Origin of the sequence: Marinimicrobium sp. C2-29, assembly GCF_038419845.1 — a bacterium.
Taxonomy (GTDB): domain Bacteria; phylum Pseudomonadota; class Gammaproteobacteria; order Pseudomonadales; family Cellvibrionaceae; genus Marinimicrobium.
This window is the reverse complement of the sequence record NZ_JBCAQT010000001.1, coordinates 1-429324: the sequence shown is the minus strand read 5'-3', so window position 1 is coordinate 429324 and position 429324 is coordinate 1. Positions and strand designations below refer to the sequence as shown.

The window sequence follows — 429324 nt, the reverse complement described above, 5'->3', positions numbered from 1 at the left end:
GCGGGCTCTGAAATAGAGTTTAACTCAATGAGCCGATGTATGGATTCAGGTTGACACATAGGGGTATCTGAATCGCCTGTAATATACCGGTTCCACTAGAATCAATTGGCAGTGACACACCATTGTTAATGACTTTTACGTCGATATGTTCATCAACATTGGGGTCAAACCTGACCGCAATATCATAGTCAGGAAATACGCCTTGAAACTTTGTAATGAATTCTGACCAAGAGTTTTCGTCTTTAGTTAGAAGCAAAAGAATATTCCTAAAGACGCTATTGGAATCTCCTTTTGCAGCAGCCTTTCTCACTATAGAAGGCGGACTATATTCCTCTACAGATGGTATGCCAGCCAATCCAGGAACAATAATAGAGTATGGGTTCTCGATATCCTGCAACTTTTCCCCAAGGGCTTTTCCCTCGATAGCCGTTGCTACATTCCTGTTCTTTCCTTTCCTGATTGTGATGCTGCAGCTCGAAGCTTCATTGAAAGTAACTTTTATCGCATGTTCGAGTTTTGTTTGTAAATGACCACCGGGTGCGAGTGCCTCGATATCTCGAAGCGGGGAGTAAATAAGAAGATCACTTGATAGTGAAGAAGGGCATCTATCTCCAGTCCAGCGAGAGCTTTGCTGGCCTGTTGATTGTGCTATTGATATAGAAAACTGTATTGCCTGCTGAATACTACTTTTCCCAGCATTGTTGGATCCTATTAGTAAGTTGATACCTTCTAATGGCAATTCGAGATCTTCTATATTTTTAAATCTCTCGATTTTTATGCTGCTCAGCAATTGTCCATCTCCATAATTTTCCAGAATAACGCTCAAAACAGACGATCGCTATAAGTGGCGACCTGCCTTTCAAGGCAGGCGCTTATAGCGATCGGCTGGTTTGGCTTGTTAATTTCATCCTTTATGCCTTTCTTCAATAACTTTAACTCGTGCCCGAATGTCGTTAATAACTAAAAATGCACCGAAAAAAACTGCACCAAAAATTGCAGCGCCTACAAGCCCTACAATTGCACCTATAACACCTCCTGACTGCCAGCCACCTACGAGGCCGACAATCAGAACAAGCCATAGCCCTATTTCCAATAGAACGGTATAAAGGTTTACAACTATTTTTGACAACATAAATTGACTCCTTAGTAGTTATTGATTCTTAGAACTTTCATACAAACCCCGGGGCTTAATCTTAGCTTCATCGCTAAGCGATTGAAAACTACAAAATTACCGTCTTTTGTAATGCAAATAACGCGCACTGCTACGCTGTAAATTGCGTACTAATCCAGCGACGCTGAAAGCACACCGTACAAACCGACTAAAATTTGATCAATGCCGCGAAGGCACTGTATTTCGGTCTGAAATACATGGGGTAAGCCTAGCATGTGTTCTTCAATGACGCACTCGCGTACATCAAACTCAAACCAGTGGGAGCTTCCGGGAGTCTTAAAGCAGCCCCAACGGTTATAATTAGACGTACTGCCCCGCACAATACCCACTCGCCCAGGCCCATTGAAAATTGTAGCCGCCGAGCCAACCGGTCACATCCAGCACTTCGCCGATGAAGTAGAGGCCGGGTACGGTTTTGGTTTCAAATGTTTTGGAAGAAACGGCATTCGTGTCGATGCCGCCCCGGGTGACTTCGGCAGTGCGGTAGCCTTCGGTGCCGGGCGGGATCAGTTGCCACTGGTGGAAGCCCTCGCATAGGGCGTTGATCTCCTTGCGGCTGAGTTCTGCCAGGGGTTTGTGGTGGATGGCTTCCGGGAACAGCGGTAGGCTGAGCCAGGTTTCCACAAAGCGCTTGGGTAGCAGCCGGGCCAGCCGGTTTTTGAGGCTGGTTTTCTGGCCGTCGGTGCGCCATTGCTCGATCAGTTGCTCCAGCGATTCGCCGGGCAGTAAATCGATGGTGACGGTATCGCCCGGCTTCCAGTAATTGGAGATCTGCAGGATGGCGGGCCCGCTCAGGCCCCGGTGGGTAAACAGCAGCGCTTCGGCAAAGCGCTGCCCGCCGCATTCGGCCGTGACCGGCAGTGACAGGCCCGAGAGGGATTGGGCGATTTCGAGCCACCGGCTGCCCAGGGTGAAAGGCACCAGGGCGGCGTCGGTTCTTGTGACCGGCAGGCCGAACTGCTTGGCCACCTCGTAGCCGAAGCCGGTGGCGCCCATGGTCGGAATGGACAGGCCGCCGGTCGCGATCACCAGGGACTGGCACTGTATCAGCCCCTCGCTGGTGGTCAGTCTGAATCCGGGCCCTGGCTCCAGGGGTTCGATGGCGTCCACGGAGCAGCCAGTGCGGATCTCTGCCCCGGCCTTGTCGCATTCGGCCAGGAGTATATTCAGGATGTCCTTGGATTTATGATCGCAGAACAGCTGGCCCAGGGTTTTCTCGTGGTATGGCAGGTCGTATTGGTGCACCAGCTCAAGAAAGTCGTAGGGCGTGTAGCGGCGCAGCGCCGAGATGCAGAAATGCGGATTGCGGGAAATGAAGTTGTCGGGGGAGACATCGTAGTTGGTGAAGTTGCAGCGACCGCCGCCGGACATCAGGATTTTTTTGCCGACTTTGTTGGCGTGATCCAGCACCGCCACGCTCCGCCCGCGCTGACCGGCGGTGGCGGCGCACATCAGACCGGCCGCGCCCCCGCCGATGATCACACAATCGAATACTTTCATGATGCCTGCGAGGTCTGCTTGCGCGCTTTGGCCTCGGCCCGGCGCTGCCTGAAAAAATCACTGAGCTGTTGCTGGCACTGCTCGGCCAGCACACCGCCCTGCCACTCCAGGGTGTGGTTGTAGTAGTCGGTCTGCGCCAGTTGGTTGCGGCTCTCCACCACTCCGGCCTTGGGCTCGGTGGTGCCGTACACCAGGCGCGCCACGCGGGCGTGAATCAGGGCGCCGATGCACATGGTGCAGGGCTCCAGGGTGACGTAGAGGGTGGTCTCGGGCAGGCGGTAGTTGCGCTCGCTCTGGGCGGCCTGGCGCAGGGCCACGATTTCGGCGTGGGCGCTGGGGTCGCAGGCGCTGATGGGCTGGTTGAAGCCTTCACCGATCACCTCAGTCCCGCGCACCAATACGGCGCCTACCGGCACTTCCCCCAGGGCAGCGCCCTGCTCCGCCAGACTCAGGGCGCGGGTCATCCAGTGTTCGTCCTGTTCGATCGAACTCACTGGCCGGCCCACTGGTCGGTGTCCGACGGCCCCGCCGGCTCCATGGGCCCCAGGTAGGCGAAGCGGGGCAGGCTTTCGCCCGCCACCTCGACCGACTCGGTGAACATGGTCAGGGGGCGCACCCACCAGCTGTAGTCGCCGTACAGGCAGCTGTAGACCACCAACTGCTCGCCGGTTTCGCTGTGGGTGGCCACCTCCATGACCTGATAGTCCTTGCCCTTGTAGTGGCGATAACGGCCGGGTTTGACTTCAGTCCCGGGCGCTTTGTCCTCGTGTCGTTTCATGTGCATTCTCTCGGTTTCAGACGACGCCCTGCTCGCGCAGGCGCGTCAGGTCTTCCGCTTTCAGGCCCAGGACTTCTCCCAGGACGCTGTCGGTATGGCTGCCCACTTCGGCGCCGGGCCAGTCGGTGCGACCGGGCGTGCCCGCCAGGCGCGGCAGTATGGCCGGTATTTTGAGCGGCTTGCCGTTGATTTCCACCTGCTCGAACAGACCCCGGGCCTGAAAGTGCGGGTCGGCCATCATATCCGCCACGCTGTAAATAGGGCCCGAGGGCACCCGCGCCTGCTCGAGCTGCGCCAGTACCGTCGGGGAGTCCAGGCTCTGGCACCAGTCCGCCAGTGCCCGGTCGATTTCCTCAACGCATTCCACGCGCCCGGCGTTGGTCGCCATGCGCGGATCCAGCGCCATCTCGGGACGACCGGTGGCGTCCATCAGCCGCCTGAAGATGGAGTCGCCATTGCCGCCAATGACCACGTACTTGCCGTCCCGGCAGCGATAGGTGTTGGTGGGCACGATACCGGTGACCGTGGTGCCCGAGGGCTCGCGCACGATGCCCGCGCCGTCGTACTCGGGCACCACCGCTTCCATCAGGTTGAACATGGCCTCGTAGAGGGCCACGTCCACTACCTGCCCCTCGCCTTCGTCGCTGCGCTCGCGCTCAAACAGCGCCAACGTAATGCCCAAGGCGGCGTGAATACCGGCGATGGTATCACCGATGCTCAGGTTGGGGCGCACCGGCGCCTCGCCCGGAAAGCCGTTGACGTAGCGAAAGCCGCTCATGCCCTCACACACCGAGGCAAAGCCCGGCTTTTTTGCGTAGGGCCCGGTCTGGCCGAAGCCGGAGATGCGCGTATACACCAGCCCGGGGTTGCTCTGTTTGACGCTCTGCGGCCCCAGGTCCCAGTCTTCCATCACGCCCGGCCGAAAGTTCTCAATCAGGACATCGGCGCCATCGATCAGTTGCCGGGCAAGGGCGCGCCCCTCGGGCTGTTTCAGATCCAGGGTGACGCTTTTTTTGTTGCGCCCCAGGCTGCGCCACCAGAGCGAGGTGCCGTCTTCCACCGTGCGCCAGCCACGCAGGGCATCGCCCTTGCCCGGCGGCTCGATTTTAATCACTTCGGCGCCGAAGTAAGCCAGCATGCAGCCGGCAAAGGGGCCGGCAATGAGCTGGCCCAGTTCGATCACGCGTATGCCTTCAAGTGGGCGGCGGGTGGTGGTCATAACGTCAGCACTATTTTGCCAATCAGTTGGTTGGATTCCATCAGTTGATGGGCGTCCGCGACCTGGGCCAGGGGGAAGCGATGATTAACCAGTGGTTTGATTCGCCCGAGGGCGATCAGCGGCCAGATGCGCTGCTCCAGTTCCCGGGCGATGCTCGCCTTGACCTCGTCGCTCTGGGCTCTGAGGGTGGAGCCGGTCAGGGTCAGGCGTTTGAGCATGACCGGCAGAAAGTCGACCTTGGCCAGACTACCTTTAAGGAAGGCGATGTTGACGATGCGCCCTTCCTTTGCCGCACAGGAGATGTTGCGTTGGATATAGTCGTCACCCACCATATCCAGAATGACATGGGCGCCCTCGCCCTCCGTGAGGCGTTTGACTTCGGCCACGTAATCCTGCGCCTGATAGTCGATGGCCGCGTCCGCTCCCAGCGCCTCGCAGGCCCGGCATTTTTCCGGCCCGCCGGCGGTCACGATCACCCGGACATCCAGTGCTTTCGCCATCTGGATGGCGGTGGTGCCGATGCCGCTGGCCCCGCCATGGACCAGTAAAGTCTCGCCCGGCTGCAGGCGCGCCCGCTGCCACAGATTGTGCCAGACAGTGAAGGTCGCCTCCGGTAGCGCGGCGGCGTCTTCTTCAGTGAGTGAGTCGGGAATGGGCAGGCACTGACTGGCCGGTGCCACGGCGTACTGGGCATAGCCGCCGCCATTGACCAGAGCGCACACCCGGTCGCCCGGCTGCCAGCGCTGGACCTGTGCGCCAACGGCCACCACTTCTCCGGCCACCTCCAGGCCCAGCCGGGGCGAGGCGCCCTCCGGTGGTGGGTAGAGCCCCTTGCGCTGCAGCACGTCGGGGCGATTGACGCCTGCGGCGGCCACCCGTATCAGAACTTCGTCCGCGCCCGGCTCGGGCCGGGGGCAGGTCACCATAAACAGCGGCGTCGGGCCGCCGGCCTGGTGGTAATCCACAGCCTCCATGGTGTCGGGCAAACTCATATCACGGCTCCAGCCGGTCGATGGTCCAGTTACCGTCGGGTTGGCGGTTGTATTCAAAGCGATCGTGCAGCCGGTGGGCGCCGCCCTGCCAGAATTCCACCTGGTGCGGCCTTACGCGGTAGCCACCCCAGAAGTCCGGCAGGGGCACTTCACCGCCCTCGAAGCGCGCTTCCACCGAGCGATACTGCTCGAGCAGTGCCTCGCGCGAGACAATCGTGCGGCTCTGATGCGACGCCCAGGCGGACAGCTGGCTTTCGCGCGGGCGGCGGGAAAAGTAGTGCGCGGCTTCGTCCTCGCTCAGCCGTTCGGCGACGCCGCACACATCGACCTGCCGCTCCAGCACATGCCAGGGGAAATGCAGGCTCACTTTGGGGTTGGCCTGCAGCTCGCGCCCCTTGCGGCTGTTGAAGTTGGTGTAAAACACAAAGCCCTGTTCATCCAGGTTTTTCAGCAGCACAATCCGCTGGGACGGCTGACCATCGGGAGCGGCACTGGCCAGCACCATGGCGGTGGGGTCGGGAATGTCCGCCGTGACCGCCTGTTCCATCCAGACACTGAACTGATCGATGGGGCTGGCACTCAGGTCTTCGAGGTTGAGGCCGCCGCGCAGGTATTCGCGTCTGAGGCTCTGTAAATCCAGGGTCATAACCGTATTTGCTCCCAAGCCGTTGTCTGTGTCGCGGAAAACGGTCGCCATCTCCGCACCCGTAAGGGTATAGTACTGTTTATTTGGCACGCCGTTAACCACGATATGACGCAAAACAAACCTATTCTGGGCATAATTCTCGCTGGAGGCCAGGCCCGCCGTATGGGAGGTGGCGACAAGTGCCTGTTGCCGCTGGGTGGCCGGACGCTGCTGCAGCGCAGCATCGACAAAGCCACCCCCCAGGTGGATCACCTGCTGCTCAGCGCCAATGGCAACCAGCTTCGCTTTGCGCGCAGTGGACTGACCGTGCTGCCTGATGAGTACCCGGATTTCCCCGGGCCGCTGGCCGGTATCCACGCCGGGCTGAGCTGGCTCAAAAGCCATCGCCCCGAGAGCGAATGGCTGGTGAGCTTTGCCGCCGACACTCCCTTTTTTCCACCCGACCTGGTCGAGAGGCTGTATGACGCGGCCCAATCCGCCCAGGCAACTGTGGCTGTCGCCAGCTCGGAGGGGCGCATGCATCCGATTTTTGCGCTCTGGCACCACTCGTTGCTGGAGCCGGTGAGCGAAGCGTTGAGGGGCGAGCACAGCCCACGGCTCCAGGACTGGGTGCGGGCACAGAATGCGGTGGAGGTGTCGTTTCATAACGCGGGCTTCGACCCGTTTTTCAATATCAACCATCCCCAGGATCTGTACAATGCCGAGGCACTTCTGCCCCTGACGGATTGACCAATCGCTATGACCTTTGATTTTTACACGCTTTGGCGCCCCCTGTGCCGTCTGCAGTTCGTCCTACTGATAGTGGCCTACACTTACCTCAGCCTGACCAGCTCTCCGGGAGACCATGTTCCGGTCTATAACGACAAGTTGATGCACTTTCTGGGTTATCTGGTGGCGGGGTTCTCGATCACCTTCGCCCTGCCCCGCAGTCCCTGGTGGCAACGCTGGTTGCTGCTGATTCTCTACTCGACCGGCATTGAAATCGCCCAGCACTTTATGCCGCCGCGCACCTTCAGCTGGCTGGATATTCTGGCCAATGTCGCCGGTGCCGGCACGGGACTGCTACTGTTCGGCCTCATCCGCCGTCAGGCCCCCCGCTTGAGTCGGATAGTGCTTGGAGAGCAGCCCTGAGCGGTTTCAAAAAAGCCCTGAGCGCAATGGAGAAAGCCCTGAGCGCTATAGAGAAAGCATTAAGAGTTCCGCGCTTTACTGACCGGGCACGCTCTGGCGGGCCACACTGCGATGGAGCAGCGCCGAATAGGTCACCAGCCCCAGCACCAGGGCCAACACCCACCCCAGAATGCGCAGAATGAAAATCGGCAACCAGTGCGAATCGACGTTGGCCCGTTTTACCGCATACTCCCAGCCGCGATCTGAATAAATGATGACGGACTCGGGATCGTCAAACAGCGCATCGGGCCCCCAGAGCAACAGTGAGGATTGCTCATTGGTGCTACGCACCGCAAATTCAAACGGGGTATCCGAGCGATTGCCCTGCGCAAACATGGCTTCCAGCAGGGGCTGAGCGTCGATGACCGTGGACAAGAGCCCCCAGAATTTGCCATCAATATAAATGGGCTTGCGGTAGATGAAGCCCTCTCCACCCTGTACCAGGGGCACTTTTTCAGACAGGACGGGACGCTGTTCTTCAATGGCCCGCTGCACCGCCGGCCACTGAGCCTCCAGTTCGCGGTAGTCCAGCCCAATGGCCTCTTCGTTGCCCTCGGGCGGGTAGACGTAAGTCAATTCGTACCCCAGGGCTACACCGAAATTGCGGACCATCGGACTGGTTTCATAGGCCACGGCGAGAATATCGAGCACTTCGTCGCGCTCCAGCGAATCCCGGCGTACCGCTACAGGAAAATAGCTGGCCAGGCCACTGGTCAGATTCAGCACGCTGGTCAGCTCACGTTCGGCACGTGAACGCACGTCAGTGCCGAACGCGACCGCCTGCAGCCGTTGTTCTGCTTCGAGACTTCCCTTGTACGCCAGTATCACCCCTTCGATCATTCCGATGACCAGAAGGAAGACAATAGCGGGCAGCAATAGCGGCGAACGACTTTCCATACGTTGCGTCAATCCAGGCTCCTATAAACGTCTGGGCATCTCGATACTTGCGGGTTTGGCTCCTATCATACGCCAGCCCCCTACTCACTGCCAGAAGGCCTCAAGCGTCTCTGCCACATAATCCGCGGTCGGCTCCAGCCAGGGATCGAACAGCCAGAAGGTGTGTGGAGTATTTTCGATTTTTTCCACCCGGTAAGGAATGCCCAGAGGCTCCATTTTTTCAATCATTTCATCCCGACCCACGCCGAAGCGTTCGATCGCACTGTTGAGAAAGAAAATGGGCGGCATCTGCTCGTGCACATAGTAGATGGGCGAGCCACGGTGCCAGCGCTCGGTCTGCTCGGCGTAGCGACCACCAAACCAGGAGCCCGCTGAAGACGGATCCTTGCTCGGGTCATCTTCGTATTTGCGCGCCTCCTCCGAGGTGAAGTCGGACAGGCCATCGATATTGACGATCGCCTGAACGTCGCTGGACACGGAGCTGTGCTCGGCCTGCGGATCGAAGTAGGGATCGCCGGCGGTAATGCCGGTCAGGCTGGCGATCTGACCGCCGGCCGAGGTGCCGCCCACCGCAATCCGCTCGGGATCAACGCCGTAGCGGTCGGCGTTTTTACGCAACCAGCGAATGGCCGCTTTGACATCGTGAATGGCCGCCGGAAATGGCGCTTCCGGCGCCAGACGGTAACTGATATTGGCACTGACAATACCGCGCTTGGCCAGCGCCTGTGCCAGTGGCGTCAGATTTTCCCGGTATCCGGAGCGCCAGCCCCCACCGTGCACCAACACAATGGCCGGACGCGGCCCATGCGCTTCGGCCTCGGGGCGATAGAGGTCAAGTTGCAAGGCCCGGCGGCCATATTGAACATAGGTAATGTTGGTTTTCTCAGACACCCCGTCGGGCAACTCGCGGCTGGCGATCTCGATATGGGGAAACGATTTTACCGTTTGACGGTAGGTGTTTTCCGCGTTGTAAGTGTTTTCAAATGCGACGGGAGGCTCGGTGATCAGCGGCTCCGACGCATCGTCGTTGTCGGGTGCAAGCTGACAGGCCGTCATCAGCAGACAGCTCAGGATCAGGGTCGATTTCATCTTTCATTCTCTCTCGTATTTGTTTTTCATTGTGTTTTTTTTGGGGATATAAAAACAAAAAAAGGCCAGCGATTGCTGACCTTTTTTTGATACGACTACCTGTTCACCAACTTCAGAGCAAGAGGCGGCGGATATCGGCGAGTACCGAAGCCAGGTAGGTAAAGAACCGACCGGCATCGGCACCGTTGACCGCACGGTGGTCGTAGGACAGGGAAATGGGCAGCATATTGCGCGGCACAAATTCACTGCCATTCCACACCGGCTTCATCTGTGCGCGCGAGACGCCCAGAATGCCGACTTCCGGCGTGTTCACAATCGGCGTAAAGCCACTGCCACCCATGGCGCCCAGGCTGGAAATGGTGAAGCACCCGCCTTTCATGTCGGCACCGGTGAGCTTGCCATCACGCGCCTTCTTGGCCATGGCGTTGATTTCTTCGGTCAACTCCCACAGGCCTTTCTGGTCGACATCGCGAATCACGGGCACCATCAGCCCGTTGGGCGTATCAACGGCAATACCAATGTGAATGTACTTCTTCTGCACCATGTGCTCGCCATCGTGATGCAGCGAGACGTTGAAGCTGGGCTCGGCTTCCAGCGCCGCGGCGCAGGCTTTGAGCAGGAACGGCAGCGGTGTGAGCTTGGTTCCGCGCTTCTCGGCTTCGGCCTTGAGCCCCTGACGGAATTTCTCCATCTCGGTGATATCAATGTCGTCCCACTGAGTCACGTGCGGGACATTGAGCCAGCTGCGGGTCATGTTGTCAGCGGTGAGCTTTTTGATCTTGCTCATCTTCACCACTTCCACGTCGCCGAACTGGGAAAAATCAATCTCCGGTACGCGTGGAATAGCGCCGCCACCCGCAGCCGGTGCCGCACCGGACTGGGAGGAGGTGACAATGTTTTTCACGTAGCCACGGACATCGTCTTTGGTGATGCGACCGCGGGGACCGGAGCCCTTGACCTTGGCCAGATCGACGCCCAACTGACGGCCCAGTTTGCGCACGGCTGGGCCGGCGTAGACTTCGCTGCTGTTGATCACTTCGGAGCTGGCCGCCGTGGCGGTCGCCGGAGAACCGGAGCCCGCTTTGGCCGGGGCCGGCTCGGAAGCCTGCGGCTTGGACTCGGCCGCCTGAGAAGATTTGGACTCAGCCGGTTTCTTTTCGCTCGGCGCGGGCTTGCTGCCCTTGGTTTCCATCACCCCGATCAGGTCGCCCTGAGACACCTTGTCGCCCTCTTTGAGCGCGATGCTCTTGATGGTGCCGGATGCCGGTGCGGGAATTTCCATGGAGGCCTTGTCGGTCTCCAGCACGATCAATGAGTCGCCCTCGGAGACTTCATCGCCTTCGGAAACACAGACTTCGATGACTTCCACACCTTCGGAGCCGCCGATGTCGGGGACCGGCACGTCCTGTTCGCCGCCCGCGTCGCCGCCGCTCTGGGCACTTTCTTCACCACTGGACGCTTCACTTTCGGCGGGTGCTGACTCGCTCGATTCACTGGATTCGCCACCGGCGGTTTTCATCTTGCCGATGGTGTCGCCCTCAGAAACCTTGTCACCCTCTTTCAGCGCAATGCTGCTGATGGTGCCACTGGCCGGCGCGGGAATTTCCATGGAAGCCTTGTCGGTTTCCAGCACGATCAGCGAGTCACCTTCGGAGACTTCATCGCCTTCCGACACGCAGATTTCAATCACTTCAACCCCTTCGGAGCCGCCGATATCGGGCACGGGGATATCCATCTCGCTGCCACCGCTGGCCTTGGCCCCGGATTTTTTGGGGGCCTCTTCCTGCTTGGGGGCATCGTCGGGCTTTTCTTTCTTGTCCGAGCCGCCGGCGCTTTCGTCCGAGCTTCCGGCGCCTTCCACTTCCAGCTCCAGGATATCGGAGCCTTCAGACACCTTGTCACCCTCTTTCACTTTGATCGAGGTGATTTTGCCCGCTTTGGGGCTGGGGATGTCCATGGAAGCCTTGTCGGTTTCCAGCACAATCAGGGGATCTTCAACGCTGATGGTATCGCCCACCGAGACGTTAATTTCAATCACTTCAACATCGTCGGAGCCGCCGATATCGGGGACTTTGATGGTTTCTGTGGCCACAGTAACTCCTCACTCGTATTCTTGGTGTTCGACCCAGCGCCCGGGCGAACCCGGGCGTGCACGTATTACACGGTCAGGGGGTCGGCCTTGTCCGGATCAATACCAAATTGTTTGATGGCCTTGCTCACCACGTCGGGCTTGATCTTGCCCTGATCCGCCAGAGACTTGAGCGCCGCGATGACCACGAAGTTGCGATCCACTTCAAAGAAGTGACGCAGCTTCTCGCGGCTGTCACTGCGGCCAAACCCATCGGTACCGAGCACATAGTAATCAGACGGCACATACGCGCGCAGCTGTTCGGCGTAATTTTTCATGTAATCGGTCGCGCAGATTACCGGTCCATCCTGACCTTCCAGCTGTTCGGTAATGTAGGCCTTGCGCGGCGTTTCTGTGGGGTTGAGCATGTTCCAACGCGCGGCACGCTGGCCATCGCGAGTCAGCTCGTTGACGCTGGTCACACTCCACACATCCGCTTCGACACTGAAGTCTTTACGCAGCATTTCGGCCGCCGCCCGCACTTCCTGCAGGATGGTGCCGGAGCCCATCAGCTGCACGCGGTTTTTCTTTTTGCTGGTGCCTTTTTCCAGCTGATAAATCCCCTTGATGATGCCCTCTTCCACGCCCTTGGGCATGTCCGGGTGCTCGTAGTTCTCGTTCATCAGGGTGATGTAGTAGTAGCAGTTTTCCTTGTCGCCATACATCCGCTGCAGGCCATCCTGCACGATGACCGCCACTTCATAGGAATAGGTCGGATCGTAACTGCGGCAGTTCGGGATGGTGTTGGCCAGGATATGGCTGTGGCCGTCCTGGTGCTGCAGACCCTCACCGTTGAGCGTGGTGCGACCCGCGGTGCCGCCGAGCAGGAAGCCGCGCGCCTGGGCGTCGCCGGCCAACCAGGCCAGGTCACCAATGCGCTGGAAACCGAACATGGAGTAGTAGATGTAGAACGGCAGCAGCGGTTTGTGGTGATTGCTGTAAGAGGTCGCTGCGGCAATCCAGGCAGACATGGAACCGGCTTCGTTGATGCCTTCTTCCAGAATCTGGCCCTTCTTGTCCTCTTTGTAGTACATGATCTGGCCCGCATCCTGGGGCGTGTACTGCTGACCACCGGCCGAGTAGATACCGACCTGGCGGAACATGCCTTCCATACCGAAGGTCCGGGCTTCGTCCGGGACAATCGGTACCACACGATCACCCACTTTCTTGTCTTTGATCAGGGTATTGAGCACCCGAACAAAGGCCATGGTGGTGGAGATCTTGCGATCGCCGGAGCCTTCCAACTGCTTTTTGAAGGCATCCAGCGTGGGGATTTCCAGTGCTTCGAAATCGGCCTTGCGCGCGGGCAGGTAGCCGTTCAACTCTTTGCGGCGCTCGTGCAGATACTGCATTTCCGCACTGTCGTCCGCCGGGCGGTAGTACGGAATTTTTTCCAGCTCTTTATCTTCAATGGGGATATTGAAGCGATCGCGGAAGGTTTTGAGCGCGTCGACATCGAGCTTTTTCACCTGGTGAGCGTTGTTGACCGCTTCACCGGTGGGGCCCATGCCATAACCCTTGACCGTCTGCGCCAGAATCACCGTGGGCTGGCCCTTGGTGTTGACGGCGTTATGGTAGGCGTTATAAACCTTGTGCGCATCGTGGCCACCACGTGCCAGATGCAGAATTTCGTCGTCGGTCATGTCTTTGACCAACTCCAGCAGCTCCGGGTATTTGCCGAAGAAATTCTCGCGGGTATAGGCGCCGCCATTGGCCTTGTAGTTCTGCATTTCGCCGTCGAGCACTTCGTCCATGCGCTTTTGCAGCAGGCCGGTTTTGTCTTTCTCGAGCAGCTTGTCCCAGGCGCCGCCCCAGAGAACTTTTACCACGTTCCAGCCGGCACCGCGGAAGACACCCTCGAGCTCCTGTACGATTTTGGCGTTACCGCGCACGGGGCCATCGAGACGCTGCAGGTTGCAGTTGATGACAAAGATCAGGTTATCGAGCTTCTCACGGCCGGCCAGGGAGATGGCGCCCAGGCTTTCCGGCTCGTCGCACTCGCCGTCGCCCAGGAAGGCCCAGATCTTACGGTCGCCCTTGTCGATCAGCTCGCGCTGATGCATGTAGCGCATTACGTGCGCCTGATAAATCGCGGCAATCGGCCCCAGGCCCATGGAGACGGTGGGGAACTGCCAGTAGTCCGGCATCAACCAGGGGTGGGGATAGGAGGACAGACCCTTGCCGTCCACTTCGCGACGGAAGTTATCAAGCTGATCTTCGGTCAGACGGCCTTCCAGGAAGGAGCGCGCGTACATGCCCGGAGAGCTGTGACCCTGGAAGTACACCAGGTCGCCCGGCTTGCCATTTTCACTGCCACGCCAGAAATGGTTGAACCCCACTTCGTAAAGAGTGGCGGCTGAGGAGAAGGAGGCAATGTGGCCGCCCAGCTCGTCGGCGCTTTTGTTCGCCCGCACCACCATCGCAATCGCGTTCCAGCGGACAATGGAGCGGATCTTCCGCTCAATGTAGGCATCGCCCGGGCTCTGCACTTCTTTCGATACCGGAATGGTATTGCGATAGGGTGTGGTAATCGCCGAAGGCTGATCAATACCATGATCTACGGCATCTTCTGACAACTGCTTCAGAAGGAAAGTGGCCCGTTCTTTGCCTGCGTGGCGAACAACTGACTCAAGGGCATCCAGCCATTCTCTCGTTTCGAGGGCATCGATATCTTCTTGCATTAAAATCTCCTCAGCCGTGCACGCATTGGCACATCTAATCGTTGTATTCAATCAATTGGAATTGAAAACAGGTGTCTCTGCACCGCCATAGTGCCCCTGTGGTGGATTTTATATGGGGTCATGGCCAGTTTTGGTAGAGCCGAAAAATCAGCGAATTCTTACATATTCAAGGCATTTTTACCAGTCCGGGCGCCACCCCCGGAATCAGGGGTAAATCAGCGTCTCCAGCGACCTCTGGTAGTCAATGATATCACTTATCTCGCGGGCGGACCGCTCCGGGTCGGCCTCGTCGGTCACCAGCCAGAGTCGGCGGCCGTTTTCGACAAACACCTGGCGATAATAACGCTTCAGCGATTCGGGGGTAATGGCCTCTACCTCCTGCGCTATACGCTCTCGCCGATCAAAGCGTTCATCGCCCAGCATCAGACTGTCCCAATAGCGCTCGGACTGCTCCTGCAGGGTCTTGGCCGGTTTGCGCAGTTCGCGCACCAGGGCGGACCGCTGGTCTTCCAGGTTCTCGTCCAGGTATTGCTCACCGTCGGCCAGAAACGCCTCCATCTCCTGCCACACCCGCTCGACACTCGCTGAGGGCGTCTGCACCACCAGGGCCGTTCCCTCCTGGTCGCGCAGAGGCAGGGCAAACAGCGTGGCCACATAGCCCAGTTGGCGCTCGGTTCTGAGCTCGTGAAAAAACGCCGGGCGCAGGATCTGGCGCACCAGCCGCATGTGGGCGGCATCCTCCGGGCGGGTCGAGAGCCCCTGAAGGTAGAGCATGACCACCTGGTCGTCGTGATCCAGCGGGTAGCGATAGACCCAGGGGGTTTCCTCCCCACCCTTCTGGCGGTAGACCCGGGCGGGCTTGAGCTCGCGGCGGGTGACATCGCCCAGTAATTGATGCTCGATATAGGCCGCCAGGCGCACGGCCTCCTGCCGGTAGAGGTTGCCATAGAGCAGCGCCTCGACACTGGCATCCTTGACCAGGGCGTCGGTGAACTCGTGCAGTTGCTTCAGGCTGGTGGCCTCCAGGGGCTCGATCAGATCCCGGCCCCGCCAATAGGGGGCGTAGTGCAGGCGCGGAATCTCGCGGGCGATCACAGCGTAGGGAGTCTCTTTGTCCTCATTGCGCCACTGGCGGATGACACGGCTTTTGAGGTCGTCGAACCGGTCCTCATCAAAGCGTCCCTTGCGCAAGGCCTCGACGATCTTGGTGAACAGCAGGTTCTGGCGACCGCTATAGCCGAAAATGTCGATATCCAACCCCCGGGCATGAGGGCGCAGGGAAAAATCCAGGCCGGCAATCTGGGCGGGATAGGCAAATTCGTTCAGCTGGTCTTCGAGCAGACGTGCTACCAGCTCCATCCGCGCGGCGCCCTCGGCACTCGCGGCCACGCGGGGCAGTTTCAAACGCAGGCGCATGCGGCTCTTGGGCACGTCGTAGCGTTCTTCCCACTGAAACCAGACTTGCAGACGCTCGCGATCCAGCACTTTCTCGGGGTGCTCCGGGCTCTGCTCGCCGCGGCTGCCCGGCCCGGGCAGCATCGGCGCCTCTTTCACATCGAGGCGCGTGGGGATAAAGGCGTTGGGCTCGGGAAAGGTCAGGCGCTTCTGGATGCGCTCCTTGATTTTCGGGTGATCCGATTCTACGGGGCGGGTCTGAAAAGGCGCCTGGTAATAGCTCGACTTCGCCTCGCCCTCCACCTCGGGCGCCACCAGGCTGATCAGGACATTGTCACTGCGCATGGCGCCCAGATACTGGGCGATCAATTCGGCATCGTACTGACGGTAGTGATAGGCCCCGCGCAACACATCCTCGGGGGCGTACAGATGCAGGCGATAGGCGAGCCTGCGGACGGTTTCCATCGGCGGCTGCGGCTCGCTGAAGCGAAAGTTGATCTCGCCCATCTGTTTCAGCTCTCGATAGCGCCACTCCGACACGCCATCGCGGCGCAGCTGTTCAATGGTATGAAACGCCAGTGCGACAATCTGATCGGTCGCACGCACCCCCAGCTCGGTGAGTTCGATGGACACCTGAAACAACGCATCGTGCCGATCCCGGTGGCGGGCGCCGGCACTGAGATTTTCCGCCCAGCCCAGATCCTTGAGCAGGGACAGCAGACTGCCCTGCCCTTCGTGCCCGAGCATGTGGCCAATGTAGTTGAGCGGCTTCTCCCCGAGGTGGGAACGATCACTGGGCACCGGAAAAAGCAACGATAACTGGCGCCGCTCTTTTTCCGGCTCGATTTCCACTTTCAGTGGCAACTGATTTTTGGCAAACAGTGGCGGGTAGCTTGAGGGAAGAGTGACCTCGCGTTTGGGAACCTCGTTAAACCGCTCCTTCACCATAGACTGAAGGTCATCCAGCGACTCGTTGCCCAGAACCGCCAGCGCCATCCGGTCGGCGGAGTAATACTGTTCGTAAAAGCGGACCAGATCGGCCCGCAGCGGGCGCTCTTCGGTATCCGCCAGCGTGGTCAGATTACCCACCGCGAAGCGCGCCGCCGGGTGGGCCGGATTCATGAGCTCCCGATGCACGTCCTGCTCGCGCCGCGCATCGTTTTTCAGTCGCGCCTTGTATTCGGAATCCACAGCGTGGCGTTCGCGTTCGACATAGTCGGCATTGAACAGAGGAGCGATAAAAAACTGGGCGAACCGGTCCAGCGCCGGCTCCAGTGCATCGGGGTCGATATCGAAGTAATAGTTGGTATGCTCAGGCGCGGTGTAGGCGTTGTGACGGCCGCCGTGGCGGCTGATGAAATTCTGGTAAGCATCGGGCTCGGGGTACTTTTCAGTACCGAGAAACAGCATATGCTCGAGAAAGTGCGCCAGCCCTTCCCGTCCGAGGGGATTCTGATTGTGCCCGATGTGAACGTCCAGGGCAGCGGCCGATTTGTCCGCATTGGGGTCGGAGATCAAGAGCACCTGCAACCCGTTGTCCAGCGTCAGATGGCGATAGTCGCGCTCATCAATTTCGGGCTTGACCGGCTCCAGCGCCTGCGCCAGCCCGGCCAACAGCATAGTGCCCAGAAGCAGGCCCCAACGACCGGCCTGTGTACGACTCCAAACGCTCATCATGCCTCGCTTTGCCCAACATTCTCAGGGTCATGACTGTGGGCCTCTTTGATCCCGATCGGCCAGGCGTAGAGAATCGCCTTGACGAGGGTCGCCAGAGGAATGGCGAAAAATACGCCCCAGAATCCCCAGAGGCCACCAAACACCAGTACGGCCAGAATGATGGCGACCGGGTGCAGATTGACCGCTTCTGAAAATAGCAGGGGAACCAGCACGTTGCCATCCAGCGCCTGGATCAGACCATAGAAGACCAGCAAATAGACAAACTCCGAGCCCCAGCCCCACTGGAAAAAGCCCACCATGGCCACCGGAATGGTGGCCACGGCCGCCCCGATGTAGGGAATCAAGACCGACAGTCCGACGCCGATGGCCAGCAGGGCACTGTAGTTGAGCCCCATGAACATGAACACGGCATAGGACACCACGCCGACGATCACGATTTCAATGGCCTTACCGCGGACGTAGTTGGCAATCTGCTGGTTCATTTCCTGCCAGATCTTGCTCATCAGGGGGCGGCGCTCGGGTAAAAAGCCGGAGAACCAGGCGACAATTCTCTGACTGTCTTTCAGAAAGAAGAACACCAGGATCGGCACTAGGACGAAGTACACCAGCACCGTGGCCAGCACCGGAAGATTGGACACCGAGAAGCTGACGATATGCTGGCCCAGATACCCCAGCTCGGTGGAAGTGACCGACATCATCTGCTCGACCTGGGCCTCGCTGATCAGGTTGGGATACCGCTCGGGCAGGAGCAGCATCAGGTCCTGCCATTCGCGCACCATCCGCGGCACCTCGGCAAAGAACCGGGTGGACTGCTGCCAGATGATGGGCAGCAGCACCAGCATGATCGCGGCAACACCGGCGATCAATACCAAAAAAGTGATGATCACCGAGAGCCAGTGGGGTACACGCCACTGATCCAGCCGCAGGACCATTCCCTGCATCAGAAACGCGATAATGACGCTGGCAATCATGGGGGCAAGCACCGAGCCCAGGGTCAGAACGATGGCCAGGCCCGCGGTGAGCAATACCAGCAGCAGCACCGCTTCCTCGTCAGAAAAATACCGATCAATCCAACGGCGCAGAATTTTGAACATAAGGTTTGGGTGTCCTTGGTAGCCGATCCGTGCGATCGGTCAGGATTTTACCAGAATATGGGTGTAAACCCCCGCCTCTTCGCTTTGGTGCAGCAACCGGTGGCCGGAGAGCTCGGCAAAGCTCTGGAAGTCGCGCACCGAGCCGACGTCGGTGGCGCGAACCCGCAGCGCCTCCCCCGAGGCCAGATCGCGCAGCGCCTGTTTGGCCCGCAGCAGCGGCAGGGGGCAACGCAAGTCCCGGGCATCCACGTCCCGTGCGATCGGCCATTCCCCGGAGCCGGAATCACCGGGCCCGGAATCCAGAGAATCAATACTCAAGCGGCGCCCCCTCTGGACGTTGGCCGACACCGGGGGTTGAACCGCCGAAACCTTCAGCGGTCTGAAAGAAGTAACCCTGGAGGCTGGCGCGAGCCGCCGCCGCAAGGCTACACTGTCGCCCTCTCGGGCCGCTACAGGAGTCTGTACCGACGTGAAACATGTCACCACCCTTTTGCTGGCGCTGCTACTCGTTGTCTCGAGCACGATCAACGCCAGCCGCGAAATTGAATTGCCCGTATTGGGAGACACCAGCTCCGGCACCGTCTCGCCCCGCCAGGAGCAGGAGCTGGGTCGTGAGCTGCTCAGATTGTACCGCAGTCAGGTGCCGACGTCCTCCGATTACCAGATCATCCAGTACCTGGAGGAGCTGCTGGCCCGGCTGGTTCCCCACAGTGATCTGAGCAACCGCGAGCTGGAACTGGTGCTGGTCAGAAGCTCCACCATGAACGCCTTCGCCGCTCCGGGCGGCATTATCGGGGTCAATACCGGCCTGCTCAACTATGCCGAGAACGAACACCAGCTGGCGTCGGTGCTCAGTCACGAACTGGCCCACCTGAGTCAGCGCCACTATGCCCGGCGCGTGCAACAGCAGCAGAACATGTCCATCCCCATGTACGCGGCGCTGCTGGGCAGCCTGATCCTGGCCGCGACCAGCGGCTCGGACGCGGGTATTGCCGGCATCATGAGCACCCAGGCCGCCGCTCTCGATGCACAGCTGCGGTTCAGCCGTCAGTTTGAGCAGGAGGCCGACCGTCTGGGCATGCAGATCATGGCCAGGGCCGGCATGGATCCGCGCGCCGCCAGCGAGATGTTCGAGCAGATGATGCGTGCCGGCCGTTACAGCCAGCGTCCGCCGGAATTTCTGCTCACCCACCCGATTACCGAGCGCCGGATCGCCGATACCCGCAGCCGCACGCTGAACATGCCCCGAAAAGAATACGATAACAATCTCGAATACCATCTGATGCGCGCCCGCACCCGGATCGCCCACCAGACTCCCGAGAAGGCGGTCCAGCGCTTTGAAAGCGAGCTGGAAGCGGAGGTCGCCCCCCTCGCCGCCAGCCGCTACGGCCTGGCCCTGGCGCAGATGGAAGCGGGCCAGTTTGGTCGGGCCGAGCAGACGCTGGCGCCGCTGCTCGAGGAGGACCCGGAGCGCATGACCTATCAGTTACTGGCCGCCGAGATCGACACCGAGCGGGAGCGTCACGATGAGGCCCTTTCGCGCCTGCGCACGCTGATGGACAACAACCCCGATCAGTACGCTCTGACCATGCGCTACGCCCTGGCCCTCATGAAGGCCGGTCAGTTTGAACAGAGCGCCTCGATTCTGCGCAGCTACTCCCGCCAGCGCCCGACCGACCCCCAGGTCTGGTACTGGCTGGCGGAAGTCAGCGGTCTGGCCGGCGATATTCAGGGCGTCCATGAGGCGCGGGCGGAGTACTTCATTCAGGTGGGGGCCTACAGTCAGGCACTGCAACAACTGAAAAATGCCCTCAAGCGCGCCGATGACAGCACCCACACCCGGATACTGCTGCGCCAGCGGATCAAAGAGGTGGAGGAAATGCAGCGCACGGCGGCCAGCCTGTAGCGTCGCGCGGCGCCGGGGCGGACACTCTGTGGCCGCTCGCCTATGGCCGCGCCTGCTCCAACCAGCCCGACTCGTCCAGCCACCGGGAGAAGGCGTCCAGGGGCATGGGCCGGGCGATATGGTAGCCCTGCGCCAGATCACAGCCCATGTCGCTCAGCCGCTCGAGTACCTCGGCGGTTTCAACTCCCTCGGCGACCACACTCAACCCCAGGTTGTGCGCCAGATGGATGGTCGAGTTGACGATGATTTCATCCTGCTCATCCTCCAGCATCTGGCGCACAAAGGAGTTGTCAATTTTGAGAGTCTGGACCGGCAGGCGCTTGAGATAGGCGAGCGATGAGTAGCCGGTGCCGAAATCGTCAATCGACAGACCGACCCCCAACTCATGCAACCGCTCCAGCGTCGTCATGGCCCGACGCGGGTCGGTCATGATCGAGCTCTCGGTAATTTCCAGCTCCAGCGCCCAGTGCGGCAGACCATATTCTCTGAGCATGATTTCCACATGCCGCACCAGGGTATCGTCGATCAGATTGCGCGCCGACAGGTTGACCGCCACACTGATCGGGTAGCCCGCCTCATGCCAGTCGCAGCAGGTGCGAATACTCTCCTCCAGGACCCAGCGGGTGAGCGGGTGGATCAGGTTGGTCGCCTCGGCGATGGGAATGAAATCCACGGGCGAGACAAACCCCAGCTCCGGATGCTGCCAGCGCAACAGGGCTTCGCACCCGACACAGCGTGCCCCGGAGAGGTCGATTTTGGGCTGAAAATAGAGGCATAGCTGATCGTCGCGAATGCCGCGACCCAGCTCATTCATCATCGACAGGCGCTGGGGTGAGTGCGGATCTTTCTCGGCATCATAGAGTGCCACGCCGGTCATCTCGGTTTTGGCACAGTACATGGCGACATCGGAATAGCGCATCAGGGTGCTTACATCATTCGCCTGCTCGGGGCTGATGGAAATACCGATACTGGCGCTGATTTCGGTGGCGTAGCCCTCAATGTCAAACCCATCGCGCAGGGCATCCAGCACCCGGTGGCCGAACACCAGCGCCTGGCGGCTGTGGCGGATTTCGGGCAGGAAAATGGCAAATTCATCGCCCCCGAGGCGCGCCACCGTCCCGCTCAACTCCATCATCTCCGATTCCAGTCGCGGCCCGATCTGGCAGAGCAACCGGTCGCCCACCTGGTGGCCGAGGGTGTCGTTGATCTCTTTGAAGCGGTCCAGATCGATCAACAAAAGCGCCGACTTCGGTGACTCCGGCCGACTCAACCAATGCTCCATCTCCCGGTAGAGTTTGGTCCGATTGGGCAGATGCGTCAGCGAATCGTGGGTATTCTGATATTCCAGCCGCTCTTCATAGCGCTTGCGCGCGGTGATGTCTTTGCTGGTGCCCCACACCCGGCGCAGATAACCGTCTTCGACCTCACCCACACAGGAGATCTGAAAGTGGATATCCCGACCGTGCAGATCCTTGCGCTCGATTTCGTAATCCACCAGCTGATAGCCCTCGGCAATGAACCGACTGACATCGAAGCGGTAATGATTGGAGCCAGTCACAATCAGGCTGGACCCGAGCAATGATTCGACAGACGGTGCCCCAAACATCTGAGCCAGCACGCGATTGCATTCCGCGAGCCGGGCACTGTCAACAATCGCGGCTTCCTGCTGCTCTGGGGGTCCATCAACCGGCACCGGCGGCTCCATGTCATAGCGCCAGATGCCCTCCGAGCTGTTGGCAATAAACGCCCGGTAGCGCGCCTCACTCTGGGTCAGCGCCTGCTCGCGGGAACGGCTCTCGGTGATATCGTTCATCACCATCAGGATGCCGCTGACATAGCCCTGGCTGTTTTTGGTGGGAATCTTGTCCACCGAAAACCACAACCGCTCTCCCCGGATCACGGCACTCTCGACCGAGCCCAGTTGCGGATCACCCGTGCGGATGACCTGCATCAACTCCCGCTGGCGTTCGGAGGGGTCGTCCCATTGGGGCGCCACTTCAAGAAAGCTTTTGCCGACCGCGAGCGTTCCGCTCAATAGCTCCTGGGTGAGCTGGTTGTAGTCCTTCACCAACCCCCAGCGATCAAAATACCAGACCGCCGCGCGCATGGAATCGAGCAGCAGGCGAAGCTCCTGGCGCTGACTCTGCAGACTCTGCTCGATCGATTTCTGTCGGGTGACATCGGTCATTATCTGGCCGATGCCGCGCCGTTGACCGTTCGGCCCATCGATCAGAAAGCGGACGGTGACGAAGGTATGGTTCTGTCCATCGGGACCCGGCAACACCTCCTCGACCGGTGGCAGCGACTCCCCGTCCAGCAGTTTCTTCTCCCGCTCCAGCATGCGCCGGGCAACCTCGGGCGGAAACAGCTGGGTGTCGGTCTGGCCGCAGATATCGTCGGCCTCACGGCCAAACCAGCGGGCAAAGCTGTCGTTCACCAACAGGTAATGCCCGCTGACCGACTTGACCGTGACGAAGTTGCGGGAGTTGTTGATCACGCTGTAAAGCAACTGGTCGCGCTGCTCCAGCTCCCGGTGCGCGCTGTACTCCCCACTGCGGTCCTGACACTGGATCAGCACCCGACTGACCTGGCCGTGGCGATCCCGCATCGGGACAAAGCTGACTTTGATGGGCACCCACTGCTCCCGGAACAGCTGATTCCGGTGCAGATTGGCCAGGGAGTAATCCAGCTCAAAGCTCTGGACTTCACCGCGCTGGTAGACCCGGCGCAACCGCGTCAGGTGCTCTGGATGATCCCGAAGCGAGCGGTCGCGCAGTATTTGGTAGTGGCCCACCCCGGACAGGGCCTGTCGGGGAGTCAACTGGAACAATTGCTCGACGGCCCGGTTGTACTCGAGCAGAACGCCACTGGGGTCAGTGGTCAGGCTCGGAATGGGGCTTTCGGCAAACAGCCGGGAGAGGAGGCTCTGAACGTATTCGGAGCCGGGATTGGAGAGCCAGTGCTGGCTGTCGACCACCGCGCCGACATATTCCCAGGCCCCAGCGGCGCCGGCCTGCAACCGGCCGATAAAGCGCAGGCGGGGCTGGCTGGCCAACCCCGCCAGACAGACTTCACAGGCGAAGGAACCACCCCCGGCACGGCCGGGCCCAGCGGCGCCCGCCGTGGCCCTGGTAGGAAAGCTGCGCTGAAAAATATACTGATCGGCGGGGGTCATCAGCCCCAGCAGCTGCTCTTCGTGCTCAATCAGCCCCAACTCCGGGACGAGTTGGTAGATGGGGCCGGACAGTGTCACCGAGCGCGCCTGGGCATCAAGCTGCCAGACGGCAATTTCCGAGGCCTCCAGGGCCGAGTCGAGCAGAGACAGCATGGAGTGATTCGCACTCAGACTTCTGGGTGATCCCTGCTGCATAGACGCCGTGTTCTCTGGTTATCGATGGATTTGCCCCACAATTGTAGACCAAGATCGACGCGCAGGTGGTATTTTGGCGTCAATAGTGTGGCGGCCGCTCGTCCGCCGGGCTACCGGCATCGCCCGCGCCCTCCTCTACGGCATGACGCAAGTCGCGGTATTTGACGGCGAGCATCTGCAATTGCTGCTCCAGCCGATCAATCTGCTTGGCCTGGCCCGCTACCACCTGATTCAGCTGCTGCAGCGCGTCTTCCTGAAAGGTCACCCTTGCCTGCAGGTCCTCGATCAGATACCCCTCACTGTGTTCATTCATGGCGTTTCTCCCACACATTGATAAAGGGCGTCGATCAGCTGTTGCGGACGTGGGTCGATCAACAGACTCTGCCCCATCCGGCCGGTCACATAGCCAAACCCGATCCCGAAATCCGGGTCAGCAAAGCCCAGACAGCCACCGGCGCCGGGGTGTCCGAAGGCGCCCCGCCCTCGCCCGAGGCGGCAGTCGGCCCGCTTCTGGGAGAGCATGAAGCCGTGCCCGAACCGCAGGGGCAGTCCGAGTACCCGGTCCTCCTCAAAGGTCAGCTCCTGTGAGCAGAGTGCCACGGAGGTCCGGGATAAGACCGTCGTATTGTCCAGCTGCCCATCATTGGCCAGAGCACCGTAAACGGCCGCCAGATCGCGCGCACTGCTATGGCCATTGGCGGCGGGGATTTCGGCCCGCTGCCAGGCCTCGCTGTTACTGGCGGTCATCAGACTCATGGGGTTACTGAACGCCCGATTGGTGACACCGCGCGGGTCGGCTTTCATGATTTTACCCAGCGATTGACTGTCGGCCCCTCCAGAGTTGGCTCCCCCAAGAGGGCGTTTGAGCGGGCGCATCTGCGCCGGGCTGGCATCACCCTCTTTCAGGCCAATGCGCAATCCCAGCCCCAGGGGCTGGGCGAGTGCCTTCTCCACATACTGGCCAAAGCTGTCGTAGCCACTGACGCGGCGCACCAGCTCGCCCAGCGCCCAGCCAAACAGGAAGGGGGAATAGCCCTGCCCCTCTCCGGGCGTCCACCAGGGCTCGGCCTGCTCGACCCGGGCGGTCATGGCCGACCAGTCAAAAATGGCATCATCCGGCACCCGCTCCTGCAATGCCGACACGCCGGAGCGATGGCAGAGCAGCTGCCGGGGCGTGATGTCGGCTTTGCCCGCCTGGCCGAAGTCGGGCCAGTAGTCCGCCACGGGACGATCCAGCTCCAGTTCACCGGCGTCGGCCAGTTGCAGGACCGAGAGCGCCACCAGCGCCTTGCTGGCCGAAAAGAGGTTGGTCCGGGTGTTTTCTTCCCAGGCAACGCCGGGCGCCGCCTCGCCCGCCCAGAGGCTGAGTACGGGCTCCCCCGCCAGATACACCGCCAGCGCGGCGCCCTCCTCCCCGGACGCTTCAAAATTGTCCGAAAAAGCCTCGACGACCGGTGCCCAGCGCTCGCTCCAGTGGCCCTGAACCTCGATCATTGCCCTCTCAATCATTGCCCTTTCTCCGGGCCCGGCAGGCTGGCGTAGTAATGGCTCAGGGCCGCAATTGCCTCATCGCTGAGATTGCGCGCAACAGAGCCCATCATCGGATTGTCCCGCTCACCACTGCGAAATGCCTTAAGCTGCTCTTCCAGATACGCCTGGGAGCGCCCGGCGAGCGACGGGTAGGAATCCACCCGGGAGATGCCCTCGGGCCCGTGGCAGCCCATACAGGAGCGGGACTGGCGCTTGCCGGTCTGCAGGCGCTGTTGCTCCTCGGTCAGATCATCGGGCGATTGGGTATAGTCGCTGCTCGGCCCTTCGCCACAGGCGGCCAATATCAACATTGACAGTAGTGCCACGGCGAGGGCCGCCAGCAGGGGATAACGCAAGCTAGTAGGGTTCACAGATTCACTCCTCTCGATCAGTTGCGGGCGATTCTACCATCGCCACTTGTTATCATGGGAACCCATCACGTTTTCGTATCAGACAGTGAGGCCTGAATCCATGAGTAAAAACAGCCGTCTGGTGTACTCCACCGAAACCGGCCGCATCAAACCCCAGCAAGCCGAACCCGAAGCGCCTCCCGCCGGTGACGGCATTGTGCGCCTGCACCGGGAGACCAAGGGACGGGGCGGCAAGGCCGTGACGCTGGTGACGGGCATCCCTGAGGCGGGGGACAAACTCAAGGCCATCGGCAAGCAGCTCAAACAACTGTGCGGCACCGGCGGCTCGGTCAAAGACGGCGTCATCACCATTCAGGGCGATCAGCGGGAGAAGCTGAAACCGGCGCTGGAAGCCAAAGGCTATACGGTAAAAATCGCGGGCGGCTGATAACGGCCGCGGCTGCAAGGAAACGGCATTATTATTGCGAACGGCACTATTATTGCAAACGGCACTATTATTGCAATAGTCGGAAGACAAACCATCACAACGTCAAGTTTTTGTCTTCGAGGATGCACACCGTGGATAACGCGATTTTTGTCGAATTGCTGGATACCTCTCTGAAAGTGGCTCTGGGCGCCCTGATTGCGGGCGTTGCGGGCTGGTGGGTGATGCGCCGCAACGCGGCGGCGGGCTCAAGCTCGGTCCGGGAAGAGCGCTGTCTGAACATGCTCGAACAGATTTCCGGCCAGGTCGGCCAGGTCAGCCATATTTTCGCCAAATACTCGTCACTGGCGGCGGAATCGGTGCAGTTTGGCGAACGCTGGCCGCGCGAGCGCCGAAAAGAGCTGGAGACGATCAGTGCCGAGCTGGTGAACGAGTTTCGCCGCCTGGCCGACGCCGAGGCCAAGTTGCTGATGCTGGGGGAGAAAAATCTGGAGCGCAGCCTGAGTCTGTACGGCCGCCAGATTGCCCTGTTCCGCAAGCAGGTCTATGTGGGCCGACCGGATATCAGTCTGGAACAGGTCGCGGCCCTCAAGCAGGAGACCGCCCGCGCCCGGGAGAAGTTCTACGAGCTGCTCAGCCGCAAGTACGACCGCCTGCTTGCCAGCGCTTAAGTCTCGGCTTTAGCGTCAAATACAAAAAAACCCGCCGGTGTTACCGAGCGGGTTTTTTTATCGATGGCGTCCGGGCATCCGATCAGGGATTGCCGTAGCTCATGAGGCGCTCGTAGCGGCGTTCCAGCAGGGCATCAATGGGCTCACTGCTGAGCCGGTCGACCTGGTCGGTCAGGCGCGCTTTGAGGTTTTCGGACATGGCTTCGATGTCCCGGTGGGCACCGCCCAGGGGCTCGGGGATGGTCTCATCCACAATACCCAGCTCTTCCAGCACGGTGGAGGTCACGCCCATGGCCTCCGCGGCCTGCGGGGCCTTGGCCACGGTTTTCCAGATGATATTGGCGCAACCTTCCGGGGAGATGACGAAGTAGGTGGAGTACTGCAGCATGTTGAGCTGGTCACCCACGCCGATGGCCAGTGCCCCGCCGGAGGAGCCCTCACCGATCACGGTGCAGATGATGGGCGTACGCAGCCGGGACATGACCGCCAGGTTCTGGGCGATGGATTCGCTGATACCGCGCTGTTCCGAGTCGATGCCGGGGTAGGCCCCCGGGGTGTCGATCAGGGTCAGCACGGGCAGCTTGAAACGCTCGGCCATTTCCATCAGGCGCAGCGCCTTGCGGTAGCCTTCGGGCCGGGGCATACCGAAGTTGCGGTGAACCTTTTCGTGCACACTGCGGCCTTTTTCTTCGCCGATGACCATCACCGGCTTGCCGTCGAGGCGTGCCACACCGCCGATGATGGCGTGATCGTCACCGAAGTGGCGGTCGCCGTGCAGTTCGTCCCAGTCGGTGAACAGCCGCTTGATGTAGTCGGAGGTATAGGGCCGATGGGGATGCCGGGCGACCTGCACGACCTGCCAGGGGGTCAGGTGCGAGTAGATGCTTTCGGTGAGTTTGGTGCTTTTCTCACGCAGCTTGGCAATTTCCTCGGTAATATTGAGGTCGTTGTCGCTGCCCACCAGTTGCAGTTCCTCGATTTTACCTTCGAGTTCGGCGATGGGCTGTTCAAATTCCAGATAATTCAGATTCATAATCAGCTTATAGAGACCCTGGTCATTATGTATTGATGAAACACAAGACGAATGGGGACAAAGATACGCGAAATCCGCGAATTAGTCGACCTCATCGGTGCTACCGGCCGAACAAATAGAATTGATAGTGCTGATAATCGGACAAGGCTGACAGACCAACCCAAGCTTAAGGCCAATAAGAAATGTCGGTCGAATTAACCTACTTGAGGGATGAACTGGCGCCTAAATCTTGGTAGACTGCCGCTAAAATCTGTAAAAAAACGAACAACACTCAACATACGGAGCCACTCGCCATGCACCCCCCTCCCCTGACCCTGCTCTTTATCACTCTATTCAGTCTCGCAGCCGCGCTGACCGGCTGTGGCGGAAGTTCCGGTGACGACGGTGGTTCTCCAACGCCAACGTCAAACAATGACGATCCGGCGGATACCGACGACGAGAACAATGACGACCCAGCGGATGCCGACGATCAGGACACCCTGATGGATTTGGCCCGCCAGCTCCACAGCATGGATGTAAGCGGCGCCCAGGGCTTTGTCATCACCGATCGGGCAGATGATGACGCTGACAGCACCAGCGTAAGCGACGCCCTGGGTTTTCGCACCACCGACCAGGCGAATGGTGACGCTAACAGCACGGATGGGCAGCGTCAAATTCAGCGGCTTCCCATCGCCGCTGACATGGAGTCACTAAGCAGTCACGAGGAGAACCTCGAAGCCGCAACGCTTTATAAAGTAACCAGCGACGGCCGCTTGGAGCCCGTGTCCTATAACGACTCAGACGGCACCGAGCTGCCCCGAGGCAACTTCGAGCCCGCCGCCATATTGGAGATAGGGCCCGACTTTCTCTACATCGCCATCGAATTGACCCAGTTTCACCCGGATGACCCGAATAACCCCGAGGGCTCGGGCTGGACCGAACGGGAGATGGTTGGCTTGCTGGTTAACAAGTCCACCGGTCTGGCGTATCTCGCCGGAGAGGTCTTCGGTCCGGCCTGGGATATGGCCATCAATACCAGCGAGAGAGGCCAGGGGCGCTTTAGCAATCAGGTTCGAACTGACCCGGACGGCAACCTCTATTTTATTAAACCGTACGAAGACGGGCTAATGCGAGTTGACATCAGCAACCTGGGCAACGGCGACCTGACCGCGCAAAACGTCATCAACCTGCCCCATAATCTGATCGGCTTTGAAATGACGGGCGACGGCAGTTTTCTGGTCTACCGCGGCAACAACTCCAACGAAGACACCGTTTACATGGCTCACGACTTGCTGAACGATGAATCGATGACCATCCGCAGCATCCAGGGCATCTATGACGACAGTGAGCCCAAGGCCGCCATTCGCGGCCTTGATGGCGAGCTCTATCTGGTTTACGAGCGCACGATTGAAGGCTCAGGGACTTTCGAGAGCGAGTATGAACTGATTCAACTGACCCGAGATGATACAGGCGCACTGACCGGTGAAAGCCAGGCCACACTCACGGGCAGGTTCGCCAGCGGCAATGAAGACCAGTACGATGATATCCTGCGGAACTTCACCGGAAACTCATTTGGTCTTCGGGTGTGGTCCCACGGCCGTCAGGTAGTCAGTGGCCGATTGATGTACTTTGAAGCGTTCCCAAGTGCCATGTATGAGGTGGATATTGCCAACCGCACAGTCATCAGCCATGACTCGGCATACGAACCGTTTGGCGATTCGCAGCTCACCGGAGACATCCCCGTGATCCCGACAGAGCGCTACGTATGGCTCTCGGGTCAGGCTGACGACGGCTCGCCCATTATCGTACGCTACAACCCCGCCAATATGGAAAGCATTACCTTTGAGTTCGACCAGAACTTCGAGGTCACCAACTACGACCCCATGGGAGATCGCATCGTATTTGAAGGCCTGCGCTATAGCGACGGCGCCACTGTGGTCGGTGAGATGACCATCGAAGGCGAAACCCTGAACACCCAAGTCTACGAGGCCAGCCCGGTCGCAATCCTCACGCTGCGGGCCATTACCCCCGCCGACTTGGTGCGCATAGACGGCAACCCGCGCGACTGGGACACTGCTAACCGCTTACTCTTCGGCAGCGAAGGCTCCGGCCCCGCGGGCTCCGACCTGCTCTACTACAGTGAGCTGGAAGGCCAGAGCGAGTACCTGGGATTGGTGGAGTTTGCTGGCAACATCAATCAAGAACACCACACCCGCATTGTATTCGATACACACGCCCTGACTATCGACAGCGAAGGCGTATGGGTGTCCAGCGGCAGTAATCAACCCCGTCTGGTCGACGAGTCCCGGGTCGGTGTCGGCATTGCACTGGAGTTCGCCGTTTCAGACGCAGACTTCGACGGTGCCGCCTCCGACCTGCAAGCCATCGAACGCTTCGAGCGGGTTCGCTATGGAGCCGTTCAGGTCAATGAGAAAAGCGGAAACGAGAACGCGCTGGAGCTGGATGTCGTCTTTGAATCCGCGCTGGGCGACCAGACAGTAACGATCCCGCTATCAGATACCGAGCAACTGGAGGTCACCCGGGATGCAGTGACTCTGATCAGCGGCGATCAGCCGCCGCAAACCATTACCGTCGATTTCCCGGCAGAGGATCAAGCCGGTGAAAGCCTCTCCATAAGCGTTGATGCCACTGACCTGCAGGACCCGAACAGCGTCTACGACGTAATTGAAGCTGACAACCCCGAGGGCGTTGTGGTCGAAGAAACCCTCGACAGTCTGTAACCATCTCAGGGCGAAGGAACGCCCTTTCTCTGTGGAACGAGTGACCAACGAGGTTGGTGACTGTGCCTGCCTGGTTCTAATCTTTTAAATCACTTAAGCGTAAACCAGGTGCACACTGCCCGGACCATAGGTATCGCGTAGACGCTGCAGCAGGTCGTCTTCGGGACGCACCTGCCAGGAGGCGCCCAGGCGTACCTGGCCGCGCGCTCCATTACGGGTGTAGTCGATCACAATCGGGCAGCGCCCTTCCCGGTACGGATCAAGCAGGTCACTCAACTGACGGGGAAAATTGGCCGACAGCGCTCCGGCCTCCAGGGCCAGACACAGCTCCCGGGCGCGTTCCTGACGGACATCGGATAACAGGCGCAGATTGTCTGCGCGCATTTTCAATGAACCGCTGTAGTCGTCGTGGCTCACCTGTCCGGTCACTACCAGCAGGCTGTCTTTCAACAGGAGTTCGCGCGCCTCGTTGAACACATCGCTGAATACCGCCACTTCGATTCGCCCGGTGCGGTCATCCAGGGTCACAAACCCCATGCTGTCGCCGCGTTTGGTTTTCATCACCCGCATGGCCACCACCAGGCCGACCACGGTCTGGGCGCTTTTCTCGGGCTTGAGCTGGGCGATCCGCGAACTCACCAGATGGTTCAGCTCGCTTTCGTATTCGTCGATCGGGTGGCCGGTCAGGTAGAGGCCCAGGGTTTCCTTTTCGTGGTGCAGGCGTTCTTTCATGCTCCAGCTTCGGACCTTGTGGAACTCACCGTAGGCGTCACCCTCTGGGTCGCCGCCGGGGATCACTTCACCGAACAGGTCGACCATGCCCGCGCTCTGGTTGGCGGCCTGCTGCTCGGCGGTTTTCACCGCTTCGTTGATGGCGGCGAACATCACCGCCCGGTCGTAGTCGATGTCCACACCCGGCCCGAGCTTGTCCGCGGCGCCGGAGCGGATCAGCGCCTCGAGCGCGCGTTTGTTCACCTTGCGCGGGTCCACCCGTGAGCAGAAATCAAACAGGTCCTTGAAGGGACCCTCTTTGCGCGCGGCGATGATGCTCTCCACCGGACCCTCGCCCAGGCCCTTGATGGCGCCGAGGCCGTAGATGATGTTGTCGTCTTCATCGGCGCTGAACTGGAACTCGCCGGTGTTCACATCCGGCGGCAGCAGCTGCAGTTTCATCTGCCGGCACTCTTCGATGAAGGTCACCACCTTGTCGGTCTTGTCCATGTCCGAGGACATGGTGGCGGCCATGAAGTGCGCCGGGTAATGGGCCTTGAGCCAGGCGGTCTGGTAGGAGACCAGGGCGTAAGCGGCCGAGTGGGATTTGTTGAAACCGTAACCGGCGAACTTTTCCACCAGATCGAAGATCTTCATCGCCAGATCCGGGTCGATCCCCTGCTCTTTCGCGCCCTGGGCGAACACCTCCCGCTGCTTTTCCATCTCTTCGAGCTTTTTCTTGCCCATGGCCCGGCGCAGCATGTCGGCGCCGCCCAGACTGTAGCCCGCCAGGACCTGGGCGATCTGCATCACCTGCTCCTGGTAGACGATCACCCCGTAGGTGGGTTTCAGGATCGGCTCAAGGCGCGGGTGCTGATACTTGGCATCCGGGTAGGCCACCTGGGCGCGGCCGTGCTTGCGGTTGATGAAGTCATCCACCATGCCGGAGTCCAGCGGGCCGGGACGGAAGAGCGCGACCAGGGCGATCATTTCCTCGAAGCTCTCGGGAATCATGCGTTTGATCAGGTCTTTCATGCCCCGGGATTCGAGCTGGAACACGGCCGTGGTCTCGGCCCGCTTGAGCATGGCGAAGGTTTCGGGGTCATCCAGCGGGATGGCGGCAATATCCAGCGGCGGCTCGCCGGATTTGGCCCGATGCTGGTCGATCATCGCCTTGGCCCAGTCGATGATGGTGAGCGTTCGCAAACCCAGAAAGTCGAACTTGACCAGACCCGCGTCTTCCACGTCGTTCTTGTCGTACTGGGTCACCAGCCCGCCGCCGGCGTCGTCACAGTACAGGGGGGCAAAGTCGGTGAGCTTGGTGGGGGCAATGACCACGCCACCGGCGTGTTTGCCCACGTTGCGCGCCAGGCCTTCGAGCTGGGTGGCCATGTCCCAGATTTCCTGGGCCTCTTCGTCCTGACGCAGGAAGTCGCGCAGCACCTCTTCCTGCTCAAGCGCCACCTCCAGGGTCATGCCGGGGGTGGCCGGAATCATTTTGGAGAGTTTGTCGGCCAGGCCGTAGGATTTGCCCAGCACCCGTGCCACATCGCGCACCACCGCCTTGGCCGCCATGGTGCCGAAGGTGATGATCTGACTCACCGCCTCGCGCCCGTAGCGCTCGGCCACGTAGGAAATCACCCGGTCGCGGTTGTCCATGCAGAAGTCGACGTCAAAGTCGGGCATGGAAACCCGCTCGGGGTTGAGGAACCGTTCGAACAGCAGATCGTACTGCAGCGGGTCCAGGTCGGTAATATCGAGCGAATAGGCCACCAGAGAGCCGGCGCCCGAACCCCGGCCGGGGCCTACGGGAATATCGTGATCCTTGGCCCACTGGATGAAGTCCATCACGATCAGGAAGTAACCGGGGAACCCCATCTGGATGATGATGTCCAGCTCAAAGCGCAGCCGCTGCTCGTAGGTCTTGACCCGCTCCTGATAGTCGGCGGCGGCCGGGTCCAGAATCCGCTCGAGCCGCTTGTAGAGGCCGTCGAAGGAGATTTTCTCGAAAAACTGGTTTTCAGTCATGCCTTCTGGAATGGGGTACTCGGGCAGGTAGTACTTGCCCAGTTCAATATCCAGATTGCAGCGCTTGGCGATCTCCACGGAGTTCTGCAGCGCCTCGGGAACATCGCTGAAAAGCGCCTCCATCTCCTCGGGGGAGCGCAGGTACTGCTGGTCGCTGTAGCGACGCTCGCGCCGCGGGTCGTCCAGGGCCCGCCCTTCGCTGATGCAGACCCGGGCCTCGTGAGCCTCGAACTCATCCTGAGCGAGAAAGCGCACGTCATTGGTGGCCACCACCGGGCACTGGCATTCGGTCGCCAGTTCCACGGCCTGGTGCAGATAGTCCTCATCGTTCTCCCGGCCGGTGCGCTGCAGCTCGAGATAGAAGCGCTGGGGAAAATCGGCCATCCAGCCCTGCAGCAGCTCGCGCGACTGGGGTTTGCGCCCGGCGGTCAGGGCGACGCCAATATCCCCGTACTTGCCACCCGAGAGCGCGATCACCCCCTCGCTGTAGTGGCTGATCCAGTCGCGCTGGATATAGGCCACGCCCTGCTGCTGTCCCTCGCGCCAGGCACGGGAGATCAGCTCGATGATGTTCTTGTAGCCACGATTATCCATGGCCAGGAGGGTGATCAGATTGGGCTTGCCCTCCGGGTCGCTGTTGGTGACCAGAAAGTCGCTGCCGGCAATGGGCTTGAGACCCGCCGACTGGGCGGCCTTGTAGTATTTGATCAGGCCGTAGAAATTGCACTGATCCGTGACCGCACAGGCGGGCATACCCAGCTCGGCCACCCGTTTGACCAGCGGCTTGATCCGCACCAGGCTGTCGGCCAGGGAGAATTCGGTGTGGACTCTTAAGTGAACAAAATTTGTGGTCATAATGTACCGGTTTGTCTAAATAGGATGTCTCAAGACCTCAAAACAGTTCGATTTGAGCGAGTAGTTCACGCACGGGGCCAAATGAAGTGCGGTGCACCGGGGTGACCCCAAGTGAGGCCAGCGCCGCCAGGTGCGTTTTTGTGGGGTAGCCCTTGTGCCCGGCAAAGCCGTAGCCGGGGTACTGCGCCTCGAGCGCCACCATTTCGCGGTCTCGCGCCACCTTGGCCAGGATGGAGGCGGCGCTGATGGCCGGGTGGCGGCTGTCGCCCTTGACCACCGCTTCGGCCGCATAGGCCCATTTGGGAAGGCGGTTGCCGTCCACCAGCACATGCTCGGGTTGGGGCTTGAGCCCCTCTACCGCCCGGGTCATGGCCAGCAGACTGGCCTGCAGGATATTCATCCGATCGATTTCGGCCACGCTCGCCCGGGCAATACACCAAGCCTGCGCCCGCAACTGGATCTGGTCAAACAGAATTTCCCGGCGCTTTTCGGTCAGCTTTTTGGAATCGTTCAGCCCCTCGATGGGGTCGGCCGGGTTGAGAATCACCGCGGCGGCGACTACATCCCCCGCCAATGGGCCCCGCCCCACTTCATCCACGCCCGCCAGCCATTGGCCCTGATAGCGGGATTCAAACGGGCCCAGCGCCACCCGGCTCACGCTCGAGCCTCCAGCAATCCGGCGATGGCATCGGCGGCGCGGTTGCTGGCATCGCGCGCCAGCTCCCGGTGGATGTCGGTAAAGGTCTCGAGCAACTCTCCGGTCTGCTCCGGATGGTCGATGTATTCCAGCACCGCAGCGCTGAGCGCTTCGGGCGTCGCCGCCTTCTGCAGCAGCTCGGGTACCAGTGCGCGACCGGCCAGGAGGTTGGGCAGCGACACATGCTCGGTTTTGACCAGCCGGGAGAGAATGGCGTAGGACAGGCTGGCCATTTTATAGGCCACCACCATCGGTGTTTTGAGCAACATCGCCTCCAGCGCCGTGGTGCCTGAGGAGATCAGGGCCACATCGGCGGCCGCCATCACCTTCTGTGACTGGCCCTGTACCAGGTGAACGGACAGATCCACAAACTGGGCCAATTGATGGTGGATCTGCCGGTAACGATCCGGGCTGGCCGCCGGGATCACAAACTGGATGTTGGGGCGCTGCTCGCGGCACAATCGGGCCGCCTGTAGAAACAACGGGCCCAGCTTTTCCACTTCCCCGCCCCGGCTGCCGGGCAACAACGCCACCAGGGGCCCCTCGGCGGAAATCCCCAGTTCGTGGCGCGGGTCGCTACTGTCTACCTCGATCGGGATTTCGTCGGCGAGGTGATGGCCGACAAACTCCACCGGCACCTGGTGCTGGCGATAAAAGTCGGCTTCAAACGGCAGGAGCGTCAACATCAGATCCACGCTGCGGGCGATGCCGTGAATCCGCCCCTGGCGCCAGGCCCAGACCGAGGGACTCACATAGTGCACGGTCGGCACACCCGAGGCTTTGAGGTGGCGCTCGATGTTCAGAGTAAAGTCCGGTGAGTCGATGCCGATGAACACCGCCGGTGGCCGTTCGGTGAAATGCTCCTTGATAAAGCGGCGGATTTTCAACAGTTCTGGCAGGCGCTTGAGGGGCTCGACAAATCCCATGACCGAGAGCCGATCCATGGGAAAGTAGGAGTGGAACCCCTGCGCCGACATGCGGGGACCGCCGATACCGGAGAATTCACAATTGGGGTAGTGGCGGCGCAGCGCCCGCATCAGCGCGGCGCCCAGGATATCGCCCGAGGCTTCGCCCGCGACGATACCAATCTGCATTCGTCCGGTCTGAACGCTGCCCGTCTGAGTCGATGCGTTCATACGCGCTCCTAGCGAACGATACCGCGCGATGAGGTTCTTATGGATTCAATCAAAGGTTGCATCGCCGCGCAGTCGGCCTGAAGCGGCTCCATCTGGGCCAGCGCTTCGTCGAGAGTCAGCCCGCGACGGTAGAGGATCTTGTAGGCTTTCTGAATCACCGCGATATCGCTTTTCTCAAAACCGCGGCGTTTGAGCCCCTCGGCATTGATGCTCTTGGCCGCCGCCGGATTGCCGTTGGCCATCACATACGCGGGTAGATCCTTGCCAATGGCCGTCCCCATACCGGTAAAGCTGTGGGCGCCCAGGTGGCAATACTGATGCACCAGGGTGAAGCCACTGAGAATGGCCCAGTCGCCAATGTGAACATGACCCGCCAGCGCGGTATTGTTCACCAGGATACAGTGATCGCCCAACACGCTGTCGTGCCCGATATGAACGTAGGCCATCAGAAGGTTGTGGTTGCCGATGGTGGTCTCACTGCGGTCCTGGACGGTACCGCGATGGATGGTCACACCCTCGCGGATGACATTGTGATCGCCAATCACCAGCCGGGTGGGTTCACCTTTGTATTTCAGGTCGGGCGTATCTTCCCCCACCGATGAAAACTGGTAGATGTGGTTGTGTCGGCCGATCCGCGTCGGCCCCTTGATCACTACATGAGAGGCCACCACGGTACCCTCACCGATCTCGACATCGGCACCGATGATGGTCCAGGGCCCCACTTCCACGTCAGCGGCCAGACGGGCATCCGGGTGAATAATCGCAGTGGAATGAATCAAAGTTTCTCTCGCTACATTCTGAGTGTCACGTCGGCTGAGTGTTACTTAGGATAGCTCGAGCCGTTCGCTCAACGACGCGTGCTTATACCTTGCGGTCCGCACACAGAATATTGGCGGCCGCGGCCAGGGCGCCGTCAACCGTCGCCTTGCACTCGAATTTCCAGATACCACGCTTGACCGACACCACCCGGGATTCCAGGGTCAGGCGGTCGCCCGGTATGACCTGGCGCTTGAAACGAACCTGATCGACACCGGCGAACAAGTAGATTGAGCCGTCTTCCGGCTTCTTGTTCATGGTTTTGAAGCCCAGAATACCCGAAGCCTGAGCCATGGCCTCCAGGATCATGACCCCCGGGAATATGGGGCTTTGCGGAAAGTGTCCGTTGAATACCTCCTCATTGCCGGTAATGTTCTTGTAGGCAATGATTGACTCACCTTCGACCAACTCGGTGACTCGGTCCACCAGCAGAAAGGGATAGCGGTGAGGCAGGTATTCACGTATTTCTCTTACATCCATCATAGTCAACGACCCTGGGTATTCGGTAGTAGCCACGTCTGCGGTAGCTATTCAGTCAACGGCACCACACGGGTAATGCCTGAAATTCTCTGGTGATCGGATGTGTCTACCCGATCTATTTCTCGGGCTTTTCGGCCCGTTTCAGCCGGTTGAACAGCCCGTCGAGCTGTCGAAAGCGCACGGCGTTGCGCCGCCATTCCCGCGAAGGAGACAGGGGCGTGCCCGATGAGTAAGAGCCCGCCTTGTCAATGGAGCGCGTCACCAGGCTCATGGCCGTCACATGCACGTTATCGGCAATCGTCAGATGCCCGATGATGCCAACGCCTCCGGCAATCGTGCAATTCTGCCCCAGCGTCGTGCTCCCGGCAATCCCTGCCTGCCCCGCAATCGCCGAGTTTTTGCCAATACGCACATTATGGGCGATCTGGACCTGATTATCGATCTTTACGCCATCGCCGATGACCGTATCGTCCAGAGCACCCCGGTCAATGGTGGTGCCCGCACCGACTTCCACATCGTTGCCCAGGACAACGCCGCCGAGCTGATGGATTTTTAACCAGCCACCGTCTTTCTGGGGCGCAAACCCGAACCCGTCGGCCCCCAGTACCGCGCCACTGTGGACGATACAGCGCTCTCCCAGACGCACGTCGTGATAGAGAACCACACCGGCCGCCAATCGGCAATCAGCTCCGATGACGCAACCGTCGCCGATACTGACGCCCGGGCCGATCTCCGCCCCCGCGCCAATCACCACATCGTTACCGAGAACCGCATTTGGCCCCACAATCGCATCCGGCGCCAGGGTGCATCCGGCTCCGATGACGGCGCTTTCGTGCCGGCCACCCGATGGGGTGGAACGGCGGGCGAAGAGCGCGGTAAGACGAGCGTAGGCCTGATAGGGGGTCGCTGTCAGCAAGCAGTTCCCGGGAAACTCCGATGCCAGTTCGGGGCTGATGATCACCGCCGAGGCCCGAGTAGTCGCCAGGAACTTCTTGTAAGCGGGGTTGGCTATAAAGCTGACATCCCCCGACTGTGCGTTCTGCAGTGTCGCCAACGCACTCAGGGGACAGTCGGGATCTCCGGCGAAATCGGCCTCCAGGTACTCGGCCAATTCCGCCAGGGTGTAACGTCGGGACACGCTCAAGGCCTCCGACTAGTTGGCCTTGTTCAGCAATTCGGTCACTTTTTCGGTGATGTCATAATCCGGTGCGGCATGAATCGCGCCCTGACTGTTGAGTACCAGATCGATCTCTTCCGCCTCAATCAACTGCGCGACGACCCGCTGGGTTTTGTCACCCATCTGCTGCATGACCGCCTGCATCACCCGCTGCCGCTCGCCCTGGAGCGTCTGGACGGTCCGTTCGTACTGCTGGCGCAGCTGTTGAGCTTCTTGCTGCTTCTCCTGCTTTTTCTCATCGGACCAGGTCATGCTGTTCTTCTGGGCATCTTCCTGGAAAGCTTCCAGCTCGGCGGTGAGATTTTCATAGCGCGAGCGCAGCTCAACGTAATCTTCGTTCTGATCGAGGGTCTGGAGCTGCTGCTGCGCCGCGTCGGTACTGAGGACCGCCGCCTGCAAGTCGAGCACGACAATCTTGTCCTGCGCTGTGGCCAGGGGGGCACCCAGTGCTGTTCCGAGCAACAACATCAAGCCAAGCGAGATACTTTTAGTTTTCAAACTCATCTTTATTTTCCTCTCAATTTCAATGAATAACGAACCTGCCAGCCGACAGCCATGACCATGGCAGCCGGCGATCGGGCCCTACAAAGGCTGTGCATAAGGTGCAATCATACCGTGTTAGAAGGACCCACCCAACGAAAACTGGAAAAATTCCGCCTTATCTCCCTCGTTTTCGTTCAGGGGCCGAGCCACCGCGAACGTCAGAGGGCCGAAACCGGTAATCCAGGTCAACCCGAACCCGGCCGAGGCACTGATCCGGTCGACGTCGGGAGAATAACAATTACGCTGTCCCTCCCGGCAGTTGGTGCTGAACACGTTGCCCGCCTCGACGAAGAAGCTGCTCTGCATCATGCGCTGGTCCTCAATGAACGGCAGCGGGAACAGTATTTCAGCGCCGCCCTGAACCAGAATGTTGCCACCGAAGGCGTCCCGGCGGCTGTCGCGCCGGCGCAGCTGATCCTGCGGGATACGGTATTCGGCCACCAGCTCACCCGGCTTACATTTGATCCGGTTGGTATCAAAGTCAGAGGGGTCTTCACACAGAACATAGCCCTCGGTCAACTCGTTGCCGCTGGCCTGCCCGTCACCGTTGGCGTCATTCCAGGCATAGGGGTACTGGAATCCGGTTTGCGGCGGTGTGGTGCGCGGCCCGAGACTGTTGCGCTCAAACCCGCGTACGGAACCGAAACCACCCGCGTAAAAGTTCTCAAAGAAGGGCAACTCACCGCTGTCGCCATAGCCATCGGCATAGCCCAGGTGTGAGCGCAACTTCAGAGTCAGATGCCGGGTCAGTGGCTTGTAGGCTTCCGCTTCGTGCTGGAGCTTGTAATACTCCAGATCACCGCCGGGCAAAGCCACTTCCAGGGACAGCCGCTGGGATGAACCGCGAGTGGCAAGCATACCCCGGTTCAGTGTCGACTTGCCGTAGTTGAACCCGACCAATACGTCCTGGTATTCGGTACCGTTGATATCCAGATAACCCGGTTCTCCCAGAACCTCTTCGGTCACCGTCTGGTTGTTCAGACCCTCGGGAAAGTCCCTCCCCTCATTGATCAAATCCACTATCTCATCGAAGTCGGACTGACGGATATACTGAGCATTGGGGGGCAACCGGGGGCTGCGGATGATTTCCTGGGGCGAGGCCGAGCTGGGCTTGACTGTCAGATCCCGCGCTTCAACGCTGAAGCCGATGCGCTCGATCTCCGAAATCGGATAACCGAAATTCAGCTTGGCACCATAAGTATCCGTGCTGTAACCCGCCACGTTGATATTGGCGAAATTGCTTTTGGTGTAATACAGGTTCACACCCCGACTGACACCGTCGCGGGTAAAGTAGGGGTCGTTGTAACTGAAGTTGTAGGAGGTGCGGAAACGGCTGTTGCTCAATGAGAAACCGACCTGCTTGCCCGTGCCAAACCAGTTGTTCTGCTGGATGTTGGCCGACAGCAACAGGCCCGAGTATTCGGCGTAGCCGATCTGCAGCCCCATGCTACCCGAGGGTGACTCCTCGACCGTGTACTCCACATCCACCTGGTCACTGGTGCCGGGCACTTCTTCGGTTTCGACTTCGACCGTTTTAAAGAATCCGAGCCGGTCCAGACGGACCTTCGAGTGCTCAATCTGGGACGTTGAGGCCGCCCCACCTTCCATCTGGCGCATCTCCCGGCGCAAGACTTCATCAATGGTTTTGGTGTTGCCGTTGAAATTGATACGGCGGACATAAGCGCGCTGACCGGGATCGACAAAGAAGGTCACCTTGACGGTGTTGTCCTCGTCGTTCTTCTCGGGTATCCCCTCCACCTCGGCAAAAGTATAGCCGTCGTTGCCCAGACGCTGGGTAATGTAATCCGATGAGGTGGTCATGAGAACCTGCGAGAAGTCCTCCCCCTCTTTCACCATGATCATGCGCCGGATCAGACTTTCCGGCAATTTGAGGTCACCGGCGAGCTCGACGTCGCTCACGGTATAGATGTCACCCTCGGTCACGTTGAGCGTAATGTAGATTTTGGATTTATCGGGGCTTAACGCAACCTGGGTGGAGTCGATGTTGAAATCGAGATAACCGCGGTCCAGGTAATAGGATTCCAGGGTTTCGATATCCCCGGACAGCTTCTCCCGGGAGTATTTGTCGTTACCGCTGATAAAGGAGAACAGACCGGAAGACTGGAGCTCGAACAGATCCACCAGGGTCTCATCGTCATAGATTTCATTGCCGACGATGTTGATGCCCTTGATGCGAGCCGGCTTGCCTTCATTGACGTTGATCAGCACTTTGACCTGGTTGCGCGGCAGATCTTCAATTTCAATATCGACCGAGGCGCCGTAGCGGCCCTGACCGATGTACTCCCGCTCGAGCGACTGACTGATCCCTTCAAGTGTGGCGCGCTGAAAAATCTGGCCCTCGAAAAGATCATTGTCCCTCAGGCTGGTCATCAGGTCTTCGGTCTTGATGACTTTGTTGCCTTCAATTTCAATTTCATTGATGGCGGGTCGCTCTTCCACTCTGACCACCAGGACATCGCCGTCGCGGCCCATGGCCACATCGGAAAAGTAGCCCACTTTGAACAGTGCCCGGGTGGCCGTCTGAATATCTTCAGCGCTGACCTGATCCCCCACCCTCAGCGGCAGAGCGCTGAATACCGAGCCGGCCGATACCCGCTGCAGGCCTTCAACCCGAATGTCACTGATTTGAAAACTTTGCGCCTGGAGCGTTGCCGACAACAACAACAGGGCAAACAGGCTAACAACTCGCATCCAAACTCGTCTCATAGAATCAGTTCTGTTTTGATCATTGGTATTCAGAGGCGGCAACGTTCGCCACCAGATTTTCAGGCCTGTGTCTTCGACTGAAGGAGGCATCGCGATGACGCCTCGCACTAAAGCCGCATGACATCATTATACAGCGCCAACGCCATCAGACCCACGACAACAAAAAGTCCAATCTGGAACCCCACCTGCTGGACTCTATCCGAGACCGGGCTGCCCTTGACCACTTCGATGAAGTAATAGAGCAGGTGCCCTCCGTCCAGCACGGGAATCGGCAGCAAATTGAAGACACCGAGAAAAATGCTCAGCAGAGCCACAAACCCGACGAAGCTCTTCCAGCCACTCTCGGCCGAGGAGCCCGCCACCTTAGCAATGGTGATAGGGCCACTCAAGTTTTTCGTCGAGATTTCTCCCACCAGCAGTTTCTTGACGGAGAGCAGAACAAAGCCGGCCGTCTCCCAGGTCCGGTCCACACCGGCCACAAAGGATCCAACCGGGCCGTACTCATACACTCGTACGCGGTCTTCGGGCCAGGGTTGTGGCTGGGGAGCAACCCCCACCCGACCGAAGGTCTCTCCTTGCTCCTCCACCCGTTCCGGTGTCAGCTGTAGACTCTCTTCAGCGCCATCGCGTTCCACGGTGAGCGAAATTTCCTCACCGGGCCGGGCTCTGACATATTCAACCCAGGCATTCCAGTCCTCAATGGGCTCGCCGTCGGCCGAGACCACCCGGTCTCCGGTGCGCAGCCCGGCGCGCTCAGCGGGCGTGTCCGGCAAGACCTGGCCCACCAGCGCCTCGTTGGTGGGGATATCCAGTGTCAGCCCCAGCCCCGCCACCGGGTCGGGCTCTTCCACACCACGCAACCAGCCATCCAGCTGCGCCTCGGACAGATACTGCAGGCTCGAATCCGGATACTTGACCCGAAAACTGATGGTTCCACTCTCGCCCAGGCGCTTGAGCAGCTGCTGATGCAGTGCCTGCCAGGTGGGAGTCTCGGCGCCATCCACGGACAGGATTTCCTGCCCCGCTTCCAGCCCGGCACTGGCGGCCACCGAATCCGGTTCAACAGAGCCGATGATCGGAATCGCCCCCCGGACGCCCGGCAGCATCAGCGCCCAGAACAGCAGCACCGCCAGAATAAAGTTCGCGATCGGTCCGGCGGCCACCACCGCAATGCGCTGCCAGACATTTTTGCGGTTGAAGGCCCGATGTTTTTCGTCTTCGGGCACCTCACCCTCGCGCTCGTCCAGCATTTTGACGTAGCCGCCCAGGGGCACCGCTGCAATGGCGTACTCGGTGCCCTGCCGGTCATGCCAGCGAAACAGGATCTTGCCAAACCCGATGGAAAAACGCAGCACTTTGACGCCGCAACGCCGCGCCACGTAAAAATGACCAAACTCGTGCACGGAAACCAGTATCGCCAGGGCGACCAGGAACCAGATGATTGTCTGAACTAATGCCACTAGTTACCTCTCAGAGGGATTCGACGAGGGACTGAGCCAGAGCACGGGCCTGTGAGTCCGCGCTTTGGACAACATCGAGGCTGACCGGTTCAGCCACTTCCAGCTGAGTCATTACGGCCTCGATCACTCTCGGGATGTCAGTAAAAGCCAGGCGGCGCTCAAGAAACGCAGCCACCGCCACTTCGTTGGCCGCGTTCAGCATCGCCGGTGCGGTCCCACCCCGGCGGGCCGCTTCGGCCGCCAGACGCAGACAGGGAAAGCGGTCGCTGTCGGGTTGGCAGAAATCCAGTCGGGCCGTGGCAATGATGTCCAGACTGGCGACCCCCGAGGCGATGCGCTCCGGCCACGCCAGGGCGTGAGCAATGGGCGTGCGCATGTCCGGGTTACCCAGTTGGGCCAGGACCGAACCGTCGGCGTATTCCACCATGGAGTGAATGACGCTCTGGGGATGAACCACCACCTCAATCTGTTCCGGCCGGGCGTTGAACAGCCAGCAGGCTTCAATCAGCTCCAGCCCCTTGTTCATCATCGTGGCGGAATCGACCGAGATTTTCTGACCCATGCTCCAGTTCGGATGAGCGCAGGCCTGCTCCGGCGTCACGCGGGCCAGCTCTTCCGGGGAGCTGTTGCGAAAAGGCCCGCCCGAGGCGGTCAACAGAATCCGCCTGACGCCACTGCCCGCCAGGCCATTGACCAGGCTGTCGCGCGGGTGGCCTGGCAGGCACTGGAAAATGGCGTTGTGCTCGCTATCAATCGGAAGCACGGTGGCCTTGTGTTCGGTGACCGCCCGGGTGAACAGGGCGCCGGCCATGACCAGCGCCTCTTTATTGGCCAGCAGTACTTTCTTGCCCGCCCTGACCGCCGCCAGCGTCGGGAGCAGCCCCGCCGCTCCGACAATGGCGGCCATCACGGTGTCCACCTCGGGCGCCGAGGCGACCTGGGCCAGAGCCTCGGGCCCACACAGCACCTGAGTATCACAGCCGTTCCGGGCCAACCAGTCAGTCAGCGCCTCCGCCGCTCCGGCTTCTCCCACCACGGCATAGCGTGGGCGATGTGTCAGGCAGGCCTGCGCCAGCGGTTGCCACCGACTGTGGGCGGTGAGCGCATAGACCCGATAGCGATCGGGGTGGCGGCCGAGCACATCGAGCGTGCTTTCGCCGATCGAGCCCGAAGCCCCGAGGATGGTGACCGACTGCATACGCACCTCAACCAAGGGGCCAACCACCGGCCAACAGCGCCAGAGCAAACACCGGCGCCGCCGACGTCAGACTGTCCACCCGGTCCAGCACACCGCCATGCCCCGGCAGGAGCGCGCTGCTGTCCTTGACCCCGCGCTGGCGCTTGACCATGCTCTCGAGCAGATCGCCGAGCACCGAGACCAGGCTGGTCGGGATGATAATGAGTAACCAGAAGCCGATGCTGGCCGGGCCCACCAGGCCGATCACAATGGCCAACAAAATATTGGCCGCCACGCCGCCAGCGAAGCCCTCCCAGGTTTTACCCGGACTCACACTGGCTGCGAGCTTGCGCTTGCCCCAACGCCGACCGGTAAAAAAGCCGCCGATGTCGGCGCAGGCCACCACGGCGACCAGCAGCACCAGCAGCCATTGACCGTCCTGTAGCACCCGCAGGTAGGTCAAGCCCACCCAGGCGGGAACCAGAACCAGAAGTCCCATCAGGGCGCGCATCCAGACGCTCTGCCAGAGCAGCGCACTCTGCGGGTAACCCTGAACCCACAACAGGGCCAGCGCCCACCACAGACAACCGGCCACCAGCAGGTTGCGGAACCCCAGCACTTGCTCGGGGTTCAACCCGGGCGCCAGAGCATCGCCGTGAGCAAGAGCACCAAGATCGAGGTAGACGGCGGCCAGCCCGATAACCGCAGCGCTCAGCAGGACGCAGAGCGCCCGCTGCCAACGGCGGCTCAGGCCGGCGAGGTTGGACCACTCCCAGGCGCCAATCAGCGTGATGGTGGCCGCGAAGGCGGAAAACAGCGGTACCGGCAAAAATATCAGCGCCGCGAGAAAGACCGAGGCGAGCACGATGGCGGTGACCACCCGTTGTTTAAGCATGGCCAACCCCCTCGGAGCGCCTGGACCGACTCACCTGCTCACCGGTCAGACCGAAGCGACGCTGACGCTGCCAGAAGTCTTCGGCCGCAAGCACCAGGTCGTCTTTGCCAAAGTCCGGCCAGAGAGTCTGAGTGAAATACAGCTCGGTGTACGCAAACTGCCAGAGCAGGAAGTTACTGATGCGAAGCTCCCCGCCGGTGCGAATCAGAAGGTCCGGCGCGGGCAATTCGGCCAGGCTGGTATGCTCGTGCAGACGGGTCTCATCAATATCGGAGGGGCTCAGCGTTCCGGCGGCCACCTGCTCGGCCAACACGCGCGCGGCATTGGCGATATCCCAGCGGCCGCCGTAGTCGGCGGCGATCACCAGAGTGGTGTCGCCATCGCGGGTCAGCTCCTCGGCCTGAGTAATGGCCTTCTGCAATGACGCGCTGAAGCGTGAGCGATTGCCGACCACGCGCAACCGGACATTTTTCTTGCGCAGCTCTTTGGCCTCCTGCTTCAGGTACCACTGGAACAGGGACAGGAGCGCTTCCACCTCTTTGGTGGGACGCTTCCAGTTCTCGCTGCTGAAGGCGAACAATGTCAGCACCTCAACCTTGAGTTCCTGACAGGCGGTCATCATGTCGCGGATACGTTCAGCGCCAGCTTTGTGACCCGCCACTCCGGACATGCCCCGCTGCTTCGCCCAGCGGTTGTTGCCGTCCATGATGATGGCGATATGGCGCAGGGAATTACTGCTCACAAAAAACTCCTGGTTTGTGACCGCGCGGGCCGACGGTGGCCGCGCCAGTGCGCGGCCCCGGGGTTTATATTTCCATCAAATCGGCTTCCTTGGCCGTCAGGGCTTTATCAATCTGAGCGATGTACTTGTCCGTGATTTTCTGGATTTCATCCTGAGCGCGGTGCTCTTCGTCTTCACTGATTTCCTTTTCTTTGAGCAGCGCCTTGATATCCGACATGACATCGCGCCGCACGTTGCGAATCGCCACACGACCATGCTCGGCTTCGGCGCGCGCCTGCTTGATGTAGTTTTTGCGGGTTTCTTCGGTCAGGGCCGGCATGGGGATGCGGATCAGGCCACCATTGGTGGACGGATTGAGCCCCAGGTCGGATTTCATGATCGCCTTTTCAATTTCCGGCACCAGCTGCTTTTCCCAGGGGCTGATGGTCAGAGTGCGCGAATCTTCCACGCCGATGTTCGCCAGCTGGCTGAGCGGCGTATCCGCGCCGTAGTAGGACACCTGGATACCATCCAGAATGCTCGGATGAGCCCGTCCGGTACGGATCTTGTTGAAGTTGTTGCTCATGGCGTCCACCGCTTTGCTCATGCGGCTATCGGCATCTTTTTTCAAGTCATTCAGCATGGTTGTTACCCTCTTCGATCAGGGTGCCCTCGTTGCTACCGACAACGATATTGAGCAGAGCGCCCGTTTTGTTCATACGAAAAACACGCACTGGCATATCATGTTCGCGACAAAGACAGATCGCGGTCAAATCCATTACGCCCAACTGATCCTGCAACACCTGATCATAAGTCAAGCGATCGTACTTGGTCGCGGTCGGATCTTTCATCGGATCCGCCGTGTAAACACCGTCGACCTTGGTCGCTTTGAGTACGATATCAGCGCCGACTTCGATCGCCCGTAAACAGGCGGCCGAATCCGTCGTGAAAAAGGGATTGCCGGTGCCGGCCGAGAAAATGACCACCTCTCCACCCATCAGGGCCCGGTTGGCCTGACGGTTGTCGTAGTGCTCGACAATACCGCTCATGGGAATGGCCGACATGACACGGGAGGAAATATTGGAGCGCTCCAGAGCGTCGCGCAGCGCAAGCGCATTCATGACCGTGGCCAACATGCCCATGTGGTCGCCGGTGACCCGATTCAGACCCGCCGTGCTGAGCGCTGCGCCCCGAAACAGGTTGCCACCACCCACGACCAGGCCTACCTGAACGCCGATACCGACCAGCTGGCCGATTTCCAGCGCCATTTTATCGAGTACCTTGGGGTCAATCCCAAAGCCCTCAGTGCCCATCAGCTCTTCGCCGCTGAGCTTTAACAGAATTCGCTTGTACTTCTTGTCGCGTGCGCTAGGCATAATGGGTCTCCGCATGAGTGCTCACAATTGGGTTGAGAGTGGCGCAGCGGATTGTCTCCGCTGCGCCTGCCATTGAGTGCGGAGCTTAGCCTTTGGAAGAAGCCTTGACCTGAGCCGCTACTTCGTCGGCAAAGTCCACTGACTCCTTCTCGATACCGTCACCCACTTCAAAGCGCACAAAGCTCTGGATGCTGGCACCGGCGTTGGAAAGCAGTTTGCCGACCTTCATTTCGGGGTCTTTCACAAACGGCTGCTCTATCAGGCTGCCCTCTTTGAGGAACTTGTTAATCCGCCCCATCATCATCTTCTCGACGATTTCAGCCGGCTTGCCTTCCATATCCGGCTGCGCCTTGATGATTTCCTTCTCTTTGTCCACGATTTCAGTGGGCATGTCTTCAGGCTTGATCACCTGGGGGTTCACCGCTGCCACGTGCATGGCGATATCCCGAGCCAGCTCGGCGTCGCCGCCTTCAAGCTGGGTCAAGACCGCAATACGGTTGTTGGAGTGAACGTAGCCATCAATCACGCCACCTTCGAGAATCGCCACACGACGGGCGGTGATGTTCTCGCCAATCTTCTGAACCAGCGCTTCGCGGTCCGCTTCCAGCTCACCACTCATCAGAGCGGTCACATCCGCCTGCTTGTCGGCAAACGCCTTGTCCAGGATTTTGTTGACAAAGGCGGTGAAACCCTCGTCCCGCGCGGCGAAGTCGGTCTCGCTATTCACTTCAACCACAGCGGCGTAGCTGTTGTCGTCGGCAACCTTGATCGCTACCACGCCATCGGCGGCGGTACGGCCGGCCTTTTTGGCCGCTTTCAGGCCACTGGCCTTACGCAGATTTTCAATTGCGATTTCCACGTCGCCATCGGCTTCGCCCAGTGCTTTTTTGCACTCCATCATGCCCAGTCCGGTGCGCTCGCGCAGCTCTTTTACCATTGATGCAGAAATACCTGCCATGTTGCTATCCTCTTGAATACGGGTCTGTTCTGAATTCGAAAAAAGGGGGCCGCCGTCTGGCCTGCCCCCTTTCTGTCTTGCCAACCGAGAAACGGGGTTACTCGGCAGAGGCCTCGCCTTCGGCGGGCACGTACTCGTCTTTATTGGGCGCAGCCTGCGCTTCTTTGGCGCCTTCGATGCAGGCGTCGGCCATGGCGGTCACGTACAGCTTGATGGCGCGGATGGCGTCATCGTTGCCCGGGATCACATAATCGATGTCGTCCGGGTTGCTGTTACTGTCGACCACGCCGACAATCGGAATGCCCAGCTTCTTGGCTTCCTGAACGGCGATGCCCTCGTGGTCCACGTCGATGATGAACAGCGCATCCGGCAGGCCGCTCATGTCCTTGATACCACCGATGGAGCGCTCCAGCTTGTCCATGTCGCGGGTGCGTGACAGCGCTTCGCGCTTGGTCAACTTATCGAAGGTGCCGTCCTGGCTCTGGGCTTCCAGATCGCGATAGCGACGGATGGAGGCACGGATGGTCTTGTAGTTGGTGAGCATGCCACCGAGCCAGCGGTTGCAGACATAGGGCATGCCGGCACGTTCGGCCTGTTCTTTGATGGTTTTCTGTGCGGCGCGCTTGGTGCCGACAAACAGGATTTTCTTCTTCTGGGACGCCATCTTCTTGACCAGGTCCATCGCTTCGTGGAAAGCGGGAACGGTCTGCTCAAGGTTGATGATGTGAATCTTGTTGCGGGCGCCAAAGATGAAGCGGTTCATCTTGGGGTTCCAATAGCGGGTCTGGTGGCCAAAGTGGGCACCAGCTTGCAACATATCGCGCATGCTTACTGTAGGCATTGTGTCATTCCTATCGGGTTAGGCCTCCATACACCCCGCCGACCAACCCAATTCTAAGATGGGCACCCAGGCCAGACGTGACGGTATATGTGTGACGTTCATGGTTTCGGTTTTTTGCCGCCCCCGGAGGGGCTGCACCCCGCGTCGGGGACCAGAAATTGGGCCAAGACCCGCCGCGGAGGCGCGCTTTATACCATAATTTGCGATACAGTGAAAGCTGAAACGCTATTGCGGGATACTGGAAACTGAGGCCTAATAGTCATATTGACTCCCACTCTCAACAACTATTTGGACCCCTAAGCTTATGAAAGAAACCTGGCGCTGGTTCGGCCCTCAGGACACTGTCACCCTCGATCACATTGCCCAGGCAGGCGCCACCGGCGTGGTGACCGCCCTGCACCAGATACCCACCGGTGAAACCTGGCCTCTGGCCGATATTCTGGAGCGCAAGGCGACCATTGAGGCCCGGGGGCTGGAGTGGTCCGTGGTGGAGAGCGTGCCCCTGCACAACGACATCAAGACCCGCAGCGGCGACTACCGCCGGCACATCGACAACTACCGTGCCACGCTGCGCCACCTGGCCGAGGCCGGCATTCACGACGTCTGTTACAACTTCATGCCGGTCGTGGACTGGACCCGCACCAACCTGAGCTACACCCTGCCCAACGGCAGCCAGGCCCTGCGCTTCGAGATGACCGACTTTGCCTCCTACGACATCCATATCCTGGCCCGGACCGGCGCCGAGCGGGATTACCCGGCCGATATCCGCGAGCGCGCCGCCCGGCGTTTCGCCCAGATGTCCGGCGAGGAACAGCTCCAACTGGAGAAGAACGTCATTGCCGGCCTGCCCGGCGGCGAGGGCTCCTATGACCGGGAGGGCATCCGCGCCGCCATCGATCAGTTCATCCGTCTCGGGGAGGAGGCAATGCGCGCCAACCTCTTCAGCTTCCTGCGCGATGTGGTTCCCACCGCCGAAGAGGTGGGGGTCCGCCTGTGCATCCACCCCGACGACCCGCCCTTCTCCCTCTTTGGCCTGCCGCGGGTACTGTCCACGGCGGCGGATGCCCGCGCGCTGCTTGAGGCGGTGCCGAGCAAGGCCAATGGCCTGACCCTCTGCGTCGGCTCCTACGGCGTCCGGGCGGACAACGACCTGGTGGCCATGGCCCGGGAGTTTGGCCCCCGCATCTACTTTGTGCATTTGCGCAACATCACCCGCGAGGCGGACGGCTCTTTCTTCGAGGCCGACCACCTGGGTGGGGACAACGACATGGTAGGCGTCATTCAGGCGCTGCTGGAAGAGGAACGCCGTCGCCAGGCAGCAAATTCCCCGTTGCCGGCCATGCCCATGCGCCCGGACCATGGCCACCTGATGGCCGACGAGATCGGCCGGCCGGGCATCAACCCGGGCTACTCCTACGGCGGTCGCCTGAAAGGTCTGGCCGAGCTGCGCGGCGTGATCCATACCCTGGAGCAGTTGCAGCCCCACTAGCCGGCCGGGGAGTGGACTGTCAGAGTGACCACAGATCGTTTAGAATGGGCTTTTAGCCTCAATTTTAGCGAGAAGTCATGTCTGTCAGTATCAAAACTCCCGAAGAAATCGAAAAGATGCGCGTGGCCGGGCGCATGGCGGCCGAAGTGCTCGAGCTGATTGAGCCCCACGTGCAGCCGGGCGTCACCACCGCCGAGCTCGACCGTATCTGCCACGACCACATCGTCAATGTGCAGAAAGGCATCCCGGCCTGTCTCAATTATCGCGGCTTTCCCAAGTCCATCTGCACCTCCATCAATCAGGTGGTGTGCCACGGCATCCCCTCGGACAAGAAAAAGCTCAAGGCCGGCGATATTCTCAATATCGACGTGACCGTGATCTACGATGGCTTCCACGGCGATACCAGCAAGATGTATTTTGTCGGCACGCCCGCGCCCCATGCGGAGCGACTGGTCGCCGTCACCCAGGAGTGCCTGTACAAGGGCATCGAGGCGGTCAAGCCCGGCGCCAAACTGGGGGACATCGGCCATGTGATCCAGCAGCACGCCGAAAGCAACCACTACTCAGTCGTGCGCGAGTACTGCGGCCACGGCATTGGCACCGTCTTCCACGAAGATCCGCAGGTATTGCATTACGGGCGCCCCGACACCGGAATGGAGCTGCAGGAGGGCATGACCTTCACCATCGAGCCGATGATCAACGCCGGCAAGCGCCACACCAAAACCAAGCCCGACGGCTGGACAGTGGAAACCAAAGACGGACGCCTGTCCGCCCAGTGGGAACACACCCTGGCGGTCACCAAAGACGGCGTGGAAGTGCTGACCGCCCGTCACGAGGAAAGCTTTTAATGCCGGACGCTGTGTCGCTCCCCTATTTCGAGCGTCCCCTGTTCTTTTTCGATCAGGCGCGCTTTCGCCGGGCGCTGGCCGAGCAACCGCTGATCACCGTTTTCAAGGACGCCATTGCCGCGGCCAACTACCAGTTCGATGCCCGCTTTCGTGAAGGGGAGGATATCCGCACCCTGATCCACGAGCGGGCCCTGTTCATAGACTGCATCCTGCACTACGCCTGGCACCAGCATGAGTGGCCCCGCGGCATCAGCCTGGAGGCGGTGGGCGGCTACGGTCGCTGCGAGCTGCATCCCCATTCGGATACCGACCTGCTGGTGCTCGCCGCCAGCCAGAGCACACTGAGGCAATGCCAGAGCCAGATTGAGCAGCTACTGACCTTTCTCTGGGATATCGGTCTTGAGATCGGCCACAGCGTGCGTACGCTGGAAGACTGTGTCGCCTATGCCCGGGACGACATCACCGTGGCCACCAACCTGATGGAATCGCGCACGCTGGTGGGCGATGAATCACTGCGCATGCACCTGCTGCAGGAAACCGCGCCCGATCGACTCTGGCCGGCCGACGAATTCTTCCGGGCCAAATGGCACGAGCAGATCGAGCGTCACCAGAAATACAACGACACCGAATACAACCTCGAGCCCAACATCAAAAATGCGCCGGGCGGGCTGCGCGACATCCAGATGATCGGCTGGGTCGCCAAGCGCTACTTCCAGGTCCGGACTCTCAGGCAACTCGAAGGCAAGGGATTTTTTACCGAAGAGGAGTTTTCTCTGCTGCAGAGCGGTGAGGAGTTTCTCTGGCGGGTGCGCTACGGCCTGCACCTGATCGCTGGCCGCGCCGAAGAGCGCCTGCTGTTCGACCATCAACGCGAACTCGCTGCCATGTTCGGCTACAAAGACAACAGCGAAAACCTCGCGGTCGAGCAGTTCATGCACACCTATTACCGCCTGGTCATGTCCCTGCGCGAGCTCAACGATGTGCTGCTGCAGTTTCTGCACGAAGTGATTCTGCAGCGGGGCGTCAACAAGAACGTTACCGCACTGAACGAACGTTTCCAGCTGCGCGACCGCTACATTGAAGCAGCGCACATTTACGTGTTCGAGGAAAAGCCCTCGGCCCTGCTGGAAATCTTTGTGCTGATGGCGCAGCACCCGGAAATTGAAGGTGTTCGCGCCTCGACCATTCGCCTGATGCGCGAGAACCGCCATCTGATTGATGATGAGTTCCGGCGCAACCCGGAAAACACCCAGCTGTTCATGAAGCTGTTCCAGTACCCTGACGGCCTGGTTGAACAACTCAAACGCATGTCCCGCTATGGCATTCTGGGCCTCTACCTGCCGGAATTCGGACTGGTGACCGGGCAGATGCAGCACGACCTCTTCCACATCTACACCGTGGATGCGCACACCCTGAAAGTGATGCAGAACATGTGCGACTTCCTGCAGCCGGAGGCCAAGGAGGACTTTCCGATTGCGGCGCACATCATGAAACGTCTGCCCAAGCCGGAGTTGCTCTACGTTGCCGGCCTCTACCACGATATCGCCAAAGGGCGCGGCGGCGACCATTCCATACTGGGCGCCGTTGACGCCGAAGACTTCTGCCTGCGCCACGGCCTCTCCCCCCGGGAAACCCGGCTGGTGGCCTGGCTGGTAGAGCAGCACCTGTTCATGTCCACCGTCGCGCAGAAACAGGACATCTCCGACCCGGATGTGATCCACAACTTCGCGCTGATTGTGGGCGACCAGCAGCGTCTGGACTACCTCTATGCGCTGACCGTGGCGGACATCAACGGCACCAACCGCGAGCTGTGGAACACCTGGCGTGCCAGTCTGATGCGTCAGTTGTACCTGGAAACCAAGCGTGCCCTGCGTCGCGGCCTGGAAAACAACATCGACAAACACGAGCTGATTGAAGAGACCCAGGAGTCGGCGCTGCGCAAACTGGCCCGCAAGCACATTGATGCCGATACCGCCTGGGCACTGTGGAGTGACATGGGCGAGGAGTACTTCCTGCGCGAATCGCCTCTGGATATTGCCTGGCACAGCGAGGCCATGATCCAGCACCAGGACGACTCGCCCCTGATCCTGATCAAGAAAACCACCAGCCGGGAGCTGGAGGGCGCCACCCAGATTTTTGTGCGCAGCAAGGGCCGGAAGAATGCCTTTGCCGCTGTCGCCACCGCCCTGGACCAACTGAACCTGAGCATTCAGGACGCACGCATCTACAACTCCAATACCGGCTATACGGTGGATACCTTCTTCGTGCTCAACCAGGACGGCGAACCGCTGGGCGATGACCCGGCCGTACTGGAACGCATCAAGCGTGAACTGATGGAAGAGCTGCGCCTGGCCGACGACTACTCTGAGGTAATCCGTCGGCGCACCCCGCGCCGTCTCAAACACTTCACCATGCCCACGCGCACGCACCTGAGCAACGACATGATCAGCGGCTATACCGCGCTGGAAGTGATCAGCCCCGACCGGCCGGGCCTGCTGGCGTGCATTGGCCGGATCTTTCTGCAATTCAATGTTCAGTTGCAGAATGCCAAGATTGCGACCCTGGGCGAGCGGGTGGAGGACGTGTTTTTTATTACCGACGCCGAGGGGGAACCGTTGAGCGACCCGGCTTTGTGCGAAGCCCTGCAGCGGGAGATCTGCGAACAGCTGGACAAACGGGCGACCAACAGCGATTCAGTCGTCAATTTTTAAGACCGCGAACGGAACAGTAGCTATTCATGAACCCGGACCTGCAAGCGCTCTACCCCTACCCTTTTGAAAAACTGGCGTCCCTGAAAGCCGGTGTTGAGCCACCGGGCTCGCTGAGTCACATTGCGCTGTCGATCGGCGAGCCCAAGCACGAACCGCCCGCCTTCGTACTGGACACACTGAGTCAGAATCTGGACCGCCTGGCCAACTATCCGGCCACCAGGGGACTGCCGGAATTGCGCGCCGCCATTGCCCGCTGGGCCGAGCGGCGTTTCCGGCTCGGCGCTCAGGGGCTGGACCCCGAGCGCCAGGTACTGCCCGTCAACGGTACCCGCGAAGCCCTGTTCGCTTTTGCGCAGGCGGTGGTCGACCGGACTCAAACCCGGCCCTTGGTCGTCAGTCCCAACCCCTTCTACCAGATTTACGAGGGCGCCGCCCTGTTGGCAGGGGCCGGCACCGCCTTTCTGAACTGCACCACCGACAATGGCTATATCCCCGATTTTGCCGCCGTTGATCCACAAATCTGGGACGACTGCCAGCTGCTCTATATCTGCTCCCCGGGCAATCCGACCGGCGCGGTACTGACCCTCGAGCACTGGCGCACGCTGCTGACGCTGGCCGACCGCCATGACTTTGTCATTGCTTCGGACGAGTGCTATTCGGAACTGTACTTTGACGAACAACAACCGCCCACCGGTCTGCTGCAGGCCTGCACCGAGCTGGACCGCCCGGGCTTCGAGCGCTGCGTGGTCTTTCACAGCCTGTCCAAACGCTCCAACCTTCCGGGACTGCGCTCGGGCTTTGTCGCGGGTGATGCCCGATTGCTGGCGGAGTTTTTGCGCTACCGCACCTATCATGGCTGCGCCATGCCGGTGCCGGTGCAGCTGGCGAGCATTGCCGCCTGGGAAGACGAAACTCACGTGATCGCCAACCGGGATCAGTACCGGGAGAAGTTTGACGCGGTACTGGATATTCTCGGAGACTGCCTGGACGTCCAGCGCCCCGAAGCCGGCTTCTATCTCTGGCCACGCACGCCCGTCGACAGTGAGGCCTTTGCGCGCGAGCTGTTCCGCCAACAGAATGTCACCGTGTTGCCCGGCAGTTACCTGGCCCGCCCGACCGCCTCCGGCAACCCGGGGGATCAATACGTGCGGATGGCCCTGGTCGCCTCACTGGGGGAATGCATCGAAGCGGCGAGACGCATCAAGGTATTTGTAGAGTCACTATGACCGAAGCCAGCAACCTGAAAAAGGCCGAGCGGGTCGAACACATACTGCAGCGGTTGCAGGAGCTCTACCCCGACCCGCCCATTCCGCTCAATCACCGCGACCCCTATACCCTGCTGGTCGCGGTGCTGCTGTCGGCCCAGTGCACCGACGAGCGCGTCAACCAGGTCACGCCCAGGCTCTGGCAACTGGCTGACAACCCCCGGGACATGGCCGAACAGCCGGTGGAAAAAATTCAGGAAATCATCCGCCCCTGCGGCCTGTCGCCACAGAAAGCCAAGGCCATTTCCAGGCTCTCGCGCCTGCTTGTCGACGAGCACGGAGGCGAGCTGCCCGCCGATATGGAGGCACTGGAGCGACTGCCCGGCGTCGGCCACAAAACCGCCAGCGTGGTCATGGCCCAGGCGTTCGGCGAGCCCGCCTTTCCTGTGGACACCCATATTCACCGGTTGGCGCAACGTTGGGGCCTGACCAACGGCAAGAATGTGGTACAGACCGAAAAGGATCTCAAACGGCTCTTCCCACGCGACCGATGGAACGCCCTGCACTTACAGATCATTTACTACGGGCGCGAACACTGTTCGGCCCGTGGCTGCGATGGTACTGTGTGCGATATCTGTCGCACCTGCTACCCTGTGCGCAAAAAACCCAAACTGGTCCGCAAACCCTGAACAGGTCCACACCATGCTTCCCATACTCAAACACCTGCACATGACCTTCGCCCTGCTCTCCTTTCTGGGCTTTACCCTCCGCGGAATCTGGATGCTGATGGAGTCAGACCTGCTGCGCCGGCGCTGGGTCAAAATCCTGCCGCATATCAACGACACCCTGTTGCTGCTGAGCGCGCTGGTGTTGGCAGGCATGATGGGACTTTCCCCGGGGGCACATCCCTGGCTGCTGACCAAGATCATCGCCCTGTTCGTGTACATCGGCCTCGGTGTGTTGGCCTTTCGCCACCCGAATAAGGCGGTCCGCACGGGCGCCTGGGTGGCGGCACTGATTGTCTTTCTCTATATCGTCAGCGTCGCTTTCAGCAAGCACCCGATGGGCTTTCTGCTGTCCTTGAGCTAAGTCAGCGCAGTGGCCAGCTTTGACTCCATCCCCACCTCGACGCGCCGACTGGCGCTTTCGGGGGTGCTGTTTGTCGCCCTGACGGCCGTTGGGCTCTACATTGTGTATGAGCAGATGGCCCAGCAGGAGCTGGCCTTTGACACACGACTGCTTCACCCCTGGGTGATCCTGGCAGTGCTCGCGATGCTCGGCCTTTATTACGGCTCGGATGCGCTGCGACTGCACTACACCCTCAAGGCCCTGGGGCACCATTTGCCATTCGCGTCGGTGCTGAGGCTGGTATTCATCAACCTTTTTTTCTCCAACATCACACCCATGGCCACCGGCGGCGGCTTTGCGCAGATATGGTACCTCAAGCGCCAGGGCGTCCATGTTGGGCACGCCACCGCCGCCACCACCATTCGCACCCTGCTTGCCGTCGCCTTCATTTTTACCCTGACACCCGTTTGTCTGCTGACGCTGCCCGCGCTGGACGGTGAAGTGATCGGCCGTGATATCGGCCTGGCACTCTCACTGTTCATCTTCCTGTATCTGGGATTTTTTGCCATTGTGTTTTTCCGCACCCGCTGGTTGATCGGCCCTCTCAGCGGGCTGCTGTCCCGCCTGCACCGACTGCACCTGATCAGTGAACAGCGACACCGGCGTTGGCAGTACAAGGCCCGCCGGGAAATGCTGAGGTTCTCGACCAGCTTTGGCCTCTATTGGCGCGGCGGCGCCCGGTACGTGTTGCTGTCCATCATCTTTACCGGCCTGTTTCTACTGACCATGTTCAGCTTTCCCGCCCTGTTGATCGTCGCCCTGGGGTACTCGGTGGACTACCTCACCACCCTGGGTTTGCTGCTGGTGACCACCTTTGTCATGTACTTCTCGCCCACACCCGGAGCCTCGGGTATTTCCGAGGGCCTGTTCGGGCGGTTTTTTCGCGATATACTGGGAGGACAGCACCTGCTTCTGGTGACTGTCGCCTGGCGACTGCTGACCATTTACCTGGGAATGATCATTGGCCTGCTGCTGTTTCGTCGGACACTGCACGAGGAACTCCTCAGCGCTCGGGAGCATGACAAAGCCTCATGATGGGAAAACGGTCACTCAAATGGTTGTTCTATCTGAATCTGGGCATCGTTCTGTTTCTGATCGGCTACAAGGTCTACCTGAACCTGTCCCAGCCCACGTTTGACGATATTCATACCGAACAGCTGTCACAACTGCAGGACAAACTGTCTGACCCGAATCGCTTCAGTTTTGCCGTCGTGGGCAATATCAACAACTCCGTGGGGATTTTCGAACAACGGATCGTTCCGGAGCTGAACCAGTCCGGAGTGGACTTCATGATCTCGGCCGGGAATGCGGTCAGCAGTGGCGGTGAAGACAATTACCGGGCCCTGTACGGCACCCTGAGCCACCTCGAGATCCCCTTTTTGCTGACCTTTGGCGAGAAAGAGTACGGCGATTTCGGAACCTTCCGGTTCTATGAGCACTTTGGCCCCTACTTCTACAACTTTACCCTGGGCGACAGTCAGTTCATATTTCTCGACACCACCGGGAAAACCGCCTGGCGCTGGCAGATCGAATGGCTGAAAGGCGTGCTGCAACAGGACTCCAATGGCCCGACCTTTCTGTTCATGGGCCATCCCATTCACGAGGTTCAGAAACCACTGCTGTTCGAACGGCAGGACCACTACCTCAGACCCGCCGCTTTTCGCGAAGCGCTACTCGAGCTCATACACCGGCACCCGGTCGACGCGGTATTTTCCGCCAACCTCCCCGTGTTTTCACGCCAGCTGGACCGGGAGACGCTGTTTATTACCACGGGCGGTGCGGGCGGTCTGGTTCTGAACAATGAAACCAGCTTCTATCATTACGTCAAAGTCACCGTGGAGGACGGCCAGATACACACCGAGCTGGAGCCTCTGGATATTGGTCAGAATCCGATACTGAAGCAGCTGGAGAGCCTGTGGTTTTTTGTCTACTCGCTTTTTTACGTCAGCTATGTCAATTTTATTCTGCTGGTCTGTGCGCTGGCTCTGGCCGCCATCAAGCTCTACCAACTGGTGTTTGTGGAGCGCGACTACTACCCCAATTTTGACCTCGATCCGACGCCCTGGCTGAACCGGCCGCTGCGCGTGGCCATGTTCACCAACAACTACCTGCCCTTCATCGGCGGAGTGCCCCTGTCCATCGAGCGCCTGCGCCGGGGTCTGCGCCAACTGGGCCACAAGGTCATTATCGTGGCCCCCCGCTACCGGGAGACCTCCGCCGATGAGGACCAGATCATCCGGGTTCCGTCCCTGTTTACCCTGGGTGCCCGGCGTGAATTTCGCCTGGCCAATATTTTCCTGGCCCGTATCCGCCGTGAGGTGCGCCGTTTCAAGCCGGAGATCATCCATTTGCACCACCCCATCTGGCTCGGTTCTCTGGGTCTGTGGATCGCCCACCGGCTGCATATCCCCGCTGTCTACACCTACCACACGCGCCTGGAACACTACGCCCACTTTGTGCCCCTGCCGGGCGCACTGTTCCGCAACCTGATATCCCACGCACTGATCAAGCGCTTTGCCAACCGCTGCGATGGCGTCATCGTACCGACCAATTCGGCCGAAGAGTACTTGCGCATGATCGGGGTGAAGAGCTCGGTGTTCGTTCAGCCCACCGGCATCGACTTCGATCGTTTCCAGGCCGTGAAGCCCGAACAGGTCAAAGAACTGAGAGATCAACTGGCGCTGGGAGATCGCAAAATCCTGGTCAGCGTGTCGCGCCTGTCCAATGAGAAAAACATCGACTTTCTCATCGATGCCGTCGCCCGACTGCGGGATCAGCAGGCTCCGGCGTTTCATTTATTGATGATCGGCGACGGACACCAGCGCAAACGCCTGCAGAAGCGCCTCGACGAACTGCAGCTCAATGACTGGATGAGTTTTACCGGCTCGGTGCCCCCGGACGATATGGCGCTGTATTACCACCTGGGTGACCTGTTTGTCTTTGCTTCCAAATCCGAAACCCAGGGCATGGTCATACTGGAGGCCATGGCGGCGCGAGTGCCGGTCGTCGCCATTCGCTCCAGCGGCATCGATGACGTCATTCGCGAGGGAGAAAACGGCTATAAGACCCCGGACAACCTGGATCACTGGTGCCAGCGTGTCCGCCAATGCCTCGAGGATGACGGCTTGCGCGACACCCTGGCGCACAATGCCCAGGAGTTCGCCCGACAGAACTCCACCGAGGCGTTCGCCCGGCAAGTGCAGGGCATTTATGCCTGGTTGCTGGCGGCTCACCACCAGGAGCAGAAAGACGCCAGGAGCGGAGAAACCGAGTAACCCGTCATAGCCTGACAACCCACTCGTCGGCGGCGTTTTAACAGCGATTTTTTATAAGATCCGAGGATCTAGACTATTTTCTAATAACAGAGGTGACTTTCATCACACTCTATTGACCGTGGCACCCAAATAATTTATATCTGGTGACAGTGGTACGAAATCTTATAACAAACCAGTGGCACGACTATGAAAAAACTGACTCCTCTCTTACTGTTATTCTTTTGCCTGCCGGTATTGGCGTGCGATGAAGAATGCAAGCGCAATGCCGCCATGGAAGAACACAATGTCGACTTTCCCGGCTACCTCAATGCCAGCTATTGCCAGGACACCAGCGTCGACTTCCTGTTGCGCGCGCGCGAAAGTCTGCAGAAATATCGGGATGGCAAGCTTGAAACCGGTCATAAGGGCGGTATCCGCAATATCCGCAACTACCTGCAGCAACGCAAGCAATGGCTGCTCGAGTGCGACAACTACTTGTTACTGACCGGGCAGGGGCGTGTATTCAAGGATAAGGAAACCACCGAGAGAATTGTCTCGTCCATTGACTCCGTGTCCAATGAGCTCGAGCGGTTGATGTCGGTCGGCGGTGGTATTTACGTGCCTACCAACCAGCTGGGCGGGGCGACCGCCCGTTTCGATCAGCTGTTCATGGTGGTGGACACACACCGCACCGACCTGCAGCTTCGCGGTCAGCTCGTCATCCGCTAACGTGAACCACTCGCCGGGCGCCTCGATACGAGGCGTCCGGCGAGTTGAACCATTCAGCTTCGAGGCTTTTTAAGCGATAGTTTGGGCCGCTCCGGGCGGTCTTTCCGCTCGGCAAACAGCCTGGCTTTCTCTTCCGCCTGCCGGGCACGGCTTGTCTGCTGGGGCACCCGTTGACTGCGACCCTGCCCTTCGGGCGCCGAGGCCAGAGCCTCCATGCCATAGCGCAGCAGACGCGCCTGCTCGGCATAGCTTAACCCGGCGGGGTAATCGGCGGGGGCGACGGCCGACGGATCGCGCACATCCCCTTCCACCGTCACAGTGAAACCACTGGCGTGCCGTGCTCTCCCACTGGGGAGATCCACCTCCCAGGCCTCGTAATCAATCGGTTCCATGGCTGTTACTCTCCAGCTCCAATTTTCAGGGGGATGGGGCCCGGCGCCTCATCCGTGTCAGTCACTGTGTGGTTGAGTGCCGTTGCCGCGCGGGCGGCGGAGCGCCCAGGTGCACCTCGTTGCGCTGCCGGGCCAGCTCGATCTGCTTCTGCCGCTCGGCAAAACGCGCCTTCTGATCCTCGGTCAGCTGATGGTAGCAGCGCGGACAGCACACCCCTTTCATGTAATGCTCGGAGGCTTTGTCCTCTTCGGTGATCGGATGACGACAGCCGTGGCACTGGTCGTAGGATCCCGGCTCCAGCTTGTGGTTGACCGCGACCCGATTGTCAAAGACAAAACACTCCCCGCGCCACAGGCTCTGCTCTTCGGGTACCTCTTCGAGGTACTTCAGGATACCGCCCTCCAGGTGGTACACCTCGTCAAATCCCTGTTCCCGCATGTAGGCGGTGGCTTTCTCACAGCGGATACCGCCGGTGCAGAACATGGCCACTTTCTTGTGCTGCCCCGGATTGAGCTCTTTCTGGACATAGTCGGGAAATTCGCGAAAGGTTTCGGTTTCCGGATCCAGCGCCCGCTCAAAGGTCCCGATGGCATACTCGTAGTGGTTGCGGGTGTCGATGACCAGCACGTCGGGGTCGCTGATCAACGCATTCCAGTCGCCGGGCGCCACGTAGGTGCCGGCGCTGCTGAGCGGGTCAATTCCTTCCACCCCCATGGTAACGATCTCTTTTTTCAGTTTGACCTTCATCCGATAGAACGGCTGACCATCACTGGGCGACTCCTTGTGCTGCACATCGGCCAGCCGCTCATCGGCGCGCAGATAGGCCAACAGTGCGTCAATACCCTCGCGGTTGCCCGCCACCGTGCCGTTGATACCCTCGTGGGCCAACAGCAGCGTGCCTTTCAGCCCCAGCTCTTCGCATTTGGCCTTGAGCGGCGCGCAGATCTGGCGAAAGTCAGGCAGGGCGACAAATTTATACAGAGCGGCAACGACGATCTCACTCATAAGGGGGGCTGGTAACCTCGATTCTCAAAAAATAGCGGCCATTATAAACGCTTAAATTTTGTGCAGCCAGCCTATTTGGCCGATCGCTCAACACGGCGCCGTTCAGGCCCCGCCGCCCAGGCAGGGAGGTGAGCCGGGCACCGATTGCGGGCCGGACCACTCCTCGGGGCTGTAGGTGTGAAGCGCCAGGGCGTGAACCGGGCCGCGCAGCTGTTCGGCCAGCACCCCGTAAATGGCCTGATGCCGCTGGACCTGCCGCCGGCCGCTGAACTCGGGGCTGACCAGGACGACCTTGAAGTGGCTCTCCGAGCCGGGCGGCACATTGTGCTGGTGGCTCTCGTTCAGGACCTCCAGGTGCACGGGATCGAAGGCCTCCTTCAGCTGACTGACAATCGACGCTTCTACAGGCTTCATGGTTCACACTCCTACCAAAAACAATTCGGCATTTTACCGGATGCCGTCTACACTGTGTTGACGCACCGCAAAAACAACCAATAAACCACCCTATGCGCAATCAGCACCGGATTTTCATCGATCGGCGGTGCGGCCGGGACCGGCGACTCGACCGGGATCCGTGCAAGCACATGCCGCTCGATCTATACCACCGCAAACGACGCAAGGCGCCGGAGCGGCGTGCGCCCGGCCGGTCTCTGGAGCAGGACTACTACGCCTTCATGGGCGAGGAAGAAAAGCTCTCATCCCACTGAATCCAGCGCCCGCAAGACCTTGGAGGTGACCGGGTAGAGCGGGTATTGCGCGTAAAAATCGGCAATATCGAAGCGCTCCATCACCCGGTCACTGTACTCCCGATGGCGGGTGCGGGCCGCATCGTATCCCTGAAACTGCAGCTGCTGCAGACACTTCGGGCACACCTGCCAGGGCCAGGGGTCCGGGGGCGGCAGTTCGGTCGAGATCTGCAGCGGCTGCGTCGGCCGCTCCCGGCGCAGCTGTTGCAGTACCCGGCAGTAAGCCAGGTGGTAGTTGGGCGCGGCCCAGGACTGTCCCGGCTCCTCCAGCCACAACAGCACCCGACTGTTCTTGTAGGCCAGGGTGTAGTCGTGCAGACATCGCAGGTGGGACCAGTTCAGGGTGAGTCCGCCCGCCAACCGTTCCCGCTCCGTGGCGCTCAGGTGCAGGCGCGGGTCAAAGAACTCAAACGCCCCCAGCCGCTCGGCGCCCATGGCGGAGCGCAGGGTATTGAAGGGCTGAAACTGCAGAAAGTCGGGCAGCTTCACTGGCGCTCCTCCTCCAGCATGCCCTCGATGCGGGACTCGGCATCGGTCCGCACCCGGAATTCCACCCGGCGCGAACGCACCGGATCTTCCTCGCCGTTCTCCTCAATCAGTTTTGAGGACGAGAGCCCGTTGGCCGTCAGGTGGGACTTGATCCAGGCCCGCTCCCGGGCGACCTCCGGCAGATCGAGCAGGTAGGCCAGCGTGGTCCGGGTGCGCGCCTGGGACAGGGCCATATTGCGAATATAGGCTTCATCTTCCGGCAGATCGCCCCAGTCGCTGGACGTATGGCCCTCGATACGGACTTCCAGAACGTCCTCCCGGTATTTGGGCAGGGTAATGATGTCCAGATAGCGTGGGAAAAAGTCGGCCAGGATCACCTCAAAAGCCGGACGAAGCTCATCTTCCCCCTGGGGAAACAGCACCTCGGTATTGTAAAAGCGCAGACTCAGGTCGCGATTGAGCTCCGCCCCCCAGCGCGGGAGATCCTCGCTGAATTCCTCGTGCAGGTCTTCATACAACTGCGTACGCAGGCGGTCGTACAGCACGGCGACATCGCGTACCTTACGACTCTCGATTTCCAGTTGCACCATATAGACCACGGCAATCAGCAGAAACACCATCATCAGGCCACCCATCAGATCACTGACGGAAACCCAATGCTCTTCGTGCTCTACATCATGATTGGGTCGGGGTGCGAACGGGTTTGGCTCGTTGGGGCGCTGGGTCATGGGCTTTATCTTGGACACGGGAAGATTGCTCTGCCACCTGGATCAGGGCGCGCAGCTTGTCGGTCAACGGCGCGTAATCGTTGACAAATTTCTCGGACAGCGAGGTCATCTGGTAACCGAAGGTCGTCAGCGCCTTGGTCAGCTCGGACTCCAGGGCCTGGTCGAGCTGTTCCAGCTGTTCACTGGTTCGGGTGACCAGCGTTTCCACCTGACGATGCATGCCATTCTGACTTTGCTCCAGACTTTGCACCATATTGCGGTTCACCTCGGCGGAGGTATCGCGCAGCGCGCGTGAGGCCTCCTCAAGCACTTCACTCAACTGCTGCTGGTTGCGGGTGACGCTCTGGGCGAGCTGGTCGGTCAACGCATCCACCCGGCCCTCAAGCGAGGGCAGGCCCGCGGCGGCTTTCTCGGCAACGGTGGACAGCTGCGCGAGATAGCGCTCCATGCCTTCGGACTGGGTCTGCAGCGATTCCAGCAGCCCTCCCAGGGATTCGGAGACGGTATTGAACACCTCTGAATGGGTGACCACCTTTTCGTAGGCACGACTGGCTTTATCCAGCAGTTCTCCATTGGATTTCTGGGTCACCAGCAGCTCCTGCAACTCCTGCTTGTAGTTCTGTTGCCAGAGCAGCATGTTGCCCACAGCTTCGTTGAGCTGCTTGAAGTTCTCGCCGTACTGGACGTCGATCTGGGAGTTGAAATCGCGCATGACCGTTTCCAGTGCACCAATCAACGCGCGGGTATTGGCTTCGGTCATGTCGGTCTGATAGCGCTCGAGCGATTGGGACAGACCGGCAAACTCGTTTTTCTGCTCGCGCCGCAGGTCGTTGACAGCGGTATTCAGGCCACCGGCCTGCGGGTCGGAGAGCGACCGGTTGATCTCGGCCAGAAGATTGGCCAGATCGTCGATGGTGGCGGCTTCATAGGTGGCCTGAACCCGGGTCTGGCGCAGGGTGGAGGCGAGGTGGCGGAATTTGACCAGCAGCGCCCCCAGCAGGCCCGCGATCGAGGTCCAGAAGGCGGTCTGCAGGCCGTCGATCAGCCCCGGCACGCTCGCCTGGATGTTGTCGGGGTCGAACTCCAGCAGCCCCAGGGCCACCCCGATGAAGGTCCCGAAGATACCGGTGCTGGTCAGAATGGTCGGAGAGTGCGCCGCACTTTGAGCCGAATAGCCGGGGCCGATGAAATAGATCGTCATGATCGCGATCAGTGCCATCAGCACCAGCGACAGGACGGAGAAGTCGCTCAGAAAATCCATAGATGCTTCTTTTGGGGCCTTATGGTGACAGGCCCCGAGTGTAGCCTATTCACCCCCCTAAACACCACTGACGACACCCCTGACGGGCACCGGGTCAGGAAAACCGGTGGAATCCGATCAGCCCCCAGACAATGGCCAGCAGCACCAGACTGACCAGAACCAGGGCCGAGCCGATGTCTTTGGCCCGGGCCGAAAGCACATGGTGCTCATTCCCCGTGCGATCGATCGCGGCCTCCACGGCGGAGTTCGCCAGCTCCGCCATCAGCACCCAGCCGACGCTCATCAGCAACAGAATCAGCTCTATATGGGTCTCGGCCAGCCAGAAGGCCGCCGGGACCAAGACGACTCCCAGGGTGACCTCCTGACGGAACGCCGCTTCAAAGCGCCAGGCGGCGGCAAAGCCTTTCATGGAGTAGCCAAAGGCATCAATGATCCGGCGGATCCCGGTTTTTCCCGGTTTGGGCATAGCGGTTTTCTCTTTGGGTGGTTGTTCGTAGAAGTTAACGGAGCGCTACGTTAGCCGATTGTCTCAAGAAAATAAAAGCGCCCGGCCTCACTGTCACAGAAGATTCATCATTGGCTGTTATCAATAGGCTGTCTTCGGAGCCGAGGCTCCGCGTCATTAGCCTGACAACAAGGCGGTGCAACCATGAACAGTCTCTTCCAACGCGTCCACCAGCTCGACACCCTGGCGTTTCTCTGGGTGCATGCCAGCAAACGCTTTGCCTACCGCAAATCCATCCGCTGGATTTCCCGAACCGGTGACGGCTACCTCTATATTCTCGCCGCTCTGGCGCTGTCACTGCTCGAGCCAGATCAGGGCACAGCCTTTCTGGTCGCCGGGCTGGTGGCCTACAGCCTGGATATCAGCCTTTACCTGGTTTTGAAAAATGTGATCAAGCGGGACCGGCCCGCCATGCGCATCGACTTTTACGAGGCCTGGATCACCCCCTCGGATCAGTTCAGCTTTCCCTCGGGCCACACAGCCGCCGCCTTTCTTTTTGCCACACTGGTGGCCTACTTCTACCCGGCGTTCGCCCTGCCCTGCTACCTCTGGGCCAGCCTCATTGGTAGCAGCCGGGTGCTGCTGGGCGTGCACTACCCCAGCGATATCGCCGCCGGCGCTCTGCTGGGTACCGGTGCAGCCCTGGTCGGCCTGTTTGTCTATCCCACACTGATTGCCACCACGGGAGCCCCATGAAAATACTGTACGGCGTTCAGGGCACGGGCAACGGCCATATTACCCGTGCACGCATCATGGCAGAGGCCCTGGCCAGGACCGGCGCCGACATTGACTGGGTGTTTTCCGGGCGGCCGCCAGAGGACTACTTCGACATGGAGGTATTCGGAGACTACCGCTGTTTTCGCGGGCTGACTTTTGTCACCCGGCACGGTCAGGTCCGCTACCCCCAGACCATCCTGCGCAGCAATCTGCCCCAGCTGTACCGGGACATCAGGGCGCTGGATGTCTCGGGCTACGATCTGATCATCAACGACTTCGAGCCCGTCTCCGCCTGGGCGGGACGGCGGGCCGGCAAACCGGTGATCGGCATTTCGCACCAGTGTGCCTTTCTGCACGACATTCCCAAGCGGGGGGAAAACCTGTTTGTGCGCGGGTTCATGCGCTACTTTGCGCCGACCACAACCGCCATCGGGCTGCACTGGCACCACTTTGACCAGCCGATACTACCACCGCTGATCGAGCCCTCGCACTACCCCAACGAGTGCCTGTCCAATCATTACATGGTGTATTTGCCGTTTGCCGAGCTGGAGGACATTGTTCCCCAGCTGCGAGCTTTCACCCACTGCCAGTTCTACGTTTACCAGAAGGTCTCGGAACCTTACGATGAGGGCCATATTCACATCCGGCCCTTTTCCCGCGAGGGATTTCAGGCCGACCTGCATCGCTGTGAAGGAGTGATTGCCAGTGCCGGCTTTGAGTTGCCAAGCGAAGCCATTCAACTGGGCAAGAAGCTGCTGGTCCAGCCCGTGGCCGGGCAGATGGAACAGCAATCCAACGCTCTGGCGCTCAGTCAGCTGGGCTATGGCGCGGTGACCCAGACATTGACCGAAAGCGCCATCAGCGACTGGCTGAGCATGCCCAAGCCCCGCCCGGTATTCTACCCGGACGTTGCCAGCGCACTGGCCCAGTGGTTGGTTTCTGGTGAGGAAGATTTCAGCGAATTACAGGCGACGCTCTGGCGCAGCGTGCCCGAGCCGGAAGTGCAGCAGATGCCGTTCGAGTCGGCCTAGGGGCCTGGGGGTATAAAGGTCTAGAGGTCGACTTTACCGCGATTGCGCTTGATGGCACCTCGCCGGGTTTTGTGATCGACCCGACGGCGTTTGGCTGCCTTGGTCGGGCGCGTGGGCCGACGGCTTTTGGGCCGGTGGCTGGCGCGGGCCACCAGCTCACCCAGCCGCTCCAGGGCATCGGCCCGGTTCTTCTCCCAGGTGCGAAAGCGCTGCCCCTTGATCACGACCACGCCTTCACGCGAGATGCGCTGATCGGCGATCTGGCTCATGCGGGTTTTGACCTCCTCGGGCAGTGAGGAGGCGAAGATGTCAAAGCGCAGGTGCACCGCGCTATTCACTTTGTTGACATTCTGGCCACCGGCGCCCTGGGCGCGAATGGCGGTCATCTCGATCTCGTGCTCCGGGACCGACAGGGAGGGGGTCAGAGCAACCATCAGGGCGTGACCAGGGTGACCGCGTCGGTGTCATCCAGCAACACCGGTTGCAGGCGTCGATCGTGACGGGTCTGGTGGGCCCGCCAGCGCACGATCAGGCCCCCGAGCACCAGCCCCGCCACGGCGCCCAGGGCGCTCCAGCCATCGGATTGCAGCGCGGACTGGCCCAGTCCGGCGCCGGCCAGCATGCCCAGCAGCGGGACCATGTAGACAAACAGTGAGCCTTTGACGACCACGGTTTCCGGGACGCCGATCTGGATTTCATCACCCAGTTGGTATTTGTCCGGGTCGCGCCCTTCGAGCAGTACCCAGAGGTAGCTGGTGTGCCCCATCAGACGCGCCATCAGGCTCTGGCCGCAGCCTTTCTGGGCGGCACAGCTGCCGCAGGTGGAGCGCTGGATGGTTTCCACCCAGAGGCCCTGGGGTTCAATAGCGACGATGCGACCGGTTTCGGTAATCATGGCGTGCCTCGGACACTGTCAACAGAATAAAACCATTGTACCAGTCGCCGCGATGCTTGAACAAAGCGCCGCCGACTAGTCCTGGAGGGCGGGGATCAAGCGGGGGCTGATGCCGCGTGCCAGCTGCTCGGCCACGTGGACGGGAATCTCACCCACCACCGTGACCCGGAAGTCCCGGGCGCCGGCGGCCAATTGGCCCATGAACGCCGAGGTGGCGCCGCTTTTGGCGCGGCCTTCGACGCTGATCTGACCGGAGAAAGGCTGCAGAAACACCGAGAAACTCGCCAGACCGTCCGTGTACATCAGCATGTCGATATCCTCGGCCAGCTGGCGCTCGCCGGAGAAAACAAAGCCGGGCGGCACCCAGGAGAGCATCCAGTCAGAGGGCGTCTTCGGGCTGCGGGTATCGCACTCGGGGCTGGAGGCGGTTTCGCCGGGGAGAGATTTCGCCTCGCGGCGCACGGTGTCGGCTTCATCTTCGAGCTCCAGCTCCACAAACTGGAAGCGCTCAAGCACGCCGTGATTTTCATCAATCAGGAGGGAGCGCAACAACAGCCCTGTTTCCTGATCAATGTTGAGGATATAGCCGTAGCGCAGCAGATCCCGGGGTCGCACTTCCAGCGTGTAAGTGGGCCGGCCGGCAATTCGCTCCTCGCCCCGAAGACTGAGTTGGTAGTAGTTGTCGAGTCGGTCGAGTTCGGGCGCTGAGTCATCGCCTGATGCTTCTTCCCCCGTTTCTGTCGGGCCGGTCTGTAGCAGTCGATAGCCCAGGGGCTGGCAGGTATCTCCGGGGCCCAGGCGCTGCAGTGAGCTTTCGGGGCCGTTCAGCGCTTCCACCCGGTCGTGGGCTCGCCCGTCATCGACCCAGTGGAAAACCCGGAAACTCTCCATGGAGTTGCTGTGTTCGTAAGTGAAGGAGCCGCGGTAGTGTATCGATTGGCCCGCGCCCGCCATGGCCTCAAGCAGCGCCAGGGGGCGTGGATCTTCAGCGCGCGCCGCTGTGGCCAACAGCACCAGGGTGACGAGAGTCAGGCAACGCGCGCGCCGCATGAAAGAAGCCTCAGTTGCCTTGTTCGTCGGCGTCGGAGGGAACCCGTGCATAGGGCAATACGCCCTGGTTGCTGTTGCGCGCCGCATTGTCACTGTGCTCCTGCATCAACTGATTCAGGTAAGCCCGGACTTCCTCGGCGGGAACCTGGACAGTGCCGGACTGAACCGGAATGAAGACCACGTCTTTCGACCGACGCGGTGCCGGTTCATACCCGCTCTGAGCGCTTACGGTCCGCGCCGTGGGTTGAATCGGGGAGTTGTGACCCGCCGGCAGAGACACGGGCTCACTGCTGGTTTCACTACCGCCCTGACTGGAGGCGACTTCGCCACCTGCCGGGCCCGCCGGGTACTGTTGCACACCCAGCAACACCGCTCCGGCCACAGACGCCGCCACTGCCGCACGACCCAGGTGTTGCCACCAACCGGAACCACTCGCTCTTGCGCTGGGCTCATTGGCAATCGCTTCGCTGAGCCCCGCGGCAAATCCCTCGGGTGCCATCACGGACACATCACGGCGCATGGCCGCTCCGGCCAGGTTATAGCGCGCCCAACGAGCACCCAACTGCGGGTCGGTCTCACTCGCTTTGAGCAAGCGCCGGACTTCCAGGGGGGTGGCTTCACCGTCGGCGAGGGCCGAGAGAGATTCCGTCAGTGAGTGATTGCTTTGCTCTGTCATCGCGAGAAGTACCTTAAAAGTGCGACATCAAATAGAGCCTGTCTACCCTGCGGGAGGGGTCGAACAGGCGCTGTTAATGGCTCTGACTGGCTCAATTCCCAAAGGTTCAGCCCAATTCACAAAAATCTTAACAAAGATTTACGCCCGCTATACATCCGACATCAGAGGCTGGATGCAGCGATCAATCGCCTCACGCGCCCGGAAAATACGCGACCGCACGGTGCCCACCGGGCAGTCCATGATGGTCGCGATATCCTCGTAGCTGAGCCCTTCCATCTCCCTGAGGGTCACAGCGGTGCGCAAGTCCTCGGGCAGGTCGGTGATGGCCTGGTCGACCGCCGCCTGCAGCTGGTCGCGCGCCAGATTGTTCTCCGGTGTTTCCAGATCTTTCAGCGCTTCACTGCCACTGTAGAACTCGGCGTCCTCGATCTCGACGTCGCCCGAGGGCGGACGGCGGTTGCGCGCCACCAGATGATTCTTGGCGGTGTTGATGGCAATGCGGTACAGCCAGGTATAAAAGGCGCTGTCGCCGCGAAACTTGGCGAGCGCCCGATAGGCCTTGATAAAGGCCTCCTGAGCCACGTCCTGCACCTCCGCCTGATCGCGGATGTAGCGGCTGATAATGGCAAAAATTTTGTGCTGATACTTGAGCACCAGCAAGTCAAAGGCGCGCTTGTCGCCTTTCTGAACCCGCTCTACCAGCTGTTGATCTGTGTCCTGCGCAGCGTGCGCTGTCATTCCCAAAACCCCCAAGCGATTCGGCCTTCAGGCCCACGCCGACATTGATAGTCTATTGTTGTATTCCCGGGTCGCCGTCCTGACCCCCGCGTTTCCCTGAAGTGCGCTTTGACTGACTCTTCAGGGTATAAAAAGTTCATAACGATCTAAAAGGCCCGGCTGATATTACCAATATTGGTGGTATTATACGGCCTTATGCATTCTACCTCTAATGGTAAAACACGTCAGCGACCGGTGTCCGAGTTTACCCGCCAATGGATGCGTCTGTAACTAACTGATCCTTCGGCGCTATACTGCACGTAAATGCTGGAAGGGCGGCGGCGATGCCGTCACCCTGCCCTTCATGTCCACCCCGCAATTGCGTAACAAGTGAGCAGATAATGAGCAAGTATTTCAGCAGCGATGTCCTGGTCATCGGCTCTGGTGCGGCCGGCCTGACGTTGGCCCTGCAGCTGGCGCGCCACGCCCGCGTGCACGTGCTGAGCAAAAACGCCGTCAACGAGGGCTCGACCTGGTTCGCACAGGGAGGCATCGCGGCGGTGCTGGACGACGACGATTCCGTTGAGGCTCATGTGGCCGACACCCTGGATGCCGGGGCCGGGCTCTGTCACGAAGACGCGGTGCGCTTCACCGTCGAGCGGAGCAAAAGTGCCATCCGCTGGCTGATCGACCAGGGCGTCAATTTTACCCGTGAGGGCAACGGGGGAGACTACCATCTCACCCAGGAGGGCGGCCACAGCCACCGGCGGATCATTCACAGTGCCGACGCCACCGGCCAGGCCGTGCACAGCACCCTGATCGACCGGATCCGGCAGGAACCCAATATTGAACTGTTCGAAAACCACGTGGCGCTGAACCTGATCACCCAGGCGGACAAGGACTCGCGCAAAGTGCGCTGCACGGGCGCTTACGCCCTCAATCGCAGCGATGACCACGTGCACGTTTTTCAGTCCCGGGTTGTGGTCCTCGCCACCGGCGGCGCCAGCAAGGTCTACCTGTATACCAGCAATCCGGACAGCGCCAGTGGCGACGGTATTGCCATGGCGTGGCGCGCCGGTTGCCGGGTGGCCAATATGGAATTCAACCAGTTTCACCCCACCTGCCTGTATCATCCGCGCGCCAAGACCTTTCTGATTACCGAGGCCCTGCGCGGCGAGGGGGCCTACCTGCGCCTGCCCAACGGCGAGCGCTTCATGCCCAAATTCGACGAACGGGCGGAGCTGGCTCCGCGCGATGTGGTGGCCCGGGCCATTGACCACGAGATGAAGCGCCTGGGCTGCGATTGCCTGTATCTGGATATCAGCCACAAACCCGCCGATTTTATTGCCGAGCACTTTCCCACGGTCAAGGCCCGCTGTCTCGAGTTCGGCATCGACATCACCAAAGAACCGATCCCCGTGGTACCGGCCGCGCACTACACCTGCGGCGGCATCATGGTCGATCACAACGGCCAGAGTGACCTGCGCAACCTCTACGCCATTGGCGAAGCCTCCTTTACCGGCCTGCACGGTGCCAACCGCATGGCCAGCAACTCGCTCCTGGAGTGCATCGTGTACGCCCAGTCGGCAGCGGAGGACATCGAACGCAAACTGGCTGAGATTCCGGCGCCCGACACCTCGGCTCAGTGGGACGAATCCCGGGTGACCAACTCCGACGAGGATGTGATCATTTCCCACAACTGGGACGAGCTGCGGCGCTTCATGTGGGACTATGTGGGGATTGTGCGCACGCACAAGCGCCTCGAGCGGGCGACCCATCGCATCAAGCTGCTGCAACGGGAGATCGCCGAGTACTACAGCAACTACAAAGTGAGCAGTGACCTGATCGAGTTGCGCAACCTGGCCGTGGTGGCCGAATTGATCATCCGCTCGGCCATTGCCCGCAAGGAGAGCCGGGGATTGCATTTCTCGCTGGACTTCCCCCAGCGTTCACCAGTCGCACGCGACACCATCATGATTCCCGCCAACTTTGCCGGGCAGGACATTATTGTCAGCAAGGAGTGAGCCGCTGATCAATGGCGCTCCCGCAGCCACTGACGGGTACGCAGCCAGACCCTGAGCCGCCGCCGATCTTCGGCACTGGCAGTGTCGCTCAGGCATACCAGTACGTACCGCCGTCCGCTGTGATGCAATCGAAACGGCAGGATCAGCAACCCCGGCCACACCACATAATCGCCGATCAGCTCGGCGGTGCGTTGCTCCGCCTCCTGCGGGTCCGCCCCTTGTCGGCCCCGAGCGGGAAACTGCAGCCACCACTGGCCAGCTTCAAACCCCAGTCGATCCGGATGCCGCTTTCGGGCGCGATGTTGGGCACGCCAGCTGAGCCAGAGCAGGCTCCAGAACAGCAGTAGCGGTAAAAGCCAGAGAGGTTGGGTCAGGACGGGATAAAAAAGACCGACGCCGGCCAGAATGGCCAGAACAGGCAGGAGGGTGCCATGCGCGAGGGCCAGCCGGCGGGAGGGACGCAGGCTGATGGGCCGGAGGCCACCTGTCAGCGCTCTAGGAGGCCTTGATGCCGGTGTTAGCTCGGACAATCTCTACAATCCTTTGCAGTTCGGGGTCTTCGGGGTTCTGGCGACTCAGAAACCAGGCGTACATATCCTGATCTTCCATTTCGAGCAGTTTCCAGTAACTCTCCTTGTCAGCCTGTTCCAGGGTGGGATAGACGTTGTCCAGAAATGGCAGCAGGATCAGATCCAGCTCCAACATGCCGCGCCGACTGCCCCAGAATAGACGATTGCGTTCCACTGAACTCTCCCACTCGAATGTGAGGAGTCAGTATAACACCGGAGCGGCCGCGCAACGAAAGCGCTTTAACCGATGGTCGCGGCCGCCGTCTGATTGCGTCCCCGCTCCTTGGCCCGATACAGCGCCATGTCCACACGCTGGAACAGCTGATGGTAGGGCTCATCCGGCAGGCGCTGCCCCACCCCCAGGCTCACAGTGATCGGCACCTCCGGCAGGGCCTCGAACCGGCGTTCGGCAATGAGCCGGCGCAGCTTCTCGGCGATCATCCGCGCTCCCGCCTCGTCCGTGTCCGGCAGCAACACGATGAACTCTTCCCCGCCCCAGCGAGCGACGTAGTCACTCCGGCGGATATTGTCCTGCAGCAGGCGTCCCAGTTCGGCCAGGATTCTGTCGCCCACATCGTGGCCGTGGCTGTCATTGACCGGCTTGAAATGGTCAATGTCGATTACCAGAAGCGACACCAGGGTCTCCGGCGCGGAAAACAGGTCCTCGATGGCTTCGATCGCCCCGTGGCGGTTGAGCAGCCCGGTCAGCTGATCCTTGCGCGACAGATCGCGAAACCGGGCGCTCTGGGAGCGGAGCTCCCGGTTACGCGAAGCCAGCTCCGCCAGACGCCGACGCTCGCGCAGTACGCTTTGGCGCAACTGGATCATCCGGATCACGCCGGCCGTCACCAACGCCACCAACCAGACCACCATGATGCTGGCGTACCATTGCTCACGGGAGACCCAATCCCCAACCAGTTCCGCCGAGTGCAACTGCAACCGATGCTCCCCAACCTGCAGCGGGTGAGGCAGATCAATACCCAGAGCGGTAACGTTCGAGAAATTCGGTCGACTGAACTCCCGGGGAACCTCAAATTGCGACAGCCACCATTCCGCCACGTAGAACTCGTCCAGCGCAATGGCAAGCCCACCCTCCAGAAACTCCAGGGCGATCTGCGTCTGCATAAACTTGTGCGTTTCCGGATTATCCCGCTGGGAGAACCCCGGTTCGCGATTGCGAAAGTAGTAACGCAGTAAGGAGGCGGGACCGCTATAACTCAGATCCAGCCGGATCTCGGAATATTGGGTGAAATCCATCCCGGAACCGTCTTCGCCCGCCAAAACGATAGTAAAACCGCAGAACGCGTCGCTGTAGGTATCCTCAATCTGGCAGAGCCAACTGAGCTCCTCCATATTCTGCCACTCGACATGGTTGCTCGAGTCGGCGTAGATATAGGCTTCGGTATCCGCCTGGACCAACTGAAGTCGCTTATCCGGCAAGTAGGCGTGAACCCACATGGCAAAAACCGTCAACAGGCAACCGACGAACAGCCAGAAGTAAATGGAGCGCCAGGCACCAGAGAGAAATGTCAGGCTGGAGCCCCTATCTTCGACCATCAGTCCCCCTGTTCGTGACCATGATTTTTGTCCGTTATTCTTTTCACGTATCGAAAGGCCTATCCGCACAGAAAGTGTGCACGATCAGCGCGGCGGCTACAAGTATTTGTAAAAAAAACCGACACTTATTTGTCGTATGTCAAACCCTTGCCCTCCGCCACCCCTTGGCTCGAAGCGACACTGCGTCTATCATGCCCAGTTCGGCACCTGGCATCAGAGCCTGACAATCTCCCCAACAAGTGACCCCAGATGAGTGATACCCCAGTAAACCCGACCCGGTGGCTGCCCCTGAGCCGGTGGACCCTGATGACCGTGATTGGCCCTCAGGCCCAGAAGTTTCTCCAGGGCCAGGTCACCTGCGACGTGAACGCCCTTGAACCCGGTGTCAGCCGGCTCGGAGCCCACTGCACCCCCAAGGGCCGGATGGTCTTCAGCTTTCGCGCCCTGGCGCGCGATCCGGAGCACTTCATGCTGCGCCTGCCCACAAGCATGGTGAAGCCGGCCCAGGCAACGCTGGGCAAATACATTGTCTTCTCCAAAGCCGAGCTGGCTGCGGCGGGCGAGCAATGGACTCTGCGCGGAATCGTCGGGCCCGACGCACGCACGCTTTTGACACGACACCTGATGGAGCCCGCCACAGAGCCCGGCGATTGGGTCGAGCAGGACGGACAGCTTCTGATCACTCTGGGAGAGAACCGGTTCGAGTGCTGGCTGACGCCGGAGCGGGCCGAGACTCTGGACGGACGTCTCGCGGACTATCACGAAGAGAAGGGCGACCATCGCTGGGTGCTGGAAGACATCCGCGCGGGACTCGGGGAAGTCGGGCCCGAAACCAGCGAAGTCTTCACCCCTCAGGCCCTGAATTTTCCGTCCGTGGGTGCGGTGAGCTTCAAGAAGGGCTGCTACACTGGCCAAGAGGTGGTGGCCCGCCTGCATTACAAGGGCAAGCTCAAGCGTCGGATGCGACGGCTGGGCACCGACTGGAGCCCGGAGCAGCCCCTGCCCGCCGCCGGACAGCCCCTCACAGATGCCGAGGAGCGCAAGGTGGGCGAGCTGGTGATGGCGGCCCGGAACGGAGACGACCAGATCGAATGCCTGGCGGTACTGGATGACAAGGCGATGGAATCAGCCCGGATACCGGGGTCGGATTCGCCTGCCCGGTTGCTGTCATTGCCCTATAATGTCGAATAACCGCCAAACGAAATAAGCCTGCGCCACTCGCGCAGATGCAAAACCGGTTTTATCAAAATCAAACACGACAGGAACCCCCATGAGTCAAGTTGTCGACAAAGTCCGAGCCGAAATCATCGATGCGATCAAGAATGACAAGCTCGTTCTGCCCACCCTGCCGGAAGTGGCTCTACAGGTCCGTGAAGTGGCGGACGACCCCGAAGCGGATCTGGACCAACTGGCTCGGGTGATCGGCAATGACGCCGGCCTGAGCGCCCGTATCATCCGCGTCGCCAACAGTCCCCTGCTGCGGGCCAACCGCGCCATTGAGGACCTGAAAACGGCACTGATGCGCCTGGGCATGGAGTACACCTGCAACCTCGCCACAGGGCTGGCCATGGAGCAGATGTTTCAGGCTACCTCAGACCTGGTGGACAGCCGCCTGCGGGATGTCTGGATGCGCTCGAGCGAGGTGGCGGGGATCTGTCATGTCCTGTGTAAGCACTACACCAACCTGCGCCCGGATCAGGCCACCCTGGCCGGTCTGGTGCACAAAATCGGGGTTCTGCCGGTGCTCACCTATGCCGAGGAGCACCCTTCCCTGCTGATTGACAGCCTCACGCTGGACCGGGTGATCGACGAGCTTCAGGGCCCCCTGGGGGACATGATCCTGAAAACCTGGGACTTCCCCAAGGACATCATCCAGGTGCCCAGCCAGCACCTGGCGTTCGACCGCCAGGCCCCCAGGGCGGACTATGCCGACCTGGTCACCGTCGCGCTCCTGCAGAGCCATATGGGCGATGACTCGGAGTTGGGCGACATTGATTACAGCGAAGTGACCGCCTTTGAACGGCTGGGCATGGACCCGGACATGCAATCGGCCGAAGCCGAAGACCTGAGCGATGAAATGGCTGCGGCCATGGACGTGTTCCAGTAGGCCTCTTAAGCCTCTCGTTGTTTTCCCTCCAGCCCGGGGGTTGCCTTACCCCTGGGCGTACACCCGCCGCACCTCTTCCCCGAGGATAGCGGCGCCCTGAGCCACCCGCACGGGATCCTGACAGTAGGTGATCCGCAGGCACTCGTGCTGGTGCGCCCAGGGCTCCTCCAGGCCGGGAAAGAAATGCTCCCCCGGCACCACCAGCACGCCCCGTGTTTTCAGGCGTTGATAGAGCGCCGTACTGCTGATGGGCAGCCCCTCAAACCAGAGCCACAAAAAGAAGGCCCCCTCGGGCCGGTGGATCCGGCAGGGCAAGCCCTCAAGTTCGCGCTGGAACACCTCAAGGGCGGCATCGCGTCGGGTGCGATAAAAAGGCTGGATCACGTCCGGCCCCAGGCTCAGCAGCTCGCCGCTGCTCAACAGCTGTTGTGCCAGAGCGGGGCCCAGGTTGCCACAGGCCAGACTCAACACGGTATTGGCCCGGGTGAAGGCGCGGATGATGTCCGGTGCGGCGAGCACAATGCCGGTGCGGGCGCCGGGCAAGCCCAACTTGGACAGGCTCAGGACCAGGATGGTGTTGTCGTTCCAGAAGGGTTGTGCCGACCCAAAGGTGATGTCGGGAAAAGGCGCGCCATAGGCACCATCCACAATCATCGGAACGTTGTGTGTTCTGGCCAGCCCGTCGAGCTGAGCCAACTCCTCATCCGTCACCAGATTCCCGGTGGGGTTGGTCGGGCGAGACAGACAAAGGGCGCCGGTATCGTCCCCCAGCTGCAATCGCTCGAAATCCACATGGTATTTGAACAAGCCCTCGGGCAGGGTTTCGATGGCCGGTCGGGCGGCCCTGAACAACCCCGGAGCAATACCCAGATCGGCATAGCCCAGGTACTCGGGAACCAGAGGCAACTGAATGCGACGGTAAATCCCATCAGTCCCCTCGCCCGCGAGCAGGTTGAACAATACAAAAAAGGCGGACTGACTGCCGTTGGACAATGCCAGATTGGCCGGGGTGACCGGCCAGCCGTATTCGCGGCTCAGAACACCGGCCAGGCTGGTGAGGAACTCCGGATCGCCCTGGGGCGGCTGATAGACCCCGAGCATCGGGCGACGCAGCGCCAGATCATCCAGGGTTTTCTGCAGCGCCCGATCCAGGGCCGCCTCGACCTCGGGCACGGAGGCGGGATTGCCGCCACCCATGAATATCATCTCCGGGTTAACCCGCAGAGCGTCACCGAGATCGTCCATGAGCGTCACAATCCCGGCCTCGGCGGCAAGCTTTTGACCAAATTTCGACAGTGGCATAGGCGTTACCCGGTCGCTCGTTTTGCAGTAGACGAAGCGGCTTCGCCGGTTTCCTCGGAGGTGGAGTCAAACACTTCCGCCAGAGTGATATCCAGTTGTTCCTCGGCGTACTGATCAATCGCCTCCAGACGCTGGGCAAAGCTCGGGTACCAGGGCAGCTTCTGCAGTCCGTCGCTCCCGGTCGGCACCAGGGTGGGCAGATCCAGCAGCGATACCAGCTGCCCCACTTTTTCCTTGTGCAGGTCCCGGCAAAGAACAAAATCCCCCTGATTGGTCACCACAATCCAGTGAGCCCGCTGCAGGGCTTCGCGCACGCGCCGCCACTGATCCGACGACAGCCCCAACTGCAACACTTCGCTGTCATCCATGCCGCGCCCCTCTGAGCTTCGGCGGTAGAAGTGCCAGAGCACGACCAGTGCCGCCACCAGATCGGGGTAGCCCCGATCGCGCAGGGTGATCTGGTACATCCCGATGGTATGCACCAGCACCGCTCCGGCCAGAATCACCACCCAGGTCAGATTCACCCAGAGCAGGAACAGGGGCACAATGGCAAAAGCACCGTAGATTGAAGAGAGCGAGGAGTTGGCCACAATCACACCAAAGACCGCTTTCAACAGTTCAAACACCAGGGCGGTGACCACACCGCCAATCAGCGCATGCCGCAGCGGAACCCGACAGTTCGGGACGGCGGCGAACAGCAGGGTAAAGGTGGCGGTGGTCAGCAGCCAGGGAGTGAATCCGAAAATCCAGGTGATCAGCCCCAGAGCCTCGTAGCCATCCATGAACAACCGCAGAGAGGCAAGGTAGGTGCTCATGGCGAGGCCCGCGCCCAACAGCAGAGGCCCCAGGCTCAACACGGCCCAATAGAGCAGAAACTTGGAGATCCCCCGACGGCCCTGGACAATGCCCCAGACCGCGTTGAAGTTCTTTTCGATGTTGGCGAGCATGAAGTAGGCCGAGGCCACCAGAAATGCCACGCCGACAATCGTCAAGCGCCGCGCCTGCTGTGAAAACTCCTGCAGATGCCCCAGCAACTCCTGCCCGGTTTCCGGCACCATGTTGGCAAAAATCATCGACTGCACATCTTCCCCCAACCCCTGGAAGGCGGGAATGGCGGAGAACATGGAGTAGGTGACGGTCATCAGCGGGACCAGTGCAAACAGTGTCACATAGGTCAGTTGCGCGGCGCTCTTCAGGCAGTCGGTCATTTTGAGCTGATGGAGCATCAACTCAAAGAATTGCTGGATGCGGCGCCGGTAGTGCTGCAAATTGTCAGCGTTAAACAAATCCTGCATAGGGGACGATATCCTGTATTGTAACCGCCGATTGAGAGTCACACTTTAGCACAGCCGGTACCGGCGGCTGCGAGCATCGATAGCGGAAAAGCCCCCGGGTTTGCTGTAGAATCCGGCCTTTACGCTCACGGCAGAGCCCGCCGCGAATAACACAGGAGCCCCGACCGTCCATGCCCTACATCCTGATACTCTACTACAGCCGCTATGGTGCGACCCGGGAAATGGCGCAGCAGATCGCCCGTGGGGTGCGCAAAACCGGGACAATGGAAGCGCGCCTGCGCACCGTTCCCCCGGTCTCCCCCAACACCGAGGCGAGCGAACCGGCGGTGCCCGACAGCGGCGCGCCCTATGCCACCCTGGATGATCTGCGCGGCTGTGCCGGCCTGATTCTGGGCAGCCCCACCCGTTTTGGCAATATGGCGGCGCCGCTGAAGTACTTTCTCGACACCACCGGCGGGATCTGGGTGAATGGCGATCTGATCGACAAACCGGCGGCGGTGTTCACCTCCACCTCCAGCCTGCACGGCGGCCAGGAGAGCACCCTGCTGTCGATGATGCTGCCGCTGCTGCACCAGGGGATGCTCATTGTCGGGCAGCCCTACAGCGAGCCGGCACTGACCCATACCCGTACCGGCGGTACCCCCTACGGTCCGTCGCACCTGGCGGCCGGCGACCAGCCCGCCGAACTGAGCGAACACGAAATCACCCTGTGCCAGAGCATCGGCCACCGCGTGGCCCGGCTGGCCCGACAAGGAGCCCCTGATCATGGCGATGAAGCCTGAAGCCCCCACCTCGGCCGAGCAGGCCGAACAGATACGCCGCAAGCTGGTCATCGCCCGGACACTTGTGCTCGGGAGCTATGCGGGGCTGTTATTGCTGTTCACCCTGCTGGCGTTGATCACCCCCGAGCAGAGCTGGAAGCTCTGGCTGGTGCAGGTTCTGCCACTGGTGATCTTTGTTCCTGGTCTGTGGCGGGGTTATCATCGTACATACAGTTGGATATGCTTTGTGGTGTTGATCTATTTCACCTGGTCGGTTACCAACCTGATCTCACCGCTGGCCTACTGGCGAGACGGCGTCGTGGTCGTGCTTAGCGTGACGCTGTTTATCAGCGCCATGATGGCCAGCCGCTGGCGCCAGGAATGGTTTTTGTGGGAACACCGGTCCACCGAGTGAATCGATCGGGCTGACCGAAATGACAGGCATTGGGCATCGCATTGATAGCACCCTACTTTGACAGGATTATAGACAGGACCTCCCATGTTTAACGAACACGACTCCACCCCCCGCCGACCCGGCGTCATCCGCCGACTTTTCGGTTTTCTGGGCCGCGCCATCAGCTGGTTTCGCGTGACCCTCACCAATCTGATTTTCCTGGTTCTGCTCGTGGTCGTCATTGTGGCTCTGATGCCTCAACAACCGGTCTCGCTGCCTGATGAATTCGCGTTGCGCCTGGCCCCGAACGGCTATCTGGTGGATGAGGAGAGCTATGTCGACCCGATCAGCTTCATTCTGGGCGGCGGTGAAGCCAATGATCTGGAAATCCCCACCCGCGATCTGATCAAGGCCATCGATGAAGGCCGCGAAGACCCCCGGGTGACGGCCCTGGTGCTGGAGCTGAGCGACTTCATGGGCGGCGGCATCAGCAAGCTCGAAGAAGTGGGCGCGGCTCTGACCCGCTTCAAGGACAGCGGCAAGCCTGTAGTGGCCCTCAGTGACCTCTACACCCAGGACCAGTATTACCTGGCCAGCTACGCCAACGATGTGTATCTGGACCCGATGGGATCGGTCTTGTTGACCGGCTACTCCAGCTACCGCACCTACTTCAAGGACGCCCTGGACAAGCTGGCCATCAACTTTCACGTCTTCCGTGTCGGCCAATACAAGGACTTTGTCGAGCCCTACACCCGCAACGACATGTCCCCCGCCTCGCGCGAACACAACAGTGAGTGGCTCAACCAGCTGTGGGGCGTCTATACCAGCCGCGTGGAAGCCTCACGCCAGCTGCCCACCGGCGCCATCAACAGCTATATCGACAACCTCGATCAACGCCTGATCGAGGCCGGCGGTAGCGGCGCCCAGCTGGCCCGGGAAGCGGGGCTGGTCGATGAGGTTCTCAGCTACCGGGAGCGACACAACACCCTCACCGAGCGTTTCGGCTACAGCTCCGAGGGCGACTACTACAACGGCGTGGATTACGACGTCTATCTGGCCGATACCCGCCGCCTGGACCCATCGGAAGCCGATGGCAAAGTCGGCCTGGTGCTCGCCACCGGCACCATCAGCGACGGCGAACAACCGGAGGGCAGTATCGGCAGCGACACTTTCCTGCAGCGCATACAACAGGTACGGGACGATCCTTCCATCAAGGCGCTGGTGGTGCGCATCGACAGCGGCGGTGGCAGCGCCTACGCCTCGGAAGTGATCCGCTCCGAGCTGGCCGCGCTGCGCGCCGAGGGCATGCCCGTGCTGATTTCAATGGGCAGCATGGCCGCCTCGGGTGGCTACTGGATGGCCGCCGGCGCCGATGAAATCTGGGCCACCCCCACCACCCTGACCGGCTCCATCGGCGTGTTTGGCGCCATCCCCACATTTGAGGACAGTCTCGACAAGCTGGGTATCAATGTGGACGGGGTGGGCACCACTCCCCTGGCCGGGTCCATGCGTCTGGACCGGGAGCTGAGCTCCCAGGCGAGCCGTATCATCCAGCAGACGGTCAACAACATTTACAGTCAGTTTCTCAATCTGGTGGCCGAGGCCCGGGGCATGACGCCGGAGGCGGTTGACCAGATCGCCCAGGGCCGGGTCTGGACCGGTGCCACCGCTCAGGAGCTGGGACTGGTCGACCGGCTGGGCAGCCTGCGGGAAACCCTGGCGGCGGCTGCCGGCCATGCCGAGCTGGACGAATATGAGGTCAAGGTCATCACCCGCCCTCTGTCGCCCGTTGAGGTGCTGATGAAGCAGATCAGCGAGGGACAGGCCAGCGCACTGATTCCGAAGAACACCACGCAACACTGGCTCTCCGCCGACATCAAACGGCAGCTGTCGCCCCTGCTGGCGCCGTTCCGGGCCCTGGCCGAGATGGACGACAACCGCGCTGTCTATGCCCGTTGCCTGGAGTGCATTGCGCCTTAAGCGGCTGATGCCGGGCTCACCAATGAACGCGTGAAAGCGGGGCGATCAATCGCCCCGCACATAGCGCTGGCTCAACCGCGTCAGGCCGGTCGCCAGCAGTCCGATCAGCAACCAGACCGGATGCACCAGAACCGCCAGAAAGAGCCCGTCGACAATGCCCATGCCGGCGATCATCCAGGGAATGAGCGGAAAGTTGAGATCCCCGGGCTGGCTGTTCTCCCAGCGCGCCACCACCGTCACCAGCAGGGTGTACACCATCTGTATACCGCCGGCTAACCACACCAGCAGTGGCACTTCGCCCACCAGCGCCGCCGCCGCGACTGCGTAAACCCCCAGCCGCGTCAGTGCCATCAGAAAAACAGTGGCCCAATGCTTTTTGTGTAGCCAGTCGTACAAACCGATGATCGCGACGAGCACCAGAGCCGCTAGCGGGCCCATGGGGCTGGGCGCGAACAACAGGAAGACAAAACCGGCGGCGAACAGGCCGAGGCTAATGGTCAGTACCCGGCGGGCACTGATCCGCCCAGAGGGTATGGGCCGGTAGGGCTGGCGCTCGGCATCCCAATGACGATCGCAGTAGTCATTGAGGCTCATGCCTCCGGCGTAGAAGCAGGAGATCGCCAGCAGCACAAATCCGATGGTATGGCTCTCTCCGGTTACGGCGCTGACAATCACGGCCGTGGTGAGGATGTTCATCCAGACGGTGGGGAGGTTGCTGACACGACAGAGGGTAAGCAGAGTTTTTACAGAAGGCATAACGTGTATGAGTCCGAAATCAAGGGAGCATGTAAGCTTGGACGCCGAGCTTGGGTGAATGCTTGTGGGACACGCTACGAGTACCTCCCTGTAGGCTCGTCTGCGGCCGTCCCTGGCCGCAGACGGTCCCACAAGCATTCACCCAATCTCGGCTCGGTGCCATATTAAACTTCATCAGTTTTTATCACTCGTCAAACAAGTGCTTCAACATCAGGTCGCAAATATCCGTGGCAGGCACTTTGTTCTTGGGTAACAATGCCGGTTCGGTACTCATCAGAATCGGAGTGGATTCCGGGGAGCCGTCGCTGACGCCGTGGGAGCCTTTGACCAGATCCGGTTCCACCGCTATCACATCCAGAATGTAGCGGAAGCCGAGTTTCTTCTGCGCCAGGCGGCGAATTACTTTGAGTTTGGGGAATTTCAGTCTCGGGTCCAGAAACAGCTCACAGGGATCGTAGCCCGGTTTTTTGTGAATTTCTACAGTATGGGCATAGTCCGGCTTGCGGTCATCGTCCTGCCAGTAATAGTAGGTAAACCAGGTGTCCGGTTCGGCCAGCAGAACCAGCTCGCCGCTGCGTTCGTGATCCAGCCCGATGTCCGCCTGTTCGGTTTTATCGAGGACACGGTGAATGCCCGGCACTCCCTCGAAGATCTTGCGGACCGCCGGGATATCCTCGGGGTTGTGAATGTAGATATGCGCGATCTGATGATCGGCCACGGCAAAAGCGCGGCAGCTGAAGAAGTCCAGATACTCCTTGCCCAGATCCACTTTCAGCGACAGGAGGCCGGCGTCGCGCAGCATCCGGTTGGGATGCAGCGCCCGGCGCACATTCTGAATGCCATACTCGGACAGCACCATCACCCGGCAGTCGCGCGCCTGAAAGTACTCCAGCAGATCCCCCACCAGCGCGTCTATCTGCTCAAGGTCCCCACCAATATCGCCGTCGGGGCCCTCGCGCTGCAACACGTAATCCATATGCGGCAGATACACCAACTGCAGACTCGGCTTGTGGGTGTCTTCAATATACTTCGCCGCATCGGCAATCCACTGACTGGACTTGATCGTCGTCGCCGGCCCCCAGAAATGAAACAGCGGAAAAGTCCCCAGCTTCTCCGACAGCGTCTCCCGCAACTCCAGCGGGCAGGTATAACAGTCCGGCATCTTGCGACCATCGGCCAGATAAAGCGGTCGCGGCGTCAACGTATAATCCGCATCCGTGGCCATCGCATACCACCAGAAAGTATTACTGCAGGTAAACGCCGGATCCCGCTCCCGGGCCATATGCCAGACCTTGGGCGACTGAATCAGCTGATTGCTCTGACGCCAGAGCCAGACCTCATTCATCTCCCGGAAATACCAACCATTGCCTACAATCCCATGTTCACGTGGCGGCTTACCGGTCAAATACGTCGCCTGCGCCGAACAGGTCACCGCCGGCGTCACCGGCTCAATATCCGTACTCTGCTCGAGCAACTTATTCAAATTCGGCGTGTGCTCCCCCAACAACGAACGGGTCAGCCCCACCACATTGATAACAACGGTTCTATGCATAAGTGACTCTTGGCTTAAGTGACTCTTGTAATTTTGATGGCGGCGACGAAGTGAAAGGCGGGACTCAGGCACAGAGGCTGACGGGGGAGACCGTTCTGAAACCGTCTCTTCAGGGACGAAGAGACGGAGCTACAGGGACGTATTCATCGCGTTTTCAGAACGGTCTACCCCGTCGGCCTCCCGACCTACGAAGTGCCTGCCTTGCTCAACAGGTCATCCACCCAACGCAATTCCCGGGAAATACTCTCCCCCACCGAATCCGTGCGCAAATGCTCCGGCAACACCCCGAAACTGTACGTCTCCACCTCAAGCGGAACCGCCGGATCCAACAACGGCAAAAACTCACGCAAAAACCCCTGCGTCGTCCCGCAATCACCCAGATGCTCCTGAAAAATCGGCACATGAAAATGCGTGCGACACTCAGAGACCTCCAGCCCCCCATCCAACGCCGCCGAAAACTCCGGCAAATCCGGAAAATGCTCCAACGCACCCCCCGACGCCTCCCGGGCCACCGACTGATGCAGATAGACAGGCTCGGCAAACTTCAACAACCGTTCGATTTCACCCGGCGATTCAGCGCGCAATGCACTGGACACCTGCACCTTCGCAATCGGAATCTCCGCCTCCGCCAGGCGCTGCAGGCAGGCCGCCGGATCCTCAAACTCCACCGCCTGATGACAACAGTCAAAGCATAACCCCAGATGTGCGTTCTCCTGCAGACTCAATTGCGGACGCAGGCGGCCAAAAAACGCCACCACCTCATCCATGGTCTCCAGCACACAGCCCGGTTCCGGCTCCAGCGCCAGCACCACCTTCACCCCCGTACTCTGGTACAGATTGGCAAAGTGACCCAGCACCTGGCGAAGATGGTCTAATACCGCCGGCCAGTCGCGCTCGGCAAAGCCCTGCTTGAACGCCACCGGCACCGTGGAAATGGAAATCTCCTGCGCGTCGGGCTGCAACTGCGTGGCAATCTCGCCCAACCGCTGGGTATAGGCTACCCGCTCGGCTTCGCGCCAGTCGGGCAGATAGACCTTCTCCTTGACCCTCTGGTCGTGAAAAGCGCCGTAGGGAAAGCCATTGATGGTCAGCAGATAACAGTCGTGCGCGCGGCACCAGTCGCGAAACTCGCGGATGGCCCCCTCATCCACCTCGGCGGCCGCCTGGCCGGCGATACGCAAGCCCAGAGGGAACGGGCGTTGAATGGCGCCCGACTGAGCCAGGCGATCTTTCACCTCCAACAGATGACCGTTGAGGTTTTCCATCACATGGGCCCAGGACTCCCCCGGGTGAATATTGCTGCAGTAAGTGAGCGGTGCCTTTACTGCGGCCATGTGCCCTCCAGCAGTTGCTGGCGACAGCGGTGCATCGACTCGAGGTCAATCTCGTGGACCTCCTCCGCCTCGCCGGCGTCGTTCAGCAGCGTGATACAGAGTTCGCCGCCCAGGTGTTCCCGGAAGCCCTGCAGCGCCGCTTCAATATCCAGCGCCTTCAAGGCCGAATGGGTCAGCGTGAAGCCGACCCCTTCGAGGGTCTCGCGAATCTGCTTGAGTACGCCCAGCCCGAGCATGCCCTGAGCGTGGGAATAGAGCGAATCCAGCGCTATGCCGATGGCCACCGCCTCGCCGTGGCGCAGGTCGGAATCAGACAGCTCTTCCAGGCGGTGGGCACACCAGTGGCCAAAATCCAGAGGACGGGCACTGCCGCGCTCAAAGGGGTCACCGCTGGTGCGGATGTGATTCAGGTGCAGTTCGGCGCAGCGGGCAATCATGTGCTCCATGGCCCCAGGCTCGAACTGTGCCAGCCGCTCGCGGCTGTCATACAGCCAGTGGAAAAACTCCCCGTCACGGATCAAAGCGACCTTCACGGCCTCGGCCATGCCGCAGATCCGATCCCGCTCCGGCAGGCTGCTGAGAAAGTCGTAATCGTTGATTACTGCAAAGGGCGTGGCAAAGGTGCCCAGGTAATTTTTCCGGCCCTTGTAATTGATGGCGTTTTTGACCCCGATGCCGGCATCGTTCTGGGCCAGCACCGTGGTGGGCATACGGATCAACCTAATCCCACGGTGAGCCGTGGCGGCCGCATAGCCGATGGCGTCAATCACCGCCCCGCCACCGATCACCAGCGCAAAGCTGTGGCGGTCGATCTTGTCGCTCTGGGTGCGCTGGTAGAATTCGTCCACTTCCGCGGGGTCGGACTTGCAGATTTCCCCGCCGCGTACAATCAGTGGCGGGTCAATCAGCGTCATCCGTTTGGCATGGGTCTCGGCGTAGGCGTGCAGTCGCTCCACCAGATCCGGGTGCCCCTGCAATACCTGGTCGTCAATGACCGGCAGAACCCGGTGCGGCCCGCGACCGGCCAACGCCAGAATATCCGCCAACACAGAGTGCTCAGGATCGAGAGTGTTCCGGTCAAAACAGACCGGAAATTCGTGCGTCATGGTAAACGCCTGATGAATCTGCCACATTATTGGCTACCACTTGTGCAAATCAATTGGGAACCGGGTCATCGACCCGGGGCGCCTGGCCGCGCAGGACCGTATTGTCATTATAGGACCGACGCTGATCAATCACCGGCTCGCGGGCCAGTTCTTCCTCGTCAATCTGCCCGGACTGGGCATAGGCTTCGAGCGCATTGCCCCAGCAGGTGAGCTCAATGGCTTTTTCATCAATGCCGCGTTCGCGCATCAGGTTGGCGGTTTTGGGGACCGAGAGCGGGTCACTCACGCCCCAGTCCGCCGAACTGTCGACAATGATACGCTCGGGCCCATAGCGACGGACCACTTCGACCATCCGCTCCGAACCCATCTTGGTGTTCGGGTAGATGGTGAAGGCCGCCCAGGCGCCGGAGTCGAGCACATCGTCCACGGTCTCTTCGTTGTTGTGGTCGATCACCAGCTTGTGCATGGGCACACCAACTTCCCGTGCCACGTCGATGGAGCGGATAATGCCGTTCTTCTTGTCCCGGTGCGGCGAGTGCACCATCACCACCATGTCGTGATCCACCGCAAACTGCAGCTGTGCCTGGTAGATGTACTCCTCCGCCGGCGTGATCTCGTCATAGCCGATTTCACCAATGGCCACGACGCCTTCCTTCAGGGCGAAGTTGGGCAGAATTTCCAGGGCTTCTCGCGCCAGGCCTTCGTTGTTGGCCTCTTTGGAGTTGATGCCGATGGTGCAGTAATGCGCAATACCGAACTGGGAGGCGCGAAACCGCTCCCAGCCCACCAGGCTGGCAAAATAATCGATAAAACTGCCGACGTTGGTGCGCGGCTGGCCCATCCAGAAGGCGGGCTCAATCACCGCCCGAATACCGGCCGCGGCCATGTTCTGGTAGTCGTCGGTGGTGCGGCTGCTCATGTGGATATGCGGATCAAAGTACTTCATAGACGGGTCTCTCGGTGTTATTGATCTGTTTCGAGCTGGGCGAACAGGGGAGCAAACGTCTTTCGACCACAGTGGCCTTCAGTTGCCTGCCGCCAGGCAGCGCCAAGGGTAGCATCCAGCGAGTCTGGCTCAAACCGTGCCAGCCAGTCACTCTGCCCGGCCCGTCCGGCGGCCAGCAGCATGGCCTGGCGCTCCAGCGCGTCGGCCTGGGGCCAATGGCCCGACAACAGCGTCTCGACTCTTTCAGGGTGGTGCGGCCCCAGGCAGAGCCAGAGCCCCAGATGATAGGTCCGGCCCGCGCTGTGGCGCTCCTCGGCCCAGTCCAACGCCATACGAGTCAGTTCGGGCGTCAACCGATCATCCAGACCGGAAATCCGGTAAAGAGGCACATCCAGAAACAGTGACTTGATCACCAGCTGGTGCCAGGCGGTATCGTCAAAGTGATTGACCGGATAGGGCGAGTCCAGTGCCACGGCCTCGAACACCGTCAGCATATTGGTACGGCAGGCCTCGGCCGCGCGCCAGACAAAACGCTCTCCCCGGGGCAACAGCGGCAGGCTGCGATAGAGCGCACAGGTCTCGCCCTCGTCGGCAAAGCGGAACAGCGCCTCGAAGGCCTCGGCGAAGGCGTCGGTCTCCAGGTCCGGCCGTGCCAGCAGCAGGTTGATACGCAGCAACTCCAGCCGATTCCAGGCGACCGGGCTCCAGCCCGGCACCAGCGCTTCGGCCCGCGCCAGCTCCTCCTCACTCAGATCCAGTGACTGACGTTTGGCATGACGGCTGGCCATGGCCAGCAACGCCGCAAAGCGCGTCTCGCTGATGCCCTCGGCGATCTCGCTCCGGGATTTTTCCCAGAAAGCGCGAGCCGGATCGCTCAAACGCGAGGTCAACAAATCATTCAGAAAGTCGTTTACCACAATCACTCTACCCAAAAATCATATAATTCGACGCAGGATTATACGCAATGACTATCAGGTTATCGAGTTGCTTCCTCCGTTGGAAGAGCCGGGGCTTCCGCCGGGGGTGACGGCGCCCGGGCCGAAGTGGACGATGCCCTCCAGGTGGGCTCCTGCCGGCCTTCCAGGCACTCCTGAACCTCGTTGTCCAGCCGGTTCCCCGGCTTGATACACTCTTCCAGCGTGCGCCGATGGGGCGAGAGCCGCTGTGGCGGGTTTTCCAATCGCTCACGCGCGTCGGAAAAGGCCCGGCAGGCGCTGTCACGGTAGGAGCGCCGGTCATCGCTGGGCCGACGGTTATAGGCCTTAACCCAGTAGTTGCAGGTTTTCAGCAGTTTCCGAACCCGGGCATCGCCAACCGAGGTTGTCCGCACCTTCTGGTAATCGGGCTTCTCGGGAGCCCGGGTGCGGCCGCTGGCCGTGAGTATGGAGCCGCCGGAACGGTCGGCCAGGCGGCAGTCCTGATAGCGCTGCTGGTACTTTTTGCGCTGCTCTTGCCAGCGTGCCATCTGGCTCGCACTGCCCCCGGCGCGGCGAAGCTTGTGGTAGTGGTCGGCGCGTTCCAGGTGGCGCTCGCAGGCGAGGATCGGGGCGGTCGCCGCAAGCGTGGTAAAGAAAAGTAAAATAGCGCAAATAACGGGGCGTGACTTGGGCATTTCCCTGGCTCCTGTGTTCGATCCATCTAGTGGGCTGCGCGGCTAATTCGGTAACGCTCAGAGCGCCTGTGCCGGTGCGAATCAAGGCGCGTTTCGCAGGCCAGGGTGGTTCCCTTGTCAAGAAGCGCAACGCTGAGTCGTGCCGGCACAGGCGCTCCCGGAGGGCCGCCGCACAAGCGCCTTGGGCTGTGTTGCGCTCGCTTGAATTGACGACGGCCAGTCCTGCACTCGCGCGCCTTGCCCACGACGCTTGTGCGACGGCTGAGCATTACCGAATTAGCCGCGCAGCCCACTACCGCATGTTATCGCCAAAACGAAACAGGGTAAACTGGGCGGCGCTTACACTCCCAAGTTCCATTTTTCACACAGATTGAATACGACGACATTATGCCCAGCAAAAAACTGAACAAAGGCTCATCCGGCCAGAACCGCAAAGCCAGTGACAACTACCTGGAAAAATACCGGCAAAAACCCGATGTGGTCGAAACCGACACCGGCCTGCTCTATCGGGTGCTCGAAGAAGGTAACGGGAGAAGCCCCGCTGCCAGTGATACCGTGGTGGTGAACCAGCGCATACAACTGGTCAACGGCAAGGTGATTGGTGACACCTACCAGGACGGCGTGCCCGATACTTTCAGTATGAGAGAGGCGATCGCGGGCATTCAGGAGGGGCTGCCGCTCATCAAGGAAGGGGGTCGCTGTGAGTTTGTGGTGCCCCCCGAGCTGGCCTGGGGGAGAAAAGGCGTGGGCAACAAGATCGGGCCCAATGCGGTGCTGATCTTTGATGTGCGCCTGCTGGAAGTGATCCTGGGGTAAGGCTGAATGGCTGGACCACGCGGTCACGATGACCGCGCGGCCAATCTCTCTTTAGCGACCACACCTTCCTTAAATGGCGATGGGCTCACCGTTCAGCGTGACGGATTCAGTCTCGATGGACGTGACGTTTTCCAGTACGCCCAGCTCGTCCGCGTGCTTGATGGTCACGTTGTGCAGTGTCAGGCCACTGATGGGCGCGCGCTCAAACCCGCGCAGGTAGAACACCCGCTCCGCCTGATCGACCACCATATTGCTGACGTGGAGGTTTTTGACTTCGGGCAGGTGATTGCCGCTGTCGCCCTCTTCATAGTAGAAGTTGATCACAAAGACATCCTTGACCTGCCCGATGACAATGTCCCGCAGGGAGACATTTTCAATCAGGCCCCCGCGCACCGAGTTGGTTTTGATGCGCACGGCCCGATCCAGTACCGGGCTGTCCATATGGCAGCGACGGGCAAAGACATTGCGGGCACCCCCGGAGATTTCACTGCCGATCACCACACCGCCGTGTCCGGCCCGCATCTCGCAGTCCTGGATGACAATGTTCTGAATGGGCGTCGCCAGCCGCCGGCCATCGGCATTGCGTCCGGACTTCAGAGCAATGCAGTCATCGCCAGTATCGAACAGGCACTTCTCAATCAGCACCCGGTTGCAGGACTCCGGATCACAGCCGTCGGAATTGGGGCCGTGGCTCACGCACCGCACACCGCGCACGATCACATCTTCCGACAGCACCGGGTTGATCAGCCAGAACGGCGAATTGCGAATCGTGACCCCTTCAATCAGCACCCGGTTGCAGCGGTAGGGCTGAATGAACGGCGGGCGCAGGTAATTCTCGTCAAAGGTGCGCTCCTCCACCGGCACGCCCTTCTCGGCCATTTCAAACAGGGGGGTACGGGTGTGCTTCTGGTCTTCCACCTCGTCCACCGGCCACTGGGCCCGGCTCCACCGACCCTTCCAGGGCCACCACCTGGTGTTACTGCCGTTGCCTTCCAGCACGCCGCGGCCCGTGACCGCGATATTCTCCTGCTCGAACGCATAAATCAAGGGGGAGTAGCCCATCAGCTCCACCCCTTCCCAGCGGGTCATCACCGAGGGCAGATAGTGCTTGGCGTCGGTGTAAAACGAAAGCACCGCGCCCTGCTCAAGGTGCAGGTTGACGTTGGACTTCAGGTGAATCGCGCCGGTATTGAACTGCCCCTCCGGCACCACCACTCGACCACCGCCGGCCGCGGCGCAGGCGGCAATCGCCTGGGCAATGGCCTCGGTGTTGTCGGTTTCGCCGTCGCCCCTGCCACCGAAGTCGGTGACCGGGAAGTCCCGATCCGGAAACTCGGTGTGGGCAATGTTGTTGATAATGTCGTCAGCCTGTTGCCACAGGTCCTCATCCTGGCTGGCATAGGCGGGAGCCGCCGAGGGGGAAAGCTGGCAGCCCGCCGCTGGCAGCAGACCCAGGGCACAGGAAGACAGGCCCAGGGTTCTCAGGCTGTCGCGCTTTTTTGAATCGATCATGATGTTATCTCGTTGGTTGATTAACTCTCACATTAATTTTTATAGATCCTCCATGATCAATAGCTTTCTATTTAATAATGAAGCTATTGGGGGATAATGAGTCAAATTGAGAGCGTTTTCAACAACGGAGAAAGTCAGAGGCTGGCAAAATCGGGGTTTGGTTAACTCCGAGCTTCACGAAGAAGCTCGGAGTTACACTGGGGCTCGGCAGGTACTGGGCCCCAGAAGCGTTTTAGCGTTGCAGCGCCTCGTCCAGGAAGCGGACAACCCGGCCGCCCCTGCCCACAGCCAGTTCCCAACCGTTAGAGAGAACAACCTGGTCGTTCAGGTAGAAACCATTAATTAACGGTTCGGTGGTAAAGCTAGTGCCACCATCGGTGCTGACCAGGATATCGTCACCAGTGCTGTCGCTGGTGATCTTTATGGTCCCATCAGCACGCACCGCAATGCTACTGAAGTTCAGGGTAGCGTAATCCCCTGGGCTAAGGTCTTGCCAGCTGTCGCCGCCGTCCTCGGTTTTCAGGAGCGTGCCGAGATTACCCACGAGGTAACCGTTTAGGCTGTCGGTGAAATAAACACTGTGCAAATCCTCGGCCACAGGCAGATTCGTCAGCTGAGTCCAGGAGGTGCCTCCATCAATCGTCTTGTAAGCAGTGCCGCCAAGACCTGCCAAATAGCCCACATTGGCATCGACAAAGTAGACGTCGCGCAGATTCGCCGTCTCGCCCAGATCAACAATGGCCCAATCAACACCCTGGTTTTCAGTTTTGGTGACTGTCCCGTTGTCGCCCACTGCCACGGCTCGTTGGGTGTTAGCGAAGGTTACTGCGCGCAAGTGTGCGCTGGTTTGGCTAAGCACCGGTGACCACTCTTGGCCGGCGTCTGAAGAGATGAGTGCTTCACCATTGGTTCCTACTGCAATGCCGTGGGTGGTGTTGGCCATGGCAATGCCATATAAGTGCTCAGTGGTGGACACGCTCTGTGGCTGCCAGCTCGTGCCGCCATCCTGGGTTTTGAGTACTACGCCTCCAGCGCCGGCTGCCACTGCGCTCTGATTGTCGATACGCGCAACACTAAGCAGCTCGTTAGCAGTGCCGCGCTCCATGTCCGCCCAGCCATTAAGCAGCCGGGCCGGGCCCGCAATGGTATGGCCTTCGCGGGTCCGGTGGATGTCGGAGCCACCTGCGGAAATATAGGCATCCCCTCCCCGGCTTAGAACCACATTTAGAACCTGGTCAGCGCCGCTGGTTTCTTCAACCCAGGTGTCGCCGCCGTCACTAGTGGTGAAGACTACACCTGCATTACCCAAACTTGTGCGTCCAACACCGATCACTTTAGCATTAAGGGCGTCGCCAAAAGCTAGGTCGTAGAATCTGAATGTGCCCGTTAGATTGGTGCGGTTCCAGCTCGCTCCACCATCCTCGCTTTGCACGATGGTGCCGATAGCACGACCAAATTGGGTTTTGGTTTCCCCCACGGCAACAATACGATCACCCTCAGCGTAAAGGCCATCAATTCGCTCTGCGCTGTCAGTGAAGGGAAATTCAAGGGTTTTCCAGGTCACACCATCGTCTGTGGTTTCTATGGCCGTGTGCCAACCCATGGCCAGGGCTTTGCCTGCTGCACTATACGTGACGGCAACCAAGTGGTCAGTCTCGGGGTCGGGGTTGCCCCGGGCACTCCAGTTTTGACCCCGATCGGTGCTGCGCCAAATAAGACCGTTTTCCCCCACGGCAATAAGCGTACCCTCGGTACTAACGGCCAGATCATAAACGCCATTCGTAGTCGCTGGTGTAGAGGCGACTTGCCAGCTTTGTCCGCCATCGATGGAGAACAGCGCTGTAGCATTACTTCCGACCGCCACAGCGTTGTCGGCATCCACAAAAACCACTGCACTCAAAGATACACTGGTATTTGTATCGACGGCAATCCAGTCGGCACCACCATTGGTAGTGCGCAGCATATGGCCCTGAGCGCCCACTGCCAGCCCCAGGGTGTCGTTGGCAAAGGCCATATCCTGAAGATTTTCGTGGCTGAAACTTGCGCCAACCCAGGGGCCAATGGGGGTTGCGCCGACTTCTGCCGAGTTAGTGCCGCCCACAGTATTTGTGGCCGCCAGGGTATAGTAGTAGGTGGTGTCGTTGGCCAGGCCAGTGTCTTCATAAGGCGAAGTCACATCGTTAAGGGCCGCACCATTGGTGCTATCACCCTCGGTGGTGCTCCGGTAGAGGGTATAGGTTTCTCCTTCCCGTTCGGTCCAGCTCAACTCGACGGCGGTGTCGCCGGCGGCGGTGGCGAGCACGGGCTCAGGCGGCAGGCCGGTCTCTTCCGTGGCCAGGCTTTCGCTGGTACCGTCACTCGCGGTGAGCCGGTAATAATAGCTGGCATCCGGGTCGGGTAGATCGTGGCTGTGGCTGGTCACGTCCGAACCCAGGGATATGGCATTGTCATCGGTGGTGACATCGCCGGCGGTGTTCCAGTAGAGGGTGTAAGCGGTGGCGCCTTCAACCGCGTCCCAGCTCAGCTGGTTTTGCGTATCACCCGGGTTTAAGGTAAAGCCCGTGGGTGCAGGCAATCGGGGCTGGGCCGTTACTTCCTCAGACAGGCGGCTCTCTACGCCGTCAATCAGTGACGCCATGGCATAGTAGTAGTCTGTGCCGTTAGTGAGGTCTTCCACCACAAAGGGGCTGGCTTGGGTAATTTGAATGACACTATTGCCTTTGTCGACCCCGGGCGATGTGCTCCAGTAGAGGTTGTACTGTGTGGCATCCTGCACTGGATCCCAGAAAATTTCGATTGCTCCATTACCCGACTCGGCGGAAAAGTTCTGCGGAATACGCGAGGGACGCACATCAATAGCGCGGCTGGTTTCCATATCGGTCCAGTTTTCGTCCACAACGGTAAAGGAGATATTGCCGGTACCGGCACCTGTGGCGGCTATGTCGGCGCTGACGCCATTGTCGCTCAGCGCGACATCCAGAATACTACCACTGTCGGTCCAGTCCCAGGAGTAATTGGCGGCATCGTTGCTCCAGCGGGTGCTTACCTCCCAGGTTACTGGCTCATCAAAGTAGACCCGCTCCGGGCCGGTAATGACCACTTCACGCTCGGAGTCGATATCGGAAAAATTACCCGCGCTAAAGGTGCCGGTCACTTCAAAGTTTTCTGTGGTGTTGGCATTGCTGTCGGCGGTAATCAGCAAGTCGTGGATACCGCTGCGCTTGGGGGACGCGTAGTACAGCAGGTACTTGCCATCAGATTGGCGGGCAAGCTGTTCGCCAATATCATCGAAAATGGCATCCACCTGTTCGAGGTTCTCGGCCGGGAAGGTATTGTTGGCTCCGGCAATTTCCTCAATCACATCAGTGTTGACGTCGCTGCCCTCGGGAACGGCGAAAAACACCTTATCGGCTACCGCCGCTATCGCGTTTTCCTTGGTGGATATGGCTGCGGTGTCATCCCCATCGGTCACCAGAATCATGGCACCAAAGGTGCTCTGGTCAATAGTAAAGCTGTCGCTCCACAGGCCGGCGCCGTGCTCAATGGCACCGTATAGATTGGTTGAGGAGCCACCTCGTTCAATGGCATCTATGGCTTCCTTCAGTTGCTCGACATTGTCTGAAGAGTCCCCTGGGCAGCCATTAAAGGAGCAGTTGTCAATGGAGCGGTAGCTGGCAAAATTTGCATCATAGTAACGAATATCGCCGTCGAAAATACGCAGTGTCACACGCTGATTCTCCAACAATTTGCTGGCGCCGGTGACCGGGTCGAACACAAAGTTTCGAGCTATCTCCTTTAGATCGTCTATCTCTGTCGCAGAGAAGCTGGAGCTGACGTCCAACATCAGTACGGTTTCAAATACAAAAGGGATGTTGGTAATGGGGTCAACGCGCAAGAAAGACTCAGACGTGAGAGCATCACCCGACTCCAGGGCCGTGAAGTCCTCGGTGGTCAGGCCGTCCAGCGGGCTAAAGGGCGCGTCGAACTTCCTGACCGAAATGGGAATGCGCACAATGGAGGGCTGCTGAGCTTGCAACGCCTGCAGAGCGACCAGTGTCACATCGCGCTGTTCACAATCGACTTCGACATCATTGACATTGTCTGCTGCCACAGTGCCGCGATCGTTGCTGACGTAACAGGCCTGACCCTCGGGCTGGCGGCTGGGTACCACGCGATATTCGGCGGCATTGCCGGACGGAGTGGGAAAGGCGTGAGGCCCATTGTCGGTCAGGGTAAGAGTGTCGGTCCCGTTACTCAGCTCCAGAGACCCTCCACTCAAGCCGGCCACATCCACTACAACACTGAAGGCCTGGCCATCTTCGGAGCAGGTCAGATTAACCGTCTCGTTAGCGCCCCCGATGCTGCCGCTGTTGTTGGACAAAACGCAGGTTTGGTCCACCGGTTGTTGCTCCACGCTGACCTCGTAGCTGTCACCGTCACTGAGCGATGAACGCAGAGTGGTGGTCGAGTTGTCGCTGATCGCAACAGGCGATCCATCGACCAGGAGTTGCACTTCACCACTGAGGCCACTGACAGTGCTCAGCAAGGAGTAACTCTGACCATCGCTGCCCGTGTCAGTAGTGTCACCACCATCGCTTCCGTCATCAACACCCGTGTCACCATCGGTATCGGTACCGTCGTCATTTTGAGTCCCATCGTCGGTATCGGTGCCGTCATCATCGGTAGCATCGTCAGTCCCGGTACCGCCATCTGTGTCGGTGCCATTATCGGTTCCGGCACCCCCTCCTCCGCCACCACCGCCACCGCCACAACCAACGGTGGCGACCGAAAGGATGATGAGGGTGACTAGGGCCAGGATGAGGCGGCTGAGCTTTGAAAAGACCATGGCTTGACTCCAAACATTAACTGAATGTCCCGCAATTTCACCGGACAACACATAGACTCGTTGAAATTACACGGCATAGGGAGAAGCCGCATCCCCCATATGGGGGATGCGACGAATGTGAAATTCGTCTAGGACCAGAGCGAGAGGCAAGGTGAGTCAGGGGTAAGCCGTGAGAGTCAAACCCGATTCGTTATTGAGGCAAGGCCTTCAGGCACAGGTTTCGGGCGCGAGCGCCGCAAATGCCCGCGTAGTGGCCCTCCCCTTCGCCCAGCTCCAGCTGGCTGTGGGGAATGGCCGCGGCCAGGGCTTGCGCGTGTTGGGTGGATAACAGACTGTCGTCCGTGCCGTGGAAGATATGCACGGGCTGCGAAAGTGCCCCTAGGTCGCAGGGCCAGGGTTGCATCACCAGGGTGCAGTCGCGGGCGACGGCCTCTGCCGTCGCAACCGCTCCCTGCTCGACAACGGCGCTCATGTCGGCCTGAAAGTGGGCCAGTTGCTCCGGATCGGCAAACAACGCCCGATCCGATCGGGACAGTGCCTGCAACAGGGTATCGGCCAACACCTGAGCGTCGCTGGCCAGCGGCTGCAGCTGCTCGGGCAGAGCCTCGGGATTATCCCGTGCTTGCTGCCAGGTGGCCGCCGTCAGCTCTCCCGCCTCGCTCAGGGGGTCGGCCAACAGGGGAATGGCCGGCGCCCCCGCCAGCACCAGGCAGCTGACCCGCTCACCCAGCTGATGTGCCGTGTTAAGGGCAAAGAAACCACCTCCGGAAAACCCGAAAAGCGCAAACTCACCGATATTCAGGTGATCGGCCAGGGCGCACAGATCCGCTGTGTGAGTACTCAGGTCATAGTGCTCGCAGGGCGATGAGCCCCCGTAGCCGGGGCGATCCAGAGCAATCAAGCGAATATCACTCAGCGTGTCTACTTCAGCCCCCAGAAAGGGCTCCTGCTTTGAGCCGGGAATGCCGTGCAGGTAGAACACTGGGTAGGCGTCCCGGGGCCCCTGGATACAAAAAGACAGGATGCGCCCGTCGGGCAGCAACAGGGTTTGCGCAAGGGGTTGGGACAGGGATTTAGAAGGGGTCATAGCGTTTCCGGAGTGACACTGGCGGTGGTGAGGAGCAGTTTGCGTAGCAAGTCCGTCTGGCGACTGGCGCCCACTTTATGCATGGCGGCCTTCATTTGACAGCGGGCGGTGTGAATGGAGATGGCCAGCATCGCGCTCGCTTCCTGCAAATCCCGTCCACTCAGCAACGGCACCATCAAGCGGATCTCCGCCGGGGTGAGCCCGTAGAGGCTTCTCATGCGTTCGGTGTCTGCCGCGATGGGCCGCTCGGGGTCAAGAAGAAAAATCAGCAGGGACTGACTGTTGAGGCCACTCAAACGGTGGGCGCCGGGAAAGTCCCCCTGCGCCAGCATCATCAGCGAGGCGCCTGACATCCCCAGGCGCACGGTTTCCACCCGGCTGATGCCGCTGGTAATGGCGGCCACCGCCGAGCTCAATTGCTGAGCCTCCAGAGGGTCGGTTAACAGGAGATGATCAAAGTGCAACTTCAAACCAAAGGCGCCAGTACGCACCGCCTCCTCGGCGGGGCGGTTGAGCCAGTCACAATGCAACCGCTGATCCACCAGCCAGACGCCAAAAGGCAGATGATCCAGCGCGGCGCGGGTCTGTTGCAGGGCCGACTCCATCTGGTTGAGACTGCCCATCAGGCGCACGGCCCGGCGCAAGTGGGGGGAAAAGAACTCCAGGCTCCGCCGCTCCCGCTCTGAGAAAGGCCCGGCCGTCTGGGGCCGGTGAACCCCGATATACACCGCCTTGCAGGAGCTGCGCTCGAAATGCCCGCCCATCGCGTAAAAGTTGCCGTTGGGGCGGAATACCTGCTGGTAGTGTTCGCTGCGCTCAAACGCCCGGTCGGCAATAATATGGTGGCTGGCCTGGATTTTACCGAGCGGTGAAACCTCCAATGCCTCACGGAAGGGGTCCTCCTCGACCCCTTCACGCAGGTAGCGCTGGTTGGCCTCCTGATCAAACCCCACGGTATAGGATTGCAGCACCGAAGGAGAGGACATGTCAGCCACGCGCAGCGTGGCCGTACCTGTATGAAACAGGGCGGCGACCTGCGCCAGGAAGTCCGGCCAACGGGCCGGATTCGTGGCGCCCTCGTAGAGAGGGTCAAGCAGTGCTGGTGCGGTCAGCGGGTGGGGACGCACAGGCTATCCTCGGGGTGTTTAAGATGTGTAAGGGAAAGTAAAGCACATTCTGGCGGGACTTTCATCCTAGGGCATCGCTTGAATAGGCGTCCGATCGCCTCTCCCTCCACATACAGCCTTGAGAAAAGTCGAAGCCACCTTCAAAACCCCGCCGAAACAGGGACATACTCACTCCGACTGAGGCAAAATCCTCAGTGTCGGCAGGGTCAAAGGCCCATAAACGGAGCGGGCGGTAAGCTGCGTCACTTGCTCTCGGATGGCGCCTATTATCATTGAGCCGCCGTTTACTCTGACAAGGTTTTCACCCCTCTTTTCGTCCTCCACGGCAGCCATCTCAATTAATGCCTGAGCTTCAACATCAACCGTATAAGGGGCCACCACTTCTTCGTCTTCCGCATTGGGTATCCTGAAGACAACAACAACCACATACCGCATAAGCTTGTCGTTGTCGGACTTCTGGGGAAAAACGTCGATACTGGCCTGGATCAACACATCACTCAGATCAAATGTCGGTGCCCACGGGTCCTCGGGCAAGCGGGAGGAATTCACCGCTTCGACGTGGACTCGTCCAAACACCAGCTGCTTCAGTTGCAAGGGCGACATATCGAGGAAATTATCCGACATCGAGGGTGTCCTCCATGGCAGAAGCCGATTTAATCAACTTGAACTGCTGAGCATGGTGTTTGCAGCTGGCGTTAGAATCGCCTGCCTGCTTTAGCTCATTCGAGACATATCGTCTGGTTTCTAAAGCCCGTATTCGTGATTCGTTAATACGGAGCAGAAGCTGATCCTCACCCGCTTGCTTTGCCAAGCTCGGCATCACTGCCGGAATTTGATCAGCCATTCGAAGCAACTTATCCATTGACTCCGACTGTGTCACATCATCCTTTTCATATTTTGAGAACGCGACAGGGCCCCCACCAAAGAGCTTGGCAGCCTGTGCCTGGGTCAATCCCAGACGCTTGCGCAACGCCACAATTTCCTGACCAGTGAGCAATCCGTCCACCTCTTTTTTGAACGCGATCATCGCGCGCTTGTTGTGGCGCGTCTGCTCTGGCGTGGCGGTCTCACTGCCACACACATCACACTCACTGTAATGAAGGGGCAGGCGTCGCCTTACACCGCCATACTCCGCGTCGTCCATGTCTTCGATCGCGATCAGGCGCCCCTGCTCACAAATAGGGCATACTGACTGTTTCATCTCAAATCACCTCGTGAGTGGCGCTTAACGGTCTTCTGGGTTATGACTGGAAACGAGCAACAAAAACTTGCCAGACTTGTTGATGGCAAACTTAAGGTAATACTCGATTTCCATAAATTTGTGTGCGTAGACCATGTATTCCCCTCGACATAGCACATAGGCATCACAGGCGGCCCAAATATGGTCTTTATTGCCCCTACACCACTGCGAATTGAGGTACCGGCCGCGCGTTACGGCCTCTCGCACCAGCTCTGCCACCCCCTCATGGTCAAGGCAAAGCTTATCCCGCATGTCTTTGACGCACTTCCTGGTCCAGGGCTGTATTGAGCGGCCATCATCCTGAAGCAGCTCCAGCACCCTCGCGGGGTCGTAAAGCGGGCCTCCGGCAATGCCTCGATCCGCCCCATATTCCTGCAAGTGGTCGGGAGCAGGCTCTGAATAAGCACTTATGTTTATTGGATTATTTACCATTATGGTAAGTTCCGCAAATGTCGACGTATTGTAAGGCGGGGAGCTGACAAGTCAATATGGCAAACCAGCTTCTGAAAAAGCCGCCAACTTCCTGTTTTCTTTCGATAAATTTATCATCACCGTGAAAATTAACACTTCTTTACACGAAAACGGCATCTCGAAGGCCAGGACCACAGGGTATAAACAAACTAAGCGTTGCAAAACACCCTATAGCCCCTCCACATCCATCCCGTGCTCCGCCAACCACTGTTTGCGCTCTTCATAATCTGGCATGGCCCGCTCCAGGCGCAGCCAGAACTCCGCCGAGTGGTTGGGCTCGTGAAGGTGCACCAGCTCGTGCACCACCACGTATTCGGCGATGCGCGCCGGCAGCAGGATGGTTTTCCAGTGAAAATAGAGCATCTGGCCCTTGCCGCAGGAGCCCCAGCGGTAGCCCAGGTCCTGCACTTTCAGGCCTGTGGGCTTCACCTCCAGCCGAGCGGCGAAGTCCTGTACGCGCTGCCAGAGCCAGGCTTTGCCGCGCTGGCTGTACCAGCGGATGAAGTACTGGCGCGCCTGGGGCAAGGCGTCCCGGCGCAGGTGGAAGCGGCCGTTGACCAGTTTAAGCGGTTCGGCCTGCTCATTCACCAGATTCAGGCGGTGATGGCGGCCCAGGTACAGAAAGCCCTCCCCCTGCACAAACTGCTTGTGGCGAATGGTTTTCTGCATCAGCGCCTTTTCGGCGAGTTTTTTGTACACCCAGGGCTGTTTACTGCGCACAAAGGCTTCAAGCGTCTCTAGATCGACACCCGGCGGGACGGTCAGTCGCAGGGAGCAGTCCCGCTCCACCGTCAGTTGCAGGGTCTTACGGCGCGGGCTTTCGCGCACGGGAATGGTCAAATCATCGACGGTGACGATCATTCCTGCTCCAGCTTGTAGCTGTTGGCCTTGGCCAGTTCGCGCAGTTTATCCACCAGCGGCGGCACGTCGTTAAAGTCCAGCAGTTCACTGTCCACAATGCGCTCGAACAGGGCCTGCTCCAGCGCCTCCTGCATGGGGCGGCGGTGGGGTTGCCAGAAGCTGGGAGTTTTGACCTCCTGGGTAATGTATTCCACCAGGCTTTCGGTGAGGGTGATCAGGTCCGCCTCCAGCGCCATATCCGGCTGGGCCTCGCCACATTTTGCAGCGCGCAGCATCCGGTAAAACGGCAGGTAGTGCTCCGGCACATCGGGCAGGCCCGGCTCGTGCTGGGTGCTGCCGCTGTTGACCTCGTCGATGATGGATTGCAGCGCGGTAATCAGCTCGTCCCACTGGCCTTCCAAGTTATCCAGAATCTCCTTCAACCGCTCGCTGAGTTTGCCGTAGTACACCGGGTCTTCATCCAGCTTTTGCTGCACGTGACTGCGAATGGCGTGCTCCATTTCCGAGGCCACGGCTTTTTGGGCTTTCTCGGGGTCGGCGTTGTAGCCGGCGGCATGCTCGCGCACTTGGTTTAGCTGCTGGCTGAAGCTGGCGTCGGTCAAGTTGACTGGGGCGATTTTCGGGTCGATGCCCAGGGAAATCACGTGGTCGTCGATCAGCTTACGCACCTTGGCACCCACGTCCTTGCCCAGCACCGGCCCGTCGCGGTAGCGGCGCCGGGCGGCGGCGTAGATCATGGCCAGCTGCTTGGCATCCTGGGTAAAGGGCAAGGCCTCCGGGCGCGGCAGCACCAGATCCAGGCTCTGCATAAAGGCCTTGACCTTGACCCCAAACTCCTGGCGCAGGCGCTCGCTGTCCAGCGCCTGTACGCAGGTTTCGATATCGTTCAGGTCCTCAATGCCGCGAGCGCGCAGCACGTCCACGGCCCGCAGGTGGCGGTCGCGCAGGGCCGGGATTTCGTCCTTCAGGCTGCGCAGAGCGCCGTCCACGTCTTCATCGCTGTAGGCGGCCAGTGCGGCTTTCAGGTGGTTGGCCACGCCGTAATAGTCCACCACAATCCCGGCGGTTTTGCCAAAGCCGGTGCGGTTGACCCGGGCGATGGTCTGCAGCAGCTCCGCCTCGCGAATGGAGCGGTCCAGGTACATCACCCCTTCGATGGGGGCATCAAAACCGGTAAGTAGCATGGATTTAACGATCAAAAACGCCAGTGGGTCGCTATTGTCTTTGCCGGCCCCATCTCTGAGCAGTAGCGGTCTTTTAAAGCGCTCGATGGCCAGGTCCTGGGCGGCGCGGTCGGTGTGCTCGGCCCACTCACTGCCGTCGTTATTATCGCCGGAGATAATGGTGGCAAACTGCAACCGGCCAATCAGCTCGCGGTAGCGCCATGCCTGCACCAGCGCCTGCATTTTGGGGGATTTGCGGCACAGTTCTTCGTCGTCCATGCCTTTAATGTCCGGGCTCAGGTAGGCCGCCTCGCCCAGCAGCTCGTCCCGGGCTTTTTCAAAGGCGCCTTTGTAGCGCACCGCCGCCAGGCGGCTGTAGGCCACCACCTGGGCTTTAAAGCCATTGGGCAGTATGTAAGTGACGTAGTGGCGCAGCATGTCCCGCGCTTTTTCGTCGATCAGCTTGGGCGCTTCCAGCACATTGCCTTTGGTGGCGTATTTCTTTTTGATCGCCTCCAGTTCGTCCTCGCTTTTGCCGGCAAAAAAGTCTTCGAACAGCTCGTCCAGGCTGCTGCCGTCCTTCACCGCGCCCTGCACCGTGCGACCTTCGTACAGCACGGGCACCGTCGCCCCGTCGGCTTCCGCCTCGCGGATGGTGTATTTGTCGATAAACTCGCCGAAGATCTCGTGGGTGCGCTTTTTCTCCCCCATGATAATGGGCGTGCCGGTAAAGCCGATGCGGGCGCAGTTGGGCAGGCTGGCCAGCAGGTTGGCGTGCAGGTCGCCGGCCTGGGTGCGGTGGGCCTCGTCCACCATCACCAGAATATCTTCGCTGTTGTTCAGTTGCTCAAAGTCGCCGAGCTTGCTGGCCTCGTCCCGGTATTTTTGGATCATGGCAAACACCAACCCAGGCCCGTCTTGGCGCAGAAGGTTTTTCAGGGCCTGACTGTTTTTGGCGATTTGCACCGCCTCGCCACTCAAGGTGGCGGTGCCGGAGAGCTGCTTTTGCAGGTCGTTGCGGTCGGTGACCACCACCACTTTAAAGCGGCGCAGAGCCGGGTCCGTGCGGATACGGCGCAGGGCGAATACCATGGTCAGGCTTTTGCCCGAGCCCTGGGTGTGCCAGACAATGCCGCCACGGCGGTCGTATTCACCGTCCTGTTTGCGGGTTTTGCCGGTTTGCAAACGGTGAATGGCTTTCACCACACCGCGATACTGCTGGTAGCGGCACACCAGTTTGATGGTCTGGCCGCCGGTGGTCATAAACAGCGTAAAGTGGCGCACTATGTCCAACATGTTGGCTTTATCCAACATGCCCGCCACCGTGCGCTGCTGAGGCGAGAGGCTTTTAACCCCCAGGGCTTCGGCCACCTCGGCCTCGGTGCGCTGGGGGTTGTCGATGCCCGCCACGGTTTTCCAGGGCAGGTAGTGGCCACTGCCAGCGGCCAGAGTGCCCACCAGGCACTCATCAAAGCAGGTGGCCAGCAGAAACTGGTTGGCATTAAACAGCGCCGGCGCCCCTTCGTTATCGCTTACCTCGCCCTGGGCAAAACGCTGATTGGAATAGCGGCGCAACTGATCGATGGCCTCGCTCACCGGCGCGGAGCTGGCGGTGGGACTTTTGCACTCAATCACCACCAGCGGAATGCCGTTGACCAGCAGCACCAGATCCGGAATCACATGCTGTTTGACGCTGTCGTGCCCAGGCGGGCACTGCACTTTGAATTGGTTGATCACCGTGAACTGGTTGTTGGCCGGATCTTCCCAGTCGATATAGTGAATGGTGCGCGAGCGTCCGCCGTCCCAATCCGCCAGACCGTCCACCACAAAACCTTCGGTCAGCAGTTCCGTGGCAATCTGGTTGGCCTCCATCAGCCCCGGCGCGGCGATGCGCGTCAGGGCGGACACAGCACTGCTGATGCGCTCCTCGTCCAGCCATTCCGCTTGCTGGCCATTGTCCAGGTTACGGGTATTGATCCGCTTAAGCTGGGCGCGCAGTACGTCGGCTTGCAACACCTCGGCAAAACTCTTGCGCCCGGTGGCCGCCGGGTTCTCCAGGCTGCCGGAGGTAAAGGTCCAGCCCATAGCCACCAACTGGTCGATTAAGGGCTGTTCGCTGTACTGTAATTCCGGGCCCATAAACAAACTCCTGTTAGCTGGCTTTGGCGGTGTCGAGTAGCGAGGTGACGCGGACGCGGCCGGTTAGGAGGTCATCCATTAGGCCGGATTTTTGTTTTTTGAGTTTTTCGTACTTTTCATTCTCTTTCTGAAGTCTGGTGTTTAGGCCAGAAGAAGATCGACAGATTCTTGCGGCTTCCTCAGCGCTTGGAATCGGAAGCAGCATCTTTTCAAGTACCGTAATGTAAATATGCTTGATAGTTGATCCACCTGCATCTGCCAAAATTCGCTCCTGGCCTACCGGAGACCTTAGATAGGTTTGGATATAATCCGCGTCGGTATCCGGCAATGGTTGCATAACTGCGACAGACTGATTAACGCAGACATTATCGCTATCAACAACAGCGACACGACCCAGCGTTCCATCCTTAGTAATCAAAACATCTCCGATTTTTGGTTTGCTTTTCTCTGAGAGCAAATCGAACGCGCGCGTAGAGGTTTTTCGAGCCGTTGTATAGTTTATTGACCCATCGCTTACATCAGCGGCAGTAACCATCCATGGCCCTTCTTCTGTTGTTGGCATAGGGCTGGTAAACCCATAAGTAGTGCGCACCAAGAAATTCATTAGCGGCTTGAATTCCCACTCCCTCGGAATCCACCCCTGCGGAGATTCTTTATAGAGTTCGGGGGCTTGGTTGCGGGTTGGGCGGAGTTGGCCGTTGGCGTCGATGCCACGCGTCAGCAGGTCGTGCAGCAGGCCCTGTTTGACCTGCTGCAGCTTGGCGATAATGGCCTCAGTTTGGCGAATTTGGGTGTCCAGGGTGTCGAGGATATTGGCGATGGTTTTTTGCTCCTTCACATCAACCGGAATATCAACTTGGTATCCCAAGTATTGTTCTAGTTTTAAGTTAATAATCCCTGTGGTTTGTTGCTGCATAGCTTTTATCGGTGGCTGAGCATAGAACCAATGAAGCAACAAACAGAGAAATCTAGGGTAAACCACAGCTCTGTTCGGTCGAAGTGTCCTAAAGAAGTTAGAGACAACGAATTTCTGGGTTAACTCAGCCTCGAAAAAGGCAACACGCCCAACTGGTTTTTCTGTACTTCCTCCAGATGCCTCAAGAATGATATCTCCGCTCAAAAGCTGCTTTTCATCAAGCTTTTTCGCAGCAATCTTTCGGTGAGCGCCACCCTCGACATCTACTGTCATTTTATCTGAAACGTTGGTCGCTCGAAGAACTTGCACATTCGCCGGGGTCGGGTCGTCACCCCACTCACCTGCAAAGTGAGAAACTAAACATTCGCGGATAGGCAGACTTCTCCACTCAGACATATCCCAGCCCCTCCAAATACCCGGCCAGTTTCTTCGCCGCCCGATCCCTTTCCTGTTCAATCTCGGTCAGCGTCACTTGGTATTTATCCCACCAGTTTTCCACGGCGGAGATCACCTGTTGGCGCTGGGCGCTGATATAGCGCTCTACGATGCTGTGCATATCGTTGTGCAGAATATTCAGCAGCAGCTCGGCGGCCTCGGCATCGTCCAGGGCGTCCACGCTAGTGTTGAGTTCCTCTGGCAGGGCGGCCTGTTTTTCCTTGAGTTTTTTGGCGTTGGCGGTGCGCTGTTTTTTCCAGGCTTTGATCTGTTTTTCCAGCTCGGCGATGTCCGCTTCGCTCAGTGGCTCGTTATCGCTCTCGTCTTCGTCGTCGCCGTTTTTGGGCAGTTGTTCCTCGGCGGCTTTGATCTGGCTATCCAGCTCGGCTTTGCGGTTGTCCAGTTGTTGCAGCTCTTTCAGAAAGTCGCTTAACAAGAACTTCACCAGCTTGTGCTCCAGCGGGTCGTCTTTGTTGTTTTTGTCCTCCATGGCGGTGAGGATACTGGTGCGCCAGGCGTCGATGACGCCTCGGCTGTCGCGGGCCATGAGGGTGAGAAAGTCGTACTTTTGCTGGTGCCAGAAGCCGGCGATCATGCCGCTGATTTGAAAGTCGTCCAGCAGGCCGATGGGTTTCAGGGCCTCGCTAAAGCTGTTCAGCAGCTCTTGGCGCAGAGCGGCGTATTCCCGGTGCTGGGCCAAGGCGGTAATGCTCTGACTATGGTGTTGCCACCAGTGGTTAAAGGCGTCGCGCAGGGCCTGCTCCTGGGCCTGCACACCGGCGTTTTGCTCGATGGCGGGTTTGATATCCACTTTTTGAGTAAACGAATCGCGAAAAAGCTGGTAGCCGGGGTCGTTGCGCTTGGGCCGGAACAGGTCTTCGGGGTTCAGGCCCTGGGCCTGAAATAGGGGCAACTTGGCTTCGATTTCCGCCTCGGGAATGCCGCCCACCAAATGGGCGTGTACGTCGTGGGGCTCCGGTGGCGGGGCATTGTCCGCGTAGCGGCGGATGTTGAGGTTGTAGCCGTTCTCGCGCAATGTGTCGGTGCTGACAATGCTGGCAAAGCCGGGAATGTCCCGGCCCTCGCCTGCGGCAAAGGCCTCGTAGACGGCGGCGATTTTTTCAATGTGCTCGGGCATCAGGTAATTTTGCGCCCGGCCCTCGAAGTATTCCCGATCGGCATTGATAAACAGGGTTTTGCCCTGGTTGTTCGGGTGTTTGCTGCTCACCTGCTGGGCGCCTTCGCTCACGCGCTGGCGCAGCACCAGTATGCAGGCGGGAATGCCGGTGCCGTAAAACAGGTTGGGCGGCAGGCCGATCACCGCCTCCAGCAGGTCGTGCTCAATAATGCCGGCGCGGATGCGCTGCTCGTCACCGCCGCGAAACAACACGCCGTGGGGCAATACGGTGGCCACCATGCCGCCGGGGGCGCAGACGGCCAGCATATGCTGCAAGAACATCAGGTCCGCCTTTTTGCTGCCCAGGGGCACCTCGCCGTACTGGAAGCGCTCGCGGTGCAGGGGCTGGAACACCGGCTGGCCGGTTTCGTCTTCGTCCTTGCTGCCGAAGTTGATGGAAAACGGCGGGTTGGTGAGGATGCGGTCAAAGCGCTGCAGCTCGCCGTCCTTGATGTGGCGGGGCTTTTCCAGGGTGTCGTCGTTCTGCAGGTTGGCGGTGGTGATGCCGTGCAGCAGCATGTTCATTTTGGCAATGGACCAGACGGTGCCGGCGGCCTCCTGGCCGTAGCAATCCAGCCGGTAGCCCTCGCCGCCGTGCTCATCGATCCATTCCTTGGCGGCAATCAGCATACCGCCGGAGCCACAGCAGGGGTCGTAAACGCGGTGGTTCTGCTCCGGTTTAAGCAGCCGCACCATCATGCGCACCACCGGGCGGGGCGTATAGAACTCGCCGCCCTTTTTACCGGCGGAGTCGGCAAAGTCGCCAATCAGGTATTCGTAGGCGGCGCCCAGCAGGTCCGGAAATTCAAAGTCCCGGTCGCGCAGGCGGTATTTATTGAAGTGGTTAATCAGCCCGCGCAGCTTGATATCCGGCAGCTTGCTCTGGCCCACCTTGCGGTTGAAGTCGATATGCTCCAGTACATCCTGCAGGCTGGTATTGCCCTGCTCCAGGCCTCCCAGAGCAGTATTGAGGGCATCGCCGACGTTTTTGTGCACTTCCTTGACCAGGTAGCTCCAGCGGGAGTTTTCCGGCACATAGAAGGAGTTTTTGTACCAGAGCCGGTTTTCAGCGATTTCGGTGGCCTCGGTTTCGGGCTTGCCCTTGGCTTTCTGGTCGGCAATCACCCGCTCGCGGCGCTCTTCGAATACATCTGAGCAGCGCTTCAGAAACAGCATACCGAAGATGTATTCCTTGAACTCCGAGGCGTCCATCTTGCCGCGCAGGATATCGGCGGCGCTGAACAGGTGGCGTTCGAGTTGGCTGAGGGTTAGGGGCATAGAACGTCCTGATTCGGGGATAGTTTCGCTATTTTTGTGGGTTCGGCCGGGTTGAAGGGGCTCCCAGCCCAAATGACGCTAAATATACCATCTTAGCGAAGACGAGCGGAGGTCTGGGATAATGATAGCGAAGGGATGGTGCAGATATAAAAAAACCCCGCTTCTTGCGAAGCGGGGTTTCTGTATATGGCGCACTCGGGAGGATTCGAACCTCCGACCGCTCGGTTCGTAGCCGAGTACTCTATCCAGCTGAGCTACGAGTGCGTGTTCAACGAGTGCGAATACTAGAGATCTGGATCGCCTTCGTCAAGTGGTTGATTGGAAAAAGTTTTTTTGTTCGAAGGAATGGTGAAATTCTGATCTATCTCGGCGGCAGAAAGGCCGGAGGGATATACCGGGGCACATTCTTGTGCCCCGCCCTTCGGGCAGCATGCGGCTGTAGCAAACGATGGCGATATGGGTCACAAGAGGGATAGACCGAGGCGCATCCATGCGCCTCGCCCTGCGGGCGCCTTCGGCGGTCCCAATCGCTCCAGGCGATTGGTCGAACCGGAGGGTTCGAACCAAGACATCCCTCACCGCCATATACAAAAAAACCCGGCGATGATTGCCGGGTTTTTTGTATATGGCGGTGAGGGAGGGATTCGAACCCTCGAACGGTTGCCCGTTACACACTTTCCAGGCGTGCGCCTTCAGCCACTCGGCCACCTCACCGTATCTGATTGTCGCTCCGCCCCGTGGGGTGTCGCTCAGAGGTGGCGTAATTTACACAAGTGGGCCGGTAAACGCAACGCTATTGGGGCGGCCAGGGGGTAAAAATTTGGTTCAGATCCAGGGGCTTGGGCTTGTGGAAGGGTTTGACCGGGGTGCCCAGGTAGAGAAAACCGATGATCTGCTCGCCCTCGGTCAGGCCCAGGCCCTCGTCCACCACCGGGTGGTAGGCCATTTTGCCGGTGCGCCAGAAGGCGCCGATGCCCTGGGCGAAGGCGGCGTTGAGCATGTTCTGGACAGCGGCACCGGCGGACAGTTGCTGCTCGAGCACGGGAACCTTCGGATTCTCGCGGCAGCGGGCGATGGCCACCAGAATCAGAGGGGCGCGATGGGGTTTGCGGCGCAGGGAGTCCTGGTCCTTCTCCGACAGGTCCGGATCGTCATGCCGCGCGGCCTGACAGAACAGCTCGCCCAGCTGGTCCAGGCCAGCGCCCTCCACCACCAGAAAGCGCCAGGGTCGCATCAGGGCATGGTCGGCGGCGCGGGTGGCGGCACGGAAGATGGCCTCGCGTTGGCTCGGTGTGGGTGCCGGGTCGGCCAGCTTGGCGGTGGAAACCCGCTGGTGGAGCGCGTCTAGTGCATCCATAAAAAACCTGTAAACAGTAGATCTGAGAAAGAGGACTCTAAGGCATTTGAGTGGGGCGCATCATACCACGAGGCAACAGGATCCTTTCCCGTCAACGGACCCGCTTTGCACGTCATAATGTTGCTTAATGCGCCAATAAGCGCCGATTCATGGACTTTTGGTCTGAAAAAACGTCTAATACGTGCTCCAAGGATGAGCGGACGATTCCAGGACCGACCTTGATTTTCGGGAGCACACCGCCTGACCCGTCTGGCGATATCAAAAGGGGCAATAAAGACCCCGGGACGGAATACTCAGCGGTGTGCCTGGCAGGCTAGCGCGCAACCAAGGTTTCCGATAACAATGACTAAAAATCCCAACAATCCGACACCCGTCCCCGAAGGGGTTCCCGGGGAGTCACCCCTGCATCAGTATTATTTTCGGTCGCTGATCTGTTTTGCCGCCGCCGGCACCCTCGCCTCCTACATCGAGTGGTCCAGTGTTCAGCCCGTATACATCGCCACCATCGTGGTGTTGCTGCTCTATACCTATCTGACGTTTCATTTCACCATCAAGCTGGACCGCGCCAAGCTCGAGCGCGTGACCCGCTACCTGTCCTGGTCGGATGCCGCCCTGATCGGGCTGGTGCTGAGCCTGACCAACTTCAGTGTGCTGCCGTTGGCGCTTTTTCTGACCATGATCCAGTTCAACGCCCTGCTGACCGGGGGTATCCGACGCTGGGTTGAGGATAACGTGGCGTTCGCCGGCGGTATCCTGCTGAGCTTTCTGGTGCACAAGCCGCAGTGGGTGTTCAGCAGCAGCATTGAAATCAGTGCGGCCAGCCTGATCGGTATTATCACCTACTTTCTGGCTTACGCCCTCTACATGCACCAGCGCATGCACCGCCTGACGCTGAACCAGAAAAAGCTGGAAAACGAGCAGAAGTGGCACAAAATACGCGCCTACAAACTCTCGCGTTACCTGCCCCCTCCGGTATGGCGGGCGATCAACCAGGGCAAGGACCACATGCTGCTGGCCGAGCGCAAACGGATCACGGTGTTTTTCTCGGACATCAAGAACTTCAGCCAATTGTCGGAAGAGATGGAGGCCGAGTCGCTCACCGAGCTGCTCAACCACTACCTGACGGAGATGTCAAAAATCATCACCCACTACGGCGGCACCATCGACAAGTTCATGGGTGACGGCATCATGGTGATGTTTGGTGACAGCAACAGCAAAGGGGTCAAACAGGATTGCGTCAATTGCCTGTCCATGGCCATTGCGATGAAAAAGCGGATGAAGTCGCTACAGCAGGAGTGGTACAACCAGGGCATCAAAAAGCCGTTGCAGATTCGCATGGGCATCAACACCGGCTACTGCACGGTGGGCACCTTCGGTACTTCCAGCCATCTGGACTACACAGTCCTGGGCACACACGTGAACCTGGCCAGCCGGCTGGAGTCGGCTGCCGCGCCGGATGAAATCCTGATTTCGCACGAGACCTGGTCGCTGGTGAAAGATTCAGTAATGTGTCGGGACAAGGGCGAGATCAACGTCAAGGGCTTCAGCCAGCCGGTCAAGGTGTACCAGGTGGCCGATTTCCGCAAGGAGCTGGGCCGCAACCAGAGCTTCTTTGAGGATCGTGCGGAGGGCTTTTCCATGTACCTCGACATGGACAAGGTGCGCAACTACGAGAAAGCGAAAGTCATCAAAGCGCTGCAGACGGCCGCGGAAAAACTCAAGGACAAGGTCATCGTCTAGTCAATCAGACTTCCTTCCCGGCGGGAGGCTTACTGTCGGATCAGCCGCTGAAACTCCGGGGCCTCAAGCGCCTCCGAACTGCGTAGCGGGTTGATGTCCAGCCCACCCCGCCGGGTATAGCGGGCGTAGACCTGCAGGAATTCAGGCAGGCAGCGCTCACTGATATCCAGGAACATCCGCTCCACACAGTGTTCGTGAAAGTCCTGATGTTCGCGAAACGAAACGATATAGCGCAACAGCCCTTCCCGATCGATCCCCGGCCCCCGGTAGCGGATTTCCACCGTGGCCCAATCCGGCTGCCCGGTGACCGGGCAATTGCTTTTCAACAGATTGCTGTAGAGGGTCTCGCTCACGACCGGGTTCGGGGCTGAGAGATTCTCCGGCGCCGGGTGGTAGTGCTCAATGGTGACCGGCAGGTCGTCCAGACAGTCCCCTGCCGGCTCCTGCACCGGCAGGCGGGCACTGGCGAGGGGTGTCAGCTCAACGCTCACTGTGGCGCCCGTGGCCCGGCTCAGGTCCTGCACCAGATAATCGCGTACTGCTTCGGACCGGGCAAACACACTCTGATTGAACGAGTTCAGGTACAGCTTGAATGACTTGGATTCCACCAGGCACTCGCTGTCGCAGGGGATCTGGAACCGGGCGAGCGCTACCTGGGGCTTGCCCCGCTCGTCGAGCCAGGACACCTCGTAACCGGTCCAGAAATCGACACCGTAAAAAGGCACGTCTCCCGGCCTGATTCCCAGGCTCGCGCGGGTCTCGGCCCGGCGAATGGGAAACAGCTGCTCCGGGTCGTAGCGGGATACATAGTGCGTGTGCTCGCCCAGCGGGCCGTGTCCAGTCATGAAAGGTCCAGTCATGAAGTGTTCAGTCAGAAACTGCCTCCCGATCAGGCGCGCAAGCGCTTGCCACTTTTGAGCAGGTGCAGGCCCACCATGAACAATACAATCACACACACTACCAGACCGCCGAACGCCATGGGAATGTTCACATCGGAAATGCCGAGCATGCCGTAGCGAAACGCGTTGACCATGTACAGGATCGGGTTCAGCCGGGCCACGCCCTGCCAGAACTCAGCCAGGAGGTCGATGGAGAAAAACACCCCACCAAGATAAGTGAGCGGCGTGAGCACAAAGGTGGGAACAATGGCGATATCGTCAAAGGTATTGGCATACACCGCGTTAATGAACCCCGCCAACGCAAACAGCATGGCCGTGAGTATGACGATCGCGACCGTGATGAACCAACTGTGGATCTCAAAATCGGTAAAGAACAGTGCCAGGCAGGTCACAAAGAAGCCGACGGCCAGACCGCGGGCCACACCGCCCAGACAGTAGCCAAGCAGAATGATGTAGTTGGGTGTGGGCGAAACCAGCACCTCTTCGATACTGCGCTGGAATTTGGCGCTGAAAAAAGACGAAGTGACGTTCGAGTAGGAGTTGGTCAGCACCGCCATCATGATCAGGCCCGGCACCACAAACTGGATGTAATCAAAACCGCCCATCTCGCCGATGCGGCTGCCAATAAGCTTGCCGAAGATCACAAAATACAGGGCCATGGTGATGGCCGGCGGCAGCAGCGTCTGCACCCAGATGCGGGTGAAGCGCTTGATTTCCTTGCGCAGCAGGGTCGTAAACGCAATCCACTGTTCTCTATACTCCACGACTGTTACCTCCCGCCGGTGTTTGCGTTTCGTCAGTTTTGGCTGGCTCTTCCGAATCACTCTCCGGCGAATCGCCGTCCTGGCCATTGCCCGTCATGGAGACAAACAGCTCTTCCAGCCGGTTGGCTTTGTTGCGCATGCTCACAATATCCAGCCCCTGCGCCGTCAGCGCCTCGAACACCCGATTGAGCGATTGCCCTTTTTCGATATCCACTTCAAAACAGTGTTCATCCACCAGCCGCGTGGCGAAACCATCGACCTTGGGCGCTTCCCACACCGATCCGGCGCAGTCAAAAATGAACACTTCGCGGTTGAGCTCGGTAAGCAGGCTGCGAATGGTGGTGTTTTTGATGATCCGGCCATCGTCGATGATCGCCACATGCCGGCAGAGGCTCTCGGCCTCCTCAAGGTAGTGGGTGGTGAGAATGATCGTGGTGCCCGCCTCGTTGATCTCGCGCAGAAACTCCCACATGGAGCGGCGCAGCTCGATGTCCACACCGGCGGTGGGCTCATCCAGAATCAGCAGTTTGGGCTCATGCACCAGCGCCCGCGCGATCATCAGCCGGCGCTTCATGCCGCCGGAGAGCATCCTCGCCGGGGTATCGCGCTTGTCCCACAGCCCCAGTTTTTTCAGATACTTTTCGGTCTGGATTCTGGCCGTTTTGCGCGGCAAGCCATAGAAACCACCCTGCTGCAGAATGATATCCTGCACCTTCTCAAACATGCTGAAGTTGAATTCCTGGGGAACGACACCCAGAAACTTCTTGGCCTGGGAGAAGTGGGTATCAATGCTGGTGCCGAAAATATCCACCTCGCCGGCGGTTTTACGCACCAGAGAGCAGATCACCCCGATGGTGGTCGATTTGCCGGCGCCATTCGGGCCCAGCAGGGCAAAGAAATCGCCCGGCTGAACCTCCAGCGATATGCCTTTGAGCGCATGAAAGTCATCATCGTAGACTTTGGTGAGATTTCTTATCGAAAGTGCAGCTGTCATAATGTCTGTGTTCACTCATTCATCGGAGGGCGGGCATCGATATCGTGTGCCGCCCGGGGAGTTACGCGTGTCAATCACACCCAACCATTACGCAGAACGCCAGCATCGGGACTACCACCTGCGCCTGCTGCGCGATTTTATTCGCCAGGTCCAGCAGCAGCCTCCGTTCGTTCTGGAAGAATGCCCACCAGAGGATCTGGAGTTTCTCCAGCGGCTGGAGGCTCTGCCTCAAGCGCATGAGCAGGATGACTTCCTGCACCAGGGGCAACAGCTGTTAAGCCGCGTGATCGCCGCCTACGCCCATCTGGTGCCACTGTTGCACCGGGACCTGCTCTGGTTCTTCGGCGGCGACTGCCTGCATTACATGCCGGACGAGGAGATCGCAAAATACCAGGAGCTCGATGAGCGCCTGCACGAGGCGATTGCCCGGGACCTGGAGTTCTCTTACGAAAATGAACGCGCCAAGGTATTCGGGTTGCATTGAGTACCGCAGAGGACGGGTAGTTTAGCAGATTTGAAAGTCCGGCGGGACGGTGGCGGAACGGCCAGTGGTATCCCGGCGGATGCGCTTCGCTTATCGCGCCCTACGGAGAGTCTGGAGCGGGACAAATCGGCAGGAACGCCGATTTCATAAGCCCCATCCCTGGGGCTTACCTGACGGCAGCTTCGCTGTGCCAATTTGCTCCCGGCAAATTGGTGCACAGCCGAAGGCTGCGACGTGCAGGAAGCACTAATGCCGCGGAGCACAGGGAGGTGCGAGAGCGGCCCGAAGGGCGAGCCACAGGGATGTGGCGAGTGCAACGAGACTCGTTTTCCGGGCGGACACCTGTGCCCAACCGTCAGGCACAAAAAAAGCCGACCGAAGTCAGCTTTCTTTGTTGAATTGGAGCGGGAAACGAGATTCGAACTCGCGACCCCAACCTTGGCAAGGTTGTGCTCTACCACTGAGCTATTCCCGCAATGGCGTCCCCTAGGGGAGTCGAACCCCTGTTACTGCCGTGAAAGGGCAGTGTCCTAGGCCACTAGACGAAGGGGACCCTGGACCTCCGTGAGCGTTTCGCCGTGTGGCGTTACCCTCAAGAAGTGGTGCGCATTCTAGGGAGCAGACCCCTTGCTGTCAACACTTTTTTGTAACTTTTTATCACAGGGAAACAACGACTTAGGTTTGGAGCAACGTCGGCCCCGGCCCGAGGCGTCTTCGGCCAACAAGCGGCTTTCTGGCCGCGCCCCTAATGATGCTATACTCAGTCCGTTCGAGCCCACTCCCCGGGACGGTTTGGCGGACATCCTCTAAACTCAAATTTCTATAACAACGGCAGCCTATGTCTTCAATCGTCATCGTCAGCATTATCTTTGCCCTGCTGATTGTCCTGGTGGGCTACGCCTTCGTTTACCAGACCCTGGAAAAACGTCGCAAGCGCCGCCAGCGCCTGCTGACCGCCCTCAAGCACCGGGAGCGCTCATTCAAGTACATGGTCTCGGGCTTTCCCCCGGGATTTCTCACCCGGGATCTGACGCTGATCGTCTACCGGGCGCTGCTCGATGCCTGCGAACAGCTGAGCCGGCTCGAGCCACGGGACCGCAGCCACCTGGAGGACTATACCTACTACTCCAATGAGCTCGAGGCCCTCAAGCAGCAGGACCATCCCAAGCGGGGTCGACTGGAGCACCCCGAGCAGGTGGGCGAGCTCAAGCTGTTACTACAGGATCTGTATCGGTTCATTGCACTGCAGGCCGAGCGCGGCAACCTGGGAGCCTCCCAGGGTGAGGCCTACAAAGAGCAGATCAAGCGGTTGGCGGTGCAGATGTCGGTGGATGCCCACGCGATCAACGCGCGTCAGGCCCAGGCGGCGGGCAAGCCCAAGCTGGCCCTGCATTTCTACAACCTGGCCCGCAAGCAGTTACTGCGCGAGAACGGCGGTCAGGGGTACCAGAAGCAGCTGGGCCAGATCAGCGGCATCATCGCCAAGCTTGAAGAGCAGCTGGCCCAGGCCCCCGAAGCGAGCCAGACGGCCGCCGGCCCCGCTCCGGAAGAAGAAAAGGAGTGGGAACACTTCAACGAAGAGGCCGCCGGCTGGAAGAAGAAACAGCTCTACGATTGATCGTCGGCTTCAAGCTCCACAGACGCTGAGTTGATGCAATAGCGCAGCCCGGTGGGTTCGGGGCCATCGGGAAACACATGCCCGAGGTGGCAACCGCAGTTCTGGCAGGTCACCTCGGTGCGTCGCATACCGTGGCTGCCATCAAACACCTCCTCGATTTTGCCCTCTTCAATCGGCTGATAGAAGCTGGGCCAACCGCAACCGGCATCGTATTTGGTGTCCGCGTCGAACAGCGGCTCACCGCAACAACGACAACGATAGATGCCATCGTCAAATACATTCCAGTATTGTCCGGTAAACGGTGGCTCCGTGCCCTTTTCGCGACAGACCCGATATTCCTCCGGCGAGAGCTTCTCGCGCCAGTAGTCTTCGCTGTGGTTTTTGGCTTCACTCATAAGAGCTGCTCCTTGACAGGGCTATGGCAGAGACGGGATGATTCGTGAAACCATTGACGGAACGTCAACACTTCACTCACCTGCCCTAATTGGACATGATACTGTAGATGCGCACCATTCATAAATCCACCAAACTCGAAGGGGTCTGTTACGACATTCGCGGCCCGGTGCTCGAGCACGCCTACCGTCTGGAAGAGGAAGGCCAACGCATTCTGAAACTGAACATCGGCAATCCGGCGCCGTTTGGTTTTGCCGCGCCCGATGAGATCATCCAGGACGTTATCTACAATCTCCCCAATGCCGAGGGCTACACCACCTCGCGCGGTCTCTTTGCCGCGCGCAAGGCAATCATGCAGGAGTCCCAACGCCTGCGGGTTCCCGGCGTCGACATTGACGATATATTCCTGGGCAACGGCGTCAGCGAGCTGATCGTCATGGCCATGCAGGCATTGCTCAACAATGGCGATGAGATCCTGGTGCCCTCTCCCGATTATCCCCTCTGGACGGCGGCGGTCAACCTCGCCGGCGGCAAGGCCGTGCATTACCGGTGCGACGAACAGTCCGACTGGTTTCCGGATATGGAGGACATCGCGAGCAAGGTCACCGACCGCACCCGCGGTATTGTGGTGATCAACCCCAACAACCCCACCGGCGCGGTCTACAGCCAGGATCTGCTGGAGCAGGTCATTCAGCTGGCGCGCGAGAAGAACCTGATTCTGTTTGCCGACGAGATCTACAGCAAAATCCTGTACGACGACGCCGAGTTTGTGCCCATGGCGCGACTGGCGCAGGACATCCTGTGTGTCAGTTTCAACGGCCTGTCAAAATGCTACCGCCTGGCGGGCTTCCGCTCCGGGTGGATGACCATCAGCGGTGCCAAGCACAAGGCCAAGGGCTATGTGGAGGGTCTGGAAATGCTTGCCTCCATGCGCCTGTGCGCCAACGTGCCGGCCATGTATGCCGTGCAGACGGCGCTCGGGGGCTACCAGAGCATCAACGAGCTGATCATTCCTGGCGGACGGCTGCGCGACCAGCGGGATGCGGCCATGGCGGCCATCAATGATATCCCGGGCATGTCCTGCGTCCAGCCCAAGGGGGCGATCTACCTCTTCCCCAAACTGGATCTGAGCCGCTACAAGATCAAGGATGACCAGCAGCTGGTGCTGGACTTCCTGATCCAGGAGAAAGTGTTGCTGGTCCAGGGCACGGCCTTCAACTGGCCGGAGAAAGACCATCTGCGCATCGTGTTCCTGCCTCGCGAGGATGAGTTGACCAAGGCCATTCAGCGCCTGGGCAACTTCCTGGAACACTACTCCCAGTAGCGGGGGCAGCGCTTATGGCCGACCTTCATATCGCCGACTTCTACAAAGACGCCGCGCGTATTCTGGTACAGCTGTACAACAGCTTTCCGCGCAAGGTGATTGTCTTTGTCGAAGACATTGCCGGGCCGGATACCCCGGACGAGTTTGGGCTGCACAGCACCCGCCACCAGGCGTGCCTGGCTACCATGCTGTGGCTGGCCCAGGCCGGGTATGTGAGTTACGACAGCCTGATACGACAGGAAGCGATTGATCAGGCCACCCTGACCCAGCGCGGCTTTACTCTCCTGGCCTCGCCTCTGCCGGTGCATGAAGTGGTGGGGCTGTCCGGCCCCGATGACGAGGAGCCGGAAGAGGACGCTGCCAATGAGGCGGGCCCGGTGGATGCGGTGACGGCCGCCGCGCAGGCGGGCAACGGCATTCAGCTGCTGCGCGATGTGCTCAAGTACGGCTCGTCCGATGCCATTGAGCAGGTGATGCTGGAGCTGTTACGGCAGGCGCGGCATCATGTTTGAGGGTAATTGACGGCGGGTGGCGCGGCAGGTGGCGCTTTCGCTCCGATACGTCGGACCGACCTGCCCTACGACAACAATGTTATTCAACGACGAATCCCAGGGCTTCCAGCCGCACACGCTGTACTTCCGGTAGTTCTCCGCCTTCACCCTGAACTCGATAGTTACTGAACTCGCGCCGTTTGGGGTAGTGTTTGCGCAGCTGGTCGAAGCCTTTGGCAAAATCCGCTTCACCCGCCTCGGCCTGGCTGGCCAGCTCCCGCAGACGTCGATCGTCACCGGCGATGTCATACACCTGGGGAATCAGGGCCCGAAGCCCGGTCCAGAAGTCGTCCGTCGCCAGACGCCGCTCCGGGTCTTCCACCGCCGGGCGCAGCTGCTCCAGGCTGAGCTCGGGTTCCCTGGCGAGATGCCGGCACAGCGCCTGATAGATCATGTGGGTACCCTGAATCTTGCCGTCGTAGCTGTAGCCGGCAATGTGGGGGCTGCCCAACGCCACCTGCGCCAATAGCGGGCGGGAAATGTCCGGCTCCGGCTCCCAGACATCCAGCACCACCTTCAGATCCGCCCCGCCCTGCAAATGGGCCAGTAGCGCCTCATTGTCCACTACCGGACCGCGGCCGGCGTTGAGCAGCACTGCGCCGGGCTTGAGCTTCGCCAATTCGGCGGCGCCCAGCAGGTGGAAACTGGGGTGCGGACCGCTGTGGGTCAGCGGGGTGTGCAGGCAGACCACATCACAGGCGAGCACCGAAGCCAGGTCGGTGAGATCGGGGTTCTCTTCCAGGGTCAGAAAAGGGTCATAACAGCGGCATTCCACCCCCTGGGCCCGCAACCGCCGGTGCAGCCGACCGCCGACATTGCCACAACCGATAATGCCCACCCGCTGGTGCTGCCAGTCCACATCCATGTGCGCCAGGGCGGCATAGACATACTCCACCACCGAGTTGGCGTTGCTCCCTGGAGCGCTGGCCCAGGTGATCCCCGCTCGCTCAAAATAGTCCAGATCCAGGTGGTCCACGCCAATGGTGCAGGTCCCCACAAAGCGCACACCTGTGCCGGCCAAGAGCGCCTCGTTGACCTGAGTGACCGAGCGCACCAGCAATACCTCGGCCTCAAGCAGATCCTCCCGGCGCATCTCCCGGCCGGGCAAGCGCACGATCTCCCCCAGTTGGCCAAAGCACTCCTGCACAAAGGGGATGTTCTCGTCGGCGACTATCTTCATGGTTCTGGTTCCAGTATTCGGTTAAAAAAACGTGTTGAGCGGTCTGTAGGGCACGGTAAGCGAAGCGCACCTGCCGGGGTTTTGCCAAACCTGTTTAAGGCAGATGCGCTGTCGATTATCGTGCCCTACATCACTCCTCGAGGGCTCGGCGGGTGCGGGTGACGAAGCCCTCGCCAAATCCCATTTCGTCGGCAAATTCTTCCAGCGCCCACCAATCCACCGGGCGCACTTGCAGGTCGGACAGGGTCACGCCCAGAGGCAGATCGTCCACGATGGTCGCCAGTTGCCGGGACAGGGCTACCTGCTCGCGGTGGGCCTCAAGCTTGGCCGCCAGGGTCTTCGCCCCGCGAATGGGCAGCGCCGCCACGGCGGCCAGATCGGCCCAGAGTGCGTCCAGGCTGCCAAAGTGGCGCAGCAACCCTACCGCCGTCTTGGGCCCGACGCCGGGCACTCCGGGAATATCGTCAATGCTGTCGCCCACCAGCGCCAGATAATCCACCAGCTGTTCCGGCCGGACACCCATTTTGACCTCCAGATCCGGCGCGTAGGCGCGCCTGTCGGCGCCATGATCCCACAGATAGTCCTGGGGCCGGCAGATCAGTTGGCCCAGATCCTTGTCCCGGGTGAGAATCGCCACCGGATGCGGGCTGCCGCGCAGCATCCTCGCCAGGGTACCAATCAGGTCGTCCGCCTCGTGACTCTGACTGGCGAAACTGGCGATGCCCAGAATTTCGCCAAACCGGCGGCAGGCGCGCAACTGAAACGCCAGGGCCTCATCCGGATGAGGTCGGCTGATTTTGTAATCGGGATAGAGCTCATTGCGAAAGCACTGGCCCAGGCTCTCGTCGTAGCAGGCGGCCATATGCCGGGGCTGCTCCTTCTCCAGCAGACGCAGCAGAAAGGTGCTGTAGCCGTAAACCGCGCCGGTGCCAAAACCCTCGTCGCGGCTGACCCAGTTATCCGGCAGGGAGAAGTAGTAGCGAAAAATGTAGATGGAGGCGTCAATCAGACAGACGGGGGACGAGCTCATGCCAACTCGCTCCAGCCAAAGCGCTGCGGCCGGAGAAACCCGGACAGGCTGGTTGCGGTGCCATAGTGACTGATCAGCGATGTCAGAAAGGCGCTGACCCGCTCGTTCACCCCCCGCTCGCAGAACCTCAGAGTCTGCTCATGGATCGCCCGGCGAAAGGCCTCACTCGGGCCCAGGCCGGCGGCCAGATTGTCGGCGCTGGGGCGAAAGTCAAAGTCAGCGGCCCGGGCAAACAACCGCTCCAGGGCCTGGGGCCGGACCTCCACCCGCTCAAATTCCGCTTGCTGGTCGGCGGTGCGCCCGTCTGGGGCGTACCAGTAGCCGTAATCCTCCCGCTCGCGCCGGGCCGGACCGGCGACACACCAGTGCGCCACCTCGTGCAGGGCACTGGCAAAATAGTCCCGGGTGAAGAAAATCCGGTGCAGCTCCCCCGGTCGCCCGGCGGGCGTATAGAGGGGCTCTTCGGCGCCGCCACACAGGCGGGTGAAGTGGCTACCAACAAAGGTTTGATCAAAAAGCATCACCAAATCCCGGCTATCATGCCGACTAGTGCTGCCAACATCGTACAACATGCAACTCCTCAATCTGGTGGCAGGCCACTGCCAATTGCGCACAAAAAGATTTTTGGCACCAGCTGTTGTGCTTTGGGGCTATAACCTATACTTTAGATAGTGACGGCTGGCCGTCAGCCCCGCTGACTTGCTAACCGCATTTACGCCGTCAATGTCTCCTGGGCTAGCCTCGTTAGCCCCAGCCTCAGCCAGGAGGTGTATTATGAAGACCTCAGACACAAGCCACAACACGGAAAATGTGGTCGACCTCTTCACGGGAAAAACACTCTCCGAGCTGCACGATCAGCGCTTCATACGCCTCGCTCCCGAGCTGGATGGCCTGGAGATGCTGTACTCCAATGATACCAGCGACGACAAGCTGTTCAGCCTCAAGGTGCTCTGCTGGGGCCTGCGGGCAAATGGCGATGTGGTGGGACTGGTGCCCTGGCTTAACGATATCATCGCCTGCCCCGAGATCTGTGACCCACTCAACGGTCAGTGGGAAGGTTATTACGACCCGGGCATCGACGAAGTGTTCTTCGACGCCCCGATGCACAAGGTCGTGGAGCTGGAAACGGCGGCCGATTACTACGAGTTGCAGTGTGAACACGACGACGATGTGGTCCAGGAGTTGCCGGACACCATCGGCACCCATGCGGTGCTGGCTACTGAAGAGAGCAACCGCCTGAATCTGGTGGAAGTGATCAGCTGGCGCCTGCAGCACGACGGCAGTCTCTATGGCATGCTGACGGACATGGATAAAATCGTGAGCACCCCGGTATTGCCCGGCGACGACTGTCTCTACCCGGCACAGAAGAGCAATCAGTTCCGCTACTTCTTTCAGCACCAGATCGCCAACAAGATCAAGGCAGAAGACCCGGAAGCGCTGGCCGCGATTTCGTTGCTGGTCGACGGTTACTGATACCGTCCGGGCAGGCTTCCTACTTGCTACCTGATACCTGGCTCCGGGCAAACCGGAGCCACAGTTCGCACTATTCCCCGCTATTCCCTACTTGAACCAAGGCCCCTCTCGCCGGTCAGTTCTTGCGGATGTAGTACACGTATCGACTTCCCTCTTCTTCCTGCTCCAGCAGTTCATGGCCCAGAAAATGGCAGAACTTGGGCACATCCCGCGTGGTCGACGGATCGGTAGCGATCATCTCGATCACATCCCCCTCCGCCGCCTCGCGCACCGCCCGATGCAGCAGCATTACCGGCTCCGGGCAGAGTAACCCGGTAGCATCCAGCCGCTTTTGTACTTCTTTTTGCATAACACTTCTTTCTTTCAATTTTATCGATACCCCAGAAGGTAAAACCCGCAAACCGTTGCTAGACTGACAGTAGAAACCCGATCTAATGCGAGAACCGCTTGATGAGAGCGGCTGAATGAGGGTGCCGAGATGTCGTTTTACAGAAGTTCCGCACCGGTCACGACGCTGACACCCACCGCGCTGGTTATTACCTCACACCTGCTGCGTCATGACAACCCGACGCTGGCCTCGGCCATACAGAGAGCGCTGGACGAGCTGAAACCCGTGGCAACCGAAGGGGAGATTGGCCGGCTGGCCGAGCCACAACTCAATGCCGCGCTGCTGCACAACCTGCAGGCTCAGACCGTAGGCGAAATTCTGGCCGCTTTGACCGCGATCGGCCAGCGCGCGCTGGCCGATCGGCAACATCAGCCGGAGCGTATTGCCCTGCTGCATCAACTATTGGATGACTGGGTGGCTCTGGCGGAGTGGATTCTGCAACGCAACAACACGGCGCCGGATCAGTGGCATTAATTGGCGGCAGGAATCACTGGCCCTTTGCTTTCAGGCCCGCGGGCGCTAAAATACCCCTCTGACTGCAAGCATCGCACTCATTCACCCATACTTCTGATTAACTAAAGGTCACCTTTGGGACTCTCATGATCTATGTGCTCGTAGAACGCCACATTGCCGACGGCATGGAAAGCACTTACGAAATCGTGGCGCGCAAAGCGCTCAAATCAGCCTATCGAGCGGAAGGTTTTATCAGCGGTGAGACGCTGAGAGACCTCCAGCGCCCCAACCATCACTATCTACTGTCCAAGTGGCGTTCGCTGCACGACTGGAAACGCTGGTATTACAGCGATGAGCGCTACGATGTCATGAATCAGCTGACACCGACGCTCTCCGACTTCGAAAAAATCACACTGCTGGAGCAGAATGCCTTTTAGCTGCGACTAGATCAGAGTATCTGTCAATCAGAGCCTCTGGACGTGGCCGGTGACCTCTTCCCGGTCATGGTAGAGCTGCTTGAATGCCAGGTGTGCGTCAATACCGGCCGCCTCAAAATCAGCCAGCATCCGCTCACGCAGCTTGCACACCTCCGCATAGCGCTGTTTCATCGGCAGTTTCAGGTTGAACACCGCCTCCCGGCACCAGCCCCGACATACCCACTCGGAGATGAGGTTGGCGACCCGGGCGGGTTTGTCGGCAATATCACACACAAGCCAGTCAGCCCGCTTTTTGGGCTCATAACCGAAACCGTCTTCACGGTAATGGGTCACCTGCCCCGATTCCATCAACGACTCGGCCATGGGGCCATTGTCGACCGCATCGACAAACATTCCCAGACGCACCAGCTGCCAGGTCCAGCCACCGGGCGCCGCCCCCAGATCCACCGCCCGCTGTCCGCCCGCCAGGCGTGAGTCCCACTCGTAGGCGGGCACAAAGTGATGCCAGGCTTCTTCCAGCTTGAGCGTTGCCCGGCTGGGTGCGTCCCTGGGCTGGCGCAGGCGCGGAATGCCCATGGGCCAGGCGGCGCGGTTATTGACCGGGCTGATCCCCAGGTAGGCACACTGCCCGGAAATCAGTACCAGGTGCAATTGCCAGGGGCTGTCCTCGACCACACAGCCGGCCTTCTTCAGAGCGCTACTGAACGGTGCGGTAAGCTTTTTGGCCAGAGTGGACAGCTCCTTACCCTCGTTGGTATCGGGCGTTTCCGCCACCAGCGAGCGGGCCGTGGGCAGCGCCTGAGCCAGGGCCAACAGGGGCTCCACCCGGTTGGTGGCGGGCAGATCGGCCAGCGGCGCCTGAGTGACAAACCACTGGCGGGCAAAGATCATCTCGCGAAAGCTGATCAATCCCACCAGCTCCAGCGCCCCCTCAGGCTCATGGGTCACGTAGATCACGTAGCCCCGACCTTCACGGGTTTTGGGGTAGCCGTAGACCCCCACAGCGGTGGCCAGATCCTGGATTTCGGCCGCGCACTCTTTTTCAAAACCCGCGCGGCAGTGCAAAAACAGATGATTCACTCAATTCTCCCGGCCATTGTGGCCGCCATAAAGTTTGCCGCCGCCACCTGGGCACTGTGCCAGTGGTCGGCCTGACGATAGCCGGATTTTACCCGGGGTCTGAAGTCGTGATCGCCATCCTCCAGCCAGCACCATTGAAAGCGCTCAGGCAGAGCGTAGGCTTCAACCTCGCTCTGCGAGCCCAGAGGATCGCGGATGCCCTGCACGATCAGACAGGGCCGGGTCAGTTCGAACAGATGCTCGATCCGGGTTTTCTCGGGCTTGCCCGGGGGATGGAAGGGGTAGCCCAGACAGACGACGCCTTCGGTTTCCACCTCATCGGCGAGCATCGTCGCCATGCGACCGCCCATGGACTTCCCCCCGATAAACCAGGGCCGATCCGGCAGCTCGCTGCGCGCTTCGCCGATCGCCTCCCGGAAGCTGTCCAGCAGCTGGGGCGCTGGGCTGGGAGGCCGCTTCTTGCCGGTCTGGCGCCGCTCGGCCATGTAGGGAAACTCAAAGCGCCAGACATCGACTCCGAGCGCGCACAGCCCTTCGGCCATGACCTGCATGAACTCGCTGTCCATGGGGGCGCCCGCGCCGTGGGCCAACAGCAGGCGCGCCCGAGGCTGCTCAGGGCCATTTTTTAGTCGCTCAGGGCTGTCTTTTAGTCGCTCAGGGCTGTCTTTGAGCCGCTCAGGGCTGTTTTTGAGCCACTCAATCATCCGGCTGTTCCCCGGCCTTCTCGATGTTCTGTTCCGCCTCGCGCGCCTGCTGACGGGTGAGCAGGCTGACGCTCTCGGTGGCCGGGTCAAACACGATGACCACATCACCGCGCTGGATCTGCGCTTTGACCTGCTCCACTTTGCGCTCCAGCGAGGTTTCCCAGCCGTAATCGGTGCCCTCGCGGGTAATGAACTCTTCCATCAACCCGCGCAGGGCGTCGTCGGACAGTTGTTCGTGGGGAATAATCATGGTGTACCCAATGGCCTTTGTGTGCGTTGCAATGACTTTTATCGATGGTTGAGCCACAATGGCAGCATAACAACACCCAGCAGTGGATCGAGGCTATGACCAACTATTTGATTCTGACCATTATCAGCGACGACAAGCCGGGCATTGTGGAACGCCTGGCTCACACCATCCAGCAGAATGGCGGCAACTGGCTGGAGAGCCGCTTGTCGCATCTGGCCGGCAAGTTTGCCGGTATTGTCCAGGTCGGCGTCGCGCCGGAAAAGCGCGAGTCACTCACCGAGGCGCTGCAGGCGCTCGCAGGCCAGGGATTCAAGCTGGTGATTGACTCGGCGGCCGAGGTGGAGCGCCCACCGTCTCAGGCGTTTCGCTTTTCCGTCGCCGGGCCGGACCGTCCGGGTATTGTCTATGAGATTGCCCAGGCGTTTTCCGGGCGCCATATTAACATGGGTGAGCTGGAAACCGATTATTCCAGTATGCCCTGGTCGGGGGAGCCGCTGTTTCAGGCGAACGGGGTGATCGAGGTTCCCGAGTCGGTGAATATGGATGAGCTGTACGATCAGCTGGATGTGATTGCCGATGAGCTGGCGGTGGATATTCGATTGGAATCGCCGGAAGAGGAAATCTGACAGCGGCATTTTTTCAAACACCGGCCTTGGAACGGGGTGAGCTTTTAAGCTGGGTGGCCCTTATCACTCCAGCACTTCCCGCCAATAGATGATCCTGTCGTGCCCTCGGTAGGAACCGAAGCCGATGGTGGCCGGGGGCATCTGGATATCGTCCGAGTAGTCACCGTTCTGGTTCCAGTCGAAGCGCAGCCAGCGCCGGTCAATCAGGTCGATCTGTACTTCAAAGCTACCAGTGTTGCCCCGCCCCGGCGCGGTAAAGGAGTGGTCGGCGTCGCTGGCGAGAAAATTGACCCCGTCAGTGTCGAGGTTTGCGTACTCGCCCGTTGTGGTTCCACCGCCCACGGCGACGGTGCGATTGCCATCGTCAGCCAGAGTGCCGCCCGGGTAGATAATGGCTTCCCTCGGAATCAGGGTGCAGCTGTCTTCCACGTTGCGAACAAATTCGGTGCCATCCCAGTATTCGGTGAAAAACGGTACCGGCAGGTCCACCACTTCGGGGCCGTAGGCGTCATTGAGGCGAAGGCGGCCAAAGCGTAATTCAGTGGTTCCCAGGCGTCGGTGGTCATCGCTACCGTCGAGCGTCGTATCAAGGTCGAGGGGCAGGACGGGAACTCCGTCCTCGTCCTGCGCCAGAAGCCCTAGTACCAGGCTGGCGTAAGGACCGTCGGGCGAGGTGTCGCGATCGAAAACGACCGGGGTATCCAGGTCGCCGATCCCTTCACTCCAACTGAAGTCACTGGCTTCGACATGGCTGCCCAGAGCGGGAGGCGGTGCCAGTCGGTCTGACAGCCCAGTGACAGTATTATCCACAGCGCCAAGGCCAAGACTCCCCAACGATTCTCTGTCACCATCCCCATTTGTATCCCGGTAATCCAGCTTTACGAAGGTACCCCGGTAGTTGGTTGTAATGCTCCCACTCACGTTACGTGCCGTAAGGCGGTAACGCACACCAAAAGGCTGCTGCATATAGGTGAAGGCGTCCCCTGTATCGCAAAAGGGAGTGATGACCGCCTCGCTCAGCTCAAATTCCCGGGGCACAAAGCGACCCACGTAGCCAGAGCGGCTGATCATTCTGGCGGTGCGGGCCGCACCTGCCCCCAGGTAGTCGCCGCCTGTCAGTTGAGCCGCCACTTCGATGATGCCGACCTCATCAAAGCGCACAAGATCAGTACTATCGGCACCATTGACGAAGTTGTCCAATATTCTTCCATCGCCGCCGGAGTCGTCACCGTCACCGAGCCCTGGATCGGCTCCGCCCAGCGGCTGATCCAGTTGAGCATTCAATACAAGACTGGCCGGCGGGCCTTCCTGCCCGAAGGACTGAAGCAGGCTATTGTCACTTAGATCAGCACTGTTCGATGGATCTGTATCGTCGTGACCATCGGGAACGCCATCGTCATTGGCATCGTCTTCCGGCGCCCAGGCCACAGCACTCACGTCCACCGTGAATTTTTCCCCGGCGACCACAAAGACGGAGTCATCAGCATCAATGGCGGCGGGATTATCGATCACGTTGATATGAAACCCGAAGGGTCGAGCCACCAGCAGGCTGCTGCTCCCGGATATGACCCGGTCGGAAAAATCACCACTATCATCCCTGAATTCCAGACTGTAACTGCCCACATCCGGGGCATCCAGTTGGAACTCACCAACACCGTCGACAAAGGGAAAGCTGACATTGGCTGACGACGGCTCGGATGATGGCAGCAACTGGCTGTCTGAGTCCGTCACTATATCGGGGGCAGCGCCACCGGGATCGGAACCACTACGATCAATCCATACTTTGATAGCATTTGCACTGTACCCCTGCGCCACGGCGCAATCCCCCAGATCGGGGTCCCGTCGGAGCATAGCCACCCGAAAATTGTGCTCGCGCCCGGCAACCACATCACTGCCCAGGGTGTCGGTGACCGACACCACAAAGGCATTTTCACGAAAAGTGAGATCGGAAGAGGTACTGCTGACACCGGATTCCGCGTCAACAACACTGATACTCAAAGTCTCAGCGTGGGCGTTGCCCAGAAACAGAGCCACTGTGCCATCATCGGCTGTGCTGAAGTCATAGCCAGCGCTGCCGCTATCGTTTCCGCCCGGATCCAACACACCCTGGGGCGGATCACTGGTGGGGTTCCCCTCATGGGTATCACTCCAGTTGCCACTACCACTGGAAGTGGACAGGAGCACGGTCCGGTCGAAGTCGGTCATTACCTCGCCCTCGTCATTCACCGCCGTAATGCCAATCTCCTGGGGAACACAGGTGCTCGCGTCCGCGCCGCCCGTGATGATTTCAAAACCGGCCAGTCCAGACGCCTCTATGGTACCCTCACCCAGCTGATCCCTGATGACCGGATCATCTGAGCCGGTGCCACTGAGCTGCAACTGGAATATTCCCCCAGCGGAACCACCCAAAGTGGTGACACTGACAGAAGCAGTAGTCTCCCCGGCGGGAATCGTCAGGGTGCCGGAGGTCGACGTATAGTCTGTCCCGGCCGTCGCCGTTCCATCCCGAGTACTGAATGACACCGTCAGATCCGCTCTATAGCTTTTGCTCAGGGTCAAAGTAAATACCATATTTTCACCGGCCGAAGCCGTGGCATCACTGACCGTCAAACTCGGCGCATCGGGCGGTTCATCATTATTGGTACCGCCTTCGCTGTCTTCCTCGCTCTGTGCGGTGACGGAGTCCCAATTTCCAGTCCCGTCAGGCCTGCGGCGAATGCGCTTTACGCCCTGACCGGACGCGCTCTGAGCAGAGATAGTATCAAAACTGAAGTCACAGCTGGCATCGGCCAGAGGTTGGAAGTCATCTCCCTCATCAGGGTTGAAATCGAGAAAATCGATCGACTTTCCATCGGCATCGCGCAGCAGAATGTTGAACCCCGGTGCGAAATCGTAATAGACGTAGGTCCCCCCCCCCTTCAACACCAACCAGGGAAAATCAGCGTCATCAAAGCTGCCTAACGAAAAGGTCGCGCACCCCTGAGACGAATTTTCACAAATCTCGACCTCCCAGTCTGAATAAGTACTGGCCGGAATTGAGCTGTCCAGCAATTTGACTTCAACAAAATCCTCGGGGTTATCCCGGCCGTTTGCCCGTTCCTTGTTCACCTCGTTAATGCTGGCGAAGCCCTCGTAAGGAGAGCAGTCAGCCGCAGCTCCTGCCGCCATAAAGACAACACAACAGCAGAAAGCACCGCGAAGAGCCGATAGTCTGTTCACGGCTTCCGGGACTCCCGACGGTTGTCGTGGACTACAACATTTGATGTAATAGGCATGGCAATTTCCTCAAAGTTCGGCAACCAGATCAAAATCGGGCGCGCACTTCCAGCGTGCGCTGGGCGCTAAAGTTACCTGAGCCGCAACGGCCCTCGCTGACCAGGGCATAGCTACCCGGTTCCTGCAGGGTGCATTGGACGAGCACCTCGCAGAGATTAAGCCCATCGACGCCGGAAAAGTCCAGGCTCTGGTCGAGGGCGGCGCAGCGGTTATCCGCCTGCTGTCGGTTATTGGCATCGGGATAAAACAGTTCGCTCAACCCTGACTGTATCCCGCTTTCCGCCGCATAAAATGCCTGGGTCGATAACAGCTCCTGAACGCTGGCCGTGCTGGTCTGGGCGGTGGTGCGCCAGAGGGCCAGGGAGGCGAACCCCATGACCACGATGATAAACAGCGCCACGGGCAACAGAAAACCGCGCTGCTTTCGCATCGCTCCACCAGGTAAACCTGTTTGATGGCGACTAGGGAACATTTCGGATCAACACCTCCTGCTGAAAGGTGATGCTTTCCCCACCCTCGGTAAAGCCGATATTGATCTCCAGGAGCACATTGCGGTCTTCGCTCGCTTCAGAAAGCGCAAACAGCGTGCCGGCCGGTTCGGCGTTGCGGGCCAGAAGATCGAAACCGTTTCCGGTTGCAACACTACCGGCGGTCACATCCTGATCGGGGTAGAATCTCAGTTGCCCCCCGAAAATGCAAAACGCTTCAGGGGCATTGAGCAAATAGAAGCGTCGGCTGAGCGAGTTGCGTTGCCAGTCGCGACTGGCAAAGTTCACTTGCGTACTGTCGCGACTGGCCACTTCCGCCAGGGACGCGGGGCTGGCGCCGTAGAGTTCGTTGCTGTCCATGGCACCAATGCTCAGATACTCCGCCGGCCCGAAGTCCACGCTGTGAGGCGTCGTGTTGATCTGAGTATGATCGGGGGCGTTATTGGCCTGATCCGGCACCGGCTCACGATAAAAGCCACCACCGGCGACCGGCATGAACTGGACGCAGTCGCCACCATTGGTGATTCGCACACTGTAGGGCAAGGCACCGCGCAGCTGGCGGGTCATCCGCTCCAGCGCCTGGCGCCCGGTATTGACCAGCGCGGCGCGTGTTTGAGTCGTGCGGTAGCTCTCGGTAGCACTGACAATAAAGCCGGTGCCAATAACCGCCACCAGGGCCAACACCACCACCACGGTGATCAGCTCGATCAGGGTAAACCCGGTTTGATGCTCGCGTAACCGGCGCATCAGAAGTTGGTCCGATAGGCGGAGAGCGTGAGTGATTCCCCACTGGGCGCGGTTGCCGTCACGGTAATGCGTTTCGCCCAGCGGCTGTTGGCCAGCCCCAGCTCATCGCCGGCAAACTCGACACTGATCTCCCGGCTGTACCCATCGTAGGGACTGTCACTCTCGCCACCAAAGCGACTGACGCCACCTGCATCGGCACAAGCCGGCGGATTCGGGTTGCCCGGGGGCGCATTACTGCCGCACGCCGGGACGCCTCCCGGGGGCGTGTTGCCATCGTAGCGCTCCGCCAGCACTTCATCCAGCCGGGACTGCGCCGCCTCCAGCAATCGCACACGCACAATGGGGTCCACACTGTTGACCACCGAATAGCGGTAGACACCCAATAGCGCCCCCAGCGCCAGAGAGATCACCGTGATAAAGACGATCAGCTCTATCAGGGTCACACCCCGCTGTGTGCGACTACTGGCTGTAGGCATAACCGCTGGCCTCCAGATTGACGGTGGCCGAGGTTGAGCCCCGGGCAAGGACAATTTGAGCGCTCGAGGTACGTCCCAGCTTGTCGTAAGCATAAGTACCGGTGCCGGCGGTAATGGTCACGCCATTGGGAAGCGGCAGGGGAAAGTTGGCGCCGGCCTGATTCACCGAAGTGCCATTCTCCGTCACATTGAGACTGTCTGCGTCAATGACAACTCGGAAAGTGTTGTCGTCGGAGGCGCGGGTCATGGCCAGCTGCTGAGCGGTGAAGAGAGCGCCGAGCACCTGGTCGCGGGCCGACTGCACAGCTGCAATATCGGTACTGGTAAAACGGGGGAGAACGACAAAGCTGATAACACCCAACAAGATCATGACGGCGATCAGCTCAATCAAACTGAAACCACGCTGTCGCTTTTCAAGCTGATTGGATAGAGCGGCCATAACCACCACCCTCAAGGCGACGTTGGATTTATTCCATGAAGAATAAAGCTGGCTCTTGCGCTGTTATCCGAGAGGTCAAATACATCACAGGAAACCTGCTCCAGGTGCGCAACACTTCCCGAACCTCCTCCTGTGGGCTCAACATCATAGCCAGAGGGGAGCCCCCCTTCCAACAACAGGTGGGCGTTGTCACAGCTCAAAACGGGAACCGGTGACGACATGGCCGTCGATGGATAGGCGGCTCTCACAAGGTGGGTGGACATATTCAGAGCGCTGCCGCTGCCCAGAGCCCCTGCCACCGCGTCGGCGCTCGACTGGCGAGCTGCGCTGGACAAATCCACGAAGCGAGGAACCGCCACCGCAGCTACCAGCCCAAGAATTACGATAACCGCAATCAGCTCGATTAGCGTAAAACCCCGCAATTTACGGCGAAATCTCACGTCCATAATTTGCTACTGTTCAAAAGCAGCCATTTCGACATTTAGTTTACTCGATAAGCGGTGAACGTTTCGGATGCACCGCCTTTCGTAACAGTACAGTCGCCAGTTTCCCCAGTTTCACCGGTTCCGCCATCATCAATATTACCACCGGCGATACTGTAGGTAGCATCGGGCAGCGCTCCGGCCTCAAGCAATGTGGGGACGTCAGCACAGGTAGCAACGGTAGTGGTAGGCGGCGCGTTATCGAGCCCAGAATCAGCTGCAAGCGCCGCCGCATAGTTCAAGGAGCTGGCACTTGCCAGACTACCTACAACACCCTTTACGGCAGCCTGCTCTGCCGCGGCAGACAAGTTCACAAACCGAGGTACAGCGACGGCTGCAATAATCCCCAAAATCACGATTACCGCGATCAGCTCAATCAGTGTAAAACCGGATTGTTGTTTCATAGAAATGACCCCATTGGTTTAGTCAGTTATTGTCGAAATCCAAAATGTGGCATTTGGCGCCAGATTACCTCTAATATAGTGCAATACAACATCTGTGCCAACATAAAACTGCACTTTTTCGCCACTATTGTGGCGTGTAGCTTGACACACGACCCGTCGCGGGCCAATAGTCAAAGTATTGACGCCCTTCGGCGTCGTATAAATGGCGGTATCGGCACTGGCCGTCCTCCCCCAGTCGCACCTGATAGACCGCTTCCGGCTCGGGTTCTTCGCTGAGGGTCGCCCGGGGCGGCTCCTGCAGGAGTGCCTGCCAGAGCTGAAGACACTCTTCCAGTGTCTGGCGGCCGTCTTGGGCCAACTGTCGGTTCTCGGTGTTGGCCGGCCAGCCCTCTTCATTCAGGTAGACCACGGTATCGCCTTTCGCCTCCCGCCCGGCGAGGCCCGGTAGCTCGCTGTAAAGCACCGATTCGGTCATCGCCTCTCCCCGGCTGCGCCGGATATACCACTCAGCCCGCACGCCGGATACAGCCGTCTGGAAGTTCTGGGCGGCCAGCTCGAAGCTCAGACGCTGCACGTCACCGGCCATGCGGCCATAGAGCGCCACCGCGCCCATCAGGACGATTCCGATCACCATGGCCAACAAGAGCCATTCAAACAGTCGCGTGCTTCGGCGGGGCATAGTGGCTCACTGTTGTATGTTGTACATTTCCCACATGGGCAGGAAGATACCCAGAGCCAGAATCAGCACGAAACTGGCCATGATCACGATCATGATCGGCTCGATGCGGTCACTGAGGCGCTTGACGTCGTAGTCCACCTCGCGCTCGTAGAATTCGGCCACCTCCGACAGCAGCTGGTCGACCTGACCGCTTTCTTCCCCCACGGAAATCATCTGCAGCACCAGGGGCGTGAACATGCCGCTGTTCAAATGGGTCTGAAACAGCCCTTCCCCCCGCTCAACGCCGGCGCGGATGTCCCGGATCTTGTTGCCCAGATAGGGGTTGTCGATGGCCCGCGCGCACAGGTCCAGGGCCACGTTGATCGGGAGGCCCGCGCGCAGCATCACGCTGAACGAGCGGGCGTAGCGGGCCATGGAAGCGCGCTCGATGATATCGCCAATCACCGGCAGGCGGAGCTTCTTGCGCCCCCATTTCAGTGCCCCGGCTTCGGTTTTGAGGTAGTGCCGCACCCAGAAAAACGTTCCCACCGCGGCAACCAGCAGGTAGGGCCAGAAAAACACGAAGAAGTCCGAAACGCCGATCAGTATCCGGGTGGGCAGTGGCAACTGGGCCCCGAACTGGGAGAACATGTTGGCAAAGGCCGGAATCACCTTGACGTTGATCACCAGGATGGCAATGGCAAGCGCGATCAGCACGAAGCTGGGATAGCGCAGGGCGGCCTTGATGCTCTTGACCGTTTCCTGGTCCCGCTCCAGATAGGCCGCCAGCTGCTGAAAGGCCTGCTCCAGCGAACCGCTGCCCTCCCCCACGCTGACAATACTGACGAACAGATTATTGAATACGTTGGGGTGGTGACGCATGGCCACGGACAGCTCCAGCCCCGACTCCAGGCGATCGGCAATATCCTCCAGTGTCTCGCGGAAGGTGACATGGCGCAGATTGGCCGCCAGACCGCGGATGCCCCGAACCAGCGGCACGCCGGCGCGGGTGATGGTGTACATCTGTCGGCAGAACATGATCAGGTCGACGGTTTCGATCTTGCCACTGTTCTGCCACTGCTCCCAGCGCTGAGACCAGCTCTGGCGGTGCTGGTGCTCATCAATCGCCAGAGGTGTCACGCCCCGCCCGGACAGCTGTCCGGCCGCGGCATCGGCCGTGGGCGCCTCCAGCTGGCCCGTGACCAGCTGGCCCTCGGCATTGCGTCCTCTAAACTGGTATATGGCCATAGTCGTTCGGTTCGCCCGGGTCGGTTACAGCATCTCGCTTTCGTCTTCAATCTGGGCCGACACTTTCATGACCTCTTCCAGTGTCGACACCCCCTCAATCGCATAATCCAGCGCCGCGTGGCTCAAGGGCCGATAGTTGTTGCTGGACTGGGCCGCCTCGGTAAAGCGATTCAGGCTGTTGTCGCGCAGCGCTTCGGCCATGGCCGAGTTCACTTCCAGCAGCTCGAACACACCGATCCGGCCACGATAGCCGGTATTGTGGCAGTGCGGGCAGCCCGCGCCCTGTTTGAACTGCACATCAGCGAGATCCCGCCCCTGGCCGATGGACGCCAGCAGCTGCCGCTCACTGGCATCGGGCTCGTGGTTCTGGATACAGCTGGTACAGATTTTACGTAGCAAGCGCTGCGCCACAATCGCCTTGAGCGCCGTCGCCACCAGGTAGGAATCCACGCCCATATCGATCAGGCGCAGAGCCGAGGTCAGGGCGTCGTTGGTGTGCAGGGTGGACAGGACCAAGTGGCCGGTCATGGCGGCGCGCAGGGCAATTTCCGCGGACTCGGCGTCGCGCACCTCACCCACCAGCAGGATATCCGGGTCCTGACGCAGGGCGGCGCGCAGCACGCTGCCAAAGGTCAAACCGATCCGTTCATGCAGCTGCACCTGGTTGATGCGCGGCAGGCGGTATTCCACCGGATCCTCGACCGTGATGATTTTCTTTTCCGGCTTGTTCAGTTCCGAGAGCGCCCCGTAGAGTGTCGTGGTCTTACCGCTGCCGGTCGGGCCGGTGACCAGCACCAGGCCGTGGGGACGGGCAATGATGCGGCGAAACCGTTCGACCAGGGCAAGGGGCATCCCCACCTTGCCCAGCGGCAGAACCCCGTCGGTATGATCGAGCAGTCGCATGACCACCGATTCGCCAAACTGCACCGGCATGGTGGAGACCCGCACGTCGATGTTGCGGCCCTTCACCTTGAGGTTGAAGCGCCCGTCCTGAGGCTTGCGCTTCTCCGAGATGTCCAGGCCCGACATCAGCTTCAGGCGCACCACCACGGCGGGCGCAATGCGCTTTTCATTCATCACCTGTTCCAGCAACACGCCGTCGATCCGGTTGCGGATGCGCAGTACAGTTTCATCCGGCTCGATGTGAATGTCCGACGCCTTGGCGGTAATGGCCTCTTCAAAAATCTTCTGGAGCAACTTGACCACCGGTGCGTCGCTGTCGGTGGCTTCGGCGGCAAAGTCGGTCAGATCAATGGCGGTGCTTTCCAGCTCCTCATCCAGTTCCTCGGCCAGTGAGGCAATCTGGCTGGCCTGGCTATAGGCGATATCGAGCACATCCAGCAGCTCGGCTTCGCGCACCACCGCCGGCTTGATGTTCTTTTTGAGCTGCCGCTCCAGTTCATCCAGGCAGAAAATGTCGGTGGGGTCGGCCATGCCCAGCAGCAGACCGTCTTCATCCTCGCGCAGCGGAATCACCCGGTAGCGACGGGCGCTGGTTTCCGGTAGCTGTCGAATCAGTTCCTGATCAAACCGGTATTGTTTGAGCTCGACAAAGGGAATGTTGAGCTGATCCGAGAGCAGGTTGAGCAGCGCATTCTCATCCACATACCCCAGGTCCACCAGGGTGTTGCCGAGCTTGCGGCCGCTGAGTTTCTGCTCTTCCAGGGCATGACTCAGCTGCTGGTCGGTGATCATCTGCTGGCTGACCAGCAGATCCCCGATACGGATACGTTTGCTTGCCGTTTGACTGTTCATTTCAGGGTTCCTGCGCATTGATCTGTCGCGAAAGTGCGGCGATGCGGCGTTCGAGATACTGGCCGACGGACGAGTCACGCCCGTAGGCGCCGCTCTGTTGCGCGCGCCGAAGGGCCGTCAGGGCCAGCCCGGATTCATCGCGCGCATCCCGGGCCAGCCCGAGCCCGAGCCAGTAGGCGGGCCGCTGACCGAAGTCGGACAGCAGTGCCTGATAGCTTTCAACGGCGCGGCCGTGCTGCCCTTGAGCATAGTAGAGTCGGGCCAACTGGGCCCGGTAGTGTTGATCGTCTGCGGCACTGTCGAGCTCGGACTCCAGATACCCGATCGCCCGCTCCGGCTCGCCCTGGTGCACCGCAATACTCGCCAGTTGCCGGGCTCTTTCAACGGCGGGCCAGTAATCCGGCCCGGTCACCAGCGCGCGGGCCCGATCAGCCTCGCCGGCTTCCAGGTATAGCTCGACCAGCAGGCTCGCCGTTTCCACCGGACCGGTCGCCTCCGGATCGGCCTGTGCCTGAGCCTCGTCGGTCAGTGCCGCCAGGGATTGTTCCAGCTCCGCCCGCGCACCGGCCTGATCGCCGCTCTGCCACAACTGCCTGGCCCGCCGGGCGGCGCGCCGATCGCGCGAGCGCAGATCGAGACGGACGTCGATACTCGATTCGTCATCGGCGGTTGACGCTCCCGCCGTTTCGGTCCGGGGTGAGGAATCGGACACTTCCGGCTCCGCTGGCGCTTCCTCCCGGGTCGCACTCAGGTTCTGCAATCGTTCAATACTCACGTCCAGACCCGACACTTCGGGATGCACCGAACGGGCCCGTTGCACGAACCGGCGCGCACGACTCAGGTCATCGTCATCCATGGCCGCTTCGGCCAGCTCGCGGTAGCGTCGGGCAATGGCCACCAGTCCGGCGGTGGCCTGGGCTTGTCCCGGCTCCAGCGCCAGAACCTGCTGGTAATAATCGTAGGCATTGTCATCCGCCGGCCGGGTCAGGCGATCCCGCTGGCGCGCTCGTTCGGCCGATGCCAACAGAGCCGCGATGTCCGCCTCAGTCTGCGCCCGTTGCTCGAATTCGGCCGGGGGCTCGCTGGCGGGCTCTTGTCCGCTGGAAGGCTCTTTTGCGCTGGAGGGCTCTCTTGCGCTGGAGGGCTCTCTTGCGCTGGAAGGCTCTCTTGCGCTGGAAGGCTCCCTTCCGCTTAAAGACAAACCGGGTTCTCCATTGGCAGCGGGCGCAGGCATCAATTCCTGCTCAAGCTTTGCCTGCTCATGGAGCTGCGCCCCCGAAACCTCGGCTTCACCCGTCTCGGTATTGTCCGCGATGGGCTCGTTCGGGCCCGGATCACTATCACCGGCCAGCAGCCAGCTCCAGCCAAACCAGGCCAGCAGAATCGCCACGACAAATGCCAGCGCCGCCGGCCACCAGACCCGTCGCTCGGGCTGTGCCAGAGAGGAGTGCATATAACCGGTGTCGCTCTCGTGTTTACCGAGCGAATCCGACTCGGGCTTACGCTGACCGCGTCGATCCAGATCCCGCAGCATGTCGTTGATCAGGCTCACAGGCTGACTCCCAGCCAGTGCGGCACACCCGCCAGTGCCAGTGCCGAAACGCCGGCCAGCAATGGCCAGAGCCAGTACTGTCGGTGCGCCAGCCAACGGCCGGTAACCCGACTCTCCGGCGTATCCAGAACGGCTTTGGCCATCGACCCGTGACCCACCCGTTTCTGACCCTGTCCATAGGCGGCCAGAAGCGACTTGTGCGCCATGATGTTGATCAGTCGCGGCACGCCGCCCGAGGCCCGGTACAGGAGGCCGCAGGCACCGGCCGAAAACGGTGAGGCGCCGCGATGACCGGCCGACTGCATGCGAAAAGCGAGATAATCCGGCAGGGTTTTTCGATCGATGCTGCGCAGTGTTTCGGAGAACACGATGCGTTGCTTCAGTTGCCGCAGATCGGCCCGGTTGAGAATATCATCCAGCTCCGGCTGACCCAGCAGCACCACCTGCAGCAGTTTGCTTTTCTCCGTTTCCAGATTGGTCAGCAGACGCAGCGCCTCGATGGTTTCCCGCGGCATGGCCTGGGCCTCATCCACCACCAGCACTACCCGACGCTTCTGCTCGGCGAGTTCCAACAGCCGGCGGTAGATATCATTGAGTAACTGATAAGCGGGTGTGCCCGGCTCGGGTACGACGCCGATTTCCTGGGCAAGAAAGCCTTTCAATTCTTCCGGCGTGAGATAGGGATTGGGAATATAGGCGCTGATGAACTCCGGCCCCAGGCTGGCGAGCAGCTTGCGGCACAACAGGGTTTTGCCGGTTCCCACTTCACCCACAATTTTGATGAAGCCTTCGCTGTGACGCAGGGCAAGCACCAGGGTATTGAATACCTCCCGGTGCCCCGCACTGTCAAAAAAGAACTGGGTGTCCGGAGTGAGAGAGAACGGCATCTCGCGCAAACCAAAATGGTGCTGGTACATGACCGCGCCCCGCGCTATTGATCCCAAAGGTCACGATAGCCGTCGCCCATGTTCCCCATTCGCTCCCGGCTGCCTTCGAGTTCGCTCTGCCAGGTGTCTTCGTCCACCACCAGCGGGCGTAACAGAATCACCAGCTCGGTTTTCTGTCGACTGCGGCCTTCGGTTTTGAACAGGCCCTTGATCAGAGGGATATCGCCCAGAAAGGGACGTTTGCCGTCGCTGTCGCGGGTGTCTTCCTGCATCAGGCCACCCAGCACCACCACCTGACCACTGCGCGCGCGGACGATGCTGTCGGACTCGCGAATGCCGCGCTGTGCCAGGGGCAGGGAAAACTGTTCATCGCCAATGGTGAACACTTTCAACTGATCGTTGACTTCGCTCACTACCGGATGGATGTGCAGAATGACATCGCCCTCTTCGGCGATCTGCGGCGTGACGTCCAGGGCGATGCCACTGAAGAAGGATGACAGTTCAATGTTGGGCGTGCTGGTTACCGAGGTGACATTGGAGGTGGTGTTACTCGAGATACCGGTAATGAAATACTCGTCCGAGCCCACCCGAATCAGCGCTTTCTGATTGTTGACTGTTGAGACTCGCGGGCTTGAGAGCACCTGCACGCTGCCCTGGGTTTCCAGCAGCGAGAGCAGATCGGAAATATCGCCCACACGCAGAATCGAAGAGAAAATATTGCTGGTACCTTCCTCCAACAGATCGACCGTGGAGCGCTGAGCCGAAGTGATGCCACTCCGGTCGCGATTGATGGTGGTGGTATCGGTAAAGTCGGTGACACGACCGTCCTGGTAGTCGTGCTGGAGTTGGCCACTGATCGCGCCCCAGTTGATGCCCGACTCAAAGCCTTCGCTCAGGCGCACTTCGAGAATTTTGGCTTCCAGAATCACCTGGCGCTTGATGCTCAGCTCGGAGCGCTCGAGAAAGTCGCGCACCGAGTTCAGCTCGTGGGGCATGGCCTTGACCACGACCATGCCCGCCTGGGGGCTGACCATTACCATGCGCTCGCCTTCCTCGCCCCCGACGATGGCCGAGACCGACTGCTTGAGTGATCGCCAAAAATCAGTGCGATTGAGTGTCTGTACCCGCGCGCCCGGTGTCAGCTCCGAACTGTTGCCGGAACCCTCGTCCTCACCGCCCAACATATTGAGCAGGTTGGCGGTATCGGCCCCACCGCCGCCACTGTTGCGATTCTGACTGCCGCCTCGGCGGTTATTACTCCCCGATGACTCCGACTGGCCCAGCGACAGATTGGTATCGGAGACGCCCACCCGCTGAACATCGAGGTAGTCAATGTGAAAGACCTGGGTGCGCAGTTCATTGGCGTAGACCGTATAAATATTGCCGTTGCGCTGATACTCGTAACCGTAAATATCGCGCGTCACTTCCAGCACGTCTTTGACCGTCACCCGCTTCAGGTCCAGGGAGATGGAGCCACTCACATCCGGGTGAACGACCACATTGGTATCGGTATCTTCCACCAGACCCAGGAAAAAGGTTTTCGCCGGAACATTGCGCACGGAGATATCAAAGCGCTCTTCGGCCGGCGGTTCATCCGCACGGGCTCGCCGCTCTGGCATCAGGGCATCATTCACCTCCTCGGGCACCGCTTCAGAGCGTTGCTGCTGCTCCCGGGCGACCGACTCCATCTCCTGCTCGGCTCTAAGGTTCTGGTCGCGGGGTCCCACACAGCCGGCAATCAGTAGTGCCGCCAACGTCAGCGCGCCGAGGCGTCCAACGCCCAGGCTTCGCCCGTTCAACTTTGAATGCTTGCGCATAGTGATTCTGACCTCAATTTTCCGTAGACCGGGACTGTCGGATGGATTGGCCCGCCAGTGACAGACGCCAGGTTTTACCATCCTGCGCCATCACCACCGAACGGGCGTCGATGCGCTGCAGACGAATACCGCCGGAGTTCGCCACCGTTTCATTTTCTCGCAACTGCTGTCCGTTGATGACCGCCAGCCGTCGCCCCTCCCCCACCAGAATGGCATTCAGCTCCAACTCGACGCTGGCGCCCCCCGGGTTGTAATTCAGAGGGCGGGTGGGGTCGCGCAGATCCTGGGCCAGGACAACGCCCGACAAAAGCAGATTAATGAGTAGTACCACTGCGACTCTAGACACCGAGCAATCCCTCCTCTGCACTCAGGGTATAAACCCGCAGGCGGATTTCACCCAGAGGATAACCGGAGACCTCGTACTCCAGCCGGTCCCAGTAAAACCGCCAGGGCAGCGATTCGAGCCGCTGCAGAAAGCTCAACACCTCAAAGTAATCACCTGCCACCTCCAGTTCGACGCTGTGGCGATAAACGCCAGTGGCCTGTGGATTTGTTTCGCTCTCGTCAGCGCCGGCCGTGTCATTGGCTTCGGTCTCATTCGCCGGAGCCGACAGACGAAGCTCTTCCACCGGCAGCGTGCGCAGCCGACGTAACTTCAGCTCGGTGGTGGAAACCAGCACCTCCTGCAGAATTTCCGGCAGCTGTTCGGCGCTGACCAGGCCCTGGGACAGGCTCGCCAGACTCTCGTCCAGCTCGGCCACCCTTTCTTCCAGCGCCTTGAGCTCGCCACTGGGGGATCCACCGTCTTCCACGCTGGACAGCGCTTCGAGCTGGGCCCGCTGGTTTTCAATGTCGTTGGCCACCGTCTCGCGTTGCTGCTCAATCTGCTCGCGCCGTTGCTCGCGGGGCATTTCAAACAGCAGCTGCCAGGCACCAATCAGGATCGCCAGCACGCACAACAACAGCAGCACCCGCTCGCGCAAAGAGTAGGCCTCCAGGCGTTCGATACCCTGCTCCCACCGGGTTCTCAGCGTGATCTGATCGTTCATGGCGAGTCTCCCGACCGTTGCCCCGAAGACTCCCGATCGGCGCGCTGGACGCTGAAGGTCAGGCCCGGTCCGCGATCATCCGGCTCCCTGGCCACATTCAGCACCCCGAATCCTACCCGGGCAAAACTCTGCTCGCTACGCAGTCGCTGCAGGTAAACCGGCACCAGCTCCGGCTGCCGCACCCGCCCCGACAGTTCGGCGTAGTTACCTCCGGAGAGCAGTGAAATGCGCTCCAATGCCAGATCCTCCATCGACTGGCGGGCCAGGGTCTGGAGCTGGCGGGAGAACCCCTCGGCATTGCCCAGATTCTGCCGCGTGATCAGACGCAGTATCTGCTCGCGGCGGCGCACTTCGTCGCGCAGTCTGGCCACCTGCTCTTCCACACTGTCACCCCGACGCGCTGGCAATCGCGCGGTCAGCTCCTGAACCTGGGCCTGCACGGTCTGCAGCTCCGCCCGCTCGGTCTCCAGCTGGCTCTCAAGCTGCCCGGTGCGCGACGCACTCCACAGAGACCAGAGCACCATAATGATCAACGCCGCCAGCACGGCCGCGCCCATATGGCGGGCGCTGAGCGGCTCTCGGCGTGGATGAAATTCGGGGAGGTAGAGGTTGACCTGCTGCATTCATCGCGCTCCCGTTTCGGATGAGCGCAGGGCGGCACCCAGTGCATCCAGACACAAAGGCAGGGTGTGATCCTGCACTTTTTCAGACAGAGCCAGACCGGAGCTCAGCTCCAGCAGAGACACCCCCATGGGCAATCCCTGGGTGAGAGTGTCGGTCAACTTGTCCTCAGTCACATTTTCACCGACCAGATAGATGTGGCCCGGCGGCGGCTGGCGCATCTGGCGCTCAAAATAATCCAATGAGCGCTGTATCTCCAGAACCAGAACATCGCTTGGCAGATCGTCCAGCAGGCCGGCGCCATAGGGCAACTGAAAGCGACGCGCCAGGTGCAGATCGTCACCCCGTACAATATGCAGAGTGCCGGCACCGGCGCTGAGTTTGACCAGTGCCGCTCCGCGCGACGTGTCGCACAGATGCATCATCAGGTTACGGCGCGCCATTTCGGGTATATCAATGGCGCGCAGCTCCATCCGCATCTCCTCAATCTGCTCCACCCGCGAACGAATCAAAGCACGACGGGTCACGGCCACATAGGCCATGCGCTTGCCACCGCGGGCCCGATCCTCGGGCAGCAGAAACGCATCGAGCACCGCCTCATCCACCGGAAAATCAATCAGGTCCCGGATACGCCAGCGCAGCGCGTCCCGCAGCTCACTGGCGGGCACAGAGGGGGCCTCCACCAGCAGAAGATTGTATTCCTCGGGGCTGAGCACCAGATTGCAGGGTTTGCGCTTCAGCCCCAGGGCGTCAACCCGGTCCTCCAGCAGTGCCGGCTGGCGGGCTGCATCGCTCTCGGGCAGCCACTCGCAGTGCCGGACTTCGGGAACTGGAGCCTGGGATTCATCAGCTGAATGGTCTGAAAGCTCGGGGGCGGGCGGTAAAACCTGGGCGAGAGCGATCCCGTCGACGTTGAATTGGACGCCAACAATGCCTTCTCTGGATGGATTCTTGCGGAAAAAAGTCAAAGGTACGCCACCTGGGCTTCCTGTATTATTGTCCGAAACTTTAATTGTGCCCAATAATACACCAATCTGGTCAAAAACCAATGTTCCATATTGTTCTCTTCGAACCCGAAATACCACCGAACACCGGGAATATCATCCGTTTGGCGGCCAATACAGGCTGCCAGCTGCACCTGATTGAACCCCTGGGCTTTGCCCTTGACGACAAACGCCTGCGCCGCGCCGGCCTGGATTACGGCGAGTGGCGCGACCTGAAGACCTACCGTGACTGGTCAGACTTTCTCGAACAGTGCCAACCCGAACGACTGTTCGGTCTGAGCACCAAAGGCCGTCGGTATCACAGTGACGTGAGCTTTCGCCCCGGGGATTACCTGTTGTTCGGCCCGGAAACCCGGGGGCTACCCCAGGATTTGCGCGACGCCTTGCCGCCCGACCAGCTCCTGCGTATTCCCATGGGCCCCGACAGCCGCAGCATGAACCTCTCCAACGCGGTTTCAGTGGTTGTCTATGAGGCCTGGCGCCAGCAGGACTACGCTGGCAGCGTATGGTAAGACGTCTGGTGATCGCACCGCCGGGGCTGGTATCATCCGCGTTTTCGCAATTGTGGGCCGCAATAAAGGGTTTGTCATGAGTCAGATTCAGATTCTGGTCGGTAGCGTCACCGGTACGGCCGAAGGCGTGGCCAAGGTGGTGGCCGACGCGCTGGAAGCCGACGGCCACACCACCTCCATCAATACCGCCGCTCAGGTGGAAGACCTGGTGCGGGCACCGGAGGAAATTCTGCTGATCTGTACCGCCAACACCGGCTCGGGTGACCTGCCCGACAACCTCCAGCCGTTATACCACCAGATCAACCGGGAATTCCCCGCCATCGCCGGGCGCCTCTATGGCATCATCAATCTGGGCGACAGCAGCTACGCCACCTTTGGTGAGGCCGGCCAGGCCCTGGACGAAGCCCTGGAAGACCTGGGGGCAAAGCGCCTGGGCGAACCCCTGGTTCTGGACGCCAGCACCGGCGAAGACCCGGAGGTGCTGGCCCAGCATTGGCTATCCGAGCATTGGCTACCCCGTCTACCGGAGACTCCCCCGTTATGAGCCGCGCGCCCATTGGCCTGTTTTACGGCAGTTCCACCTGCTACACCGAGATGACCGGCGAGAAAATCCGCGAGGTGCTGGGAGAGGCGCGTGTCGACTTCTTCAATATTGCCGACACCCCGCTGATTGAAGCGCAATTCTACGATTACCTGATTTTCGGCATTCCCACCTGGGACTACGGCGAACTGCAGGAAGACTGGGAAGAGATCTGGGAAGACCTGGAAGATCTGGACCTGACCGGCAAAGCGTTCGCCCTCTACGGCCTGGGCGATCAGGTCGGCTACCCCGAGTGGTTTCTCGACGCCATGGGCTATCTGCACAGCCAGCTGCTCGCCCGGGGCGGGCGCCCCTGCGGCTACTGGCCCAACCGGGGCTACGAGTTCGAAGCGTCCAAAGCGCTGACCGAGGATGGCGAGCAGTTTGTGGGCCTGGCGCTGGATGAAGAGAACGAGTTCGACCTGACCGATGAGCGCATCGCCCAGTGGTGCCAGCAGCTGGAGCGGGAGTTCGGTCTGTGACCGACCGGGGCGAGCCCACCGAGCACGTCATCCAACCCGCCGAACTTGACTGGATTGAAGGCGGGCAGCCCTACTCCGCCCTGTTTGATGATTTTTACTTCTCCAGCGTCGATGGTCCGGCCGAGACCCGGCATGTCTTCCTGCAACCCAACCGGTTGGCGGAGCGCTTTGCCGCACTGACCCCCACGCCGGGCCGAGCCGCCCGTTTCACTCTGGGCGAAACCGGGTTCGGCAGCGGCCGTAATTTTCTCACCACCTGGCAGCTCTGGCAGCAGACGGCACCGGCCGGGGCCGAGTTGCACTACATCAGCGTCGAGAAGCACCCCTTTACCCGGGCCGACCTGGAACGCACCCTGGCTCTCTGGCCCGAGCTGGCCCCGCTGGCTCAGGCGCTACTGGCCGTTTATCCGCCTCTGGCCGGTCCGGGTTTCCACCGGCTGAACCTCGACTCGGGCCGGGTGCGCCTGACATTGATTTTTGATGACGCCAGTACCGGTCTGGACCAGTTACTCCCCAGCGCCCACCCCGATTTCAAAGACCGGGGCCCCAAAATCGATGCCTGGTTTCTGGACGGGTTTACGCCCGCCCGCAATCCCGGAATCTGGACTCAGGCGCTGTTTGAAACCCTGGCCAATCTCAGCCATACCGGCACCACGCTCGCGACCTTCACCTCGGCCGGCACCGTTCGCCGCGGTCTGGAACAGGCCGGGTTTACCACCACCAAGCATTCCGGCTTTGGGCTCAAGCGGGAAATGCTGAGCGCCCGCTACCAGCCGCCCACCACGAAACCGGACGAGTCTGCCTCGCCCTACCGCTGGCACGGCCGCCCGCCCCTGCCCTGGCCGCTGGTGGACCGACCGGTGACGCCCGCCACTCGCCGGGCCCTGGTGATTGGCGGCGGACTGGCCGGCTGCCATTCCGCCCGGGCGCTGGCCGAGCGCGGCTGGCTGGTGGCGCTGCTGGAGCGCCACCCCCGGGTGGCCAGTGAAGCCTCGGGCAACCCGCAAGGGCTGCTCTACGCCAAACTCTCACCCAAGCCATCGCCCGCGGCGAGTTTTAACACACTCAGCCTGATCTATGCCCAGAACCACTATCGGCCGTTTTGGCAAAAAGGGGCGGAATTCGGGGCCGCCTGCGGCGTGCTGCAGCTGGCACAGAGCCAGGCGGCAGAAACCACGCAACACCAGATTGCCCGGACTCTGACAAGCGATGAACTGGCCAGGGCCGTCACGCCCGAGGAGGCCAGCCAGTTGGCGGGCCTGCCCCTGCCCCACTCCGGGCTCTATTTTCCACGCGCCGGCTGGCTCGATCCGGCGGCTGTATGCCGGGCACTGGTCGATCACCCCAATATCGACGTCGGGTCGGGGACGGAAGTCGCTCAGCTCACTTATGAGAAGGAAACCTGGCACGCACTGGACGGCGCCGGGCAGAGGCTGGCTGAAGCGCCGATCGCGGTTCTGGCCAACGCTCGCTCGGTGACGCAATTCGAGCCGACCGGGGCATTGCCGCTCAAGGCCATTCGCGGCCAGGTCACGGAGCTGCCCGCCAGCATCGAGAGTGAGCGCTTACAGGTGGCGCTCTGTGCCGAGGGCTATCTGGCGCCCGCTCACAGCGGAACACACTGCGTGGGCGCCACCTTCAACCTCAACGATCCCGAGCCCGAACCCCGGGTGAGCGACCATCAGACCAACCTGGAGACGCTGGCGCAGTTCGGACCCGAGATTGCCGGACTGTTCAGGGACCAGAGAGCCGAGGCGGTCTCCGGGCGCGTGGCCTTTCGCTGTGCCACCCCGGATTATCTGCCGCTGGTGGGTCCGGTGCCCGACCGGGAGGCGTTTCTGGAGGATTTCGCTTCGCTGCGCAAGGATGCCCGGCTGGACATACCCCGCGCCGGGCGCTACTGGCCCGGACTGTTCGTCAATGTCGGGCACGGCTCCCGGGGGCTGGCGTACACCCCGCTGAGCGCGGAGTTACTGGCTGCCCATATTACCGGCGAACCCTCGCCCCTGGGCCGAACCTTGACCGAAGCACTGCACCCGGGGCGCTTTCTGATCCGGGATCTGATGCGCAAACGGGTCTGAGCGCCAGCCGATCACCCGCCGCTCTGGCGCGGGGCCTGCGCTTCCACCGGTTCTTTCTTCGGCTCCTCCACCGGCTTTTCCTCGGGCCGCTCGCTGATGATCTGCGAGCCGCTGCCACAGGAGATCACTGTGCGCATCGCCGCTTCCACGCTGATATGCGGCAACAGTTCCACGCAGTCTTCCCCCAGATGATAGACAAACCCCGAGGAGGGAATGGGCGCGGTGGGCACGTAGACGGTGCAATCACCATTACTGTGTCGCGCTGTCACGATCGCGGTCACCGACACCGGGCTCTGTCGCCCCATGATGTAGGCCCGGCACACCTGACCGCGCAGCAGTGAGGTGTTGTTGTCGCCGCCCATGAACTGCATGACCACTTCGCGGATGGTGCTGTAACCCGGCGCAAAGCGTGTGAGCCATTGATCAATATAGGTGTGCAACCAGCGGCCCACGCTGGTCTTGACCGCCAGCCCCACCAGAAAAAAAGCGCCCAGCACCAGGATCATTCCCAACAGGTCGGACACGATGCCGGCCAGCGGCATCCAGCTTGCCAGCCAGTTGCTCAGCGGTGAAATGATCCCTGTGATCAGGCCCAGAAGCCATTGCAGCAGCAGGATGAAGATCGCAATCGGGAGCGCGACGATCAAGCCGCCCAGCAGTGTCAGGCCAATATATGACTGCCAACGTTTCATTAATGCCTACCTATTGATTACCATGGGACACCCGATGACCGAGTGTTGAGTTCATGAGCCGTTCTCTATCCGTACCCTTTTTCCCAGGCCTTTTTACCCGCCGGCTTGTCGCCCCCCTGGCGCTGAGCAGCTTCCTCCTCGCCGCCTGTGCCGGTGCGGAGGCCCCCACCGACTACGACTACCGCCTTGTGGAAGACCGGCCGCACGATACCACCCTGTTTACCCAGGGGCTGCTCCTGCACGGCGGGCAATTCTACGAGAGCGGCGGGCGCTACGGCCAGTCGCGTCTGGTCCGGTACCGCCAGGATGGCCGGGTGCCAGACCAGGAAGAAGCACTGGCGGATGAGTACTTCGCCGAGGGCCTGACCGACGTGGACAATAAGCTGTATCTGCTGACCTGGCGGGAAAACACCCTGTTCGTGTTTGACCGGAACACTTTCGCGCTGCTGGAGCGCCGTCAGTATACAGGAGAAGGCTGGGGCCTGACCGACGACGGCGAACAGCTGATCCGCACGGACGGCTCGAGCCAGTTGCATTTTCATCGGCTGGATGATTTCAGCCTGATCCGCAGCCTGCCGGTGACCGAGGAGGGCCGGCCGGTCAGTCGGCTGAATGAGCTGGAATACATCAACGGCTATGTCTGGGCCAATATCTGGCAATCGGATCGTCTGGTGCAGATTGATCCGGAGTCCGGCGAGGTGGTGGGCCGGCTGGATCTGAGCGCCCTGGTACGGCGCGAGGCTCCGCGCGGTTCCCAGCAGGTGCTCAATGGCATTGCCTATGACCCCGAGCGCAATGGCCTGTGGGTCACCGGCAAGAACTGGCCCAAGCTGTTTTTTCTCGAGCTTGAGCCGGGGTTGTAGTCACCCTTCGGTGCTGACGTAACGTCCGGCCCGCTTCGCGGTGGACTGTTCCAAGACACGTGGCACTAATCGGCAGGATAGCCGATTAGCACAGCCGAAGGCTGCCCGAAGGGCGAGCCACATGGATGTGGCGAGTGAACTACATCCCTGTAACTCGTCAACACTAGTCCCGCGGTTGACGGTCTTGGAACAGTCCACCGCAAATCGGTCCTACGAGCCTTGTAGAACCGGGCTCTCCAGAAATATTGTTGGAAATGTATGCTCTTTGTGGCGGATGCGCTTGACGCTTATCCGCCCTACGAGATCGGATGGTGGGCTCTACGGAGCGCGGAGGACCTTACCCCTGAGCGGGCCGGACCCGGACACAACAAGGAAGCGGATCGCCAAAAAACAAAAAACCGCGCCGGGGCGCGGTTTTTTGAGGAACGCTTGCGTTCAGGGGTTACATCGCAACCACGTTATCCGCCTGCGGGCCCTTCTGGCCATCTTTGACGTCGAACTCTACTTGCTGGCCCTCGGCCAGGGTCTTGAACCCCGAGCCGGAGATAGCGCTGTAATGGACAAAAACATCCTTACCGCCTTCCATCTCAATAAACCCGAAGCCCTTGGACTCATTGAACCACTTAACAGTACCCGTACTTCTGGACATAGCAAAACCTCCAGCATTTCAAATGCAGATAATAATTTCCCACCGGGCGGACAGGGCAAATCCCCGCGCCGCCCCAATGGCGACTCGCTGGCTGTCTTCACTTACTTATGACAAACAAAACGAGGTTCTAAAGACAGGCTGAAAGGCTTGCCAGGACAACGATGTAACCATAAATAATGCTGCGTTTGGCCAGCACAACAACTATAAACCCGCTTTTTGCCGGATGTAAACCCCCAGCCACAACACCCTTGAGACCTCGCTTTACCCGCTACCCCAAAGCTGCAACAATAGCCTGATCAGCCAGCTGGGAAGACGAGATGATCAGGATCAGCACCCAAGAAAACCAATGCGACCACAACCAGCAGGCCTCCTGTGGTACCTGCCGGCTGAATACCCTGTGCCTGCCGCTGAGCCTCCATCTGGAAGACGTTGATCAGCTCAACCAGATCGTTCAGCGCGGTCGACCGCTGCAGAAAGGCGAGCACCTGTACCGGGCCAATGAGCCCTTCCTGTCGCTCTACGCGATCCGTTCGGGCACGGTCAAGGCCTCCACCCTGGACGAGCGCGGGCAGGAACAGATTACCGGCTTCTATTTGCCCGGCGAGCTGGTGGGTCTCGACGGCATTGCCGAGAGCCGCTACACCAACACGGTGGTCGCACTGGAAACCGCCTCGGTGTGCGAGATTCCCTTCCAGCGTATGGAGGAACTGAGCCTCAAGATACCTTCGCTGCAGCGCAACGTCTTCCAACTCCTGAGCCGCGAAATCACCCAGGACCAGCAGCTGATCACCCTGCTGAGCAAGAGCAATTCCGAAGAGCGGGTCGCGGCGCTGCTGCTGAGTTTCTCCAAGCGCAACAGCCGGCGCAAACTCTCGGCGAGCGAGTTCCGCCTGCCCATGTCCCGCACTGATATCGGCAACTTCCTGGGCCTGACCATCGAAACCATCAGCCGGGTTTTTGGCCGCCTGCAACAGCAGGAAGTGCTGGCCGTCAACAAGAAGGAAATCCGGATACTGGACATGTCCCAGCTGCGCCGATTGGCCAACTACAGCGATTGACTGCACGTTTCGGCCACCCGTCAACCCATCCAGACTCCAGAGTTTTTCCATGCCGCAACCGGACAACACACGCCTGACCCAGACCCTGGCCGACTTCGATGCCGCTAACCGGGAGGACCCCAACACTGAGTGGGCCGATGGCGAGAATCACCCCAAGGAATGGCTCTACGGCCAGCGTATGAGCGAGGAGCTGGCCCGGTTCGCGCCCGACGCCTCGGAGATCCTGCAGTTGGCCGCCCGGTGTCAGCACATTCGCCGCTGGGAAAGTCCCCGCAGCGACTACCCGGAGGGTCGCGCCGGCTACAAAAAGTGGCGCAGCGAGCTGGCGCTTTTTCACGGCCGGGTGGCGGGCGAAATCATGGCCCAAAACGGCTACGACCCGGAGAGCATCGAGCGAGTCCAGAACCTGTTGATCAAGCGCAATCTCAAGCGCGACCCGGAAGTGCAGACGCTGGAAGATGTCATCTGTCTGGTATTTCTCCGGCACTACCTGGATGGCTTCGCGCAGAAACACGACGAAGCCAAACTGATCGACATCATCCAGAAGACCTGGCGCAAGATGTCGCCGCAAGGTCACGAGGCAGCGCTCAAGCTCCCGATGTCGGCACCCATGCAGGCACTTGTGGGCAAAGCCCTGTCCTGACGGTGCAGTCCAGGCAGCGGCCCACTGGCCGCCCCTGCTGCGCTCGCCCCCCTTTTTTGGTACCATATCGGGTTTTGTCAACGAGCATTCAGAACCCATGGGCAACATCACTCTCTACGGCATCAAAAACTGCGACACCGTGAAAAAAGCCCGTCGCTGGCTGGACGATAACGCTATAGCGTACCGCTTTCACGACGTCCGCACGGACGGCATCAGTCGCGCGCAAGTGGAGCAGTGGCTGGATGAGCTGGGCCTGGCGCTGGTCAACAAGCGCAGCACCAGCTGGAAGGCCCTGGACGAGACGACCCGCGCCGGGCTGACGTCCGACAAGGCCGCCGATCTGGTGCTGGAGCAACCCACCCTGATCAAACGCCCTCTGCTCGATATCGGTGAGTCCCGCCATCTGGGGTTCAAACCGGCCGACTATCAACACCTTTTCAACCTTTAATCGATACTGACGACTCATTGATACTGAATACAAACGGAAGGATATTATGACCAAGCTGTACAGTCTCGGCCTCGGCGTCGGCACCCGGAACCTGAACAACGATTGGCTGGAAGTGTTTTACCCCCAGCCTCTGCTCAACCCGAACGAAGCCACAACCGACGCCATGGTCAAAGCGCTGGATTACACGGGCGGCAACCAGATCATTGAACTGGACGTCGACAAAATGCAGGCACTGGCCAGCGCGCTGGATGCGGCCGGCGACAGCGAGCAGGCGGCCATTGCCCGCGCGTTCATTCACAGCAAGCGGCCCCTGGTCGCCACCCTGCTGGCCGAAGACAACGCGCCCGAGTCTGTGCCCGAGGGCTACCTGAAGCTACATCTGATTTCGCACCGTCTGGTTAAACCCCACGGCACCAACCTGACCGGCCTGTTCGGCTGCCTGCGCAATGTAGCCTGGACCAACCAGGGCGCGGTCGATCTGGACGAGCTGCCCGAGCGGCAACTGCAGGCCCGTCTGGCAGGCGATCTGCTCGAAGTATCCTGCGTGGACAAGTTCCCCAAAATGACCAACTACGTGGTGCCCAAGGGCGTACGTATTGCTCACACCGCCCGCGTGCGCCTCGGCGCCTACCTGGGCGAAGGCACCACCATCATGCACGAAGGCTTTGTCAACTTTAACGCGGGCACCGACGGCCCCGGCATGATTGAGGGCCGCATTTCCGCAGGCGTGTTTGTCGGCTCCGGTTCCGATCTGGGCGGCGGCAGCTCGACCATGGGTACCCTCTCCGGCGGCGGCAATATCGTGATTGCCCTGGGCAAAGAATGCCTGCTGGGCGCCAACGCCGGTACCGGTATCCCGTTGGGCGACCGCTGCACCATCGAGTCGGGCCTGTACATCACCGCCGGCACCAAGGTGGCCGTGCTAGATGAGCAGGGTAACGAGGTCAACACCGTCAAAGCGCGCGAGCTGGCCAACCAGTCCGGCCTGCTGTTCCGTCGCAATTCACTCAGCGGCCGGGTCGAATGTGTGACCAACAAGAGCGCGGTGCAGTTGAACGAAGACCTGCATGTAAACAATTGAGCCCCGACCCGAGAACGACCATGAGCCCAAGCCCGACACTCGAACTCGCTCAGGACCTGATCCGCCGGCGCTCCGTGACCCCGGAAGACGCCGGCTGCCAGGAGCTGATGATCGAACGCCTGGAGAAAATCGGCTTTACCGTCGAGCTTCTGCCATTTGGCGAGGTGGACAATTTCTGGGCCACCCGGGGCAGCGGCGGGCCATTACTGGCCTTTGCCGGCCACACGGATGTCGTCCCCACTGGCCCGGAAAACCAGTGGCTGCACCCGCCGTTTGAGCCGGTGATTCAGGACGGTGTGCTTTACGGGCGCGGCGCCGCGGATATGAAAGGCTCCCTGGCGGCCATGGTGGTGGCCTGTGAGAACTTTGTGGCGCGCTGCCCCGATCACAAGGGCCGCATCGGCTTTCTGATCACCAGTGATGAGGAAGGCCCCTCGGTCAACGGCACGGTGAAAGTCGTGGACTGGTTGCAGCAGCACGGTACCGGGATCGACTGGTGCATTGTGGGCGAGCCCTCCAGCACCGACCGGGTGGGCGATGTGATCAAAAACGGCCGGCGCGGCTCACTCGGCGGCGTGCTCCGTGTCAGGGGCACTCAGGGCCATGTAGCCTATCCGCATCTGGCCGAGAACCCCATCCACAAACTGGCCCCGGCGCTGGCCGAACTGGCCGCCGCCGAGTGGGATGCGGGCAATGAGTTTTTCCCGGCGACCAGCTTTCAGGTGTCCAACATCAACGGTGGCACCGGCGCGACCAATGTCATTCCGGGCGAGGTGGAAGTGGTGTTCAACTTCCGCTTTTCCACCGAAGTGACCGAGGCCGAACTGCGCGAGCGCACCGAGGCAATTTTCAACAGGCACGGGCTCAACTACGAGCTCGACTGGAAGCTCAGCGGGCACCCCTTCCTCACCGCCGAAGGCTCTCTGGTGGAGGCCGTGGTTGCCGCCGTCGAGAGCGAGACCGGAAGCAAGCCCCTGCTGTCGACCGCCGGCGGCACCTCCGACGGGCGCTTCATTGCCCCCACCGGCGCTCAGGTGGTGGAGCTCGGCCCGGTCAATGCCACCATTCACAAAGTGAATGAGTACGTCAGAGCCGATGACCTCGACACTCTGACCCGGACCTATGAGGGCGTATTGCAACGTCTGCTGGACGCCTGACCCAAAGGCAGATTCAGCCCGGCATCACTGTCGGGCTTTTTCAATACACTTGTTCTGAACATCCGATTACAGGTTTTCCCTTGCAGCAGTATTTTCGTTTTATCATCCAATCCTGGCCCCTGCTGGCCTTCGGTTTTGTCAGTATCTTCTGGGGCAACTTCGGCCAGTCGTTTTTCATCAGCTGGTACGGCGCTCCCATTCAGGACTCCCTGGGCTTATCGGCGGGTCGCTATGGCTCGCTCTACTCTCTGGCCACGCTCGCCAGTGGTCTGCTGATCATGACGTTTGGCGGCCTGATAGACCGTTTGCCACTGCGTTACTTTGCCACGGCGGCCGCTCTGGGGCTGACCGCCGCCTGCCTGGTTCTGGCGTTCGCATTTCACCCCCTGATGCTGTTGCTGGGCCTTTTTCTCCTGCGCTTCTGCGGCCAGGGACTGCTGCCGCACACCGCTCAGACCACCATGGCCCGACATTTTGACGATGACCGGGGCAAGGCCCTGAGCGTCTCCGCCAGCGGCGTACCCGTGGGCGAAGTGGTGCTGCCAATTGCCGCTGTGGCTCTGATCGCCTCTCTGGGATGGCGCGGCAGCTGGGGGGTGATCGCTCTGGTGACCCTGGCCATCTACATTCCCCTGATCACCTGGCTGCTGCGCCGCTCGCCCATCGACGCCAACCAGGTGCCCGCCACGGCCTCAGCCAAGGTGTTGGCCCGCAGCGCGGGTCGGCGTGAAATGCTGCGCGACTACCGCTTCTGGCTGGCGCTGCCCACGGTGCTGGGCGGCCCCTTCATGATCACCGGCATTTTCATTCATCAGGGTTTCATACTGGCCGAGAAGGACTGGACCGCCGCCTGGCTCGCCACCTGCTTTATTGCCTACGGGGTGACGCACTGGGTCGCACAGCTGGTGACCGGTATTCTGATCGACCGCTTCAGCGCCCAGGGCGTGTTGCGGGTGGTTCTGATTCCGCTGATGACCGCCGTGTTTTTGCTCGCCTATGTCGACGGCCACTGGGTCGCGCCCCCGTTCATGATGCTTCTGGCGATGACCATCGGCGCCGGCAGTCCGGTGGGCGGTGCGCTCTGGGCCGAGGTGTACGGCACGGCAAAACTGGGGTCGATCCGCTCGCTGATGAGCTCATTGATGATCATCTCCACCGCGATCTCACCCATTGTGCTCGGCGTGCTGATCGATCAGGATCTGTCGTTGACCACAATTTTCAGCCGGGTGGGCTGGGCACTGCTGGTGGCGATTGTGCTGGTGCAGTTTTCCTACAAACCACAACAGCCAAAACCGGACCAGCCGTCGCCACCATGACATCGGGCGCCGCTCTTGGCATGATAGGGGCCAAACTCCAAGGAACATTGATCCCTGATGCGACGCCCGATCTCATTTTTTAATCGTTTCGCCCTCTGGCCCCTGCTGTTCATCAGTCACCTGCTGGTGGTCAGCCTGCTGGCCTGGCACCTTCTGGCCCAGATGGATTTTGGTTATTCGCTGGGCTACCGGTTGCTGGATATCGATAAGCACATTGAGACCTTCGGTCCACAGAATCGATACCGGGAGAGCTTCGAGACTACGGATGCGGCCGAGCACAAAAGGTTGTTCGGCGAGATCACGCGGAGTATTCAGAACGGAGGCGAGGGGCTGGCGGAGATCCGATACCCGCTACCCCAGGGCGGTAGCGCCACCCTGATGCGGGCGCCGGAGGTGACCCACCTGGATGACGTGGCGCGGTTGATCAATCATTTTTATGCGGCGGGGTTGGTCGCGGCCGCCCTGCTGGCGGCGCTGTTATTCTATATCCATCGAACGCGTCCGACGCCGCCCGGGCCCCGGAGAATACTGGTTGTTTTCGGAGCCGGCCTGGCCGTCGGCGCCGTGCTTCTGTTTCTGATCGGTCCGGTCAAAGTGTTCTACTGGCTGCACGACTACGCCTTTCCCGCTGATAACCCCTGGTTCTTCTACTACCAGGACTCACTGATGACCACCCTGATGAAAGCCCCGGATCTGTTCGGGTTTATCGGCCTGCTGCTGCTGTTTCTGATCCTGGTGCTCTGGAGCCTGTCCGGCGCCCTCCTCTGGCGTTGGCTGGGCCGCTGACTCAGCGGCCGGAGCGGGAGCGGGTAATCAGGTCGTAGGCGGTGCGGATCTCCTGGGAACGCTCGGTCGCCTCCTTGACCATATCATCCGGCATGCCCTGACCGATCAGTTTGTCCGGGTGATGCTGGCTCATCAGCTTGCGATAGGCCCGCTTGACCTGCGCATCGCTGGCGTCCGGGTCCACCCCCAAGGCCTCGTAGGCCCGCTGCAATTCATCCTCTCGCGAGGGGCCCTGCTGCCCTGCCCTCTGACCGCCAAAACTGTTCTGGGCGCGAATCATGCGCAACAGCTGCTCGAACATGGCCGACGAGATACCCAGCCCTGCCGCAATGCGTCTGAGCGCTTCAACTTCGGCCTGATCCAGCTCGCCATCGGCCAGGGCGATATTGACCAGATACACCAGGAGCATGCGCACCAGGTTGGCGCGGCGGCCACAGACTGCCCGGAAACGCGCCAACTGGGCCTCGGGATCAAAGTCGGCATCGCTGCCCTGCTTGAACAGGGCAATGGCCTCGCGCCGGTGCTCGGGCGTCAGGCCCAGCTCGCTCATGTAGGCTTCGGTCTGACGGACCTCCTCTTCCGAAACCCGACCATCGGCCTTGGCCAGATGACCCAGGAGGGTAAACAGGGTGTCGAAAAAGCATTTTTCGATTTCCTGCCGGCGTTCGGGCGAGCCTTCCGCCTGGAATTGGGCGTAGCCACGATCAAACAGGTGACCGACCGCCAGGCCGATCAGCGCCGGGATAATACCGCCCATGGCAAAACCGAGAACGGCGCCAATAATTTTACCGAGGATCATCATGCGGGAACTTGGTCTCCAGATAGCTAGATAGGTAAATAGATTAATAGATTAATAGATTAATAGGTTAATTCGATTGTCGCGTCAGGAACTGCAGGAGAGCATTGAACAGCCGGCCCGGTCGCGCGCCCAGTCGGGACGCTGGGCGAAGTAGTGTTCAAATTCCGGTTGTTCGTCGTAGGGGCGGCGCAGCAGCACCTGAAGCCGGTGAATCTCGCTGAAATCGCCCCGCTCGGCCAGATCAATGGCCTGCTGAGCCATGTAGTTGCGCAGCACGTACTTGGGATTGACCCGATTCATGCGCTCGCGCCGGGTGTGAACGTCGGTGCCATGCAGCACCGAATCGCGCACCAGACGCTCGCGGTAGCGCCGCAGCCAGTCGGCGGCCTGGCGCCGACTCTCCTCATCCAGCGGCTGATAATACGCCGGCTCCAGAGGCGCCAACAGTGCCTGATCGTCACGATCGTCGGTTTCCTCATCCAAGCGGGGATCGAAGTCGGCCAGCAACCGGTAGAAAATGGTCATGTCGGTTTCGGTCAACTGCAGCACCCGTTGCAGCTCGGCGACCAGCTCATCATCGGCCCCGGCCTCAAATTCCGCCAGACCCAGCTTGGCCGCCATGTCGCGCTGCCAGCAGCGCTGATACTCTTCGCGGTAGACTTCCAGCACCGCCTGCAGCGGCTCTACCGCCTCGATCAGCGGGTGTATGGCATTGGCCAGTTGCGCCAGGTTCCACAGCGCCACCTGGGGTTGGGCCCCGAAGCGATAGCGCCGGCCCTGGGCATCCGTGGTGTTGGGCGTCCAGTCGGGGTCATAGCCCTCGAGCCAGCCGTAGGGTCCGTAGTCGATGGTTTCCCCCAGAATGGACATGTTGTCAGTGTTCATCACTCCGTGCACAAACCCGACGCGCATCCAGTGCGCCACCATTTGCGCGGTGGTTCTCGCCACCTCTTCCAGCCAGGTGAGGTAGGTATCGCGGTCCGGCTCTCCCCCATCCGGAAGCAGGTGCGGAAAATCGGCGTGCAGGGTGAAATCCACCAGTTGTCTGAGCTGGTCGTGTTCCTGACGGGCGGTGTGAATCTGAAAGTGCCCAAAGCGGGTAAATGACCGGGCCACGCGGCAGACCACCGCGCCCGGCTCCATCTGCGGGTTGCCATCGTAGAACATGTCCCGCTCGACCTTGTCCCCGGTCAGGATCAGGCTCAGGGCCCGGGTGGTGGGTACCCCCAGGTGATGCATGGCCTCGCTGCAGAGAAATTCGCGCACCGAGGAGCGCAGTACGGCCAGACCGTCGGCGCCGCGTGAATAGGGGGTGCGTCCGGCGCCCTTGAGCTGCAGGGTCCAGTGTTCACCCCGGGCATTGACCAGCTCTCCCAGGTTGATTGCCCGACCGTCACCCAATTGTCCGGCCCAGTGACCGAACTGATGGCCGCCGTAACAACTGGCGTAGGGCTCCATGCCGGGCAACAACTGGTTGCCGGCAAACACCTGCAGAAAGGTCTCGCTCTGACAGTCAGCCTCGCTGAAATCCAGCCGCTCGGCCACTTCAGGGGCAAAGGCCACCAACCGCGGTGCCGGCGCCGGCTTGGGGCGGACCCAGCTGTAGCTGGCTCCGGCAACCGGACGCGGCACATTCTCCGTCTCCGGATCGGCAGGCAGGGAGCTCACAAAGCGATTGTCAAAATGGGGCGCAGTGAACGAGGGGGAGTCTGTGTCAGTCATGGGGCCAGTGTACCACCCTGGCCCTGTTTAGCGTGAATGCGGATCCTGGGGCTGGCGTGAATGCCGCACTCAGCCTTGAGTGCGTCGGCGGGCCGCCCAGAGGCCGAACAGGCCGATGCTCAAGAGGATCAGACCGCCGGCTTCGTTGACCTTCACTTCGATGTCACGGTAAGTGAAGTCATCCAGGGTAAAAATACCGCCATGAGAGGTCATCACCAGCTTTGTAACACTCTGAAACAAAGTGTCCATACGAAACGAGTTTTCAAAAAACAGATGATAGCCGGTTTGCCCCACTTCCCCATCAGCATCAAATGCGGCGACATTGACCCAGTAGGCACGAGAACTGTTAGCGGGTGCTCCAAAAGTCGCCCCCAGAAAATCGAAAGGCGTATCCCGCCCCACTGTCAACTCGGATACCAGACCTTCATTGTAAAGAAACTGGGTACCTGAACCTGCGACATCCTGGTAAGCCGTCGACATATCCGTGCTCCCCAACGCCCAGCGGTCATCCCACTGAAACCCCGCATACCCCTGATCAGAAACAGTCCCTTCAACCGGGTCAATGCCATCAAAATCAAGTGTGATGGGAGAAGCCAGGGCCTGGCTGGCGGCCAACCCCAGTAAACTGGAAACAAGCAGTTTGAAAACGATTTTGAAACGACGACCTTCCATTGCGCTGATCCACTAATAATTGGTTGCTATCAAAAGGGCCATAAACCCACTTACCCGGTAAATAGCAATTTAAGCGCCATCTTTTCAAACCCCTTTGTAATCAGCACGTTACGTGACACAGATCACAAAATATCGCCCCTTAAGTGGTTTTTGGCGCCATTTCTGTAAAGTCGCCCGACAACCATCGGGTTTGGAACATCGCCCGGGAGTCTTGTGGGCCGGTAACGCCGGCCGGGTCGGCGCCAGAGGCCTGATTTCAGCGATGTTTATTCATGCGCCATGAAGCCCGCCCTGACCCCGCGTGCTTGTCGGGCTATTTGACAACCGCCTGCAGGTCCCTGTGGCTGCGCTGTAACGTCACTAAGCCTTGACGCCCCCGGTGTGTGCTCTTAACCTAGGCGCCCTTTGATTCGCTGAGCGACGACCACTATGACCTATTGTCTAGCCATCAACACCGAAAACGGGTTGGTGTTTTGCTCGGATTCCCGCACCAATGCCGGGGTCGACCAGGTAAGTACCTACAGCAAGATGTATCGCTTTGGCGTAGAGGGAGAGCGGCAGTTCATGGTGCTCTCGGCAGGCAATCTGGCAACGACGCAGGCGGTGGTGTCGCGCCTGAAGAAGGACGTGAAGGAAGAGGCCGAGGTCAGCCTGCTGACCGTCGAATCCATGAGCGACGCGGCCGAGTACCTGGGGGAGGTCAATCGGGCCCAGCAGGAGAAGCATTCCGACAACAACGGCTCGAAGGGCTTCGAGGCCAGCTTTATCATCGGCGGCCAGGTGCGCGGCGACAAACCCCGGGTCATGATGGTATACCCCGCCGGCAACCACATCACCACCTCCAAGGATACCCGCTACCTGCAGATTGGCGAAAGCAAGTACGGCAAGCCCATCCTGGACCGCATTCTGACCGCCAAGACCGACCTGCACACGGCCGCGCTCTGCGCCCTGGTGTCAATGGATTCGACAATGCGCAGTAACCTGACCGTCGGCCCGCCCATCGAGCTGATCATCTACGAGAAAGATTCCTTTTCAATCCAGCACAATCGCTTCGACGAAGACGACGAGTACCTGCGCGAGCTGAAGAAAGCCTGGGACGCCCGACTGGTCGAGGCCTTTGTGAAGCTGCCGCCTATTGTCTGGCAGCCGCAATCACTTGATGAATCAAACGAAGTTTAGCCACCACCCGGTCATTCAGTACAAAGGGATAGGCATCGGGTAGTCCCATGCTGCGATTGAGCGCATTGAGGGTGACCGTCAGTTCCATCCAGTCGGCCACCAGCTCATCGAGGTCCTGTCCATTCAGGTCTTGTCCATTCAGGTCCTCTCCACTCGCTTGATCCGGCCCACCCGGCTTGCGCGCAATGGCGCCGAACTCCCTGGCGGTTTCCAGCGTATCCTGCATGTGCAGGTAGTGCGCCCAGGTTTCGGCCCAATCCTCCAGCGGATGCGCCATGGCATAGGCACTGATATAGCCCGATGGCCAATCGACCGATGTCGGCCGTCCGTAGTGCTCGTACAGCGCCTTCTGATAGTCCCGATCCGGGTTGCCAAACAGCTCTCTGAACGGCGCCTCCCAGTGTTTGCCCCGCACCAGCAGGTCGTAATAGTAGTGACCGCTCTCGTGACGGAAATGGCCCACAATGGTCCGGTAGTACTCACCCAACTGCCGGCGGGTCTTTTCCCGGTGTTCGTCGTCGGCCTCGGCCAGGTTGAGGGTAATGAGCCCGCTGGCATGGCCGGTCGCGATATAGGCTTCGCGCACATTGGCATTGAACCGGCTGTCCTCGAGAAACGCGAAGGAGATGCCCAGTTCGGCCGCCTCCTGTTTACCCTCCACCGGCAACCCCAATTGCATCAGGGTGTAAATGAGATGGCGCTTGGCCGCTTCGAGCTTGGCCCACTGGATCACGGTCCCGGTTTCGCTCAGATCCGGAACGACCTTGTTCAGGCGGCATGACTGGCAGTAGGTCCGCTGATCGTCCACGGGGAGCAACCAGTTACAGGCACCAAAGTCATGGTGATTGCGGCAGTTTCGAAAGCGCTGGCCGTCGTCGCTCAACAGTTCTCCACCGGCTTGAGGTTGCAAAGCCAGCATGGTCTGGCTCCGGGGATCAAACCCCAGAGCCCGTCCGCATTTCAGGCACTGGCTGTTTTCAAAAAACACCCGCTGGCCGCAGACACAGTAAAAGTCTTTCATAGGGTCTCGATGTCAGGTTATGACGGTCTCACTCGGCGTTGCTTCCAGGGGTGCGACCGGCAAAAACCAGGTGCTGGCAATCTGCCGATGGATATCGGCAATTTCCAGCTGAAGGTTGTCGATATACTCTTTCAGGCCGGTCTGCAGCAGCGCCGGGATATCCGCCGTCCGCACACGCCGCCTGACGCCGGTCACCGCCCGCAGCGCGTCATCGCTGTTGGGCAGTTTTTTCAGGCAAGCCTCCAGCTCTCCCAGACTGTGGGACACCGCCCGGGGGAAAAGCCCATCCTGCAGCAGAAAAGTCACCACATCCTCGGCGTTGACCCGATCCTGCACATGCTGGCGGTACATCTGGTAGGCACTCAGGGAGCGCAGGACGCTCATCCAAAGGATGTTGTCGTAGGGCTCCAGGACATCGTCCCCCCCGGTCAGGTGGGGCAAAAGGTTGGCCGACCCGGCATCCACAATCCGGGTGGTCATATCGGCCCGTTCAAGATTGCGGCCGGTACGGATAAAGTCGTAGGCGCTGTTGTGGCTCATGCAGCCGGCCAACAGGCCGGTGAACTGCTGAATCCGGGTGATCACCTGTTGCAGCACCCGGTTGCGCTCGCGCCGGGCCACCGACTTGGAGAGGTTGTCCTTCACATCCAGGTAGAGATCATTGATCAGCTCCCAGGCCTCCATGGGGATGATCTCCCGGGTGATGCGCGCGTTCTCCCGCGCCCAACTCAGATTGTTCAATAAAGAGGAGGGGTTGTCCCGATCCGACAGCATGAAGCGCACCACCGTGCGCTCGTCTGCCAGCTCCGTATCGCCCCGGCGAAAGTAATCGCCCGTCCCGCTGATATTGATCAGCGAACCCCAGCCGACCCGGATGCCCTTGGGCAGGTCCATCAGCAGGTGGGAGTTCACATTCACCAGGCGCGCCATGTTTTCACTGCGCTCCATGTAGCGACCCATCCAGTATATGCGTTCTGCGACTCGTGACAGCATCTTATTTATCCCCCTCTACCACGACCCAGGTGTCTTTACTGCCGCCGCCCTGGGAGGAGTTCACCACATAGGAGCCTTTGGTCATGGCCACCCGGGTCAGACCGCCCGGGGTCACGTGGCTCTCGCGACCCTGCAGAATAAAGGGGCGCAGATCAATGTGCCTCGGTTCGGCATTGCGCGGTGTGACCACCGGCGCCGTGGACAGCTCGATCAGCGGCTGCGCCATATAGTTGCGCGGGTTGGCCTTGATCTTCTGGGCAAAGGCTTCCCGCTCTTTTTTGCTCGCCTGGGGGCCCATCAGCATGCCGTAGCCGCCGGATTCATTCGCGGGCTTGACCACCAGCTTGTCCAGATTGGCGAGCACGTAATCCCGCTGCTTTTTGTCGTTGCACAGGTAACTGGGCACGTTGGGAAGAATCGGGTCTTCATCCAGGTAGTATTTGATCATGTCCGGGACAAAGGTATACACCAGCTTGTCATCGGCCACGCCTGCACCGGGGGCGTTGGCCAGGGCGACGTTGCCCTTGAGCCAGGCCCGCATCAACCCGGGCACACCCAGCACCGAATCGGGGTTGAACATTTCCGGGTCGAGAAACAGGTCGTCGATCCGCCGATAAATCACATCCACGCGCGCCAGGCCATTGATCGTGCGCATGTAGACCGTGTCGTCCTCGACCACCAGGTCGGTGCCTTCCACCAGTTCCACCCCCATCTGCTGGGCGAGGTAGGAGTGCTCGAAATAGGCCGAGTTGTAGATGCCGGGGGTAAGCACCACCACTTCCGGGAAATCCAGCGGGCGCGGGGAAATGGCCGCGAGGGTATCGAACAACTGGTTGGGGTATTCGGTGACCGGCAGAATCGCGTGGTTCTCGAACAGCTCCGGAAACACCCGCTTGGTCACCTTGCGGTTCTCCAACATGTAGGACACACCGGAGGGCACCCGCAGATTATCTTCAAGAACGCGAAATTGACCTTTGTGGTCGCGAATCAGATCACTACCACACACATGCGCCCAGACGCCCAGCGCCGGTTTCATGCCCACGCATTCGGGCCGGAAATTGCTCGAGTCGGCCAGCAGCTCTTCGGGAAAGACCTTGTCCTTGATGATCTTGCGATCGTTGTAAACGTCGTCAATAAAGCAATTCAGGGCGGCGAGACGCTGGACCAGGCCGCGCTCGGTTTTCTGCCACTCGCGCTGGGAGATGATCCGGGGAATGATGTCGAAGGGCCAGTCCCGGTCAATATTGCCGGCGTCACTGTAGACCGTGAAGGAAATCCCCATGGTCTTGATCGCCAGTTCCGCCGAGAGTTTTCGGTCCTGGAGCTCTTCGCCACTCAGGGAGGCCAGGTAACTTGCCAGATGTCGGGCCGCTTTGCGCGGGTTGCCGGGGGAGCTGATCAGCTCATCGTAAGCTTCGCCACAGGCGTAGTCTCGCCAGTCGATCTGCATAGCCAATTTCCCTGTTGCTTGATAAGGAAAAGGAAAGGAACAGAGCCACCCGCAGTGTCAGGGCGACACGGTGAAGATTGACGATAGCAGCTCAATCAACAAACGTCGAGAGGGCGGAGGCTTCGGTACCGACTATCGCGGCGGGTCCGGGAGAAGCGCGGAACTGTTGTTCACTCGAAACCAGCCGGCAATACTGCAGCGCTCGCGCCCGGCGGGCAGTACTTCGTGGGGGAAGGATTCGCTCAGGAAGATCACCAGTGTGCCGTATTCGGGCAGGACCTTTTCCAGCACCTGCTCGCCGGACTCATCGTAGATCACCAGCTCGCCGCCATCGCCCGGGGACCACTGGGGGTTGAGGTAAAAGACCGTGGAAAGCACCCGATTGGACTGGCCTTTGAAGGCATCCAGATGCTTTTTATAGAAGGCGCCTTCGGGGTAGGTGGCGTAGTGGCACTCATAGTCAAACAGACCGAGAAACAGCCGACGATTGAGCCCCTGACGCAGTTTTTCCGCCCAGTCCAGAAAAGCGCCACTGGCGGCGGTATCCCCCCGCAACCAACAGATTTTGTCCGAGCGGACAAAACGGTTAAGCTGAAAGTCGTCTTTGCGCCCGACCCCGGCCCGCTTGAACTCGGCCCCGCTCATGGACTTCACTTCCAGAAACAGGGCATCGATCAACTCCGGCGCCAGAGCCGCCGGCACAATGGCATAGCCCTGGCTTTCCAGACTCCGGGCGATATAATCCAGAGCCTCTTCATCGAAGCGACTCTCGTTGGACGGTCCTTGAGGTGAAACGGGCAGTATGCTCAATGGGGCGATCTCTGTGACGTTCAGACAATCGCTATATACACCAATTTTTCCAAAACACCAGAACTTTATGCGGCGACAGTGGATTCAGGCACTAAAACAGCACTACACCGGCTCTCTGGCCCAGGGGTTTCAGCAATTCCGCCAGGGCGTGTCGCTGTTTTTTCTGGGGATGGTGGGTCTGTACAGCGCCAGCCAGTTGCTGGAGCCGTCGCTGGCCCAGGAGATCGCCGTGCTTTGCAGTCTGCTGGTGGGCGGCGCCGGTTTTGCCTGGGCGATGATGGCGCACCTGCGCATGTTGATCGGGCGACTGATCCGGTTTTTCAGTCGATCTGACCGCTGAGCCGGAAATACTTGTCCATCACCAGTAGCGCGATCAGGCGCTCGCGCCGGGCATCCTGAAACTGGGCCACATGGCGATTGGCTTCGGCCACAATGGCCCTGGCCTGGTCGGGATGGCGGTTGAAGTAATCCACCTTCTCCTCCATGTCGGAGAAGTCGTCCTTCAGCGCCACGTAGTGCCGACCCGGCTCCAGACGCCCTTCCATAAACCAGGTTTCAAAGCGCGGCGGGCGCATGAAGCACAGGGAGTTGGAGGCCATGATCCACTTGAGATTGGTGGCCACATCGATGCCCTCCACACTCAAGATGTATTTGAACCGCAGCTGGTCCGGCACCGAGACAAAGGGCTTGGCGTAGTATTCGCCCCGGGACTGGCGATGGGTATCACCGATGTCCATCTTCGGGTGGTTGTAATAGGTCTTGACCAGATCCATCCGGTCATCGTTGACGGTTTTCCCCCGCCAGATGAGCCGATCTTCCTTTTCCTCGAACGCCAGTTCATCCCGCACCATGTAATAGTGCCGGATCTGGTTGAGCTTGAGCAGGATCGAATTCTGGTTGTCCGAGCCGCTGGAGATCGGCCGGCTCTTGAGAAAACAGGGCACATCGGGCACGTGGGTGATGTCGCCAAACAGGTAGTTGAAGCGCACCTCGGCCGGGAAGTAACGCACCAGCTGCTTGAAGTCCATGAAGTAGGAGAAGCTCTTGTCCCCACGCCGGTAATCCCGGTTGGCCTCGGCTTCGGGCGGCAACTCGAACGGCGCCTGCAGCTTGTTGTAATAATCCACCCGCGCCAGCAGCTCCTGGCGCTCTTCATCGGGCAGCTGCTCCAGCTCCTCCAGAATCGCGGGTAACCGATGTGACAGGTACCCGGCGGGCAGGAGCGACTGCAGGCCCCCGCTCAAGTAAACACGGCTCTTGCGCAGGTTCTTTTTCAGCTGATCCAGGGCCTTCATGACCGACGTTCTCCCGGGGCGTCTACTGTATGAGCAAAATGGGTGTGTGACCGGGCTCAGTTATCAGAGCCGGGCCGGGGCATGAAGTTACCATAGGGGAACTGAGCCACCTTGTCCCCGCCCTTGGCATCGCTGATCTTGCCCGTGCCCTCTTTTTCAACCTCGTCGATGCGGATGATCGAGTGCATGGGGATATAGGAGCGCTTGACGCCGGCAAATTCGTTTTTCAGCTTCTCTTCCGAGGGGTCGACCACCACCTGGCTGCGCTCGCCGAAGACGAATTCTTCCACTTCAATAAAGCCGTACATCTCGCTCTGATAGATGGCACAGGCGAAAATTTCGTACACCTGTCCCTGATTGAGGAAAATGACTTTGTAGACGGGTTTTGCGGCCATAGAACAACTCGGGTTATCCAGTCAATTGAGAGGGCGCGAAGAATAGCACAAAATCGCCCGCCGTCCGCCCCTACTGGCCGACAGACGGGCCTTTGACTCGGCCGGCAAGACCGCTATAATGCGCCTCCTCATTATTGCACATTTTTTAACCAGGTTGCTGACCATGACCACCGATACCGCGACTCCGACGCCGAAAAAGCTCTACATCAAAACCCATGGCTGTCAGATGAATGAGTACGACTCGGCGCGCATGCGGGACCTGCTGGGCGAATCGCACCAGATGGTGTCCACCGAGAACCCGGAGGAGGCGGATGTGATCCTGATCAACACCTGCTCTATCCGGGAAAAAGCCCAGGAGAAGCTGTTTCACGAGCTGGGCCGCTGGAAGTCATTGAAAGAGGCCAAACCCGGCCTGAAAATCGGCGTGGGCGGCTGCGTGGCCAGCCAGGAGGGCGAGGCCATCTCCAAGCGCGCGCCCTTTGTGGACATGATCTTCGGCCCCCAGACCCTGCACCGCCTGCCCGAGATGATCGAAACGCCCCGGGGCGACAGCGCCGTGGTGGACATCAGCTTCCCGGAAATCGAGAAGTTCGACCACCTGCCCCAACCCGAGTCCGACGGCGTCAGCGCCTTTGTCTCGATCATGGAGGGCTGCTCCAAGTACTGCACCTTCTGTGTGGTGCCCTACACCCGGGGCGAGGAAGTGAGCCGCCCGGTGACCGATGTGTTGGCCGAGGTGGTGCACCTGGCGCGCCAGGGCGTGCGCGAGGTCAACCTGCTGGGCCAGAACGTCAATTCCTACCGGGCCGAGAACACCGACGGCTCCATGGTGGATCTGGCGGAGCTGATCACCTATGTGGCCGCCATCGAGGGCATCGACCGCATTCGCTTCACTACCTCGCATCCGGTGGAATTCTCTGACGCCCTGATTGATGTCTACAACGAGGTGCCGGAGCTGGTCAGCCACATTCACCTGCCGGTACAGAGCGGCTCGGACCGGATTCTGATGGCCATGAAACGCGGCCACACGGCGCTGGAGTACAAGTCCAAGCTGCGTCGCCTGAGGCAGAACCGCCCGAATATCAGCTTCTCTTCGGATTTCATCATCGGCTTTCCGGGCGAGACCGAGGCGGATTTCGAGGCCACCATGAAGCTGATTCACGATATCGGCTTCGACACTTCCTTCAGCTTCATTTACAGCCCCCGCCCGGGCACCCCGGCGGCGGAGCTGCACGACGATACGCCCATGGAGGTGAAGAAGGAGCGTCTGAAAATCCTGCAGACGCGTATTACCCAGCAGGCGCAGGACATCAGCCGCAAGATGGTGGGCAACACGGAGCGGGTGTTGGTGAGCGGTTATTCCAAGAAGGACCCGGGGCAGTTGTCGGGCCGCACGGAGAATAACCGGGTGGTGAATTTCCGCTGCGATGATCCGGCGCTGATCGGCAAGTTTGCGGATATTCTGATTGAAGAAGCATTGCCCAACTCTCTGAGAGGCACCCTTCTCAGCTCCGAAATTGATACTGATTGGGCGGCTTGATGGTGGATCTAGCGTGGTCCGGCCTCGCCACTGGGTAACCTTTTCTCAAAACGCGGTGTACACGTCCATGTGGCTCCTGCTCTTCATCCCTGAAGAGAAGGTTTGAGAAAAGGTTCCCCAGCACCGAGGCCTCCGAGGTAGCCGAAAGTGAGGGCGCTACGTAGCGCAGAGTTAAGCCCTCCGAGGTAATCGGAAGTATCGGCGCTACGTAGCACGGAGCATGACTCTATTTCATAGGGCTCGATGTCAGGTGGTCTTTTTCGGAACCTTCTCTTCAGGGATGAAGAGCAGGAGCTACATGGATGTATTCACCGCGTTTCCGAAAAAGACCACCTGATAGCGAGCCCGGACCATCTAACGGAGTCTCCAACGAAGCTCAAACCACCAATGAAGCACGAGAATACACCCGATATAACCCAAGATTCATAAAACTGACCGGTTAAGAAACAAACAACCGGACAATTGCCTTTTCCCCGTCAAGTTAATGGTTTAGGCTTAAGTTAAAGTAGCCAATAGGAGAACGAACCCTCATTGAATAGTCACGCCGTAACCGACCAGGACACCGTCACCCAGCAACTTACGCTGGAACCCGACGACAACCGCCGCCTCGCCAGCCTCTGCGGTCAATTCGACCAGCACCTGCGCCAGATCGAACAGCGACTCAACATCGAAATCCGCAACCGGGGCAACCACTTCGCGCTCACCGGCGAAGCCCAGACCACCAAAACCGCCGCCGAACTGCTGCGCAGCCTCTACCGGGACACCGACGAGAGCGACATCACCCCCGACGAAATCCACCTCGCCCTACAGACGTCTGGCATAGAGGACCTTATGGACCAACTCAACGACCGCGCCCCCGGCGACGGCGCTGCCGAATCCGGCACCCCGGCGGACAATGCCAGCCAAGTCGGCGGCATGACCCTGATTCGCACCAAAAAGTGCACCATCAAGCCGCGCGGCGGCAATCAGCAGCAGTACGTGCGCGCGGTCCAGACCAACGACATCAACTTCGGCACCGGCCCCGCCGGTACCGGCAAGACCTACCTGGCGGTGGCCTGCGCGGTGGAAGCACTGCTCAACGACGATGTGGAGCGGATTCTGCTGGTGCGCCCGGCCGTGGAAGCGGGCGAGAAGCTGGGCTTTCTGCCCGGTGACCTGGCGCAGAAGGTCGACCCCTACCTGCGGCCGCTGTACGACGCCCTGTTTGAAATGCTCGGGTTCGAGACCGTGGGCAAGCTGATCGAGCGCAACGTCATTGAAGTGGCGCCCCTGGCCTACATGCGCGGCCGGACCCTGAGCAATGCCTTTGTGATTCTGGACGAAAGCCAGAACACCACGCGCGAGCAGATGAAGATGTTCCTGACCCGCATCGGTTTTGGCTCCACGGCGGTGATTACCGGCGACCCCAGCCAGATCGACCTGCCCAAGGGGCAGAAGTCAGGTCTGAAACACGCCATTGATGTGCTCTCAAAGGTCGACGGCATCAGTTTTACCCACTTCAGTTCCAAGGATGTCGTGCGCCACCCGCTGGTGCAGCGCATTGTGGAAGCCTACGACGCCTTCGACGACGAACAGCCGGCCGACTAGACATGGACGTACAGATCGATATTGCCATTGCCAGCCAGAGCGCGGGCCTGCCGGAGCGCGCTCAGCTGGAAAGCTGGATCGGCGCCGCCCTACACGCTGGCACGCGCCAGCCTCTGAGCGAGGCGGAAGTCAGCGTCTACCTGGTGGACGAAGCGGAGAGCCGGGAGCTCAATCTTCGCTACCGCGACAAAGACAAGCCCACCAATGTGCTCTCCTTCCCCGCCGACCTGCCACCGGAGCTCAATCTGCCACTGTTGGGTGACCTGGTGGTCTGCGCCCCGGTGGTGGAACGCGAGGCGCGGGAGCAGGGCAAAACCGCCCAGGCGCACTGGGCTCACATGCTTGTGCACGGCACCCTGCATTTGCTAGGTTACGATCATATTGACCCGGCCGAAGCCGAGGCGATGGAAAGTCTGGAAACCCGTATTCTGACTCGGTTAAACTACCCGGCGCCCTACGTCGAAACCCGGCCGGCGGAACCCCACCCCGACGGGCCGAACCTTACCCGACAGGCAAAACCCTAAAAGGACAGATCTGCCCCATGAGTGACGACCCTTCGAGTAGCAGCCTCCAGGCGCGCAACTCTGACAAGAGCGACAAATCGGAGAAAACCGACCGATCCTGGATGCAGAAGCTGATGCAGGCGTTCAACGGCGAGCCCCAGTCCCGCGAGGAGTTGCTGGATATCATCAAGGAGGCGGCCAACAACAAGCTCCTGGATCAGGAGGCACTGAGTATCATCGAGGGCGCTCTGGACGTCTCCTCGCTTCAGGCCCGGGAGCTGATGATCCCCCGCTCCCAGATCGTCGCCATCCGCATCGACGAGACCCCCAAGGAATTCCTGCCCAAGATCATCGAGTCGGGCCACTCGCGCTTCCCGGTGATCGGCGAGAGCTTTGATGACATCAAGGGGATCCTGCTGGCCAAGGACCTGCTGCGCATGATGCTCGAAGAGACCACCGACTTCAGCCTGGAGTCGATTCTGCGCCAGGCCAACATCGTCCCGGAGAGCAAGCGCGTCAACGTGCTGCTGCGCGAATTCCGCGAGAAGCGCTACCACATGGCGCTGGTGATTGATGAATACGGCGGCATTTCCGGGCTGCTCACCATTGAAGACATTCTCGAGGAAATCGTCGGCGAGATCGAAGACGAGACCGACGAGGAGGTCAGCGACGAGTTCATCAAGCGGGTCAGCGACACCGACTATATCGTCAAGGCGCTCACGCCCATTGACGATTTCAACGACTACTTCAAAGCCGGCCTGAGTGAAGAGGACTTCGACACCATCGGCGGCATTCTGATGCAGGAGTTCGGTCACCTGCCCAAGCGCAATGAAGTGGCCGTGATCGACGAGTTCCAGTTCCGGGTGCTCTACGCCGACAACCGCCAGATCCACCTGGTGCGCCTGACCATTCTTGAATAGCGCCATGACCCCCGCTCACGCCGCCCTCGAGCGAGTGCCCGCCTGGGCTGCCTGGCTGCTCTGCGCCGCCGCCGGGGGGCTGGTGCCGCTGTCGTTCGCCCCCTTCAATCTCTGGCCCCTCGCCCTGTTGAGCCTGACGGCCTTTGCCCTGCTGCTCCACCGCCAGCCCGGTCGCACCGCCTGGTGGCGCGCCCTGGGTTTCGGGCTCGGGCTCTACGGCATGGGCGTTTCCTGGATCTACGTCAGCATTCACACCCACGGCAACGCCTCGGCCCCGCTGGCCGGACTGATGACCGCCCTGTTCGTCGCCTTTGTTGCCCTGGTATTCAGCCTGCCCTTCTATGTGTACGGCCGCTGGTTCAGCCGCCGGCGCTACGGCTCACTGCTGGCGTTTCCCGCCCTCTATCTGCTGGGCGAGTGGCTGCGCGGCTGGCTCCTGACCGGCTTCCCCTGGCTGTACCTGGGGTACGGCCATCTCGATACCTGGCTGGCGGGCTGGGCCCCGCTGCTCGGGGTCATGGGCCTGAGCCTGATCGTGGTATTGACCGCCGGGCTGGGCGCACACTGGTTGCTTGATGGGAAGGGGTTCCTCCAGGAGCGCCGAGGCCGGCCAACGCTGTTGCTGACTGCGGTGATTCTGGCACTCTGGCCTCTGGGCCTGGCGCTTCAGCTGGTCGACTGGACCGAGCCCCGGGGTGAGCCGGTGCGCGTGGGCATGATCCAGCCCAATATTCCTCAGGAGCGCAAGTGGGATCCGAACTTTGTCGAGCCCACCCTGGAGCGGCTGGAAACGCTGAGCGAGGATCTGTGGCAGAACGACTGGCTGATCTGGCCCGAGGCGGCCATTCCCCGGGTGTACCATACGATGACGCCATTTCTGGAGGAGATCGGGGACCGGGCCGACGCCACCGACACGGGCATGATCAGCGGGATCATTTTCCAGAACGAGCAGACCGGTGACTACTACAACAGTCTGGTCACGCTGGGCGCGGCCGAGGGTATCTACCACAAGCGTCGGCTGGTGCCCTTCGGGGAATACGTGCCCATGGAGCGCTGGTTGCGCGGGCTGATCGACTTTTTCGACCTGCCCACCTCCATCATCAGCCGCGGCCCCTGGGAGCAGGAAGGCCTGCAGATCGGGGATGTCGGCATTTCACCCTCGGTCTGCTACGAAGTGGTCTACCCCGACCTTGTCGCCCGCAGCGCCCGCGACTCCCAGGTGCTGCTGACCGTGAGCAATGATGCCTGGTTTGCCGACTCCATCGGGCCCCTGCAGCATATGCAGATGGCGCGCATGCGCGCTCTGGAAACCGGGCGTCCGATGATCCGCAGTACCAACAACGGCATCAGCGCCCTGGTGGACCCGCGCGGGCAGATTTTGGCCCGCGCCGATCAGTTTGTGCAGACCAACCTGGAGGGAGAGGTTCAGCCCCGTTCGGGCCTGACACCCTTCATGCGCTGGGGCAGTCATCCGCTGGCACTGCTGTCGGGACTGGTTCTGGTGGGACTGGCGCTGGGCTTCAAGCGCGAACTGACGAACGAAACGTACGAGTAGGAACGCTAGTTCGCCTCCAGCGCCGTCCCCTCTGCGAGCAATTCCGGACAGTAAATCGACTGTAGCACCTTGATCACCCGCATGGCCCGGTCATCCGCCAGGCGGTAATACACCGTCTGCGACACCTTGCGGGTGGTCACCAGACCCGCCCGGCGCAGGTTGGCCAGATGCTGCGATAGCGCCGACTGGCTCAGGGTAATGCGCTCGTTCAGCTCCCCCACGGACAATTCGCCCGACCCCAGGGTGCACAAAATCATCAGGCGGTGCTCGTTACCCATCTGTTTGAGCAGACCGGCCGCCTCACGGCTGTGCGCCTCCATCTGTTCCAGACCCGCACTCAATGCATTCATCGTTGCCATCTCTTCAGAAATCAGGCTGATACTAAACCTCATGCGCACGCCCATGTCAACATACTTCTAATTTAGCTACCTCTAATTTAGCTATAAAATATTTATTTTTAGATTATTTGCATCTTCACCCGTGACATGGGCATAATTTCGTTGTATTTTAGATTTATCTAATTTAGATTTAACTAACTTTTTGCATCGGAGCCATGTCAATGAAGCACGTCTCGCTCGGGGAACGCCTACTCAACCTCGCCCTGAATCACCGCAAGGGCGTTTTCTGGGGCCTGGGGTTGATCACTCTGGCCTTCGCCGCCCTGCTGCCCCTGATCCAGATTGATACCGACCCGGAGAATATGCTGCCGGAGGATAATCCCGCGCGCGTGTTTCACAACCAGGTCAAACAGACCTTCGATATGCACGACACCATCGTGGTCGGTCTGGTCAATCCGGAGGGCATCTACCGGCCCGACACTCTGGCGGATCTGCACAGCCTGAGCGAATACGCCGAGGGTCTGGACGGGGTGATCCGCACGGACCTGATGTCTTTGGCCAATGTCGATAACATCACGCAAGAGGGCGCTGGCACCATCCGCTTTGAGTGGATGATGCGCCAGCCCCCGGAAACACGAGAGCAGGCGCTGGAGATCAAGCGCAACGTCGAAGCGCTGCCTCTGCTGTACAACACCCTGGTCTCCGAGGACGGCCAGGCCGCCGCCGTCTACGTGCCGATTGAAGACAAAAACGAAAGCTACGCCATCGGGCGTCAGCTCCAGCAACACATCGACAGTCTGGACTCCGAGGGCGACTGGCATATCACCGGCCTGCCCATTGCCGAAGACCGCTTCGGCTACGAGATGTTTGTGCAGATGGGGATATCCGCGCCCCTGGCGGGCCTGGTCATCTTCGCATTGCTGTGGGTTTTCTTCCGCAACATCCCGTTCATCGTCGCCCCCATGATCGTTGCCCTGTCGACCGTGTTGATCACCATGGGCGCCCTGATCGGCGCGGGTTTTACCGTGCACATCATGTCCTCCATGATCGCCATCTTTCTGATGCCCATCGCAGTGGTCGACTCCGTGCACCTCCTGTCAGAGTTTGCCGACCGCTATCGCAAGGGCGACAGCGTGCGTCAGGTGGTGAGCGATGTCATGGGGCACCTGTTTACCCCCATGCTCTTTACCTCCATTACCTCAGCGGTGGGCTTTTTCTCCCTGATGCTCACACCGATTCCCCCGGTGCAGATTTTCGGGTTCTTTGTCGGCCTGGGCATCATGCTGGCTTTCCTGAGTACCATTCTCTTTATACCGGCCTACCTGGTGAGCCTGAACCCGCAGACCCTGGATCGTATGGTGAGCAACCTGCCGGCGGAGAGCGACACCCTGGTGGCGCGCCTGCTCAAGCCATTGGGCCGAATCACCCGGCGTCACACCAGGCTCTGGATAACAGGCTTCCTTGCGGTGTTTGTGGTCTCGGTCTGGGGCATCACCTTAATCCAGGTGAATGACAACCCCGTTCGCTGGTTTAAGCCCGGCCACGAATTGCGCATCGCCGATCGGGTGCTCAACGAACACTTTGCCGGCACCTACGATGCTTACATGGTATTCAACAGCGACAGTGATACGCTCGAAAAGGCGCAAGCCGAGGTAGATCAATTGCTCGACTCCGGTAAACTCGACAATGACACTCAGCGTTGGCTGAAAAACCAGGAGGAAGACCTCAATACCGCTGCAGATCTGTCCGATTTCGTGCTGGCTCTGGACGACTATCTGTTCGAGACCTCGGGCAATGTCGAGCCCATCGAAACCCTGCTCTCACGTCTGGAAACAATCACCGGTGACGGCCAGGCGTTTACCAACCCTGACAACCTGGCCTACCTGCAACGGTTGCAGACGCACCTGAACCAGACCGGTCTGGTAGGCAAGTCCAACAGCCTCACAGATGTGGTCAAAACCGTCAATCGCGAGCTGCGCTCGGGCGAAGCAAAGGATTTCGAGTTGCCGGACAGCGCCAACGGCGTCGCACAGACGCTGCTCCAATACCAGTCATCCCACCGGCCCCAGGACCTCTGGCATTTCGTTACCCCGGATTACCAACAGTCCCTGATCTGGCTGCAGCTGACCAGTGGCGACAATCAACATATGACCGCCGTGGTGGAGTCGGTTGACCAGTATGTCCGGGACAACCCTCTCCCCGAGAACCTGTCACTGGAGTGGGCGGGCAAATCCTACCTCAACGTTGTCTGGCAACAGGAAATGGTCGAGGGGATGATCGGCAGCTTGATCAGCGCCTTTGTGGTGGTGCTGATCATCATGATTCTGTTGTTCCGCTCCATTACTTTCGGAGTCTTGGCCATGCTGCCCCTGACGATCACCATTACCGGTATTTATGGCCTGATCGGCTGGATCGGGAAAGACTACGACATGCCCATTGCGGTGCTCTCGGCGCTGACGCTGGGGCTGTCCATTGATTTTGCCATCCACTTTGTCGAGCGCACGCGCGCCTACTTCCGCGAGACGCAAAGCTGGCCCGAGACACTGGAGCTGATGTTCCAGGAGCCCGCTCGGGCAATAACCCGCAACGCTGTGGTGATCGCCGTGGGTTTTACGCCGCTGCTGCTGGCGCCACTGGTGCCCTACATCACCGTGGGCGCTTTTCTGGCCAGCATCATGGCGCTTTCGGCACTGATCACTCTGCTACTGCTGCCCACGGTCATGACCCTGCTTCAGGGCTGGCTGTTTCGTCCCAACAATGAATCTTCAGGAGAATATTATGATGAAAATGACTCACTTTAAAACCGCTCGCGCAATGAGAGTACTGATGACCTCAGTCACCAGCGCACTGGTACTTTTAAGTGCGCCAGCGCTCTGGGCCGAAGATCTTACCGATCCGCGCGAGATCGTCACCAAAGCCGAACAGGTGGCCTTCTACTCGGGCGATGACGGGCGCAGTGAAGCGCGCATGCGCATTACCGATAACCAGGGGCGCAACCAGGTTCGCCAATTTACCATTTTGCGGAAAACCCGGGACGATCAGCAGACACAGGATTTAATGGTGTTTTTTTCCCGCCCCGCCGACGTGCGCAACACGGTATTCCGGGTGATCAAACGCACCGAATCCGATGACGATCGCTGGCTCTATCTGCCCGGCCTGGATCTGGTCAAGCGCATTTCTTCCGGTGACAAACGCACCTCTTTTGTCGGCTCGCACTTCTACTATGAAGACGTCTCCGGTCGGAATACCGACCTGGACAACTACGAGCTACTGGAAACCACCGAAGAACACTACGAACTGAAAGGCTCCGCCAAAGATCCGTCGAATGTGGAGTTCGCCTATTACCATGTCACCATCGACAAAGAGACGATGCTGCCCGTGGCAACCAGCTACTTCGACAGCAACGACCGCAAGTACCGTCAGATGGAGGTGTTGCAAGTCGAAACGATCGACGGTTACCCCACCGTGGTGCACTCGCGCATGAAAAATCTTGACAACGGCGGCGTCACCGAAATGCAGTTTCGCAATGTCGACTATGACCTGGGCATTCCGGACAGCATTTTCTCCGAGCGCAGTTTGCGCAATCCACCCACTGAATGGCTGAATTAGGGTTTAATTCTGATGCGTTGGAAACATTACATCACAACCGCATTCCTGGGCCTGGCGGTCGCAACACCAGCGGCCCTTGCCCAGGATGACTGGGACGACTGGGGCGATGACGAAGAAGCCGGTGCCTCGAGTGACGGTTCCTCAGTTGACGACTCCTCAGGCGATAGCTCCTCGGGTGACAGCACCTGGGACACCGAGGCGTGGGGAGATGACGCCTGGGAGGAGGAGTCCGGCGGCTTTCCGCTCTACGGTTTTGTCGAACTCGGGCTGGGCGGACGACTGAGCGACAGTGACTACCACGATCGCCTGAGCCTCGGGGAGGCACGCCTGCGCCTGGAAACCGACGGCAACTGGAAGCAGATCGGCTACACCGCCAAAGGCGACTTTGTCTATGACGAAGTCATCGACGAATGGGACGCAGAATTTCGCGAATTGACCGCCAGCCTTACGCTGTTTGAAAAAGTCGACGTCAAGGCGGGCCGTCAGGTCATCACCTGGGGGACGGGCGATTACGTTTTCCTCAACGACCTTTTTCCCAAAGACTGGCAAGCGTTCTTTATCGGCCGGGACGATGCGTACCTCAAAGCCCCGTCCGATTCATTGCGCCTGTCCGGCTACTTTGAGTGGGCCAATGTCGAGCTGGTCTGGACGCCGGAGTTCGCACCGGATACCTACCCCAGAGGCGAGCGGTTGTCGCTGTTCAATCCGGCAACGGGAGGATTCATTGGCAAGGATCAGGCGTTTGCAGCGGCCGAGCCCGACGATGATGAACTGGCCCTGCGTGTATTCCGCACCATCAAGTCCGTTGAAGTGGCACTCTATGGTTACGATGGCTACTACAAAAGCCCCGAAGCCATGAGTCCCGAAGGTTTCCCGACTTTCACCGGTTTGAGCGCTCTGGGGGCATCAATACGCACGCCCTGGGGCCCCGGCCTGTTCAACGCCGAAGTGTCTCACCACGAGAGCAAAGCGGATACGGCCGGCACCAATCCCCGCATTCCCAACAGCCAGTGGCGAGGCCTGGTGGGTTACGAAAAAGAGCTGATCACGAGACTGACCGGCAGCGTTCAGCTCTATCTGGAACACAACCAGGACCACAGTCAGCGGCTGGCCCAGTCGGCTCATCCCGAGTGGGAACCGGAGCAAAACCGGACCCTGGTCACCACCCGACTGACGTGGCGCGACCGGCGCGATTATTTGACCCTGTCGCTGTTCGCCTTCTATTCCCCCAGTGATGAGGACATGCACCTGCGCCCCCGGCTGGATTATCGCTTCGGCGACAATCTGAGCCTCAGCACAGGCTTCAACCTGTTCTGGGGAAAAAGTGATCACAGCTTCTTCGGACAGTTCGAAGACAACAACAACGCCTATGCCCGTGTCCGGTATGCGTTTTAACCACCAGAGGAGTTTCATAATGAGCCTAGAACGAGCACTCACCGCCTTTGCCGGCGCCATGGTATTGATTTCCGTCGCCCTGACCTACTGGGTCCACCCCGGCTTTGTCTGGCTGACGGTCTTTGTCGGTGCCAACCTGTTTCAACAATCCTTCACCCGTTTCTGTCCGGCCACTTCGATCATGCGCAAGCTGTTCGGCCTGAAAACCGAGGCAGAGCTGGCCAGAGCCGCCCAATAGGCCCTCATTACATTACCCCGGCGATTCAACACCGCCGGGGTGTTCCATCCCGCCTTAGAAAGCCGCCACTGCGGCAAGCTGGCTGATTTGGCGGCCAAATGACGGATTTGTGTGCCAGCGCAAGGATTTATTATTGATGCGACGCTAGTATCGAATGAGCCTATAATAATGAACCGCGACCCACGAATAAGGAAGACAGGTCCCCATCATGTACCACCAGTACTTCGGTCTTCAGGAGCCGGCGTTTGCCATCGCCGTCAACCCGCGCTACCTCTACATGAGCGAACAGCACCGGGAGGCCCTGGCACACCTGCTGTTTGGGCTGCAGGGCGGCGGCTTTGTGCAGCTGACCGGAGAGGTCGGAACGGGCAAGACCACCATCATTCGGTGCCTGCTGGAGCAACTGCCCGAGAATACCAGTATCGCCTTGATCCTCAATCCCATGGCCTCGGTACCGGAGTTGCTCTCAAGCATCTGTGACGAGCTGGGCGCGCGCTACATTGACGACCACCCTACTCTGAAAACACTCACCGATGCGCTCTACAACCGGCTGCTGGAAAACCACATGGACGGCAAGAAAACCGTCCTGTTGATTGATGAGGCCCAGTCCCTGAGCCGCGAGGCGCTGGAGCAGATCCGGCTGCTCACCAACCTGGAAACCAACACCGAAAAGCTGCTCAACATTATTCTGGTCGGCCAGCCGGAACTGAACGAGTTGCTCTCCCAGCCCTCATTGCGACAATTGGCCCAGCGCATCACCGCCCGCTACCACCTGGAGCCGCTCACCCTCGACGAAACCCGTGCCTATATCGACCACCGGCTACAGGTGGCCGGCCTGGAGGAAGGACGCACGCTGATCCCTGCCTCGTTGGTAGACGAAGTGCATCGGTTCAGCGGTGGTATTCCCCGGCTGATCAACATCATCTGTGAGCGCATGTTGCTGGGAGCCTATGGCCAGAACCGGACAACACTGACCCGGCACATTTTCGAGCAGGCCCGGCGGGAGATTGTCGGGCACCAACCCGCCCACAAGACGCCTGCCCCTACGCCGCTGCGTCGGTGGCTCCCCGGTACCCAGTGGCGCCACGCTCTGGCAGCCGGGTTGGTGGGTGTAGTGATTGGCGCCCTGCTATCCTGGCCGGGCGAATCCCCACCAGTGCCCAAATCTACCCGGTTCTCCACAGCCACTCCGGTACCTGAAGCTGGAAAACCAGAGAGGCCAAAACCTCAACTGATCACTCCCGCTTCGGCGGAACAGGACGGCGAGGCTGAAGAGAAATCACAGGCCTCATCCGCCGCCATACCGACCCACCTCTGGCCCTACGAGCCGGATATCGCTCAGCGCCAGCTGGCAGAGCACGTCGGGCTGGAAATACCCAAAGCCGGGGCCCCCTGCACCCATGACGCCGATCAGAGCGGCCACCGGTGCGAACGCACCCGTCTGGACACCTGGAATGACCTGATGGCACTGGACCGGCCCGCTGTGATGACCCTGATCACGCCCGAACGCAAACGAGTGTATGCACCGTTGATCGGTCTCGACGATGAGGGGGCCCTGGTACTGGTGGAGGGACAAGTGGAGGCTCGCCCCTGGCGCTCTCTGGCCGAGCTCTGGAACGGCGAAGTGCATTACTTTCACTACCGCCCGGCTGGTTTTGACGGCAGCCTGGGCCCCGGCGATCAAGGCCCGGCGGTCGCTTGGCTGGCCGAGCAGTTTGCCCAACTCGACGGTGAGCGCACACCCCTGACCCGGGAGCGCTACACCCTGCCCCTGCAGACCCGCGTCGAAATATTCCAGCGCCAGTACGACCTGGAGCCGGACGGTCTGTTCGGGCTGAACACCCTCAAGCGACTCAACCGGGCCAGGGGCCTGGACCCGGAGCTGCTGGACCCGGAAAGCCATGCTGCAAAAAACCTGGCGCGGGAGACAGACTGACCGTGTCGATGATACTGGATGCACTGAAGCGGGCCGATCGCGAACGGCGCCAACAGGAGGCTGACCCGCCATCGCTGGTCACCGAGCACGCGGCGCCCCCACACGCTCGGCCATCGCACCGGCGCAACTGGCTGCTGGCCGGCGCCCTCCTACTCGCCGGTGCCGCGATCGGATTGACGCTGGCCAGCGTCAAATCGTCTCCCGAGTCCGATCCCGATCTTTCTTCTGAAACAGTCCCGGATCAAGCGCGACTGGGCCAAGGCAGCTCTACGTCAGAGAACAGTGAAACATCACCGAGCGCGAGCGACACTGAAAACCCGGCCCCCACCCCGGACAACGCAGCCGAACAAACCGAGCCAGACCTGACACCGTCGGCCATTGCCCGCCTGTATCAAAAGGACCGGACACCCGGCGAGGCTCCGGAGCCGGCCGTCGCCCAGCTTTATCAGGCCCCCCAGCCTGCGGAAACTCCGGCTGAAGAAAAAGAGCATCAGCCACCCGAGCCAGAGCCGGAACCCCAAACGGTGTCCGTCGCTCCCCCTCGACCCAGCGAGCCGGTGCGACTGGCCGAGGAGCCGCTGGTACCCGGCATCCGCGATCTGCCCTGGTCCCTGCAACAGGATATCCCCTCGATCAATTATCAGGCTCACAATTACCGGGAAGGAGGCAACAGCTCGGTCACCATCAATCAACGGAAGCGGCGCGCGGGTGATGAAGTCGCCCAGGGGGTAAGGATCGAGCGGATCGAGTCCGACGGGCTGGTTCTGATTTACGAGGGCAAAACCTTCAAACTCAAAGCGATGAACAGCTGGGTGAACATGTAGTGCAGGAAAGATCAGAGGCGGGAGAAAAGCGCGGTCTGTGTCGGTTGGCCCACCTCCGGGTGCGGATCGCCAATCCCCCCAAACTGCACCCGGTAGCCATTGCGTTTGGCCACCCCTCTCGCCCACTGCTGAAACTTGGCACGCGTCCATTCAAACTTGTGGTCCTCTTCGCGAAACTCCCCCGGCGCCAAGTCGAACAGCGGGTTGTACTCTAAGTTGGGTGTGGTCATGTACAACTGCCCCGGCCGGTACTGACCGAATACCGCCAGCTCCACCCTGGATAAATCCCGGGGGTAAACATGCTCAATGGTCTCGACCATGGCCGCCGCGTCGAAACCCGCCAACTTCGGATTCTTGTCGGTATAGGAGGCGCTGAGCAGCTTCAGGCGGGGCGACTCCCCAGCAAGGTGCTCCGACAGCATTCGCCGGCATTCCGCCAGGGATAAGCCGGACCGCTCCACTCCCACCACCTGCTCGAATTGCGGTTCGGCGAGCAGCCGGTACAGAAGCGAGCCCGAACCGCAACCCAGGTCCAGCACCCGCCGCGCACCGGTCTCTTTGATCACGGCGCATACCCGGTCGAGGCGCTGCTCGTGCAGGCTCGTCATCTGCGTCATCAGGGTCATAGTCAGCGGCCGATCATCCCGACAAAGGGTAAAATGGAGATGCCCAGAATCAGGGCAATGGCCGCGACCATCAGAACAAATCGAATGGGGTGAGCGGCGGCCCGCCGGGCGAGCGTGGGTGCATTGCCCTCCGCCTCCTGTTCGGCGTAGAGCCGTCGCTGTTGCTCCCTCCGGCTTTGCTGGTAGTCGGCCAGTGCCGCTTTGGCGGCCGGCAGATCCTCGGCATTGGTCAGCCAGATGGCGGCGATACCCAGCCCCCAGAAACCCGCGTGGGTTTCATAGAAGGTAAAGCCGTGCTCGTTCAGTAGCTGACGCACCTCTTGCGCTTCATCCTCGGGAACCTGATGGAGTTTGAACAGTAGCTGCGACATAGTCTCACTTTTTATGGAAGGGCGTCGGCCCCATTATGGACGGGGCGTTTCAGTACAGACAAGGTTGCGGCCCTCGCCTTTGGCCCGATACAACTCGGCATCGGCCCGCGACAAAAGTTGGTCCACCCGCTTATCCCCGGCCCGCACAGCGGTGATACCCGCACTGAAGCTGGTCTGAAACACCTGCCCGTCGTCCCCCTGAAATTCAGTGCCAGAAAACGCCACCCGAATTTCCTCGATCAATTCAAACGCTTCAGGAACCTGGGTGTGCGGCAGTAAAATCAGAAACTCCTCACCCCCGGAACGCCCGGCGATATCACTGGTGCGCAGACGGTTATTCAGGGTAAACGCAAAGGCTTTCAATACTTCGTCACCCATCAGGTGGCCGTAGGTATCATTGATGCTCTTGAACCAGTCCAGGTCTATCTGCACCAACGAAAACGGCGTCCGGTGGCGGCGGTAGTCTTCCAGTAACTCGGTCAGGCGCTGCAGCAGATAGCGACGATTGTACAGTCCGGTCAGCTCATCGGTCACCGACAACTGCACGAGTTTGGCCTCCAGCGCCTTTCGATGGGTGACATCCACCACGACCCCATACCAGCTGACCGCCTCTTCATCCAGCCATTCGTGTTCAGGCGTAGCGACGCCCTCTAGCCACACTTCCCGACCATTGACCAACACCCGGTATTCACAGGTCCACTGTGCCAGATTCAGGTAAGACTCTCGAATGGATTCAAGCAACCTGGGACGGTCCTCGGGAAGTACCGCGTCAAATACCAGATTCGGGTCACGCTCGATCTCCTCAGGCTCAGCACCGTAAAAACGGCGCACCCCTTCGCTCACGTATGGGAACTCCGAACGACCATCGGCATACATCCGGAAGATATAAATGACCCCGGGAAGAGCCTCCGCCAATTTGTTGAGTAGTTGCGCGTTGACATGCTGTTGGCTGATGTCAATGTGAGTGCCCACCACCCACTCGGGCTCACCGTCGGGTGTGCGGCTGATCAGCTTGCCCCGATCGTGAATCCACACCCAGTGCCCTTCCTTATGGCGCAGGCGACAGACACAGTCGTAATAGGGAATCTCGCCCCTGAAATGGCGGGCAAAGATTTCCGAGGAGCGGGCGAGATCATCAGGGTGGCACAACCGGTGCCAGATCGCGATACTGATGGGCTCGAGCTCGGCCTGGGTATAACCCAGCATCTCGGCCCACCGATCATTGATGACCTGCTCGCCAGTATGGGCGTTCCACTCCCAAGTGCCGGCCCGAGTGCCTTCAATAATGGCTCTCAGCCGCTCCAGTTGATGGTTGTCGGGTCGCTCGGACACTGTAGCCTCTGTTTTGCGAATCGTCTGGACGGTTGCCCTACCGCCATCTTCGCAAGACCGATGTCAACTGGCAAGCGCGATGAGCCGGAGCAACTCAATTGGCCAGAACGCCAATTTGATAAGACCCCATCTGCTCCCAGGCGGCAGCGCTATGGTCTCGCCCATAACCTTTTGTGGTCATGCCTTCGGTCGCCTCCCGTCCGCACCAGGGCTCAATGACCGCCGGTGGGGCCGGGTGCTGCGGTATGTAGTCGGTAAAGTCGTAGACCTTCCCGCGAATCGCCATCCAGCAGTCTTCAATCGTATCGTGCTCCGCCACCTCCTCCAGACTGTAGACGGTATCACTCTCGGCCAGAGTGGCCGTCGGCATCAACACGGAAACCGCCAGGAGCGTCAGCACTGACGACCAGAACGCGATAAAAGCGGCAAATGCGGTTTTTTTCATCAGATCACTCCCGTTTCAGGTGGGTTTACAGCAGCACGAACTCTTCGATGACGATACGACCGGACGGCACGCCCAGAGCGAGCAATTCAGACCGGGCACGATCAATCAGCGGAAGCGGACCGCAAAGGTAAACATTGCGCTCGGCCGCATCGGGACACTCTCTCTCAATGAAATCCTTATGCAAGGGGCCATTCCGGTAAAAATAGTGCAGTGTCAACCGGCTTTCGGGCAGCGCGGCCATCAGCCTGGTCAACTCTTCGGCAAACAGCGCGCGCGTCTCGTCCTGAACGCAGAAAATCAGGTGGGCATTCAACGCTTTTTCGCGCTGGACGCTGTCACGCAGCCGGCCGAGAAAGGGGGTAATACCGATGCCCCCGGCAATCCAGAGTTCGGGCTGGAGGGGTTCTTTCTGGCCCGGGAAAAAACGACCGTAAGGCCCTTCCACGGCCACCTCCGTGCCAGATGTCAGCGTCTGCAGGGCGCGGCTGGCATCCCCCAGATCCTTGACGGCCATGCGCAAAACCGGTTCATCGGGGGCCGATGACACCGTGTAGGGATGCTCCTCGCCCCGACCGGCCGTCAAATCCGGAGCATAGGGGGTCAGGTAGGCGAACTGCCCCGGCTCGTACTCAAGTGGTTCACCCAATGGCTCCAGCGACAGTTCAACCACGTTTCTGGCCGGGTGCTCAACGCCAGCCAAACGATACCGACGACGCCCGCGCCAGCGGGAGAACAGCCAACGATAGCCGATGGCGGCCACCGCCAGGGCGGCCCACAACGACCACACAACCAGCCCCCAGGCGCCGGGCAGAGTCCGGTTCAACATGAAGGTATGCACCAGAGCGAACACCACGGCAACGCCGCTCAATCGGTGCAGTCCTTTCCAGCGCTGGTATCCCGGCTCACCGAAAAAACGGAAGCTCGGCGCCATGAAAGCCATCAGTGCCAACAGCGCCACCCAGCCCCAGACCACGGCTGGCCGGGTCGAGAATAAGGTTCCGACGGCGGCCGGGATTGAAATTTCCACCCTCGACAGTGCCAGTAACAATGGATGGGCGAGGAGTAAGAGAAAGGCCACAGCCCCCAGGCGGTGGTGCAGCTGCCAGAGTTTGGTCAGGCCGCCAAAGGGCCGATCAAATCCCGGTACCCGGCAACAGAGCGCCGCGGCCACCAACAGCAGCGCCATGCCCCAGATGCCCGTCAACCGGCCCAGGGTATTCAATATCGCCCCCGGGCTCTCAAAGTCGGGCTCCTCCAGTAATGGCACAGCAAGCAGACCGGGCAGCAGAGCCAGAAACCATACCGCTGCCTGGCTGTTGCGCGTGGATAACCGCATGAAGCCTCCTTAAGGGCGGAACCGATAGCCCATTGCCACCCAGGTAACACGGTAGCTCGGGCTGCGCACTGCCAGTTTGTAGCATCTTTTTATGGTTTAAATCTTGAGTATAGACCGATACTCCGCGACGTCGACCTGAAAACCACTGTGTTCCTGCAGGTGCATTCGCATGGCATCGGCCGCATCCGGCTCACCGTGCACCAACTGAATGGGCATCCCCGGCTTCAATGCCGAGGCTTTCAACCATTGGCTGATATCCTCGTAATCTCCGTGACCGGAGAGCCCATCCAGCACCGCCAGCTGCGCCTTGCAGGGAATATAGGCCCCATGGATTTTCACCGAGTCCGCGCCCGCTCTGAGGTGGGCTCCGCGTGTGCCGCCGGCCTGATAGCCGGTCAATAACAGGGTGTTCCGATGGTGGGGCATCAACCGTTTCATGTGATGGAGAATGCGACCACCGGTGATCATGCCACTGCCGGCGATAATAATATGGGGATAGCTGATATCCGCGAGCGCCTTGGACTCGTCCACACTGTGCGTGTATTTCACCACCTGCATCATGCGTTCACAATCTTTGTCGGTCAGGCGATGCTGGTCGGCGTACTGGTGATAAATACCGGAGACATCGATGGCCATGGGACTGTCCAGAAATATCGGCACTTTGGGAATCCGGCCATCGTCCATCAGCTTCGCCAACAGGTGCTGCATGGCCTGGGCGCGCCCTACGGCAAAACTGGGTACCATCAACACACCGCCCCGGCTGACCGTTTGAGTCACAATCTGCGCCAGCTGCTCCCAGATATCAGTGTCAGCATGACGACGGTCACCGTAAGTACATTCCAGTAGTAACAGGTCCAGCTCCGGCAGCGGCTGCGGTGGATACATCAATACATCGTTGTGTCGACCCACATCACCGGAAAACCCCACTCGCTTGCCTTCCGCTTCGAGGATGATACTGGCCGCCCCGAGAATATGCCCGGCCGGCTGTAACCGAAGGCGGATGTCACCCACGTTAAACACTTCGCCAAACCGGACCGGTTCAAACAGCTCCATACAACGCTCGGCGGTCTGCCGGTCATACAGGGGCTCGGGCTTTTCGTGTTTGCTCAATTTGTGCCGGGCCAAAAACCGGGCATCCTCTTCCTGAATGTGACCGCTGTCGGGCAGCAGAATACTGCACAGATCGCGCGTGGCCCGGTGAGTGTAAACCGGCCCGCGATACCCCTGCTGGTACAACCGGGGCACATAACCGGAATGGTCCAGGTGCGCATGGGTGAGCACCACCGCATCGAGCGTATCAATATCCAGAGGCAAGGTTTGCCAGTTGCGTTTGCGCAACCACTTGTAGCCCTGGAAGAGGCCACAATCGATCAATACCTTGGTGTCGCCGCTTTCCACCAGAAACTTGGACCCGGTGACCGTCTCAGTCCCCCCCAGAAAAACAATATTCACCCAGATTCTCTCCCACGGTTGAGCACGGACTCCTCGAGCGTACGCTTGCCACCTTTCAAGCTACTCCTGGGCTGAATAGGTTGCGTTGATTCAGATCAACTCCCCAGATGACACTCAATCGGCTGGTCCAGCGTCGCCCCGAGAAACTCACACAGGGGCGGAGCAGGCTTGAGGGAAAATAGCATGGGCGTCATGACATCAGCCTTGTTTTGTTCGTATGACGCTTTGTTCATGGGGGGAGCGGTCGAACTCAAAAATGTCCCGGTTGGCTCGGTAAAACTCCAGCGCGTAAGCCAGCTCCCCGGAGGTACCGGCATAGAGCGTGGCGAGAGAGTCACCGGTGGCCACTCGATCGTCCAGCTTGAGGTGCAGGCGCAGTCCTGACACCGGTGACTCGGGCGCGCCAGCCAACTTGGCCAGCTGCGCCAGCCTTCGATTATCCACCCGCATTAACACCCCATCTTGCGGAGCGTAAAGCTCCGTATGAAACGGCGCCGTAGGAATCGCCTTGAGGCCTCCCTGGGCTCGACAGATACGCTGAAACTGCTCCCAGGCCCGACCGGACGTCAACACCTCCCGCGACAGATCCAGGCTGTGATTCAGGCCCTGCCCCGAGGCCATGGATAACAGGTGTGCCGCCAGAAAAACGGAACGCTCAATCAAATCCAGAGGCGCATCGGGCGCGTTCTTCAGTACTGCGACAACGTCCCGAGCTTCTTCGGCTGGCCCGATGCCATTGCCCACGGTCTGGCGCCCGTCAGTGGTCACACAACGCAGGTGCAGTTTGAGCGCGGCAGCCACGGTATAAGACCGTTGCGCCAGCCGCTCGGCGTGACGGGTTGACTTGTGTCAACAATGAACACTGAGGCGACATCCCGGAGCAAATCACGGAGACACGGAATAGGAACAATCGAACGAGGAGCCCTTTCGGCGGCCGAAGGACGGACAGTCTAAGGGGGCGGCCACAGCCTATAAAAGGAATAACGCTAATTCTTGTATGTTATATGGCGATCCGCCGTGGCACGCTTACCCAGCGTGCTTTATTTTCCTTTTGGGGCCGGTGGTTTCTTTTAAACCCGATGAGGCTTACAATCGGGAAGTAAGGCTTGCAGCACAATACCTTATGGCTGAATTCAATTCATTGATTGTTTAAGGAGAAGATCATGCAAGTTAGAGAGATGTTACCGGGAAACTCCAGAAGCCGGAAAAATGCCAGCGCCATGTCGCGGTTGGCCAACAGCTCGGCCGAGTTGTCTGACGAGTTCAAATCGTTCGTTTCCGACGTGGAAGGCATGATCAAAAAGTCCGCGTCCCTGGAAGGTAAAGAGCTCGACAAGGCCAGGAAAGAGCTGGAGGAGCGCGTATCCAAAGCCAAAGGAATCGTTGAAGACACCAGCAGCTCCATCGCCCGCCAGGCGCGTGAGAATTTTTACCAGGCCAACGACTATGTTCGCAGCCACCCCTGGAGCGCTGCGGGTGTGACCCTGGCCCTGGGCGTTGTTTGTGGCCTGCTCCTCTATCGTCGCAAATAACCTTCACCAGATCGGAAAGCATTGGGTTGGAGAGCCATCTGCAGGCCCGGCTCTCCACCCGAATTTTCCGCTAGCCCCTTCTTACACCACCCCCCCTGAATCGATCTCATCATCCTGCCCGCTTGACCTTACAGCGGCTGTAAGGTTTACGCTTGGTCACAAGTAACACCGACTACGTTTTAATACAGGATGAAATCAATGCGCGATTCCAACACAGTGGATTTCCAGATCTCCGGTATGAGCTGCGCCTCTTGTGCGGCCAGGGTCGAAAAGGCGCTGAATGCCGTGGAGGGGATTGATCAGGCCGACGTCAACCTCGCCGCCGAGTCCGCTCATATTGTGGGAGATGTCAGCCAGTCAAACATCGACCGCATGCTGGCCGCGGTCGACAAAGCGGGTTATTCCGCCAAGCCCATCACCTCAACCCGCGAGGCCTCGCAATCACAGGCGCAGGCAAGGGAAGAGGAACGTCAATCGCTGCAGAAGTCCCTGATGTTTGCCGCGGTGTTGACGCTGCCCGTGTTTGTGATGGAGATGGGGGCGCACCTGATCCCCGCGCTCCATCACGCCATTGATGCCAACATTGGCCAGCAGAACAACTGGCTCATCCAGTTTGCGCTGACTACGCTGGTGCTGTTCGGGCCCGGTTTACGTTTCTTCCGCCTGGGGCTGCCCGCCTTCTGGCGCCTGGCGCCGGACATGAACTCACTGGTGGCCCTGGGTACCAGCGCCGCCTGGGGTTACTCAGTAGTGGCGACTTTTCTGCCGCAAGTGCTGCCCGAAAATTCGGTCAACGTCTATTACGAGGCCGCCGCCGTCATCGTCACGCTGATTCTTCTGGGTCGGTTATTGGAGGCGCGCGCCAAGGGCCGCACCAACGAGGCCATTACCCGGTTGGTCAGTCTCCAGGCAAAAACGGCCCGCGTGCTGCGCGATGGCAAGGAAGTGGAAGTGGCGCCGGAGAAAATCGAGCGGGGTGAAACCATCGTCGTGCGTCCCGGTGAAAAAATCCCCCTGGATGGCGAGCTCATTGATGGCGAATCCTACGTGGACGAGTCCATGCTCACCGGCGAAGCCATTCCGGTGGAAAAGCGCACCGGCTCCACCGTGGTGGGCGGCACGCTGAACAAAACCGGCAGCTTCTCGTTCAAGGTGACCAAAGTGGGCGAAGACACCATGCTCGCCCAGATCATTCACATGGTCGAGAGCGCCCAGGGCTCGAAGCTGCCGATCCAGACACTGGTCAATAAAATCACCCTCTGGTTTGTGCCGGCGGTGATGACTGCGGCACTCATCACGCTGCTGGTCTGGTTGATCTGGGGGCCGGAACCGGCGCTCACGCTCGCACTGGTCAATGCCGTGGCGGTGTTGATCATCGCCTGCCCCTGCGCCATGGGGCTGGCCACTCCCACGTCCATCATGGTGGCCACCGGCCGCGCCGCCGAAATGGGCGTGCTGTTTCGTCACGGTGAAGCGCTGCAGGCTTTGAGGGATGTGGACGCGGTTGCGTTGGATAAAACCGGCACCCTGACCAAGGGCGAACCGGAATTGACCGATGTGATCACCGCTGAAGGCTTTGAACGCAATCAGGTTCTCGGCGCTGTCGCTGCCCTGGAATCGCGCTCCGAGCACCCCATTGCCCAGGCCATTGTCAAAGCGGCCGAGGCGGAAAAGCTGACATTGGAAAAAGCGACCGGTTTTGACTCGTTGACCGGCTATGGGGTCAAGGCCCGGGTCAACGATCAGGACATTGCCGTGGGCGCCGAACGTCTGCTGGAACAGTTCGACATTGAACAGAACCCGTTTGCCGAGCAGGCGAAAGAGTTGGCCAATGACGGCAAAACCCCCATTTATGTGATCATCGACAAACAGGTCGCCGCTCTTATCGCTGTGGCCGACACGGTCAAGGAGACCACCCCGGCGGCGATCGACTTCCTGCACCGGGAGGGCTTCAAAGTCGTCATGATCACGGGCGACAGCCAGGGCACCGCTGATGCGATTGCCCGGCAATTGGGTATCGATGAAGTGCTGGCTGAGGTGCTGCCCGATGCCAAAGTTGAAGCCCTGAAAAAGCTGCAACGTGACGGCCAGCGTGTGGCCTATGTCGGTGACGGGATCAACGACGCCCCCGCTCTGGCCCAGGCCGATATTGGCATCGCCATGGGCTCGGGAACCGATGTGGCCATTGAAAGTGCCGATGTAGTGCTGGTCAAAGGCGACCTGGCCGGTGCGGTCAACGCCATTGCGGTATCCCGCGCCGCACTGCGCAACATCAAGCAGAATCTGTTCTGGGCCTTTGCCTACAACACCGCCCTGATTCCCGTCGCCGCCGGTCTGCTCTACCCGGCCTTCGGCCTGTTGCTGTCGCCCATTTTCGCGGCGGGTGCCATGGCACTGTCCAGTGTCTTCGTCCTGGGCAATGCGCTGCGATTGAAACGGTTCAAACCGGCAGTATGACCCTCTTCAATGTTCAGGGATGATCGACCACAAAACGCGAAGCGTAAACAAACGTAAAGCGGCGACAGGCACTCGCTTGCGCGACCAGCTCGCCGCTTGCTACTGTTTCGCGCATCAACACGACTTTCGATGTTGTTCACTTAAAGGAGATTGTCATGACCAAGGTACTTGTTCTGTACTACAGCATGTATGGCCATATTGAAACCATGGCCAACGCCATTGCCGAAGGCGCCAAGGGCGTGCAAGGTATTGAAGTCACACTCAAGCGCGTGCCGGAAACCATGCCCGAAGATGTGGCACGCAATGCGGGCGCCGAGCTCGATCAGGATGCACCCGTCGCCAAGCCCGATGAATTGGCCGATTACGATGCCATCATCTTTGGCACACCCACCCGCTTTGGCAACATGTGTGGTCAGATGCGCAACTTCCTCGACCAGACCGGCGGCCTCTGGGCGCAGGGCAAACTGGCCGGAAAAGTGGGCAGCGTGTTTACCTCCACCGCCACCCAGCACGGCGGACAGGAAACCACTATCACCTCTTTCCACACCACCCTGCTCCACCACGGCATGATCATCACCGGTATTCCCTACTCCTGCCCGGAGTTGGCCAATATGGATGAGATTACCGGCGGCACACCCTATGGCGCCAGCACCCTGGCCAGTGGCGATGGCAGCCGGCAGCCCTCGGAGAATGAGCTGACCATTGCCCGCTATCAGGGCAAGCACGTGGCCGAGATTGCGAAAAAACAGAGTGCCTGATTGTCGCTAGCATCCTGTTGCAACAGCCACAAAAAAAAGCCGCCCCTGTTTTGCAGGGGCGGCTTTTTAGTGTTGATGCCTGTTATGTTCAGTGCTTATTGGGAATCCGGAGCAGGGCGTCCACCGCCGGCTTGGCACTGCCGTCGCGGTTGAACAGCAACGGATAGTTGGTCCGGTTCGGAATCGGATAGTCGCTCTTCCAGGACATGCTGTCGGTCACGCCCCAGAGTGTGACACGATCAATCTTGTCGCGCTTGCGATAAAAAATTTCAAACAGTTCGGCCCAGCGTTCGGTCAACTGCTGTTGAACATCCTCCGGCAACCCGTCCGGATAGGGATCCAGATACTCCTTGAACTCTTCGTTCTGGAATTGGGGATGCATCATGCCCGTGCCAATAATCTGACCTTCACGGGTCAGGGGCAGCACATCCACGTCCAGTTCGGTAATCATCACTTTCACGCCCAGCTCGGCGTAGGCGTCAATGGCGTCTTCGATGTATTCGGTTTTGGGGAAGTTCAGCCCCCAATGCCCCTGGATGCCGATGCCATCAATCTTGATGCCCGCTTCCTGCAGCATTTTCACCATGCGCACAATGCCGTCGCGCTTTTCCGGACGCCAGGCATTGAAGTCGTTGTAATACAGCTCCGCCTCGGGGGCATACTCACTGGCATACTTGAACGCCAACCTGACCAGCTCATCGCCTGAGCCGATGCCATTGACCCAGGTGGTAGGCCGGTAGGAGCCGTCATCGGCAATCACCTCGTTCACCACATCCCAGGCATGCACCCGACCGGCATAGCGGCCCGCGACCACTTCGATGTGCTTGCGCATGCGCTCGGCCTGGGCCTCGGGGGTATTGGTCTCGCCCTGATCATCCTGAAAAAACCAGGCGGGCGTCTGGTTGTGCCAGACCAGCGTGTGACCGATGATGAACATGTCGTTCTCTTCCCCGAATTCCACAAACTCGTCGGCGGGACCGAAACGGTAAACGCCGGGCTCGGGGTGAATCTCTTCGTTTTTCATCACGTTTTCCACTGTGATGGTATTGAAGTGCTGACGGACGATGTCAGCCGAGCGCTCATCTTCACCGGCGGGAATGGCTTCATTCAGGGCCGACCCCACCATGAACGCATCCTGGTAGGCGGTTTTGAGCGAATCGGCCACCGGTTCGGCGTCCTGCACCGGGGCCTGCTGGCAACCGGCCAGCAGTACCGCTGCAGCGGCCAGCGTGACGGGGAGTGATAACGGGAGCTTCATGGAGAGATACCTCTTGGTTGGCTTTTTTCATTATCCAGAGACTAAAAGTCATATCCACTATATCAAAGATCCGGGGCTGCTGCTCTGTTCCCCCGAAGCCGTTCGCCAGGGAGGCTGGGCCAGGCCCGGCGCTTGCGTTAAATCAACAACCCGGCTCGCCGTTTGCCCTATACTCTAGACTGACGATTCAAAGGAGCCCAATGAGCATGAAAGTCGCCGTTTTCAGCACCAAACCCTATGACCGCGATCATCTCGAGCAGGCCAATCAGGGCCGGCACGAGTTTGTCTACCACGAGGTGGCGCTCAAGCCCAACAGCGCGCTTCTGGCGCAGGATTGCCAGGCCGTATGCTGCTTCGTCAACGACCAGCTGGACGCTCCGGTTCTCGAGCAACTGGCCAAGCAGGGCGTGAAGTTGATTGCGCTGCGCTGTGCGGGTTTCAATCAGGTTGACCTGGACAGAGCCCGGGCGCTGGGCCTCACCCTGGCCCGGGTGCCGGAATACTCCCCCCACGCCATCGCCGAGCACACCCTGGGGCTGATTCTCATGCTCAACCGGCAACTGCATCGCGCCTACCACCGGGTCCGGGAGAACGACTACTCCCTGAACGGTCTGCTGGGCTTTGATCTGGCGGGCAAGACCCTGGCGGTGATCGGCACCGGTAAAATCGGTCGCATCTTCGCCGATATCATGCTGGGCATCGGCTGTCGGGTGGTTGCCTATGACCCCTACCCTAACCAGACACTGGTAGACCGGGGTGTGGAATACCTGTCACTGGAACAGATCTGGCCCCAGGCCGACATCATCTCCCTGCACTGTCCGCTGACCCCGGACAACCACCACATGATCAACAAGCAGGCCCTGGCGCAGATGAAAACCGGTGTGATGCTGATCAACACCGGGCGTGGCGGACTGATTGATACCCGGGCGGTCGTAGTCGGGCTCAAATCCCAGAAAATCGGCTATCTGGGCCTGGACGTCTACGAAGAAGAGGGAGACCTGTTTTTTGAGGATCACTCCAATCAGCTGCTGCAGGACGATGTCTTCGCCCGCCTGATCACCTTTCCCAATGTGGTGATCACCGGTCACCAGGCCTTCTTTACCCGCGAGGCGCTCTCCGCCATCGCCGAAACCACACTGGCCAACATCACCCATTTTGAACAGGGTGAGATGGACCGCGTCTGTTCCATTGACTGAGGATTGCCATGGCCAACGCCTCCACACAGGATCAAACTGAGGCCGCTCTGACGCAGCCCCACCAACAATCCCCCGAGGCACTCTTTGCGACGCTCAACAGCAGCGCCCGAGGGCTGTCTTCAGAGCAGGCACGCGAGCAGCAACAACATTGGGGCGACAACCAACTGCCGGTGACCCCGCCCACCCCCAACTGGCGGCGTCTGCTGCGCCAGTTTCACAACCTGTTCATCTATGTACTTCTGGTCAGCGCGGGCATCAGCCTGACCATCGGTCACTGGGTCGATGCCGGGGTGATCGCCGCCGTGGTGCTGATCAATGCCGTCATCGGTTTTCTGCAGGAAGGCAAAGCCGAAAAGGCACTGCGGGCGATCATGGATCTGAGTCGCAGCCACTGCCTGGTGGTGCGCGATGGCGCCACCCTCACCCTCGACAGTCGCGAGCTGGTACCGGGCGATATCGTATTGCTGCAACCCGGCGACCGGGTGCCTGCCGACATGCGCCTGATTGAAAGCAAAAACCTGCGCTGCGACGAAGCCATGCTGACCGGGGAGTCGCAGGCTGCGGAGAAAACCACGGCGGCGGTGGCAGCCGACACGCCCCTGGCCGAGCGCAGCGGTATGGCCTACATGGGCACACTGATCAGCTATGGCAACGGTCGCGGCCTGGTCACCCAGACCGGGCGGCGCACCGAGATCGGCGCCATCAACCAGATGGTGCAGAACGTCACCCTGACCGAAACCCCACTGCAACAGCAGCTGCGCCGTTTTGCCGGCCAGCTCACCGGCGTGATCCTGCTGGTCACCGGTCTTACCGCCGCACTCGGGTTCTGGCTGCACGGCCAGCCGCTGGCCGAGCTGTTCCAGGGGGCAATCGGCATTGCCGTGGCCGCCATTCCCGAGGGGTTGCCCGCCGTGGTCACCATCACCCTGGCCTTGGGCGTGGAGCGAATGGCGCGCAAGCGGGCCCTGGTCCGACGCCTGCCAGCGGTCGAAGTGCTAGGCTCGGTGGACGTCATCTGCTCGGATAAAACCGGCACCCTCACCGCCAATGCCATGACCGCACGAGCCGTCGCCACCAGCCGGCGGCGCTACGACGTCTCTGGCGAGGGCTACGTGCCCGAAGGCCAGATCGAGCTCAGCGACCCGGGCGGCGAGAAGGCGCACACGGAGGACGAAGCCCAGCTGCTCGCCACCGCCGGCCGAATCGCGCTACTGTGCAATGACGCCAACCTGACGCAGGAAGACGACACCTGGCACTTGCACGGCGACCCGACCGAAGGCGCACTGCTGGTCTTCGCCCTCAAACAGGGGCTGGAAACCGAACGCTGCCGCAACGACTGCCCGCGCCTGGACACCCTGCCCTTTGAAACCGAAAAGCGCTACATGGCGAGCCTGCACGACAACCCCGAGGGTGAGCGGGAAATGGCCATCAAGGGCGCACCCGACCGGCTGATCGAGCTCTGCGATCAACAGCTGGGCCCGGAGGGCCCGGAGCCTCTGGACCGGGATTATTGGCAGAGTGAAATGGAGCACCTGGCCCAGCGAGGCATGCGCGTCATGGCGCTTGCCCGCAAGCCCGTGGCGGACGAGCAGAGCGCTGTGAACCACGATCATATGGAGGCCGGCCTGATCATGGTGGCACTGGTTGGCATCAGCGACCCGCCCCGTCCGGAGGCCATCGACGCCATCGCCCAGTGTCACCGGGCCGGCATCCGGGTATTGATGATCACCGGGGATAATCCGGTGACGGCGGCGGCCATCGGTCGGGAACTTGGATTGAAGGCCGAGCGGGTGGTCACCGGTGCCGAGCTGGATCAACTGGACCAGCCCGCCCGCGAAGCCATTGTGGAGGCGGCGGATATTTTTGCCCGCACCAGCCCCGCCAACAAACTGCAACTGGTGGAAGCACTGCAAAAGCAGCGGCACACCGTGGCCATGACCGGCGATGGCGTCAACGATGCCCCAGCCCTGCGCACCGCTAACATCGGCATCGCCATGGGGCAGAAAGGCACCGATGCGGCCAAGGAGGCCTCGGACTTTGTCCTGACCGACGACAACTTCGCCACCATTGCCCGGGCCGTGGCAGAAGGGCGCACCGTGTACGATAATATCGTCAAGGCCATCGCGTTCATTCTGCCCACCAATCTGGCTCAGGCCAGCGTGATCGTGTTGGCCATTCTGTTCGGCTGGATGTTACCCATCACCCCCGTGCAGATTCTGTGGGTCAATATGGTCACCGCTGTGACCCTGGCACTGGCACTGGCGTTTGAGCAGAGCGAGGCGAATATCATGCAGCGACCACCGCGACCGCGCGGGCAGGGACTGATTACCGGCGCTCTGCTCTACCGGGTGCTGACGGTGGGCGGCCTGGGTGCGATCACGGTCTTTGTATTGTTCAACCGGGAGCTGGGCCGCTCTGACAATCTGGCACTGGCGCGCACCCTCGCGGTCAATGCTCTGGTGATGTTTGAAATCTTTTACCTGTTGAGTGCCCGGACCCTGAGCGATTCAATCTGGCACACTCGCTACTGGCTCGGCGTGCGCCCCACGTTATGGGCCATCGGCCTGGTACTGTTATTACAGCTGGCGTTCACTTACTGGCCCGCCAGTCAGACCCTGTTTGGCCTGGCCCCGCTGTCAGCGTCACACTGGTTACTCATGCTCCTGGTCACCAGCCCCATCCTGTTTCTGGTGGAGCTGGAAAAACTGCTGATCCGTCACTTTGCGAGCCGCCGCCATGCCTCTGTTTGATCGTCCCCTACCCGACCCACTAAGCGTGCTGCGCGAACTGGCGCTGGACCTGCACTGGAGCTGGAATCACGACAGTGATCAACTCTGGCGCCAGATCAATGAAGACATCTGGACCCGCACCCAGAACCCGGTGGATGTGCTCAACCTCACCAGCGACGAGCGGCTGCATGCGCTGGCCAATGACATGGATTTTCTGGAGCAGCTCAATGCCCTGATCGAAGCGCGCCACACCTACCTGAACGAGCCCAGCTGGTATCAGCGCCAGTACCCGCAAGCCCCGATTGAGGGCATCGCCTACCTGAGCATGGAGTTTGGTCTGTGCGACGCCCTGCCGCTGTACGCGGGCGGCCTGGGCATGCTCGCCGGCGACTACCTCAAGACCGCCAGTGATCTGGGTGTGCCGCTGATTGGCGTGGGCCTGTTCTATCAGGAGGGCTATTTTCACCAGAGCTTCAATGACGACGGTCGGCAACAGGAAACCTACCTGTTCAACGACCCGGGCAGCCTGCCCCTCAAACCCCTGCGCGCCGAAGACGGTAGTTGGCTGCATATCGACACCGAATTTTTATGCCGCCGTGTACGCTTTCGCGTCTGGCAGGTGCAGGTCGGGCGGGTCACCCTCTACCTTCTCGATAGCAACGACCCGCGCAACCGCGCCGCCGACCGCAGCATCACCAGCAAGCTCTATGGCGGCAGCACCGAGCTGCGCCTGGTTCAGGAAATCGCGCTGGGAATTTGCGGCTGGCGCCTGGTGGAAGAACTGGGACTGCACCGCTATGTGTGTCACCTGAACGAAGGCCACGCCGCCTTCGCCACCCTCGAGCGCATCCGCTGCTACCGGCAGCGGCACCACTGCAGTTTTGACGAAGCGCTATGGGCCACTCGCGGCGGCAACCTCTTCACCACCCACACTCCGGTGGAAGCAGGCTTTGACCGCTACCCGCCGCATCTGCTGCACCGCTACATTGCCGAGTTTGCCCATCACCTGGATGTCTCGCTCGAGCAACTGATGGCGCTCGGTCGCGCCCATCCCGACAATGACCAGGAGCCATTCAACATGGCCTACCTGGCCACCAATACCTGCGCCTACAGCAATGGCGTGAGTGAGCTACACGGCCGGGTCAGCCAGAGAATTTTCCAGTCGCTCTATCCCCGCTGGCCCGAGCGCGAAGTGCCGGTCGGTCACGTCACCAACGGGGTTCACGTGCCCACCTGGGACTCCAACCGCGTTGACAGCGAGTGGGAGCGGCTCTTTGGCAAAGACCGCTGGCGCCAGGATCTGGCGGAAATGTCTCCGGCCCTGTTCGACCAGCTTGAGGATAAACGCCTCTGGCACATGGCCGGCCAGGACCGTGCGCGCCTGGTCGACTATGCGCGCGAGCGCCTGTCACACCAGTGGCGCCGGGAGGCGGGGCCAGGGCAGTGTGCCGTGTATGCCGAGCGCCCACTGGACCCCAACCTGCTCACCATCGGCTTTGCCCGCCGCTTCGCCCAATACAAGCGCCCCGCCCTGTTGCTCAGCGACCCCGAGCGCCTGGCAAGGCTGCTCAACCACGCCCGTCATCCGGTGCAGCTGTTGATCGCGGGCAAGGCCCACCCGGCCGATGACTGGGGCAAAAATGCCCTGCAGACCTGGCATCACTTTGCCCAGCGCCAGGATGTTCGTCACCGGGTGGTACTGCTTGAGGACTACGACATCGAGTTGGCGCAACACCTGATCCAGGGGGTCGACATCTGGCTCAATACCCCGCGCCGCCCCTGGGAAGCCAGCGGCACCAGTGGCATGAAAACGCTGGTCAACGGCGGGCTGAACCTGTCCATTCTGGATGGCTGGTGGGCCGAGGCCTACGAGCCCGGGCTGGGCTGGGCCCTGGGTCAGGGTGAGGACCACACGGATGAAAAGCAGAGTGGCGAACTGGACGCCCGGGACGCCGAGCAACTGTACCAACTGCTGGAGCAGGAAATCGCTCCCCTCTTCTATCAACGGGACAAGGACAACCTGCCCCGGGAGTGGCTCAAGCGCATGCGCGCAAGCATGGCCCAACTCACCCCCCGGTTCAGCTGCAACCGGATGATCCGCGACTATATGGAGCGGTTTTACCTGCAGGCGGGACAATCCATACGCGCGCGCCAGGCTGAGCAGGGCGCCCTGGCCCGGGAGCTGTATCAGTGGCAGGAAACCCTGCACCAACACTGGCATGAAATTCACATCGGGGACCCGCAGTTTGAGGCGGCGGGAGAACAGCAGGAGGTCAGCGTCAATATTTACCTGGGCGGCATCTGCCCCGATGCGGTCCGCGTCCAGCTCATTGCCGACCCCCGCCCCCACCACGAGGCCATCACCCTGGATCTGAAGCTGGCTCACCCCCTGGAGGGCTCCACCAACGCCTACCGCTACCAGGGCCGCATCCCCACTACACGCGCCCCCGAAGACTTCACGCCCAGGGTCATCGCCCACCACCCCGACGCCCACCTACCCGCCGAAAACCGCCTCATCGCCTGGCCCGACTGACCCCACAAAAAGGGGACGGAGGGACCACAAAAAGGGGACGGAGGGACTAAAAATTGACCAATTTGGTCAAAAAAAAGTCCCTCCGTCCCCTTTTTCGTTCATGTGAACAGCCAGGACGCCACGATGATGACCACGGCCAGCACCAGTGCGATCACGCCCAGCATCAGGTAGGCATTGTTGCGCCGGCGTACGCCGGGCAGGCGGGCGGTGACCGAGGCGGGGGTGGGGTCTTCGACATTGGTGCTCGCCGGGTCCGCGCCGGCGTAGCGGGAGCCGCCGGGGGTGTCTTCGTCGCCGGGCAGAACAATCAGCACGGCGCCGGCGTCGGCAAAGCTGCGGCGCCACTGGTCGGCCTCGGCCTTGTCATCCACCTGTCTGAACTCCACGGGCTGACCGGTGAACAGCGTTTCTCTGACCTGGTCGGGAGAGGTCTCCAGCAAGCTCGCCAGCTTGTCGAGGGTCTCCTGGCGCTGAAACCCGGTGATCAGGTCCCCGGTAAACATCAGTCGATACATCGCTCGCTCCTTTTGAGTAGGCAGTTGTGCCATCTTTACACATCCCGGCCCACTCTGCACAGGCGCCTCAACGAAAGGCTCGGGCGCAATGCATCCCGCTCGTACGTAACTTCGCTGTTGCGAATGTCGAGCCGTTTACCGATCGGCACCCTTAAGTCGCATAAGTGGAGGAAACTCAGACTGGGGCACCCAGTCCAGGTCGGGCAACGGCGCATCCAGAACAAACAACCGCCGGCCTTCCTGGTGGATGGCAGCCAGTGCTTCAGCAAAGTGGGCCCTGAACAACGCTTCCATGGAACCATCATTCAGAGCTCGACGTAGCCCCGCCTCCAACCGCTCGGCCAGGAGATCCGAAGAGACACTGACATGAAAAACCACCGGCAGAGGGTAATAAAGGTAAAGATCAGGAACCACCGCCAGGTTACCGCCCTTCGGCTGATGAACAGCCAGCTCTCGGTTCGCTTCAATGACGCCCAGAGACAGGTAATCGAAACGCTGCTGCTCCAACATGGAAAACAAACTGCTTAAGCGACCGCTATCGTTCACCGGATAGCCGTTGCGGCGAAAAATGGCCACGTCCGGCCAGTGCTGCCCCTGCCCTACCGTCAACTTTTGCAATTCGTCTTCGGAAGTAATAGTGGCCATCGCAGGCAAGGCGTTTTCACGGACAATCAGCTGACGGTAGCCCATCAAGCCGCCCAGAATCGGAATCGGGACTGAGTGAATCTGCGCTTCCAGCGCGCCCAACTTCTCCCGTGCGGGTGCTGCATACACGTTGATCTTTCGCCCTTCAGCGAGGACACGCCGCCCACGTGACGAGCCCAAATTTTCATTGTGGTGGCTCAGGCGATAGGCAGGATAGTCCTCAACGGTTTTCTCAAGTGCCAGTCGCAGCAATTCATACTCGTAGTTGAATCGGCCTTTGGTACTGTCCCAGTACCTGACGTCCATCACCGGCGCCTCCTCCGCACACCAGCCAGAACTGGCACCAACGCTGAAGATGAAGAGCGCAACCAATGTCGTCTGAAGAAATCGCATCATTATTATCGTTCTGAGGGTCAGGGAAAAAGGGCAACGGTAGCGGATGGAGGTTCACTTCACAAGTCCGACCGCGCGCGCACTACACGTACAGGATGGTGCAGCGGGGTACTTTTGTCAGCGTGATAAAGGGGAACTACCAGAACTGGTAGGTCACACTGACACTTCCCACCTGCACCGAATAGCGTGGACTTTGATGGCCCGTGCTGAGCAGGTTGGCCACCGTATCCGGCGTCACCTGGTCGATAAAAAAGTCGTCACTCCGGTAGCGCTCATAGCCGTAATTCAACCCCAGAGATATTTGATCCGATAGCTGATACCGGGCAAAGAGCTCCACCCGGCTCAAGTTGGTCTTCAGGTCAGGGAAAGGCGCTGCGCTGGCCCGGGACTCCATTTCAATCTCCCCTCGGCCAAAGGAGTGACTATAATCCAGGCCCACATCCAGCCCATCGAGCAGCGCTTCGCGTTCAATGCCGACACCGAACGTATCCACCCGGTCTCGCTGGTGGCCGGTCCAGTCAGGGGTGGAAAAATTATCGCTACCGGCTTGATCCGAGTCGATTCGCTGACGGGTCGCGAAAGCATAGATTGACAGATTCTCTTTTGGCCGCACCGATATATCCAGGCTGTGAGACAGCTCGCGCGCCTCCGTCAAACCAATTCGGGTGTTGAAATAATCGTCCTTGGCGTAATCCAGGGAGACGCTGAGCGTCATCCAGTCCCGTGGTAAGTAATCGACACTGGCACGAACCTGATCACGATCGCGCTCGCCCAGATGATAGCGCCGCAACAGGGGATTCTCCCCCGGAACGAGGTCTTCCAGAGGACGGTAGTGCTCGACAAAACGCCGCCGCTCCTGCCCGCCCTTGAGCCGAACATCCAGGGTTTGGGTCACGGCGGTGCGGACTTCACCCCAGTAGTCGGTGGTGCTGGTCTTTTCCGTTTCCTGAAAGCTGCGTTCCATGGTTTCCCGGGACAGGCCCGCCGAGACGGTGGTTCCACTCCCCGCTTTGAGGTCGGCGCGCAGCTTGCTACCGGCGCGTTCAAAACTGTAGGGCCGGTTGAACTGTGTGGGGGCCACCACCAGATCCGAGCGCACCGGGGTAAACTCGGAGCGTGGAGTCCGGTTGTCGCGATCGTCATAATACAGTTCAGCCACCACACTCAACGCCGACCAGGGTTGTATCAGCGCACGCACCTGGCCATTGAGCGTATCGACCCGACCGTCCAGGCTGAGAGCGGGCTGATTGATAGCGCCCACCCGTGGGTTGATGGTCGCCGGCAGAAACGATTCATCCTGCCGCAGGCGGCCCACAGCGAGTCTACCTGAAGTCTGCAACAGGCGGCCCGGTTGCCAGCGACCGGACAGCGTCAGCTGATGAAATTCGTTGCCGGGCTCTTGCGCCATACGGCCGCGATCACCGCCTTCAGCCAAAGAGTTGAAGGGGTTATCCCAGATCACCGAATCGGCGTTATTGTCGAACTGCGAACCATAATAGGCCGCCTGCAGGTACCAACGATCCTCCCGATAGGAAAGACGCGCATCCATCCGTTCGGTCACCCGATCGACCGTAACGGGCAGGACGACAGCGGTATTCAGGAAACTGGCCCCCTGAAGCTTGGTGCCCTGCTGTTCGGTGCGACGAAAGTCAACGCTGTAGTCCCAACGATCGTTGCGCCGGGCGCCCGCGTTCAGTCCGTAAGTCTCGCGCTCCAACGTCGGGGAAAAACGCTTCAGGCTCGGGTCGAGCTGACTCATCCCCCGCGTTGTGGAGGCTCGCTCCCAGTTCGCCGGCAAGGTCAACACCTGGGTGCCGACACCGAGAAAAGGGGTCTGCGCCTGCTCCGCCACAAAGTGGGGAATCTGTTGGTATTCAAACCCGATGTCGTAGCGTCCCTGCTCACCGTACAAGAGTCGCACCTGACGCGAGTCGAGCCCAAGGTTGTCGACCTGTGCCTCAGTATAGGAGCCCTCCCCGTTGCGCGTCCTGACATCCAGCTCACCCAACCAATAGGGGCCGCTTTCATCCAGCCCGGTGTAATCACCAAACTTGGCGGAGCTGTCGGACACATGCCCCACCCCGGCGGTGACACGCCCGTCGCGCTGGCTCTGTTCGGGACACAAGCGGCAGGCCCACTCGTCGGTGTCCGCGGCCGGCCAATAGCCCTGAGCACGGCTGTCCTGACTGCCGAGGCTCATAGCCACCATAAGGCAGCCCGTCATCCAGACAGGTGCGGAGCGGTGGCGAAAACAGACGGTTTCCATCGACGATGACCTCCCGCTAACGACTCAGGTTACGGCCCGAGGGGTGATTGGAGCCATGCACCTGCGAGTGGCAATTGGTGCAGCTACCGCCCAGCAAAGCGGCGGACGGACGCCCCTCCGGCAAGCGCTCCCCCGTTTGGGCAATACTGGGGTGACCGGCTCGCGAGTGACACTCCTGACACAACAGTGGCGCCCGGCGGCGCAACAGCGCAGTGTGATTGGAACCGTGAGGGACATGACAGGAGGCACAATCCTCGGCCGCTGGCGCATGCTCCCAAAGAAAAGGCCCGCGTTTCTCTGCATGACACTCAAAACAGGTTTCATTGAGTGTCCCACGTACCAGCATGGCATTGTTCAGCGTACCGTGCGGCTGGTGACATTCAGTACAGGCCATCTGGCCCTGACGCATCGGGTGCGTCGAAGCCTGGAGGCTCTGCGCCCGCTCCCGGGTATGGCAGTCAAAGCACACGCCGGCCTGCTCCTGCCGATTCATCACCGGGTCGTGAGGGGTGTGTACCGAGTGACAGTCCGTGCAGCCGACACCCTGGCGCTCGTGCACACTGCCCTGCCAGTGGCTGCGCTCCTGTGACTGGTGACACCCAAGACAGATGGCCGCCTCCTGTTCGCGACTGGCGCTCCCCTGATGAGCAAACGCCAGAGGAGCGGGCCGCTCCTGGCCCGGACGCAGCCTGCCGGCATGGTCGCCTCCCGGGCCGTGACAGCTTTCGCACTGCTGCTGAGCAAACGGCGTCTCCGGGTCGCTGGCCACCGCGTGGGGTGTGCTGAAAATGCCCTCGATAGTGTCGCCACTATGACAACGCAGGCAGGTGTCCGCCCCCTGATCGGAAAACTCCGGCAGCGCCTCATGAACATCGGTCTGGGCCAGAGCCCCGCCTGCCAGCAGGGCAACCAGAGCAATTGTTGCTTTACCGTAAACCATGAACACGTTCTACGTCGGCAATTTGGCCAGGCCCGTGACACACCGAACAGGTCTCGGTCACTGAGGCATCCAGTACTTCCTGGGTCTGATCGAACACACCCCCGTTGAGTATCATATGCGTCTGCGCCAGGTCATTCGTGTGGCAGGAGCCACAAGCGGCGCTCGCCTCCGATACTTTCAGGTGCACGGACGGGTCGGCGGGATTTCCCTCGGTCAGCAGAGTGGTGCCCAGCGCCGTGGCCGGCAATGGCAACTGATAGCCATCGTCCGTGTGGCAGGCCAGACAATCGTCCGCGCCGCGTGGATAACGCAGCTCGCTGAAGTCGTGGGCGTTATTGCCAAAGCCATAAGCCACATAGGGCTCATCCCGAACTGCAGAGCCGTGAATGGCGTGAATCATATACTTGAAGTGCACTGACTGCTCGGGCAAGCCATCCAGCATGGAAATACCCTCCACCACGGTATCCCCGCCGCGTCGGGCCAGGTCTGTGGTATTGGGATTGTGGCAGATCGCACAGAGCTGCACTTCATCGGTTCGCTGGCCGCCATGGAATGCCAACGCATCGTTACGACTGTGGCACGCCTGGCACTTTTGCGTTTCCACAACCTGACGGCGTGGAACCGGTTCGGAATCGGTAATGGCAAAATATTCCACCGCCCCGGTAATCGGAATCCGGAAGCCCTCGTCCGGATCAACGGCCCGACCTTCCATACCCACCACACCGGAACCCGTGGCATCTCCGGGCAAGGCGCCGGTTGCCGAAATGGTAAAGGTGCCGTCGTTATTGTCCGTCGCATTCTGATGCACATTGGTCACCGACAAACCCGCTGCTGGTCCATGCACGTAATCCCGGGTATCCCAACCGATACGGATCGACAGACTCGCACCGGGCCCAAACACAGGATCTTCAAGAATATTGTAGGGCGCATCATCATTGGTGGGGTCCGTGATCGAAAACGTCACGGTCGGAATTTCATTCTGGCCGGTGGCAATCACCTCCAGCAGGTTAAAGTGAAACCGCTGCGCCGCCACCTGCCCCGGTATGGCATGACTGGCCAGCACATCACCCGCAAACCCGCCCGGTTTATGGCAGATGGTGCACTCACTATTGTTCGTGGCCGGATGGCCCTCCCCGGCCACAAAATCAATATCGTCATGGCAGGAACCGCAGGACTCCATGCTCGGCTTCTCGACGATATTGATCGCCTGCGGCGTGGCTTCATCCTCCGGATCATGACAGGTCAGACAGTTGCGCGGGTCCTGAGGAAAGGCCAGGTCGGCATAAGCGTGTGGCGAGTTTCGAAATCCCCAGATGGTATAGTCTTCACCACTCTGAACGCTGGGCAAACGCTCACCCATATGGATTTTGTGAATCATCTGGCGGAAGTCCAGGGAGTGGCCGCTCTGGGCATCGGTGCTTCCGGGGTTGTGGCAGGTCACGCAGTAATCGACATGGACCCGACCGCCACCGTGCATCGCCAGATCCTGTCCGTGACAGCTGTTGCAGGATTCCTGGGAAACGATTTTACGATGATCAATATCCTGCTCCGGAGTCAGACCGGTCGAGGGCTGAAAGGTATACACCGCATTGGCCGCCGGCAGGGATTCCCCCCGAAAACGACCGCCCACTTGCAGGCCCACCCGGTGAGTCAACTCCGGTTCATACTCGACCGCCAGTGGCGCACTGACGGCATTGAGATCAGTGCCAAAGGTATAGCGGTAACTGCCATCACCATGGCTGACCAAAGAACCCGCGCCGCTACTCTCGGTGGTGGCCTGAATGACCGTCTCGGTGCCGGGCCAGGGACCCTCCCCCGGCGCTTCCTCGCGGTTGATGTAACTTTGCCAGGCACTGCTGTTGCCCTCTGTGCCCGGCACCAGCTTGACGACTGTGAAGTTGAGTTGTTCCAGGTGGGAAAAAGGAAAACCGTCCTGGTCAAGCACCAGGAAGTCGACCACGACCGAGTCCTCAATGCTGACCTCGGTAATATCAACCTGCAGGGCCGTGGGGACTGGGCCCGCGCCCCCGCCGCCCGTGGGTCCGGGCTCACCCGGAGGCCCTGATGGTCCCGGGGGACCGGCCGCCCCCGCAGGGCCAGAATCGCCGTCACACCCGAGCAAACCAAGCAGTAACAAAGCGCCAACCATCACACTCCAGAAGCGGGCGCACCGAGATGGGTCCGAATTCATGATCCTTTCCCCCAGTGTTGATCCAAATGGAACCCTGGTGAAACTCGACAACGGGCTGACCAGCGCTCACGGAAACCGCGTACCTCTAACCTCTAAACCACATACTTACACCGCGTGTCCCCTACACAATGTACCCTCTGCCCCTCCCTTTTATTGATATAGATCAAGCCATCACTCTATTCCGCAAAAAACGCCGAAAAAATCCGATGACGTTCGCCGGTTTGTGTTATTCGTTAAAGAACACATCCAACCATCACGCACAGTCATGGACGACCAGGGATTCATTCATGGGAGGTCTTCATGCACACATCACACCCCGCCGCACGCAGACAAGTCCGCGTTTTATTCTGGCTGCTGGCGACGTTGCTATTGGCAAACGTAACTTCAGTGTGGGCCGAAGCGCCTGCCGAAGCCGAAGCCTGTGCCAGTTGTCATGGCGAAAAGGGTATAAGCCAGGACGGTGATATTCCCATTATCGCGGGTGCCTCGGCTTTCTTTCTGGAAAACCAGCTCTTTCTGTTTCGGGATAAAGGGCGCCCCTGTGCAGGCGAACTGTTCAGCCAACGGGAGGAACCGCCCCCTGAACCCGACCACTGTGCCCTGGCGGCCGACTGGTCCGATGACGACATAGCAAAAATCGCCGGCTACTTTTCCAAACTGCCTCATCAGAGTGCCGAACAGTCCGTCGATGCGGCATTGGCGCAAACCGGCAAGGCCATCCATGAGCAAAGTTGCGACCGCTGCCACGCCGAGGGCGGCAGTCTTGCGCTGGATGACGCGGGCATACTGGCCGGCCAATGGCGGCCCTATCTGATTCGCACATTGAAAAGCTTTCGGGCGGACGAGCGTTGGCAGGAAGAAAAAATGGCCGAAGCAACATCCGACCTCTCGGATGACGACATCAAAGCACTGGCCGAGTATTACGTCAGTGAGGGTCAGTAGCGGGGGACAACACCATGAGCGAAAACAACGAACCTCCACCGCCACCCGAGCAAAGCAGGCGCAAACGTTTTGGCCGATGGCTGTGGGCCCGCCCCCGGCGCTGGTTTATGTTTGGTATTCCCGCAGGCGGTTTTCTGGCGTTCGCGATCGGCGCCGGCTTCTGGATCAGTTTTGACGCCACTGTCAAAGCCACCAACACCCTGGAGTTCTGTACCTCCTGCCACAGCATGGAGCAATTCGTATTCACGGAGTATCAGAACAGCAGCCACTTCAACAACCGCAGCGGGGTAAGGGTCGCCTGCGCCGATTGCCATGTGCCCAATGCTTTCTTCCCGAAAATGGCTGCCAAAATGAAAGCAACTGTGGTCGAACTGCCCGGACACTTTCTGGGCCGCATTGATACCGAGGAGAAGTTTAACGCGCACAAACCTGCCATGGCCGAGCGCGTTTGGGAGCGGATGCGGGCAACGGATTCGCGCGAATGCCGTAGTTGCCACAGCTACGATGCCATGGCCGAGACGTTGCAGAACCGACAGGCGGTACGCCGTCACTCGCTGGAGTATCGAGAAGCCACCGGCCGCACCTGCATCGACTGCCACCAGGGAATTGCCCACAGCCTGCCGGAGGTGTCGGCGCGACAGGAGTGACGCCGCGCTAGCGGGCGAACACCACTGTCTTGCTGCCATTGAGCAACACGCGGTGCTCGGCGTGCCAACGCACGGCCCGGTTGAGCACCACCGCCTCGATATCCCTTCCGATTTCGGCCATTTCATCGGGCAGGTTCACATGCGTCACACGCTCCACCGACTGTTCGATGATCGGGCCCTCGTCCAGATCCGCCGTCACGTAGTGGGCCGTGGCGCCAATGAGCTTCACGCCCCGGTCGTAGGCCTGATGGTAGGGCCGGGCGCCCTTGAAGCCCGGCAGAAAGGAGTGGTGAATATTGATGGCTTTGCCGTTGAGCTTGCGACACAGATTGTCCGAGAGAATCTGCATGTAGCGGGCCAGCACCAGGCAGTCGACGTCCTGCTCTTCAATCATCGACCAGATCTGCCCCTCCTGCTCGGGTTTGGTGTCGCGGGTGACCGGCAGGTAGTGAAACGGCAACTGATACCACTCGGTCAGATCCCGCATCACCTCATGGTTGGACACCACGCCCACAATCTCAATGGGCAGGGAGCCGTTTTTCCAGTTGTTGAGCAGGCTGTTCAGGCAGTGGCCCCACTGGGACACCGCGATCAGCACCCGGGGTTTGCAGTCCACATCAAAAATCGCCCAGTCCATGGCATACCGCTCCCCCACCGGGGCAAACAGCGCCTTGATCGCGTCGAGCTGCCAGTCGGCCGGGCATTCGAACACCGTGCGCATGAAAAAGCGCCGCTGAGTGACATCCTCAAACTGGGACGACTCGCGAATGTTGAAGCCGCGCTCGGCAAAGAGGCTCGCCACCGAGGCGACTATGCCCTGGGCGTCCTGACAACTGAACGTAAGTACAATCTCGCGCACACCAGCCATGAATCAAATCCTGTTCAGCAAATCGGTCAAAGGCTGCAAGCCTACTGGATAGCCGCTGACACGCTCAAGCGGTTTCGCACCACTACTGCCCCAGAGGCAGCACCAGCATCAACAAAATCGGGAGCACAATAAAGGCCACCAGCGTGGAAATCAGCACCATGCCCGCCACCTCCTGCGGCCGGCGATCATAGCGCAAGGCCAGCAGATAATTGAAAATCGCCACGGGCATGGCCGCCTGCAGCACCGCCACGCCCAGCGCCTCGCCCTCCAGGCCGACCAGGCGCGCGGCGCCGTAGCCGAGCACCATGCCACCGAGCACCCGCAGCAGACTGAACCCCAGGCTGCGCTTCCAGGCCACCAGTTTCAGGCGCGCCAGGGAGACCCCCAGGGTCATGATCATCAAGGGAATGGCAAAGCCACCGAGCAGATCCACGGTATTGCCCAGCCAGAGCGGCAGCGGCGTATCAGTGAGCAGCAGCACCACCGCCAGCACCATGGCATAGAGCACCGGTTGTTTAGCCAGCGCCCCGAAACGCTCGTTGACCCCCTCGGCGCGCGAGACCAGCATGATGCCCAGGGTAAAGGTGCTGAGCATCATGACCATAAAGGAGGCGAGCGCCAGGGCCAGACCGGTCTCACCAAAGGCGAACAGGCACAGGGGCAGCCCCAGATTGCCATTGTTGGGGAACAACAGGGAGGGTAAGTAGTTGACCGGCTCGAGCTTGAACCAGCGGGTGATCAGGTAGCCCAGCACCAGCATCCCGACCAGCACCAGCCCGGCGGCCAGCGCCACACCGCCCATGATGCGGGGCTCCACCTCAACACGCGCCATGACCGAGACGATCAGGCAGGGGGTGGCGATGTTCATCACCGCGCGGGTGACGAAATCGGACGGGTAGTCGGTTCCGGTGCGCACCCAGATATAGCCGATCGCCGTGCCGATAAACAGTGGGGCCATAATGGCCAACAGTTCAGCGATCATGGCGTTCCTTTGATAGCGTGTGGGTTGGTAGCGTGTCGGTAATACAACCGTGTCTGTCGCCCTATTGTACCCAATATCCACCGCTCGGGTAGCACCCGGGAGTGTATTCCTCCCCCCGTATTCTTCGGTGAATGAAAATTTTGGCGATAACAGGGAAAATCGGTAGAATAAAAAAATCTATTCGCCGTCAAAACCCGGCAACAAACCCAACGGTTCCCGCAGCCGGGCCATCTTCCCGCCCGACAGAGTAGCGAACACTGACCTTCGCTTTTACCCACATTTTATCCACAGCCGATCCCCGCGGTTGTCCGCTTGCATTTGGCCTAAAAGCGCATTATCTTGTATCGCAATCAAGAGGCACCCCTATATATAGGGTTTTGCCGGGCCCGCCCCACGAGCCCGGATTGCGCCCGGTTAGAGTCATTTAGAGCCACCTTACAACCCTTTTCCAGTCAGTCGCCGCCCCCCGGTTGCTGGCTATTGTCACGGAATTCAGATTGCACGCGGAGACGTTCATGCACACAGAGACCGATACCAACCCCAGCTCACAGCCACAACCCGGAGCTCAGGATACTTCCAGCCGCAGCGCCGCCAGCCTGTCCGCCACCGCCCCCGGCCAGCTGCGCGTGATCAAGCGCAACGGCACCGTGGTGCCCTACGACCCGAGCAAGGTCGCCGTGGCCATGACCAAGGCCTTTCTCGCGGTGGAAGGCGGCACCGCCGCCGCCTCACGCCGCGTGCGCGAGACCGTGGACAACCTCACCAGCCAGATCAGCGCCACCTTCAAGCGGCGGATGCCCTCCGGCGGCACCATCCACATTGAAGAGATCCAGGACCAGGTCGAGCTGGTGCTGATGCGCTCGGGCGAGCACAAGATTGCCCGCGACTACGTCCTCTACCGCGAAGAGCACGCCCGCCTGCGCGCCGAGAACCAGCCGGGCACCGCCGCCCCGGCCGAAGAAGACCCCGAATACCCCACGCTGAACGTCACCCTGGATGACGGCAGCACCGCACCCCTGGACATCCAGCGGCTGCGCACCATTGTCAACGAAGCCTGCGCGGGCCTGAAAGACGTGAGCGAAAAGGCCATTCTGGACGAGGCCATGCGCAACCTGTACGAGGGCGTGAGCCTGCGCGATGTGAACACCTCCCTGGTGATCACCGCCCGCACCCTGGTGGAAAAAGAGCCCAACTACACCTACGCCACCGCCCGCCTGCTGATGGACAAGCTGCGCGCCGAGGCGCTGAGCTTCCTGGGTGTGGCCGACTTTGCCACCCAGGCCGAAATGGAAACCTACTACCCCCAGGCGCTGTCCTCCTACATCCAGAAAGGCGTCGAGCTGGAGCTGCTCGCCCCGGAGCTGCTGAGCTTTGACCTGGAGAAAATGGGCAAGGCCCTGATCGCCGAGCGCGACCTGCAGTTCACCTACCTGGGCCTGCAGACCCTGTATGACCGCTACTTCATCCACAGCAACGATGTGCGCATCGAGCTGCCCCAGATCTTCTTCATGCGCGTGGCCATGGGCCTGGCCGTGGAAGAAGACAACCGCGAAGAGCGCGCCATCGAGTTCTACAAGCTGCTGAGCTCCTTCGACTACATGAGCTCCACTCCCACGCTGTTCAACGCCGGCACCCTGCGCCCGCAGCTGTCCTCCTGCTACCTGACCACCGTGCCCGACGACCTGCACGGCATCTACGGCGCGATTCAGGACAACGCCATGCTGAGCAAATTCGCCGGCGGCCTGGGCAATGACTGGACCCCCGTGCGCTCGCTGGGCGCCTACATCAAAGGCACCAACGGTCGTTCACAGGGCGTCGTCCCCTTCCTGAAAGTGGCCAACGACACCGCCGTGGCGGTCAACCAGGGCGGCAAGCGCAAAGGCGCGGTCTGCGCCTACCTGGAAACCTGGCACCTGGACATCGAAGAGTTTGTGGAGCTGCGCAAAAACACCGGCGACGATCGCCGCCGCACCCACGACATGAACACCGCCAACTGGGTCCCCGACCTGTTCATGAAGCGCGTGTTCGACGACGAAGAGTGGACCCTCTTCTCCCCGAACGACGCGCCCGACCTGCACGACCTCTACGGCGAAGCCTTTGAAGAGCGCTACTGCGAATACGAGCGCATGTGCAAAACCGGCGAAATGAAGCTGTACAAAACCGTACGCGCGCTGGACCTGTGGCGCAAGATGCTGGGCATGCTGTTTGAAACCGGCCACCCCTGGATTACCTTCAAAGACGCCTGCAACCTGCGCAGCCCGCAGCAGCACGCCGGTGTGGTGCACTCCTCCAACCTGTGCACCGAGATCACCCTGAACACCAAGGCCAACGAAGAGATCGCCGTGTGTAACCTCGGCTCGGTCAACCTGGCCCAGCACGTGGAAGATGGCGTGCTCAACCAGGAAAAACTGGCGCAGACCGTCAAGGTCGCGATCCGCATGCTCGATAACGTCATCGACATCAACTACTACTCGGTGGACTCGGCCAAGAACTCCAACCTGCGCCACCGCCCCATCGGCCTGGGCCTGATGGGCTTCCAGGACGCGCTCTACCGCCAGCGTATCGCCTACGGCTCGGACGAGGCCGTGGACTTTGCCGATACCTCCATGGAAGCGATCAGCTACCACGCCATCAAGGCCTCCAGCGAACTGGCCAAAGAGCGCGGCCGCTACGCCAGCTTTGAAGGCTCGCTCTGGAGCCAGGGCGTACTGCCCATCGACTCCATCGACCGCTTGGCCAAAGCGCGCGGCGAGAAGTACATCGAAGTGGACCGGGGCCAGACCCTGGACTGGGATACCCTGCGCGAGCAGGTCAAAACCCAGGGCATGCGCAACTCCAACGTCATGGCCATCGCCCCGACCGCGACCATCGCCAACATTACTGGCGTGAGCCAGTCCATCGAGCCCACGTATCAGAACCTGTACGTGAAATCGAACCTCTCGGGCGAATTCACCGTGGTGAACCCCTACCTGGTACACGACCTGAAAGCGCGCGGCCTCTGGGACAACGTCATGGTCAACGACCTGAAGTACTCCGAAGGCACCGTACAGTCCATCGACCGCGTACCGGATGACCTCAAAGCGCTGTACGCCACCGCCTTTGAAGTGGAACCCAAGTGGATTGTGGACGCCGCCAGCCGTCGGCAGAAGTGGCTGGACCAGGCCCAGAGCCTGAACCTCTACATCGCCGGCGCCAACGGCAAGAAGCTGGACATCACCTACCGCATGGCATGGTTCCGTGGCCTGAAAACCACCTACTACCTGCGCGCCCTGGCCGCCAGCTCCACCGAAAAGTCGACCATTACCACCGGCAACCACAACGCCGTATCCAACGAAGGCGGAGCCAACACCACCAGTGCGAGTGCGAGCGCCACAGCCAGCAACGGTGCAAACAACGGCGGACCGGCCCCAGTACCAAAAGCCTGCGCCATCGATGAACCAGACTGCGATGCCTGCCAATAGGGTGGGCTCCGCCCACCAAACACAACGCGGCCCCACCCGGCCGCGTTAAACGCAAAAAACCTACGCGGCACAAAACGTTCCCGTAGGGCGGATAAGCCTAAGGCGCATCCGCCAAAAAAACCAAACAACGATCGCCGGGCTCCACGCCCGGCCACCGATCACCAACCAAAAAACAGGATGATTCACTATGTTAAGTTGGGATGATTTCGACGCAGCCGAAGAAACACAGCAAAAAGCCAAACCGGCCCCGCAACAATTCAAAGAACCACCCGAGCCCAAAGCGCCCGAGGTAAAAGAACCCGCGGCCAGCTATGACACCGCGCCCGGCGAAAAACCGGAAGCCGCGGCCGAAGGCGACAACGCCGCCCTCGCCGCTGCCCGCGAAGCGCTGGACAACCTGGACGTGGCCCCCGGCCTGGAAGAGCTGGAAATGGGTGCCTCGCGCATCGAAGTCGACGACAAGCAGATGATCAACTGCCGCGCCGACCTCAACCAGCTCGTGCCCTTCAAGTACGACTGGGCCTGGCAGAAATACCTGGACGGCTGCGCCAACCACTGGATGCCCCAGGAAGTGAACATGACCGCGGACATCTCCCTGTGGAAAAGCCGCGAAGGGCTGACCGACGACGAGCGTCGCATCATCATGCGCAGCCTGGGCTACTTCTCTACCGCCGACTCGCTGGTCGCCAACAACCTGGTACTGGCCATCTACCGGCTGATCACCAACCCGGAGTGCCGCCAGTACATCCTGCGTCAGGCGTTTGAAGAAGCCATCCACACCCACGCCTACCAGTACTGCATCGAGTCCCTGGGCATGGACGAAGCGGAAGTGTTCAACATGTACCGCGAGCTGCCCTCCGTGGCCGCCAAAGCCGCCTGGAGCCTCAAGCACACCCAGACCCTGGGCGACCCCACCTTCAACACCGGCACCCCGGAAGCCGACCAGGAACTGCTACGCAACCTGGTCGCATTCTACGCCGTCACCGAAGGCATCTTCTTCTACTGCGGCTTCAGCCAGATCCTGTCCATGGGCCGTCGTAACAAAATGACCGGCGTGGCCGAACAGTTCCAGTACATCCTCCGCGATGAGTCCATGCACCTGAACTTCGGCATCGACGTCATCAACCAGATCAAACTGGAAAACCCGCACCTCTGGACCCCGGAATTCCAGAAAGAAGTCACCCAGATGATCCTGGAAGGCACCGAACTGGAAATCGCCTACGCCCGCGACACCATGCCCCGCGGCGTGCTCGGCATGAACGCCGGCATGATGGAAGAGTACCTGCACTTCATCGCCAACCGCCGCCTCGCGCAGCTCGGCCTGAAAGAGCAATACCCCGGCGCCCAGAACCCCTTCCCCTGGATGAGCGAAATCATGGACCTGCGCAAAGAGAAGAACTTCTTCGAAACGCGCGTGACCGAGTATCAGGTCGGTGGTGCGTTGAGCTGGGATTAATCCTCGCCTCGTCATTACCAAAACCCCAAAACAGCGGCCAGGGATGGCCACCCCAGCACAAACCACAACAGTGGCGCCCTCCCCGAGTGAGCATTGCTCGCAGTACTCCCTAGCATTGGACGCCCCCTCGCTATAGGTGCGGAGGATAGCCAGCATGAATACAGTGGCAAGAAGACGTAAAGACTCGTTTAACAGCGCGGATCTTATTGAGGAAGTTGCCGGCCCGGAACACTGGGCAAAAATTTTGAAAAAGGAAGTTCGGTATTTTTCGGGAACATATTAGATCGACGTATTTAATTACCTCACCTTAATGCTGAATATACCGTTGGACTTACAAGAGAATATGCGACGCACTCTAATCAATTTACAAACATAGAGTTAATCAAGGGCCTTAGATGAAAGACGCTTTTAAGGGGTTTTACAGCATAGAAAAGTCCACACTGGAAAAACTGTGGAAAGATGAAAAGACGCTTTTTGTGTTTGACACAAATGTCCTTCTTAACCTGTATGGATACGCCAAACAAACTAGAGATGATTTCTTTGGCATATTGCAAGCAGTTAATGAAAACTTATGGATTCCTTATCATGTCGGCCTGGAGTATCAAAGGCGAAGATTGAGTATCATAAGGAATGAAAAAATTGTATTTAATGATATTGAAAAAAATTTAGAAAAAATACAAAACGTGTTTAAAGGTGATTTTGAGAAGCTAGCTCTTAAACGTCGCTTCCCCAAGCTGTTTGACAACACTGAAAAATTAGAAAAGGAAATAAGCAAAAGTATATCAAATTATAAAAAGTCGGTTCAGCACTGGGATAGCGAACAACCATGCGTAAGATCACATGATGAGATCAGAGATAAACTTAATGCACTATTTGAAGGAAAAGTTGGAGATAAACCCGAAAGCCAAAAATGGCTGGACAATGTATACAAGGAAGGCGAGGATCGCTTCAATAAAAAAATACCCCCAGGATTTAAAGACGCAGAAAAAGGAAATTCTGACGATGAATCACACTTTTTCTATGACGGACTATACTACGAAAGGAAATATGGAGATCTTATACTTTGGAAGCAGTTGATCACAAAAGCAAAAAGTGAAGATGTTGAAAATGTGTTTTTTATTACCGATGACGCTAAAGAAGATTGGTGGTATAAGATTAACTCAAACGGAAAAAAGACCGTTGGTCCTTTAGCAGAGTTACAATCGGAGATTTACCGAGAAACGAATATCAAAAACTTCCATATGTACAGCACCTCGATGTTTTTGGAAGATGGAAAAACAAACTTGGCTGTTGATGTAAGCGAAAGCTCTATTGAAGATGCGAGCACCTCCCACGCTAAAAAAAGCTTAGATTACTTTACCTCGAAGAATTTTTCCAACCTAGTGAATCCCTATGGAACTTCGTCAGTCAGCGGTGAACGACTGAGAGAGTTACTGGCTCACACCAACAATATTCCATCCATCAATAATGAACGATGGCAAGAAATTTCAGACAGCATGAACAGCATTCGATCTATGGATAGTCAACGATGGCGAGAAATGGCAGATCGATTGAACAGCGCTACGTATATGGAAGATGACCGGTTGAGGGAAATTTTAGATCGCGCAAGAAACATAACATCTATTGACAATGAAAGATTAAGAGATTGGATTGGGATCCACGACACTTTGCCTAGAAAGAAAGACGAGGACGATGAATCTGAAAATTAAGACGAAACCTGAAACTAACCACTGCAGGCTATGGACTCTCACTACATCTCGCCCCTTCTGCGGTCGTTAGCACCCTATTAGCCATGGAGATCAAGAATTGAGAAAACCTCGATTGTTCATAGCATCATCAGCTGAGAGCCTATCGATTGCTGAGGCTGTAAATGTCAACCTGGATCATGAATTTGAAATCACCATTTGGAAGAACGGAACATTCAAGCTCTCCTCGACGACAATCGATGATCTTGTTGAAAAATCTTCGTTCGTCGATTTTGCTCTGTTTATATTCGCTCCCGATGACGTATCTACAATCCGAAGCAGAAAAGAGCACGTGGTAAGGGACAATGTGATATTCGAGATGGGTCTCTTTGTTGGTGCCATCGGAAAGTCGCGATCTTTTGTCCTGAAGCCACGCGATGTAGACATGCACCTTCCAACAGACTTACTTGGTGTTACTCCAGCCGATTACGACGCAAGCCGTTCCGATGGAGACTTAGTTTCGGCAACCAACCGGGCCTGCTCATTGATAAAAGCCGAAGTGGATAATCAAGGGTTGATTAACCATATCTCCCTTTCCGAATCTAACAGGGTTGTCGCAAACCCAACGAACTATGAATTAAAAGAACAGGACTACAAGTTTTTGGCGGCCTGCTTGCAAAGCCACACAAATGACCCAGTTGGCCTTGATTTTAATTCGATTTCAAGCAAATTCCGTGGCTTGAATGAGGCGGCTCTCCAGTTATCGCTGGTAAAACTAGAGCGCATGGGTTTTATCAGTAAAACTGTCGATACCAATCATCAGTATGGATATGACTATTATGCTTATTGTATAACGGAAATGGGTGTCGACGAGCTTTTACAGAATGAGGATGCTTTGCAACAAGAAGCACCTAAACCATCAGGTTTCGACGAAGAAATACCGTTCTAGTGGACCCCAAAGGGGTCAAAGCCTTTGGTTTTCGATTAACTTTTTAATAAACCCAGCCCTCTTGACTCCCCTTTTCAGAACCTCCTTACATTTTGGAGCCCATTAGAGAGTCTGAACCAGATGGAATGTATTGAAATACCTCCTTCCTCATCATCTCCAATTGCAGCAATCGCTGCTTCTGGATCGCTAAAATTTGGCCGAGATCCCATATGGCAACCTAGAACTTTCCCTTGGGGATCCAGACAAGGCCTCAAAAAGCACTAGAAGAACACAGCGGGAACGTATATTGCGCACTCTAATCCATAAACACTGATTCCCGGCGTCTCGATTCAACTCTCGCCCGGTTACTAAGGGCCTCCTTAAATCGACGAAAACGCTATAATTTTTATTAACGAAACTATTACTTTTTATTCCAACAAATGACCATACATTTTTATAATTAGACATAACAGACATTCCAAATGCTGAGTAAAATTAAACCTTAAGATCGATAAATTCAAATTTCTAACCAGAGATCCCGAATGACCACCTACACAACTGATATTGATATCAGCAAATCTATATCTAAAGAAATCCACTATCACTACAGCATCGCACTAGAGTTTATTAACTCTAAACCTGATTACTCCCTGATGAAGTTCAGAGAAGTTATCAACTCTATCATTTGCAAGCTAGCAAATAATAATAACATTAACTTTGAAGACGACAGATTGTTTTCTAGAATAAACCACCTCTTCAAATGCCAAATAGTTAACCATTTACTTAAAGACAACCTCCACGCAGTCCGGAAATTAGGGAATTCTGGTGTACACTACACTGGAGACTTCGATGAAGCAGCAAACTTTCATAAGTTTAGGGTGCAAAAGCTAGCCGAAAGTGCGCACAAGGCCCGAGGCATCGTCTCATCAATTCTGGAGGATATATACTACAGATTAGTAGATGACCATTACTTAGGGGTGATTGAGCTTGCACCCGCAGGACAGCAAGATTATCGAGAAATATTGTACGAAGCGCTTTTAGCGACAGACCCCACAATAAAACTTAAAGCTGGAATTATTTGTGAATCTATACTTGATGAACAGTACTCAAAGTCTGGCCCCATAAGCTCAAATGAATTTTTAGCAAATATCGCTAATTTGAAATCAAACGCACTCGCTTTCTATGATGCTTCATGCGTAATATCGGCCAATATCGATAGTCGCTATAGAACTCATGGATATGAACTAGACCCCGAGAAAACCGTTCAAAATTACTCAGATATTGAAGCTCTATTTAGGTATTCTAAATTAGCAACCGACAGATCGTTGGTTGATGGATTTCATATTCTAGATGAGCATACTGAAAAAGGTATGTCACGCCTTAAATCGGCTGCGGAAAGAGAGTACAGCCAAGCTCAGGCGCTGTACGGATCAAATCTCTATCAGAACGAAAAATATGACTCAGCACTCAAGTACCTAGTTCAAGCTCAGAAGAAAGATGAGGTTCTAGCACTACAATGTTTATACTATTTCTACTCGGAGGGTAACGCATGTGACCCAAACTTTGAACTAGCACTTGAGTACATAAATCGCGCAATAGAACTTGGCTGCCCAGATTCACTTGCTATTTTAGGTGCAGCTCATCACAAGGGAGAAGCAGTACCTAAGGACGACATAAAGGCAGAAGAGCTTCTGACACAGTCTATTAATCTTGGAAGCTCTTATGGCAAGAGATATTTTAGCATAGAGTTTCAGGATCTCGCCGGATCTATGGCAAATCAGTTAAAAGCTTTTGGAGAGAGTCTACAAAGAGCAGTAGACGCAAATAAACCAAAACCTATAAAGTCAACAAAAAAGATCGGAAGAAATGAGTCCTGCTACTGCGGATCGGGGAAAAAATACAAAAAATGTTGCGCCTAAATCCGAATCATCCCTTCCCCCACCAGACAGCTAATAACTATGATTAAGACGCTTTATTCCCTTAATATCTACCCTGAAAGCTGGATTGTCCTGTTTTGGACACTCGCACCACTCCCAAGTCTGGTTTATAAATCAAGCCAATCTGGACTCCCACATTTTGAAGAGCACCGGTAATAGACCTGCCTTCGCGCGGCCCAACTTGGCGAGCTGATCGTTGCCGGTGGGGAATTTCGCTTTGATACGCGGAAATGTCCTACCTAGAGAGAATTTGGACGAGCGAATCCCTGGCGATCACTGTGACCACGGCAATAGCGGAATAATAAAGAATTAACGTCAGGAAGGCGAGGCGTAAAACGCGTGGCAGGCTCTGGTGAGGTCAACTTGTGGGCAGCCATATAGCGCTGAACCAGAGGCGGATCAGCAAACAGCTGGAGCCTATTTGCCTCGCTAGGGGCTGTCAAGTAGTCTAAGGATGTCCTCAGCCGCTCGATACCAATAGGAACCTGCCGCATGAAAGCCCAAGCCCGTCTGCTCGACAAGCTGTGCCAAAGCCTTCCGGAGGGCCGGCTTGAATGGATCGGCTTGCGCAGTGAAAGGCGAGGCGCTGTTCAGGTGGTAGGCAGTGCCTGGGCGGTAGAGGATCAGGGGCTGGAGGGGGATCATCGCATGACCAAAACGCCTGGCTCGGCCCGCCAGGTGACAATAATCAGCCGCGAGTTTATCGAGTCGATCTGTCGCCATACCGGCCATTCCAGTATCGATCCGGCGCTATTGCGGCGCAATCTGGTGATTTCTGGAATGAATATGAACCTCCTGCGCCATCAGCGCTTGCAGGTTGGCGAAGCGGTGCTGGAGACCACTGCCCTCTGCCACCCCTGTTCCCGTATGAACGAAGCTCTGGGCCCCGGTGGCGCAGCGGCGATGTTTGGTTATGGGGGCCTCTGTGCGCGGATCATTCAAAGTGGCCGCATGACGGTGGGAGACCCGGTGGTGCGCCTGGCAGCAGCGAGCGATCAATAAAAGGGGACCAGGCTTTCACCGGTTCGGACCGGCCAGAAAGAGGCGACCTTCAGGTGGACGAGCACCAGGATTGGCTACTGAGGAGGCAAAACTAAGCCGTTGGTCGGAAATTCCTCATTTTTTACGAGCAAAATGCCCCGCCCTACAGTATATTGGCGCCTATTTTCAACCCGCTGTATTCAACCCAGCTTTAGAGAGCGCTATGACTGATCTATCCCTTTACCGCAACATCGGCATCTTCGCCCACGTAGACGCCGGCAAAACCACTACCACGGAGCGTATCCTGAAGCTGACGGGTAGAATTCACAAGCTCGGCGAAGTGCACGAGGGTGAATCCACCACCGACTTCATGGACCAGGAAGCCGAGCGCGGCATCACCATCCAGTCGGCCGCCGTCAGCTGCTTCTGGAAAGGGCACCGCTTCAATGTCATCGACACCCCCGGGCACGTTGACTTCACCGTGGAGGTGTACCGCTCGTTGAAGGTACTCGACGGCGGTATCGGCGTGTTCTGCGGCTCTGGCGGCGTGGAGCCCCAGTCCGAGACCAACTGGCGTTATGCGAACGACTCCAAGGTGTCGCGACTGATTTTCGTCAACAAGCTGGACCGCGTCGGTGCGGACTTCCTGCGCGTCACCGATCAGGTGAAAAAGGTTTTGGGCGCCAAGCCGCTGATCATGACCCTGCCCATCGGCCGTGAAGACACCTTCTCCGGCGTGGTGGACCTGCTGACACGCAAAGCCTACGTCTGGGATGCGACCGGACTGCCGGAAAACTACACCATCACCGATGTACCGGCCGATATGGTTGACGACGTCGAGATGTACCGCGACCAGTTGGTGGAAAACGCCGTCGAGATGGACGACGACCTGATGATGGCCTACATGGAAGGCGAAGAAGTCACCGAAGACGACATTAAGCGCTGCATCCGCAAGGGCACCCTGGACCTGGCATTCTTCCCCACCTACTGTGGTTCGGCCTTCAAAAACAAAGGTATGCAGCTGCTGCTGGACGCCGTTGTCGACTACCTGCCCGCGCCGCACGAAGTGAACCCGCAGCCGCTGACCGACGAAGAAGGTAACCCGACCGGCAAGCACGCTATCGTGTCTGCGGATGAGCCTTTCCGCGCCCTGGCGTTCAAAATTATGGACGACCGTTTCGGCGCCCTGACCTTCGTGCGGATCTATTCCGGCACCCTGAGCAAAGGCGACACCATCCTCAACTCCTTCACCGGCAAAACCGAGCGTGTGGGCCGGATGGTTGAGATGCAGGCCGACGAGCGTAATGAGCTGTCTTTCGCCACCGCGGGCGACATTATTGCCATCGTGGGTATGAAAAACGTGCAGACCGGTCATACCCTTTGTGATCCCAAGCACCCCTGCACCCTGGAAGCCATGGTGTTCCCGGAGCCTGTAATCTCCATCTCGGTGTTCCCGAAAGACAAGGGCGCCACCGAGAAGATGGGTATCGCCATCGGCAAGATGGTCGCCGAAGACCCCTCCTTCCGCGTCGAAACCGACATCGACTCCGGCGAAACCATCCTCAAGGGCATGGGCGAGCTGCACCTGGACATCAAGGTGGACATTCTCAAGCGTACCTACGGGGTTGAGCTGACCGTCGGCCAGCCGCAGGTGGCCTACCGCGAAACCATCACCAAAGAGATCCAGGACACCTACACCCACAAAAAGCAGTCTGGTGGTTCCGGTCAGTACGGTAAGATCGACTACACCATCAAGCCCGGCGAGCCAAACACCGGCTTTACCTTTGCCTCCTCGGTTGTGGGCGGCAACGTTCCCAAGGAATTCTTCCCGGCCATCGAGAAAGGCTTCAAGTCCATGATGGGCACTGGCCCTCTGGCCGGCTTCCCGATGTTGGACGTGGTTGTCGAGCTGACAGACGGTGCTTACCACGCCGTTGACTCTTCGGCGATCGCATTCGAAATCGCCGCAAAAGGCGCCTTCCGGCAGTCCATGCCCAAGGCCGGCCCGCAGTTGCTCGAGCCAATCATGAAGGTGGACGTGTACAGCCCGGAAGATCACGTGGGTGATGTTATTGGTGACCTGAACCGTCGTCGCGGCATGATCTCCGGTCAGGAGCCTGGCGCTACCGGCGTTCGCATTAAAGCCGATGTACCGCTTTCAGAAATGTTCGGTTACATCAGCACCCTGCGCACCATGACCTCTGGCCGCGGTCAGTTCTCCATGGAGTTCTCGCACTACGCTGGCTGCCCGGCCAACGTGGCTGAAACTGTGATCGCCAAAGAAAAGGAGAAGGACGCCGCCGAAAAGTAACCGCGGATTGGTGTCACTCGGAGCCCCGCCAGCGAAAGCTGGTGGGGCTTTTTTTGAGATACCAGAAATATTAAAGGAGACGGAGACTGCATCGGCCGATCACAGCCCACAATAGAGCAAGCCTCGATCGATTCCACCCACTGATCTCCTATTCTTTGGCGCACCCGGAGAGATAGGCTCGGGCGGTGCTATTGGATCAATGAGAGAGCACCCTGTAATAGTCATCCCGACTCGCAGAACTCCCAAGTCTGGTTTATAGTGGCGCCCTACCGGTTTCCACACTCAGCTTGTACCCAATAAACAAGCGAGCCATAACATCCCAACGGCAATGTGATATATCCCATGACTGTCAATACCCCCCGTATTTTCGCTGTTTTCACCCTGGTGCTCCTGAGCGCCCTTACCGCCTCCTGCTCTGACTCCGACCGGGGGGCCGAAAAGTCCTCCTCCGCTGAGCAGGGAGATCAGCTGACCTCCGTGCTGATCTTCTCCAAATCTCCCGGCTGGCAGCACGAGTCGGTCCCGGCGGGAGTCGAGGCGGTCGCGGACCTGGTGGAAGAGCGAGGCCTGACGCCGGTGGCGACGGAAGATGCCAGCGTGTTCACCGATGAAGAGCTACAGACGATGGCCGCGGTGGTGTTTGTGAACACCTCCGGGGATATCCTCAATGAACAGCAGCAGCTGGCGTTTGAGCGCTATATCCAGGCAGGTGGCGGCTTTGTCGGCATTCACTCGGCCACGGATACCGAGCGCGAGGGCAACTGGCACTGGTATCGGCGCCTGGTGGGCGCGGCCTTTGAGTCCCATCCCACGGATCCGGCGGACGTGCAGGAGGCCACGCTCAACGTGGTTGAGCCGCATCACCCCGCGACCGAGGCGCTGCCGAAGCAGTTTCGCTTTACCGACGAGTGGTATGACTTCACTTTGCTGTCAGACCGGCGCAATGACCTGTTGACCCTTGACGAGCGCAGTTATCAGGGCGGCCAGCACGGCGCCTACCACCCCATTGCCTGGTACCACGAGTTTGATGGCGGCCGGGCGTTCTACACCGGCCTGGGCCACACCAGCGAGACTTTCAGCCACCCGCTGTTTTTGAAACACCTGGACGGGGGGCTTGAATATGCCCTGGCCGAGCGTCAACCACTGGACTACGCCCGGGTGAAGCCCGACCCGCGCCGCTTCAAGCGCAACATCCTGGTGGATGACCTGAACGAGCCGGTGAGCTTTGACGTGACCCAAGACTACAGCGCCGCCATGATTGGCCAGCGCCAGGGCAAACTCCTCTGGGTGGATGTGGCCACGCAAGAGATGTCCGTCATGGCGGAATTTGATGTTTTCGCGCCTGCCGAGCGCAAGCGCATCGAGTTTGGCCTGGTTGCGGTCGCCTTCGACCCCGACTTTGCCGAGAATCGGATCATCTACGCCATGTACAACCTTCCGGATGAGAGCGGCGAGCACGATCTGCTGCAGCGCCTGGCGCAGTTCAAGGTGGACGGGAAATCGGTGGATATGGCCTCCGAGCAGGTGTTGCTGGACATTCCCAACGATGACACCTGCTGCCACACCGGTGGCAATCTGGAGTTTGACCGCCACGGCAACCTGTTCGTCGCGCTGGGGGACAACTCCAACCCCTTCGACTCCAACGGCTCCGGCCCGATCAAAAACACCGCCGACGGCAAACACCACGATGCCCTGCGCAGCGCCGGCAACACCCAGGACCTGCGCGGCAAGATCCTGCGTATCCACCCGAATAAGAAAGGCGGCTACAGTATTCCGGAGGGCAACCTGTTTGCTGGCTCTGACGGAGAGGGTGAAGAGGGCCGCCCCGAAATCTATGTGATGGGCACCCGCAACCCCTACACCATCGCCGTGGACGACAACACCGACACCCTTTATTTCGGTGATATTGGCCCCGACGCCAAGGAAGACACAGACGAGTTCGGCCCGCGCGGTTACGATGAAATCAACAAAGTGACGGAAGCCGGCAATTTCGGCTGGCCCACCATGGTGGGCAACAATATCCCCTACCGCATGTACGACTATGAGGCGGGCACCAGCGGCAAGCTGTTCGACCCCCTGGCCCCGGAGAACTTCTCGCCGCGCAATACCGGGCTCGACGTGCTGCCACCGGCCCAACCGGCCCTGATCTGGTACCCCTACAACAACTCCGAGCGCTTCCCGGAACTGGGCCAGGGTGGCCGCAATGCCCTGGTGGCGGGTGCGTACCCGGAGTCCGGCGATCTGGCCTATCCTGAGTACTACCAGGGCAAACTGATTATCAGCGACTTTATGCGCAGCTGGATCAAGGTGGTCACCCTCGATGAGTTCGACGATGTGGTGAAGATCGAAGATCTTGCCCCCGGCGTCGAATTTGTGGGACCGCTCGACCTGAAAATTACCGCCGATGGCCGCCTGTGGGTACTGGAATATGGCGCCCAGTGGTGGGCCGGCGGCAAAGAGGCCAAGCTGAGCGTGGTGGAATACGACGCGGAGGCTGAGCTGGCAGAACTGAACGAGGCCGACACAACCACCTCCGAAGCGACTGAGGGCACGGGGCATCAGGCCCAACTGGAGATTGCCGAGGGTAAAGCCGCCGCCAAGGAGACCAGTTGCGTTGCCTGCCACCAGGAGCGCGGCGCCTCTGTGGGCCCGAGCTTTCTGCAAATCAAGCAGAAGTACGGCGACCTGGAGGACCCCAAGGGCTACATCGCCCAGGCCATCGCCGACGGCAGCAGTGGCAAGTGGGGCGAGCACGCCATGCCCGCCCACAGCTTCCTGGATCTGGAAACACGAGAGAAACTGGCGGCCTATATCTTGTCTATCACTCCCCAGAACGGCGAATAAAGGGGGCGAAGAACAACGGCGCGCTAACTGGCGTCTTCATGGGCACCCAGGGACGGGACACCCACACGTTGAAAAGCCCGTGCTGACCCTGGGCAGATGTGGTGCTATATTGGGGGAACGCCCCCATCAGGTTTTGTCCTGCCAGCGGATAGCGCACCAAAACAATAGAGGAAAAAGCCATGCCCTTTTCACAGGATCACCTCAACGAACTCAACTTTCTCGCCCTGTTTAACTCATCGTCTTCGATGGAGGGCATCAAGGTCCATCAAAGCTCCGCCGACCCGGCGATGGTGGCCGCCGCGCAGCGCCTGCACAAAAAGGGCCTCATCACCCAGAAGGATGGCGGGTATCTCACCCCCCTGGGCTGCGAAGTCACAGAGCAGGTACAGAAGTTACTGGCCGTGGTCAGCAGCGACGTTCATTAGCGGTTCACCCCGGTAAAACGGGGCCCCAAATAGTGTAAGTCCTGTCATTCTGCAGTCGCCTCAAAGAGCAGGCGAGGCAAGAGGCAAGAGAAGGCAATCTCGTCAGGGGCACGTTGTACAAGGGCGACCGGGGAGGCGTCGTTGAACTGCTGAATCTTTCCGCAGCCACCGGAGCCTGTGTATGGCGCGCCTTGTATCCGATTGAAGGCGTCAATATTGGCCATTCACAGGCAACGCGCATGAAGTCATCACTTCTACCGGACTGGATCCACCCTGGCGCACTCCCCTCCTTCGAACGAGTAACCTGCTTGCTAGGCCTCTTCAACCCCCACACTATTGTGAGACGGTCTTTTCAACGGGAACTGAAGAGCCGAAATTCCTTCAGCGTCGAGAGGTTTTGAGAAAAGATAGCCCTGACCGGCCAGGCATCCCGCTTTTATCAGGTCCTGGAGCTGGGCCGGAGTCTCTATCCCTTCAGCCAGAACCCGAAATCCCAACTTGCGACCGAGAATCATGACAGTCTCGACGAGCGCTCGGGCCTTTTTATCTTCGGGCAATCCGTCCACAAAGCTGCGATCGATTTTCAACTGATCCACAGGCAGATCCTTGAGATAGCCAAGTGAGCTGTAGCCGGTTCCGAAATCATCGATTGCTATGTGAATGCCCCTATATCGAAGGGCATCCAGGGTGTTGGAAACCGAGATGTTGGGGTCAACCAGGGAGGATTCGGTTAATTCCAGCTCCAACCGGGTGGGCGGGAGCCCCGTCTTATTGAGTACCCGATCGACCTGGCCAACCAGGCTGTTGCTGTTGAGTTGTTGGGAAGAGATGTTGACCGCCATACGACCGAAATCCCAACCATCGGTCAACCATTGACGGGCTTGCAGACACGCCGCTTCCAGAACCCACTCCCCAAGTTTATGGATCAATCCACTTTGCTCGGCCACCGGAATAAACCGGCCGGGGGAAATCCACCCCTCCGCTCGGTGGTGCCAGCGAACCAGGGCCTCCAGGCCCAGACACTGACCTGTTTGAAGGTCGACCTGGGGCTGATAATGGACCTCCAGCTGGTTCCGCTCCAGGGCGCGGGCAAGCTCCGTCCCGAGGTACATACGCTCCCGCGCGGCTTCGCCCACCTCTTCGGCGAAGAAGGCGAACCGCTGCCCCGAGTCCTTGGCCGAATACATCGCTCCGTCTGCCTGCATGATCAGCGACGAGGCCGACTGATCCGAGACCCCGCCGATGGCGATACCGATGCTGGCTGTCAGCCGGAATTCCTGAGTGCCGATGACAAAGGGCGTCTCTATTACGTCCAGAAGCCACTCGGTCAGCGGGGGTATGGCTGAAGCGTCCTCCAGGTCTCGCACAAGCAGGAGTAACTCATCTCCGCCCCACCGGGCCACGGTGTCGCCTTCCTTCAAGAGTCCTTTAATGCGGGACCCCAGGGCCTTCAGAGCTTGATCACCAATCTCGTGGCCGAAGCCGTCGTTCAGGGCCTTGAAGTCATTCAGATCCATAAGGAGGACCGCAAAGGTTTCGCCTGAACGGCGCGCCCGGGTCACCGCCTGTTCCAGACGGTCCGTAAACAGGCGACGATTGGGCAGGCCGGTGAGGGCGCAGTGGTGGGCCAAGTATTCCCACTGTTTTTCGGCGTACTTGACCCGGGAGAGATCGGTCAGAATGGACACGTAGTGGGTAATTTGGCCCGCTTTATTGGTGATCGTATTGATCGTCTGCCAGGTGGGGAACACCTCCCCGTCCTTGCGCCGGTTCCAGGTTTCTCCCTGCCAGTGTTCCTGCGTCTTCAGCTGCGTCCATAGCGGCACATAGCTATTGCCGTCGTCCGAATTGAAATACAGTATGCCGGGGCTGTAGCCGCGAACCTCGTCCTCCGAATACCCTGTGATTGTGGTAAAGGCCGGGTTTACTGCCGTGATACGGTCTTGGGCATCGGTGATGATCACGCCCTCCCCCACGGCCTTGAACGCCGCGCCCCATTCGGCCAGCCGGGTTTCCAGCTCCTTGCGCTCGGTGATGTCCTGAAAGGTTCCGAGCAATCGAATGGTCTTGCCATCCTTCAGCTCTGGTTGAGCCTGGACGCGAACCCATATGGTTCGGCCCTTTCCGGTTTGGAGCTGGGTGTCAAAATCAGCCGTGACTCCATGATCAATCGCGTGCTGCAGGTTTGTGCGTATTTGGTGGTAATTCTCGCCCTTATAGAAACGGGGTAGGGCTTCATCCAGGGGTGGTGCGGGCTCGCTGCGGTCGACTTCGATGATGTCACGGGTGACGGCGGTCCACCATAGCTCGCCCGTCGCCAGGTCCGTTTCCCAGCCACCCACACGGGCCACCTGGTTGGTGCGCTCCAGGAGGTCTTCGTTCTCCTTCAAGGCTCGCTCGGCGGCTACCTGATCGGTAATGTCATGAAGGTGGACCAGCCAGGCGGGGTCACCCTCCCACTCGCTTTGGACGTTGTAGATCTCAAGGGTGCGCGATTTTTCTCCAGGGGAGTCGATTTCCAGGGTCTGCCTGGTCGAGGAAGGTGTGGGGATGCTGAGATTCTGGCCAATCAGATGTTCATGCCGAGTTCCCAGTAACTCGCAGGCACGGAGGTTCGCGTAGCGAATGATCCCCTGCCCCTGGATTACGACCAGGCCCTCCCTTGTGTGAGCGAGAACAGATTCGAGTTGCTGCTCGTACGCCTTGGCCGCTTCGTCAGACAGGCGCCCATAGCTGATGTCGCGGTGGATCAACACGACATAATACTGGCCCTGCTCCCGAATACGGGTGGCGGTGAGCCGGAACCAGCGGCGTTCCGAAGGAGAATGGCATGAGTATTCCCACTCCAGTGAGTTGGAGGTCCCTTTGAGGACGTCTTCCAGCTGTTGGGGTAGATCGCCAACCTCATCGGCGGGGACACTCTGACACACCTTAAGGTAGCTTTCTCCAAGATAAGCTTGAGGAGCACCTCCATTGTCCAGGGCGAACGCGCGCCAAAGGGTGTTGACCGCGAGGATGGTGCTGCTCTCATCGATGAGGGCGGCAGAGTCGGGAAGCGCTTCCAGCCAAGCGGGAGCGCGCTCATCGGTGATGTGTGCGTGTGGGGGCATGGGAACGGGGCCAACTGACTACGAGTAAAAGGGTTTTCGAGAGCCATTTCCCTAAGCGCGTTCCCCGGACTCTACCTATTAAAAGACCCGAATGATAGCGGAATATTGCAGGCAACCAATCCCCCATTCTGATACACGCTCCTTAGTAATCCGCTCCGTTGAATAGTTCACGTTTGGGGGCGGTGGACAATGACGATTTCTAGAGGCGTAGTTCGTAGAAAGAGAACAACAAAAATTTTCGAAGTGTCACTTATCGACATATAAGGGGATGACCTAAGGACAGGATAATTCTGACTATTTGGTTTGGTTATGCATTTGAAGCAGAAAAATAGATAATCCTATAACTCGCTACATTGAGCGGATAATCGCTCATCCATCCAACACCGAAATAGACAGCGTTGCCTTGCAAGAGGTGGCTTTCGATGACTCCGAGGTAAAACTGGAAGAATGGGGTAATATGCAAGTCGATGGGCTTTGACGCACACGACCCAGGCCGGATCTGAAGTGTGTCGGGGTTGGCAAACTGGCCGATGGCTTGCCACTGATCTACCCGCGATTGCCTTTGCTCGGCGCTTCGAAATTTAAAACAATGAGCTTTCCATAATTCGATGAACATCACGAAACCGTCGTACCCAAGGAGACGCTTCTTTAAATGAAGCAGGCAGACGATCCAGCGCACGTTGAGCTGCTTCGGCGCTTCCGTAACTGCCATGCACGACAGAGAACCACGGGCCACCCCGATAACGAGACTCAAAATAAGCACTTTCTTCGATGAGTCCATGTTGGCGCATGAACGCTTTGACTGTAATTTCCCGGCTCGCAGAGAGCAGTTGGATTGTGAAGTTACCGGGCCGCTGCCGAGAAATCCAGTTTTCCTTCCTCGCCGCGTTCTCAACCTCGGTCTCGACCGGCCGCTGGCCTGATGCGGGAGTGGAGCGGGTCTCTGGTTGCGGCCTGAGGACCAGCATATCTACACCGCTGATGTAGCCCTCATTCGCCGATACCTCCAATACGCGGAACCCAGTATCGCGCAACCCGAGCTCGTTCAACTGCTCGGGCGAGACCCTCAGGTAATATTCTCCACTCGGCACACGAGGTACAATGTAGAACCCATCCCAGGCTGTGGTCGCTTCGCCCACCACAGTCATGTCTACATTGAGTAGCTCCATTTTGATCCCGCCAATACCACGCGCAGTGTTATCTTCCCAGAGGGACAGAGTGCCGTCAATTTCAGTTGTCACCTGCACGGGAAAATCAACTTGCGCCACGTGACCCGGGCGCGGCACCAGGCTTACACCTTCCACCGACGGCTCCCACCGGGGGTCGAGCAACGTCGACCGGTCCACGGCCACGTCGACATAGCGAGCAACCGGCAACCGCCCCAGCTGCGCAATGCCGTCTTCATCGGTACGAAACTCGCGGCGAGCTCCATTGACCACGAAACCTGCGTCACTGACAGGCTCCTCTTTTTCGTCCCAAATGCCGTTTCCGTTCTCATCGACGAACGTCCGCACCGATGCCGCGCCCAAACCCGCCATGGCGCGGGCGCTGGGTATCCAGTCCGACGTTCTGGGCTCTCTCCCCAAACCCATGGAGAGCCTCAGGCCGACGCTATAGTCTCCAGTGTCAGAGTACTGGCCATTCAGACCTAAGCCGAAACGTCCTATAGATTTGCTAAGACCTATATTCCATCGCGTCTCAGGATTCACTAGATCGCGACTGACGCCGAGATTCAGTCGATAGCCTTCGGCCAGATTGTAATCGGCCGTTAGGGCAACCGAGGAGGTTTCTCTGAAGGGCAACAGACGGTAATTGATCGAGCCGCGTAGACTGACGTCGTACAACCGGCGACTCAATAGAAAGGCCCCTAAGGCTTGCTCGTCCCCCCCCACCGAACGCCATTGCAGCCTGTTTGTCATGGCCGCGCGGAAGACGTAAGCTGAAATCCGATTGCTAATGCGTGTATCCGCCAAACCTGAGTCATGTTTATCGCGCTCGTATTCCATGCTCACCGGAAGGTGCCAGTCTGGTGCCAGCTCGAATGAACCGGTCAGCCGGAGCTCGTCCCGTGTGACTATCGGATCGGACCTGCGGAGAAACTCATCACTCACGAAATCGCTCACATACAGCCGGCTGGCGTCTACCGAAATCCCGGCCATCCGTGTCTGCAGACCTAGCTCGCCCAGATGACCCCCGTTTTCCGCTTCTGTGTAGCCCCCGTTCAAGCTAACCGACTGCCAAAAAGTACGGAGCCCAACACGAGTAAAAGAAGTTGGGGTACCATCGATGGGCGCGCTCATGAAAGCGGCGCTGGCTGACAGGTTCCGCAGAACCCCCAAATCGAATTGCCCCAGAAAGCGCTCATTGCCCTGCTCATCCTGGTGTCCCTTAAAGTCGTAACGGAATACACCGGGACGGGTCATGGATTGGTCAAGCGGGTAACTGTAGTTCTCGACACGCGTTTGCCCCAAGGGCCCATTGAACACTAGTTGAAAATCATTCCGGCCATAGCTTAACGGAAGGTCTTCAAAGCGGTATCGACCATCACTGCCGACTTGCTGGAAGTCCACTAGACTGTTGTTGTAATACAATTCCACATCCCAGCCCGGCGGCAGGTCGCCCTCGAAGCTCTGGCTATCGAATTGAGTCGGCTGGTGGAGCGAACGATTGCTGACGGACACGCCCTGCCCATTATTCGCTTTCATAATATTGGCAACTCTAGGTGACGAGAGGTCTCCGAAACTATAAGAACGCGCGCGCATCAAGCCGAGAAGGCGACCTTCGGGATCGCGCCGCCCCGCGGTCGCGCGGACCTCCGGATCCGAACCTTCAGAGTCAGCACTGAAGAATACGGATGACTCAAGCCCCAAAAGATCGCCCGTCAGGTGCGCGCTATAGCGGCTGGCCGAAACAGGCTGGCCATTTCTTTCTCCCACATCCGCGGTAAGCGTTTGGTCGATAAAAGGCGTGTCAATCATTTGGTACGGAGAATGAAGAAGCGGGTACTGAGGAGCCTGGTAGCCACCGCGGTTGTGCGAGCGATCCGCCTTACGTTCACGCCGAAGACGCGCCTGCAGAGGCAGCTCCTCAAGCGCTTTGACGGTTAGCACCTGGCTTGAGCGCTCAATGGCAAACTCCACGGGTAGCCAGCGCTCCAATAGGCTACGCGCCACATAGAGATCGTCTGGTTCCTGCATTATGAGGGCAGGGTCTATGCTCTCGAGGAGCCCCGCGCGGCTTACCTGAGCGTCTGCCACATTGAGGCTGAAGCTGCGATCCTGGTGCAGAACGAAACCACTGGCAGTACCTTCCGCGGGCTGCGTCTGAATAGCAATGGTCAGTAGGCGCGCCAGCTCCCCCATCGGGAGATAGGTGTGTCCATGGAGATCATACGCGGGAATCGCTCCGGAGAGGACAGTGTGATCGAGTCTGACTTCGAGAAGAAGGAGGACAGGGTCCTCCGCTCTAGCCGTATATCCCGGCGCAGCCACCATCACAAGTAATAGCGCCATCCATAGATCCAGGCACTGCTTGCAGCTGCGACGAAAGGGAGATTTGGGCAGCGGCATGGGTCAAGGCAATGTCAACGACGTGGTTGCCATTAGGTCGCCTCCGTCTTTCGCCTGCTCCCGGTACTGCAATTTCAATGTGCCACCCGCCAGCACTGTAGCCTGCTTCAAGTTCAACGGAATACTGGCTCTGCGAACCGCGTTTGGAGTGTAGACGGCCACGCCATTGGCTCGGGCAACGACTTCTGGCTCGCCATTTCGCGGAACGAATGTCACCGAAAGATCCCCGTAAACCGACTGATTCCCTGTCCGTTTGATGGCGAATTTGAGCATTGGCTCGGCAGCGTCGTCTAGCAGATTGAGATCGGTAAGCGTCACCTCGGCGCTGGTATTTCCCTGGCGCACAATCACCGGAATGGAAACACTAACCAGTGTTCTGACTCGAATACTGATTTCTTCCTCTTCAAGATTCGGTGTCGGGGGCTTGGCATCCGGGACCCTCGAGAATAACAAATGGGAGCGGTATTCCCCATCCTCCAAACCGGCCGGCTTGCGGACCATCAACCGTACAGTCTGTCCCTTTCCCGGGAGCAAGGTCACTTGCCGGGGCGAGTACCTGAGCAGTTGGTCAGCAAATTGCTCACCAGGCCGCGGCTCATCAATTTTCGAGAAGGCGCCAGTTTCACTCATTCGTTGATTCACCAGGGAGATCCGATAGGTGGCGTTGCTGGCCCCCGTATTCATAAGCTCCACCTTGGCCGCTCTTTCATTTTCCTCAAAAACCACACGGGTGGGAAAGAGCATTAGTTCCGCTACCACTGGAGTGGCGAGGGTGAGCAACAAGCCACCAGCCAACAGGTAACGCACAAAATGGAGCAAGTAAGAATAGACTTTCATCCTATATACCTTGGGTTCAATTGTAAGTCACGATCACAGTAAAACTGCCGGAGTAGTCGCCTTGGATCTGGTCGGCACCGACTTGCAGGCTCACACCCACCGAAAGCACCTGGTCGCCGGTAATTCCTAGGCGGCCGCCGGCGCCAGAAGGCTCGCTGGTAAAGCCCGTCAGTGCCATGTCAGCACCCGGACCGCTGAGCACAACAGTGGCATCGGCCGGCAGATCGATGGTATAGGAGGCGTCGGCATCACCCTGAACCGTAAACTGGGCAGAGTACCCACTCTGAGATGGCACCAGTACTACAGAGCCCGTGGCACTGCGGGCGCTGGTGGGTGAAATAGTCACGGTTCCACCCGCTTGCGCAACAAAGCTGCCGAAGGACAGGCTGCGGGTATTGCCAATGGACAACGGGTTTAGCTGCGCTGAGGTAACGCTGGCCATTAGTAGGAACAAGGTCGCAAGGGCGGCGTAAGATAGCGCGGGAAATATTTTCATAGTTCTTGGCACTGATTCATGGAGAAAGGAAGCGATGGAATCAGGATGGGAATCCCAAGAACACCTTTGTTAATTGAACATCACCGTCAGGGCACATTCCGCTCCATCTGTCTGCCGGACCGAGACCTGCTGGAGACCCTTCCCGGGATTTTCTCCAAGTCGGTCACCGAAGGGCGATGTACAGCACAAACCGGCTTTCTCACATTCCCGCCGCCTCAGTGCCTCTAGATTTGACTGAACGTTTGACTGAACGTAGTTACTCGAAATGTCCGCCTGCCCGCTGTTACTCGAAACGTACTGGCTTGCCTGTCCCGAAGGTATTGGTAAGCTGGGTAACCGATTATTCGACAGCCACGTTCTGGCACTTTGGATTACATTCACCGCCCTGACAACCGTCGCGCTGGTGGCGCTGGTTGCACGGGAATCGGCGTTGGCGTTGGCGTTGGCGTTGGCGATCGCAATTGCCATAATCAACGTCAACGCAAGGGCGAAACATAGGAGAGAACCCTTCATGGTCATGGTCCCAGGCTCCGTCAGGCCTAATGTTTGGCTTCCGCCCCGCTCCCGTTAATTATAGGCTACCGCTACTGTAACAGTGCCCGAATAGGCGCCTGCTAATTGCGCTGCAGCGACGGCCAGGGTCCCCCCCACGTAGATGGTCGCGGCACCAGTGGCGCTTAGCGCATAGCTGGCGAGGCTGTCTTCTGTGGTAGCGTCGTTATCGTGCTTTGTTGTGAGCGCCATGGTGGTTGTGGTATCAGTGTGGGTCACCTCATTGTCGGTGACCGCCACACTAAAACTGGCATCGTTTGAACCAGCAATGGCGAAGGCTGCGGCCGTTACGGCTGTATCCTTTGTTATAACGGCAGTCGTTGCGCTCGCGACTCCGCCGGTGCTGACGACAACGGTCCCGGCAGTAGTCGGATCAGCTGCGAATTCGCCAAAATTGAGATTAGCTGAGCTTGTGATGGTGATCGGTGTAACAACGGTACCGCTTGATGTGGCAGTGTCACTGGCGGCGAAGGCGTTGGAAACCCCAACGGTGCCGAGTATTACAGCCGAAGCGAGCGCAACCCGGTGGGCATTACTGTTGCGGAAAATAGTAGCTAGTTTCATGGAAAAATCCCCAGAAGGTCAGCGATACCGCTAGTTTTTGAAAAACGGTGGTTCGCCTGAGATAAACCGGTCGGTCGAGGGGATCCAAAGACATTGCGATGCGGCTAGACATAAAGATTCTGTCTGAAACTCGCTACGTTCGTCGGCGGTCCCGCTGTCGTAGGGCGTTGATGCCCCGTAGACCGGTGACTTTGCGTCCCCGCCTTTCGGCGGGTTTGCCTTTTCGTACGCTTTAAAGGTAACACAGTTGCTCACCCTGTCAACAAAAACCTCGCGCAGGCGATGGAATTGCGCAACATTTAATCCTACCGCCTCTACGCTGGCGAAGCGATTTTCAGCAAAACGGTTGCGCCAATGATCAACTTTACCGACACCTAACTCGTTCGCGATTCTATAATTGGTGGAGTAAAGGCGCGGAGGCGAGACACGCAAGTAGCGCTGCAGCCGCTTCCCTTGTAATGGCCGGTAAAGGAAACCCAGTACCCCCCAAATAGTGCAATTTCCACCCCATCAACTATATTAACGGTTGCCGTTCGACCAGTTAGCGGGACTGCCGCGCACGATCCTGGCCAGATCCGAAGTGTGTCGCGGTTGGCAGGCCCATGGATACCACCTCAAGAGGGCAATCTGATGGCTGATACCATTCTTCTGGGTACCCGCAAGGGTACCGTCATTATTGACCGGCAGGCGGAGGGCTGGCGGCCCCGCCCTATCCTTCACGCCGGCGTGCCGGTCTGTTACGCCGCCCGCGATCCGCGCGACGGCACTCTGTGGGCCTCTCTGGACCACGGGCACTGGGGGCCCAAGCTCTCGCGCTCGCGGGACGGGGGCGAGACCAGGGAAGACCTCTCGTCGCTCAAATACCCCCAGGGCGCGCGTCGCATCGCCCAGGTGATGCCCACGCCGGATTTTGATCCCGAGGCTCCGGCCGGGGAACCCGTCTATGCCGACGCCATGGTGTACAAAATCTGGAATCTCGCCTTTGGCAGCCCGGACCAGCCCGGGCGAATGTATGCGGGCACCATTCCCGGGGGCCTGTTTGTCAGCGATGACGGCGGGGATACCTGGACGCTCAACCGGCCACTCTGGAACCACGAGAGTCGCGGTGGCGACCTGTTTGCCGGTGAGGCCACCAGTGAAAACCACTGGGGCGGCACCCCGGCCAGTGTCGACTATGGGGTGTTCGAGCCGGGCATCCACTCCATCATTGTGGACCCGCGCGACCCGGATCACCTGTATGTGGCGGTCTCCTCAGCCGGCGTACTCGAGAGCACTGATGGCGGCCAGAGCTGGGCCGCGCGCAATCACGGCATGCTGATGGACTACCTGCCCAATCCCGAAGCGGAATGGGGGCACGACCCGCACTTTGTGACCCACTGCCCCGGGCAGCCGGACCACCTCTGGCAACAGAACCATTGCGGTGTGTTCTACAGCGACGACGGCGCGCAACAGTGGAAGAAAGTCAGCATGCCCGAGGTTGGCGTGCATTTTGGCTTTCCGGTGGCTGTGGATGAACAGGACGGCCGTACCGCCTGGGTAGTTCCGGGCCGGAGCGATGCCGAGCGCATGACCATTGACGGCGGTCTGTTTGTCGCCCGCACGGAGGATGGCGGCCAGTCCTGGCAGGCCCTGCGCACCGGCCTGCCCCAGGAAAATGCTCACGACATCGTACTCCGGCATGCTCTGGACGCCTCGGGCGACCGCCTATGCTTTGGCAGCACTACCGGCAACGCCTATCTGTCGGAAGACCGGGGCGAGAGCTGGCAATGTCTGGGCAACAACTTTCCGCCGATCTACTCCGTGCGGTTTGGTTAACCCTTAATTGGCTGCGCGCTATGCCCACCATTGAGATGACATCGCACCTCTACCGGTTCTTCCCCCACCTGAAGGACCGGACGCTCACGGCACCGCCCGGCTCGGTCGCCGAGGTTTTGCACACCATCAATGATCAGGCGCCCGGTTTCACCGATTATGTTCTGGATGAGCGAGGGGCGGTGCGCCGGCACGTAAAGCTCTGTATCAACGACACGTTTGTCGTCGACCGGAAAAATCTCAGCGACCAGGTCCGGGACGGCGACACCCTTTTTATCTTCCAGGCCTTGAGCGGGGGCTAGAGAATAGAACAGCGTTTCGGTCTTCACGGACCTCGCGGTCCGCTAAAACTGATACAGCCCCACGTGTGGAATCTGGATTTCCCCTGACTCACTATCATAGCTCTTGTGATAGAGGTTTTTCAGGGGCTGCAGATCAATGCTGACGTCAGTGATGATAAGGGCCTCACAGGTATCCTCGGTCTCGTGTGTCAACCGGGCATTGATCTGAAGAGGCCAACTCTCCATAAACGGGGGTGCCACGTGCAGATCAAAGCGATGCTCGCCACAGCCACCACTGTGCTCCACCGTTAACTGTGCCACATCCTGGGATATTTCACTCTCAAGCACCGTTACTCCGCTTGAGTTCTCCGGTAGCTGGTCTACAGATTCATGTACAATAACCGCTTGGGAGGCTTCACTGACGTTGTCTTCCAGTGCGCCACACTCAGCTTCGAAGCTTATTTCAGCGCTATCAAGATTCGCAACACAGCGGTTTCCGAACGTTTGATAGCGATACTGTCCGTTCACTTCGCTCAGCGCACAAACGGGTTCGTAGACTGTAATACAGGCGGAGTCATCATTGTCGGTCCGGGAACTGCTCCCGCCACAGGCGACCAGCGTTACTGCATAAGTGATTGCCAACATGATGCTGACAAATGGTTGAGTTTGGAACTGCATAAGCCCTCCTTTTGAACCCATAGTAACGATTGGCGCGCTACCCATCTGTTACTGAACGGTAAAAGATTGTAGGAATCTGTTCCATTCAGACTCCACTGTATAATTTCAGGCGAGGATAGTATCTTGAAATTTGGCTATATTCTGGTTGTCATACTTGTGGCCTCAACCGTGACGTCATTCTATCTGGGATTCACCCCTCTCGCAGCGGGCCTCATCTTATTAATGTTCAGCCTGATCACCTATGGATTGTACGCCAAAGATAAAAAGGCGGCACAATCCGGCGCATGGCGGGTCTCTGAACGAACGCTCCATATAGCCTCATTACTCGGCGGGTGGCCCGGGGCGCTGATTGCACAGCAACGGCTTAGACATAAAACCAGGAAAGCGAGCTTTCGGGCGGTATTCTGGGTGACTCTCCTGGTAAATAGCGCCGGGCTTGCTTGGCTGCACACGCCGCAAGGCAATGCGCAGCTTCGGAATGGCCTGCATAGGGTGGAGAACGCCGCGGTTTCTCATATTCAACAGGAAGCAGGGCTCCGTGCGGTATTATTTTTGACCAAGCTCAGGCCCCAACAACATATTTAAGGGTAACGACACCTATGTATTCAGTAAAATCCCAAATAATAGGAACCCCAAAACCCTAGAAATATCATCGTACTACCAGATATGACCAACACAAACGCTAACCAACGATCTTTCGGCAAAGCGTAGCGGCGAATCAATGGAGCATCAATAAGTTGGACGTGGATTCGTTTTGCCAATTTTTGTGGCAGTACAATAGCATAAGCATATAGAACGACCCTTCCTCCGGGCCCATCCCAGGGACAAGGGCGAGGTTTACCTTCAGCTTTCATCTGCTTTTCGATTCTCGCCATAGTGAGTCGCGCAAAGCCCAGCCAGCTGCCAAACATTAAGGCTAAAAACGGAAAACTAACCCAAAAGAAAATCCACTCAGAGCTCATTATATTTCCGGCCTCATCGATTCCATAAAAGATCTGCAAACCATTTCCCTAAGCCGTCCATCTTAGTGGCCGCCGAGTAACCGACAGCCACTCCGGCACCTATCATTACTACCCATCCAACGGGAGTAGCACCGAGACCTATCATTGTTAAAGCACCAACTGTTGCTTTACCTGCCAGTATACCGCTAGCTCCTCCTAGACCAAACCCCGTAGCCTCCAAGGACAGCTCTCGCTGCCAGTTTTCATTGCGCTGGTAACTTTCGTGCACATTACGTAGACGCAAACCGGCATCGAGAACAATGACACCATTGCCGGCGTAACGGATGCTTCGCGCCAGTCCATCCAGACGCTGAACCTGGGATACATTGTCTATGGATAGCTTGGAGCTTCGGTGATGTTTGGCCAGGGTAATACCCCGGTCGGCATTGTTCAGAATATGACCGCGATTCTTGTGGCGGAACTCCGGGCGGGCCACGCTGTTTAACTCCACTCGGTACTGACGCGCCATAGTGGCGTACTTGCGCCGGGCCAAAGACTCCAGCTCCACTTTGCCCAACACCCCAGCCCTTCCCGATGGGCCATTTTTCTTGTGTTCGTTGAGCTGTATGAGCGCCTCCTGGTAATCGAGCATAGTGCGCTGAAAAGCGGTCAACCGAGCGCCTTTGGCAGAGGTTCCTGCCCCGACCAGGCCGGAAGAGGTTTCAAGGTCAAGATTTGCCAGCTGTCGGTCATAGAACTCAGCCAAGGCGTGCGTTTGCTCCCCGAATTCGTCAATGGCGCAAGATAGTTGGCGCCTGTGTGAGCCGGGAATCTGTTGGAGACGACTCAGAATCAACGGGTCCTGAGCGGTGCTGAACTCCTCGCAGTAAGGGCTTTGAGCGTGAAGACCAATGCGACACTCGGCATTTTGCTGGAGAAAACGATCGATGGCGTCCTGGTCACCGGCGGCAAATAGCTCTTTGGCGGGAACATGCTGGTGGGGGAAAACGAATTCCGACATGAAACGACTCCTTGTTTACGGACCTCTGATTAATGGACTACAGAAACAACGCGTAAATTTACCGGAACCTGCAATCGAAGTAAACGCGACAAAGGCCCATGCGCCCTTTTTGTGACCTTTGTCACGGGAGAGCATCTCACACGTCATCTAGCACTTGGCGCCATATACCTCTTAATAACAATTTTGGCGGCGATTTCTTCATCTGGTGCCGTTGAAACTACGATTGCGCCCAGTCCCCGTCACCCCACGAAACGGCCTGCCTCTTCGCCCTACTGGGAACTACAGAGTAAATTGAACTACCATCTAGGGTGAAAGGCTCAAATATCTGGCTTTGAAGCCAGGGACAAGGAAGGATTCCCGGAAACAGTGGTCCAAGTGACTCATCACCTCGGACCTCCTCACTCACCAGAAAGACAAGGATCAGCCATGAAACTCTTATCTATATTGGCACTGGCGCTCACACTCTGCGCCTGTTCGACCGCCTATTACAACACGATGGAAAAGTTCGGCGTCCACAAGCGGAACATCATGATCGACCGGGTGGAGGAAGCACGCGACGCTCAGAAGGACGGGCAGGAGCAGTTTGAGTCGGCCCTGGCTCAATTCAAATCGGTTGTGAGCGTTGATGGCGGGGAGTTGGAGAAGACCTACAACACGCTGAACCGGGAATACGAAGATAGCTTTGACAGCGCCGAAGAGATTCGCAAGCGCATCGACAGTGTAGAGAGTGTCGCCGAAGACCTCTTTGATGAATGGGAGGAGGAGCTCGACCGCTACTCCAGCGACACCCTGCGACGTGACAGCGAGCGCAAACTGGAGTCCACACGCCAGCAGTACAGTCAGTTGATTGGCTTGATGAGAGTCTCGGAAGAGCGCCTGGACCCGGTACTGCAGGCCATGGAAGACCAGGTGCTTTTCTTGAAACATAACCTCAACACCCAGGCCATTGCCTCGTTACAGGAAGAGGCCGTACGCATTGACGATGATGTAGGGCAATTGATTGACGCACTCAGGAAGTCTATTGCCGAAGCCGATAGCTTTATCCAGACCATGCGTGAATAACTCAAATAAGACATCATGTTTTGGCGCAATTGATCGACACACACTCACAAAAGGAAACTGGATCATGAGTCTGTATGTAGGCGGCCACCGGTGCCGGTGGCCACTGGCGTTGGCGTCGTGCTTTTGGTGCGCGGCGATCAGCGCCCAAACGGGGGATGAGGAAACCTCGGCGCCGCTCGCTGAACGGCAAGCGGCCTCGGCGCTTGCCACTTCGGTGGTATTGACCGACACCGAAGTGTTGACCCTGGGCCTGCTCTCGTTCGATCCCGGCTCTTTCATACCGGTGGGCGAAGACCAGTTCGGCTCGGAAGAGTCCATCGGCCGGCGCGACAGCATCACTACCTTTTCCCTGCCGTGGAAGTGGAAACTGGCGCCAGATGAGAGCCGGCTGATCCCCTACATCAATGCGCGGCTCAGTTTTTTTGAGACCAAACAGGACTTCATTCGTGGGGCTGAAAATCCTGAGGAGCCGGGCGCTACACCGACCGATGAGAGTACGAACGAAGTCTCCGACGCGACCAAGGAGCGTGTTTACGGCGGCTACCTGGGAGGGGGGATTTCGTATGCACTGACCGAGAAGTGGAAAGTGGATGCGGGTGCCGGCCTTCACATTTTACGGTACCAGAACGATTACAAGGCTGGCGCCTCCTTGTCACCGGTCACAGGGGAAGATGTCGAGGGAGCGCTGTTCGACACCGCTGCCACCGCGCTGATGGGACAGGTACAGACCCGCCTTACCTACAGCCGCGAAACCCGGGGCGTACCCTGGAAGTACCAAAGCACCTACAGTTACTACGCCGGCGAGACGATCAGCACCGGTCAGGAGCTGCCCGAGGTTCAACCCAAGACCTGGAGCTGGGCCAACGGCGTCACGGTCTACTGGGATTTACCCGACGTGCTGAATACCTCGAACAAACTGCGGGTGCTTGCCCGCCGCGTCGATGTGGGCGGCGATGTGACCCGCACGTTGGAGACCGACCATTACTACCAGGCGGGGATAGGCTGGTTGTTTGATCTTGATGAAGACCCGTCCTGGCTGGACAACCTGGGGGTCAGCGTCATGGTCAATTACGGCAGTGCCCTCAGTGGCGGCAGCCTGGTGTTGTTGTACAACGAAGACTGGTGAGAAAGTACAAGCGCGTCCCGAGTGTGGTCATCTTCCTTTTCTGAAAGTGAGAAGAACGTCATGGTCAGCGACTTGAGAGACGAGTAAGGTCACTATCCCTGTTAAAACTAGGTCTGATCGAAGAGGACGAGGCATGGACGGGTATGAAAGCGGTTCTGTTCAATATTCATGACATTTCCCTGATCATTACAGTCGCCGCCTGTGCGCTGCTGGGGTCGAGACATATCGGCGGTTGGCGTCGCCCCAGGCCGTCGGGACACTTCTTTGGTCTGTTTCTCGCCACCAACGCTCTGGTGGCCATCAACACCCTGATCCTTTGGGCCGAGCCCGTTCGTCACCCGGTTTTTGCGGTTGTCCCCTATTTGTACCTCGTTCTCGGGGGCGTTGGTTTTTTGCTGGGCCCCCTGCTCTATTGGCAGCTGAAATCACACCTGGAACCCGAGTTCACATTTGGCCTCAGGCAGTGGTTGCACCTGGCCCCCGCCCTTCTGGCATTGGTTTACCTTTATATTGAGTGTTTTCGTTTTCCCCATGCCGTTCAGCGGGATCTGCTGCTCAACTTGCAGCTTTATCAACAATCGAACGCTTTTTACAGCGATTTTATTACGTTGAAGAAGTTGCTGCCGGTGATCTATGGCATTCTTTGTTTAAGCGTCATTCAGCGCCATTCAGAGGGCGGCAGCACGCGCTCAATGGACGGGGAGGTCAGAAAAGACCAGCTTTATGTGGTGGGTGGCTTTACGGCCGTGTGGCTGTGGGCCGCCATCACCCATTTCTTCGGGACTTTGCGCCCGGGCGGTGTGAGCGACGTGATGGGCATTGTCGGGAACTACTTCAACCTGGCGCTGCTTGTGTTTCTCATTTATCGGGAGTCACCAAAGTCATATCAAGCCGCTCCTTTGGAACCGCCCACCGACCATGACGCCAAGGCGCCTATCGATGCCCGTCAGGTTGAGAGACTAACCAGGGCGATGACAGAGGATCAGGCGTTTCTGAATCCGCAGATCACGCTGGAACGGTTTGCCACCAGGGTCCAATGCTCTCCCCGAGAGGTGTCGATGATCATCAACCGGCACTTCCATCAGAACTTCCATGAGTTTGTCAGCAGTTACCGCGTTGAGGAGGTGAAACGCAACCTTCGCGCGCCTCAGTACAATGAGTGGACCATTTCCGACATCGCCCAGGCCGCCGGTTTCAATAGTAAGGCCACGTTTCATCGGTTTTTCAAGAAGGCGGAAGGCACCACTCCCAGTCAATACCGGAAGGACCACCAAGCGGCAGACCATAGGATACCCACCTCTTCCAGGACCGCCTGACGGCGCTGCTGTCTCAATTGAAGTAGAACACGTATTGAGACTTTATCGTTAGCCCCCCTCCTCTCAAGATGTCGCCGTCGGCTACCGCCCTCCCCGCCTGTCTGGCTTATGTGATTGACGTCACACATCTGGTTGGAGAGGGGCTAGTAGCCATTCTATTTTCAAAAATTGACAGGAGTTCGTTATGTACTCATCTATCCGGCGACTCGCACGTGCCATTCCGTCGTGCGCAATACTGATGTTGGCGCCACTTGTCGCTGACGCCAAACCCTACAAATCAGCCGAAATATTCACACAGGATTCCGAGCTGTACGGCAAGTATGTGATGCGCATGCGGGCCGGTGAAGGCAGCGGGCTCATTTCGGCTTTCTTCCTCTGGAAGGAAGACTCAGAAATGGACGATGTATTCTGGGAGGAGGTCGATATCGAGATTCTCGGTAAAGATGGGGCCAACTCCTGGCAAACCAACATCATCACCGGGCTGGGCGAGAAGATAACCACCGAGCAGGTGCACCCTGTGGGCGAATCTCTGGCACAGAGTTATCACACCTATACACTTGAGTGGAAACCCGACCAGGTTCGCTGGTTAATTGACGGGGAACTGGTTCGGGAGGTGAATGGCAACCAGGCAAGCGCGCTGACAAGCCCCGCACAGGCTCGCTTTAACTTCTGGCCGGCGAATATTGAAGAGTGGGTGGGCCCCTTCGATGACTCCATCCTACCGGTTCACATGTATATCAACTGGTTTGAATACCACAGCTGGGACGGCCAGGACTTTGAGCTTAGCTGGCGCGATGACTTTGACTCGCTGGACCCCTCTCGCTGGGGTACGGCTGACTGGACCTTCGCGGAGAATATGGCGGACTTCACACCAGCCAACGTGACCGCCCGGAATGGTTACCTTGTGTTGAGCATGACACCCGAAGGGCAAGAGGGCTTTAGCGGTACACCCCCGGAAGATACCGGCAGCACACCTGACCCCGAACCCGAACCCGAGCCCGAACCAGAACCGGAACCGGAACCAGAACCCGAGCCAACCCCAGAGCCGGGCAATGTCAGCTGCGACATCAGCCGAATGAATCAGTGGCCGTCCGGCTATCAAATGGACGTGACCGTCACCAACGACACCGCCGATTCAATCAACGGCTGGGAAGTTGAACTGACCTTTGATGTTGACCCGCAAATCACCAATAGCTGGAGCGCCAACTTTGAGACTCAAGACAGAGGAGTCATCGCCAGCAATCTGAACTGGAACGCGAACTTGGCGCCTGGCACTTCTGCCACATTTGGCTTACAGGGCAACGCCAACGGGTCAATCAACACCCCTGACTGCGCGGCAATCACACCCTAACGACCCGCAGATTCAGAGTCGTTGATCAGGCTCCGTCAGTGGTGGATAAGCGCTTCGCGCTTATCCACCCTACGCAAATCACCGGGGTCAGAGTCTTCGGTTGACGCTCAGCTTTGTTCCGCGGTCAAAAAGCCGTTGACATCCAGCCAGTGCATAAACGCATCAAACCACTTGTTGCTGGTGCGATCCGGGTTACCCAGGCCGAAACCATGCCCCCCGTTCTGGTAGAGGTGAAGCTCCACCGGCACACCGGCTTCATACCAGGATTGAATCAGACCGAACTCCCCGTTGAACAGGAAATCGTCGGTGGCGATGGCGGCGAACATGGGTGGTGTGTCTTCGGGTACATCCACGGCATTCATACCGCCATAAATCGGCCCGATAAACGCGAGATCCACCTTTTCTGATTCCAGAGTGGTTGCCATGGTAAGGCCTGCGCCGGCGGAGAAACCAATCATGCCGATTCTGTCGGTGTCGACGCCCCACTCATCCGCTCGTTTGAGAATCATGGCGTAGGCGGCTTCCACATCTTCGATCTGGTTTGAAAGATCCCGACGGGGACGCTCCGGAGCCTCTTCCTCCTCATCAGAAGAGCCCTCAGCTTCTTCAGAAGAGGACTCGGCCTCCTCAAAGCGCCGGTTCATCTGCTTTTCAAACCCCTCAAGTGATGGCGCCGTGGGCTGCAGACGGTATTTGAGCACGAAGGCGTTGATGCCCTGTTCCGCCAGGGCCTCGGCCACTTCCCAGCCTTCGTTGCCCATGGACAGCCACCTGAAACCACCCCCCGGCGCGACGATCACCGTGGTGCCATTGGCCTTGTCCGGGTCCGCCAGTACCGGCGTCAAGGTCGCCTTTGAGATGTTTCGGGCCATGGGATCGCCCCACTGGCGGAACCAGCTCTCTGGCTCGCTCTGGTCTTCCACACCACCGGTCTCCAGGGGGATGGCTGTGGCCTCCTCCGGTGCTTCCATGGGGTACATTTTGCCGTCTTGCGCGAATACCGTGGCGCTGAAGGCGATCAGGCCCAGGCAAAGAAAGTGGGATTGGATCTGCTTCATCACTCGTGCTCCTTCGTTATTAGTGAGTTGTGTGCGGTGCGAAGAACCGTTATAGTTATACATACTATAAGCTATTATCATAATATAGTGAGAATAGCCTCAAAGCAAAGTCTCAGAGACATCCGAGGATATTTAACATGAATAAAGTATTTGCCATGCCGCTTCTGAGCCTGGTCGCCCTACTCGTTGGCTGCGACTCAAACAGCAACAACACACAAGGCGAGACGTCACCGGTACAAGAAGCCGCGTCGTCAGAAAAAGCGACATCTGCCACCTCCGCCAGGTTCACCCGCTTCAGCTATGAAGGCGAATCTCAGGAACAGATCGAAGTAAAGGAGGGCCAGTTCCGCAACCCGATCATCTCAGGCTATGCCCCGGACCCCACGGTGACCCGAGTTGGGGATGACTACTACGTCGTCACCTCTTCCTTTACCCACTTCCCGGGGCTGCCCATTTATCACTCAAAAGACCTAGTCAACTGGACGCAGATCGGCAATGCCATCGACCGGCCGGACCAGTTCAACTTCAGAGACCTGGAAGTCTCCCGGGGGATTTTCGCCCCGGACATTTCCTTTCACGAGGGGACCTACTACCTGGCCTCCACCTGCGTGGACTGTGGCGGCAACTTCGTGATGACCGCCGACAGCCCTACCGGCCCCTGGTCGGACCCCCACTGGTTGGGCTTTGAAGGGATTGACCCCTCCATCCACTGGGACGACAGCGGCAAAGCCTACATTCTCAATAACGGTGCCCCCAACGAAGAGCCACGGTACGAGGGTCACCGCGCCATCTGGATTCAGGAGTTTGATTGGCAGAATCTGAGCATGACCGGGGAGCGCAAGCAGTTGATCAACGGTGGTGTGGACATCTCCGAAGAGCCGGTGTGGATTGAAGGGCCCCACATCATCCAGCGCAACGGCTACTACTACATCACCGCTGCCGAGGGTGGCACCAGTGTGCACCACTCCCAGACCATTTTCCGCTCCGACGACGTCTGGGGCCCCTACGAGCCTGCGGACCACAACCCGATCCTGACCCAGCGCGACCTGGACTTCGAGCGGGACAACCCGATCATCGCCGCCGGCCACGCCAAGTTTGTACAGATTCCCAATGGAGACTGGTGGGCCACCTTTCTGGCCATCCGCTCCTACAACAACGACATGTTCAATATCGGTCGGGAGACCTTCCTGTTGCCAGTGCGCTGGGAAGACGACTGGCCCTACATTCTCCCCCGGGGCGAGCGCATTCCGTTTGCGATGGAAAAGCCGGAGCTGCCCGAGCAGCCAGAACCCACACCGCCGCAGTCGGGTGACTTTGGCTACACCGATAACTTTGAAGGCGATGAACTCGCCCTGGGCTGGATGGGCATTCGCGACCCGGACGCTTCCTTTTACGAAGTCGAGGACGGTGCCCTTAACCTGACATGCGACAACGGCTTTGGTGATCTCGAGCAAGTGCCCTCTTTTGTGGGCCGGCGCCAGCAGCACCACAATGCCACGGTCTCCACGACCGTCTCATTCGACCCGGGCACTGAAGGCGAGAAAGCGGGCATTGCGGCGGTTCAGAACGATGAGCACTGGATCTTCCTGGCCATCACACACCTGGATGGCGAAGCTCAGGTGGCGCTGTACCGTAACGAGGGTTCCGCTGAAGGCACGCTGATCAACTCGGCGACACTGCCCGAGTCCGAAGCGATCACCCTGACCCTGGATTTCACGGCCGGAGAAATGGATGCGCACTACGAGGTGAACGGTGAGGAGCACACACTCGCTGAAACCGTGGATGCGACCAACCTCAGCACCAATGTGGCCAGTGGGTTTGTCGGCACTCTGATCGGGCCCTATTGCACCAACCTTTAACATTTCGTCAGGTTCCGTCTGCTGCCCCCCCCGAACGGGGGGGCAGCTTGGTGGCCCATGCCGCTGATTCTGTAACGCTCAGCAGTGATCGTATTTGAACTTCATGTAGGTAATGCCAGGACTCAGCACCAGGCGCCAAGCCAGCTCCACACTTTCATCGAACGCGGGATCATAGCTTTCCACCGTGGCGGTCAGGCAGTCCAGCCAAAGATCATACAGCTCTGGCGCAATGTCCAGCCCCTTGCGGCTGTGACTCAGTGCGATATGTTCCAGCACGCTGTCCACAGACCCGCTCGCATAAAACGCCATAAGATTGTAAAAGGACTTTTTCAACATGCTGCGTTGCCTCGCCATATCCGTATGACGAAATTTTTGGCGTACCTGGGGAGAGCTCGCAAGAAAACGCTGGTAGAAAGCCTCGAAAAATGTCTGCCCTTTTCGGGTCTCGAGCACGACGCGTTCATAGCTCTCGTCAAATAGCTGTTCGTAGCTCATCAAAGCCCCCGGGGACCTGACCGAAGTCGACTGAATCGCAGGTGCTCCCTTTCCCCACCAGAATATGGCCACACGACTGCCGCTACCACGGGCTTCCGACAGATTACGGGTAATACATGTGATACTCGGTTCTCGGGTACGGGTTGAGGACGTAATGGGTCTCAAGAAAGGCGACGAGGTCAATGAGCTCGCTGACGGTCATTACGTCATTGTAGTTGCGCATTCGTGACTCGCCACGCTCATCGGTAACCACTTCTTCTTCATACCCCGGGGCGATCCGGTGGGAAGGGTTGATGATGCTAGTGAGCAGTTCGGCGTAGGTTTTCACCTTCACCACCTCTCCGCCGAGCTTCACGGGGGTATCCAGCTCTTTCTCTACATCTGTGTCCTGATAGCCCTTGAGCGTGTGGCAGGCCAGGCACTCGTAGTCATTGAAGACGGCTTTCCCCTGCTCCACATCACCCTCGGGCAAGCTGAACCCTCGCGGTGACTCCGGCCCCTGGCTACAGGCACTGACGACGGCAAAAGCACTCAATAGGATAAGTAGTCTGATCATGGTGGCTGTCCTTTACAGGTCAATATGTCTGCGCTGCCCAGGATTCCCCTGACAGACGATGTGACACCAATACGACACTATCCTTGTGCACAGGCTTGTTTTTAAGTGTTGCTCACGATGGCGGTATTTACCAATGGATATCGATGTTTATTTGAGCTGGATCAAATAGGGGAAGAGAGAGGGCGTTGGCCAGCCAGTGGTGTGTTGCTGTTTGGCCGCCGATTGGGCGCTTTTCTGCTACATTATTGGATCAGACGTGTTCTCTTGTCTCCCAACCAAGACCGGGGTGAGGCTATGGCTTTTCTGTATTCGCTACTGATACTGGTTGGCATCGCCCTTGTCGCTTTGTCTGTGTTCCGGTTTACGGACTGGCGGGCGGACCTTGCCGAGTGGAAACGCCTGGAGGCCACTCAGCCGGTCGACCCGCCTCGTTATGCCCCTACGCTGGTCTCGGAACTGCCGGAGCCCGCTCAACGGTTTTTCAATTTTGCGATCGCTCCCGACACACCGCTCTACCGGGTGGCCACCCTGCGTATGGGAGGGCAGTTCAGCCTGGGATCGAAACAATCGCCCCAGTATCGATCAATGGCGGCCGAGCAGGTACTGGCGGTGCCGGAGGGATTCGTCTGGTGCATGCGGCTTAAAAGCCCGGTGATGATTTCGGGGTCGGATTCCGGCCACTGGACCCGATTCCGTGTTTTGGGCCTGATCCCCGTAGCTCGCCTGGGTGGTGACCCGGACCACGCCCGCTCTGCCTTCGGCCGCTATGTAGCCGAGGCACTGTTCTGGACGCCAGCGGCACTGCTACCGGGGCCGGGGATTGAGTGGGAGTCAGTGGGTTCCGACACGGCCCGGGTGACACTGTCGAAAGGCAATCTGTCGCAGGCGGTGAATATCCGGGTGGACCCTGAAGGCCGGCCCGCTCAGGTGTGGTTTATGCGCTGGAGCAACGCAAATGCCGAAAAGGTCTTTCGCCTCCAACCCTTCGGTGGCACGATGTCAGACTTTCGGAACGTCCAGGGATTTCGGCTGCCCTTTCGGGTAGAGGCTGGAAATGAGTTCGGTACGAACGACTATTTTGCCTTCTTTAAAGCCGACATCCGATCAATCCGATTTGATTGTCCGGGAAATCGCTGAGCCGATAACAGCGCGTGGCTGCCAGTCGGGACCCCGGGGAGTCCCGGAGACCTACGCGGGATAATCAAACACGATGATGTCGTCCACGAGCGGGACAAATACCGCCTTGAGGGCCTCATGGGCCGGGTGGGGCAAGTAATTCTGGCGGCCCTGTTCATCGGCAAAGGTCATCAGCACCGAATGGGTGTACCCCTGGTTCAGTCCTTCCGGGCTGTCATTCACGCCCCACTCCACAGCCTCAACGCCCTCAACCTGCTCGGGGGCCGCCTCAAACAGGGAACGCACTTCATCAATCTTCTCTGCACTTGCCTGATCGTTAAATTTGATCAACAGGATGTGTCTTATCATGCTTACGCCTTCTCTGGTGAATTCAGTCGGTTAGCGGTGATGCGAGCGCAGACTGCACGCAACGGCGCGCATTTTATCACAGGGGTAACTGCGAAGCCTGAAAGGGCTAAAAGCCTCGTTGCGACAGGCCGAGCACCTGGTTCTGCCGCTGGCGGCGGCGCCGAAAGTCCAGGGTGACGCCTATGAACAGCAGGACAAAGCCGGCCAGCTCGGTCAGAAACCGGTAGTCCAGAAACAGCGCATACAGAACGAGGCCTGTACCCAGACCCGCGAACAGTCCCGGCCATGGAGAACGGTGATAGCGCAGGCCGGGCAGTACGCTGAGCAGGCTGAGTGTGGCAAACAGCGCAATGGCGCCCGCCCAGACGGTGTCGTTCAGCGCCAGGCTGACGCCCATCAAGGCCAGCAGGCCGGAGGCCGCCAGCAGGCCATAACAGGTCAGTATGGCCAGGCCCAGACCCGCCATACCCAGCCAACCCCGCCGCCAGACAAACGCCGCCAGCCGCACCGGGTTCAGACGCGACAACCACTGGCGCAGGCGGCCGGGCGGTTGTTGTCCCCGGCGCATGCCCAACTCGATGGACTGGGCGTCAAAGCTCGAGGCTATCTCCCGGGTCTGCGCACTGGGGCTGAGAGCGAAATAGTCGATACGCCGGTCAATATTCACCTCTTCAAAGCCCGTTTCGCGCAGCAGCTCCAGGAGTTCCTCGTCAACCGTGGCACCCACCACACATTCCACCCACAGCCGCGGGTCATCATCACAGTCCACCGTGACCGGCCGGCGAATGACCACGTCCGCCAGCTGTACCCGCCCACCGGGACGCAGCACCCGATACATTTCACGGATGGCACGGCGCTTGTCCGGAACCAGGTTCAGTGCGCCGTTACTGGTGATGCAATCCACGCTGGCATCCGCCAGGGGCAGGGCTTCGGCTGAGCCCTGGATCACACTGATATTGCCGGCGCCGTCGGTGCGAAGCGTATCCTTGAGCTTTCGGGTCATGGCCGCGGTCAGGTCCAATGCGAAGACCCAACCCGCTTCGCCCACACGGCGTGCGGCCATCAGGCTGTCGACACCGGCACCGGCGCCGATATCCAGGCAGACGTCACCCGGGCGAAGGGCATTGAGGTGAAAGGGGCAACCCACGCCGGCGAAGGAATCCAACGCGGCTGCGGGCAGTTGCACCAGCTCTTTGTCCGGGTAGCCCAGGCGCTGGCCCAATTTTCGGCCCAGGGGAAAATGAAAGGGTTGGTCGGGGGAGTCGGCCACCCGGGTATACATGTCCTGGACGGCCGAGAGAATCTGCGCTTTCGAATATCCAAGAATGGCGACCATGACGATTCTCCATCGGCCAGGTGGGCTAAAAGGATTTCATCAATCGCTCCAGACGCCGCTGAAGCCGTTGCGGCGCCTTCTCGTGCGTTGTCTCACGAAGCCGCTCGCGCAAGCGCCGTTCAAATTCAGCGCGGCTGAAGCAGTCCCGGCAGTGCGCCATATGTTCGCGGATACGCTCGTCCGTGGCCTCGTCCACCTCCCGGTCCAGGTAGCGAAACAGCTGCTTGATGACTTCTTCACAACGGATGTCGCCTGCGTTCATGACCCACCTCGTTTGACGATGCCGGCGTCCCTTGCCAGTTCCCACAACTCTTTTTGCAACAGTGAGCGGGCCCGATTCAGCCGGGAGCGGACGGTGCCCAGAGGAATATCCAGCAGCTCGCTGACTTCCCGGTATCGATAACCCTGGAGTTCCACCAGGACCAGCGTCACCCGATACTCATCCGGCAGGTGATCAATAGCCCGTTGAATGTCCTCTCTCAGAAACTCTTCAACCACTTCCTGTTCCGGTGCACCCCACCACAGCAAAAAGGGCTGATGCAGTTGCTGGAACAACGAGAACTGCAACTCATCGGAGGAACCGTTCTCCGGGTCGAGCTCCGTTTCAAGGTCCTGGCGGCAACGCCGCTTACGCCACTGGCTGACAAAAGTGTTGTTGAGGATACGAAACAGCCAGGCCTCGAACCGGTCGGGATCTCTCAACTCATCGAGCCTGCACCAGGCACGACTCACCGCTTCCGCGACAACGTCTTCGGCGTCATCCGGGCTGCGGGTCAGGCGCAACGCTGTGGCATACAACCGGTCCGTCAGCCGGTGAATTTCCGTCTCAAAAAAACGGCGCTGCGCCTGTCGGTCAGTGACCTTCGGCATGCTTGGCTCCGTTGTGGCTGCTTGGTTTATTGTGCTCCTTTTCCTTCTGCGCCGTCCAGTCCTGGGTTGACGCGGCGAGCGCGTAAAAGGTTCCAGGTAATGCCACTGTCATATTGCCCTTCAACGTCGGGAACAAAGCGAAAGACTCCTGCGTCCTTGCACTCGAAGCCGCCGGATCTGGTGGCTGGTTACCACCCTGAAAAGGAGGACTGAGCGATGAAAAAACTGACCCATCAACTACTGGTGATATTGCTGGGACTCGGCCTGATGGCCGGTACCGCCTATGCTGACGACACTCCGGTGTTTACCGGAGAGACCGAGGGTGTTGCCATTGAAGGGTATGACGTTGTGTCTTACTTTACCGAGGGCAGGCCGGCGAAAGGCTCTCCCCGATACAGTCATGAGTGGCACGGCGTAGAGTGGCACTTTGCTTCTGAAGAGCACCTGACAATGTTCCGCAAAAATCCCGAGCGCTACGCACCGGCCTACGGGGGCCACTGTGCCTATGGCGTTTATGTGGGTAAGAAACTGGCCGCCTCCCCCTATTTCTGGACCATTCACGAGGGGCGTCTGTACCTGAACCTCAATGAGGAGGTACAAGAAAGCTGGCGGGGAGACCTCGCCGCCAACGTTGAGACGGCCAACGACAACTGGCCGGACAACCTGGAGTAAATGCCAGCAGGCCGACACAGCGCCTTGTAATAACTGAACAAGGAGTAGTCTCTCTTTGGTGCCATACACCCAAGTACGGGTAGCTGTTTCGGCCGCCCTTTTTAAGGGTATGCATGGCCTTATCTTTGGCCCCTGAGTGGCACGATTTTCAACCCCAATAATTTCAGAGGTAGTAAATCAGCGGAAATCGGAGTAGTTTCAAGGGGACAAGGTTGCCTGCCGGGTTCTCCGGTGCTGTGACCCTTTCGAAGCGATTTTCAGGAACAATGAATGACAGGGCCGCCAGACAATACCGAGCTGTTCACTGACCTCACGGAGGCACTGGCCATGGCATGCTCTGTCGTCTGCGCGGCGGTCATTGTCAAGGACACAAACGCTCCGGGCCACCTGGTCGCCGGCTCCGAGGCCGCGCAGCTGCTGATTACCCTCGACAGTGTTCAGGCGACATTGGCCGACGGTGTTCCCCGGACAGAAGATCCGCCACCGGACACGGCTCTGGCCGAGGCCGCCTTCATCGCCGTTGAACCCCTGAGCATCCCCCACCAGAAAATGCCGCCCACTGTGATTGCCTTCGCCGGCAAGCACCAGAACGACCGGGATCGCGCCGTGGCGCTTTTGCACTCTCTGACGTCAGAAACCGGCAACGAGCTGATGCGCCTGAGGCAATCACCTTTTCTGGCGGCGGCACTGTCAGAGATCGAGTGCGGTGTGACCATCGCCGACCCGAGCCTTGAAGACACCCCCATTGTCTATGCCAATGCGGCTTTTGAACGCATGACCGGTTACCCCCGATCGGAGATACTGGGGCGAAATTGCCGTTTCCTCCAGGGTGATCTCAAAGACCAACCGGGCCTTCGAATCCTCCGCAATGCCATCGACCGGGGTACCGACTGTACGACGGTGCTGACCAACTTCCGTCGCAACGGTGAGCCTTTCGAAAACCGGATCAAACTTCGCACGCTTCGCTCACATGATGGTGCTCTCTCCTACATCATTGGTATTCAGCTCGATATCACCAAGGAGCACCTGGCTCTCGAGTCACTGGAACGACAAAAGCGTCGCTATGAGAGCATGATCGAAACCCAATCGGGCTACATCTGGTTGATGAGCGCGCAAGGTGAGCTCATCGACGTACCCGAGAAATGGCTGTCGCTGGCCGGTTTGTCATCGTCAAACGGTGTGCCCGATCTGGCGACGATCCGCAGCGCCCTGGCGCCGGAGACGGCGGACGCTTTCTGTACCGGATGGATGCAGGCTCTTGAAAACGTGGCTCCGTTTCAGGTGATCTATCAGCTGCCGGCCCAGAGCGAGTCTCCCCGGTGGTTACTGGATCGCGTCACGCCAGTATTCGATGACGAGAACCAGCTCCTTGAATGGATTGCCGCATCACAGGATATTACCGAGCTGAAACGCGCCGAGAAAGAGATTGAGCGTGCCGCCTACCAGGACCGGTTGACCGGCCTGCTGTCCTCGGAGGGCTTCGCCCAGCGACTGGACGAGCGCCTGAAGGATAAGGATCTGCACCCGGCAAGCCCGGTGATAGTGGCCGATATCAAGGGGCTCAGGGAAATCAATAACGCCCAGGGTTACGGCGTCGGCGATGAGGTCTTGTGCGAGGTCGCCCGTCGCCTGAGCGCCGAGATCGGTGAGCAGGGGTTGGTCGCCCGCACCGGTGGCGATGAATTTACGGTGCTTGCGCCACTCGAAAGTCAACGGACACCACGGCAATTGCGCCGGTGTATGGCGGCTGTGTTCGATGTGCCGTTTGCTATCAGAGGGTTTATCTTCAATGTGGAAGCGTCGTTCGGCTACGCCCGGATCCGAAGCAGTGCCGGTGATGCGCGAAAACTGATGACCGACGCCGCCCTGGCACTGAATCAAAGCCAGCATAACCGGGCGATAAACTGGACCCAGTACACGCGGGCGCTCGAGCAGAAAACCCGCGAAACCGTGGAGATGACGACCCGGCTGCGCCAGGCCCTTGAGGCCGATCAGCTGGAGCTTCACTACCAACCCCAGGTAGATCTGGCGACCGGCCGGATCGTCTCGGCGGAAGCCCTGCTGCGCTGGAATCATCCCCAGCTGGGCTTTATCCCGCCTGACCAGTTCATCCCGCTGGCGGAACAGAGCCAGCTCATCGGGCCCATCGGGGACTGGGTATTGCGCCAGGCGTGCCGGGACCTGAGCGCCTGGCGCGATGCCGGGATTCCGCCCACGCCGGTGGCGATCAACCTGTCATTGATCCAGTTTCAGCTCGGCTCGATTCCGGACATGGTGCGCCGGGCACTGGACGACTACAGCATCCCCCCGGGGAACCTGGCGCTGGAGATTACCGAGAGTGTGTTCGAGGAGCACGGCCAGGCTCTGAGACGAGATCTGGAAGCCCTGACCGCCATGGGCGTTCGGCTGTCTCTGGACGATTTTGGCACCGGCTATTCATCCCTGGGGCATTTGAAAGACTACTTTTTCGATGAAATCAAAATCGACAAGAGCTTTATCAGCCAGCTGGATGATGGGCCTTACGCCCAGGCCATCGTGCAATCCGTCATCGTCATCGCCGCCGCGATTGGCGCCGAAGTGGTCGCTGAAGGCATTGAGCTACCGGGTCATATAGCAACATTACGCCACCTTGGATGCACCAAAGGCCAGGGTTTTCACTTTTGCCGCCCGGTACCCGAACCCGTTTGGCGTCAATTGCTTGTCGACCAGAAGGCGCTTGCATCACCGGCGTGAGGGGGTTCGCTTCGCGGCGCGTCAGCTTGCCTGCCGGAGCAGAGGCCGGCAACTCTCCCCCCAGGTGCGATTCGTTGACTACACTACTAGTTAACGGATTGAGAACACCACCGTCCGAGAGGCTTCCCCATGAGTGCCGGATACCGATTTCGTCAGGCGCTGACCGAACACCGCCCCCTGCCCATTGTCGGCGCCGTCAATGCCTACTGCGCCCTGCTGGCGGAGCACGCCGGCCATTCGGCCCTGTATCTCTCCGGGGCCGGCGTGGCCAATGCCTCCCACGGCCTGCCGGACCTGGGCATTACGACCCTGAATGATGTAACCGAGGACGCCCGGCGCATTACCGGGGCGACCGAATTGCCCCTGTTGGTGGATATCGACACAGGCTTTGGCGGCGCTTTCGCCATCGGGCGCTGCGTTCGAGAACTGGAAAGCGCCGGGGTGGCGGCCACTCATATCGAAGACCAGGCTGCACAAAAGCGGTGCGGCCATCGTCCCAACAAGACGCTTGTCACCCGCGACGAAATGGAAGACCGGATCAAGGCCTGTGTGGACGCTCGTCGGGACCCGGATTTTTTCATCATGGCCCGCACCGACGCCCTGGCCCAGGAGGGGCTGGAGGCCGCCCTGGATCGGGCGCAGGCCTATGTCGCCGCTGGCGCGGATGGCATTTTTGCCGAGGCGGTGCACCGGCTGGAAGACTATCGTGCCTTTACCCAAACCCTGGAGGTGCCGGTTCTGGCCAACATTACCGAATTTGGCCAGACGCCCCTGTTCAACCAACAGGAATTGGCCGAGGTGGGTGTGGCCATGGCGCTCTACCCGCTCAGCGCGTTTCGTGCCATGAGCCAGGCGGCGCTGGAGGTGTACCAGACCATCCACAGTGATGGTGATCAAAAGGCGGTGGTCGAGCGCATGCAAACCCGGGAAGCGTTGTACGAGATACTCCGTTACCACGAATTCGAGGCAAAGCTCGACACGCTATTTTCCGATTCTTAACGATCTTTCAGTGCGGGAGGTCAACATGGTCAAGCATACTGAAGGTGGCGCCGGCCTCAGAGGTCAGGTAGCCGGTGAAACCGCGTTGTGCACCGTCGGTGAGGATGCCAGCGGGCTTACCTACCGGGGTTACGACATCCAGGCTCTGGCCGAGCAGGCCAGCTTTGAGGAAGTGGCGTATCTGTTGCAATACGGCGGCCTGCCCACCCGCTCCGAGCTGGAAGACTACCATTCCCGACTGGCGCAAAAGCGGGAGCTGCCCCGGGCGCTGCTCGACACGCTCGAACATATACCCGCCACGGCGCACCCCATGGAAGTAATGCGCACCGGTTGTTCCATGCTGGGAGTCCTGGAACCGGAACCGGATTTCGAGCACCAGGACGAGTCGATCGAGCGCATGCTGGCCGCCCTCCCCACTATTATCTGTTACTGGTATCACTACTCGCATTTCGACCGCAGTATCGATCTCCATTCGGCCGCCGACAGCATTGCCGAACACTACCTGACCTTATTGCATCAGCAGACACCGGACCCCACTTCAGTGAAGGTGATGCAGGCGTCGCTGATTCTGTACGCTGAGCACGAATTCAACGCCTCGACCTTCGCCGCCCGCGTGGCCGCCAGTACGCTGACCGATATCTACAGCGCGGTGACCGCCGCCATCAGTACGCTTCGTGGCCCACTGCATGGTGGCGCCAACGAGGCGGTCATGGCCCTGATTGAGTCCTTCGAGGACCCGGACGACGCCGAACAGCAGTTGCTTGAGAAACTGGCCGCCAAGGAAAAAATCATGGGTTTCGGTCACGCCGTCTATGAGACCAGCGACCCGCGCAACGCCATCATAAAAGCCTGGGCCAAAACCCTGGCGCAAGGGCGTCCCGACGATCAGGCCCTGTTCGATATTGCCGAACGCTGTGAGACCGTCATGTGGCGCGAGAAGGCCCTGTTTCCCAATGCCGACTTTTATCACGCGCCGGCCTATCATAGTCTGGGCATTCCTACTCCATTGTTCACGCCCATTTTCGTGATGGCGAGAACCAGCGGCTGGACCGCCCATATCAAGGAGCAGCGCGACCATAACCGTATCATTCGCCCAAGAGCGCAATACACGGGGCCAGAGCCGAGAACCTTCACGCCGGTTGACGAACGCCGTTGATGGCGCGCGGAAAGGAGAGCGCATGACTCCCGATGCCAATACCCACCATCGGCCAGACTACGACACGGTACTGCAGGACATCGCCGACTACGTGCTCGACTACCGGATCACCCGCAAGGAGGCCTGGAGCACCGCCCGCCACTGTCTGATGGACAGCCTCGGTTGTGGTTTACTGGCACTGCGCTTTCCGGAATGCACCAAACATCTGGGTCCGCTGGTGGAAGGCACTCAGGTCCCCCATGGAGCGCGCGTGCCGGGGACCCAGTTCCGTCTCGATCCGGTCAAGGCCGCCTGGGATCTGGGGACACTGATCCGCTGGCTGGACTACAACGACACCTGGCTGGCGGCCGAGTGGGGCCATCCCTCCGACAACCTGGGCGGCATTCTCGCGGTCGCCGACCATCTGTCACAGCGGCAGCTCGCGCGCGGTGAGACGCCGCTCACCATGGCCGCCGTGCTCGAAGCCATGATCAAGGCCCACGAAATCCAGGGCGTACTGGCGCTGGACAATGCCTTCAATCGCGTGGGGCTCGATCATGTGGTGCTGGTGAAGGTAGCCTCTACCGCCGTGGTTGCCCAGTTGATGGGCGCCAATCGGGAACAGTTGCTCAGCGCCCTTTCCCACGCCTGGGTGGACGGCCACCCCCTGCGCACCTATCGCCACGCCCCCAATGCTGGCTCACGCAAAAGCTGGGCGGCGGGCGATGCGACGAGTCGAGCGGTGCGCCTGGCGGATATCGCCCTGCGCGGGGAGATGGGTATCCCCGGAGTGTTGACCGCCCCCGAATGGGGTTTTTACGATGTGCTGTTCAGCAAGACCAACCAGGATCAACAGATCAAACCCGAAGCGCAGCGCCGCTTCCATCTCCAGCGCGAATACGGCAGTTACGTGATGGAAAACATTCTGTTCAAGATCAGCTACCCCGCGGAGTTTCACGCTCAAACCGCCGTGGAAGCGGCTATTGAACTACACCCGAATGTCCGGGACAGGCTTGATGACATCGACCGTATCCGCATCACCACCCATGAATCCGCCCTGCGCATCATCAGCAAACAGGGCAGGCTGGCCAACCCCGCCGACCGGGATCATTGCCTCCAGTACATGACCGCGGTGGCACTGGTGTCCGGCAGCCTGAGAGCGGAGCATTATGAGGACGAGTTTCATACCCGCCACCCGGAGATCGACCGGCTGCGCGACAGGATGGAGGTGGTCGAGAATCCACGCTACAGCGAGGAATATCATCAACCCGACAAGCGTTCCATTGCCAACGCCATCCAGGTATTTTTCAAGGATGGGAGCAGTACCGAAGAGGTGACTATTGAGTATCCGCTGGGCCACCGCCGGCGTCGCGAGGAAGGCATTCCTCTTCTGGAGCAGAAGTTTCAGGCCAACCTGGCAAGCCGCCTCCCCGCAAGCCGCTGCCGAGCCATCATGAAACTGTACCGGGATCCTGCCGGATTGATGGCCACCCCGGTACACAGATTCATGGACTACTTCATCATCTAGCGGAATATGTAGAGCCCAACGCCAACATCAAAAACCGAAACAAGGCTCAGCACTCAAGATCTCGTCGTGAGCCGTTTTGATGTACTGGAAGTTCAACCCAAATCGGAGTAGTTTCAGGTGTGTACAAGTTCGCATGCAGGGATTGCCGATAGCGGCGTGTTGTAGTGGCCGATCGGCGCATGACGGGCGAATCCTTTCAACAACTGTAAGAAGGAGTTTTGCCATGAATACCCTCATTCGTTTGCTGTTCCTGTTTTTTACTTCCCTGATGATGACGGCGCCCGCAATGGCGCAACACACGATGCACGATGACCAGCCGGTCAGCGCCGACGACTCAGTAGGCGAGGTGGACTTCCGTGCCAACTGCGATGAATCGGTACGCGCCGAATTCGACCGGGCCCTGGGGCTGATGCACCATATGATGTATGTCCAGGCACGCGCCGCTTATGAGGACGTGGCGCGCTCCGCTCCCGACTGTGCCATGGCCCACTGGGGCGTGGCGACCACGCTGTTTCAACCGCTGTGGGGCACCCTGCCCAGCTCAGAGGAAATTACTCGCGGCCGCGAGGCGATCAAGCGGGCGGAAGAGCTGGCTGACAATGAGCGCGAGCAGTCATTGATTCGGGCTACTGCAGCCTTTTATGGGCCCGACACCGACCGGCTTCAGCCGCGTCTGGCGGGCTGGATTGAGGGCATGGACAGTGCCTACGAGTCGTTCCCCGATGATCCCGATATCGCCTCGCTGTATGCCCTCTCTCGCCTGGCGCTGGCACTGGAATCCGATGACCGGCAGGCCCTGCACGATGAAGCCGAGTCGGTGCTGCGCGCCGTCTGGGATGAGGAACCCCGACATCCCGGTGCAGTGCACTACAGCATCCACGCCACCGATGCCGACGGCCGTGCCGACAACGCCCTTGAAATCGTGGAGTCCTATGGCCAGATCGCGCCCAAGGTCCCCCACGCCCTACACATGCCCTCACACATCTACGTTCGTCTGGGCGACTGGCCAAGCGTCATTGAATGGAACGAGCGTTCGGCCCAATCCGCAATCGACCACAAAAGTGAAGGGGCGACCTCGTTTCATTATATCCACGCACTGGACTATCTCGTTTATGGTCACCTGCAGCGCGGAGAGGACACGGCAGCGCACGAGGTCTGGCAATCCGCCCAGGCCAACGGCCCGCACCAGGCCAACTTTCCCGGCGCCTTTCACCTGGCTTCCATACCGGCGCGCCTGGCCGTCGAAGCCCGGGACTGGCAAGCGGCCGCGGAGATAAAGACGCGTGTGCCCGACTACATCGGTTGGGATGCTTTTTACTGGCCGGAAGGGGTCAGCTGGTTCGCACGCGGACTGGGTGCAGTGCACACCGGGGATCTGGCGGCTGCCCGCGAGGCGGAGCAGCGGTTGGCAACGTTGAGTGAGAGTGCTACATCCGCCGCCGACCGGCGCTTTTCCACCTACCTTGAAGTCGACCGGCTGATACTCTCCGGCTGGATCGCCCAGGCCGAGGACAAGCCCGAGCGCGCCCTTGCCCGGATGCGCGCGGCCGGGGAGCTGGAAGCCACGGTCGAAAAACACCCGGTCACGCCGGGCGCCCTACTCCCGCCCCATGAAGCACTCGGCGATCTGCTGCTCGCGCTCGATCGCCCGGAAGAAGCTCTGGCGGCCTATGAGCGTTCCGACCAAACCTGGCCGAAACGCTACAACACCCTCAGTGGCGCCGTAAGGGCGGCCCAGGCTGTCGGTAATAAACAGTCAGCCGCCAAGTGGAGGGAGCGTCTGCGCGACGTCGCTCCGGACGATGAGCGGCACGCTGTAAGCGACAAACAAGCGAGATCGGCGCTATCCACAGGCGAACATCGACTGTAGACCGACTTGTAACCTGAACCGAACGGGTGGGAGGGATCCCACTCTGAGCTCTTACCTGTGATCACTGATTCTCCTGCGGAGCGATCGTGGAGCTCGATGAAAAGTTGGTTTCGTTCATTTCATCAACCAGTCTGCAGAGCCGGCGACGATGGAGGAACGATACACCCTGGTGAGTCTGCCAGGAGGCGGGCGTCAGAGTGCCCACTTCCTCGTCGCTGTTGATATCAAAGCCACGGCTGGCGCTGATTGGCCGAGAGTCCGGCCCATAGAGGGCGATAACCTGAATCGTCAGACATTTCAGCTTGATGTCGTTCTCGGGACAAAAGCCTCGCATCGGAATGCCCGCTTCTTTTGCCAGGCGCCAGACGAGAGCATTAAAGGTGCCAATATGCATAAAGTCACCCGAGAGCAGTGGGCCCTGACGGGTATTCTCATGAACGCCATTGGGCGTCACCGCTATACTCTGCTGGTTGCCGTCGTTGTCTTTCTGCTCCTCGGTGTAGGCTCGCTCAAAGTCCGTCACATCCATGGTCACTGTGCCATGTGAGGTTCTCAGTACGGCGATGATGTACTCGACATAGATCGCCTCCATACTCATATTGCTGATGATGCACAGGGCGTTCATGTCCTTTTTCTTGCCCCGATTGATGATCAGCCTTGGACTGCGCTGGCGACGAAACCCGGAAAACAGCAACTGAGCGTATATCACCCAAACCAGGAGCGTCGCGATACTGATGCAGAGGTCTACTAGTGCCTGATTTTCTTCAATCCAGCTCATCACAGAGTGGTCTTCTCCTTACCTGGCACCAGGGACCTGGGGCCGAAAATGGCATACAACCGAGACCGAAAAAGCGCCAAAAGATTCCATAATCAGCAATATTCGTCCCTCAAACAAAAAGCCGCCCCAGTCTCCCGGGGCGGCTTTTCACGAACGTTGCAAAAGGCGTCTCTGCCCTGCTGGCTTACTGACCTATTGGCGAATGTAGCGGAACAGCTCCATCTCGCCATCGGCCTGGCTCATGCAGTAGAAACCGGTGTTGTCCAGAGCCAGTACACCACAGTCAAACTCAGTGTCCGAGTCGGCGGTTTCCCAGTCACTGTCGCAGGCGGCACGCTCACTTTCGGTGCCACCGGTCTGCTCCATCAGGCTACCGGTCAACTCCCAGTTGAACTCGGCCCGGTAGGTGTCGCAGTCGAAGCTGGCATTTTCGCCGGCAAACTGACCCGTGCCGTCGCTGTTCAGAGTTTCAGTCCCGATGGTGTACCACTGACAGTCGGCATCGTCGAGGGTATCGATCTGATAATCCCCGGCCAGGGTGGCCGATTCCATGACGTCGATCAGAGTCATGTCCATATCGAGGGTGCCCTTCCATCCGCGATCACTGAAGTGTTCGTTGTAGGTCATCACCATGGGTGATTTGGTCAACGACAGAAGGCCGGCATACATGGGGGTACAGCCACCGGTGGCGGATTGAGCGGTCATGGGCTCAATCAACTGAAACAGCTCTTTGGGCTCACTCAGGTTCAGCGACAGAGCCGACAGACCGGAGACTTCCAGCGCTTCGCCCGCCAGGGCCTCGGCCTGGGCCTTGGCGGCCTCGCCCCGGTAAATTACCAGATGCTTGCCCTTGATGGCGATGTAGTTACCACCAAGCCCCATGGGGTCGGGAATCTCAACGGCGGTGCCGTCCTGGGGAATCTGCAGGCCGCCCAGCTGCGGAACAAAGGAGGTGAGCATGGACGCGATGGCTGCGGGATTCTGTGAGCTGAGGCTCACCAGGACGGAGCCATCCAGTCCCATGGGAGTCTGGTCGCTGGGCGCAAGGTCGAACACAGCGACGCCGGCACCGCGCACGGACTCAAACATGGCGGTCCCCATGGCAAGCATGCCCGGGTTGAGTGCCTGGGCCTGTTGCTGCAGCTGCTTCAGCTCGGCACACGCGAAACTGGCGTTGGTGAACTGGGTCCAGAGGTCGGTCAGGACCGGCACCAGCTGGCTGACGTCAACGCCCAGAGCGAAAGCCAGCAGTTTATCGTCGGCCTCGCGGGCGTAGGCGGGGACGAAGCCCTGCAGCTTTTTCAAAGAAGACAGCACCGGCTCGTTATCAATCTGCCAGAGGAAACCCAGTGTCTGGTGCAGCGTATCACTATCAAGAGAGTACGCTTCGGCACCCATGGTCAGTCGCGGCATGCTGGCGGCCAGCCCCACATAGTCCTGACGGCAGGCGTCGGTCAGGTTCGAGCCCATTGCCTGTTCCATTTCCGGGAACCATCCGCGTAGCTCGCGTCCGGTGCTGTTCTGCTCGGGCAGCAGCAGAGCTTCGGCAATACGGTGAAAATCCAGAAACCCCATGAACTGGTCGGCTTCGGCGTAATCGGCACGCAGCTCTTTCACGCGCTCGGAGCCGGCCAGCGGCTGCTCGACGGGCTGGCGGGCAAAGCGCCGCATCCGCGCTTCGTTGCTGTCAGAGTCCATCATCAGCGAGAGAGTCATGGAGCTTTCGTCAACGGCCAGCCCCAGCTTCAACTCCGGTTTGTCTGCGCTCAGCTCCCAGGAATAGAGCGTTGCACTGCCCAGCGCCGCTTCTTCGGCGGTAACACCGGTCTCGGCGGCTGCTTCGGCCAGCACCGATTTCAGGGGCGCGGACTCGCTGAGCGAGAAGCGCACCACCGGGGCGGCGCCATTCAGATAGATACCGTAGGGCGCGGTGAAATCAAAGCCGTACCGCTCGCTCAACCCCTCATAGCCGCCGGCCACACCGGTCTGAATATAATCGTCGAGCAACCACTGCAACAGACGCGCGCCCGAGCCCTCTTCGCTCTCGGCCAACAGGTCGTAAAACGGCTGCAGGTCCTGGGGGTTCATGTTACGCAGCATGGCGTCCATCGACTCGATGTTCTCGGCCGAGGTGTGGCCGACCATGAGCACGGGAGTGTCGGCGGGTATGTGGGTCAGGAAATCATCCAGTCCGGCGGACGATGAGGCTCCTTTCTGGGTAAAAACGCCAGCGGCGATCGCGGCGACTACCACGCCAACCACCACCAGCGGTATGAGAATTTTTGTGACTTTCTGCATCAGAATAATATCCTTGTTGTGGCGTTTTGAGAGTCCTGTTAAAGGAAAGAGTGCCAAATTACGTGGCGACGGTATTTTGCCAGAAGTTGGCCGCTCGGACCATGACCAGGTTCACGTCGTCAAAATCATTTGATAGGACGAAAATAGGACAAAAAAGGCCACCCGGAGGTGGCCTTTCTGGGCTATTCAACAGGAGGCGTTACCCGGAAGTAGTCGGCGTCCAGGTAGGCTTCGTCACTGCCTTCGCTGAACAGGCCGATCTTGCCCCCCACCCAGCGGCCGCGACGGGTGGCAAATCGCTCGCCCAGCGTCTCATAGTTCTGGCCGTCCGGGCTGTATTCAAAATCCACCGTCTGGTCGGTATGGAAGTGCAGGCGCAGATAAACCGGCTCGCCTTCCGGATACGCCACCTGCCCCAGCGTCTGCTCGTCACAGCCGGCGCGGGCATCGGTGCAGGTCTTCTGCACCAGCTGGTGCTGATCCCCCTGTTGCTCGAGGCCGATCCAGGCATAATCTTCACCAAACATCACCAGCCCGGCACGGTCACCGTCGCGCTCGGTGTTGATGTCGAGCCTGGTGGTGACCGTAAACTCGGGCGCCGGAACCTTCTGCATCACCAGAGCGGGATTCAACCAGAGGTTGTCCTCCCCAGTGGTGGAGTCGTGCTGATAGGCATGCAACCGAAGGTGCCCCGGACGCTCGCTGAGTGAGTACCACTCGCGCTGCCAGTTGGCATTCCACTGCCACTGGTGCCCCAGGGTCTCGCTTTCAAATTCATCGGTGGTGGCCGGGACCTTGACCGGGAAGCCGGTCACCGGTTTGCGGTGGCGTGCGACCGGCTCACCCACGCCCTCCGGCGTCTGGTTCTGGCCCATCACCGGCCAGCCATCCTGCCACTCCATGGGTTGGAGGTGAACGATGCGCCCGTAAGTGCCTTTGGACTGGAAGTGGAAAAACCAGTCTTCGCCCTCCGGTGTCTGGACCCAGGAGCCCTGGTGCGGACCGTTGACCTCGGTGTCGCCCTGAGCCAGTACGATCCGGTCTTCATAGGGCCCCCCGATCTGCTCGGCGCGAAACACCGATTGCCAACCGGGCTCAACACCGCCGGCCGGAGCAAAAATATAGTACTCACCGTCGCGCTTGGAGAACTTGGGCCCTTCCAGCGTCCGATACCCCTCCAGCTGGTGGCCGTCCACCACGGTCGTGCCCTCACCCAACTTCCCATCATCCACCAGGCCCGACGCATCGGGCTTCATCCGGCGCAGGGTCAGGATGTTGTTGATGCCGGAGCGACTCTTGGCCCAGGCGTGCAGCAGATAGGCCTTGCCGTCGTCATCCCACAAGGGAGTGGGATCAATCAACCCCTCGCCGGCCACTACCCGATGGGGTTCACTCCAGGGGCCCTCGAAATCCTCGGCGTGAACCTGGTAGATACCAAAATCCGGATCGCCCCAGAAGATCCAGAATTTGCCATCGTGGTAGCGCAGGCAGGGAGCCCAGATGCCATTGCCATGCTGTGGGACGGAGAACACCTCATCCGGCACCTGATTCTGGACCGCATGGCCCACCAGTTCCCAGTTGATCATGTCTTTCGACGTCAACAAGGGCAGCCCGGGGGCACTATTGAAGCTTGATGAGGTCATGTAGTAAGTGTCATCCACACGGATTACATCGGGATCGGAATAATCGGCGTAGAGCACCGGATTTTTGTACTCGCCATTGCCCAGATCGGAAATCCAGGGAGGCTCGGTGGTCGTGGCAGTTTGAGCGTCAGAATCACCGGGCTGACTGCAGGCGGACAGCATCAGAGCGATACTGGCACAGCAAGCCACGCCTGCGAGGGAGCGTACAGTAAAAGGGTTCATGGTTGATCTCTCTTTGTTTTACTTTGTTTTATTGGCTTATATGTTTATTGCTTTATTTGCCTTGGGAATCATGTCACGATCCCCGGGAATTGGTCAAACCTTCGGCCGAGCCAGCAACCCTGGCCCGCCAGCGTCCCTTTGGAGTGAGTATGTACTGGGGTAAATTACTGTTCACCGCGACTCTGGCTATCGCCAGCGCCGCGCCCGTTTACGGCATGAGCCAGACCGACTTTGAGCAGTGCATCGCACGGCTGCAGGACAATGCCGCCACCCAGGGGCTGGACTCGGACGCGGTACGCGACAGTCTGGCCGGGATCCAATACTCCGCGCGGGTCATTGAGCTCGATCGACAGCAGCCGGAGTTCACCACCACCTTCGCCGATTACCTGGGCCGGCGGGTCACCGATCAGCGGGTACGTGATGGCCGCCGCCTGTTGCGCGAACACGCCGACCTGCTGGCCAAGGTGGAAAAGGAGTACGGTGTGCCGGCTCCCTACCTGGTGGCCTTCTGGGGGCTGGAAACCAATTTCGGCAGCTATTTTGGCAAAATGCGGGTGCTCGACTCCCTCGCCACCCTGGCCTGCGATGAGCGCCGCAGCGACTATTTCACCCGCGAATTGATGGCCGCGCTGGGCATCATTGACGAAGGCGCCATTGCCCCCAAGAACATGGAAGGCTCCTGGGCCGGCGCCATGGGCCATGTACAGTTTATGCCCTCGGTGTTTCAGCGCTACGCGGTGGACTATGACGGTGACGGCAAGCGCGACCTCTGGAACAGCCTGCCCGACGCCATGGCATCGGCGGCCAACTTTCTCAGCCAGATGGGCTGGGATGATGAATACCGCTGGGGCCGGGAGGTGTTGCTGCCCGAGGAATTCCCCTACCTGGAGGCGGGCCTGAAAAATCGCCGGGCACTGTCCGAGTGGGCGAAGCTGGGCGTTCGTCAGACCAGTGGCGCCGAGCTGCCGGAGGCCGACATCGAGGCCTCCCTGCTGGTGCCAGCGGGGCACGAGGGCCCGGCTTTTCTGGCGTACCACAACTTCAAAATCATCATGGGCTGGAACCAGTCCGAGTACTACGCCATTGCCGTGGGGCATATGGCCGACCGCATTGCCGGTGCGGGTGAGCTGCACCAGCCACCACCGGACGATGCCCCGCGCCTGAGCCGCGACCAGGTCATGGAGATCCAGCAGACACTGGCCGACAAAGGCCATGACGTGGGCGAGGTTGATGGCATCTGGGGCCCGGCGACCCGCCGCGCGCTCAGCACCTTCCAGGACCAGAAAGGTATGGTGCCGGACGGGTTTCCGAGCCGTGAAGTTCTGAACCTTCTGGACATAGAGCTGGAGTCATGACACCGCGTCGATAATTTGACGTTTTTCGACACTGACACCGAAATCGGCCCCACCCGTCAAAACAACGGGCTTTTTGGGGCCGTTTTTGTTGGCGCGTAAATCATTGATAACCTTTCCTCTCGTTATCACAAATATCAATAACAAAATGGTCTTCTTAGACCATTTTCTGTTAAGAAAGGCTGTGGGATAATCTTTTCCGTACTCAGGGGCCAAACGGATCACTCTGAGCGTCCAATATTATCCATCGTTTCCCGGGGCTCGATCCCGAGGGACGACTTCCAAACTCCAGGTATTGTGATATGAAGAAATTGTTGTCTGCTCTGTGCTTCTCTGCGGTTTTCAGTGCGCCGGTTTTCGCTTGCAGCGAGCCCGCCAGCAAGCCCGAGATTCCCGACCCGAAAACGGCCGTGACTGCCCAGATGGTCAAATCCAACAATGAAGTGAAAGCCTACGTAAAAGCCCAGGAAGAATACCTGAACTGTTCCAAAATGAGCTCAAGTGAAAAGCGCAGGGCCGAAAAAGAACTGATTGCCTACGCCGACCAGTTCAACAGCGCCATCCGCGAATTCAAGCTGGCCTCCAACTGAGGCCTGGCTGGCCCGGCACGAGGCGGGCCGCGACCATTTAATGTTGTCTTTTTTACTGTTGTCTTTTCAGCCCCCGATCAGGGGGCTTTTTTATGCCTGCCTGAAACCCTGACCGCTCCTGTCAAAACACAATATCGTCAGAACTCTCGCCAAAGAAGCGGGGCTTGTCCGCGCCCACCCGCCTATACTCGACCGTCAACCCGGCGTGACCGCCACCCTGAAAGTAGCTCAGGGTAAAGGTATGGCTCCCTTCCTCCAGCGACACTCGGCAGGTCTGTTTCCGGTAGGGACGGTCGGTGTTGAAACGGCACAGCTCCTCGCCATCCACGGCGGCCACAAACCCATCGTCACTGCCGATAAGAAAGCGGTAGTCCCCCGCTGTCTCGACGGTAAACTCGTGTTCAATATCGATGAAGAAGTTGTTGCCGTAACCGATCTGCCCGAGTTTCGGATGGCGCAACTGGTTTTTGGCGGACAGCTCCAGACGATCGACCCAGAGGCTGCGGGAATAGTCGATATCGCGGGATTGATCGATTCGGCCAATGCCCTGCTTGTTTTTGGAAATCTCCAACTCCACCACTTTGGGAACATAGGGCGGGATGATCCGGATGACAATGGCCAGAGCCACCAACACCAGCAGGGCGGTCAACACGGTGTTTTTGGTCAGATACTGTTGCATGATCAGCGCACCACGTTCATTTGCCAGAGGTGGAACCAGTTGCGCGCCTCAAACTGATCCTCGGTCATGGGCAGGCCATAACTGAAGGGCGCAAAATAGGCGAACACGCCGATGACCAGCAGAACAAACAGCCCGACGTTGACCATGGTGTGGCGATTACCGGCGAGGATTTCCTCGCGGAAGATGTAATTGAAGATCATCGCCAGATTGAGCATGCCGAACACCAGGGGAACCAGATAGTGATACAGATACATGACCCGCTCAATCTGGAGTATGGCGATCATGTAACTGACATAAAGCGTGGTAAAGGCCATGACCCAATAAAAGAGTCGCGGGTCTTTTTCCTGTTGGCCATAGACAAACCTGCTCAGGGCCAGCCCCAGTGACAGGACAATACCCACCACCACCGAGAACCAGACAATGGGGTTGGCAATGATCTGGATGTAACGCACCTGAGCCTGACCATCGACAGTGTTTTTGTCCCAGCGATAATTGATGCTCTTGTTGCCCAGGGGCCAACCGATGGCGTAGCTGCCGTTCTCGCCGGGCTTGCAGATATCCAGGCGAGCCACGCCATCGGAGTACTCCAGCATGTAGCGTAGGTTGTCTTTGAACCCGTGATAGAACGCCGGCAGACTGTGGCTGCGCCCGGCCCTCACTTCCGCCAGATACTCATCTGAGGCCTTGTAGGTTTTATTGTTGACCACCTCATCGCCCAGGGCGATGTGCAGGTACAGAATACTGGCAAACACGGCGAGCAGAGGGAGCACGCCGGCCGGCACGGTCACGGCCAGGCGTTTGAACAGAGCGGCCCAGTCAAATCGGCGCACATTGTCCCATTGATCCACGCCGTAGAGCATGACAAACAACAGCAGCAGAACCGCGCCATTGAACTTGATGGACACCACCAGCCCGATAAACACCCCCAGAAGGGCGTAGTGTTTCAGGCGGATGGGCTCGCCGCTGGTAATCACCCGGGTGAAGTAATAGAGCGCCAACAGGATGAAAAACAGCTGGATGCCTTCCAGCATGGCGGCCCGCGAATGCACCACCAGGGCGTTGTCGAAAATCAACAGGGAGGTGAACGCGGCCGCCACCCAGGTTCGGCGGATGATGCGCCAGATGATGCCGTAAAACAGCAGCGCGGAGAACGCCATCAGGAAGGTGGAGGCGAGCCGGAAGCCGGCGAAGCTCATCCCGTCCGGGAGCATATCGCCTTTGACATAGTCGGTGCGTGTCAGGGCGCTTTTGTCCAGATGATCATTGACTCCCAGGGCTTTTTCACCGAAGGCAATGAGCATTTTGCCCAAGGGCGGATGCAGTTCCATGAACAGCACGCCATCGAGGTATTTTTCTGCGGAGGCAATATGGTAGTTCTCATCCCAGAACATCGATTTGGGAGAGGTGTAATTGATGCCGTAAACCGCGAGCGAGAGCAACAACACCAGCGCCGGAACCCAATAGCGCTGGTAGTGCGAAACAACAGTGAGAGTCTTGGTCACTTGGGACATGGTCTTATCGTTATTGGTCTGATGTAGTGTGCAGGACTGGCGCGAGAGTCTAGAGACACCCCTGGTGCGAGTCTGCGAACACAATCACAAACCCGGGGGAAACCCATTACACAGCGTCTAATTCTGCTTCTGGCTCTGCTCGCGCTCCCACTCGTCCTGGGGAACAAACTCCAGCGCGAGCGAGTTGATGCAGTAGCGCAGGCCGGTGGGCTCAGGCCCGTCCTTGAACACATGGCCCAGGTGCTCACCACAGGCGGAAACCACTTCGATGCGCTTGCGCCCGAACCAGCTGTAGTCATCCTCGAGCCGGATATTGTCTTCGTCGAGCACCTCCCAGAAACTGGGCCAACCGGTCCTGGAGTCATATTTATGCTCCGAGCTGAACACCGGTATGCGACAGCCTGCGGTAACATAAACCCCTTCGCGTTTGTTGTCGAGTAGCTCACCCGTGTAGGCCCGCTCGGTACCCTCCTCCCAGAGGATTTCAAATTGCTCGTCGGTGAGCAGCTCTTTCCAGGTATCGCGGCTGATCTGCTCCAGGTTTTCCCCGGCATCAATCCACTCGCGCGCCTGGGCCACGTCCTCCTGGGCAATCACCGGGGTGGCACCGAGGCAGGCCCACAACAGTACCAGGGACACGCCGCCGCGGATGACCCCCGGGCCACCCGCTATCGTTTGCTGTCTATTGCTCATTGCTGGATTCCTCATTGCCGGGTTCCTCAAGGGTCGGGATCTGGGAGTCGCTCGGCTCGGCATCAAAGCTCGCCTCCCCTTCGAACATTCGATCGAATTTGATCTGCGGATCATCCCATTCGCCCCGGATGGTATAGGTGATGCTGGTCGCCTGGTCGACCTGCTTTTCAAACAGCTTGCTCACCAGGTAAACGCCAACAGCAGCCGGCAACCCCCCGGCCAGTGCGGCCAGAAAGGTCAGATTGCCCGCCACGGGCAGCGTTGCCACCAGACGGGTATCCAGGGTCTCGTCAAGCAGGTTGGCCCGGCCCGCCAGCTGCAGACGGCTGGAGGGGCTGCGCACCAGTACCGGGTCGACGAAATTCATCATACCCTGATTGAAGCGCATCTTCCCCTCAATGCTGTCATAAGCCAGGCCACTCTGGTAGAGGTCAGAGAAGTCCAGTCTCAGCCGGCGCGCGAGCGAGTCAAAATTGAGCACAGAGAACAGGCGCAGCAGGCCCTCGCTGCCCGCCGCCGGGTTGCGCTTGAAGCGGCCACTCTGGATATTGAACTGCACATCACCCCGGAGTTTCTCCGCCGCAATACTCTGGGGTGGGCCGGGCCAGCTCAGTGTCAGTTGGTAGTCGGCCGACTCGCTCTCGATCATATCGGCCTGCCCCCACCGGGCCAGGACCTCGGACAGGTCGCCCGCACTGAGATGAACACCGATCGCACTTCGCTCGGGCCGATCTTCGCCATATTGCCAGAACAGCTCGCCGCCCTCGGCCTGATCCAGCCCCGTCACTTCAAGGCCCCGAATCTGGCCACGAATGTCACTGACTCGCAAACCCGCCGCCTCCGGGCCTAGCTCAAAGCGCCAGCGCCCGAAGTTCTCGCCCCCCACCTGCAACTCTTGCAGGTTGACGCGCGCGGCCGGCAGGGTTCTGGGGTCGAATGGTTCTGCGCTGTCCCCGACCGCTTCCCCCTCCAACAGACTCGCGGGCAGCCGCAGGTACTCAATCGACAGATCCATCGGCTGATCAGCCTGCCAATTCAGATCGCCCGCGAGCATCTGGTTGCGAAAGCCGAGTCGCCACCCCGACTCACTCTGCTCCAGGTCCAGCGCCAGATCCCGAAGATCGAGCGGCCCCAATTGATGTTGTCCCAGTTCAATGTCGGCGCTCAGAGGTAGACCCGCCAGCAGGGAGGCGGCCTCGCCTTCCCCCTCTGTGCCCCCCAGATCCCGCGCATAGGCCTGGTACCGATCGAGCACAGCCTGCCAGCGTTCGGGGTGGAAGGCGTCCAGGCGCCCACTCAGGTGGATACCGGGTTTCTCGGGAAGACTTGCATCAACCCCCAACGCCAGGTTGAACCGACGCAACTGCTCGGTATCCCGATCCAGCTGTGCCAGAACCTGGAGCCGATCATCGTAATGCAGGTCCACCAGGGCGCTCTGGCGTCCCAGAATATAGCTGAACTGCATTGGCCTTCGCCCCTGCGGGCCCTTGCCATAGGGTTCGGGCAAATCGAGCGCGACCCCTTCAAGGTCGCTCGACACCGACAGGGCCGCCAGGCGCTGATCCCGATCGGGGTCGGGCTCCTTATGGTGGGTCAGCTCCAGTCGACTGTCATAGGCCAGCTTGCCGCTCAAAAACTGCACTTCCGGGCGTCGACTCCACTGGGCGAGCCGCTCACTGGCCACTTCACCGCTGAAATCGACGCGGGTGACCGGGTCACCCTGGGCGGACTCGTCCGAGGTGATGCTGATGGCCAGCGGCTCGTCAAACAGGGTGGCCCGCAGCTGGGCCGCATTCAGGCCAGTGTTGCTCCCGTAGCTCATACGGCCCCGGAGCTGACTCATTTCCAGGTCGAGATCGTCCATGGTGACGATGGGCACATCCAGCGTCATGTCGACCTGCTGGCGGGCGCCGGGCTGGTCCGGTTCCAGCGGAATGGCCAGCTCGAGATCGGCATCCAGGTCACCGTGCAGGTACCAGCTGTCCATGTTGTCGCCAATAAACCCGCGCAGATAACTTTCGCGCAACAGCCGCAGGCCATCGCTCGCCAACCCGTCAACTGCTCCGTTGATCTGCAACAGGGGTCCCTCGCCCTCGGGGTTCTGATCGACGATCACCCGGGTGTCGTTCACCTGACTGTTGTACACAAACGCCGAGTCGATTCGGGCTTCCACCCGGTTGTTATCCAGATTCAGGCCACCCTGTATATCCCGGGCGGCGGGCCACTCCGGGTGGTAGTCGAGGTCGACGTCGATGAGATCGAGCGACAGCTCGTAGTTGCGACTCAGTGGTTCGGGAGTGTTGAGAGTGCCACGAAAAACAAAGTGAGCGCGCTCCGCCACCCCCGGGTTGTCCGTTCCAACGCTGCGCTCAAGCCACTCCACCAGAGGACGCGGAACAGTTTTGGGCAGATATTTTGGGTAAACGCCGGCGCTGATTTGACGCCCGTAAATATCCAGATACAGGTCGACATCGCCGGTGTTCGGCTTCCAGGGAAGCGACAACCACATGTGACCGCGCGCCTGTTCTCCCGGGCTCGATATTTCCAGCGGCCCACTGTTGACGTAGACCCGGTTGTTGTCCGGATCCAGGTGCCAGGCGATCTGGCCGCTGGCGGTATCAAAACTCATGGCTCGGTCGTAGGCTTTGGCAAAGTACATACTGAAGCCATCCTTGCTACGCAGGTCCAGGGTGCCGCCGCGCTGATCGGCTTCGACAAAACCACTGACACCATCCAGCCCGGGCACTCCCTGCCAGGGGGCCACCGACACCTGCTGCAACTCGGCGATCAGTTGCCAGTTGCGCCAGTCGTCCTGGGGCAGAGTGAACTGGAGCTTGTGAGCGTGCCCTTCGGGGTCGAGGGTCTGGATGACCTCCCGCAGACGCCCTTCCCCCAGCAACCCCAGTTGCTCGGACAGACTGCTCCAGTAGCCCAGATCCAGCTGATCGACCATCAGTTGCAGAGGCGCCCGGGGGCCGGCCGCCGAGGCGGCCAGGTGCAGCGGCTCGAGCTGACGATCCTCCCATTCGGCGAGCAGCTCGTGCAGCGCCAGCTGCCACTGGCCGGAGCGCCGCCATTCGCCGCTGATCCGGGCGTTCACCCGATCGAGCGTCAGGTCTTCCACCGGGAGAAACACCCGATCCAGGGAAAAATGCCCGTTCAGGTCGTAGCCTGCGCCGTCGGGCTGGCTCGAGAACCAGAGGCTCGCATCCATCCGCCCCTCCCGGTACCAATCCCGGTGACTGCTCTCGCCCAGCAGGATGCCCCCCAGGGCCGTGAGCGGCTCCAGCGTGGGAAAGCGGCGCAGCTGCAGGTAGCCCCGGGTGGCAAACGCCTCGGGGTTGCGCGGATCGCCCCGTCCCTCTACTACCACCTGAAGCGCGCGCGTCTGCTCCTCCACGTCCAGCTGCAGCGACAGGCGATGGAAGTCGTCCCGATGTTCCAACAACAGGTAGGGTGCCACAAAGTCGATCTGGTGATCGCTGGCAAAGGTAAGCTGGATACGCGAGTCCAGCAGTTCTACCCGGGTACCCAGTTGGAAGAGGGTGAGCAGGTCATCCGGGGCCACCGGGTCGACACCCTGCTGCGGACGCTGTCCGGGAAGGCCCCAGAAACCGTCATCACCCTGCAACAGCGATAGCCGGGCACTGCGCAGCTCAATTTTGTCCCAGGCCAGACGGGCCTGCAGCAGGCTGCTGAGCAGGTTGAGTCGCAGTTGGGCCTGGTTGGCCTGGGTCAGGCGATTGCCGTCCCGATCATCAATCACCAACTCGTGCAGACGGACCGAGGGCTTGAGCCCGTCCCACTCGGCTTCAAGGCGTGCAAAGCGGATGTTCAGCTCAAGCGTATCTGACAGGTATTCGGAGACGGTGTCCGGATAGTTGTTCAACAGCGGAAACAGGCTGCGCCCGGACTGCACCAGTACGGCCAGGCCGATCAACAGCACAGCGCACAGTATCCAGAAGGTTTTCAGTAAGTAGCGTGCCACCGATGCCATCTAAAGTGCTTTCCCGCGAGCCGCGTAATCCAATTAAGCCTCGCCCCTGAGGCTGGTTGCCATGGGCTTAGACCAGAACAATGTCATACTGCTCCTGCGTAAACAGACTTTCGACCTGGAATTCGATCGTGCGGCCGATAAAAGCCTCCAGGTCCGCCACGTAAACGGCCTCTTCATCCAGCAATCGGTCTACCACCAGTTGGGAGGCCAGCACCAGAAATTTGTCATTCTCATAGGCGCGTGCATCGCGCAGTATTTCCCGGAAGATCTCGTAGCATACCGTCTCTGCCGACTTGATCTGGCCTCGGCCACGGCACAGGGGACAGGGCTCACAGAGCATCTGGCCGAGTGACTCGCGCGTGCGTTTGCGCGTCATTTCCACCAGGCCCAGCTCGGAGACGCCGGTAATGCTGGTTTTGGCGTGATCTTTTTCCAGCGCCTTCTCCAGGGTGCGCAGCACCTGCCGCTCGTGCTCCGGGTCCTTCATGTCAATGAAATCGAGGACAATGATCCCACCCAAGTTGCGCAGGCGCAACTGCCGCACGATCGCGCTGGCCGCCTCCATATTGGTTTTGAAGATGGTTTCCTCAAGGTTGCGCCGCCCCACAAACGCCCCGGTGTTGACGTCCACCGTGGTCATGGCCTCGGTCTGCTCAACGATCAGGTAGCCGTTGGACTTGAGCGGCACACGGGTATCCAGTGCCCGGGAGATTTCATCCTCCACTCCATACAGATCCAGCAGGGGACGCTCGCCGCTGTAAAGCTCGATCAGGTCGGTCAGCTCCGGGTAATAATTGCCGCAGAACTCGCGCATCTGGCTCCAGCTCTGGCGCGAATCCACCCGGATTTTTTCGATCGGCGCGCGCGCCAGGTCCCGCAGGGCGCGCAGAAACAGGGGCATGTCGGTGTGAATGGCCGCCGGCACCGGAGCGCCGGATATTTTGGACTGAAAGTCCGACCATAACTTCTGCAGAAACCCCAGGTCCGAGCGCAGCTCTTCCGGACGGGCGTTTTCCGCGACGGTGCGCAGGATAAAACCGCCCGGCACCTCATGCTCGCGCGCCAGAGTCTCGACCAATTCGCGCAGGCGCTGGCGCTCGCCGTCACCCTCAATCCGGGTGGAGACCCCGATGTGGGTACTGTTGGGCATATAGACCAGGTAGCGGGAGGAAACACTGAGGTTGGTGGTGAGGCGGGCGCCCTTGGTGCCGATGGGCTCTTTGCTCACCTGCACCACCAGCGTCTGGCCCTCGCGCACCAGCGTGCGGATGTCGGGCAACTCGCCGCGACGGCCCTCCGTGTCACCATTGGCGTCGCTCATGTCGGCGGCGTGAATAAAGCCGGTGCGGGCCAGACCGATATCGACAAAGGCCGCCTGCATACCGGGCAGCACACGCACGACCTTGCCTTTATAGATGTTGCCGACAAAGCCCTTGTTGTGACTGCGCTCGATGGACAGCTCCTGCACCACGCCGTTTTCCACCAGCGCCACGCGGGTTTCCACCGGCGATACATTCACCAGTAATTCTTCACTCATAATACGGCTCGCTCGTGTACGGTTGGGCCGCCTATTCGCGGGATCAGGCTGATTGGGTGCTCCACCAGGGCACACCGAAGCGGTTCAATAAATCCGCCGTCTGGGCCAGCGGCAGGCCAACCACCGCGCTGTAGCTGCCTTCAATACGTTCAACAAAGGCGCCGCCCAGGCCCTGGATGCCGTAGCCTCCGGCCTTGTCCAGGGGTTCGCCAGTGTGCCAGTAGGCGCTGATTTCGTTCTCGGACAGCTCGCGAAACTGCACCGAGGTGCGCACCAGGCACGTCTCCACCCTGGTCCCCAGACAGAGGGCCACGGCGGTCAACACCTCGTGGCGCCGGCCCGACATCATTCGATGCATCTCGGCCGCGTGCGCCTGATCGCGGGGTTTTTCCAGCACCTCGCCACTGCAGACCCCGATGGTATCGGCCCCCAGTACCGGTATGGCCGCCGCGCCCCCTTCATCAAGTGCATCCCGACCGGCCAGCGCCTTGTCGCGGGCCAGGCGCTCGACATAGTCCGCCGGCGTCTCGCCGGGCTGTCGCTGTTCCACCACGTCGACCGAGAGGGTGTCAAAATCCACTCCCATCTGGGTCAACAATTCACGCCGACGCGGCGATTGTGAGGCCAAATAGAGATCGGGCATAACCTAAACTCGTCAGATCAACTGATGCGGTAGTGGTGGCGAAGCCAGCCAAAACCAATGTGAATCACCGGCCACAGCAGAGCACTGGTCAATGCCGGGAAAAGAAACTGCAGGCCCGAAACCTGTCCACCGGCCATGCTGTGAACCCAGTTGTTGGTCAACTGACTGATTCCCACCAGTAAAAACACCCAGCACGCCTGTTGCCAGAGGGCGTAATTACTGACCCGGCGATAGGACTGCAGACAGATGTAGGCCACGATCACCATGCCCAGCGCATGCTGCCCCAGGGGGGTGCCTTCCACCAGATCCTGGATCAGACCGAGGACCCAGACCAGGGTCAGACTGGTGTAGTCGGGAAGCGTGAAAACCCAGTAAATCACCACCAACAGTACAAACTCGGGGCGCCACCAGCGCCAGTCCAACGGCAATGGATATACCGCCAGAACCATCGCAAAGAGCAGAGCGATGAGAATCATCCAGCGATTGTGCCCGCCGGTGATATCAATCATCCTCCGGCTCCAGAGCTTCCCGCTCCTGCAGATCCGGCTCTTGTGCTTCCTGCTGGCGGGCCTGCTCCAGCTCTTCCGGCCTCATGCCCTGCCCGAACACCAGCAGCAGGTGCCGGCTGCGATCCAGCCGCGCCATGGGCTGGGCCACCACCGTGGAAAACGATTGACCGGGGTCGCGCACCACCTGTTGCACTTTCGCCACCGGATAGCCCACCGGGAAACGATCGCCCAGACCGGAGCTGACCAGCAGGTCACCCTCGCGAATATCCGTGGTATTGGACACGTGGCGCAAGCGCAGGCGGTTGATCTGCCCCGTGCCCTCGGCCACGGCGCGCACACCGTTGCGATTGACCTGGACCGGCAGCGCGTGGCTGGCATCGGTAATCAACAGGACCCGGCTGCTGGAGGGGTTGGCTTCCACCACCTGCCCCATCAGGCCGAAGGCGTCGAGCACCGGTTGGCCTTCATAGACCCCGTCGTCCCGACCCTTGTTGATGACCACAGAATGACTCAACGGGTTGGGCGAAACCCCGACCAGCTCGGCCACCAGCACATTGTCCTGAAGCATGTCGCTGGAGCCCAGCAGGCGACGCAGACGGACGTTCTCAGCGGCCAGTGCCGCCATCTGTTGTAACTTGCGTTGCAGGATCAGGAGTTCGGATTTGAGCGCCTCGTTCTCTTCGCGCAGCTCGTCGCGGGAGGTAAAGGTCTCTTCGCCCCAGTCGCCGATACGGGCGGGCAGGTCGGTTATCCAGTAAAAGGGGGTTGCCACCGCGCCCAGCTGGGCGCGCACCGGCGCCAGCCAGTCGGTGTAGAGACTTACAAGGATGAGCCCGACGGCTGCGACGCTGAAAAACAATGCGCGCGAGGCAACGGCGGGCCCTTTGGTAAACAGCGTTTTGATAGCACCCTCTCCCGCTCAGTACGAAGCTGACCTAAGAGGACAGAAGATCAATATTGTGCTTATCCATCATTTCCATGGCGAGACCACCCCCGCGCGCCACACAGGTCAACGGATCTTCTGCCACGATAAACGGCAGGCCGGTTTCGTTGGACAACAACCGGTCGATATCACGCAGCAGGGCGCCACCACCGGTCAGGACCACGCCGCTCTCGGCAATATCGGCGGCCAGTTCGGGCGGCGACTGTTCCAGCGCACTCTTGACGGCCTGGACGATACCCGCCAGCGGCTCCTGCAGGGCCTCCAGAATTTCATCGCTGTTCAGGGTAAAGCTGCGCGGAACCCCTTCGGCCAGATTGCGGCCGCGCACATCAATCTCACGCACTTCACTGCCGGCAAAGGCGCAGCCGACTTCCTGTTTGATGCGTTCGGCCGTGGCATCACCAATCACGCTGCCATAGTGGCGACGTACATAATTGACGATGGCTTCGTCGAAGCGATCGCCGCCAATGCGGACCGAGTCGGAATACACCACCCCGTTGAGGGAGATGACGGCAATTTCCGTGGTGCCACCGCCGATGTCCACTACCATGGAGCCGCTGGCCTCGGACACTTTGAGCCCGGCGCCGATGGCGGCGGCCATGGGCTCCTCGATCAGCCGGACTTCGCGCGCGCCGGCACCCATGGCCGATTCGCGAATGGCCCGTTTCTCCACCTCGGTCGACAGGCAGGGGACGCTGATCAACACCCGGGGGCTGGGCTGGAACCAGCTCTTTTCGTGCACCTTTTTGATAAAGTGCTGGAGCATTTTTTCAGTGACCTGAAAGTCGGCGATCACGCCGTCTTTCAGCGGCCGGATGGCGGTGATGTTGCCCGGCGTGCGGCCGAGCATGCGCTTGGCTTCGGTGCCCACGGCCTCGACAATTTTATGCCCGTTGTGGTGACGGATGGCCACCACCGAGGGTTCATTCAGGACGATGCCGCGGCCCCGAACGTAAATAAGGGTATTGGCGGTGCCCAAGTCAATGGAAAGATCGTTGGAAAAAGCTCCACGGAGGTGTTTTAGCATGTGTTAACGCAGCCCTGTATTGTTCTTTAGCGCAAATGGCCGGGTCTGGCCACTCACCATCAAATTTTGTCTATCGCCCGAAGCGGATTACGCGTCATCCGATGCGAGCCCTGTCAGTGTCACCGATCTGGCGGGAAGACCGGCGATACGCGCGCGCACTCAAACGGCGGCGAGCTTATTGTCACAAGGCTCCCTAGTGTACCCGAGGTCGGGGGCGATGGGCACTGGAAAGCCCCTTCGCGTGCGGAGTCGGCACAGATGAAGGCACTCTATCAACGGCGGGGATTTAGGGCAAGGCGCAAATGTGATAACTTTACCGGCTTCGCGCACATTTGGACCTTTTTGGCTCCGGAACAGCCCCGATGGGCACCGGAGCCGACAATTCTGGAGCATCCTGCATGGCCATTGCACCATCCGACATCGCCAAACTGGCACATTTGGCACGAATTGCCGTTCCCGAGAGCGAGGTGGACCAAGTCACCCAGCGTATTTCTGATGTTCTCGACCTGGTGGACCAATTACAGGCGGCGGATACCGAGGGGGTACAACCCATGGCCCACCCCCTGGATGCCACTCAGCGCCTGCGCGCGGACCAGGTCACCGAGACCAACCAGCGGGACGAGTTCCAGGCCATTGCCCCCGCCACCGAAGATGGGCTCTACCTGGTGCCACGGGTGATTGAATAGCCCCCTCGCCGCTCCGATTACCGGCGCCCGAACGGGGCGCCTCCGAATTTACTTGAGGATAGAAGTCGCAATGCATCAACAAACCATTGCCCAACTGGTTCAGGGTCTGCAAAGCAAGGCTTTCTCCAGCGTTGAGCTCACCCGGCATTACCTGGAGCGCATCAAGCGCCTGGACGGCACCTACAACAGCTACATCACCGTGACCGAGGAGCGGGCCCTGGCCCAGGCGGCCGAGGCCGACAAGCGCCTGGCACAGGCCGACGCGCCCGCCCTGTGCGGTGTCCCCATCGCGCACAAGGACATTTTCTGCACGCACGGCGTGCGCACCAGCTGCGGCTCGAAAATGCTGGACAACTTCATTGCCCCCTACAACGCCACCATCGTGGAGAACCTTCAGGCAGCGGGCGCGGTCATGCTGGGCAAGACCAACATGGACGAGTTCGCCATGGGTTCCTCCAACGAGACCAGCTACTACGGTCCGGTCAAGAACCCCTGGGCCACCGACAGTGTGCCGGGCGGTTCCTCGGGCGGCTCGGCGGCCTCGGTCGCCGCGCACCTGGCGGCGGGTGCCACCGCCAGCGACACCGGCGGCTCCATCCGCCAGCCCGCAGCCTTGTGCGGCCTTACCGGCCTCAAGCCCACCTACGGGCGGGTCTCGCGCTGGGGCATGATCGCCTTCGCTTCCAGTCTGGACCAGGCCGGCACCCTCACCCGCACCGCCGAGGACTCGGCCCTGATGCTCAACGCCATGGCCAGCTTCGACCCCAAGGACTCGACCTGCGTCGATCAGCCGCTGGAAGATTACCGGGCGCAGCTGGACCAGTCGGTCAAAGGCCTGACCATCGGCATTCCCGACGAATACTTTGGCGAGGGCCTTAACCCGGAAACGGCCGCCGCCGTGGAAGCGGCGATCAAGACCTATGAAAGCCTGGGCGCGACCATCAAGCGCATCAGCCTGCCGCACAGCAACCTGGCGGTGGCCGCTTACTACGTGATTGCCCCGGCCGAGTGCTCGGCCAACCTGTCACGCTTTGACGGTGCCCGCTACGGCTACCGCTGCGAGAACCCGAAAGACCTGCACGATCTGTACGAGCGCTCGCGCAGCGAAGGCTTTGGCGAGGAAGTGAAACGCCGGATTCTGGTGGGCACCTACGCCCTGTCGGCCGGTTACTACGACGCCTACTACAACAAGGCGCAGCAGGTCCGTCGACTGATCAAGCAGGACTTTGTCCAGGCGTTTGAGGAAGTGGATGTGATTCTGGGCCCCACATCGCCCTCCCCGGCCTTCGCCTTTGGCGCCAAGACCCAGGATCCGGTATCGATGTACCTGGAAGATATTTTCACCATTCCCACCAACCTGGCGGGACTGCCCGGGGTATCGATTCCCTGTGGTCTGGTGGGTGGCAAGCCGGTGGGCATGCAGTTGATCGGCAACTACTTTGCCGAAGGTCAGCTGTTGAACGTGGCCCACCAGTTCCAGGTAGCCACCGATTTTCACCAACAAGCCGCGCCGGGAATTGAGTAATCGGACGTCGTCCCCGAAGCCTGCGTAGGGCGGATAAGCTGTAAGCGCATCCGCCGTCACCACAGGCGGAACAGAATTGAACACCCAAGACCAACCGAATTAAGGTTATTAAAGATGGAATGGGAAACAGTCATCGGGCTGGAAGTACACGTCCAGCTCTCCACCAAGACCAAATTGTTCTCCGGCGCCAGCACCGCCTTCGGCGCCGAGCCCAACACTCAGGCCTGTGCCATCGACCTGGCGCTGCCCGGCACCCTGCCCGTGGCCAACGAGGGCGCGTTTCGCGCGGCGGTCAAATTTGGCCTGGCGGTGAACGCCGAGATCGGCAAGCGCTCGGTGTTTGAGCGCAAGAATTACTTTTACCCGGATCTGCCCAAGGGCTATCAGACCACACAGTTGGCCGAGCCCATCGTCGGCCCCGGCTATGTGGATCTGAACCTAGAAGGCGGACGAACCAAACGGGTGCGTATCCACCACGCTCACCTCGAAGAGGACGCTGGCAAGTCCCTGCACGAGGACTACCACGGCATGACCGGCATCGACCTGAACCGCGCCGGCACGCCCCTGATCGAGGTGGTCACCGAGCCGGACATGCGCACCGCCGAGGAAGCGGTCGCTTTGGCCAAGCAGCTGCACAACATTGTCACCTCCCTGGAAATCTGTGACGGCGACATGTCCCAGGGTTCCATGCGCTTCGATGTGAACATCTCCGTGCGCCCCAAAGGCGACGAGACGCTGGGCACGCGCACCGAAACCAAAAACCTGAACTCTTTCCGGTTCATGGAAGACGCGATTGCGTTGGAAGTGGAGCGCCAGATTGATGTGATCGAAGACGGCGGCAAAATCGTGCAGGAAACCCGCCTGTACAACGGCGACACCAGAACCGCCCGCTCCATGCGCACCAAGGAAGATTCCAACGATTACCGCTACTTCCCCTGCCCGGACCTGCTGCCGATCATTCTGGACGACGACTTTATCGAGCAGGCGCGCAGCGAGATGCCGGAACTGCCCGAAGCCCGACGCGAGCGGTTTGTGCGCGACTACGACCTGCCCGAATATGACGCCAGCCAACTGGCCGGCGATCGGGCCACCGCCGATTACTTCGAGGCAACGGTCAAAGCCTGCAACGAACCCAAGCTGGCGGGCAACTGGATCATGGCCGACCTGTCCGCCTACCTGAACAAACAGGAAATCGGCATCGCCCAGTCACCGGTAACCCCGGTGCAGCTGGCCGGGCTGATCGAGCGGCTCAAAGACGGCACCATTTCCAGCAAGATCGCCAAGCAGGTGTTCGAGGCGATGACCCAGGGCGAAGGCGATGCCGACAGCATCATCGAAGCGCGCGGTCTTAAGCAGGTATCGGATACCGGCGCGCTGGAGAAGATGGTGGATGAGGTCATCGCCAACAACGCCGCCCAGGTGGAAAATTACCGCAACGCCGACGAAGCCAAGCGACCCAAGATGCTGGGCTTTTTTGTGGGCCAGATCATGAAGGCCAGCAAGGGTCAGGCGAACCCCCAGGCGGTCAATGAAATTCTTCGCAAAAAGCTGGAAGGCTAATACAAGGTTAACGAGACAGAATTATGAGTGAACGTAAAGACAAGAAAAAAGTGATCGGCGAAACCTTTGATGACGAGCGCATTCAGAGCTTCTTCAGCTATCCGGCCCCGGACGGCATCGACCAGCACTTTCATTGGCTGGAAAAAGCCTACCGGGGCATGCGCGAGGAAAACTTCGCCACTTTTGTGAAGTTTTTCGTCGAGCGCGGCTACGACCTCAACGCGCCCGGCCCGGACGGGCGCACCTTCCTGCAGACCATCAAAGACCACCGCATGGCGGATGAGTACGTCAAAGCATTGAAAGCAGCGGGCGCCCAGTAGCGCCCCACCCCATGCCCGCCCTGCCCCGACTCACACCCAGCCTGCAGCTGACCCTGATCCTGGCGATCACTCTGTTGCTGCTGGGTGTTTTGCCTTCCTGGAGCGAACCGTTACTGGAATTCAATCGCGCCGCGATCGACGACGGTCAATGGTGGCGCTTGTTGACCGGCCAGTGGGTACACTATGGCGCTTATCATCTGGCCATGAACCTGGGCGCGTTTGTGCTCTGCGGGTATATTCTGTTTCGCGATGCCTCGCTCAAACACTACGCGACGCTCCTGTTGCTGTGTCTTCTGGGCGTTGGGCTGGGGTTGTTTTTCTTCAGCCCGGAGCTGGACTACTACGCGGGTCTGTCGGGTGCGCTGCACGGTCTGCTGGTGGGAGGTATTCTGCTGACTTTTCGCGAGATGCCCTGGATGAATGGCGCGGCGCTGTTGGTGGTGGCCGCGAAGATTGTGCAGGAGCAGTGGCCGGGGTTTGATACCTCACACCCACTACTTCCGGTTCCGGTGGCGGTGGATGCGCATCTGTATGGGGCGTTGGTGGGGTTGGTTTGGGGAGTGGCATTTGTAGTTTTGGGGGCTTGGCGAAGTCGTCACGTTTAGATACGGCGTGTCTCACCAAGGTATATTTCAGATGGAACGGTGTCGGTAGCTTCACGACCGGCCCACTCAGGGGTAGGGTCTTCCCGGACACGGCGTGAACCCATGACGTGAAGGGATTCACTAATGCCGCGATGGCATGGATGCCATAGAGCGGCCCCTGGGGCCTCTCCACCGACATCCTGTCGGTGACGGTCCGGGAAGACCCTACCCCAGATCGGTCCTCCGAACTCCGTAGAACCCACCGTGCGTTCCTGTAGGGCGGATAAGCGTCAAGCGCATCCGCCACAGAGAGTATCCATTTCCAACAATATCTCTGGAAAGTCCGGTTCTACAAGACTCGTAGGGCCGATTTGGGGCATGCCGAACGTAACGCAGTAACAGGAAGTTGGGTGATGGCAGGTGCGCTGTCGCTTACCAGCCCTACATGCTCGCTCGGTGGGCTCTACAGGGTGCGGAGGACCGATTTGAGGTGGACTGTTTCAAGACCGTCAACCGCGGGACTAGTGTTGACGAGTTACAGGGACGTACTTGCCACGTGTCTTGAAACAGTCCACCTCAAAGCGGCCCGGACGTAAAGCAAGACCCAACCAGCTAATTAGAGTATACCCAGGCGGAGCCTTACACTACGAAGTGCAGGCTCCAACGCAGCAATTACGAACGGGGCCGACGACGTCCACCGCCGCCGCTGCGGTTGCCGCCGGAGCGATTGCCACCGCCGGATGAACGACGTGGGCGGGTGGAGGGCTTGAGCGGGGGCGTCTCCACCAGCAACTCCTCGGGCGGCTGCTCGCATTTGATACTCTCGCCCAGCAACTCCTCGATCGGCGGCAGCAGCATCGCATCATCCTCGCAGGCGAAACTCACCGAAGTGCCCAGCTTGCCCGCGCGGCCGGTGCGGCCGATACGGTGCACATAATCTTCCGGCTCCTCCGGCAGAGTGAAGTTCACCACATGGCTGATGCCGCTGATGTGAATGCCCCGTCCGGCCACGTCCGTGGCAACCAATACCTTGAGGTCACCCTCTTTGAAGGCGTTCAGAGTGCTCACCCGCTTGTTCTGGGGAATCTCGCCCGAAAGCAGACCCGCTTTCACATCGTGACGCTGCAGCTTGTCATGCAGGTCCCGGCACTGATCGCGGCGGTTGGCGAACACAATCAGACTGTCCACATCGTCCTGCTGAATCAGGTTGTACAGCATCGGATACTTTTCTTCGGTGGCCGCGAGATACACATGCTGTGTCACGGTGTCCGTTGCCACGCTCTCGGGATGGATCTCGATGGTGGTGGGCTCGTGGGTCCACTGCTCCACCAGCCGGTTTACCTCCTCGGTGAAGGTGGCGGAGAAGAACAGCGTCTGGCGATCTTCCCGCTTGGGCGCCTGGCGTACGATCTGGCGCACCTGGGGGATGAAGCCCATGTCCAGCATGCGGTCGGCTTCGTCGATCACCATGATTTCCAGCTGATCGAGAAACACGTCGCGCTGACGGCAGAAATCCAGCAGCCGGCCCGGGGTGGCCACCAGGATGTCCACGTAGCTGTCGTGCAGGCGCCGCTGCTGTTTGCCGTAGTCCATGCCGCCCACCAGGGTGTGAATCTGCAGGTCGGTGTACTTGCACAGCAGCTTGGCATCTTCGGCAATCTGCATCACCAGCTCGCGCGTGGGCGCGATCACCAGAGCGCGGGCCTCACCGGCGTAGCGTTCCTCTTTGATGGGGTGTTTGAGCAGATCGTCAATCACGGTGGTCAGGAACGCGGCGGTTTTGCCGGTGCCGGTCTGGGCCTTGCCCACGACGTCTTTGCCCTGCAGAGCGATCGGCAATGACTGGGCCTGAATGGGCGAGCAGTACTCGAAGCCCAGGTCGGCGATGGCGTGCATCAGGTCGTTTTCCAGACCAAAGTCGTGAAAACGCAGTTTGCCCTCTACCTCGGGCACGGGGAATTGCGAGATATCCCAGGATTGTCTGGCCATAGGCTTATTGTTGCTCTTGTTTTGGCCGCCTCGGCGGCGGTTGCGGTTCCGGCCACGGCGGCGGTTGCCACCCTTGTTGCCGGTGTCTTGGTTCCCGGAGTCACTCTGGGCCTCGGGGCGGTTGTTGGTGTCGCCCGAGGGGGCTTTCTGGTCTTGCTGGCCTTTCTGCCCTCTCTGACCTTTGTGGTCGAGATTGCCATTGTTGTTCTGGGCGTTTGCGCTGCCCTGCGGACCCTGCCCACGACGGGGCTTGCGCCGACGGTTGTTGCCGCCGGGCTTGCCGTTACGGGGCTTCTGCTCGCTGCCGTTGCGGAGTTTGTCGGTTTGATTCTGGGGGTTTTGCCCTTTGCGGGTCTCGGAGGTATTGGTCGGTTTGGAGTCCCCGGCCAGCTTTTTGAAGAGTTTTCCAATCAAAACGGTCACCTGTTGCACAAACTTTGCGCGAAGTATACAGGAAACGACCTGCCTCTCCCACCGTGCCCAAGCAGTGGCGGATGCGCTTGACGCTTATCCGCCCTACACGAGCCTTCGAGGTTGCTCGTAGGGCGGATAAGCGTCAAGCGCATCCGCCGTAACCCAAGGTGCTAGTTCCCGGAAAGTTACGCAGGCACAGCGGAGGCTGGGTAACCTCTTGTGAGACCGTCGAAGGCATGGATGCCGACGTCGAGCCTACAGGGACGTATTCACGGCGTGTCTCACAAGAGGTTACCCAGGCGGAGCATCCACTACAGAGTGCAAACCACCTATGCTACTTATCGGTGACGGCGCCTTCCGAAGCGGAGCTGACGGTCTTGGCAAACTTGGCCAGGACGCCTCGGGTGTAGCGCAAGGGGGGTGCCTGCCAGAGCTTGCGGCGGCGTTCGAGCTCGGCGTCATCCACGGTCATGGAGATGGTGTTGGCCTCGGCATCAATGATGATCTCATCGCCGTCCTCCACTAGCGCCAGTGGACCGCCGTCCTGAGCTTCCGGGGTCACATGGCCCACCACAAAACCGTGGCTGCCGCCGGAGAAGCGACCGTCAGTAATCAATGCCACCGACTCGCCCAGCCCCTTGCCCATGATGGCCGAAGTCGGGGTCAGCATCTCGCGCATGCCCGGGCCGCCCTTGGGGCCCTCGTAGCGGATGACCACCACATCGCCGGCGACTACCGTGCCGTCCATGACCCGATCAGTGGCCTCCTCCTCAGAGTGGAACACCCGCGCACGGCCGGTAAAGTGAGTACCCTCTTTGCCGGTGATCTTGGCCACCGCGCCAGTGGGTGCCAGGTTGCCGTACAGAATGCGCAGATGACTGTCTTTTTTCACCGGGTTGTTCAGATCGCGAATGATGTCCTGCTCCTGGGGATAGGGCTTCACGTTTGCCAGGTTCTCCGCCAGAGTCTTGCCGGTCACAGTCATGCAGTCACCGTGTAGCAATCCGGCTTCCAGCAGGATCTTCATCAGCGGCTGAATGCCGCCGATGGCAACCAGCTCGCTCATCATGTAGTGGCCGCTGGGGCGCAGGTCCGCCAGTACCGGGACCTTCTGGCCGATACGGGTAAAGTCTTCCAGCGTGAGATCGACATCCACGGTGTGCGCCATACCCAGCAGGTGCAGCACAGCGTTGGTGGAGCCGCCCAGGGCGATGACCACGGTGATGGCGTTTTCAAACGCCTCTCGGGTCATGATGTCGCGTGGCTTCAGGTCTTTTTCCAGCAGTTCCAGCACCGCCGCGCCGGCCGCGCGGCAATCGGCCAGTTTGTCATTGCCCTCGGCGTTCTGGGCCGAGCTGCCGGGCAGGCTCATACCCATGGCCTCGATGGCCGAGGCCATGGTGTTGGCGGTGTACATGCCGCCGCAGGAGCCGGGGCCGGGAATCGCGGTCTCTTCGATCTGTTTGACCTCGATCAGGGACTTGTCGCCCTTGGCGTGGGCGCCCACAGCCTCGAATACCGAGACGATGTCGGTGTGGTTGGCGCCGGGTTTGATGGTGCCGCCGTAGACGAAGACCGAGGGACGGTTCAGACGCGCCAGCCCCATGACACAGCCGGGCATGTTCTTGTCGCAGCCACCGATGGCGACCAGACCGTCAAAGCCCTCGCAGCCGGCCACGGTCTCGATGGAGTCGGCAATCACTTCCCGGGACACCAGAGAGTACTTCATGCCCTCGGTGCCATTGGCAATGCCGTCGGAAATGGTGATGGTATTGAAAATCAGGCTCTTGCCCCCGGCACTGTCCACGCCCTGGGCTGCTTCGCGCGCCAGGCCGTCGATATGCATATTGCAGGGGGTCAGGTTGCTCCAGGTGGAGGCGACGCCCACCTGGGGCTTGCGGAAGTCTTCGTCGGTAAACCCGGTGGCGCGCAGCATGGCGCGACTGGCGGATTTGCCGATGCCATCCACCACGGGGCTGGAATATCGGCGGCGGTGATCATCAGTCATGGTGACCGGCTCCTGTTTCACTGGTAGGTATGATTTTTGAGGCCGATATATTGAGCGAGCCGGCCCATTTTCGCAACCAGTTCAGAGTGAGCCGGACTCGATCAAGCCGGGCCGTTTGATTGTTGGATGGCCCTCAGGGGCAGTCAGCGCTCAGCCAGCGACCATTGTGGGTAATGGTGATGGTATCTTTGGTACCTCCCATATCCACCTCGGCAGTGGACTTGCCGGTATAGGCCGAATCGCCATCCAGCACCATTTCACCCTCAACATTGCCCTGGGGACAGGTGAACTCGATGCGGGTCTCATCGCCCCGGGTCACCACCTCGTGGTCACACTCGGTATTTTCGGACCAGTCGAACTCACCCTGGGCCGCCTCTTCTTCGGTGAGGCAGTCGCGCATCGTCTGGTTGCTGAAATCCAGGGTCATGCCCTGCTTTGCCAGCATGTCTTTCATCATCTTTTTCTGCGCGGCGGGCATGGCTTCCATCTGCTGGCGGACCATTTCCATCTGTTGCTCCAGCTGGCCACTTTCGCTCTTCATGCTCGTTTGGTGCTCCCAGAGGCCGGGCTTGACGTTAAGGGATTCGGCAGACAGCAACGAAGGGGTAAGGAACAGAGCAATGAGGGGGATACAGAAACGAATTTTCATAACAAGCGTCCTTCTTAAAAATGATTGGGTACAGAACCACTACCACGTCCGGCTCCATCCAGAGTCTGCCTGAGTAAAGGGCCGAGTTCAATCAGATCAGAGTTCAAGGCGCTTCCAGGGACAGGAGCGGCGCTTGGCCTGATCTGGCACAGGTGTTGCTCCGTATTTTCGAGTAGTGCTGCAGCGAAGCAGAACCGGGTGTCAGGCACCCGCCAATTCAGGCCCTGGCCGGCTGCCAGCGCCCCTACTGGGTAACCTTACGCACCATGATAGCGCAGAGCGACCTTAAAACTGCCCCGACAACCAGCATAGAGACTGCACCATTTGAGCGCTTCACCCGCCTCTACCGCGAGCGACAGGATGCTCTGACGCTGATCAAGCAGTTGGTGAGGATGATCAAGGGGCTTCAGCGCCACCGGGGCATGAGTATGGCCATGCTCGGGGGCAACCGTCAGTTCCAGGCGGAGTTCGCCCAGCTTCAACACCAGCTCGAACGACGGATTCTGGCGTTGCAGGCTTTTACCGCGGGCAATGATCTGCTCTCGGACCGGGACCGGGAAAACCTGCACAACGCCTGGCTGACCATCAGCCGCGACTGGCAGCAGGACTCGGTGATCGACAACTACGAGTTGCATTGTCACCTGGTCGAGCAGCTGCTGGCGATGCTCGCCAGCCTGTCCCGCCGACTGGAACAGCCCCTGTCCGAAATGGATCCACCCGCGAATGAGGCCGGCCCGGAACAGGAGGACCAGGCTGACGCCTCCGCCCCCAGTCGCCTGCAGCATCTGGAGCTGCTGCATTTCTGCACCCGGATGATGCCCTCGGTGGTCGAACAGATCGGCCGTATCCGGGCCCTGTCCAGCTATGCTGCCGCCTTGGGTTACTGCGACCCTCACCACGACGGCAAATTGCGCTACGTGATTCAGAACACCCAGGTCAACAACGAAAAGCTGCGCCATCAGATCCGTCGGCTGGAGTCGGTGCTGGGCGCCGAGTTCGGCCAGCTGGGGGAGCTCAAACGCTATGAGCTCAAGCTGATGTTTCTGCTCAACATGGTGGAGAACGACGTGCTGAGCGGAGAGGCCATCACGGCGGACAGCAACCGCCTGTTCAGCGTCGCCACCGACATCATTGATGTGTACCTGCAGGTGGTCGGCAACGGCATCGCCCTGCTCGGCAGCTGGCTGGAACAGGACCTGGAGCGCTGGCTTCAACAGGGCGGGTGAACAGGGAGGGGTGACCGGTTCGCACCGCCCCGCTGCGGTTCTCTCCCTGAATTCCCGATCCGTGCGCCATACCACGAGCTCACCACCCGGTTTCCTGTATCCTTGCAGCTGAAGACTCCTCAAGGACCATGATCTTATGACCCGTTTTTACGCTTTAGTCAGCTTGCTGCTTGTGTGCCTCGGCGCTGCAGCGGACGACGACAAGGATACTGAATCATCGCTCTCCGGGCAGGAAATGGCCGAATGCCTGAAAACGGCCGTGTCGGGAGCCAGCCGTGAGATGACCATCGAAGACCTGCGGGAGATCTGCCGCACCCTGGGACAGAATCAATCGCAGGAGGAGCAGAGCGTGCTCGACGCGGTTCAGGCATTGTCCGGGGATGAGCAAGATGACAGTGAAGAAGAGCAAGAAGAAAATGACCCCAGTGGTGCCAGTCGACTGATGGAAAAGCGCCTGAACATGGAGGCACTCAATCGCGCCAACCGGTTTCTGCTGACACCGCACCGGCGCAACTACCTCCTGCCGGTCAGCTATCAGGATGAGCGCAATACCGCGCCCTATGCCGAAGCCGGCAGCCCGCTGGCCGACCTGATGAGCACAGAAGTGGAGTTTCAGCTGAGCGTCAAAATCCTGATTCGCGAGAGCATTCTGGGCGATAATGGCCACCTGTACATGGCCTACACGAACTACTCGTTGTTTCAGGCCTATGATCGCGAAGCCTCCCGCCCCTTCCGCGAAACCAATCACCAGCCTGAGTTGATTCTCAGCTTTGTCAACGACTGGAAGATTTTCGGTTTTCGCAATGTGCTGAACGAAGTGATACTCAACCATCAATCCAACGGCCAGGACGGTAGCCTTTCCCGAAGCTGGGACCGGATCATGCTCAGCACCGTTTTTGAGCGGGGCCCCTTTGCTTTCTCTCTGACCCCCTGGTACCGGATCCCCGAGGATGAGGGCGATGGGCCGGACGACCCCACCGGGGACGATAACCCCGATATCGAAAAATATATGGGCCACTTTGAACTGTCCGCCGCCTACAAGCGTAATGACCAGATAGTGAGCCTGATGGTGCGCAACAACCTCGAATCGGACAACCGGGGTGCGGTCGAGCTGGGCTGGAGCTTCCCGGTCTCGTCCACGGTGCGCGGCTATTTCAGATACTTTAACGGCTACGGCCACAGCCTGATCGACTACGACTATCACACAAACGCCGTCGGTCTCGGGATTACGTTTACCGATCTGTTTTAGCGGATGCGGGGTCGGTCAGGCTGGAACTGGAGAATCATTTATGCGCGTATTACTGACCGGCCTGTTCCTGCTTCTGGGCGCCTGCTCTTCCACCGACCTGCAGGAGTACGCCGGGAACCAGCCCGAGTTTGATCCCGAAGCGTTTTTCCAGGGCTCGATGACCGCCCACGGCGTTCTGAAAAATCGCGGCGGCAAGGTCACCCGCTACTTCAATGCGACCATCGAAGCGAGCTGGGATGACGAGGGCGTGGGACGTCTGGCCGAGCGTTTTGAGTTTGACGATGGCGAGATCCAGCACCGCAACTGGACCCTGGAGCCGACCGGCGATGGCCGCTACCGGGCCACCGCGGGCGATGTGGTCGGGCCGGGCGAAGCCCGGGTCGCGGGCAACACCATGCTACTGAACTACCGACTGGAGGTAGACTATAAAGACCGGAAGCTGGAACTGGATGTGGAAGACTGGATGTGGCGGGTGGACGAGAACACGGTGATCAACCAGTCCATTCTGCGCAAATGGGGCTTCCGGGTGGGCAGCATTCAGTTGACGATAATCCGCGACCGGGATTGAACTCGGGTGACCGCCAGTGCTATAACACCGGCCTGAGACACCCGGCCGGAAATGATTTATGAGCGAGCAACCCGAACAACCGCTGAAACTGAATTGCCCCACCTGCAGTAAGACTGTTTACTGGAGCGAGGACTACCCCTACCGCCCCTTCTGTAGCGAGCGCTGCAAGCTGATTGACCTGGGGGAGTGGGCCAGCGAGAGTCACAAAATTCCGGGCGACCCCATCGACATCAACGATGATCTGGATTCATAGCCCTGTTGGCCAGCCAAAGCTGATGCCGGCGATCCCTCTTCCGCCGGCCTGCTTGACCCGCACCAGATCGACCGGCTTCATTCCTCCCTGCGCATAGACCGGAATCCCCGCCTGCGCGGCCAGTTGGCCGAAGGTTTCCCAGCCCATCGGCTCGGCGTCCGGGTGCGAGCCGGTCGCACTCACCGGCGAGAGCGTCACGTAGTCCGCCCCCAGCTCACAGGCGCGCCTCAGCTCCCCCTCATTGTGACAGGAGGCACCCAGCCAGGCGGACTCGGGTACGGGCCGCTCCCGGCATTCCGCCAGAGCCCGACTGTTGAGATGCAGACCGTCGAGATCGTCGGACCAAAGCTCGGCGGGGGCGTTGGCGACCAGTCTGACGCCACGCGCCCGACAGCGAGGCAGGGCCAGAGACAGGCGCTCGGCGTACGCCTCTGCCGAGAGGCCGGGGCACCGCAGCTGCACCAGAGCGACGCCCTGATCCAACGCCCGGTCCAGACGCGCCAGCCAGTCCTCGGGGGAATTCGCCGGGCCGGTCACCAGCATCTGGTCGGGTAGTCGCAGTGCGTTGACAATGGGTCGATTGGCGGCGGGAAAAGAAAACTGCGGCAACTCCCAGGGCGCCACCCAGCGCACCGGCTGACCCTCATTCCCCCTGGGATCACCATTGAAGCGGGTCACCCGACGCACCTGCAGCAGGACCGACTTGTCGGCGTAGTCGTGACGGATGGAGATCAGGGGCTCGGTGGCGAGCACCTCGATGGCCAGCTCTTCCCAGAGCTCGCGCCTGAGCGCCTCATTGAGGGTTTCACCGGCATCCACCTTGCCTCCGGGAAACTCCCAGAGCCCGCCCTGATGGACATGGTCGGGGCGGCGCGCGATCAGAATCTCGCCCAGCGAGTTTTCCAGCACCCCGACCGCGACCTGCACAACCTTGCCGACTTTGTCATTCACAACGCCACCACCTCAGCTGCGGTAGTCGGCGTTGATGCGCACGTATTCGTGAGACAGGTCCGTGGTCCAGAGGGTTTCAGCCACTTCGCCCCGCCCCAGATCAATCCGGATGGTGATCTCATCGCCATCCATCACCGCCTGGCCCTGCTCCTCGGTGTAGGTGTCGGCGCGACCGCCGTTTTCGACAATCAGGGTGTCGTTCAGATGAATCCGCACCCGATCCGCATCCAGATCCGTCAGGCCGGCATAGCCCACGGCCGCCACGATTCGCCCCCAGTTGGGATCCGAGGCAAAGAGCGCGGTCTTGATCAGGGGCGAGTGCGCCACGGCGTAGCCCACCTTGAGACACTCCTCGACATCGGCGCCGCCCCGAACCTCCAGGGTGACAAACTTGGTGGCGCCCTCGCCATCGGCCACGATGCATTTGGCCAGATACTCGTGGGCGTGAATGATCAACGCCCGCAGCTTATCGTACAGCTCGCCGGAGGGCATGGTGACCGGCTCGGCGTCGGAGCGCCCGGTGGCCATCAGGATGCAGGAGTCGTTGGTGGAGGTGTCGCCATCGATGGTGATGCGATTGAATGAGCGGTTGGCGGCATCCCGGCAGAGTTGCTCCAGTACCGGCTGGGCCACATCGGCATCGGTGGCAATGTAGGCCAACATGGTGCCCATATTGGGCTTGATCATGCCCGCGCCTTTGGCGATACCGTTGACGGTAATGGTTTTACCCAGATGCTCGACCTGACCGGTAAAGCCCTTGGGGCGGGTGTCGGTGGTCATGATCGCCCGGGCGGCCGCCTCCCAGCCAGTGTCGCTCAACGCGCTCTGGGCGTCGGGCAGCACCCGGGTGATTTTATCGACCGGCAGCGGCTCACCGATGACGCCCGTGGAAAACGGCAGAACCGCTTCGGCGGAGACACCGGTCAGGGAGGCAAGTGCCTCGCAGGTGCGGATGGCATCGAGCCGGCCGCGCTCGCCGGTACAGGCGTTGGCGTTGCCCGAGTTGATCACCAGGTAGCGAATAGGCGTTTTCTGCAGGTGCTCCCGACACAGGGTGACGGGGGCCGCGCAAAAGGCGTTGCGGGTAAACACGCCCGCCGTCCGGCTGCCCTCGGCCAGCTCCAACAGGACCAGATCCTGGCGGCCCGGGCGCTTGATGCCGGCACTGGCCGTGGCCAGCCTGAGGCCGGCGAGCGCCGGCATGGATGGAAAAGGATACTCACCGACGGCCATCGAAATCACTCCGTGTTCGGGTTACTGGTTCAGGCTAAAAGGGACGGTAAAAAAAACAGCCGGCCGACTAGCTCAACTTACCGTGACACTGCTTGTATTTCTTGCCCGAGCCGCAGGGGCAGGGGTCGTTGCGACCCACCTTGCGGTTCTCACGCACAAACGGACGACCGCCGGGCGCGCCCTCGCCCTCGGGCTGAGAGGCCGCCTGCTGCTTCCGACCTTCCAGTGCTGACACTTCATCGTGCTGCAGCTGCATTTTCTGCCGGTCGCGCTCTTCGCGCCGCTTGCGCTCCATCTCTTCCATCTGCTCGCGGGTCACCGGTTCTACCCGCGCGAGCAGGCGAATCACTTCGTGCTTGACCTTGTCGAGCATGGCCTGGAACAGATAGAAGGCTTCGCGCTTGTATTCCTGCTTGGGGTTGCGCTGAGCGTAGGAGCGCAGATTGATGCCCTGGCGCAGGTGATCCATGTTGGCCAGCTGCTCTTTCCAGGAGTTGTCCAGCACCTGCAGCATGACCTGTTTCTCGATCTCGGTCATGACGCTGCCAATGCGCTCGCACTTGGCGTTGTAAGCGGCCTGCGCCTCTTCCTGGATTTTTTCACGCAGCTTCTCTTCGTGCAGCTGGTCGTCTTCATCCAGCCATTGCTGCAACGGCAGTCTCAGGCCCAGTTCCTTCTCCAGGCGCTTTTCCAGCCCCGCTACATCCCACTGCTCTTCCAGGCTCTGAGGCGGAACGTATTCACTGATCAACTCGTCCACCACATCGTAACGGATGGAGGTGATGGTATCGCTGATGCTTTCCGATTCGAGCAGCTCGTTGCGCTGGTTGTAGATGATCAGACGCTGGTCGTTGGCAACGTTATCGAATTCCAGCAGCTGTTTACGAATGTCGAAGTTGCGGCCCTCGACCTTGCGCTGGGCCTTTTCGATGGCGTTGTTGACCATCCGATGCTCAATGGCCTCGCCCTTCTCCATGCCCAGGGCCTGCATGAAGTTGCGGATGCGGTCGGAGGCGAAGATGCGCATCAGGCTGTCTTCCATGGACAGGTAGAAGCGGGTCACACCCGGGTCGCCCTGACGGCCGGCGCGACCGCGCAGCTGGTTGTCGATGCGGCGCGATTCGTGCCGCTCGGTGCCGATGATGTGCAGACCACCGGCTTCAATCACCATATCGTGACGCTTCTGCCACTCGGCTTTGATCTTGTCGATCTGCTCCTGGGTGGGGTTCTCCAGCTTGGCGACTTCGGCCTCCCAGTTGCCGCCGAGCACGATATCGGTACCGCGACCGGCCATGTTGGTGGCAATGGTCACGGCGCCGGGACGACCCGCCTGGGCGATGATTTCCGCCTCGTAATCGTGGTATTTGGCGTTCAGCACCTTGTGCTCAATGCCCGCGTCTTTCAGACGCTTGGACATTTCTTCCGAAGTCTCAATTGAAGCGGTACCGACCAGGATCGGCGCATTGGCTTCCTGGTACTTTTTCACGTCGGTCACGATGGCGTCGTACTTCTCTTCCACCGTCAGGTACACCAGGTCGTTCAGATCGATACGCTGACGCGGCTTGTTGGTGGGAATGACCACCACGTCCAAGCCGTAAATCTCGCGGAATTCGAAGGCTTCGGTATCGGCCGTGCCGGTCATGCCCGACAGGGTCGGATACAGACGGAAATAGTTCTGGAAGGTGGTGGAGGCCAGTGTCTGGCTCTCGCTCTGAATGGTGACACCCTCTTTCGCCTCAATCGCCTGGTGCAGGCCTTCGGACAGACGCCGACCGGGCATGGTCCGACCGGTGTGCTCGTCAATCAGGATCACCTGGCCGTCCTGCACGATGTATTCGACGTCGCGATTGAACAGCGCCCGGGCGCGCAGAGCCGAGTTCACATGGTGCAGCAGGTTCAGGTTGTTGGCGGCGTAGAGGCTTTCACCCTCCGGCAGCATACCCGACTGCTCCAACAGGTCTTCCACTTTCTGGTGTCCCTGCTCGGTCAGCTCAACCTGGCGGCTTTTTTCATCCAGGGTGTAGTCGCCCTCACCTTCCTCCTCCTTGACCGGATCGAGGTTCTGAATCAGCTTGTGCATGCGCTGATACAGCTCGGAGCTGTTCTCGGCGGCGCCGGAAATGACCAGAGGGGTGCGCGCCTCATCGATCAGGATGGAGTCGACTTCGTCCACCACCGCGAAGTTGAGCGGCTGTTGGACCTTGTCTTTCAGGCTCAGGGCCATGTTGTCGCGCAGGTAATCAAAGCCGAATTCGTTGTTGGTGCCGTAGGTCACATCGGCGGCGTAGGCATCGCGCTTCTCGGCGGTGGGCTGCATGGAGCGGATGACGCCCACGCGCATGCCCAGGGCCTCGTAGACCGGGCTCATCCAGGCGGCGTCGCGGCTGGCCAGATAGTCGTTCACGGTCACCACGTGAACCCCCGTTCCGGTCAGCGCATGCAGATAACACGGCAGGGTCGAGACCAGGGTTTTACCCTCACCGGTGCGCATTTCGGCAATTTTGCCCCGGTGCAGCGCCATACCACCAATCAACTGGACGTCAAAGTGGCGCAGCCCGAGTTTGCGTTTACTGGCCTCGCGCACCGTGGCGAAGGCTTCGGGCAACAGCTGCTCCAGAGTCTCGCCGTCTTTGTGACGCTGCATAAACTCATCAGTCTTGGCTTTGAGCTGTTCGTCGCTCAGCGCCTCCAGGTCGCTTTCATAGTCGTTGATTTTTGCGACAGTTTTACGCATGCGCTTGAGTTCGCGTTCGTTTTTGGAGCCGAACAGCGATTTCGCTAAGTTACCGATCATGTTATTACCGTGATTTATGCAGTTTTGCGGGTGAACGATGGAAACCTCGTCGGAAAGCCGACGAGTAAACCGAAACTAGCCTGCGAAAGCAAGCCTTGGGGGAGGGGAATTACCGGCTGGCGCGGTGAATATAGGTCGAAGGGTCGACCGCTCGGCCATTTTTGTAGACTTCAAAGTGCACGTGGGGGCCGGTAGAGCGGCCGCTGGAGCCCATCAGAGCGATGATCTGCCCTTTTTTGACCACATCGCCCACTTTGACCAGATTTTCCTTGTTGTGCGCGTAGCGGGTAGTGAAGCCCCCGCCGTGGTTGATCTCGACCATCTGGCCGTAACCGTGACGGTCTTTGGACCAGGTGACAACACCGGCGGCCACTGAAATGATTTCGGAATCTTCCTTACCGGCGAAATCCACTCCACCGTGCCAGGCTACTTTCCCGGTGAATGGATCGGTGCGGCGACCAAAGCGGGAGGACATCCAGCCTTTCTTGATCGGACGACCGGCAATAAAAATATCGTCCTGGAGTTTGCGCTTGGCCAGCAGGGCATCCAGGGTCGCCAGCTGCTGCTCCCGGTTTTCAATCTGACTGGAAAGCTGATCGATGGTGCTGATGAAGTCGGGCTGGGTGTAGGGGTCACCGATGGTTTCGGTCTCGGGACCGCCCAGCGCCGGGGGCTGACTGAAATCAAACTCCCCCTGATCCAGGTTGGCGATGGTGGTCAGATGCTCGCCCAGTGCGTCCAGGCGCATCAGGCGCGCCTGCAACTCGGCGACCCGCAGCGTCAGAGCGGCCACCTGACTGCGGGCCTGCTCGCGGGTCTGCTCGACCTGCTGCTTCTGCTCGGCCAGGGTCGCTTCCCAGGCCTCGCGGGATTCGGCGGTAAATACGTCGTTGTCGCCAATGCCACCATTGGCCCATTGAAAGCCCAACACGCCCGCCGCCGTGACCGGAATCCCCAGTAGGCAGATGGACAAGAGCGCGCGCGTCCAGCCACCTAAAGTGAGGCTGCGCGTCTGGCCGTGTTGTTTGCTGACAATAATTATCTTCATAGGGAGCCGATGTTACCCGTTTTTGCTGCCGAAAGGCATAGTACCAGTCGTCATTTTATAGCTTTCGTTTATATCAATACGGCATCATGCGCCCGTAACCATTCGCTTTGGTTCTAAAAAACGCGCCTGAAACCGGAAAACTGGATAGAATTCAACAGGTTACCCAAGTAGCACACCAATTGCAACGAATCGGCCCCATCGGGGACCCGGAGCCGCAAGCGAGGATAGGGTCGTCAACAAACAAATAGGGCCGCTCTGCTTCCAGAGCGGCCCTATTGTTGTTACGACGCTACAAGTGTTGTTACGACGCTATAAGACCTTGTTGCACAGCTACTGCCACACAGAGCCTGGCAAGTGCCGTCCGGGGCGCCCCCGCCAGACTATACGGCCAGCAGCGGCTTCATGTACGAGATGGGCGCGGCCGTCTCGTCCTCGAAAGTCACCACTTCCCAGGCATCGCGCTGGGCAATGAGCTGCCGCAGGGATTTGTTGTTCAGAGCGTGGCCCGATTTGTGCGCCTTGAACTCACCAATCAGGCTGTTGCCCAGCAGGTAGAGGTCACCGATGGCGTCCAGAACCTTGTGCTTGACGAACTCGTCTTCGTAGCGCAGTCCGTCTTCGTTAAGGATACGATAGTCATCCACCACGATGGCATTGTCGACACTGCCGCCCTTGGCGAGGCCTTTGGAGCGTAGGTACTCGATCTCGTGCATGAACCCGAAGGTCCTCGCGCGACTGACTTCCTTGACGAAGGACGTGCTGGAGAAGTCCACCGACGTCTGAAGGTTCTTTCCCTGGAACATCGGGTGATCAAACTCGATTGAAAAGCTGACCTTGAAGCCCTCGAACGGGAGGAAGCTGGCGGTTTTGTCGCCCTCTTCCACGTGTACCGGCTTTTTGATCCGGATGAACTTCTTCGCCGCCGCCTGCTCCTGGATGCCCGCTGACTGGATCAGAAAGACAAAAGGACCGGCACTGCCGTCCATGATGGGCACTTCGGGTGCGCTGACTTCGACAATGGCGTTATCAATGCCCAGGCCCGCCATGGCGGATAACAGGTGCTCGACGGTGGATACCTTCACGTCGCCCTTTACCAGGCTGGTGGACAGGGTTGTGTCGCCGACGTTCTCGGCCTTGGCTTCGATCTCGACTACCGGGTCCAGATCGACCCGACGAAACACGATTCCGGCATCAACAGGTGCCGGCAGAAGGGTCAGATACACTTTCTGACCGGTGTGCAAGCCAACGCCGGTGGCCCGGATGGCATTTTTGAGCGTGCGCTGTCTGATCATTACCTTTTATAGCCCACCTTTGGCTGAGGACGATGGTGAAAGGCTACGTTGAGCGACCACCGCCGGGTTGAAAAACGGACGCAATTGTAACAGATTTTCATTACCGCAACCACTGCGCTGGCGGCGGAATGCACCATATTGGTGATTTTTTACACTACCTTACAGAAAGCGCTCACCCCACGGGAGAACCGCTAAACACTGCAGGCACAGTAGTATGACAACGCTCAGGTCAAAGGTTCTACGCCGGCATCACAATCCCTGTGATTGCCTGACGCTATCGATAGCACAACGGCTATTAGAACCGGCCTTCACGGATCAATCCGCCTGGCGACGCAGGAATGCCGGAATGTCCAGGTACTCCATCTCCTTCTCGGAAGAGGGAGCAGCCGCCGCCGATTGAGCGGAAGAAGCCTGGGCACTCTGGCGCATCACGGTCGGACGGTCGTAGGTGTTGTAATCCACCTCGCCGGTGCTCTTGCGACGGGTGTTATCGACCACCACCTTGGTTTTGTTAGGGGTTTTTTCTTCCTTGGCCGGTGCGCCCAAACCCGTGGCCACCACTGTAACCCGCAATTCGTCGGACATTTCCGGATCGATAACCGTGCCCACCACAACAGTGGCGTCAGAGGAGGCAAACTCTTCAATGGTATTACCCACCTCCGAGTACTCACCCAGGGACAGATCGATACCGGCGGTGATATTCACCAGGATACCGCGCGCGCCCTGCAGGTTGACGTCTTCGAGCAGCGGACTGCGAATGGCCGCTTCGGCCGCCTCACGGGCCCGGTTCTCACCCGTGGCGTGGCCGGTACCCATCATGGCCATGCCCATTTCGGACATCACGGTGCGCACATCGGCAAAGTCGACGTTGATCATGCCCGGGCGGATGATCAGATCGGCAATCCCCTGGACCGCGCCCAGCAGCACGTTGTTGGCCGCTTTGAACGCGTCCAGCAGGCTGGTGGATTTACCCAGAACCGAAAGCAGCTTCTCGTTGGGGATGGTGATCAGGGAGTCGACCCGCTCCTGCAGCTCTTTGATCCCGGCGTCGGCCACCACCATGCGCTTGCGCCCCTCAAAGGGGAACGGCTTGGTGACCACGGCCACGGTCAGGATTCCCAGGTCGCGCGCCACTTCCGCGACTATGGGAGCGGCACCGGTACCGGTACCGCCACCCATGCCGGCGGCGATGAAGACCATATCGGCGCCGCGCAGCACCTCCGCGATACGCTCGCGATCTTCCATGGCGGCCTGACGACCCACCTCGGGGTTGGCGCCGGCACCCAGGCCCTTGGTCATGCTGTGGCCCAGCTGCAGAACGGTGCGCGAATCGACGTCCTTGAGCGCCTGCGCATCGGTATTGGCGCAGATGAACTCAACGCCCTCGATGTTGCTGTCGATCATGTGCTTGACGGCGTTGCCACCGCCACCACCGACACCAATGACTTTTATAACGGCATTTTGCGGAATGTTGTCTACGAGCTCAAACATGGTTATTCCCCTTTTCCTTTACCAAATCAAAAAAATAAAAAATGACTGAAACTTTGAATATGTGAACTAAAAATGGCTTTGAAACAGTTTTTTCAAACGCTCGAACCAGGAATCGTCGTTGTCTCTGACATGGGCAATACCCCTCCCCTCTTGTTGTTGCTTGACGGCATACAGGAGTAGGCCGACACCGGTGGAATAGATCGGGTTGTTCACGATATCTTTAAGACCACGAATGTTCTGGGGCGCCCCGAGACGGACCGGCATGTGGAAGATCTCTTCGGCCAGCTCAATCACGCCTTCCATTTTCGACGTACCGCCGGTCAACACGATGCCGGCGGCGATCAGATCTTCAAACCCGCTGCGGCGCAGCTCGGCCTGCACCAGGGTAAACAGCTCGTCGTAGCGCGGCTCCACCACTTCGGCCAGCGCCTGGCGGGACAGATCGCGCGGCTCGCGATCGCCGACGCTGGGCACCTTGATGGTTTCATCCGGTCCGGTCAGTTTGGCCAGGGCACAGGCGTACTTGATTTTGATCTCTTCTGCATGGGGCGTCGGTGTGCGCAGCGCCATGGCGATGTCGTTGGTGACCTGGTCGCCGGCAATGGGAATGACCCCGGTATGGCGGATGGCGCCCTCGGTGAAAATGGCAATGTCGGTGGTGCCACCGCCGATGTCCACCACGCACACGCCCAGCTCTTTTTCATCCTCGGTCAGTACCGAATAGCTGGAGGCCAGCTGCTCGAGGATCACGTCCTCGACTTCCAGGCCGCAGCGGCGGATGCACTTTTCAATGTTCTGGGCGGCATTCACCGCGCAGGTGACCAGGTGTACCTTCGCTTCCAGGCGCACGCCCGACATGCCCAGCGGCTCTTTCACACCCTCCTGCTCGTCGATCAGGAACTCCTGCGGCAGGATGTGCAGAATTTTCTGGTCCGCCGGAATGGCCACCGCCTGAGCCGCATCGATCACCCGCTCCAGATCCTGGGGAAATACTTCCCGGTCCTTGATCGCGACAATACCGTGCGAGTTGAGGCTGCGGATATGACTGCCAGCAATCCCCACATAGACCGAATGGATCTGGCAACCGGCCATCAGCTCGGCCTCTTCCACGGCCCGCTGAATCGATTGCACGGTGGACTCGATATTGACCACGACACCCTTTTTCAGGCCGCTGGAGCGGTGTGAGCCAATGCCCACGACCTCCAGCTCACCTTCCGGGGTAATAGCGCCGACGATGGCCACGACTTTGGAGGTGCCGATGTCCAGCCCGACTACCATTTTGCTGTCATTTACATTGGCCATTAGCTCGACCTCACCTGGTTCGACTTTGTTTGCATTACTCTCTCTTCCATTGTCAATCTACTGCCCGGTTTCCCGTTCCTTTTTCCAGGAAACGGCCACTCCACTCTGATAGCGCAAATCGACGGCTTCCACTTCCTGCCAGCGCTGTTGCAATTGCTGTTCAAACACACTGACAAACCGCCGCATTTTCTCCAGAACCCGATCGCGTCCGATGTTGAGGGTTACCCCATCACCCAACGTCAACTGCCAGGCTCCCTTGTCATCACTGCTCAGCGAGCGGATCGTCAATCGCCGACTGCGCAGCATCTGTGCCAGATCCTGATAGCGCTCCATCATGCGCTCCGCATCCCGGTCCGGCCCATCCAGACGCGGCAAGTGTGCCAGCATCTGATCATCGGTCACGGTCAGTATCTCCCCGCGCCGGTTGAGAAAGCCCGATTCGCCCCAGCGGGCGATCGGCTGCTCCTCATAAATTTTCACCTGCAGCTGGTCCGGCCAACGCCGCCTCAGTGCGGCACGCTCAACCCAGGGCTCTTCCTCCAGCGCGGCCTTTACCCGGGATAGGTCCAGTTGGAAAAAATCCTCATCCAACTCCCGGCTCAACAGGGCTTCCACCCTCTCCCGGCTCATGTAGCGAAACGATCCCTCCACGCTCACTTCGGTCACCGGACGATTGAACCAACGCTGCAGTGGTTCCGACAAGCCGTAAACGCTCCCTCCGATCAGGGCAATCACCAACATCGTCCCTGTCACTCTTCGTGCCCACCGCCAGAACTCAGGTGATCGTCCCTGGCGTTTCTTCTGACGGGTGGCCCCGCGCGGTGTCACTCGCGGCTGACCCGGAATGCGTTTTGTCGGCTCCCGCTTCATGACCCCGACTGGCTGGCTCGCAGTATGCGCACCACCAGCTGCGCGAAATCCATTCCGGCCGCGCGCGCGGCCATGGGCACCAGACTGTGGCTGGTCATTCCCGGCACCGTGTTCACTTCCAGCAGGTAGAAGTGGCCGAGTTGATCCGCCATCACATCCACGCGGCCCCAGCCCCGACAGCCCAGACTGTCAAAGGCTCTCAATGAGAGATCCTTCAATGCCTGCTCACGCTCTTCATCCAGACCACAAGGGCAGAGGTAGCGCGTGTCGTTCGCCAGATACTTGGCGTCGTAATCGTAAAACCGGTGATCCGTTTCCAGCTTGATCGGCGGCAGCGCTTCGCCATCCAGAATCGCCACGGTGTATTCGCTGCCGGTGATCAGACGTTCCACCATCACATTGCCGTCGTAGCGCGCCGCCGCCTGATAGGCCTGTTCCAGTTCTTCTCCCGATTGCACCCGGGCCATGCCGATGCTGGAGCCCTCGTGCGCCGGTTTGACGATGGCTTCGCCGCCCAGGGTTTTCAGAACCTGATCCCAGTCACTGCCGGCATCCACCATGGCAAACGCGGGCGTCGAAAGACCGATGCCGGCCCAGAGCTGTTTGCTGCGCAACTTGTCCATGGCCAGAGCCGAGGCGGCCACCTCACTGCCGGTATAGGGAATGCCCATGTATTCCAGAACACCCTGAATCCGTCCGTCTTCACCTCCGGGGCCGTGCAGTGCGATGAACGCCCGGTCCATCGGCTGAGCCTGTAGCTGTTCAATGGCATTGGCACCGATATCGATACCAAAGGCGTCGACACCGGCCGACTGCAACGCCTCGAGTACGGCCGCGCCGGTCTGCAGCGAGATCTCCCGCTCGGCGGACTGACCACCGAACAGAACCGCCACCCGCCCCAGGGCTGTCACCTCGGGCGCCGCGGTTTGTGTATGAGTAGTGTTCTGACTCACTCTTTTACCTCAACTATTGCAGCTTGCGCCGCGCCAATTCACCCGCCAGCGCGCCGACATTACCGGCGCCCTGGGTAATCACGATGTCGCCCGGCCGGACAATATCCCGAAGCACGTCGGGCACATCGTCCACCTGTTCGACAAAAATCGGTTCCACCGCTCCGCGCAATCGAATACTGCGGCTCAGGTGCCGACCGTCAGCTCCGGCAATCGCATCCTCGCCGGCGCTGTACACTTCCAACAGCACGAGCACATCCACCGATGAGAGGACATCGACAAAGTCTTCATACAGATCGCGGGTCCGGGTATAGCGGTGCGGCTGATAGACCATCACCAGACGCCGATCGGGCCAACCGTCGCGGATGGCGGCAATGGTGGCGGCCACTTCACGCGGGTGGTGACCGTAGTCGTCCACCAGCATCGCCTCGCCCTCGGCCACCTGATAGTGGCCATAAACCTGAAAGCGACGACCGACGCCGGCAAAATGTTTCAGCCCTTCCTGAATCGCCTCATCACTCACGCCCTCGTCGGTGGCCACCGCCACCACGGCCGTGGCATTGAGCACGTTGTGAACGCCGGGAATATTCAGTTCAATGGCCAGGGGCGCCTCGCGCTCGGGGCGGATCACTTCGAACCGGGTCCGCATTTTGTCCTTGCGAACATTCACCGCCCGGAAATCATTGTGACTGTCGAAGCCGTAGGTCAGCACCGGGCGCGACAGGTCGGGGGCAATATCCATGATCACCGGATCGTCTCCGCACATGACCGCCAGACCGTAGAACGGCAGGTTGTGCACAAACTCCACGAAGGTCTGCTTCAACTTGTTGAAGTCACCGCCGTAGGTGTCCATGTGGTCGGCATCGATGTTGGTGACCACGGCCACCATCGGTTGCAGGTGCAAAAACGACGCATCACTCTCGTCCGCCTCGGCCACCAGATAGCGACTGGCCCCCAACTGGGCGTTGCTGCCGGCACTGTTGACCAGACCGCCGATGATGAAGGTGGGGTGGCGCTCACCAGCGGCCAGCACCGAGGCCATCAGACTGGTGGTGGTCGTTTTACCGTGCGTGCCCGCCACGGCGATCCCGTGCCGGTAGCGCATCAACTCACCCAGCATTTCGGCGCGACGCACAATCGGTATACGGCGCTCACGGGCGCTGATCATTTCCGGGTTGTCCGCGTCGACCGCACTGGAATTCACCACCACATGAGCGTCGGCCACATTTTCTTTTGCGTGCCCGATAAACAGACGCGCGCCCATGGCAACCAGTCGCCGGGTGGTGGCCGACTCTTTCAGATCCGAGCCGGAAATCTCATAGCCCTGGTTGAGCAGCACTTCGGCAATACCGCTCATGCCCGCGCCACCGATCCCGATAAAATGGATGCGGCGAATGCGGCGCATTTCCGGGACTTCGTAGTATTGAATCGCCTTATCCACGAGCCACCTCTATACATTGTTCGGCCACGACCCGCGCCGCTTGCGGAGTGGCCAGTTGTCGCCCGGCCTGCGCCATTTTCAGCAGGGCCGAGCGATCGGAAAATTCTGTGCGGATCAACGCTTCCAGTTTTTCAGCGTCCAGATCCCGCTGTGACACTGCCAGGGCCGCTCCGGCATCGACCAGTACCGCGGCGTTGTGGGTCTGGTGGTCATCGATGGCATAGGGAAACGGTACCAGCAGAGCCGCCAGCCCCACGGCCGCCAGCTCCGACACCGTCAGGGCTCCGGCCCGGCACACCGCCCAGTCAGCCCAACTGTAAGCCTTTGCCATATCATCAATAAACGCGTCCACCTGCGCCTCGACCCCGAGCCGTTGGTAATGCTCGGCCACGGCCGTTTCATGGTCGCGCCCGGCCTGGTGCCAGACCTGGGGCCGCTCTTCAGGCGCCATACGCGCCAGCGCCTCGGGTACCAGCTCGTTGATGGCCCTGGCGCCGAGGCTGCCTCCGAGCACCAGGAGTCTCAGGGGCTCGTCCCTCCGATGCGCAAATCGCTCTTCCGGGGCAGCCAATACGGCCAGGTTGCTACGCACCGGATTACCCACCACCTGCGCCCGGCGCAGCGACGTGGGGAAGGCCGTCAGCACCCGACGGGCAAGCGGTGCCAGATAGCGATTGGTCGTGCCCGGGATCGCGTTCTGCTCGTGAATCATCAGTGGAATCCACAGTACCTTGGCGGCCAAGCCGCCCGGCCCTGAGGCAAAACCACCAAAGCCCAGCACCAGTTGCGGCCGGAGCTTCAACAGCAACAGCAATGACTGTCCCAGCGCCGCTACCATCAGAAAAGGCGCCTTGAGCAGCCCCTGCCAACCGCGTCCGCGCACGCCCTGGACTGACAGGCAGTGCAGCGCAATGCCAGCTTGCGGTACCAGGCGCGCCTCGATGCCACGGCGAGTGCCCAGCCAGGCGACCTTGACGCCCAGCTTCTGGAGCTCGGCGGCCACGGCCAGAGCCGGAAACACATGCCCGCCGGTTCCGCCGGCGGTGATCAATACTTTAAGAGGCTTCTGACTCATCACGCCGCCTCCCTGAGTGATGGTGCCCGGGCCGTCCGGGGCGCACGCCGTACTTTGGGCGTGGCAACCGTCAGACCCTGCTGTTGCTCCCAGTCGACCCTTACCACAAAGGCCAGAAGCGCGCAGCCGATCAACAGACTACTGCCGCCGTAACTGATAAAGGGCAGTGTCAGGCCTTTGGTGGGCAACATCCCCACGGCCACGCCCACATTGATGAACACCTGCGAGGTCAGCAGAATCGCCACAGCGAACGTGGCAAAGGCGGCGAACAACCGGTGGGCATTGAGGCTGGCCCGGGCAATGGCAAAAATTCGCCACACCAGAGCCGCAAACAACCCCAGCAATGCCACCAACCCCACAAGACCGAACTCTTCGGCGGTAATGGCGGCGATAAAGTCGGTATGCGCCTCGGGCAGGTAGAACAGCTTCTGCAGACTGTTGCCCAGACCGAGACCGAACCACTCGCCCCGACCAAAGGCAATCAGTGATTGGGTCAGCTGATAGCCGGCGTCGAACTGCGAGGCCCAGGGGTCCAGAAAGGTGACCAGCCGGGTCATCCGATACGGTTCCAACACGGCCAACGCCGCCAGCCCGACCACGGCCAACACCAACAGCAGACTGAAATGCACCAACTTGACCCCGGCGATGAACATCATGGCCAGCACGGCACCCGACATCACAACCGCGCTGCCGAAGTCCGGTTGCAGCAGCAACAGAAAGCACAGCAGCCCGAGCACCAACAGCGGCTTAATGAAGCCCTGCCAGCCGGTGTACAACTCCTGGTGGCGACGGGTGAAAAAGCCGGCGAAGAAAAAGACGGCGGCGAGCTTGGCCACTTCCGATACCTGAACCGAAATGATGCCCAGGTTCAGCCAGCGCCGCGCACCGTTCACTTCCCGACCGATGCCGGGAATCAACACCAGCACCATCAGCACCAGAGTGATCACCATCAACCAGCCAGCATATTGCTGCCAGTACTTGACCGGCACGGCCAGTACCCCCAGAGCGACCACCGCGCCCAGCAACATGTAAATGGCGTGACGCTTGGCAAAGAACCAGGGATCGCCATATTGCTCGGCGGCAAACGCGATGGAGGCCGAGGCGATCATCACCAGGCCAATGCTCATCAGCGCTAACCACAGAAACACCAGCGGACGATCGACACCGCCGCGGAATATCGCCACCGACTCCTCAAACAGCTGTTTGATCGATGCCATCATGACAGCGCCTCCACAGCCCGGCGGAATTGATCGCCCCGATCCCGGTAATCGGTGAACATGTCAAAGCTGGCACAGGCGGGCGAGAGCAGGACCACGTCACCGGGCTCGGCCCGGGTGCGCACCTGTTCGACCGCGTCGGTCAGACTCTCCGCAAACTGCAGGTCGGTTCTGTCGGCCAGCACCTGGGCCAGTTGCTCGGCGGCTCGACCGATCAGCACGGCGCAGCGCACGGATTTTTCCACCGGCTTACGCAGCTCGGAAAAATCCGCGCCCTTGGGCTCGCCGCCGGCAATCAGTACCACTTTGCCTTCGGCCGGGGCCAGCCCCTGGATGGCGGCTATGGCGGCGCCGACATTGGTTCCCTTGGAATCGTTGAAGTAATTGACCCCGTCAATTTCCGCCACCCATTCGCAGCGGTGAGGCAGGCCCGGGAAGCGCCGCAATGTCTCCAGCATGCTGTCGATGGGCAGCTCCGCCGCGTAACCCAGTGCCAGGGCCGCCAGGGCGTTGTCGATATTGTGCTTGCCTTTGATTTTCAGCTCACTGGCCGGCATCAGCGGGTCCAGTTGCCACGCCAACCAGGTGCCGTCGTCTTCTTCAATGGTGCCGAAGCGACGGAACTCGGCGCGACCGCCAAAAGTGATGGGGACCGCACCGGCGCTCATGGGCGGCTGAGTCAGAACACTCTGGCTGTTGTACACCACCTGCTGCGCGCCGTAATAAACCCGCAACTTGGTCTGATGATAGGTGGGCAGATCCGGGTAGCGATCCATATGATCGGCGCTGATGTTCAGAATGGTGGCCACCTTGGCCCCCAGTTTGGGGACGCCTTCCAGCTGAAAGCTGGACAGCTCCAGAACATAGAGCTCGATGTCGTCGGCCAACAGATCCATGGCCGGCGTTCCGAGGTTGCCGCCCACGGCCACCTTCACGCCGGCATCGCGCGCCATCTCTCCCACCAGGGTGGTGACGGTGCTCTTGGCGTTGGAGCCGGTGATGGCCACAATCGGGGCCTTGGCGTAGTGCACAAACAGATCGATATCACCCACCACCCGGGCGCCGGCATTGCGCGCCTGCTGCAACTCGGGTGTGCTGAGCGGTACCCCTGGGCTGACCACAACCTCTTCGGCGCGGGCCAGTTGCTCGACGTTGAGCGGGCCGAAAAACACCCGATTTTTGCCGAATTCGCTTTCCAGCTCGGCACGCTTCGGATGATCGACACAGGTATCCAGCAGCGTGAAACGCTGACCGCGGCGCGCCAGAAAACGCGCCACAGAGACGCCGGTTACCCCGGCGCCCACGATGGCGGTATGGCTGCTTGTGGCGATCAATTGAGTCACAGTTGCTACTCTCTCCCGCTAGCGAAGTTTCAAAGTGGCGAGCCCGAAGGACACCAGCATGACGGTGATGATCCAGAAGCGCACAATCACGCGCGGCTCTGGCCAGCCTTTCAATTCAAAGTGATGGTGCAGAGGCGCCATCCGGAAAATGCGTCGCCCGGTCAGTTTGTAAGAGGCCACCTGCAAAATGACCGAGACGGTTTCCATCACGAAAATTCCGCCCATGATGAACAGGACAATCTCGTGGCGAACGATCACGGCCATCACCCCGAGCGCCGCACCCAATGCCAGTGCGCCCACATCGCCCATGAAAACCTGCGCCGGGTAGGTGTTGAACCACAGAAAGCCGAGACCGGCCCCGGCCAACGCGCTGCAGAACACGATCAATTCACCGGCGCCGGGGATATAGGCAATGTGCAGATAATTGGCGAACTCCACGTGGCCGGACAGGTAGGCAATGATGCCCAGCGCCGAGCCCACCATCACCGAGGGCATGATCGCCAGGCCATCGAGACCATCAGTCAGATTCACGGCATTGCTCGAGCCGACAATGACCAGGTAGGCGAGCACGATGTACGCCGGGCCCAGTTCCAGTGCAACACTTTTGAAAAAGGGCACAAACAGTTGTGTCTCGGCGGGCACCACAGCGGAGTAATACAGGAAGAAAGCCGCACCCAGACCGGCCACGGATTGCCAGAAGTACTTCCAGCGCGCCGGCAGGCCGCGCGAGTTGGACTGGACCACCTTGCGGTAATCGTCCACCCAACCGACCGCGCCGAAAATGGCGGTAACCACCAATACGACCCAGACATAACGGTTGCTCAGATCCATCCAGAGCAGCGTGCTGATAAAGATGGCCGCCAGAATCAGGGTGCCCCCCATGGTGGGCGTGCCGCTTTTGCTCAGATGTGTCTGCGGGCCATCGCTACGCACCGCCTGGCCAATCTGCAGATAATTGAGCCGCCGGATCATCCAGGGGCCCAGCAGCAGTGACAGCCCCAGAGACGTCAGCACCCCCAGAATGGCGCGCAGCGTCAGGTACTGAAACACGGCCATGCCGCTCAGGTATTCCTGTAGGTATTCCGCCAGCCACAGTAGCATCAGGTGTTGTCCCCCGTGTTTGCCAAGCCGCGCACAACCTGATCCATACCGGCGCTGCGAGAGCCTTTTATCAATACTTGCGTGTTGTCATCCAGTTGCGCCTTGAGCGCTTCAATCACGGCAAGATGAGAATCGTATGAGCACGCACCGGGGCCGAAGCTTTGCGCGGCCTCGGCGCTCAGCGGGCCCAGGGTGATCAGTTGATCAATGCCGCGTTCGCTCGCGCGCGCGCCCACCTCGCGGTGTAGCTGCGCGCCGTTCTCTCCCAATTCACCCATGTCACCCAGCACCAGAATGCGTGTGCCACTGTGGGCGGCCAGCACGTCAATAGCCGCTCGGACCGAGCCGGGGTTGGCGTTGTAACTGTCGTCGATGATCAGGGCGCCGCCCCAACCGCGCCGCGCGGCCATCCGGCCGGCAATCGGCTCGAAACTCTCCAGCCCGCGAGCGATGGCCTCCGGGCTCTGGCCCATGGCCAGCGCCGCTGTGGAAGCGGCCAGCGCATTGCGCACGCTGTGCTCGCCGGGGACGGGCAGGTGCACCTGTGCCTTGCCGGAGGGCGTAACCAGGGTGAAGTCCACCCCGTCGGGGCGATAGTGAATGGCCTCGGCCCGGCAGTCCGCCGCGGGATTTTCCAGCGCAAAGGTCAATTCGCGCCGCGCGGTCAAGCGGGCCCGCCAGCTCTCGACAAAAGGTTCATCCAGATTGATTATCGCCAGCCCCTCTTCCGGAAGGCTTGCGTAAATCTCGCCCTTGGCGCTGGCCACTCCCTCCAGAGAGCCAAAGCCTTCGATATGCGCGGGCATGACATTGTTGATCAGCGCCATGCCGGGACGCGCCCAGCGACAATAGGAGGCGATTTCGCCCGGGCCGCTGGCGCCCATCTCGATCACGGCATAGTCGTGAGTCGCTTCCAGCTCCAGCAAGGTCAGGGGCACACCGATGTGATTGTTCAGGTTGCCCCGCGTGGCCAATACCGCCCCGGAGCGAGTCAGAATCGCGGCGAGCATGGTTTTGACCGTGGTTTTGCCACTGCTGCCGGTGATCGCCACCAGCGGGCCGGTAAACCGGTCGCGGTTGGCGGCCGCGATCTGGCCCAGCGCCTCAAGCGTATCGGGAACCACCAGTTGTGGCAGATCCAGCTCGGCAAAGCGCTGCTCGACCACCAGGCCACAGACGCCGCGCGCCACGGCCTCTTCAAGAAAATCGTGGGCATCGAACCGTTCACCGCGCAGCGCGAGGAACAGATCCCCTTTGTGCGCATTGCGGGTATCGGTGGTGAGCCGGTGAAACTCGGCGTCGCCCTGATGCAGGCGGGCCCCCAGCCGCTCGGTGAGTTCAGACAGACGCATGGTACCAATCACGATGCCACCTCCCCGGATGCGCGTTTTTTCAGCCGGCGATCCAGTGACTGGCGCACCTGCTCCCGATCGCTGAACGTCAGGGTCTCATGGGCGAAAATCTGATAATCCTCATGGCCCTTGCCGGCCACCAGAATGGTGTCGCCCGAGCGCGCCTGCTGGACCGCCAGGTCAATAGCCTGGGCGCGATCGGCAATCACCAGGCACTGATGATCGTTGTCCATGCCCCGCAGAATATCGGCCGCGATCTGCGCCGGATCTTCCGTGCGGGGGTTGTCATTGGTCACGATGACGTAATCACTGTAGCGTTCTGCCAGCCGGCCCATCAGCGGGCGCTTTTCGGTGTCGCGATCACCCCCGCAGCCGAACACACACCAGAGGCGTCCGGTATTGTGTGACTGCAGGGCTTTGAGCGTATTCTCAAGCGCGTCCGGCGTGTGGGCGTAATCCACCACCACCTGAACGTCCTGCTGGTGTTCATCAATCACTACCGCTTCCATCCGTCCGGGTGCGGCGACCAGCTCGGGCACCACGCGAAGCACCGCTTCCAGGGCAAATCCGTGAGCACAGGCAACGCTGATCACACCGAGCAGATTACTGAGATTGAAATCGCCCAACAGTGGCGTGTGCAGTTCGCCACTGCCCCAGGGGCTGACCAGATGGGCACTGATGCCGGAGCGTTGTTCAAACCGATCGGTCAAATGTACATCGGCGTCGGTGTCACTGAGCGAGTAACTCAGCCCCGTCACTGATTCGGGCTTCTGGGCCAACAGACCGGCGCACCAGGCATCGTCGTGATTGACCAGGATGCGGCGCAGGCCGGGTTGCTGTAATAACCGCGCTTTCGCTTGACCGTAGGCGTCCATGTTGCCGTGGTAGTCGAGGTGGTCCTGGCTCAGGTTGGTGAACAGCGCTGTCCCGATTTCGATGTCGGCAACCCGATCCTGCACCAGACTGTGGGAGGAGACTTCCAGGGCGGTACAGGTCGCACCGGCGTCGGCCAGCTCGCGCAGTATTTTCTGCACCCCGATGGCATCGGGTGTGGTCAGACCGGTGTGAACCAGCGCCGGCAGTTGCTCGCTCATCGGGCGATCGGCTTTGAGCACGCCGTAACCGAGTGTTCCCAGTACCCCGGCGCGCTGCTGTAGAAGGGCAAACACCTGTGCCAACAGCAGGGCACAGGTGGTTTTGCCGTTGGTTCCGGTCACGCCCACCAGGGGCATGGCGTGACTGGGATGCGAATAGAAGCGGCCCGCAATGGCGCTCAATTGTTGTGCCAGCCGTGGCAGAGTCACGACCGGAATATCCGAGCGCAGAGTCAGCGCTTCCCGATCATCGTCGGCTTCCATGAAGATCGCGCTCGCACCCCGCGCCAGGGCGTCGTCAATGTAGTGCCGACCGTCAACTGCATGGCCTTTGATCGCCACAAAGAGGTCACCGGTCTGAATCTGCCGACTGTCCAGCGTCATGCCGGAGACCGAATACTGCTCAAGCCCCTCGAGGGAAGACTCGGGCAGCAGCGTGGCCAGGGTGATGGGTTCTCTTGCCAGCATCATGACAACGGCTCCCCGGCGGCTTTGCCGCGCGCCACACCGTCCTGCCGCTTGAGCAGCGGCGGCACCTGCAACATCCGCAACGCATCCTCGGCCACACGCGCAAACACCGGTGCGGCCACCTGGCCGCCGAAGTAGCGGGCATCAGAGGGCTCGTCGATGATCACCGCCGCGACAATGCGCGGATCGTCGGCCGGCGCCATGCCCACAAACGAGGCGATGTATTTGTTGTCCACATAACCACCGACACCGACCTTGTGGACGGTGCCGGTCTTGCCGGCTACCGGGTAGGAGGGAATTTCGGCCAGCGAAGCCGTGCCTTCGGTACTGACCGCACGGCGCAACATCTTGGTCACTTCCTGGGCCAGATCTTCATCGACCACCTTTTCGCCCTCAGTGGGCCCATCCACGCGCACCAGGGAGGGGGTACGACTGATGCCGCCGCTGGCCACGACACTGTAGGCCTGCACCAGTTGCATGGCGGTCAGGTTCAGGCCGTAGCCAAAGGCAAAGGTCGCACGCTGAATCGGCTGCCACTTCTGATAGTTGGGCAACAGACCCACCGCCTCGCCGGGAAAGCCGGTGCCCACGCCCTGCCCCAGACCCAGGCGACGGTACATATTGCGCACGGTGCTGGGCTCCAGATCCAGAGCCAGCTTGGTCATACCGACCTGGCTGGATTTGGCGATCACCTGACTCAGGGTCAGAGTGCCGTAATCGACCGGATCGAGCAGCGTTTTGCGACCCACCTGGGTGTAGCCGGGGCTGGTGTTGATAGTAGATTCGGGTGTAAACCGTCCGGTTTCCAGTGCCGCCATGACCGCCAGGGGTTTCATGGTCGAACCGGGCTCGAACAGGTCGGTCATGGCGCGGTTGCGCAGCGCCGCCGAACGCAGACCCGAGCGGTCGTTGGGGTTGTAGGCCGGCTGGTTGGTCATCGCCAGAATCTCCCCGGTCTTCACATCCATGATCACCAGTGAACCGCCAATGGCGCCGTTATTCTGCACGGCCGCCTTGAGTTCGCGGTGGGCCACGTACTGCAGACGCAGATCGATACTGAGAGCGAGATTGCGCCCCGGACGGGCCGACTGGAGCAGCTGGAGCTCCTTGACGGTGCGACCCCGCAGATCTTTCAACACCTGCTTGGCACCACTTTCGCCCGAGAGCCAGGCATCGTACGCCAGCTCCATGCCTTCCTGCCCGCGATCGTCAATGTCGGTAAAGCCCACCAGGTGTGCGGCGACCTCGCCCGCCGGGTAGTAACGACGGTATTCGCGCTGACTGTAGACACCGGGCACATCCAGCGCGAGCACGTCCTCGGCGACCTGCGGAGGCAGGTGGCGCTGCAGATACATGAACTCCTTGCTGCTGTAGCGCGACAGGCGCGACTCCAGCTCCGACTCCGACATATCCAGCGCGCGCGCCAGCTCGGACCAGAGGTGCGGCACCTGAATGAGCACCGAGGGGTCGGCCCACAGCGTCTCCACCGGCGTGCTGACCGCCAGCGGCTCGCCATTGCGGTCGGTAATCACACCGCGATAGGCGCTGATTGATTCGGTACGCAGGGTCCGGGCCTGACCCTGACCCTGCAGAAACTCGAAGCCCTGATCGGTATCGGGCAACACCTGCAGGCTGGCCAGGCGCCAGAGCAGTGCCGCGCCCACCAGGAGCACGGCCGCCGCGACGACCCAGACGCGCCAGCGCGCAATTGTCAGTGTCTGAGCCTTATTCATGCCTTTATTCATGAACCACCATCACTACGTCATCCACTCCGGGTAAACGCATATCCAACTCGTCCCGGGCGATCTGCTCCACTCGACCGTAGGCCGCCCAGGAACTCTGCTCCAGCATGTATTGCCCCCACACCACTTGCAGCTCAGCCGCCTCGCGCCGCAGGGTTTCCAGCTCGTTCACCCGGGTGCGGGTCGCATGGGTGGAAGCCACCACCGCCAGCGCCGATGCCACCACCAGCACCCAGAGCAACGCCACCATCAGCAGCTGCTGACGGTTACCGGTGCGCCTGGATGAAGGTGTTGCTGGCATCAATTGTTCCTCTTATTTGTTTGCGGGTGACCGGCCAATAATGTCGGGTTACTGTATTTTTTCCGCGACTCGCATAATGGCGCTGCGAGACCGTACGTTAGTGCTCACTTCCTGATCGTCCGCGCGGGCGGCCTTGCCACAACTGCGCAGGCGACGCTCCAGCTGGTCATCGGTCACCGGCAGCCCCGCGGGCAGCGGCTGTCCCTTTTCCTGACGCCGAATAAAACGCTTCACCACCCGGTCCTCCAGGGAGTGAAAACTGATGACCACCAGACGACCACCGGGCGCGAGCACCTCCAGTGCCTGTTCAAGCACCGATTCCAGATCCGACAATTCATCATTGATATGGATCCGGATGGCCTGGAAGGCCCGGGTTGCCGGGTGCTTGCCCTTTTCCCAGGCGGGATTCGCGGCTTTGACAATCTCTGCCAGCTGGGCGGTGCGGGTGATGGGCCGCTCGGCTCTTTCCGCCACCAGCGCCCTGGCCATGCGCTTGGCAAAGCGCTCCTCGCCATACTCTTTCAGCACCCGGACGATTTCCCCTTCCGGTGCCCGCTTGAGCCAGTCCGCCGCGCTTTCACCCCGGGACTGGTCCATGCGCATATCCAGCGGACCGTCCTTGAGAAAGCTGAAACCACGTTCGGCCTCATCCAGTTGCGGAGAGGACACGCCCAGATCCAGCAACAGACCTTTGACCTTTCCGGTCATTCCGCGCTCCGCCACCAGGCGGCTCAAATCGGCAAAGGAGGCCTGCTCGATGGCAAAGCGCTCGTCCTGGCCCATACGCTCGCGCGCCACGGCCAGTGCCTGGGCATCCTTGTCGATGGCCAGGAGCGTTCCGCTCGGGGACAGACGCTGCAGAATGCGGGCACTGTGCCCGCCCCGACCAAAGGTGCCGTCGACATAGAAACCGTCAACGTCCTGGACCAGGGCATCGACGGCTTCTTCGAGCAGTACCGTCTGGTGGGAAGAATCGCTCATGGCGCACCTTGTTATAACGTTGCTGTAAAATTGTCGGAGCGTTGAAAATTCGGTTTAGAATGTCAGCGATTGCAATTCGGGTGATATCTGGCTCGTGACCGGCTCTTCCAGCAACTCCTGCCAGCGCTCTTCGTCCCAAAGCTCCATTTTGTTGCCCAGCCCCACCAACATCAGCTTTTTCTCAAGGCCGGCGTAGGTGCGCAGCGTGGGTGGCACCAGAATGCGGCCATTGCCGTCCATTTCCACCGGTGTGGCATAGCCGATCCACAACCGCTGGATGCGGCGTGCCGCCGGGTCGAGCATGGGCAGACGCTCGATGGTGGGCAGTTTTTCCTGCCAGGCCGGCTCCGGGTAGACCAGCAGGCAGCGCTCTTCGGTGTGCGCCGTGAGCACCAGGCGACCCTCACAGCTCGCCGTCAACGACTCGCGGATGCGAGTCGGAATCGACATGCGACCCTTGGAGTCCATATTGATGGCATGGCTACCTGTTAGCACGGTCCACCTTCATCGGCGCTGATCACCTATTTCCACTTGTTCCACTGATTGGCAAGTCTGGCCACTGGATTTGGCTGGAATTCCACAAAAAACCACTATTAACCACTTTTTACCACTATTGGCACACTATAAATCCGGCCGGATCAAAGTCAAGCAATAGAGAAGCAAAATGCGGCGAACAGCACGCTATCTGTCGGGAAAGCTGTAGGTATAAACAGGAAAGGGGGCTTGAAGTCCTGGGTCAACATGGAGCTTCAAGATAAAACTCAGAGACTTGGCTCACAAACTTAATGTAATACATTAAGTTTGTGATTTTTTTGCATTAAAAAAATACGGGGATAGAATCTGAGGGACTAAAAACCGGTCCATGGCGCCTTATCAGGCGGTGGGCGCCGGCCAGGGCGGCCGGAGCACAAGCAATAATAGTCGGAGTCGGCCGATAAGCCGGGTTCTGTCTTGGACAATCATTCATCTGGGATATGCGTCACCGCATACCTCAAGCGACCTACCCGAACCCGGTACGGGCCGCACCATCGGGTTCCTATTTGGTCTTGCTCCGAGCGGGGTTTACCATCGCCGCAGACTGTTGCCAGCTGCGCGGTGCGCTCTTACCGCACCTTTTCACCCTTACCGGCGACCGAAGTCGCTTAGGCGGTATCCTTTCTGCTGCACTTTCCGTAGGCTCTCGCCCCCCAGGCGTTACCTGGCGCTCTGCCCTGTGGAGCCCGGACTTTCCTCCCCGACGCAAGCGCCGAAGCGACTGTCTGGCCAACTCCGAATGAGCAGATTACCCGCGGCAAGCGCGAGGCGCAAGACCACATCTGTGAAATAATGGCATCAAACCCTACAAATCCTCCAAAAACGTGAACGACTGCATTTACAATGCGCGCCCGAACGAAGATATTAGGCCACTGGCGACCGGCGGACTATACGACAAACTCCGGACGCCAGCGATCACCAACATATAATTAAAAGGAGACGCCTGTGAAGCACCCTCACAAGCTGACAGCCCTCTCGCTGGCCATTGCCGCCAGCTTCAGTCTGCACACCTCGGCCCAGAGTTCACCGGCACTGGAAGAAATAGTGGTCACTTCGCAAAAGCGCGAACAGAACCTGATGGATGTTCCCATTTCGGTCAACGCCATGGCCGGCGAGAAAATCGACGAGTCCGGCATCACCGGCATCGAGCGCATGGCCGATTATATTCCCAGCCTGAACATGACCCAGACCGGGATCGGCACCACCATCTCCATTCGAGGCATCAGCTCCGGCGTCAACCAGGGCTTTGAGCAGTCCGCTGCCCAGTTTGTGGACGGCGTCCACTTCGGCCGCGCCCAGCTCAGTCGCGCCCCCTTTCTCGATATCGAGCGGGTGGAAGTACTGCGCGGCCCCCAGAGCATTCTGTTTGGTAAAAACAGCACGGCTGGCGCCATCAGCATCACCACCGCCCGCCCCACCGATGAATTTTTCGCCAAGGTCTCCGGACTGATTGAGCCCGAGCACGGCGAGCAGGATGTTCGCGCCGTGGTTTCCGGCCCGCTGACCGATCAGCTCTCGGGCCGCCTGGCGGTGCTGGACCGCCGCATGGACGGCCACTACACCAACACCACCCTGAACCGCGATGAAACCGGGGAGGACGACCAGGTGGTGCGCGGCACCCTGCACTGGCAGCCCAACAACCAGTGGGATGTGACCCTGAAGCTCGAAGACGGCTCTTTTGACCAGGAAGGGCGCAATCTGGAGGTGATCAACCCGGTCGAGCTGCCTGTTGACGGCGCCGTGCCCTATGCCGACGTTCTGGCGCAACTGACCAACGCCCTCAGCGGCGGCCAGGATGTTTATCAACTGGACACCACCCAGGACTTCAAGCGCCAGTCCAATGGCGATTACAGCTACAACGACACCCGCACTGGCATGTTGGAGATCGAAACCAAGTTGGGCGATCACAGCCTGACCTCGATCACCGGCTATAACGCCTACGATTACGAAGAGCTGTGCGACTGCGACTTTGTCGGCGTTCCCCTGTTCAACATTCTGTCGCAGGAGGATTACAGCCAGTGGAGCCAGGAGCTGCGTATCGCTTCGCCCCTGGGCGGCGAGTTCAGTTACCTCGGCGGTGTATTTTTCCAGACCAGCGACCTGAGCTTTGATGACGCCATCCGCGTGCCGGCCGACAGCATTCTGCCGCCCGCCCTTCAGCAGGCCGGCATCGATAATGCCACCATGCTCAATGGCACGGCCAGTCAGAGGGATTTCCAGCAGGACAGCGACATTGCGGCCATCTTCTTCCAGGGCACCTGGGAGTTGACCCCGGATCTGCGTCTGACCGCCGGCGGTCGCGTGACCGATGAAGAGAAAACCGCCAGCCGTCGGCAGTATCACACCACGACGGACAGCGGCACGGGTGCGACCACCGAGCTTCCGATCGGCACGCCCACCGACCCTTACCAGAACTTCCTCTACGGCCTGTTCAATATCGAGCCCTACGAGACCCTGAGCGACACCCGCTCGGAGTCAAACTTCACCCCGTCTCTGACGCTGGAATACGACCTGAACTCGCTGGACATGGTCTATGCCAGCTACACCACGGGCTTCAAGTCCGGTGGCTTTGATGTTCGCTCCAACGCCCACCCGGACCCGGCGGTCAACAACGCGGTCAACGCCACCAGCGGCAGTCCGCAGCCGATCGAGGGGGTGTTCGAGTTTGAGGAAGAAGAGGTCAAGAACTACGAGGCAGGCGGCAAGTTTGTGTTTGCCGATGGTCGCGCCGAACTCAACACAGCCGTTTTCTACACCGAGTTCGAGGACCTGCAGACCAGCCAGTTCGACGGCGCCTTCAGCTTTAACGTGACCAACGCGGCCGAGGCCACCATTCGGGGGCTGGAAGTGGATGGACGCTGGAAACTGCACGAGAGCCTGATGCTCAACGGCGGCTTTGCCTGGATCGACTTCGAGTACGAGGACTTCCCCACGGCCCAGTGCTATTTCGGGCAGGCCCCGGGACAGACCCAGTGTGACGCCTCCGGTAAAAGCCGCGAATTCACCCCGGAGCTGCAGGGCAACCTGAGCCTGAATCACACCGCCGAGCTGGGACGAGACCTCAGCCTGGGCAGTACGCTGGACCTCATTTACAGCGATGACTACCTGGCTTCACCCACGCTGGACCCGCGCATGCAGCAGGACAGCTACGTGAAGATCAATGCCCGCATCGCCCTGAGCGGCGCGGACGATCGCTGGGAGCTGGCGCTCATCGGCAAGAACCTGACCGACGAGGCCATCGTGAGCTACGCCAACGGCCTGCCGGTCGCGACCGTGCTGACGCAGGGTACCGGGACCGGTTATTACGCTTTTTATGAACGTCCACGCAGTGTAGCCCTGCAGGGAACCCTGCGGTTCTGATCGGGTTGCGGCGGATGCGCCTTAGGGAGCGTGACGCTTGGGCAACGGCGGATGCGCCTTAGGCTTATCCGCCCTACGCGACCTGCCGTGGTATCCGTAGGGCGGATAAGCTGTAAGCGCATCCGCCGTAACGGGGCGTGAATTTACCCCAAAACTATTTCTGATCAATCGCCCACTGATACAGGGCGTTTTTCTTTACGCCGGTAATCCGGGCGGCCAGGGCGGCCGCCTGTTTTACGGGCAGATCTTCCAACAGGATTCCCATCACCCGCTCTGCCTCGGCATCCAGCCCCTCATCGGCGCGCGCCGGAGCACCGGCGACCAACAACACTATCTCGCCGCGCTGCTGATTGCTGTCCCCCGCCACAAACTCCACCAGCTCCGCCAGAGGCCCGCCCTGAATGGTCTCAAACGTTTTGGTCAGCTCCCGCGCCAACACCGCCTCGCGCTCCGGGCCAAACACCGCCTCCATATCCTGCAGACAGGCCAGGACCCGATGGGGGGCTTCGTAAAATATCAGAGTACGCCGATCGCCCGCGAGCGCGTCCAGCCAGTTTCGACGGGCATTGGTCTTGGCCGGGGGGAACCCTTCGAAGGAAAAACGATCTGATGCCAGACCCGAGGCACTCAGCGCGGCGGTCAGAGCGCAGGCCCCCGGAATGGGCACCACCGGAATACCGCTCTGGCGAGCGGCGCGCACCAGTCGATAGCCCGGGTCCGATACCAGGGGCGTGCCGGCATCGGAAATCAGTGCCAGCGACTCACCGCCGGTCAGACGCTGCAGCAAATCATCCGTGCGGCGCTCGTCACTGTGGTCGTGATAGGGCACACAGGGGGTGGAAATGGAAAAGTGTGACAGCAGTCGCGCACTGTGACGGGTATCTTCGGCCGCAATCAACGCAACTGATTGTAGAGTTTCTACCGCACGCGGTACCATATCAGCCAAATTGCCGATGGGCGTGGCGACCACATAGAGTGTACCGGACAGTTTGCCGGACGGTGAACTGAAGGGCGCGCTGGAGGGGTTCATAATCCATTTCTCATCGTTTTATCGCATCACAAAGGTTACGTATCATGCATCACCGGGGATTGTTGTGCACACTTCTGGCGCTGAGCGCCTGGCTACTGGCCAGCTGCAGCAGCACGCCGCAACCCGAAGAGGACATCGATCTGACCGACGGCCCCATGACCCAGGAGGCCATCAATGAGCGGGTCAGGGATCTGGTGGATCGGGCCCGCGACAGCGAGTCGCCCGAGCGTGAGCGCCACCTTCTGCAGGCCGCCGAACTGCTGGTGGCCCAGGAGGAGTTCGATTGGGCGCGCAACCTGCTGACCTCCATTGATCGTCAGCAACTCGATGACACCGCCTTTGTGCGTCACACGGAACTCCTGGGCCAGGTTTCCATTGCCGAAGGGGCCTATTATCTGGCGCAGCGCATTCTAACCAACCCCCGTCTGGAACAACAGTGGCAGCGCATGGAGCCCGAGCAGGAAGTGGCCGTGCGCCAACTGCGCGCCCGCCTGTTCGACCGGCTGGGCGATATCAGTGAGAGCGTCGCCGAGCGCATGCAGATCAGCAGTCTGCTCGCCGACGAAGAGGCGGAGGCGGACAACCGGGAGCAGCTGTGGCAGACGCTGATGTCCCTGTCCCGCGACCAGCTCCAGATCCAGGCCGAAGAGGCCGGGCAAAGACAGCTGCGCGGCTGGTTTGAACTGGCCGCTCTGAGCAAAAACAATCAGGGCAATCTTGAACGCCAACAGTCCCAGGTCGATCAGTGGCGCCAGGAGTGGTCCGACCACCCCGCCAGCCGGTCGCTGCCAAAGGATCTGCAACTGCTGCAGAAACTGATTGATGAGCAGCCGCGTCAGATTGCGCTACTGCTGCCCCACCAGGGGAACCTGGCGCGCGCGGCCGAAGCGGTGCGCGACGGCTTCATGGCCGCCTACTATCAGGCCCAACAGGATCAGAGCCAGCTGCCCCAGATTCGTCAGTACGACACCGGTGCCCAGAACGACATTCTGAGCGTTTACGAAAATGCCATCGCCGAGGGGGCCGAACTGGTCATCGGCCCGCTGGACAAGGAACAGGTACAGACCCTGTACGAACAGGATGAGTTGCCCGTGCCCGTGCTCACCCTCAATTACACCGACGCGGCGGCGGCCGCCGAACCCGGCTACCGGGAAGCGCCCGAGGGGCTCTACCAGTTTGGCTTGGCGGCCGAGGATGAAGCCCGCCAGGTGGCCCGTCGGGCACTGCAGGACGGCCATCGGCAGGCCATGATCCTTACCCCCAATCGCAACTGGAGTGAGCGCAGCTCCCAGGCGTTTGCCCGCGAGTGGCGGGAACTGGGAGGCGAGGTGGCGATCGACAGTCAATTCCCCGGCAGCGGTGACTATTCGCGTATCATCCAGCAGACGCTGCTGATCGATGAAAGCCAGGCCCGCCACCAGGAGCTGGTGCGGCTGTTCGGCACTCAACTGGAGTTTGTACCCCGGCGCCGACAGGACCTGGACATGATCTTTCTGATCGCCCAGCCCGAACAGGGCCGGCAGATTCGACCGACGCTGGCCTTTCACTATGCCGGCGATCTGCCCATCTACACCACCAGCCATATTTACTCCGGCGAACGCGACACCAAGAGCAACCGGGACCTGAACGGGGTACGCTTCAATACCCTGCCCTGGCTGCTGGACCGGGAGTTTGAGGAAAAGGCGGTGCTGGAGGAACACGCCCGGGCCTCCGCCATCTACAGTCGCCTGCACGCTCTGGGCGTGGATGCCTACCGGCTCTATCCGAGGCTGCCGCAACTGGCACAGATTGACGATGCGCGCCTTTACGGGGCGACCGGCTCGGTACGAATGCAGCCGGGCGGACGACTGGAGCGGGAGCTGGTCTGGGCCCATTTTGAAGGCGGCGAGGCCAAACCCTTGAGCAGCGCGGCCAGCAGCAAGGACACCAGGGAGGATTTTACCGATGAGCTTCAAGTCCCAAAATGGCGTTGACCGGGGCCAACAGGCCGAACAACGCGCCGAAGCCTACCTGCAGACCCAGGGGCTCTCGCCCCGCGCACGCAACTACCGGTGCAAGGCAGGCGAGATCGATCTTGTTATGATGCAGGACCAGACGCTGGTCTTTGTGGAAGTGCGCCTGCGCAGCAACCGCCGTTTTGCCGGCGCCGCCGAAACCGTGGATTGGCGCAAGCAGCAGAAGCTGATTCGCGCGGCCCAACACTATTTGCAGCGCCACGGCCTGACCGACAAGGTGGCCTGTCGCTTTGATGTCCTGGCCATCGATGCCAACGCGCCGGACCAACCACTCACCTGGTTGCGCGATGCTTTCGGTACCGCCTGACAGTCGCTTCAACGACCATCGCCTGATCATTGACCGCCAGAACATAGAGAGCCTGATTTATGGAGCAAAGGGTCATCACCCTGTTTCACGAAAGCATCGAAGCCACCATGCAGACCGGAGAGAGCCTGGCGCCGGTCATTGCGCAGGCGAGCGAGGTCATCGTCGAGGCACTACTCAACGGCAATAAAGTGCTGACCTGTGGCAACGGCGTGTCCGCCGCTCAGGCCCAGATTCTCACCAGCTGCCTGCTGCACCGTTTTGAACAGGACCGCCCGAGCCTGCCGGCCCTGAATCTGGGCTCCGACATGACCACCCAGACCGCCATCGCCAGCGACAGCGGGGTCAATGATATCTACGGCAAACAGTTGCGCTCACTGGGCCATGAAGGGGACGTGTTGGTGCTGATTACCAGCACCGGCAATGCCGGCAGCCTGCTGCAGGCGATCAGCGCCGCCCACGACCGGGACATCCGCGTGATCGCGCTCACCGGCGGTGACGGGGGCGATGCCGCGGCACTGCTGGATCATCGAGATATCGAGTTGCGCGCCGCCCTGCCCTCGGCGGTGCGGGTCCATGAAGTACACCTGCTGACCGTATTCTGTCTATGCGATCTGATTGATCAACACCTGTTTGGAGGTTTTCAATAATGGCCAGTCGATTGTTTCCCGTGTTGCTTTTGCTGAGCCTTGTGCTGAGCGCCGGCTGCACCACCCTGGTCGACGCCACCACCAGCAAACCCATCAAGCTCAATCCGGGGGAGCGCTCCCTGGGCATGCGGATTGACGACGGCAAGCTGGAGACCATTGCCAGCGTCAACATCAACAAGGCGCACGAACGGCTCGATGAGGCCCCGATTGCCGTGCACAGTTACAACGCCGTAGTGCTGCTGGTCGGACAGGTGCCCAACAAGGAATTGCGCAGCCTGGCCGGCGACACAGTGGGAAAAATCCACAGCGTGCGTCAGGTTCACAATGAGCTGGAAGTCGAGGCGCCCATCACCTTTCTCACCCGCTCCAAAGACACCTGGATCACCACCAAGGTCAAAACCAAACTGCTCGCCAGTCGCGATGTGGAAGGAGGCCGGGTCAAGGTCATTACCGAGAACGGCAGCGTTTTTCTGATGGGGCTGGTCTCCAGGGCTGAAGGCAACAAAATCACCGAGATTGTCCGCCACACCGGCGGTGTCAAAAAAGTTGTGCGTGTGTTTGAATATATTGACTGACACAAAACAACAACCAACAAAAAGGATTGATCCATGGATATCTCAACGATTGTGATTCTGGTCATCATCGCGGCGCTGGTCTTTTACATGATCGGCATCTACAACCGTCTGGTCTCGCTGAAAAACCGGTTCCAGAACGCCTTTGCCCAGATCGAAGTCCAGCTCAAACGCCGCTATGACCTGATCCCCAACCTGGTGGAAACCGCCAAGGCCTACCTCAGCCATGAACGGGAAACACTGGAGGCGGTCACCCAGGCACGCAACCAGGCCATGGCCGGGCTCAACGCGGCGCGCAACGCCCCGGGCGACCCCCAGGCCATGAAGCAACTCAGTGGCGGCGAGAACGCCCTGACTGGCGCACTGGGCCGGCTGAACATGGTGATGGAAGCCTATCCGGACCTGAAAGCCTCGCAGAACATGATGCAACTGACCGAAGAGCTGACCAGCACGGAAAACAAAATTGCCTTTTCACGGCAGGCGTTCAATGACTCGGTGATGGCGTACAACACCTACCGTCAGAGCTTCCCGCCGGTAGCGGTCGCGGGCCTGCTGGGCCACGGCGAAGACGCGGCACTGCTGGAATTCGCCGACAGCGAAGCCATTCAGAAAGCGCCCAACGTCTCATTCAACTGAAAGGTCTCGTTCAACTGACCCGGGAAGCCCATGGATTTCTTTGAGCACCAGGAACTGGCCCGACGGGCCACCCGCCGCCTGGTACTGCTGATGGCCCTGGCAGTACTGGCACTGATTGCCCTCACCACGGTGCTCTTTGCGGTGGTCACCGTCTCGTTTGGCGCTACTGACACCGTCAGTCTGAGCCAGGGCAACCTCTGGACGACTCTGACCGAGCGGGTGGGCTGGCAGACGCTGGCCTGGATCTCCGCCCTGATCGGGTTGGGGGTACTCGGCGGCAGCCTGTTCAAATGGCTGCAGTTGCGCGGCGGTGGACGCGCGGTGGCCGAATCCCTGGGCGGCCAGCTGATTCCCGGTAACACCCAGCAGTATGAGCAGCGGCGCCTGCTCAATATCGTCGAGGAGATGGCCATCGCCTCGGGCATGCCGGTTCCGCCGGTGTACCTGCTGGATGAACCCGGCATCAACGCCTTTGCCGCCGGTCACGGGCCGCACGATGCGGTCATCGGCATCACCCGCGGCAGCCTGGAGCAACTCAACCGGGACGAGCTGCAGGGGGTGATCGCGCACGAGTTCAGCCATATCCTGCACGGCGACATGCGCCTGAACCTGCGTCTGGTGGCCATTCTCAACGGCATCCTGATCATCGGCCTGCTGGGCTATATGCTGATGCGCGGCGGCGTCGGCTACAGCGTGAGCCGCCGGCGCCGGGACGGGCGCATTGCCCTGCTGGGGCTCGGTCTGGTAGTACTGGGCTTTGTCGGCACCTTTTTCGGGCGCTGGATCAAGGCGGCGGTCAGCCGTCAGCGCGAGTTTCTGGCCGACGCCTCGGCCGTGCAGTACACCCGCAACCCCAGCGGAATCGGGGGAGCCCTGCAGAAAATTGGCGGCGCCCACGGCGGGTCGAAAATGCAGGCCAGCGACGCGGAAGAATTCAGCCACATGTACTTCAGCGAGGGTGGCACCAGCGCCCTGAGCGGACTGATGGCCACGCACCCACCGCTGGAGCAGAGAATCAAGCGCGTCATGCCCCAGTGGGACGGCGAATTTCCCACCGGCGAACCCGACAATACCGATGGCCTGGAGTCCGGGAGCGAACCACCCGAGAGCCAATCGAGCCAGCGGCCTGACGCACAAACCATCGCCACCGCCGTAATCGCCGGTGCCAGTATCGCCCAGGGGGACATTCAGCCCGAACAGCTGGAGCAGGCACGCCAGTTGCTGAAAGACATCCCCGAGTCCCTGCGCGAGGCGGCCCGCGACCCTTTCGCCGCCCGCGGTGTCCTGCTGGGGCTGCTACTGGCCGAGGATGAGTCGCTGCAACAGGCCCAGTGGCAGGAACTGGCCGAGGTCCTGGAACCCAAGGCCCTGGAGGCACTCAAGCCGATTATCCTGGAGAGCCAGCGTCTCCCCGAGACGGAGCGTCTGCCGGCCATCGAGCTGGCCATGCCCGCTCTGAAAGAGCTCTCAACGGAACAGCGACGCGACTACCTGAAAGCGCTTGACGGCGTAATACGGGCGGACGACAAGGTGAATCTGCGCGAGTGGATCCTCTATCGCATTGCTCTGCACAACCTGGGACAGACCGCCACCGGAAGACAGCGGCTGAAGCTGCAGCACTGCCGGGACGAGACTCGCCTGCTGCTGTCCATCGCCGCCATGAGCGGCGCGCGCGCCTCGGCCGATGCCGCTCATAAGGCCTTCGAAGCCGGCTGCCAGAGCCTGGAGCAGCAGTGGGAGCTCATGCCGTCGTCCCAGATCAGTCTGGCCCAGATGGATCGCGCTCTGGACCGCCTGACACAACTGCGGCCACTGGAAAAGCCCCTGCTGCTCAAGGCGCTCAAACTGTGTTTTGAGGAGGATGAACGCATCACGCCCACCGAGGCCGAACTCTATCGCGCCGTGGCCGATGCGCTCGACTGCCCCACCCCGCCGCTCGCACCCACCGATCAGCCCCGCGGTTAACATCGCCGCACGAGCGCGTATAATGGCAACTTTCGCCCACCAACGACATTGAGGTACTGACCTTGCAATTGGATCAATTGGATCAAGCGACACCCGAACAACTGAAACAGTGGGAAGCTGAACTGGCCAATGAATACCAGACCATCGTTGAGCAGAAGCTCAGCCTGGATTTGACCCGTGGCAAACCCTCTCCCGAACAGCTGAACCTGTCCGACGCACTGGACGGCATTCTCAAGGGTGACTACCGCGCTCAGGACGGGACCGACACCCGCAACTACGGCGGGCTCGACGGCGTCCCCGAAGGTAAGCAGCTGGGCGCCAACCTCATGGGCGTGAGCCCCGACAATGTCCTGGTGGGCGGCAACAGCAGCCTTACCCTGATGTTCCAGGTGATGCTGACGGCTCATCAGTTCGGCCTGGCCGGCCCGGAGAGCGCCTGGAAGAACGAGGGCGAGGTCAAGTTCCTCTGCCCGGTCCCCGGCTATGACCGCCACCACACCGTGTGCGAGCAACTGGGCATCGAGATGATTCCCGTGCCCATGACCGAAAACGGCCCGGATATGGATAAGGTCGAAGACCTGGTCAAGCAGGACAGCAAGATCAAGGGCATCTGGTGTGTACCCAAATACTCCAACCCCACCGGCGTGGTCTACAGTGATGACACCGTGAAGCGCATCGCCGGGCTGGGCAAGATCGCCGGCGCCAATTTCCGGGTGTTCTGGGACAACGCCTACGCCGTGCACGATCTGGTGGACAATCCGCCCGAGCTGGCCTGCGTGATGAGCGCCTGTGAGCGCCAGGGCACCGAGGACTCGGTGATCCAGTTTGCCTCGACGTCCAAAATCACCCACGCTGGTGCCGGCGTGGCCTTCGTCAACGCCAGCGCCGCCAACCTGAAAGGGTTCAAGCAGTTTCTGGGCAGTTGCACCATCGGCCCGGACAAGGTCAACCAGATCCGTCACAGCCGCTTTCTGCCCGACCGCGACGCTCTGCTCCAGCACATGGAAGGCCACGCCAAGCTGCTCAAGCCGCGGTTTGCCGCCGTGCTCGATGCCCTGGACCAGGCCTTCAGTGACAATGATCTCGGTCACTGGCAGGCTCCCAAGGGCGGCTACTTCGTGTCTTTCGACACCCGCCCCGGCTGCGCCCGGGAAACCGTGCGGCTGGCTTCCGAAGCCGGTGTGAAGCTGACGCCTGCGGGCGCCACCTTCCCCTACGGTAAGGACCCGGAGGACCGCAACATTCGTATTGCCCCCTCGGTTCCCAGCGTGAGCGAGGTCAAGGGCGCCATGCAGGTCTTCGTGATCTGCGTCAAGCTGGCCTCAGTGCGGGCTCAGCTGAAGGCCTGATACAGAAACCGCCGATTCCAGGGATGGATGAGGGCTCGCCTGCCTGGCGCCAATTAAACAGGCGCCCATAAAAAAACCACCGACACTTGTCGGTGGTTTTTTTATGTTCAGGACGAACGGGCCGAAATATGCTCCTGCCATTTCGGCATTTCCGCCATCCCTGGCGGTCATATGCGTGAGCACAGGGATGTGTAGTGAACTGCATTATGGGCGGAGCTAAACGCGTATCAGCGCGTCGCTCTGAGCTCTTCAGGCGCTGGCACGAGCACCACGGACGGTGCCTTGGCGGCCCTGGCGGCGTCGGCGGCCGCTACATAAGCAGACGCATCGGCCTGAGCGTGAGCCTGGATGATCACGGTGGCATTGGGCAGCTCGGCCCGGAGACGCTCAATATTGGAGCGAATCGCGCGCTCATCAACCCGGCGATTGTCGATCCAGATCTCGTTGTTCTGACTGAGTCGCACCACAATGTTCGGTTCGGCATCCGGCGGTGGCGGCTGATCGTTGGGCTCCGGCACGTTAGTATCCAGACCGACTTCCTTGACGAACGAGGCCGTCACAATAAAGAAAATCAGCATGATGAACACCACGTCGAGCATGGGTGTCAGATCGATCTCGTTACTATCGTCACCGCTACGGCTCTTCTTTCTTCTCACCGCACTTACTCCCGTTGTTATGATTAAATCACCAGGGGGCGCCTCGAAGGCAGACCACACCCGAAAAACAGACCCGAATACTATCAGCTTTTACCGTATTCTGACCAATCCTTTCTTTGCATCAGCCCTACATTCTACTCGCAGTGGCCCGGGTTTGGCACCCGGGCCCCTTGAGAATCGGGCCAATCCGGCGCTTTAGGGGCCATTCTCTCAGCTCAGGCGAACAAATCCAACTGATAGAAGGCCCGATCCTCGCGCAAATCCACAAATCGCACCCCCAGGCCCAACAGGCGCACGGGCCGGTCACCGCGCTCAAAGGCCTCCCGGCACAGTTCGCTGTAGTCCTCCAGGCGTACCTGGCTGCCGGTGCGCTCCAGTGTGGTGCTGCTGAAGTCGTCGAATTTGAGCTTCACAAACGCCTTGACCACCTGATAGTCATCTTCCAGGCGGCGCAGGCGCCGCACCAGCGACTGCAGCAGCGCCGGCAACTGTCCGAGACAGCCCTCCACGTCCGGCAGATCCCGCGCGTAGGTGTGCTCCACGCTCAGGGACTTGCGCCGGCGACTGACGCTCACCGGCCGGTCATCCTGCCCGCGACTGAGCTGATGCAGCCGCTGCCCGAAAGCGCCAAAGCGCTCACTGAGCTCGAACACGTCAAACTGGAGCAGGTCGCCGCAACGCACGACACCCATCTGGGACAGGCGTGTGGCCGTGGCCCGCCCCACGCCTGGCACCTTGGTCACCGGCAAATGCCGGACAAACTCCTCTGACGCGGCGGGCGGCACCACAAACAGCCCATCGGGCTTGCGCCAGTCGCTCGCCACTTTGGCCAGAAACTTGTTGGCCGCCACGCCCGCCGAAACGGTAATCCCGAGCTCGTCGCGCACTCGCGTGCGTATCGCCTCGGCGATACGGGTGGCACTGCCCTGGCAGAACTCGGTGCCGGTGACCTCTATGTAGGCTTCATCCAGGGATAAAGGTTCCACCAGCTCGGAGTAGTCGTAAAAAATATGGCGCATGGCGAGCGACGCCTCCCGATAGGCTTCCATCCGGCCGGGCACAATGATCAGGTCCGGACACAGGCGCTTGGCATAGGCCGAGGCCATGGCCGAACGCACACCGTACCGGCGCGCCTCGTAATTGCAGGTGGAAATCACACCGCGTCGATCGGCCGAGCCGCCCACCGCCATGGGTCGATTGCGCAAACCGGGGTCATCGCGCATTTCGATCGCAGCAAAAAAACAGTCGGCATCACAGTGAATGATCTTGCGCACGCAACAGACTCCGGGAACGGCGGATACTGTGATTATATACAGAAACGGCTTTTATTGCAGTGTTTGCCATAAACGTTCTTTCTACAGACTTTTCCGGGGACAAAGCCCCACGCTCGGCTCAACCGCCTTCAGAAACCCATAAAAAGCCGAAAACTCGCCTTTTTTACGGGATTTTGGCACAAATAACTTGAATTTTTATGGCAAAGTTTTAAGTTATAGCTGTTCGTGATTTCATAAACTTTAAAAACCCGTTTGAACTTCGTTTCAAAACAAAAAAGGAAGCACACCATGGCTGCACGTAAAAAACAGGTCGCCGATCCGGTGGCACAACTGGAACAACAGTTGGCCCAGGTAAAAACCCAGTTGATCAAAGCTCGCGCTCAAGAAGAAGCCAACGCTCAAAAAGTGGTAACAGCGGCGAATAAAGAAGTCGCCAAGGCGTCGGCCAAGGTCAAAAGCGCCCGCACCAAACTGGCCGCCGCGCGTAAAAAGAAAACGCCAGCCGCTGCCAAGCAGGCTGAAGCCGCCAAGGCCGCTCTGAACGTTGCGCGCGCCGCCGAATCCGGAGCCAAGGCCGCTCAAGCGGATGCCAAGCAAAAGCTGACTGAAATCAAAGCCTCGAACAAGCTGGCCGCCGAACACGCCAAAGCCACCGCCAAAGCCGAAGCGGCCATGGCCAAGGTTCAGCAGGCGGCGGCTCGCAAAGAAGCGGCCAAGGCCAAAGCAGCCGCGAAAAAAGCGGCCGCCAAAGCCAAGGTCAAAGCGCGTAAAGAAGCGGCTCGCGCTCGCGCTGCGGCCAAAAAAGCGGCGGCCAAAGCCAAGGCAAAGGCCAAGAAGGTAGCCGCGCGGACCAAAGCGGCGGCCAAAAAGGCCAACGCCAAAACCTCCACCACGCGCAAGAAGAAAGCAACGGCCAAGAAAACCACCGCCAAAAAAGCAACAACCAAGAAAGCGACTGCCAAGAAAACCACGGCAAAGAAAGCGACCGCCAAGAAGGCGACAGCGAAGAAAGCCACCGCCAAAAAACGCACGGCGAAAAAAGCCAGCGCCAAGCGCGGTCGTCCCGCCAGCAAGACCACGGCGTAACAGCGCCCTCGAGGCGGGACCCGCCGGGTCCCGTCTCACTCCTCCCCCTTCTACCCTCAACGCCTCGCTTTTATGTCCAACTCCAGCGTATCGTCATCGCTCTGGCGGCAATAAGCCCGGTAGTACAGGTCCTCACCGTAGTAACTCTGCGCATTGAAATCGACCACAAAGGTCAATGCCGGATGGCTTCCCAGCTCAGGCTCCTGCGCCAAATCGGGCTCGGGCATGGTCTCGGTCAACCACTCCAGTGATTGCATGTCACCCACACGATCCTGCAAGCGATTGACGCACTGGGTCCAAAGGTCTTCGCGCCGCTGGAACTCATCCTGCCACCAGGCCAACCACTGCTGTCGAACCCGCTCCGCTTCATCGGAGGCCGACTGCAGCTCCGCCAATTCCTGGCGTTTGAGTTCCCGCTCGCGCTCGCGTGCCTGCTCCTCGCGGTACTCTTCGCGCAACTGTTCAAACGAGACCCGACCGGAGGGCCGGGTTTCATCGATTTTCTCCAGGCTCGGGCCATCCACGAGCAGGCTGTAACTCTGCCCCTCTGAGTTGCGACAGGTAAAGCGGAAAACCGGATGATCCAGTGTGCTTCGGTCCAGGTGACTGGTACCCTCCAACAATTCGGCGCAGCGCGGAGAGTCTTCCACCAGACGGGCGGCATCATAAAGTTGCGGCAGGTGGCGCAGGTAGGACTTGGGAAGCCAGAGCTGCTCGAGCTCCACCGCCTGGGCATGAGCCCCAAACCAGAGGAGCCCGACCAGAGCCAGGGACTTGAGCGCGCAGCGCGATTCAGGCGGAGGGAAGTTGATCATCGGCAATACGTGAGTAGACATAGGCCGCTAACAGCAGGCGGCGTTCTTCGTCGGGGTCGGTGAACTCCACCCCGTAGACGACCGGGACTTTCTGTTCATGCTCCTGGGTGCTGCGTTCAACCCGCGAGCGCAGGACCGCGTCAATCTGCAGATCGCGGGCGATCCCCGCCACTTCGACCCGGGCGGTGACCAGAATCTTGTCGCCGATCTCCCCCAGCACCTGCTCCACTTCGAGGCGGGCGCCGGAAATGCTGATATCCGCAAAGGTGCCCGCCACATCGGCCGCCTCCAGGGCGGTGCGATTCAACACCATCACCGGCAGATTCACCTCCACCCGGGTCGCCTGGCGGATGCCCTTGAAACCCACCTCCTCGGGATACTCGAGATGCAACAGCGGGTAAGGCTCCTGCGCCTGATGTTCCACCGCACAGGTGAACACTCCGACGCCGTTGGCCACCATCATGCGCGCGACAACTTTCTGACCCGGACGCAAACGCAGCAGGCGCCCGTTCGCACGGGGAACAGACAGCAGCAGCGCCCGGCCCGGCAAAGCCCCTACAAAGCGGCAGGTATAGCGTTCGGAAATACCGGTGCTGGTCTGCACCTGGACCTGCAGGGGGTAACCGGGCAGTAACTTTAAGTCGTCGAAGGTCATGGCAGTACACTAAATGGTCGGCAACACACGGGTTGGCAATTGGCCCGCCTTACAGAGAACGGGCAACATTGCGCGCATCATAGCAAATTTGACGCCGATCGACGTCCGTTTCAGACTACTGGCCGCCACCAAACTCACCATTCCACTCCAGCAGCAACCGGGCCAGCGATTGCGCCTGGGCGTGCAGGGCCGACAATTCTTCGCGTGTTTCTTTGGGGCCCGTGTACAGTTTGACCTGGCGGTGGCGGTTGGCAAAACTGTGCTCCGGGTGCTGTGAGCGATAGACTTCCAGCTTCCAGCGCAGGCTGTGAACGGTATTGCGGTAATAGGCCAGCTTGGTCGCCAACGTAATGGGACGGGTACTCTCCAGGTCGGAGAAGCCGGAAAAATCCGAGGCCAGCACCACCACTTCGCGACAGCGCTCGGCGGCTTTGAGTGTGGCCGTGCGCTCACGGCCAATCAGCATGGCCAAGTCGCCGAACACTTCGCCGGGAGTAATCTGATTGATCGGCTCGCCATCGGCGTTTTCATCCGGGTACACATCGAGCTGCCCGCGCAGCAGAAAGTAAAGCCACTGATCCCGCTGACCGCGCTGTAAAACCAACTCGCCCGGTGCGTAGTGCGCGATATGCGCATGTTCGAGTAACAGCTCGAACTGCCAGTTATCCTGCTGTTTCACGACTTTGTAGAAAGGTATGGTCAAAAGCCAGCGCTCTACCGTGTCTCGGGGAAATCGATTCAGCGGTTTAATTTCCATAACGACGATAATCTCACGCTTTTCGTATTATAGGTTATAAGGACTGCACTCAACGGCCGGCGACCAAACCAGAGCTTCTTTCGAGGCATCATAGCCTTAACCTTTGATCAGTGACAACTCAACGATTGGCATCTTGAGAATTAAGTCCGGCTGTGGCATAACTACCCATTCCGAATCGGCTCATTCAGCCCATACCCCGAACTATTTGTTGTATCATGCCGTCAACAGATGATTAGAGTGCGGTCCTCGTGAAGAGCATGACCGGGCCCGCACATAATAATGAAGAATTTTGGGATCAGACATATGTTTAAATCCTCGGTGCCGTCCACTTTCATTGCGCTGCTGCTGTGCTCGATCGCACTGTCCGCGCAGGCAACCTCCCGTCTCAATGGCCTGGCGTCACACCAGGAGCTGGGTAGCGAGCAGTTTATCGGGGCACTCTATCTCGAACGGACCAGCGACAGCGCTCAGGAAGTACTCGATATCGATGGGTCCAAGCGCATGGAGTTACGTGTCATCGCCGAGGACGGCATCGCCGCCCGTCGTTTCAGCCGCATGTGGATTGAAGGGGTCGCGATCAACAACAGCGGCAGCGTCCTGAACACCCAGGCCGACAACATGGTGCTGTTTTCCAACATGGTACGCGGCCGGTTGCGTCCCAATGACATCATGAGCATTACCCTCAACCCGGGTGACGGCGTCGATGTCGATCTCAACGGGGTGAATCTCGGAACCATCGAAGACCAGGCTTTCTTCAACATCTTGCTGCGCGCCTGGGTGGGCAATGTGCCCCTGTCATCCACTTTCCGCCGCAACCTGCTACAGCCCAATGACATTGATGACGATCTGCGCCGCCGTTACCAGGCGGTGGAGCCGTCGGACCAGCGCATTGCCACCATTGAGGGCTGGGGCGAGCCGGAAGAGCCGGAGCCCGAGCCAGAGGCCGCCGAGGAGTCATCCCAGACCGCCGCGCGTCCCTCTCTGGACACCACTACGCCGTTGGTTACGGCTCTGGACATGCCCAACGCTTCTCTCGACGAACAGGAAGCGGAGCCTGAGCCGGAACCCGAGCCCCAACCGGAGCCTGAACCAGAACCGGAGCCTGAACCCGAGCCCGCTGTGGCCGAGGAAGAGGACGATGAAGAAGACAATGAGCCGATGCTGACCGCCGAATCGTTGCGTGCCCAGCAGGTTTACTTCTCTGACTTGATGCGCAGCGTGCTGCAGAACACCAGCTATCCCCGCCGGGCGCTGCAACGCAATCAGGAAGGTGAGATTCGGGTAGCGGTGGTGATCGAACGCAACGGTGAGGTACAGAGCCTGGAGATACTGGAAGAGTCCGACCACTCCCTCCTCAACCGTGAAGCCGAGCGGGCCATCAAGGCGGCGGCTCCCTTCCCGGACGTGCCGGACGTGATTCAGGGCGACGTTTACGAGTTCTCAGTGCCCTTCACCTTCGTGCTGCCCGATTGAAGGGTTCTGCCCGACTGATTGGTGGTTCTACCCGATCAGGCCATACGGCCCCCTGACTGGCGTCAGGGGGCCGTTTTTTTGCATCAGTGCTCGCGCGTCGCGCGCAACTCCACTTCAGGATAGCGTTCTTCAGTCAGTGAAAGGTTCACGCGGGTGGGCGCCAGATAGGTCAGATAACCGCCGCCATCAATCGCCAGGTTATCGGCACACTTGCGCTTGAACTCCTCCAGCTTTTTCGGATCGTCGCACTCCGCCCAGCGCGCGGTGGCCACGTTGACCGGCTCGTAGATGGCCTCGACTTTATACTCATCCTTCAGACGATAGGCCACCACTTCGAACTGCAGCACCCCGACGGCGCCCACCACGATATCGTTGCTGTTGATCGGGAAGAACACCTGGGTCGAACCCTCCTCGGACAGCTGCTGCAGACCCTTCTGCAGCTGTTTGGTCTTGAGCGGGTCTTTCATACGGATGCGCCGGAACAGCTCGGGCGCAAAGTGCGGAATACCGGTAAATTTCAGTGGCTCGCCCTCGGTAAAGGTATCGCCAATCTGGATCGTGCCGTGGTTGTGCAAGCCGATGATGTCCCCCGCCAGCGCTTCGTCCACCGCGCTGCGATCGCCAGCCATGAAAGTCACCGCATCGGCAATCTTCACATCCTTGCCCAGGCGCACATGGCGCATCTTCATGCCCTGGCGGTAGGTGCCGGAGCAGATACGCATGAAGGCGATCCGGTCCCGGTGTTTCGGGTCCATGTTCGCCTGGATTTTGAACACAAAGCCGGAGAGCTTCTCTTCGTCCGGCTTCACTTCGCGCTCGTGGGCCAGACGCGGCTGGGGCTTGGGAGACCATTCGACAAAATCGTTGAGCATCTCGCGCACACCGAAATTGCCCAGCGCCGTGCCGAAAAACACAGGCGTCATGCGCCCGGCCAGATACTCGTCGGCGTCAAAGGCATTGGTGGCGCCGCGCACAAACTCGATCTCCTCGCGGATGGCCTCGGCATCATCGCCCAGCAGCTCGGTGGCCTCGTCACTGTCCAGCCCCTGGATCTGGGTGTCTTTGGGGATGGTGTTGCCCTGCCCCCGCTCGTAGACGTGGATGGTGTCGTTGTACAGGTTGTACACACCCTTGAAGTCGATGCCCATGCCCAGGGGCCAGTTGATGGGCGAGGCGGTGATTTTCAGCACCGATTCGATCTCGTCCAGCAGGTCCACCGGGTCCCGGGATTCCCGGTCCAGTTTGTTGATGAACGAGAAGATGGGGGTATCGCGCAAGCGGCAGACGTCCATCAGTTTGATGGTGCGCCCTTCCACGCCCTTGGCCCCATCGAGCACCATCAGCACGGAGTCCACGGCGGTCAGGGTGCGGTAGGTGTCCTCGGAGAAGTCTTCGTGCCCGGGGGTGTCCAGGAGGTTGACGATCCGCTCCCGGTAGGGAAACTGCATGACCGAGGAGGTGACGGAGATGCCCCGCTCCTGCTCCATGGTCATCCAGTCGGATTTGGCGTGCGGCCCACGCTTGCCCTTGACCGACCCCGCCTGCTGGATGGCGCTCCCGAACAGCAGCAGCTTTTCGGTGATGGTGGTTTTACCCGCATCCGGGTGGGAGATGATCGCAAACGTGCGTCTGCGCCGGATTTTATCGGCAAAGCTGCCAGTGGACATAGTCGTTCTCGCCTTCGCGCAAAAGCGCGCATGATAACGTAAAAGCCCGGGTGAGCGGTAAAAGTGGCTTCGAGCCCTGTGATGCGTCACGTCCGGTCTGATTAGAGGCAAGGCTTTCCAAGACACGTTGCAAGTACGTCCCTGTAAACTCGAGAGCGCTAGTCCCACGGCTCACGGTCTTGGAAAGCCTTGCCTCTAACCAGACCTCAGTACTCTGTAGATATCAGTAGCTCAGCTCGCTCCCCGAAGAGTCAGCCCGTACATCCAAAACCTGCCGATGGAGCCAGAACCAGGCCCAGGCGCCCATGCTGAGGTTGGCCAGGGCCGTGGCGATGAAAATGCCCTCCAGGCCCCAGAGCCACTGGCCCAGAAAGGCCAGGGGCAGAAACACATAGCCAACCCGGCCGGCCGAGAGGATCACGGCGGGGAGCGGCTTGCCCAGGCCGTTGAAGGCGGCGTTGACCGACATCACGATGCCGTAGGCCCCGTAGCTGAACGGCACCACGGCCAGATAGAAACCGGCCACTCTGAGGACCTCCTTGTGCTCGCTGAACAGGCCGGCCAGATGGCTACCGAAGAGCCAGAGAAAAAGCGCGATCAGCAGGCCAAACCCCAGACAGAACAGCGTCAGTACGCGCAGCGCTTCGCCCATACGGTGGTACTGTCCGGCGCCGAGGTTCTGGCCGAAGAAGGGCCCGACCACTCCCGAGAGGGCGTAGAACACGATCAGCATCAGCGGCTCCAGGCGCATGGCCACGCCCAACCCGGCAACGGCATCGGCGCCGTAGCTGGCCACCATCATGGTGATCACGGCGCTGGCCAGGGGCACGATCACGTTGGTGACCATGGCGGGCAGGCCCACGTGAAAAATGGTCTTCCAGGAGGCCTTCAGGGCGGTCCAGCCCACCACCGGGTAGGTGATCAGCTTCACCCGGAAAGCCAGGATATAGAAGGCCACCAGCAGCGTGAGAATGCGCGTGATCAGGGTGGCCAGCGCCGCGCCCTGCAGTTCCAGGGCGGGAAAGCCGAGCAGACCGAAGATCAGAATCGGGTCCAGCGCGGCGTTGAAAATGGCGGCGGCACTCATCAGATACCCCTGGATTCGGCTCAACCCCAGTGCCCGCAGCGCCGAGAGGCACACCATGGGCACCAGCAGGCAGGGGGCACTGATGTACCAGATGGCCATGTAGTCGCGAATCAGGGGGATCAGGTCGGGCGTGGCGCCCAGAAACCGGAACATGGGCTCGATGGTCAACCAGCCCAGCACACACATACTGCCCGAGATCAGCAGGGTCAGGCTGATGGCGTCGGTGGCCAAGCGGCGCGCGGTGGCCGAATCGCCCTCGCCGATTGCCCGGGAAATCGCCGAAGAAGTCCCGGCGCCGAGGCCGATGCCCAGGCTGGTGATCACCAGCACCACCGGAAAGGTGAAGGTCATGGCCGCCAGCGGCTGGTTGCCCAGCTGGGCCACGTAGAAGGTGTCCACCACGTTGAACGACATGGTGGCGAGCAGCCCCCATACCATGGGCACGGCCAGGGCCCGCAGCTGCGCCGCCACGGGGCCTTCGGTTAGCGTTGCGGTCAGGTGTCGCGACATGAATCCCCAAAAAGGCCCGAATTAAAACTGGTAGGCGAGTATCAGGGCATCCTCCCGCCCTTTGCCCGCCGGATAGTAGTTGGGCCGTAGCCCCACCTCGGAAAATTGCTCCCGCTCGTAGAACTCGATGGCCTGGCGGTTGGACACCCGCACCTCCAGAAACAGCATGCTGGAGAAGGGGCGGACCCGCTCCCGCGCCAGAGTCAGCAGCGCGCGGCCCACGCCCTGGCGCTGCCATTGGGGGGCCACCGCAATGTTGAGCAGCTCACCATCTCCGCCGGCCCAGGCCACCACCACAAAGCCCACCAGCTGTCCCTGATGCTCGGCCAACCAGCAGTGGTGCCGTCCGTCTAGGCAGTCATCGTAGCTGGAGGCGCGCCAGGGGTGACTCTGGACTTGCTGCTCCAGCGCCATGACCGGCGCCACGTCCGCCCTTTCGAGCTCCCGAAAGGACAGTTTCAGGCCGGTGTGGGTGGTCTGTTCGAGGGGCAAGGGGTAGCCTTTCATGGGCGTTTCTTTGGACAGGGCTATTGATCAGCCGTGGATTCAAGGGGCAGCAGGGGCTGCAGCGCCCGCCACAGGTCGCGCTTCAGGAGCGGTTCGCGCAGCAGCTCCAACAGGCTGGGCGCAATCAGCGCCGGCTGATTGAAGGGTTCCAGTTGGATGTTCTGCCAGAGCGACTCGCGATAGTCGGTGCCCTCCGGCAGATAAAAGCGGGCCGCTTTTTCGCCCATGAGCAGCAGCTGGCGCACCGGGCGCTGGGCCAGCTCAATTTCCAGCCAGGTGTGCAGCTCGGCCTGGGCGTCCTCGACGCGCAGGTGCACCGCCGGATTGTGCACCGAGGGCCAGGCCAGCACCTCCTCGCGCACGCCGCCCGCCTCGTGGGGCTGCAGCGCCTGGAGGATATTGCGCAGGAGCCGATCCGTGGGCATGGCGGCTCTGGGCACCCGGGCATCAAGCACCAGCACCGGCAGCGGTGACCGCCAGATACTGAGGGTGAAAGGCTCGAGCTTTTCGCGCGGCGGTTCGGTCTGTTCGGCCACTTGCGCGGCCGCCCGCTCCACCGTTGCCCGTTCCTTCGCCGAAGCGCGACCGGACATACCCTTGAGCACCTCGTCCACACTCGCCGACGCGGGCTCGCGTCGCAGCGCCTCGGGCCCGGTGTGGGGTTGAGCCTGGCTCTGATGACTCTCGGGCCCGGCTACTCCGCCTTCCGCCCGGGCCGACGGGTCGTTTTCCGGCGAGACCAGCACCGGCAATTCGCAGGCCACCGGTTCGGGTGCCAGAGGCAGACGCCAGCGAGGGACGTAATAGTCCACGCCCAGCGCGTTGAGATATGCCTGCCGTTGGTACTCGTTCATGGGTCAAACAGCCCGCCTGAGAAATGTGTCGACCGGCATTCTAGCAAAATCCCCCGGCGAGCGCGGCCCCAAAGCCACAATGGAATCCGTTATACTCGGCCTTTTTTGCGAGACTGACACCATGTCCGATATTCCCTACGCCCAGATCGTCCAGGCCGCCAAAGACGCCGGTGCCGCCATCATGGGCATCTACGCCCAGGACTTTGACGTGCACACCAAGGACGACAACAGCCCGCTGACCGAGGCCGATATGGCCGCCCACCGCACGATTACCCGGGCGCTGGAATCATTGACGCCGGATATTCCCATCCTCTCAGAAGAGAGCGAAAACGCCCCCTGGGAAGCACGCCGCCAGTGGACCCGCTACTGGCTGGTGGATCCGCTCGACGGCACCAAGGAATTTGTGAAGAAAAACGGCGAGTTTACCGTCAATATTGCCCTGATCGATCGGGGCGAGCCGGTCTGGGGCGTGGTGCACGCGCCGGCGCTGGGCAGCACCTATCACGGCGGCACCGCCACCGAAGGTGCCTGGAAGGAACTCGAGTCCGGCGAGAGTCACCCGATCCGGGTCCAGACGCCTCCTACCGGAAAAACCGGTTGGCGCATCATGGGCAGCCGCTCCCACCAGAGCGAAGCCTTCAAGGAGTTTGTCGCCGACTTCGAACAGCCGGACATCAAAAGCGTGGGCAGCTCGCTCAAAATCTGCCTGGTCGCCGAGGGCGAAGCCGACCTCTACCCGCGCCTGGGGCCCACCTGCGAATGGGACACCGGCGCCGCACACGCGGTACTGCTCGGAGCCGGCGGCCAGCTCAACCACGCCGAGACCGGCGAGCCCCTGCGCTACAACCAGAGCGACTCGGTACTGAACCCCTTCTTTATCGCCAAGGCCTCCTGAACCATGACCGCCGTCGATAAAAGCGAACGGGAAAAAATGCTCGACGGCGAGCTGTACGACCCCATGGATTCAGAACTGGCCGCAGCGCGTCGCAAGGCGCGCCTGCTGACCGAAAGCCTTAACGCCAGCCGCGACAACGAAGTCAAAAAACGCCGCCAACTGCTCAGAGACCTCATCCCCCGGGGCGGCCAGAGCGTCTGGATGCAACCGCCCTTCTACTGCGACTACGGCAGCAACATCACCCTCGGCGAAAAGGTCTTCTTCAACTTCAACTGCGTCGTCCTGGATGTAGCCCAAGTGCACATTGGGGCCCGCACTCTCTTTGGCCCCGCCGTGCAGATTTACACCGCCACCCACCCCATGAGCGCCGAAGAACGAGCCAGTGGTCTGGAGCTGGGATTTCCCATCACCATCGGCGAAGACGTCTGGGTCGGCGGCGGTGCGATCATCTGCCCGGGCGTCACCATCGGTGACCGGAGCGTGATCGGGGCGGGGAGTGTGGTTACAAAAGATATTCCGGCGGATGTGTTTGCAGCAGGCAATCCCTGTCGGGTGATTCGGGATATACCTGAGAATACCCACGCGCAGTCGTAGATGTGAGTCAGTGGCCGTCAGCTCACGTCTTCACGGTTCGAGAAAAAGCGGTGATCCGGATGGGACAGAGAGATCAGATTGGCCCAGCTGCTGGCGAAAATCAACGGGGCACACGCCTTTGTAGCGCTTGAAGATACGGGCGAAATACGAAGGATCCCGGAATCCGGTCATGTAGGCCACATCCACCACCAGGGCCGAGCGGTTGTGCAACAGCTGCGCGGCCTTTTCCACCCGCTGGCACAAGAGGTATTCCTGGAACGTCTGGCCGTAGCTCTTTTTGAAGAAGCGGCTGAAACGGTAAGGGGTCATGCCGCACAGGCCCGCCATTTCCTCGAGGCTGATCCGGTCGGCGAGGTGGTCACTGATATGGGCCTCCACCCGCTGCAACAGGCGGGCGTCGTCCACCAGGGCGCCTACCCGGACCTCCACGGGGAGTCGGTCGTCGCGCTGGACCACGCTGGACCGGCCCCGATCACGCCGTTGCATCTGTTGCAGCTGGCTCAGCTCGGTGTGCAGGCTTGCGATCTGACTGGACTGGACCGGCTTTACCATGTAATCCCATACCCGGGCATGAAACGCCCACACGGCCAGCTCCTCGGAGTGCTGTTCGGTCAGCATGATGAGGGGCAGGGAAGGAAAACTGTGCTTGGTCAGCCGCAGGACATTGAGACTCGCCCGGTCGGGATAATCGTATTCCAGTACCAACGCATGGGTCTGTCCCTGACGGACACTGTTGCCGTCAAAGCCGTCGCCGGAAAGCCATTTGATGGCGAATCGTTGCTCAAACCTCGCCACCGCAGATCCGTCATTTACCTCCTGCGTCAAATCCACCCAAAGTAACGCGAACTTCTCCATCGGTCTGAACCCACTCCTTAGCCAGAGTTGACCCGTCGCCAGAGTTGGCCCCGGGGAACTGGAGCAATCCAATACGGCAAGAGTCTTGAATGGCACCTCAATCCACTTATAAAACGTAGCAGCCAGTGTGAACTCTGTCAAAGTTTCTCCGGCTTTCCCTGCTCGCTGAACGACGAGCCGGGTCGACAGCCCCCGCAAAATACTCCGCCCCCACCGCAAGATCGTCCTACCAGCATTCCGCTTTGATCGACTATCGTCAAAAGCGACATGGGGCATTTCGCAGACACCTGCCGCCTTGTCGCCCGGGCCGATCCGTGGACTCGTTCGCGATCGGCCTCAGTTTCTGAATCGTTAACGATTAATGGAGAATAGTCATGACTAAAGTAATGCAAGCAGTGAATACCTTTCTTGACGACGAAGAAGGTCTGACCATCGTCGAATATGCCGTCGCAGGGGCCCTGATCAGCGCGGTCGTAGTTGTAGCGTTTACCGATCTGGGGGTAGCGGTAAAAGACGTCATTGATGGTTTGACCACGGATATTGGAGGCACCCCCACCGTATGATATCCACCACCAAAAACGAGCGGGGAACCACGGTTTCCCGCTCGCTTGGGAGAATAACCCATGCTCGCCTGGCATACCCATGACTTTTCGACCCTGCTGCTGTTGGCCGTCCTGCTCGCGGCCTGCTGGACCGATGTGCGCCGCCACCGGATTCCCAACCGGCTGGTGCTGGCGGCCATAATGGGTGGGCTGGGCCTGCACACCTGGTTTCTTGGCTGGCAGGGAATGGCCGCCAGTCTTGGCGGTGTACTGCTGGGCGGTCTGATCCTGCTGCCGTTTTATATTGTGAAAGTGCACGGGCTGCGCCTGATGAGCGCTGGCGATGTCAAACTGATGGCCGCCGTGGGCGCCTTTCTCGGCCCCCTGAACAGCCTCCTGGCCGTCGGGCTGACCCTGGCGATGGGTAGCCTCGCCGCCCTTGGCTACCTGCTGTGCAAAGGCGGTCTGGGGGCCTATCTGCAACGCACCTGGCTGACCCTCAAAACGCTGCTGCTGACCGGCCAGTGGCTCTACCAGCCGCCGGAGCCGAATGAAGTCGCCCTGCACCGTTTTCCTTACGCCCTGGCGATTGCCGCCGGCACCTCCCTGACCCTGGCGCACCTCTCGCTGTTGCAATTTGATCACCTGCGCACTCTGCTGAATGGAGTCTGGTCATGAACCTCACCGACGAGGCCAATCTCCCGCCCCTGTTATCCGAGCGCATCGAGCCCGGGTTCTTTCCCGACGAGTCGACCTCGGAGACGGATCTTGCCAACGGCCGCGAATCTCTGAGCCCGGAGCTGGCGCCCGTGCCGCAGACCCTGGAGGCTACCGGTCTCGGCCTGCACTTTCTCGCCGATCTGACCTGCAAACACCTCTATGAAGCCGGCGTATTGTCGGCGCGCGAACTGGTGTGCCGCTTGGGCCTGCCCAATGCCCTGGTGGAGCAATTGCTCCAGTTCCTGCGCCAGGAGGCCAGGGTGGAACTGCGCCCCCTCAAGGGCGAGCAGGGGCTGCGCTTTTCCCTCACCGAAAAGGGCACCCTGTCGGCCCGTGACGCGCTGCAGCGTTCCGGTTACACCGGCGTGGCCCCCGTGCCCCTCGAGGATTACCAGCGCATCAGCGCCGCCCAGTCGGTCCATGAGGTGGGGATCACCCGCGAGGCCATCCACACGCATTTTAGTGGCACCGTGATCGACCCGGCGCTGCTCGACCAGCTCGGCACCGCGCTCAACTCGGGCCGCGCGATTTTCGTTTACGGCCTGCCCGGCACCGGTAAAACCTACATCACCCAGCGGCTGATGCCGCTGTTCGACGACACCTGCCTGATCCCCTGCTCCCTGGCGGTGGGCGACAGCGTGGTGCAGCTGTTCGACCCGGTGGTGCATCGGGCGCTGGACGAGGACCGCGAGGCCCCCGACCGGCCGAGCCTGCTGTCGCGGCAGAGCCACGATGCCCGCTTCCGTCTCTGCCGCCGGCCCCTGGTAATTGGCGGCGGGGAGTTGACGCTCGATCTGTTCAACGTGCGTCATGATGCCGGCAGTCACCAATACCAGGCGCCCCTGCAGCTGAAGGCCAATAACGGCATGTTCATCATCGACGACATGGGCCGCCAACAGGCCAGCCCCGTGGAAATTTTCAACCGCTGGATCGTGCCCATGGAGGAGCAGTGCGACTACCTGTCGCTCGATTCCGGTCTCCACTTCAAGGTGCCCTTCGACCTGGTGCTGGTCTTCTCCTCCAACGTCAATCCGCTGGAGCTGGCGGACGAAGCCTTCCTGCGGCGCATCGGATACAAGATCCGGTTCGCGCCCTGCACCCGGGACGAATACGAGGCCCTCTGGCGCCAGGAGTGCGACCGCCTGGATGTGCCATTCGAGCCGGACACCTTCCGCTACCTGGTGGACGAACTGCACCGGGGACGCGGCATCGCGATGCTGCCCTGCCTGCCTCGCAGTTTACTGAATATCGCTCACAACCGCAGCGTGTTTGTGGAGGAGGCGCTGGCCATGAACGAAGCCAGCCTCCAGTGGGCCTGGGACAACTATTTTGTGCGCCTGGAGGAGGACGACAACGATTGAATCCGTAGTAACGAGCGAGATTTCCAAACAGGAGGTGTGAGATGGGGAAAAAAAGAACGGTGGTCCTGCTGCTGATGTCGCTGGTCCTCGCACTGGGCGCGGCCTGGACCGCCAACAACTGGTTGCAGATGCGCGCGGGCGGGGCAACCGCCGGCAGCGACCGCGAGCGGCCGGTGGTGATCGCTGCGGTCAGGATTCCCTACGGGCAGAAGATCGAGAGCCGCCACCTCAGCCTGGTGACACTGCCCACCGCGGCCATCCCCTCAAACACCTTCTCGGAGGTGGCCGCGGTGGAGGGCAAAGTCGCCCGGGAGGAAATTCTTGAGGGCGACATCCTGCGGGAGGAGCGAATGGTGCAGCATCTGCATGGTAGCACTCTCGCTGCCATGATTGCCGAAAACAAGCGTGCCATGACCGTGCGCGTCAATGACGTGATCGGCGTGGCCGGATTCCTGCTGCCGGGCAACCACGTGGATATCGTCTCCGCCAAAAGCAAAGGGCGCGGCGAGGCCGAAACCGAAACGGTGCTGAATCGCATTCGGGTGCTGGCGGTGGATCAAACCGCCGGCAGCGAAAAAGATGGCCGACCGGTGGTGGTGCGCGCGGTCACCCTGGAAGTGACCCCGGCCGAGGGCGAAACCCTGGTGAAGGCCACCGAGGAGGGACGCATTCAATTGGCGTTGCGCAATCCTCTGGATAACCGGGAGCCGGAAGAGCCGGAACAGAAAGAGGAACCCGAGCCGGCCGTGGTCGTTCATCGGCCGCGGCGCCCCACCACCGGTTTCGTCACGGTGATTCGCGGCGTGGACGAAAAAACCACACGGGTCAAGCACTGACGACCGGCGAGACATTCGTCACCGGGCAAAAAGCAAAAAAGGCAAAAGGAGCCAGGCATGAACAGTTTCCCAGGGTTTGACGGAAGGTCCCGCAAAAGACTCGCACGCACAGACGGTAGAAATTCCGCTAACTTTCTGTTGCCGCTGTGCCTGCTGTTTTTTCTTTACGGCGTCGGCGCGAGCGCGCAATCCGTAATCCCCATCGAAGAAGGAGCCCCCTCGGCCAGACTCATCGCGAACGAGCAAAGCATCGAGGTCCCACTGTACAAAACGCGAACCCTGCAGCTGCAGCGACCGGTGCGGCGGGTTTCCGTGGGCAATGCGGACATCGCCGACATACTCATGCTGCGTTCCAGCCAGATTTACATCCAGGGAAAAACCCTCGGCAGCACCAACGTGATGCTGTGGGACAACAGTGACAACCTGTTGGGAGCGATCGACATTGAGGTGGTACACGATCTCAACAGCCTCAAGTCCAAACTGCACCAGTTGATGCCGAGTGAACGTATCCAGGTTTACACGTCGCAGCGATCCCTGGTGTTGGCGGGAGAAGTGAGCAGCGCAGCGCGGCTGGATACCGCCCTCCGGCTCGCACAGAGTTTTACCAACGGCGACGACAATGTCATCAACCTGATGGGCGTCGGCGGCAGCCAGCAGGTCATGCTCAAAGTGACCGTGGCAGAAGTGTCGCGCACGATGATGCGCCGGCTCGGAATCAAGTTCAACGCCCTGGACACCGGCGACAGCGAGTGGATTACCGGTGGCGTCAACGGTGGCGCCTCGGTACCGGGCATACAGCGGGACAACGGCGTGTCCTTCTTTGAGGTAAATCCGGTGACGCCGCTGATCGACAATACCGGCCTGTTCGCCAGCTTCCTCAACGAAACCTTCCTGTTCAACGCCACGCTGGAAGCCTCCAAGGAAACCGGCTCCGCCAAGATACTCGCCGAACCCACCCTCACCACCCTTTCCGGCCAGGAGGCCCGCTTTCTGTCGGGGGGCGAGCTTCCCATTCCGGTGCCTCAGGGCGACCGGGGCATCACGGTGGAATTCAAGGAATTCGGCATCGGTCTGAAGTTCCTGCCGGTGGTACTGGATTCGGGCCGCATCAACCTGCGCATCAATGTCTCGGTCAGCGACCTGCTCTCCGCCAATGCCATTGTGCTGCAGAGCGAGGACACCTCAAGCCAGTTCTTTGTGCCGGCCCTGTCCACCCGCAGTGCCTACTCGACCGTGGAGCTGGGCGATGGTCAGACCATTGGCATCGCCGGTCTGATCAGCGAGGACACCCGCGACACGGCGACAAAGTTTCCCGGACTGGGCGATATCCCCATACTCGGGCACCTGTTCCGCAGCCAGGAATTCGAGCAGGGTGAAACCGAACTGGTGATCACCGTCACGCCCCAACTGGCACAGCCCGTCGAAGAACGCCACGCCGCCCTACGCTTGCCCACCGACCGTTACGTGGAACCCGCCGCCTGGGAATTCTATCTTCTGGGCCGTACCGGCGGCTCCAGCATCCACCGCCCCCGCTCCGCCCGCACGGAAACCTCCGGCGGCAACCGGAGCGACCTACAAGCGTTGCCGGCACCCCGCAGCGCGGCTCCGGAGGAAAGCCGGGAACGGCCAATACCCAGCCAAGCCAGCCAAGCAAGCCAGGAGAACCTGGATGAAAGCCGGGAGCGGTCGACATTCAGCCGTGAGACCCCGAAGAAAGAAAGCCCGGAGGAGAGCGGAGAGCTACCGACATCCAACGGCGGTACCGAGGGCCGATTCGGTCACTCCCTGGGCCAGTAACCCAACTAACCCAGCCACTTACCGGCCAGTGACAGGAGCACCACCATGAAAACCATCCGTTGCCGTATCTCAATCGGGCTTGTCGCAGGGCTACTGGCGAGCGGGGGCTGCGCGATCAACCCCCACAGCTCCCCCGACTTCGGCGACTCGGTAAACAGACTGCACGAGCGCCAGGCCTACCGGCCCTCGACCCGGGTGCCACCGGGGGATGGCGAAGTGACCTCGCGGGTGCTGGACAGCTACCGGGAAGCCGCCTCCGGCGAGGAGGACAGTGTGGCGACCGAAATCACCATCAACGCCGGCAACTGAGTTGACCGGATCAGAGGCAGGAGGATCCGCTCATGTTGACCTCACAACCCGGCAAGCAAAAGGGCGCCATCATCATAATGGCGGTGGTCAGCCTGCTGGCGCTATTCGGTATGGCGGCGCTGGCGCTGGACGGCGGTCACCTGTTTCTCAACAAAACCCGATTGCAGAATGCGGTGGATGGTGCCGCCCTGAGCGCGGCCAAAGTGCTCGACACCACCGGTGATACGGTCTCGGCGGAGGTGGCGGCGCTGGATACCTATACGCAGTTCACCGGGTCGAGCGGCAACGATGAACTGGCCCGCGGGCTGGATGAGATGACTTTCGGTGTGGAGTTTTCCGACACCCTTTTTCCTTTCGTGCCGGGCGGCGTAGAGCCGGCTTTTGTGCGGGTCACCGTAACGGGCGTGCCATTGCAACCGTTTTTCATGGGGGCGCTGGGACTCACCAACAAGAATGTGGGCGCCTCGGCGGTGTCCGGACCCAGCCCGGCGCTCAACAACGAGGTGTGCAATGTGGTGCCGATGATGCTGTGCGGCACTGACGAAAGTGACCCTGAAACAGGCCTCTTTTACGGCTACAACACCAACCACCTGCACGTGCTGAAAACCGGCGCAGGCGACGGATCGGCGCTGGGACCAGGCAATTTCCAACTGATCAGCCTGTCCGATAGTACGGGCGGGGCCGACCTGCGGGTGGCACTGGCGGGGGGCTACGATCAGTGCCTGTCCACCAGTGAGCCAACCCCGACGGAAACTGGCAATAAAGTGGGGCCGGCGGTACAGGGACTCAATCTGCGCTTCGGGGAGGCATCGGGCCCCCTGGACCCCGAGTTGTACAAGGCGGACTACGTGATCGATCACCCCGAACCGGGCCTCACCTATAGTGAAGACGGCCAGATTCTCGACAGTAGCGGCTCGGTGGTAGTGGACGCTTCGGACTTGGCCGCCGCTTACCCGACCGATTACAGCTATGAAGGCTATTACAGCCAGAAATACGAAATGGAGGGGGCCAGTTACGACCCCACCTCGGGGCAGTATCACCGGCGCGTTCTCACCGCGCCCATTGGCGACTGCACCGAAAACATCTCAGGTAAGCACGAAGTTGACACCTTCGGCTTCGGCTGTGTCTTTTTGTTGCAACCAATGGTTCAAAAGGGGAACGAGGCCCAGGTTTTTATAGAATTTCTCGAAAGCTGCGATGCCTTCGGGAACTTCACCATGGATTCAACCGCGCAGGGACCCACACGAATCATTCTTTACAAGAACCCGGACAGTAACGACTCCTGATTTTCGGAGGGTGAGGTGAAAAAATGAAAACGGAACGACCGGTTACCGCACGCTGCCAGCGCGGGCTGGCCATGGTGGAAACCACCATTGTCCTGCCTCTGCTGCTGTTGCTGGCGATGGCCTCCGCCGAATTCGGCCATATGCTGAATATACACAACGTGATCAACAAGCAGCAGCAGGATGGGGCCCGTTACCTGTCGGCGCGCGCCACCTATGGCACCACGGGCGTGGTGGTGCTCGACGCCGCCACGGTGGACGAGGCGCGACACCTGGTGGTGTACGGCAACACCCTGGGTGCCGGAACGCCGCTACTGGCCGGTTTCACCATTGAGCAAGTCACCGTCAGCGTTCCCTCTCCCAGGCATATTCGCGTGGCAGTGGAGTATGACTATCGGCCCATATTCGGCCGTGTCTTCTCGATGTTCGGGTATGGCGAAGACCTGACCATCGACTTCCCGTTGCGCGGCAGCGTAGTGATTCCGGTCGTGGGCTGAGGACAACACCATGAACAGAGGCCGCCCGATGATTTCCTCTGCCCGCCTACAGCGCGGCATCTACGCCGTGGAATTCTCCGTGGCCGCCCTGGTGTTTTTCACGGTGCTTTTTATGGTCATCGAGTTTGCCCGGTTGCTCTACAGCTGGAATCTGATGGAGGAGGTGACGCGTCGGGCCGCGCGCCTGACAGCGGTGTGTCCGGTGACCGGGGCCGAGGACATCCGGGAGTCGTCGCTGTTGCCGGGCCTGTCGCTGCCCGGCTTTACGACGGAAAACATCGCCCTCGACTATTTGACGGCTACCGGCGCCAGTGTGGGCGATCCCGTGGCCGGGTTCGGCAATATCTATTTCGTGCGGGCGAGCATCATCAACTACCAATATGAGGCCCTCTTTCCCCTGAACGTATTGATCAACGCCCCCGAATTTGCAATCACACTGCCCGCCGAAAGCCTGGGCATTACCCCACCAGACACAGGAGTGGTGACATGTCACTCGAGCTGAATCGAAACCCCACGGGTAACATCAATGGTTACGCTGATGCCCGTAAAAACTACAAGACAACACTGGAGGTACTCTGCGTCTCCCGCAACGCCGAGTGTCTGGAGATGGCATCGCCGCTGGCCGACGAGCTGCCCATGGCGAGGCTCAGTACCCGCAACATCATCAACGGCCACGCCGATCCGTTGTACAGCATCGAGCCGTTACCCGATCTGGTGGTGTTCTTTCAGGGGACCTGCTGGAGCCGTGAGCTGGAGGAGTACAGCCGCCGCCCCGCCGCTGCCCGCCCTCCCCTGGTGGTGGTGGGCAAAGCCGACGACCCCGAGGCCCTGCGCTCGGCACTCAGGGCCGGAGCCTGCGAATTTCTGGACGAGAACGCCAGCCCGGGCCAGTTGGCTGTCCCCCTCAAGACCATGCTGGCAGAAATTGTCGCCGACCGGCGCGAGCGGGACGGCAACCTGGTGGCGTTGATCAATGCCAAGGGCGGCTCCGGCGCTTCACTGCTGGCGAGCAATATCGCCGCCGAATCGGCCGAAGTTCTGGGCCTGAAAACGGCGCTGGTGGACCTCGACGTGCAGTTCGGCAACCCGGGGCAGTACCTGGATGCCACGCCCCAACGGGGCCTGCTTGAAGCGCTGCAGATGGCCGACGACCTCGACCGGATGGCGCTGGAGGGTTATATGATCCACCACAAAAGTGGGCTGCACATCCTCAGTACCGAAGGACAGGATCGCTATCAGACCGACGAGTTGGCAGAACAACAACTCGAGCGATTACTGGCCCTGCTGGCTGAAAACTATCAGCAGATCATCGTGGACCTGCCCCGGCACATAGACCCTTTTATTGCCACGCTTCTGGAGCGCGCCGATCGTGTGGTAGTGGTGGTGCAGCAGGATATCGCCACCCTGCGCGACGCTACCCGCCTGATGCACATGCTCACCGTGGATCTGCGCCTGCCGCGCGAGCGCATCGAGATCGTGGTCAACCGCTTCCATGCAGCCACCCAGATCACGCTCAAGGACATTGCCAACACCCTCTCCTGCGAGCGGGTGACGGCGATCCCCAACGATTTCCGCACGGTGAGCGAGAGCCTCAATCGGGCCGCGCCGCTGCACGAAATCGCCCGGGACAAGGCCATCACGCGCGCATTGCAAAAGCTCAGTGAAACCTTGACCGGCACCACCGTCCAAAGCCGGCCGGGCATGCTCGCCCGGCTCAAATCCTGGTTCTAGCGAGGCAGACCATCATGGCCTTTATGTTCAAAAGCACCGAACAGATTCAAACGGACCCCGACCGTCGGGAGCCCGCCGCCGATGCCGCTTCCGAGGAGGCCCGCCAGCGTGCGCGACAACAGCAGCAGGTGCGCGAATGGAAGCGCAACCTCTATGGACGCCTGATGAAAGTGGTGGATCTGTCACTGATCGATTCCCTGTCGGAGCCCGAAGCACGCGCCCAGATCCGTGAGATCTGCCAGCGATTGATGCAGGAGCAGGCGGTGCCTTTGAACCACTCGGCGCGCGCCGGCCTGATCAAGGAAATCGAGGACGAAATGCTCGGCCTGGGCCCGCTGGAGCCGCTATTGGCGGATGCCAGCATCTCCGACATCCTGATCAACGGCGCGGGCAAGGTCTATATCGAACGCGGCGGCTTACTGGAACTGACCGACGTGGTCTTCAACGACGACGCCCATCTGCTCAACATCATCGACCGCATTGTCTCCGGCGTGGGCCGACGCGTCGACGAATCCTCGCCGATGGTGGATGCGCGCCTTCAGGACGGCTCGCGGGTCAACGTGATCATCCCGCCGCTGGCTCTGGACGGTCCCACGGTGTCGATACGCCGTTTTGGCGTCGATATGCTCACCATGGACAACCTGGTCGAGTTTGGCACCCTCACCGGGGAACTGGCCCAGGTGCTCCAGTCCGTGGTGCAGGCGAAGCTCAACGTGCTGATCTCGGGCGGCACCGGCTCGGGCAAAACCACCCTGCTCAACATACTTTCGGGTTACATACCCTCGCGGGAGCGTATCGTCACCATCGAGGACTCGGCCGAGCTGCAGCTGCGCCAGCCCCATGTGGTGCGTCTGGAAACCCGCCCGGCCAACGTCGAGCACCGGGGCGAGGTGAGTCAGCGCGATCTGGTGCGCAACAGCCTGCGCATGCGGCCGGACCGGATCGTCATCGGCGAGGTCCGCGGCGCCGAGTCCCTGGATATGCTGCAGGCAATGAATACCGGCCACGACGGCTCCCTGACCACCATCCATGCCAACACCCCGCGCGACGCCCTGGGCCGGGTGGAAAACATGGTGATGATGACCGGGATCGAATTTCCCCCGCGCTCGCTGCGCTCGCAGATTGCCTCGGCACTGGATGTGGTGGTGCAGGTGGAGCGTCAGGAAGACGGCAAGCGCCGGGTGGTGAGCGTCCAGGAAATCAACGGTATGGAAGGCGAGATCGTGACCATGTCGGAAATTTTCACCTTCCGCCGCCACGGTCTCGATGCCGAGGGTAAAGTGATCGGCGAGCACCAGGCCACCGGCATCGTTCCCAACTTTTACCAGTTGCTGCAACAGCGCGGCATCGACCTTCCCATCGAACTGTTCCGGGGAGAATGACCATGCAGAACCTGATTTTCATCCTGATGGTGGGCGCTGCGGTGGGGATTCTGGTGATGGCGCTGGCGCTGCCGGTTTTCGGCGAGAGCCGACAGGCCCGCAAAAGACTGCGCCGGCGCCTGCGCCAGGTGGCGACCGATGCCGGCGAACCCGAAAGCGTCAGCCTGCTGCGCGAACGTTACCTCAAACGGCTCAGTCCCCTGGAGCGCAGTCTGGAAGCCCTGCCCGGCATGGAGCGGATCGCCCGCCTGCTGCGCGATGCCGGCTCCCAGTGGATTGCCTACCGCTATGTGTCTATGGCGGTGGCGCTGGGCGTGGCGGCAGCGGTGGTCGGTTCGATCCTCACCGACAGCGGCCTGTTGGCGCTGTTGTTCGGCGGCCTGGCCCTGGCGGCGCCCTTTTTCAAGCTGCTCAGCGACCGCGCCCGTCGCCTGGCCCGGTTCGAGGAGCAATTGCCCGATGCCATCGATGTGATGCGACGGGCACTGCAGGCCGGCCACCCCTTCAGCGAAACCCTCCACCTGGTGGCGACCGAGTTGCCCGACCCGGTGGCGGTGGAGTTCGAGCGCACCTTCAACGACATCAACTACGGCGGCGACATGCGCACCGCGCTGGTGGGACTGCTGGAGCGGGTACCTACCGTCACGGTAATGGCGCTGGTGACCTCCATCATGGTGCAGAAGGAAACCGGCGGCAACCTGGCAGAAATTCTGGAGAAAATCAGCCGGGTGATCCGGGGCCGGTTCCGCTTCCAGCGCCACGTGCGGACCCTGTCCGCCGAGGGTCGCATGTCGGCCTGGGTTCTGGTGCTGATCCCCTTTGCCATGTTCCTGCTGCTGTCGTTCGTACAACCCGACTATCTGCCGGTGCTCACCGAAAACGAGGCCGGCCGCAAGCTCATCGCCTGGTCCTTCGGTCTGATGATCGTGGGCATTGTCTGGATTCGTCACATCATCCGGATCCGGGTCTAGCTGCCTGAGGAGGTCGCGTCATGGAATATCTGCTCGAATTGCTCTCCACCTATATTGAAAACGAGCAGCAGCGCCAGCTGGTGTTCGTGGCCCTCAGCGGCGCGGCCATCTTCAGCTTCGCCGCCGCTCTGCTGTTCCTGGGAGGTAACCTGGTGGACCCGGTGCGGCGGCGTCTGCACCGCCTCGGTGGCCAGCGCCCCGAGACCCGGCCGCGGCGGCATTCCGAACGGATCGCCGAGGCCCTGGCACCCTCGGAAAAATACATTCTGCCCAAGAGCGACTGGGAGCGCTCGGCGATGCAGGCCAGATTGGTGCACGCCGGCTATCGCAGCCCCAACGCTCTGACCAACTTCTACGCCCTCAAGGTGTTGCTCACCCTGTGTCTGCCCCTGCTCACACTGGTTGTCACCCGGTTTTATCCCCAGCTGACCGTGCCCCAGATCTGGGGCGGCGTGACCCTGGCCGCCGGGGTCGGCGTCTTCGGTCCCAATGCCGTGCTGCACCGCCAGGTCCGGGCGCGCCAGCGCTGTCTGCGGGAGTCCTTTCCCGACGCCCTGGACCTGCTGGTGGTGTGCGTCGAATCCGGTCTTGGCCTGGTGGCGGCCCTGCAACGGGTCAGCCGTGACCTGGACATCAGCCACCCCGAACTGGCCGAGGAACTGGCGCTGGTGAACACCGAAACCCGCCTGGGGGTACCGCGTATGGAAGCCCTGAAAAACCTCGCCCGGCGCACCGGCCTGGAGGAAATCCAGAGCCTGGTGGTGCTGCTCGATCAGAGCGCGCGCTTTGGCACCAGCATCGCCGATTCCCTTCGGGTGTTCTCCGAGGAGTTTCGCGACAAACGCACCCAGGCGGCGGAAGAAGCGGCGGCCAAGATCGGCACCAAACTGATTTTCCCACTCACTTTGTGCCTCTGGCCGGCGTTTTTTGTCGTGGTGGTCGGGCCGGCGGCAATGCGCATCGTGGAGGCGTTACAGCATTTTTAGCGGGTACGGATAGGGCGACCGTTCTGGTACCTGGATTTTCCGGCAAGCATTGAACCACATTCGATCAGAAGGATACCGGCCATGAAAACAGAGACATTCACCAACAATACCGGCGGCACTTCCTCCAGTCACCCGGGCGCCGCGCCCACCCACACCAGGCACCGAGCGGGGCGGCGCCTCATGGCCAGCCTGCTGGCGGGCGCACTGCTCGCGGCCGGCGGCTGCGCCAGCAACGGCGGCAGCAGTAAGAATCCGACCTCCGCCGGCAGCGATCCCCTCTACGATGGCGTGGCGCCAATCACTTTCGACAGCATGTTCACCGGCGAAGACACCGATGACTTTGAAACGCTCGGCGATCGGGCGCAGCGCGCAGGGGAACATGACAAGGCGATCTACGCCTACCTGCGGGCCATTCAGACAGGGGATGGCAAGGCGAGACTGTTCAGCAAGATCGGCGACCTGCACCAGGCGCGCCGGAACGCCAGACTGTCCCTGCTCGCCTACAACCGGGCTCTGCAGGTCGACCCCGAGTGGGTGCCCGCGCTCGAGGGGGCGGGGCTGGTCTATCTACGCCAGCGGCACTACGAGGAGGCCCAGGAGCGTCTGGAAAGCGCCGTGATGCTGGACCAGCAGCGTCTGGGCGGGGAACGGAGCCCGAGGAGCGAAAGCACCAGCGCTCTGCCGCCCCACGATTCCCGCTCGCCCTACCGGGCCTACCGGGGGCTGGGCGTACTCGCGGATCTGGCGGGTGAATACGGACAGGCCGTACGCCACTACCAGGTGTCCGACGCCATCCACCCACACTCAGCCATCACCCAAAACAACCTGGGCTACTCCCACTACCTGGCCGGAGACCTGGACAGGGCCAAACGCCACTTCCGGCGCGCGATTGCGATCGACCCGGGCTTCAAGAACGGCTGGTGCAACCTGGCCTTGATCCACCTGCGGCAAAGGCGTCAGGAAGATGCCCTGAGCGCCCTGGAGCAGGTAATGAGCAAGCCCGAGGCCTACAACACCATCGGTTACCTCAATATGCTGGCGGGCAATCACATCCAGGCGGAGCAATTCCTGCAAAAGGCGATCGCCCTGTCTCCCAGCTATTACCAACAGGCGCAACAGAATCTGGAACAGAATCGCAGCCGTGGTGGTCGGTGAGTGGGAATGCAAGAGAGGGGGCTGAAGAGCCCCCTCCGAAATCTGACCCGAGTGCGAGCGTTGCCAAACGCTTTAGCCGTAGATAAAAAAGGTTCTCGCCCGCTATTCAGATAGAAGCGACACCACCCGTTTGATCATAACGTCCTTATACTTGCTTTCCAGCGCAGCGCCTGGAGCCACCCAAACCAACACTTCCCCTTCGGGGTTGATGGCAACCAGAGAGCTGGCGCCGGGAAGATAGCCTTGCTGAATACCGATCGGGTTTCCTCCTTCAGATTCGACGATGACAAAGGGGTAGGAGTAGCAACGCTCGAGGTCCTTTTCCCGGCAGCCTTCGATACCGCCACCCTGCAGTACCTCTGAATTTCTCTGGAACAGTTCCCGCACCAACAAGGCAAACTCCCTGGGATCGCCCATCAGACCCGCCGATGAAGACAGAGCCTGGAAATCCAGCCAGTCTACGTACTCCTTTCCAAACCTGACATCATTGGAAAAGTCGTAGTCTGGCTCCCCTTGGAGATAGGGTCCCTCTATAAATCCCAGAGACGGGTAATCTGACAAATAACGCTCGCGGATGTATCGCTGAAATTCGACGCCCGATACCCGGGCAATGACTTCACCCAGGAGGCAGTAAGCCACGTTGCTGTAAAGATGATTGGTGCCCGGCTCACCCGCCAGACGGATGGTTTCCATTTGTTTGATATTGTAGGGGCACCAGGGTTGCTCACCTCTCTTGATCATATTGTCGGAGCCGAAGGGGCCGCCGAGACCGGAGGAGTGATTCAACAACTGTTTAAGGGTCACATTCAGAACGTGGCTGTCCCGAACCTGAGCGGGGTCCACCTCGGGGAAAAACTCAATGACACCGCTCTCCAAATCAAGCTTGTCTTCCTTGGCCAGCTCCATCACGGCAAAGGCCGTCACGACTTTGGTCATGCTGGCGAAGCGAAACGGTATCTGACTTTCCTGATCACCCCGGGGAAGGCGACAGCTGTGAACTTCCCGCGCCTCATCGAGGTAGACTACCTCCCCGCTATGGGCGAAAAAAGGCAGTGACACTTTCTTTAGGATGCCGCCCAGCTCATCGGGTGAACCCGGTTCGCACTCGACCTCAAATCCGAGCCGGAATGCTTCGGCAAAGTAGGGGAGCTTCTTGATGTAAAGAGGGTTGGTCACATAAAGATGCGCCAGCCAGACGAGTAGAAGAAGCAGTGCGCCGTATCCAATCAACCGGACACCGATCGCTTTTAATGAAAGTTTTGACGACTGACCCATGATAGATACCTTTTTGAGAGAGCGAATCCCCCTTTCACTTTTCCAACAAGTCTCCGGCGCAAACAAAAAACCCCCGCCGAAGCGGGGGTTTTTGAGAAGATAGGATGAACGACAATCACCCCTCTGACGGCTTTTTAACCCTAAGCCGGAGTAGTAGTTGCCGGAGTGGTGGCACCCAGATCTTGAGTACAACCAGCCGGGCGATACCGGGTATCAACGTCGGTAGAGCATACCCAGATACCATTTGCGTTGCGGTGCCACTGCAGCTTGGACCCGGAAAGTGAGGCAGATGCGTTTCTTCCAAAGGTACCAATAATATCGGCTGTATTGGTGGCCGAAATCGTAGCAGTTAAACCGGTCTGCAGTGAAACTTGGCCCAACAAATTACTGTCAGTCCAACCAACATTACAGTCCGTAGGGCCAGGATCAACGCTACTTGCAACAATGGTAGTTCTACCTTGGTTCATGCAGTTTTCAATTGCGGTACGCAGAGCGCCCGTCTCGCTCATGACACGGGATACTTGAGAACTAGAGATGTAATTTTGGTATTGAGGAATGGCAACGGCGGCCAGGATACCGATAATCGCCACAACGATCATCAGTTCGATTAATGTAAAACCTTTTTGCATCTGTTTCATGATTTTTCTCCAATTGGGATTAACTACAGACGTCGTGAATAGAGCAAAGGCTGTGCCAAATCGCGCAAGCGGCCTGATTCCAAGTACCTTGGAAAGGCGTGAAATGAGAGTTGGGCCTCAAGGCGAGAAAACAGTTCGTTTTGGCGTCACAGGTTGACGGAGAGGGTCAACGACTGACATTTTTTGTCATATTTTGGGCAAATTGATCCTGCGGGACTACTACTCGTCACGCGGGCTCGGGGTGGCAATTGCCAGAACTGTGAACCAATTCACAATATATGCCATGAGTGGCTCTGGCGCAAAAATCCCATCCAGGCCTTTCCTGCGCTAGAATTGTAGATATCCCATAGACTTATCGTTTACAGTTAAGGCATTGCTTTGAGTGTGAGATGAGCTACGCTGCCTCCCCCGTGGCGCCCGGCCTCGCTCACTGAACAGCCCATACGATAATAGGCGTTGGAAATCAGGCACTTATGAATACTACTGCCCCGGCCCTCAGCGGCCTTGCGCGCCGATTGGTGCAAGACGGTCTGCTGGACCAGGAGCTCGCCCGCCAGGCCGTGACCCAGGCGGCGCGCGAGCGCGTGCCTTTTGTGCAGCATGTGGTCAGCGAGCAGCTGCTGGATGCCCGCACCATTGCCCGGGTGGCGTCGGACGAATTCGGCACTCCGGTGTTTGACCTGGACAGTCTCAACACCGAGATGATGCCCAGCAAGCTGGTGGACCAGAAGCTGATCCAGAAGCACCACACCCTGCCCGTGGTCAAGCGCGGCAACCGGCTGTTTCTGGCGGTGGCCGACCCCACCAACCTGCACGCCCTGGATGAGATCAAATTCAACACCGGCCTGAATACCGACCCGATCCTGGTGGAGGCGGACAAGCTGGCCACCGCCATCGACCGCTACCTGAACGCCCAGGACGAATCCATGGGCGATGCTTTGGGCAGCCTGGACGATGAGGCATTGGACGGCCTGGAGATGGAGGGCGGCGAGACGGAAGCCCCCAAAGACGAGGGCGCAAAGGAGGAAGATGAAGCGCCGATCGTGCGTTTTATCAACAAGATTCTGCTGGATGCTATCAAGAAGGGCGCCTCGGACATCCACTTTGAGCCCTACGAGAAGACCTACCGGGTACGCTTTCGCACCGATGGCATACTGGAGGAGATGGCCAAGCCGCCCACCAATCTGGCCACCCGACTGGCCGCCCGCCTCAAGGTGATGTCGCAGATGGACATCTCCGAGCGCCGGGTGCCCCAGGATGGCCGAATCAAGATGAAGATTTCCAAAAACCGGGCCATCGACTTCCGGGTGAACACCCTGCCCACGCTGTTCGGGGAGAAGGTGGTACTGCGGATTCTCGACCCGGGCTCGGCCAGGATGGGTATCGATGCCCTGGGCTATGAAGACGTCCAGAAGAAGCTGTTCATGGATGCTCTGAACCAACCGCAGGGCATGATTCTGGTTACGGGTCCCACGGGCAGCGGTAAAACCGTCTCGCTTTACACCGGCCTGAACATTCTCAACACCAGTGAGCGCAATATCTCCACCGCCGAGGATCCGGTGGAAATCAACCTGGAGGGGATCAACCAGGTGCAGGTGAATGCCCGAGTGGGCCTGACTTTTGCAGAGTCTTTGCGGTCATTCTTGCGTCAGGACCCGGATATTGTGATGGTGGGCGAGATTCGTGACCTGGAAACCGCCGAAATCTCGATCAAGGCGGCCCAGACCGGTCACCTGGTGCTCTCGACCCTGCACACCAACAGCGCCCCGGAGACCCTGACCCGTCTGCTGAACATGGGGGTTCCGGCGTTCAACGTAGCCACCAGTGTCAGCCTGATCATCGCCCAGCGCCTGGCCCGGCGGCTGTGCAAGAGTTGCAAGAAGCCGGCAACAGACATACCGGATGAAATCCTGACCGAGGAGGGGTTTGACGAGATCGGCATTCCCCGCAATGAGTTAGAACTCTATCATCCGGTCGGCTGCGCCCAGTGTACCAAAGGCTATAAGGGCCGTGTCGGGGTCTATGAAGTGGTTCGCATTACCCCGACCATTGCCAGCCTTATAATGGAGGGCGGCAACTCGATCCAGATTGCCAAGGCCGCGCGCGAAGCCGGCTTTAATAACTTGCGAACGTCGGCCCTGCGCAAAGCGGCCCAGGGGCTGACCAGCCTTGAAGAAGCCAACCGAGTCACCAAGGACTAAAGCCTATGGCTACCGCCCAAGCACAAAAACAATCGCCCGCCGCTGCCCGCAAGGCGGCCACCAAGGGCCCCACCTCGGTCACTTATATCTATAAGGGGCTGGACAAAAAGGGCAACAAGATTGATGGCGAAATGGAAGGGGTCAGCCCGGCCATTGTCAAAGCCCAGCTGCTGAAACAGGGCATTCGCGCCAACAATGTGCGTAAAAAGCCCAAACCCCTCTTTGGCGGCGGTGGCAAAAAGATCAAGCCCAGCGATATCGCGGTCTTCTCCCGCCAGATGGCCACCATGATGAAGGCCGGCGTGCCGCTGGTGCAGTCTTTCGAGATTGTCGCCGATGGCCTGGACAACCCCAATGTCCGCAAGCTGGTGTTGAATATTCGCGAGGATGTCGCGGCCGGCGGTGGCTTTGCGGTCGCGTTGCGCAAACACCCCAAGTACTTCGACGATCTGTTCTGCAACCTGGTGGAAGCGGGTGAGCAGTCCGGCTCGCTGGAAACCATGCTGGACCGCGTTGCGACCTACAAGGAGAAAACCGAGGCGCTGAAAGCCAAGATCAGAAAGGCCTTGACCTACCCTATTGCGGTGATCGTGGTGGCGTTTATCGTTACCGCGATCCTGCTGATCAAAGTGGTACCCGCCTTTGCCGAGACTTTTGCCGGCTTCGGGGCGGACCTGCCGGCTTTCACCCTGTTTGTGATGAGCATTTCAGATTTCATGGTCGAGCGCTGGTTACACGCGATCGTGGGTCTCGTTGCGATTGTGTTCGTTTTCAAAGAGGCCAAGAAGCGCTCCAAAACGTTTGCTTATGCTCTGGATAAATACATCCTGAAAGTACCCGTCATCGGCAATATCATCTATCTGTCGATCATGGCCCGCTTTGCACGCACCCTGTCTACGACCTTTGCCGCCGGCGTGCCTCTGATTGACGCTCTGACATCGGTTGCCGGCGCGGCCGGCAACCAGGTATACAGCAATGCCATCATCAAGATCCGCGACGAAGTCTCAACCGGTATTCAGCTCAATACCGCCATTCGCGCCCAGAAGATCTTCCCCTCGCTGCTGATTCAGATGGCGGCCATCGGTGAAGAGTCGGGCGCGCTGGATGAAATGCTGGAAAAAGTGGCCCTCTACTACGAAGACGAAGTCGACAACCAGGTGGACAACCTCACCGCGCTTCTGGAACCCATGATCATGTCGGTACTGGGTGTCCTGGTCGGCGGCCTGCTGATTGCCATGTACCTGCCCATCTTCCAGATGGGGTCGGTTATTTAAGTGGCGTCCTTATACGAACTCTTTGTCCTTTACCCTCCAGTGGCGCTTATCAGCGCCACTGTTTTAGGCCTGGTGGTCGGCAGCTTTCTCAATGTGGTGATCTACCGCCTGCCCAAAATGATGGAGGCGGACTGGAAGGACCAGTGCTGTGAGCTGTTGGAGCAGGAGGCGCCCGAGCGCAAGCGCTTTAACCTGGTCACGCCCGACTCCACCTGCCCTCACTGCGGCCACGCGATTCGCGCCTGGGAGAATATCCCGGTAATCAGCTACGTGTTTCTGCGCGGCAAGTGCTCGGCCTGTGGTGGCCACATTGCCTTACGCTACCCGCTGATCGAGCTGACCAGCGGCCTGCTGAGCCTGTTTGTGGTCTACCATTTCGGTTTTGGCGTGGAGGGTCTGCTGGCATTAGTGCTGACCTGGTCGTTGCTGGCACTGGCGGTGATCGATTTTGATACCCAGCTGTTGCCGGACAGCATCACCCTGCCACTGCTCTGGCTGGGGCTGATCGTCAACCATCTGGGCGGTTTTGTGCCGCTGGAGGACGCCCTCTGGGGTGCGGTGGCGGGCTATCTCTCGCTCTGGTCCATTTACTGGCTGTTCAAGCTGATCACCGGCAAGGAGGGTATGGGCTACGGCGATTTCAAGCTGCTGGCGGCGCTGGGCGCCTGGCTGGGCTGGCAGATGCTGCCGCTGGTGGTGCTCTTGTCCTCGTTTGTCGGGGCCTTTATCGGCATCGGCCTGATCCTGACGCTCGGCCGCGACAGAAACATCCCCATTCCCTTTGGCCCCTATCTGGCCATTGCCGGCTGGCTGGCGTTTATCTGGGGCGATACCCTGATCAACCAGTACCTGCAGTTCGCGGCGGGCTAGCGATATGGCCCGTTTGATTGTAGGGGTGACCGGCGGGATCGGCAGTGGCAAGTCCGCAGTGATGGAGCGCTTTCAGGCGCGCGGGATTGAGGCCGTGGATGCCGACGATATGGCGCGTGTGGTGGTGGAGCCGGGCCGACCGGCGTTGGCCGAGATTGCCGGGCATTTTGGCAATGAGATTCTCACCGCTGAAGGAACCCTGGACCGCCCTGCCCTGCGGGATATCATTTTTTCGGACCCTGGCGCCAAGCAGTGGCTGGAGTCGCTCTTGCATCCGCTCATCAACAAAGAACTGCGTGAGCGACTCTCTCGCGCTGACAGTCCCTATGCTCTGCTGGTATCGCCTTTGTTGTTTGAAACGGGGCAGGATGCGCTGGTGGACCGGACGTTGGTGTTGGATGTGCCGGAGGAGGTTCAGTTGGCGCGGGCGAGTCGGCGGGATGGGGCGACGCCGGAGAAGATTCGGGCGATTATGGCGGCGCAGTTGACGCGGGAGGAGCGGTTGGCGCGCGCAGAGGATGTGCTCGACAATGAGGGGGACTGGCCCCAGTTGGACCTCGAAATCGATCGGTTGCATGCAAAGTATCTCGCCCTAGCCAACGGATAACCTATCCTGGTCGCCTGTTGAGCGAACTGAGTTCCGGAACTTCAATCAAATCACTTTCCCTTTGGGCCTTCCTCACTTCCAGGCGCCGGATTCTCTGCCGGTTTTTTGGGCTCACCCTGGGTTTCGTAGCCACTGCTCAAAAAGTGGGTGTCGGGGTTGTAGTTGTCTTTCAGGGCGTCTTTGACGGTACCATCCCAGAGGGGCACGCCGACGAAGTAGCCGGCCCGGCCGATGACGTGTGCGGCTACGGGTGAGGTGAGGATGATGAAGCTGATGATCGCCAGTGCCCGGGCGGTGACCACGGTTTCCAGGAAGGCCAGCGCTACGGCGATCATGATCAGGCTGGTGCCGAGCGCGCCCGACTTGGTGGAGGCGTGCATGCGGGTGGGCAGGTCGGGCAGTCGGATGATGCCGATGGAGGCCAGCAGCATCAGTGAGGCGCCGGACAGGACAAAAAAGGATACGATCACTTCAATCATCGCGCGGGCCTCCGCGTTCCAGGAATCGGGCGAAGCCGATGGCCGCCAGGAAGGCCATCAGTGCCAGGACGATGGCAATATCGAGAAAGGCGGCCACACCGGTGTCGATGGCGTGGGTGCCCACCATGCCGGCCACGATGGAGGCCACCAGCTCTAGTGCCACGACCCGGTCGGGCAGTGAGGGGCCTTTGGCCAGACGCACGAACGCCAGTATCAGCGCGGCCGTCAGCATCAGGTAGGCGGCATCGATTACCCAGGGATTTATCACTCTTGCTCTCCTAACACATGCCTAACGCATGATTTCCAGAATACGACGCTCGATTTCTTTCAGCTCTTCCAGCAGTGCTTCCTCGTCATTGAGAAACATCGCATGGATATACAGAACCCGCCGGTCATTGGACACGTCCAGGCTCAGGGTGCCCGGAGTCAATGAAATGAAATTGGCCAGCATGGTGATTTCCAGGTCGGTCTTGGCCGTGATTGGCAGGGCCACCACACCGGGCTGCATGTGCCAGGGCGGGGTCAGCACGTCGAACGCCACTTTGACGTTGGCCTTGATCAGTTCTTTGGCGAAGAACACCAGAAACAGAAAGAATCGCGGCACCCGCTGGGCGTAGCCCTGCAGCAGCGGCAGCTCCCGCTGCATCAGCGACAGGGCCACATATCCGAGCACAAAGCCGAAGGTAAAGTTCAGACCGGTGAAGCTGCCCGACAGTGCCGTCCAGGCCAGCGCGAGCAGAATGTTCCAGAAAAACGCGATCATGGCTGCTCCCCCAGAACGGCTTCAATGTACAACTCGGGATTGAGCAATTGCTCGGCAGTGGCAGCGGCCAGCTCGTAGATGGGCTGGCCGTTCAGGCCGATGTACAGCGTACAGCCTGCCAGCCCTACGATGGGCAGCAACATGATCCAGGCCCGGGGAGTGGGCTCGGTGCCGCGCAGGTGCGAGTCATCCACCTCTTCGGGCAGAGCCTTCCAGAACACTTCGGCCCAGATCTTGATCATGGAGTAGAGCGTCAGCAGCCCCACCACCAGACCGACCCCGGTAATGACCCAGGCGTTGGCCTCAACACCGGCGCGGATGATGATGAATTTGGCGAAGAAGCCCGACAGCGGCGGCACGCCAGCGAGCGACAGGGCCGGGATCAGGAACAACAGCCCCACCATCGGCCGGTGGCGATAGACCGCGCCCAGTTTTTTCAGGTCGTAACTGCCCAGGTAGCGATACACCAGACCGCTCACCAGAAACAGATTCGTCTTCACAATGATGTGGTGCATGATATAGAAGACCCCGCCCACGATGGCGAGCGGCGTAAACAGGGCCACCCCCAGTATCATATAGCCGATCTGGCTGATGATGTGGAAGGAGAGAATACGCCGGAATTCGAACTGGGCCGCCGCCCCGAGTACACCGGTAACCATGGTCAGACCCGCCGCCCAGAGCAGCCACTGGTGGGTGTAACCCACATCGCCGATAAAAATCAGGGTAAACACCCGATAGAGCGCATAGACCCCGACTTTGGTCAGCAGCCCGGCAAAGAGCGCGGATACCGCCACCAATGGGGTGTGATAGGAGGCGGGCAACCAGAAGAACAACGGAAAGGCGCCGGCCTTGATGCCGAAAGCGACCATGAACATCATCGCCAGTACGTTGACCATCCCCGTGTGCTCAACCTGGCTCAGCTTCTGACTGATATCGGCCATGTTGAGGGTACCCACGGTACCGTAAAGCAGACCGATGGCCGACAGGAGCACCGCCGAGGAAAACAGGTTCAGGGTCACGTACTTGATCGCCCCTTCCATCTGGGCGCGCTCGCCTCCGAGCGTCAGCAGCGCGAAAGAGGAAAGCAGCATCACCTCAAACCAGACGTAGAGGTTGAAAATGTCGCCGGTCAGAAAGGAGCCGGACACCCCCGCCAGCAGCAGATGCATGAGCGGGTAATAGCCGAACTTTTCATGGCGCTCGGGCGTGGCGGCCAGCGAGTAGATCGCGATGGCAAAACCGATGATGCCCGTCAGCACGATCATGATGGCACTGAGCAGATCCGCGACGATGGTGATACCAAAGGGCGCGGGCCAGTTGCCCATCTGCATGACCACGAAGCCTTCACTCTGCGTGACCTGCAGTAACCAGAAGCTCACGGCCAGAAACGCGCCGGTCGCCAGCACCGCAATCCAGCGCTGCAGCGCGACCGAGCGCCAGCACATCAACGATAGTGCGCCCGCAAATAACGGAATGAGAATGGGAATGACAACGACGTAACTCAAGTGTCCGTATCCTTCATCTGATCCAGGTCATCATTGCCCACCACTTCGTGAGCACGGTGAATGAGCACGACGGCAAAGGCCAGCACCCCGAAGGCGATGACAATGGCGGTCAACACCAGAGCCTGGGGCAAGGGGTCGGCGACCACGCCCTCGGGCACTTTGGCGCCTTCGGGAATCAGCGGCGGCGAGCCGCGCGTCATGCCCCCGAGGGTAAAAATCAACAGGTTGGCGGCGTTGCTCAGAATCATCAGCCCGATCACCAGCTTGACGATCGAGCGCCGCAGCATCATATAAATCGCGCTGGCAAACAGTACGCCCACGACATAGGCCATTAATGTTTCCACGGGGCCTCCTTCATCATCGGGATCATCGGGTCTCTCTCCGGCAACATCGGGCCTCTCTTCAACATCACCGGGACTCTCTTCGACATCATCGGGATTCGGCCTCGGTCAGGGAGACGACGATGGTCAGAATGGTGCCCAACACGGCCAGATACACGCCGGTATCGAACAGCAATACGGTGGACAGCTTGATCTGCGCCTCAAACACATAAAAACTCAGCCACTGGGCGGTAAAAAACGGCTCGCCGAACAGCAGCGCCGGGAGGGTGGCCAGAGCCCCCAGCATCAACCCCAACCCCAACAGATCGCGCGGGTCGGCGCGCATGATCTTGCGCGTGGAGGTGACGCCGTGGGCAAACAGGTACAGGACAAAGGCGCCGGCGGCCACCAGCCCGGCAATAAAGCCACCGCCGGGCTCATCGTGACCGCGCAGCAACAGGAAAATGGAAAACAGCAACTGCAACGGCAATAGAAACAATGAGGCCGTGTGCAGAATTATCGTGTTGGACTTGATGATCTTCTGATTACTGCTCATTGGTGTTCGCCTCCGCGCGCAGGGTCAGCATGGAGTACACACCCAGCGCCGCAATCGCCAGAACAAAGATCTCCCCGAGCGTATCGAGCGCCCGGAAATCCACCAGAATCACATTGACGATGTTGTGCCCGTGCGCCTGTGGGTAGGAGGCCTCAATGAAGAAATCGGAAATGGACTCAAAGTAGCGGACATCGAGCGCCGCCAGCATGGCCAGGGTGATGAACACCCCGAAGATCGCGGCCACCGTGCCATCGCGCCAGATTTCAAAGCGCGTGGAATACTGGGAGAAACCGGGCAGCCGGAAAAGCACCAGCACCAGCAGAATCACGGTCAGGGTCTCCACCAGTACCTGCGTGATGCCCAGATCCGGCGCGCTGAACAGAATGAACGTCAACGCGACGGAGAAGCCCAGCACGCCGAGGGTCGCCACCGCGCCCAGGCGTGAACGGGTGAGCGTGACGTAGACCACCGTGGCCACCATCAGCAGGGCGATGGCCGCCTCGAAGAAGTTGACGCCGGTCAGATCCATGTAGGGATGGAAGCCATACTGACTGAGGAGCGTGTAACCGGCGGCGATGGCGGTGGTCATCACCAGCACAATCATGTAATTGCCCATGACGCCGTTCTGCAGGAAACGGGTCTGCCAGCCGGCCACAGCGACCAGCCCGTACAGCAACCGGAAGTAGCCCACCTCGGGCCCGAACCGGGCGACCCCGGTGTTGATATCGGACAGGACATCGCGGCTGCGGGTCCAGAGACTGTAGAGAATGGCACCGACCACCAGACTGGCGAGCGAGAGCAGCAGCGGCCGATTGATGCCGTGCCAGAGGGCCAGATGGAAGTCCACTGGCTCGCCTTTGACCGATGTGACGACTGCCGAGATCACCCCGACCTCGGGGAGAAATGGCAGCACGCCAAAGACCAGCGAAACCAGCGCCAGCACCATCGGCCCCAGGACCATGCCCGGAGGCGCTTCATGAGGCGATTTGGGCGTGCTGCGGGTCGCGCCCCAGAAGGGCCTGATGGCCACCGAAGCAGCCACGGCAATCACCAGAGCGGCCGAGGCCAGGGCGAAGCCCAACAGCACCGTGCTCTGCCAGGGGGCGGACAAGAGCGCTTCAAACATCAGCTCCTTGGCCACGAAGCCAAACAGCGGCGGCAGCCCGGCCAGTGACAGGCCGGCAATCAGGGCCGCGGCGGCGGTATAGGGCATGGCGCGGCGCAGCCCACCCATCAGGCTGAGATCCTTGGTGCCGGTCTCATGGTCCAGTGCGCCGGCAATCATGAACAGGGCGCCCTTGTAGAGCGAGTGCGCGAGCAGGAAGCTGGCGAAGGCCACCATGGCGTAGTCGGTGCCAATGCCAATCAGCATGGTCAGCGTTCCCAGCGCCATGATGGTCGAATAGGCCAGCACCTTCTTCACGCCGGTGGAGCTGTACGCCAGGTAGGAGCCCAACAGCATGGTGACCGCGCCGGCTGAGCACAGCAGCGGCGTCCAGAGCCAGTGTTCGGACAATACCGGGTTGAGCCGCGCCATCAGATAGATGCCGGCTTTGACCATGGTGGCGGAGTGCAGGTAGGCCGACACGGGGGTGGGCGCCGCCATGGCATTGGGCAACCAGAAGTGAAACGGAAACTGGGCGGATTTGGTGAAGGCACCGGCCAGAATACAGAGAACCATGCCGGTGGCCAGGCTGGATTCCATCACCGGGTTATCGCCCGAGAGGATTTCGGACAGCTGATAGCCACCCGAGACGTGGCCGAGAATGATCAGCCCCGCCATCAGCGCCAGGCCACCGGCCACGGTCACGAACAGGCCCTGGAGGGCACATTTGCGCGCCTCGGCGTCTTCGTGGTTAAAGCCGATCAGCAGATAGGAGGTGATGCTGGTCAACTCCCAGAAGACAAACAGGCTGATCAGGTTGTCGGACAGTACCAGGCCCAGCATCGATGCCATGAAGCACAGCATGATGATGTAGAAGCGGCCGAGGAAGGGATGCCCCTGAAGGTAACTGCCCGCGTAAATGAGAATGAAGGTGCCGATAAAGCTGATCAGCAGGGCGAACATCAGCGACAGGCCGTCGAGCATGAAACTGAGATTGATCCCCAGCCCCGGTAACCAGTCCCAGGATTGCAGGATCACTTCACCACCGCTGACGGCGGGGATATGGCTGGCGAAATACAGCGTCAACGCCAGAGGCAGTGCGGCCAGAAGCCACCCGATCCGGTCCCCGCTCCAGCTCTTGAGCCAGGGAACCAGGACCGCCAGGACAAACCCCGAAAGAACAGCAATTAACATCGTCTGTGGCAGCTCCTTATAGCGCTCGCTTTACCCGGCGATCTGACACGGCACCTTGTCATGTCAAAGGATCGCCAGCATAACCAAGCCCGTCAGCCTGCGCAAGAATGCCCCCGGCGCCTTCACACTCCTTGACCGCCCCCTGCTCCACTAAATGGGCGAGGCAGTTGACATTCAACGGAAAATGGGCATAATGTCGCGTCCTTGATTCCGGCTCTGGTCCCTTGACCCTGTCCGGACCCCCGAATTGTAGATTGAATACGAAACAGGAGCTCCACGGTGGCCAATACCCCACAATCCAAAAAGCGCGCTCGCCAGAACGAAAAGGCCCGCAAGCACAACGCCGGCCTGCGCTCCATGGCGCGCACCTACTTGAAAAACGTGATCAAAGCCATTGATTCCGGCGACCAGGAAGCGGCCAAGACCGCCTACGTTGCCGCTGTACCGGTCCTCGACCGTATGGCTGACAAAGGCCTGCTGCACAAAAACAAGGCCGCTCGTCATAAGAGCCGCCTGAACGGCCACATCAAGGCGATGGCTTCCTAAGCCAGCCTCGTTGTTGCCCGGCGCGCTCTGCGCGCCCCGAAAACCGGCCCCGAGCCGGTTTTTTTGTGCCTGACGATCGCCCTGTCGTAAAAATTTCGCACGGTTGACACATTTCTGCCAGATTCATCGTATACCGTTGCCGCTGACATCACACGATGAAGGAGGCCACGCATGTTGCCGCGCGAGCACTATCTGAAACAGCCGTTCAAAGACCTGGTGCATTTTCCCGGCGGATTTGAGCACACCGGCCGACTGTCGACCAGTCAGGCCCGCCTCATTCGCAAGCATGGCGCCCTGATCACGGCCCTGTGCCGCTCCGAGGTGACCAACCCCACCGATGACGACCGGCATCTGCTGAAGGTGATTGCCCGTCAGGCCGCCCCCAAAAATCCGGTGGAACAGGCCTGGCTCAAATACCTGGCGCTGACCGAGTCGCCCACCCGGCTGCGCAAGAGCGCCTGACCCGGGTTTGGCTCACATCACAGAAGAACTCGCTTTGGCTCTGATATACTATCGACTCCTTTGTAGCGGTTTGCAGCGTTGGTAAAGCGCTTGTAAAAACAGGAGCGGACTCGTTTGGCCAAGCTTTATATCATCATGGGCGTCTCCGGCGCCGGCAAGTCGACCCTGGCGTCCGCTTTGGCGCGGCATTTTGGCTACCACTACCTGGACGCCGACGACTTTCACAGTGAGTCGGCCAAGGCCCACATGGCCGGCGGGGCTCCGCTCACCGATGCCATGCGCAAGCCCTGGATCGAGCGCATCTGCACCCATCTGCACGAGCTGGCTCACCGGGACGAAAGCGTCGTTCTGGCGTTTTCCGGGTTGAAAAAAGCGCACCGCGACCCTCTACGCGAGTGCGGGCTGGAGACCCACTTTCTGTTTCTCGACGGCGATGCCCCCACCATCTCCGAGCGGATGAGCGCGCGCGAGGGGCACTTCATGCCGCCCTCTCTGCTGGACAGCCAGTTCGAGAGCCTCGAGCGGCCCGACATGGCGCGCGAACCCGATATCGAACCCCTGAGCATCACCCCACCGATTCCGGGCGTGCTCGAGCGGGCCATTGAACTGGTCCACTATCTGGAGGAACAATCCCCCTCTGACTCGGCCCATCAACGTTAAGGGCCAGTCCAAAACATAAAAATTCGGTCAATCAAGACACAAGGAGATAATAAAAACCATGTCGGCAAGCTATCTACTTTCGATTACGGTCGCCAGCATCGCCCTGTTGCTGTTTCTGATCATTGTCCTGCGCATGCAGGCCTTCGTCGCCCTGTTGCTGATCAGTATGGGCGTGGCCATCGCCGGCAGCGTGCCGCTGCCGGAAGTGGCCGGCGTCATCCAGGAGGGCATGGGCGGCACCCTCGGCTACATTGCCATTGTGATTGGTCTGGGCACCATGATCGGCGAGATCCTGCAGATCTCCGGCGGCGCCCAGCAGATTGCCAACACTCTGACCCGTAAGGCCGGCACCGAACGCGCGCCCTGGGCACTGATGGCTCTGGGGCTGATTGTCGCCATTCCGGTGTTTTTCGAGGTGGCGCTGATCCTGTTCATCCCGCTGGTTTACAGTCTGGCACGGCGCACAGGCAAGTCCCTGCTGTTTTACGGGATGCCACTGGTCGCCGGTATTGCCGTGGCCCACTCGTTCATCCCTCCGACTCCCGGGCCGGTCGCGGTCGCTTCGCTGCTGGGCGCCGATCTGGGCTGGGTGATTCTGGTCGGTCTGATCGCGGGTATTCCCGCCGCCATTGTCGGCGGTATCATTTTCGGGCGCTTTATCGGTGAGCGCATTCATACTCAATTGCCCGACTTCGCCCAGGCTCAACTCGACTCGCAGGATCAGTCCGAGCGCCCCCAGCCGGGATTTGCCCTGGTACTGAGCATCATTCTGGTGCCGCTGGTCATGATTCTGCTCAACACCGCCACCAAGGCCTCGCTAGCGGAAGGACATCAACTGGTCGCCATCATGGCCTTTGTCGGGCACCCTTTCACCGCCCTGCTGACCGCCACGCTGCTCGCCTTTTACTGCCTGGGCACGCGTCTGGGTTTCAGCCGCGATGAAATTCAGCGGGTGGCGACCCGCTCCATGGAGCCGGTGGGCATGATCATCCTGCTCACGGGCGCCGGCGGCGTGTTTGGCAAGGTGCTGATCACCGCCGGCGTGGGCGATGCCCTGGTGGAGGCCATGAGTAGCTCCAACCTGCCGGTGGTCCTGTTTGCCTTTCTCATCGCCACCGTGGTCCGGGTGTCCCAGGGGTCGGCGACAGTCTCGATGGTGACCTCGGCGGGCCTGGTAGCCCCGTTGGTCGACGCGGGCGGCTACTCCGATCCGGTGGTGGCCTGCGTGGTCATTGCCATTGCCTGCGGCGCCACGGTGCTCTCGCATGTCAATGATTCGGGGTTCTGGCTGGTCAAGCAGTATATGGGGCTGACCGAGAAGCAGACCCTGGCTTCCTGGACGGTACTGGAAACCATTCTGGGGCTGGTGGGGCTGACGGTGGTACTGGTGCTGAGCTTTCTGTTGTAACCAGGCGCCCCGCAGCAAGGGGGCACTCCCGGGCCGGAAGACGGTCAAGCGTCCCGAAGGCGGTATGGATCTTGCTGCCATTTAGGGTAACGATTTTCAGGAGCTGTCCCCCATGACCACCGATTTTCTCTCGCTGCCCGAACTCAAGAGCAAACTCTCCGGCCTGCTCGGCTATCTCTACCCGAACAACGACATCGATGCACTCGTGGAAGATTGTCTGGAGGCGATCGGGACACGCCTCAACACGGATGTGGTGCCCCCCGAACAGCTCTGGTCGGAGAAGGATTGCCTGCTGATCACCTATGGCAACTCCATTCGCACGCCGCACCAGAAACCCCTGCACACCCTCAAGCAGTTTCTCCACCGCCACCTGCAGGATACCTTCAGCGCGGTGCATGTACTGCCATTTTTTCCGCATAGCTCGGACGGGGGTTTTGCGGTGATCGACTACACCAAAGTGGACGCCGAGCTGGGCGACTGGGAGGACATCGAGGCGCTGGCCGGCGAGTTCAAATTCATGGGCGACCTGGTGATCAATCACGTTTCCAGCCAGAGTGGCTGGTTCCGCAATTACCAGTATGGCAAAGACCCCGGACGCGATTATTTTGTGGAGGCGAGCCCGCACTACGACCTGTCCATGGTGGTGCGCCCGCGCACCAGCCCCCTGCTGCGCACCATTGAAACCACCGAGGGCGTCAAACATGTCTGGTGTACGTTCAGTCACGATCAGGTGGACGTGGATTTTCGCAACCCCAAAGTGTTGCTGGAGTACCTGCGGATCATCGGACTGTATCTGGACGAAGGCATTCAGTGGTTGCGTCTCGACGCCGTGGCCTTTCTGTGGAAAGAAATCGGCACCGCCTGCATTCACCTGCCCCAGACCCACGAAGTGGTGAAGCTGGTCCGCTTGCTGATGGAATACAAAAACGCGCGGGCCATACTGATCAGCGAAACCAACGTGCCCAACCGGGAAAACCTGACCTACTTTGGCAACAGCAACGAAGCGCACCTAATTTACAATTTCAGTTTTCCGCCACTGGTGATTCACGCTCTGCTCTCCGGCCAGGGACACTACCTGAAAAACTGGCTGATGAGCATGCCGCCCTCCCCGGTCGGCTGCGCCTATCTGAACTTTACCGCCTCCCACGACGGGATCGGCCTGCGCCCGGCGGAAGGGCTGCTATCGGATGTGGAGCTGGAGACTTTTCTGGCGGCACTGCAATGGTTCGGCGGGCGCATTTCCAGCCGCACGGACAATGAGGGCAACAGCAAACCCTACGAAGCCAACATCAGCCTGTTTGATGCCTTCAAGGGCACCTACAAAGGCACCGACCGTTGGCAGGAAGCGCGGCTGCTGTGTTCGCAGATCATCATGATGTCACTGGAGGGGATTGCCGCCTTTTACATTCATGCGCTGTTCGCCACGCCCAATGATCTGGATAAGCTGGAAGCAACCCAGCACAACCGCTCCATCAATCGGACGAACTGGCTGTTGAGTGAACTGGAAGAGTTGCTGCAGGACCCGAACACGCCACAGCATCGGATTTTCCACGAGTTGAAGCGCCTGATCCAGATCCGCTGTGAGCAGCCAGCCTTTCACCCCAATGCCACCCAGTTCACGCTGCATGTGCAGCCGGAGGTGTTCGGCTTCTGGCGCCAGAGCATGCAGCGTACCCAGAGTATTTTCTGTCTGAACAACCTGAGCGATACGCCGCAGAGCATCAGCCTGTCCAACATCAATCTGATCAGTACCGACAGCTGGCGCGATCTGATCAGCGGCGAGTCGATTGACGATCTGCACGGCACTCTGACGCTGACGCCCTATCAGTGCGTGTGGTTGACCAACTATCCTCAGTCCTAGCCGATTTTGATTGTCTGACCAAAAAAGTCGCCGGGCGATCACGGGGCTCCAACGGAGCCCCCCGATTCAGGAACGAACGGGCTACTGAGCTTCTTTTTCGTCCTGCTCGACCGCATCCAGCAGCCGCTCGTACACATCGGGAACGGCACTCAGCACCCGGGACCAGTTGGCCATGAACGGCCGTTCGGTGGGATCATTCAGAAACTGTTCGCCCGCGCGCATGATGCACTTGGTGAACAACTCCACGGTGTTTTCCTCCTGATTGCGATCGAGCGTCATGCCGTTAATCACGGCATCGTTGTGGTAACGATCGATCAGATCCAGCGCCAGGCGATAGTAGCTGGCCTTGATGGTGCGGAACACTTCGGGCGTAAACACCTGGCCCTTGATGGCGAGCTTGCGAAACAGGGACTTGGAAATATCCGTGCTCATTTTCGACAGACCGCCCTCGGGATTTTCCTGGGACAGGTCCTGGTGTTTGTGATCGTAGGCATCGGCGATGTCCACCTGACAGACCCGTTCATCCGAGTAGCGACGGTTCACTTCCGATAGCACCCCGATCTCCAGCCCCCAGTCGCTGGGAATCCGGATCGAACTCACCACATCCACGATCATGGAAAACTCACCGGCCAGCGGGTAGCGGAAGCTGTCGATAAAATCCAGATAATCCTCTTTGCCGAACACCTTCTCCAGCGCCCGCACCAAAGGCGACACCAGCAGGCGGCTGACCCGACCGTTGAGCTTGCCCCCGGCCGCGCGATAGTAAAAGCCCTTGCAGAAGACGTAATTGAAGGTGGGATGCACCACCGGGTAAAACAGCTTGGCGACAATGTCGCGCTTGTAGGTGAGAATGTCGCAGTCGTGCAGCGCCACGGCCTTGGCGCGACCGGAGGCCAGCGCGAAGCCCAGGCAATACCAGACGTTGCGACCCTTGCCCAACTCCTTGGGGGCCAGCCCGTATTCATCCAGCACCTTGTCGATGGCTTTCAGGCGGGGGCCGTCGTTCCAGAGGATGTGGTGCTTTTGTGGCAGGCGGGAGAAAAACTGTTTGGCGTGCTCGAACTCTTCCTTTGTGGCCCGGTCCAGGCCGATGATGATTTCATCCAGGTAGGTCACCTGACACAACTCATCGATAATGTTTTCAAGCGCCGGGCCCTGCAACTCCGAATACAGACAGGGAAGCACCAGACACATGGGCTTTTTGTGACGCCACTCATTCAGCTCCGCCTCCACATCCTCCAGGGGGCGATCCCCCAGATTGTGGAGGGTCGAAATCCGGCCGTTCTGAAAAAAATCACTCATTGTTTTCGCCTCTGGTTCAGTGCCTGCTTTATTGTTCAATCAACGCGGTCGAATTGGTGCTGTGTTTTAGCCCTGCTCTATCAACGACAACACCGAGCTATTCCACCCCTCGGCGCCCTCATTTGGTGCAACCGTGGCACTTTTCAGCGCATCATCCTGCAGGTGAGCGCCATCTTTGTGCGGGATGATTACGGGTGCATCCACCTGTTTGAGCATATCCAGGTCATTGGGACTGTCGCCCAGGGCGATCGTAAAAGGTTTTGCCTGAAAATAGTGCTCATAACGGGATTGCAAGGTGCGTACCGCATCGCCTTTGTCGCACTGGCCCATCACATGATAAAAACGCCCGCCTTCGAGCAGTCGTAATTTATTGCGCGCCAATTCCGCCCTGAACGCCTCCAGCTCTTCCGGCTCCCCGCGCCACAAAAGCGGCTCGGAGGCCTTGCGTTGCCCCGCCATGGCGGCCGCTTCCTCTGAGAGCCCGGTGTGTTGCACGATCTCGCCGGTGGTCATCCAGGCGAAACCGGTAAAGCGGTAGTCCGATTTGAGCTCGGTCAACACCTGGAGGATCTGCTCCCGGGCCACGCCCCGATAGTCGTAATAATAGCCATCGCTGATTGAGCGCTCATCCACCGATACTCCCAGGGGTTCAAGCCGATCTTCGGGAATCAGGATCAGGCTGCCGTTCTCGCACACCAGCGGGTCCCGGTTGCCCAGGGCCTGGCGCAGCGCCAGCATTTCCCGGTCGGTCTTGCTGGAAACAAGAATCAGCGGGATGCTCTGTCGTTGCAGCGCCTCCAGCGCAGGCCGGGCCGCCTCCCAGGAATAATCATCGTGATTGAGCAGGGTGCCATCCAGATCGGTGAATACCAGTGTGGGTCGGGTCATAAGGGGGTTCCTCGCGGAGCGACAATGCGTTGCACACGGTGCGCCGGGTTCAGCTCAAACACCAGGTCCGCCCGCTCGGGCATCTCGGCCAGGATCCAACGCGTCAGCCGCTCATAATGTTGAATAAAACGTTGCAGTTCACTCGAAGACATCACTCGCGTACCGGCGCGACCGCTTTCGGCCAGAGACGCCTCGAGCGCCTGCTCCTGTTGCGCGCGCCACTCGTACACCTGATCAAAGGAAGGCGCTTTCAACATGAGCAGGTGGTCCAACGGGGCGAAGAGCTCCTCATAATCCGCCAGACAGGCGTTGGCGTAGCGCCGCCAGTGGCCCTCGGCGTCTTCCTGCCGCTCCAGATCGTTCACCGGCTCGCTCAGACTGGCCTCGGGCTGAGGGCGGGCGCCAACGCACCAGCCTTCAAACACGATCAGGTGGGGCCGTCCGACCCACAGATCCCACTCCGGCTGCGGGCGACGATCATCGCTCGCCTTGTCAAACCGGGGAATCGGGGTCCGGGTCTCTGGTGTGGCGCTTTTAAGTTGATCAATGAGTGTCACGCCCAGCGCCACATCGTGTGTGCCCGGCACGCCCCGGGTCCGCAGCAGCGGATGGACCTCGGTCGCCAGGCGCTGGCGCGCGGCGGCGGTCAGGTAGAGATCGTCGATGGACAGGCAACAGACCCTGAAGCCGCGCACACCCAGCAGGTGGGCCAACACCTCCGCCGCCGTGGATTTCCCCGTGCCCTGGGCGCCGTTGATGCCCAGCACCATGGGCCCGGACCGTCCCGGCAACCGCCGGGCCAACCGCTCCGTCAGGGGGCTGTAGACGGCCGTGAGGTGCTCGGCCACCCCCCCGGGCAGGCGCAGGCGGCGCGCCACCTCAGCCGGGTCCGCCGGCGTCTGCTGCCCCGAGACACCCCAGGCGCTCAGCAGCGTCTCCGGCCATAAATTCTGCTCGTGGTCTGAACGCTCAATCACCCTAGGCTCGCTCCTTAACATCAGGTTGGATAAGTCTCTCCTTGTAGCCTAGCAGGATCCAGGCCAGTTGCTTTTTCTTGACCAATACCACTTGTTACTGTAATTTCAGTAATTACTGAAACTAATGGAGTACTCCCGATGGCCGACCAACTGACCCCGATGATCCAGTCCTGTGTGATGCATTTTGGTGAAATGGGCAGCCGCTGGGGTATCAATCGCACCGTGGGTCAGATGTATGCCCTGCTGGTGCTGAGCGAAGAGCCCCTGTGCGCGGACCAGATTTCCCGGGCACTGGGCTTCTCCCGCTCCAATGTCAGCATGGGACTGAAAGAGCTGCAGTCCTGGGAGCTGGTCCGCCTGAAGCACATTCCCGGGGAGCGCAAGGAGTTCTTCTCCGCCCCCGATGATGTCTGGGAGATCGCCAAAACGCTGATTGAACAGAGGCGCAAGCGCGAAATTGATCCGACTTTATCCACCCTGCGGGGCCTGCTTCTGGAGCAGCCGGCCAACCGGGAGGAGGAATACGCTCAGGCGCGGATGCAGGAGATGCACGAGCTGATTGAAATGCTCACCCAGTGGACCACGGAGATTCAGCGCCTGAACCGGAGCAATCTGCAGAGCCTGCTCAAGATGGGAGGAAGTCTGGGCAAGGTGCTGGACATGAAGGACAAGTTTTTGAGTCGTTCCTGATCGTTTGAATGGAAATGACGGATGCGCTTGACGCTTATCCGCCCTACGAGACCGCCGTGCCTTCTGTAGGGCGGATAAGCCTAAGGCGCATCCGCCACAAAAATCGGAGTCATTATGGAAACCCTGTTGTTATCGCGCATTCAGTTTGCCGCGAATATCAGCTTTCACATACTCTTCCCGACCATCACGATCGCGCTGGCGTGGTTTCTGGTGGTGTTCAAAATCCAGCACAACCGCACCGGCGCGGAAGTCTGGATGCGCGCTTACCGCTTCTGGGTCAAGGTGTTTGCGCTGAGTTTTGCCCTGGGCGTGGTCAGCGGCATCACCATGTCGTTTCAGTTCGGCACCAACTGGCCCGGTTACATGGCCACCGTGGGCAACATTGCCGGTCCGCTGCTGGGCTACGAAGTGCTCACCGCCTTTTTCATGGAGGCCACCTTCCTCGGTATCATGCTCTTTGGCATGAACCGGGTGTCCAACCGCATCCACACCCTGGCAACCGTACTCGTCGCCATCGGCACCAGTCTGTCCGCATTCTGGATACTGTCACTCAACTCCTGGATGCACACGCCCGCCGGTTTTGAAATGCGCGATGGCGTTGCCTTTCCGGTCAGTTGGTGGGCCATCATTTTCAATCCCTCCATGCCCTACCGGCTCATACACATGATGCTCGCTTCCGGCCTGACCGCCGCTTTTCTGATGGCGGGACTGTCGGCCTATCGTCTGCTCAAAGGCGATCACAAACCGGCGCCGCGCCTGACACTCAAGGTGTCGGTGTTTGCCGCGGCTCTATTGATTCCACTGCAGATTTTCATGGGCGATCTGCACGGGCTGAATACGCTAGAGCACCAACCGGCCAAAGTCGCGGCCATGGAGGGGTTGTGGGAAACGCAGCAGGGTGCACCGCTGGTACTGTTCGGACTGCCCGATGAGACGGAAAAGCGCAACCGCTATGCGCTGGAAATTCCGGGCGGTGCCAGCTTCATTCTGACGCACGACTGGCAGGGCGAAGTGCGCGGGCTCAACGAGTTCGAGAACGAACACCCGCCTGTCAGCCCGGTGTTCTGGGGGTTCAGAATCATGGTCGGCCTGGGCATGTTGATGCTCCTGGTCTCCTGGACCGCCGCCTGGCGGCTCTGGCGCCACAAGGCGCTGCCGGCCTGGATGCTGAAAGTGTTGGTGGGCATGACCTTCTCCGGCTGGGTGGCCACACTGGCGGGCTGGTATGTGACCGAGATCGGCCGACAGCCCTATCTGGTATCAGGACTGTTGACCACGGCCGACGCGGTCACCTCGACACCGCCCACCAACGTCGCCACCTCCCTGGCGATTTACCTCACGCTGTATGGCGTATTGCTGCTGGCCTATATGCGTACCCTGTTTTTGATCGCCCGCAAAGCCGTCGCAGTAGACCGGCCCGAGGAAATACACACACTGCAGGACCAGCTCAACCCAATCGAACAGTCACCAACCGGAGGAGGCAATCGATATGCCTAGCGGTGAAGCCTACTGGTTACCTCTTATTTTCATGGCGCTGATGGGTGTGGCCTTTCTGGTGTACGCCATTCTGGACGGCTACGATCTGGGCGTGGGCATTTTACTGCCGCGCAACTCCGAGGCCCAGCGAGACACCATGATTGCCTCCATCGGTCCTTTCTGGGATGCCAACGAAACCTGGCTGGTACTGGGCGTGGGCATCATCCTGATCGCCTTCCCGGCGGCGCACAATGTGATTCTGTTGCAGCTGTACATCCCGGTGACGTTGATGCTGGCCGGGTTGATTCTGCGCGGCGTCGCCTTTGACTTCAGGGCGAAGGCCCCGGTCGATCATAAAAGTTGGTGGGACCTGGCATTCTGGGGAGGCTCTCTGCTCGCGACCCTGTCCCAGGGTTACATGTTGGGCCTGTACGTGATGGGCTTTGAGCAGAGCTGGGCAGCCCAGGCGTTCGCGCTGCTCAGCGCCATCTGCGTGACCGCCGGCTACTGCCTGATTGGCGCCGCCTGGCTGGTGATGAAAACCGAGGGCGAGCTGCAGGCGCGCGCGGCCCGCTGGGCCCGCCGCTGCGCCTGGCTGATGGCGCTCGGGCTGGTGGCCGTGTCGCTGGTCAACCCGATGATCAGCGAACGGGTATACGACCGCTGGCTGAGCGATGGGCCCACCCAGATTCTGCTGGTGATCCCCCTGCTGTGTTTTCTCCTGTTTCTGATCAACGATCGTTTCCTGGCCCGCTTTCCTTTCGACAATGATTTTGGTTGCTGGCTTCCTTTCGCCTGCACCATCGGGCAGTTTGTACTGGCATTCTCAGCGCTCGCTTACAGCTTCTTTCCCTATGTGGTGCCGGAACAGCTGACGTTCTGGGAGGCATCGAGCGCGCCCGAATCGCTGCGCTTCATCCTCTACGGCGTGGTGATCGTATTACCCACCATTGCCTTCTACACCTTTTACGCCTATCGGGTTTTCTGGGGCAAGGCGACCGAGCTGCAGTACTACTGAGCCACCTTTTACCGGACCAGTAATATCGATCGGCCCGGGGGTTTGTGCTAGCCTTCCATGTGCTGGAGCCACATCGCCATAACATCAGGGAACGATTCCCATGCTGATCATCCCCATTCAGGACAAGCCCGACTGGTCCCGACCACCTCTGGTGACGCTGGGCCTGATCCTGCTCAACATTCTGGTGTTTGTCTTTTATCAGGGCAAGGACCCGGAGGTGGCCGAACAGGCGGCGGAGATCTACCATCAACATCAGTTGCTCGAGATTGAACGTCCCTACTACGAACAGTATCTGAAAGAGCAGGCGCCCGACCGGTTGCCACAATGGCGCGAAATGAAAGCGCAGGATTCCCGGTGGCTGGCCTGGCCCATCATCTACGAGCGCCAGTTTGACCACTACCTGCGGGACTTGTGGGAATCAGAAGCGGTTCCGGCGGAAATCGACCTGGCACAGTGGCGGGCCCACCGGGCCGAATTCGAACAACAGCGCAATCAACTCAGCAGCATCGAAGCCGGGCTGACACCGGCCGAGGCAAAGCCGCTGACCTTTCTCACCAGCCAGTTTCTGCATGGTGGCTGGGGCCATCTGCTGGGAAACATGGCGTTCCTGTTTCTGTTCGGCTTTACTCTCGAGACCGCTCTGGGCGCCTGGCGCTATCTGTCGATGTACCTCGTGGCAGGGGTGGCTGCCAATGCGCTGCATCTGGGCCTTAATCCAAGCTCCATGGCGCCGCTGGTCGGTGCCTCGGGCGCCATCTCCGGTCTGATGGGCATGTACCTCGCGCTCTACCGATTGCGACGCATCCGGTTTTTCTATTCCGTGATCTTCTTTTTTGGCGAACTGCGGGCGCCCGCTCTGGTGGTTTTTCCGCTCTGGCTGGTCAAGGAACTTTACGGGCACTTTTTTGTGGATTCCAATACCGCCTACTGGGCCCATATTGGCGGACTGCTCGCCGGCGCAGCGATGATGCTGCCCGCCCAGAAATCCCTGAAACACTTCACCCGCCGGCTCGATCAGACCGATCAACGGGATCAACTGACCGAATCACTCAAACAGGCCGAGCTGGCCATGGCGCGGCTGGACTTTGACCGGGGGCGGGCACTGGCACGAAAGCTGTGCCGGGACCATCCGGAGGATCCCCGCCCCTGGCACCTTCTGTTTGATCTGTACAAAAGTCAGCCGCAGCAGAAGCCTTTTCACCAGGAGACGTTCAATCTGTTGAAGCAGTTTGTGCAACCCGAATCGGACTCCAACGAATGGCTCCCCCACACCCTGGAGGTATTGCACGAATACGAGCAACTCGCGCCCGGGGCACCCGCCCTGACCGGCCCGCTGAGTCTGGCTCTGGCGAACAAGCTCTGGCGCAACGGCGAGTGGCCACTCGCCGAGCACCACCTGGAGCGCGCCCTGAAAAAACGCGCCCACCCGGAGCGAAGCCGACAACTGCTTGCCCGAATGATTGCCCAATACCAACAGCGCCAGCAGCCCGAAAAAGCCGAGAAGCTCGCCGGCTGGCTCAAGCAGGTGAGCTAGCGGCGGCCTCCTTCTGCCGATGGATGGCGCTCTGCAGCTCTTCCAGTTCCCGCCGTTCCCGGCAGTCCGGGTAACGCTTTAGCACGAAGCGGATGATCGCCAGCGCTTGGTCATCCTGATCGCGGTGTTCAAAAAATATTCGGGCCACGGTCAGATAGGCGGCAGGGATCAGAGGATCCTTGGGCCGGGTTTTGTGCCGATTGTGGAACAGACGGATGATCGCCTTGTTCTGCCCCTGCATCTGCAACAGGGGCGCGAGCTCCAGAGCGCGCCGGGTATCACCCAGCTGAAACCCCGGGACACGGCTCTGCACATCCAGCACGATCGGAACGCCTTTGCCCAGCTGGCCGAACCGCTGATACAACTCGATCAGATAGTCGCCGTGGTTCGCCAACGCCTCGTCATCATCGAGCAGCATTAACAGTTTGTGGTAGTGCTCATGCAGTTCTATATCGTCCCTGACGGTGTCGAGTGCCCGGCGCAAGCAGGTACGGGCCTGCTTGTAATGACCATCGCGGATCAACACGGTGGCTTCGCCCAGCGCCCGGGCCTTGTCGAACTCACCCTGGTCCACCAGGTCATCCGCCTCGGGCTCGACATCAAAGCCAAGCTCATTCTGGTACTCAAACAGGACGTACCCGAGCATGGCGTAGAGCGCAAAGGTGAAATAGGTCATCAGCACCGCGAAAAGGGGGAACAGCATCGACTCGGGCAGCGCCGCCGCCAGCCAACCGAGAATGTAGCCGGGGCCGGCCGAGATCACCTGGGTGCAGAACCACAACAACAGATAGGGCCAGCCCACGCGAAGCATCAGCACCATCAGGTTGAGCGGGTTCAGCGCCCGAAATACCGACTTTTCAACGGCCAGCATCATGATACTGGCGGGCATGGCGAGGGTAATGAACACGACCACCACCAGGCCCAACAGCTCACTGACATAGCCGGCAAAACCGGCCGCTGCCCCCATCAGAAAAATCAGTGCGATCATCTTCAGAAACAGATGATGCTCATCCCCACCGACGACGGCTCCCAGGGTCGGCGGATGGGTCTCTCCCCGCCCCCGGCTTTCAATGATCGCCAGACTGTATTTGATCACGACCGCAACGAGAAACAGCGCCACCAGAAACAGGATCAGGCCTCCGCCCAGCGACAGACCGCTACCCAGCAGCGCCGTAACGGCGGTCACCAGAGCGATCACCAGCAGGCTGTTGGGATGCAGAGGATAGGCAAAAAAGTGGGGCAGCATCTGCCAGAAGGGCTTGGCGCCGGTGGCGTTGCCGAGAAACCTCAATTTGTGGTCGCAACGCAGGCACCCCGGCCCCACGGCACCCCAGAGACGCCGGTCACCAATGGGGACGCAGCGTTCGCTGTAGTGGGTATGACACCCGTCGCAGACCCAGGAGGCCGGGGTATCCGGGAAAAAGTGACAATCGAGCTTGGCCATAACCGCTCCCTGTTTATTATTGGAGGCGCCATTATGGCAAATTCGGGAAAACCGCACCACCCAACCCGGACTTGCGACCTGGCCAGTCCGCCACCGAATAATCCTTGACCAATGCGACCATTGCGGTAGGGTATCGGTACCAACCAGACTATAAAAAATCCGATAACAACATAATGATGTGAGAGACCAATGATGTTCAAATCAACCACGCTACAACTGAGTCAGATTTTTGTGTTCAGCTGCCTGCTGGCGGCCTGTGGAGGCAGTGATAACAACGACAGTGAGAATGAGGGCTCCAGCAGCCGTTCGAGCAGTTCCTCCAGCGCCTCCTCGGACAACCCGACCGAAGAGCCGGCATTTGACCTTTCTCTGCTCCCAGAAGTACCGACCCCTACTGCCCCGGACACCCTTCCCGACGGTGAGAACACCTATTTTGTCTCGCCCGACGGCAGCGACGATCTGGCCGGTACGGAAGCGGACCCCTTCGCCACCCTGAGCCACGCCACCCGACAGGCCCAGCCGGGCGATGTCATCGTGATGCGCGGCGGCGAGTACTTTCAGACCGACACCATTCAGATTCGGGCCCCCGATTCGGCGCACGGCACCGAGGAGGCGCCCATCATTGTCATCGCCCACCCCGGGGAAACACCGATTCTGGATTTCGAGGGCCAGCCCCTGGGCAACCACGGGGTGCGCCTGGATACCGACTACTGGCACCTGATCGGCCTGACCATCCGCAATGCCGGCCACAACGGTCTGGGCCTTGAAGGCAGTCACAACCGGCTGGAGCGACTCGTGGTGCACGACAGCTATGATACCGGGATAAACGTGGGCGGCCTCGCGGCGCACAACCTGATCATGAACTGCGACAGCTACCGCAACTTCGACTACGCCGAAGAGCGGGTGGGCCAGGATGCCGACGGCTTTGGAGCCAAAGGCAATCGACTGGGTGAGGGCAATGTGTTTTACGGCAACCGGGCCTGGCAGAACTCCGACGACGGCTACGATTTCTGGGAAGCAGAAAACACCATCGTGCTGTACAACAACTGGGCCTTCAACAACGGCGATCCGGACGCCTTTGGCAACCCGAGCAATTTCGACGGCAATGGCAACGGCTTCAAGGTGGGCCGCAGCGAAGAGGATCGGAACAGCCATATTCTCTATCGCAATCTCGCCTTCGACAACCGCGGGCCGTTTGACGACTCCAAGGGTTTTGACCAGAACAGCAACCGGGGAAAGCTGCTGGTCGCACACAACACCGCCTACAACAACGGTCGCAACTTCACCTTTCCGACGGGCGATCACATCATACGCAATAACGCCAGTCTCGACGGTAGCAACAGCGTCCTGAACCGCTCCGATCAGGTGAACGACAACAGCTGGCAGCTGGACGGCGACCTGTCGGCGAGTGACTTTATCAGTCTGGATACCCAGGCCGCCTACGGCGAGCGCCAGGCCGACGGTTCACTGCCCGATATCGACCTTCTGAAGCCGGCGCCCGACAGTATTCTGATTGATGCCGGTTTCGACCTGGAGGTGCCCCACGAAGGGGAAGCGCCCGATATCGGCGCCTACGAGCGGGCCGCCGAGGGCAATTGACTTTGGGGGCGGCGCCTTCTAGGATTTCGGGTTTTTAACAATAAGAATCTCCCGACCACCCGAAAGCGCCGAGGCAGATGGATCATGCAGGACACCCACGACCTGAAACTGATGTTGGACTCACGGGTTTCGCTCATAGTGATCGAGACCCATGAGGAGAACAAAGTCATCAACCTGCTGCTGCGTGTAGCGCGGGAGAAGGAGCGGACGCTGCACCGCTGGTCGGTGACCGATGGCCTTACCCGCCTGGGCTTCGGCCCGCAGTTGACGCCCAGGAAAAGGGAGCATCAGGACCCGAGCGACATGCTGGAGCATATCAAGGCCCAGACCGAGCCCGGGTTGTTCCTGCTGTGCGATCTGCACCCCTACCTGACCGACCAGCCCCACAATATCCGGCTGCTCAAGGATATCGCCCTGAACCACAGCCAGGTGCCCCACGCGGTGGTACTGCTCAGCCACCGACTGGAAATGCCGCCGGAGATCGCCCGCTACAGCGCCTCGTTTGCCCTGTCACTGCCCACCGATGAACAGATCATGGCCATCATCCGGGAGGAGGCGCGTCACTACTCCAAACAGAACGGCCAGGTGCGGATCAAGACCGACAACGACACCCTGCGCAAGCTTCTGGCCAACCTCCAGGGCCTGAGTGCCGGCGACGTTCGCCGCTTGGTGCGCATCGCCATCTGGCAGGATGGGGCCATTACCGAAGAAGATCTACCGGCAGTCAACAAGGCCAAGTTCGCCCTGATGGACATGGAAGGGGCCATGAGCTTTGAGTACGAGACGGCCGATTTCTCCCAGGTCGCGGGGCTGGAGAACCTCAAACGCTGGCTGCAGGCCCGCCTGGAGGTCATCCACGCGCCCGACCCGGGCACCGAGCTACCCAAGGGGCTGCTGATGGTGGGCGTTCAGGGCGGCGGCAAAAGCCTGGCGGCCAAGGCGGTGGCCGGGACCTGGGGGCTGCCTCTGCTGCGCCTGGATATCGGTGCGCTGTACAACAAGTACCACGGCGAGACCGAGCGCAACCTGCGCGAGGCGCTGCAACTGGCCGACGCCATGGCGCCCTGTGTGCTCTGGCTGGATGAAATCGAAAAAGGCCTGGCGCAGGGCAGCAGCGATGACGGCACCTCCCGCCGGATGCTGGGCACCCTGCTCACCTGGATGGCCGAGCGCAAGAGCCGGGTGTTTCTCACCGCCACCAGTAACGACATCAGTCAGTTACCCCCCGAACTGATCCGCAAGGGCCGCATGGACGAGATTTTTTTCGTCGACCTGCCCGATCAGGCCGTGCGTCGCGCCATTTTCGAGATCCATCTGCGCAAGCGCGAGCTGGACCCGACGCAGTTTGATCTTGACCGACTGGCGCTGGCCAGTGACGGTTTCTCGGGCGCGGAAATCGAGCAGGCCATTGTCGGCGCTCGCTACAGTGCCGGGCGCGAGGGACTCGACACCGAGGCGATTCTCACGGAAATTGCCAACACCAGCCCGCTGTCAGTGATCATGGCCGAGAAACTGCAACGGCTGCGCGCCTGGGCCCGGGATCGGACGATCCCCGCCTGAGCCTCTGACTTACTGGCGTTTATGCGGTTTGCGCCGGACGTAAACCGTGCGGTGAACGGTCGCCACCAGGTGGCCCTCACGGTCGGTGATATCGATGGCGAAGTTGGGCAGGTATTTTTTGCCCGCGGCAGTGTGCTCGCGGATGCGCTCGAGGGTAGCATCGTCGATCCGGAACACCGCCCGGGCAGCGCTGCGGCCGGGGGCAATAAAATCGATGTGGGCACTCTTGTCCCAGACGTAGTAGTCCGGGCCCAGGTTGTACACCAGCATCAGCATGTACCAGGGGTCGGTCATGGCAAAGAGGCTGCCACCAAACTGGGTGCCCACAAAGTTGCGGTTGTACCAGCGCAACTTGAGCACCACCTCGATATGCCGGAAATCGGCGCTGATATGGGTGGCCTTGATGCCGGTAAAAAACAGCGGTGGCCAGAAGTTGACCAGTCGACGAATCCATTGCCATTTCATTGGAGACTTCCCTCTCACGCGTCCGTCAGCACCAGATTGTCGCGGTGCACCAGTTCGTCATCGTCCTTGTACCCGAGTTGGGCCAGTATATCGCCGCTCGGGCGACCGATGATTTTGCGTGCCTCCTCGGCACTGTAATTCACCAGCCCCCGGGCAATTTCGGTGCCGTCGGGCGCGACGCAGATCACCATGTCGCCCCGGGTAAAGTCGCCCTTGACGCCCTTGACCCCGACGGGCAGGAGGCTTTTGCCTTTGTCCCGCAGCACCGTAACCGCCCCGTCATCGAGCGTCAGGATACCGCGTGTCTGCAGCTGCCCGGCAATCCAGCGCTTGCGCGCCGCCTGGGGCTCCTGACCGGCCGTGAGCAGCGTGCCCAGCAACTCACCACTCTGGGCGCGCACCAGCGCCTGGTCGGTGCGCCCACCCAGTATCAGGGTATCGGCCCCGGAGCGGGCCGCGACCCGGGCCGCGCGCACTTTGGTGAGCATACCGCCACGCCCGAGCACACCGCCACCGCCGGCCATGCTCTCCAGGGTGTGATCATCGGCGGCCAGCTGGGGCAGCAGGCGGGCCTCGGGATTGTTGCGGGGGTCACTGTCGTACATGCCGGCCTGATCGGTGAGGATCACCAGCAGGTCGGCTTCGATCAGGTTGGCCACCAGGGCGCCCAGAGTGTCGTTGTCACCGAAGCGGATTTCATCGGTCACAACCGTGTCGTTTTCGTTGACCACCGGGACCACGCCCAGATCCAGCAGGGTGCGCAGTGTGGAGCGGGCGTTGAGGTAGCGCTCGCGGGAGGAGAGGTCATCGTGATCGAGCAGCACCTGAGCAGTGTGCAGGCCGTACTGCTGGAAGGCGCTCTCGTAGGTCTGCACCAGGACCATCTGGCCCACGGCGGCCGCCGCCTGCAGCTGGTGCACGGCGGTGGGCCGGCGGGGCCAGCCCAGGCGGGTCAGCCCGGCCGCCACAGCGCCGGAGGAGACCAGCACCAGTTCAATGCCCTGCTCGCGCAGCGAGGCCATCTGGGCTACCCAGCCGGCAATGGCGGCCGAGTCCAGGCCCCGGCCATCGTTGGTGAGCAGCGAGCTGCCGATCTTGACCACCCAGCGCCGGGCACCGGTTACGGAATGTCTCTGATTCATCATTGGGCCTGTTTAGCGCACGTCTGTAACCCGCGTACGTTAACGCACGTACTCCACTTCCACATCGTAATCGTCATCGTCGAAGTCGTCATCATCGTCGTCCTTGTTTGAGCGGCGACGTTCGCGCAGGGTTTCAACCCGCTCGCGCACTTCGCTCGCCATGGCCGACTGGATGTTGAATTCGCGCTCACGCGCCTCTTCGCTCTCGGCTTCCTCTTCCCAGATGTCTTCCAGGTAGGTCATGATCTTACCGCACAGGGGCGCGGTGCCGGTCTGTTCCATGGCCGAGATCGGGAATACCGGCCCCTGCCAATCCAGCGCTTTGACCAGCGCCTGGCAGCGCTCGTCCACTTCGTCGGGCGGCAACAGGTCGACTTTGTTGAGCAGCAGCCAGCGCTCGCGTTTGGCGAGGGTGGGGCTGAAGCTTTCCAGCTCCTTGGTGATGGCCCGTACCTGGGCTTCCGGGTCGGAGTCGTCGTAGGGGGCCATGTCGACGATGTGCAGCAGGAAGCGGCAGCGGGTCAGGTGCTTGAGAAAACGGATGCCCAGGCCGGCGCCGTCGGCGGCGCCTTCGATCAGGCCGGGAATGTCGGCCACGACGAAGCTGCGGTGCTTCTGCACTTTGACCACGCCCAGGTTGGGGACGAGGGTGGTGAAGGGGTAGCCGGCGACTTTGGGCTTGGCGGAGCTGATGGCGCGGATGAAGCTGGATTTGCCCGCGTTGGGCATGCCCAGCAGGCCGACGTCGGCCAGTACTTTCAGTTCGAGCTTGAGGTTGCGCGTTTCGCCTTCGCTGCCGTCGCTGGTCTGGCGCGGGGCGCGATTGACACTGGATTTGAAGCGGGTGTTGCCCAGGCCGTGGAAGCCGCCCTGGGCGACTTTGAGGCGCTGACCCACTTCGGTCAGGTCGCCCAGCTGTTCGCCGGTGTCGCTGTCGATGACGGTGGTGCCGACGGGCACGGGCATGAGCAGGTCTTCGCCTTTGCTGCCGGTGCAGTTTTTGCCGCTGCCTTTCTGGCCGTTCTGGGCCCGGTAGCGGGGCTGGAAGCGGTAGTCGATGAGGGTGTTGAGGCTTTCGTCGGCGACCAGGTAGACGCTGCCGCCATCGCCGCCGTCACCGCCGTCGGGACCGCCTTTGGCGATAAATTTTTCCCGCCGGAAGCTGAGGCAGCCGTTGCCGCCTTTGCCCGCTTCGACGTGAATGGGCGCTTCATCTACAAATTTCACTGTTCACTCCCGGCACTGGGTGCCGAATCAAAATCTACTGTTTTTAATCACCACCGGTCTACTTTGGGGTGAACGACTCCAAGACACGTGGCGAGTACTTCCCTGTAACTCGTCAACACTAGTCCCGCGGTTGACGGTCTTGGAGTCGTTCACCCCAAAGTAGCCCTCAGTGCCAAATTAAGCTGCGAATTGATCAAAGCCCTCTCGAAACAACAAAAAAAGCCCCATCGAACGCTCGACAGGGCTTCTTCAGAGGTGGGCCGGTCTCTGTTGAGGAGCCGGCCTAAGGGGATCAAACCGTGTTACGCCGTTTCGACGCTCACGTATTTGCGACCCTTGTCACCTTTGGTTTCGAACTTCACCCGGCCTTCGGCCTTGGCGAACAGGGTGTGGTCTTTGCCCAGACCCACGTTCACTCCGGGGTGAAACCGAGTGCCGCGCTGACGAACGATGATGCCGCCGGCGGGGATGGCTTCGCCACCGTATACTTTGACGCCGAGCCGTTTACTTTCGGAATCGCGCCCGTTACGTGTACTACCGCCCGCTTTTTTGTGAGCCATTGTCTATACTCCTCTTAACCTTTGATTCCAGTGATTTTCACTTCAGTGAACCACTGACGGTGCCCTTGACGCTTCATGGAGTGCTTGCGACGGCGGAATTTGATGATTTTCACCTTATCGCCGCGACCGTGGTTGATCACCTCAGCGGTCACTTTGGCACCATCGACTACCGGTGCGCCCACTTTCACATCTTCGCCATTGGCGACCAGATAAACTTTGTCGAACTCGACGGTTTCACCGGTGGCGACTTCGATTTTTTCCAGTTTCAGGGTTTCCCCTTCCACGACACGGTGTTGCTTGCCACCACTTTCAAAAATTGCGTACATAGTTGCTCCAAATACTCTGTATTGGACGACACGAAGCAGCGTTCGGGGTGCCCGGGGCGCTTTCCGGAGCTTGCGTCGTTGGTTCGGTTTTTCAGGGGCGGCGATTGTAAGGCACCCGCCGCCCCTTGGCAAGCCCAATTTTGGGCTGAAGTGGCCGCCTGACGGCCCGCCTGACTGAGAGTCAGGGGGTGACCAGGTAGCTGGCCAGGGGCAGATCGCGCGATTTGACCTCATCCACGAACATTTTCGCCACGCGCTGGGCGCCGCGCACCTGCAGGTGGGTGTTGTCGTCTTTGCCCTCGGGCAGGGTGTCGTAGGCGCCCGGCTCGATCTGCATATAGATGTCGGCTGAACCCTCGACACCGGTTTCCATCAGCATATCCCGGGTTTTGACGTTCAGGTCTACCAGAGGCACGTCGCGCTCGCTGGCCACGGCGCGGGTCACTTCGGGGTAGTCACCCAGCGTCGCCTCGGGCAGGCCCTCGGCGTCGAATTTGCGCCGGTAGATGGAGGTCACCAGCATCGGCTGGGCACCGGCAGCACGCACGTCGTCGACCATGGTCTCCAGGTAGTCCCGGTAATCGCTCCAGGGGGCCGCGTAGCGAGTCTCGTCCTGGTCTTTCTGGTCGTTGTGGCCAAAGCCGATCACGACAAAATCGCCCGGTTTCAGGCTGTCCTTGACGGCCTGCCAGCGCCCTTCGTCGACAAAACTTTTGGTGCTCCGGCCGTTTTTGGCGTGGTTTTCAAGCTCGATGTCGGAGCCCAGAAATTCGGGAAGCGCCTGCCCCCAGCCCTGCTCGGGATGTTTGTCGGCAGGCTGATCGGCCATGGTGGAGTCGCCCACCAGAAACAGGGTGGGTTTACTCTGCATGGGTGCCTGCTCTGTGGTGGTGCAGCCGGTAACAATGACGGCCGCCAGCGCCAGAAGCCCGAGGGTTTGGGCCCAGGTTTTTACGATGGTTGATTGCATGGTTCATTCTCTCTTTTTTAGTTTTCAGTCTCACAAGCGGGCCTTTTTTCGACCCTACTCAACGAACTCATTGTATCGTAACCACTGCTCCGCCGCTTCCGGCCAGAAGGATGCCGAGCCCTCGTCCGGCAACAGACCAAAACCGTGTCGATCCGTCTGGTAGATGTGCAACTCCGATTTTGGGCTCTTGGGAAGCGCGGCTTCGAACAACATCAGACTGTTCTCGACCGGCACACTCTGATCGCCGCTGCCGTGAACCAGAAACAGGGGAGGCGCACTGCTGCCCACCTGATGCTCGAGCGAATGTTCGCGCTGGGTCTTCTCTGAAGGGTCTTTCCCCAACAGCGCCTCACGCGAGCCCTTATGGGTGTGCGGGTCCTCCATGGTGACCACCGGATACAGCAGAATGGCAAAATCCGGGCGGGCACTTACCCGACCCCAGGGATCATCGGCCAGATCAGAGTGGGTAAACGCTGAGCGCAGCGCCACGCTGCCCGCCAGGTGGCCGCCGGCGGAAAACCCCAGCACCCCGATCCGATCGGGATCCAGCCCCCAGGTGGCCGCATTAGCCCGCACATGGCGGACGGCCCGCAGGCCATCGAGCAGCGGCGCGGGGTGGCCGTATTCCACCATCCGGTACTTCACGACGAAGGCGGCTATGCCCAGCTCGTTCAGCCATCGGGCGGCGGCCACGCCCTCTTTATCAAAGGCCAGACGCTGATAGCCGCCTCCGGGAAAAATCACCACGGCCGGCGCGCCGGCGGCCGGAGCGTCGGGCCAGTAAGGCGTGATCGAGGGGTTATCGACACTGAAGACCCGGTTGTCTTTGATGGTCTCCCGATCGGGCGTCACGGGTTCGCGCTCGGGCCAGAGTGGCAAGGCATTTTGCGGTCTCTCCGGCCCGGCCATCGCGCCAAGCGGCAGCAGACAGGCAACCAACAGACAAAGCAGGCGCCCGGGCGCCCAGAGGTTCTCTCTCATCATTTATCCCTCAAGTTCAGGTATTTTGGTTTTATTGGAGCATCAGAGCATATCACAGCGCCCGGGAGCTTCCCGCCCCTTCGCTTTATAGGCCCCAAGGCTCTATAATTGCCGCTTTTGACATTGATGACCGAAACAGGCCCAAACCCCCAATGGAAGAGCAATACCATCCCGAGCAAGTCGAAGCCCAGGCCCAGAGCTACTGGGACGAACATCAGACGTTCAAAGTTGTTGAGGATCGCAGCCGCGAGAAGTTCTACTGCCTGTCCATGTTCCCCTACCCCAGCGGCAAACTGCACATGGGCCACGTGCGCAACTACACCATCTCCGATGTGATCGCTCGCTATCAGCGGATGCAGGGTAAAAACGTGCTCCACCCCATGGGCTGGGATGCCTTCGGCCTGCCGGCGGAAAACGCCGCCATCAAGAACAAGACCGCCCCTGCAAAATGGACCTATGCCAACACCGAGGCCATGCGGGCCCAGCTCAAGCAGTTGGGTTTCGGCTTTGACTGGTCGCGCGAAGTGACCACTTGCAAACCCGATTACTACAAGTGGGAACAATGGTTTTTTACCCGCCTGTACGAGAAGGGGCTGGTCTACAAGAAGATGTCCACGGTCAACTGGGACCCGGAAGACCAGACGGTTCTGGCCAATGAACAGGTGGTAGACGGCCGGGGCTGGCGCTCGGGCGCGCTGGTGGAGCGCAAGGAAATTCCCCAGTGGTTCATCAAGATCACCGACTACGCTGACGAACTGCTGGCGGATCTGGACAAGCTGCCCCACTGGCCCGAGCAGGTCAAAACCATGCAGCGCAACTGGATCGGCAAAAGCCGGGGCGTGGAGATGCGCTTCGACCTGTCCGAACCGGTGGGCGAGCACGAGAGCTTCGAGGTCTACACTACACGTCCCGACACTCTGATGGGCGTGACCTATGTCAGCCTGGCCGCCGAGCATCCCATCACCCAGGCGCTGGCGGAAAACAACCCGGAACTGGCCACCTTCGTCGAGCAGTGCAAGAAGCAGTCCGTGGCCGAGGCCGACATGGCCAACATGCAGAAACAGGGCATGGACACCGGCATCAAGGCCAAACACCCGATCACCGGCGAGCCGGTCCCGGTCTGGGTCGCCAACTATGTGCTGATGAGCTACGGCTCCGGCGCGGTGATGGCCGTACCGGCGCACGATGAGCGCGACTACGAGTTTGCCCGCAACTATCAATTGCCCATCAAGCAGGTGATTGCCCCCGCCAACGGCGAAGAGTGCGACATTGAAACCGCCGCCTTTACCGAAAAGGGCGTCCTGATCAACTCTGGCGAGTACGACGGCCTGGACTTCAAGGGCGCATTTGAAGTCATCGCCCAGGCACTGAAGGCCGCCAACCAGGGTCGGATCACTCACAATTATCGCCTGCGCGACTGGGGCGTCTCCCGCCAGCGCTACTGGGGTGCCCCCATTCCCATGTACAGCCTGCCCGAGGGCGGCGAGATTCCGGTACCGGCGGACAAACTCCCGATCCTCCTGCCCGAAGACGTGGTGATGGACGGGGTCCAGTCGCCGCTCAAGGCCGACCCCGAGTGGCGCAAGGACGAGCTCGACGGCAAGCCCGTAGAGCGTGAAACCGACACCTTCGATACCTTCATGGAATCGTCCTGGTACTACGCCCGCTACACCTGCCCCCAGTACGATAAGGGTATGCTGGACCCCGAGGCCACCGCCTACTGGCTCCCGGTGGATCAGTATGTCGGGGGCATCGAGCACGCCATTCTGCACCTGCTGTACGCCCGCTTTTTCCACAAGCTGATGCGCGACGAGGGGCTGGTCAGCTGCCCCGAGCCGTTTGAGCGGTTGCTGTGCCAGGGCATGGTGCTCAAAGACGGCGCCAAGATGAGCAAATCCAAGGGCAACACCGTGGACCCGGGCGAGCTGATCGATCAGTTTGGCGCCGATACGGTACGCCTGTTCTCCATGTTCGCCGCCCCACCCGAGCAGAGCATGGAGTGGAGCGACTCGGGCGTGGAAGGCGCCCACCGCTTCCTGCGCCGCCTGTGGAAGACCGTGCACTCCCATCTGCAGGCGGGCGAACCCGGACAGATCGATCAGGACGCCCTGCCCGACAAACAGAAAGACCTGCGCCGCAAGACCCACGAGACCATTGCCAAGGTCAGCGATGACTATGGGCGTCGGCAGACCTTCAACACCGCCATTGCCGCGGTGATGGAACTGATGAACGAGGTCGGCAAGCTCTCCGACCGGGCCAACCCGGAAGGACTGGCAGTGGAACGTGAGGCACTGGAGGCGGCCGTGCTCCTGCTGGCACCCATTGTGCCGCACCTGACCCAGGCGCTCTGGCAGGCCATGGGCCACGAAGGCATCCCCCTGGACGCGCCCTGGCCCAGCGTGGATGAGGCGGCACTGGAGCGCTCGGCCATCGAGGTGGTGGTACAGGTCAACGGCAAGGTCCGGGACAAGATCCAGGCGCCAGTGGACGCTCCGCGCGAAGACATGGAAAAGCTGGCCCGGGCACAGCCCAATGTCCAGCGCTTTCTGGAAGGCGCGACGGTGCGCAAGGTCATTGTCGTGCCCAACAAACTGGTCAATATTGTCGCCAACTGAATATTTTGCCTCTTAACTGGATAAGCCCCGGCGGGCTCTCCCGCCGGCGGCCCGCTCGAGGACGCTGCGCATGCTGCGATTGTTTTTTTACGGCTTTCTGATGGTGATGGTCTCGGCCTGCGGCTGGCAGCTGCGCGGCAGCGTCGCCCTGTCCAGCATGGTCGACACCCTCTACCTGACCGGGGGCAATGATTACGGCCCACTGATGACCGAGTTGCGCCAACGGCTGCAGGCCAACGACGTCACTCTGGTGGACAGCCCCGTCGGGGCGCAGTACGCCCTGCAGGTCACCGAAGAAACCACCGAGAAACGGGTCGCCGCGGTGGGCGGTGACGCTCTGGCCAGCGCTTACGAAATCACTCTCATCGCCCGCTTCAATGTCCTCAACGGCGGTGGCACGGCGCTGGCCAACAATCTCACCAGCCGCGTCACCCGCTCCTACGACGCCAGTGCCAGCAGTGCCGGCAGCGGCGCCCAGGAGGAGGAGCTGGTCCTGAGCGAAATGCGCCGTGAGCTGTCGCAACAGATCCTGCGCCAGCTGCAGGCGGCCATCAACGCCGCCCAGGCCGATCAGGGCAAACCGCCTGCCACTCAAGAGCCGATTCCGACCACACTGGGAAACGGAGACGCGGATAATGGCGAAACTGCGCCCTGAGCAGCTGGAGGCCACCCTGAAACAGGGGTTGGCGCCCATTTATCTGGTCAGCGGCGAGGAGCCTCTGCTGATTCAGGAGGCCTGCGACCAGATTCGCGCCGGCGCCCGCGCCTCCGGCTTTGCTGAGCGCGAGCTCTACCACGCCGATGCCGGTTTCGACTGGACCCAACTGCTCAGCGCCGCCAACAGTCTGTCCCTGTTTGCCGACAAGAAAATACTCGAGGTGCGCCTGCCCACCGGCAAGCCTGGCGATAAAGGCAGCAAGGTGCTGCAGGAGTATGCCCGGGACCCCTCCCCCGACAATCTGCTGCTGGTGGTCACCGGCAAGCTCGATCGCAACGTACAGAAATCCAAGTGGGTCAAAGCCCTCGAGGGCCAGGGAGCCCATGTGCAGGTCTGGCCCGTACCACCGGCCCAGCTGCCCCGCTGGATCGGACAGCGCCTGAAAGCCGCAGGCCTGCGCGCCGACAGCACCGCCATTGAACTGCTCGCCTCACGCGTCGAGGGCAATCTGCTGGCCGCCGCCCAGGAAATCGAAAAACTGAAGCTGCTCACCTCGGATTCGCTGATCAGCACGGAATTGATGGCCTCGGTGGTCGCCGACAGCGCCCGCTACGATGTGTTCGGCATGGTGGACAAGGCGCTGCACGGGGACGCCCGCAGCGCCGCGAAATCCCTCCAGGGCCTGCGGGTCGAAGGGACCGAGCCGCTGACCCTGCTGTGGGCCCTGGCGCGGGACATTCGGGCCCTGGTCCAGATCTCCCAGGGGACGGCCCAGGGCATCGCCTTTGAGCGTGCCGCCCAGGCCGCCGGAGTCTGGACCAAACGCCAGCCCCTGATCCAGACGGCCCTGCGCCGCCTGCGTCCGGCTCAACTGCAGCAACTGTTGCGCAAGGCCAATGGCGTGGACAAGGCGATCAAGGGGATGCGCCAGGCCGACCCCTGGGACGAGCTGCTGGACCTGACTCTCAACCTCGCGGGCGTGCAGAGCCTGCAACCGGCCAATGAGCGCCTGGCACTGAAGCTGTAACATCCGGTTACCCGGTCACAACCAACAATCATAACCACTGGAGCCCACACTATGCTGAACCCTTCATGGACTCGTTCGCCGAACCCGGGATTGGCCGCCCTGCTGCTGGCCGGAATTCTGCTCTCGGGCTGCTCGGAGCCAGCCGAAGAGCGCGAACCTCACCCCGAATCGGTCATCCCCTCCCCCCGGACCACCGAGTACGACTGGATGTCAGTCGAGCGCTGGCAAGCCATGCATGCCGAGGACGTCAAGGTGGCCAGCGAGAGCGATGTGGACCTGCTGTTTATCGGCAACTCCATTACCGAAGGCTGGCCGGAGCCACTCTGGGAGAAGTACTTCGGTGAATACAACCCGGCCAACTTCGGCATCGGTGGCGACAAGACCGAAAACCTGCTCTGGCGCCTGAACAACGGCGCCGTGGGCAACCTCGACCCACAAGTGGTCTCCCTGCTGATCGGGGTCAACAATTTCGGGTTGAGCGAGCACGAGCCCGATGACGTCTATCAGGGTGTGGAGGCCGTGGTTGACACCCTGCTGGGTGCCTTCCCCAACGCCAGAATCCTGGTGCATGGCGTTTTTCCCTACAAGGAGTCGGCCCAGGACCCCGCCCGGGACCAGGTGCGGCAGCTGAATGACCAGATTGCCCACCTGGCCGACCGCGAACGGGTGTACTTCCTGGATATTGGCCCCCAATTGGTTGAGGACAATGGCGATATCAGCACGGACATCATGCCCGATCACCTGCACCTGTCCGGGGAGGGGTACCGGATCTGGGCCGAGAACCTGAAGCCGATCTTCAAAGACTGGCTGGAGTAAGTTCAGGGCGCGGCGACCGGATCGCCGCGCCCTGCCCTCACCTGCCCTAACAGCTTGTCCCAGCCCGCCGCTGCCTGCCACTGCACCCTGCCCGATCAGACGCCCCAGCCGTTTATTTATCAGACAATTGGCTTGGCACACAAATCTCTTAAAATAAAATGCATTTACCTTATGGTCATCAAGAACATTTGTGTGCTATGTTAGATGTCATGCAGTCAATTCAGGAGCGGTACCAGGCTTGTCAGGGCCGACCATGGATTCCTGAAACAGACAGCTGGAAGGCGGCAAGTCAGCCGAGTTCGGTCATCTTTCGCTGAAGACTAGAATAATAGAGGGTTTACAACATGTTACAGAAATCACTTATAGCACTCTGCACAGTATTCGCGCTCACCGCCTGCGGCGGCGATCTCGATTTGGGCCCGGACCAGGCTCCTCCCGCTAACGGGAATGGCAATGGTAACGGGAACGGAAATGGTAACGGTAACGGTAACGGTAATGGCGAAGATGAGCCGGAAATCTGGACCGACATCCGGTTTGACGAAGAGGCCAACATCGATTCCTGGGCGCATCGCTGCGTCGAGAGCTGCGACGCTACGGCCGGGTTGAGCTGGAACGCCGACGAAGAAGTCCTCGCGGTCGCCCCCGAATGGGCCAGCACCGAAGACAACCTGGAAATCTACACCCCGGTTGAAGAAATCAGCAATATGGAAGGCGCCAATGCCAGCGTCTGGGTTTTTGTCACCGAAGACTACGTCTCGGATGGCAACCTGGCGATGCATCTAGTGCTGACCAATGCCAACGGCACCAACGCATACAGCGAGCCCTTCCCCGTTGAAGAGGCCGGCTGGAACCGTGTCGACGTCTGGGAGATGGCGACCACCACCGAAGGCGGAGTTGAGGAAGGTGAAGAAGATTACGGTAGCTTTGCCATGTATGACGCTGGCTTTAGCCTGCTGGGTATCAACGAAGTCGGTGTCCGGTTTGCGGCCAATGACAAGCCCGTCGACGTCGGCGGTCAACTCTGGATTGACAACGTGGTTCTGACACCCGGCTCGGGTTCCGGTCCGCTTGAAGTCGATATGGCCAGTGAAAACTGGGCTGTAATGGACGCGACCGGTGTTGAGCTTCAGCAAGCCGATGGCACCGTGGCCTTCTCACCGACCGCTGCCGATCAGAAACTCGTTTATCTGCTCGACGGCCCGGCTGACCTGGTGGGACGCAGCTTCACCTTTACCTTCACCGTGGACCAGGCGTTCAAAGATAGCGGCAGCGATGTTCAGCCGATCATCCAGCTGAACTTCGGCAGCTACACCGGCGAGTTCGGGTGCTACGTTGGCAACGGCTCACTGACTGCCGGCGAACCCTTTGAATTCACTTGCGAAACCAGCAACGAAGCCTTTGTTGCCGAAGAAGGGCAGAACATTCGCGTCGGCCTCCAGGTGAAAGGTGAACCAGCAGGCACCGTGACCATCAACAGCATGGAAATCGATGCCGGCGGCGTAAGTGGAGACACTGGGCCGTTCGAGCTGACCGCCACGGCCGACAATGTTGACTCCGCCTGGAGCAACGACAACTGGCAGAACCTTAATGGCGCCCCAGACCTGAGCTTCAACGAAGCGGAAGGGGTACTCGCTATCGCACCCAACTGGGACGCGACCGATGCCGGCGGCGAACGCACCATTATGTATGTGGCCGGTGAGGACGAACTGCCCGAACTGGAAGGCGCCACCATCGGCTATGAACTGTTCATTCCGGATTACTATGTGACTGAAAACCCCGGAATGCAGTACCAGTTCTACATCCAGCAGAATAGCGACAGCTATACAGGTCTCTTCGGAAGCATGTTCAGTCTCAGCGACGCGGAAGACCTGGGCGATGGTTGGTACCGCTTTGAGCGTACCTTTACCGACGTTCCCACAGATCCTCCCGCACTGCGCGTTGGCTTGAAGCTGCAGCGCGGTAGCCTGGACAACGACGGTGAGGCAGGCGAAGAGCTGTGGCTGCGTCGAATCACCATTGAGTAATCCAACCAAAGGCTAGCTTCGGCTACTCGACTGAAAACCCGGCTCCCAGGAGCCGGGTTTTTTTATTCCACGACGCCCCCACCTTTCACCAAAAAGTCATAAAAATCCCGCTTTAATTACCAGACAACCCAACCCACTTCCAGCCGGGAAATAATTCACAGAGACTTCTAGTCTTGATGTCGATACCTGGTCCTCCGTCTGTGTCAGTACCGACTGCAACGCGACCGCCGTACTTGCCCACAACGCAGACGCCACAGCCCTGGTGATCAAGCAAGTGGAAATTGACCTGGCTGATCAGGTAATAAACGCCATCCATAAAAAAAACCGGCCGAGGCCGGTTTTTTTATGGGTGATAGCAACCCTATCCTGCGTCGCTCTCCTTCCCAAACGGCTTGGTCACCAACACCAATTTCGGCAATAGCGTCAGGGACCCGAGTATCGCCGCGAACATCGCCAACGCGGTGAGCAGGCCGAAGTAGATCGAGGGAATGAACTCTGACAGCGCCAGTATCGAAAAGCCCACGATGATGATGATTGCCGTGTAGTACATGGCCCGCCCGATGGAGGCGTGCGAGGCATGCATGGAGTCGACGTAGCGACCACGCTCGGCGAACTCCATGCGGAAGCGGTACAGGTAGTGAATCGCGTGATCCACCCCGACACCCACCGTGATGGCCGCAATGGTGATGGTCATCATGTCGAGCGGAATGCCCGCCAGCCCCATGCCACCGAGCACCACACCGGCGGCCAGCATGTTGGGCAGGATCGCGATGATGGCGATTTTCAGCGAGTGGAACAGCACCAGAAACATGGCCATGATGCCCACAAATACCGCGCCCAGGGTCACGATCTGTGAGCTGAACAGGCTTTGCAGCATATTGTTGTAGAGTACCAGCATGCCGGTGAAGCGGACCTGGTCCTCCTCAAACCCGACTTCCTCGACCGCGTATTCGCGAATCTTCTCTACCAGTTGAATCCGGTTCAGCTCGGGACTGGTTTCCTTCACCCGGAGACTGACGCGCGCCTGGTTGTGCTCATCCGACAGGTAGGGCTCAATCAGTACTTTCTTGATGTTCTCCGGCAGGGAGTTGCGCATCACGCCCAGCTCGAAATTGTTGAGCCGGCCACCGTTGATATCGGTTGCCACTTCGTAGGCAATCGCCAGTGAATTGACCTTACCCACCTCCGGCAGGGATTCAAGATAGTTGTGCAGCTCCTTGATGTTGTCGAGGGCCGCCCGGTTGAACCAGGCGCTCTGACTCGAGTCGCCCTCTTCTTCGCCCGGCGCGGCAAAGGGATCATCCTCCGCGGCACTTTCATCGGCGGCGCTTTCTGGCTCGGCAAAGGGATCATCCTCACCGTTCGCGCCGGCATCCTCGCTCGGTTCGGCCGTCAGGATGATATCCAGATTGATGGTACCGCCGAGTTTCTGATCAATGACGGACATGCCCTGGTAGATCTCGGTGTCTTCGTGAAAGTAATCAATAAACTGATTTTCCACCTTGAGCAGGGTACTGCCATAGACGCTGACCAGGGCCGCCACCAGCGCAATCAGAATCACCAACGTGCCGTACCGCTCCGCGAAGCGGGAGAAAATCAGGGTGATGGCGCCGGACTGGTCGCCTTTGTCCTTGGGCTCGCCTTTGGGCCATAGCATCAGGCCCGAGGGGATGAGGACAAATGCCAGAACAAATGCCAGACTCAGGCCAATGGTCATCATCCAGCCGAAATCGATCACCGGGCGGATATCACTCACCACCAGCGAGACAAAGGCAACCATAGTGGTCAGCGCCGTATACAGACAGGGACGCGCCATCTGACGGACGGTCTCCAACACCAGCGACTCCTGAGGCCAGTCAGCATGCTGGGCATGCAGCTCCCGATAGCGCACAATCAGATGAATGGTGAGCGCCAGGGTCAGGATCAACAACAAGGCGACAAAGTTGGAAGAGATTACCGTCAGGCGCCAGTCGATCCAGCTCAACCAGCCGAGCATGATCAGGACCGAAAACACACAGGTGGCCAGCGGCAGAATCACAAAGCGCCACTGGCGGAAAATGAACGCGAGCATCAGGATGATGAACACCAGAATCGCGCTGCCGAAGACCACCAGATCGCTTTTGATAAAAGCGATCATGTCGGCGGTGATCATGCTCACCCCGCCCAGGAATACTTCGGCCCGCTCGTCGTAACCTTCCAGAATGGTCCGTATGGTCTGGACCCGGGCACGGTCCTTCTCCGCCGCTTGTGTCCGGTACGAGCGGAACTCCTGGCTCACCTGCTCCAGTCTCTGCGCTTCCTCCTCACTCAGCCCCTCTTCCGAAGCCTTCTGGCGCAGTGCATCCCGCTCGCGTGCCAGGTCGATGTAGCGATTGTCCACCTCCAGGTTCAGCTGCAGGGCCGTGGTCTGGGCATCGGGACTGAGCAGGGTGTCGCGATAGATTGGGCTGGTAAGAAACTCTTCCTTGGCGGCTTCTTTATCGACGCCCTCGGTCTGCAGTGTCCGGGTGGACTCCTTCTGCTCATCCAGGGAGCGCATCGGGGAGTAGAGCAGCGGCACATCCAGTATGGAGTTGATGCTCTCCACCCCCTGCACCTCGGCCAACTCATCGCGCAGTGATTCCAGGGTGTCGAGAGACTCCTCCGAAAACATCTCGGCTTCGGGCGAATAGGTCACCACCAGAAAATCGCCACTCTGATAGCGCTGGTTGATTTCGCGGAAGTAGTCGATGGACTGGTCGCTCTCCAGCGTGAGCGAATCGGCCGAGGCGTCCAGTTTGAAGTTGGGCAGCCCCAGGGCCGCCACAATCGCCACCAGCACCACCACGGCGAGCACGATCGCCGGGTGACGCAGGATGGTGGCTCGGTACCAGGAGTCAAGCAATGTCAGCATGGGGATGACCTTATCCGTAATGGCTCATAGGGAATCAAATACGCGCTAGTGTACCTCAAGAGCCCGCCCGATAGCGGACCCTGTGCGGGTTCTGGGCGCCAGTCTATGGTAAAGTCTGGAAGACTGTCGATATAATCCTACAACCGCCTGAGATGGAAGTGGTTTATGCTCAAGCTACAGTTCAAGGATCAGCGCCAGCCGCCGTTCTGGGTGGTCGATAAGCTGTATAGCATCGGCAGTTCGGAAGACAACCACCTGGTGCTCAAGGACGAGGGTATCGCCCCGCTGCAGGCGCGCCTGATCGCCACTTCCGAGAAAATTTTTCTCAAAGACAACAACAGCGACACCGGTTGCTTTGTGAATGGCCAGCGCATTACCCAGCGGGAAATCCTCCCCGGGGACCAACTCCGTCTGGGCCCGGTGGAACTGGAAGTGCTGGAACCCAACGACGATACCCTCCCCGGTCGCAGCGGCGCCGACCCCTGGCGCCTGGTGGCCAGCGGCAGTTGGCTTTCAGGCCAGAGTTACACCATCCCCGAGGAGGGCACGGCGATCATCGGGCGCTCCAGTCAGTGCGATATTGTCATTCCCGGAACCCACCTGTCCCGGCGGCATGTGGAGTTGCGTGTGCAGGGCGGCAGCCTGCACGTCAAGGACCTGGGATCGGTGAACGGTACCTACCTGAACGACCGCCCGGTGACCGAAGGGCTCGCCCACGGGGGAGACCAGCTGCGCCTGGATGTGTACACTTTTCGTGTAGTGAGCCCCACGGGTGATCGCGAGCGCACCCGCTTGCGCGCCACCACCACGGTGAACCAGCGCCCGACGCCTAAGCCTAAGCCGAAGAAAATCACCGATTTACCCCCCAGGCGCTGGAAAACGCGCCCGACCTCGCCCGGTAACCGTCAGGAACCCACCTACAAGGAGCGGCGCCAGGAAATCTGGCTGTGGCTTGTGGTGCTCGCCGCCGTGCTGCTGTTGGTGGGCGCTTTCTTCTGGGTCTGACCGCCGGGGTAGGCGTCGCGCGGGCAATCTGTGCTAAAATCGCGCCGAATTTTTCACTCAATCAATGAGCAGGATTATCAACCCATGAGCTTAGACAATGTAGCCTCCGGCAAGGCCGTGCCCGATGATATCAACGTCATCATCGAGATTCCCATGAACGGCGAACCCATCAAGTACGAAGTGGACAAGGGCAGCGGTGCGATTTTCGTCGACCGCCTGCTCGGCACTGCCATGCACTACCCCTGCAACTATGGCTATGTGCCCCACACCCTGTGTGGTGATGGCGATCCGGTGGATGTTCTCGTGGTATTTCCGCACGCCCTGCCCCCCGGCTCCGTGATTCGCTGCCGCCCGGTCGGTGTCCTGAAAATGACCGACGAGTCGGGCGAAGATGCCAAGGTGCTGGCCGTGCCGGTCGACAAGGTGACCCCGCTGTACAGCAAGGTGAAGTCCGCCGACGACCTGCCGGAGATCACTCTGGCCCAGATCACTCACTTTTTTGAGCATTACAAGGATCTGGAAAAAGGCAAGTGGGTCAAAATCGACGGCTGGGAAGACGCCGACGCCGCGCGTCGCGAGATCCTGGATTCGGTCGAGCGGTACAAAAAAGAAGGGTAACCGGCTCTGGAACGTCTGGCCGGTGAGTGACCCCCTTTCACCGGCCGGCACCGGCCAGCATCAGCGACCCCTCAACGGTTCACTCTTCCAGCCGCAAGCCGCTGATATCCGGTGACACCGGCGGCTGCTGCGGTTTCAGTTGCCCCATGTCGCTGCCCGCTGGCGCCAGGTCAAAATCGGCCGCCACCGCTGGCGGCTCGGGCTCCGGCCCGCGCTCCTCGGCGCTCAGCAGGTCACTGCCGGCCTCGGCCAGGCCCCAGTCTTCGGGCTCCACCCCCATCAACGGCAGACCCTGACGCTCATCCTCCGACAACAGATCCGCCCCCGCTTCGGCCAGATCGAAGTCCGGCACCATCACCGCTGCGTCCTCCACACGCTGTCGCTCGGTCGCATCCAGCAGGTCGCCCTCCGCCGGGCGCAGACTCAACTGGCTGGTATCCACCGACACCGGCGTCAATCGCGGCCGCTCAGTGGGGTTGAGCAACAAGCCGCCCACAGGGGCCAGAGACAGCCCCGTCGGTTGTCGTTGTGGCTGCGGCGCTCGCGCCGTGCCGGTTTGTCCGGACGCTTTCTTAGCGGGCACCAGGCTGACCAGGGCGCCCGCCTTGTGCAGCACCTTCTGGTATTTCTCTCCGGTGGCCTTGTCCAGGCCGCGCTTGAGCGCGACCGGACGACCGGAAAACAGCTTTTCGATCTTGCCCGCGTCGGTCTTGAGCAGCTGTTGAAGCCGCTGTTTGACCTCGCCCAGGGGCTGCCCGAGCACAATATCACCGCGGAAAATCAGGTCGAAGCGTTCATCTGCCATTGATCCAGTCCCATCCTCTCGTTATGACCACTCCCCTGATCTTAGCCATCCCTATGCAGACTCGCAATATTGCGCGGCCGTATTAGTGACAAAACAGTCTTGCCAGTGACTGGCAAACCCGCCCATGGCTCCCATACTTACCCGAAGAGGAAAGCGCGAAGAAGAGAGAGTGGAGAGGAGAGCGTGGAGAGGAGAGCGGCAGATACAGGCCAATGGCGAAGCAATGGAGGGTCTCATGATCAAAAACATGTCGGAGGCAGAGAACACCTCAGAACCCAGCTTGTTCACCGGCGGGCCGCTGGCTGGCGCCCGTGCCGTGCGCACCCGGGTCAAACAGGACATCGATTTTCTGCGAGACCGGATCGACGACATGGAGCAGCAGACGCGCCCCAACCGACATGTAATCCAGACCTACCGCACCATGCTGGACAGTCGACGATCGGTACTCAATTGGCTGGATCATGGCGAGGAGGACATCATCTGTGCCGAGCGCACCGGCACAAGGTGACGGAGCGCTCAGTCGCCGTTGAACCCCTGGTCCATGTCCCGCGCGGGGATTTCCCCTTTCGGGTGTCCTACGATCCGGGCAGGGACCCCCGCGACCGTGGTGTGCGCTGGCACTGAATCGAGCACCACGCTACCGGCGCCAATTTTGGCGCACTCGCCCACCTGAATATTACCCAGAATCTTGGCACCGGTACTGATCAGCACCCCGCGCCCGATCTTGGGATGCCGGTCACCCGCCGTCCGCCCGGCCCCGCCCAGGGTCACCGAGTGCAGCATCGAGACTTCATCGCCGATGACCGCGGTTTCACCGATCACCACGCCCGTGGCATGGTCGATCATGATCCCCTCCCCAATACGCGCGCCCGGGTGAATATCCACCCCGAAGGCCTGGGAGATCTGATTCTGTAAATAGAGTGCCAGCGAACGACGATCACGCTGCCAGAGGTGATGCGCAAAGCGGTAGCTCTGCAGGGCGTGAAAACCCTTGAAGAACAGAAACGGGGTAGAGAATTTCTCGCAGGCCGGATCGCGCTCACAATGCGCCCGAATATCGGCGCGCATGGCCGCCTCGATACTGGGGTCGTGCGCCATCGCGGCTTCAAAGACCTCGCGGATCATCATCGCGGGCACCGCCTGGCTGTCGAGCTTGTTGGCCAGATGAAAGCTCACGGCACTGGCGAAGCTCTCATGGTTGAGCAATGTGGCGTGATAAAAACTGGCCAGCGCCGGCTCCTCAAGACTGGCGGCCTGCGCCTCCGTACGGATTGCCTGCCAGAGTTCATCGACGAGCGCCGCCTGGGTGTCGGTGGTGGGCAATGGATAGTCTCCCGATTCACTGGTTACCTGTTGGTCCATGCGGCGAATTATCGCACAGACACAAATCGCTGGCGAAACCGCTGGAGGAATTCGGGCTGACGCACAAACACCAGCGCCGATATCAGCAGGTGCAGCGCCATGACCACCAGGAACAGCTGAGGGATGCTGAGGCCCAGCATACCCAGCACCAGCAACCCGACCAGAGACGCCGCCACCATGAACAGCGCATTGATGACATTGCCCGCGCCAATCACCTGGGCCCGATGCTCCGCGCGGCTGCGACTCTGAATCAGAGCGGACAGCGGCACCACGTAAAGCCCGCCGGCGACGCCCAGCAAGGCCACATCCAGCGCCACCCGCCACCAGCGCGGGCGCTGCAGAAGCTCCACCACCGAGTAATAGAGATCGGGGCCGGGAGCGGGGTGGGCACTGGCGAAGGCACTGCCGGCGAACGCCAGATCCACGCCAAACACCGTCACCAGAATCGCTCCCAGAGGCACCAGCGCCGGCTCGACCCGCTGCCGGCTGAGCCGCTCACACAAGAGAGCGCCGACGCAGATCCCCGCCAGAAACAACACCAGAAAAAGACTGACCGCCGCGGAGGCGCCGGAGAGCACACTGCGGGTAAAATTGGGCAGCTGGGTCAGATAAATCGAGCCGAGGAACCAGTACCAGGATGAACCGATAATGCACCAGAACACCATGGTGTTTTCCCGGGCGCAGGCCAGGCTTCGGCGCGTCTGCCGATAGGGATTACCGTGCAGCGCCAGCTCGGGGTCGGATGAGGGCGCCTGTGGGATCAGGCGGCTGACGCGCCAGCCGAACCAGGCAATCGCCAGCGCTCCGGCCGCCACCCACCAGCGACCGCCGGAAAAACTCAACGCCAGGGTCCCGGCGATCATGCCCAGAAAGATGGCCACCGAGGTGCCGGTATGCAGCAGCCCATTGCCCCCGGTCAGCTCGTCCCGCTCCAGATGCTGAGGCAGGATCGAATACTTGAGCGGACTGAAGCAGGCCGACTGGGTGCCGGTGAGAAACAACACCAGCAACAGCAGCGCGGCACTGTTGAGCCAGAGCGCCAGGGCGCCCAGCAACATGATGCCGATTTCGGCGATCTTGATCAGACGAATAAAAGCCGACTTTTCAAACTTGTCGGCGTACTGCCCGGCCAGCGGTGCGAACACCAAAAACGGCACGATCAGCGTGGCGGCCACCACGTTGTTGATCACATCAATGCTCAAGCCCCAGCGCTCGATTCCGCCGTAAGTGAACAGCATCAGCAGCGCGCTTTTGTAAAAGTTGTCGTTGAAGGCACCGCCCAGCTGCGTCAGAAACAGGGGCCAGAACCGTCGGCGCCGCAACAGGGAGAATTGCGAAACCGGCTGGACGTCGGGCTGGTCAGGCAGGTCGGGCTGAGAGTCAGAAGCGTTCATTGCGGCGCACCGGGCGGGGGATGGTCGGGAGTCGACTGTGGAGCGGGTTCTGGCCCCTCGGGCACTTGGACATAGCGTGTCACCAGCTCGGGGAGCAAGGGCAACAGTTCCCGCTTGAGCGCCACATCCCGGGACTCGAGGGCCTCGTGCAACAACGCCACTGTCATGTCCCGATAGTAGCGGTTGGCCAGGGGCGCAAAACTCAGATGCCAGGGCTCGGGGGCCACGCCACCCCGGTCGCGGTCGTAGGGCCGGTAGAATCCCGGGTTTTCATCGCCCGCGAGATAACCTGAAAGCCACTGATGAAAGGCGGCAAAGGGCCCGTCCCCTTCGGTCTCCGCCTGCGTCAATTGCACCGATTCCCCCTCCGCCAGGCGGGAGCCATCGTAGACGTCGATATCCGTTCCCCAGTGGTGACGGGAGGCACCCGGCAGAGCCGACCAGCGCAGAATGGCGTGAATACGCTCCACCGCCGTCAGTGCGAGCGGGTCCAGGGGGTGCCCGGCATCGTCCAGAACCGGCTTCGCTCCCTGCGCCTTGGCATTCCAGATGGCGCACTGGCGCTCGAAGCTGCGGTAGCCACTGGCGATGTGCAGCTCGAAGCCCTGGGCACGTGCCGCCTGGGACAACTGATCCAGGGCTGGCCGTATCCCGCGATGCACCCGGGCCGCCCCGAAACCACTGGGGACCAATTGGCTTTCATCGAGCCCGACCAGCGCCTGGCGACCGGGTTCGAAGGGGCTGTCTGGAACGTTGAAATCGGTCACGTCAGTGGTTTCATCCTTCCGTCAGGCGCTCCGACGAGCACTCGCTACCTCAGAATAACCATTGTGCATTACATCCGAAAGTATTATGCGCCAAAGTACGGAAAAGTTTTGCGCTTATCAACGAAAAATGTACTATTAGCTTCTGGGCCATAGCGGTTGGAACATGGCCCACTAACCATAATGATAACGAAGAAATGGAGCAACAACCGTATGACCACAAGTCATAGTGAATTACTCCAGCTCAAGAACCTGGGAATGGCGACCGTCAATATTCTGCGCGCCATCGGTATCACAACCTTTAGTGAACTGCGCGAGATCGGCGCCGTCGAAGCCTACCGGCGCATCAAGTCCAGAAACATCAACGTCTCCAAGGTCATGCTGTACGCACTGCAGGGAGCGCTGATGGACGTTCACTGGAACGACCTTCCGCCGGACATGAAAAACCAGCTGGTGGCCGAGGCCGAACAGGACTCGCTGAGCGAAGCCTGACGGGTAACCGCATGGCCCCCGGCGCCGACTTATCCTCTGGCCGACCTTAGCCTCTGGCCGGCCTGTTCTCTGGAGGGCAGCATGCATTTACCCCACAAACAGTCGGACATCATCACCGACTGCGCCGCCCGATTGCGGGAATTGACCCGTGAGCTGCTCACCCCGTTGAGCCCCTCGGGCGAACGTCTTTCCCGCACCGCCAGCAACGACCTGTTGGCCAGCCTGCCCGAGGATGAGGTCTGGCTACTGGTAGAGGGCGAGCTCTTCTACCGCGTAGGAGGCAAACTGATCACCCGACACTCGCCTGGCGATCTCATTGGGCTGGAGCGCGCCCTGCCGGTCGATCAGGGCGCCTACGGCTGCTCGGGCCCGATCACACTGGAGCCCTACCGGCGCAGTGAGGTGCTGACAGAGTCACCCTCGAAAGCCCTCGAATACAGCCTCTACGCGGCGGGCTTTTACCGCGCGGCCCTGGCTCAGGAGATTCGCGCGGAATTTCAGCCCTCGGCCGGGTTCATGCATTTCTCCGCGGGTGAGACCATCATCCACCAGGGAGCCGAAGCCGACCGGGTCTACACCCTGCTCGAGGGCCAGGCCGATGCCATGCGCGATGGGGTCAAGGTGGGCGACGTTCTCGCCGATGAGATTTTTGGTGCGCTGGCGGTCTTTACCCGGCAGAAACGCATGGCTTCGGTGGTTGCGGCCAGTGACTGTACCGTTCTGGCGGTCCGTAAAGAGGAATTCGCCGATCTGGTCGAGCTGCAACCACAAATCTGCCTGGGGCTGGTGGAGGAGATGGCCTCCAAGATCCACCAACTCAACGGTCAGCTGTTGGCCCTTCAGGCCAAGGGCTGATTCCCCTCAACCGGAAGTTAACCCGACGCTTTTCGGAAAATGCGCACTGGTTCGCATGACGGACTTCTGCGCGCTTGACAACGATAATGATAATAATTATTATTCAATTAACGGTCGGGCGGTCTCTCCCCTCCCGACCGTTGTGGAAGTCTGGTTGTCACTTGCGTGATCCAGGGGATTACGCGAGAGACGCTCCGGATCTTCTCCTCGAGGCATCGGCGGCGTCCCGCCCGGACGTCGCCAGCCTCTGGCTAATCACGGTTGCTTGGGCCACCCTCCGGGGTGGCCACTTTTCTTTTTCCCACCCATACCGCTTCAAACACTCTTGAAATTCTCGCGCCAGCACGCATATAAACCGCGATATTGCGGTCTATCCTCTGTCATCGTTGTCCTTGGAGAATTGAACAGTGTTGCGAATTGGCTTGTTTTTAATGACGAACCTGGCGGTGATCCTGGTCGCCAGCATTACCCTATCCCTGCTCGGGGTTGATCACTACCTGGACCAGTCGGGCGGGCTGAACCTGCAGAGCCTGCTGATATTCTGCGCGATTTTCGGTTTTGCCGGCTCGTTCATCTCACTGTTCCTGTCCAAATTCATTGCCAAAAAAACCACCGGTACCCGGATCATTGAGCGCCCCCAAACCGCTGATGAACAGTGGTTGGTCACTACCGTAGAGCAACTGGCGCGCGACGCCGGCATCAAAACCCCCGAGGTGGGCATTTTCCCCGCTCAGCAGTCCAACGCCTTTGCCACTGGCTGGAACCGCAACGCGGCCCTGGTGGCCGTGAGTCTGGGGCTCCTGCAGCGCTTCGATCGGGACGAAGTCCGGGCGGTGCTCGCGCACGAAATCGGCCACGTGGCCAACGGCGACATGATCACCCTGTCCCTGATCCAGGGGGTGGTGAATACCTTTGTCATGTTCTTCGCGCGGATCATCGGGCACACCGTTGACCGGGTGATCTTCAAAACCGAAAACGGCCACGGTATCGGCTTTTACATTGTTACCATCGTGGCCGAAATCGTTCTGGGCATTCTGGCATCTACCATCGTCATGGCCTTCTCCCGCTACCGTGAGTATCGGGCCGATGCCGCCGGCGCGCGTCTGGCCGGCCGGGGTGCCATGATCCGCGCTCTGCAGCGCCTGCAGGCGGAAGTACAGGCCGGGGCGCAGAACCCCATGCCCGACAGCATGAAAGCCTTTGCCATCAGCGGCGGGTTCAAGCAGACCTTCGGTCGGCTATTCTCCAGCCACCCGCCGCTGGAAGAGCGCATTGCTGCTCTCAACAAAGTCCAGTAGTGAACACGCCAGTGAAAGGAGGCCCCATGCATCCGAGCACCGGCTCGACCGTCACACGATGGCGCGCGACCCTCGCCTGGGTCGCGTTACTCCTGCTCGCACACTCATCCAGTGCCCTCGGCGCCGACTTTGCCACCGACGATGAGCGCAACACCATGGAGGTGTTCGAGTACGCGAGCCCGAGTGTGGTTTACGTCACCAATCAGCAACTGGTGCGCGACCCGCGCTCGTTCGACCTGCTGACGGTACCGCGCGGTGCGGGGACGGGGTTTTTCTGGGACGAACGGGGTTACATTGTCACCAACTTTCACGTCATCGAAAACGCCCGCAAGTTGATGATCACACTGCAGGACCAGAGCATCTGGCCCGCCGAGGTCGTGGGCCTGGCCCCGGAAAAAGATCTGGCGGTTCTCAAGATCGAAGCGCCCGACAAAAAACTCGAGCCCCTGCGCCGGGGCGACTCCAGCAAGCTGTCGGTCGGACACAAAGTGTTGGCCATCGGCAACCCCTTCGGCCTGGACGCCACCCTGACCACCGGCGTGGTCAGCGCCCTGGGGCGGGAGATCGAGGCACCCAACCAGCGCAAGATCCGCAACGTGATCCAGACCGATGCAGCCATCAACCCCGGCAACTCCGGTGGCCCGCTACTCAATTCGCAGGGGCAGCTGATCGGCGTCAACACCATGATTTACAGCCCCAGCGGCGCCAATGCCGGCATCGGCTTTGCCATTCCCGTCAACACGGTAAAGGACATCGTGCCGCAGCTGATCGAGCACGGCCGCATCGTGCGCCCGGTGCTGGGCATTGATATTGCTCCGGACCAGTGGGCACAACGGGCCGGAGTGAAAGGCGTGCCGGTGTTGCGCGTCGCGCCGCACTCCCCGGCGGACAAGATCGGGCTCAGGGGCGCGCAGCGCAACCGCTGGGGTGCCGTAGTTCTGGGCGATATCATCACCGGGATCGACGACCGGCCGGTACGCAATTACGACGAGCTGATGACCGCGCTGGAGCAGCACGAACCGGGCGACGAGGTGGAGCTGGTGTTTGTTCGCAGGGGCGAGAGCCGGCGCCGGACCCTGATCCTGGCCGCACCCGTTGACCGGTAGCACCGCTTTTTAAAGCCCGTCCGGACGGGTCAGTCCAGCCGCACCGGGACCGGGTGGGTCAGGCGGATACTGGCCCGCTCGGGTTCAATCTCGGCGCGGTAGGCCAACAGTTCGACACCCGCCTCGGCGGCCCGCCGCAGGGTGGCACCGTAGACCGGGTCGATGGCATCGGCCGGCGCCACCCACTCGACGCCCGAGTGCTGCACACAGAATACCAGCACGGCGCGATCACCTGCTGCTACCCGCTCCATCAACTCCCGCAGATGCTTGCTGCCCCGCTGACTGACGGCATCGGGAAACAACCCCTGCCCCGGCGCCTCCATCAGGGTGACACTTTTGACCTCCACGTAACATCGGTCATCACCATCCTCCAGCAGAAAATCGACACGCGAGCGTTCCTGCCCGTAACGCACTTCGCGCCGGCACACCGGGTAACCCTGCAACTCGGCGATCACACCGCTGTGAATCGCCTCCTCCACCAGGGCGTTGGCCCGACCGGTGTTCACTCCGGCCAGATGGCCGCCGGGAACCGTCGCCACTTCCCAGGTATGCGGGTATTTGCGTTTGGGATTATCCGAGGCGGAATACCAGCAGGGCGACTCGGGCAGAACGCAGTTCCTCATCGAGCCGGTATTGGGGCAGTGAATGGTGATTACCGAGCCGTCATCCCGCTGGACATCCGCCAGAAACCGCTTGTAGCGGCGAATCAGGGTCCCGCGCTGCCACGAGGGAACCACGCCGTCATCGGTCACACCTCCAGCTATGGAGTCATAATTTCTCATAGTATGCACCAATCAAAAACTTTGCCCTATTCTCACAGCAAAACCCGCCCTGCTCAATCTTCCGACACTGAGCGTTAATTGAGCAAAAAGTACTAGCGGAGCCATTTGATATCTGGTAGCTTGCCATCCCTTCAAAACCAATGCCCAGAGCAGGACCTGAGGCCCATTGGATCATTGAAGCGGCACCCGGCTCGGGCCGGATGCCACGGCAAGTCAACACGGGCAAGCCACCCTGAGTCCCGCCTCCGCAAACAGGCGACCACCGGGTGGGCCAGTCAAATTAGGAAGTCACACGAGGCGCTAAATCATGCCGAAAAGTTCATCTACCGCGGAAAGCTATTCAATAAGCAACTTCACCCCCTACAAGGAAAAGAAGGGCGAGGAGTATATGAACGAAAAACAATTGGAGCACTTCCGCCAGCTGTTGCTCGCCTGGCGTCGGGAGCTGATGGAAGAGGTGGATCGCACCATGAGCCACCTGAAGGACGAAGCCGCCAACTTCCCGGATCCCGCCGACCGCGCCAGCCAGGAAGAAGAGTTCAGCCTGGAACTGCGCACTCGCGACCGGGAGCGCAAGCTGATCAAGAAGATCGACAGCACTCTTGAGCTGATCGAGAACGATGACTACGGCTTCTGCCACGCCTGCGGCGTGGAAATCGGTATTCGTCGTCTGGAGGCCCGCCCCACTGCCACGCTGTGTGTGGACTGCAAGACCCTGGACGAAATCAAGGAAAAACAGGTAGGAGGCTGACGCCGTCCGGGGGCCGCGCAGGCGCCCCCGGGTATACTCGCTTTATGAGTACACCAGCAAACCGCCACCACGCTACCCCCTCGTCGCTGCCCATCGGCGAGCACCGCCCCTATATTGGTCGTTTCGCCCCCTCACCCTCTGGTCCCCTGCACTTCGGTTCCCTGGTCAGTGCTCTGGCAAGCTATGCTCACGCGCGCCAGGCCGGGGGGCTCTGGCATCTGCGTATGGAAAACCTCGACCCGCCCCGGGAAGAACCGGGCGCCGATGAGGCCATACTGCGCGCCCTGGAGCAGCACGGCCTGACCTGGGATGGCCCCGTTCTGTACCAGAGTGACCGGCTGGAAGCCTACGCCGAGGTGCTGGAGCGGCTCCACGCGGAACGGCTGGTTTACCCCTGTACCTGCACCCGAAAGGATATCCGTGCCATGGGCGGTGTGTACGATGGTCGCTGCCGGGAGCGCCAGCCCGACACGGTGCAACCCCACGCCTGGCGCTTGAAAGTGTATGACGCTGCCAGCGTCAACTCACGGGGCGCGACCGTAAACCTGGAGGACGAGGTCCGGTTTCACGACCTGATCCAGGGGCCTCAGCGCCAGAATGTCCGCCGGGAGGCGGGTGATCCGATCATCAAGCGCAAAGATGGCCTCTTTGCCTATCAGTTGGCGGTCATCGTCGATGACATCCACCAGCAGATCACCCACGTCATCCGCGGTGGCGATCTGCTGGAACTCACCGCCGGCCAGATCAACGCCTTTCGCATTCTGGGGGGCGAAGCGCCCGCCTTTGGCCATGTGCCCGTCGCCCTCAACGCCGAGGGCCAGAAATTGAGCAAGCAGCACCATGCACCGGCGCTGGATCCGGCCCGGGCGGGCTCCAACCTCTGGCAGGCTCTGGTATTCTTGCGGCAATCACCCCCACCGGAGCTGCGCTCAGCGCCGGTGCGCGAGATACTGGACTGGGCTCTGGAGCACTGGGACACCGGCGCCGTCAACGGCCCCGACCGGGAAGCGCCGGCGGCCGAGTACAGGAAAGCGCCTGCGGCCGATTATCGGGACAAAGACCGCGCCGCTTCGGCGGAAAAGTCCCAACCCGTCGACCAACAGGAGCAGAGGAACCCCTCATGAACAACCAGCGTCTGGTGATTCTGCTGCTGCTGATCGCCTACATTTTCTCCCCGACCCTGTTCACCTGGATCATCAACCCCGAGGGCGCCTGGTTTCGCCCCTACATAATCTGGGTGCTGGTCATCGTCATCGCCTACGTGGTGCAAATTCGCAAGAAGAAACCCCATGACCTTTGAGTTATTCCATGTTGCATTGATCTGCGTCGGCTACCTGCTGGTGCTCTTCGGCATCGCCTGGGTCACCGAGCGCGGCTGGATACCCGAGGCCATCACCCGCCACCCGGTGACCTACATTCTGTCGCTGGGCATCTTTGCCAGCGCCTGGGCGTTTTACGGGGTGATCGATCTGGCCTTCCAGTTCGGCTATGGCGCCCTCGCCTACTATCTGGGCACCGGCGCGCTGTTCCTGTTTGCGCCGGTTGCGCTGGCCCCCCTGGCCGAGCTGGCCCACCGCCATCAGGTCCACTCCCTGGCCGACCTGCTGGTGTTCCGCTATCACAGCCACGGTGTCGGGGCCCTGACAACCCTGTGCATGCTCCTGGGGATTCTGCCCCTGATCGCCCTGCAGATACAGGCGATTGCCGACACCATGTACATCCTCACGGTGAGTCGCAATCCGAGCCTGCCGGCGGTGGGCACCGGTTTTACCTTCAAGGACCTGATGGCCCTGGGCTACTGTCTGCTGCTGGCGGTCTTCACCATTCTGTTTGGCTCCAACCGCGACCAGCACCGGGGCCTGTTCACCGCCATGGCGTTCGAGTCCCTGATCAAGGTCTTCGCCCTCTGTGCCATTGGCCTGCTGGCCGTCTATGGCGTGTTCGACGGTTTCAGCGGCCTGGACGAATGGCTGCAGCAGAACCCGGAAAACCTGGCGCTGTTGCACGCCCCGGTTCAGGATGGCGCGGCCCATACCCTGTTGCTGGTCTTCGTCGCCACGGCCATCACCATGCCGCACATCTTTCACATGGGCGTGACCGAAAACCTGCTGATGCGCAACACCCACACGGTCACCTGGGCATTTCCGCTGTTTCTGCTGCTCATGGCCCTGCCCATCTTCCCCATTCTCTGGGCGGGCTTTGAGCTGTCGGTACCGCTGCCGGCCCAGTACTTCACCCTGGGCGTTCCCATCCTGGCCGAGTCGCCCGGGCTGACCGTGCTGGCCTTTATCGGCGGCCTCTCGGCCGCCACCGGCGCCATCGTGGTCATCACCCTGTCGCTGGTGACCATGGTCATGAACCACTGGATCCTGCCGGCCCTGAGCCTGCGCACCCGCGACGACCTCTACCGGCAACTGCTATGGTTGCGCCGGGTGCTGATCGCCACCATTTTCTTCAGCGGCTACTTTTTCTATTGGCTGCTGGACAACCGCCAGAGCCTGACCCACCTGGCCCTGCTGACCTTTATCGAGACCCTGCAGTTTCTGCCGGGCATGTTCGCCATTGTCTTCTGGCCCCGCGGTAACCGGCGCGGCCTGATCATGGGCCTGAGTGTGGGCACCCTGATCTGGGCCGTGGGCCTGCTGATTCCGGTCATTGTCGGAATTTCCGGGCTGCCCATACCCGGCGCCGAGTACACCCTGCCCCTGGGGATGGGCCACTGGAGCGCGGTCACCCTGCTCTCGCTCGGGGCGAACACCGCCATCTTTGTGGGCCTCTCGCTGCTGACCCGGCAGACCGAAGAAGAGCAGTACAGCGCCGAGCTGTGCGCCGCCGATGAGCTGAGCCAGCCGGTGCGCCAGGCGCTGGACGTGCACAGCGCCTCCGAGTTCAAGCCCCGCCTGGCCCGCTCGCTGGGCAAGGTCACGGCCAGCCGCGAAGTGGATGTGGCCCTGAGTGAGCTCGGGCTGAGAATCACCGAGCGGCGCCCCTACGCCCTGCGCCGCCTGCGCGACCAGATCGAAGCCAACCTGTCCGGGCTGATGGGCATTCACGTGGCGGGCGAGATCATGGACCGGCACCTGCCCTACAAGCTGGCCGAGCGGCGGGACACGCTGGACATCAACCTGATCGAAAACCGGCTCTCCCAGTATCGCGACCATCTGACCGGCATGGCCGCCGAGCTCAACAACCTGCGCCTGTACCACCGTAAAACCCTCGAGGAGCTGCCCATGGCGGTCTGCTCGCTGGGCCGGGACGGTGAGATTCTGATGTGGAACCGGGCCATGGAGCTGCTCACCCAGATTGCCAGCGATGATGTCACCGGCTCGCGCCTGGACGACCTGGAAGAGCCCTGGCGCGCCCTGCTGATCGACTTCAGTGAAAACAGCGAACCGCACTACTACCGCCAGGAAATCGAGCTGGACGGGCGGCCGCACTGGATCAGCCTGCACAAAGCCAATATCGAGGGGAGCGTGCAGACCGGTGAATACGATCAGGTCATTCTGCTGGAGGATGTGACCGAGACCCAACTGCTGGAGCAGGAGCTGATCCACAGCGAACGTCTCGCCTCGGTGGGCCGGCTCGCGGCGGGCGTGGCGCACGAGATCGGCAACCCCATCACGGGCATTTCCAGCCTGGCCCAGAACCTGCGCTACGACTCGGACGACCCCGAACTGCTGGAGACGGCGGAACAGATCCTGAGCCAGACCGACCGGGTCACCCGCATCGTCCAGTCTCTGGTGAGCTTCTCACACAGCGGCCAGAACAAGAAAAGCGAATTCGAAGCCGTGGACCTGCGCGCCTGCGCCAATGAGGCCATCCAGCTGTTGTCGCTACAGAAAGACAAAAACGAGGTGGAATATTGCAACAACATCGCCAAAAATGCGATTATCGCGGGCGATAGTCAGCACCTGATTCAGGTCTTCATCAACCTGCTGTCCAACGCCCGCGACGCCAGCCCACCCGGCGGCCGTGTTACTCTGGACAGCAGCGAAGACGAGTACAGCATCATCTTTACGGTGACGGATCAGGGCAGCGGCATTCCGGCCGACAAAATGGACCAGATCCTGGAGCCTTTCTTTACCACCAAGGATCCTGGCGAAGGCACCGGCCTGGGGCTAGCCATGGTCTACAGCATTATTGAGGATCACGGCGGCAAACTGGATGTCAAAAGCCCTGTGGACCCCGTGCGCCAAACGGGTGCACAATTTACCATCAAGCTGCCGCGGCACATTGATTCCATGCAACCGGCCTACTGAGGCCGGCCCTGACGGGGTATGCTGGTTTGCCCAAGGGTGAAGAGTATACTTTCTGCCCCACGTGACCCTAGGCGATGTGAGCACTATGAGCAAAATACTGATCGTTGAAGACGAGCCTATCATCCGTACCGCGTTGCGCCGCCTGCTCGAGCGCAACAAGTACGAGGTCAACGAGGCACCCTCGGTCAAGGAGGCCACCGGCAAGTTCGAGTTGGCCAATTTTGACCTGATCATCAGCGATTTGCGCCTGCCGGGCGCCCCCGGGACCGACCTGATCAGCAAAGCGGGCAATGTGCCAGTGCTGATCATGACCAGCTACGCCAGTCTGCGCTCGGCGGTGGACTCCATGCGCATGGGGGCGGTCGACTATATCGCCAAGCCCTTCGATCACGAGGAAATGGTATCGGCGGTCAAACGGGTGATCGGCAAGGCCAACGCCGCCAACCAGAACAAGCACAGCTCGGCCACCGCCAGCCACGCCATTGCCGGCATGATCGGCAGCAGCGATGTGATGCAGGATCTGTACAACCGGATTCACAAAGTGGCGCCCACCAAGGCCACCGTGCTCATCCACGGTGAGACCGGTACCGGTAAAGAGCTGGTGGCGCGCGCCCTTCACGAGGAGAGCCCGCGCCGCGACAAGACCATCATCTCGGTCAACTGCGCCGCCATTCCCGACACCCTGATCGAATCCGAACTCTTCGGTCACGAAAAAGGCGCCTTTACCGGCGCCGCCAGCACGCGTGAAGGCCTGGTGGCCGCCGCCGACGGCGGCACCCTGTTTCTGGATGAGATCGGGGAGCTGCCCCTGGAGGCCCAGGCCCGCCTGCTGCGTGTATTGCAGGAGGGCGAGGTCCGGCCCATCGGCTCGGTGGAGTCGCGCAAGGTGAATGTCCGCCTGGTGGCCGCCACGCACCGGGACCTGCGCAAACTGGCGCGGGAGGGCAACTTCCGTGAGGATCTGTACTTCCGGATCAATGTGGTCCAATTGGAGCTGCCACCGCTGCGCGAGCGCGGGCGCGACATCATCACCCTGGCCGAGTCGCTGTTGCAGCGCTACTGCCAGGAGATGGAAAAGCCCGACCTCAAACTCTCGCCCGAAGCGATACAGGCCGTTACCACCTATACCTGGCCCGGCAACGTGCGCGAGCTGGAAAACGCCATCCAGCGCGCGGTGATTCTGTGCGAAGACTCGGCCGAAATCAGCCATGAGCTGCTGGACATCGACCTGGATCTGGTGCGCTTTGATGAGGACGAGGAAGACCCGGCCGCAGCACCCGAGCGCCTCAAGCCCCGCCGCTCGCCCCAGGACCCGGCCGAAGACCTGTCACTGGAAGACTATTTCCAGCGCTTTGTGCTTGAGCATCAAGACACCATGAGCGAGACCGAGCTGGCCCGCAAACTCGGGGTGAGCCGAAAATGCCTCTGGGAGCGCCGACAGCGTTTTGGTATCCCGCGCAACAAAAGTGCCGCCATCAAGTAGCCCAGGGTGTCGCAGCAAACTAGTGCCCCACCATCGCCCCGGTTTCCCGGGGCGATGCTCACACCGCCCCAAAAACCGCTCTGATCTCCCTCTGCTCGGCCTTCCCGGCTGCCACCGGAGCGTGCCCGTACCGCCCGTTTACGCCCCGCCATGGAGCGCCCGGAGGCAGGCACCAAGCCCCGTGAGGGCCGTCTCTGCATCAAAAAAGCGGGAAAAGTAACACCCAATTTCGGATTTTTACGCCACAAAGAGGTTTTGAGCGTCACTTCTGTTACCGGCTGTGACCCTTCCGGTCGGCTGTTACCCCGACGGAAACTGTTACCCGGCACAGATTTCGTAACAAACCGGTTAAAGATTTGTAACCATTCGAAATAACGAAACTTAATAAGAGATCATACAATTGAACTAAGTTGTTGATTTTATTGTATTTTCAAATCCTGGCACAGGAAATGCTCTCTATACGGGCACATAACAACAACAGACAATAAAAAAAGTTCCTGACTAATAACAACAACAGACAATAAGAAAAGCAGAACACCATAATTACAACAATAGACAATAAGAAACGAGCAAGTTCAAAAATAACAACAACAAACAATAAAAAGAGCAACAATAATAAAAACGAAACAACAATAAGAAAAAGCGAAAGCCATAGAGCTTTACGCAAATAAGAAAATAACGATAAAAGACAACAACAAGCGGAAAGACTGACTAAACACTGGAGCGGGATTGCAAGAACGCACCTTTAATACGAGGGCACGGAAGCGCCGCTTTGCCAACACTGGATCAAAGGCACCCCAATCCCACGGGAAAGCTCAGGCTTTCCCGTTTTGCTATCTGAAGAACACCCGGCCCAGGCCCGGCACGTTTCCCCCGTGCGCGGCCCGTGCTAAACTGCCCGCCGCTTAGCCAGCATCGAACCCCACAACAAACCGTCTGGCGGCGCAAACTGGCTGACTCAGCCGCTTTCACCGAATTCACTGACCGTAAACCGTTGCCCATGCTGAAAAGGCTCATTAACAAGCTGTTGCCGCGCTCTCAACCCAGGGACCCGCTCAAGATCATCCCCCGCGACGAGCACAATGTCTCCCGCCGTGACATCAGTCCGGCCGCTCTGCGCATCATGAAACGCCTGGAAGATGCCGGCCATCAGGGCTTTCTGGTCGGGGGCGGCGTACGCGACCTGCTCCTGGGCGGCCACCCCAAGGACTTCGACGTGGCCACCGATGCCCGGCCCGAGCAGATCCGGCGCCTGTTTCGCGGCTCGCGCATTATCGGCCGCCGCTTCCAGATTGTGCACGTGCGCATGGGCCGGGAGATCATTGAGGTCACCACCTTCCGCGGCCACCACCAGCAGTCGGGCAATGACGATGGCATGCTCCTGCGCGACAACGTCTACGGCTCCCTGGAGACCGATGCGGCCCGCCGGGACTTCACCGTCAATGCGCTCTACTACACCCTGAACGACTTCGCCATTCACGATTACACCGGCGGCCTGAGAGACCTGGAAAAGCGCACCCTGCGGATGATCGGCGACCCCGAAACCCGCTACAAGGAAGACCCGGTGCGGATGCTGCGGGCGGTGCGCTTTGCCGCCAAGCTCGGGTTCAGCGTGGAGCCGGCCACTGCCGCGCCCATTTTCAAGCTCGGCGCCCTGCTGGAAAACGTCCCCCCGGCCCGTCTGTTCGAGGAAGTGCTCAAGCTGTTCATGAACGGCTCGGCCACTGCCACCTTCAACCTTATGCGCGAGTACCATCTGCTCGGACACCTGTTTCCCGCCACCGAGGCGGCTCTGCAGGCGGGCGACGAGCAGGGGCTGGCGCTGATCGAACAGACCATGGCCAACACCGATAAGCGGGTGCGCGCCGACAAACCCGTGACCCCGGCGTTCATTTACGCCGCCCTGCTCTGGCCGCCCATGCGCGCCCGGGCCGATGCCCTGATCGAGGATATGCCGCCCCAGCCGGCCTATCAGCAGGCCGCCACCGAGGTTATCGGCCAGCAATTGGGGCACACCGCTCTGCCCAAGCGCTTCCTGATTCCCATGCGGGAGATGTGGGACATGCAGCATCGGCTGGTTCAGCGGCGTCAGCCCCAGCGGCTGCTCGAGCAGTCGCGTTTCCGCGCCGCCTACGACTTCCTGCTGCTGCGCGAAGCCTCGGGCGAGAAACTCGACGGGGCCGGCAACTGGTGGACCCGCTTCCAGGAAGTGGACGAGCAGGAACAGCAGAAGATGATCGCCGAAACCCGCGGCAAGAACCCCAAAGCCAAGGGACGCCGGCGTCGCCCCCGGAAAAAAACCAACCCTGACCAGGCGCCCTCCCCCAGCGGGCAGGAGTAAGCCGTGGTCCGCGCCTATATTGGCCTCGGCAGCAACCTGGACGACCCGCGCCAGCAGGTCGAGCGGGCGCTCGATGAGCTGGCGGAGCTGCCAGAGAGCCATCTGAGCGGCCGTTCGCGCCTCTACCGCAGCGATCCGGTGGGCCCACCCCAACCCGACTACATCAACGCCGTGGCCCAGTTGGACACCGAACTGGAGCCCCTGGCGCTGCTGGATGCCCTCCAGGCGCTGGAGCAGCAGCATCAGCGTGTCCGGCGCGAGCACTGGGGCCCCCGTACCCTGGATCTCGACCTGCTGCTCTACGCCGATCGGCAGATTCAGCACCCGCGCCTGACAGTGCCGCACCCGGAGCTGGAAAGGCGCAACTTTGTGCTCTACCCTTTAGCGGACATCAGCCCCGAGCTGACACTTCCCTCGGGCACCCCTCTTGCGTCATTATTGGAGGCCTGTTCGCCCCGGGGGCTGGAGCCGCTATCACCCGCTGAGCCACCACCCTCTGAATTTTAAACCTGGGAGTATCGAGTCCGTGGAAGCCATGTACGACGAGCGACAAGTGGACTACAACAAAGCCGATCTGCCCCGCTATATCGCGGTCGAGGGCCCCATCGGGGTCGGTAAAACCACCCTGGCCAAAAATCTCGCCCAGCTGTTCAACTACGATGTGATTCTGGAGCAGCCCGAGGAAAACCCGTTCCTCGAGCGCTTCTACCGGGACCCGAAAACCGCCGCCCTGCCCACCCAGCTGTTTTTCCTGTTCCAGCGCTCCAACCAACTGCAGGAACTGCGTCAGTCCGACCTGTTCGAGCCGGTGCGCGTCGCCGACTTTCTGATGGAAAAAGACCAGCTCTTTGCCCAGGTCACCCTGGATGACGACGAGCTCGCCATCTACCGACAGGTGTACGACAAGCTCACCATCGATGCGCCGGTACCGGATCTGGTCATCTACCTTCAGGCGCCCTCCAAGGTGCTCACCGAGCGCATCCGCCAGCGCGGCATCGCCAGTGAGCAGGGCATCAGCGCCGACTATATCGAGGCCCTGAATGAGGCCTATACCCAGTTTTTCCACTATTACGACAGCTCACCCCTGTTGATCGTGAACGCCCAGGACCTGGACCTGGCCAACAACCGCGAGCATTTCCACCAATTGGTGGAGACGGTGCTCACCATCAAGAGTGGCCGGCACTACTACAACCCGACGCCGGCCCTTTGACCTGACATAACGACCTGCCATAGCGAGAAACGTCATGCCCTACGGATCCGATGTCGATAACGCTCTGAACAAACCCGTCACCATCAAAACCCTGCAGAAGATGAAAACCAACGGGGAAAAATTTGTGGTGGTCGCGCTCTATGACGCCCCCATGGCCGGGATGGCGCAAAAGTGCGGCGTGGAGGCGGTGCTGGTGGGCGACTCACTGGGAATGACCGTGCTGGGTTACGAGAGCACCATCCCGGTGACCATGGAACAGATGATCTATCATGTGGAAGCCGTGGCCCGGGGCAATCGCAAGTCCCTGATCATCGGCGATCTGCCGTTCATGACCTACGCCACCTCCACCGACGCGCTGAAAAACGCCACCCGCCTGATGCAGGCCGGCGCCCAGATGATCAAAATCGAGGGCGGCCAGTGGCTCGCGGGCACCGTGGGTATGCTCGCCGAGCGGGGCATTCCCGTCTGCGCCCACCTGGGGCTGACGCCCCAGTCGGTGAACAAGTTTGGCGGCTTTCGGGTCCAGGGGCGCGAGCCCGAGCAGGCCGAGCAGATTGCCGCCGATGCCCACCTGCTGGCCGAAGCCGGGGCGGACCTTCTGGTTCTGGAGTGCGTGCCCTCGGCACTGGCTGAGCGCATTACGCGGGAAGTGCCCATCCCCGTGATCGGCATCGGCGCCGGGCGCGATACCGACGCTCAGGTCCTGGTGATCAACGATATTCTGGGGCTGACCGAACACCCTCCCAAATTTTCCAAGAACTTTCTCACCGAAGCCGGGGATATCCCCGGCGCCATGAAGAAATATGTGGCCGATGTGAAAGCCGGGGTATTCCCTGACGAGGATCATATATTCCTGTAAGCTTTCTCTCACAGACAGGGCGACCATAAGCCCTGCGACAACGATCAGAAGAAGTGAGAGTATTTATGCAATCAATCAACCGCCAATGGCTGTTGGTGGCCGGCTGTGTCCTGACGCTGGCCGCCTGCCAAAGCCACTCCCCACAGAACACCCCGCACGAATTCCGGGACTCCATCGAGACCAGTGCCGACGAGTGGCAGGACTACCAGGCGCGCTCCCAGCACTGGCGCGCCCTCGACCGGGATTTCATCCGCGCCGAAGTGGCCGCCGAGGGCCTGGATGAGCCCAAAAAGCCGCGCAAGGCCCACCGCTTCGGTTTTGACCCGAATCAACCCACTGAGTGGTATGCCACCGAAGAGGGGCAGCGGGTCGCCGAAATCATTCTCTCGTTTCAAACGCCCTCCGGCGGCTGGTCCAAGCGCACGGACATGGGCCACAAGCCGCGCCAGACCGGGCAGGCCTTCAGCGTTGAGTCCAACTATATTCCGACGTTTGACAACAGTGCGACCACCACCCAGATCACCGCGCTCGCCCGTGCCCACGCCGCCACCGACGACCACCGGTATCTGGAGGGCTATATACGTGGAGTGGAGCTGATCCTCGAAGCCCAGTACCCCAATGGCGGCTGGCCTCAGACCTACCCGCTACGCGGGGGTTACCACGATTACATCACCTACAATGATGAGGTGATGGAGAACAATCTGACCATCCTGCACCGGCTGGGCAACGGCATGGCCCCGTTCGAGTCGGCACCCCCGGCCCTGCGCCGCCAGGCGCTCGACAGCCTGGAGCGCGGGCTGGATCTGGTGGTCGCCTCCCAGGTAACCGTGGACGACACCCCCACTCTGTGGGGCGGACAACACGACCCCAAGACACTGGAGCCGCGCAAAGCCCGCGCCTATGAGATGGTCGCCCTGGCCACCTCGGAGAGCGTGTCACTGCTGGACTTCATGATGGATCTGGAGCAGCCGTCAAAGGCCATCCAGCACTCGATTCACTCGGCCATGGCCTGGTATGAGGCCAACAAAATTCTGGGTTACGCCTGGGATACCGAGGCGCGGGAAATTGTGCCCGACGAGGACGCGCCGCCGCTGTGGTCCCGCTTTGCCGAAATCGGCACCAGCCGGCCCCTGTTCGGGGATCGGGATCACTCGGTGCACTACGATATCGAAGACATTTCCATGGAACGCCGGGAAGGCTACGGCTGGTACACCACCGATCCGAACCGGGTGCTGGAGAAGTACGAGCGCTGGCGCCAGCGCTTTCCCCGATAGCGGTCCCTTCGCGAGGCCCTACACCCGCTCGCGGTAAATCTGCAGAATCAGCTCGGTGGTCAGCCGGGCGGACGCGGCCCCCGCCAGGGGCTCGCGCCCCTCGCGCACGGCGGCTTCAAAATCCTCGATGATGGCCTGATGGGCCGAGGTGTCCGTCACCGACGCGCTTGTGGCCCCATCGTGGGCATACTGAAAATCCTGCCGCCCCGGGTTCGCCAGGCCCTCAATATCCCAGAAGCTGATGCTGTCGTCCGTCAGGGTGAAACTGCCCCGGTCCGTGTGCACTTCCAGGCGGGCGGAGAAGCCGGGCCGTGTGGCAGTGGAGGCCACCACCGTGCCGATCATGCCGTTACCATGACGCATCAATGCCGCCCCGTGATCCTCCGCTTCAATCTGGTGGGCAAAGGTTCCCAGCATGGACACCACCTGCTCGGGCAACCCGAAAAACCAGGCGTAGAGATCCAGATTGTGGCAGGCCTGCTGCATGAAGGGCCCACCCCCATCGAGCGCCATCCCGCCCCGGTAATCGCCACTGTCGTAGTAGCCCTGGTCGCGATAGAACTTGGCCGACAGATCGGCGGCAAACACCCGGCCCAGTTGCCCGTCATCCAGCAGCGCCTTGACCACCCGGTTATCGGGGCTGGTGCGACGCTGAAAACAGACGCCGAGCGTCACCCCGGCAGCGCGACAGGCCTCAGTCATTTTGTCCATGGCCACCACGGCGATATCCAGCGGTTTCTCGGTCAGGACATGCTTGCCCAGCTCGGCCGCCTCAATGGCTCCTTGATGATGCAGACCGTTGGGGGTTGCCAGAATCACCGCATCAAAAGGCCGATCCACCGAGGCCAGATCGGGCCAGCAGGGCAAGTCGGGAGCGGCGGGCAAGGCCCGCCCGCGGCGCGAGACACAGCCGACCAGCTCACTGCCCGACCGCTCGTCCAGGGCCGCGACATAGGTATTGCTGATATTGCCCGTACCCACCAGAACATAGCGCATGACTTACCCCCTGCCACGAAAATCAAGACGTTCAGAATCCGCCCGGCCGGAAGAGACAGGGAAGACTTCAGCGATAAAAGCAGAAAAGGGGCCAAAACGCAAAAGCCCCCGGCTTTCGCGAAGAAAACCGGGGGCTTCGGGGAATAGTGGTCGGAACGGTAGGATTTGAACCCGATTTAGTAACTGCTCAATATACACCTTAATGGCACTATTCTTTTAAAATCAATGAGTTGCAGCTTTCTAAAACCTCATTTATGCTCACAGCTACTCAGTTTTTGGGGCTAATTTAGGACAACGAAACAGCATCAATTTAAATCGGCTGCCCCCTTTTGAAGCGAGGATTCAAATCATTTTGGTAATGCCGCCATTTACTCGAAAGTTTGTACTATTGCTTTAGAATCAATAAGTTATTGTTATTTCCGGTCACGATAAACCGCAAAATTCCAATTTAAGATCAACACAATATTGACATCCAAGCTTGCAAGGTCTTGCTTCTCGCCTAGAATAAGTGTGTATGAAGATTTTTATAGGTTCCGACTATGGATTTTTCATAATCAATAGAATTTATGGAGCAGACGAATAGCGTAATTTACTGCTAACCATCTCAACAGGAGCGTGCCCTACTACTAATGGGCCTCATGCGCGATACTGTGTCCTGTCAACTTTTCAGGTCGTTTAATGAATAGTCTAACTGATGAAGAAATAGAAGCTGCGAAATCGAGCACTGATTATAATCTTGACGCTCAGCTTCATGAGCATAATGACTGTATCCGCATTGCTTATGAGTGGCTTGATGCTCAAAAGAAAATAAAGACCATCCCCAAGTTTGGGGTTACGTCGAAACATTTAATTGAGAGCTGGGCTGGACGATATATATCCCAGTCCGACGTTTCAGTTGCCGCCGAGCTACACCCAGAGGTCTTTGGCAAATATCCTCGCTTCAATATAAGCAAAATGCTCGTAGAGCCATCAACATCTCGTCTAGAAGATATTGCCGAATCGTTTAAGCATAGCAACTACCGAGAGACACATAGACCGAAAAGATACAAATCTCAAGAATAAGGAGAAAATAATTGCCTCTCAGTGCAACATTAAACGGAAAGCGAATCTTTTCATTCAAATACAACGAGGAATCTTGGGAGAGCCTAAAGAGTCAGTCGGTAATAATGAATTGCTGTGATAATCGTGCTGTACTTAAAAAAAGTAAACTCGGAACATTATTTTTTGCACACTATAGGAAAGGGCATTGTGACAGCCGCCCAGAATCACCTGAGCACATTTACCTGAAAAACCTTGTATCTACAATTGCTTTAAAGAATGGCTGGGAGGTATCGTCAGAGCATGATGGAGAGACTCCTGACGGAGAGAAATGGACTGCAGATGTTTTCTGTACAAATGGAACCTCTAAGATCGCCTTTGAGATTCAGTGGTCCAGCCAAACAAGAGATGAATTCTTCAGGCGACAAAACAAGTATAAGTCTTCTGGCGTTCGGGCTGCTTGGATAGTTAAGCTTAGAAGCAATATGCATTATTATATCGGAGACATTCCCTACCAGTTCGATACCCCTGTATTCGGTATAAAATATCGATCTAAGACTGAAGGAATGACTAGTCTGTATGTCCCCCAGTTCGACAAACCGGTAGAAGAGTTTGTAAGCGGGATGCTGCAAGGCAGTCTGGCTTGGACCCCGAAGCCTGGCGACCTTCTGAAAGCAAACATAATCCCCCACTACGAGAATTGCTGGAAGTGCAAAAGAGAAACTGGGGTTGTATTGGGGGTTTCATTTGTTGGTCATGAAGGCTTCGAGGTAGATTTTAAGAAGTTTTCAGAAGACGACGTTCCAGAGATTATTATGAACAACGTTGGGGCCAAAGAGTTATATCAAAACAAAATTGGCGCAATCAAAAAGCGGTACAGCGGAACAGTTGGGAGAACCTATATATCGAACGGCTGCTTCTACTGTGATGCTCTTATGGGGAACTTTTATTTGTTCCGCTCTCTCACTGAGTACATGGGTGACCTTCCGAAATCTATATATACCATCAATTACATCAATGGTCATACCGGTCCACTTATAAAAGGAGGTTGGTATTTCGACGGCCGGGAATCCGCTCACTATTTTTGACTGACGAGATTAAATTTTTCACGAACAAACCCTTCTGTATAGAAGGGTTGCAATATGCGCTTAGATAGCAGAGATAATTTTGAAGCTGCACTTCGTCTCATGCCCCCTCTTCTTCCAGAGATTGGCGATCTCTACAGCGATTAACCGACCTTCCCTTGAGGCTCTAAATGCCTCTTCGCTTCCATTTTCATTGGACTTACTTGCCCAGATCAGTCGGTAACTTTTTGCTTTTACTGGTGAAATATTGCGCTATCACCTCATTGCTCGGCATCTTGTTAGGTTCCCACCTTAGTATTGTCAGTCCTGCTGATCTTAAAGCTTTGTTCTTTTTTGCGTCGGCCTCCATCCTTTTGGGGTCTCTGTGGGTACAGTCATCGATTTCTATAGCTGCCAGGGCCTTTAACTCCTTGTTCAATATTACGAAATCAATGCTCATCCTATTGATTCTGTTGAACCACTTGTAAAAGTCATGCCCCTTTTTTACTTCGATAATCTGGGAAAGTTGCACCTGTGCCATGATCTCGAATTCTGGTAGTGCACTTTGAAGTTGCCTGTATATCCTTTTCTCTGTTCGCGTCATCACTTCCTTTGCAATGAACGGCCAAAGTTCGTCAGGCTCGTACGTGAACTGGTTTCGGCGATCTGTTTTAGTACCTTTTTTTGGTTTCAGGTTGTTAGGTTCTTCTCTCGACGGCACTATTCTGAGAGCACCTTTTCGCTTAATCTTATTTTTTCTAACCCCGTTAGTTTTACCGGCTATCAGCTTTAGTGCTACGGCTGCCACAACTGCTACAACGGCAACATATATCACCCATTTCAGAACGCCAAACATTGGCGCTAGTATCCCTTCCACCATCTCCGTGTAACCTCCTGTGCGATTATCCGGCCTTTCCCTGAGTTCCTAAGCTCTTTCGAGCCTCCTTTGTCATCGGGCTTATCTGCCCTACTTCCGGTATTTCCTCACCGAAAACAATCCAGTGTTTATATTCCGGAAATGCGTTTCCGGTTTTAACAATCTCTTCAGGCTTAATCACACCTCGATTATTCATCAAGTTGTGCCACCTCGTGTAAGTCATTTCTGTTTTGGCGGCAAGCTCTTCCCTGGTTAGGTCTTCGTGCTTGCATATAACTTTCATGCGTTCAATTAGCTCGTCCATATGACCAACTTGTATAGAATTATACATGTAATATATTGCATGAACAAAACTACAATGTTTTAATTTACATGTAATTTATTACATAGAGACATTGTTTCTCCATTGCCGCCCAAATGGGAGCAATGAGAGGTAAAGACAAACAAAGTTGAATACTGAGTGAAACCGCATGGACTTTCAAGAACTTGAATCAGAAACCTTAAATCACGCGCCCCCGGTCCTCCCCTGGGTCAAGTTCGCCGAATGGATCGGTTTAGGCGATGAACCCAAAGTCGTCAGAGGCTGGGTCGATCGGGGCTACGTGCCCACCCTCCGCATTGGCAAACGCCTGATGATCAACGTCGAGCTATTCCGCCACCAACTGCTGGAGGGGGAATAAGCCATGGACACCCTCACCAGCCGCATCTACGCCCTGCTCTCGGAAATCGTTGGCACCGCCCTGATTCTGGGCCTCTCCGGCGAGGTCCACACCACCGTGCACTATGACACCCGCGCCGGCTTCCTGAGCCTCAACGTCTACCCCGTCGGTGCCGACCCGGACGAGCACCGCAACCGCGTCACCGTCCTGGTCACCGAGGACGACGACACCCGACACAAGCTCCAAACCCTGGACGCCTACTTAAGAAACGTCATTCGCTACGGCTACATGCCGTTCTGCGGCTTTCCGCCCCTGGCCACCCTGCGCCCGTCTCATTCATCCAGAAATGGCTTGGAGACGTCGAGCCCCGCGAGACAAGGGCGCGTGAGCGCGAACCTGTGGGCAACCGGCGAACG

Annotated in this window: 387 protein-coding genes, 4 tRNA genes, 1 other RNA gene and 1 riboswitch; of the genes, 169 read left to right on the top strand and 223 right to left on the bottom strand. The window is 59.9% G+C overall.

What is annotated here, in order from left to right; all coding sequences use genetic code 11:
* Positions 1-19 precede the first annotated feature (19 nt).
* The 8 genes from AAE484_RS01955 to pdxH all read right to left on the bottom strand — a co-directional run bounded on the left by AAE484_RS01955 (position 20) and on the right by pdxH (position 6300).
* Positions 20-826, bottom strand: coding sequence for an AAA family ATPase (locus AAE484_RS01955; RefSeq protein ID WP_341936636.1), 807 nt, complete (start codon positions 824-826; stop codon positions 20-22).
* 78 nt (positions 827-904) lie between these two features.
* Positions 905-1132, bottom strand: coding sequence for a hypothetical protein (locus AAE484_RS01950; RefSeq protein WP_341936635.1), 228 nt, complete (start codon positions 1130-1132; stop codon positions 905-907).
* 339 nt (positions 1133-1471) lie between these two features.
* On the bottom strand, positions 1472-2671 hold the full coding sequence (locus tag AAE484_RS01945) for an NAD(P)/FAD-dependent oxidoreductase (protein ID WP_341936634.1): 1200 nt from the start codon (positions 2669-2671) through the stop codon (positions 1472-1474).
* Positions 2668-3165 (bottom strand): tRNA adenosine(34) deaminase TadA, encoded by a 498-nt coding sequence (gene tadA / locus AAE484_RS01940; protein WP_341936633.1) that lies wholly within the window; start codon positions 3163-3165, stop codon positions 2668-2670. The genes AAE484_RS01945 and tadA overlap by 4 nt, the downstream gene beginning before the upstream one ends.
* Positions 3162-3449 carry a DUF1653 domain-containing protein gene (locus tag AAE484_RS01935; RefSeq protein WP_341936632.1) on the bottom strand — a complete coding sequence of 96 codons (288 nt, stop codon included), beginning with the start codon at positions 3447-3449 and terminating at the stop codon, positions 3162-3164. The genes tadA and AAE484_RS01935 overlap by 4 nt, the downstream gene beginning before the upstream one ends.
* Positions 3450-3465: 16 nt before the next feature.
* Complete coding sequence (locus AAE484_RS01930) at positions 3466-4668, bottom strand: CaiB/BaiF CoA transferase family protein (RefSeq protein WP_341936631.1); 1203 nt, start codon at positions 4666-4668, stop codon at positions 3466-3468.
* Positions 4665-5660, bottom strand: a complete 996-nt coding sequence (locus AAE484_RS01925) for an NAD(P)H-quinone oxidoreductase (RefSeq protein WP_341936630.1) — start codon at positions 5658-5660, stop codon at positions 4665-4667. Before AAE484_RS01925 ends, AAE484_RS01930 begins: the two co-directional genes overlap by 4 nt.
* A gap of 1 nt (position 5661) precedes the next feature.
* Positions 5662-6300 (bottom strand): pyridoxamine 5'-phosphate oxidase, encoded by a 639-nt coding sequence (gene pdxH, locus AAE484_RS01920; protein ID WP_341936647.1) that lies wholly within the window; start codon positions 6298-6300, stop codon positions 5662-5664.
* 111 nt (positions 6301-6411) lie between these two features.
* Between pdxH and mobA the strand changes: the two genes are divergently transcribed.
* Positions 6412-7035, top strand: a complete 624-nt coding sequence (mobA, locus tag AAE484_RS01915; RefSeq protein WP_341936629.1) for a molybdenum cofactor guanylyltransferase MobA — start codon at positions 6412-6414, stop codon at positions 7033-7035.
* 9 nt (positions 7036-7044) lie between these two features.
* The gene (locus AAE484_RS01910; RefSeq protein ID WP_341936628.1) at positions 7045-7437 is read left to right on the top strand and encodes a VanZ family protein; all 393 of its coding nucleotides are present in this window, start codon (positions 7045-7047) and stop codon (positions 7435-7437) included.
* 75 nt (positions 7438-7512) lie between these two features.
* On the opposite strand, the gene AAE484_RS01905 is transcribed toward AAE484_RS01910, so the two are convergent.
* The 7 genes from AAE484_RS01905 to AAE484_RS01875 all read right to left on the bottom strand — a co-directional run bounded on the left by AAE484_RS01905 (position 7513) and on the right by AAE484_RS01875 (position 18755).
* Entirely contained in the window at positions 7513-8385 is an 873-nt protein-coding gene (locus AAE484_RS01905; RefSeq protein WP_341936627.1) for a CHASE domain-containing protein, read from the bottom strand.
* A gap of 72 nt (positions 8386-8457) precedes the next feature.
* On the bottom strand, positions 8458-9462 hold the full coding sequence (locus AAE484_RS01900) for an alpha/beta hydrolase (RefSeq protein WP_341936626.1): 1005 nt from the start codon (positions 9460-9462) through the stop codon (positions 8458-8460).
* Between the two features lie 112 nt (positions 9463-9574).
* Positions 9575-11554, bottom strand: coding sequence for a pyruvate dehydrogenase complex dihydrolipoyllysine-residue acetyltransferase (gene aceF, locus AAE484_RS01895; protein WP_341936625.1), 1980 nt, complete (start codon positions 11552-11554; stop codon positions 9575-9577).
* 65 nt (positions 11555-11619) lie between these two features.
* Positions 11620-14271 carry a pyruvate dehydrogenase (acetyl-transferring), homodimeric type gene (gene aceE, locus AAE484_RS01890; protein ID WP_341936624.1) on the bottom strand — a complete coding sequence of 884 codons (2652 nt, stop codon included), beginning with the start codon at positions 14269-14271 and terminating at the stop codon, positions 11620-11622.
* 204 nt (positions 14272-14475) lie between these two features.
* A complete protein-coding gene (locus AAE484_RS01885; protein WP_341936623.1) occupies positions 14476-17343 on the bottom strand; it encodes an insulinase family protein in 2868 nt (955 codons plus the stop codon).
* Positions 17340-18437, bottom strand: a complete 1098-nt coding sequence (locus AAE484_RS01880) for an AI-2E family transporter (protein ID WP_341936622.1) — start codon at positions 18435-18437, stop codon at positions 17340-17342. Before AAE484_RS01880 ends, AAE484_RS01885 begins: the two co-directional genes overlap by 4 nt.
* A 39-nt stretch (positions 18438-18476) precedes the next feature.
* The gene (locus AAE484_RS01875; protein ID WP_445928818.1) at positions 18477-18755 is read right to left on the bottom strand and encodes a sulfurtransferase TusA family protein; all 279 of its coding nucleotides are present in this window, start codon (positions 18753-18755) and stop codon (positions 18477-18479) included.
* Between the two features lie 151 nt (positions 18756-18906).
* Between AAE484_RS01875 and AAE484_RS01870 the strand changes: the two genes are divergently transcribed.
* On the top strand, positions 18907-20343 hold the full coding sequence (locus AAE484_RS01870; RefSeq protein WP_341936621.1) for a M48 family metalloprotease: 1437 nt from the start codon (positions 18907-18909) through the stop codon (positions 20341-20343).
* Between the two features lie 40 nt (positions 20344-20383).
* On the opposite strand, the gene AAE484_RS01865 is transcribed toward AAE484_RS01870, so the two are convergent.
* The 4 genes from AAE484_RS01865 to AAE484_RS01850 form a co-directional block, all read right to left on the bottom strand.
* Positions 20384-23713 carry an EAL domain-containing protein gene (locus AAE484_RS01865; RefSeq protein ID WP_341936620.1) on the bottom strand — a complete coding sequence of 1110 codons (3330 nt, stop codon included), beginning with the start codon at positions 23711-23713 and terminating at the stop codon, positions 20384-20386.
* A gap of 79 nt (positions 23714-23792) precedes the next feature.
* Entirely contained in the window at positions 23793-24026 is a 234-nt protein-coding gene (locus AAE484_RS01860) for a SlyX family protein (RefSeq protein ID WP_341936619.1), read from the bottom strand.
* Complete coding sequence (locus AAE484_RS01855; protein WP_341936618.1) at positions 24023-25222, bottom strand: serine hydrolase domain-containing protein; 1200 nt, start codon at positions 25220-25222, stop codon at positions 24023-24025. The genes AAE484_RS01860 and AAE484_RS01855 overlap by 4 nt, the downstream gene beginning before the upstream one ends.
* Positions 25219-25614 (bottom strand): c-type cytochrome, encoded by a 396-nt coding sequence (locus tag AAE484_RS01850; protein WP_341936617.1) that lies wholly within the window; start codon positions 25612-25614, stop codon positions 25219-25221. Before AAE484_RS01850 ends, AAE484_RS01855 begins: the two co-directional genes overlap by 4 nt.
* Before the next feature lie 100 nt (positions 25615-25714).
* Here AAE484_RS01850 and yciH point away from each other — a divergent pair, with 100 nt between their 5' ends.
* Complete coding sequence (gene yciH / locus AAE484_RS01845) at positions 25715-26041, top strand: stress response translation initiation inhibitor YciH (protein WP_341936616.1); 327 nt, start codon at positions 25715-25717, stop codon at positions 26039-26041.
* 131 nt (positions 26042-26172) lie between these two features.
* Positions 26173-26709 carry an energy transducer TonB gene (locus AAE484_RS01840; protein ID WP_341936615.1) on the top strand — a complete coding sequence of 179 codons (537 nt, stop codon included), beginning with the start codon at positions 26173-26175 and terminating at the stop codon, positions 26707-26709.
* Positions 26710-26791: 82 nt separating this feature from the next.
* Here AAE484_RS01840 and AAE484_RS01835 read toward each other — a convergent pair whose 3' ends face one another.
* Entirely contained in the window at positions 26792-27742 is a 951-nt protein-coding gene (locus tag AAE484_RS01835; RefSeq protein ID WP_341936614.1) for an acetyl-CoA carboxylase carboxyltransferase subunit alpha, read from the bottom strand.
* Between the two features lie 293 nt (positions 27743-28035).
* Between AAE484_RS01835 and AAE484_RS01830 the strand changes: the two genes are divergently transcribed.
* Entirely contained in the window at positions 28036-30462 is a 2427-nt protein-coding gene (locus tag AAE484_RS01830; RefSeq protein ID WP_341936613.1) for a hypothetical protein, read from the top strand.
* A gap of 93 nt (positions 30463-30555) precedes the next feature.
* On the opposite strand, the gene dnaE is transcribed toward AAE484_RS01830, so the two are convergent.
* The 16 genes from dnaE to rpsB all read right to left on the bottom strand — a co-directional run bounded on the left by dnaE (position 30556) and on the right by rpsB (position 49060).
* The gene (gene dnaE / locus AAE484_RS01825) at positions 30556-34056 is read right to left on the bottom strand and encodes a DNA polymerase III subunit alpha (protein WP_341936612.1); all 3501 of its coding nucleotides are present in this window, start codon (positions 34054-34056) and stop codon (positions 30556-30558) included.
* 37 nt (positions 34057-34093) lie between these two features.
* On the bottom strand, positions 34094-34714 hold the full coding sequence (rnhB, locus tag AAE484_RS01820; protein ID WP_341936611.1) for a ribonuclease HII: 621 nt from the start codon (positions 34712-34714) through the stop codon (positions 34094-34096).
* On the bottom strand, positions 34711-35889 hold the full coding sequence (gene lpxB / locus AAE484_RS01815; protein ID WP_341936610.1) for a lipid-A-disaccharide synthase: 1179 nt from the start codon (positions 35887-35889) through the stop codon (positions 34711-34713). The genes rnhB and lpxB overlap by 4 nt, the downstream gene beginning before the upstream one ends.
* An 8-nt stretch (positions 35890-35897) precedes the next feature.
* A complete protein-coding gene (gene lpxA / locus AAE484_RS01810; RefSeq protein WP_341936609.1) occupies positions 35898-36668 on the bottom strand; it encodes an acyl-ACP--UDP-N-acetylglucosamine O-acyltransferase in 771 nt (256 codons plus the stop codon).
* 82 nt (positions 36669-36750) lie between these two features.
* Positions 36751-37188: a 3-hydroxyacyl-ACP dehydratase FabZ gene (gene fabZ / locus AAE484_RS01805; protein WP_341936608.1), complete on the bottom strand. Its 438-nt coding sequence runs from the start codon at positions 37186-37188 to the stop codon at positions 36751-36753.
* 112 nt (positions 37189-37300) lie between these two features.
* Positions 37301-38323, bottom strand: a complete 1023-nt coding sequence (gene lpxD / locus AAE484_RS01800; RefSeq protein ID WP_341936607.1) for a UDP-3-O-(3-hydroxymyristoyl)glucosamine N-acyltransferase — start codon at positions 38321-38323, stop codon at positions 37301-37303.
* Between the two features lie 15 nt (positions 38324-38338).
* Complete coding sequence (locus AAE484_RS01795) at positions 38339-38866, bottom strand: OmpH family outer membrane protein (RefSeq protein ID WP_341936606.1); 528 nt, start codon at positions 38864-38866, stop codon at positions 38339-38341.
* 114 nt (positions 38867-38980) lie between these two features.
* Positions 38981-41617, bottom strand: a complete 2637-nt coding sequence (bamA, locus tag AAE484_RS01790; RefSeq protein WP_341936605.1) for an outer membrane protein assembly factor BamA — start codon at positions 41615-41617, stop codon at positions 38981-38983.
* Positions 41618-41739: 122 nt separating this feature from the next.
* Positions 41740-43092, bottom strand: coding sequence for a sigma E protease regulator RseP (rseP, locus tag AAE484_RS01785; protein ID WP_341936604.1), 1353 nt, complete (start codon positions 43090-43092; stop codon positions 41740-41742).
* Between the two features lie 10 nt (positions 43093-43102).
* On the bottom strand, positions 43103-44290 hold the full coding sequence (gene ispC / locus AAE484_RS01780) for a 1-deoxy-D-xylulose-5-phosphate reductoisomerase (RefSeq protein ID WP_341936603.1): 1188 nt from the start codon (positions 44288-44290) through the stop codon (positions 43103-43105).
* 7 nt (positions 44291-44297) lie between these two features.
* Positions 44298-45164 carry a phosphatidate cytidylyltransferase gene (locus AAE484_RS01775; RefSeq protein WP_341936602.1) on the bottom strand — a complete coding sequence of 289 codons (867 nt, stop codon included), beginning with the start codon at positions 45162-45164 and terminating at the stop codon, positions 44298-44300.
* Positions 45157-45906: a polyprenyl diphosphate synthase gene (gene uppS, locus AAE484_RS01770; protein WP_341936601.1), complete on the bottom strand. Its 750-nt coding sequence runs from the start codon at positions 45904-45906 to the stop codon at positions 45157-45159. Before uppS ends, AAE484_RS01775 begins: the two co-directional genes overlap by 8 nt.
* Before the next feature lie 64 nt (positions 45907-45970).
* A complete protein-coding gene (frr, locus tag AAE484_RS01765; protein ID WP_341936600.1) occupies positions 45971-46528 on the bottom strand; it encodes a ribosome recycling factor in 558 nt (185 codons plus the stop codon).
* Positions 46518-47261, bottom strand: coding sequence for a UMP kinase (gene pyrH / locus AAE484_RS01760; protein WP_341936599.1), 744 nt, complete (start codon positions 47259-47261; stop codon positions 46518-46520). Before pyrH ends, frr begins: the two co-directional genes overlap by 11 nt.
* A gap of 85 nt (positions 47262-47346) precedes the next feature.
* Positions 47347-48219 carry a translation elongation factor Ts gene (tsf, locus tag AAE484_RS01755; protein WP_341936598.1) on the bottom strand — a complete coding sequence of 291 codons (873 nt, stop codon included), beginning with the start codon at positions 48217-48219 and terminating at the stop codon, positions 47347-47349.
* Positions 48220-48316: 97 nt separating this feature from the next.
* Positions 48317-49060: a 30S ribosomal protein S2 gene (gene rpsB / locus AAE484_RS01750; protein WP_341936597.1), complete on the bottom strand. Its 744-nt coding sequence runs from the start codon at positions 49058-49060 to the stop codon at positions 48317-48319.
* A 304-nt stretch (positions 49061-49364) separates the two neighbouring features.
* Here rpsB and uxuA point away from each other — a divergent pair, with 304 nt between their 5' ends.
* The 9 genes from uxuA (at position 49365) to AAE484_RS01705 (ending at position 60424) form a co-directional block, all read left to right on the top strand.
* Positions 49365-50549 carry a mannonate dehydratase gene (uxuA, locus tag AAE484_RS01745; protein ID WP_341936596.1) on the top strand — a complete coding sequence of 395 codons (1185 nt, stop codon included), beginning with the start codon at positions 49365-49367 and terminating at the stop codon, positions 50547-50549.
* Between the two features lie 77 nt (positions 50550-50626).
* Positions 50627-51397, top strand: a complete 771-nt coding sequence (gene map, locus AAE484_RS01740) for a type I methionyl aminopeptidase (RefSeq protein ID WP_341936595.1) — start codon at positions 50627-50629, stop codon at positions 51395-51397.
* Entirely contained in the window at positions 51397-54108 is a 2712-nt protein-coding gene (locus AAE484_RS01735) for a [protein-PII] uridylyltransferase (protein WP_341936594.1), read from the top strand. Before map ends, AAE484_RS01735 begins: the two co-directional genes overlap by 1 nt.
* A 26-nt stretch (positions 54109-54134) precedes the next feature.
* Positions 54135-55334: a succinyldiaminopimelate transaminase gene (dapC, locus tag AAE484_RS01730; RefSeq protein ID WP_341936593.1), complete on the top strand. Its 1200-nt coding sequence runs from the start codon at positions 54135-54137 to the stop codon at positions 55332-55334.
* Positions 55331-56002: an endonuclease III gene (gene nth, locus AAE484_RS01725; protein WP_341936592.1), complete on the top strand. Its 672-nt coding sequence runs from the start codon at positions 55331-55333 to the stop codon at positions 56000-56002. The genes dapC and nth overlap by 4 nt, the downstream gene beginning before the upstream one ends.
* Before the next feature lie 13 nt (positions 56003-56015).
* Positions 56016-56402 (top strand): SirB2 family protein, encoded by a 387-nt coding sequence (locus tag AAE484_RS01720; protein WP_341936591.1) that lies wholly within the window; start codon positions 56016-56018, stop codon positions 56400-56402.
* Between the two features lie 9 nt (positions 56403-56411).
* Positions 56412-57476 (top strand): lysylphosphatidylglycerol synthase transmembrane domain-containing protein, encoded by a 1065-nt coding sequence (locus AAE484_RS01715; RefSeq protein WP_341936590.1) that lies wholly within the window; start codon positions 56412-56414, stop codon positions 57474-57476.
* Positions 57473-59716, top strand: coding sequence for a glycosyltransferase (locus AAE484_RS01710; protein WP_341936589.1), 2244 nt, complete (start codon positions 57473-57475; stop codon positions 59714-59716). The genes AAE484_RS01715 and AAE484_RS01710 overlap by 4 nt, the downstream gene beginning before the upstream one ends.
* Before the next feature lie 186 nt (positions 59717-59902).
* A complete protein-coding gene (locus tag AAE484_RS01705) occupies positions 59903-60424 on the top strand; it encodes a hypothetical protein (RefSeq protein WP_341936588.1) in 522 nt (173 codons plus the stop codon).
* 53 nt (positions 60425-60477) lie between these two features.
* On the opposite strand, the gene AAE484_RS01700 is transcribed toward AAE484_RS01705, so the two are convergent.
* The 3 genes from AAE484_RS01700 to AAE484_RS01690 all read right to left on the bottom strand — a co-directional run bounded on the left by AAE484_RS01700 (position 60478) and on the right by AAE484_RS01690 (position 62236).
* Entirely contained in the window at positions 60478-60816 is a 339-nt protein-coding gene (locus tag AAE484_RS01700; RefSeq protein WP_341936587.1) for a hypothetical protein, read from the bottom strand.
* Between the two features lie 61 nt (positions 60817-60877).
* On the bottom strand, positions 60878-61822 hold the full coding sequence (gene trhO / locus AAE484_RS01695; protein WP_341936586.1) for an oxygen-dependent tRNA uridine(34) hydroxylase TrhO: 945 nt from the start codon (positions 61820-61822) through the stop codon (positions 60878-60880).
* Between the two features lie 102 nt (positions 61823-61924).
* Positions 61925-62236, bottom strand: a complete 312-nt coding sequence (locus AAE484_RS01690; RefSeq protein WP_341936585.1) for a BolA/IbaG family iron-sulfur metabolism protein — start codon at positions 62234-62236, stop codon at positions 61925-61927.
* A 92-nt stretch (positions 62237-62328) separates the two neighbouring features.
* On the opposite strand from AAE484_RS01690, the gene AAE484_RS01685 reads away from it, so the two are divergent.
* The gene (locus AAE484_RS01685) at positions 62329-62529 is read left to right on the top strand and encodes a hypothetical protein (protein ID WP_341936584.1); all 201 of its coding nucleotides are present in this window, start codon (positions 62329-62331) and stop codon (positions 62527-62529) included.
* Here AAE484_RS01685 and AAE484_RS01680 read toward each other — a convergent pair.
* The 4 genes from AAE484_RS01680 to AAE484_RS01665 all read right to left on the bottom strand — a co-directional run bounded on the left by AAE484_RS01680 (position 62518) and on the right by AAE484_RS01665 (position 65512).
* Positions 62518-63057: a hypothetical protein gene (locus tag AAE484_RS01680; RefSeq protein ID WP_341936583.1), complete on the bottom strand. Its 540-nt coding sequence runs from the start codon at positions 63055-63057 to the stop codon at positions 62518-62520. The genes AAE484_RS01685 and AAE484_RS01680 overlap by 12 nt on opposite strands.
* A complete protein-coding gene (locus AAE484_RS01675) occupies positions 63054-63785 on the bottom strand; it encodes an OmpA family protein (RefSeq protein WP_341936582.1) in 732 nt (243 codons plus the stop codon). The genes AAE484_RS01680 and AAE484_RS01675 overlap by 4 nt, the downstream gene beginning before the upstream one ends.
* A complete protein-coding gene (locus AAE484_RS01670; RefSeq protein ID WP_341936581.1) occupies positions 63733-65046 on the bottom strand; it encodes a hypothetical protein in 1314 nt (437 codons plus the stop codon). Before AAE484_RS01670 ends, AAE484_RS01675 begins: the two co-directional genes overlap by 53 nt.
* A 94-nt stretch (positions 65047-65140) precedes the next feature.
* Positions 65141-65512 (bottom strand): diacylglycerol kinase, encoded by a 372-nt coding sequence (locus AAE484_RS01665; RefSeq protein WP_341936580.1) that lies wholly within the window; start codon positions 65510-65512, stop codon positions 65141-65143.
* A gap of 183 nt (positions 65513-65695) precedes the next feature.
* Here AAE484_RS01665 and AAE484_RS01660 point away from each other — a divergent pair, with 183 nt between their 5' ends.
* Positions 65696-66247 (top strand): phosphatase PAP2 family protein, encoded by a 552-nt coding sequence (locus AAE484_RS01660; protein WP_341936579.1) that lies wholly within the window; start codon positions 65696-65698, stop codon positions 66245-66247.
* The gene (locus AAE484_RS01655; protein WP_341936578.1) at positions 66244-67299 is read left to right on the top strand and encodes an MJ1255/VC2487 family glycosyltransferase; all 1056 of its coding nucleotides are present in this window, start codon (positions 66244-66246) and stop codon (positions 67297-67299) included. Before AAE484_RS01660 ends, AAE484_RS01655 begins: the two co-directional genes overlap by 4 nt.
* Before the next feature lie 20 nt (positions 67300-67319).
* Here the strand turns inward: AAE484_RS01655 and arfB are convergent, their stop codons facing one another.
* The 5 genes from arfB to rpoE form a co-directional block, all read right to left on the bottom strand.
* Positions 67320-67733 carry an alternative ribosome rescue aminoacyl-tRNA hydrolase ArfB gene (arfB, locus tag AAE484_RS01650; protein WP_341936577.1) on the bottom strand — a complete coding sequence of 138 codons (414 nt, stop codon included), beginning with the start codon at positions 67731-67733 and terminating at the stop codon, positions 67320-67322.
* Positions 67733-68194, bottom strand: a complete 462-nt coding sequence (locus AAE484_RS01645; RefSeq protein ID WP_341936576.1) for a SoxR reducing system RseC family protein — start codon at positions 68192-68194, stop codon at positions 67733-67735. The genes arfB and AAE484_RS01645 overlap by 1 nt, the downstream gene beginning before the upstream one ends.
* A gap of 75 nt (positions 68195-68269) precedes the next feature.
* Positions 68270-69244, bottom strand: coding sequence for a MucB/RseB C-terminal domain-containing protein (locus AAE484_RS01640; protein ID WP_341936575.1), 975 nt, complete (start codon positions 69242-69244; stop codon positions 68270-68272).
* Positions 69245-69254: 10 nt separating this feature from the next.
* Entirely contained in the window at positions 69255-69920 is a 666-nt protein-coding gene (locus AAE484_RS01635) for a sigma-E factor negative regulatory protein (RefSeq protein ID WP_341936574.1), read from the bottom strand.
* Between the two features lie 147 nt (positions 69921-70067).
* The gene (gene rpoE, locus AAE484_RS01630; protein ID WP_341936573.1) at positions 70068-70658 is read right to left on the bottom strand and encodes an RNA polymerase sigma factor RpoE; all 591 of its coding nucleotides are present in this window, start codon (positions 70656-70658) and stop codon (positions 70068-70070) included.
* 380 nt (positions 70659-71038) lie between these two features.
* Here rpoE and nadB point away from each other — a divergent pair, with 380 nt between their 5' ends.
* Positions 71039-72661 carry an L-aspartate oxidase gene (gene nadB, locus AAE484_RS01625; RefSeq protein WP_341936572.1) on the top strand — a complete coding sequence of 541 codons (1623 nt, stop codon included), beginning with the start codon at positions 71039-71041 and terminating at the stop codon, positions 72659-72661.
* Positions 72662-72669: 8 nt separating this feature from the next.
* Here the strand turns inward: nadB and AAE484_RS01620 are convergent, their stop codons facing one another.
* From AAE484_RS01620 to AAE484_RS01610, 3 genes are all read right to left on the bottom strand, one after another.
* Positions 72670-73191, bottom strand: a complete 522-nt coding sequence (locus tag AAE484_RS01620) for a protein YgfX (RefSeq protein WP_341936571.1) — start codon at positions 73189-73191, stop codon at positions 72670-72672.
* A complete protein-coding gene (locus AAE484_RS01615) occupies positions 73157-73405 on the bottom strand; it encodes an FAD assembly factor SdhE (protein ID WP_445928817.1) in 249 nt (82 codons plus the stop codon). Before AAE484_RS01615 ends, AAE484_RS01620 begins: the two co-directional genes overlap by 35 nt.
* Before the next feature lie 65 nt (positions 73406-73470).
* Positions 73471-74787 carry a GGDEF domain-containing protein gene (locus AAE484_RS01610; RefSeq protein ID WP_341936570.1) on the bottom strand — a complete coding sequence of 439 codons (1317 nt, stop codon included), beginning with the start codon at positions 74785-74787 and terminating at the stop codon, positions 73471-73473.
* Positions 74788-75036: 249 nt separating this feature from the next.
* Between AAE484_RS01610 and ygfZ the strand changes: the two genes are divergently transcribed.
* On the top strand, positions 75037-75978 hold the full coding sequence (ygfZ, locus tag AAE484_RS01605; protein WP_341936569.1) for a CAF17-like 4Fe-4S cluster assembly/insertion protein YgfZ: 942 nt from the start codon (positions 75037-75039) through the stop codon (positions 75976-75978).
* Positions 75979-76057: 79 nt separating this feature from the next.
* Positions 76058-76894: an HDOD domain-containing protein gene (locus AAE484_RS01600; RefSeq protein ID WP_341936568.1), complete on the top strand. Its 837-nt coding sequence runs from the start codon at positions 76058-76060 to the stop codon at positions 76892-76894.
* Positions 76895-76939: 45 nt separating this feature from the next.
* On the opposite strand, the gene AAE484_RS01595 is transcribed toward AAE484_RS01600, so the two are convergent.
* Both AAE484_RS01595 and AAE484_RS01590 read right to left on the bottom strand, forming a co-directional pair.
* Positions 76940-78196 (bottom strand): valine--pyruvate transaminase, encoded by a 1257-nt coding sequence (locus tag AAE484_RS01595; RefSeq protein WP_341936567.1) that lies wholly within the window; start codon positions 78194-78196, stop codon positions 76940-76942.
* Between the two features lie 5 nt (positions 78197-78201).
* On the bottom strand, positions 78202-79491 hold the full coding sequence (locus AAE484_RS01590; RefSeq protein ID WP_341936566.1) for a YihY family inner membrane protein: 1290 nt from the start codon (positions 79489-79491) through the stop codon (positions 78202-78204).
* A 170-nt stretch (positions 79492-79661) separates the two neighbouring features.
* Between AAE484_RS01590 and wrbA (AAE484_RS01585) the strand changes: the two genes are divergently transcribed.
* The 3 genes from wrbA (AAE484_RS01585) (at position 79662) to sppA (ending at position 82626) form a co-directional block, all read left to right on the top strand.
* The gene (gene wrbA / locus AAE484_RS01585) at positions 79662-80273 is read left to right on the top strand and encodes an NAD(P)H:quinone oxidoreductase (RefSeq protein WP_341936565.1); all 612 of its coding nucleotides are present in this window, start codon (positions 79662-79664) and stop codon (positions 80271-80273) included.
* The gene (locus tag AAE484_RS01580) at positions 80257-80667 is read left to right on the top strand and encodes a DUF2069 domain-containing protein (RefSeq protein WP_341936564.1); all 411 of its coding nucleotides are present in this window, start codon (positions 80257-80259) and stop codon (positions 80665-80667) included. Before wrbA (AAE484_RS01585) ends, AAE484_RS01580 begins: the two co-directional genes overlap by 17 nt.
* A gap of 84 nt (positions 80668-80751) precedes the next feature.
* Entirely contained in the window at positions 80752-82626 is a 1875-nt protein-coding gene (sppA, locus tag AAE484_RS01575) for a signal peptide peptidase SppA (RefSeq protein WP_341936563.1), read from the top strand.
* A gap of 45 nt (positions 82627-82671) precedes the next feature.
* Here sppA and AAE484_RS01570 read toward each other — a convergent pair whose 3' ends face one another.
* The 7 genes from AAE484_RS01570 to AAE484_RS01540 form a co-directional block, all read right to left on the bottom strand.
* Entirely contained in the window at positions 82672-83382 is a 711-nt protein-coding gene (locus AAE484_RS01570) for a UbiA family prenyltransferase (protein WP_341936562.1), read from the bottom strand.
* A gap of 184 nt (positions 83383-83566) precedes the next feature.
* A complete protein-coding gene (locus AAE484_RS01565; protein WP_341936561.1) occupies positions 83567-84934 on the bottom strand; it encodes an alkaline phosphatase family protein in 1368 nt (455 codons plus the stop codon).
* Positions 84935-85119: 185 nt separating this feature from the next.
* Positions 85120-86268 carry a metabolite traffic protein EboE gene (gene eboE, locus AAE484_RS01560; protein ID WP_341936560.1) on the bottom strand — a complete coding sequence of 383 codons (1149 nt, stop codon included), beginning with the start codon at positions 86266-86268 and terminating at the stop codon, positions 85120-85122.
* Complete coding sequence (locus AAE484_RS01555) at positions 86256-87401, bottom strand: 3-dehydroquinate synthase (RefSeq protein WP_341936559.1); 1146 nt, start codon at positions 87399-87401, stop codon at positions 86256-86258. Before AAE484_RS01555 ends, eboE begins: the two co-directional genes overlap by 13 nt.
* Positions 87402-87423: 22 nt before the next feature.
* On the bottom strand, positions 87424-88320 hold the full coding sequence (locus AAE484_RS01550) for a TatD family hydrolase (RefSeq protein WP_341936558.1): 897 nt from the start codon (positions 88318-88320) through the stop codon (positions 87424-87426).
* Positions 88321-88337: 17 nt separating this feature from the next.
* Positions 88338-89237, bottom strand: coding sequence for an EboA domain-containing protein (locus tag AAE484_RS01545; RefSeq protein WP_341936557.1), 900 nt, complete (start codon positions 89235-89237; stop codon positions 88338-88340).
* A gap of 59 nt (positions 89238-89296) precedes the next feature.
* Entirely contained in the window at positions 89297-89932 is a 636-nt protein-coding gene (locus tag AAE484_RS01540; RefSeq protein ID WP_341936556.1) for a hypothetical protein, read from the bottom strand.
* A 387-nt stretch (positions 89933-90319) separates the two neighbouring features.
* On the opposite strand from AAE484_RS01540, the gene AAE484_RS01535 reads away from it, so the two are divergent.
* A complete protein-coding gene (locus AAE484_RS01535; RefSeq protein WP_341936555.1) occupies positions 90320-90748 on the top strand; it encodes an FKBP-type peptidyl-prolyl cis-trans isomerase in 429 nt (142 codons plus the stop codon).
* Between the two features lie 69 nt (positions 90749-90817).
* Here the strand turns inward: AAE484_RS01535 and AAE484_RS01530 are convergent, their stop codons facing one another.
* The 14 genes from AAE484_RS01530 to AAE484_RS01465 all read right to left on the bottom strand — a co-directional run bounded on the left by AAE484_RS01530 (position 90818) and on the right by AAE484_RS01465 (position 110357).
* Positions 90818-92260: a glycoside hydrolase family 28 protein gene (locus AAE484_RS01530; RefSeq protein WP_341936554.1), complete on the bottom strand. Its 1443-nt coding sequence runs from the start codon at positions 92258-92260 to the stop codon at positions 90818-90820.
* A gap of 232 nt (positions 92261-92492) precedes the next feature.
* Positions 92493-97106: a YCF48-related protein gene (locus AAE484_RS01525; RefSeq protein WP_341936553.1), complete on the bottom strand. Its 4614-nt coding sequence runs from the start codon at positions 97104-97106 to the stop codon at positions 92493-92495.
* 190 nt (positions 97107-97296) lie between these two features.
* Positions 97297-98193, bottom strand: coding sequence for an alpha/beta fold hydrolase (locus tag AAE484_RS01520; RefSeq protein ID WP_341936552.1), 897 nt, complete (start codon positions 98191-98193; stop codon positions 97297-97299).
* A complete protein-coding gene (locus AAE484_RS01515) occupies positions 98190-99320 on the bottom strand; it encodes a helix-turn-helix transcriptional regulator (protein ID WP_341936551.1) in 1131 nt (376 codons plus the stop codon). Before AAE484_RS01515 ends, AAE484_RS01520 begins: the two co-directional genes overlap by 4 nt.
* 168 nt (positions 99321-99488) lie before the next feature.
* Positions 99489-99944, bottom strand: coding sequence for a hypothetical protein (locus tag AAE484_RS01510; RefSeq protein WP_341936550.1), 456 nt, complete (start codon positions 99942-99944; stop codon positions 99489-99491).
* On the bottom strand, positions 99934-100521 hold the full coding sequence (locus tag AAE484_RS01505) for a type II toxin-antitoxin system MqsA family antitoxin (protein WP_341936549.1): 588 nt from the start codon (positions 100519-100521) through the stop codon (positions 99934-99936). Before AAE484_RS01505 ends, AAE484_RS01510 begins: the two co-directional genes overlap by 11 nt.
* A gap of 24 nt (positions 100522-100545) precedes the next feature.
* Positions 100546-100992 carry a hypothetical protein gene (locus AAE484_RS01500; RefSeq protein ID WP_341936548.1) on the bottom strand — a complete coding sequence of 149 codons (447 nt, stop codon included), beginning with the start codon at positions 100990-100992 and terminating at the stop codon, positions 100546-100548.
* A gap of 207 nt (positions 100993-101199) precedes the next feature.
* Entirely contained in the window at positions 101200-101892 is a 693-nt protein-coding gene (locus AAE484_RS01495; RefSeq protein WP_341936547.1) for a M48 family metallopeptidase, read from the bottom strand.
* Complete coding sequence (locus AAE484_RS01490) at positions 101889-105194, bottom strand: type I restriction endonuclease subunit R (RefSeq protein WP_341936546.1); 3306 nt, start codon at positions 105192-105194, stop codon at positions 101889-101891. Before AAE484_RS01490 ends, AAE484_RS01495 begins: the two co-directional genes overlap by 4 nt.
* Positions 105195-105207: 13 nt before the next feature.
* A complete protein-coding gene (locus AAE484_RS01485; RefSeq protein WP_341936545.1) occupies positions 105208-106506 on the bottom strand; it encodes a restriction endonuclease subunit S in 1299 nt (432 codons plus the stop codon).
* Positions 106499-109000, bottom strand: coding sequence for an N-6 DNA methylase (locus AAE484_RS01480; protein ID WP_341936544.1), 2502 nt, complete (start codon positions 108998-109000; stop codon positions 106499-106501). The genes AAE484_RS01485 and AAE484_RS01480 overlap by 8 nt, the downstream gene beginning before the upstream one ends.
* Positions 109001-109187: 187 nt before the next feature.
* Positions 109188-109264 (bottom strand) — tRNA-Arg (locus AAE484_RS01475).
* A 362-nt stretch (positions 109265-109626) separates the two neighbouring features.
* A tRNA-Ser gene (locus AAE484_RS01470) sits at positions 109627-109714 on the bottom strand.
* Between the two features lie 79 nt (positions 109715-109793).
* Positions 109794-110357 carry a nitroreductase family protein gene (locus tag AAE484_RS01465; protein WP_341936543.1) on the bottom strand — a complete coding sequence of 188 codons (564 nt, stop codon included), beginning with the start codon at positions 110355-110357 and terminating at the stop codon, positions 109794-109796.
* 342 nt (positions 110358-110699) lie between these two features.
* Between AAE484_RS01465 and AAE484_RS01460 the strand changes: the two genes are divergently transcribed.
* A complete protein-coding gene (locus AAE484_RS01460) occupies positions 110700-112097 on the top strand; it encodes an adenylate/guanylate cyclase domain-containing protein (protein WP_341936542.1) in 1398 nt (465 codons plus the stop codon).
* Between the two features lie 29 nt (positions 112098-112126).
* On the opposite strand, the gene queF is transcribed toward AAE484_RS01460, so the two are convergent.
* The 3 genes from queF to AAE484_RS01445 are packed head-to-tail and all read right to left on the bottom strand — an operon-like array spanning position 112127 to position 114754.
* Positions 112127-112942, bottom strand: a complete 816-nt coding sequence (gene queF, locus AAE484_RS01455; RefSeq protein ID WP_341936541.1) for an NADPH-dependent 7-cyano-7-deazaguanine reductase QueF — start codon at positions 112940-112942, stop codon at positions 112127-112129.
* Positions 112943-112986: 44 nt separating this feature from the next.
* Positions 112987-113760, bottom strand: a complete 774-nt coding sequence (locus AAE484_RS01450; RefSeq protein WP_341936540.1) for an ABC transporter permease — start codon at positions 113758-113760, stop codon at positions 112987-112989.
* Complete coding sequence (locus tag AAE484_RS01445; RefSeq protein ID WP_341936539.1) at positions 113750-114754, bottom strand: ABC transporter ATP-binding protein; 1005 nt, start codon at positions 114752-114754, stop codon at positions 113750-113752. Before AAE484_RS01445 ends, AAE484_RS01450 begins: the two co-directional genes overlap by 11 nt.
* A 67-nt stretch (positions 114755-114821) precedes the next feature.
* On the opposite strand from AAE484_RS01445, the gene AAE484_RS01440 reads away from it, so the two are divergent.
* On the top strand, positions 114822-115238 hold the full coding sequence (locus tag AAE484_RS01440) for a PA2817 family protein (protein WP_341936538.1): 417 nt from the start codon (positions 114822-114824) through the stop codon (positions 115236-115238).
* A 400-nt stretch (positions 115239-115638) separates the two neighbouring features.
* Here the strand turns inward: AAE484_RS01440 and AAE484_RS01435 are convergent.
* Together AAE484_RS01435 and AAE484_RS01430 are read right to left on the bottom strand one after the other, a co-directional pair.
* Positions 115639-115713, bottom strand: a tRNA-Gly gene (locus tag AAE484_RS01435).
* Between the two features lie 2 nt (positions 115714-115715).
* A tRNA-Glu gene (locus AAE484_RS01430) sits at positions 115716-115791 on the bottom strand.
* A 285-nt stretch (positions 115792-116076) separates the two neighbouring features.
* Here AAE484_RS01430 and AAE484_RS01425 point away from each other — a divergent pair.
* Positions 116077-116856: a hypothetical protein gene (locus tag AAE484_RS01425; protein ID WP_341936537.1), complete on the top strand. Its 780-nt coding sequence runs from the start codon at positions 116077-116079 to the stop codon at positions 116854-116856.
* On the opposite strand, the gene msrB (AAE484_RS01420) is transcribed toward AAE484_RS01425, so the two are convergent.
* Entirely contained in the window at positions 116847-117251 is a 405-nt protein-coding gene (msrB, locus tag AAE484_RS01420) for a peptide-methionine (R)-S-oxide reductase MsrB (protein WP_341936536.1), read from the bottom strand. The genes AAE484_RS01425 and msrB (AAE484_RS01420) overlap by 10 nt on opposite strands.
* A gap of 107 nt (positions 117252-117358) precedes the next feature.
* On the opposite strand from msrB (AAE484_RS01420), the gene AAE484_RS01415 reads away from it, so the two are divergent.
* On the top strand, positions 117359-118573 hold the full coding sequence (locus AAE484_RS01415) for a pyridoxal phosphate-dependent aminotransferase (RefSeq protein ID WP_341936535.1): 1215 nt from the start codon (positions 117359-117361) through the stop codon (positions 118571-118573).
* Positions 118574-118587: 14 nt separating this feature from the next.
* Positions 118588-119085, top strand: a complete 498-nt coding sequence (locus AAE484_RS01410) for a hypothetical protein (protein ID WP_341936534.1) — start codon at positions 118588-118590, stop codon at positions 119083-119085.
* Positions 119086-119164: 79 nt separating this feature from the next.
* On the opposite strand, the gene AAE484_RS01405 is transcribed toward AAE484_RS01410, so the two are convergent.
* The 3 genes from AAE484_RS01405 to AAE484_RS01395 all read right to left on the bottom strand — a co-directional run bounded on the left by AAE484_RS01405 (position 119165) and on the right by AAE484_RS01395 (position 121855).
* Positions 119165-120304, bottom strand: a complete 1140-nt coding sequence (locus AAE484_RS01405) for a 4-phosphoerythronate dehydrogenase (RefSeq protein WP_341936533.1) — start codon at positions 120302-120304, stop codon at positions 119165-119167.
* Positions 120305-120434: 130 nt separating this feature from the next.
* Positions 120435-121334, bottom strand: a complete 900-nt coding sequence (locus AAE484_RS01400) for a 5'-3' exonuclease (RefSeq protein ID WP_341936532.1) — start codon at positions 121332-121334, stop codon at positions 120435-120437.
* Positions 121331-121855 carry an elongation factor P hydroxylase gene (locus AAE484_RS01395; protein WP_341936531.1) on the bottom strand — a complete coding sequence of 175 codons (525 nt, stop codon included), beginning with the start codon at positions 121853-121855 and terminating at the stop codon, positions 121331-121333. The genes AAE484_RS01400 and AAE484_RS01395 overlap by 4 nt, the downstream gene beginning before the upstream one ends.
* 253 nt (positions 121856-122108) lie before the next feature.
* Between AAE484_RS01395 and AAE484_RS01390 the strand changes: the two genes are divergently transcribed.
* The gene (locus AAE484_RS01390) at positions 122109-122807 is read left to right on the top strand and encodes a hypothetical protein (RefSeq protein WP_341936530.1); all 699 of its coding nucleotides are present in this window, start codon (positions 122109-122111) and stop codon (positions 122805-122807) included.
* A gap of 115 nt (positions 122808-122922) precedes the next feature.
* Here the strand turns inward: AAE484_RS01390 and tusA are convergent, their stop codons facing one another.
* Positions 122923-123156, bottom strand: a complete 234-nt coding sequence (gene tusA, locus AAE484_RS01385; RefSeq protein ID WP_341936529.1) for a sulfurtransferase TusA — start codon at positions 123154-123156, stop codon at positions 122923-122925.
* A gap of 129 nt (positions 123157-123285) precedes the next feature.
* Here tusA and AAE484_RS01380 point away from each other — a divergent pair, with 129 nt between their 5' ends.
* Both AAE484_RS01380 and AAE484_RS01375 read left to right on the top strand, forming a co-directional pair.
* Entirely contained in the window at positions 123286-123669 is a 384-nt protein-coding gene (locus AAE484_RS01380) for a hypothetical protein (RefSeq protein WP_341936528.1), read from the top strand.
* 125 nt (positions 123670-123794) lie between these two features.
* Complete coding sequence (locus AAE484_RS01375; protein WP_341936527.1) at positions 123795-124085, top strand: antibiotic biosynthesis monooxygenase family protein; 291 nt, start codon at positions 123795-123797, stop codon at positions 124083-124085.
* A 27-nt stretch (positions 124086-124112) separates the two neighbouring features.
* Here AAE484_RS01375 and rlmM read toward each other — a convergent pair whose 3' ends face one another.
* The 3 genes from rlmM to AAE484_RS01360 are packed head-to-tail and all read right to left on the bottom strand — an operon-like array spanning position 124113 to position 126119.
* A complete protein-coding gene (gene rlmM / locus AAE484_RS01370) occupies positions 124113-125165 on the bottom strand; it encodes a 23S rRNA (cytidine(2498)-2'-O)-methyltransferase RlmM (RefSeq protein ID WP_341936526.1) in 1053 nt (350 codons plus the stop codon).
* On the bottom strand, positions 125162-125869 hold the full coding sequence (locus AAE484_RS01365) for an alpha/beta family hydrolase (RefSeq protein ID WP_341936525.1): 708 nt from the start codon (positions 125867-125869) through the stop codon (positions 125162-125164). Before AAE484_RS01365 ends, rlmM begins: the two co-directional genes overlap by 4 nt.
* On the bottom strand, positions 125862-126119 hold the full coding sequence (locus AAE484_RS01360) for a YheU family protein (RefSeq protein ID WP_341936524.1): 258 nt from the start codon (positions 126117-126119) through the stop codon (positions 125862-125864). Before AAE484_RS01360 ends, AAE484_RS01365 begins: the two co-directional genes overlap by 8 nt.
* Positions 126120-126214: 95 nt before the next feature.
* On the opposite strand from AAE484_RS01360, the gene AAE484_RS01355 reads away from it, so the two are divergent.
* Positions 126215-126745, top strand: a complete 531-nt coding sequence (locus tag AAE484_RS01355; protein WP_341936523.1) for a glycine cleavage system protein R — start codon at positions 126215-126217, stop codon at positions 126743-126745.
* Between the two features lie 63 nt (positions 126746-126808).
* On the opposite strand, the gene AAE484_RS01350 is transcribed toward AAE484_RS01355, so the two are convergent.
* From AAE484_RS01350 to AAE484_RS01275, 17 genes are all read right to left on the bottom strand, one after another.
* The gene (locus tag AAE484_RS01350) at positions 126809-129913 is read right to left on the bottom strand and encodes a DUF6701 domain-containing protein (protein WP_341936522.1); all 3105 of its coding nucleotides are present in this window, start codon (positions 129911-129913) and stop codon (positions 126809-126811) included.
* Positions 129914-130049: 136 nt separating this feature from the next.
* The gene (locus AAE484_RS01345) at positions 130050-130451 is read right to left on the bottom strand and encodes an MSHA biogenesis protein MshP (protein ID WP_341936521.1); all 402 of its coding nucleotides are present in this window, start codon (positions 130449-130451) and stop codon (positions 130050-130052) included.
* Positions 130452-130482: 31 nt separating this feature from the next.
* Entirely contained in the window at positions 130483-131256 is a 774-nt protein-coding gene (locus AAE484_RS01340) for a PulJ/GspJ family protein (protein ID WP_341936520.1), read from the bottom strand.
* Complete coding sequence (locus AAE484_RS01335; RefSeq protein ID WP_341936519.1) at positions 131256-131732, bottom strand: prepilin-type N-terminal cleavage/methylation domain-containing protein; 477 nt, start codon at positions 131730-131732, stop codon at positions 131256-131258. Before AAE484_RS01335 ends, AAE484_RS01340 begins: the two co-directional genes overlap by 1 nt.
* A complete protein-coding gene (locus AAE484_RS01330) occupies positions 131716-132171 on the bottom strand; it encodes a type II secretion system protein (protein WP_341936518.1) in 456 nt (151 codons plus the stop codon). The genes AAE484_RS01335 and AAE484_RS01330 overlap by 17 nt, the downstream gene beginning before the upstream one ends.
* A gap of 11 nt (positions 132172-132182) precedes the next feature.
* The gene (locus AAE484_RS17430; RefSeq protein WP_445928816.1) at positions 132183-132617 is read right to left on the bottom strand and encodes a type II secretion system protein; all 435 of its coding nucleotides are present in this window, start codon (positions 132615-132617) and stop codon (positions 132183-132185) included.
* A gap of 35 nt (positions 132618-132652) precedes the next feature.
* Positions 132653-133057 carry a type II secretion system protein gene (locus AAE484_RS01325; RefSeq protein ID WP_341936517.1) on the bottom strand — a complete coding sequence of 135 codons (405 nt, stop codon included), beginning with the start codon at positions 133055-133057 and terminating at the stop codon, positions 132653-132655.
* Between the two features lie 124 nt (positions 133058-133181).
* Positions 133182-133736 carry a hypothetical protein gene (locus tag AAE484_RS01320; protein ID WP_341936516.1) on the bottom strand — a complete coding sequence of 185 codons (555 nt, stop codon included), beginning with the start codon at positions 133734-133736 and terminating at the stop codon, positions 133182-133184.
* Positions 133737-133742: 6 nt separating this feature from the next.
* Complete coding sequence (locus AAE484_RS01315) at positions 133743-134963, bottom strand: type II secretion system F family protein (RefSeq protein ID WP_341936515.1); 1221 nt, start codon at positions 134961-134963, stop codon at positions 133743-133745.
* 24 nt (positions 134964-134987) lie between these two features.
* On the bottom strand, positions 134988-136718 hold the full coding sequence (locus AAE484_RS01310; protein WP_341936514.1) for a GspE/PulE family protein: 1731 nt from the start codon (positions 136716-136718) through the stop codon (positions 134988-134990).
* Between the two features lies 1 nt (position 136719).
* On the bottom strand, positions 136720-138270 hold the full coding sequence (locus AAE484_RS01305; protein WP_341936513.1) for a tetratricopeptide repeat protein: 1551 nt from the start codon (positions 138268-138270) through the stop codon (positions 136720-136722).
* A complete protein-coding gene (locus tag AAE484_RS01300; protein ID WP_341936512.1) occupies positions 138267-139187 on the bottom strand; it encodes an ExeA family protein in 921 nt (306 codons plus the stop codon). Before AAE484_RS01300 ends, AAE484_RS01305 begins: the two co-directional genes overlap by 4 nt.
* A 14-nt stretch (positions 139188-139201) precedes the next feature.
* Complete coding sequence (gene mshL / locus AAE484_RS01295) at positions 139202-140974, bottom strand: pilus (MSHA type) biogenesis protein MshL (protein WP_341936511.1); 1773 nt, start codon at positions 140972-140974, stop codon at positions 139202-139204.
* Positions 140975-140987: 13 nt separating this feature from the next.
* Positions 140988-141320 (bottom strand): hypothetical protein, encoded by a 333-nt coding sequence (locus tag AAE484_RS01290; protein ID WP_341936510.1) that lies wholly within the window; start codon positions 141318-141320, stop codon positions 140988-140990.
* A complete protein-coding gene (locus tag AAE484_RS01285; RefSeq protein ID WP_341936509.1) occupies positions 141313-142023 on the bottom strand; it encodes an MSHA biogenesis protein MshJ in 711 nt (236 codons plus the stop codon). Before AAE484_RS01285 ends, AAE484_RS01290 begins: the two co-directional genes overlap by 8 nt.
* A complete protein-coding gene (locus AAE484_RS01280) occupies positions 142020-142646 on the bottom strand; it encodes a hypothetical protein (protein ID WP_341936508.1) in 627 nt (208 codons plus the stop codon). The genes AAE484_RS01285 and AAE484_RS01280 overlap by 4 nt, the downstream gene beginning before the upstream one ends.
* Positions 142647-143612, bottom strand: a complete 966-nt coding sequence (locus AAE484_RS01275) for an MSHA biogenesis protein MshI (RefSeq protein WP_341936507.1) — start codon at positions 143610-143612, stop codon at positions 142647-142649.
* An 80-nt stretch (positions 143613-143692) separates the two neighbouring features.
* Here AAE484_RS01275 and trmL point away from each other — a divergent pair, with 80 nt between their 5' ends.
* From trmL to mnmC, 4 genes are all read left to right on the top strand, one after another.
* On the top strand, positions 143693-144160 hold the full coding sequence (trmL, locus tag AAE484_RS01270; protein ID WP_341936506.1) for a tRNA (uridine(34)/cytosine(34)/5-carboxymethylaminomethyluridine(34)-2'-O)-methyltransferase TrmL: 468 nt from the start codon (positions 143693-143695) through the stop codon (positions 144158-144160).
* A gap of 76 nt (positions 144161-144236) precedes the next feature.
* Positions 144237-144704 (top strand): flavodoxin domain-containing protein, encoded by a 468-nt coding sequence (locus AAE484_RS01265; RefSeq protein ID WP_341936505.1) that lies wholly within the window; start codon positions 144237-144239, stop codon positions 144702-144704.
* Positions 144701-145222 carry a flavodoxin FldB gene (fldB, locus tag AAE484_RS01260; RefSeq protein ID WP_341936504.1) on the top strand — a complete coding sequence of 174 codons (522 nt, stop codon included), beginning with the start codon at positions 144701-144703 and terminating at the stop codon, positions 145220-145222. Before AAE484_RS01265 ends, fldB begins: the two co-directional genes overlap by 4 nt.
* On the top strand, positions 145219-147303 hold the full coding sequence (gene mnmC, locus AAE484_RS01255; protein ID WP_341936503.1) for a bifunctional tRNA (5-methylaminomethyl-2-thiouridine)(34)-methyltransferase MnmD/FAD-dependent 5-carboxymethylaminomethyl-2-thiouridine(34) oxidoreductase MnmC: 2085 nt from the start codon (positions 145219-145221) through the stop codon (positions 147301-147303). The genes fldB and mnmC overlap by 4 nt, the downstream gene beginning before the upstream one ends.
* 11 nt (positions 147304-147314) lie before the next feature.
* Here the strand turns inward: mnmC and AAE484_RS01250 are convergent, their stop codons facing one another.
* Positions 147315-147995, bottom strand: coding sequence for a DUF502 domain-containing protein (locus tag AAE484_RS01250; RefSeq protein ID WP_341936502.1), 681 nt, complete (start codon positions 147993-147995; stop codon positions 147315-147317).
* A 53-nt stretch (positions 147996-148048) separates the two neighbouring features.
* Between AAE484_RS01250 and AAE484_RS01245 the strand changes: the two genes are divergently transcribed.
* The gene (locus AAE484_RS01245) at positions 148049-148858 is read left to right on the top strand and encodes a glutaminyl-peptide cyclotransferase (protein ID WP_341936501.1); all 810 of its coding nucleotides are present in this window, start codon (positions 148049-148051) and stop codon (positions 148856-148858) included.
* A gap of 442 nt (positions 148859-149300) precedes the next feature.
* Here the strand turns inward: AAE484_RS01245 and cspE are convergent, their stop codons facing one another.
* The gene (cspE, locus tag AAE484_RS01240; RefSeq protein WP_341936500.1) at positions 149301-149507 is read right to left on the bottom strand and encodes a transcription antiterminator/RNA stability regulator CspE; all 207 of its coding nucleotides are present in this window, start codon (positions 149505-149507) and stop codon (positions 149301-149303) included.
* Positions 149508-149824: 317 nt separating this feature from the next.
* On the opposite strand from cspE, the gene fnr reads away from it, so the two are divergent.
* The 7 genes from fnr to AAE484_RS01205 all read left to right on the top strand — a co-directional run bounded on the left by fnr (position 149825) and on the right by AAE484_RS01205 (position 155996).
* The gene (fnr, locus tag AAE484_RS01235; protein ID WP_341936499.1) at positions 149825-150565 is read left to right on the top strand and encodes a fumarate/nitrate reduction transcriptional regulator Fnr; all 741 of its coding nucleotides are present in this window, start codon (positions 149825-149827) and stop codon (positions 150563-150565) included.
* Between the two features lie 49 nt (positions 150566-150614).
* On the top strand, positions 150615-151208 hold the full coding sequence (locus tag AAE484_RS01230) for a DUF4202 domain-containing protein (protein ID WP_341936498.1): 594 nt from the start codon (positions 150615-150617) through the stop codon (positions 151206-151208).
* Between the two features lie 97 nt (positions 151209-151305).
* Positions 151306-151656, top strand: coding sequence for an ArsC family reductase (locus AAE484_RS01225; protein WP_341936497.1), 351 nt, complete (start codon positions 151306-151308; stop codon positions 151654-151656).
* 46 nt (positions 151657-151702) lie between these two features.
* Entirely contained in the window at positions 151703-152737 is a 1035-nt protein-coding gene (gene dapD, locus AAE484_RS01220) for a 2,3,4,5-tetrahydropyridine-2,6-dicarboxylate N-succinyltransferase (protein ID WP_341936496.1), read from the top strand.
* Between the two features lie 20 nt (positions 152738-152757).
* A complete protein-coding gene (gene dapE / locus AAE484_RS01215) occupies positions 152758-153894 on the top strand; it encodes a succinyl-diaminopimelate desuccinylase (protein ID WP_341936495.1) in 1137 nt (378 codons plus the stop codon).
* Between the two features lie 80 nt (positions 153895-153974).
* Positions 153975-155210, top strand: a complete 1236-nt coding sequence (locus AAE484_RS01210; protein WP_341936494.1) for an MFS transporter — start codon at positions 153975-153977, stop codon at positions 155208-155210.
* A 57-nt stretch (positions 155211-155267) separates the two neighbouring features.
* Complete coding sequence (locus AAE484_RS01205) at positions 155268-155996, top strand: lipoprotein intramolecular transacylase Lit (RefSeq protein ID WP_341936493.1); 729 nt, start codon at positions 155268-155270, stop codon at positions 155994-155996.
* A 1-nt stretch (position 155997) separates the two neighbouring features.
* Here the strand turns inward: AAE484_RS01205 and djlA are convergent, their stop codons facing one another.
* The 3 genes from djlA to AAE484_RS01190 form a co-directional block, all read right to left on the bottom strand.
* Positions 155998-156798, bottom strand: coding sequence for a co-chaperone DjlA (gene djlA, locus AAE484_RS01200; RefSeq protein ID WP_445928815.1), 801 nt, complete (start codon positions 156796-156798; stop codon positions 155998-156000).
* Between the two features lie 81 nt (positions 156799-156879).
* A complete protein-coding gene (locus AAE484_RS01195; RefSeq protein WP_341936492.1) occupies positions 156880-158517 on the bottom strand; it encodes a protein adenylyltransferase SelO in 1638 nt (545 codons plus the stop codon).
* Between the two features lie 69 nt (positions 158518-158586).
* The gene (locus tag AAE484_RS01190; RefSeq protein WP_341936491.1) at positions 158587-159189 is read right to left on the bottom strand and encodes a hypothetical protein; all 603 of its coding nucleotides are present in this window, start codon (positions 159187-159189) and stop codon (positions 158587-158589) included.
* Between the two features lie 429 nt (positions 159190-159618).
* On the opposite strand from AAE484_RS01190, the gene AAE484_RS01185 reads away from it, so the two are divergent.
* The gene (locus tag AAE484_RS01185; protein ID WP_341936490.1) at positions 159619-160368 is read left to right on the top strand and encodes a peptidase; all 750 of its coding nucleotides are present in this window, start codon (positions 159619-159621) and stop codon (positions 160366-160368) included.
* Here AAE484_RS01185 and AAE484_RS01180 read toward each other — a convergent pair.
* From AAE484_RS01180 to AAE484_RS01165, 4 genes are all read right to left on the bottom strand, one after another.
* Complete coding sequence (locus AAE484_RS01180; RefSeq protein WP_341936489.1) at positions 160322-161389, bottom strand: zinc-binding metallopeptidase family protein; 1068 nt, start codon at positions 161387-161389, stop codon at positions 160322-160324. The two genes, AAE484_RS01185 and AAE484_RS01180, sit on opposite strands and share 47 nt — an antisense overlap.
* A gap of 12 nt (positions 161390-161401) precedes the next feature.
* Positions 161402-162382 (bottom strand): alpha-E domain-containing protein, encoded by a 981-nt coding sequence (locus AAE484_RS01175; RefSeq protein WP_341936488.1) that lies wholly within the window; start codon positions 162380-162382, stop codon positions 161402-161404.
* A gap of 1 nt (position 162383) precedes the next feature.
* On the bottom strand, positions 162384-163832 hold the full coding sequence (locus AAE484_RS01170; protein ID WP_341936487.1) for a circularly permuted type 2 ATP-grasp protein: 1449 nt from the start codon (positions 163830-163832) through the stop codon (positions 162384-162386).
* 132 nt (positions 163833-163964) lie between these two features.
* Positions 163965-164642: a 2OG-Fe(II) oxygenase gene (locus AAE484_RS01165; RefSeq protein WP_341936486.1), complete on the bottom strand. Its 678-nt coding sequence runs from the start codon at positions 164640-164642 to the stop codon at positions 163965-163967.
* A gap of 67 nt (positions 164643-164709) precedes the next feature.
* Between AAE484_RS01165 and AAE484_RS01160 the strand changes: the two genes are divergently transcribed.
* Positions 164710-164982, top strand: coding sequence for a hypothetical protein (locus AAE484_RS01160; RefSeq protein ID WP_341936485.1), 273 nt, complete (start codon positions 164710-164712; stop codon positions 164980-164982).
* Here AAE484_RS01160 and AAE484_RS01155 read toward each other — a convergent pair.
* The gene (locus tag AAE484_RS01155) at positions 164963-165937 is read right to left on the bottom strand and encodes a glycosyl transferase family 90 (RefSeq protein ID WP_341936484.1); all 975 of its coding nucleotides are present in this window, start codon (positions 165935-165937) and stop codon (positions 164963-164965) included. The genes AAE484_RS01160 and AAE484_RS01155 overlap by 20 nt on opposite strands.
* Positions 165938-165993: 56 nt before the next feature.
* The gene (locus AAE484_RS01150; protein ID WP_341936483.1) at positions 165994-166332 is read right to left on the bottom strand and encodes a DUF1820 family protein; all 339 of its coding nucleotides are present in this window, start codon (positions 166330-166332) and stop codon (positions 165994-165996) included.
* A 163-nt stretch (positions 166333-166495) separates the two neighbouring features.
* Here AAE484_RS01150 and miaB point away from each other — a divergent pair, with 163 nt between their 5' ends.
* From miaB to lnt, 5 genes are all read left to right on the top strand, one after another.
* Positions 166496-167872 carry a tRNA (N6-isopentenyl adenosine(37)-C2)-methylthiotransferase MiaB gene (gene miaB, locus AAE484_RS01145; RefSeq protein WP_341936482.1) on the top strand — a complete coding sequence of 459 codons (1377 nt, stop codon included), beginning with the start codon at positions 166496-166498 and terminating at the stop codon, positions 167870-167872.
* 531 nt (positions 167873-168403) lie between these two features.
* The gene (locus tag AAE484_RS01140) at positions 168404-169459 is read left to right on the top strand and encodes a PhoH family protein (RefSeq protein WP_341936481.1); all 1056 of its coding nucleotides are present in this window, start codon (positions 168404-168406) and stop codon (positions 169457-169459) included.
* A gap of 2 nt (positions 169460-169461) precedes the next feature.
* Positions 169462-169983: an rRNA maturation RNase YbeY gene (gene ybeY, locus AAE484_RS01135; protein ID WP_341936480.1), complete on the top strand. Its 522-nt coding sequence runs from the start codon at positions 169462-169464 to the stop codon at positions 169981-169983.
* A 17-nt stretch (positions 169984-170000) separates the two neighbouring features.
* A complete protein-coding gene (locus AAE484_RS01130) occupies positions 170001-170882 on the top strand; it encodes an HlyC/CorC family transporter (protein ID WP_341936479.1) in 882 nt (293 codons plus the stop codon).
* A gap of 4 nt (positions 170883-170886) precedes the next feature.
* Positions 170887-172437 carry an apolipoprotein N-acyltransferase gene (gene lnt, locus AAE484_RS01125; RefSeq protein WP_341936478.1) on the top strand — a complete coding sequence of 517 codons (1551 nt, stop codon included), beginning with the start codon at positions 170887-170889 and terminating at the stop codon, positions 172435-172437.
* Between the two features lie 5 nt (positions 172438-172442).
* Here lnt and AAE484_RS01120 read toward each other — a convergent pair whose 3' ends face one another.
* Positions 172443-172787 (bottom strand): ArsR/SmtB family transcription factor, encoded by a 345-nt coding sequence (locus tag AAE484_RS01120; RefSeq protein ID WP_341936477.1) that lies wholly within the window; start codon positions 172785-172787, stop codon positions 172443-172445.
* Between the two features lie 209 nt (positions 172788-172996).
* Here AAE484_RS01120 and AAE484_RS01115 point away from each other — a divergent pair, with 209 nt between their 5' ends.
* From AAE484_RS01115 to AAE484_RS01090, 6 genes are all read left to right on the top strand, one after another.
* On the top strand, positions 172997-175576 hold the full coding sequence (locus AAE484_RS01115; RefSeq protein WP_341936476.1) for an efflux RND transporter permease subunit: 2580 nt from the start codon (positions 172997-172999) through the stop codon (positions 175574-175576).
* Between the two features lie 25 nt (positions 175577-175601).
* On the top strand, positions 175602-176384 hold the full coding sequence (locus AAE484_RS01110; RefSeq protein ID WP_341936475.1) for an outer membrane lipoprotein-sorting protein: 783 nt from the start codon (positions 175602-175604) through the stop codon (positions 176382-176384).
* A 12-nt stretch (positions 176385-176396) separates the two neighbouring features.
* The gene (locus AAE484_RS01105) at positions 176397-177779 is read left to right on the top strand and encodes a hypothetical protein (protein WP_341936474.1); all 1383 of its coding nucleotides are present in this window, start codon (positions 176397-176399) and stop codon (positions 177777-177779) included.
* 19 nt (positions 177780-177798) lie between these two features.
* A complete protein-coding gene (locus AAE484_RS01100; RefSeq protein WP_341936473.1) occupies positions 177799-178017 on the top strand; it encodes a YgaP family membrane protein in 219 nt (72 codons plus the stop codon).
* A 208-nt stretch (positions 178018-178225) separates the two neighbouring features.
* Positions 178226-179953 carry an ExeA family protein gene (locus AAE484_RS01095; RefSeq protein ID WP_341936472.1) on the top strand — a complete coding sequence of 576 codons (1728 nt, stop codon included), beginning with the start codon at positions 178226-178228 and terminating at the stop codon, positions 179951-179953.
* A gap of 8 nt (positions 179954-179961) precedes the next feature.
* Complete coding sequence (locus AAE484_RS01090; protein WP_341936643.1) at positions 179962-180777, top strand: general secretion pathway protein GspB; 816 nt, start codon at positions 179962-179964, stop codon at positions 180775-180777.
* Between the two features lie 11 nt (positions 180778-180788).
* On the opposite strand, the gene AAE484_RS01085 is transcribed toward AAE484_RS01090, so the two are convergent.
* From AAE484_RS01085 to AAE484_RS01055, 7 genes are all read right to left on the bottom strand, one after another.
* Complete coding sequence (locus AAE484_RS01085; protein ID WP_341936471.1) at positions 180789-181403, bottom strand: methyltransferase domain-containing protein; 615 nt, start codon at positions 181401-181403, stop codon at positions 180789-180791.
* A gap of 2 nt (positions 181404-181405) precedes the next feature.
* Positions 181406-181774 carry a DUF6164 family protein gene (locus AAE484_RS01080; protein ID WP_341936470.1) on the bottom strand — a complete coding sequence of 123 codons (369 nt, stop codon included), beginning with the start codon at positions 181772-181774 and terminating at the stop codon, positions 181406-181408.
* 33 nt (positions 181775-181807) lie between these two features.
* Entirely contained in the window at positions 181808-183106 is a 1299-nt protein-coding gene (locus AAE484_RS01075; RefSeq protein ID WP_341936469.1) for a sensor domain-containing diguanylate cyclase, read from the bottom strand.
* A gap of 94 nt (positions 183107-183200) precedes the next feature.
* Complete coding sequence (locus AAE484_RS01070; protein ID WP_341936468.1) at positions 183201-183551, bottom strand: cytochrome b5-like heme/steroid binding domain-containing protein; 351 nt, start codon at positions 183549-183551, stop codon at positions 183201-183203.
* 25 nt (positions 183552-183576) lie between these two features.
* Complete coding sequence (locus AAE484_RS01065; protein ID WP_341936467.1) at positions 183577-184887, bottom strand: ferredoxin reductase family protein; 1311 nt, start codon at positions 184885-184887, stop codon at positions 183577-183579.
* Positions 184888-184983: 96 nt separating this feature from the next.
* Positions 184984-186339 carry an MBL fold metallo-hydrolase gene (locus AAE484_RS01060; RefSeq protein ID WP_341936466.1) on the bottom strand — a complete coding sequence of 452 codons (1356 nt, stop codon included), beginning with the start codon at positions 186337-186339 and terminating at the stop codon, positions 184984-184986.
* A gap of 198 nt (positions 186340-186537) precedes the next feature.
* Positions 186538-187140, bottom strand: a complete 603-nt coding sequence (locus AAE484_RS01055; protein WP_341936465.1) for a hypothetical protein — start codon at positions 187138-187140, stop codon at positions 186538-186540.
* 362 nt (positions 187141-187502) lie between these two features.
* Between AAE484_RS01055 and AAE484_RS01050 the strand changes: the two genes are divergently transcribed.
* The 3 genes from AAE484_RS01050 (at position 187503) to wrbA (AAE484_RS01040) (ending at position 191086) form a co-directional block, all read left to right on the top strand.
* Positions 187503-187871, top strand: coding sequence for a DUF883 family protein (locus AAE484_RS01050; RefSeq protein ID WP_341936464.1), 369 nt, complete (start codon positions 187503-187505; stop codon positions 187869-187871).
* A 198-nt stretch (positions 187872-188069) separates the two neighbouring features.
* Positions 188070-190328: a heavy metal translocating P-type ATPase gene (locus AAE484_RS01045; protein WP_341936463.1), complete on the top strand. Its 2259-nt coding sequence runs from the start codon at positions 188070-188072 to the stop codon at positions 190326-190328.
* Positions 190329-190483: 155 nt separating this feature from the next.
* Positions 190484-191086, top strand: a complete 603-nt coding sequence (wrbA, locus tag AAE484_RS01040; RefSeq protein WP_341936462.1) for an NAD(P)H:quinone oxidoreductase — start codon at positions 190484-190486, stop codon at positions 191084-191086.
* 88 nt (positions 191087-191174) lie between these two features.
* On the opposite strand, the gene AAE484_RS01035 is transcribed toward wrbA (AAE484_RS01040), so the two are convergent.
* Positions 191175-192344, bottom strand: coding sequence for an endo-1,4-beta-xylanase (locus tag AAE484_RS01035; protein ID WP_341936461.1), 1170 nt, complete (start codon positions 192342-192344; stop codon positions 191175-191177).
* A 206-nt stretch (positions 192345-192550) separates the two neighbouring features.
* Here AAE484_RS01035 and AAE484_RS01030 point away from each other — a divergent pair, with 206 nt between their 5' ends.
* The 3 genes from AAE484_RS01030 to glgP are packed head-to-tail and all read left to right on the top strand — an operon-like array spanning position 192551 to position 198802.
* A complete protein-coding gene (locus AAE484_RS01030; RefSeq protein ID WP_341936460.1) occupies positions 192551-193540 on the top strand; it encodes a 2-hydroxyacid dehydrogenase in 990 nt (329 codons plus the stop codon).
* Between the two features lie 8 nt (positions 193541-193548).
* Positions 193549-196290: a cation-translocating P-type ATPase gene (locus AAE484_RS01025; RefSeq protein ID WP_341936459.1), complete on the top strand. Its 2742-nt coding sequence runs from the start codon at positions 193549-193551 to the stop codon at positions 196288-196290.
* Entirely contained in the window at positions 196277-198802 is a 2526-nt protein-coding gene (gene glgP, locus AAE484_RS01020) for an alpha-glucan family phosphorylase (protein WP_341936458.1), read from the top strand. The genes AAE484_RS01025 and glgP overlap by 14 nt, the downstream gene beginning before the upstream one ends.
* 98 nt (positions 198803-198900) lie before the next feature.
* Here the strand turns inward: glgP and AAE484_RS01015 are convergent, their stop codons facing one another.
* From AAE484_RS01015 to AAE484_RS00995, 5 genes are all read right to left on the bottom strand, one after another.
* The gene (locus AAE484_RS01015) at positions 198901-199317 is read right to left on the bottom strand and encodes a hypothetical protein (protein ID WP_341936457.1); all 417 of its coding nucleotides are present in this window, start codon (positions 199315-199317) and stop codon (positions 198901-198903) included.
* Positions 199318-199452: 135 nt separating this feature from the next.
* Positions 199453-200358: a hypothetical protein gene (locus AAE484_RS01010; RefSeq protein WP_341936456.1), complete on the bottom strand. Its 906-nt coding sequence runs from the start codon at positions 200356-200358 to the stop codon at positions 199453-199455.
* Positions 200359-200491: 133 nt separating this feature from the next.
* A complete protein-coding gene (locus AAE484_RS01005; RefSeq protein ID WP_341936455.1) occupies positions 200492-202564 on the bottom strand; it encodes an MtrB/PioB family decaheme-associated outer membrane protein in 2073 nt (690 codons plus the stop codon).
* A 73-nt stretch (positions 202565-202637) separates the two neighbouring features.
* Entirely contained in the window at positions 202638-203561 is a 924-nt protein-coding gene (locus tag AAE484_RS01000; RefSeq protein WP_341936454.1) for a DmsE family decaheme c-type cytochrome, read from the bottom strand.
* Positions 203548-205521, bottom strand: a complete 1974-nt coding sequence (locus AAE484_RS00995; protein ID WP_341936453.1) for an OmcA/MtrC family decaheme c-type cytochrome — start codon at positions 205519-205521, stop codon at positions 203548-203550. Before AAE484_RS00995 ends, AAE484_RS01000 begins: the two co-directional genes overlap by 14 nt.
* 531 nt (positions 205522-206052) lie before the next feature.
* Between AAE484_RS00995 and AAE484_RS00990 the strand changes: the two genes are divergently transcribed.
* Positions 206053-206694 carry a c-type cytochrome gene (locus AAE484_RS00990; protein WP_341936452.1) on the top strand — a complete coding sequence of 214 codons (642 nt, stop codon included), beginning with the start codon at positions 206053-206055 and terminating at the stop codon, positions 206692-206694.
* Between the two features lie 14 nt (positions 206695-206708).
* The gene (locus tag AAE484_RS00985) at positions 206709-207341 is read left to right on the top strand and encodes a NapC/NirT family cytochrome c (protein ID WP_341936451.1); all 633 of its coding nucleotides are present in this window, start codon (positions 206709-206711) and stop codon (positions 207339-207341) included.
* A gap of 7 nt (positions 207342-207348) precedes the next feature.
* Here the strand turns inward: AAE484_RS00985 and purU are convergent, their stop codons facing one another.
* Together purU and AAE484_RS00975 are read right to left on the bottom strand one after the other, a co-directional pair.
* Positions 207349-208209 carry a formyltetrahydrofolate deformylase gene (gene purU / locus AAE484_RS00980; protein WP_341936450.1) on the bottom strand — a complete coding sequence of 287 codons (861 nt, stop codon included), beginning with the start codon at positions 208207-208209 and terminating at the stop codon, positions 207349-207351.
* Between the two features lie 82 nt (positions 208210-208291).
* On the bottom strand, positions 208292-209191 hold the full coding sequence (locus AAE484_RS00975) for an AEC family transporter (RefSeq protein WP_341936449.1): 900 nt from the start codon (positions 209189-209191) through the stop codon (positions 208292-208294).
* A 515-nt stretch (positions 209192-209706) separates the two neighbouring features.
* On the opposite strand from AAE484_RS00975, the gene AAE484_RS00970 reads away from it, so the two are divergent.
* The 9 genes from AAE484_RS00970 to AAE484_RS00930 all read left to right on the top strand — a co-directional run bounded on the left by AAE484_RS00970 (position 209707) and on the right by AAE484_RS00930 (position 225219).
* On the top strand, positions 209707-212652 hold the full coding sequence (locus AAE484_RS00970; protein WP_341936448.1) for a ribonucleoside-diphosphate reductase subunit alpha: 2946 nt from the start codon (positions 209707-209709) through the stop codon (positions 212650-212652).
* 187 nt (positions 212653-212839) lie between these two features.
* Positions 212840-214108 (top strand): ribonucleotide-diphosphate reductase subunit beta, encoded by a 1269-nt coding sequence (locus tag AAE484_RS00965; protein WP_341936447.1) that lies wholly within the window; start codon positions 212840-212842, stop codon positions 214106-214108.
* Between the two features lie 395 nt (positions 214109-214503).
* A complete protein-coding gene (locus AAE484_RS00960) occupies positions 214504-215817 on the top strand; it encodes a PIN-like domain-containing protein (protein ID WP_341936446.1) in 1314 nt (437 codons plus the stop codon).
* 97 nt (positions 215818-215914) lie between these two features.
* Positions 215915-216742 carry a nucleotide-binding protein gene (locus AAE484_RS00955; protein ID WP_341936445.1) on the top strand — a complete coding sequence of 276 codons (828 nt, stop codon included), beginning with the start codon at positions 215915-215917 and terminating at the stop codon, positions 216740-216742.
* Between the two features lie 521 nt (positions 216743-217263).
* On the top strand, positions 217264-218640 hold the full coding sequence (locus AAE484_RS00950) for a DUF4145 domain-containing protein (protein ID WP_341936444.1): 1377 nt from the start codon (positions 217264-217266) through the stop codon (positions 218638-218640).
* 510 nt (positions 218641-219150) lie between these two features.
* Entirely contained in the window at positions 219151-219660 is a 510-nt protein-coding gene (locus AAE484_RS00945; protein ID WP_341936443.1) for an MOSC domain-containing protein, read from the top strand.
* Positions 219661-219862: 202 nt separating this feature from the next.
* On the top strand, positions 219863-221950 hold the full coding sequence (gene fusA, locus AAE484_RS00940) for an elongation factor G (protein ID WP_341936442.1): 2088 nt from the start codon (positions 219863-219865) through the stop codon (positions 221948-221950).
* 342 nt (positions 221951-222292) lie between these two features.
* A complete protein-coding gene (locus AAE484_RS00935; RefSeq protein ID WP_341936441.1) occupies positions 222293-224794 on the top strand; it encodes a ThuA domain-containing protein in 2502 nt (833 codons plus the stop codon).
* A gap of 179 nt (positions 224795-224973) precedes the next feature.
* Positions 224974-225219: a TIGR02647 family protein gene (locus tag AAE484_RS00930; protein WP_341936440.1), complete on the top strand. Its 246-nt coding sequence runs from the start codon at positions 224974-224976 to the stop codon at positions 225217-225219.
* A gap of 311 nt (positions 225220-225530) precedes the next feature.
* On the opposite strand, the gene AAE484_RS00925 is transcribed toward AAE484_RS00930, so the two are convergent.
* From AAE484_RS00925 to AAE484_RS00905, 5 genes are all read right to left on the bottom strand, one after another.
* Positions 225531-228329 (bottom strand): sensor domain-containing protein, encoded by a 2799-nt coding sequence (locus tag AAE484_RS00925; protein ID WP_341936439.1) that lies wholly within the window; start codon positions 228327-228329, stop codon positions 225531-225533.
* Positions 228330-228910: 581 nt separating this feature from the next.
* Positions 228911-231841: an SPOR domain-containing protein gene (locus AAE484_RS00920; protein WP_341936438.1), complete on the bottom strand. Its 2931-nt coding sequence runs from the start codon at positions 231839-231841 to the stop codon at positions 228911-228913.
* 60 nt (positions 231842-231901) lie between these two features.
* Positions 231902-232735, bottom strand: coding sequence for a fimbrial biogenesis chaperone (locus AAE484_RS00915; protein ID WP_341936437.1), 834 nt, complete (start codon positions 232733-232735; stop codon positions 231902-231904).
* Positions 232736-232751: 16 nt separating this feature from the next.
* Positions 232752-233177 (bottom strand): DUF4402 domain-containing protein, encoded by a 426-nt coding sequence (locus AAE484_RS00910; protein WP_341936642.1) that lies wholly within the window; start codon positions 233175-233177, stop codon positions 232752-232754.
* 621 nt (positions 233178-233798) lie between these two features.
* Positions 233799-234347 carry a DUF4402 domain-containing protein gene (locus AAE484_RS00905; RefSeq protein ID WP_341936436.1) on the bottom strand — a complete coding sequence of 183 codons (549 nt, stop codon included), beginning with the start codon at positions 234345-234347 and terminating at the stop codon, positions 233799-233801.
* Positions 234348-234488: 141 nt separating this feature from the next.
* Positions 234489-234577: riboswitch (cyclic di-GMP riboswitch) on the bottom strand.
* Between the two features lie 400 nt (positions 234578-234977).
* Here AAE484_RS00905 and AAE484_RS00900 point away from each other — a divergent pair.
* Positions 234978-236162 (top strand): WD40/YVTN/BNR-like repeat-containing protein, encoded by a 1185-nt coding sequence (locus tag AAE484_RS00900; RefSeq protein WP_341936435.1) that lies wholly within the window; start codon positions 234978-234980, stop codon positions 236160-236162.
* A gap of 20 nt (positions 236163-236182) precedes the next feature.
* Positions 236183-236461 carry a MoaD/ThiS family protein gene (locus AAE484_RS00895; RefSeq protein WP_341936434.1) on the top strand — a complete coding sequence of 93 codons (279 nt, stop codon included), beginning with the start codon at positions 236183-236185 and terminating at the stop codon, positions 236459-236461.
* A gap of 42 nt (positions 236462-236503) precedes the next feature.
* Here the strand turns inward: AAE484_RS00895 and AAE484_RS00890 are convergent, their stop codons facing one another.
* Positions 236504-237118, bottom strand: coding sequence for a hypothetical protein (locus AAE484_RS00890; RefSeq protein WP_341936433.1), 615 nt, complete (start codon positions 237116-237118; stop codon positions 236504-236506).
* Between the two features lie 123 nt (positions 237119-237241).
* On the opposite strand from AAE484_RS00890, the gene AAE484_RS00885 reads away from it, so the two are divergent.
* Positions 237242-237703, top strand: a complete 462-nt coding sequence (locus tag AAE484_RS00885; RefSeq protein ID WP_341936432.1) for a DUF1294 domain-containing protein — start codon at positions 237242-237244, stop codon at positions 237701-237703.
* A 20-nt stretch (positions 237704-237723) separates the two neighbouring features.
* On the opposite strand, the gene AAE484_RS00880 is transcribed toward AAE484_RS00885, so the two are convergent.
* Positions 237724-238080 (bottom strand): hypothetical protein, encoded by a 357-nt coding sequence (locus tag AAE484_RS00880; protein WP_341936431.1) that lies wholly within the window; start codon positions 238078-238080, stop codon positions 237724-237726.
* Between the two features lie 13 nt (positions 238081-238093).
* The gene (locus tag AAE484_RS00875) at positions 238094-239080 is read right to left on the bottom strand and encodes a hypothetical protein (RefSeq protein WP_341936430.1); all 987 of its coding nucleotides are present in this window, start codon (positions 239078-239080) and stop codon (positions 238094-238096) included.
* A gap of 426 nt (positions 239081-239506) precedes the next feature.
* Here AAE484_RS00875 and AAE484_RS00870 point away from each other — a divergent pair, with 426 nt between their 5' ends.
* From AAE484_RS00870 to AAE484_RS00855, 4 genes are all read left to right on the top strand, one after another.
* The gene (locus tag AAE484_RS00870) at positions 239507-240142 is read left to right on the top strand and encodes a DUF2959 domain-containing protein (RefSeq protein WP_341936429.1); all 636 of its coding nucleotides are present in this window, start codon (positions 239507-239509) and stop codon (positions 240140-240142) included.
* A 64-nt stretch (positions 240143-240206) separates the two neighbouring features.
* Entirely contained in the window at positions 240207-241268 is a 1062-nt protein-coding gene (locus tag AAE484_RS00865; protein WP_341936428.1) for a Solitary outer membrane autotransporter beta-barrel domain, read from the top strand.
* A 293-nt stretch (positions 241269-241561) separates the two neighbouring features.
* Complete coding sequence (locus AAE484_RS00860; protein ID WP_341936427.1) at positions 241562-242584, top strand: helix-turn-helix domain-containing protein; 1023 nt, start codon at positions 241562-241564, stop codon at positions 242582-242584.
* A gap of 184 nt (positions 242585-242768) precedes the next feature.
* Positions 242769-243935 carry a family 16 glycosylhydrolase gene (locus AAE484_RS00855; RefSeq protein ID WP_341936426.1) on the top strand — a complete coding sequence of 389 codons (1167 nt, stop codon included), beginning with the start codon at positions 242769-242771 and terminating at the stop codon, positions 243933-243935.
* A 107-nt stretch (positions 243936-244042) separates the two neighbouring features.
* On the opposite strand, the gene AAE484_RS00850 is transcribed toward AAE484_RS00855, so the two are convergent.
* Positions 244043-244993, bottom strand: a complete 951-nt coding sequence (locus AAE484_RS00850) for an alpha/beta hydrolase (RefSeq protein ID WP_341936425.1) — start codon at positions 244991-244993, stop codon at positions 244043-244045.
* 137 nt (positions 244994-245130) lie between these two features.
* On the opposite strand from AAE484_RS00850, the gene AAE484_RS00845 reads away from it, so the two are divergent.
* Positions 245131-246852, top strand: coding sequence for a glycoside hydrolase family 43 protein (locus tag AAE484_RS00845; protein ID WP_341936424.1), 1722 nt, complete (start codon positions 245131-245133; stop codon positions 246850-246852).
* 78 nt (positions 246853-246930) lie between these two features.
* Here AAE484_RS00845 and AAE484_RS00840 read toward each other — a convergent pair whose 3' ends face one another.
* Together AAE484_RS00840 and AAE484_RS00835 are read right to left on the bottom strand one after the other, a co-directional pair.
* On the bottom strand, positions 246931-247347 hold the full coding sequence (locus AAE484_RS00840; RefSeq protein WP_341936423.1) for a globin: 417 nt from the start codon (positions 247345-247347) through the stop codon (positions 246931-246933).
* A 103-nt stretch (positions 247348-247450) separates the two neighbouring features.
* On the bottom strand, positions 247451-247903 hold the full coding sequence (locus AAE484_RS00835; protein WP_341936422.1) for a c-type cytochrome: 453 nt from the start codon (positions 247901-247903) through the stop codon (positions 247451-247453).
* Between the two features lie 294 nt (positions 247904-248197).
* Between AAE484_RS00835 and AAE484_RS00830 the strand changes: the two genes are divergently transcribed.
* On the top strand, positions 248198-249040 hold the full coding sequence (locus tag AAE484_RS00830) for a DUF6544 family protein (RefSeq protein ID WP_341936421.1): 843 nt from the start codon (positions 248198-248200) through the stop codon (positions 249038-249040).
* 51 nt (positions 249041-249091) lie between these two features.
* On the opposite strand, the gene AAE484_RS00825 is transcribed toward AAE484_RS00830, so the two are convergent.
* The 4 genes from AAE484_RS00825 to AAE484_RS00810 form a co-directional block, all read right to left on the bottom strand.
* Positions 249092-249388, bottom strand: a complete 297-nt coding sequence (locus tag AAE484_RS00825; protein WP_341936420.1) for a Dabb family protein — start codon at positions 249386-249388, stop codon at positions 249092-249094.
* Between the two features lie 106 nt (positions 249389-249494).
* Positions 249495-250724: a MerC family mercury resistance protein gene (locus AAE484_RS00820; RefSeq protein WP_341936419.1), complete on the bottom strand. Its 1230-nt coding sequence runs from the start codon at positions 250722-250724 to the stop codon at positions 249495-249497.
* A 25-nt stretch (positions 250725-250749) separates the two neighbouring features.
* Positions 250750-250986 carry a zf-HC2 domain-containing protein gene (locus tag AAE484_RS00815; RefSeq protein ID WP_341936418.1) on the bottom strand — a complete coding sequence of 79 codons (237 nt, stop codon included), beginning with the start codon at positions 250984-250986 and terminating at the stop codon, positions 250750-250752.
* Positions 250983-251594: an RNA polymerase sigma factor gene (locus AAE484_RS00810; protein ID WP_341936417.1), complete on the bottom strand. Its 612-nt coding sequence runs from the start codon at positions 251592-251594 to the stop codon at positions 250983-250985. Before AAE484_RS00810 ends, AAE484_RS00815 begins: the two co-directional genes overlap by 4 nt.
* Positions 251595-251810: 216 nt before the next feature.
* Between AAE484_RS00810 and AAE484_RS00805 the strand changes: the two genes are divergently transcribed.
* From AAE484_RS00805 to AAE484_RS00780, 6 genes are all read left to right on the top strand, one after another.
* Positions 251811-252266 carry a YHS domain-containing (seleno)protein gene (locus AAE484_RS00805; RefSeq protein ID WP_341936416.1) on the top strand — a complete coding sequence of 152 codons (456 nt, stop codon included), beginning with the start codon at positions 251811-251813 and terminating at the stop codon, positions 252264-252266.
* A 270-nt stretch (positions 252267-252536) separates the two neighbouring features.
* Positions 252537-254999: a sensor domain-containing protein gene (locus tag AAE484_RS00800; protein WP_341936415.1), complete on the top strand. Its 2463-nt coding sequence runs from the start codon at positions 252537-252539 to the stop codon at positions 254997-254999.
* A 129-nt stretch (positions 255000-255128) separates the two neighbouring features.
* Positions 255129-255998, top strand: a complete 870-nt coding sequence (gene prpB / locus AAE484_RS00795; protein WP_341936414.1) for a methylisocitrate lyase — start codon at positions 255129-255131, stop codon at positions 255996-255998.
* Positions 255999-256023: 25 nt separating this feature from the next.
* On the top strand, positions 256024-257154 hold the full coding sequence (gene prpC / locus AAE484_RS00790; RefSeq protein ID WP_341936413.1) for a bifunctional 2-methylcitrate synthase/citrate synthase: 1131 nt from the start codon (positions 256024-256026) through the stop codon (positions 257152-257154).
* A gap of 22 nt (positions 257155-257176) precedes the next feature.
* Entirely contained in the window at positions 257177-258661 is a 1485-nt protein-coding gene (locus tag AAE484_RS00785) for a bifunctional 2-methylcitrate dehydratase/aconitate hydratase (RefSeq protein WP_341936412.1), read from the top strand.
* Positions 258662-258884: 223 nt separating this feature from the next.
* Complete coding sequence (locus tag AAE484_RS00780; RefSeq protein ID WP_341936411.1) at positions 258885-260531, top strand: tetratricopeptide repeat protein; 1647 nt, start codon at positions 258885-258887, stop codon at positions 260529-260531.
* Between the two features lie 61 nt (positions 260532-260592).
* Here the strand turns inward: AAE484_RS00780 and AAE484_RS00775 are convergent, their stop codons facing one another.
* The 3 genes from AAE484_RS00775 to AAE484_RS00765 form a co-directional block, all read right to left on the bottom strand.
* Positions 260593-261309: a hypothetical protein gene (locus AAE484_RS00775; RefSeq protein WP_341936410.1), complete on the bottom strand. Its 717-nt coding sequence runs from the start codon at positions 261307-261309 to the stop codon at positions 260593-260595.
* A gap of 192 nt (positions 261310-261501) precedes the next feature.
* On the bottom strand, positions 261502-263607 hold the full coding sequence (locus AAE484_RS00770) for a hypothetical protein (protein WP_341936409.1): 2106 nt from the start codon (positions 263605-263607) through the stop codon (positions 261502-261504).
* 182 nt (positions 263608-263789) lie between these two features.
* The gene (locus tag AAE484_RS00765) at positions 263790-265472 is read right to left on the bottom strand and encodes a glycoside hydrolase family 43 protein (protein ID WP_341936408.1); all 1683 of its coding nucleotides are present in this window, start codon (positions 265470-265472) and stop codon (positions 263790-263792) included.
* Between the two features lie 149 nt (positions 265473-265621).
* On the opposite strand from AAE484_RS00765, the gene AAE484_RS00760 reads away from it, so the two are divergent.
* Positions 265622-266827 (top strand): lytic murein transglycosylase, encoded by a 1206-nt coding sequence (locus AAE484_RS00760; RefSeq protein WP_341936407.1) that lies wholly within the window; start codon positions 265622-265624, stop codon positions 266825-266827.
* Here AAE484_RS00760 and AAE484_RS00755 read toward each other — a convergent pair.
* Entirely contained in the window at positions 266822-267040 is a 219-nt protein-coding gene (locus AAE484_RS00755) for a hypothetical protein (RefSeq protein WP_341936406.1), read from the bottom strand. The genes AAE484_RS00760 and AAE484_RS00755 overlap by 6 nt on opposite strands.
* Before the next feature lie 86 nt (positions 267041-267126).
* Between AAE484_RS00755 and AAE484_RS00750 the strand changes: the two genes are divergently transcribed.
* On the top strand, positions 267127-267414 hold the full coding sequence (locus AAE484_RS00750; RefSeq protein ID WP_341936405.1) for a hypothetical protein: 288 nt from the start codon (positions 267127-267129) through the stop codon (positions 267412-267414).
* Positions 267415-267535: 121 nt separating this feature from the next.
* Here AAE484_RS00750 and AAE484_RS00745 read toward each other — a convergent pair whose 3' ends face one another.
* The 9 genes from AAE484_RS00745 to AAE484_RS00705 form a co-directional block, all read right to left on the bottom strand.
* Positions 267536-268093, bottom strand: a complete 558-nt coding sequence (locus AAE484_RS00745) for a serine protease (protein ID WP_341936404.1) — start codon at positions 268091-268093, stop codon at positions 267536-267538.
* A 2-nt stretch (positions 268094-268095) separates the two neighbouring features.
* A complete protein-coding gene (locus tag AAE484_RS00740; RefSeq protein ID WP_341936403.1) occupies positions 268096-269604 on the bottom strand; it encodes a phospholipid carrier-dependent glycosyltransferase in 1509 nt (502 codons plus the stop codon).
* Between the two features lie 117 nt (positions 269605-269721).
* Positions 269722-270297 (bottom strand): peptide-methionine (R)-S-oxide reductase MsrB, encoded by a 576-nt coding sequence (gene msrB, locus AAE484_RS00735; RefSeq protein WP_341936401.1) that lies wholly within the window; start codon positions 270295-270297, stop codon positions 269722-269724.
* Positions 270287-274294: a YhdP family protein gene (locus tag AAE484_RS00730; protein WP_341936400.1), complete on the bottom strand. Its 4008-nt coding sequence runs from the start codon at positions 274292-274294 to the stop codon at positions 270287-270289. Before AAE484_RS00730 ends, msrB (AAE484_RS00735) begins: the two co-directional genes overlap by 11 nt.
* A gap of 67 nt (positions 274295-274361) precedes the next feature.
* Positions 274362-275831, bottom strand: coding sequence for a ribonuclease G (gene rng, locus AAE484_RS00725; protein WP_341936399.1), 1470 nt, complete (start codon positions 275829-275831; stop codon positions 274362-274364).
* A gap of 43 nt (positions 275832-275874) precedes the next feature.
* A complete protein-coding gene (locus tag AAE484_RS00720) occupies positions 275875-276474 on the bottom strand; it encodes a Maf family protein (RefSeq protein ID WP_341936398.1) in 600 nt (199 codons plus the stop codon).
* A 17-nt stretch (positions 276475-276491) separates the two neighbouring features.
* The gene (mreD, locus tag AAE484_RS00715; protein ID WP_341936397.1) at positions 276492-276983 is read right to left on the bottom strand and encodes a rod shape-determining protein MreD; all 492 of its coding nucleotides are present in this window, start codon (positions 276981-276983) and stop codon (positions 276492-276494) included.
* Positions 276976-277878, bottom strand: a complete 903-nt coding sequence (gene mreC / locus AAE484_RS00710; RefSeq protein ID WP_341936641.1) for a rod shape-determining protein MreC — start codon at positions 277876-277878, stop codon at positions 276976-276978. The genes mreD and mreC overlap by 8 nt, the downstream gene beginning before the upstream one ends.
* A 40-nt stretch (positions 277879-277918) precedes the next feature.
* On the bottom strand, positions 277919-278953 hold the full coding sequence (locus AAE484_RS00705; protein ID WP_341936396.1) for a rod shape-determining protein: 1035 nt from the start codon (positions 278951-278953) through the stop codon (positions 277919-277921).
* Between the two features lie 398 nt (positions 278954-279351).
* Between AAE484_RS00705 and gatC the strand changes: the two genes are divergently transcribed.
* From gatC to rrtA, 5 genes are all read left to right on the top strand, one after another.
* On the top strand, positions 279352-279639 hold the full coding sequence (gene gatC, locus AAE484_RS00700) for an Asp-tRNA(Asn)/Glu-tRNA(Gln) amidotransferase subunit GatC (protein ID WP_341936393.1): 288 nt from the start codon (positions 279352-279354) through the stop codon (positions 279637-279639).
* A 70-nt stretch (positions 279640-279709) separates the two neighbouring features.
* A complete protein-coding gene (gene gatA, locus AAE484_RS00695) occupies positions 279710-281164 on the top strand; it encodes an Asp-tRNA(Asn)/Glu-tRNA(Gln) amidotransferase subunit GatA (RefSeq protein WP_341936392.1) in 1455 nt (484 codons plus the stop codon).
* A gap of 114 nt (positions 281165-281278) precedes the next feature.
* Positions 281279-282724: an Asp-tRNA(Asn)/Glu-tRNA(Gln) amidotransferase subunit GatB gene (gene gatB / locus AAE484_RS00690; protein WP_341936391.1), complete on the top strand. Its 1446-nt coding sequence runs from the start codon at positions 281279-281281 to the stop codon at positions 282722-282724.
* 23 nt (positions 282725-282747) lie between these two features.
* The gene (locus AAE484_RS00685) at positions 282748-283044 is read left to right on the top strand and encodes a PA4642 family protein (protein WP_341936390.1); all 297 of its coding nucleotides are present in this window, start codon (positions 282748-282750) and stop codon (positions 283042-283044) included.
* Positions 283045-283055: 11 nt separating this feature from the next.
* Entirely contained in the window at positions 283056-283649 is a 594-nt protein-coding gene (rrtA, locus tag AAE484_RS00680; protein ID WP_341936389.1) for a rhombosortase, read from the top strand.
* A gap of 651 nt (positions 283650-284300) precedes the next feature.
* Here rrtA and rhlB read toward each other — a convergent pair.
* The 3 genes from rhlB to AAE484_RS00665 form a co-directional block, all read right to left on the bottom strand.
* A complete protein-coding gene (rhlB, locus tag AAE484_RS00675) occupies positions 284301-286031 on the bottom strand; it encodes an ATP-dependent RNA helicase RhlB (RefSeq protein ID WP_341936388.1) in 1731 nt (576 codons plus the stop codon).
* A gap of 334 nt (positions 286032-286365) precedes the next feature.
* The gene (ilvD, locus tag AAE484_RS00670) at positions 286366-288039 is read right to left on the bottom strand and encodes a dihydroxy-acid dehydratase (protein WP_341936387.1); all 1674 of its coding nucleotides are present in this window, start codon (positions 288037-288039) and stop codon (positions 286366-286368) included.
* A 133-nt stretch (positions 288040-288172) separates the two neighbouring features.
* Positions 288173-288688, bottom strand: coding sequence for a DUF3617 domain-containing protein (locus AAE484_RS00665; protein WP_341936386.1), 516 nt, complete (start codon positions 288686-288688; stop codon positions 288173-288175).
* A gap of 266 nt (positions 288689-288954) precedes the next feature.
* On the opposite strand from AAE484_RS00665, the gene AAE484_RS00660 reads away from it, so the two are divergent.
* From AAE484_RS00660 to yacG, 4 genes are all read left to right on the top strand, one after another.
* The gene (locus tag AAE484_RS00660; RefSeq protein ID WP_341936385.1) at positions 288955-289914 is read left to right on the top strand and encodes a hypothetical protein; all 960 of its coding nucleotides are present in this window, start codon (positions 288955-288957) and stop codon (positions 289912-289914) included.
* 136 nt (positions 289915-290050) lie between these two features.
* On the top strand, positions 290051-291163 hold the full coding sequence (locus AAE484_RS00655) for a phospholipase A (protein ID WP_341936384.1): 1113 nt from the start codon (positions 290051-290053) through the stop codon (positions 291161-291163).
* 40 nt (positions 291164-291203) lie between these two features.
* Entirely contained in the window at positions 291204-291731 is a 528-nt protein-coding gene (locus AAE484_RS00650) for a DUF3833 domain-containing protein (RefSeq protein WP_341936382.1), read from the top strand.
* A 58-nt stretch (positions 291732-291789) separates the two neighbouring features.
* A complete protein-coding gene (gene yacG, locus AAE484_RS00645) occupies positions 291790-291984 on the top strand; it encodes a DNA gyrase inhibitor YacG (RefSeq protein ID WP_341936381.1) in 195 nt (64 codons plus the stop codon).
* On the opposite strand, the gene AAE484_RS00640 is transcribed toward yacG, so the two are convergent.
* From AAE484_RS00640 to rnpB, 21 genes are all read right to left on the bottom strand, one after another.
* The gene (locus AAE484_RS00640) at positions 291979-292935 is read right to left on the bottom strand and encodes a Nudix family hydrolase (protein ID WP_341936380.1); all 957 of its coding nucleotides are present in this window, start codon (positions 292933-292935) and stop codon (positions 291979-291981) included. The two genes, yacG and AAE484_RS00640, sit on opposite strands and share 6 nt — an antisense overlap.
* A 12-nt stretch (positions 292936-292947) precedes the next feature.
* Complete coding sequence (gene argJ / locus AAE484_RS00635; protein ID WP_341936379.1) at positions 292948-294168, bottom strand: bifunctional glutamate N-acetyltransferase/amino-acid acetyltransferase ArgJ; 1221 nt, start codon at positions 294166-294168, stop codon at positions 292948-292950.
* Positions 294169-294235: 67 nt separating this feature from the next.
* The gene (gene secA, locus AAE484_RS00630) at positions 294236-296962 is read right to left on the bottom strand and encodes a preprotein translocase subunit SecA (RefSeq protein ID WP_341936378.1); all 2727 of its coding nucleotides are present in this window, start codon (positions 296960-296962) and stop codon (positions 294236-294238) included.
* Positions 296963-297071: 109 nt separating this feature from the next.
* On the bottom strand, positions 297072-298010 hold the full coding sequence (locus AAE484_RS00625) for a peptidoglycan DD-metalloendopeptidase family protein (RefSeq protein ID WP_341936376.1): 939 nt from the start codon (positions 298008-298010) through the stop codon (positions 297072-297074).
* Positions 298011-298390: 380 nt separating this feature from the next.
* Positions 298391-299302: a UDP-3-O-acyl-N-acetylglucosamine deacetylase gene (gene lpxC, locus AAE484_RS00620; protein ID WP_341936375.1), complete on the bottom strand. Its 912-nt coding sequence runs from the start codon at positions 299300-299302 to the stop codon at positions 298391-298393.
* Between the two features lie 315 nt (positions 299303-299617).
* Positions 299618-300793, bottom strand: a complete 1176-nt coding sequence (gene ftsZ, locus AAE484_RS00615) for a cell division protein FtsZ (protein WP_341936374.1) — start codon at positions 300791-300793, stop codon at positions 299618-299620.
* A 66-nt stretch (positions 300794-300859) separates the two neighbouring features.
* Positions 300860-302095: a cell division protein FtsA gene (gene ftsA, locus AAE484_RS00610; protein WP_341936373.1), complete on the bottom strand. Its 1236-nt coding sequence runs from the start codon at positions 302093-302095 to the stop codon at positions 300860-300862.
* Positions 302096-302152: 57 nt separating this feature from the next.
* Positions 302153-302797, bottom strand: a complete 645-nt coding sequence (locus AAE484_RS00605) for a cell division protein FtsQ/DivIB (RefSeq protein WP_341936372.1) — start codon at positions 302795-302797, stop codon at positions 302153-302155.
* Between the two features lie 164 nt (positions 302798-302961).
* Entirely contained in the window at positions 302962-303918 is a 957-nt protein-coding gene (locus AAE484_RS00600) for a D-alanine--D-alanine ligase (RefSeq protein WP_341936371.1), read from the bottom strand.
* A 13-nt stretch (positions 303919-303931) separates the two neighbouring features.
* Complete coding sequence (gene murC / locus AAE484_RS00595) at positions 303932-305320, bottom strand: UDP-N-acetylmuramate--L-alanine ligase (protein ID WP_341936640.1); 1389 nt, start codon at positions 305318-305320, stop codon at positions 303932-303934.
* Between the two features lie 28 nt (positions 305321-305348).
* Positions 305349-306431 carry an undecaprenyldiphospho-muramoylpentapeptide beta-N-acetylglucosaminyltransferase gene (gene murG / locus AAE484_RS00590; protein ID WP_341936370.1) on the bottom strand — a complete coding sequence of 361 codons (1083 nt, stop codon included), beginning with the start codon at positions 306429-306431 and terminating at the stop codon, positions 305349-305351.
* Positions 306431-307651, bottom strand: a complete 1221-nt coding sequence (gene ftsW / locus AAE484_RS00585) for a putative lipid II flippase FtsW (protein ID WP_341936369.1) — start codon at positions 307649-307651, stop codon at positions 306431-306433. Before ftsW ends, murG begins: the two co-directional genes overlap by 1 nt.
* Positions 307648-308991: a UDP-N-acetylmuramoyl-L-alanine--D-glutamate ligase gene (gene murD, locus AAE484_RS00580; protein ID WP_341936368.1), complete on the bottom strand. Its 1344-nt coding sequence runs from the start codon at positions 308989-308991 to the stop codon at positions 307648-307650. Before murD ends, ftsW begins: the two co-directional genes overlap by 4 nt.
* A gap of 18 nt (positions 308992-309009) precedes the next feature.
* Complete coding sequence (mraY, locus tag AAE484_RS00575) at positions 309010-310092, bottom strand: phospho-N-acetylmuramoyl-pentapeptide-transferase (RefSeq protein WP_341936367.1); 1083 nt, start codon at positions 310090-310092, stop codon at positions 309010-309012.
* Positions 310092-311456, bottom strand: a complete 1365-nt coding sequence (locus AAE484_RS00570) for a UDP-N-acetylmuramoyl-tripeptide--D-alanyl-D-alanine ligase (protein ID WP_341936366.1) — start codon at positions 311454-311456, stop codon at positions 310092-310094. The genes mraY and AAE484_RS00570 overlap by 1 nt, the downstream gene beginning before the upstream one ends.
* Positions 311453-313009, bottom strand: coding sequence for a UDP-N-acetylmuramoyl-L-alanyl-D-glutamate--2,6-diaminopimelate ligase (locus AAE484_RS00565; RefSeq protein ID WP_341936365.1), 1557 nt, complete (start codon positions 313007-313009; stop codon positions 311453-311455). Before AAE484_RS00565 ends, AAE484_RS00570 begins: the two co-directional genes overlap by 4 nt.
* A complete protein-coding gene (locus tag AAE484_RS00560) occupies positions 313006-314739 on the bottom strand; it encodes a peptidoglycan D,D-transpeptidase FtsI family protein (RefSeq protein WP_341936364.1) in 1734 nt (577 codons plus the stop codon). Before AAE484_RS00560 ends, AAE484_RS00565 begins: the two co-directional genes overlap by 4 nt.
* Before the next feature lie 4 nt (positions 314740-314743).
* Positions 314744-315049, bottom strand: a complete 306-nt coding sequence (ftsL, locus tag AAE484_RS00555) for a cell division protein FtsL (protein WP_341936363.1) — start codon at positions 315047-315049, stop codon at positions 314744-314746.
* Positions 315050-315097: 48 nt separating this feature from the next.
* A complete protein-coding gene (gene rsmH, locus AAE484_RS00550; RefSeq protein ID WP_341936361.1) occupies positions 315098-316030 on the bottom strand; it encodes a 16S rRNA (cytosine(1402)-N(4))-methyltransferase RsmH in 933 nt (310 codons plus the stop codon).
* Positions 316031-316084: 54 nt separating this feature from the next.
* Complete coding sequence (gene mraZ / locus AAE484_RS00545) at positions 316085-316525, bottom strand: division/cell wall cluster transcriptional repressor MraZ (RefSeq protein WP_341936360.1); 441 nt, start codon at positions 316523-316525, stop codon at positions 316085-316087.
* Positions 316526-316949: 424 nt separating this feature from the next.
* Positions 316950-317301, bottom strand: an RNA gene (gene rnpB, locus AAE484_RS00540) — RNase P RNA component class A.
* Positions 317302-317509: 208 nt separating this feature from the next.
* Here rnpB and AAE484_RS00535 point away from each other — a divergent pair.
* On the top strand, positions 317510-319924 hold the full coding sequence (locus tag AAE484_RS00535) for a TonB-dependent receptor (RefSeq protein WP_341936359.1): 2415 nt from the start codon (positions 317510-317512) through the stop codon (positions 319922-319924).
* Positions 319925-320078: 154 nt separating this feature from the next.
* On the opposite strand, the gene rsmI is transcribed toward AAE484_RS00535, so the two are convergent.
* Positions 320079-320954, bottom strand: a complete 876-nt coding sequence (gene rsmI, locus AAE484_RS00530; RefSeq protein ID WP_341936358.1) for a 16S rRNA (cytidine(1402)-2'-O)-methyltransferase — start codon at positions 320952-320954, stop codon at positions 320079-320081.
* Positions 320955-320998: 44 nt separating this feature from the next.
* Between rsmI and AAE484_RS00525 the strand changes: the two genes are divergently transcribed.
* The 7 genes from AAE484_RS00525 (at position 320999) to AAE484_RS00495 (ending at position 328445) form a co-directional block, all read left to right on the top strand.
* Positions 320999-322927: a penicillin-binding protein activator gene (locus AAE484_RS00525; protein ID WP_341936357.1), complete on the top strand. Its 1929-nt coding sequence runs from the start codon at positions 320999-321001 to the stop codon at positions 322925-322927.
* On the top strand, positions 322899-323276 hold the full coding sequence (locus tag AAE484_RS00520; protein WP_341936356.1) for a YraN family protein: 378 nt from the start codon (positions 322899-322901) through the stop codon (positions 323274-323276). The genes AAE484_RS00525 and AAE484_RS00520 overlap by 29 nt, the downstream gene beginning before the upstream one ends.
* Before the next feature lie 59 nt (positions 323277-323335).
* A complete protein-coding gene (locus tag AAE484_RS00515; RefSeq protein ID WP_341936355.1) occupies positions 323336-323923 on the top strand; it encodes a D-sedoheptulose-7-phosphate isomerase in 588 nt (195 codons plus the stop codon).
* The gene (locus AAE484_RS00510; RefSeq protein ID WP_341936354.1) at positions 323923-324498 is read left to right on the top strand and encodes a BON domain-containing protein; all 576 of its coding nucleotides are present in this window, start codon (positions 323923-323925) and stop codon (positions 324496-324498) included. Before AAE484_RS00515 ends, AAE484_RS00510 begins: the two co-directional genes overlap by 1 nt.
* 33 nt (positions 324499-324531) lie before the next feature.
* Positions 324532-325131, top strand: a complete 600-nt coding sequence (locus tag AAE484_RS00505) for a LemA family protein (protein ID WP_341936353.1) — start codon at positions 324532-324534, stop codon at positions 325129-325131.
* Between the two features lie 30 nt (positions 325132-325161).
* The gene (locus AAE484_RS00500; RefSeq protein ID WP_341936352.1) at positions 325162-327096 is read left to right on the top strand and encodes a M48 family metallopeptidase; all 1935 of its coding nucleotides are present in this window, start codon (positions 325162-325164) and stop codon (positions 327094-327096) included.
* A gap of 62 nt (positions 327097-327158) precedes the next feature.
* Positions 327159-328445 carry an aminotransferase class I/II-fold pyridoxal phosphate-dependent enzyme gene (locus AAE484_RS00495; protein ID WP_341936351.1) on the top strand — a complete coding sequence of 429 codons (1287 nt, stop codon included), beginning with the start codon at positions 327159-327161 and terminating at the stop codon, positions 328443-328445.
* Positions 328446-328672: 227 nt separating this feature from the next.
* Here AAE484_RS00495 and AAE484_RS00490 read toward each other — a convergent pair whose 3' ends face one another.
* Complete coding sequence (locus AAE484_RS00490; protein ID WP_341936350.1) at positions 328673-329101, bottom strand: ExbD/TolR family protein; 429 nt, start codon at positions 329099-329101, stop codon at positions 328673-328675.
* Positions 329102-329316: 215 nt separating this feature from the next.
* Positions 329317-330375 carry a DNA polymerase IV gene (gene dinB, locus AAE484_RS00485; protein WP_341936349.1) on the bottom strand — a complete coding sequence of 353 codons (1059 nt, stop codon included), beginning with the start codon at positions 330373-330375 and terminating at the stop codon, positions 329317-329319.
* Positions 330376-330663: 288 nt separating this feature from the next.
* On the opposite strand from dinB, the gene AAE484_RS00480 reads away from it, so the two are divergent.
* Complete coding sequence (locus AAE484_RS00480; RefSeq protein ID WP_341936348.1) at positions 330664-331461, top strand: hypothetical protein; 798 nt, start codon at positions 330664-330666, stop codon at positions 331459-331461.
* Positions 331462-331517: 56 nt separating this feature from the next.
* Here the strand turns inward: AAE484_RS00480 and AAE484_RS00475 are convergent, their stop codons facing one another.
* The 3 genes from AAE484_RS00475 to AAE484_RS00465 all read right to left on the bottom strand — a co-directional run bounded on the left by AAE484_RS00475 (position 331518) and on the right by AAE484_RS00465 (position 333688).
* Positions 331518-332297, bottom strand: a complete 780-nt coding sequence (locus AAE484_RS00475; protein WP_341936347.1) for a hypothetical protein — start codon at positions 332295-332297, stop codon at positions 331518-331520.
* Positions 332254-332931 (bottom strand): flagellar brake protein, encoded by a 678-nt coding sequence (locus tag AAE484_RS00470; RefSeq protein ID WP_341936346.1) that lies wholly within the window; start codon positions 332929-332931, stop codon positions 332254-332256. The genes AAE484_RS00475 and AAE484_RS00470 overlap by 44 nt, the downstream gene beginning before the upstream one ends.
* Before the next feature lie 115 nt (positions 332932-333046).
* Positions 333047-333688: a cyclic nucleotide-binding domain-containing protein gene (locus AAE484_RS00465; protein ID WP_341936345.1), complete on the bottom strand. Its 642-nt coding sequence runs from the start codon at positions 333686-333688 to the stop codon at positions 333047-333049.
* A 303-nt stretch (positions 333689-333991) separates the two neighbouring features.
* Here AAE484_RS00465 and AAE484_RS00460 point away from each other — a divergent pair, with 303 nt between their 5' ends.
* Complete coding sequence (locus AAE484_RS00460) at positions 333992-335161, top strand: TonB family protein (protein WP_341936344.1); 1170 nt, start codon at positions 333992-333994, stop codon at positions 335159-335161.
* A gap of 83 nt (positions 335162-335244) precedes the next feature.
* Here the strand turns inward: AAE484_RS00460 and AAE484_RS00455 are convergent, their stop codons facing one another.
* The 4 genes from AAE484_RS00455 to AAE484_RS00440 all read right to left on the bottom strand — a co-directional run bounded on the left by AAE484_RS00455 (position 335245) and on the right by AAE484_RS00440 (position 339786).
* Positions 335245-336828, bottom strand: a complete 1584-nt coding sequence (locus tag AAE484_RS00455; protein ID WP_341936343.1) for a peptide chain release factor 3 — start codon at positions 336826-336828, stop codon at positions 335245-335247.
* Between the two features lie 223 nt (positions 336829-337051).
* Positions 337052-338425 (bottom strand): MATE family efflux transporter, encoded by a 1374-nt coding sequence (locus tag AAE484_RS00450; RefSeq protein WP_341936342.1) that lies wholly within the window; start codon positions 338423-338425, stop codon positions 337052-337054.
* A gap of 21 nt (positions 338426-338446) precedes the next feature.
* Entirely contained in the window at positions 338447-338932 is a 486-nt protein-coding gene (gene rimI / locus AAE484_RS00445) for a ribosomal protein S18-alanine N-acetyltransferase (protein ID WP_341936341.1), read from the bottom strand.
* A 20-nt stretch (positions 338933-338952) separates the two neighbouring features.
* On the bottom strand, positions 338953-339786 hold the full coding sequence (locus AAE484_RS00440; RefSeq protein WP_341936340.1) for a hypothetical protein: 834 nt from the start codon (positions 339784-339786) through the stop codon (positions 338953-338955).
* A 121-nt stretch (positions 339787-339907) separates the two neighbouring features.
* Here AAE484_RS00440 and cysQ point away from each other — a divergent pair, with 121 nt between their 5' ends.
* Together cysQ and AAE484_RS00430 are read left to right on the top strand one after the other, a co-directional pair.
* The gene (gene cysQ / locus AAE484_RS00435; RefSeq protein ID WP_341936339.1) at positions 339908-340681 is read left to right on the top strand and encodes a 3'(2'),5'-bisphosphate nucleotidase CysQ; all 774 of its coding nucleotides are present in this window, start codon (positions 339908-339910) and stop codon (positions 340679-340681) included.
* 3 nt (positions 340682-340684) lie between these two features.
* On the top strand, positions 340685-341275 hold the full coding sequence (locus tag AAE484_RS00430) for a sugar O-acetyltransferase (RefSeq protein ID WP_341936338.1): 591 nt from the start codon (positions 340685-340687) through the stop codon (positions 341273-341275).
* Between the two features lie 30 nt (positions 341276-341305).
* Here the strand turns inward: AAE484_RS00430 and AAE484_RS00425 are convergent, their stop codons facing one another.
* A complete protein-coding gene (locus tag AAE484_RS00425; protein ID WP_341936337.1) occupies positions 341306-342070 on the bottom strand; it encodes a response regulator transcription factor in 765 nt (254 codons plus the stop codon).
* A 434-nt stretch (positions 342071-342504) separates the two neighbouring features.
* Between AAE484_RS00425 and AAE484_RS00420 the strand changes: the two genes are divergently transcribed.
* The 14 genes from AAE484_RS00420 (at position 342505) to AAE484_RS00355 (ending at position 355700) form a co-directional block, all read left to right on the top strand.
* Positions 342505-342693: a Flp family type IVb pilin gene (locus AAE484_RS00420; RefSeq protein WP_341936336.1), complete on the top strand. Its 189-nt coding sequence runs from the start codon at positions 342505-342507 to the stop codon at positions 342691-342693.
* 60 nt (positions 342694-342753) lie between these two features.
* Positions 342754-343350 (top strand): A24 family peptidase, encoded by a 597-nt coding sequence (locus tag AAE484_RS00415; protein ID WP_341936335.1) that lies wholly within the window; start codon positions 342754-342756, stop codon positions 343348-343350.
* Complete coding sequence (locus AAE484_RS00410) at positions 343347-344753, top strand: hypothetical protein (protein ID WP_341936334.1); 1407 nt, start codon at positions 343347-343349, stop codon at positions 344751-344753. Before AAE484_RS00415 ends, AAE484_RS00410 begins: the two co-directional genes overlap by 4 nt.
* 41 nt (positions 344754-344794) lie before the next feature.
* Positions 344795-345589: a Flp pilus assembly protein CpaB gene (gene cpaB / locus AAE484_RS00405; RefSeq protein ID WP_341936333.1), complete on the top strand. Its 795-nt coding sequence runs from the start codon at positions 344795-344797 to the stop codon at positions 345587-345589.
* Positions 345590-345646: 57 nt separating this feature from the next.
* The gene (locus AAE484_RS00400) at positions 345647-347386 is read left to right on the top strand and encodes a type II and III secretion system protein family protein (protein ID WP_341936332.1); all 1740 of its coding nucleotides are present in this window, start codon (positions 345647-345649) and stop codon (positions 347384-347386) included.
* A 45-nt stretch (positions 347387-347431) separates the two neighbouring features.
* On the top strand, positions 347432-347695 hold the full coding sequence (locus AAE484_RS00395; protein WP_341936331.1) for a hypothetical protein: 264 nt from the start codon (positions 347432-347434) through the stop codon (positions 347693-347695).
* Between the two features lie 32 nt (positions 347696-347727).
* The gene (locus AAE484_RS00390) at positions 347728-348981 is read left to right on the top strand and encodes a TadE/TadG family type IV pilus assembly protein (RefSeq protein WP_341936330.1); all 1254 of its coding nucleotides are present in this window, start codon (positions 347728-347730) and stop codon (positions 348979-348981) included.
* Positions 348982-349004: 23 nt separating this feature from the next.
* On the top strand, positions 349005-349475 hold the full coding sequence (locus tag AAE484_RS00385; protein WP_341936328.1) for a TadE/TadG family type IV pilus assembly protein: 471 nt from the start codon (positions 349005-349007) through the stop codon (positions 349473-349475).
* Between the two features lie 10 nt (positions 349476-349485).
* Positions 349486-349977: a TadE/TadG family type IV pilus assembly protein gene (locus AAE484_RS00380; protein ID WP_341936327.1), complete on the top strand. Its 492-nt coding sequence runs from the start codon at positions 349486-349488 to the stop codon at positions 349975-349977.
* Positions 349962-351206 carry an AAA family ATPase gene (locus tag AAE484_RS00375; RefSeq protein ID WP_341936326.1) on the top strand — a complete coding sequence of 415 codons (1245 nt, stop codon included), beginning with the start codon at positions 349962-349964 and terminating at the stop codon, positions 351204-351206. Before AAE484_RS00380 ends, AAE484_RS00375 begins: the two co-directional genes overlap by 16 nt.
* Positions 351207-351220: 14 nt before the next feature.
* Positions 351221-352588 (top strand): CpaF family protein, encoded by a 1368-nt coding sequence (locus tag AAE484_RS00370; protein ID WP_341936325.1) that lies wholly within the window; start codon positions 351221-351223, stop codon positions 352586-352588.
* Positions 352589-352590: 2 nt separating this feature from the next.
* On the top strand, positions 352591-353559 hold the full coding sequence (locus AAE484_RS00365; protein ID WP_341936324.1) for a type II secretion system F family protein: 969 nt from the start codon (positions 352591-352593) through the stop codon (positions 353557-353559).
* Positions 353560-353579: 20 nt separating this feature from the next.
* Positions 353580-354545, top strand: a complete 966-nt coding sequence (locus AAE484_RS00360) for a type II secretion system F family protein (RefSeq protein WP_341936323.1) — start codon at positions 353580-353582, stop codon at positions 354543-354545.
* Between the two features lie 81 nt (positions 354546-354626).
* Entirely contained in the window at positions 354627-355700 is a 1074-nt protein-coding gene (locus tag AAE484_RS00355) for a tetratricopeptide repeat protein (RefSeq protein WP_341936322.1), read from the top strand.
* Positions 355701-355802: 102 nt separating this feature from the next.
* Here AAE484_RS00355 and AAE484_RS00350 read toward each other — a convergent pair whose 3' ends face one another.
* Both AAE484_RS00350 and AAE484_RS00345 read right to left on the bottom strand, forming a co-directional pair.
* Complete coding sequence (locus AAE484_RS00350; RefSeq protein WP_341936321.1) at positions 355803-357041, bottom strand: serine hydrolase domain-containing protein; 1239 nt, start codon at positions 357039-357041, stop codon at positions 355803-355805.
* A 74-nt stretch (positions 357042-357115) separates the two neighbouring features.
* Positions 357116-357613: a pilin gene (locus AAE484_RS00345; protein ID WP_341936320.1), complete on the bottom strand. Its 498-nt coding sequence runs from the start codon at positions 357611-357613 to the stop codon at positions 357116-357118.
* 473 nt (positions 357614-358086) lie between these two features.
* Between AAE484_RS00345 and pilB the strand changes: the two genes are divergently transcribed.
* The 4 genes from pilB to coaE are packed head-to-tail and all read left to right on the top strand — an operon-like array spanning position 358087 to position 362565.
* The gene (gene pilB / locus AAE484_RS00340) at positions 358087-359814 is read left to right on the top strand and encodes a type IV-A pilus assembly ATPase PilB (RefSeq protein WP_341936319.1); all 1728 of its coding nucleotides are present in this window, start codon (positions 358087-358089) and stop codon (positions 359812-359814) included.
* Between the two features lie 5 nt (positions 359815-359819).
* Positions 359820-361088 carry a type II secretion system F family protein gene (locus tag AAE484_RS00335; RefSeq protein WP_341936318.1) on the top strand — a complete coding sequence of 423 codons (1269 nt, stop codon included), beginning with the start codon at positions 359820-359822 and terminating at the stop codon, positions 361086-361088.
* Positions 361089-361958, top strand: a complete 870-nt coding sequence (locus tag AAE484_RS00330; RefSeq protein ID WP_341936317.1) for a prepilin peptidase — start codon at positions 361089-361091, stop codon at positions 361956-361958.
* A gap of 4 nt (positions 361959-361962) precedes the next feature.
* Positions 361963-362565 carry a dephospho-CoA kinase gene (coaE, locus tag AAE484_RS00325; RefSeq protein ID WP_341936316.1) on the top strand — a complete coding sequence of 201 codons (603 nt, stop codon included), beginning with the start codon at positions 361963-361965 and terminating at the stop codon, positions 362563-362565.
* A gap of 50 nt (positions 362566-362615) precedes the next feature.
* On the opposite strand, the gene mnhG is transcribed toward coaE, so the two are convergent.
* The 7 genes from mnhG to AAE484_RS00290 form a co-directional block, all read right to left on the bottom strand.
* Positions 362616-363044: a monovalent cation/H(+) antiporter subunit G gene (gene mnhG / locus AAE484_RS00320; protein ID WP_341936315.1), complete on the bottom strand. Its 429-nt coding sequence runs from the start codon at positions 363042-363044 to the stop codon at positions 362616-362618.
* A complete protein-coding gene (locus tag AAE484_RS00315) occupies positions 363037-363312 on the bottom strand; it encodes a monovalent cation/H+ antiporter complex subunit F (RefSeq protein ID WP_341936314.1) in 276 nt (91 codons plus the stop codon). Before AAE484_RS00315 ends, mnhG begins: the two co-directional genes overlap by 8 nt.
* A gap of 21 nt (positions 363313-363333) precedes the next feature.
* Complete coding sequence (locus AAE484_RS00310) at positions 363334-363807, bottom strand: Na+/H+ antiporter subunit E (protein WP_341936313.1); 474 nt, start codon at positions 363805-363807, stop codon at positions 363334-363336.
* On the bottom strand, positions 363804-365312 hold the full coding sequence (locus AAE484_RS00305; RefSeq protein WP_341936312.1) for a Na+/H+ antiporter subunit D: 1509 nt from the start codon (positions 365310-365312) through the stop codon (positions 363804-363806). The genes AAE484_RS00310 and AAE484_RS00305 overlap by 4 nt, the downstream gene beginning before the upstream one ends.
* Positions 365309-365656: a Na+/H+ antiporter subunit C gene (locus AAE484_RS00300; RefSeq protein WP_341936311.1), complete on the bottom strand. Its 348-nt coding sequence runs from the start codon at positions 365654-365656 to the stop codon at positions 365309-365311. Before AAE484_RS00300 ends, AAE484_RS00305 begins: the two co-directional genes overlap by 4 nt.
* Positions 365657-365741: 85 nt before the next feature.
* On the bottom strand, positions 365742-366188 hold the full coding sequence (locus AAE484_RS00295; RefSeq protein WP_341936310.1) for a Na+/H+ antiporter subunit B: 447 nt from the start codon (positions 366186-366188) through the stop codon (positions 365742-365744).
* Positions 366178-368487, bottom strand: a complete 2310-nt coding sequence (locus AAE484_RS00290) for a putative monovalent cation/H+ antiporter subunit A (RefSeq protein ID WP_341936309.1) — start codon at positions 368485-368487, stop codon at positions 366178-366180. The genes AAE484_RS00295 and AAE484_RS00290 overlap by 11 nt, the downstream gene beginning before the upstream one ends.
* Positions 368488-368766: 279 nt before the next feature.
* Between AAE484_RS00290 and rpsT the strand changes: the two genes are divergently transcribed.
* The 5 genes from rpsT (at position 368767) to AAE484_RS00265 (ending at position 373424) form a co-directional block, all read left to right on the top strand.
* On the top strand, positions 368767-369033 hold the full coding sequence (rpsT, locus tag AAE484_RS00285) for a 30S ribosomal protein S20 (RefSeq protein WP_341936308.1): 267 nt from the start codon (positions 368767-368769) through the stop codon (positions 369031-369033).
* Positions 369034-369204: 171 nt separating this feature from the next.
* Positions 369205-369495 carry a DUF413 domain-containing protein gene (maoP, locus tag AAE484_RS00280; protein WP_341936307.1) on the top strand — a complete coding sequence of 97 codons (291 nt, stop codon included), beginning with the start codon at positions 369205-369207 and terminating at the stop codon, positions 369493-369495.
* 114 nt (positions 369496-369609) lie between these two features.
* On the top strand, positions 369610-370155 hold the full coding sequence (locus AAE484_RS00275) for a gluconokinase (protein WP_341936306.1): 546 nt from the start codon (positions 369610-369612) through the stop codon (positions 370153-370155).
* A gap of 58 nt (positions 370156-370213) precedes the next feature.
* Positions 370214-371563 carry a GntP family permease gene (locus AAE484_RS00270; RefSeq protein ID WP_341936305.1) on the top strand — a complete coding sequence of 450 codons (1350 nt, stop codon included), beginning with the start codon at positions 370214-370216 and terminating at the stop codon, positions 371561-371563.
* Between the two features lie 112 nt (positions 371564-371675).
* Positions 371676-373424 (top strand): alpha-amylase family glycosyl hydrolase, encoded by a 1749-nt coding sequence (locus AAE484_RS00265; RefSeq protein WP_341936304.1) that lies wholly within the window; start codon positions 371676-371678, stop codon positions 373422-373424.
* A gap of 81 nt (positions 373425-373505) precedes the next feature.
* On the opposite strand, the gene AAE484_RS00260 is transcribed toward AAE484_RS00265, so the two are convergent.
* From AAE484_RS00260 to AAE484_RS00250, 3 genes are all read right to left on the bottom strand, one after another.
* On the bottom strand, positions 373506-374726 hold the full coding sequence (locus tag AAE484_RS00260) for a glycosyl transferase (protein WP_341936303.1): 1221 nt from the start codon (positions 374724-374726) through the stop codon (positions 373506-373508).
* Positions 374727-374792: 66 nt separating this feature from the next.
* The gene (locus AAE484_RS00255; RefSeq protein WP_341936302.1) at positions 374793-375614 is read right to left on the bottom strand and encodes an HAD-IIB family hydrolase; all 822 of its coding nucleotides are present in this window, start codon (positions 375612-375614) and stop codon (positions 374793-374795) included.
* Positions 375611-376591 carry a phosphoribulokinase gene (locus AAE484_RS00250; protein ID WP_341936301.1) on the bottom strand — a complete coding sequence of 327 codons (981 nt, stop codon included), beginning with the start codon at positions 376589-376591 and terminating at the stop codon, positions 375611-375613. Before AAE484_RS00250 ends, AAE484_RS00255 begins: the two co-directional genes overlap by 4 nt.
* Positions 376592-376729: 138 nt before the next feature.
* Here AAE484_RS00250 and AAE484_RS00245 point away from each other — a divergent pair, with 138 nt between their 5' ends.
* The 4 genes from AAE484_RS00245 (at position 376730) to AAE484_RS00230 (ending at position 381309) form a co-directional block, all read left to right on the top strand.
* Positions 376730-377281 (top strand): GbsR/MarR family transcriptional regulator, encoded by a 552-nt coding sequence (locus AAE484_RS00245; RefSeq protein WP_341936300.1) that lies wholly within the window; start codon positions 376730-376732, stop codon positions 377279-377281.
* A gap of 111 nt (positions 377282-377392) precedes the next feature.
* On the top strand, positions 377393-378778 hold the full coding sequence (locus tag AAE484_RS00240) for a cytochrome ubiquinol oxidase subunit I (protein WP_341936639.1): 1386 nt from the start codon (positions 377393-377395) through the stop codon (positions 378776-378778).
* Complete coding sequence (locus AAE484_RS00235; protein WP_341936299.1) at positions 378771-379775, top strand: cytochrome d ubiquinol oxidase subunit II; 1005 nt, start codon at positions 378771-378773, stop codon at positions 379773-379775. Before AAE484_RS00240 ends, AAE484_RS00235 begins: the two co-directional genes overlap by 8 nt.
* Before the next feature lie 100 nt (positions 379776-379875).
* On the top strand, positions 379876-381309 hold the full coding sequence (locus tag AAE484_RS00230) for a rhomboid family intramembrane serine protease (protein ID WP_341936297.1): 1434 nt from the start codon (positions 379876-379878) through the stop codon (positions 381307-381309).
* On the opposite strand, the gene AAE484_RS00225 is transcribed toward AAE484_RS00230, so the two are convergent.
* The gene (locus AAE484_RS00225) at positions 381293-382753 is read right to left on the bottom strand and encodes a hypothetical protein (RefSeq protein WP_341936295.1); all 1461 of its coding nucleotides are present in this window, start codon (positions 382751-382753) and stop codon (positions 381293-381295) included. The two genes, AAE484_RS00230 and AAE484_RS00225, sit on opposite strands and share 17 nt — an antisense overlap.
* 189 nt (positions 382754-382942) lie before the next feature.
* On the opposite strand from AAE484_RS00225, the gene AAE484_RS00220 reads away from it, so the two are divergent.
* Positions 382943-384352: a right-handed parallel beta-helix repeat-containing protein gene (locus AAE484_RS00220; protein ID WP_341936294.1), complete on the top strand. Its 1410-nt coding sequence runs from the start codon at positions 382943-382945 to the stop codon at positions 384350-384352.
* An 84-nt stretch (positions 384353-384436) separates the two neighbouring features.
* A complete protein-coding gene (locus AAE484_RS00215; protein WP_341936293.1) occupies positions 384437-385912 on the top strand; it encodes an AAA family ATPase in 1476 nt (491 codons plus the stop codon).
* Positions 385913-385921: 9 nt separating this feature from the next.
* Here the strand turns inward: AAE484_RS00215 and AAE484_RS00210 are convergent, their stop codons facing one another.
* From AAE484_RS00210 to AAE484_RS00180, 7 genes are all read right to left on the bottom strand, one after another.
* Positions 385922-386377, bottom strand: a complete 456-nt coding sequence (locus AAE484_RS00210; protein ID WP_341936292.1) for a DUF4442 domain-containing protein — start codon at positions 386375-386377, stop codon at positions 385922-385924.
* A gap of 14 nt (positions 386378-386391) precedes the next feature.
* Positions 386392-387519, bottom strand: coding sequence for a glutamate 5-kinase (proB, locus tag AAE484_RS00205; protein ID WP_341936638.1), 1128 nt, complete (start codon positions 387517-387519; stop codon positions 386392-386394).
* Positions 387520-387558: 39 nt separating this feature from the next.
* Positions 387559-388746: an Obg family GTPase CgtA gene (gene cgtA / locus AAE484_RS00200; RefSeq protein ID WP_341936291.1), complete on the bottom strand. Its 1188-nt coding sequence runs from the start codon at positions 388744-388746 to the stop codon at positions 387559-387561.
* Between the two features lie 302 nt (positions 388747-389048).
* The gene (gene rpmA / locus AAE484_RS00195) at positions 389049-389306 is read right to left on the bottom strand and encodes a 50S ribosomal protein L27 (protein WP_341936290.1); all 258 of its coding nucleotides are present in this window, start codon (positions 389304-389306) and stop codon (positions 389049-389051) included.
* A gap of 14 nt (positions 389307-389320) precedes the next feature.
* On the bottom strand, positions 389321-389632 hold the full coding sequence (gene rplU, locus AAE484_RS00190) for a 50S ribosomal protein L21 (RefSeq protein ID WP_341936289.1): 312 nt from the start codon (positions 389630-389632) through the stop codon (positions 389321-389323).
* Positions 389633-389813: 181 nt separating this feature from the next.
* On the bottom strand, positions 389814-390602 hold the full coding sequence (locus tag AAE484_RS00185; RefSeq protein WP_341936288.1) for a rhamnogalacturonan acetylesterase: 789 nt from the start codon (positions 390600-390602) through the stop codon (positions 389814-389816).
* A gap of 54 nt (positions 390603-390656) precedes the next feature.
* Positions 390657-391586 (bottom strand): alpha/beta hydrolase, encoded by a 930-nt coding sequence (locus AAE484_RS00180; protein WP_341936287.1) that lies wholly within the window; start codon positions 391584-391586, stop codon positions 390657-390659.
* Between the two features lie 149 nt (positions 391587-391735).
* On the opposite strand from AAE484_RS00180, the gene leuS reads away from it, so the two are divergent.
* The 5 genes from leuS to AAE484_RS00155 all read left to right on the top strand — a co-directional run bounded on the left by leuS (position 391736) and on the right by AAE484_RS00155 (position 398723).
* Positions 391736-394198 (top strand): leucine--tRNA ligase, encoded by a 2463-nt coding sequence (gene leuS, locus AAE484_RS00175; RefSeq protein WP_341936286.1) that lies wholly within the window; start codon positions 391736-391738, stop codon positions 394196-394198.
* 70 nt (positions 394199-394268) lie between these two features.
* A complete protein-coding gene (locus tag AAE484_RS00170) occupies positions 394269-394853 on the top strand; it encodes an LPS-assembly lipoprotein LptE (RefSeq protein ID WP_341936285.1) in 585 nt (194 codons plus the stop codon).
* Positions 394834-395883 (top strand): DNA polymerase III subunit delta, encoded by a 1050-nt coding sequence (gene holA, locus AAE484_RS00165; protein WP_341936284.1) that lies wholly within the window; start codon positions 394834-394836, stop codon positions 395881-395883. The genes AAE484_RS00170 and holA overlap by 20 nt, the downstream gene beginning before the upstream one ends.
* A gap of 51 nt (positions 395884-395934) precedes the next feature.
* Positions 395935-396699, top strand: coding sequence for a GDSL-type esterase/lipase family protein (locus AAE484_RS00160; RefSeq protein WP_341936283.1), 765 nt, complete (start codon positions 395935-395937; stop codon positions 396697-396699).
* Positions 396700-397043: 344 nt separating this feature from the next.
* Positions 397044-398723, top strand: coding sequence for a family 15 carbohydrate-binding domain-containing protein (locus tag AAE484_RS00155; RefSeq protein ID WP_341936282.1), 1680 nt, complete (start codon positions 397044-397046; stop codon positions 398721-398723).
* 361 nt (positions 398724-399084) lie between these two features.
* Here AAE484_RS00155 and AAE484_RS00150 read toward each other — a convergent pair whose 3' ends face one another.
* On the bottom strand, positions 399085-401616 hold the full coding sequence (locus tag AAE484_RS00150) for an efflux RND transporter permease subunit (protein WP_341936281.1): 2532 nt from the start codon (positions 401614-401616) through the stop codon (positions 399085-399087).
* Between the two features lie 165 nt (positions 401617-401781).
* On the opposite strand from AAE484_RS00150, the gene AAE484_RS00145 reads away from it, so the two are divergent.
* Complete coding sequence (locus tag AAE484_RS00145; protein WP_341936280.1) at positions 401782-402621, top strand: FHA domain-containing protein; 840 nt, start codon at positions 401782-401784, stop codon at positions 402619-402621.
* An 84-nt stretch (positions 402622-402705) separates the two neighbouring features.
* Entirely contained in the window at positions 402706-403239 is a 534-nt protein-coding gene (gene ppa / locus AAE484_RS00140; protein ID WP_341936279.1) for an inorganic diphosphatase, read from the top strand.
* 79 nt (positions 403240-403318) lie between these two features.
* On the opposite strand, the gene AAE484_RS00135 is transcribed toward ppa, so the two are convergent.
* A complete protein-coding gene (locus AAE484_RS00135) occupies positions 403319-404044 on the bottom strand; it encodes a hypothetical protein (protein ID WP_341936278.1) in 726 nt (241 codons plus the stop codon).
* Between the two features lie 235 nt (positions 404045-404279).
* Here AAE484_RS00135 and AAE484_RS00130 point away from each other — a divergent pair, with 235 nt between their 5' ends.
* A complete protein-coding gene (locus AAE484_RS00130) occupies positions 404280-404552 on the top strand; it encodes a hypothetical protein (RefSeq protein WP_341936277.1) in 273 nt (90 codons plus the stop codon).
* An 8-nt stretch (positions 404553-404560) separates the two neighbouring features.
* Here the strand turns inward: AAE484_RS00130 and cysE are convergent, their stop codons facing one another.
* From cysE to AAE484_RS00115, 3 genes are read right to left on the bottom strand one after another with little or no spacing between them, the layout of a single operon-like run.
* Positions 404561-405406, bottom strand: coding sequence for a serine O-acetyltransferase (cysE, locus tag AAE484_RS00125; protein ID WP_341936276.1), 846 nt, complete (start codon positions 405404-405406; stop codon positions 404561-404563).
* An 8-nt stretch (positions 405407-405414) separates the two neighbouring features.
* Entirely contained in the window at positions 405415-406800 is a 1386-nt protein-coding gene (locus AAE484_RS00120; protein ID WP_341936275.1) for an MFS transporter, read from the bottom strand.
* Complete coding sequence (locus AAE484_RS00115; protein WP_341936274.1) at positions 406797-407567, bottom strand: M15 family metallopeptidase; 771 nt, start codon at positions 407565-407567, stop codon at positions 406797-406799. Before AAE484_RS00115 ends, AAE484_RS00120 begins: the two co-directional genes overlap by 4 nt.
* Before the next feature lie 210 nt (positions 407568-407777).
* Between AAE484_RS00115 and AAE484_RS00110 the strand changes: the two genes are divergently transcribed.
* The 4 genes from AAE484_RS00110 to AAE484_RS00095 all read left to right on the top strand — a co-directional run bounded on the left by AAE484_RS00110 (position 407778) and on the right by AAE484_RS00095 (position 411315).
* Positions 407778-408056 carry a TfoX/Sxy family protein gene (locus tag AAE484_RS00110; protein WP_341936273.1) on the top strand — a complete coding sequence of 93 codons (279 nt, stop codon included), beginning with the start codon at positions 407778-407780 and terminating at the stop codon, positions 408054-408056.
* 81 nt (positions 408057-408137) lie between these two features.
* Positions 408138-408911: a cyclic nucleotide-binding domain-containing protein gene (locus AAE484_RS00105; RefSeq protein WP_341936272.1), complete on the top strand. Its 774-nt coding sequence runs from the start codon at positions 408138-408140 to the stop codon at positions 408909-408911.
* Between the two features lie 407 nt (positions 408912-409318).
* Positions 409319-410209 (top strand): protease HtpX, encoded by an 891-nt coding sequence (htpX, locus tag AAE484_RS00100; protein ID WP_341936271.1) that lies wholly within the window; start codon positions 409319-409321, stop codon positions 410207-410209.
* 26 nt (positions 410210-410235) lie between these two features.
* The gene (locus AAE484_RS00095; protein ID WP_341936270.1) at positions 410236-411315 is read left to right on the top strand and encodes a S1C family serine protease; all 1080 of its coding nucleotides are present in this window, start codon (positions 410236-410238) and stop codon (positions 411313-411315) included.
* 29 nt (positions 411316-411344) lie between these two features.
* Here AAE484_RS00095 and sfsA read toward each other — a convergent pair whose 3' ends face one another.
* Entirely contained in the window at positions 411345-412097 is a 753-nt protein-coding gene (gene sfsA / locus AAE484_RS00090; protein WP_341936269.1) for a DNA/RNA nuclease SfsA, read from the bottom strand.
* Between the two features lie 307 nt (positions 412098-412404).
* On the opposite strand from sfsA, the gene dksA reads away from it, so the two are divergent.
* From dksA to pelA, 10 genes are all read left to right on the top strand, one after another.
* On the top strand, positions 412405-412848 hold the full coding sequence (gene dksA, locus AAE484_RS00085; protein WP_341936268.1) for an RNA polymerase-binding protein DksA: 444 nt from the start codon (positions 412405-412407) through the stop codon (positions 412846-412848).
* Positions 412849-412892: 44 nt separating this feature from the next.
* Positions 412893-413972 carry a tRNA glutamyl-Q(34) synthetase GluQRS gene (gene gluQRS, locus AAE484_RS00080; RefSeq protein ID WP_341936267.1) on the top strand — a complete coding sequence of 360 codons (1080 nt, stop codon included), beginning with the start codon at positions 412893-412895 and terminating at the stop codon, positions 413970-413972.
* Complete coding sequence (locus AAE484_RS00075) at positions 413969-414148, top strand: hypothetical protein (RefSeq protein WP_341936266.1); 180 nt, start codon at positions 413969-413971, stop codon at positions 414146-414148. The genes gluQRS and AAE484_RS00075 overlap by 4 nt, the downstream gene beginning before the upstream one ends.
* Positions 414138-417107 carry an ATP-binding protein gene (locus AAE484_RS00070; protein WP_341936265.1) on the top strand — a complete coding sequence of 990 codons (2970 nt, stop codon included), beginning with the start codon at positions 414138-414140 and terminating at the stop codon, positions 417105-417107. The genes AAE484_RS00075 and AAE484_RS00070 overlap by 11 nt, the downstream gene beginning before the upstream one ends.
* Before the next feature lie 85 nt (positions 417108-417192).
* A complete protein-coding gene (locus AAE484_RS00065; RefSeq protein WP_341936264.1) occupies positions 417193-418590 on the top strand; it encodes a sigma-54-dependent transcriptional regulator in 1398 nt (465 codons plus the stop codon).
* 1000 nt (positions 418591-419590) lie between these two features.
* Positions 419591-420931, top strand: a complete 1341-nt coding sequence (gene pcnB, locus AAE484_RS00060; RefSeq protein WP_341936263.1) for a polynucleotide adenylyltransferase PcnB — start codon at positions 419591-419593, stop codon at positions 420929-420931.
* Positions 420932-420934: 3 nt separating this feature from the next.
* On the top strand, positions 420935-421438 hold the full coding sequence (gene folK, locus AAE484_RS00055; protein WP_341936262.1) for a 2-amino-4-hydroxy-6-hydroxymethyldihydropteridine diphosphokinase: 504 nt from the start codon (positions 420935-420937) through the stop codon (positions 421436-421438).
* Positions 421439-421466: 28 nt separating this feature from the next.
* Positions 421467-422141, top strand: coding sequence for a deoxynucleoside kinase (locus AAE484_RS00050; protein ID WP_341936637.1), 675 nt, complete (start codon positions 421467-421469; stop codon positions 422139-422141).
* 34 nt (positions 422142-422175) lie between these two features.
* Entirely contained in the window at positions 422176-423000 is an 825-nt protein-coding gene (panB, locus tag AAE484_RS00045; RefSeq protein WP_341936261.1) for a 3-methyl-2-oxobutanoate hydroxymethyltransferase, read from the top strand.
* Between the two features lie 65 nt (positions 423001-423065).
* Positions 423066-424274: a pectate lyase gene (gene pelA, locus AAE484_RS00040; protein WP_341936260.1), complete on the top strand. Its 1209-nt coding sequence runs from the start codon at positions 423066-423068 to the stop codon at positions 424272-424274.
* Positions 424275-424292: 18 nt separating this feature from the next.
* Here the strand turns inward: pelA and AAE484_RS00035 are convergent, their stop codons facing one another.
* On the bottom strand, positions 424293-425270 hold the full coding sequence (locus AAE484_RS00035) for a Gfo/Idh/MocA family protein (protein ID WP_341936259.1): 978 nt from the start codon (positions 425268-425270) through the stop codon (positions 424293-424295).
* Positions 425271-425948: 678 nt separating this feature from the next.
* On the opposite strand from AAE484_RS00035, the gene AAE484_RS00030 reads away from it, so the two are divergent.
* Both AAE484_RS00030 and AAE484_RS00025 read left to right on the top strand, forming a co-directional pair.
* Positions 425949-426332: a hypothetical protein gene (locus AAE484_RS00030; protein WP_341936258.1), complete on the top strand. Its 384-nt coding sequence runs from the start codon at positions 425949-425951 to the stop codon at positions 426330-426332.
* Positions 426333-426343: 11 nt separating this feature from the next.
* The gene (locus tag AAE484_RS00025; protein ID WP_341936257.1) at positions 426344-427396 is read left to right on the top strand and encodes a competence protein CoiA; all 1053 of its coding nucleotides are present in this window, start codon (positions 426344-426346) and stop codon (positions 427394-427396) included.
* A gap of 196 nt (positions 427397-427592) precedes the next feature.
* On the opposite strand, the gene AAE484_RS00020 is transcribed toward AAE484_RS00025, so the two are convergent.
* Together AAE484_RS00020 and AAE484_RS00015 are read right to left on the bottom strand one after the other, a co-directional pair.
* Positions 427593-428252 (bottom strand): DUF2726 domain-containing protein, encoded by a 660-nt coding sequence (locus tag AAE484_RS00020; RefSeq protein ID WP_341936256.1) that lies wholly within the window; start codon positions 428250-428252, stop codon positions 427593-427595.
* A 22-nt stretch (positions 428253-428274) separates the two neighbouring features.
* Positions 428275-428553, bottom strand: a complete 279-nt coding sequence (locus AAE484_RS00015) for an XRE family transcriptional regulator (RefSeq protein WP_341936255.1) — start codon at positions 428551-428553, stop codon at positions 428275-428277.
* Between the two features lie 166 nt (positions 428554-428719).
* Between AAE484_RS00015 and AAE484_RS00010 the strand changes: the two genes are divergently transcribed.
* Together AAE484_RS00010 and AAE484_RS00005 are read left to right on the top strand one after the other, a co-directional pair.
* Positions 428720-428929, top strand: coding sequence for a DNA-binding protein (locus tag AAE484_RS00010; protein ID WP_341936254.1), 210 nt, complete (start codon positions 428720-428722; stop codon positions 428927-428929).
* Between the two features lie 3 nt (positions 428930-428932).
* Positions 428933-429324, top strand: a 392-nt coding sequence (locus tag AAE484_RS00005) for a hypothetical protein (protein ID WP_341936253.1), incomplete at its 3' end; no start/stop codon positions are given.

What these genes read in the sequence shown, in the direction of transcription:
- AAE484_RS01950 (WP_341936635.1), bottom strand. Translation starts at nt 1,132, where the DNA reads ATGTTGTCAAAAATAGTTGTAAACCTTTATACCGTTCTATTGGAAATA.
- AAE484_RS01945 (WP_341936634.1), bottom strand. Translation starts at nt 2,671, where the DNA reads ATGAAAGTATTCGATTGTGTGATCATCGGCGGGGGCGCGGCCGGTCTG.
- AAE484_RS01935 (WP_341936632.1), bottom strand. Translation starts at nt 3,449, where the DNA reads ATGAAACGACACGAGGACAAAGCGCCCGGGACTGAAGTCAAACCCGGC.
- AAE484_RS01930 (WP_341936631.1), bottom strand. Translation starts at nt 4,668, where the DNA reads ATGACCACCACCCGCCGCCCACTTGAAGGCATACGCGTGATCGAACTG.
- AAE484_RS01925 (WP_341936630.1), bottom strand. Translation starts at nt 5,660, where the DNA reads ATGAGTTTGCCCGACACCATGGAGGCTGTGGATTACCACCAGGCCGGC.
- mobA (WP_341936629.1), top strand. Translation starts at nt 6,412, where the DNA reads ATGACGCAAAACAAACCTATTCTGGGCATAATTCTCGCTGGAGGCCAG.
- AAE484_RS01910 (WP_341936628.1), top strand. Translation starts at nt 7,045, where the DNA reads ATGACCTTTGATTTTTACACGCTTTGGCGCCCCCTGTGCCGTCTGCAG.
- AAE484_RS01900 (WP_341936626.1), bottom strand. Translation starts at nt 9,462, where the DNA reads ATGAAATCGACCCTGATCCTGAGCTGTCTGCTGATGACGGCCTGTCAG.
- aceE (WP_341936624.1), bottom strand. Translation starts at nt 14,271, where the DNA reads ATGCAAGAAGATATCGATGCCCTCGAAACGAGAGAATGGCTGGATGCC.
- AAE484_RS01885 (WP_341936623.1), bottom strand. Translation starts at nt 17,343, where the DNA reads ATGATGAGCGTTTGGAGTCGTACACAGGCCGGTCGTTGGGGCCTGCTT.
- AAE484_RS01880 (WP_341936622.1), bottom strand. Translation starts at nt 18,437, where the DNA reads ATGTTCAAAATTCTGCGCCGTTGGATTGATCGGTATTTTTCTGACGAG.
- AAE484_RS01865 (WP_341936620.1), bottom strand. Translation starts at nt 23,713, where the DNA reads ATGCAGCAGGGATCACCCAGAAGTCTGAGTGCGAATCACTCCATGCTG.
- AAE484_RS01860 (WP_341936619.1), bottom strand. Translation starts at nt 24,026, where the DNA reads ATGAATGAACACAGTGAGGGGTATCTGATCGAGGACCTGCAGGCAAGG.
- AAE484_RS01855 (WP_341936618.1), bottom strand. Translation starts at nt 25,222, where the DNA reads ATGATTGAGAGGGCAATGATCGAGGTTCAGGGCCACTGGAGCGAGCGC.
- yciH (WP_341936616.1), top strand. Translation starts at nt 25,715, where the DNA reads ATGAGTAAAAACAGCCGTCTGGTGTACTCCACCGAAACCGGCCGCATC.
- AAE484_RS01835 (WP_341936614.1), bottom strand. Translation starts at nt 27,742, where the DNA reads ATGAATCTGAATTATCTGGAATTTGAACAGCCCATCGCCGAACTCGAA.
- AAE484_RS01830 (WP_341936613.1), top strand. Translation starts at nt 28,036, where the DNA reads ATGCACCCCCCTCCCCTGACCCTGCTCTTTATCACTCTATTCAGTCTC.
- dnaE (WP_341936612.1), bottom strand. Translation starts at nt 34,056, where the DNA reads ATGACCACAAATTTTGTTCACTTAAGAGTCCACACCGAATTCTCCCTG.
- lpxB (WP_341936610.1), bottom strand. Translation starts at nt 35,889, where the DNA reads ATGAACGCATCGACTCAGACGGGCAGCGTTCAGACCGGACGAATGCAG.
- fabZ (WP_341936608.1), bottom strand. Translation starts at nt 37,188, where the DNA reads ATGATGGATGTAAGAGAAATACGTGAATACCTGCCTCACCGCTATCCC.
- AAE484_RS01795 (WP_341936606.1), bottom strand. Translation starts at nt 38,866, where the DNA reads ATGAGTTTGAAAACTAAAAGTATCTCGCTTGGCTTGATGTTGTTGCTC.
- bamA (WP_341936605.1), bottom strand. Translation starts at nt 41,617, where the DNA reads ATGCGAGTTGTTAGCCTGTTTGCCCTGTTGTTGTTGTCGGCAACGCTC.
- ispC (WP_341936603.1), bottom strand. Translation starts at nt 44,290, where the DNA reads ATGCAGTCGGTCACCATCCTCGGGGCTTCGGGCTCGATCGGCGAAAGC.
- AAE484_RS01775 (WP_341936602.1), bottom strand. Translation starts at nt 45,164, where the DNA reads ATGCTTAAACAACGGGTGGTCACCGCCATCGTGCTCGCCTCGGTCTTT.
- frr (WP_341936600.1), bottom strand. Translation starts at nt 46,528, where the DNA reads ATGCTGAATGACTTGAAAAAAGATGCCGATAGCCGCATGAGCAAAGCG.
- pyrH (WP_341936599.1), bottom strand. Translation starts at nt 47,261, where the DNA reads ATGCCTAGCGCACGCGACAAGAAGTACAAGCGAATTCTGTTAAAGCTC.
- tsf (WP_341936598.1), bottom strand. Translation starts at nt 48,219, where the DNA reads ATGGCAGGTATTTCTGCATCAATGGTAAAAGAGCTGCGCGAGCGCACC.
- rpsB (WP_341936597.1), bottom strand. Translation starts at nt 49,060, where the DNA reads ATGCCTACAGTAAGCATGCGCGATATGTTGCAAGCTGGTGCCCACTTT.
- uxuA (WP_341936596.1), top strand. Translation starts at nt 49,365, where the DNA reads ATGAAAGAAACCTGGCGCTGGTTCGGCCCTCAGGACACTGTCACCCTC.
- map (WP_341936595.1), top strand. Translation starts at nt 50,627, where the DNA reads ATGTCTGTCAGTATCAAAACTCCCGAAGAAATCGAAAAGATGCGCGTG.
- AAE484_RS01735 (WP_341936594.1), top strand. Translation starts at nt 51,397, where the DNA reads ATGCCGGACGCTGTGTCGCTCCCCTATTTCGAGCGTCCCCTGTTCTTT.
- dapC (WP_341936593.1), top strand. Translation starts at nt 54,135, where the DNA reads ATGAACCCGGACCTGCAAGCGCTCTACCCCTACCCTTTTGAAAAACTG.
- nth (WP_341936592.1), top strand. Translation starts at nt 55,331, where the DNA reads ATGACCGAAGCCAGCAACCTGAAAAAGGCCGAGCGGGTCGAACACATA.
- AAE484_RS01720 (WP_341936591.1), top strand. Translation starts at nt 56,016, where the DNA reads ATGCTTCCCATACTCAAACACCTGCACATGACCTTCGCCCTGCTCTCC.
- AAE484_RS01710 (WP_341936589.1), top strand. Translation starts at nt 57,473, where the DNA reads ATGATGGGAAAACGGTCACTCAAATGGTTGTTCTATCTGAATCTGGGC.
- AAE484_RS01705 (WP_341936588.1), top strand. Translation starts at nt 59,903, where the DNA reads ATGAAAAAACTGACTCCTCTCTTACTGTTATTCTTTTGCCTGCCGGTA.
- AAE484_RS01700 (WP_341936587.1), bottom strand. Translation starts at nt 60,816, where the DNA reads ATGGAACCGATTGATTACGAGGCCTGGGAGGTGGATCTCCCCAGTGGG.
- trhO (WP_341936586.1), bottom strand. Translation starts at nt 61,822, where the DNA reads ATGAGTGAGATCGTCGTTGCCGCTCTGTATAAATTTGTCGCCCTGCCT.
- AAE484_RS01690 (WP_341936585.1), bottom strand. Translation starts at nt 62,236, where the DNA reads ATGAAGCCTGTAGAAGCGTCGATTGTCAGTCAGCTGAAGGAGGCCTTC.
- AAE484_RS01685 (WP_341936584.1), top strand. Translation starts at nt 62,329, where the DNA reads ATGCGCAATCAGCACCGGATTTTCATCGATCGGCGGTGCGGCCGGGAC.
- AAE484_RS01675 (WP_341936582.1), bottom strand. Translation starts at nt 63,785, where the DNA reads ATGACCCAGCGCCCCAACGAGCCAAACCCGTTCGCACCCCGACCCAAT.
- AAE484_RS01670 (WP_341936581.1), bottom strand. Translation starts at nt 65,046, where the DNA reads ATGGATTTTCTGAGCGACTTCTCCGTCCTGTCGCTGGTGCTGATGGCA.
- AAE484_RS01665 (WP_341936580.1), bottom strand. Translation starts at nt 65,512, where the DNA reads ATGCCCAAACCGGGAAAAACCGGGATCCGCCGGATCATTGATGCCTTT.
- AAE484_RS01660 (WP_341936579.1), top strand. Translation starts at nt 65,696, where the DNA reads ATGAACAGTCTCTTCCAACGCGTCCACCAGCTCGACACCCTGGCGTTT.
- AAE484_RS01655 (WP_341936578.1), top strand. Translation starts at nt 66,244, where the DNA reads ATGAAAATACTGTACGGCGTTCAGGGCACGGGCAACGGCCATATTACC.
- arfB (WP_341936577.1), bottom strand. Translation starts at nt 67,733, where the DNA reads ATGGTTGCTCTGACCCCCTCCCTGTCGGTCCCGGAGCACGAGATCGAG.
- AAE484_RS01645 (WP_341936576.1), bottom strand. Translation starts at nt 68,194, where the DNA reads ATGATTACCGAAACCGGTCGCATCGTCGCTATTGAACCCCAGGGCCTC.
- AAE484_RS01640 (WP_341936575.1), bottom strand. Translation starts at nt 69,244, where the DNA reads ATGCGGCGCGCGCGTTGCCTGACTCTCGTCACCCTGGTGCTGTTGGCC.
- AAE484_RS01635 (WP_341936574.1), bottom strand. Translation starts at nt 69,920, where the DNA reads ATGACAGAGCAAAGCAATCACTCACTGACGGAATCTCTCTCGGCCCTC.
- rpoE (WP_341936573.1), bottom strand. Translation starts at nt 70,658, where the DNA reads ATGACAGCGCACGCTGCGCAGGACACAGATCAACAGCTGGTAGAGCGG.
- nadB (WP_341936572.1), top strand. Translation starts at nt 71,039, where the DNA reads ATGAGCAAGTATTTCAGCAGCGATGTCCTGGTCATCGGCTCTGGTGCG.
- AAE484_RS01610 (WP_341936570.1), bottom strand. Translation starts at nt 74,787, where the DNA reads ATGGTCGAAGATAGGGGCTCCAGCCTGACATTTCTCTCTGGTGCCTGG.
- ygfZ (WP_341936569.1), top strand. Translation starts at nt 75,037, where the DNA reads ATGAGTGATACCCCAGTAAACCCGACCCGGTGGCTGCCCCTGAGCCGG.
- AAE484_RS01600 (WP_341936568.1), top strand. Translation starts at nt 76,058, where the DNA reads ATGAGTCAAGTTGTCGACAAAGTCCGAGCCGAAATCATCGATGCGATC.
- AAE484_RS01595 (WP_341936567.1), bottom strand. Translation starts at nt 78,196, where the DNA reads ATGCCACTGTCGAAATTTGGTCAAAAGCTTGCCGCCGAGGCCGGGATT.
- AAE484_RS01590 (WP_341936566.1), bottom strand. Translation starts at nt 79,491, where the DNA reads ATGCAGGATTTGTTTAACGCTGACAATTTGCAGCACTACCGGCGCCGC.
- wrbA (WP_341936565.1), top strand. Translation starts at nt 79,662, where the DNA reads ATGCCCTACATCCTGATACTCTACTACAGCCGCTATGGTGCGACCCGG.
- AAE484_RS01580 (WP_341936564.1), top strand. Translation starts at nt 80,257, where the DNA reads ATGGCGATGAAGCCTGAAGCCCCCACCTCGGCCGAGCAGGCCGAACAG.
- sppA (WP_341936563.1), top strand. Translation starts at nt 80,752, where the DNA reads ATGTTTAACGAACACGACTCCACCCCCCGCCGACCCGGCGTCATCCGC.
- AAE484_RS01570 (WP_341936562.1), bottom strand. Translation starts at nt 83,382, where the DNA reads ATGCCTTCTGTAAAAACTCTGCTTACCCTCTGTCGTGTCAGCAACCTC.
- AAE484_RS01565 (WP_341936561.1), bottom strand. Translation starts at nt 84,934, where the DNA reads ATGCATAGAACCGTTGTTATCAATGTGGTGGGGCTGACCCGTTCGTTG.
- eboE (WP_341936560.1), bottom strand. Translation starts at nt 86,268, where the DNA reads ATGGCCGCAGTAAAGGCACCGCTCACTTACTGCAGCAATATTCACCCG.
- AAE484_RS01555 (WP_341936559.1), bottom strand. Translation starts at nt 87,401, where the DNA reads ATGTGGCAGATTCATCAGGCGTTTACCATGACGCACGAATTTCCGGTC.
- AAE484_RS01550 (WP_341936558.1), bottom strand. Translation starts at nt 88,320, where the DNA reads ATGAAGTACTTTGATCCGCATATCCACATGAGCAGCCGCACCACCGAC.
- AAE484_RS01540 (WP_341936556.1), bottom strand. Translation starts at nt 89,932, where the DNA reads ATGCCCAAGTCACGCCCCGTTATTTGCGCTATTTTACTTTTCTTTACC.
- AAE484_RS01535 (WP_341936555.1), top strand. Translation starts at nt 90,320, where the DNA reads ATGCCCAGCAAAAAACTGAACAAAGGCTCATCCGGCCAGAACCGCAAA.
- AAE484_RS01530 (WP_341936554.1), bottom strand. Translation starts at nt 92,260, where the DNA reads ATGATCGATTCAAAAAAGCGCGACAGCCTGAGAACCCTGGGCCTGTCT.
- AAE484_RS01525 (WP_341936553.1), bottom strand. Translation starts at nt 97,106, where the DNA reads ATGGTCTTTTCAAAGCTCAGCCGCCTCATCCTGGCCCTAGTCACCCTC.
- AAE484_RS01520 (WP_341936552.1), bottom strand. Translation starts at nt 98,193, where the DNA reads ATGACCCCTTCTAAATCCCTGTCCCAACCCCTTGCGCAAACCCTGTTG.
- AAE484_RS01510 (WP_341936550.1), bottom strand. Translation starts at nt 99,944, where the DNA reads ATGTCGGATAATTTCCTCGATATGTCGCCCTTGCAACTGAAGCAGCTG.
- AAE484_RS01505 (WP_341936549.1), bottom strand. Translation starts at nt 100,521, where the DNA reads ATGAAACAGTCAGTATGCCCTATTTGTGAGCAGGGGCGCCTGATCGCG.
- AAE484_RS01500 (WP_341936548.1), bottom strand. Translation starts at nt 100,992, where the DNA reads ATGGTAAATAATCCAATAAACATAAGTGCTTATTCAGAGCCTGCTCCC.
- AAE484_RS01495 (WP_341936547.1), bottom strand. Translation starts at nt 101,892, where the DNA reads ATGATCGTCACCGTCGATGATTTGACCATTCCCGTGCGCGAAAGCCCG.
- AAE484_RS01490 (WP_341936546.1), bottom strand. Translation starts at nt 105,194, where the DNA reads ATGGGCCCGGAATTACAGTACAGCGAACAGCCCTTAATCGACCAGTTG.
- AAE484_RS01485 (WP_341936545.1), bottom strand. Translation starts at nt 106,506, where the DNA reads ATGTCTGAGTGGAGAAGTCTGCCTATCCGCGAATGTTTAGTTTCTCAC.
- AAE484_RS01480 (WP_341936544.1), bottom strand. Translation starts at nt 109,000, where the DNA reads ATGCCCCTAACCCTCAGCCAACTCGAACGCCACCTGTTCAGCGCCGCC.
- AAE484_RS01465 (WP_341936543.1), bottom strand. Translation starts at nt 110,357, where the DNA reads ATGGATGCACTAGACGCGCTCCACCAGCGGGTTTCCACCGCCAAGCTG.
- AAE484_RS01460 (WP_341936542.1), top strand. Translation starts at nt 110,700, where the DNA reads ATGACTAAAAATCCCAACAATCCGACACCCGTCCCCGAAGGGGTTCCC.
- queF (WP_341936541.1), bottom strand. Translation starts at nt 112,942, where the DNA reads ATGACTGGACACGGCCCGCTGGGCGAGCACACGCACTATGTATCCCGC.
- AAE484_RS01445 (WP_341936539.1), bottom strand. Translation starts at nt 114,754, where the DNA reads ATGACAGCTGCACTTTCGATAAGAAATCTCACCAAAGTCTACGATGAT.
- AAE484_RS01425 (WP_341936537.1), top strand. Translation starts at nt 116,077, where the DNA reads ATGTCTTCAATCGTCATCGTCAGCATTATCTTTGCCCTGCTGATTGTC.
- msrB (WP_341936536.1), bottom strand. Translation starts at nt 117,251, where the DNA reads ATGAGTGAAGCCAAAAACCACAGCGAAGACTACTGGCGCGAGAAGCTC.
- AAE484_RS01415 (WP_341936535.1), top strand. Translation starts at nt 117,359, where the DNA reads ATGCGCACCATTCATAAATCCACCAAACTCGAAGGGGTCTGTTACGAC.
- AAE484_RS01410 (WP_341936534.1), top strand. Translation starts at nt 118,588, where the DNA reads ATGGCCGACCTTCATATCGCCGACTTCTACAAAGACGCCGCGCGTATT.
- AAE484_RS01405 (WP_341936533.1), bottom strand. Translation starts at nt 120,304, where the DNA reads ATGAAGATAGTCGCCGACGAGAACATCCCCTTTGTGCAGGAGTGCTTT.
- AAE484_RS01400 (WP_341936532.1), bottom strand. Translation starts at nt 121,334, where the DNA reads ATGAGCTCGTCCCCCGTCTGTCTGATTGACGCCTCCATCTACATTTTT.
- AAE484_RS01395 (WP_341936531.1), bottom strand. Translation starts at nt 121,855, where the DNA reads ATGCTTTTTGATCAAACCTTTGTTGGTAGCCACTTCACCCGCCTGTGT.
- AAE484_RS01390 (WP_341936530.1), top strand. Translation starts at nt 122,109, where the DNA reads ATGAAGACCTCAGACACAAGCCACAACACGGAAAATGTGGTCGACCTC.
- tusA (WP_341936529.1), bottom strand. Translation starts at nt 123,156, where the DNA reads ATGCAAAAAGAAGTACAAAAGCGGCTGGATGCTACCGGGTTACTCTGC.
- AAE484_RS01380 (WP_341936528.1), top strand. Translation starts at nt 123,286, where the DNA reads ATGTCGTTTTACAGAAGTTCCGCACCGGTCACGACGCTGACACCCACC.
- AAE484_RS01375 (WP_341936527.1), top strand. Translation starts at nt 123,795, where the DNA reads ATGATCTATGTGCTCGTAGAACGCCACATTGCCGACGGCATGGAAAGC.
- AAE484_RS01365 (WP_341936525.1), bottom strand. Translation starts at nt 125,869, where the DNA reads ATGATTGAGTGGCTCAAAAACAGCCCTGAGCGGCTCAAAGACAGCCCT.
- AAE484_RS01360 (WP_341936524.1), bottom strand. Translation starts at nt 126,119, where the DNA reads ATGATTATTCCCCACGAACAACTGTCCGACGACGCCCTGCGCGGGTTG.
- AAE484_RS01355 (WP_341936523.1), top strand. Translation starts at nt 126,215, where the DNA reads ATGACCAACTATTTGATTCTGACCATTATCAGCGACGACAAGCCGGGC.
- AAE484_RS01350 (WP_341936522.1), bottom strand. Translation starts at nt 129,913, where the DNA reads ATGGCGGCAGGAGCTGCGGCTGACTGCTCTCCTTACGAGGGCTTCGCC.
- AAE484_RS01345 (WP_341936521.1), bottom strand. Translation starts at nt 130,451, where the DNA reads ATGCGAAAGCAGCGCGGTTTTCTGTTGCCCGTGGCGCTGTTTATCATC.
- AAE484_RS01340 (WP_341936520.1), bottom strand. Translation starts at nt 131,256, where the DNA reads ATGCGCCGGTTACGCGAGCATCAAACCGGGTTTACCCTGATCGAGCTG.
- AAE484_RS01335 (WP_341936519.1), bottom strand. Translation starts at nt 131,732, where the DNA reads ATGCCTACAGCCAGTAGTCGCACACAGCGGGGTGTGACCCTGATAGAG.
- AAE484_RS01330 (WP_341936518.1), bottom strand. Translation starts at nt 132,171, where the DNA reads ATGGCCGCTCTATCCAATCAGCTTGAAAAGCGACAGCGTGGTTTCAGT.
- AAE484_RS17430 (WP_445928816.1), bottom strand. Translation starts at nt 132,617, where the DNA reads ATGGACGTGAGATTTCGCCGTAAATTGCGGGGTTTTACGCTAATCGAG.
- AAE484_RS01325 (WP_341936517.1), bottom strand. Translation starts at nt 133,057, where the DNA reads ATGAAACAACAATCCGGTTTTACACTGATTGAGCTGATCGCGGTAATC.
- AAE484_RS01320 (WP_341936516.1), bottom strand. Translation starts at nt 133,736, where the DNA reads ATGCCCCGCCGAAGCACGCGACTGTTTGAATGGCTCTTGTTGGCCATG.
- AAE484_RS01315 (WP_341936515.1), bottom strand. Translation starts at nt 134,963, where the DNA reads ATGGCCATATACCAGTTTAGAGGACGCAATGCCGAGGGCCAGCTGGTC.
- AAE484_RS01310 (WP_341936514.1), bottom strand. Translation starts at nt 136,718, where the DNA reads ATGAACAGTCAAACGGCAAGCAAACGTATCCGTATCGGGGATCTGCTG.
- AAE484_RS01300 (WP_341936512.1), bottom strand. Translation starts at nt 139,187, where the DNA reads ATGTACCAGCACCATTTTGGTTTGCGCGAGATGCCGTTCTCTCTCACT.
- mshL (WP_341936511.1), bottom strand. Translation starts at nt 140,974, where the DNA reads ATGCGCAAGCATTCAAAGTTGAACGGGCGAAGCCTGGGCGTTGGACGC.
- AAE484_RS01285 (WP_341936509.1), bottom strand. Translation starts at nt 142,023, where the DNA reads ATGAACGATCAGATCACGCTGAGAACCCGGTGGGAGCAGGGTATCGAA.
- AAE484_RS01280 (WP_341936508.1), bottom strand. Translation starts at nt 142,646, where the DNA reads ATGCAGCAGGTCAACCTCTACCTCCCCGAATTTCATCCACGCCGAGAG.
- trmL (WP_341936506.1), top strand. Translation starts at nt 143,693, where the DNA reads ATGTTCCATATTGTTCTCTTCGAACCCGAAATACCACCGAACACCGGG.
- AAE484_RS01265 (WP_341936505.1), top strand. Translation starts at nt 144,237, where the DNA reads ATGAGTCAGATTCAGATTCTGGTCGGTAGCGTCACCGGTACGGCCGAA.
- fldB (WP_341936504.1), top strand. Translation starts at nt 144,701, where the DNA reads ATGAGCCGCGCGCCCATTGGCCTGTTTTACGGCAGTTCCACCTGCTAC.
- AAE484_RS01250 (WP_341936502.1), bottom strand. Translation starts at nt 147,995, where the DNA reads ATGAAACGTTGGCAGTCATATATTGGCCTGACACTGCTGGGCGGCTTG.
- AAE484_RS01245 (WP_341936501.1), top strand. Translation starts at nt 148,049, where the DNA reads ATGAGCCGTTCTCTATCCGTACCCTTTTTCCCAGGCCTTTTTACCCGC.
- cspE (WP_341936500.1), bottom strand. Translation starts at nt 149,507, where the DNA reads ATGTCCAGAAGTACGGGTACTGTTAAGTGGTTCAATGAGTCCAAGGGC.
- fnr (WP_341936499.1), top strand. Translation starts at nt 149,825, where the DNA reads ATGATCAGGATCAGCACCCAAGAAAACCAATGCGACCACAACCAGCAG.
- AAE484_RS01230 (WP_341936498.1), top strand. Translation starts at nt 150,615, where the DNA reads ATGCCGCAACCGGACAACACACGCCTGACCCAGACCCTGGCCGACTTC.
- AAE484_RS01225 (WP_341936497.1), top strand. Translation starts at nt 151,306, where the DNA reads ATGGGCAACATCACTCTCTACGGCATCAAAAACTGCGACACCGTGAAA.
- dapD (WP_341936496.1), top strand. Translation starts at nt 151,703, where the DNA reads ATGACCAAGCTGTACAGTCTCGGCCTCGGCGTCGGCACCCGGAACCTG.
- dapE (WP_341936495.1), top strand. Translation starts at nt 152,758, where the DNA reads ATGAGCCCAAGCCCGACACTCGAACTCGCTCAGGACCTGATCCGCCGG.
- AAE484_RS01205 (WP_341936493.1), top strand. Translation starts at nt 155,268, where the DNA reads ATGCGACGCCCGATCTCATTTTTTAATCGTTTCGCCCTCTGGCCCCTG.
- djlA (WP_445928815.1), bottom strand. Translation starts at nt 156,798, where the DNA reads ATGATGATCCTCGGTAAAATTATTGGCGCCGTTCTCGGTTTTGCCATG.
- AAE484_RS01195 (WP_341936492.1), bottom strand. Translation starts at nt 158,517, where the DNA reads ATGACTGACACAGACTCCCCCTCGTTCACTGCGCCCCATTTTGACAAT.
- AAE484_RS01190 (WP_341936491.1), bottom strand. Translation starts at nt 159,189, where the DNA reads ATGGAAGGTCGTCGTTTCAAAATCGTTTTCAAACTGCTTGTTTCCAGT.
- AAE484_RS01185 (WP_341936490.1), top strand. Translation starts at nt 159,619, where the DNA reads ATGACCTATTGTCTAGCCATCAACACCGAAAACGGGTTGGTGTTTTGC.
- AAE484_RS01180 (WP_341936489.1), bottom strand. Translation starts at nt 161,389, where the DNA reads ATGAAAGACTTTTACTGTGTCTGCGGCCAGCGGGTGTTTTTTGAAAAC.
- AAE484_RS01175 (WP_341936488.1), bottom strand. Translation starts at nt 162,382, where the DNA reads ATGCTGTCACGAGTCGCAGAACGCATATACTGGATGGGTCGCTACATG.
- AAE484_RS01170 (WP_341936487.1), bottom strand. Translation starts at nt 163,832, where the DNA reads ATGCAGATCGACTGGCGAGACTACGCCTGTGGCGAAGCTTACGATGAG.
- AAE484_RS01160 (WP_341936485.1), top strand. Translation starts at nt 164,710, where the DNA reads ATGCGGCGACAGTGGATTCAGGCACTAAAACAGCACTACACCGGCTCT.
- AAE484_RS01155 (WP_341936484.1), bottom strand. Translation starts at nt 165,937, where the DNA reads ATGAAGGCCCTGGATCAGCTGAAAAAGAACCTGCGCAAGAGCCGTGTT.
- AAE484_RS01150 (WP_341936483.1), bottom strand. Translation starts at nt 166,332, where the DNA reads ATGGCCGCAAAACCCGTCTACAAAGTCATTTTCCTCAATCAGGGACAG.
- miaB (WP_341936482.1), top strand. Translation starts at nt 166,496, where the DNA reads ATGACCACCGATACCGCGACTCCGACGCCGAAAAAGCTCTACATCAAA.
- ybeY (WP_341936480.1), top strand. Translation starts at nt 169,462, where the DNA reads ATGGACGTACAGATCGATATTGCCATTGCCAGCCAGAGCGCGGGCCTG.
- AAE484_RS01130 (WP_341936479.1), top strand. Translation starts at nt 170,001, where the DNA reads ATGAGTGACGACCCTTCGAGTAGCAGCCTCCAGGCGCGCAACTCTGAC.
- lnt (WP_341936478.1), top strand. Translation starts at nt 170,887, where the DNA reads ATGACCCCCGCTCACGCCGCCCTCGAGCGAGTGCCCGCCTGGGCTGCC.
- AAE484_RS01120 (WP_341936477.1), bottom strand. Translation starts at nt 172,787, where the DNA reads ATGAATGCATTGAGTGCGGGTCTGGAACAGATGGAGGCGCACAGCCGT.
- AAE484_RS01115 (WP_341936476.1), top strand. Translation starts at nt 172,997, where the DNA reads ATGAAGCACGTCTCGCTCGGGGAACGCCTACTCAACCTCGCCCTGAAT.
- AAE484_RS01110 (WP_341936475.1), top strand. Translation starts at nt 175,602, where the DNA reads ATGACCTCAGTCACCAGCGCACTGGTACTTTTAAGTGCGCCAGCGCTC.
- AAE484_RS01105 (WP_341936474.1), top strand. Translation starts at nt 176,397, where the DNA reads ATGCGTTGGAAACATTACATCACAACCGCATTCCTGGGCCTGGCGGTC.
- AAE484_RS01100 (WP_341936473.1), top strand. Translation starts at nt 177,799, where the DNA reads ATGAGCCTAGAACGAGCACTCACCGCCTTTGCCGGCGCCATGGTATTG.
- AAE484_RS01095 (WP_341936472.1), top strand. Translation starts at nt 178,226, where the DNA reads ATGTACCACCAGTACTTCGGTCTTCAGGAGCCGGCGTTTGCCATCGCC.
- AAE484_RS01090 (WP_341936643.1), top strand. Translation starts at nt 179,962, where the DNA reads ATGATACTGGATGCACTGAAGCGGGCCGATCGCGAACGGCGCCAACAG.
- AAE484_RS01085 (WP_341936471.1), bottom strand. Translation starts at nt 181,403, where the DNA reads ATGACCCTGATGACGCAGATGACGAGCCTGCACGAGCAGCGCCTCGAC.
- AAE484_RS01080 (WP_341936470.1), bottom strand. Translation starts at nt 181,774, where the DNA reads ATGTCGCAGCTACTGTTCAAACTCCATCAGGTTCCCGAGGATGAAGCG.
- AAE484_RS01070 (WP_341936468.1), bottom strand. Translation starts at nt 183,551, where the DNA reads ATGAAAAAAACCGCATTTGCCGCTTTTATCGCGTTCTGGTCGTCAGTG.
- AAE484_RS01065 (WP_341936467.1), bottom strand. Translation starts at nt 184,887, where the DNA reads ATGCGGTTATCCACGCGCAACAGCCAGGCAGCGGTATGGTTTCTGGCT.
- AAE484_RS01050 (WP_341936464.1), top strand. Translation starts at nt 187,503, where the DNA reads ATGCAAGTTAGAGAGATGTTACCGGGAAACTCCAGAAGCCGGAAAAAT.
- AAE484_RS01045 (WP_341936463.1), top strand. Translation starts at nt 188,070, where the DNA reads ATGCGCGATTCCAACACAGTGGATTTCCAGATCTCCGGTATGAGCTGC.
- wrbA (WP_341936462.1), top strand. Translation starts at nt 190,484, where the DNA reads ATGACCAAGGTACTTGTTCTGTACTACAGCATGTATGGCCATATTGAA.
- AAE484_RS01035 (WP_341936461.1), bottom strand. Translation starts at nt 192,344, where the DNA reads ATGAAGCTCCCGTTATCACTCCCCGTCACGCTGGCCGCTGCAGCGGTA.
- AAE484_RS01030 (WP_341936460.1), top strand. Translation starts at nt 192,551, where the DNA reads ATGAAAGTCGCCGTTTTCAGCACCAAACCCTATGACCGCGATCATCTC.
- AAE484_RS01025 (WP_341936459.1), top strand. Translation starts at nt 193,549, where the DNA reads ATGGCCAACGCCTCCACACAGGATCAAACTGAGGCCGCTCTGACGCAG.
- glgP (WP_341936458.1), top strand. Translation starts at nt 196,277, where the DNA reads ATGCCTCTGTTTGATCGTCCCCTACCCGACCCACTAAGCGTGCTGCGC.
- AAE484_RS01015 (WP_341936457.1), bottom strand. Translation starts at nt 199,317, where the DNA reads ATGTATCGACTGATGTTTACCGGGGACCTGATCACCGGGTTTCAGCGC.
- AAE484_RS01010 (WP_341936456.1), bottom strand. Translation starts at nt 200,358, where the DNA reads ATGATGCGATTTCTTCAGACGACATTGGTTGCGCTCTTCATCTTCAGC.
- AAE484_RS01005 (WP_341936455.1), bottom strand. Translation starts at nt 202,564, where the DNA reads ATGGTGGCTATGAGCCTCGGCAGTCAGGACAGCCGTGCTCAGGGCTAT.
- AAE484_RS01000 (WP_341936454.1), bottom strand. Translation starts at nt 203,561, where the DNA reads ATGGTTTACGGTAAAGCAACAATTGCTCTGGTTGCCCTGCTGGCAGGC.
- AAE484_RS00990 (WP_341936452.1), top strand. Translation starts at nt 206,053, where the DNA reads ATGCACACATCACACCCCGCCGCACGCAGACAAGTCCGCGTTTTATTC.
- AAE484_RS00985 (WP_341936451.1), top strand. Translation starts at nt 206,709, where the DNA reads ATGAGCGAAAACAACGAACCTCCACCGCCACCCGAGCAAAGCAGGCGC.
- purU (WP_341936450.1), bottom strand. Translation starts at nt 208,209, where the DNA reads ATGGCTGGTGTGCGCGAGATTGTACTTACGTTCAGTTGTCAGGACGCC.
- AAE484_RS00975 (WP_341936449.1), bottom strand. Translation starts at nt 209,191, where the DNA reads ATGATCGCTGAACTGTTGGCCATTATGGCCCCACTGTTTATCGGCACG.
- AAE484_RS00970 (WP_341936448.1), top strand. Translation starts at nt 209,707, where the DNA reads ATGCACACAGAGACCGATACCAACCCCAGCTCACAGCCACAACCCGGA.
- AAE484_RS00965 (WP_341936447.1), top strand. Translation starts at nt 212,840, where the DNA reads ATGTTAAGTTGGGATGATTTCGACGCAGCCGAAGAAACACAGCAAAAA.
- AAE484_RS00960 (WP_341936446.1), top strand. Translation starts at nt 214,504, where the DNA reads ATGAAAGACGCTTTTAAGGGGTTTTACAGCATAGAAAAGTCCACACTG.
- AAE484_RS00950 (WP_341936444.1), top strand. Translation starts at nt 217,264, where the DNA reads ATGACCACCTACACAACTGATATTGATATCAGCAAATCTATATCTAAA.
- AAE484_RS00945 (WP_341936443.1), top strand. Translation starts at nt 219,151, where the DNA reads ATGAAAGCCCAAGCCCGTCTGCTCGACAAGCTGTGCCAAAGCCTTCCG.
- fusA (WP_341936442.1), top strand. Translation starts at nt 219,863, where the DNA reads ATGACTGATCTATCCCTTTACCGCAACATCGGCATCTTCGCCCACGTA.
- AAE484_RS00935 (WP_341936441.1), top strand. Translation starts at nt 222,293, where the DNA reads ATGACTGTCAATACCCCCCGTATTTTCGCTGTTTTCACCCTGGTGCTC.
- AAE484_RS00930 (WP_341936440.1), top strand. Translation starts at nt 224,974, where the DNA reads ATGCCCTTTTCACAGGATCACCTCAACGAACTCAACTTTCTCGCCCTG.
- AAE484_RS00925 (WP_341936439.1), bottom strand. Translation starts at nt 228,329, where the DNA reads ATGCCCCCACACGCACACATCACCGATGAGCGCGCTCCCGCTTGGCTG.
- AAE484_RS00920 (WP_341936438.1), bottom strand. Translation starts at nt 231,841, where the DNA reads ATGGCGCTATTACTTGTGATGGTGGCTGCGCCGGGATATACGGCTAGA.
- AAE484_RS00915 (WP_341936437.1), bottom strand. Translation starts at nt 232,735, where the DNA reads ATGAAAGTCTATTCTTACTTGCTCCATTTTGTGCGTTACCTGTTGGCT.
- AAE484_RS00910 (WP_341936642.1), bottom strand. Translation starts at nt 233,177, where the DNA reads ATGGCCAGCGTTACCTCAGCGCAGCTAAACCCGTTGTCCATTGGCAAT.
- AAE484_RS00905 (WP_341936436.1), bottom strand. Translation starts at nt 234,347, where the DNA reads ATGAAACTAGCTACTATTTTCCGCAACAGTAATGCCCACCGGGTTGCG.
- AAE484_RS00900 (WP_341936435.1), top strand. Translation starts at nt 234,978, where the DNA reads ATGGCTGATACCATTCTTCTGGGTACCCGCAAGGGTACCGTCATTATT.
- AAE484_RS00895 (WP_341936434.1), top strand. Translation starts at nt 236,183, where the DNA reads ATGCCCACCATTGAGATGACATCGCACCTCTACCGGTTCTTCCCCCAC.
- AAE484_RS00890 (WP_341936433.1), bottom strand. Translation starts at nt 237,118, where the DNA reads ATGCAGTTCCAAACTCAACCATTTGTCAGCATCATGTTGGCAATCACT.
- AAE484_RS00880 (WP_341936431.1), bottom strand. Translation starts at nt 238,080, where the DNA reads ATGAGCTCTGAGTGGATTTTCTTTTGGGTTAGTTTTCCGTTTTTAGCC.
- AAE484_RS00875 (WP_341936430.1), bottom strand. Translation starts at nt 239,080, where the DNA reads ATGTCGGAATTCGTTTTCCCCCACCAGCATGTTCCCGCCAAAGAGCTA.
- AAE484_RS00870 (WP_341936429.1), top strand. Translation starts at nt 239,507, where the DNA reads ATGAAACTCTTATCTATATTGGCACTGGCGCTCACACTCTGCGCCTGT.
- AAE484_RS00865 (WP_341936428.1), top strand. Translation starts at nt 240,207, where the DNA reads ATGAGTCTGTATGTAGGCGGCCACCGGTGCCGGTGGCCACTGGCGTTG.
- AAE484_RS00855 (WP_341936426.1), top strand. Translation starts at nt 242,769, where the DNA reads ATGTACTCATCTATCCGGCGACTCGCACGTGCCATTCCGTCGTGCGCA.
- AAE484_RS00850 (WP_341936425.1), bottom strand. Translation starts at nt 244,993, where the DNA reads ATGAAGCAGATCCAATCCCACTTTCTTTGCCTGGGCCTGATCGCCTTC.
- AAE484_RS00845 (WP_341936424.1), top strand. Translation starts at nt 245,131, where the DNA reads ATGAATAAAGTATTTGCCATGCCGCTTCTGAGCCTGGTCGCCCTACTC.
- AAE484_RS00840 (WP_341936423.1), bottom strand. Translation starts at nt 247,347, where the DNA reads ATGAGCTACGAACAGCTATTTGACGAGAGCTATGAACGCGTCGTGCTC.
- AAE484_RS00835 (WP_341936422.1), bottom strand. Translation starts at nt 247,903, where the DNA reads ATGATCAGACTACTTATCCTATTGAGTGCTTTTGCCGTCGTCAGTGCC.
- AAE484_RS00830 (WP_341936421.1), top strand. Translation starts at nt 248,198, where the DNA reads ATGGCTTTTCTGTATTCGCTACTGATACTGGTTGGCATCGCCCTTGTC.
- AAE484_RS00825 (WP_341936420.1), bottom strand. Translation starts at nt 249,388, where the DNA reads ATGATAAGACACATCCTGTTGATCAAATTTAACGATCAGGCAAGTGCA.
- AAE484_RS00820 (WP_341936419.1), bottom strand. Translation starts at nt 250,724, where the DNA reads ATGGTCGCCATTCTTGGATATTCGAAAGCGCAGATTCTCTCGGCCGTC.
- AAE484_RS00815 (WP_341936418.1), bottom strand. Translation starts at nt 250,986, where the DNA reads ATGAACGCAGGCGACATCCGTTGTGAAGAAGTCATCAAGCAGCTGTTT.
- AAE484_RS00810 (WP_341936417.1), bottom strand. Translation starts at nt 251,594, where the DNA reads ATGCCGAAGGTCACTGACCGACAGGCGCAGCGCCGTTTTTTTGAGACG.
- AAE484_RS00805 (WP_341936416.1), top strand. Translation starts at nt 251,811, where the DNA reads ATGAAAAAACTGACCCATCAACTACTGGTGATATTGCTGGGACTCGGC.
- AAE484_RS00800 (WP_341936415.1), top strand. Translation starts at nt 252,537, where the DNA reads ATGACAGGGCCGCCAGACAATACCGAGCTGTTCACTGACCTCACGGAG.
- prpB (WP_341936414.1), top strand. Translation starts at nt 255,129, where the DNA reads ATGAGTGCCGGATACCGATTTCGTCAGGCGCTGACCGAACACCGCCCC.
- prpC (WP_341936413.1), top strand. Translation starts at nt 256,024, where the DNA reads ATGGTCAAGCATACTGAAGGTGGCGCCGGCCTCAGAGGTCAGGTAGCC.
- AAE484_RS00785 (WP_341936412.1), top strand. Translation starts at nt 257,177, where the DNA reads ATGACTCCCGATGCCAATACCCACCATCGGCCAGACTACGACACGGTA.
- AAE484_RS00780 (WP_341936411.1), top strand. Translation starts at nt 258,885, where the DNA reads ATGAATACCCTCATTCGTTTGCTGTTCCTGTTTTTTACTTCCCTGATG.
- AAE484_RS00775 (WP_341936410.1), bottom strand. Translation starts at nt 261,309, where the DNA reads ATGAGCTGGATTGAAGAAAATCAGGCACTAGTAGACCTCTGCATCAGT.
- AAE484_RS00770 (WP_341936409.1), bottom strand. Translation starts at nt 263,607, where the DNA reads ATGCAGAAAGTCACAAAAATTCTCATACCGCTGGTGGTGGTTGGCGTG.
- AAE484_RS00765 (WP_341936408.1), bottom strand. Translation starts at nt 265,472, where the DNA reads ATGAACCCTTTTACTGTACGCTCCCTCGCAGGCGTGGCTTGCTGTGCC.
- AAE484_RS00760 (WP_341936407.1), top strand. Translation starts at nt 265,622, where the DNA reads ATGTACTGGGGTAAATTACTGTTCACCGCGACTCTGGCTATCGCCAGC.
- AAE484_RS00750 (WP_341936405.1), top strand. Translation starts at nt 267,127, where the DNA reads ATGAAGAAATTGTTGTCTGCTCTGTGCTTCTCTGCGGTTTTCAGTGCG.
- AAE484_RS00745 (WP_341936404.1), bottom strand. Translation starts at nt 268,093, where the DNA reads ATGCAACAGTATCTGACCAAAAACACCGTGTTGACCGCCCTGCTGGTG.
- AAE484_RS00740 (WP_341936403.1), bottom strand. Translation starts at nt 269,604, where the DNA reads ATGTCCCAAGTGACCAAGACTCTCACTGTTGTTTCGCACTACCAGCGC.
- msrB (WP_341936401.1), bottom strand. Translation starts at nt 270,297, where the DNA reads ATGAGCAATAGACAGCAAACGATAGCGGGTGGCCCGGGGGTCATCCGC.
- AAE484_RS00730 (WP_341936400.1), bottom strand. Translation starts at nt 274,294, where the DNA reads ATGGCATCGGTGGCACGCTACTTACTGAAAACCTTCTGGATACTGTGC.
- rng (WP_341936399.1), bottom strand. Translation starts at nt 275,831, where the DNA reads ATGAGTGAAGAATTACTGGTGAATGTATCGCCGGTGGAAACCCGCGTG.
- AAE484_RS00720 (WP_341936398.1), bottom strand. Translation starts at nt 276,474, where the DNA reads ATGCCCGATCTCTATTTGGCCTCACAATCGCCGCGTCGGCGTGAATTG.
- mreD (WP_341936397.1), bottom strand. Translation starts at nt 276,983, where the DNA reads ATGATTGATATCACCGGCGGGCACAATCGCTGGATGATTCTCATCGCT.
- AAE484_RS00705 (WP_341936396.1), bottom strand. Translation starts at nt 278,953, where the DNA reads ATGCTAAAACACCTCCGTGGAGCTTTTTCCAACGATCTTTCCATTGAC.
- gatC (WP_341936393.1), top strand. Translation starts at nt 279,352, where the DNA reads ATGGCCATTGCACCATCCGACATCGCCAAACTGGCACATTTGGCACGA.
- gatA (WP_341936392.1), top strand. Translation starts at nt 279,710, where the DNA reads ATGCATCAACAAACCATTGCCCAACTGGTTCAGGGTCTGCAAAGCAAG.
- gatB (WP_341936391.1), top strand. Translation starts at nt 281,279, where the DNA reads ATGGAATGGGAAACAGTCATCGGGCTGGAAGTACACGTCCAGCTCTCC.
- AAE484_RS00685 (WP_341936390.1), top strand. Translation starts at nt 282,748, where the DNA reads ATGAGTGAACGTAAAGACAAGAAAAAAGTGATCGGCGAAACCTTTGAT.
- rrtA (WP_341936389.1), top strand. Translation starts at nt 283,056, where the DNA reads ATGCCCGCCCTGCCCCGACTCACACCCAGCCTGCAGCTGACCCTGATC.
- ilvD (WP_341936387.1), bottom strand. Translation starts at nt 288,039, where the DNA reads ATGACTGATGATCACCGCCGCCGATATTCCAGCCCCGTGGTGGATGGC.
- AAE484_RS00665 (WP_341936386.1), bottom strand. Translation starts at nt 288,688, where the DNA reads ATGAAAATTCGTTTCTGTATCCCCCTCATTGCTCTGTTCCTTACCCCT.
- AAE484_RS00660 (WP_341936385.1), top strand. Translation starts at nt 288,955, where the DNA reads ATGATAGCGCAGAGCGACCTTAAAACTGCCCCGACAACCAGCATAGAG.
- AAE484_RS00655 (WP_341936384.1), top strand. Translation starts at nt 290,051, where the DNA reads ATGACCCGTTTTTACGCTTTAGTCAGCTTGCTGCTTGTGTGCCTCGGC.
- AAE484_RS00650 (WP_341936382.1), top strand. Translation starts at nt 291,204, where the DNA reads ATGCGCGTATTACTGACCGGCCTGTTCCTGCTTCTGGGCGCCTGCTCT.
- yacG (WP_341936381.1), top strand. Translation starts at nt 291,790, where the DNA reads ATGAGCGAGCAACCCGAACAACCGCTGAAACTGAATTGCCCCACCTGC.
- argJ (WP_341936379.1), bottom strand. Translation starts at nt 294,168, where the DNA reads ATGGCCGTCGGTGAGTATCCTTTTCCATCCATGCCGGCGCTCGCCGGC.
- secA (WP_341936378.1), bottom strand. Translation starts at nt 296,962, where the DNA reads ATGATCGGTAACTTAGCGAAATCGCTGTTCGGCTCCAAAAACGAACGC.
- AAE484_RS00625 (WP_341936376.1), bottom strand. Translation starts at nt 298,010, where the DNA reads ATGAAGATAATTATTGTCAGCAAACAACACGGCCAGACGCGCAGCCTC.
- lpxC (WP_341936375.1), bottom strand. Translation starts at nt 299,302, where the DNA reads ATGATCAGACAGCGCACGCTCAAAAATGCCATCCGGGCCACCGGCGTT.
- ftsZ (WP_341936374.1), bottom strand. Translation starts at nt 300,793, where the DNA reads ATGTTTGAGCTCGTAGACAACATTCCGCAAAATGCCGTTATAAAAGTC.
- ftsA (WP_341936373.1), bottom strand. Translation starts at nt 302,095, where the DNA reads ATGGCCAATGTAAATGACAGCAAAATGGTAGTCGGGCTGGACATCGGC.
- murC (WP_341936640.1), bottom strand. Translation starts at nt 305,320, where the DNA reads ATGCGCCGCATTCGCCGCATCCATTTTATCGGGATCGGTGGCGCGGGC.
- murG (WP_341936370.1), bottom strand. Translation starts at nt 306,431, where the DNA reads ATGAGTCAGAAGCCTCTTAAAGTATTGATCACCGCCGGCGGAACCGGC.
- ftsW (WP_341936369.1), bottom strand. Translation starts at nt 307,651, where the DNA reads ATGATGGCATCGATCAAACAGCTGTTTGAGGAGTCGGTGGCGATATTC.
- mraY (WP_341936367.1), bottom strand. Translation starts at nt 310,092, where the DNA reads ATGCTACTGTGGCTGGCGGAATACCTACAGGAATACCTGAGCGGCATG.
- AAE484_RS00565 (WP_341936365.1), bottom strand. Translation starts at nt 313,009, where the DNA reads ATGATGCTGGCAAGAGAACCCATCACCCTGGCCACGCTGCTGCCCGAG.
- AAE484_RS00560 (WP_341936364.1), bottom strand. Translation starts at nt 314,739, where the DNA reads ATGAATAAGGCTCAGACACTGACAATTGCGCGCTGGCGCGTCTGGGTC.
- ftsL (WP_341936363.1), bottom strand. Translation starts at nt 315,049, where the DNA reads ATGCCAGCAACACCTTCATCCAGGCGCACCGGTAACCGTCAGCAGCTG.
- rsmH (WP_341936361.1), bottom strand. Translation starts at nt 316,030, where the DNA reads ATGAGCGATTCTTCCCACCAGACGGTACTGCTCGAAGAAGCCGTCGAT.
- rsmI (WP_341936358.1), bottom strand. Translation starts at nt 320,954, where the DNA reads ATGAACCCCTCCAGCGCGCCCTTCAGTTCACCGTCCGGCAAACTGTCC.
- AAE484_RS00525 (WP_341936357.1), top strand. Translation starts at nt 320,999, where the DNA reads ATGCATCACCGGGGATTGTTGTGCACACTTCTGGCGCTGAGCGCCTGG.
- AAE484_RS00520 (WP_341936356.1), top strand. Translation starts at nt 322,899, where the DNA reads ATGAGCTTCAAGTCCCAAAATGGCGTTGACCGGGGCCAACAGGCCGAA.
- AAE484_RS00515 (WP_341936355.1), top strand. Translation starts at nt 323,336, where the DNA reads ATGGAGCAAAGGGTCATCACCCTGTTTCACGAAAGCATCGAAGCCACC.
- AAE484_RS00510 (WP_341936354.1), top strand. Translation starts at nt 323,923, where the DNA reads ATGGCCAGTCGATTGTTTCCCGTGTTGCTTTTGCTGAGCCTTGTGCTG.
- AAE484_RS00505 (WP_341936353.1), top strand. Translation starts at nt 324,532, where the DNA reads ATGGATATCTCAACGATTGTGATTCTGGTCATCATCGCGGCGCTGGTC.
- AAE484_RS00500 (WP_341936352.1), top strand. Translation starts at nt 325,162, where the DNA reads ATGGATTTCTTTGAGCACCAGGAACTGGCCCGACGGGCCACCCGCCGC.
- AAE484_RS00480 (WP_341936348.1), top strand. Translation starts at nt 330,664, where the DNA reads ATGGCTGCACGTAAAAAACAGGTCGCCGATCCGGTGGCACAACTGGAA.
- AAE484_RS00475 (WP_341936347.1), bottom strand. Translation starts at nt 332,297, where the DNA reads ATGTCTACTCACGTATTGCCGATGATCAACTTCCCTCCGCCTGAATCG.
- AAE484_RS00470 (WP_341936346.1), bottom strand. Translation starts at nt 332,931, where the DNA reads ATGACCTTCGACGACTTAAAGTTACTGCCCGGTTACCCCCTGCAGGTC.
- AAE484_RS00465 (WP_341936345.1), bottom strand. Translation starts at nt 333,688, where the DNA reads ATGGAAATTAAACCGCTGAATCGATTTCCCCGAGACACGGTAGAGCGC.
- AAE484_RS00460 (WP_341936344.1), top strand. Translation starts at nt 333,992, where the DNA reads ATGTTTAAATCCTCGGTGCCGTCCACTTTCATTGCGCTGCTGCTGTGC.
- AAE484_RS00455 (WP_341936343.1), bottom strand. Translation starts at nt 336,828, where the DNA reads ATGTCCACTGGCAGCTTTGCCGATAAAATCCGGCGCAGACGCACGTTT.
- AAE484_RS00450 (WP_341936342.1), bottom strand. Translation starts at nt 338,425, where the DNA reads ATGTCGCGACACCTGACCGCAACGCTAACCGAAGGCCCCGTGGCGGCG.
- rimI (WP_341936341.1), bottom strand. Translation starts at nt 338,932, where the DNA reads ATGAAAGGCTACCCCTTGCCCCTCGAACAGACCACCCACACCGGCCTG.
- AAE484_RS00440 (WP_341936340.1), bottom strand. Translation starts at nt 339,786, where the DNA reads ATGAACGAGTACCAACGGCAGGCATATCTCAACGCGCTGGGCGTGGAC.
- cysQ (WP_341936339.1), top strand. Translation starts at nt 339,908, where the DNA reads ATGTCCGATATTCCCTACGCCCAGATCGTCCAGGCCGCCAAAGACGCC.
- AAE484_RS00430 (WP_341936338.1), top strand. Translation starts at nt 340,685, where the DNA reads ATGACCGCCGTCGATAAAAGCGAACGGGAAAAAATGCTCGACGGCGAG.
- AAE484_RS00420 (WP_341936336.1), top strand. Translation starts at nt 342,505, where the DNA reads ATGACTAAAGTAATGCAAGCAGTGAATACCTTTCTTGACGACGAAGAA.
- AAE484_RS00415 (WP_341936335.1), top strand. Translation starts at nt 342,754, where the DNA reads ATGCTCGCCTGGCATACCCATGACTTTTCGACCCTGCTGCTGTTGGCC.
- AAE484_RS00410 (WP_341936334.1), top strand. Translation starts at nt 343,347, where the DNA reads ATGAACCTCACCGACGAGGCCAATCTCCCGCCCCTGTTATCCGAGCGC.
- cpaB (WP_341936333.1), top strand. Translation starts at nt 344,795, where the DNA reads ATGGGGAAAAAAAGAACGGTGGTCCTGCTGCTGATGTCGCTGGTCCTC.
- AAE484_RS00400 (WP_341936332.1), top strand. Translation starts at nt 345,647, where the DNA reads ATGAACAGTTTCCCAGGGTTTGACGGAAGGTCCCGCAAAAGACTCGCA.
- AAE484_RS00395 (WP_341936331.1), top strand. Translation starts at nt 347,432, where the DNA reads ATGAAAACCATCCGTTGCCGTATCTCAATCGGGCTTGTCGCAGGGCTA.
- AAE484_RS00390 (WP_341936330.1), top strand. Translation starts at nt 347,728, where the DNA reads ATGTTGACCTCACAACCCGGCAAGCAAAAGGGCGCCATCATCATAATG.
- AAE484_RS00385 (WP_341936328.1), top strand. Translation starts at nt 349,005, where the DNA reads ATGAAAACGGAACGACCGGTTACCGCACGCTGCCAGCGCGGGCTGGCC.
- AAE484_RS00380 (WP_341936327.1), top strand. Translation starts at nt 349,486, where the DNA reads ATGAACAGAGGCCGCCCGATGATTTCCTCTGCCCGCCTACAGCGCGGC.
- AAE484_RS00375 (WP_341936326.1), top strand. Translation starts at nt 349,962, where the DNA reads ATGTCACTCGAGCTGAATCGAAACCCCACGGGTAACATCAATGGTTAC.
- AAE484_RS00370 (WP_341936325.1), top strand. Translation starts at nt 351,221, where the DNA reads ATGGCCTTTATGTTCAAAAGCACCGAACAGATTCAAACGGACCCCGAC.
- AAE484_RS00365 (WP_341936324.1), top strand. Translation starts at nt 352,591, where the DNA reads ATGCAGAACCTGATTTTCATCCTGATGGTGGGCGCTGCGGTGGGGATT.
- AAE484_RS00360 (WP_341936323.1), top strand. Translation starts at nt 353,580, where the DNA reads ATGGAATATCTGCTCGAATTGCTCTCCACCTATATTGAAAACGAGCAG.
- AAE484_RS00355 (WP_341936322.1), top strand. Translation starts at nt 354,627, where the DNA reads ATGAAAACAGAGACATTCACCAACAATACCGGCGGCACTTCCTCCAGT.
- AAE484_RS00345 (WP_341936320.1), bottom strand. Translation starts at nt 357,613, where the DNA reads ATGAAACAGATGCAAAAAGGTTTTACATTAATCGAACTGATGATCGTT.
- pilB (WP_341936319.1), top strand. Translation starts at nt 358,087, where the DNA reads ATGAATACTACTGCCCCGGCCCTCAGCGGCCTTGCGCGCCGATTGGTG.
- AAE484_RS00335 (WP_341936318.1), top strand. Translation starts at nt 359,820, where the DNA reads ATGGCTACCGCCCAAGCACAAAAACAATCGCCCGCCGCTGCCCGCAAG.
- coaE (WP_341936316.1), top strand. Translation starts at nt 361,963, where the DNA reads ATGGCCCGTTTGATTGTAGGGGTGACCGGCGGGATCGGCAGTGGCAAG.
- mnhG (WP_341936315.1), bottom strand. Translation starts at nt 363,044, where the DNA reads ATGATTGAAGTGATCGTATCCTTTTTTGTCCTGTCCGGCGCCTCACTG.
- AAE484_RS00310 (WP_341936313.1), bottom strand. Translation starts at nt 363,807, where the DNA reads ATGATCGCGTTTTTCTGGAACATTCTGCTCGCGCTGGCCTGGACGGCA.
- AAE484_RS00295 (WP_341936310.1), bottom strand. Translation starts at nt 366,188, where the DNA reads ATGAGCAGTAATCAGAAGATCATCAAGTCCAACACGATAATTCTGCAC.
- AAE484_RS00290 (WP_341936309.1), bottom strand. Translation starts at nt 368,487, where the DNA reads ATGTTAATTGCTGTTCTTTCGGGGTTTGTCCTGGCGGTCCTGGTTCCC.
- maoP (WP_341936307.1), top strand. Translation starts at nt 369,205, where the DNA reads ATGTTGCCGCGCGAGCACTATCTGAAACAGCCGTTCAAAGACCTGGTG.
- AAE484_RS00270 (WP_341936305.1), top strand. Translation starts at nt 370,214, where the DNA reads ATGTCGGCAAGCTATCTACTTTCGATTACGGTCGCCAGCATCGCCCTG.
- AAE484_RS00265 (WP_341936304.1), top strand. Translation starts at nt 371,676, where the DNA reads ATGACCACCGATTTTCTCTCGCTGCCCGAACTCAAGAGCAAACTCTCC.
- AAE484_RS00260 (WP_341936303.1), bottom strand. Translation starts at nt 374,726, where the DNA reads ATGAGTGATTTTTTTCAGAACGGCCGGATTTCGACCCTCCACAATCTG.
- AAE484_RS00255 (WP_341936302.1), bottom strand. Translation starts at nt 375,614, where the DNA reads ATGACCCGACCCACACTGGTATTCACCGATCTGGATGGCACCCTGCTC.
- AAE484_RS00245 (WP_341936300.1), top strand. Translation starts at nt 376,730, where the DNA reads ATGGCCGACCAACTGACCCCGATGATCCAGTCCTGTGTGATGCATTTT.
- AAE484_RS00235 (WP_341936299.1), top strand. Translation starts at nt 378,771, where the DNA reads ATGCCTAGCGGTGAAGCCTACTGGTTACCTCTTATTTTCATGGCGCTG.
- AAE484_RS00230 (WP_341936297.1), top strand. Translation starts at nt 379,876, where the DNA reads ATGCTGATCATCCCCATTCAGGACAAGCCCGACTGGTCCCGACCACCT.
- AAE484_RS00225 (WP_341936295.1), bottom strand. Translation starts at nt 382,753, where the DNA reads ATGGCCAAGCTCGATTGTCACTTTTTCCCGGATACCCCGGCCTCCTGG.
- AAE484_RS00220 (WP_341936294.1), top strand. Translation starts at nt 382,943, where the DNA reads ATGATGTTCAAATCAACCACGCTACAACTGAGTCAGATTTTTGTGTTC.
- AAE484_RS00215 (WP_341936293.1), top strand. Translation starts at nt 384,437, where the DNA reads ATGCAGGACACCCACGACCTGAAACTGATGTTGGACTCACGGGTTTCG.
- AAE484_RS00210 (WP_341936292.1), bottom strand. Translation starts at nt 386,377, where the DNA reads ATGAAATGGCAATGGATTCGTCGACTGGTCAACTTCTGGCCACCGCTG.
- proB (WP_341936638.1), bottom strand. Translation starts at nt 387,519, where the DNA reads ATGAATCAGAGACATTCCGTAACCGGTGCCCGGCGCTGGGTGGTCAAG.
- rpmA (WP_341936290.1), bottom strand. Translation starts at nt 389,306, where the DNA reads ATGGCTCACAAAAAAGCGGGCGGTAGTACACGTAACGGGCGCGATTCC.
- rplU (WP_341936289.1), bottom strand. Translation starts at nt 389,632, where the DNA reads ATGTACGCAATTTTTGAAAGTGGTGGCAAGCAACACCGTGTCGTGGAA.
- AAE484_RS00185 (WP_341936288.1), bottom strand. Translation starts at nt 390,602, where the DNA reads ATGCAATCAACCATCGTAAAAACCTGGGCCCAAACCCTCGGGCTTCTG.
- AAE484_RS00180 (WP_341936287.1), bottom strand. Translation starts at nt 391,586, where the DNA reads ATGATGAGAGAGAACCTCTGGGCGCCCGGGCGCCTGCTTTGTCTGTTG.
- leuS (WP_341936286.1), top strand. Translation starts at nt 391,736, where the DNA reads ATGGAAGAGCAATACCATCCCGAGCAAGTCGAAGCCCAGGCCCAGAGC.
- AAE484_RS00170 (WP_341936285.1), top strand. Translation starts at nt 394,269, where the DNA reads ATGCTGCGATTGTTTTTTTACGGCTTTCTGATGGTGATGGTCTCGGCC.
- holA (WP_341936284.1), top strand. Translation starts at nt 394,834, where the DNA reads ATGGCGAAACTGCGCCCTGAGCAGCTGGAGGCCACCCTGAAACAGGGG.
- AAE484_RS00160 (WP_341936283.1), top strand. Translation starts at nt 395,935, where the DNA reads ATGCTGAACCCTTCATGGACTCGTTCGCCGAACCCGGGATTGGCCGCC.
- AAE484_RS00155 (WP_341936282.1), top strand. Translation starts at nt 397,044, where the DNA reads ATGTTACAGAAATCACTTATAGCACTCTGCACAGTATTCGCGCTCACC.
- AAE484_RS00150 (WP_341936281.1), bottom strand. Translation starts at nt 401,616, where the DNA reads ATGCTGACATTGCTTGACTCCTGGTACCGAGCCACCATCCTGCGTCAC.
- AAE484_RS00145 (WP_341936280.1), top strand. Translation starts at nt 401,782, where the DNA reads ATGCTCAAGCTACAGTTCAAGGATCAGCGCCAGCCGCCGTTCTGGGTG.
- ppa (WP_341936279.1), top strand. Translation starts at nt 402,706, where the DNA reads ATGAGCTTAGACAATGTAGCCTCCGGCAAGGCCGTGCCCGATGATATC.
- AAE484_RS00135 (WP_341936278.1), bottom strand. Translation starts at nt 404,044, where the DNA reads ATGGCAGATGAACGCTTCGACCTGATTTTCCGCGGTGATATTGTGCTC.
- AAE484_RS00130 (WP_341936277.1), top strand. Translation starts at nt 404,280, where the DNA reads ATGATCAAAAACATGTCGGAGGCAGAGAACACCTCAGAACCCAGCTTG.
- cysE (WP_341936276.1), bottom strand. Translation starts at nt 405,406, where the DNA reads ATGGACCAACAGGTAACCAGTGAATCGGGAGACTATCCATTGCCCACC.
- AAE484_RS00120 (WP_341936275.1), bottom strand. Translation starts at nt 406,800, where the DNA reads ATGAACGCTTCTGACTCTCAGCCCGACCTGCCTGACCAGCCCGACGTC.
- AAE484_RS00110 (WP_341936273.1), top strand. Translation starts at nt 407,778, where the DNA reads ATGACCACAAGTCATAGTGAATTACTCCAGCTCAAGAACCTGGGAATG.
- AAE484_RS00105 (WP_341936272.1), top strand. Translation starts at nt 408,138, where the DNA reads ATGCATTTACCCCACAAACAGTCGGACATCATCACCGACTGCGCCGCC.
- AAE484_RS00095 (WP_341936270.1), top strand. Translation starts at nt 410,236, where the DNA reads ATGCATCCGAGCACCGGCTCGACCGTCACACGATGGCGCGCGACCCTC.
- sfsA (WP_341936269.1), bottom strand. Translation starts at nt 412,097, where the DNA reads ATGAGAAATTATGACTCCATAGCTGGAGGTGTGACCGATGACGGCGTG.
- dksA (WP_341936268.1), top strand. Translation starts at nt 412,405, where the DNA reads ATGCCGAAAAGTTCATCTACCGCGGAAAGCTATTCAATAAGCAACTTC.
- gluQRS (WP_341936267.1), top strand. Translation starts at nt 412,893, where the DNA reads ATGAGTACACCAGCAAACCGCCACCACGCTACCCCCTCGTCGCTGCCC.
- AAE484_RS00075 (WP_341936266.1), top strand. Translation starts at nt 413,969, where the DNA reads ATGAACAACCAGCGTCTGGTGATTCTGCTGCTGCTGATCGCCTACATT.
- AAE484_RS00070 (WP_341936265.1), top strand. Translation starts at nt 414,138, where the DNA reads ATGACCTTTGAGTTATTCCATGTTGCATTGATCTGCGTCGGCTACCTG.
- AAE484_RS00065 (WP_341936264.1), top strand. Translation starts at nt 417,193, where the DNA reads ATGAGCAAAATACTGATCGTTGAAGACGAGCCTATCATCCGTACCGCG.
- pcnB (WP_341936263.1), top strand. Translation starts at nt 419,591, where the DNA reads ATGCTGAAAAGGCTCATTAACAAGCTGTTGCCGCGCTCTCAACCCAGG.
- AAE484_RS00050 (WP_341936637.1), top strand. Translation starts at nt 421,467, where the DNA reads ATGTACGACGAGCGACAAGTGGACTACAACAAAGCCGATCTGCCCCGC.
- panB (WP_341936261.1), top strand. Translation starts at nt 422,176, where the DNA reads ATGCCCTACGGATCCGATGTCGATAACGCTCTGAACAAACCCGTCACC.
- pelA (WP_341936260.1), top strand. Translation starts at nt 423,066, where the DNA reads ATGCAATCAATCAACCGCCAATGGCTGTTGGTGGCCGGCTGTGTCCTG.
- AAE484_RS00035 (WP_341936259.1), bottom strand. Translation starts at nt 425,270, where the DNA reads ATGCGCTATGTTCTGGTGGGTACGGGCAATATCAGCAATACCTATGTC.
- AAE484_RS00030 (WP_341936258.1), top strand. Translation starts at nt 425,949, where the DNA reads ATGAATAGTCTAACTGATGAAGAAATAGAAGCTGCGAAATCGAGCACT.
- AAE484_RS00020 (WP_341936256.1), bottom strand. Translation starts at nt 428,252, where the DNA reads ATGGTGGAAGGGATACTAGCGCCAATGTTTGGCGTTCTGAAATGGGTG.
- AAE484_RS00015 (WP_341936255.1), bottom strand. Translation starts at nt 428,553, where the DNA reads ATGGACGAGCTAATTGAACGCATGAAAGTTATATGCAAGCACGAAGAC.
- AAE484_RS00010 (WP_341936254.1), top strand. Translation starts at nt 428,720, where the DNA reads ATGGACTTTCAAGAACTTGAATCAGAAACCTTAAATCACGCGCCCCCG.